General features: G+C 26.0%; 446 protein-coding genes, 7 tRNA genes and 1 pseudogene (2 of these 454 cut by a window edge). 207 read left to right on the top strand and 247 right to left on the bottom strand.

Going from position 1 to position 461,373, the window contains the following annotated elements; genetic code table 11:
• From hypB to AMYT_RS06230, 22 genes are all read left to right on the top strand, one after another.
• A protein-coding gene (gene hypB, locus AMYT_RS06125; RefSeq protein ID WP_114841671.1) for a hydrogenase nickel incorporation protein HypB crosses the window boundary here: on the top strand, positions 1 to 568 show its 3' portion. It extends 230 nt beyond the left edge of the window; 568 of the gene's 798 nt are visible here — the last part of the coding sequence; its start codon lies off the left edge, out of view; its stop codon occupies positions 566 to 568.
• Positions 569 to 577: 9 nt separating this feature from the next.
• Positions 578 to 859 carry a HypC/HybG/HupF family hydrogenase formation chaperone gene (locus tag AMYT_RS06130; protein ID WP_114841672.1) on the top strand — a complete coding sequence of 94 codons (282 nt, stop codon included), beginning with the start codon at positions 578 to 580 and terminating at the stop codon, positions 857 to 859.
• Position 860: 1 nt separating this feature from the next.
• Positions 861 to 2,006, top strand: coding sequence for a hydrogenase formation protein HypD (gene hypD / locus AMYT_RS06135; RefSeq protein WP_114841673.1), 1,146 nt, complete (start codon positions 861 to 863; stop codon positions 2,004 to 2,006).
• A gap of 43 nt (positions 2,007 to 2,049) precedes the next feature.
• Positions 2,050 to 3,045, top strand: a complete 996-nt coding sequence (gene hypE / locus AMYT_RS06140) for a hydrogenase expression/formation protein HypE (protein WP_114841674.1) — start codon at positions 2,050 to 2,052, stop codon at positions 3,043 to 3,045.
• Positions 3,045 to 4,691 carry a hydrogenase maturation protein gene (locus AMYT_RS06145; protein ID WP_114841675.1) on the top strand — a complete coding sequence of 549 codons (1,647 nt, stop codon included), beginning with the start codon at positions 3,045 to 3,047 and terminating at the stop codon, positions 4,689 to 4,691. The genes hypE and AMYT_RS06145 overlap by 1 nt, the downstream gene beginning before the upstream one ends.
• 1 nt (position 4,692) lies before the next feature.
• Positions 4,693 to 5,034 (top strand): hydrogenase maturation nickel metallochaperone HypA, encoded by a 342-nt coding sequence (gene hypA / locus AMYT_RS06150; RefSeq protein WP_114841676.1) that lies wholly within the window; start codon positions 4,693 to 4,695, stop codon positions 5,032 to 5,034.
• A gap of 255 nt (positions 5,035 to 5,289) precedes the next feature.
• Positions 5,290 to 5,967 carry a response regulator transcription factor gene (locus tag AMYT_RS06155; protein WP_114841677.1) on the top strand — a complete coding sequence of 226 codons (678 nt, stop codon included), beginning with the start codon at positions 5,290 to 5,292 and terminating at the stop codon, positions 5,965 to 5,967.
• A complete protein-coding gene (locus AMYT_RS06160; protein WP_114841678.1) occupies positions 5,954 to 8,332 on the top strand; it encodes a transporter substrate-binding domain-containing protein in 2,379 nt (792 codons plus the stop codon). Before AMYT_RS06155 ends, AMYT_RS06160 begins: the two co-directional genes overlap by 14 nt.
• Before the next feature lie 83 nt (positions 8,333 to 8,415).
• Positions 8,416 to 9,570, top strand: coding sequence for an OprD family outer membrane porin (locus tag AMYT_RS06165; RefSeq protein ID WP_114841679.1), 1,155 nt, complete (start codon positions 8,416 to 8,418; stop codon positions 9,568 to 9,570).
• Between the two features lie 21 nt (positions 9,571 to 9,591).
• On the top strand, positions 9,592 to 11,202 hold the full coding sequence (gene nikA, locus AMYT_RS06170; RefSeq protein ID WP_114841680.1) for a nickel ABC transporter substrate-binding protein: 1,611 nt from the start codon (positions 9,592 to 9,594) through the stop codon (positions 11,200 to 11,202).
• A gap of 68 nt (positions 11,203 to 11,270) precedes the next feature.
• Positions 11,271 to 12,200, top strand: coding sequence for a nickel/cobalt ABC transporter permease (gene opp1B, locus AMYT_RS06175; RefSeq protein ID WP_228197920.1), 930 nt, complete (start codon positions 11,271 to 11,273; stop codon positions 12,198 to 12,200).
• Complete coding sequence (opp1C, locus tag AMYT_RS06180; protein ID WP_114841682.1) at positions 12,197 to 13,021, top strand: nickel/cobalt ABC transporter permease; 825 nt, start codon at positions 12,197 to 12,199, stop codon at positions 13,019 to 13,021. Before opp1B ends, opp1C begins: the two co-directional genes overlap by 4 nt.
• A complete protein-coding gene (locus AMYT_RS06185) occupies positions 13,018 to 13,830 on the top strand; it encodes an ABC transporter ATP-binding protein (RefSeq protein WP_114841683.1) in 813 nt (270 codons plus the stop codon). Before opp1C ends, AMYT_RS06185 begins: the two co-directional genes overlap by 4 nt.
• Positions 13,830 to 14,573: an ABC transporter ATP-binding protein gene (locus AMYT_RS06190; protein ID WP_114841684.1), complete on the top strand. Its 744-nt coding sequence runs from the start codon at positions 13,830 to 13,832 to the stop codon at positions 14,571 to 14,573. Before AMYT_RS06185 ends, AMYT_RS06190 begins: the two co-directional genes overlap by 1 nt.
• Positions 14,570 to 15,892 (top strand): MATE family efflux transporter, encoded by a 1,323-nt coding sequence (locus AMYT_RS06195; protein WP_228197903.1) that lies wholly within the window; start codon positions 14,570 to 14,572, stop codon positions 15,890 to 15,892. The genes AMYT_RS06190 and AMYT_RS06195 overlap by 4 nt, the downstream gene beginning before the upstream one ends.
• 171 nt (positions 15,893 to 16,063) lie before the next feature.
• Positions 16,064 to 17,182: an ABC transporter substrate-binding protein gene (locus AMYT_RS06200; protein ID WP_114841685.1), complete on the top strand. Its 1,119-nt coding sequence runs from the start codon at positions 16,064 to 16,066 to the stop codon at positions 17,180 to 17,182.
• A gap of 58 nt (positions 17,183 to 17,240) precedes the next feature.
• Positions 17,241 to 18,137 (top strand): branched-chain amino acid ABC transporter permease, encoded by an 897-nt coding sequence (locus tag AMYT_RS06205; protein WP_114841686.1) that lies wholly within the window; start codon positions 17,241 to 17,243, stop codon positions 18,135 to 18,137.
• On the top strand, positions 18,137 to 19,153 hold the full coding sequence (locus AMYT_RS06210; protein WP_114841687.1) for a branched-chain amino acid ABC transporter permease: 1,017 nt from the start codon (positions 18,137 to 18,139) through the stop codon (positions 19,151 to 19,153). Before AMYT_RS06205 ends, AMYT_RS06210 begins: the two co-directional genes overlap by 1 nt.
• Positions 19,150 to 19,917 carry an ABC transporter ATP-binding protein gene (locus AMYT_RS06215; RefSeq protein WP_114841688.1) on the top strand — a complete coding sequence of 256 codons (768 nt, stop codon included), beginning with the start codon at positions 19,150 to 19,152 and terminating at the stop codon, positions 19,915 to 19,917. The genes AMYT_RS06210 and AMYT_RS06215 overlap by 4 nt, the downstream gene beginning before the upstream one ends.
• Entirely contained in the window at positions 19,910 to 20,605 is a 696-nt protein-coding gene (locus tag AMYT_RS06220) for an ABC transporter ATP-binding protein (RefSeq protein WP_114841689.1), read from the top strand. The genes AMYT_RS06215 and AMYT_RS06220 overlap by 8 nt, the downstream gene beginning before the upstream one ends.
• Positions 20,606 to 21,247: a MarC family protein gene (locus AMYT_RS06225; RefSeq protein ID WP_114841690.1), complete on the top strand. Its 642-nt coding sequence runs from the start codon at positions 20,606 to 20,608 to the stop codon at positions 21,245 to 21,247.
• Positions 21,248 to 21,332: 85 nt separating this feature from the next.
• Positions 21,333 to 21,737: a TerB family tellurite resistance protein gene (locus AMYT_RS06230; RefSeq protein ID WP_114841691.1), complete on the top strand. Its 405-nt coding sequence runs from the start codon at positions 21,333 to 21,335 to the stop codon at positions 21,735 to 21,737.
• Positions 21,738 to 21,739: 2 nt separating this feature from the next.
• Here the strand turns inward: AMYT_RS06230 and cobA are convergent, their stop codons facing one another.
• Positions 21,740 to 22,459: a uroporphyrinogen-III C-methyltransferase gene (cobA, locus tag AMYT_RS06235; protein WP_114841692.1), complete on the bottom strand. Its 720-nt coding sequence runs from the start codon at positions 22,457 to 22,459 to the stop codon at positions 21,740 to 21,742.
• 212 nt (positions 22,460 to 22,671) lie between these two features.
• On the opposite strand from cobA, the gene AMYT_RS06240 reads away from it, so the two are divergent.
• Genes AMYT_RS06240 through AMYT_RS15135 form a run of 6 tightly spaced genes read left to right on the top strand, consistent with a single transcriptional unit; the run spans position 22,672 to position 26,759 of the window.
• Entirely contained in the window at positions 22,672 to 22,905 is a 234-nt protein-coding gene (locus AMYT_RS06240; RefSeq protein WP_228197904.1) for a hypothetical protein, read from the top strand.
• 4 nt (positions 22,906 to 22,909) lie between these two features.
• Positions 22,910 to 23,086, top strand: coding sequence for a hypothetical protein (locus AMYT_RS06245; RefSeq protein WP_228197905.1), 177 nt, complete (start codon positions 22,910 to 22,912; stop codon positions 23,084 to 23,086).
• Positions 23,087 to 23,488, top strand: coding sequence for a type II secretion system protein (locus AMYT_RS06250; protein ID WP_114841695.1), 402 nt, complete (start codon positions 23,087 to 23,089; stop codon positions 23,486 to 23,488).
• On the top strand, positions 23,485 to 25,332 hold the full coding sequence (locus AMYT_RS06255; protein WP_114841696.1) for a primosomal protein N': 1,848 nt from the start codon (positions 23,485 to 23,487) through the stop codon (positions 25,330 to 25,332). The genes AMYT_RS06250 and AMYT_RS06255 overlap by 4 nt, the downstream gene beginning before the upstream one ends.
• Positions 25,333 to 25,377: 45 nt before the next feature.
• Positions 25,378 to 26,565 carry a tetrahydrodipicolinate N-succinyltransferase N-terminal domain-containing protein gene (locus AMYT_RS06260; protein WP_114841697.1) on the top strand — a complete coding sequence of 396 codons (1,188 nt, stop codon included), beginning with the start codon at positions 25,378 to 25,380 and terminating at the stop codon, positions 26,563 to 26,565.
• A gap of 59 nt (positions 26,566 to 26,624) precedes the next feature.
• Positions 26,625 to 26,759: a hypothetical protein gene (locus tag AMYT_RS15135; RefSeq protein ID WP_265936032.1), complete on the top strand. Its 135-nt coding sequence runs from the start codon at positions 26,625 to 26,627 to the stop codon at positions 26,757 to 26,759.
• Between the two features lies 1 nt (position 26,760).
• Here the strand turns inward: AMYT_RS15135 and AMYT_RS06265 are convergent, their stop codons facing one another.
• Positions 26,761 to 27,570 (bottom strand): DUF234 domain-containing protein, encoded by an 810-nt coding sequence (locus tag AMYT_RS06265; RefSeq protein WP_228197906.1) that lies wholly within the window; start codon positions 27,568 to 27,570, stop codon positions 26,761 to 26,763.
• Between the two features lie 279 nt (positions 27,571 to 27,849).
• On the opposite strand from AMYT_RS06265, the gene AMYT_RS06270 reads away from it, so the two are divergent.
• Positions 27,850 to 28,206, top strand: a complete 357-nt coding sequence (locus tag AMYT_RS06270) for a hypothetical protein (protein ID WP_114841699.1) — start codon at positions 27,850 to 27,852, stop codon at positions 28,204 to 28,206.
• Here AMYT_RS06270 and AMYT_RS06275 read toward each other — a convergent pair.
• From AMYT_RS06275 to AMYT_RS06300, 6 genes are read right to left on the bottom strand one after another with little or no spacing between them, the layout of a single operon-like run.
• Entirely contained in the window at positions 28,192 to 29,487 is a 1,296-nt protein-coding gene (locus tag AMYT_RS06275; RefSeq protein ID WP_114841700.1) for a murein hydrolase activator EnvC family protein, read from the bottom strand. The two genes, AMYT_RS06270 and AMYT_RS06275, sit on opposite strands and share 15 nt — an antisense overlap.
• Complete coding sequence (locus AMYT_RS06280) at positions 29,480 to 30,298, bottom strand: cell division FtsX domain-containing protein (protein WP_114841701.1); 819 nt, start codon at positions 30,296 to 30,298, stop codon at positions 29,480 to 29,482. Before AMYT_RS06280 ends, AMYT_RS06275 begins: the two co-directional genes overlap by 8 nt.
• Positions 30,285 to 30,947, bottom strand: a complete 663-nt coding sequence (locus tag AMYT_RS06285) for a cell division ATP-binding protein FtsE (protein ID WP_114841702.1) — start codon at positions 30,945 to 30,947, stop codon at positions 30,285 to 30,287. The genes AMYT_RS06280 and AMYT_RS06285 overlap by 14 nt, the downstream gene beginning before the upstream one ends.
• Positions 30,947 to 32,131 carry a tRNA (guanosine(46)-N7)-methyltransferase TrmB gene (gene trmB, locus AMYT_RS06290; protein ID WP_114841703.1) on the bottom strand — a complete coding sequence of 395 codons (1,185 nt, stop codon included), beginning with the start codon at positions 32,129 to 32,131 and terminating at the stop codon, positions 30,947 to 30,949. Before trmB ends, AMYT_RS06285 begins: the two co-directional genes overlap by 1 nt.
• Positions 32,132 to 32,134: 3 nt before the next feature.
• Entirely contained in the window at positions 32,135 to 33,415 is a 1,281-nt protein-coding gene (locus AMYT_RS06295) for a fibronectin type III domain-containing protein (RefSeq protein ID WP_114841704.1), read from the bottom strand.
• Complete coding sequence (locus AMYT_RS06300; protein ID WP_114841705.1) at positions 33,363 to 34,349, bottom strand: RluA family pseudouridine synthase; 987 nt, start codon at positions 34,347 to 34,349, stop codon at positions 33,363 to 33,365. Before AMYT_RS06300 ends, AMYT_RS06295 begins: the two co-directional genes overlap by 53 nt.
• 19 nt (positions 34,350 to 34,368) lie before the next feature.
• Between AMYT_RS06300 and AMYT_RS06305 the strand changes: the two genes are divergently transcribed.
• Positions 34,369 to 35,475, top strand: coding sequence for an FtsW/RodA/SpoVE family cell cycle protein (locus AMYT_RS06305; protein WP_114841706.1), 1,107 nt, complete (start codon positions 34,369 to 34,371; stop codon positions 35,473 to 35,475).
• Between the two features lie 56 nt (positions 35,476 to 35,531).
• Here AMYT_RS06305 and AMYT_RS06310 read toward each other — a convergent pair whose 3' ends face one another.
• The 3 genes from AMYT_RS06310 to AMYT_RS06320 form a co-directional block, all read right to left on the bottom strand.
• Positions 35,532 to 36,347 (bottom strand): phosphate/phosphite/phosphonate ABC transporter substrate-binding protein, encoded by an 816-nt coding sequence (locus AMYT_RS06310; protein WP_114841707.1) that lies wholly within the window; start codon positions 36,345 to 36,347, stop codon positions 35,532 to 35,534.
• Between the two features lie 3 nt (positions 36,348 to 36,350).
• Positions 36,351 to 37,754 carry a GGDEF domain-containing protein gene (locus AMYT_RS06315; protein ID WP_114841708.1) on the bottom strand — a complete coding sequence of 468 codons (1,404 nt, stop codon included), beginning with the start codon at positions 37,752 to 37,754 and terminating at the stop codon, positions 36,351 to 36,353.
• Between the two features lie 79 nt (positions 37,755 to 37,833).
• Positions 37,834 to 38,634: an energy transducer TonB gene (locus AMYT_RS06320; RefSeq protein WP_114841709.1), complete on the bottom strand. Its 801-nt coding sequence runs from the start codon at positions 38,632 to 38,634 to the stop codon at positions 37,834 to 37,836.
• A gap of 54 nt (positions 38,635 to 38,688) precedes the next feature.
• On the opposite strand from AMYT_RS06320, the gene hemL reads away from it, so the two are divergent.
• The 4 genes from hemL to AMYT_RS06340 are packed head-to-tail and all read left to right on the top strand — an operon-like array spanning position 38,689 to position 41,146.
• The gene (gene hemL / locus AMYT_RS06325; RefSeq protein ID WP_114841710.1) at positions 38,689 to 39,969 is read left to right on the top strand and encodes a glutamate-1-semialdehyde 2,1-aminomutase; all 1,281 of its coding nucleotides are present in this window, start codon (positions 38,689 to 38,691) and stop codon (positions 39,967 to 39,969) included.
• A 13-nt stretch (positions 39,970 to 39,982) separates the two neighbouring features.
• The gene (gene ppnP, locus AMYT_RS06330) at positions 39,983 to 40,297 is read left to right on the top strand and encodes a pyrimidine/purine nucleoside phosphorylase (RefSeq protein ID WP_114841711.1); all 315 of its coding nucleotides are present in this window, start codon (positions 39,983 to 39,985) and stop codon (positions 40,295 to 40,297) included.
• Positions 40,298 to 40,305: 8 nt separating this feature from the next.
• On the top strand, positions 40,306 to 40,605 hold the full coding sequence (locus AMYT_RS06335) for an AtpZ/AtpI family protein (protein ID WP_114841712.1): 300 nt from the start codon (positions 40,306 to 40,308) through the stop codon (positions 40,603 to 40,605).
• Positions 40,571 to 41,146 carry a hypothetical protein gene (locus AMYT_RS06340; protein ID WP_228197907.1) on the top strand — a complete coding sequence of 192 codons (576 nt, stop codon included), beginning with the start codon at positions 40,571 to 40,573 and terminating at the stop codon, positions 41,144 to 41,146. Before AMYT_RS06335 ends, AMYT_RS06340 begins: the two co-directional genes overlap by 35 nt.
• On the opposite strand, the gene AMYT_RS06345 is transcribed toward AMYT_RS06340, so the two are convergent.
• Positions 41,118 to 41,807 (bottom strand): hypothetical protein, encoded by a 690-nt coding sequence (locus AMYT_RS06345; protein ID WP_114841714.1) that lies wholly within the window; start codon positions 41,805 to 41,807, stop codon positions 41,118 to 41,120. The genes AMYT_RS06340 and AMYT_RS06345 overlap by 29 nt on opposite strands.
• Before the next feature lie 4 nt (positions 41,808 to 41,811).
• Complete coding sequence (rpoD, locus tag AMYT_RS06350) at positions 41,812 to 43,698, bottom strand: RNA polymerase sigma factor RpoD (RefSeq protein WP_114841715.1); 1,887 nt, start codon at positions 43,696 to 43,698, stop codon at positions 41,812 to 41,814.
• Between the two features lie 158 nt (positions 43,699 to 43,856).
• On the opposite strand from rpoD, the gene AMYT_RS06355 reads away from it, so the two are divergent.
• The 4 genes from AMYT_RS06355 (at position 43,857) to AMYT_RS06370 (ending at position 47,736) form a co-directional block, all read left to right on the top strand.
• Positions 43,857 to 44,357, top strand: a complete 501-nt coding sequence (locus AMYT_RS06355; RefSeq protein ID WP_114841716.1) for a 3-isopropylmalate dehydratase small subunit — start codon at positions 43,857 to 43,859, stop codon at positions 44,355 to 44,357.
• The gene (gene leuB / locus AMYT_RS06360) at positions 44,357 to 45,424 is read left to right on the top strand and encodes a 3-isopropylmalate dehydrogenase (protein WP_114841717.1); all 1,068 of its coding nucleotides are present in this window, start codon (positions 44,357 to 44,359) and stop codon (positions 45,422 to 45,424) included. The genes AMYT_RS06355 and leuB overlap by 1 nt, the downstream gene beginning before the upstream one ends.
• 19 nt (positions 45,425 to 45,443) lie before the next feature.
• The gene (locus tag AMYT_RS06365) at positions 45,444 to 46,739 is read left to right on the top strand and encodes a tellurium resistance protein TerC (protein ID WP_114841718.1); all 1,296 of its coding nucleotides are present in this window, start codon (positions 45,444 to 45,446) and stop codon (positions 46,737 to 46,739) included.
• A 67-nt stretch (positions 46,740 to 46,806) separates the two neighbouring features.
• Entirely contained in the window at positions 46,807 to 47,736 is a 930-nt protein-coding gene (locus AMYT_RS06370) for an exopolyphosphatase (RefSeq protein ID WP_114841719.1), read from the top strand.
• Positions 47,737 to 47,744: 8 nt separating this feature from the next.
• On the opposite strand, the gene AMYT_RS06375 is transcribed toward AMYT_RS06370, so the two are convergent.
• Positions 47,745 to 48,110: an HIT family protein gene (locus AMYT_RS06375; RefSeq protein ID WP_114841720.1), complete on the bottom strand. Its 366-nt coding sequence runs from the start codon at positions 48,108 to 48,110 to the stop codon at positions 47,745 to 47,747.
• A gap of 393 nt (positions 48,111 to 48,503) precedes the next feature.
• Between AMYT_RS06375 and rpmJ the strand changes: the two genes are divergently transcribed.
• The 10 genes from rpmJ to AMYT_RS06425 all read left to right on the top strand — a co-directional run bounded on the left by rpmJ (position 48,504) and on the right by AMYT_RS06425 (position 56,081).
• Positions 48,504 to 48,617: a 50S ribosomal protein L36 gene (gene rpmJ / locus AMYT_RS15225; protein WP_079577253.1), complete on the top strand. Its 114-nt coding sequence runs from the start codon at positions 48,504 to 48,506 to the stop codon at positions 48,615 to 48,617.
• A gap of 6 nt (positions 48,618 to 48,623) precedes the next feature.
• Positions 48,624 to 48,992 (top strand): 30S ribosomal protein S13, encoded by a 369-nt coding sequence (rpsM, locus tag AMYT_RS06385; protein ID WP_114841721.1) that lies wholly within the window; start codon positions 48,624 to 48,626, stop codon positions 48,990 to 48,992.
• A 9-nt stretch (positions 48,993 to 49,001) separates the two neighbouring features.
• On the top strand, positions 49,002 to 49,394 hold the full coding sequence (gene rpsK / locus AMYT_RS06390) for a 30S ribosomal protein S11 (RefSeq protein ID WP_114841722.1): 393 nt from the start codon (positions 49,002 to 49,004) through the stop codon (positions 49,392 to 49,394).
• A gap of 10 nt (positions 49,395 to 49,404) precedes the next feature.
• Positions 49,405 to 50,031: a 30S ribosomal protein S4 gene (gene rpsD, locus AMYT_RS06395; protein WP_114841723.1), complete on the top strand. Its 627-nt coding sequence runs from the start codon at positions 49,405 to 49,407 to the stop codon at positions 50,029 to 50,031.
• Positions 50,032 to 50,046: 15 nt separating this feature from the next.
• Positions 50,047 to 51,045, top strand: coding sequence for a DNA-directed RNA polymerase subunit alpha (locus AMYT_RS06400; protein ID WP_114841724.1), 999 nt, complete (start codon positions 50,047 to 50,049; stop codon positions 51,043 to 51,045).
• Positions 51,046 to 51,060: 15 nt separating this feature from the next.
• On the top strand, positions 51,061 to 51,414 hold the full coding sequence (gene rplQ, locus AMYT_RS06405) for a 50S ribosomal protein L17 (protein WP_114841725.1): 354 nt from the start codon (positions 51,061 to 51,063) through the stop codon (positions 51,412 to 51,414).
• A gap of 163 nt (positions 51,415 to 51,577) precedes the next feature.
• Positions 51,578 to 52,939: an Asp-tRNA(Asn)/Glu-tRNA(Gln) amidotransferase subunit GatA gene (gene gatA, locus AMYT_RS06410; RefSeq protein ID WP_114841726.1), complete on the top strand. Its 1,362-nt coding sequence runs from the start codon at positions 51,578 to 51,580 to the stop codon at positions 52,937 to 52,939.
• Between the two features lie 17 nt (positions 52,940 to 52,956).
• Positions 52,957 to 54,402: an IMP dehydrogenase gene (guaB, locus tag AMYT_RS06415; RefSeq protein WP_114841727.1), complete on the top strand. Its 1,446-nt coding sequence runs from the start codon at positions 52,957 to 52,959 to the stop codon at positions 54,400 to 54,402.
• 140 nt (positions 54,403 to 54,542) lie between these two features.
• Positions 54,543 to 55,454: a polysaccharide deacetylase family protein gene (locus AMYT_RS06420; RefSeq protein WP_162919478.1), complete on the top strand. Its 912-nt coding sequence runs from the start codon at positions 54,543 to 54,545 to the stop codon at positions 55,452 to 55,454.
• Between the two features lie 69 nt (positions 55,455 to 55,523).
• Positions 55,524 to 56,081, top strand: a complete 558-nt coding sequence (locus tag AMYT_RS06425; protein WP_114841729.1) for an LOG family protein — start codon at positions 55,524 to 55,526, stop codon at positions 56,079 to 56,081.
• 20 nt (positions 56,082 to 56,101) lie between these two features.
• Here AMYT_RS06425 and AMYT_RS06430 read toward each other — a convergent pair whose 3' ends face one another.
• Genes AMYT_RS06430 through AMYT_RS06445 form a run of 4 tightly spaced genes read right to left on the bottom strand, consistent with a single transcriptional unit; the run spans position 56,102 to position 58,002 of the window.
• Positions 56,102 to 56,590, bottom strand: coding sequence for a type II toxin-antitoxin system antitoxin SocA domain-containing protein (locus tag AMYT_RS06430; protein ID WP_114841730.1), 489 nt, complete (start codon positions 56,588 to 56,590; stop codon positions 56,102 to 56,104).
• A gap of 55 nt (positions 56,591 to 56,645) precedes the next feature.
• The gene (locus AMYT_RS06435) at positions 56,646 to 57,260 is read right to left on the bottom strand and encodes an acyl carrier protein phosphodiesterase (protein ID WP_114841731.1); all 615 of its coding nucleotides are present in this window, start codon (positions 57,258 to 57,260) and stop codon (positions 56,646 to 56,648) included.
• A 16-nt stretch (positions 57,261 to 57,276) separates the two neighbouring features.
• Positions 57,277 to 57,528 carry a hypothetical protein gene (locus AMYT_RS06440; protein WP_114841732.1) on the bottom strand — a complete coding sequence of 84 codons (252 nt, stop codon included), beginning with the start codon at positions 57,526 to 57,528 and terminating at the stop codon, positions 57,277 to 57,279.
• Between the two features lie 42 nt (positions 57,529 to 57,570).
• Positions 57,571 to 58,002, bottom strand: coding sequence for a hypothetical protein (locus tag AMYT_RS06445; RefSeq protein WP_114841733.1), 432 nt, complete (start codon positions 58,000 to 58,002; stop codon positions 57,571 to 57,573).
• Positions 58,003 to 58,136: 134 nt separating this feature from the next.
• Here AMYT_RS06445 and AMYT_RS06450 point away from each other — a divergent pair, with 134 nt between their 5' ends.
• The 9 genes from AMYT_RS06450 to AMYT_RS06490 all read left to right on the top strand — a co-directional run bounded on the left by AMYT_RS06450 (position 58,137) and on the right by AMYT_RS06490 (position 66,731).
• Entirely contained in the window at positions 58,137 to 59,162 is a 1,026-nt protein-coding gene (locus AMYT_RS06450; protein WP_114841734.1) for a hypothetical protein, read from the top strand.
• Between the two features lie 68 nt (positions 59,163 to 59,230).
• Positions 59,231 to 59,680, top strand: a complete 450-nt coding sequence (locus AMYT_RS06455; RefSeq protein ID WP_114841735.1) for a protein tyrosine phosphatase family protein — start codon at positions 59,231 to 59,233, stop codon at positions 59,678 to 59,680.
• 85 nt (positions 59,681 to 59,765) lie between these two features.
• Positions 59,766 to 60,875, top strand: coding sequence for a homoserine O-acetyltransferase MetX (gene metX, locus AMYT_RS06460; RefSeq protein ID WP_114841736.1), 1,110 nt, complete (start codon positions 59,766 to 59,768; stop codon positions 60,873 to 60,875).
• Positions 60,872 to 61,072: an exodeoxyribonuclease VII small subunit gene (locus AMYT_RS06465; RefSeq protein ID WP_114841737.1), complete on the top strand. Its 201-nt coding sequence runs from the start codon at positions 60,872 to 60,874 to the stop codon at positions 61,070 to 61,072. Before metX ends, AMYT_RS06465 begins: the two co-directional genes overlap by 4 nt.
• A gap of 168 nt (positions 61,073 to 61,240) precedes the next feature.
• Complete coding sequence (locus tag AMYT_RS06470) at positions 61,241 to 61,921, top strand: HesA/MoeB/ThiF family protein (RefSeq protein WP_191287687.1); 681 nt, start codon at positions 61,241 to 61,243, stop codon at positions 61,919 to 61,921.
• 132 nt (positions 61,922 to 62,053) lie between these two features.
• Positions 62,054 to 65,296, top strand: coding sequence for a carbamoyl-phosphate synthase large subunit (gene carB, locus AMYT_RS06475; RefSeq protein ID WP_114841738.1), 3,243 nt, complete (start codon positions 62,054 to 62,056; stop codon positions 65,294 to 65,296).
• Positions 65,296 to 65,739, top strand: a complete 444-nt coding sequence (locus tag AMYT_RS06480; protein ID WP_114841739.1) for a Sua5 YciO YrdC YwlC family protein — start codon at positions 65,296 to 65,298, stop codon at positions 65,737 to 65,739. The genes carB and AMYT_RS06480 overlap by 1 nt, the downstream gene beginning before the upstream one ends.
• A 68-nt stretch (positions 65,740 to 65,807) precedes the next feature.
• Positions 65,808 to 65,883, top strand: a tRNA-Glu gene (locus AMYT_RS06485).
• A 287-nt stretch (positions 65,884 to 66,170) separates the two neighbouring features.
• On the top strand, positions 66,171 to 66,731 hold the full coding sequence (locus AMYT_RS06490; RefSeq protein ID WP_129097370.1) for a hypothetical protein: 561 nt from the start codon (positions 66,171 to 66,173) through the stop codon (positions 66,729 to 66,731).
• A gap of 76 nt (positions 66,732 to 66,807) precedes the next feature.
• Here the strand turns inward: AMYT_RS06490 and AMYT_RS06495 are convergent, their stop codons facing one another.
• On the bottom strand, positions 66,808 to 67,866 hold the full coding sequence (locus tag AMYT_RS06495; RefSeq protein WP_114841741.1) for an EAL domain-containing protein: 1,059 nt from the start codon (positions 67,864 to 67,866) through the stop codon (positions 66,808 to 66,810).
• A gap of 96 nt (positions 67,867 to 67,962) precedes the next feature.
• Positions 67,963 to 68,439, bottom strand: coding sequence for a MarR family winged helix-turn-helix transcriptional regulator (locus tag AMYT_RS06500; protein ID WP_114841742.1), 477 nt, complete (start codon positions 68,437 to 68,439; stop codon positions 67,963 to 67,965).
• 96 nt (positions 68,440 to 68,535) lie between these two features.
• Between AMYT_RS06500 and AMYT_RS06505 the strand changes: the two genes are divergently transcribed.
• From AMYT_RS06505 to AMYT_RS06520, 4 genes are read left to right on the top strand one after another with little or no spacing between them, the layout of a single operon-like run.
• Positions 68,536 to 69,771 carry a TolC family protein gene (locus AMYT_RS06505; protein ID WP_228197908.1) on the top strand — a complete coding sequence of 412 codons (1,236 nt, stop codon included), beginning with the start codon at positions 68,536 to 68,538 and terminating at the stop codon, positions 69,769 to 69,771.
• Positions 69,768 to 70,871, top strand: coding sequence for an efflux RND transporter periplasmic adaptor subunit (locus AMYT_RS06510; RefSeq protein ID WP_114841744.1), 1,104 nt, complete (start codon positions 69,768 to 69,770; stop codon positions 70,869 to 70,871). Before AMYT_RS06505 ends, AMYT_RS06510 begins: the two co-directional genes overlap by 4 nt.
• Position 70,872: 1 nt before the next feature.
• Entirely contained in the window at positions 70,873 to 73,968 is a 3,096-nt protein-coding gene (locus tag AMYT_RS06515; protein ID WP_114841745.1) for an efflux RND transporter permease subunit, read from the top strand.
• On the top strand, positions 73,968 to 74,558 hold the full coding sequence (locus tag AMYT_RS06520; protein ID WP_114841746.1) for a TetR/AcrR family transcriptional regulator: 591 nt from the start codon (positions 73,968 to 73,970) through the stop codon (positions 74,556 to 74,558). The genes AMYT_RS06515 and AMYT_RS06520 overlap by 1 nt, the downstream gene beginning before the upstream one ends.
• On the opposite strand, the gene AMYT_RS06525 is transcribed toward AMYT_RS06520, so the two are convergent.
• Together AMYT_RS06525 and AMYT_RS06530 are read right to left on the bottom strand one after the other, a co-directional pair.
• Entirely contained in the window at positions 74,555 to 76,729 is a 2,175-nt protein-coding gene (locus tag AMYT_RS06525; protein WP_114841747.1) for a PAS domain S-box protein, read from the bottom strand. The genes AMYT_RS06520 and AMYT_RS06525 overlap by 4 nt on opposite strands.
• A gap of 1 nt (position 76,730) precedes the next feature.
• A complete protein-coding gene (locus tag AMYT_RS06530) occupies positions 76,731 to 77,690 on the bottom strand; it encodes a substrate-binding domain-containing protein (RefSeq protein WP_114841748.1) in 960 nt (319 codons plus the stop codon).
• A 305-nt stretch (positions 77,691 to 77,995) separates the two neighbouring features.
• Between AMYT_RS06530 and aroB the strand changes: the two genes are divergently transcribed.
• From aroB to AMYT_RS06575, 9 genes are all read left to right on the top strand, one after another.
• Positions 77,996 to 79,033, top strand: a complete 1,038-nt coding sequence (gene aroB, locus AMYT_RS06535) for a 3-dehydroquinate synthase (protein ID WP_114841749.1) — start codon at positions 77,996 to 77,998, stop codon at positions 79,031 to 79,033.
• Complete coding sequence (locus tag AMYT_RS06540) at positions 79,033 to 80,718, top strand: mechanosensitive ion channel family protein (RefSeq protein WP_114841750.1); 1,686 nt, start codon at positions 79,033 to 79,035, stop codon at positions 80,716 to 80,718. The genes aroB and AMYT_RS06540 overlap by 1 nt, the downstream gene beginning before the upstream one ends.
• A gap of 19 nt (positions 80,719 to 80,737) precedes the next feature.
• Positions 80,738 to 82,006 carry a tRNA (N(6)-L-threonylcarbamoyladenosine(37)-C(2))-methylthiotransferase MtaB gene (gene mtaB, locus AMYT_RS06545; RefSeq protein WP_114841751.1) on the top strand — a complete coding sequence of 423 codons (1,269 nt, stop codon included), beginning with the start codon at positions 80,738 to 80,740 and terminating at the stop codon, positions 82,004 to 82,006.
• Positions 81,987 to 83,462, top strand: coding sequence for an AAA family ATPase (locus AMYT_RS06550; protein ID WP_114841752.1), 1,476 nt, complete (start codon positions 81,987 to 81,989; stop codon positions 83,460 to 83,462). The genes mtaB and AMYT_RS06550 overlap by 20 nt, the downstream gene beginning before the upstream one ends.
• Entirely contained in the window at positions 83,452 to 83,964 is a 513-nt protein-coding gene (bioV, locus tag AMYT_RS06555; RefSeq protein WP_191287688.1) for a pimelyl-ACP methyl ester esterase BioV, read from the top strand. The genes AMYT_RS06550 and bioV overlap by 11 nt, the downstream gene beginning before the upstream one ends.
• A 16-nt stretch (positions 83,965 to 83,980) precedes the next feature.
• Entirely contained in the window at positions 83,981 to 84,508 is a 528-nt protein-coding gene (mog, locus tag AMYT_RS06560) for a molybdopterin adenylyltransferase (RefSeq protein ID WP_114841754.1), read from the top strand.
• 190 nt (positions 84,509 to 84,698) lie between these two features.
• Positions 84,699 to 86,033: an SLC13 family permease gene (locus AMYT_RS06565; RefSeq protein WP_114841755.1), complete on the top strand. Its 1,335-nt coding sequence runs from the start codon at positions 84,699 to 84,701 to the stop codon at positions 86,031 to 86,033.
• A 32-nt stretch (positions 86,034 to 86,065) separates the two neighbouring features.
• Complete coding sequence (locus AMYT_RS06570; RefSeq protein ID WP_114841756.1) at positions 86,066 to 88,267, top strand: endonuclease MutS2; 2,202 nt, start codon at positions 86,066 to 86,068, stop codon at positions 88,265 to 88,267.
• Positions 88,268 to 88,275: 8 nt separating this feature from the next.
• Complete coding sequence (locus AMYT_RS06575) at positions 88,276 to 89,106, top strand: mechanosensitive ion channel family protein (protein ID WP_114841757.1); 831 nt, start codon at positions 88,276 to 88,278, stop codon at positions 89,104 to 89,106.
• Between the two features lie 18 nt (positions 89,107 to 89,124).
• Here the strand turns inward: AMYT_RS06575 and AMYT_RS06580 are convergent, their stop codons facing one another.
• Positions 89,125 to 89,667, bottom strand: coding sequence for a hypothetical protein (locus tag AMYT_RS06580; RefSeq protein ID WP_114841758.1), 543 nt, complete (start codon positions 89,665 to 89,667; stop codon positions 89,125 to 89,127).
• Positions 89,668 to 89,771: 104 nt separating this feature from the next.
• Positions 89,772 to 92,510, bottom strand: coding sequence for a DUF748 domain-containing protein (locus AMYT_RS06585; RefSeq protein WP_114841759.1), 2,739 nt, complete (start codon positions 92,508 to 92,510; stop codon positions 89,772 to 89,774).
• A gap of 85 nt (positions 92,511 to 92,595) precedes the next feature.
• On the opposite strand from AMYT_RS06585, the gene dapE reads away from it, so the two are divergent.
• The gene (gene dapE / locus AMYT_RS06590) at positions 92,596 to 93,696 is read left to right on the top strand and encodes a succinyl-diaminopimelate desuccinylase (protein WP_114841760.1); all 1,101 of its coding nucleotides are present in this window, start codon (positions 92,596 to 92,598) and stop codon (positions 93,694 to 93,696) included.
• Between the two features lie 13 nt (positions 93,697 to 93,709).
• On the top strand, positions 93,710 to 94,168 hold the full coding sequence (locus AMYT_RS06595; protein ID WP_114841761.1) for a GNAT family N-acetyltransferase: 459 nt from the start codon (positions 93,710 to 93,712) through the stop codon (positions 94,166 to 94,168).
• A 23-nt stretch (positions 94,169 to 94,191) separates the two neighbouring features.
• Here the strand turns inward: AMYT_RS06595 and AMYT_RS06600 are convergent, their stop codons facing one another.
• Entirely contained in the window at positions 94,192 to 94,761 is a 570-nt protein-coding gene (locus AMYT_RS06600) for a YceI family protein (RefSeq protein ID WP_114841762.1), read from the bottom strand.
• Positions 94,762 to 94,820: 59 nt separating this feature from the next.
• A complete protein-coding gene (locus AMYT_RS06605; protein WP_114841763.1) occupies positions 94,821 to 95,510 on the bottom strand; it encodes a response regulator transcription factor in 690 nt (229 codons plus the stop codon).
• A 117-nt stretch (positions 95,511 to 95,627) separates the two neighbouring features.
• Between AMYT_RS06605 and AMYT_RS06610 the strand changes: the two genes are divergently transcribed.
• The 5 genes from AMYT_RS06610 to AMYT_RS06630 all read left to right on the top strand — a co-directional run bounded on the left by AMYT_RS06610 (position 95,628) and on the right by AMYT_RS06630 (position 98,710).
• Positions 95,628 to 96,323, top strand: coding sequence for an aspartate/glutamate racemase family protein (locus AMYT_RS06610; protein ID WP_114841764.1), 696 nt, complete (start codon positions 95,628 to 95,630; stop codon positions 96,321 to 96,323).
• A 1-nt stretch (position 96,324) separates the two neighbouring features.
• A complete protein-coding gene (locus AMYT_RS06615; RefSeq protein WP_114841765.1) occupies positions 96,325 to 97,122 on the top strand; it encodes an aldo/keto reductase family protein in 798 nt (265 codons plus the stop codon).
• Between the two features lie 11 nt (positions 97,123 to 97,133).
• Positions 97,134 to 97,763: a hypothetical protein gene (locus tag AMYT_RS06620; RefSeq protein WP_114841766.1), complete on the top strand. Its 630-nt coding sequence runs from the start codon at positions 97,134 to 97,136 to the stop codon at positions 97,761 to 97,763.
• Between the two features lie 17 nt (positions 97,764 to 97,780).
• Positions 97,781 to 98,074 (top strand): YciI family protein, encoded by a 294-nt coding sequence (locus tag AMYT_RS06625; protein ID WP_114841767.1) that lies wholly within the window; start codon positions 97,781 to 97,783, stop codon positions 98,072 to 98,074.
• Positions 98,075 to 98,146: 72 nt separating this feature from the next.
• Positions 98,147 to 98,710, top strand: a complete 564-nt coding sequence (locus AMYT_RS06630; RefSeq protein WP_114841768.1) for a GNAT family acetyltransferase — start codon at positions 98,147 to 98,149, stop codon at positions 98,708 to 98,710.
• Here AMYT_RS06630 and pdxR read toward each other — a convergent pair.
• Positions 98,705 to 100,069 (bottom strand): MocR-like pyridoxine biosynthesis transcription factor PdxR, encoded by a 1,365-nt coding sequence (gene pdxR, locus AMYT_RS06635; protein WP_114841769.1) that lies wholly within the window; start codon positions 100,067 to 100,069, stop codon positions 98,705 to 98,707. The two genes, AMYT_RS06630 and pdxR, sit on opposite strands and share 6 nt — an antisense overlap.
• A 92-nt stretch (positions 100,070 to 100,161) precedes the next feature.
• Between pdxR and AMYT_RS06640 the strand changes: the two genes are divergently transcribed.
• Positions 100,162 to 100,857 (top strand): MOSC domain-containing protein, encoded by a 696-nt coding sequence (locus AMYT_RS06640; protein ID WP_114841770.1) that lies wholly within the window; start codon positions 100,162 to 100,164, stop codon positions 100,855 to 100,857.
• 9 nt (positions 100,858 to 100,866) lie between these two features.
• Positions 100,867 to 101,472, top strand: coding sequence for a pyridoxamine 5'-phosphate oxidase family protein (locus tag AMYT_RS06645; RefSeq protein ID WP_114841771.1), 606 nt, complete (start codon positions 100,867 to 100,869; stop codon positions 101,470 to 101,472).
• Between the two features lie 19 nt (positions 101,473 to 101,491).
• Here AMYT_RS06645 and AMYT_RS06650 read toward each other — a convergent pair whose 3' ends face one another.
• Both AMYT_RS06650 and AMYT_RS06655 read right to left on the bottom strand, forming a co-directional pair.
• Positions 101,492 to 102,226, bottom strand: a complete 735-nt coding sequence (locus tag AMYT_RS06650) for a thioredoxin fold domain-containing protein (RefSeq protein ID WP_114841772.1) — start codon at positions 102,224 to 102,226, stop codon at positions 101,492 to 101,494.
• A 161-nt stretch (positions 102,227 to 102,387) separates the two neighbouring features.
• Positions 102,388 to 102,552 (bottom strand): hypothetical protein, encoded by a 165-nt coding sequence (locus AMYT_RS06655; protein ID WP_228197909.1) that lies wholly within the window; start codon positions 102,550 to 102,552, stop codon positions 102,388 to 102,390.
• A 349-nt stretch (positions 102,553 to 102,901) separates the two neighbouring features.
• Between AMYT_RS06655 and AMYT_RS06660 the strand changes: the two genes are divergently transcribed.
• Positions 102,902 to 103,453, top strand: a complete 552-nt coding sequence (locus tag AMYT_RS06660) for an HPP family protein (protein ID WP_228197910.1) — start codon at positions 102,902 to 102,904, stop codon at positions 103,451 to 103,453.
• On the opposite strand, the gene AMYT_RS06665 is transcribed toward AMYT_RS06660, so the two are convergent.
• Entirely contained in the window at positions 103,450 to 104,346 is an 897-nt protein-coding gene (locus tag AMYT_RS06665; protein ID WP_114841774.1) for an AEC family transporter, read from the bottom strand. The two genes, AMYT_RS06660 and AMYT_RS06665, sit on opposite strands and share 4 nt — an antisense overlap.
• Positions 104,347 to 104,352: 6 nt before the next feature.
• On the bottom strand, positions 104,353 to 104,736 hold the full coding sequence (locus AMYT_RS06670; RefSeq protein ID WP_114841775.1) for a winged helix-turn-helix transcriptional regulator: 384 nt from the start codon (positions 104,734 to 104,736) through the stop codon (positions 104,353 to 104,355).
• A gap of 127 nt (positions 104,737 to 104,863) precedes the next feature.
• Here AMYT_RS06670 and AMYT_RS06675 point away from each other — a divergent pair, with 127 nt between their 5' ends.
• The 4 genes from AMYT_RS06675 to AMYT_RS06690 all read left to right on the top strand — a co-directional run bounded on the left by AMYT_RS06675 (position 104,864) and on the right by AMYT_RS06690 (position 107,412).
• Positions 104,864 to 105,769 carry a DMT family transporter gene (locus tag AMYT_RS06675; protein ID WP_228197911.1) on the top strand — a complete coding sequence of 302 codons (906 nt, stop codon included), beginning with the start codon at positions 104,864 to 104,866 and terminating at the stop codon, positions 105,767 to 105,769.
• A gap of 9 nt (positions 105,770 to 105,778) precedes the next feature.
• Positions 105,779 to 106,369, top strand: coding sequence for an NAD(P)H-dependent oxidoreductase (locus AMYT_RS06680; RefSeq protein ID WP_114841776.1), 591 nt, complete (start codon positions 105,779 to 105,781; stop codon positions 106,367 to 106,369).
• A gap of 102 nt (positions 106,370 to 106,471) precedes the next feature.
• Complete coding sequence (locus AMYT_RS06685) at positions 106,472 to 106,768, top strand: putative quinol monooxygenase (RefSeq protein WP_114841777.1); 297 nt, start codon at positions 106,472 to 106,474, stop codon at positions 106,766 to 106,768.
• A gap of 11 nt (positions 106,769 to 106,779) precedes the next feature.
• Positions 106,780 to 107,412 (top strand): NAD(P)H-dependent oxidoreductase, encoded by a 633-nt coding sequence (locus tag AMYT_RS06690; RefSeq protein WP_114841778.1) that lies wholly within the window; start codon positions 106,780 to 106,782, stop codon positions 107,410 to 107,412.
• A 19-nt stretch (positions 107,413 to 107,431) separates the two neighbouring features.
• Here the strand turns inward: AMYT_RS06690 and AMYT_RS06695 are convergent, their stop codons facing one another.
• From AMYT_RS06695 to AMYT_RS06715, 5 genes are all read right to left on the bottom strand, one after another.
• A complete protein-coding gene (locus AMYT_RS06695) occupies positions 107,432 to 109,819 on the bottom strand; it encodes an HD domain-containing phosphohydrolase (protein ID WP_114841779.1) in 2,388 nt (795 codons plus the stop codon).
• Between the two features lie 255 nt (positions 109,820 to 110,074).
• A complete protein-coding gene (locus AMYT_RS06700) occupies positions 110,075 to 110,998 on the bottom strand; it encodes an AEC family transporter (RefSeq protein WP_114841780.1) in 924 nt (307 codons plus the stop codon).
• A gap of 47 nt (positions 110,999 to 111,045) precedes the next feature.
• Positions 111,046 to 112,599, bottom strand: a complete 1,554-nt coding sequence (locus AMYT_RS06705) for an ABC1 kinase family protein (protein WP_114841781.1) — start codon at positions 112,597 to 112,599, stop codon at positions 111,046 to 111,048.
• A complete protein-coding gene (locus tag AMYT_RS06710) occupies positions 112,596 to 112,859 on the bottom strand; it encodes a hypothetical protein (RefSeq protein ID WP_114841782.1) in 264 nt (87 codons plus the stop codon). Before AMYT_RS06710 ends, AMYT_RS06705 begins: the two co-directional genes overlap by 4 nt.
• A gap of 68 nt (positions 112,860 to 112,927) precedes the next feature.
• A complete protein-coding gene (locus AMYT_RS06715; protein WP_114841783.1) occupies positions 112,928 to 113,212 on the bottom strand; it encodes a TIGR03643 family protein in 285 nt (94 codons plus the stop codon).
• Between the two features lie 381 nt (positions 113,213 to 113,593).
• Between AMYT_RS06715 and AMYT_RS06720 the strand changes: the two genes are divergently transcribed.
• On the top strand, positions 113,594 to 114,238 hold the full coding sequence (locus AMYT_RS06720) for a hypothetical protein (RefSeq protein ID WP_114841784.1): 645 nt from the start codon (positions 113,594 to 113,596) through the stop codon (positions 114,236 to 114,238).
• Here the strand turns inward: AMYT_RS06720 and AMYT_RS06725 are convergent.
• Genes AMYT_RS06725 through AMYT_RS06735 form a run of 3 tightly spaced genes read right to left on the bottom strand, consistent with a single transcriptional unit; the run spans position 114,229 to position 117,631 of the window.
• Entirely contained in the window at positions 114,229 to 114,960 is a 732-nt protein-coding gene (locus tag AMYT_RS06725; protein ID WP_114841785.1) for a TIGR03915 family putative DNA repair protein, read from the bottom strand. The genes AMYT_RS06720 and AMYT_RS06725 overlap by 10 nt on opposite strands.
• A complete protein-coding gene (locus AMYT_RS06730; protein ID WP_114841786.1) occupies positions 114,957 to 116,198 on the bottom strand; it encodes a putative DNA modification/repair radical SAM protein in 1,242 nt (413 codons plus the stop codon). Before AMYT_RS06730 ends, AMYT_RS06725 begins: the two co-directional genes overlap by 4 nt.
• A gap of 41 nt (positions 116,199 to 116,239) precedes the next feature.
• Positions 116,240 to 117,631 carry a cryptochrome/photolyase family protein gene (locus AMYT_RS06735; protein ID WP_114841787.1) on the bottom strand — a complete coding sequence of 464 codons (1,392 nt, stop codon included), beginning with the start codon at positions 117,629 to 117,631 and terminating at the stop codon, positions 116,240 to 116,242.
• 245 nt (positions 117,632 to 117,876) lie between these two features.
• On the opposite strand from AMYT_RS06735, the gene AMYT_RS06740 reads away from it, so the two are divergent.
• Positions 117,877 to 118,938: a response regulator gene (locus AMYT_RS06740; RefSeq protein ID WP_114841788.1), complete on the top strand. Its 1,062-nt coding sequence runs from the start codon at positions 117,877 to 117,879 to the stop codon at positions 118,936 to 118,938.
• Positions 118,939 to 118,957: 19 nt separating this feature from the next.
• Here the strand turns inward: AMYT_RS06740 and AMYT_RS06745 are convergent, their stop codons facing one another.
• The 9 genes from AMYT_RS06745 to AMYT_RS06785 all read right to left on the bottom strand — a co-directional run bounded on the left by AMYT_RS06745 (position 118,958) and on the right by AMYT_RS06785 (position 130,255).
• Positions 118,958 to 119,800 (bottom strand): beta/alpha barrel domain-containing protein, encoded by an 843-nt coding sequence (locus AMYT_RS06745; RefSeq protein ID WP_114841789.1) that lies wholly within the window; start codon positions 119,798 to 119,800, stop codon positions 118,958 to 118,960.
• A gap of 67 nt (positions 119,801 to 119,867) precedes the next feature.
• Entirely contained in the window at positions 119,868 to 120,719 is an 852-nt protein-coding gene (locus AMYT_RS06750; RefSeq protein ID WP_114841790.1) for an ABC transporter ATP-binding protein, read from the bottom strand.
• The gene (gene modB, locus AMYT_RS06755; protein WP_114841791.1) at positions 120,716 to 121,405 is read right to left on the bottom strand and encodes a molybdate ABC transporter permease subunit; all 690 of its coding nucleotides are present in this window, start codon (positions 121,403 to 121,405) and stop codon (positions 120,716 to 120,718) included. The genes AMYT_RS06750 and modB overlap by 4 nt, the downstream gene beginning before the upstream one ends.
• Positions 121,405 to 121,797, bottom strand: a complete 393-nt coding sequence (locus AMYT_RS06760; RefSeq protein ID WP_114841792.1) for a TOBE domain-containing protein — start codon at positions 121,795 to 121,797, stop codon at positions 121,405 to 121,407. The genes modB and AMYT_RS06760 overlap by 1 nt, the downstream gene beginning before the upstream one ends.
• Positions 121,794 to 122,543: a molybdate ABC transporter substrate-binding protein gene (gene modA / locus AMYT_RS06765; RefSeq protein ID WP_114841793.1), complete on the bottom strand. Its 750-nt coding sequence runs from the start codon at positions 122,541 to 122,543 to the stop codon at positions 121,794 to 121,796. The genes AMYT_RS06760 and modA overlap by 4 nt, the downstream gene beginning before the upstream one ends.
• Positions 122,544 to 122,552: 9 nt before the next feature.
• On the bottom strand, positions 122,553 to 123,335 hold the full coding sequence (locus tag AMYT_RS06770; protein WP_114841794.1) for a TOBE domain-containing protein: 783 nt from the start codon (positions 123,333 to 123,335) through the stop codon (positions 122,553 to 122,555).
• Between the two features lie 106 nt (positions 123,336 to 123,441).
• Positions 123,442 to 124,638, bottom strand: a complete 1,197-nt coding sequence (locus tag AMYT_RS06775) for a hybrid sensor histidine kinase/response regulator (RefSeq protein ID WP_114841795.1) — start codon at positions 124,636 to 124,638, stop codon at positions 123,442 to 123,444.
• Positions 124,635 to 126,293: a CheR family methyltransferase gene (locus tag AMYT_RS06780; protein ID WP_114841796.1), complete on the bottom strand. Its 1,659-nt coding sequence runs from the start codon at positions 126,291 to 126,293 to the stop codon at positions 124,635 to 124,637. The genes AMYT_RS06775 and AMYT_RS06780 overlap by 4 nt, the downstream gene beginning before the upstream one ends.
• Positions 126,290 to 130,255, bottom strand: a complete 3,966-nt coding sequence (locus AMYT_RS06785) for a response regulator (RefSeq protein ID WP_162919479.1) — start codon at positions 130,253 to 130,255, stop codon at positions 126,290 to 126,292. Before AMYT_RS06785 ends, AMYT_RS06780 begins: the two co-directional genes overlap by 4 nt.
• Before the next feature lie 173 nt (positions 130,256 to 130,428).
• Here AMYT_RS06785 and AMYT_RS06790 point away from each other — a divergent pair, with 173 nt between their 5' ends.
• Positions 130,429 to 132,030, top strand: a complete 1,602-nt coding sequence (locus AMYT_RS06790; protein WP_114841798.1) for an ABC-F family ATP-binding cassette domain-containing protein — start codon at positions 130,429 to 130,431, stop codon at positions 132,028 to 132,030.
• A 92-nt stretch (positions 132,031 to 132,122) separates the two neighbouring features.
• On the opposite strand, the gene AMYT_RS06795 is transcribed toward AMYT_RS06790, so the two are convergent.
• The 4 genes from AMYT_RS06795 to AMYT_RS06810 all read right to left on the bottom strand — a co-directional run bounded on the left by AMYT_RS06795 (position 132,123) and on the right by AMYT_RS06810 (position 136,035).
• Positions 132,123 to 132,596, bottom strand: coding sequence for an acyl-CoA thioesterase (locus tag AMYT_RS06795; RefSeq protein ID WP_114841799.1), 474 nt, complete (start codon positions 132,594 to 132,596; stop codon positions 132,123 to 132,125).
• Between the two features lie 222 nt (positions 132,597 to 132,818).
• Positions 132,819 to 133,307 carry an acyl-CoA thioesterase gene (locus AMYT_RS06800; RefSeq protein WP_114841800.1) on the bottom strand — a complete coding sequence of 163 codons (489 nt, stop codon included), beginning with the start codon at positions 133,305 to 133,307 and terminating at the stop codon, positions 132,819 to 132,821.
• A gap of 10 nt (positions 133,308 to 133,317) precedes the next feature.
• On the bottom strand, positions 133,318 to 135,264 hold the full coding sequence (ligA, locus tag AMYT_RS06805) for an NAD-dependent DNA ligase LigA (protein WP_114843163.1): 1,947 nt from the start codon (positions 135,262 to 135,264) through the stop codon (positions 133,318 to 133,320).
• A gap of 63 nt (positions 135,265 to 135,327) precedes the next feature.
• A complete protein-coding gene (locus AMYT_RS06810; RefSeq protein WP_114841801.1) occupies positions 135,328 to 136,035 on the bottom strand; it encodes a class I SAM-dependent methyltransferase in 708 nt (235 codons plus the stop codon).
• 136 nt (positions 136,036 to 136,171) lie between these two features.
• Here AMYT_RS06810 and AMYT_RS06815 point away from each other — a divergent pair, with 136 nt between their 5' ends.
• Together AMYT_RS06815 and AMYT_RS06820 are read left to right on the top strand one after the other, a co-directional pair.
• Positions 136,172 to 136,918: a fructosamine kinase family protein gene (locus AMYT_RS06815; protein WP_114841802.1), complete on the top strand. Its 747-nt coding sequence runs from the start codon at positions 136,172 to 136,174 to the stop codon at positions 136,916 to 136,918.
• 59 nt (positions 136,919 to 136,977) lie between these two features.
• Positions 136,978 to 137,541: a flavin reductase family protein gene (locus AMYT_RS06820; protein WP_114841803.1), complete on the top strand. Its 564-nt coding sequence runs from the start codon at positions 136,978 to 136,980 to the stop codon at positions 137,539 to 137,541.
• 20 nt (positions 137,542 to 137,561) lie between these two features.
• Here the strand turns inward: AMYT_RS06820 and fumC are convergent, their stop codons facing one another.
• The 7 genes from fumC to AMYT_RS06855 all read right to left on the bottom strand — a co-directional run bounded on the left by fumC (position 137,562) and on the right by AMYT_RS06855 (position 147,271).
• Complete coding sequence (fumC, locus tag AMYT_RS06825; protein WP_114841804.1) at positions 137,562 to 138,959, bottom strand: class II fumarate hydratase; 1,398 nt, start codon at positions 138,957 to 138,959, stop codon at positions 137,562 to 137,564.
• A 68-nt stretch (positions 138,960 to 139,027) separates the two neighbouring features.
• Positions 139,028 to 139,864 (bottom strand): DUF5718 family protein, encoded by an 837-nt coding sequence (locus tag AMYT_RS06830; RefSeq protein WP_114841805.1) that lies wholly within the window; start codon positions 139,862 to 139,864, stop codon positions 139,028 to 139,030.
• A 132-nt stretch (positions 139,865 to 139,996) separates the two neighbouring features.
• Positions 139,997 to 141,487 (bottom strand): fumarate hydratase, encoded by a 1,491-nt coding sequence (locus tag AMYT_RS06835; RefSeq protein WP_114841806.1) that lies wholly within the window; start codon positions 141,485 to 141,487, stop codon positions 139,997 to 139,999.
• A 44-nt stretch (positions 141,488 to 141,531) separates the two neighbouring features.
• Positions 141,532 to 142,515: an HpcH/HpaI aldolase/citrate lyase family protein gene (locus AMYT_RS06840; protein ID WP_114841807.1), complete on the bottom strand. Its 984-nt coding sequence runs from the start codon at positions 142,513 to 142,515 to the stop codon at positions 141,532 to 141,534.
• Between the two features lie 24 nt (positions 142,516 to 142,539).
• Positions 142,540 to 143,592 carry a MaoC family dehydratase gene (locus tag AMYT_RS06845; protein ID WP_114841808.1) on the bottom strand — a complete coding sequence of 351 codons (1,053 nt, stop codon included), beginning with the start codon at positions 143,590 to 143,592 and terminating at the stop codon, positions 142,540 to 142,542.
• Positions 143,593 to 143,602: 10 nt separating this feature from the next.
• Positions 143,603 to 146,122, bottom strand: a complete 2,520-nt coding sequence (locus AMYT_RS06850) for an aldolase/citrate lyase family protein (RefSeq protein ID WP_114841809.1) — start codon at positions 146,120 to 146,122, stop codon at positions 143,603 to 143,605.
• Positions 146,123 to 146,137: 15 nt separating this feature from the next.
• The gene (locus AMYT_RS06855; RefSeq protein ID WP_114841810.1) at positions 146,138 to 147,271 is read right to left on the bottom strand and encodes an HpcH/HpaI aldolase/citrate lyase family protein; all 1,134 of its coding nucleotides are present in this window, start codon (positions 147,269 to 147,271) and stop codon (positions 146,138 to 146,140) included.
• 412 nt (positions 147,272 to 147,683) lie between these two features.
• On the opposite strand from AMYT_RS06855, the gene AMYT_RS06860 reads away from it, so the two are divergent.
• Positions 147,684 to 148,424, top strand: a complete 741-nt coding sequence (locus AMYT_RS06860; protein WP_114841811.1) for an IclR family transcriptional regulator — start codon at positions 147,684 to 147,686, stop codon at positions 148,422 to 148,424.
• A gap of 5 nt (positions 148,425 to 148,429) precedes the next feature.
• On the opposite strand, the gene AMYT_RS06865 is transcribed toward AMYT_RS06860, so the two are convergent.
• Positions 148,430 to 149,719: a zinc-binding metallopeptidase family protein gene (locus AMYT_RS06865; RefSeq protein WP_114841812.1), complete on the bottom strand. Its 1,290-nt coding sequence runs from the start codon at positions 149,717 to 149,719 to the stop codon at positions 148,430 to 148,432.
• Between the two features lie 306 nt (positions 149,720 to 150,025).
• On the opposite strand from AMYT_RS06865, the gene AMYT_RS06870 reads away from it, so the two are divergent.
• Entirely contained in the window at positions 150,026 to 152,794 is a 2,769-nt protein-coding gene (locus AMYT_RS06870; RefSeq protein WP_114841813.1) for a sensor domain-containing phosphodiesterase, read from the top strand.
• Between the two features lie 22 nt (positions 152,795 to 152,816).
• Here the strand turns inward: AMYT_RS06870 and ccsA are convergent, their stop codons facing one another.
• Entirely contained in the window at positions 152,817 to 155,642 is a 2,826-nt protein-coding gene (gene ccsA / locus AMYT_RS06875) for a cytochrome c biogenesis protein CcsA (RefSeq protein ID WP_114841814.1), read from the bottom strand.
• Between the two features lie 166 nt (positions 155,643 to 155,808).
• On the opposite strand from ccsA, the gene cmoB reads away from it, so the two are divergent.
• Positions 155,809 to 156,723, top strand: a complete 915-nt coding sequence (gene cmoB / locus AMYT_RS06880; RefSeq protein ID WP_114841815.1) for a tRNA 5-methoxyuridine(34)/uridine 5-oxyacetic acid(34) synthase CmoB — start codon at positions 155,809 to 155,811, stop codon at positions 156,721 to 156,723.
• Here cmoB and AMYT_RS06885 read toward each other — a convergent pair.
• From AMYT_RS06885 to AMYT_RS06895, 3 genes are read right to left on the bottom strand one after another with little or no spacing between them, the layout of a single operon-like run.
• A complete protein-coding gene (locus AMYT_RS06885; protein ID WP_114841816.1) occupies positions 156,720 to 157,694 on the bottom strand; it encodes a GGDEF domain-containing protein in 975 nt (324 codons plus the stop codon). The two genes, cmoB and AMYT_RS06885, sit on opposite strands and share 4 nt — an antisense overlap.
• Positions 157,695 to 157,702: 8 nt before the next feature.
• Positions 157,703 to 158,665 carry a GGDEF domain-containing protein gene (locus AMYT_RS06890; RefSeq protein WP_191287689.1) on the bottom strand — a complete coding sequence of 321 codons (963 nt, stop codon included), beginning with the start codon at positions 158,663 to 158,665 and terminating at the stop codon, positions 157,703 to 157,705.
• A gap of 12 nt (positions 158,666 to 158,677) precedes the next feature.
• Positions 158,678 to 159,271 carry an MBL fold metallo-hydrolase gene (locus AMYT_RS06895; protein WP_114841817.1) on the bottom strand — a complete coding sequence of 198 codons (594 nt, stop codon included), beginning with the start codon at positions 159,269 to 159,271 and terminating at the stop codon, positions 158,678 to 158,680.
• 76 nt (positions 159,272 to 159,347) lie between these two features.
• Here AMYT_RS06895 and AMYT_RS06900 point away from each other — a divergent pair, with 76 nt between their 5' ends.
• Complete coding sequence (locus AMYT_RS06900) at positions 159,348 to 160,166, top strand: ferritin-like domain-containing protein (protein WP_114841818.1); 819 nt, start codon at positions 159,348 to 159,350, stop codon at positions 160,164 to 160,166.
• A gap of 19 nt (positions 160,167 to 160,185) precedes the next feature.
• Here AMYT_RS06900 and trpB read toward each other — a convergent pair whose 3' ends face one another.
• Complete coding sequence (trpB, locus tag AMYT_RS06905; protein WP_114841819.1) at positions 160,186 to 161,403, bottom strand: tryptophan synthase subunit beta; 1,218 nt, start codon at positions 161,401 to 161,403, stop codon at positions 160,186 to 160,188.
• A 69-nt stretch (positions 161,404 to 161,472) separates the two neighbouring features.
• Complete coding sequence (locus AMYT_RS06910) at positions 161,473 to 164,115, bottom strand: transporter substrate-binding domain-containing protein (RefSeq protein WP_114841820.1); 2,643 nt, start codon at positions 164,113 to 164,115, stop codon at positions 161,473 to 161,475.
• A 155-nt stretch (positions 164,116 to 164,270) separates the two neighbouring features.
• Here AMYT_RS06910 and AMYT_RS06915 point away from each other — a divergent pair, with 155 nt between their 5' ends.
• From AMYT_RS06915 to AMYT_RS06975, 13 genes are all read left to right on the top strand, one after another.
• Positions 164,271 to 164,996, top strand: a complete 726-nt coding sequence (locus AMYT_RS06915) for a GntR family transcriptional regulator (protein WP_114841821.1) — start codon at positions 164,271 to 164,273, stop codon at positions 164,994 to 164,996.
• Positions 164,997 to 165,014: 18 nt separating this feature from the next.
• The gene (gene phnC / locus AMYT_RS06920; RefSeq protein WP_228197912.1) at positions 165,015 to 165,743 is read left to right on the top strand and encodes a phosphonate ABC transporter ATP-binding protein; all 729 of its coding nucleotides are present in this window, start codon (positions 165,015 to 165,017) and stop codon (positions 165,741 to 165,743) included.
• Between the two features lie 32 nt (positions 165,744 to 165,775).
• The gene (gene phnD / locus AMYT_RS06925; protein ID WP_114841823.1) at positions 165,776 to 166,636 is read left to right on the top strand and encodes a phosphonate ABC transporter substrate-binding protein; all 861 of its coding nucleotides are present in this window, start codon (positions 165,776 to 165,778) and stop codon (positions 166,634 to 166,636) included.
• Positions 166,637 to 166,670: 34 nt separating this feature from the next.
• Positions 166,671 to 167,528 carry a phosphonate ABC transporter, permease protein PhnE gene (gene phnE, locus AMYT_RS06930; RefSeq protein ID WP_114841824.1) on the top strand — a complete coding sequence of 286 codons (858 nt, stop codon included), beginning with the start codon at positions 166,671 to 166,673 and terminating at the stop codon, positions 167,526 to 167,528.
• Positions 167,528 to 167,941 (top strand): phosphonate C-P lyase system protein PhnG, encoded by a 414-nt coding sequence (locus tag AMYT_RS06935; RefSeq protein WP_114841825.1) that lies wholly within the window; start codon positions 167,528 to 167,530, stop codon positions 167,939 to 167,941. Before phnE ends, AMYT_RS06935 begins: the two co-directional genes overlap by 1 nt.
• An 11-nt stretch (positions 167,942 to 167,952) precedes the next feature.
• Positions 167,953 to 168,489, top strand: coding sequence for a phosphonate C-P lyase system protein PhnH (locus AMYT_RS06940; protein ID WP_114841826.1), 537 nt, complete (start codon positions 167,953 to 167,955; stop codon positions 168,487 to 168,489).
• Positions 168,490 to 169,545: a carbon-phosphorus lyase complex subunit PhnI gene (locus AMYT_RS06945; RefSeq protein WP_114841827.1), complete on the top strand. Its 1,056-nt coding sequence runs from the start codon at positions 168,490 to 168,492 to the stop codon at positions 169,543 to 169,545.
• Between the two features lie 2 nt (positions 169,546 to 169,547).
• Complete coding sequence (locus tag AMYT_RS06950; RefSeq protein ID WP_114841828.1) at positions 169,548 to 170,372, top strand: alpha-D-ribose 1-methylphosphonate 5-phosphate C-P-lyase PhnJ; 825 nt, start codon at positions 169,548 to 169,550, stop codon at positions 170,370 to 170,372.
• Complete coding sequence (locus AMYT_RS06955) at positions 170,369 to 171,205, top strand: ATP-binding cassette domain-containing protein (protein WP_114841829.1); 837 nt, start codon at positions 170,369 to 170,371, stop codon at positions 171,203 to 171,205. Before AMYT_RS06950 ends, AMYT_RS06955 begins: the two co-directional genes overlap by 4 nt.
• Positions 171,206 to 171,222: 17 nt before the next feature.
• Positions 171,223 to 171,906, top strand: coding sequence for a phosphonate C-P lyase system protein PhnL (gene phnL / locus AMYT_RS06960; RefSeq protein WP_114841830.1), 684 nt, complete (start codon positions 171,223 to 171,225; stop codon positions 171,904 to 171,906).
• Between the two features lies 1 nt (position 171,907).
• Entirely contained in the window at positions 171,908 to 173,047 is a 1,140-nt protein-coding gene (locus tag AMYT_RS06965; RefSeq protein WP_114841831.1) for an alpha-D-ribose 1-methylphosphonate 5-triphosphate diphosphatase, read from the top strand.
• 100 nt (positions 173,048 to 173,147) lie between these two features.
• Positions 173,148 to 173,672, top strand: a complete 525-nt coding sequence (locus tag AMYT_RS06970) for an AAA family ATPase (protein ID WP_114841832.1) — start codon at positions 173,148 to 173,150, stop codon at positions 173,670 to 173,672.
• Complete coding sequence (locus AMYT_RS06975; protein WP_114841833.1) at positions 173,662 to 174,402, top strand: MBL fold metallo-hydrolase; 741 nt, start codon at positions 173,662 to 173,664, stop codon at positions 174,400 to 174,402. The genes AMYT_RS06970 and AMYT_RS06975 overlap by 11 nt, the downstream gene beginning before the upstream one ends.
• A 14-nt stretch (positions 174,403 to 174,416) precedes the next feature.
• Here AMYT_RS06975 and dnaJ read toward each other — a convergent pair whose 3' ends face one another.
• Positions 174,417 to 175,538: a molecular chaperone DnaJ gene (dnaJ, locus tag AMYT_RS06980; RefSeq protein ID WP_114841834.1), complete on the bottom strand. Its 1,122-nt coding sequence runs from the start codon at positions 175,536 to 175,538 to the stop codon at positions 174,417 to 174,419.
• 72 nt (positions 175,539 to 175,610) lie between these two features.
• On the opposite strand from dnaJ, the gene recR reads away from it, so the two are divergent.
• On the top strand, positions 175,611 to 176,183 hold the full coding sequence (recR, locus tag AMYT_RS06985; protein ID WP_114841835.1) for a recombination mediator RecR: 573 nt from the start codon (positions 175,611 to 175,613) through the stop codon (positions 176,181 to 176,183).
• Between the two features lie 2 nt (positions 176,184 to 176,185).
• Here recR and AMYT_RS06990 read toward each other — a convergent pair whose 3' ends face one another.
• Together AMYT_RS06990 and AMYT_RS15245 are read right to left on the bottom strand one after the other, a co-directional pair.
• Entirely contained in the window at positions 176,186 to 176,587 is a 402-nt protein-coding gene (locus AMYT_RS06990; RefSeq protein ID WP_114841836.1) for a PAS domain-containing protein, read from the bottom strand.
• Positions 176,588 to 176,599: 12 nt separating this feature from the next.
• A pseudogene (locus AMYT_RS15245) lies at positions 176,600 to 177,157 on the bottom strand (methyl-accepting chemotaxis protein); the annotation flags it as partial.
• A gap of 934 nt (positions 177,158 to 178,091) precedes the next feature.
• Here AMYT_RS15245 and AMYT_RS07000 point away from each other — a divergent pair.
• The 3 genes from AMYT_RS07000 to AMYT_RS07010 are packed head-to-tail and all read left to right on the top strand — an operon-like array spanning position 178,092 to position 180,726.
• The gene (locus AMYT_RS07000; RefSeq protein ID WP_114841838.1) at positions 178,092 to 178,262 is read left to right on the top strand and encodes a uracil-DNA glycosylase; all 171 of its coding nucleotides are present in this window, start codon (positions 178,092 to 178,094) and stop codon (positions 178,260 to 178,262) included.
• 42 nt (positions 178,263 to 178,304) lie between these two features.
• Positions 178,305 to 179,795, top strand: a complete 1,491-nt coding sequence (locus AMYT_RS07005) for a sensor histidine kinase (protein WP_114841839.1) — start codon at positions 178,305 to 178,307, stop codon at positions 179,793 to 179,795.
• A gap of 10 nt (positions 179,796 to 179,805) precedes the next feature.
• The gene (locus tag AMYT_RS07010; protein ID WP_114841840.1) at positions 179,806 to 180,726 is read left to right on the top strand and encodes a dUTP diphosphatase; all 921 of its coding nucleotides are present in this window, start codon (positions 179,806 to 179,808) and stop codon (positions 180,724 to 180,726) included.
• A gap of 13 nt (positions 180,727 to 180,739) precedes the next feature.
• Here the strand turns inward: AMYT_RS07010 and AMYT_RS07015 are convergent, their stop codons facing one another.
• Complete coding sequence (locus AMYT_RS07015) at positions 180,740 to 181,795, bottom strand: sensor histidine kinase (RefSeq protein WP_162919480.1); 1,056 nt, start codon at positions 181,793 to 181,795, stop codon at positions 180,740 to 180,742.
• Positions 181,796 to 181,878: 83 nt separating this feature from the next.
• Here AMYT_RS07015 and AMYT_RS07020 point away from each other — a divergent pair, with 83 nt between their 5' ends.
• Positions 181,879 to 182,634, top strand: a complete 756-nt coding sequence (locus tag AMYT_RS07020; RefSeq protein WP_114841842.1) for a response regulator transcription factor — start codon at positions 181,879 to 181,881, stop codon at positions 182,632 to 182,634.
• A gap of 55 nt (positions 182,635 to 182,689) precedes the next feature.
• On the top strand, positions 182,690 to 183,262 hold the full coding sequence (locus AMYT_RS07025; RefSeq protein WP_114841843.1) for a response regulator transcription factor: 573 nt from the start codon (positions 182,690 to 182,692) through the stop codon (positions 183,260 to 183,262).
• Between the two features lie 13 nt (positions 183,263 to 183,275).
• On the opposite strand, the gene AMYT_RS07030 is transcribed toward AMYT_RS07025, so the two are convergent.
• Both AMYT_RS07030 and AMYT_RS07035 read right to left on the bottom strand, forming a co-directional pair.
• Complete coding sequence (locus AMYT_RS07030; protein WP_114841844.1) at positions 183,276 to 183,776, bottom strand: gamma carbonic anhydrase family protein; 501 nt, start codon at positions 183,774 to 183,776, stop codon at positions 183,276 to 183,278.
• A gap of 122 nt (positions 183,777 to 183,898) precedes the next feature.
• Entirely contained in the window at positions 183,899 to 185,137 is a 1,239-nt protein-coding gene (locus tag AMYT_RS07035; RefSeq protein WP_114841845.1) for an argininosuccinate synthase, read from the bottom strand.
• A gap of 68 nt (positions 185,138 to 185,205) precedes the next feature.
• Between AMYT_RS07035 and AMYT_RS07040 the strand changes: the two genes are divergently transcribed.
• From AMYT_RS07040 to lptB, 4 genes are read left to right on the top strand one after another with little or no spacing between them, the layout of a single operon-like run.
• Entirely contained in the window at positions 185,206 to 185,463 is a 258-nt protein-coding gene (locus tag AMYT_RS07040; protein ID WP_114841846.1) for a S4 domain-containing protein, read from the top strand.
• 2 nt (positions 185,464 to 185,465) lie between these two features.
• On the top strand, positions 185,466 to 186,446 hold the full coding sequence (trpD, locus tag AMYT_RS07045) for an anthranilate phosphoribosyltransferase (RefSeq protein WP_114841847.1): 981 nt from the start codon (positions 185,466 to 185,468) through the stop codon (positions 186,444 to 186,446).
• Between the two features lie 11 nt (positions 186,447 to 186,457).
• The gene (gene tsaE / locus AMYT_RS07050) at positions 186,458 to 186,871 is read left to right on the top strand and encodes a tRNA (adenosine(37)-N6)-threonylcarbamoyltransferase complex ATPase subunit type 1 TsaE (RefSeq protein WP_114841848.1); all 414 of its coding nucleotides are present in this window, start codon (positions 186,458 to 186,460) and stop codon (positions 186,869 to 186,871) included.
• On the top strand, positions 186,864 to 187,586 hold the full coding sequence (gene lptB, locus AMYT_RS07055) for an LPS export ABC transporter ATP-binding protein (protein ID WP_114841849.1): 723 nt from the start codon (positions 186,864 to 186,866) through the stop codon (positions 187,584 to 187,586). The genes tsaE and lptB overlap by 8 nt, the downstream gene beginning before the upstream one ends.
• Here lptB and AMYT_RS07060 read toward each other — a convergent pair.
• The 4 genes from AMYT_RS07060 to AMYT_RS07075 all read right to left on the bottom strand — a co-directional run bounded on the left by AMYT_RS07060 (position 187,583) and on the right by AMYT_RS07075 (position 193,183).
• Positions 187,583 to 188,908: a GGDEF domain-containing response regulator gene (locus AMYT_RS07060; RefSeq protein WP_114841850.1), complete on the bottom strand. Its 1,326-nt coding sequence runs from the start codon at positions 188,906 to 188,908 to the stop codon at positions 187,583 to 187,585. The two genes, lptB and AMYT_RS07060, sit on opposite strands and share 4 nt — an antisense overlap.
• A complete protein-coding gene (locus tag AMYT_RS07065; protein ID WP_114841851.1) occupies positions 188,901 to 190,889 on the bottom strand; it encodes an EAL domain-containing protein in 1,989 nt (662 codons plus the stop codon). Before AMYT_RS07065 ends, AMYT_RS07060 begins: the two co-directional genes overlap by 8 nt.
• Before the next feature lie 90 nt (positions 190,890 to 190,979).
• Positions 190,980 to 191,699 carry a 3-deoxy-manno-octulosonate cytidylyltransferase gene (gene kdsB, locus AMYT_RS07070; protein ID WP_114841852.1) on the bottom strand — a complete coding sequence of 240 codons (720 nt, stop codon included), beginning with the start codon at positions 191,697 to 191,699 and terminating at the stop codon, positions 190,980 to 190,982.
• Between the two features lie 11 nt (positions 191,700 to 191,710).
• Complete coding sequence (locus AMYT_RS07075) at positions 191,711 to 193,183, bottom strand: PAS domain-containing sensor histidine kinase (RefSeq protein WP_114841853.1); 1,473 nt, start codon at positions 193,181 to 193,183, stop codon at positions 191,711 to 191,713.
• Positions 193,184 to 193,248: 65 nt separating this feature from the next.
• On the opposite strand from AMYT_RS07075, the gene polA reads away from it, so the two are divergent.
• From polA to AMYT_RS07100, 5 genes are all read left to right on the top strand, one after another.
• Positions 193,249 to 195,930, top strand: a complete 2,682-nt coding sequence (gene polA / locus AMYT_RS07080; protein ID WP_114841854.1) for a DNA polymerase I — start codon at positions 193,249 to 193,251, stop codon at positions 195,928 to 195,930.
• A gap of 105 nt (positions 195,931 to 196,035) precedes the next feature.
• Positions 196,036 to 196,734, top strand: a complete 699-nt coding sequence (locus AMYT_RS07085) for a response regulator transcription factor (protein ID WP_114841855.1) — start codon at positions 196,036 to 196,038, stop codon at positions 196,732 to 196,734.
• A gap of 15 nt (positions 196,735 to 196,749) precedes the next feature.
• Positions 196,750 to 196,941 (top strand): hypothetical protein, encoded by a 192-nt coding sequence (locus AMYT_RS07090; protein WP_114841856.1) that lies wholly within the window; start codon positions 196,750 to 196,752, stop codon positions 196,939 to 196,941.
• Between the two features lie 38 nt (positions 196,942 to 196,979).
• Positions 196,980 to 197,204, top strand: coding sequence for a hypothetical protein (locus AMYT_RS07095; RefSeq protein ID WP_422142588.1), 225 nt, complete (start codon positions 196,980 to 196,982; stop codon positions 197,202 to 197,204).
• Positions 197,182 to 198,468 carry a PAS domain-containing protein gene (locus AMYT_RS07100; RefSeq protein ID WP_114841858.1) on the top strand — a complete coding sequence of 429 codons (1,287 nt, stop codon included), beginning with the start codon at positions 197,182 to 197,184 and terminating at the stop codon, positions 198,466 to 198,468. Before AMYT_RS07095 ends, AMYT_RS07100 begins: the two co-directional genes overlap by 23 nt.
• On the opposite strand, the gene lgt is transcribed toward AMYT_RS07100, so the two are convergent.
• From lgt to argF, 4 genes are all read right to left on the bottom strand, one after another.
• Positions 198,458 to 199,276, bottom strand: coding sequence for a prolipoprotein diacylglyceryl transferase (lgt, locus tag AMYT_RS07105; protein WP_114841859.1), 819 nt, complete (start codon positions 199,274 to 199,276; stop codon positions 198,458 to 198,460). The genes AMYT_RS07100 and lgt overlap by 11 nt on opposite strands.
• A 2-nt stretch (positions 199,277 to 199,278) precedes the next feature.
• Entirely contained in the window at positions 199,279 to 200,577 is a 1,299-nt protein-coding gene (locus AMYT_RS07110) for a (Fe-S)-binding protein (RefSeq protein WP_114841860.1), read from the bottom strand.
• 123 nt (positions 200,578 to 200,700) lie between these two features.
• Positions 200,701 to 202,068 carry an oxygen-independent coproporphyrinogen III oxidase gene (hemN, locus tag AMYT_RS07115; RefSeq protein WP_114841861.1) on the bottom strand — a complete coding sequence of 456 codons (1,368 nt, stop codon included), beginning with the start codon at positions 202,066 to 202,068 and terminating at the stop codon, positions 200,701 to 200,703.
• The gene (gene argF, locus AMYT_RS07120) at positions 202,068 to 202,997 is read right to left on the bottom strand and encodes an ornithine carbamoyltransferase (RefSeq protein ID WP_114841862.1); all 930 of its coding nucleotides are present in this window, start codon (positions 202,995 to 202,997) and stop codon (positions 202,068 to 202,070) included. The genes hemN and argF overlap by 1 nt, the downstream gene beginning before the upstream one ends.
• 216 nt (positions 202,998 to 203,213) lie before the next feature.
• On the opposite strand from argF, the gene AMYT_RS07125 reads away from it, so the two are divergent.
• The 3 genes from AMYT_RS07125 to AMYT_RS07135 are packed head-to-tail and all read left to right on the top strand — an operon-like array spanning position 203,214 to position 206,120.
• On the top strand, positions 203,214 to 205,337 hold the full coding sequence (locus AMYT_RS07125; protein WP_114841863.1) for a ribonucleoside triphosphate reductase: 2,124 nt from the start codon (positions 203,214 to 203,216) through the stop codon (positions 205,335 to 205,337).
• Entirely contained in the window at positions 205,307 to 205,468 is a 162-nt protein-coding gene (gene nrdD / locus AMYT_RS15140) for an anaerobic ribonucleoside-triphosphate reductase (RefSeq protein WP_114841864.1), read from the top strand. The genes AMYT_RS07125 and nrdD overlap by 31 nt, the downstream gene beginning before the upstream one ends.
• The gene (locus AMYT_RS07135) at positions 205,461 to 206,120 is read left to right on the top strand and encodes an anaerobic ribonucleoside-triphosphate reductase activating protein (protein ID WP_228197921.1); all 660 of its coding nucleotides are present in this window, start codon (positions 205,461 to 205,463) and stop codon (positions 206,118 to 206,120) included. The genes nrdD and AMYT_RS07135 overlap by 8 nt, the downstream gene beginning before the upstream one ends.
• Here the strand turns inward: AMYT_RS07135 and AMYT_RS07140 are convergent.
• Positions 206,097 to 206,783 carry a response regulator transcription factor gene (locus tag AMYT_RS07140; protein ID WP_191287690.1) on the bottom strand — a complete coding sequence of 229 codons (687 nt, stop codon included), beginning with the start codon at positions 206,781 to 206,783 and terminating at the stop codon, positions 206,097 to 206,099. The two genes, AMYT_RS07135 and AMYT_RS07140, sit on opposite strands and share 24 nt — an antisense overlap.
• Positions 206,784 to 206,997: 214 nt before the next feature.
• Between AMYT_RS07140 and gshB the strand changes: the two genes are divergently transcribed.
• Positions 206,998 to 208,029 (top strand): glutathione synthase, encoded by a 1,032-nt coding sequence (gshB, locus tag AMYT_RS07145; protein WP_114841866.1) that lies wholly within the window; start codon positions 206,998 to 207,000, stop codon positions 208,027 to 208,029.
• 7 nt (positions 208,030 to 208,036) lie between these two features.
• The gene (locus tag AMYT_RS07150) at positions 208,037 to 208,243 is read left to right on the top strand and encodes a hypothetical protein (RefSeq protein ID WP_114841867.1); all 207 of its coding nucleotides are present in this window, start codon (positions 208,037 to 208,039) and stop codon (positions 208,241 to 208,243) included.
• Positions 208,244 to 208,249: 6 nt separating this feature from the next.
• Here AMYT_RS07150 and AMYT_RS07155 read toward each other — a convergent pair whose 3' ends face one another.
• The 3 genes from AMYT_RS07155 to hemB all read right to left on the bottom strand — a co-directional run bounded on the left by AMYT_RS07155 (position 208,250) and on the right by hemB (position 210,694).
• The gene (locus tag AMYT_RS07155) at positions 208,250 to 208,429 is read right to left on the bottom strand and encodes a hypothetical protein (protein ID WP_114841868.1); all 180 of its coding nucleotides are present in this window, start codon (positions 208,427 to 208,429) and stop codon (positions 208,250 to 208,252) included.
• Positions 208,430 to 208,502: 73 nt separating this feature from the next.
• Positions 208,503 to 209,717 carry a PAS domain-containing sensor histidine kinase gene (locus tag AMYT_RS07160; protein WP_114841869.1) on the bottom strand — a complete coding sequence of 405 codons (1,215 nt, stop codon included), beginning with the start codon at positions 209,715 to 209,717 and terminating at the stop codon, positions 208,503 to 208,505.
• Entirely contained in the window at positions 209,717 to 210,694 is a 978-nt protein-coding gene (gene hemB / locus AMYT_RS07165) for a porphobilinogen synthase (protein WP_114841870.1), read from the bottom strand. The genes AMYT_RS07160 and hemB overlap by 1 nt, the downstream gene beginning before the upstream one ends.
• 59 nt (positions 210,695 to 210,753) lie before the next feature.
• On the opposite strand from hemB, the gene ribA reads away from it, so the two are divergent.
• Genes ribA through AMYT_RS14945 form a run of 9 tightly spaced genes read left to right on the top strand, consistent with a single transcriptional unit; the run spans position 210,754 to position 215,633 of the window.
• Positions 210,754 to 211,329: a GTP cyclohydrolase II gene (gene ribA / locus AMYT_RS07170; RefSeq protein WP_114841871.1), complete on the top strand. Its 576-nt coding sequence runs from the start codon at positions 210,754 to 210,756 to the stop codon at positions 211,327 to 211,329.
• Complete coding sequence (rsmG, locus tag AMYT_RS07175) at positions 211,329 to 211,913, top strand: 16S rRNA (guanine(527)-N(7))-methyltransferase RsmG (protein WP_114841872.1); 585 nt, start codon at positions 211,329 to 211,331, stop codon at positions 211,911 to 211,913. The genes ribA and rsmG overlap by 1 nt, the downstream gene beginning before the upstream one ends.
• Position 211,914: 1 nt before the next feature.
• Positions 211,915 to 212,139: a PP0621 family protein gene (locus tag AMYT_RS07180; protein ID WP_114841873.1), complete on the top strand. Its 225-nt coding sequence runs from the start codon at positions 211,915 to 211,917 to the stop codon at positions 212,137 to 212,139.
• 9 nt (positions 212,140 to 212,148) lie between these two features.
• On the top strand, positions 212,149 to 212,520 hold the full coding sequence (locus tag AMYT_RS07185; protein ID WP_114841874.1) for a hypothetical protein: 372 nt from the start codon (positions 212,149 to 212,151) through the stop codon (positions 212,518 to 212,520).
• On the top strand, positions 212,520 to 212,855 hold the full coding sequence (locus AMYT_RS07190) for a hypothetical protein (RefSeq protein ID WP_114841875.1): 336 nt from the start codon (positions 212,520 to 212,522) through the stop codon (positions 212,853 to 212,855). The genes AMYT_RS07185 and AMYT_RS07190 overlap by 1 nt, the downstream gene beginning before the upstream one ends.
• Positions 212,856 to 212,905: 50 nt before the next feature.
• Positions 212,906 to 213,055, top strand: coding sequence for a hypothetical protein (locus AMYT_RS14940; protein ID WP_162919481.1), 150 nt, complete (start codon positions 212,906 to 212,908; stop codon positions 213,053 to 213,055).
• Positions 213,048 to 215,063, top strand: coding sequence for a glycine--tRNA ligase subunit beta (gene glyS / locus AMYT_RS07195; RefSeq protein WP_114841876.1), 2,016 nt, complete (start codon positions 213,048 to 213,050; stop codon positions 215,061 to 215,063). The genes AMYT_RS14940 and glyS overlap by 8 nt, the downstream gene beginning before the upstream one ends.
• Positions 215,064 to 215,113: 50 nt before the next feature.
• Complete coding sequence (locus AMYT_RS07200) at positions 215,114 to 215,458, top strand: hypothetical protein (RefSeq protein WP_114841877.1); 345 nt, start codon at positions 215,114 to 215,116, stop codon at positions 215,456 to 215,458.
• 10 nt (positions 215,459 to 215,468) lie between these two features.
• The gene (locus AMYT_RS14945) at positions 215,469 to 215,633 is read left to right on the top strand and encodes a hypothetical protein (protein ID WP_162919482.1); all 165 of its coding nucleotides are present in this window, start codon (positions 215,469 to 215,471) and stop codon (positions 215,631 to 215,633) included.
• A 6-nt stretch (positions 215,634 to 215,639) separates the two neighbouring features.
• On the opposite strand, the gene AMYT_RS07205 is transcribed toward AMYT_RS14945, so the two are convergent.
• The 7 genes from AMYT_RS07205 to AMYT_RS07235 form a co-directional block, all read right to left on the bottom strand.
• A complete protein-coding gene (locus tag AMYT_RS07205) occupies positions 215,640 to 215,846 on the bottom strand; it encodes a hypothetical protein (RefSeq protein ID WP_114841878.1) in 207 nt (68 codons plus the stop codon).
• Positions 215,847 to 216,142: 296 nt separating this feature from the next.
• Positions 216,143 to 216,217: transfer RNA gene (locus AMYT_RS07210), tRNA-Gln, on the bottom strand.
• 3 nt (positions 216,218 to 216,220) lie between these two features.
• Positions 216,221 to 216,297 (bottom strand) — tRNA-Thr (locus tag AMYT_RS07215).
• 5 nt (positions 216,298 to 216,302) lie between these two features.
• Positions 216,303 to 216,379: transfer RNA gene (locus tag AMYT_RS07220), tRNA-Met, on the bottom strand.
• Between the two features lie 147 nt (positions 216,380 to 216,526).
• Positions 216,527 to 217,057 (bottom strand): hypothetical protein, encoded by a 531-nt coding sequence (locus AMYT_RS07225; protein WP_114841879.1) that lies wholly within the window; start codon positions 217,055 to 217,057, stop codon positions 216,527 to 216,529.
• Positions 217,058 to 217,361: 304 nt separating this feature from the next.
• Positions 217,362 to 217,438 (bottom strand) — tRNA-Met (locus tag AMYT_RS07230).
• A gap of 12 nt (positions 217,439 to 217,450) precedes the next feature.
• Positions 217,451 to 217,525: transfer RNA gene (locus AMYT_RS07235), tRNA-Gln, on the bottom strand.
• 114 nt (positions 217,526 to 217,639) lie between these two features.
• Between AMYT_RS07235 and AMYT_RS07240 the strand changes: the two genes are divergently transcribed.
• Entirely contained in the window at positions 217,640 to 218,677 is a 1,038-nt protein-coding gene (locus AMYT_RS07240; protein WP_114841880.1) for a bifunctional 3,4-dihydroxy-2-butanone 4-phosphate synthase/GTP cyclohydrolase II, read from the top strand.
• Positions 218,678 to 218,684: 7 nt separating this feature from the next.
• On the opposite strand, the gene AMYT_RS07245 is transcribed toward AMYT_RS07240, so the two are convergent.
• The 5 genes from AMYT_RS07245 to AMYT_RS07265 form a co-directional block, all read right to left on the bottom strand.
• Complete coding sequence (locus AMYT_RS07245) at positions 218,685 to 219,146, bottom strand: hypothetical protein (RefSeq protein WP_114841881.1); 462 nt, start codon at positions 219,144 to 219,146, stop codon at positions 218,685 to 218,687.
• A gap of 75 nt (positions 219,147 to 219,221) precedes the next feature.
• The gene (gene pckA / locus AMYT_RS07250; protein ID WP_114841882.1) at positions 219,222 to 220,802 is read right to left on the bottom strand and encodes a phosphoenolpyruvate carboxykinase (ATP); all 1,581 of its coding nucleotides are present in this window, start codon (positions 220,800 to 220,802) and stop codon (positions 219,222 to 219,224) included.
• 26 nt (positions 220,803 to 220,828) lie between these two features.
• Entirely contained in the window at positions 220,829 to 222,160 is a 1,332-nt protein-coding gene (locus tag AMYT_RS07255; RefSeq protein ID WP_114841883.1) for a sodium ion-translocating decarboxylase subunit beta, read from the bottom strand.
• Between the two features lie 16 nt (positions 222,161 to 222,176).
• Positions 222,177 to 223,988, bottom strand: a complete 1,812-nt coding sequence (locus AMYT_RS07260) for a biotin/lipoyl-containing protein (RefSeq protein ID WP_114841884.1) — start codon at positions 223,986 to 223,988, stop codon at positions 222,177 to 222,179.
• Positions 223,989 to 223,993: 5 nt separating this feature from the next.
• Positions 223,994 to 224,233: an OadG family protein gene (locus AMYT_RS07265; protein ID WP_114841885.1), complete on the bottom strand. Its 240-nt coding sequence runs from the start codon at positions 224,231 to 224,233 to the stop codon at positions 223,994 to 223,996.
• Between the two features lie 331 nt (positions 224,234 to 224,564).
• On the opposite strand from AMYT_RS07265, the gene AMYT_RS07270 reads away from it, so the two are divergent.
• Positions 224,565 to 225,221 (top strand): S24 family peptidase, encoded by a 657-nt coding sequence (locus AMYT_RS07270; protein ID WP_114841886.1) that lies wholly within the window; start codon positions 224,565 to 224,567, stop codon positions 225,219 to 225,221.
• Here AMYT_RS07270 and AMYT_RS07275 read toward each other — a convergent pair whose 3' ends face one another.
• Genes AMYT_RS07275 through mobB form a run of 5 tightly spaced genes read right to left on the bottom strand, consistent with a single transcriptional unit; the run spans position 225,222 to position 229,720 of the window.
• On the bottom strand, positions 225,222 to 226,211 hold the full coding sequence (locus AMYT_RS07275) for a UDP-N-acetylmuramoyl-tripeptide--D-alanyl-D-alanine ligase (protein ID WP_114841887.1): 990 nt from the start codon (positions 226,209 to 226,211) through the stop codon (positions 225,222 to 225,224).
• Entirely contained in the window at positions 226,211 to 228,154 is a 1,944-nt protein-coding gene (gene metG / locus AMYT_RS07280) for a methionine--tRNA ligase (protein ID WP_114841888.1), read from the bottom strand. The genes AMYT_RS07275 and metG overlap by 1 nt, the downstream gene beginning before the upstream one ends.
• A 14-nt stretch (positions 228,155 to 228,168) precedes the next feature.
• Positions 228,169 to 228,375, bottom strand: a complete 207-nt coding sequence (locus tag AMYT_RS07285; protein ID WP_114841889.1) for a hypothetical protein — start codon at positions 228,373 to 228,375, stop codon at positions 228,169 to 228,171.
• On the bottom strand, positions 228,365 to 229,210 hold the full coding sequence (locus AMYT_RS07290; RefSeq protein WP_114841890.1) for a class 1 fructose-bisphosphatase: 846 nt from the start codon (positions 229,208 to 229,210) through the stop codon (positions 228,365 to 228,367). The genes AMYT_RS07285 and AMYT_RS07290 overlap by 11 nt, the downstream gene beginning before the upstream one ends.
• Positions 229,211 to 229,213: 3 nt before the next feature.
• Positions 229,214 to 229,720 carry a molybdopterin-guanine dinucleotide biosynthesis protein B gene (mobB, locus tag AMYT_RS07295; RefSeq protein WP_114841891.1) on the bottom strand — a complete coding sequence of 169 codons (507 nt, stop codon included), beginning with the start codon at positions 229,718 to 229,720 and terminating at the stop codon, positions 229,214 to 229,216.
• 153 nt (positions 229,721 to 229,873) lie between these two features.
• On the opposite strand from mobB, the gene AMYT_RS07300 reads away from it, so the two are divergent.
• Entirely contained in the window at positions 229,874 to 230,356 is a 483-nt protein-coding gene (locus AMYT_RS07300; RefSeq protein WP_114841892.1) for a hypothetical protein, read from the top strand.
• Here the strand turns inward: AMYT_RS07300 and AMYT_RS07305 are convergent.
• From AMYT_RS07305 to bamA, 6 genes are all read right to left on the bottom strand, one after another.
• Complete coding sequence (locus AMYT_RS07305; RefSeq protein ID WP_114841893.1) at positions 230,319 to 231,998, bottom strand: lytic transglycosylase domain-containing protein; 1,680 nt, start codon at positions 231,996 to 231,998, stop codon at positions 230,319 to 230,321. The genes AMYT_RS07300 and AMYT_RS07305 overlap by 38 nt on opposite strands.
• Positions 231,999 to 232,001: 3 nt before the next feature.
• A complete protein-coding gene (locus tag AMYT_RS07310) occupies positions 232,002 to 232,283 on the bottom strand; it encodes a YggT family protein (protein ID WP_114841894.1) in 282 nt (93 codons plus the stop codon).
• Positions 232,280 to 233,581, bottom strand: a complete 1,302-nt coding sequence (gene gltX, locus AMYT_RS07315; protein WP_114841895.1) for a glutamate--tRNA ligase — start codon at positions 233,579 to 233,581, stop codon at positions 232,280 to 232,282. Before gltX ends, AMYT_RS07310 begins: the two co-directional genes overlap by 4 nt.
• Before the next feature lies 1 nt (position 233,582).
• Positions 233,583 to 234,821: a M16 family metallopeptidase gene (locus AMYT_RS07320; protein WP_114843166.1), complete on the bottom strand. Its 1,239-nt coding sequence runs from the start codon at positions 234,819 to 234,821 to the stop codon at positions 233,583 to 233,585.
• A gap of 69 nt (positions 234,822 to 234,890) precedes the next feature.
• Positions 234,891 to 235,958, bottom strand: a complete 1,068-nt coding sequence (locus AMYT_RS07325) for a dehypoxanthine futalosine cyclase (protein ID WP_114841896.1) — start codon at positions 235,956 to 235,958, stop codon at positions 234,891 to 234,893.
• A complete protein-coding gene (bamA, locus tag AMYT_RS07330) occupies positions 235,958 to 238,210 on the bottom strand; it encodes an outer membrane protein assembly factor BamA (protein WP_114841897.1) in 2,253 nt (750 codons plus the stop codon). Before bamA ends, AMYT_RS07325 begins: the two co-directional genes overlap by 1 nt.
• 107 nt (positions 238,211 to 238,317) lie before the next feature.
• Here bamA and AMYT_RS07335 point away from each other — a divergent pair, with 107 nt between their 5' ends.
• Positions 238,318 to 239,148 carry a prephenate dehydrogenase gene (locus tag AMYT_RS07335; protein ID WP_114841898.1) on the top strand — a complete coding sequence of 277 codons (831 nt, stop codon included), beginning with the start codon at positions 238,318 to 238,320 and terminating at the stop codon, positions 239,146 to 239,148.
• Positions 239,149 to 239,159: 11 nt separating this feature from the next.
• Here the strand turns inward: AMYT_RS07335 and folP are convergent, their stop codons facing one another.
• From folP to AMYT_RS07360, 5 genes are read right to left on the bottom strand one after another with little or no spacing between them, the layout of a single operon-like run.
• Complete coding sequence (gene folP / locus AMYT_RS07340; RefSeq protein ID WP_114841899.1) at positions 239,160 to 240,305, bottom strand: dihydropteroate synthase; 1,146 nt, start codon at positions 240,303 to 240,305, stop codon at positions 239,160 to 239,162.
• Positions 240,306 to 240,307: 2 nt separating this feature from the next.
• Positions 240,308 to 240,940 (bottom strand): DNA polymerase III subunit delta', encoded by a 633-nt coding sequence (locus AMYT_RS07345; RefSeq protein WP_114841900.1) that lies wholly within the window; start codon positions 240,938 to 240,940, stop codon positions 240,308 to 240,310.
• Positions 240,940 to 241,491: a HobA family DNA replication regulator gene (locus AMYT_RS07350; protein ID WP_114841901.1), complete on the bottom strand. Its 552-nt coding sequence runs from the start codon at positions 241,489 to 241,491 to the stop codon at positions 240,940 to 240,942. The genes AMYT_RS07345 and AMYT_RS07350 overlap by 1 nt, the downstream gene beginning before the upstream one ends.
• 2 nt (positions 241,492 to 241,493) lie before the next feature.
• Positions 241,494 to 242,702, bottom strand: coding sequence for an aspartate kinase (locus AMYT_RS07355; protein WP_114841902.1), 1,209 nt, complete (start codon positions 242,700 to 242,702; stop codon positions 241,494 to 241,496).
• A gap of 17 nt (positions 242,703 to 242,719) precedes the next feature.
• Positions 242,720 to 243,217: an RNA pyrophosphohydrolase gene (locus AMYT_RS07360; RefSeq protein WP_114841903.1), complete on the bottom strand. Its 498-nt coding sequence runs from the start codon at positions 243,215 to 243,217 to the stop codon at positions 242,720 to 242,722.
• Positions 243,218 to 243,272: 55 nt separating this feature from the next.
• Here AMYT_RS07360 and hemW point away from each other — a divergent pair, with 55 nt between their 5' ends.
• From hemW to AMYT_RS07385, 5 genes are read left to right on the top strand one after another with little or no spacing between them, the layout of a single operon-like run.
• Positions 243,273 to 244,337 (top strand): radical SAM family heme chaperone HemW, encoded by a 1,065-nt coding sequence (gene hemW, locus AMYT_RS07365; protein WP_114841904.1) that lies wholly within the window; start codon positions 243,273 to 243,275, stop codon positions 244,335 to 244,337.
• Positions 244,338 to 244,381: 44 nt separating this feature from the next.
• Entirely contained in the window at positions 244,382 to 245,215 is an 834-nt protein-coding gene (prmC, locus tag AMYT_RS07370; RefSeq protein WP_114841905.1) for a peptide chain release factor N(5)-glutamine methyltransferase, read from the top strand.
• Complete coding sequence (locus AMYT_RS07375) at positions 245,216 to 247,186, top strand: M3 family metallopeptidase (protein ID WP_114841906.1); 1,971 nt, start codon at positions 245,216 to 245,218, stop codon at positions 247,184 to 247,186.
• Between the two features lie 54 nt (positions 247,187 to 247,240).
• Positions 247,241 to 247,666 (top strand): hypothetical protein, encoded by a 426-nt coding sequence (locus AMYT_RS07380; RefSeq protein WP_114841907.1) that lies wholly within the window; start codon positions 247,241 to 247,243, stop codon positions 247,664 to 247,666.
• Positions 247,667 to 247,674: 8 nt separating this feature from the next.
• Positions 247,675 to 247,944 carry a hypothetical protein gene (locus tag AMYT_RS07385; RefSeq protein WP_114841908.1) on the top strand — a complete coding sequence of 90 codons (270 nt, stop codon included), beginning with the start codon at positions 247,675 to 247,677 and terminating at the stop codon, positions 247,942 to 247,944.
• A 15-nt stretch (positions 247,945 to 247,959) separates the two neighbouring features.
• Here the strand turns inward: AMYT_RS07385 and AMYT_RS07390 are convergent, their stop codons facing one another.
• Positions 247,960 to 248,325 carry a sirohydrochlorin chelatase gene (locus AMYT_RS07390; RefSeq protein WP_114841909.1) on the bottom strand — a complete coding sequence of 122 codons (366 nt, stop codon included), beginning with the start codon at positions 248,323 to 248,325 and terminating at the stop codon, positions 247,960 to 247,962.
• A gap of 319 nt (positions 248,326 to 248,644) precedes the next feature.
• Between AMYT_RS07390 and AMYT_RS07395 the strand changes: the two genes are divergently transcribed.
• Positions 248,645 to 249,274, top strand: a complete 630-nt coding sequence (locus AMYT_RS07395) for a LysE family translocator (RefSeq protein WP_114841910.1) — start codon at positions 248,645 to 248,647, stop codon at positions 249,272 to 249,274.
• 99 nt (positions 249,275 to 249,373) lie between these two features.
• Here AMYT_RS07395 and AMYT_RS07400 read toward each other — a convergent pair whose 3' ends face one another.
• The 18 genes from AMYT_RS07400 to AMYT_RS07485 all read right to left on the bottom strand — a co-directional run bounded on the left by AMYT_RS07400 (position 249,374) and on the right by AMYT_RS07485 (position 271,269).
• Positions 249,374 to 250,426: a tyrosine-type recombinase/integrase gene (locus tag AMYT_RS07400; RefSeq protein WP_114841911.1), complete on the bottom strand. Its 1,053-nt coding sequence runs from the start codon at positions 250,424 to 250,426 to the stop codon at positions 249,374 to 249,376.
• A gap of 159 nt (positions 250,427 to 250,585) precedes the next feature.
• Positions 250,586 to 251,665: a protein-glutamate methylesterase/protein-glutamine glutaminase gene (locus tag AMYT_RS07405; protein WP_114841912.1), complete on the bottom strand. Its 1,080-nt coding sequence runs from the start codon at positions 251,663 to 251,665 to the stop codon at positions 250,586 to 250,588.
• Between the two features lie 18 nt (positions 251,666 to 251,683).
• Positions 251,684 to 252,367, bottom strand: coding sequence for a chemotaxis protein CheD (locus AMYT_RS07410; protein ID WP_114841913.1), 684 nt, complete (start codon positions 252,365 to 252,367; stop codon positions 251,684 to 251,686).
• Complete coding sequence (locus AMYT_RS07415) at positions 252,364 to 253,209, bottom strand: CheR family methyltransferase (protein WP_114841914.1); 846 nt, start codon at positions 253,207 to 253,209, stop codon at positions 252,364 to 252,366. The genes AMYT_RS07410 and AMYT_RS07415 overlap by 4 nt, the downstream gene beginning before the upstream one ends.
• A gap of 6 nt (positions 253,210 to 253,215) precedes the next feature.
• Positions 253,216 to 255,336 (bottom strand): chemotaxis protein CheA, encoded by a 2,121-nt coding sequence (locus tag AMYT_RS07420; protein WP_114841915.1) that lies wholly within the window; start codon positions 255,334 to 255,336, stop codon positions 253,216 to 253,218.
• 13 nt (positions 255,337 to 255,349) lie between these two features.
• Positions 255,350 to 255,718, bottom strand: a complete 369-nt coding sequence (locus AMYT_RS07425; protein ID WP_114841916.1) for a response regulator — start codon at positions 255,716 to 255,718, stop codon at positions 255,350 to 255,352.
• A gap of 79 nt (positions 255,719 to 255,797) precedes the next feature.
• Positions 255,798 to 257,978, bottom strand: a complete 2,181-nt coding sequence (locus AMYT_RS07430; protein WP_114841917.1) for a polyribonucleotide nucleotidyltransferase — start codon at positions 257,976 to 257,978, stop codon at positions 255,798 to 255,800.
• 11 nt (positions 257,979 to 257,989) lie between these two features.
• On the bottom strand, positions 257,990 to 258,634 hold the full coding sequence (locus AMYT_RS07435) for a phosphoribosyltransferase (RefSeq protein ID WP_114841918.1): 645 nt from the start codon (positions 258,632 to 258,634) through the stop codon (positions 257,990 to 257,992).
• 3 nt (positions 258,635 to 258,637) lie between these two features.
• Positions 258,638 to 260,740 (bottom strand): LPS-assembly protein LptD, encoded by a 2,103-nt coding sequence (locus AMYT_RS07440; protein WP_114841919.1) that lies wholly within the window; start codon positions 260,738 to 260,740, stop codon positions 258,638 to 258,640.
• Complete coding sequence (locus AMYT_RS07445) at positions 260,733 to 261,170, bottom strand: RDD family protein (RefSeq protein WP_114841920.1); 438 nt, start codon at positions 261,168 to 261,170, stop codon at positions 260,733 to 260,735. The genes AMYT_RS07440 and AMYT_RS07445 overlap by 8 nt, the downstream gene beginning before the upstream one ends.
• Positions 261,171 to 261,174: 4 nt before the next feature.
• Entirely contained in the window at positions 261,175 to 262,440 is a 1,266-nt protein-coding gene (purD, locus tag AMYT_RS07450) for a phosphoribosylamine--glycine ligase (RefSeq protein ID WP_114841921.1), read from the bottom strand.
• 237 nt (positions 262,441 to 262,677) lie between these two features.
• Positions 262,678 to 263,307 carry a uroporphyrinogen-III synthase gene (locus AMYT_RS07455; protein ID WP_114841922.1) on the bottom strand — a complete coding sequence of 210 codons (630 nt, stop codon included), beginning with the start codon at positions 263,305 to 263,307 and terminating at the stop codon, positions 262,678 to 262,680.
• Between the two features lie 3 nt (positions 263,308 to 263,310).
• Positions 263,311 to 264,789, bottom strand: coding sequence for a ribosome biogenesis GTPase Der (gene der, locus AMYT_RS07460; protein ID WP_114841923.1), 1,479 nt, complete (start codon positions 264,787 to 264,789; stop codon positions 263,311 to 263,313).
• 83 nt (positions 264,790 to 264,872) lie between these two features.
• Positions 264,873 to 265,415, bottom strand: coding sequence for a ribosome hibernation-promoting factor, HPF/YfiA family (gene hpf / locus AMYT_RS07465; RefSeq protein WP_114841924.1), 543 nt, complete (start codon positions 265,413 to 265,415; stop codon positions 264,873 to 264,875).
• Positions 265,416 to 265,854: 439 nt separating this feature from the next.
• The gene (locus AMYT_RS07470) at positions 265,855 to 268,020 is read right to left on the bottom strand and encodes a DNA translocase FtsK (RefSeq protein ID WP_265936033.1); all 2,166 of its coding nucleotides are present in this window, start codon (positions 268,018 to 268,020) and stop codon (positions 265,855 to 265,857) included.
• Positions 268,021 to 268,092: 72 nt separating this feature from the next.
• Complete coding sequence (gene lpxD / locus AMYT_RS07475) at positions 268,093 to 269,040, bottom strand: UDP-3-O-(3-hydroxymyristoyl)glucosamine N-acyltransferase (RefSeq protein WP_114841926.1); 948 nt, start codon at positions 269,038 to 269,040, stop codon at positions 268,093 to 268,095.
• 41 nt (positions 269,041 to 269,081) lie between these two features.
• Positions 269,082 to 269,582, bottom strand: coding sequence for an acetolactate synthase small subunit (gene ilvN, locus AMYT_RS07480; RefSeq protein ID WP_114841927.1), 501 nt, complete (start codon positions 269,580 to 269,582; stop codon positions 269,082 to 269,084).
• Entirely contained in the window at positions 269,575 to 271,269 is a 1,695-nt protein-coding gene (locus tag AMYT_RS07485) for an acetolactate synthase large subunit (protein ID WP_114841928.1), read from the bottom strand. The genes ilvN and AMYT_RS07485 overlap by 8 nt, the downstream gene beginning before the upstream one ends.
• 151 nt (positions 271,270 to 271,420) lie before the next feature.
• On the opposite strand from AMYT_RS07485, the gene AMYT_RS07490 reads away from it, so the two are divergent.
• A complete protein-coding gene (locus tag AMYT_RS07490) occupies positions 271,421 to 272,215 on the top strand; it encodes a flagellin N-terminal helical domain-containing protein (RefSeq protein ID WP_114841929.1) in 795 nt (264 codons plus the stop codon).
• Here the strand turns inward: AMYT_RS07490 and AMYT_RS07495 are convergent.
• From AMYT_RS07495 to AMYT_RS07505, 3 genes are read right to left on the bottom strand one after another with little or no spacing between them, the layout of a single operon-like run.
• Positions 272,210 to 273,124, bottom strand: coding sequence for a Ppx/GppA phosphatase family protein (locus AMYT_RS07495; RefSeq protein WP_114841930.1), 915 nt, complete (start codon positions 273,122 to 273,124; stop codon positions 272,210 to 272,212). The genes AMYT_RS07490 and AMYT_RS07495 overlap by 6 nt on opposite strands.
• On the bottom strand, positions 273,124 to 273,681 hold the full coding sequence (locus AMYT_RS07500; RefSeq protein WP_114841931.1) for a CDP-alcohol phosphatidyltransferase family protein: 558 nt from the start codon (positions 273,679 to 273,681) through the stop codon (positions 273,124 to 273,126). Before AMYT_RS07500 ends, AMYT_RS07495 begins: the two co-directional genes overlap by 1 nt.
• Positions 273,682 to 273,691: 10 nt before the next feature.
• Entirely contained in the window at positions 273,692 to 274,789 is a 1,098-nt protein-coding gene (locus AMYT_RS07505; RefSeq protein ID WP_114841932.1) for a GGDEF domain-containing protein, read from the bottom strand.
• A 130-nt stretch (positions 274,790 to 274,919) separates the two neighbouring features.
• On the opposite strand from AMYT_RS07505, the gene AMYT_RS07510 reads away from it, so the two are divergent.
• From AMYT_RS07510 to trxC, 3 genes are read left to right on the top strand one after another with little or no spacing between them, the layout of a single operon-like run.
• Positions 274,920 to 275,408, top strand: coding sequence for a putative metalloprotease CJM1_0395 family protein (locus tag AMYT_RS07510; RefSeq protein ID WP_114841933.1), 489 nt, complete (start codon positions 274,920 to 274,922; stop codon positions 275,406 to 275,408).
• Entirely contained in the window at positions 275,398 to 275,643 is a 246-nt protein-coding gene (locus AMYT_RS07515; protein ID WP_114841934.1) for a hypothetical protein, read from the top strand. The genes AMYT_RS07510 and AMYT_RS07515 overlap by 11 nt, the downstream gene beginning before the upstream one ends.
• A gap of 3 nt (positions 275,644 to 275,646) precedes the next feature.
• On the top strand, positions 275,647 to 276,078 hold the full coding sequence (gene trxC / locus AMYT_RS07520; protein ID WP_228197845.1) for a thioredoxin TrxC: 432 nt from the start codon (positions 275,647 to 275,649) through the stop codon (positions 276,076 to 276,078).
• A gap of 4 nt (positions 276,079 to 276,082) precedes the next feature.
• Here the strand turns inward: trxC and AMYT_RS07525 are convergent, their stop codons facing one another.
• The 3 genes from AMYT_RS07525 to AMYT_RS07535 all read right to left on the bottom strand — a co-directional run bounded on the left by AMYT_RS07525 (position 276,083) and on the right by AMYT_RS07535 (position 278,946).
• Positions 276,083 to 276,547 (bottom strand): DUF523 domain-containing protein, encoded by a 465-nt coding sequence (locus AMYT_RS07525; RefSeq protein WP_114841935.1) that lies wholly within the window; start codon positions 276,545 to 276,547, stop codon positions 276,083 to 276,085.
• A 1-nt stretch (position 276,548) separates the two neighbouring features.
• Positions 276,549 to 277,307 carry a tRNA 2-thiocytidine biosynthesis TtcA family protein gene (locus AMYT_RS07530; protein WP_114841936.1) on the bottom strand — a complete coding sequence of 253 codons (759 nt, stop codon included), beginning with the start codon at positions 277,305 to 277,307 and terminating at the stop codon, positions 276,549 to 276,551.
• A 313-nt stretch (positions 277,308 to 277,620) separates the two neighbouring features.
• A complete protein-coding gene (locus AMYT_RS07535) occupies positions 277,621 to 278,946 on the bottom strand; it encodes a Na+/H+ antiporter family protein (protein ID WP_114841937.1) in 1,326 nt (441 codons plus the stop codon).
• Positions 278,947 to 279,125: 179 nt separating this feature from the next.
• On the opposite strand from AMYT_RS07535, the gene AMYT_RS07540 reads away from it, so the two are divergent.
• The 4 genes from AMYT_RS07540 to AMYT_RS07555 all read left to right on the top strand — a co-directional run bounded on the left by AMYT_RS07540 (position 279,126) and on the right by AMYT_RS07555 (position 282,464).
• The gene (locus AMYT_RS07540; protein WP_114841938.1) at positions 279,126 to 279,314 is read left to right on the top strand and encodes a hypothetical protein; all 189 of its coding nucleotides are present in this window, start codon (positions 279,126 to 279,128) and stop codon (positions 279,312 to 279,314) included.
• 88 nt (positions 279,315 to 279,402) lie between these two features.
• Entirely contained in the window at positions 279,403 to 279,993 is a 591-nt protein-coding gene (locus AMYT_RS07545; protein ID WP_114841939.1) for an ATP-dependent zinc protease family protein, read from the top strand.
• 1 nt (position 279,994) lies between these two features.
• The gene (locus AMYT_RS07550; RefSeq protein ID WP_114841940.1) at positions 279,995 to 281,527 is read left to right on the top strand and encodes an inactive transglutaminase family protein; all 1,533 of its coding nucleotides are present in this window, start codon (positions 279,995 to 279,997) and stop codon (positions 281,525 to 281,527) included.
• A gap of 1 nt (position 281,528) precedes the next feature.
• On the top strand, positions 281,529 to 282,464 hold the full coding sequence (locus AMYT_RS07555; protein WP_114841941.1) for an alpha-L-glutamate ligase-like protein: 936 nt from the start codon (positions 281,529 to 281,531) through the stop codon (positions 282,462 to 282,464).
• A 19-nt stretch (positions 282,465 to 282,483) separates the two neighbouring features.
• Here AMYT_RS07555 and AMYT_RS07560 read toward each other — a convergent pair whose 3' ends face one another.
• From AMYT_RS07560 to AMYT_RS07600, 9 genes are all read right to left on the bottom strand, one after another.
• Complete coding sequence (locus tag AMYT_RS07560) at positions 282,484 to 286,062, bottom strand: proline dehydrogenase family protein (protein ID WP_114841942.1); 3,579 nt, start codon at positions 286,060 to 286,062, stop codon at positions 282,484 to 282,486.
• Between the two features lie 130 nt (positions 286,063 to 286,192).
• Entirely contained in the window at positions 286,193 to 286,909 is a 717-nt protein-coding gene (locus AMYT_RS07565) for an ABC transporter ATP-binding protein (RefSeq protein ID WP_114841943.1), read from the bottom strand.
• Positions 286,909 to 287,688: an ABC transporter ATP-binding protein gene (locus AMYT_RS07570; protein WP_114841944.1), complete on the bottom strand. Its 780-nt coding sequence runs from the start codon at positions 287,686 to 287,688 to the stop codon at positions 286,909 to 286,911. The genes AMYT_RS07565 and AMYT_RS07570 overlap by 1 nt, the downstream gene beginning before the upstream one ends.
• Positions 287,685 to 288,653 (bottom strand): branched-chain amino acid ABC transporter permease, encoded by a 969-nt coding sequence (locus AMYT_RS07575; protein ID WP_114841945.1) that lies wholly within the window; start codon positions 288,651 to 288,653, stop codon positions 287,685 to 287,687. Before AMYT_RS07575 ends, AMYT_RS07570 begins: the two co-directional genes overlap by 4 nt.
• Positions 288,653 to 289,555, bottom strand: coding sequence for a branched-chain amino acid ABC transporter permease (locus AMYT_RS07580; RefSeq protein WP_114841946.1), 903 nt, complete (start codon positions 289,553 to 289,555; stop codon positions 288,653 to 288,655). Before AMYT_RS07580 ends, AMYT_RS07575 begins: the two co-directional genes overlap by 1 nt.
• A gap of 13 nt (positions 289,556 to 289,568) precedes the next feature.
• The gene (locus AMYT_RS07585) at positions 289,569 to 290,696 is read right to left on the bottom strand and encodes a branched-chain amino acid ABC transporter substrate-binding protein (RefSeq protein ID WP_114841947.1); all 1,128 of its coding nucleotides are present in this window, start codon (positions 290,694 to 290,696) and stop codon (positions 289,569 to 289,571) included.
• Entirely contained in the window at positions 290,697 to 291,374 is a 678-nt protein-coding gene (locus tag AMYT_RS07590; protein WP_114841948.1) for a hypothetical protein, read from the bottom strand.
• Positions 291,367 to 291,606, bottom strand: coding sequence for a hypothetical protein (locus tag AMYT_RS07595; protein WP_114841949.1), 240 nt, complete (start codon positions 291,604 to 291,606; stop codon positions 291,367 to 291,369). The genes AMYT_RS07590 and AMYT_RS07595 overlap by 8 nt, the downstream gene beginning before the upstream one ends.
• Before the next feature lie 158 nt (positions 291,607 to 291,764).
• Positions 291,765 to 292,679 (bottom strand): DMT family transporter, encoded by a 915-nt coding sequence (locus AMYT_RS07600; RefSeq protein ID WP_322934330.1) that lies wholly within the window; start codon positions 292,677 to 292,679, stop codon positions 291,765 to 291,767.
• A 92-nt stretch (positions 292,680 to 292,771) separates the two neighbouring features.
• Here AMYT_RS07600 and AMYT_RS07605 point away from each other — a divergent pair, with 92 nt between their 5' ends.
• Both AMYT_RS07605 and AMYT_RS07610 read left to right on the top strand, forming a co-directional pair.
• Positions 292,772 to 293,515: a response regulator transcription factor gene (locus AMYT_RS07605; protein WP_114841951.1), complete on the top strand. Its 744-nt coding sequence runs from the start codon at positions 292,772 to 292,774 to the stop codon at positions 293,513 to 293,515.
• 176 nt (positions 293,516 to 293,691) lie between these two features.
• The gene (locus tag AMYT_RS07610; RefSeq protein WP_114841952.1) at positions 293,692 to 294,009 is read left to right on the top strand and encodes a hypothetical protein; all 318 of its coding nucleotides are present in this window, start codon (positions 293,692 to 293,694) and stop codon (positions 294,007 to 294,009) included.
• A gap of 31 nt (positions 294,010 to 294,040) precedes the next feature.
• On the opposite strand, the gene AMYT_RS07615 is transcribed toward AMYT_RS07610, so the two are convergent.
• Complete coding sequence (locus AMYT_RS07615; RefSeq protein WP_114841953.1) at positions 294,041 to 294,382, bottom strand: hypothetical protein; 342 nt, start codon at positions 294,380 to 294,382, stop codon at positions 294,041 to 294,043.
• A gap of 9 nt (positions 294,383 to 294,391) precedes the next feature.
• Positions 294,392 to 295,714, bottom strand: a complete 1,323-nt coding sequence (locus AMYT_RS07620; RefSeq protein ID WP_114841954.1) for a sulfite oxidase — start codon at positions 295,712 to 295,714, stop codon at positions 294,392 to 294,394.
• Between the two features lie 217 nt (positions 295,715 to 295,931).
• On the opposite strand from AMYT_RS07620, the gene AMYT_RS07625 reads away from it, so the two are divergent.
• Both AMYT_RS07625 and AMYT_RS07630 read left to right on the top strand, forming a co-directional pair.
• A complete protein-coding gene (locus tag AMYT_RS07625) occupies positions 295,932 to 297,152 on the top strand; it encodes a molybdopterin molybdotransferase MoeA (RefSeq protein WP_114841955.1) in 1,221 nt (406 codons plus the stop codon).
• Positions 297,149 to 298,051: a DMT family transporter gene (locus AMYT_RS07630; protein ID WP_114841956.1), complete on the top strand. Its 903-nt coding sequence runs from the start codon at positions 297,149 to 297,151 to the stop codon at positions 298,049 to 298,051. The genes AMYT_RS07625 and AMYT_RS07630 overlap by 4 nt, the downstream gene beginning before the upstream one ends.
• Here the strand turns inward: AMYT_RS07630 and rmuC are convergent.
• From rmuC to AMYT_RS14950, 10 genes are all read right to left on the bottom strand, one after another.
• A complete protein-coding gene (gene rmuC, locus AMYT_RS07635; protein WP_114841957.1) occupies positions 298,048 to 299,310 on the bottom strand; it encodes a DNA recombination protein RmuC in 1,263 nt (420 codons plus the stop codon). The genes AMYT_RS07630 and rmuC overlap by 4 nt on opposite strands.
• Complete coding sequence (locus tag AMYT_RS07640) at positions 299,303 to 300,556, bottom strand: M48 family metallopeptidase (protein ID WP_114841958.1); 1,254 nt, start codon at positions 300,554 to 300,556, stop codon at positions 299,303 to 299,305. The genes rmuC and AMYT_RS07640 overlap by 8 nt, the downstream gene beginning before the upstream one ends.
• A gap of 71 nt (positions 300,557 to 300,627) precedes the next feature.
• Positions 300,628 to 301,104: a phospholipase D-like domain-containing protein gene (locus tag AMYT_RS07645; protein ID WP_162919483.1), complete on the bottom strand. Its 477-nt coding sequence runs from the start codon at positions 301,102 to 301,104 to the stop codon at positions 300,628 to 300,630.
• Position 301,105: 1 nt separating this feature from the next.
• Complete coding sequence (locus AMYT_RS07650) at positions 301,106 to 303,262, bottom strand: ATP-binding protein (protein WP_114841960.1); 2,157 nt, start codon at positions 303,260 to 303,262, stop codon at positions 301,106 to 301,108.
• Complete coding sequence (locus AMYT_RS07655) at positions 303,259 to 303,624, bottom strand: YbgC/FadM family acyl-CoA thioesterase (protein WP_114841961.1); 366 nt, start codon at positions 303,622 to 303,624, stop codon at positions 303,259 to 303,261. The genes AMYT_RS07650 and AMYT_RS07655 overlap by 4 nt, the downstream gene beginning before the upstream one ends.
• Before the next feature lie 32 nt (positions 303,625 to 303,656).
• A complete protein-coding gene (locus AMYT_RS07660) occupies positions 303,657 to 303,908 on the bottom strand; it encodes a site-specific integrase (protein WP_114841962.1) in 252 nt (83 codons plus the stop codon).
• Between the two features lie 190 nt (positions 303,909 to 304,098).
• Positions 304,099 to 305,073, bottom strand: coding sequence for a hypothetical protein (locus AMYT_RS07665; protein ID WP_114841963.1), 975 nt, complete (start codon positions 305,071 to 305,073; stop codon positions 304,099 to 304,101).
• A 127-nt stretch (positions 305,074 to 305,200) separates the two neighbouring features.
• On the bottom strand, positions 305,201 to 306,250 hold the full coding sequence (locus tag AMYT_RS07670; RefSeq protein WP_114841964.1) for a nucleoid-associated protein: 1,050 nt from the start codon (positions 306,248 to 306,250) through the stop codon (positions 305,201 to 305,203).
• A 65-nt stretch (positions 306,251 to 306,315) separates the two neighbouring features.
• Entirely contained in the window at positions 306,316 to 306,846 is a 531-nt protein-coding gene (locus AMYT_RS07675; RefSeq protein WP_114841965.1) for a hypothetical protein, read from the bottom strand.
• A complete protein-coding gene (locus AMYT_RS14950) occupies positions 306,847 to 307,002 on the bottom strand; it encodes a hypothetical protein (protein WP_162919484.1) in 156 nt (51 codons plus the stop codon).
• A 437-nt stretch (positions 307,003 to 307,439) separates the two neighbouring features.
• Here AMYT_RS14950 and AMYT_RS07680 point away from each other — a divergent pair, with 437 nt between their 5' ends.
• Positions 307,440 to 307,829 carry a hypothetical protein gene (locus AMYT_RS07680; RefSeq protein ID WP_114841966.1) on the top strand — a complete coding sequence of 130 codons (390 nt, stop codon included), beginning with the start codon at positions 307,440 to 307,442 and terminating at the stop codon, positions 307,827 to 307,829.
• A 12-nt stretch (positions 307,830 to 307,841) separates the two neighbouring features.
• Here AMYT_RS07680 and AMYT_RS07685 read toward each other — a convergent pair whose 3' ends face one another.
• The 4 genes from AMYT_RS07685 to AMYT_RS07700 all read right to left on the bottom strand — a co-directional run bounded on the left by AMYT_RS07685 (position 307,842) and on the right by AMYT_RS07700 (position 312,985).
• Positions 307,842 to 309,746 (bottom strand): sensor histidine kinase, encoded by a 1,905-nt coding sequence (locus AMYT_RS07685; protein WP_162919485.1) that lies wholly within the window; start codon positions 309,744 to 309,746, stop codon positions 307,842 to 307,844.
• Between the two features lie 143 nt (positions 309,747 to 309,889).
• Positions 309,890 to 310,897: a hypothetical protein gene (locus tag AMYT_RS07690; protein ID WP_114841968.1), complete on the bottom strand. Its 1,008-nt coding sequence runs from the start codon at positions 310,895 to 310,897 to the stop codon at positions 309,890 to 309,892.
• Positions 310,898 to 310,917: 20 nt separating this feature from the next.
• Positions 310,918 to 311,937, bottom strand: coding sequence for an aldo/keto reductase (locus tag AMYT_RS07695; protein WP_114841969.1), 1,020 nt, complete (start codon positions 311,935 to 311,937; stop codon positions 310,918 to 310,920).
• Between the two features lie 76 nt (positions 311,938 to 312,013).
• Positions 312,014 to 312,985: an SLAC1 anion channel family protein gene (locus AMYT_RS07700; RefSeq protein ID WP_114841970.1), complete on the bottom strand. Its 972-nt coding sequence runs from the start codon at positions 312,983 to 312,985 to the stop codon at positions 312,014 to 312,016.
• A 54-nt stretch (positions 312,986 to 313,039) separates the two neighbouring features.
• Between AMYT_RS07700 and AMYT_RS07705 the strand changes: the two genes are divergently transcribed.
• On the top strand, positions 313,040 to 313,243 hold the full coding sequence (locus AMYT_RS07705; protein WP_162919486.1) for a malate dehydrogenase: 204 nt from the start codon (positions 313,040 to 313,042) through the stop codon (positions 313,241 to 313,243).
• 81 nt (positions 313,244 to 313,324) lie between these two features.
• Here AMYT_RS07705 and AMYT_RS07710 read toward each other — a convergent pair whose 3' ends face one another.
• The 8 genes from AMYT_RS07710 to AMYT_RS07750 form a co-directional block, all read right to left on the bottom strand.
• Positions 313,325 to 314,281, bottom strand: a complete 957-nt coding sequence (locus AMYT_RS07710; RefSeq protein ID WP_114841972.1) for a FecCD family ABC transporter permease — start codon at positions 314,279 to 314,281, stop codon at positions 313,325 to 313,327.
• Entirely contained in the window at positions 314,278 to 314,976 is a 699-nt protein-coding gene (locus AMYT_RS07715) for an ATP-binding cassette domain-containing protein (RefSeq protein WP_114841973.1), read from the bottom strand. The genes AMYT_RS07710 and AMYT_RS07715 overlap by 4 nt, the downstream gene beginning before the upstream one ends.
• A complete protein-coding gene (locus tag AMYT_RS07720; RefSeq protein WP_114841974.1) occupies positions 314,960 to 315,781 on the bottom strand; it encodes an ABC transporter substrate-binding protein in 822 nt (273 codons plus the stop codon). The genes AMYT_RS07715 and AMYT_RS07720 overlap by 17 nt, the downstream gene beginning before the upstream one ends.
• The gene (locus tag AMYT_RS07725; RefSeq protein WP_114841975.1) at positions 315,781 to 317,595 is read right to left on the bottom strand and encodes a TonB-dependent receptor plug domain-containing protein; all 1,815 of its coding nucleotides are present in this window, start codon (positions 317,593 to 317,595) and stop codon (positions 315,781 to 315,783) included. Before AMYT_RS07725 ends, AMYT_RS07720 begins: the two co-directional genes overlap by 1 nt.
• Positions 317,596 to 317,832: 237 nt before the next feature.
• The gene (locus AMYT_RS07735) at positions 317,833 to 318,684 is read right to left on the bottom strand and encodes a phosphotransferase (protein WP_114841977.1); all 852 of its coding nucleotides are present in this window, start codon (positions 318,682 to 318,684) and stop codon (positions 317,833 to 317,835) included.
• A gap of 7 nt (positions 318,685 to 318,691) precedes the next feature.
• Positions 318,692 to 319,354, bottom strand: a complete 663-nt coding sequence (locus AMYT_RS07740; protein ID WP_114841978.1) for a precorrin-2 C(20)-methyltransferase — start codon at positions 319,352 to 319,354, stop codon at positions 318,692 to 318,694.
• Between the two features lie 8 nt (positions 319,355 to 319,362).
• Positions 319,363 to 320,205 (bottom strand): sirohydrochlorin cobaltochelatase, encoded by an 843-nt coding sequence (locus tag AMYT_RS07745; protein ID WP_114841979.1) that lies wholly within the window; start codon positions 320,203 to 320,205, stop codon positions 319,363 to 319,365.
• A complete protein-coding gene (locus AMYT_RS07750) occupies positions 320,205 to 320,885 on the bottom strand; it encodes an energy-coupling factor ABC transporter permease (RefSeq protein ID WP_114841980.1) in 681 nt (226 codons plus the stop codon). Before AMYT_RS07750 ends, AMYT_RS07745 begins: the two co-directional genes overlap by 1 nt.
• A gap of 273 nt (positions 320,886 to 321,158) precedes the next feature.
• Here AMYT_RS07750 and AMYT_RS07755 point away from each other — a divergent pair, with 273 nt between their 5' ends.
• Genes AMYT_RS07755 through AMYT_RS07790 form a run of 8 tightly spaced genes read left to right on the top strand, consistent with a single transcriptional unit; the run spans position 321,159 to position 328,315 of the window.
• Positions 321,159 to 322,427: a cobyrinate a,c-diamide synthase gene (locus tag AMYT_RS07755; RefSeq protein WP_114841981.1), complete on the top strand. Its 1,269-nt coding sequence runs from the start codon at positions 321,159 to 321,161 to the stop codon at positions 322,425 to 322,427.
• A complete protein-coding gene (locus tag AMYT_RS07760) occupies positions 322,417 to 323,127 on the top strand; it encodes a precorrin-8X methylmutase (protein ID WP_114841982.1) in 711 nt (236 codons plus the stop codon). The genes AMYT_RS07755 and AMYT_RS07760 overlap by 11 nt, the downstream gene beginning before the upstream one ends.
• Entirely contained in the window at positions 323,105 to 323,578 is a 474-nt protein-coding gene (locus AMYT_RS07765; RefSeq protein WP_114841983.1) for a hypothetical protein, read from the top strand. Before AMYT_RS07760 ends, AMYT_RS07765 begins: the two co-directional genes overlap by 23 nt.
• On the top strand, positions 323,578 to 324,594 hold the full coding sequence (gene cbiD / locus AMYT_RS07770; RefSeq protein WP_114841984.1) for a cobalt-precorrin-5B (C(1))-methyltransferase CbiD: 1,017 nt from the start codon (positions 323,578 to 323,580) through the stop codon (positions 324,592 to 324,594). The genes AMYT_RS07765 and cbiD overlap by 1 nt, the downstream gene beginning before the upstream one ends.
• The gene (gene cbiT / locus AMYT_RS07775) at positions 324,588 to 325,757 is read left to right on the top strand and encodes a precorrin-6Y C5,15-methyltransferase (decarboxylating) subunit CbiT (RefSeq protein ID WP_114841985.1); all 1,170 of its coding nucleotides are present in this window, start codon (positions 324,588 to 324,590) and stop codon (positions 325,755 to 325,757) included. Before cbiD ends, cbiT begins: the two co-directional genes overlap by 7 nt.
• Positions 325,758 to 325,770: 13 nt before the next feature.
• Positions 325,771 to 326,517 (top strand): cobalt-precorrin-4/precorrin-4 C(11)-methyltransferase, encoded by a 747-nt coding sequence (locus tag AMYT_RS07780; RefSeq protein ID WP_114841986.1) that lies wholly within the window; start codon positions 325,771 to 325,773, stop codon positions 326,515 to 326,517.
• Complete coding sequence (locus AMYT_RS07785) at positions 326,510 to 327,526, top strand: cobalt-precorrin 5A hydrolase (protein ID WP_228197846.1); 1,017 nt, start codon at positions 326,510 to 326,512, stop codon at positions 327,524 to 327,526. The genes AMYT_RS07780 and AMYT_RS07785 overlap by 8 nt, the downstream gene beginning before the upstream one ends.
• Positions 327,527 to 328,315, top strand: a complete 789-nt coding sequence (locus AMYT_RS07790) for a precorrin-3B C(17)-methyltransferase (RefSeq protein WP_114841988.1) — start codon at positions 327,527 to 327,529, stop codon at positions 328,313 to 328,315.
• Between the two features lie 12 nt (positions 328,316 to 328,327).
• Here AMYT_RS07790 and AMYT_RS07795 read toward each other — a convergent pair whose 3' ends face one another.
• The 6 genes from AMYT_RS07795 to AMYT_RS07820 are packed head-to-tail and all read right to left on the bottom strand — an operon-like array spanning position 328,328 to position 332,587.
• Positions 328,328 to 329,038 (bottom strand): sulfite exporter TauE/SafE family protein, encoded by a 711-nt coding sequence (locus AMYT_RS07795; protein ID WP_114841989.1) that lies wholly within the window; start codon positions 329,036 to 329,038, stop codon positions 328,328 to 328,330.
• On the bottom strand, positions 329,038 to 329,541 hold the full coding sequence (locus AMYT_RS07800) for a hypothetical protein (protein WP_114841990.1): 504 nt from the start codon (positions 329,539 to 329,541) through the stop codon (positions 329,038 to 329,040). The genes AMYT_RS07795 and AMYT_RS07800 overlap by 1 nt, the downstream gene beginning before the upstream one ends.
• On the bottom strand, positions 329,541 to 330,509 hold the full coding sequence (locus AMYT_RS07805; RefSeq protein WP_114841991.1) for a hypothetical protein: 969 nt from the start codon (positions 330,507 to 330,509) through the stop codon (positions 329,541 to 329,543). The genes AMYT_RS07800 and AMYT_RS07805 overlap by 1 nt, the downstream gene beginning before the upstream one ends.
• Positions 330,509 to 331,177 carry an ABC transporter ATP-binding protein gene (locus tag AMYT_RS07810; protein ID WP_114841992.1) on the bottom strand — a complete coding sequence of 223 codons (669 nt, stop codon included), beginning with the start codon at positions 331,175 to 331,177 and terminating at the stop codon, positions 330,509 to 330,511. Before AMYT_RS07810 ends, AMYT_RS07805 begins: the two co-directional genes overlap by 1 nt.
• Positions 331,174 to 332,352, bottom strand: coding sequence for an ABC transporter permease (locus AMYT_RS07815; RefSeq protein WP_114841993.1), 1,179 nt, complete (start codon positions 332,350 to 332,352; stop codon positions 331,174 to 331,176). Before AMYT_RS07815 ends, AMYT_RS07810 begins: the two co-directional genes overlap by 4 nt.
• Positions 332,342 to 332,587, bottom strand: coding sequence for a hypothetical protein (locus AMYT_RS07820; protein WP_114841994.1), 246 nt, complete (start codon positions 332,585 to 332,587; stop codon positions 332,342 to 332,344). Before AMYT_RS07820 ends, AMYT_RS07815 begins: the two co-directional genes overlap by 11 nt.
• A gap of 228 nt (positions 332,588 to 332,815) precedes the next feature.
• Here AMYT_RS07820 and AMYT_RS07825 point away from each other — a divergent pair, with 228 nt between their 5' ends.
• The 6 genes from AMYT_RS07825 to AMYT_RS07850 all read left to right on the top strand — a co-directional run bounded on the left by AMYT_RS07825 (position 332,816) and on the right by AMYT_RS07850 (position 341,986).
• Complete coding sequence (locus AMYT_RS07825; protein ID WP_114841995.1) at positions 332,816 to 333,439, top strand: HAD family hydrolase; 624 nt, start codon at positions 332,816 to 332,818, stop codon at positions 333,437 to 333,439.
• A 184-nt stretch (positions 333,440 to 333,623) separates the two neighbouring features.
• A complete protein-coding gene (locus AMYT_RS07830) occupies positions 333,624 to 335,996 on the top strand; it encodes a methyl-accepting chemotaxis protein (RefSeq protein WP_114841996.1) in 2,373 nt (790 codons plus the stop codon).
• A gap of 23 nt (positions 335,997 to 336,019) precedes the next feature.
• Entirely contained in the window at positions 336,020 to 337,849 is a 1,830-nt protein-coding gene (locus AMYT_RS07835; protein ID WP_114841997.1) for a methyl-accepting chemotaxis protein, read from the top strand.
• A gap of 12 nt (positions 337,850 to 337,861) precedes the next feature.
• Positions 337,862 to 338,500 carry a hypothetical protein gene (locus AMYT_RS07840; protein WP_114841998.1) on the top strand — a complete coding sequence of 213 codons (639 nt, stop codon included), beginning with the start codon at positions 337,862 to 337,864 and terminating at the stop codon, positions 338,498 to 338,500.
• On the top strand, positions 338,487 to 339,455 hold the full coding sequence (locus AMYT_RS07845) for an HD-GYP domain-containing protein (protein ID WP_114841999.1): 969 nt from the start codon (positions 338,487 to 338,489) through the stop codon (positions 339,453 to 339,455). The genes AMYT_RS07840 and AMYT_RS07845 overlap by 14 nt, the downstream gene beginning before the upstream one ends.
• Positions 339,456 to 339,730: 275 nt before the next feature.
• Entirely contained in the window at positions 339,731 to 341,986 is a 2,256-nt protein-coding gene (locus tag AMYT_RS07850) for a methyl-accepting chemotaxis protein (RefSeq protein ID WP_228197847.1), read from the top strand.
• 23 nt (positions 341,987 to 342,009) lie between these two features.
• Here the strand turns inward: AMYT_RS07850 and AMYT_RS07855 are convergent, their stop codons facing one another.
• The 7 genes from AMYT_RS07855 to AMYT_RS07885 form a co-directional block, all read right to left on the bottom strand.
• The gene (locus AMYT_RS07855; protein WP_114842000.1) at positions 342,010 to 342,741 is read right to left on the bottom strand and encodes an energy transducer TonB; all 732 of its coding nucleotides are present in this window, start codon (positions 342,739 to 342,741) and stop codon (positions 342,010 to 342,012) included.
• Positions 342,738 to 343,115, bottom strand: a complete 378-nt coding sequence (exbD, locus tag AMYT_RS07860; protein WP_114842001.1) for a TonB system transport protein ExbD — start codon at positions 343,113 to 343,115, stop codon at positions 342,738 to 342,740. The genes AMYT_RS07855 and exbD overlap by 4 nt, the downstream gene beginning before the upstream one ends.
• Positions 343,096 to 343,521: a TonB-system energizer ExbB gene (gene exbB / locus AMYT_RS07865; protein WP_191287661.1), complete on the bottom strand. Its 426-nt coding sequence runs from the start codon at positions 343,519 to 343,521 to the stop codon at positions 343,096 to 343,098. The genes exbD and exbB overlap by 20 nt, the downstream gene beginning before the upstream one ends.
• On the bottom strand, positions 343,521 to 344,936 hold the full coding sequence (locus AMYT_RS07870; RefSeq protein ID WP_114842003.1) for a 4Fe-4S binding protein: 1,416 nt from the start codon (positions 344,934 to 344,936) through the stop codon (positions 343,521 to 343,523). The genes exbB and AMYT_RS07870 overlap by 1 nt, the downstream gene beginning before the upstream one ends.
• A gap of 8 nt (positions 344,937 to 344,944) precedes the next feature.
• Positions 344,945 to 347,050 (bottom strand): TonB-dependent receptor, encoded by a 2,106-nt coding sequence (locus AMYT_RS07875; RefSeq protein ID WP_114842004.1) that lies wholly within the window; start codon positions 347,048 to 347,050, stop codon positions 344,945 to 344,947.
• Between the two features lie 86 nt (positions 347,051 to 347,136).
• Positions 347,137 to 347,988, bottom strand: coding sequence for a sensor histidine kinase (locus tag AMYT_RS07880; RefSeq protein ID WP_114842005.1), 852 nt, complete (start codon positions 347,986 to 347,988; stop codon positions 347,137 to 347,139).
• The gene (locus AMYT_RS07885) at positions 347,978 to 348,637 is read right to left on the bottom strand and encodes a response regulator transcription factor (protein WP_114842006.1); all 660 of its coding nucleotides are present in this window, start codon (positions 348,635 to 348,637) and stop codon (positions 347,978 to 347,980) included. The genes AMYT_RS07880 and AMYT_RS07885 overlap by 11 nt, the downstream gene beginning before the upstream one ends.
• Before the next feature lie 104 nt (positions 348,638 to 348,741).
• Between AMYT_RS07885 and AMYT_RS07890 the strand changes: the two genes are divergently transcribed.
• Together AMYT_RS07890 and AMYT_RS07895 are read left to right on the top strand one after the other, a co-directional pair.
• Positions 348,742 to 350,511, top strand: coding sequence for a Na/Pi cotransporter family protein (locus AMYT_RS07890; protein ID WP_114842007.1), 1,770 nt, complete (start codon positions 348,742 to 348,744; stop codon positions 350,509 to 350,511).
• The gene (locus AMYT_RS07895) at positions 350,498 to 350,725 is read left to right on the top strand and encodes a hypothetical protein (RefSeq protein ID WP_114842008.1); all 228 of its coding nucleotides are present in this window, start codon (positions 350,498 to 350,500) and stop codon (positions 350,723 to 350,725) included. Before AMYT_RS07890 ends, AMYT_RS07895 begins: the two co-directional genes overlap by 14 nt.
• On the opposite strand, the gene AMYT_RS07900 is transcribed toward AMYT_RS07895, so the two are convergent.
• From AMYT_RS07900 to pgeF, 4 genes are all read right to left on the bottom strand, one after another.
• Positions 350,718 to 351,182: a tRNA (cytidine(34)-2'-O)-methyltransferase gene (locus AMYT_RS07900; protein ID WP_114842009.1), complete on the bottom strand. Its 465-nt coding sequence runs from the start codon at positions 351,180 to 351,182 to the stop codon at positions 350,718 to 350,720. The genes AMYT_RS07895 and AMYT_RS07900 overlap by 8 nt on opposite strands.
• 1 nt (position 351,183) lies before the next feature.
• Positions 351,184 to 352,017 carry a formyltetrahydrofolate deformylase gene (gene purU / locus AMYT_RS07905; RefSeq protein ID WP_114842010.1) on the bottom strand — a complete coding sequence of 278 codons (834 nt, stop codon included), beginning with the start codon at positions 352,015 to 352,017 and terminating at the stop codon, positions 351,184 to 351,186.
• A gap of 74 nt (positions 352,018 to 352,091) precedes the next feature.
• Positions 352,092 to 353,348, bottom strand: a complete 1,257-nt coding sequence (locus AMYT_RS07910; RefSeq protein ID WP_114842011.1) for a malic enzyme-like NAD(P)-binding protein — start codon at positions 353,346 to 353,348, stop codon at positions 352,092 to 352,094.
• Positions 353,349 to 353,509: 161 nt separating this feature from the next.
• Positions 353,510 to 354,181, bottom strand: coding sequence for a peptidoglycan editing factor PgeF (gene pgeF / locus AMYT_RS07915; protein ID WP_114842012.1), 672 nt, complete (start codon positions 354,179 to 354,181; stop codon positions 353,510 to 353,512).
• Between the two features lie 88 nt (positions 354,182 to 354,269).
• Here pgeF and AMYT_RS07920 point away from each other — a divergent pair, with 88 nt between their 5' ends.
• Entirely contained in the window at positions 354,270 to 355,082 is an 813-nt protein-coding gene (locus AMYT_RS07920; protein ID WP_228197848.1) for a shikimate dehydrogenase, read from the top strand.
• 59 nt (positions 355,083 to 355,141) lie between these two features.
• Here AMYT_RS07920 and AMYT_RS07925 read toward each other — a convergent pair whose 3' ends face one another.
• Positions 355,142 to 355,552: a hypothetical protein gene (locus AMYT_RS07925; RefSeq protein ID WP_114842013.1), complete on the bottom strand. Its 411-nt coding sequence runs from the start codon at positions 355,550 to 355,552 to the stop codon at positions 355,142 to 355,144.
• Positions 355,553 to 355,858: 306 nt separating this feature from the next.
• Here AMYT_RS07925 and AMYT_RS07930 point away from each other — a divergent pair, with 306 nt between their 5' ends.
• The gene (locus AMYT_RS07930; RefSeq protein WP_114842014.1) at positions 355,859 to 356,275 is read left to right on the top strand and encodes a hypothetical protein; all 417 of its coding nucleotides are present in this window, start codon (positions 355,859 to 355,861) and stop codon (positions 356,273 to 356,275) included.
• 13 nt (positions 356,276 to 356,288) lie between these two features.
• On the opposite strand, the gene AMYT_RS14955 is transcribed toward AMYT_RS07930, so the two are convergent.
• The 7 genes from AMYT_RS14955 to AMYT_RS07960 form a co-directional block, all read right to left on the bottom strand.
• Positions 356,289 to 356,462 carry a hypothetical protein gene (locus tag AMYT_RS14955; protein WP_162919487.1) on the bottom strand — a complete coding sequence of 58 codons (174 nt, stop codon included), beginning with the start codon at positions 356,460 to 356,462 and terminating at the stop codon, positions 356,289 to 356,291.
• 11 nt (positions 356,463 to 356,473) lie between these two features.
• The gene (locus AMYT_RS07935; protein WP_114842015.1) at positions 356,474 to 356,701 is read right to left on the bottom strand and encodes a hypothetical protein; all 228 of its coding nucleotides are present in this window, start codon (positions 356,699 to 356,701) and stop codon (positions 356,474 to 356,476) included.
• Positions 356,702 to 356,815: 114 nt separating this feature from the next.
• Entirely contained in the window at positions 356,816 to 357,112 is a 297-nt protein-coding gene (locus tag AMYT_RS07940; protein ID WP_114842016.1) for a hypothetical protein, read from the bottom strand.
• 19 nt (positions 357,113 to 357,131) lie between these two features.
• Positions 357,132 to 357,611 carry a hypothetical protein gene (locus tag AMYT_RS07945; RefSeq protein ID WP_114842017.1) on the bottom strand — a complete coding sequence of 160 codons (480 nt, stop codon included), beginning with the start codon at positions 357,609 to 357,611 and terminating at the stop codon, positions 357,132 to 357,134.
• A 1-nt stretch (position 357,612) separates the two neighbouring features.
• Positions 357,613 to 358,452, bottom strand: coding sequence for a metallophosphoesterase (locus AMYT_RS07950; RefSeq protein ID WP_129085784.1), 840 nt, complete (start codon positions 358,450 to 358,452; stop codon positions 357,613 to 357,615).
• A 22-nt stretch (positions 358,453 to 358,474) separates the two neighbouring features.
• Positions 358,475 to 359,287 carry a zeta toxin family protein gene (locus AMYT_RS07955; protein ID WP_114842019.1) on the bottom strand — a complete coding sequence of 271 codons (813 nt, stop codon included), beginning with the start codon at positions 359,285 to 359,287 and terminating at the stop codon, positions 358,475 to 358,477.
• 72 nt (positions 359,288 to 359,359) lie between these two features.
• On the bottom strand, positions 359,360 to 359,623 hold the full coding sequence (locus tag AMYT_RS07960; protein ID WP_114842020.1) for a hypothetical protein: 264 nt from the start codon (positions 359,621 to 359,623) through the stop codon (positions 359,360 to 359,362).
• A 151-nt stretch (positions 359,624 to 359,774) separates the two neighbouring features.
• Between AMYT_RS07960 and AMYT_RS07965 the strand changes: the two genes are divergently transcribed.
• Both AMYT_RS07965 and AMYT_RS07970 read left to right on the top strand, forming a co-directional pair.
• Positions 359,775 to 360,512: a hypothetical protein gene (locus AMYT_RS07965; protein WP_114842021.1), complete on the top strand. Its 738-nt coding sequence runs from the start codon at positions 359,775 to 359,777 to the stop codon at positions 360,510 to 360,512.
• Positions 360,513 to 360,713: 201 nt separating this feature from the next.
• Positions 360,714 to 360,965: a hypothetical protein gene (locus AMYT_RS07970; protein ID WP_114842022.1), complete on the top strand. Its 252-nt coding sequence runs from the start codon at positions 360,714 to 360,716 to the stop codon at positions 360,963 to 360,965.
• A 783-nt stretch (positions 360,966 to 361,748) separates the two neighbouring features.
• On the opposite strand, the gene AMYT_RS07975 is transcribed toward AMYT_RS07970, so the two are convergent.
• The 5 genes from AMYT_RS07975 to AMYT_RS07995 all read right to left on the bottom strand — a co-directional run bounded on the left by AMYT_RS07975 (position 361,749) and on the right by AMYT_RS07995 (position 372,981).
• The gene (locus AMYT_RS07975; protein ID WP_162919488.1) at positions 361,749 to 363,590 is read right to left on the bottom strand and encodes an HsdM family class I SAM-dependent methyltransferase; all 1,842 of its coding nucleotides are present in this window, start codon (positions 363,588 to 363,590) and stop codon (positions 361,749 to 361,751) included.
• Positions 363,583 to 365,232 (bottom strand): ATP-binding protein, encoded by a 1,650-nt coding sequence (locus AMYT_RS07980; RefSeq protein WP_114842024.1) that lies wholly within the window; start codon positions 365,230 to 365,232, stop codon positions 363,583 to 363,585. The genes AMYT_RS07975 and AMYT_RS07980 overlap by 8 nt, the downstream gene beginning before the upstream one ends.
• Positions 365,225 to 368,578 carry an Eco57I restriction-modification methylase domain-containing protein gene (locus AMYT_RS07985; protein WP_114842025.1) on the bottom strand — a complete coding sequence of 1,118 codons (3,354 nt, stop codon included), beginning with the start codon at positions 368,576 to 368,578 and terminating at the stop codon, positions 365,225 to 365,227. The genes AMYT_RS07980 and AMYT_RS07985 overlap by 8 nt, the downstream gene beginning before the upstream one ends.
• Before the next feature lie 11 nt (positions 368,579 to 368,589).
• Positions 368,590 to 371,778 carry a helicase-related protein gene (locus AMYT_RS07990; protein WP_114842026.1) on the bottom strand — a complete coding sequence of 1,063 codons (3,189 nt, stop codon included), beginning with the start codon at positions 371,776 to 371,778 and terminating at the stop codon, positions 368,590 to 368,592.
• A 93-nt stretch (positions 371,779 to 371,871) separates the two neighbouring features.
• A complete protein-coding gene (locus AMYT_RS07995; RefSeq protein ID WP_114842027.1) occupies positions 371,872 to 372,981 on the bottom strand; it encodes a tyrosine-type recombinase/integrase in 1,110 nt (369 codons plus the stop codon).
• 115 nt (positions 372,982 to 373,096) lie between these two features.
• Here AMYT_RS07995 and AMYT_RS14960 point away from each other — a divergent pair, with 115 nt between their 5' ends.
• On the top strand, positions 373,097 to 373,273 hold the full coding sequence (locus tag AMYT_RS14960; protein ID WP_162919489.1) for a hypothetical protein: 177 nt from the start codon (positions 373,097 to 373,099) through the stop codon (positions 373,271 to 373,273).
• A 267-nt stretch (positions 373,274 to 373,540) separates the two neighbouring features.
• Here the strand turns inward: AMYT_RS14960 and AMYT_RS08005 are convergent, their stop codons facing one another.
• The 11 genes from AMYT_RS08005 to thiI all read right to left on the bottom strand — a co-directional run bounded on the left by AMYT_RS08005 (position 373,541) and on the right by thiI (position 399,896).
• Entirely contained in the window at positions 373,541 to 375,034 is a 1,494-nt protein-coding gene (locus AMYT_RS08005; RefSeq protein ID WP_114842028.1) for a DUF2779 domain-containing protein, read from the bottom strand.
• Position 375,035: 1 nt separating this feature from the next.
• Entirely contained in the window at positions 375,036 to 376,130 is a 1,095-nt protein-coding gene (locus AMYT_RS15050; protein WP_196779644.1) for an HNH endonuclease family protein, read from the bottom strand.
• Positions 376,123 to 377,988: an AAA family ATPase gene (locus AMYT_RS08015; RefSeq protein ID WP_114842029.1), complete on the bottom strand. Its 1,866-nt coding sequence runs from the start codon at positions 377,986 to 377,988 to the stop codon at positions 376,123 to 376,125. The genes AMYT_RS15050 and AMYT_RS08015 overlap by 8 nt, the downstream gene beginning before the upstream one ends.
• Positions 377,989 to 378,059: 71 nt before the next feature.
• Complete coding sequence (locus AMYT_RS08020) at positions 378,060 to 378,350, bottom strand: hypothetical protein (protein WP_114842030.1); 291 nt, start codon at positions 378,348 to 378,350, stop codon at positions 378,060 to 378,062.
• Positions 378,334 to 380,361 (bottom strand): phosphotransferase, encoded by a 2,028-nt coding sequence (locus AMYT_RS08025; protein ID WP_114842031.1) that lies wholly within the window; start codon positions 380,359 to 380,361, stop codon positions 378,334 to 378,336. The genes AMYT_RS08020 and AMYT_RS08025 overlap by 17 nt, the downstream gene beginning before the upstream one ends.
• Before the next feature lie 10 nt (positions 380,362 to 380,371).
• Positions 380,372 to 383,953 (bottom strand): AAA family ATPase, encoded by a 3,582-nt coding sequence (locus AMYT_RS08030; RefSeq protein WP_114842032.1) that lies wholly within the window; start codon positions 383,951 to 383,953, stop codon positions 380,372 to 380,374.
• The gene (locus AMYT_RS08035) at positions 383,950 to 385,143 is read right to left on the bottom strand and encodes an exonuclease SbcCD subunit D C-terminal domain-containing protein (protein ID WP_114842033.1); all 1,194 of its coding nucleotides are present in this window, start codon (positions 385,141 to 385,143) and stop codon (positions 383,950 to 383,952) included. Before AMYT_RS08035 ends, AMYT_RS08030 begins: the two co-directional genes overlap by 4 nt.
• Before the next feature lie 283 nt (positions 385,144 to 385,426).
• Complete coding sequence (locus tag AMYT_RS08040; protein WP_114842034.1) at positions 385,427 to 396,868, bottom strand: Ig-like domain-containing protein; 11,442 nt, start codon at positions 396,866 to 396,868, stop codon at positions 385,427 to 385,429.
• A gap of 3 nt (positions 396,869 to 396,871) precedes the next feature.
• Complete coding sequence (locus AMYT_RS08045; RefSeq protein ID WP_114842035.1) at positions 396,872 to 397,834, bottom strand: hypothetical protein; 963 nt, start codon at positions 397,832 to 397,834, stop codon at positions 396,872 to 396,874.
• A gap of 57 nt (positions 397,835 to 397,891) precedes the next feature.
• Complete coding sequence (locus AMYT_RS08050; RefSeq protein WP_114842036.1) at positions 397,892 to 398,176, bottom strand: hypothetical protein; 285 nt, start codon at positions 398,174 to 398,176, stop codon at positions 397,892 to 397,894.
• Positions 398,177 to 398,429: 253 nt separating this feature from the next.
• Positions 398,430 to 399,896, bottom strand: coding sequence for a tRNA uracil 4-sulfurtransferase ThiI (thiI, locus tag AMYT_RS08055; RefSeq protein ID WP_114842037.1), 1,467 nt, complete (start codon positions 399,894 to 399,896; stop codon positions 398,430 to 398,432).
• Between the two features lie 137 nt (positions 399,897 to 400,033).
• On the opposite strand from thiI, the gene AMYT_RS08060 reads away from it, so the two are divergent.
• Both AMYT_RS08060 and AMYT_RS08065 read left to right on the top strand, forming a co-directional pair.
• Positions 400,034 to 400,672: a UPF0323 family lipoprotein gene (locus AMYT_RS08060; protein WP_114842038.1), complete on the top strand. Its 639-nt coding sequence runs from the start codon at positions 400,034 to 400,036 to the stop codon at positions 400,670 to 400,672.
• Positions 400,673 to 401,851, top strand: coding sequence for a glutathionylspermidine synthase family protein (locus AMYT_RS08065; RefSeq protein ID WP_114842039.1), 1,179 nt, complete (start codon positions 400,673 to 400,675; stop codon positions 401,849 to 401,851).
• A gap of 19 nt (positions 401,852 to 401,870) precedes the next feature.
• Here the strand turns inward: AMYT_RS08065 and AMYT_RS08070 are convergent, their stop codons facing one another.
• The 8 genes from AMYT_RS08070 to AMYT_RS08105 are packed head-to-tail and all read right to left on the bottom strand — an operon-like array spanning position 401,871 to position 406,655.
• A complete protein-coding gene (locus AMYT_RS08070) occupies positions 401,871 to 402,356 on the bottom strand; it encodes a hypothetical protein (RefSeq protein ID WP_114842040.1) in 486 nt (161 codons plus the stop codon).
• The gene (locus tag AMYT_RS08075) at positions 402,349 to 403,299 is read right to left on the bottom strand and encodes a tetraacyldisaccharide 4'-kinase (protein ID WP_114842041.1); all 951 of its coding nucleotides are present in this window, start codon (positions 403,297 to 403,299) and stop codon (positions 402,349 to 402,351) included. Before AMYT_RS08075 ends, AMYT_RS08070 begins: the two co-directional genes overlap by 8 nt.
• A 1-nt stretch (position 403,300) precedes the next feature.
• Complete coding sequence (locus AMYT_RS08080) at positions 403,301 to 404,443, bottom strand: DegT/DnrJ/EryC1/StrS family aminotransferase (RefSeq protein ID WP_114842042.1); 1,143 nt, start codon at positions 404,441 to 404,443, stop codon at positions 403,301 to 403,303.
• Positions 404,444 to 404,446: 3 nt separating this feature from the next.
• Positions 404,447 to 405,208: an NAD+ synthase gene (locus tag AMYT_RS08085; RefSeq protein ID WP_114842043.1), complete on the bottom strand. Its 762-nt coding sequence runs from the start codon at positions 405,206 to 405,208 to the stop codon at positions 404,447 to 404,449.
• Positions 405,209 to 405,228: 20 nt separating this feature from the next.
• Entirely contained in the window at positions 405,229 to 405,447 is a 219-nt protein-coding gene (locus tag AMYT_RS08090; RefSeq protein ID WP_114842044.1) for a hypothetical protein, read from the bottom strand.
• Entirely contained in the window at positions 405,447 to 405,674 is a 228-nt protein-coding gene (locus AMYT_RS08095; protein ID WP_114842045.1) for a (2Fe-2S)-binding protein, read from the bottom strand. Before AMYT_RS08095 ends, AMYT_RS08090 begins: the two co-directional genes overlap by 1 nt.
• Entirely contained in the window at positions 405,667 to 405,900 is a 234-nt protein-coding gene (locus tag AMYT_RS08100; protein ID WP_114842046.1) for a (2Fe-2S)-binding protein, read from the bottom strand. Before AMYT_RS08100 ends, AMYT_RS08095 begins: the two co-directional genes overlap by 8 nt.
• On the bottom strand, positions 405,900 to 406,655 hold the full coding sequence (locus AMYT_RS08105; RefSeq protein ID WP_114842047.1) for a TerB family tellurite resistance protein: 756 nt from the start codon (positions 406,653 to 406,655) through the stop codon (positions 405,900 to 405,902). The genes AMYT_RS08100 and AMYT_RS08105 overlap by 1 nt, the downstream gene beginning before the upstream one ends.
• An 85-nt stretch (positions 406,656 to 406,740) precedes the next feature.
• On the opposite strand from AMYT_RS08105, the gene tatB reads away from it, so the two are divergent.
• The 5 genes from tatB (at position 406,741) to AMYT_RS08130 (ending at position 411,196) form a co-directional block, all read left to right on the top strand.
• Positions 406,741 to 407,181, top strand: a complete 441-nt coding sequence (tatB, locus tag AMYT_RS08110) for a Sec-independent protein translocase protein TatB (protein ID WP_114842048.1) — start codon at positions 406,741 to 406,743, stop codon at positions 407,179 to 407,181.
• Positions 407,181 to 407,924, top strand: coding sequence for a twin-arginine translocase subunit TatC (gene tatC, locus AMYT_RS08115; protein WP_114842049.1), 744 nt, complete (start codon positions 407,181 to 407,183; stop codon positions 407,922 to 407,924). Before tatB ends, tatC begins: the two co-directional genes overlap by 1 nt.
• Positions 407,911 to 408,945 (top strand): tRNA preQ1(34) S-adenosylmethionine ribosyltransferase-isomerase QueA, encoded by a 1,035-nt coding sequence (gene queA, locus AMYT_RS08120; protein WP_114843171.1) that lies wholly within the window; start codon positions 407,911 to 407,913, stop codon positions 408,943 to 408,945. The genes tatC and queA overlap by 14 nt, the downstream gene beginning before the upstream one ends.
• A gap of 11 nt (positions 408,946 to 408,956) precedes the next feature.
• Positions 408,957 to 409,700, top strand: a complete 744-nt coding sequence (locus AMYT_RS08125; protein ID WP_114842050.1) for a 3'-5' exonuclease — start codon at positions 408,957 to 408,959, stop codon at positions 409,698 to 409,700.
• 158 nt (positions 409,701 to 409,858) lie between these two features.
• Positions 409,859 to 411,196, top strand: a complete 1,338-nt coding sequence (locus AMYT_RS08130) for a sodium-dependent transporter (protein WP_228197849.1) — start codon at positions 409,859 to 409,861, stop codon at positions 411,194 to 411,196.
• A 20-nt stretch (positions 411,197 to 411,216) separates the two neighbouring features.
• On the opposite strand, the gene AMYT_RS08135 is transcribed toward AMYT_RS08130, so the two are convergent.
• The 6 genes from AMYT_RS08135 to AMYT_RS08160 all read right to left on the bottom strand — a co-directional run bounded on the left by AMYT_RS08135 (position 411,217) and on the right by AMYT_RS08160 (position 419,366).
• On the bottom strand, positions 411,217 to 412,455 hold the full coding sequence (locus tag AMYT_RS08135; protein ID WP_114842052.1) for a ComEC/Rec2 family competence protein: 1,239 nt from the start codon (positions 412,453 to 412,455) through the stop codon (positions 411,217 to 411,219).
• 31 nt (positions 412,456 to 412,486) lie between these two features.
• Entirely contained in the window at positions 412,487 to 413,917 is a 1,431-nt protein-coding gene (locus tag AMYT_RS08140) for a sensor domain-containing diguanylate cyclase (protein WP_114842053.1), read from the bottom strand.
• Positions 413,918 to 414,016: 99 nt separating this feature from the next.
• Entirely contained in the window at positions 414,017 to 416,110 is a 2,094-nt protein-coding gene (gene ovoA / locus AMYT_RS08145; protein WP_114842054.1) for a 5-histidylcysteine sulfoxide synthase, read from the bottom strand.
• A 10-nt stretch (positions 416,111 to 416,120) separates the two neighbouring features.
• The gene (locus AMYT_RS08150; RefSeq protein WP_114842055.1) at positions 416,121 to 418,328 is read right to left on the bottom strand and encodes a tetratricopeptide repeat protein; all 2,208 of its coding nucleotides are present in this window, start codon (positions 418,326 to 418,328) and stop codon (positions 416,121 to 416,123) included.
• Positions 418,315 to 418,887 (bottom strand): gamma-glutamylcyclotransferase family protein, encoded by a 573-nt coding sequence (locus AMYT_RS08155; RefSeq protein WP_114842056.1) that lies wholly within the window; start codon positions 418,885 to 418,887, stop codon positions 418,315 to 418,317. Before AMYT_RS08155 ends, AMYT_RS08150 begins: the two co-directional genes overlap by 14 nt.
• Positions 418,887 to 419,366: an RraA family protein gene (locus AMYT_RS08160; RefSeq protein WP_114842057.1), complete on the bottom strand. Its 480-nt coding sequence runs from the start codon at positions 419,364 to 419,366 to the stop codon at positions 418,887 to 418,889. The genes AMYT_RS08155 and AMYT_RS08160 overlap by 1 nt, the downstream gene beginning before the upstream one ends.
• Before the next feature lie 128 nt (positions 419,367 to 419,494).
• Here AMYT_RS08160 and glmS point away from each other — a divergent pair, with 128 nt between their 5' ends.
• The 5 genes from glmS (at position 419,495) to AMYT_RS08185 (ending at position 424,425) form a co-directional block, all read left to right on the top strand.
• Positions 419,495 to 419,902, top strand: a complete 408-nt coding sequence (gene glmS / locus AMYT_RS08165; protein ID WP_114842058.1) for a methylaspartate mutase subunit S — start codon at positions 419,495 to 419,497, stop codon at positions 419,900 to 419,902.
• On the top strand, positions 419,899 to 421,263 hold the full coding sequence (locus AMYT_RS08170; protein ID WP_114842059.1) for a methylaspartate mutase: 1,365 nt from the start codon (positions 419,899 to 419,901) through the stop codon (positions 421,261 to 421,263). Before glmS ends, AMYT_RS08170 begins: the two co-directional genes overlap by 4 nt.
• On the top strand, positions 421,260 to 422,438 hold the full coding sequence (locus tag AMYT_RS08175; RefSeq protein ID WP_114842060.1) for a glutamate mutase L: 1,179 nt from the start codon (positions 421,260 to 421,262) through the stop codon (positions 422,436 to 422,438). The genes AMYT_RS08170 and AMYT_RS08175 overlap by 4 nt, the downstream gene beginning before the upstream one ends.
• A 9-nt stretch (positions 422,439 to 422,447) precedes the next feature.
• Positions 422,448 to 424,022 carry an AMP-binding protein gene (locus AMYT_RS08180; RefSeq protein ID WP_114842061.1) on the top strand — a complete coding sequence of 525 codons (1,575 nt, stop codon included), beginning with the start codon at positions 422,448 to 422,450 and terminating at the stop codon, positions 424,020 to 424,022.
• 115 nt (positions 424,023 to 424,137) lie between these two features.
• A complete protein-coding gene (locus AMYT_RS08185; RefSeq protein ID WP_114842062.1) occupies positions 424,138 to 424,425 on the top strand; it encodes a c-type cytochrome in 288 nt (95 codons plus the stop codon).
• A 30-nt stretch (positions 424,426 to 424,455) separates the two neighbouring features.
• Here the strand turns inward: AMYT_RS08185 and AMYT_RS08190 are convergent, their stop codons facing one another.
• Positions 424,456 to 425,298 carry a GGDEF domain-containing protein gene (locus AMYT_RS08190; protein ID WP_114842063.1) on the bottom strand — a complete coding sequence of 281 codons (843 nt, stop codon included), beginning with the start codon at positions 425,296 to 425,298 and terminating at the stop codon, positions 424,456 to 424,458.
• 136 nt (positions 425,299 to 425,434) lie between these two features.
• On the opposite strand from AMYT_RS08190, the gene AMYT_RS08195 reads away from it, so the two are divergent.
• Positions 425,435 to 426,595, top strand: coding sequence for a TsoY family (seleno)protein (locus AMYT_RS08195; protein ID WP_114842064.1), 1,161 nt, complete (start codon positions 425,435 to 425,437; stop codon positions 426,593 to 426,595).
• Positions 426,596 to 426,650: 55 nt separating this feature from the next.
• A complete protein-coding gene (locus AMYT_RS08200; RefSeq protein ID WP_114842065.1) occupies positions 426,651 to 427,931 on the top strand; it encodes an SH3 domain-containing protein in 1,281 nt (426 codons plus the stop codon).
• Between the two features lie 4 nt (positions 427,932 to 427,935).
• Here the strand turns inward: AMYT_RS08200 and AMYT_RS08205 are convergent, their stop codons facing one another.
• Genes AMYT_RS08205 through rsmH form a run of 3 tightly spaced genes read right to left on the bottom strand, consistent with a single transcriptional unit; the run spans position 427,936 to position 432,171 of the window.
• A complete protein-coding gene (locus tag AMYT_RS08205; protein WP_114842066.1) occupies positions 427,936 to 431,028 on the bottom strand; it encodes an efflux RND transporter permease subunit in 3,093 nt (1,030 codons plus the stop codon).
• The gene (locus AMYT_RS08210) at positions 431,025 to 431,276 is read right to left on the bottom strand and encodes a hypothetical protein (RefSeq protein ID WP_114842067.1); all 252 of its coding nucleotides are present in this window, start codon (positions 431,274 to 431,276) and stop codon (positions 431,025 to 431,027) included. Before AMYT_RS08210 ends, AMYT_RS08205 begins: the two co-directional genes overlap by 4 nt.
• Positions 431,269 to 432,171, bottom strand: a complete 903-nt coding sequence (gene rsmH / locus AMYT_RS08215) for a 16S rRNA (cytosine(1402)-N(4))-methyltransferase RsmH (RefSeq protein ID WP_114842068.1) — start codon at positions 432,169 to 432,171, stop codon at positions 431,269 to 431,271. The genes AMYT_RS08210 and rsmH overlap by 8 nt, the downstream gene beginning before the upstream one ends.
• Positions 432,172 to 432,232: 61 nt before the next feature.
• Here rsmH and AMYT_RS08220 point away from each other — a divergent pair, with 61 nt between their 5' ends.
• The 3 genes from AMYT_RS08220 (at position 432,233) to AMYT_RS08230 (ending at position 433,499) form a co-directional block, all read left to right on the top strand.
• Positions 432,233 to 432,811: a class II aldolase and adducin N-terminal domain-containing protein gene (locus AMYT_RS08220; protein WP_114842069.1), complete on the top strand. Its 579-nt coding sequence runs from the start codon at positions 432,233 to 432,235 to the stop codon at positions 432,809 to 432,811.
• A 120-nt stretch (positions 432,812 to 432,931) separates the two neighbouring features.
• The gene (locus tag AMYT_RS08225) at positions 432,932 to 433,207 is read left to right on the top strand and encodes an HU family DNA-binding protein (protein WP_114842070.1); all 276 of its coding nucleotides are present in this window, start codon (positions 432,932 to 432,934) and stop codon (positions 433,205 to 433,207) included.
• Between the two features lie 207 nt (positions 433,208 to 433,414).
• Positions 433,415 to 433,499: transfer RNA gene (locus tag AMYT_RS08230), tRNA-Leu, on the top strand.
• Between the two features lie 604 nt (positions 433,500 to 434,103).
• Here AMYT_RS08230 and AMYT_RS08235 read toward each other — a convergent pair.
• Positions 434,104 to 434,433, bottom strand: a complete 330-nt coding sequence (locus AMYT_RS08235) for a YnfA family protein (protein WP_114842071.1) — start codon at positions 434,431 to 434,433, stop codon at positions 434,104 to 434,106.
• Positions 434,434 to 435,176: 743 nt separating this feature from the next.
• Between AMYT_RS08235 and AMYT_RS08240 the strand changes: the two genes are divergently transcribed.
• Together AMYT_RS08240 and AMYT_RS08245 are read left to right on the top strand one after the other, a co-directional pair.
• Positions 435,177 to 435,512, top strand: a complete 336-nt coding sequence (locus AMYT_RS08240; RefSeq protein ID WP_114842072.1) for a hypothetical protein — start codon at positions 435,177 to 435,179, stop codon at positions 435,510 to 435,512.
• 105 nt (positions 435,513 to 435,617) lie between these two features.
• Positions 435,618 to 436,571 carry a hypothetical protein gene (locus AMYT_RS08245; RefSeq protein ID WP_114842073.1) on the top strand — a complete coding sequence of 318 codons (954 nt, stop codon included), beginning with the start codon at positions 435,618 to 435,620 and terminating at the stop codon, positions 436,569 to 436,571.
• A 17-nt stretch (positions 436,572 to 436,588) separates the two neighbouring features.
• Here the strand turns inward: AMYT_RS08245 and cptA are convergent, their stop codons facing one another.
• Together cptA and AMYT_RS08255 are read right to left on the bottom strand one after the other, a co-directional pair.
• Complete coding sequence (gene cptA / locus AMYT_RS08250) at positions 436,589 to 438,298, bottom strand: phosphoethanolamine transferase CptA (protein ID WP_114842074.1); 1,710 nt, start codon at positions 438,296 to 438,298, stop codon at positions 436,589 to 436,591.
• A 121-nt stretch (positions 438,299 to 438,419) separates the two neighbouring features.
• A complete protein-coding gene (locus AMYT_RS08255; protein WP_114842075.1) occupies positions 438,420 to 439,976 on the bottom strand; it encodes a choice-of-anchor I family protein in 1,557 nt (518 codons plus the stop codon).
• A 148-nt stretch (positions 439,977 to 440,124) separates the two neighbouring features.
• Between AMYT_RS08255 and AMYT_RS14965 the strand changes: the two genes are divergently transcribed.
• From AMYT_RS14965 to AMYT_RS08285, 7 genes are all read left to right on the top strand, one after another.
• Positions 440,125 to 440,295, top strand: a complete 171-nt coding sequence (locus AMYT_RS14965) for a hypothetical protein (RefSeq protein ID WP_162919490.1) — start codon at positions 440,125 to 440,127, stop codon at positions 440,293 to 440,295.
• 191 nt (positions 440,296 to 440,486) lie between these two features.
• Positions 440,487 to 440,984, top strand: coding sequence for a diaminobutyrate acetyltransferase (gene ectA, locus AMYT_RS08260; RefSeq protein ID WP_114842076.1), 498 nt, complete (start codon positions 440,487 to 440,489; stop codon positions 440,982 to 440,984).
• On the top strand, positions 440,981 to 442,261 hold the full coding sequence (gene ectB / locus AMYT_RS08265) for a diaminobutyrate--2-oxoglutarate transaminase (RefSeq protein WP_114842077.1): 1,281 nt from the start codon (positions 440,981 to 440,983) through the stop codon (positions 442,259 to 442,261). The genes ectA and ectB overlap by 4 nt, the downstream gene beginning before the upstream one ends.
• Entirely contained in the window at positions 442,261 to 442,653 is a 393-nt protein-coding gene (locus AMYT_RS08270; RefSeq protein ID WP_114842078.1) for an ectoine synthase, read from the top strand. The genes ectB and AMYT_RS08270 overlap by 1 nt, the downstream gene beginning before the upstream one ends.
• A 31-nt stretch (positions 442,654 to 442,684) precedes the next feature.
• Complete coding sequence (locus AMYT_RS08275; RefSeq protein ID WP_228197850.1) at positions 442,685 to 444,037, top strand: aspartate kinase; 1,353 nt, start codon at positions 442,685 to 442,687, stop codon at positions 444,035 to 444,037.
• A gap of 2 nt (positions 444,038 to 444,039) precedes the next feature.
• Complete coding sequence (locus AMYT_RS08280) at positions 444,040 to 444,909, top strand: TPR end-of-group domain-containing protein (RefSeq protein WP_114842080.1); 870 nt, start codon at positions 444,040 to 444,042, stop codon at positions 444,907 to 444,909.
• A gap of 76 nt (positions 444,910 to 444,985) precedes the next feature.
• Positions 444,986 to 445,813, top strand: a complete 828-nt coding sequence (locus AMYT_RS08285) for a flagellin (RefSeq protein ID WP_114842081.1) — start codon at positions 444,986 to 444,988, stop codon at positions 445,811 to 445,813.
• Between the two features lie 24 nt (positions 445,814 to 445,837).
• On the opposite strand, the gene AMYT_RS08290 is transcribed toward AMYT_RS08285, so the two are convergent.
• From AMYT_RS08290 to AMYT_RS08315, 6 genes are all read right to left on the bottom strand, one after another.
• Complete coding sequence (locus AMYT_RS08290; RefSeq protein WP_114842082.1) at positions 445,838 to 446,341, bottom strand: glycine zipper 2TM domain-containing protein; 504 nt, start codon at positions 446,339 to 446,341, stop codon at positions 445,838 to 445,840.
• A gap of 31 nt (positions 446,342 to 446,372) precedes the next feature.
• Positions 446,373 to 446,678, bottom strand: coding sequence for a c-type cytochrome (locus AMYT_RS08295; protein WP_114842083.1), 306 nt, complete (start codon positions 446,676 to 446,678; stop codon positions 446,373 to 446,375).
• Between the two features lie 69 nt (positions 446,679 to 446,747).
• Complete coding sequence (locus tag AMYT_RS08300; protein ID WP_114842084.1) at positions 446,748 to 447,077, bottom strand: hypothetical protein; 330 nt, start codon at positions 447,075 to 447,077, stop codon at positions 446,748 to 446,750.
• Positions 447,065 to 448,261, bottom strand: a complete 1,197-nt coding sequence (locus tag AMYT_RS08305; RefSeq protein ID WP_114842085.1) for a sensor histidine kinase — start codon at positions 448,259 to 448,261, stop codon at positions 447,065 to 447,067. Before AMYT_RS08305 ends, AMYT_RS08300 begins: the two co-directional genes overlap by 13 nt.
• Entirely contained in the window at positions 448,221 to 448,883 is a 663-nt protein-coding gene (locus AMYT_RS08310; protein WP_114842086.1) for a response regulator transcription factor, read from the bottom strand. Before AMYT_RS08310 ends, AMYT_RS08305 begins: the two co-directional genes overlap by 41 nt.
• A 3-nt stretch (positions 448,884 to 448,886) precedes the next feature.
• Positions 448,887 to 449,105, bottom strand: a complete 219-nt coding sequence (locus tag AMYT_RS08315) for a DUF1104 domain-containing protein (RefSeq protein WP_114842087.1) — start codon at positions 449,103 to 449,105, stop codon at positions 448,887 to 448,889.
• Between the two features lie 127 nt (positions 449,106 to 449,232).
• Between AMYT_RS08315 and AMYT_RS08320 the strand changes: the two genes are divergently transcribed.
• A complete protein-coding gene (locus AMYT_RS08320; RefSeq protein WP_114842088.1) occupies positions 449,233 to 449,511 on the top strand; it encodes a hypothetical protein in 279 nt (92 codons plus the stop codon).
• A gap of 5 nt (positions 449,512 to 449,516) precedes the next feature.
• Here AMYT_RS08320 and AMYT_RS08325 read toward each other — a convergent pair whose 3' ends face one another.
• The 9 genes from AMYT_RS08325 to AMYT_RS08365 form a co-directional block, all read right to left on the bottom strand.
• Positions 449,517 to 450,455: an SEL1-like repeat protein gene (locus AMYT_RS08325; RefSeq protein WP_114842089.1), complete on the bottom strand. Its 939-nt coding sequence runs from the start codon at positions 450,453 to 450,455 to the stop codon at positions 449,517 to 449,519.
• Between the two features lie 13 nt (positions 450,456 to 450,468).
• Positions 450,469 to 451,224, bottom strand: coding sequence for a hypothetical protein (locus AMYT_RS08330; RefSeq protein WP_129085767.1), 756 nt, complete (start codon positions 451,222 to 451,224; stop codon positions 450,469 to 450,471).
• 10 nt (positions 451,225 to 451,234) lie between these two features.
• Positions 451,235 to 453,430, bottom strand: a complete 2,196-nt coding sequence (locus AMYT_RS08335; protein WP_114842091.1) for an EAL domain-containing protein — start codon at positions 453,428 to 453,430, stop codon at positions 451,235 to 451,237.
• Positions 453,427 to 456,591, bottom strand: a complete 3,165-nt coding sequence (locus AMYT_RS08340) for a TolC family protein (protein WP_114842092.1) — start codon at positions 456,589 to 456,591, stop codon at positions 453,427 to 453,429. Before AMYT_RS08340 ends, AMYT_RS08335 begins: the two co-directional genes overlap by 4 nt.
• Positions 456,592 to 456,596: 5 nt before the next feature.
• Positions 456,597 to 457,295 (bottom strand): hypothetical protein, encoded by a 699-nt coding sequence (locus AMYT_RS08345; RefSeq protein WP_114842093.1) that lies wholly within the window; start codon positions 457,293 to 457,295, stop codon positions 456,597 to 456,599.
• A gap of 3 nt (positions 457,296 to 457,298) precedes the next feature.
• Positions 457,299 to 458,489: a hypothetical protein gene (locus AMYT_RS08350; RefSeq protein ID WP_114842094.1), complete on the bottom strand. Its 1,191-nt coding sequence runs from the start codon at positions 458,487 to 458,489 to the stop codon at positions 457,299 to 457,301.
• Positions 458,490 to 458,497: 8 nt separating this feature from the next.
• Positions 458,498 to 459,451 carry a hypothetical protein gene (locus AMYT_RS08355; protein WP_114842095.1) on the bottom strand — a complete coding sequence of 318 codons (954 nt, stop codon included), beginning with the start codon at positions 459,449 to 459,451 and terminating at the stop codon, positions 458,498 to 458,500.
• Positions 459,452 to 459,554: 103 nt separating this feature from the next.
• Entirely contained in the window at positions 459,555 to 460,826 is a 1,272-nt protein-coding gene (locus tag AMYT_RS08360) for an HlyD family type I secretion periplasmic adaptor subunit (RefSeq protein WP_114842096.1), read from the bottom strand.
• A gap of 3 nt (positions 460,827 to 460,829) precedes the next feature.
• Positions 460,830 to 461,373: the final stretch of a type I secretion system permease/ATPase gene (locus tag AMYT_RS08365; protein WP_114842097.1), read on the bottom strand. Its footprint extends 1,574 nt past the window's final position; only the last 544 of its 2,118 coding nucleotides appear in the window; its start codon lies off the right edge, out of view; the stop codon is at positions 460,830 to 460,832.

Raw genomic sequence — 461,373 nt, forward strand, 5'->3', positions numbered from 1 at the left:
TCATAAAGTTTTAGGAATAAACTTAATGAGTAGCCCAGGAAGTGGAAAAACAACTCTATTAGAAAAATTAGCAAATATTGCTGATTTTAAATATGGTGTTGTAGAAGGTGATTTACAGACAAATAAAGATGCCGATAGATTAAACGCAAAAGGTATAAAAGCAGTACAAATACAAACAGGAAGTGCTTGTCACTTAGATGCTTTTATGGTGCATAAAGGTTTACATGATATGCCTTTAGAAGAGCTTGATGTATGCTTTGTTGAAAATGTTGGAAATCTTGTATGTCCTGCCTCTTATGATGTGGGAACTCACTTAAATATAGTATTGGTTTCTGTTCCAGAAGGTGAAGATAAAATAGCAAAATATCCAGTTATGTTTAGATGTGCTGATTTAATTCTTTTTACAAAAACAGATTTGCTTCCTTATTTTGATTATGATATTGAAAAAGAAAAAGAAGTGGCAAGAAAATTAAAACCAAATGTTGATATTTTAGAAGTAAGTACAAAAGATGAACAGACTTTAAAAGCAGTAGTTGAGTGGATAAATTTTAAAAGAAAGATGAGATAAGGAGTTTAAATGTGTTTATCAATCCCTTCTAAAATAAAAAGTATTGATAAAGAAAGCAATATTTGTACAGTTGATACTATGGGTATTGAAAGAAGTGCAAGTTTAGATTTAATTGACCAAGATGTAAAAGTAGGAGACTATGTACTTATTCATATAGGTTTTGCTATGAATAAGATTGATGAAGAGGATGCAATTGAGTCTTTAAAATTGTATCAAGAGATTATAGATAAGATGGAAGAAGAAGAGCGACAAGCTTTAATACAAGAGTCTGAAAATTGCCCAAAGAGTTAATATGCAGTTAGAATTAAAAGATTTGTATGATGGTTTTAGGGATGCTAAAACTATTAAAGCATATAAAAAAATAATAGAAGAAGATGCAAAAAAACTAAATAGAACTATAAATATTATGGAGGTTTGTGGTGGTCATACTCATACTATTATGAAGTATGGAATCCCTCAACTTCTTCCTTCTAATATAAAATTTATTCACGGACCTGGATGTCCTGTATGTATTATGCCAAAAGAAAGAATTGACCATGCATATATTTTAAGTATGCAAGATGATGTTATTTTGGTAACTTTAGGGGATATGATAAAAGTACCTGGAAGTAATGGAAGCTTACAAGATGCAAGAAGTAAAGGTGCAGATGTAAGATTTGTTTATTCTCCTATGGATTGTTTAAAAATAGCAAAAGAAAATCCTACTAAAAAAATAATCTTTTTTGCAATAGGATTTGAAACTACAACTCCTATGACTGCTGCACTACTTGATATAGTAATAAAACAAGAAATTAAAAATATTTTCTTTCATATAAATCATGTAACAGTTCCTGAAGTAATGCGTGAGTTAATTGATAGTAGAGATGAGCATGTAGATAGTTATAATCATAATATTGATGCTTTTTTAGGCCCTTCTCATGTAAGTGTTATTAGTGGAAGTAAAATCTATGAAGAGTTTCCAAAAAATTATAAAAAACCAGTGGTTGTTGCTGGATTTGAACCTGTTGATGTAATGCAAGCTATTTCTATGATAGTAAAACAGTTTTGTGAAGATAGATGTGAACTTGAAATAGAGTATAAAAGACTTGTTACATATGAGGGAAATATAAAAGCTCAAGAGTTAATAAATAAATATTTTCAAAAGGTTTGTTTATTTAAATGGAGAGGTTTAGGAAATATAAAAGACTCAGGATTAAAACTAAAAGCAGAATATAGTAAATATGATGCAGAAGTTATTTATAAAGAGATTTTACCAATCGAAGAGATAGAAGACCATAAACTTTGTATTTGTAGTGATATTTTAAGAGGTATGGCAAGTCCAACAGACTGTACTATTTTTGGAACTGCCTGTAAACCAAATAAGCCAGTGGGTTCTTGTATGGTTTCTAGTGAAGGGGCTTGTGCTGCATATTATAAATATGGAAATCTTTTAAAATAATAACCTTGTAGTTAAAATTTAAAAATATATTATAGGAATATAGATGAAAACAGTTACTTTAGCCCATGGAAATGGTGGAGCAGAAAATCAAGAGTTAATTTCAAAAGTTTTTTACAAAGCTTTTAAAAATGAAATTTTAACAAAAAGTGAAGATGCTGCTGTTATTGAAGATGGAAATTTAGCTTTTACTACTGATTCTTTTACAGTAAGTCCACTTTTTTTTAATGGAGCTGATATAGGAAAATTATCTATTTGTGGAACTTGCAATGATTTAGCTATGATGGGTGCAAAGCCTAAATATCTCACATGTTCAGTTATTATTGAAGAGGGCTTTGAAATTAAAAGCTTAGAAAAAATTGTAAAATCAATGAAAAATGAACTAGAAATAAATGGTGCAATTATTGTAAGTGGTGATACAAAGGTAGTGCCAAAAGGAAGTGTAGATAAAATCTTTATAAATACTACTGGTATTGGGCAAATTTTACAAAAAGGAATTAGCTCAAACTTAATTTCTAGTGAAGATATAATAATAGTAAGTCGAGATATAGGATGTCATGGTGCAACTATTTTTGCAGCACGAGAAGGTATGGATATGAATAGTGATTTAAAAAGTGATTGTGCTTCTTTATACCCACAAATAAAAGCTTTAATTGAAGCTGGTATTAAAATAACTGCTTTAAGAGATGCAACAAGAGGTGGAGTTAGTGCTGTTTTAAATGAATGGGCAAATCAATCTGATATTTGTATTGAAGTGCAAGAAGATAAAATACCCATATCAGATGAAGTAAAAGGTATTTGTGAATTACTTGGCTTTGAACCTATGAGTTTAGCAAATGAGGGGACTTTTGTAATGGCTATAAAAAAAGAAGAAGCTTTAAAAGCCTTAGAGGTTTTACAAAAATTCGAAAACTCAAATAATGCTTGTATTATTGGGGAAGTTACTCAACAATATCCTAAAAAAGTTGTATTAAATTCAGCTTGGGGAACAAAAAGGTTTTTAGAGTTACCAACTGGTGAACTTCTTCCTAGAATCTGCTAATGAAAATTTTATTATTAATCTCTTCTTTTAACTCACTATCTCAAAAAGTATATGTGAGGTTAAAAGAACAAAATCATATAGTAAGTATTAAGTATGCAATAGATAATAAACTTATGATAGAAGAGGTTAAGTCTTTTAAACCAGATATTATTCTTTGTCCTTTTTTAAATAAGTTTGTTCCAAAAGAGATTTATGAAAATACCGCAACTTTTATTGTTCATCCTGGAATTATAGGAGATAGGGGTGCAAATTCACTGGATTTAGCAATTTTAGAAGATAAAAAACAGTGGGGAGTTGTAGTTTTAAAAGCAAATGAAGAGTTTGATGGAGGAGATATTTACTCTTTTGAAAATTTTTCTATGCCCAATAAAAGTAAAGCTTCAATATATAGAAATGAAGTTACAAACTGTGCAATTAAAGCAATAGATAAACTTTTTATTAATCTTCAAGATAGCTCTTTTAGTCCAATTAAACAAGTTTTAAACCCCCTTCATAAAAAAATAACTCAAGAAGATAGAAAAATTAATTGGGAAAAAGATAGCAGTAGTGAGATTATTAAAAAAATAAATGCAAGTGATTCAAGTCCTGGGGTTAAAGAAACTTTATTGGGCTTACCTTGTTATATGTATGGAGCTTTTTTAGAAGAAGAGTTAAAAGGAAAACCAAAACAAATAGTTGCAAAAAGAGATGGAGCTATTTGTATAGGAACTATTGATAAAGCAGTTTGGATTACACATTTAAAAGAAGAAAACTACTTTAAACTACCCACAACTTATGTATTAAAAGATAGATTAAAAGGTGTAGTTGAAAAAAGAGTACCTTTAGTTTTGACTAAACATATAGATACTTTTTATGAATTAAGAGTCGAAAAAGAAGAAGAAATAGCATATTTATATTTTAATTTTCATAATGGAGCTATGAGTACAGCTCAGTGTATAAGATTGAAATATGCAATAGATTACTTAAAAGAAGAGTGTAAAGTTCTTGTTTTAATGGGAGGAGAAGACTTTTTTTCAAATGGAATACATTTAAATATTTTAGAAGATAGTAAAAAACAAGGGGAAGATGGTTGGAGTAATATCAATGCTATTAATGATATTATTAAATCTTTAATTTTCTCTTCAGAAATTATTACTGTTACTAGTTTTGGGAAAAATGCAGGTGCTGGAGGAGTTTTTTTAGGGCTTGCAAGTGATTATATAGTAATTAATGAAGAAGTGGTTTTAAATCCCCATTATAAAACTTTGGGTTTAAGTGGAAGTGAGTATCACAGCTTTACTCTTCCAAAAAGAGTGGGAGAACTTAAAGCAAAAGAGATAATAAATAAATGTTTACCCCTTGGAAGTAGTGAAGCTAAAAATATCGGTTTAGTAGATAAAGTGTTTAAAAATGAGAATTATCTAAAAGAGTTAAAAGAGTTTTGCAAAGATTTACTTAAAGATGAAGATAGTTTTGATGAGTTTTGTGAACAAAAAGAAGAGTTTTTAGAAGAAAATGCAAAGTATATTAATTCTTGTAAAGAAAAAGAATTAAAACAAATGTATGATGAATTTTGGAAAGAAGAGTCTTTATTTCATATTTTAAGAAAAGAGTTTGTTTATAAAAAACAAGCTTTAAAAACCCCACAAAGATTAAAGGAGATATAAAATGCATGAATATAGTATTGTTCAGTCATTATTAGAACAGTGTGAACAACACGCAAAAGCAAATGATGCTTCTAAAGTAACAAAAGTTGTAGTAAAAATAGGTGTATTAAGTGGTGTTGAGGTTGATTTATTGCAAACAGCTTTTGATACATTTAAAGAAAAAACAGTTTGTGATAAGGCAGAATTTATAATAAATCATCAAAAAGTAGTCATTGTATGCAATGAATGTAATGAAAAAACAACTTTAGAAAAAAATGAATTTTTATGTCCAAAATGCAATAGTGGAGATTTAAAAGTTATAGATGGAGAAGATATGTATCTTATGAGTTTAGAGCTAGAATAAAAGTATCCACTTAGGCTTTTTAATATAAACTATAATTTCACAATTTTACAAAAAGATATATAACTTTAGTAAAATTGATTGTAATTTTTAAGCCCATTATAACTTAGTATTAAAGTAAGTGTAAAATTTATAATTTATAATTTTTTTTATTAAGATAGTTATAGCTTGTATAAAAGTTCTTTAATTTATTGTTTTTTTTGAAAACTTGGGTTATACTAAAATTGAGAAAAATAATCAGTATTAAAAAGAGAAGAAATGCAAGAGTTAAAAAAGTTAAATTTATTATATGTAGAAGATGAATTAAGAACAAAAGATAATTATACTAAGACTTTTAAAATAATATTTAACCAAGTATTTTCCACTGATAATTATAATGATGCAATCAATATATTTTCAACTAATTCAATTGATTTTGTTTTACTTGATATAGAATTAAATAATGAAAAAAATGGTTTTGATATAGCAGAAAAGATTAGAGAATTTAATCCTTTGATTCCTATAGTATTTTTAACAGCTCTAGACCATAAAGATATTCTACTAAAAGCAATAAATTCAAATATAAATGGATATATTGTAAAACCTTTAAGTATAGAAAAATTTATTGATATTACAAAACCTATTTTAAAAAAAATAAACTTAACTCAAAATTTTATAACTTTTAGAGATTTTAAATATTACTTTGATACTTATGAATTATTTAATAAAAATAATCAGTTAATAAAATTAGGAAAAAAAGAAACAAAATTGCTTCATACTTTTTTAACTAATATAGATAAAGTGCTTAGTAGAGAGTTTTTAGAGTATGAAATATGGGAAGAGCCTTTATATTCTGATACAACACTAAAAAACCTAATGGCTAGTTTAAGAAAAAAAATTGGTAAAGAAACTATAGTAAATATATCTAAAATTGGATGGAAAATTGAAACTTTTTAGAGTGTTTTTTTATATACTAATTTTCTTATTAGATATTTTTGCTGAAGAATTTAATAAAAAAGAAGATATTTTAGCTATTCATCCTCTAACAATGCTTTTACTTAAAAATTCAACTACTATAACTTTAACTAAAGAAGAAAAAGAATTTTTACAAAAATATCCAAAAATAATTATAGGAAGTGATACTAAATGGATACCTTATGTTTATGAAACAAAGGATAAAAGAGTTATAGGATTTAATATAGATATTTTAGAAAAGATAAATAAGTTAATAGGTTCAAATTTTAAATTTGAATTAGATACACATAAAAATATTATTAAAAAAGTAAAAGAAAAAAAAATTGATGGAATTATTTCTAGTTTTATTAGTGAGGAAAATAATGAATATTTAAATTTCTCAATTCCTTTTTTAAAACAGTCGATTAATATTGTTGTAAAACATGGTAATCCTTTAAGAATTAAAAGTATAAAAGATTTAGAAAATAAAACTATTGTTATTCAAAATGGGAATTATTTTTTAGAAAATATTGTTAAAGAAACTTTTACTAATTCTAAAATAATTTATAAAGATTTATATGAAGATGTTTTTGAAGAAGTAGTTTTTGGTCAAGCTGATGCAACAATCAATGAAGGTCCTAGTAACTTTCTTAAAAATGAAAAAGATCTTCCTTATTTAAACAGGGCTTTTAGCTTTGATAAAAAAGTTGAAATGTTTTTTTCTATTAGAAAAGATATGCCTGAAGCAATAAGTATTTTAAATAAAGGTATTAAAGCAATTCCAAATAATGAAATTGAAGTACTTTATCATAAATGGTTTGGCACTTTTAATTTTGATATTCATTCAAGTGGCCTATCTAAAATAGATAAAGAATATATAAATAAAATAAAAAAAGTAAAAGTATGTACTGATTCAACTTGGTATGCTTTCAATAAAGAAAATAGTGATGAAGAAAGTATTACTAATAATATTTTAAATATAGTATTAAAAAAAGTTGGTTTAGAAAAAGATTTAATTTTTACAGCCACTTGGGAAGAGTCTTTACTATTATTAAAAAAAGGAGATTGTGATTTAATTTCTGCAATTTCTAAAAATAGTGAAAATGAAAAATTTATTAAATTTACAAAACCTTATACTAATTATCCCATTATGTTAATTACTCATGTAGATACTTCTTATTTATATAATTTAAATGAATTAAAAGATAAAAAAATTGCAATTATAAAAGATAATGCAGTTTTAAATAAGTATAAATATAGTAACAAAGAAATAGTTTATGTATCTACTCCTTATGAAGGATTAAAAATGGTTCAAGAAAAAAAAGTTTTTGCTTATGTAGATTTACTACCTAAGTTTATATACACTCTTGATAAAGTAGAAAATGTGAAAATTAATAGAGAAATTGATTCTTCTGTAGATATATCAATGGGACTTAGAACTACTGATAATCATTTATTTCATATTATTGAAAATTCATTATCAAGTATTACAGATATAGAAAAAAATAAAATTTTTAGTAAACTTTTCAAAGAAAATTATAGAAAAAATGTTAATAAAGAATTGATAGTTCAAGTAATACTTCTATTGCTTGCAGCAGTTTTTTTAGTGTTATTTTGGAATATTCAACTAAAAAAGAGTGTAAAAAAGGCATTGCAAAAAAATAAACAGCAGGAAAGTTTGCTTTATTATTATTCTACTCAAGATGCAATGAAAGATTTAGTTGGTAATATATCTCATCAGTGGAAACAACCCATAAATGAACTCTCATCAGTTCTTTTTTATCTTGAAACAAAATTATATTTAAAACAAGAAATTACAAATGAGGATATTAAAGAAAATACTTTAAAATCAAGAGCAATTATTGATTATTTATCAAAAACTGTTAATATTTTTTCAAATTATTATGTAGATAAAAAAACTGAAACTAATATTAAAATTTTAACTCTTTTGGAACAATCAATTTTTATAACAGATGGTTCTTTTAGAAAATTAAATACGAAAATAAGTCTTGATATAAAAGATAAGAATTTAAAAGTAAAAGGTGAATTTTTACAACAAGTTATTTTATCAATATTGAATAATGCTAGAAATATTATTGTTGAAAGAAAAATTGGTGATTCTCTTATCAATATTAAGCTTTATAAAAAAGATATATATTCTATATTAGAAATAGAAGATAATTTTGGAGGAATAACTAATATAGATACAATTTTTAATCTTGGTACTACAAACTCAAAAAAAGGAACGGGATTAGGATTATTTATATCTAAGCGAATAATACAAGATAAATATCAAGGTGAGATTAGTGTAAAAAATAAAAAAAATGGTGCAGTATTTATAATAAAATTACCTATTGATTGCGTTTAAAATGAAACTTATTATCAAAATCAGTCTAAAAACATACTTTTTTTTCTTATAATTCTATTTATTAGAATTTTATAAGGAAAAAAATGAAAAAGAATTATTTAAGTTTAACCTTAGCTTTAATGTCTTTTTTAACTGTTTCTAATGCTTCAACATTGCAAGATACTTTGTCTAATGGTAAAATTAGTGGTACTCTTCAAGCCTATTATTTTGCTAGAGATAAGAATTCAGGAACAGATAATGATATTTTAACATTAGGTTTGGATATTAGTTATGAAAGTGCAGAATATAATGGTTTTGGATTTAAAACAACTTTTCAAAGTGCAAGTTCTCCTTGGGTAGACGAAGATGGTAAGGCTGGTAGAAAAAGTAATATGTGGGGTTCAGGAGCCCAGCTTTCTGAAGCTTTTATCTCTTATACTTATATAAAAACTAGTGCCCAAATAGGTAGAATGTATTTTTCTTCTCCTCTTTTAAGTGGAAGTGGTTCAAGAGTTAATAAAGAAGCTTTTCAAGGATTTGTAATAACAAATAGTAATATTCCTGATACAGTTGTAACTTTAGCATATATGAATAAGTTTCAATCAAGAACTGATGGAAAAGGGAATATTGGAGAATTTACTAAAAATTTTAAAACTGCAGCTGCTCCTTGGTCTTTTAAATTAGATGATGGTGCATATACTGTTAGTATTGTAAATAAATCTTTAGAAAATTTAACTTTAACTGCTGCATATGTTGATGCAATAGATGCCTTTAAAGCAACTTATTTAGAAGCAGCTTATAACTTTTTAAATTATTCAATTTCAACTCAATACTATAATAGTAAAGAAGAGGGAAAAGAAAGTGGTAACTTATTTGGACTTCAAGGTACTGCTTCATTTGGTCCTTTAAACTTTACAGCCTCTTATACAACAACTGGTGATGATGCTGATGTTCTTCCTGGTCTTGGAAATGGAGCAGACTTAGCATATACTTGGTCAGAAGCATTTGCATATCAATATGCAGCAAATCAAGATTCAGCAAAAATCTTAGCAAAATATAAAATTAATGAAGCAGCATATGTAAGTGTAGCTTATTTAGAAGAAGATGGAAAAGATTACAAAAAAGGTTATACAGACCTTGTGGCAGGTTACAAATTTTCAGGTTCATTAAAAGGTTTAGATTTAAAAGTTGCTTATGAAATAGGTAGCAAAGATGCTAAAGATGATGAATTAAGAGTTAGATTAAACTATAAATTTTAAAATTAATTTTGGAGGAATTAGATGTTATTAAAAAATAAATGGATAGCAAGTTCTTTACTTGCAATTTCCTTAATGTTAGGTAGCACAACAACTGCTACTGGAAATGATGTTACTTTAAAAAATCAATTAACTTATGTAAACTATAGAGATATAAGAGATTTAAATCCTCATTTATATAGTGGGGAACTTTTTGCTCAAAATCTTTTATTTGAATCATTAGTTAAGATTGAAAATGATGGCTCTTATACACCGTGGTTAGCAAAAAGTTGGGAAATTAAAGATAAAGGAAAAACTTATGTTTTTCAATTAAGAGATGATGTATATTTTCATGATGGTGAAAAATTTAATGCGAAAGCTGCAAAAGCAAATTTTGATGCAATTTTAGATAATAGCAAAAGACATGGTTGGCTTGAGTCTATTCGTCTTATGATTGAAGTTGAAAAATCAGGAAAAAAAGCCATAGAAGTTACAGGAGAGTATGAACTTACATTACATTTAGCCTCTGCATATTACCCTTTATTAACAGAACTTGGAGTTACAAGACCTTTTAGATTTATATCTCCTAAATCTTTTAAAGATGGAATAACAAAAAATGGTGTGACTAAGATGAGTGGTACAGGGCCATATATTTTAAAAAGCAACAAGATTGATGAATATTCAGTATTTGTAACAAATGACAAATATTGGGGTAAAAAACCTAAGATTGAAAAAATTGTTGCAAAAGTTATTCCTGATGAACAGACAAGATTACTTGCACTTGAAAATGGTGAAATTGACTTAATTTTTGGACCAAATATGATTAGTGCAGAAGCTTATAATATATATTCTAATAAATCTGGATTTAAAGGTATTATGTCTGAGCCAGTTTCTACTAGAATGCTACTTTTAAATACTACAAATCATATTTTAAAAGATGTTAGAGTTAGACAAGCATTATCATATGCGACTGATAAAGTAAAAATCTCAAAAGGTCTATTTGATGGTATTGAATCTCCTGCTGATACTCTTATGTCCAAAAATACTCCATATTCTGATATTGGTTTAAAACCATATGAGTTTAGTTTTGAAAAAGCTAAAAAGCTTTTAGATGAAGCAGGTTGGGAAAAAGTTGATGGTAAAAAATATAGGCAAAAAGATGGTAAAGATTTAGAAATTATTTTAAATTATGATGCAAATAAAGTAACTGATAATAATATTGCTGAATTTTTACAAAGTCAATATGCAAAAATTGGTATTCATTTAAATATTAAAGGTGAAGAAGAACAAGCTTTTAGAGATAGACAAAAAGCAGGTAATTTTGCAATTACTTTTAATATAGGTTGGGGCATTCCCTATGATCCACAATCATTTCTTGGCGGAATGACAAAACCAGTTTATGGTGATTATATGGCACAACAAGGTCTTTCTAATAAAAAAGAGCTAGATGAGCATATTTTAGCAGCATTTAAAAGTGTAGATGAGGGGAAAAGACAAAAACACTATAAATATGTTCTTGAAACACTTCATAATCAGGCAGTATATTTACCTCTTACATATAAAAGAAATAGAGCTATTTTTAATGAAAAAGTTAAAGGTGTAAGTTTTAATATATCTCAATTTGAAGTTCCAATGGAAAAAATGAATATAGAATAAATTATAAAATAAAAAAGTCTTTTTTAAGCTTTTTTATTTGGAAAGGATGATGTATTAAAAATTATATAATTAAAAGATTGTTTTTAACAATTCCAATGTTATTTTCGATTACTTTTATTGCTTTTAGTTTAACTACTTTTATTCCTTCAGATCCAGCTGAAGTTGCTTTAAGAGTAAATGAAATTATTCCTACTGCTGAAGCTATTGAGGAGATAAGAATAGAATTAGGTATGGATAAGCCTTTTTTAATTAGGTATGCAAACTGGCTAAATGACCTTTTTCATCTAGATTTAGGGAATTCTTATATCAATAATAATAGAACAGTTATAGGAGAAATAGCTAGAAGTTTACCTGCTACACTTACTTTAGCTTTTTTTGCTTTTATTATCGTTATTGTAGTGAGTATTCCTATTGGTGTATTAAGTGCTGTTTACAAAGATAGTTATTTTGATAAAATTATTAGGCTTATTGTTTTTATCGCAACTGCTATGCCAAATTACTGGATGGGACTACTTTTAATGTGGTTATTTGCTTTAGAATTTAAACTTTTACCTACAAGTGGGGCTACTTCTTTATTACATTTTATTTTACCTGCTATAACTCTTAGCTTAAATTTTATTGCACTGTATGTAAGGCTTATTAGAAATAGTATGCTTGATAAGATGAAAGAGGATTTTGTATTTTATTTAAATGTTAGAGGAATAAAACAAATAAGCATTATTTTAAAACATTTAGTTAAAAATTCACTTCAAACTTCTATAAATGCTTTAGGAATGAGTATTGTTTTACTTATTGCTGGAACTTTTGTAATTGAAAATATTTTTGCTATTCCAGGTATTGGAAGACTTTGTATCTCTTCCATTTTTAATAGAGATTATCCAATGATTCAAGGTTATATTTTAATGATGGGATTTTTATTTGTATTTGTTAATTTGATAGTTGATATTATTCAAGTGTATCTTGATCCAAGATTAAAAAAAGGAGTGAAAGGCTTATGATAGCTAAATTGCTAAAAGATAAATTAACAGTTATTGCACTTCTTATTATTTTAATAATTATAATAATGGGAATTTTTCCTGAATTTTTTTCTACAAATAATCCTTATGAACAAGATATTATGAATAAATATGCACAATATTCTTTACAATATCCTTTGGGTACAGATAATCTTGGAAGATGTATCTACTCGCGCTTAGTCTATGGAATACAAACAACACTATTTTTATCATTTTTAATTATGTTTTGTACTTTAACTATTGGTACGGTAGTTGGCATGTGTGCTGGATTTTTTGAAGGTATTATTGATGAAATTATTATGAGAATTGTTGATGTAATGTTATCTTTTCCAACGCAAGTTATGATTCTTTCTATTGTTGGTATTTTAGGTGTTGGAATGCAAAATGTGATAATTGCAAGTATTGCAATTACTTGGGCTTGGTATGCAAGAATGATTAGAGGAATTACACTTAAATATCGTTATAAAAACTATATGCTTTATTCTAGTGCAATTGGTTCTAGTAATCGTTTTATGATGTTAAAACATCTACTGCCTAATATTTTTTCTGAAATTATTGTTCTTGCAACACTTGATATTGGATGGGTTATAATTAGTATCTCTACTTTATCATTTTTAGGTCTTGGAGTTCAAGCACCAACTCCTGAATGGGGCGCAATGCTTAGTGAAGCAAAAACAGTAATGATATCTCATCCACAACAAATGCTTCCAGCTGGATTTGCTATTTTGATTTTAGTTTCTTGCTTTAATCTTTTAGGAGATAGTTTAAGAGATATTATGGATCCAAAGGAGTCTATTAGATGATTTTAGAAGTAAAAAATCTTAATTTATTTTTTAAAGAAAAAAATAAAGATGTTCAAATTTTAAAAGATATTTCTTTTAACATTAGAAAAAATCAATGTCTAGGTATTTTAGGAGAATCTGGAAGCGGTAAAAGTATGCTATGGAAATCTATTATGGGGCTTTTAGATGATAATTTTAAAATTGAAGGTGAAGTTAATTTTCAAGGAATTAATTTACTTAATATGAATAAAGAAGAAAAAAGGCTAATAAGAGGAGATAAGATTACTGTAATTGTACAAAACCCAATGACTGCTTTTGATCCCCTGTTTACTATTGAAAATCAAATGATAGAAACTTTTCAAACACATACTAATAAAAATAAAAATGAAATTAAAAAATTAGCAATAAATATTTTAGAAAAGATGAATATCTCAAATCCTTTAGAAGTTTTAGAAAAATATCCCCATGAGTTAAGTGGTGGAATGTTACAAAGAATTATGATAGGGCTTTCAATGGCTTTAAATCCCTCTTTAATAATTGCAGATGAACCAACAACTGCAATAGATTCATTAAATCAAATAGAAATAATCAAAGAATTAAAAGAACTTCATGAAAAACTTAAACTAACTATGGTTTTTATTACTCATGATTTACATATACTCTCTCAAGTAGCTGATAAGATAATTGTTATGAAAGATGGAATGATAGTTGAAGAGGGTTTAAAAGAAGAAATTCTTAACAATCCACAAAATAAACAAAGTAAATTTTTAGTTGAGACACGAATGAAACTGTTTAAAAAATTTGAAGAGTGTACAAAAGAGGTACTTTAATGTTACTAGAAGTTAAAAATATTAGAAAAAGTTATCCTATATCTAATGGAATATTTACAAAAGGAAAACAAGAGGTTTTAAAAGATATTTCTTTTTCAATTGAAGAAGGAGAGTGTGTAGGAATTATTGGAGAATCAGGTAGTGGAAAAAGTACATTAGGAAGACTTATTTTAGGGCTTGAAAAAGCTGATTATGGAGAAATAAAATTTTTAGAAAAAAAAGAATGTAAGTTTTTTAGAAAAAAAATAAGTGTAGTTTTTCAAGATTATACTTCGAGCGTAAATCCTAGATTTAGAGTATTGGCTATTATTTCAGAGCCTTTACGACAAACAAAATTATCTAAACAACAAAGATATGAAAAAGTTGTTACTTTACTTGAAAAAGTTGGATTAAATGAAGATTTTATATATAGATTTCCACATGAATTAAGTGGTGGACAGCTTCAAAGGGTTTGTATTGCAAGAGCAATTGCTACAAATCCAAAATTTTTATTACTTGATGAAGCTGTAAGTTCTTTAGATATTTCTGTTCAAGTACAAGTATTAGATTTATTAAAAAAGTTAAAAGAAAAAGAAGGTCTTTCTTATTTATTTATAACCCATGATTTATTAACAGTTACATATTTATGTGATAAGGTTTTATTTTTTAAAGAAGGAAAAATCATAGAAAAAATAGATAAGATTACTGAATTAAAAAAAGTTCAAAATGAGTATTCAAAAGCACTACTAAAGGTTTATCAATGACAAATAAGATAACATATAAAGAATATCTTGCTATTGCAATACCTTTTGTAATATCAACAGTAACACAACCTTTATTAGGTGCAGTTGATACAGCTGTTTTAGGACGACTAGATGATGCCGCATTTATGGGTGGTGTTGCAATTGGAGCAGTTATCTTTAATACTTTATATTGGCTTTTAGGTTTTTTACGGGTTAGTACATCTGGTTTTGCTGCACAATCTTTAGGTACTCAATGTAATAAAGATTCGTTGTATGCGCTTCTAAGACCTGCTATTATTGCTGTGGTTTTAAGCTTACTTTTTATTTTACTACAAACTCCTATTAAAATGGGAGCAGAAGTTATATTTGATGCAGATTTGGATGTGTGGGAATCTACTATTATTTACTATGATATTTTGATATGGGGTGCTCCTTTTGTATTGATTGGTTATGTTAATCTTGGTTGGTTAATGGGAAGAAAACTTATAAAAGAAACTTTATATTTACAAGTTTCAATGAATATAATAAATATTATTCTTGATATTTTTTTAGTATTATATCTTGATATGGGAGTTTATGGAGTTGCATATGCTACACTTTTCTCTCAAGCTGTAGGTTTTTGTATAGGAATTTACTTAATAACTAAGCAAGTTCCAATTAATACTATTTTTAAGAAATATAATGATCTTTTTGAAAAAGAAGCTTTTTCTAAAATTATGGGAGTTAATACAAATTTTCTTATTAGAACAATATGTTTGCTTATTATGACAAATATGTTTATTGCAAAGGGGGCATCATTTGGAAAAGAAACACTAGCTGCAAATGCTGTATTATTTCAACTTCAGTATATAATTGCATATTTCTATGATGGTTTTGCAAATGCTTCAAGTATCTATTCAGGAAAAGCAGTTGGAGAAAAAAATATAGAAGATTATAAAAGAATATTAAAAATTTCAAATATTTTAACTTTATGGCTTACTTTAATATTTACATTAATTATAACTTTTTTTTCAAGTCAATTAATAAATATATTTACAAATATTAATGAGATTGTAGTAATTGCAAATGAGTATATTTTTTGGCTAATTTTATATCCTATTGCCATTGGACATGGACTAACTTTTGCAGGAATATATACAGGAGCTACTTTTACAGCTCCCGTAAGAGATGGGTTAATTATATCTTTATTTGTATTTGTATTAATATACTTTTTTGCCATACCTAAATTTGAAAACCATGGTTTATGGTTGGCTTTTATTTTATTTAGTTTTACTAGAAGTATTACTTTTATTTTTTACTTAAGAAAGATGCAAAAAAATATTTTTAAAGGAGTATACTAATATTGTGATATTGAATTTTTTTTATACAAATTCAATTATTGACTGTTTTGGGTAAAAAATCTAATAAAAAAGTGTAAAAAAATTACAAAATAGTTGCTTATTTAATTTTCTTTTACATAATAATTACATAAAATTTTGGTATTGTTTTTTTACTATGTTTAAGGAGAGAAAATGAAAAAAATAATTACACTAGGGGTTGCTACTGCGATGATGGCCTCATTGGCAATAGCAAAAGAGGTTAAAATTGGAGTTATTTTACCTATGTCAGGACCAATTGGAGGATTTGGACAAAGTGCACATAAAGGTTTAACTTTTGCAAATGAAATGAATCATACATTAAAAAATGGAGATACAGTTAAATTAGTATTAGTAGATAATAAATCAGATAAAATTGAATCAGCAAATGCAGCTTCAAAATTGATTTCTGATGATAAAGTTACAGCTATTATTGGGGCATTAACTTCTACAAATACTATGGCTATGACAAAAATTGCTGAAGAGGCAAAAGTTCCTGTTGTTGCTCCTGTTGCTACAAATATTTTAGTTACTAAAAGAAAAGATTATGTTAGTAGAGTTTGTTTCTCTGATGCTTTTCAAGGAACAGTTGCAGCTAACTTTGCTATTAAAGAGTTAAAAGAAAAAGAAGCAGTATTAATTACAGATGTTAAATTAGACTATTCTATTGGTATTTCAAAAGTATTTAGTACTGAATATAAAAAATTAGGTGGTAATATAGTTCAAAGAGTAAAAATCAACTCTGGTGATACAGATTTTAAAGCAATGTTATCAAATATTAAAGCTTTAAATCCAAAATTAATATTTTTCCCTATTTATTCAGCAGAAGCTGGACTTATCGCAAAACAAGCAAAACAGTTAGGAATTACTGCAAAATTCTTAGGAACTGATGGTATGACTGCTGATAAAATTTTCTTTGAAACAGCAGGTGATGCAGCTGAAGGTTTCTATGGAACTAACTTATTTTCATCAGATGCTCCTAAAACTACTGATTTATCAAAAAAATATGATAAAGAATTTACTGCAAAATATAATGAACCAGTTCACCCATTTGGTGTTTTAAGTGCTGATTCTTATAATGTTATTATAAATGCAATGAATCAATGCAAAGACCCAACAAATTCAATTTGTGTAAATGAAAAAATTAGAGCTACTAAAAACTTTCAAGGTGCTTCAGGTATTATCTCTTTAGAAGAGGGAGATGCTGTTAGAAGTGCAGTTATCAACCAAATTGTTAATGGAAAAGAGAAATTTTTAACATTGGTTAATCCTTAATTTAAAAGCTTTATCTTTTGATAAAGCTTTTTTTTTATTTTAACTTATTGGAAAATTTATGGATTTTATAACTTTTTTTCAACAACTTATTAATGGGATAAGTCTTGGAAGTATGTATGCACTTATTGCCATTGGATACACAATGGTATACGGAGTTCTAAGACTTATTAACTTTGCACACGCGGATATTATGATGGTTGGTGCTTTTGCTGCTTTTTTTGCTATGGATTCAATTGGTTTTTCATTAGCTTTTGCAGTATTATTTGCAATTATTATTTCTGTTTTAACGGGGATTGCAACAGATAGAATTGCTTATAAACCTTTAAGACAAGCACCAAGAATTTCACTATTAATTACAGCAATTGGGGTATCTTTTTTCTTAGAAAATATAGTAAATGTAACTTTTGGAGGAACTCCAAAATCTTTTCAAGCACCTGATTTTTTTGAACAGATTATAAAAATAGGAGGGACTACTTTAACACCAACAGTTATAATTGTTCCCTTAATTACTATGTTATTACTTGCAGTATTATTATATATCTTATTTAAAACAAAATATGGAATTGCTATTAGAGCTTTAGCTTTTGATATTAAAACTGTATCTTTAATGGGAGTTGATTCAAATAAGATTATTATGATTGTATTTATTATTGGTTCAGCTTTAGCTGCTGTTTCAGGAATTTTTTGGGCAATTTCTTATCCTATTTTAACTCCATATATGGGAGTAATGATAGGTCTAAAAGCTTTTGCTGCTGCTGTTTTAGGTGGTATTGGTTCTGTTTCAGGAGCAGTTTTAGGTGGGTTTATTTTAGGCTTTACAGAAGTTGTTTTTGTGGCAATTTTACCAGAATATGGTGGGTATAAAGATGCAATTGCCTTTATTTTCTTAATTTTAGTTTTATTATTTAAACCAACTGGAATTATGGGTATAAATTTCGAAAAGAGTAGGTTCTAATGGAAAGACTAAGTAAAGCACAAATATTAATTTTTTTAGTTTCTGTTGGATTTATCTTCCTTTCTCCTTATATCTTTGAAGATTATGGAATGAGAATCTTAAATAATATCTGTATTTTTATAATACTTGCAGCTTCATATAACTTAATAAATGGTGTAACAGGTCAGTTCTCACTAGAACCAAATGGATTTGTTGCTATTGGAGCATACATTACAGCTTTAGCACTTTTAGATGAAGATATGAAGTTTGAACTTTTTCAACTTGAAGATCCAGCACCTTGGGTTCTTGCACTTCATTTAGATTTAATTCCTGCACTTTTACTTTCAGGTTTTGTTGCAACAATTGTTGCAGTATTTTTAGCTGCACCTGTATTTAGAGTAAGAGGGGATTATTTGGCTATTGTTACTTTAGGATTTGGTTTTATTATTAAAGTAATAGCAATTAATTCTCCAGAAATTACAAATGGTTCAATTGGTTTAAATGAAATACCATCTGTTATAAATATTTATTGGACAGGTGGAATTGCAATTTTAACAGTAATTTTTATGTTAAATATAATTTACTCAAAATATGGAAGAGCTATGAAAGCAGTAAGAGATGATGAAGATGCTGCAAGTGCAATTGGTATTAATACTTTTAAAATTAAAACTTATGCCTTTGGAACTTCTGCATTTTTTGAAGGAGTAGGTGGAGGATTATTGGCAATTTTACTTACAACAATTTCACCAGATTTATTTACATTTTTCTTAACATTCCAATTATTAATTATTATTGTTTTAGGCGGATTAGGTTCTATGACAGGGACAATTATAGGAACAGTTATTGTAATTGGTGGAAGTGAATGGTTAAGATTCCTAGATGCTCCATTAAATATTTTTGGATATGAAACTGATGCACATCCCGGTCTTAGAATGGTAGTATTCTCAGCTATTTTAATTTTAGTTATGCTTTTTGCAAGAGAGGGTATTATGGGTAAAAAAGAGCTTACAGATATTTTTAAAAGGAAAGCAAAATGATTTTAGAAATTAAAAATATCACAAAAAGCTTTGGTGGTGTAGTTGCAATAAATGATACAAGTTTTCATATAAATAAAAATGAAATCTTTGGACTTATAGGTCCAAATGGTGCAGGAAAAACTACACTATTTAATATTATTACAGGTAATTATAAACCAACTATGGGTGAAGTTTTTTTAAATGGTAAAAAAATCACTAATACAAAAAACTATAAAATAGTTCAAGAAGGAATTGCTAGAACTTTTCAAAATATTAGACTTTTCTCTTCTATGAGTGTTTTGGATAATGTTTTAATTGGTCTTGATAATAAGGCAAATTATTCATATTTAGAAACAATGTTTAGGCTTCCTAGATATTTTTCAAAAGAAAAACAAATAAAACAAAAAGCAATTGAAATTTTAGAGTTTTTAGGAATTGATAAATATAAAGATGAATTGGCAACTTCCTTATCATATGGAAATCAAAGAAAAGTTGAAATAGCAAGAGCACTTGCAACTAATCCAATACTACTTCTACTTGATGAACCAGCAGCAGGGATGAATCCTCAAGAGACAAAAGAGTTAGCCGAACTTTTATTTACAATTAGAGATAAGTTTGATATTACTATTTTGCTTATTGAACATGATATGAAATTTGTAAATCACTTATGTGATAGAGTAATGGTACTTGATTATGGTAAAACTATCTTTGAAGGGCATATTGAAGATGCTATTAAAGATGAAGAAGTAATAAAAGCTTATCTTGGAGATTTTAAACATGCTTAAAGTAAGAGATTTAGAGGTTTATTATGGGCTTATTAAAGCTGTTAAAAATATAAACTTCACAGTAGAAAAGGGACAAATTGTATCATTGATTGGTTCAAATGGGGCAGGTAAAACTTCAACTTTACAATCTATTGTTAATGATGTAAAAAGAAAAGGTAGAATCTATTTTGATGGACACAATATTTCTAAACTTCCTACTCATAAAGTTATTCAAAGTGGTATTTCTTTAGTTCCAGAAGGAAGAAGAGTTTTTATTAATCTAACAATTGATGAAAATCTTAGAATGGGTGCATTTAATAATGATGAAAAGTTTGAAAGTTTAAGAGAACATATGTATGAACTTTTTCCAAGATTAAAACAAAAAAGAGCTCAATTAGCAGGAACTATGAGTGGAGGAGAGCAACAAATGTTAGCAATTGCAAGAGCTTTAATGAGTTCTCCAAAACTTTTAATGCTTGATGAACCAAGCTTAGGATTAGCGCCAAAAATAATTGGAGAAGTTTTTGATATTATTACAAAGCTTAAGGAAGAAGGTATTACTATTTTATTAGTAGAACAAAATGCATATGCAGCTTTAGATATTTCTGATTATGCTTATGTTTTAGAAAATGGTGAAATTGCTTTAGAAGATAAAGCATCAAAATTAATCTCTTCTGATGAAATTAGAAAAAAATATTTAGGGGCATAAGTGTTACCAATTGGAGAATATATACAAGCTATCATTGGTATTATGGCAATTTTTAGTCCATTTGCTGCAATACCTATTTTTATTTCTTTAACTTCTTCTTGTAGTGAAAAAGAAAGAAACTCTACTGCAAAAACAGCTGCAATAGCAGCTGGTATTGCAGGACTTGTATCTGTATGGATAGGGCAATATATTCTTATATTTTTTAGTATTTCAATTGCTGCTTTTAAAATTGCAGGTGGAATTTTACTTCTATTAATGTCTATAAATATGTTAAATGCAGAAGTTCCTAAAGTAAAAAATACAAAAAGTGAATTGGAAGAAGCTAAAAATAGTTCAAAAGAAATAGCTGTTGTTCCTTTGGCAATTCCACTTATTGCAGGACCAGGAGCTATTTCTACTATAATTATTTATTCTGAAAAAAGCAATCATCTTTCTCATTTAATAATGATGAGTTTGATTATTATAGGTATTGGCTTTTATATTTGGGGTGCCCTTAGAATGTCAAACTATATAAATAAAAGACTAGGTATAACTGGAATAAATATAATTTCTAGAATTATGGGATTATTACTTGCTGCCATTTCAATTGAATTTATAATCTCTGGTCTTTCAATGGTATTTCCTTTTTTAATTCAAAAGTGATTATTTTTTAAATAGTGTATTTACATTTTATTAACTTAAAAAATATATAATTATATTTACAATTAAATAAATAGGAATATATTATATGTTATTAATGAAATTAGAAGCAAAAGAGAAGTTTGCTTTTTTACAATTGGCTCACTATTTAGCTAGAATAGATAGTGTTTATGGTGAAAAAGAAAAAGAGATTATCGAAGAATACTGTGCTGAGATGGGTATAGAAAATGAGGAGTTTTTTGATATTTCGGACTTTTCTTTAGACGAGACTTTAAAAAACTTTAAATCAAAAAAAAGTAAAAAAATTGTTATGTTAGAATTGATGATTTTAATTCATGCAGATGATTCTTTTGATTTTAAAGAAAAAGAATTAATAAAAGTAATAAATAATAGTTTTGGTTTTTCTCAAAATAATATTAACTACTTTTCTCAATGGGGAAAAGCAGTAGCAGCTTTTTATGAACAAGGAAAATTAATAATAAATGAAGAGTAATTTTACTCTTCAAAAGCCTTAATTGTCTCTCCCACAAAAGTAATAATAGGAGTTAAGCTTTTTAACTCTTCAAAAAAATCTTCATCTTTTTTAAAAACTTCTTCTAAAGTAAAAATTAGACATTTTTGATCTTTTGTTGTTCCTTTGCTTAAATAAGCAATAGGAGTTGTTTTAGGGAAACCTTTTTTTAAAAGAGAGTTTACTATCTCTTTTGCTTTATGCGCTCCCATCATAATTATAAGATTTTCTCTTTTATGATAATTTGTTACTATTTCATTAAAAAGTTCTATATCATGCCCTGTAATAGTTCGATATGAATCAGAAAAACTTCTATCAATTGAAGGTATCATAAAACTTTCAGGAACACTTGTAGTTGAAGAAACTCCTGAGATAATAATAGGTGTAACTCCTATTTTTTTTAAAGCTTTTACCTCTTCATATCCTCTACCAAATACAAAAGGTGTTCCACCTTTTAATCTTACAACTATATTTTTCTCTTTTGCATATTTAACTAGCAGGTCATTAATCTCTTCTTGATTTTTTAAATGTTTTCCTTTTCTTTTTCCAACATTTATCTTTAAGCACTCTTTTTTACAAAATTTTGTAAATTCAGGATTTACTAAAGCATCATATAAAACCACGTCAGCTTCTTGCAAAACTTTTACTGCTTTTAATGTAAAAAGTTCAATATCTCCTGGACCTGCACCTACTAAATATACCAAAAAGACTCCTTATAAATTTATATTATAAAAAAAATTAGCTAGAATAATATTATCTTTTGACTTAAATTTTATGTTAATTTCTTATATTCTTTATTTTAATAATTTCTTTTTCATTAATTAAAGAGTAAAATATTATGCTATTTAAGTATCCAATTTTCAAATATTATAGATATTCAATAACATAATTTAATTACTAGGAAGTTTGTGATAAAATGCAAAGCATGGAAATTATCAAAGCACTTGATTTAAAAATTGAAAAATTAGTTCACGATTATGATCGTATTAAAATTGAAAATGATGTATTAAGGCAAGAACTTAATGAATTAAAAAATAAAAATGATGAATTAGTAAGAAATAATCAAGATATGCTTTTACGAATTGATAGTGCAATTACATTAACTAAAAAAGGTAAAAAGAGTGACTCAGAAACTGACTTTTCATATTAATAATATGGCATATACAATTAATGTGGATGAATCTTTAAAAAATGAACTTACTAGATATTTACAAACTGATAAAAATCTAGATACAAGGGAACTATTAGCTGCATATATTAGAGTTTCTCAGGAACATTCAAAATTTAAACAAGAGATAGAACAAATCTCAAATAAAATCCCAACTTTATAAATGAAAAAGGCTTTTTCATTATTTGAAGCAATAATTGTAATTTCTATTTTAGCTTTTGTTTTTGCTTTTATTTTATACAACTACACTTTTTCTTCTAAAAGTTTAACTCAAGCTAAAATAGAAGTAGCTTTAATAAGAGCTTCATTAAATGAAAAAATCACAAAAAATCTTTTACAAAATAAAGTCTTAACAACTATAGATAATGCACAAATAAATAAAGAAAATGAAAAACTATTTAAATATATTTTAAATGAAGCAATACTATCTTCACAAAAAGGTTGGATAAAACTTTCAAATACTAGTTATTTATTAAATTATGATAATAAAAAAGTTAAATTTGAGTATAAAAACAATCACTTTATTTGTTTAGAAAAAAATAATATATGTAAAGAGTTAGAATGAATTATTATGAAGTTGCTATACTAAAATCTCCCCTTTCAAATCTTACATATCAAACCAATGAGCTTATTGAGATTGGAACAAAAGTATTTGTAAAACTTGCTAGAATTAAAAAACTTTGTGAAGCTGTTGTTCTTAAAAAAGTAGAAAAACCAGAGTTTAAATGTGTAGATATACAAACTATTAGTGAAGAGTTTTATTCTTTACAAATGATAGAAATTGCAACTTTTATTTCTAAATACTATGTTTGTAGTTTAGGAGAAGCTTTAAGTGGTTATATTCCTTTTAATAAAAATATTAAAAAAGATAATGAATTAATAAATTTTGATTCAAAAATACAATTATCAAATAAACAACAAGAAGCTTTCTTATATTTAAAAGAAAAAAAACAAGCATTACTTTTTGCAAATACAGGAAGTGGAAAAACTGAAATATATATAAAAACAATAGAAGAGGTTTTAAATAGTAATAAGCAAGCTGTTTTATTAATGCCAGAGATTTCTTTAACTCCTCAAATGCAAAAAAGATTAGAAAAAGTATTTAATACAAGTGTTGCTATTTGGCACTCAAAAGTTACAAAAAAAAGAAAAGCAGAGATATTAGAAAAACTTTTAAGTGGTGAAATAAAATTAATTGCTGGTGCTAGGTCTTCTTTATTTTTACCATTTTATGATTTGGGCTTAATTGTTGTAGACGAGGAGCATGATGAATCATATAAAAGTGACTCAAAACCAAGACTTCAAGCAAAAGATATAAGTTTATATATTGCTAAAAAATATGATATAAGACTTATTTTAGGAAGTGCAACTCCTAGTGCTGGCTCTTTTATAAAAGTTCCTTATTATAGATTAAATGAGACTTTTTATAACTCTTCAAAATTAATACAATTTGATGAAAGTGATGTAAATTTATCCCCTAAAATTTTAAATAGAATAAATAAAAGTTTAGAAAATAATAATCAAGTGATTATCTTTTTACCAACAAGAGCTAATTTTAAATATCAAATTTGTACTAGTTGTGGTAAATCTGTAGAGTGTCCATATTGTTCTGTTTCTATGAGTTTGCATAAAAATGATTTAGCTTTAAAATGTCATTATTGTGGATATGCTCAACAAATACCTGAGTTTTGTCCTTCTTGTAATAATGGAATTATTCATAATCTAAGAGTTGGAACTGCACAAATTGAAGAGGAACTAAAAGAACATTTCCCAAATAAAGTTATTAAAAGATTTGATAGGGATGAGATAAAAACAGACAATAAATTAAAAACTATTTTAAATGAATTTAATAATAATAAAATAGATATTTTAGTTGGAACACAAATGCTTTCAAAAGGACATGATTATCATAATGTTAAACTTGCAGTTGTTTTAGGAATAGATTCTGTTTTAAATATGAACTCTTATAAAGCAAGAGAAAGAGCTTTATCTTTGCTTATTCAAATTTCTGGTAGAAGTGGAAGAAAAGGTGAGGGTGAAGTAATAATACAAACAAAAAATCAAGAGTTTTTTGAACACTACTTAACAAAAGTTGATTATGAAGAGTTTCTAAAAGAAGAGTTAGAATTTAGACAAGAGTTATATCCTCCTTATGTGAAAATGGCAAGAGTTATTTTTGCTCATACTAATGGGTTAAAAGTAAAAGAAGAATTGGATAAATATGTAGCTTTTTTAAAACAAAAGCAAGATATTGAAGTTGTAGGTTTTGGTCAAAGTGCTATTTTTAAAATGGCAAATAAATATAGATATGAGATTCTTTTGCGTTCAAATAATATAAAAGCTTTACTTTTAGCCTTGCATAGTATTGATTCAACCATGGCCTTTATTGATATGGATACAAATTATTAATTAAACCAAATTATTGTATAATCCACAAAATTTCAAGGAGAATAAATGGCTTACACTAAAGAAGATTTTAAACAATTAGTAACAGATATTCAATCTCAAGCATGGTATAAAAATCCTATTGGATTTGGTATTGCAAGAGTTGATAGAGGACAATTAAACAGTGATAAGATTTTACAAGCAACTTATCCAGTAGTAAACTGGGAAGAAAATTTTGGAAGTGCAGCAATTTTTTTAAATGCTTTAAAAGAAAGTGGTGTAGAAGTTGATACTTCAAAATCAGAATTAGTTTGTGATATTAGTGATAAATTTTTAGAAAAATGTATAGAGTCTTTTAGACCATATATTCCTGAAGCAAAAGGAAATGAGCATAAAAATGTTCAAGTTATTTCAACTTTAGCTTCTTTACCAATTGATAGTGGATTAACTGCAAATAATTTTAAAGTTGTATTTATTTTTGAAAATGCAGAACCACAAAGTGCTGAAAGTGTATATTTAAAACTTTATGCTTTATCTTTAGGAAAAGCAAAATTAAGAAGTCTTAATTTAAATGGTGCATTTGGTAAATTACAAAATTGTGCTTGGGTTGGAAATCAACCTATTGAATTAGATTGGTTAAGAGAAAATGAAATTGTATTAAAAATCTCAGGAAAATATCCAACTATTGATATGGTAGATAAATTCCCAAGATTCTTAGGACATGTAATCCCTGCTGATAATACAAGAATCCTAGAGACTTCAAAAGTAAGATTTGGAGCACAATTAGCTGCTGGTACAACAGTAATGCCAGGTGCAGCATATATTAACTTTAATGCTGGAACAGAAGGTGCAGTAATGGTTGAGGGAAGAATTTCTTCTAGTGCTGTTGTTGGTGCTGGTTCTGATGTTGGAGGAGGAGCTTCTATTCTTGGTGTACTTTCTGGAACAGATGGTATTCCTGTTACTATTGGAGAAAATACTCTTCTTGGAGCAAACTCTTGTACAGGAACAGCTATTGGTGATGGTTGTATTATTGATGCTGGAGTTACAATTTTACCAGGTACAAAAATCTCACTTTCTGATAAAGCTGTTGAGCAATTAAAAGAAATTAATCCAAATAAACAGATTAAAAATATTATGAAAGGAAGTGACTTCTTAGGTGTAAATGGAGTTCACTTTAGAGTAAATTCTCAAACTGGACAAACAGTTGCTATGAGAAGTACAAGAGAAGTTAAATTAAACGCAGATTTACACTAATTTTGTAATATATATAAAGGCAAAGAGAAATATCTCTTTGCCTTTTTTTAGGAGTATCTTTGAAAAAAATGGATTTTTTATTCTGGACAGCCTTAATCCTTATCGCACTTTTTTATATTTTTAAAGGCAACGATATGCATAAACAAATAGATGCAAAAAGAGCTCAAAATATGCAGCAAAACTCTAATAAATAAGCTATTTTATTAGAGCTTTTAAACTTTTTTCAGTAAATAATCTAAGATTTTCATTTTTTAGCATTTTTAATTCATTTACAAAACCACTTTTTGAAAATAAAATAAAAATTTGTGCATCTAATTTTATATCTTTACAATCTTCTATAAGTTTATTTAAATCTTTTTTCTTTAATTTACTATTTGTATATTTGCAATTTGCTGCAATAATTTTATTATTTGAAGTTTTTGCAACTAAATTAATAGTTATATTTTCATCCCAATATTTTCCAATATTTTTTAGTTTATCTTCTTTATAAACTTCATCTAAAAATTCTAAACATAACTCTTCAAAAATAAACTCTTCGAAGCCATCTTTTCTATTTTCATATCTTTTATAAAACTCTTTATAATCTTTACTTTTAATTCCTTTATATATTGGAGAGACAAAGGCAAACCAAAATCTCAAAAATGGTGTAGTAAATAAAAGTTTTTTAGCTATTTTTTTATCATTTCTTCTATCTAATAAAAATTGTGAAGAAGACTCTATTTCTATAATATCTCTATCAAGTAAATTTTCTACACATTTCATCCCCTCTTCAAAGCTTATATGAGCTCTTTTAAAAGAAGAGTTAGTTCTTCTATCTCCAAGTGCAATAGCAGATAATAAAGCGTGATCTACACTATATCCACCTGTTAGGGTATGAATTTCTCTTTTTAACTCTTCATACTTTTTTAATATATGCGTCTCAATTAATTCTAAAAGTGGTTTAGAAGTATCAATTTTTATATCTAATCCACCAAAAATAGTAAAATATTTAACTGCAATATTCATATCTTCAATATTGTTATTTTTGCAAAATAATTTAAATTGGTCTTTTGTTGATAAATTTAATTGTATGATTTTAAATCCTTGTTTTTTTTTAGATTATAACATATTTGTTACTACTTTATTTAATGTTTAAGAGATTTAAGGTACATTCTTTTATAAAATTTAAAAAAGATTTTATATAAAATTACAATTCTCTTAAAAATTATATATCTTTATAGAGTAAATAAAACTACATACAAATAAAAATAGATAAAATTATAAAATATTAATATAAGGCAAATAATGGAAAATAATTATAATATTGGTGGACAAATTTGGGTTCAAAAAAATGGTGGAAATTTTATGGGACCTGGAAGAATTAATTTACTTGAAAAATTAATTGAAAATCCAAGACTTACTTTAGCTTGTAAAGAAGCAAATATGGACTATGAAGTGGCTTTAAAAAACTTAGAATCCATAAATAAAATTGCCCAAGAGCCTTTAACAACTATAAGTGATAATGAAACTTATGAAGTTACGCAGTTTGGCAAAAAAATTATAAAAATCTATAAAAAATTAAAAGAAGAGCATGATATACAACTGCAAGAATTAAATAAAAGATTTTTAGATGAAATAGAAGAGTATTTAGATTCTAAATAGATCTTCTGGGTCTATATGAAAAGAGTCTTTTGTTGCTTGGAAATTTAAAGTATCATTTACCCTTCCTATTACATAACCTTTTTTTATCCATTTTCCTACTCTTAAAGTGGGAGCAATCTCATCTAAGTGTGAATAAATAGTATGTAAGCCATTTTTGTGCTGAACTATAACAACATTTTCTAACATCCCTGCATTTTTTTTAGCATAAACAATTTTTCCATTAAAAATAGAATAAACTTTTGCTTTTGTCATTTTTGTTTTTAAAACAATTGATTCATTAAAAAGTTGGATTTTATATACAGGGTCATAATACTTTCCAAATTTTTTTAAAACTTCAAAATCTTTTAAAGGTGAAATAGTTTTTCTTCCTCTATATTTTGAGATTTTAACCCCTTTTGTAGAAGAACCTAACATTCTCACATCTAAATCAATATTTTGAGCATATTTCTCTTGCATTTCAGCTTTAGTTTTAGAAGTTTTATTTGCTTGTTCTTTTTCTCTTTGCTTTTTAAGTGCTAAAAGTCTTCTTTGTTCTTTTTGTCTAGCAATTCTTTCTTTTTCTAACTCTTTATCTTTTAAGATATTTAGATCTTCAAGTAGTGAAGCTAAATTTTGTTGTTGTTGTATTACTTTTTTTAGTTCATTTTGATAAATTTCATGTTTTACTTCTAAAGATTTTAAAGATTTGGCATGATTAGATATTAGAGTATTTAACTCCTTTTTTTTTGCCATTCTTTCTTCTATATATTCACTAATTTTATCTATTTGTTTTTCATTTTCTTTTTTATTTTGAGTAATAGTTTCATAATTATTATTTAATTTTAAGATTTGATCTTTTGAGTGTTGTGATAATAAAGTATAAATTTCATTGTCTATTAGTTCTTCTTCTGAGTGTTCTTGTGCTAATTTTATAGCAATAGATGAGATAAAATTTTCTATTATTGTATCTACTATTTGTTCTTCACTACTCTTTTTTTCAGCAATTAAATTTTCAGATTTTTTTTGAAGATTATCTAAATCTTTTTTTGAATTATCAAGTAATTCTTGGTGTTTTTTAATATCTTCATTAACATTTACAATTTGTGTTTCTAATTTAGTAAGTTCACTATTTTGAGTCTCTATTTGTTTTACCAATATTTTTATTTTAAGACTTGTTCTCATCTTTTTTGAGTTATTTTTATCAAGAATATTTTTATTTGCTTCAATTTTTTTTTCAATATTTTTACTTGAAGCAAATGATAAATTAACAATAATAAAAAGAGAAACTATAATTTTAATCATTTTTAATTTTATACTTTACTAATACACCAAAGATTGTTAATATTGAAATACCAAAAGACAAAGAAAAAAGTTTTAATAACTCTTTGTTTAAAGATAAATCAACATTTACAATACCATTTAATTCTTGTGGAAAAACAAGAGTTAAATTATTTACCAAGAATATAAATACTCCTGCAACTATTAAAAAAGCTAAAAATGAACTAAAAATAGCATATTTTATAATAGTAGAAGAACTATATAAAATAGAGGCACCATGTAGTTGTAAAATAGCTATTTTTTCTTGATGTTCATAAAACCATATTTGAATTTGTTTTGCTAAAATTAAAATAGAAAAGATAAGTATAACCACAAATAAAATTAAACTTATTTCATTAATTAAAAGTAATAATAAATATACTTGGTTATGATTTTTTGAAAAAATCTCAACTTTTCTAATATTTTTATTTTTATAAAGTTCATCTTTTATTTTATTTAATTCAGTAGTTGTTGGAAACTCTTCAAGATGAATTTTATAAAAATTTGGAAGTTTTTGTTTTAATAAAGTAATAGAAGTATCAGAAAGATTTGATTTTATATCATCAATAATCTTTTCCCTTTGTAAAGTTACTATTTTACTTACTTTTATATTTGCTAATTCATTTATCTGCTCTTTTATTAAAGGCGTATTTGTAATAACTACAATTGAGTAATCATTTGAGATTTTCTTTTTATATTCTTTTACTATATTTTGTGTAAATAAATATAAAGTAAAAGTTATTAACATAGCACAAAGTGGTATTACAAAAGCAAATATATTTTTAAGAAACTTCATATATTATCCCATCTTCAATTGATAACTGTCTAAACCTAATGCCAAAATTTTTAGGAACTCTATGTGTAACAACTACAACTGTAATCCCTAGTTGTTCATTGGCACCTTTTAGTAAATTCCATACCACTTCAGCAGAATAATCATCTAAATTTCCTGTTGGTTCATCAGCAATAATTAGTTTTGGATTATGGGCAAGTGCACGAGCAACGGCAACTCTTTGTTGCTCTCCACCACTTAATTCATTTGGATAATATCCAGCTCTATGTGCTAACTTAACATGAGCTAAAAGTTTATTTGCTTGATCTTTTGATATGTCATGTGAATAGCCATTTATTTTTAGAGGAATCATAATATTTTCCTCTATTGTCCATTCATTTATAAGTTTATAATCTTGAAAAATAATACCAATATCTCTTCTTAACTTTCTTAAGCTTTTAGAAGAAATACTATTCATCTCTTGGCCATCTATATTTAAACTTCCATGTTTAAGTCCAATATCTCCATAAAAAGACTTTAGTAGGGTAGATTTACCACTACCACTTGTCCCTCCAATAAAAATAAATTCTTTACTATTTATTGAAAAGTTACCTTTTTTTATAATAAATTTATTTTCATCATATGCCAAGTAGATATTTTTTGCTTGTATCATTATTTTAAAATCTCTTTTAACCTTTCATGAGCTTTTATATTTGCACTTGTTGGAAGAGGATTTCCTTGGAAATATCTAGCTTTTTTATTTTCAATATAGATATATTTGCTAAGTGGTCTATTAAAACTTCCAATAGTTACTTGAATAAGTCCAGAATCTTTATCTATTGTAAAAACTTCTTCAATATTTATTACAAAATCTTCTTCAACCATAGGTTTAGAAGGGATATTTTTTACTAGTTTTTCTAAATCAATCTCATCAAATGAAAAATCATGTTTTAAGTTTATATCTTCATCTTCTTTTTGTGCTTCTAATACCACATCATAAATATGTTTACCTTGTTTTTTCCATCTATCTTCATATTTACTAGATACTTGTAAATCTTTATTAATATCAATAGTGATTTTTCCACTATTTAAATTTGTAAGAAGACCTACACAAAAATCAAAATACTTTCTACTATCTGTTCTAAGTTCTAAAGTTCCAGAAGGTTTTAAAACTCTTAATGCTTCATCTATAAAAGCATTTGAATAGATTCTTCTATGTGGTTTTTTATCCCAAGGCACAGGGAAATGAACAAAGATTTTTCCTACTTTATTTGAATTAATAAATTCCATAAATAGTCTTGCATCATAATTTACTACTAATACATTTGTAATATTTTGAATTTTTAATTGTTTTAAAAGTTGCTCTATTGAAGGAGTATGTATCTCTAAACCAATAAATTGAACATCAGGATTATTTTTTGCTTGATAAAGTAGATGTCTTCCACTTCCAAAACCAATTTCAATTTGAATCTCTTTAGTAGTTTGAAACTCATTTACAAAATAATCAATCTCTTTTAAATACTCTTTTTGTGGTTGTATTTTAAGAGCAGTAAAACTATTAGTATTTGAAAATACTATATTACCTTCTACTTTTTGTATAAAACTATTTAAAGCCTCTTTAACTATTGTTACAGGTGTAACTCTTGTTATTTTATCTGCTTTTAACATCTTATCTTCATTTTTATTTTTTAAAGTTAATAAAAACTCTTTGTTTTCATAACTTACACCTATTTTATACTCTGTTCTTCTTTCTTTATCTGTAAAGTTATATGATTGTGCACAAAAATTAAATAAGACACCATTTTTTTCAAATGGTGTCTTAATATCTTCATAATTATTAAATACGATATGTGGCATGGATTAATTTAACTCTTTCAATTTTGGTAATACTAATTCTGTTGGTGCAGTTTTTTCAGAAGCAATTCCAAATTCATCAACTGCTTGTATTGCATAACTATATTCAACACCTCTTACAATATCTTTATCTTCATATCTTAAGGCATCTATTCCAGTTATTTTTATAGTTTTTTTATCAAAAAAACCATCTTTGATTGTTTTATATACATTGTAACTAACTGTTCTTTTATCAGCACTTTGCCAGTTTAATATAGCTCTTTCTCCTTGAATTTGAGCTAGAGTGATAATAGGTTTATTAACTTTTGCTAATGTTGAACCCATAACAGCATTTATTTCTTTACTACTTTCTAAGTTATCAACATCTGTAGTTGTAACCTTATAAAAATAGATTTTTCCATCTTCATTTACAAAATCTTCAAAATTTAAAGTTTGTGCATTTACTGTTTTTACTAAAGAAAAACCACCTGTTGCACTTGAACTTCTATAAATATTATATTTTAATACATCAGAAGATTCAGAAGGTTGCCAATTTAAGATTATTTTTCTTGGTTTATCATTTGTTGCATTTAATTGTGTTGTTCCATTAGGAAGAGCTTTTGTTTGAGCTTTTACTATTTCACTTGGTTTTGTTGCAATATCATCAAAAGTATAAGCAATTACTCTATAATTATAAACAACATTATCTTTTAAATCTTCATCTATATATTCAGCTTGTAATCTTCCTTCAACTTCAGCTAATTTTTCCCATTTTGGAGTTTGTGGTGAACTTTTTTCTATTTTATAGTAAGCAATTCTTTCATTTGTATGTGGTCTCCATACAATTTTAATTTGTCTTGGAAGATTTGAAATTGCTTGTATAAAACTAACACCTTCAGGAACATCTAGTGTTGATACTACATAATCACTTGTTGTTCTTGATTCAATATCGCTTTTTGTTGCACTTGAAATTTTATAAACATATTTTGTATTTGGTTCAACTTCAGTATCAACATAATGTGTTGCATATTTATTTTTAATTGTATCAATTAATTGTAGTTTAGTTCCGTCTTTTTCAAGATTTGCTCTATAGAAGTGGTATCCCACAACTCTACTATCATCAACTTTTCTCCATTCAAAGGCAATGGCATTAATATCTGCTATTGTTCTAATTGAATTAGAATCAACAACTTCTAAAGTATCATCAATTTTTGGTTTTTTAGGATCTAATAAATCTCCTTTATAACTACACCCACTAACTAAAATTATTAAAGCAAGTGATGATGTTATTTTCATCAAGTTTTTCATTCAGTCCATTCCTTTCAAAGTTATTTTCTAAAAACTCTTTCATATCATTTGGTATCTTAGCTTTAAAGTTCATCTTTTCATTTGTAGTAGGATGATATAAATATAAACTATAAGCGTGTAGATAAAATCTATTTATTTTATTTAATTCGCCCTTAAATCCATATAAATTATCCCCTAGTATATGCCTATTTATCGAACTTATATGAACTCTAATCTGATGTGTTCTTCCTGTAAAAAGTTTTGCTGCTATAAGCTCATATTTTTCATTTTTACTTAATGCAATTTTACAAAAAGCAGACTTTGCATTTTTACCATTTTCAATTATTGCCATTTTAAGTCTATTTGTTGGATTTCTAGAAATTGGTTTTTCAATAACTAAATTTTCTTTTAAAGGTAAATCAATTATTGCTAAATAATATCTTCCCATTGATTTATCTTCAAGCTGTTTAGCTAAATTAACATGAGCTTCATTTGATTTTGCCACAACCATAACACCACTAGTTCCTTTATCTAATCTATGAACAATCCCATGTCGTTCTTCTCCACTAATTGTAGATAAAGAGATATTTTTTAGTTTAAGCCAATCAACTAAGGTTGCATCTTTTACACTTGGGGCTTCATGCACTGTTAAATTATAAGGTTTATTTATTACTAAAATATGTTCATCTTCATAAATAATTTCAACATCTTTATCTTTTAATGAATTTTTTAAAAATTCTTCATCTTTTATGGGTGAAATTTCAGCTTCTGGAAAATTTACTTCTATATTTTGATTCTCTTTTAATTTTATCCCAGTTTTTTCAATAACCTTACCTTCAACCTTTACAAAACCCTTCTTTATTAGTTGTTCTATTTGATTTCTTGATGCGTCTATATGCAACGCTAAAAATTTATCTAGTCTATTTGTCTCTTGAACAATAAAATTTTTATTCATATTTTGCTACTCTTTCATTATGCGAATATTTGATAAGAGAATTGTATCTCATTTTGATTATGTATTAATTATATTTATTTTACCATTAATCTTATTATCATATCATTTGATAAATGAAACAAATGAAATTTTAGCTAATAAGCAATTGGTATATTTTTCTATTTCACTACTGGCTTTTATTGGTGTATTTATTTTTCCAATAAGAAAAAATATTAGGTTTATTCCTTTTTTATATTGGTTAGGAATAATATTACTTTTAGCAGTGGAATTTTTTGGTGAAGCAAGGCTTGGGGCTAGGAGATGGTTGAGTATTCCTTTTATAAATACTACAATACAGCCCTCAGAATTAATAAAACCTGTTTTTATTTTAATGTTAGGTTATCTAATTCAAAATAGACCACCTCAATCTGGTGGATATAATTTAAAAGATTTTATATACTTTTCATTTTATATTCTTTTGCCTTTTGTTTTAATAGCAAAAGAGCCTGACTTAGGAACAGCTTTAGTTTTATTACTTGTAGGTTATGGAATTTTATTTATTATTGGAGTTAATTGGAAAATTTGGGCTACTATTATTCTTTTTATAGGAATTAGTTCCCCTTTATCTTATACTTATTTAATAAAAGATTACCAAAAGAAAAGAATAAAAGATTTTATTTCAGAAAAACCAAGCTATCACGTTCAACAATCAATTATTGCAATAGGTTCGGGTGGACTTAGTGGAAAAGAAAGTGATGAAGCAACTCAAACACAGCTTAAGTTTTTACCTATTGCTACAAGTGATTTTATTTTTGCTTTTTTTGTTGAAAGATATGGTTTTTTAGGTGCAGTAGGGCTTATTTGTTTATATGCTTTAATAATATTTCACCTTTTATTAATGAATTACTATTTTAAAGATGATTATGTCATTAGAGTCTTTGCTTCAGGCTTAGGACTTTTAATTTTCTTAAATATGAGTGTAAATATTCTTATGGTTATAGGATTTGCACCTGTTGTTGGACTTCCTTTGCCTTTATTTTCTTATGGCGGAAGTTCTTTTATTAATTTTATAGTTTTATTTGCTATTTTGGAAAATTTATTAGCATTTAGATTTATGGATATGTATGAATTTGAAAGAAAATTATAACTTATAAACTACAAGTGCAAAAAAGACTTTTATATAATTAAAAGCTTCTTTTGTGCTTAATAATTATTGCTTTTTATTATACTTTTAATATCTTCAAAAACATTTTCTTTAACTTTTGTAAATCCTAAAATTTGATTTATTTCCGGTTTTGCTTTATATTCTAATAAAAGTTTTTTTATATTATTTGTATCTTGAAAGTTTAATTTTGAAGAAGAGATAAAAACATCTAAAGGTATAGGGTAACTAACAGCTAAGATTTTTATTTGATTTGCGTAAAGTTTTTGAGTATCATAAACAACTTGATCAAAAGTTCCTGCTGCATCAATTGAGTTATTTAATAAAGCTTCTATTACTCTATTATGCTTTTTTAAAAAGAAATATTTAGAAAAATCTTTTTTATAATCTATACCTTCTTCTTTTAGCATAAAATTTGGATATAAAAATCCAGAAGTTGAATTTTTATCAGTAAATCCAAATCTTTTTCCTTTTAAATCTTTTATACTATTTATTTCATTATTTTGCATTTTTGTAATGATAAAGCTATTGTAATACCAAGTTATTTTATCATTTATTAATCTTAAGCTTGTTGCTAAGTAATTTGTATTTTCCAATTCATTAAGATTTTTTATATATAAATAGCTACCAAGTGATGCTATATCAATTTGATTTTTTTTAATAAGTGAAATTAGATGTTTGTAGTCTCTACTAACTATTAATTCTAGTTTATATTCACTATTTTTATTAATATATTCTAATAAAGGAGAATATACCTTTACTAGTTCTTCTTTTGATTTATATGGAATTACTCCAATTATAAGATTTTTTGAAAAAAGTGAAATAGTAAAAAATATACTTAAAATAAAAAATCTCATAATTTATCCTTTTATACAGTCTCTTCCTGAATTTTTTGCTTCATATAAGAAATTATCAGCAATTTTAAACATATGGTCTTTTGAAGTAAAATTACTATCATATTCCACATATCCAAAACTTGAAGAGATTTTTAATCCATTAATATTTATATTACGTATTTTATCTCTTAGTTTTTCACAAAGTTTTTTACACTCCGCTGCATTTGTTCTTGTACAAACTATTAAAAACTCTTCTCCACCAAATCTTGCTATATAATCAGTTACTCTAATATTAGTTCTTAAAATTCTTGCAAATTCTACTAAAACTTTATCTCCCATATCATGTCCATACTTATCATTTATGGCTTTAAAATAATCAATATCTAAGATAATTATTGAAAAAATTGTGTTGTATCTTCTTGCTTCTTCAAATTTTAAACTAAAAATAGAATCTATTTTTCTTCTATTATAAACTTGAGTTAATTGATCAATTTGAGATAACCTTTCAAGTTTAATTTTATCTTTTTGAACTTGTATTGCCATACTTTGAATAGCTTTTGCAATAGAGTTTATTTCATGCATCACATTTGTTTTATATATTTGTTTTACATCTTTTCTTAATTGTATTAAAGAGATTTTATTATTAGAAAAAGAAGATAGAATTTCTGTTAATTTTATATATGGTTTTAGATGTTTTTTTATAATAATAAAAAGTAGTATTGATAAAAATATAACTAATGAAAGTAATGAAAAGAAAAGAAATTCTCTTAACTTTTTAGTTGCTTCAATATCTTTATCAAGTAAAGAATTATAAATTAAAATATCTTCTATTTTTTCTATTTTATTTATATCTATATTCTTTTTTACTGATAGATTAAAAAGCGTACCATTTTCTAAATTTTCTAAAAAGTTACTCTTAATTTCTTGAGCAATTAAGATAAAACCAACACTTTTCCCATATTGAAGAACTTTTTTCCCAATTATTAAGCATAAAGTATTATCAATATAATCAATTTTATGTAAAACACCATTTGTTTTAAGTATTTTATAAAAATCTTTATTTATTAAAGTATCAGAAAATTTAAATTCATCATGGGCTCTTGATAATACAACTGCATTTAAGTCCACAAAAAAAATCATTTTTTGAGAGTCTAAAAACTTTTTACCCCATATTGTAAGAAGGTCATTATCATTGAACCTAAAAGCATCTTTTACTTCATAAACAGAAGAAATTATATTTAAATTAACATATATTTGTTTTATAATTTCATTTATTTTATTGCTTATAATTGATTTATCTTTTAACTCTTTTTTATAAAAGTTTTTAATTTGATTATTTATTACATGGTCAATTTGAATAAAACTTATAGATATAATTATAATAAGAGGAATTAATGCAGTTACAAAGATTTTTGTATATAGGTTCATTGTGTCATTCTTATAACTTTTTTATTAATATAACTAAATTATAATAATATTTCTATTAACTTAAATTTTATTAAATATATTAATAAAGTCTATAATATACATAGATTCTAATCTTTGTAACTTCTTTTGGCCTTGGATAATCTTTATATGCAATCTCAATTGTTTCTATGGTATTTTTATCTAAAGTAGCATAACTAGAAGAATTAATAATTTTTAAATCCTTTATATCGCCGTTTGGATATAAGAAAAATTCTACTACATTTACTCCTTGTTGTCCTGTTCTTACTGCAATTCGTGGATAACCTTTTTCATATAAATATCTTTGAGTTATTTCTCCAATTTTTTTTAAACTATTTTGTAAGAAAGCTTTTTGAACTTTTGTAAATTTATTATACTCTTCTCCATATAGTTTTATATAGCTTTTTGTAACTTCATCTAGTAACTCTTTATCTAATACAGGCTCACTTAATAAAAAGTTTTCTAAAGATTTTTTATCAACACTTTTTCTTCTTTCTTGCGGTTTTATTTCCTCTTGAACTTTTTTAAAGTTTTGTTCTTCTTTTTGAATTTGTTTTTTTGCTTCTTTTTTTATGGGAATTATAGGTTTTTTTTCTTTTTTTTGTGGTTCTATTTTTTTAGGAACTTTTTTTAATTCTTTTTTATACTCTTTTTGTACTACTTGTTCTTTTGGTTTAACAACCTCTTTTACAATAGGTTTAGGTTTTGTTAGCTTTACATAAGTAATTGTGCTTTTATTATCTTTTGCTTTTTTATCAAAAGTTTTTTCAACTTTTTCTTCTTTTTTTTCCAGTTTATAGTTGTATAAAAATAAAATATGAATAGTTATTGATAAAATAAATGCTAGTATAATCGTTTTCATAACGGGATTATAGTACAATAATGCTTTTAAATTTAACTAAGAATAGGATTATAAATGTTTGATAAGTCAATAACTGCATATGAAGAAGCAAAAAAAGTAATTCCAGGTGGGGTAGATTCTCCTGTAAGAGCCTTTAAAAGTGTAGGGGGAACACCACCATTTATTCAAAAAGGGGAGGGTGCTTATCTTTATGATATAGATGGAAATAAATATTTAGATTTTGTTCAAAGCTGGGGACCATTGATTTTTGGTCATTGTGATAAAGATATTGAGCAAGCAGTTATTGCAACAGCAAAAAATGGTTTAAGTTTTGGAGCACCAACTATATTAGAAACTGAACTTGCAAATGAAATTGTTGAGATGTATGATAATATTGATAAAGTAAGATTTGTAAGTTCAGGAACAGAAGCTGTAATGAGTGCTATTAGATTAGCAAGGGGAGTTACTTCAAAAAATGATATTGTAAAATTTGAAGGATGTTACCATGGACACTCTGATTCTTTACTTGTTCAAGCAGGTTCAGGGATGGCTACATTTGGAAGTCCTAGTTCTCCTGGTGTTCCAGCAGATTTAACAAAACACACTTTACTTTGTGAATATAATAATATTGAAAATTTAAGAAAGTGTTTTAAAGATAGTTCAGATATTGCTTGTATAATAATTGAGCCAATTGCTGGAAATATGGGATTAGTACCTGCAACTCAAGAGTTTTTAGATGAGTGTAGAAAACTTTGTGATGAAAATGGTGCTCTTTTAATTTTTGATGAAGTTATGAGTGGCTTTAGAGCAAGTTTAACAGGAGCTCATGGAGTAGTAAACACAAAAGCTGATATTGTAACTTTTGGAAAAGTAATTGGTGCTGGTATGCCTGTTGGTGCTTTTGCTTCTTCAAAAGAGATTATGGGGCATTTAAGTCCAGATGGGGCAGTTTATCAAGCAGGAACTTTAAGTGGAAATCCAGTTGCTATGGCAGCAGGACTTGTAAGTCTTAGAAAACTAAAAGCAAATAAAGAGATTTATGAAACTCTTTCTTTAAAAGCATTAAGATTAGTTAATGGTTTAAAAGAAGTTGCAACAAAAAATGGTATAAATTTACAAGTAAATACAAGAGGGTCTATGTTTGGATTTTTCTTTTGTGATAAAGAACCAAAAAACTTTAAAGAAGTTGGAACTTGTGATTTTGCTAAGTTTGGAAAGTTTCATAATGAAATGCTTAAAAAAGGTTTTTATTTTGCTTGTTCACAATATGAAGCAGGATTTATTTCAACAGTAATAACTGATGAGATGATTGATGAGTGTATAAATGCTGCAAATGAAGTTATGTCAAATTTATAATTAGGGAAAAAAGATGCAATCATTTAAAAATGTAGAGTTAATTAAAAAAGCAAATGTTTACTTTGGTGGTAATGTTACAAGTAGATCATTTGTGGATGAAAATGGTGAAAGTAAATCATTAGGTATTATGTTAGTAGGTGAATATAAGTTTGGAACAAATGCTGCTGAGCTTATGGAGATAATTGATGGTGAAGTTGAAGTAAGACTTGATGGAAGCCAAGAGTGGAAAACTTATGGTGCAAATAGCTCTTTTAGTGTTCCTGCTAATTCAAGTTTTGATATAAAAGTAAAAACAATAACTGATTATTGTTGTTCATATATTAAATAGGTTTACTAATGGAAGAAAAAGAACCTAAACATCAAGGTAAAATTAGAGCTTTAGATAATTTATCTTTAGGTATTTCAATTGTTGCAGCTATTTTAATTGGGGTAGCTATTGGAATGGGATTAAGACATCTATTTGGATACAATTGGTTATTATGGCTTGGAATTGCTTGGGGAATAGCAGCTGCTGGATTAAATATTTATAAAGCTTTTAGAAGAGCTCAAAAAGAGTTTGAAGGTTTAGAAAATGATCCAAGATATGCCCATAGGGCAAAATATGGTGATAACAAATATAATGATGACGATGATTAAAAGTTTTGCAAAGGTCTTCTTTTTAGTTGACCTTTGTATTATTATATATGCTTTGGTTTTTCAATCATCTCTTTGGCTGTTAAACTCACAAGTTGCTTTTTTTGCTTCTATGTTTGTAACTATTGCTTCTTTTTTATCATATAGAAGAAATGTACAAAATAGATTATCAAATCTTGATACTTCAAAACAGTTAAAAGATGAACCAAGAGATAAAATAGATGAAATTGATGATCCATATGACCTATATTCAGAAGATATTGAACCTGTAAAAGAAGAGGATTTAACTGCCCAAAAAATAAAACAGATTATTCAAGAAGAAAAAGCAAAAGTTAAAAGAAACTCTTTTAAAAATACAGTTTTCTCAGCAGGTGGATTTGTATCAATATATAGAGTAATAGGTTATGCATCTTTAATATTTGGATTTTTTGCTTTAAATAACAATAATTTATTTATCCCCGTAGCTTTTTTAGTAGGTTTAGGAATAGTTCCTATAGCTGTATTATTTACAAAGTTTATTTTAAAATCAGAGGTAAATCAATAGAAATTTTTGATTTATCTTTTGTTAAAATAAAGTAAGCATTTGTTTCATCAAATTTAAAGTTTGTAAAATCTGCACCATTTTCCCCAGAAACTTCAATAGAAATCAATGAATATTTTTTACCTTCAAGTTTAATATACTCACCAATTTTTAACATAACTGTTGTTGTAATAGTTGATGAAGTTTTAAAACAATCCAATGTGGCATTTAAAACTTTTATAATTTCACTAGCATTTAATTTAAAATCAGGAATAGAAGGGTCATAATTTTTAATATATTTAATATCTGATTTTAATTTCATTGCAGAAATTGATAAATCAACTAAAGTAAAAATATTTCCCATATCACTATTTTTAGTATTTAATTTAGACTCTTTTTTACCCATTGTACTTTTATATAGTTTAATATTAATAGCCTCTTCATCTTCATATGAAATAGTAACCGCATAAAAAGTATAATTTTTTAAATGTAAGTCTATATATGTAGTTTCAACACCAAAAGTTTTTGGTGCATATTTAATAGCAATGTCAAATATCTCTTTTTGAGATATTCGACTAAGTAGAAATTGGGCTTCTTGATTTGAGTAGAGTATTTTTCCACTCGAAGAAAATGAAATTATTGGATTTAAATCTAACTCTACCCAATTCTCAAAGAAGTTCCCCATTTTTTTAACTCTCTACGTAATTTTTAAGATTTTTCCCAACTTTTGGGTGTTTTAATTTTTTAATAGCACTTGATTCAATTTGTCTAACTCTTTCTCTAGTAACATTTAACTCTTTACCAATTTCTTCTAAAGTTCTATCACTAGCATCTTCCATAAGTCCAAATCTCATTCTAACTACTGCTTGTTCTCTTTCATTTAGTTGTGCAAGGATTTGATCAATTTGACCTTGTAAATCCTCTTTCATAATATTATCAATTGGAGTTGGTGCTTTTTCATCTGGAACAAAGTCTCCAAATTTACCATCATCATCACTTCCAATAGGTGCTTCAAGTGAAACAGGTTCTTTTGTAATTTTAATAACTTGTTTTACTTTATCAACTGGTAATCCAACTTCTTTTGCAATATCTTCTACATCTGGTTCTTTACCATTTTCTTGAATACCTTTTCTAATAATTTTATTAATTCTATTAATAGTTTCAATCATATGAATTGGAATTCTAATTGTTCTTGCTTGGTCAGCAATTGCTCTACTAATTGCTTGTCTAATCCACCAAGTTGCATAAGTAGAAAATTTATAACCTTTTTTATATTCAAACTTATCCACAGCTTTCATAAGACCAATATTTCCTTCTTGGATTAAATCTAAGAAAGGTAATCCTCTATTTGTATATCTTTTTGCAATAGATACAACAAGTCTTAAGTTAGATTTAGCCATTCTAGTTTTAGCTTGGTCTGTTATTTGCTTTCCTCTTTTAATTTGTTCTAAAACATCTTTTAATTCTTGAGGGTCTAAATCAAATCCATCTTTACTAGCTTCAGCTGTTTGGAAAAGTTTTTTAATCTCCATATAAGTACTTACCATTGTTGCTTCTGGAACCATTGCTGTAATTTGAGCTTTTGAAAGATTTAAAATATTATCTAAAATCTTTTGGTGATTCTTTTTAAGCATATCATTAAATAATGGTAATTTATACTCTAATCTTTTTAACTCATTATCAAAACCACTATCTGATTTAAGTGCAGTTTCCATAGCTTTTACAATTTCTGTAATAAGTTTTGAAGTTGGACCTAAGTCTAATAATGCTTCTTTTAAAATTTTCTTTTTAAAAGCAACTGATAAATTATATTGCATAACATCAGATTCGTCATCAGATTTAGCTGTTTCTTTTACTTGGAACTTCAACCATTCTTTTTTTGCTTTTTCTAATATTTTAAAAGCTTCGATAATAGTTTCAGCTCTTTTATCTAGTTTCTTTTGTTTTTTACCTTTTGATTCGTCCTCATCTGATTCTTCACTATCAGAATCCTCTTCATCAATATCTTCTTCATCAGTATCTTCATCTTCTGTTTCTTCGTCATCAGAATCTTCATCATCAAAGTTTCTAAATAACTCTTTTACTTTTCTTTCTCTGTTTACTAAAGGCTCTCTATACTCTAATATAAAATCAATTAAGTATGGAACATAACAGATAGCATCAAGAATAATATCTTCACCCATTTCAATTTTTTTAGAGATTTCAATCTCTTCTTCTTTTGTAAGAAGAGGGATTTGTCCCATCTCTCTTAGATACATCCTAACTGGTGAATCTGAACGACTCCATTCTAAAAGCTCTTTACTTTTTAGTAAGTCATAAACATCCTCTTCATTCTGTTTTAGCTTATTTCTATGCTCTTCTTTTCTTTTAGCCTCTTCTGCGTTCATTCTTTTAGCTTGTTCTTGTGCAGTTATAAGTGAAACATTATATAGTTGCACTAAAGCTATAAGTTTTTTAACGTTTGCTGAAGAAGGAGCTTTAGGAAAGATTTTAATGATTTTTTCGTAAGTTAAAATAGAATCTTTGTACTCTTTAACAATTTGTTCTATCGATTTATTTAAATCTTTTACACTCATATAGTAAAGTTCCTTATTTAAGATAGTCATATATTATACCCAAATTAGTTAAAAAAATAATTAATTTTACCTCTTTAATCTATTATTTTTAAAAAATTAGGTAAAATGCGTCTTCTTTTGAACAAATGGTATGGGAAGTACTAAATTAAGGACAGAATATGAATGTAATTACTGGTAAAGTATGGAACTTCGGAGCTAACATCGATACTGATGTTATTATTGCAGCAAGATATTTAAATAGCTCTGATCCAGAGCACTTAGCAAAATATGTTATGGAAGATGCAGATCCTGATTTTCCAAAGAAGTTAAACAGAGGCGATATTATCGTTGCTGGAGAAAACTTCGGTTGTGGTTCAAGTAGAGAGCATGCTCCAATCGCATTAAAAGCAGCTGGTGTTGCTGCTGTTGTAGCACCATCTTTTGCAAGAATTTTTTATAGAAATGCTTTTAATATGGGGTTACCAATTTTTGAATTACCTGAGGCTTTAGAGATTAAAGAGGGAGAGGAAATCTCTATTGACCTTGATAATGGTAAAATTATAAATAACACAACTAATAAAACTTATGAATTTATTCCTATCCCTGAGTTTATGCAAGAGCTAATTGCTAGTGGTGGATTAATAAACTACGCAAAAGCTGAAATAGCTAAAGGAAAATAATGAAAAATTATAATATTTCAATAATTAAAGGTGATGGTATTGGACCTGAGATTGTAGATGAAGCAATTAAAGTATTAGATGCTGTTTCATACTCTTGTGGATTTACATTAGAGTATAAAGAGTATTTAATGGGTGGAATTGCTATTGATATGACAGGAACTCCATTACCAAATGAGACAGTTACTGGTGTTTTAGAATCTGATGCTTGTTTATTTGGTTCTATTGGTGGAGAGAAGTGGGATACACTTCCAAGGGAATTAAGACCTGAGACTGGACTTTTAAAGTTTAGAGAGGCTATGGGAGTTTATGCTAACTTAAGACCTGCTGTTATTTATGATGAACTTTTAAATGCTTCAACATTAAAACCTGAAGTTATTGAAGGTTGTAATATTATGGTAGTAAGAGAGCTTATTGGTGGAATTTATTTTGGTCAGCCAAGGGCAAATGATGGTTTTAAAGCTTATAATACTATGGTATATACAAAACCAGAAATTCAAAGAATTGGTAAACAAGCTTTTGAATTAGCTATGAAAAGAGATAAAAGAGTATGTTCTGTTGATAAAGCAAATGTTCTTGAAGTTTCTCAATTATGGAGAGATACTATGGAAGAAGTTGCAAAGGATTATCCAGAAGTTAAACTTTCTCATATGTATGTAGATAATGCTGCTATGCAACTTGTAAGAAATCCAAGACAATTTGATGTTATTGTTACTGGAAATATTTTTGGTGATATTTTATCAGATACTGCTTCAATGGTTGTGGGGTCTATTGGCTTATTACCTTCAGCATCAACAGGTGAAAAAACAGCTATATATGAGCCAATTCATGGAAGTGCACCTGATATTGCTGGTCTTGGAATAGCAAATCCTATTGCAACAATTGAAAGTGCTGCTATGATGCTTAGATACTCTTTAGGTGAAGAAGAAGCTGCAAATAAAATTGAAGCTGCAATTAAAAGAGCATTAAAAGAGGGTTATAGAACAAAAGATATAGCTGCTTATGATGCAAAACAAGTAGTTACAACTGCTGAAATGGGTGATATTATCGCTAACTTTATAAATAAATAAGAGGCTAGGTCTCTTATTTATGAAAACTTTTATTTCCCTTTCGGGAGTTTTCCTTTTTTTTAGTTTTATTTTTTCTATTCTTTATGAATTTAAACTATTTCCTACACTTTTTATTAGTGGTGCTTTAGCTTTTTTTAGTGCAACAATTCTTTTTCATAAATTATCCTCTTTTCAAAAAGTTTTTATTTCTTTACTTTTTTTATTAGGTCTAATATTTTGGGCGATTTCATATAAGATTAATCCAACTTTAGATTTAACAAAAATGGTAACAGCAAATCAGTTTTTATTAACACTTTTAATAGGGGTACATTTTTTAAGACTTATTTCTTTTTCAAAAAAACAAGAAGAAAAAGAGCTTCCAAGGGGTAAAAATACTTTTTTTAAAACCTATTTAAGTATTCATCTTTTTGGTTCAATTATTAATTTATCTTCTGTTTTATTAGTTGCGGATAATTTATATAAAAAAGCAAAACTTTCAAAAGAACAACTAATTGTTGTAACTAGAGCTTTTTCTTCTGATGCTTTTTGGTCTCCTTTTTTTGTTGCTTTTGCAGCAGCAATTACTTATGCACCAAATACGCAAGTAAGTCATATTATTTTTTATGGAATATTTATAGCTTTTATAGCTTTTGTTTTCACTTATTTTGAATTGAAAAAAAGTAATATTTATAGTTTAAATAATTTTGTTGGTTATCCAATTTCTATGGAAACTTTATGGTTGCCTTTTACTTTATTGATTCTTGTTTTAATCTCTCATAATATTTTACCAAATATAAAAGTTATAGTTTTGATTTCTTTTTTTTGTATTTTAATAACTTTTATTACTTTGTTATTTACACAACAAATTAAAGAAATAATAAATAAATTTTCAAATCATATAGTTGAAAAACTTCCTTCTATGTATTCAGAATTAATATTATTTTTAGTTGCAGGTCTATTTGGTACAGGAGTTAGTAATCTTTTATTGGTAAATAATATTACTTTACCTTTTGATACTTTTAATGCACTTAATGCCTCTTTAACTTTATTTGTAATTATATTAGTTTCATATATAGGAATTCATCCAATTATTTCCATTTCTATTTTAGGAAATTTATTAAATAATATAGATGCAAATCATACTTTTATGGCAACAATGTTTTTAATGTCTTGGGCTATTTCAGTAGGTGCAAGTCCTATTTCTGGATTAAATTTAACTTTACAAGCTAGATATAAGGTGAATTTAAAAGACATTTATACAATTAATATTAAATATGCACTATTTATGTATTTTATTTGTGTTATTTTTTTAGTTGCTATTTTTAAGTTTATTTAAATATACAAAGCCAAATTTATTTTTTTTATGATAAAATCAGACAAAATATTTTAGATATGGAAAAATTATGGCTGAAAAAAAGTTTAGATTAGTAACTAGAAGTGATATGGATGGACTAGTTTGTGGTACTTTACTTAAGTATTTAGGTATTATTGATGAAATTACTTTTGTACATCCTAAAGATATGCAAGATGGTAAAGTTGAAATTACTTCAAATGATATAACTACAAATCTACCTTATGTAGAAGGTGTATATTTAGCTTTTGACCACCATTTTAGTGAAACACTAAGAAATGAAAAAAGAGATAATCATATAATTAATGCAGATGCTCCAAGTGCAGCAGAAGTTGTTTATCAATATTATGGGGGAGATGAAAAATTTCCTTCTAAATTTAGACCAATGATGGAAGCTTCAAACAAAGCTGATAGTGCTGCTTTTACAATTGATGATATTTTAAATCCAAAAGGATGGGAGCTTTTAAGTTTCCTAATGGATAGTAGAACAGGACTTGGTAGATTTAGAGATTTTAGAGTTTCAAACTATCAATTAATGATGGATTTAATTGATTATTGTAAAGACCATGATATAAATGATATTTTATCACTTACTGATGTAAAAGAGAGAGTTGATTTATACTTTAAATATGAAGAAGAGTTTAAAGAACAACTAAAAAGATGTACAAAAGTTTATAAAAATCTTTTAGTAATTGATTATAGAGATGAAGAGATAATTTATCCTGGAAATAGATTTATGGTATATGCAATGTATCCTGAAGCAAATATTTCTATTCATGCTGTTTGGGGAAAAGATAAACAAAATGTAGTTTATAGTATAGGTAAATCAATTATTAATAAAACTTCAAATACAAATGTAGGTGAATTAATGCTTAAATATGGCGGTGGAGGTCATAAAGCAGCAGGTGGTTGTCAGCCAAACCATGAAGAAGCACCAAAAGTTTTAGAAGAATTAATTAAAAAAATAAATGCAGATGGTTAAAAGATAAGTTAATTTAACTTATCTTTTAAAAGCTTAAAAAACTCCTCAAAAGAGGGTAGATTTAAATTTGCAACTCTTTGTTTTTTACCCCACATTGGTTCAGGGAAAAAAGAATCCTCTTTAAATCTTGCCATAATATGAAAATGTACATGAGGTACATAATTACCAAATGAAGCAATATTTATTTTTGCTGGGTTAAAATATTTTATCATCTCTTTTTCTATAATATCTAACTTGCTGCAAATCTCTTCTTTTACTTCTTTGGGACATTGACTAAATTCTTTGTAGTTTTGTATAGTAAAAATCTTAAGCCAAGGAATTTCACTCTCTTCAATTTCTATTTTAATTAATTCATTTATATATATATAAGACATTCTTTTTCCTTTAATTTTTTGGATTTTATCAAAAAAAATACTAATAGAATATAAATTGACATAATGTATAAGTAATTCAACATACTTTAAGTTATAATTAAATATAATCCAATTCCATTTTTCAACCAAAAAGGAATTTTTTATAAAATATTTGTGTTTTATAAAGAGTTGGGCAGAACCGGAAAAAAGCAAATAATCCTTATCTACATATAGATTTAAGGTTGTTTTAGCTTGGCTCCGCCGATTTTATCACAATATTGTGATATGAAAAATCGGGGCGAACTACAAAAAAGTTAGTGCAATGCACTCTTTTGAGAAAGCAAATTTGCTTTTTTCAGTGTAGTTCTTCCCTGTTGTAAAGTGGTAAATAACACAAAAAAGAGGACAAGACTTATGAAAGTAAGAGCTTCAGTTAAAAAAATGTGTGATAAATGTAAAGTTATCAAAAGAAAAGGGATCGTAAGAGTAATTTGCGATAACAAAAAACACAAACAAAGACAAGGATAAAAAAACATGGCTAGAATTGCAGGTGTTGATTTACCAAATAAAAAAAGAATGGAGTATGCATTAACATACATTTATGGTATTGGTTTACATAACTCTAGATTAATCTTAGATGCGGTTGGGATTGATTACAATAAAAGAGCTTTTGAATTAACAGAAGACGAAGCAGCAGCTATTAGAAAAGAAATCCAAGAAAACTACATGGTAGAAGGGGATTTAAGAAAAAAAGTTGCTATGGATATTAAAGCTTTAATGGATTTAGGTTCATACAGAGGTTTAAGACATAGAAAAGGTTTACCTTGTAGAGGGCAAAAGACTAAAACTAATGCTAGAACTAGAAAAGGTAAAAAGAGAACTGTTGGTGCAGCAACTAAGTAAGGATAACTGATGGCAAAAAGAAAAGTAACTAGAAAAAAAATAGTAAAAAAGAATATTGCTGACGGAATCGTACACATTGCAGCAACATTCAACAATACAATGGTAACAGTAACTGACAATGCTGGTAATGCAATTGCATGGTCAAGTGCTGGAAACTTAGGTTTCAAAGGTAGTAAAAAATCTACTCCATTCGCTGCTCAACAAGCAGTAGAAGATGCAATGACAAAAGCTATGGAACACGGAATTAAAAATGTTGGTATCAAAATCCAAGGACCAGGTTCAGGTAGAGATACAGCAGTTAAATCAGTTGGTGCTATGGATGGTATCAGAGTTACATGGTTAAAGGATGTTACACCACTACCACACAATGGTTGTAGACCTCCTAAGAGAAGAAGAGTGTAAGGAGTAGGTAATGGCAAGATATAGAGGACCAGTAGAAAAAATCGAAAGAAGACTTGATGCAGATCTTGGACTTAAAGGTGAGAGAAGATTAGCAGGTAAAAGTGCTTTAGAAAAAAGACCATATGCTCCAGGTCAGCATGGACAAAGAAGAGCAAAAATCTCTGAGTATGGTTTACAATTAAGAGAGAAACAAAAAGCTAAATTTATGTATGGTGTTTCTGAAAAACAATTCAGAAAATACTTTAAAGAAGCTGCAAGAAGAGAAGGTAATACAGGGGCTAACCTTATTACTTTAATTGAACAAAGATTAGATAACGTTGTATATAGAATGGGATTTGCTACAACTAGAGCAAATGCTAGACAATTTACAACTCATGGACATGTTTTAGTAGATGGGAAAAAAGTAAATGTTCCTTCTTACATTGTAAAACCTGGACAAAAAATTGAAATTAAAGAAAAATCTAAATCAAACCCACAAGTTGTTAGATCTTTAGAATTAACAAACCAAACTGGTATTGTTGAATGGGTTGATGTAGATAAAGATAAAGTATTTGGTATTTTTACAAGAATCCCTACAAGAGAAGAAGTAGTTATTCCTGTTGAAGAAAGATTAATCGTAGAGTTATATTCTAAATAATAAATAAGGTAGCATATGAAAAAGTTTGCAGACACACCGTTTTTACCGACAGAAGTTGAAATAGAAGCTATCAGTGATACTGAAGCTAAAATATCAGCATATCCATTTGAGAGTGGTTTTGCAATAACTTTAGCTCACCCTTTAAGAAGACTTCTATTAAGTAGCTCAATTGGATACGCTCCAATTGCAGTGAAAATAGAAGGTGCTAATCATGAGTTTGATTCTTTAAGAGGTATGCTTGAAGATATAGCTATTTTTATAATTAATCTTAAAAATATTAAGTTTAAAATCAATAGTGATGAAGAGCAAGTTATAGTAGAATATTCTTTTGATGGTCCAAAAGAGATTAAAGGTGCAGATTTAGCTAACGCTGATGTTGATGTTGTTAGTCCAGATGCACATTTAGCTACAATTAATAGTGATTGTAATTTAACTTTCTCAATTATTATTCAAAAAGGTATTGGTTATGTACCTTCTGAAGATATTAGAGATATAGTTGGACCTGATTACATTCCAATTGATGCATTCTTCACACCTGTAAAAAAAGTTGTTTATGATATTGAAAAAATGTTAGTTGAAGATAATCCTAACTATGAAAAAGCTGTATTTACTGTACAAACAAATGGTCAAATTACACCAATTACTGCATTTAAAGAAGCAGTATCTGTTATGTACTCTCAAATGTCAGTATTTAATAAAGTTTTTGATTTATCTGAAGTAACTGTAAATGATTCTGGTGAAGAGCCAGTTGAATTAAAAGACTTAATCGTAAAAATTGATGATTTAAATTTAAGTGCTAGAAGCTTTAACTCTTTAGATAGAGCAGGATTAAAATATCTTGGTGAATTAGTACTTATGAGTGAAGTAGAAGTTAAAAATATCAAAAACTTAGGAAAAAAATCTTTTGATGAGATAGCTGAGAAATTAGATTCACTAGGTTTCCCAATTGATAATACACTTCCAGAGAATATTGCGTCGGCTTTAAGAAGAAAGCTTGAACAATTAAAAGCATAGTAGTAAAGGTTAAATATGAGACATAAGCACGGATATAGAAAGCTAAATAGAACTTCTTCTCATAGAAAAGCATTGTTAAAAAACTTAGCAATCGCTTTAATTGAAAGAGAAAAAATTGAAACAACAGTTCCAAAAGCTAAAGAATTAAAAAGATATATTGAAAAATTAGTAACTGTATCAAGAAATGCTGATTTTAATACTCACAGACAAGTATTTGCAGCTTTACAAGATAAAGAAGCTACTAAAAAATTAATCAATGAAATTGCACCAAACTACGTAGGTAGAAATGGTGGATATACTTCTATTATCAAAACAAGAATTAGAAGAGGTGATGCTACACCTATGGCATTTATCTCTTTTGTTAAATAATTAGAAATTATTTACTTTTTAAGGGATAGGGGCTTTGCCTCTATCCCTTTTTTTATTCCTAAAAAATTTTATTATCTCCTTTTTTGCTTTACTAGAATTTAATCATTTTTTTTATATAATATCGCGTAATACTATATTTGTAAACAAATTTTAGGAGCAATAATTGATAACTCTAAAAGAAGCACTACAACTAAGTAGTGAGGAAATTAAAAACTTAAGAGAAGAATTAAAAACAAAGATTAAAAAGAGTAATATAGGTGCTTATGTAGAACAATTAACAAATAGTGATATCTCAATTTCTGGTGAAGGTATTCCTATTGCTATTAAAGATAATATAAATGTTAAAAATTGGGAAATTACTTGCTCTAGTAATATTTTAAAAGGTTATGTATCTCCTTATAATGCTACTGTTATTGAAAATCTTGAAAAAGCTGGTTTAAGTGCTTTTGGTAGAACTAATATGGATGAATTTGCAATGGGAAGTTCAACAGAATCTTCTTGTTATGGAAAAACTTTAAATCCAGTTGATAACTCAAAAGTTCCAGGTGGAAGTAGTGGAGGTAGTGCTGCTGCTGTTGCAGGTGGGATTGCTATTGCTGCATTAGGAACAGATACAGGTGGGAGTATTAGACAACCTGCTGCTTATTGTGGTTGTGTTGGTATGAAACCAACTTATGGAAGAGTTTCAAGATATGGAATCACTGCTTATTCATCATCTTTAGACCAATGTGGACCAATAACTCAAAATGTTGAAGATGCTGCTATTTTATATGATATTATTTCTGGTCATGATGTAAAAGACTCAACTTCTGCTAATATTGAATATACAAAAGTTAGTGAAAATTTAAATAGTGATAGAAAACTTACAATTGCAGTAATTGAAAACTTTATTGAACAAGCAAGTAGTGAAGTTAAAAATGGATTTAATAAAGCAGTTGAAGCATTAAAAGAGGCTGGACATACAATTGTTTATAAAAATATGGTAGATACTTCAAAAATACTTTCTTCATACTATATTGTTGCAACTGCAGAAGCTAGTGCGAATTTAAGTAGATTTGATGGTGTAAGATATGGAAATAGAAAAGGAAATGGTGGCTTAAAAGATATGTACACTCAAACAAAATCTCAAGGTTTTGGTCCTGAAGTACAAAAAAGAATTATGCTAGGAAGCTTTGTATTAAGTTCTGGATATTATGATGCTTATTATATTAAAGCTCAAAAAGTTCGACATTTAATTAAAGATGAGTATGAAGAGATTTTTAAAGAGGCAGATTTAATTTTATCTCCTGTATCTCCTACAACTGCTCCAGAATTTGGAAGCTTTAAAACTTCATTAGAGATGTATTTAAGTGATATTTATACAATTTCTATTAACTTAGCAGGTCTTCCAGCTATCTCACTTCCTGTTGATAAAGATAATAGTGGAATGCCAGTTGGTGTTCAATTAATTGGTAAAGCATATGATGAACAAACAGTATTTGATGGTGCTTTATCTTTAGAAAAAACAGTTAACTATACAAAATAATTATAAGGGGATATTAGATGAAAATTAGAAAAAGAGCATTGACATTTGAAGACGTTTTATTAGTACCAGCTAAATCAGAAGTATTACCTAAAGAGGTTTGTTTAAAGACAAAATTAACAAAAAACATTAGTTTAAATATCCCTTTTGTAAGTGCAGCTATGGATACGGTAACGGAGTATCAAGCTGCTATTGCAATGGCTAGATTAGGAGGCATTGGAATAGTTCATAAAAATATGGATATTGATGCTCAAGTATTACAATGCAAAAAAGTAAAAAAGAGCGAATCTGGTATGATTATTGATCCTGTTACAATTACACCAGAACAAACTTTACAAGATGCAGAAGATATTATGGCATCTTACAAAATCTCAGGTGTTCCTGTGGTAGATGAGAATAATACTTTATTAGGTATTCTAACAAATAGAGATATGAGATTTACAAAAGATTTCTCTCAATTAGTAAAAGATAAAATGACTTCTATGCCTCTTATTACTGCAAAAGAGGGTACAACATTAGACGAAGCTGCTGATATTATGCACCAAAATAAAATTGAAAAACTTCCAATTGTAAATAATGATAATAAACTAATCGGTCTTATTACTATTAAAGATATTAATAAAAAAAGAGAATATCCAAATGCAAATAAAGACGAGTTTGGAAGATTAAGAGTTGGTGCAGCAATTGGTGTAGGACAAATAGATAGAGCTAAAGCACTTGTAGAAGTGGGTGTTGATGTTTTAGTATTGGATTCTGCTCATGGTCACTCAAAAGGTATTTTAGATACTGTTAAAGCTATAAAAGCTGAATTAAATGTGGATATTATTGCAGGAAATGTTGCAACTGCTGAAGCTACAAGAGATTTAATTTTAGCTGGAGCTGATGCTGTTAAAGTTGGAATTGGACCTGGTTCTATTTGTACAACTAGAATTGTTGCTGGTGTTGGTGTTCCTCAAATCTCTGCTATTGATGAGTGTTCACAAGAGGGTGCTAAACACAGTGTTCCTATAATTGCTGATGGTGGTATTAAATACTCTGGTGATGTTGCAAAAGCATTAGCAGTAGGAGCTAGCTCAGTTATGATGGGAAGTGCTTTAGCAGGTACTGATGAAAGTCCTGGTGAAGTTATTTTATTCCAAGGAAGAAAATTTAAATCTTATAGAGGAATGGGAAGTATTGGTGCTATGACTAAAGGTAGTACAGATAGATATTTCCAAGAAGGAACAGCTGCTGATAAACTTGTACCTGAAGGTATTGAAGGAAGAGTTGCTTATAGAGGAAGTATTGCTGATATTATCCACCAATTTACAGGAGGATTAAGAAGCTCTATGGGGTATTTAGGAAGTAAAGATATTCCAACATTCCAAGAAAAAGCTGAATTTGTAGAGATTACAAGTGCAGGTCTTAGAGAGTCTCATGTACATGATGTAACTATTACAAATGAAGCTCCAAACTATCATATATAATATTTAATTACTTTAGAGACAGTTTTCTGTCTCTAAATATTTATCTACTTTAACTTTTTAATCTAAAAATATTTTTTTTATATTTTAATTGTCATTTAAATTTTGATATACTAATGTTTATTTATAAAAAAGTGAGTTTTATGAAAAAACTTAGTATTTCAACTATATTTATCTTAGGCTTTTTTTTCAATCTTTTTGCAAATGAATTAGAGCAAATAACTAATTATCAAGTTCTAAATAAATCAATAATCAATAAAGGTATATCTTATACTATCTTGCGCTCTTTTAGTAAAAATTTAAATAAATATTTTTTAATTGTAGATGAAACTACTTTACATACAAAAGTTGTAAATGCCTCAAGTTTAAAAATAAGTGAACCAAGTATTAAACAAACCAAATATAAAAAGCTTTTAAAGCAGTATTCAAAAGAGCCTTTTACTTTACAAAACTATGGTTTAAAACATATTAATTCAAACTATATTTATCTTACTGCTGATTTATGTCCTTCTTCAAAATATGGATATGAAAAAGAGTTTATTAATGCTCTTATTTCTAGGCATAAAAAGGCAGTTCCTATTACATTTTTTATTTCTGGACTTTGGATAGAAAAACATAAAAATGAGTTTTTAGAGCTAATCTCTTATCAAAAAGAAAATAAACTAGATATTACTTGGGCAAATCATACTTTTACTCACTATTATAATCCTAAAGAACCCCTTGAAAGAAACTTCTTATTATCAAAAAATAAAGATATAACTAATGAAATATTAGAACTTGAAAAGTTGCTTTTAACTTATAATATAACCCCTTCTATTTTATTTAGATTTCCCGGATTAGTATCAAATAAACAAACTGCTTTAATAGTAAATAGTTTTGGTTTAATACCTGTTGGAAGCGATACTTGGCTTGCAAAAGATGAAAAGATTAATAAAGGAAGTATTATATTAATTCATGCTAATAAAAATGAACCAAAAGGAATAGAAATTGCCAAAAAATCACTACTTGAAAATAATAATTTTTCTCTTCATAATATATTAGATAATTTAAAATAAAAATCTTTAATTAAGTTAATTAGTATATAATTTACACTTTATTTGAAAAAATTAAAAGGAATAATAATTATGAAAATAGCAGTTTTTTGTGGTTCAAGTATGGGAAATAATATAAAATATTTAAATGCTACAAAAGCTTTAGGAAAATTTTTTGCTCAAAATAATATTGATGTTGTTTATGGTGGAGGAAAAGTAGGACTTATGGGTGCTATTGCTGATTCTGTTATGGAAAATGGTGGAAAAGTTTATGGGGTAATTCCAGAAAAATTAAAAAGTAAAGAGTTAGCTCATACGGGTATTACTGAACTTCATGTGGTTTCAACAATGCATGAAAGAAAAGCTATGATGGCAGAACTTGCTGATGCTTTTGTTACACTTCCTGGTGGTGCAGGTACTTTAGAAGAGATATTTGAAGCTTGGACTTGGGCACAACTTGGTTATCATAATAAACCTTGTGCTTTTTATAATGTTGATGGTTTTTATGATAAATTATTTGAATTGATTAATAATATGTGTGAATGTGAATTTTTAAAGCCTGAATACTCTAATATGCTTATAAAAACAGATAATAAAGAGGAATTATTGGAAGCTATTAAAAATTATAAAGCTCCTTTAAATAAGTGGTAATAAAAGAGTTTTTAACTCTTTTATATAATTATTTCACCCTTTGGTGTCTTTCTAACTTCTTCTATTTGAAATGTGGCATTTGCTATATTTCTTGTAGTTGTATCAAAATATGTTTCTACAATTTTATGTATAGTTTTCATTTCATCTTTTGTAAATAAAGTTTCATCAAACTCTTCTTCCATTTTTAAAAATCTAAGTTCAATAAATTTTTCTTTTTCTTCCACTTCAATATCTAAATAATCAAGTAATTCTTGAATAAGATATAATCTTTCATCCTCTTCTTCTAAATCTTCACCATTTGCAATAATATCAAAAATTTCACCTAGAACTTTTGGTTCAGGGTTTCTTGAACTTTTTATATATTCCTCACCAAAAATCTTTTTACCACAAAATTTTAGATGATTAAAATCCATTAAAAACAACATAATAGATAGTTTTTTATCATTTAAATGTTTTACTTGTTTATGTAACATATAAAGTATAACATTTGCAACTTTTGTTATATCCATATTAAAAAATCCTTTAAATATTTAGCGAAGTATAACAAAATTAAACATAAAGATATTAAATCTTCCAATGGCTTAATTTTGATTTATCTACATTTTCTCTAACAGTATTACATAATTGAGGGAAAAACTCTAAAAAATCTTTTTCAAGATTCTCAATATTTGTTGATACAATATTAAAATAATTTATTGTTTTATCTCTTAAAAGAAGTCTTTTTGAGATTCTTTTATCTACTCTTTCAAAGGTTTTGTATAAGTCTTCTAAAGAGTTATATTTATTTAGTAAATCAAACTCAATTAATCTTTTTAAATAAGTTTGTGCATTTAAAGGAAGAGTTGGAAGATTTGACATTGCTTGTTTATAAAATTCATTTAAAAATAACTCTTTGGAAATATTTGAAAAGTTTTGCCAATTTTTTGTTAATAAATAATCATAAGTAAGATCAACTACTACTGCTTTTAATAAACCTTTTTTTCCAAGTCTTTCTTTGCTAGATTTAAAAAGTATGTGGGAGTCTGTATAAGAGTCTATAAGTTTATGAATTCTCATACCTTTTTGTAAAGAAATACTTGCCCCTTCCCAAACTCTACCTTTTAGTGGATCTGCAAGATAATTTCCAATTTGAAAATCAATATTTTTTTCAGAAAGAAAGATATGAGCTAGCCAATTCATATATTATATTTAATGATTAAAAATCATCTTCATTTTTCATATTTTCTAAAGCAGCTAATATATCTTCAGCTTGTTGTATTGATAATTTATCTTCTTCAATAGCTTTTAAAGTTTCATCAAAATATCTTTTTAAATCTTTTAAATATTGAAGTTCTTCTTTATCTTCTTCTGTAGTTACTTGGTCTTCTACTTCTTCTATACTCTCTATAAGCTCTACTAGTACATCATTTTCAAGTAATTGTTTTAATTCTTCTATTTTAGAATTCAATTTATATCCTTATGTTTTTTTACATAGTATAGCTAAAATTTATTAAACCCAAAACATAATCTTTGCTAAAATAGTGATAATAATAGTTAAACAAAAAGCAAATAAATGAAAATGTTTCATTATTTTAAAAGGTTCTTTTTTCCTTATTTTGCAACTAAGAGAGTAAAGTATTCCTAAAGCTATAATCAATACTAAAAAGAATTTTACTAAAAGTAAAATTTGTAAGTTAGTCTCTATATAACCTAAAGATGAATTAATATATTTTGAAAACATATATCCACCACTAAGTATTAATAACAGCACAGAAAAAGGATAGATTTTAACTGCTTTATTATATATAGGTTTTTTTATCTCTTGTGCATTCTCATATTTACTATCTAAAGCTTTAATTACAAATATATCTGCAAATAAAAATCCTATAAAGATAATTGCACAAAAAAGATGAATTAAAAGCATAATATTATATATTTGCATTTTTTCTCCTTATTAATTTTGATAATTATATTCAAAAAAATAAGAAGTTTATTTGATTGAAATCAATATTATTTTAAATAATAAAGAAGAAAATAGCTATAATCCCAATAATTTGATAATCTTTTAGGAAAAAAATGCAAATACTTTTATCTTTTATACTTACTTTAAATATATTATATGCTCAAAATCTAATAGAAAAAAATGGAAAATTTTATGAAAATAAGAAACTATATTCTGGGGAAATAAAAAAAGAAAAGTTTTTCTTAAATAGCTTTAGTGAAGAGATAACAACATATAAAAATGGAGATATTATTGCAAAAAAAAGATATGTTTATGAGAAAAACCAAGTGGGGTATACTAATAAATATATAAAAGATTTAATCTCTTCAGAATATATCTGGGATTTTAATAAAAATAGAATTTTATATAAAGGTTATTATTTAGGGAATCTAAGAGAAGAGGGCTTTTTTGATTTTAAATTTAAAAAAGTAGGTATTTGGAAAAAATACTTTTATGGAGATTTGTTAAAAGAAGAGTTTAATTATGACCTTTATAATGAATATTTTTCAAATAAAGATGATTTTTATGTTCCAAAAGAAAAATGGCAAGAGTTTGAAAAAAAATATGAGTATAAAGAAACCTCAGTTTATTATGATGAAAAAGGAACTCTTTTTATTCCTGATAAAAATTTTAAATATTCTACTTTTAATGGAACAGTGAAACATTTAGTAAATGAAAAACCTATTTTATCTTATAAATATAAAGATGGTTTTTGTTATGAAAATATAGAATACTATTATAATGGAAAAAAGAAAAGTGAGATGATTTTAGAAGAAAAAGAGTTTGGTTTTTTTAAAAAGAAAAAGTGGGTAGGGGTATTAAAAAACTACTATTATAATGGGAAGATAAAAGAAGAATTTACAATTACTATAGGAAAAGCATATAGAAGTGAATTGGATGTTTTAAAAAGCTCTTTAAATCCAGCAAATACTAAAAGTTTATCTCCGGGAGTTTATGAAACCTTTTCAACTTCTGGACCTTTTAAACAATATTATTCAAATGGACAATTAATGGTTGAAGGAGAAAACTATAATAAAAGTAATAATATTGAAGAGTTGATAATATATGATAAAAATGGAAATAGAATATTTTTACAATAACTTAAATACTTTGCTTAATAAAGAATAAACTTGTTATAATTTTTGTATCTACTTAAAAAGGATAAGTTATGGATACTATTTTAAACTATATTAAAATTAATGATAAAATATCTACTTCTGGACAACCTACACTTGAAGAGTTAAAAATAATTGCAGATAATGATTTTAAAGTAGTAATAAACCTAGCCTTATCAAACTCCTCATTGGCTTTGGAAAATGAAGATAAAATTGTAAGTCAATTAGGAATGACATATATTCATATTCCTGTTGATTTTGAAAATCCTGAAATTGATAACTTAAAGATTTTTTTAGCAATTTTAAATAGTTTTACAAATATAAAAGTTTGGGTTCACTGTGCTAAAAATTATAGAGTAACTGCTTTTATGTATGTTTTTCATAAATACTTTTTAAAAACTCCTTTTGAAAATATTAACCTTTCAATGTTTGATATATGGACTCCAAGTAAGAAATGGCAGGAGTTAATGAAAATATCATTGGAAGAGTTGCAAAATAGCTAACAAAGACACTTTTATGAATGTTTTTGATAAAATTATTGGCAATTATAATAAATACACAAAAATATTAAAAATTATGGGATAAATTTTGAAAATAGAGACTAAAACAGCAAGATTTACCAATCCTTTATATTTGGAGAGTGGTCGAATCTTAGAGCCATATGAAATAATATATGAAACATATGGACAATTAAATGAAGATAAATCAAATGTTATAGTAATCTGTCATGCCTTATCAGGTTCACATCATGCAGCAGGTAGATATGCTGATGAAGCAAAAGCTGGATGGTGGGATAAATTTATTGGAGATGGAAAAGCTATTGATACTACTAAATATTTTGTAATTTGTACAAATAATATAGGTTCTTGTTTTGGTTCAACAAATCCAATGAGCCCAAACTATCCAAGTAGTGAGCCATATAGATTTAAATTTCCAGTTTTAACAATTTCTGATATTGTAAAAGCACAAAGAATACTTTTTGATTCATTGGGTATTCATCATGTAAGGGCAGTAATTGGTGGTTCAATGGGAGGAATGCAAGCTCTTTGTTATTCAATAGAACATCCAAGATTTGCAGATATTGTAATACCAATGGCTACAACAGCATATACTAGACCTTGGGCAATTGCCATAAATAAAATAGCAATGGAAGCAATAAGACATGACCCAGCTTTTAAAAATGGACATTATAAGAAAAATGATTTAAGTGCAAATGGATTACCTGGACTTGCTATTGGAAGAATGGCAGGGCTTATTGCATATTTAAGCCCAAATTTATTTAATAAAAAATTTGGAAGAAACTATTCTCATACTGATGGTTTATATGAACTCTTTGGAAGATTTGAAGTGGAGAGATATTTAGAATATAACTCATATAGTTTTCCTAAATTTTTTGATCCACTTTCATACTTATATATTTGTAAAACAATGAATATATTTGATGTGGCAAGAAATAAAGATAAGTTAGAAGACTCTTTTTCTAAAATAAAATGTAAGTTGCATCTTATTTCTTTTTCTGATGATATGTTATTTTTCCCAGAAGAGATGGAAGAAATATATGAAATTATGTGTAAAATAGGAAAAGAAGAACAAGTTACTTATAAAATGATAGAGAGTGAATCAGGGCATGATTCTTTCTTAGTTGAAGTAGAAAAATTTGAAGATTATGTAAGAGATATATTAGAGGATAAAATATGAGTGAAGAAGTACAAGAAAAATTAGCTTTTGAAGAAAAAATTTTAAAAGCAAAAGAATTATTAGAAAAATTAAATAATCCAGAAATAACTCTTCAAAACTCTATTGAAGTTTATAAATCTGGAATTAAAGAACTAGAAGAAGCACAAAAACTTCTTGATGAAGCAAAACTTATCTTTACTACAAAAGAGAAAAACTAATTAATATAGACTTTTCAAGTATTACTTGAAAGTCTATTTATCTTTTTAAACACAACTATAATACTCAAGATTAAATTTGATTAGGGTCATTGAAATTTAATTATATTTTGCTATTATTACAATATATAATTAAAAAAATAAACTTTACTTATTTACTAAGGATTTAAAATGAGCGAAATTCATGAGTTTTTTAATAGACAAATAAAACTTTGGGGAGAAGAGACACAAGATTCACTTCAAAATAAAAAAGTAGCTATCATAGGTAGTGGAGGATTAGGTTGCTCACTAGGTATTGCTCTTGGAGCTTCTGGTATTGGAGAATTTGCTTTTGTAGATTTTGATGAAGTAGGTGTACATAATATCCATAGACAAATAGGTTTTAAAGTTGGAGATGATGGAAAATATAAAGCTGAGGTTTTAAAAAAACTAGTTGAAGATAGATGTCCATATACTAAAGTAACAGCTTATACTGAAAGTTTTGATGAATTTGCAAAAAGAGGTTTAAAATTTGACTTACTTATAGATGCAACTGATAACTTACCTAGCCGTGCTGCAATAAATGAATATTGTATAAATAATAATCAACCTTGGATTTATGGTACAGTTGAAGAGTTTCATGGACAAGTTTGTTTTTTCAATAAAGCTTCTTATGAAGCAGTATTTCAAATAAATGATAGAAAACCAAATGGTATTGCATGTCCTATTGTAATGCATATTGCTTCTCTTCAAGCAAATTTAGCTATTAGATATTTAACAGGGCTTCCTGTAAAAAAAGATATTTTATACTATTTATCTTTTGATGAAGAGGGTGTTTTAAATACAAAAAAATTTAATTTACCAACAGATTAAGTAAAAAATCAATTTGGAAATCTTCTCCAAATTGATATAATAATTTTATAAAACTTCTCAAATAACCAAGATTTAAGCACTTTTTAGATAGACTTCACAAATTTTAACTACTACACTAATGGGGAACTATAAATGCCAAAGAGAGAAGATATAAAATCTATTTTACTTATCGGTTCTGGTCCAATTGTTATTGGTCAAGCATGCGAATTTGACTACTCAGGAACACAAGCTACTAAAACATTAAAAGAGTTAGGATATAGAGTTGTTTTAATCAATTCAAACCCTGCTACTATTATGACTGACCCTGAATTTGCTGATAAAACATATATTGAACCAATTACAGAAGAGGTTGTTGCAAAAATCATTAAGCAAGAAAATATTGATGCAATTTTACCTACAATGGGAGGTCAAACGGCATTAAATGTTGCTACTTCTATGTATGAAAAAGGTATGTTAGAAGGTGTTAAGTTCTTAGGTGCAAATCCAGAAGCTATTAAAAAAGGTGAAGATAGACAACTTTTTAAAGAAGCTATGATTAAAATTGGTATGGATTTACCAAAATCAAGATATGCGTATAATATGGACGATGCACTTATAGCTGCTGAAGAGATAGGTTTTCCTATCATTATTAGAGCTTCATTTACATTAGCTGGTGGAGGTTCTGGAGTTGCTTATAATATTGATGAATATAAAGAATTAGCAAAAATTGGTCTTGATGCTTCTCCAATTAATGAAATCTTAGTAGAAGAGTCACTACTTGGATGGAAAGAATATGAAATGGAAGTTATAAGAGATAGTAAAGATAACTGTATCATTGTATGTTCTATTGAAAATTTAGACCCAATGGGAGTACATACAGGAGATTCTGTTACTATTGCTCCTGCTTTAACTCTTACAGATAAAGAATATCAAGATATGAGAAATGCTTCATTTGCCATCTTAAGAGAGATTGGTGTTGATACAGGAGGTTCTAATGTACAGTTTTCAATTAATCCTGAAACAGGAAGAATGATTGTTATTGAAATGAACCCAAGAGTTTCAAGATCTTCTGCTTTAGCTTCTAAAGCTACTGGTTATCCAATTGCAAAAGTTGCAACACTACTTGCAGTAGGATTTACACTTGATGAAATTACAAATGATATTACAGGAACTGCAGCATCATTTGAACCTGTTATTGACTATATAGTTACAAAAATCCCAAGATTTACTTTTGAAAAATTCCCTAAAGCTGACTCTACTCTTACAACAGGAATGAAATCTGTTGGTGAAGTTATGGCTATTGGTAGAACTTTTAATGAATCTATTCAAAAAGCTTTATGTTCAATGGAAACAGGTTTAGTTGGATTTGATAAAATTGATGCATCATTAGAAAAAATTAAAAAAGAAATTAGAAGACCAAACTGCGATAGATTAAGATATATTATGCAAGGTATGAGAGAAGGTCTAACAAATGAAGAAATTTTTGAATTATCAAAAATTGATCCTTGGTTCTTAAGTAAATTTAGAGAAATTTGTGAATTAGAAAAAACAATTGATGAGTCTATTTTAACTGATGAAATTGCAATGAGAAATATTAAAGCAAATGGTTTTAGTGATAAAATGATTGCAACTCTTATTGGAAAATCTGAAGATGATGTTTATAATGCTAGAAAAGCACTAGATATTGATTTTGAATATAATGAAGTTGATACTTGTGCTGCTGAGTTTAAAGCTTTAACTCCATACCTTTATTCAACAACAAATGTTCATAGATTACCAAAAGTTGAAAAAACTCAATCTGATGAGAAAAAAGTTTTAATTATTGGTGGTGGTCCAAATAGAATTGGTCAAGGTATTGAGTTTGATTATTGTTGTGTACATGCTTCATTTGCTTTAAATGAAATGGGTGTTAAAACAATAATGTACAATTGTAACCCAGAAACTGTATCAACAGATTATGATACTTCTGATATTTTATATTTTGAACCAATTGACTTTGAACATGTAAGAAGTGTAGTTGAAAAAGAGAATCCAGATGGTGTAATTGTACACTTTGGTGGGCAAACTCCTTTAAAACTTGCAAATGCTTTAACTAACGCTGGTGCTAAAATTATAGGAACTACAGCTGAAGTTATTGATTTAGCAGAAGATAGAAAAAAATTTGCTACATTTGTAGAAAAAGCAGAATTATTACAACCTGAAAATGGTACAGCTGTAAAACTAGAAGAAGCTTTAGAAATTGCTGAAAGAATTGGTTATCCTGTATTGGTAAGACCTTCTTTTGTACTTGGTGGAAGAGGTATGAGAATTGTTTATTCTTCTGATGAGTTAAAGCAATATATGGATGAGGCAGTTTCTGTTTCAAATGATGCACCTGTATTAATTGATAAATTCCTAGATAGAGCAACTGAACTTGATGTTGATTGTATTTGTGATGGTAAAGAAGTTTATATTGGTGGAATTATGCAACATATTGAAGAAGCAGGTGTTCACTCAGGGGATTCTGCTTGTTCTTTACCTCCTGTTTCTATTTCAGATGAATTAATTATTCAATTAGAGCAAAAAACTAAAAAAATGGCTTTAGGTTTAGGTGTTGTTGGTCTAATGAATGTTCAATATGCTATTCATAAAGGAGAAATTTACTTAATTGAAGTAAATCCAAGAGCTTCTAGAACTGTTCCTTTTGTTTCTAAAGCTACAGGTATGCCTTTAGCTAAAGTTGCTACAAGAGTAATGTGGGGTGAAACTTTAAGAGAAGCACTAGCTGTATATGATAAAAATATTGTATATGAAGATAATGGTGTATTAAAACCAATTCTTAAAAATCATATTGCTGTAAAAGAAGCTGTTTTTCCTTTTAATAAATTAAGTGGTTCAGATATGATTTTAACACCTGAAATGAAATCAACAGGTGAAGTAATGGGTATCTCTTCTACTTTTGGAGAATCTTATGCAAAAGCACAAAGTGCTGCTAAAAATGATCTTCCTACTTCTGGAAAAGTATTTATTTCATTATGTGATTTAGATAAAGAATATGCTTCTAGAATTGCACAAGGACTTGTAAATGAAGGGTTTAGTATAGTTGCAACAGATGGAACATATAAAGCTATTACTGAATCTGGAATTGAGTGTGAAAAAGTTCTTAAAATTTCTGAAGGAAGACCAAATATTGCTGACTTATTAACAAATGGTGATATAGCACTTGCTTTTAATACTAGTGATGGAAAAGAGTCTTCAAAAGATGATGGTAAAAATATTAGAAGGACTGTTTTAAGAATGAATATTCCATATGTAACAACAGCAGCAGGAGCACTTGCTTGTGTTGAAGCTATGAAGGCTTTAAAACAAAAAGATGGTATCTGCGTTAAATCTATTCAGGAATTCTTAAACGATTAATGAACTGTGAACTTGTTTATTTAGTACAAACAGATACAACTGTTGGCTTCTCATCAACTAATGATGAGAAGCTTTCAAACTTAAAAAAAAGACCAACAACTCAAAAAATTCTTCAAGTAGTAGATAGTTTCACTACGTTAAAACAATATACAAGAGTTCCTAAAAATCATAAAAAACTTGTAAGAAAAGCTAGAAAAACAACTTTTATTTATCCTAATACACACTCTTTTAGAATTATAAGTAAAGAGGATAAATTTTATGACTTTGTTAGAAAATTTAAAAATATCTATTCTACTTCTGCAAATATCACAACTAAAAGTTTTGATGAAGAGTTTGCAAGAACAAATGCAAATATTATTGTAGAGACAAAAGAAGGCTTTAGTGAAACAGTTTCTTCTTCTATTTATCTTTTAAAGAAAAAGAAATTAAAGAAAATTAGATAAATATTTAAAAAAGAAAAGAATTTAAGCAAAATACAAAATAATCTAAACTATAATTTCTCCCTTAATATGACCCTATCGTCTAGTGGCCAAGGACCTCAGGATTTCCTCCTGATGACGCTGGTTCAAATCCAGCTGGGGTCGCCATCTTATAAATACCATAAATTGCTGCTTTTAAATAAGTATTAATATTTTAATTGATTTTTTATCCTATACTTAAAAATTACTTTCTAATAAACACAACCTACTGGAAATACTTTATTGTTTAGAGTATATCTCTAACTTTAAAATCCCAAATTATATTTGTAATAATATAGACATAAATTTTACTCTTTATTTAAAAGTAGAATTAACAATAAAGCTAAATTTAGTTATTTTTTTAAATTGTGACGCAAATTATGACAAGTATATTACATAATAAATAAGAATTTCAATTGAAAGAATTAGTAATGTTAAATAAAACTAGAAAAAATCTAAAAACTTATTTTTTTTCATTTTTCTTATTATTTATTATAGTTTCAATACTTTTATTTTTAAATCATAAAATACAACTAATTACTTTTGTATGTGGAATAATTATATTTTTATGTTTTTCTGCTTTATTTTGGTATTTTTTAAAAAAAGATAGACTTAATAAATTTTTAATTAAATTAAAAAAATCAAATACTAGAATAATAGAAAAAAGTTTATGTCTTATTGAAATATCATTATTTAAAAATGATAATTTTTTAATTAAAGTTATGTATGTATATTTAGTATTTCTATTAGGAATTATTATATTTTTTATTATTATAGAAGATAAAAAGCTAAATACAGAAACTTTTCTAATAAGTTTAGCCAAAATTTTAAATGATAATTTTTTTAATATTGTTGGATATATTACAGTATTAGGAATAATATGTATTTTAATAGTATTTTTTAATGCAAAATTATTATCAGAATATAGAAATAAAATTGAAAATATATTAAATGAAGAATATGAAAAAGATAAATAAAATATAAAGTCTTAAAATTTTTACAAATAAGTTATTAATTTGTAGCAATTAACTAAGACTTATATTAGCTTATTTTTTATATCTTTCTTATTGGTTCAGAAGAAGGTTTTGCAAAATAGTAACCTTGTGCAAGATCCACACCAATTTCTTTTATAGTTTCAAATTCTTCTTTTGTTTCTATTCCTTCTGCTAAAACTGTGATATTATGTTCTTTTGAAAGATTAAATAGTGCTCTATAGACAGACTGTTTTAAATGATTTGTATTAATACTATTTATAATATTTCTATCTATTTTTATAATATCTGGTTTAAGTTCTATAAGCATATTTAAACTAGAATAACCTTCCCCCACATCATCAAGGGCTATTTTAAAGTTTTGTAATCTATAATATTCTAATATATTTTTTAAATGCCTTTGATCTTTTACTAATTCTGTTTCTACCACTTCAAAAACAATTTGAGAAGGGTCAAATTCTAATTGTTTTGCCCATTTCTCAGTTGATTTCAAACAAAATTCAGGGTCATAAATCGAAGTTGGTATAAAATTTATAAAAACTTTTTGATGGATTTTTTTTGTTGCGGCAGTTTTTAAAGCAGTCTCTCTACAAAGTCTATCTAATTTAAAGTTATAATCATTTCTTTTTGATTTTTCAAATAAAATGTCAGGATACATTAAACTTCCATCTTCTTTTACCCCTCTAGATAAAGTTTCATAACCATAGATTTGATTGTTTTTTACATCAATAATTGGTTGAAAATGAGCAGTAAGTGATTCATTATTAACAATATCAAAAAAATCTTGGTCATCAAAAATATTAATAAACCTTTGTAAAGGTTTAGCTTTTAAAATAGATTGAATAGTAAAAGATTTTTCATTATCTGAAATAAAGATTTTTATTGTATTTCTTTCAAGTTCATTAAAATGATTTTTAAACTTTTCTAAGTTTTTATGAAAAAATTTATAAACATCTTTGGTTTTTATTATAAGTAAGCCATTTGAATTTTCACAATCTATTGATAAATTATTAAAAAATAGTTCAAGTTTTTTTACTAATTCTTCTATTTCACTTACGAAAAATAAAACACCAAAACTATTTTTTAAAATAAATTTTTCATTACATTTAGAACAAGACATCTAATTTCCTTTATTTTTTATAAGTTTATCAAATAAGAAAAAAATTAGTAGTTCTATAATGTCAAATAAAACTATTTTAAGTAAAGTTAATAAAATTTAAAAAAGAGTATAAGTTAACTTTTTTAGAATTTTTTCCAGTGAATCTATCTCTTCTTTTGAAAGAACTTCAAAAATATTTCTTCTATTTTCTACCATCTCTTTCAAACACAAAGTTACTAACTCTTCACCTTTTATCTCAAGTTTTACAAGCATACTTCTTTTATCCTCTTTTGAAGCTATTCTTGAAATATAACCTCTTTGTTCAAGTTTTTTCAATATTTTTGTCATCCCTCCTGATGAAAAAACAGTAGCTGCATATAAGTCAGTTGGTGATAAAAGCTTGCCATTAAAATATAAAGCTGCAAGTACATCAATTTCAGAATGAATTAAATCATATGTCTCTTTTAAATAATGTTCTGTTTCATTATATAAATTTTTGTAAATTAATGTAATTGGTAAAGTTAATCCAAATTGTTTATATTCTTGCATTTTTACGGTTGTATTAAAAAAATTATCTAAATGTTTCTTTTCCATTTTGAAATTTTAGCAGAAATAAGATTAAAAGTTAAATCTTTCTAGAAAGATAAATTTAAGGTGAGAAATGTTATCTTTCTAGCAAGATAAAAAGGAGTGAATTTGAAAAAAATTTATTTATTATTTTTTATTCCTATTTTTTTAATGGGACAGGATTTAAATGAATTAATTGATTTATCTATAAAAAATAGATTAGTTAACTCATACAAAAATGATTTGGAATCACTAAAAAAAGAGTATTCAAGTGTGAGAAGTAGCTATCTTCCAAAGCTTGATGTAGGTGCTAATTATTCAAAAGCAAAATATGAAACAGCTTCAACTGCAAGTAAAAGTTCAACAGCTTATGCTTCTTTGGATTTTACTTTATATGATGGAGGAAAAAGAGAGAATAGATTTGATAGTTATGAAATGAGTATTAAAAGTAGTGAAAAGACATTGGAATCTATAAAAAATCAAATTTCTTTAGATGTTACTACTTACTATTATAACTATTTAGGACTTTTTGCAACGCAAGATGCAAAAATAAAAGAGATTGAGCAATTAAGGGCGCAATATGATAGATTAAGTAAATTTTTAGAAGTTGGAACAACTACTGAAGATGAATTAAAAAAGATTGATTCAAGGCTTCAAAGTGCAACTGTACAACTGCATGAAATAGAACTTCAATTACAAACAATTTTACATAATTTAGAATATATAACAGGAAAAAAAGTTTCTATTCAAGAGGGGTCATTAGTTGATTTAATATTAACTAATGATAAAAATAAACAAAGAGCAGATATAGAATCTTTAAAATTTAATGTAGAAACAATGCTAAAAAATGCAGATATTGAAAAAAGTGGGTATCTTCCTACAATTAGTCTAAATAATACATATTCTTATTATGATATGAACTTTGATAATAAAGCTTTTGAAAATGATTTAGATGAACAAAATATTTTATCTATTAATTTAAAATGGAATATTTTTTCTTTTGGTGAAACTAAAAATAGTTATGAATCAAAATATAAAAAATATTTAAGTGCAAAATCAAATTATGAATATGAAAAAAATAAAGCAAATGTTGATTTACAATTGGCATTAAGAGCTTTTGATATTGGAAAACTTAAAATAAAATCAGCACAAGCTAGTTTAGATGCTGCAAATAGTGCATATGAAGTAATTAAATCAAAATTCCAAAATGGACTTATTGATAATGTTGCTTATTTAGAAGCTTTAAGTGAAAAATATGATGCTTTAAGTGTTTTAAAAACGGCAATATATGATTTAGAAATAAAAAAAGCTAATGTGATTTATCATAGTGGTGAAAAAGTAAAGGATTATGTTAAATGAAAAAAATATTACCATTTATAGTTTTAGTAGCTTTAGGTTTTAGTGGATGCAATGATGAGAGTAATAAAGCTCAAAATATAAGTGTAGCTAAAGAAAAACCAGCATTACCAGTAAAAGTTTTTGAAGTAAAACAAGAGACTCCAACAATCTCAAAAGAGTATCCTGCAATTATTAAACCTTTTGAAGAAGTTGATGTGATGGCAAGGGTTTCTGGAACTTTAGAGCAAAAATATTTTAATGAAGGTGAATTTGTAAAAAAAGGTAAGCTTTTATATAAAATAGAACAAGATACTTATTTAACAAATTTAAATATGGCAAAAGCAAATGTTAAAAAAGCTCAAGCAAATTATAATAAAGCTTTAAAAGATCAAAAAAGAGCAGTTTCATTATTGAAAAGTAAAGCTATTAGTGTTCAAAAATATGATGAGTATATATATATTTATGAAGATGCCCAAGCAACTTTACAAAGTGCAAAGGCTAGTTTAAAACAATCTCAAATTCAGTATGATTATACTACTGTTGAAGCACCAATTAGTGGAATAGTAGGTATTAAAAAAAGTGATATTGGTGATTATGTTGGAAGCAATAGTGAAAACTCATTATTAGTAACAATTACAGCAGTAAATCCTGTGCATATAGAATTTTCTTTAAGAAAAGAAGATATTTCAAGTTTTCTATCGCAAATAAAAAATAAAAGTGTAAAAATATCTTTAGATAATAATGGAAAAATTTTAGAAAATGGAATTATTGATTATATATCTGCTAAATTAGATGAAAATACAGATACTTTACTATTAAGAGCTAAATTTGAAAATAATGATAATAGTTTAATTATTGGTGAGTTTACAAAAATAAAACTTGATAATATAGTAATAAACAATATTCATATAATCCCAGAAAATGCCCTTCTTAAAACAGTAAATGGAAACTTTGTTTATGTGGTCGAAGATTCAATTGCAAAACTAAGACCAATTGAAATTGGGATATTATTAGAAAAAGGGGTTGCAATTAAAAAAGGTTTAAATATTGGTGATAAAGTAATTGTAAGTAATATTGCTAAAGTTAGACCAAATACAAAAGTACAAGTTTTAGGAAAATAATATGTTTTCTTCATTTTTTATAAAAAATCCAGTTTTTTCAGCAGTTGTCTCAATTATTATTGTATTAGCTGGATTGGCTTCTATGATAAATTTGCCAATTGAGCAATATCCTAGAGTTATTCCTCCTCAAATAATTGTTACTACTGCTTATCCCGGAGCTAGTGCAGAAACTATTGCAAAAACAGTTGCTGCTCCTATTGAAGAACAAATCAATGGGGCAACAAATATGATTTATATGAACTCTGTTTCTGCTGATAATGGAAGTATTAGTATAAATGTATTTTTTGAAGTAGGAACAAATCCTAATGATGCAAAAATTGATGTAAATAATAGGGTACAAGCAGCTTTATCAAAGCTTCCTGAACAAGTACAAAGACAAGGTGTTAATGTAAGAGAAAGATCACCTAGTATGTTACAAGTTATTATGTTATATTCTCCTACAAATGAACATGATATTACTTATTTATCAAATTATGCACTTATAAATATTGTGGATGATTTAAAAAGAATCAATGGAGTAGGGGATGCTACGATTTTTGGAGCAAAAGATTACTCTATTAGAGTTTGGTTAGATCCACAAAAACTAGCAAAACAAAAATTAACTACTAGTGATGTTGTTAATGCAATAAAAGAACAAAATGCCCAATATGCAGCAGGTAAGTTTGCAGCTGAGCCTATTAAAAATAAGCAAATGTTTACTTATACTTTGCAAACACAAGAAAGAATGACAGACCCAAAACAGTTTGGTGAAATTATTATAAAAGCAAATGAAGATGGAAGTTCTTTAATGCTTAAAGATGTTGCAACAGTTGAACTTGGGGCACAAAGTTATAATATGACTACAAAGCTAAATAATGCACCTTCAATTCCAATTGGTATATTTTTACAAAGTGGAGCAAATGCCCTTGATACTGCAAAAGCAGTTGAAAAGGTTCTTGAAAATGCAAGTAAAAATTTTCCAGAAGGTTTAGCTTACAAAATACCATATGATAGTACGGATTTTGTTGAGATTTCGATAAAAGAAGTTGCAAAAACATTTTTAGAAGCTATTATTTTAGTTATTGCAATTATTTTCTTATTTTTACAAAATTGGAGAGCTACACTTATCCCAATTTTAGCAGTTCCTGTTTCAATTATTGGAGCTTTTGCAGGAATGTATGCTTTAGGATTTAGTATAAATTTATTAACTTTATTTGGTCTTGTATTAGCAATTGGTATTGTTGTTGATGATGCTATTATTGTTATTGAAAATGTGGAAAGGCATATGAGTGAGGGAATGAGTGCAAAAGAGGCTTCTTTTCAGGCTATGAAAGAAGTATCAAGTGCGCTTATTGCTATTGTATTAGTTTTATCTTCTGTATTTATTCCTGTTGCTTTTATGGGTGGATTAAGTGGAGAGATGTATAGACAATTTGCAATTACAATTGTAGTTTCTATTGCTATATCAGGCTTTGTTGCTTTAACTTTAACTCCTTCTTTATGTGCTTCTATTTTAAAAGATGACCATAAAAAACCACAAGGATTTTTTAAGTGGTTTAATGAAATGTTTGATAAAGCTACAAATAAATATTCATATTTAGTTCAAAAAACAATTAGATATTCAGTTTTAAGTGTATTGCTATTTGGTGGATTGATTTTTGTTTCATATGATTTATTTAAAGATTTAAAAACAGGACTTGTTCCACAAGAAGACCAAGGAACTATTTTCTTATTTAGTTATAACCCTCCAGGTTCATCTTTATCAAGAACAGAGAATTTAACAAATGAGATAAATGATATTGTAATGAAAGATGAAAATGTTAAAGATGTTCTTACATTAGCAGGACTTGATTTAGTGACATTTGGAGAAAGAACACATGCTGCTGCAACAATTGTAAAATTAAATGATTGGGAGAAAAGAAAAGCTGCTTCTCAACATGCAGAAGTTATAAATCAAAAGTTTAATAAAGAACTTATGGCAACTTCTGATGGTTTTAGTTTTGGAGTTTTACCTCCCCCTATTATGGGGATGAGTATCTCTGGTGGATTTGAAATGTATGTTCAAGATAGAAGTGGAAAAAGTGTAAAAGAATTAAGTAATTATGTAAATCAAATAGTTGAAAAAGCAAATCAAAGAGCAGAACTTCAGGGTGTAAGAACATCACTAACTCCAAATATACCTCAATATAAAATTTTAGTTGATACTAAAAAAGCAAAAGCAAAAGGGGTAAAGGTAGATGAGATTTATAATACTTTAAGTGCTACATTTGGAAGTTATTATGTAAATGATTTTAACCTTTATGGAAGAACATATAAAGTTAATTTACAAGCAAAAAGTGAATTTAGAAAAGGTGTTGATGATTTAAAATTTGTACTTGTTAGAGGAAATAATAATGAGTTGATTCCTATAAGTTCTTTAGTAAAAGTTGAACCAACAGTTGGGGCAGATATTGTTGAGAGATTTAACCTTTTTCAAGCTGCAAAAGTTTCAGGACAACCTGCACTTGGATATAGCTCAGGTGATGCTTTAAATGCAATTGAAGAAGTTGCAAAAGAGATTTTACCACAAGGTTATACAATTAGCTGGGTTGGTACAGCATATCAAGAAAAACAAATTTCAAGTAGTAGTGCGCAAGCTTTTATTTTTGGGGTAGTTTTACTATTTTTAATTTTAGCAGCACAATATGGAAAATGGCTAATGCCAATTTCAGTAGTATTAGCAGTACCTTTTGCAATTTTTGGTGCAATTTTAGCAACTTTATTAAGAGGATTGGAAAATGATATTTATTTTCAAGTTGGACTTTTAGTTCTTGCGGGACTTGCTGCTAAAAATGCAATTTTAATTGTGGAGTTTGCTTTACAAAAACAAAAAGAAGGATTAAGTTTAATTGATTCTGCTATTCAAGCAGCAAAAATTAGGTTAAGACCAATTATTATGACTTCTTTAGCCTTTACTTTAGGAGTTGTTCCTTTAGCTATTAGTAGTGGAGCAGGGGCAGCAAGTAGGCATTCAATTGGTACAGGTGTTATTGGAGGAATGTTAGCTGCCACATTCTTAGCTATTATTTTTATACCATTATTTTATATTTTGGTATCAAAACTAAGTAAAAAATCATAATGGCTATAGTAGTAGATAAACAAGAAAAAAGAAGAAATATTGCACTTGCTTGTAAGGAAATAATCTTACAAGCTGGTGTTGAAAATATAACTATTTCCCAACTTGCAGCAAAGGCAGATATAGGTAAAGGTACAATTTATCAATATTTTGCAAATAAAGAAGATATATTATTAGAGCTAGTTTGTTTAGTACAAAAGGATTATAAAGAAGAGACTTTAGAAATAATAAATAGTATTGATGATGAAAAAGAGAAAATTAAAATATTTTTTACAAATTGCTACAAAGAAAAATACAATGGTTATAGAAAATTTTTTAAAGAGTTTATAGGTGTTTCTTACTGTAAAACAAATTGTGCTTTAATATTTTTTCAAAAAGAGTGGTATTTTAACTCTTTTGAGATACTCTCTTCAATAATTAAAGAGGGAATAAATAAAAAAAGATTAAAAAAAGAGTCTATAAATTTAGTAGATGGAATATTAAATAGTTTAGTTGGGTATTTTATCTTTTCTTTTTATAATAAAACAATTGATGAGACAAAAAACAGTATCAACTTATATCTTGATACTATTTTTAAAATGATAAAAGTTTAAGTGTTAAATATTATAGTAAAGCAAGCACCTGTATATGTTTTATTATTATAAATAAAGCTTTCATTACTTACTTTAATTTCACTATGGTGATTTTCTGTGATGATTTGATAAGTCATAGATAACCCAATACCTGTACCTATACTTTGATGTTTTGTAGTAAAGTAAGGCTCAAAGATTTTATCAATAAACTCTTTTTTTATTCCCTTACCACTATCTTTTATACTTAAACTTAGATTTTTATCATTTATTTTTTTAGTCTCAATAAAAATAACTCTATCTTCTTCATTATCAATATTTTCTTTTAAAGCATCTTTTGAGTTATTTATAATATTAATAAAAGCTTGTATAAGTTGATTTTCAAAGCCTTCAATATTTATATCATCTTCTAAATTGCTAATTAAAATAATATTATTATTTACCATTGTAGAGTTAATAATAGAAAGAGCTTTTTTTACAGTATTTACAATTGATAATTTATCTTTCTTATTTGTATTTTTTATAAAATTCCTAAAATCATCAATAGTTCTTGATAAGTATTGAGTTTGATTAATAATACTATTCATATCTTCTAAAATCTCTTCAAGCTTTATTGTTCCAAATTCATTTCTAACTTTAACACTACTTGCTATTGTAGAGATTATATTTAAAGGTTGTCTCCATTGATGGGCAATATTTCCTATCATCTCACCCATTGAAGCTAATTTTGATTGAGATTCAAGTAATTTTAACTGTGTTACATCTTTTGCACTAATTAAAATCATATTTTTTTCAGGAAGTAAAACTAAAGACATATTTATTCTAATTGCTTTACCATCTTTTACAATACAAGTTTTTTCAAAATTTGTTACATAGTTATTTTCTAAAATAGTTTCAAAAATCTCTTTTGCTTTTTGAAAATCTTCACTAGAAGTTAATTCTAAACAAGATTTTGTAAGTAACTCTTCTCTTGTAAAACCTGTCATTTCCAAATAGGCTTCATTAAAATCTATAAAATTACTTTCTAAATCAAGTAATGCTAAACCATCTTTTGCATATTTAAAAATAGCTTCAAATTCATTTTTTTGTTGTTCAAGTAATTTTTGTAGCTCTTTTTCTTTTGTAACATCATAAAACCAACCAATAACAGAAGCTTCTTCTTTAAATTTTATATTCATATAAGAAGATAAAACCCAAATATCTTTTCCTTGAATATTTAAATTGATTAGTTTATTTATAACATCTTGATTATTTTCTAATTTTTCAAGAACTTCTTGATAATCTTTTTTATCTTTATAATAATCAATTGGATTTTTTTGATAGGTTTTTTCTTTACTTGTTTTTATAAGATTTGAGTATGCTTTATTGGCAAAAACAACTGTTTCCCCTCTATCTTTTGCAATTCTTACTGCAATGGGACTTAACTCTAAAAGATATTGTAATCTATTTTCATTTTCTTTTAAAATAAATCTTGATTCTTTTATGGTTTTAATCATATTATTTATTCTTACAGATAAAGCATTTATCTCTTTTGAACCATATAAAGGAATTAAACTAATAGGAATTCCATCTTTATCTGTTATAGAAATAATATCCATTATATTTGAAATAGGTTTTAAAACAAAATATTTTATAGCCAAAAACAGAACTAAAACTAGCAAAATAGAGATTATTATTGTATTTTTAATAGTTTCAATTATTATTTCTTTTAATTTTTCATTTAAATTTTTATTTGAAATATAAATAGTTACTTTTCCTACTTCTTTATCTTTTGATATAATTTTAAAAGAGTCTTTATAAAAGCAATTTTCAAGTTCTTCAAGTTGTATTTTATTTTTAATATTATAATTTTCAACTTGCCAATTTTTATCTCTTATTTTTCCCGTTATATATGCAGGTTTTCCTACAATCTCTCCCATATTATAATCTTCAACAATAATTGCAAAAATCTGTTTTTTTTGTATTTCATTTAAAATTAATTTATCATATTCATTTATTGCATATGCAGAGATTAAAGTTGAAAGATTTTTCTTTAAAGTTAAAATAGTTTCTCTAGAATTTTTCTTTATATCTTCTATTGTTCTATCTTTTATATTTAGATATTGATATGTAGAATTTATACTTATTATTATTGTTACAGCTATAATAATAACAATAGCTAGTGAGGAGTATAAGGATTGTTTACTTTTTCTCATATTAGTTTAATCCTAAAACATTTCTTTTTATAATAGGTAGCTTTTCTTGTATATTATCTTTTGAAATCCCAAGAACTGGTAATTCAATAAACTTTTCTACTTTTTGCATATTAAAGTAACTATTAATTATCTCAACTGCTTTTTCTCCCATTAAAAATGGTTGCTGCATTCCGGCACCTACTAAAACACCACTAGGAATTAATTCTAAGAAATTTGGTTCTGCATCAAAAGTAATAAGTAAAATCTCTTTTTTACTCTCTTTTATGGCTTTTAATGCCCCTTCGTACTTATCAGAACCTTGAAGCCATAAAGCTTTTAAATCAGGATAAGTATTTATTAATTTTTTACTTAATTTATATGTCTCTTCTAGTGAAAAATTAACTTGTTGTTCAATACCTGCACCTTTAATATTCTCTTCATTTAAAGCTTTTAAAAAACCAGCTGTTCTTTCTTGACCATTTTTTCTTTTTTGAGGAATTGAAATAATTCCAACTCTTGCATTTTCATAGTGTAATTCTTTCATTTTTTTTGCAAGAATTTTTCCTATATCATATGCACCTTTGTAGTTATTTGAAGAAATAAAAGATAAAAATTCCCCACTATCTGTTCCAATATCAGAAATTACAACAGGAATATTTGCCTCTTTTGCTAATTTTAAAATAGTTACACAAGCTGAGGAATTTGTAGGTGACACAATAATTGCATCTACTTTATTTTTTATAGCATTAACAGTGGAAATTAGTTCTTCTTTTGCTTTATTTTTTGAATTATATATCTTAATATTATATTCAAACTCTTTTGCTTTATTTTCAATACCTCTGCTCATAATTTGCCAAAAAGGAATACTCATATCAGAAACAATGTAGGCTATATTTTTTTTATTACTCTTTTCTAAATCATTTGCAAAAGCACAAATTGATAAAAAAAACAATAATAAATAATTAATTATTATTTTATTCATTTAGATTCTTCCCTTATCTAAAATCTTTGTAATTACCCAATTTTAGCACATAAAAGGTAAAAAATATAAAAATAATTTATATTTATGAAAAAAATATTTTTTATTGAAAAATAATGAAGTTTAAACTTATATAAATTTAAAAAAATATAAAAATTTATTAACTTTTTTTAGATAAATTTACAATTTTTTATAAAAAGATGCTTTTTTATTTATAATTTATATAAATACCCCCAAAACAACTCTTTTAAACCGATAATTAGTAAAAATTAGATAAAATCTAGTAAATTACACTAAATGGATTTTTAATGATAGTAAATATTACTTTACCAAATAATACTTCTTATGATATTACAATTGACAGATTAACAAATATATATTTTGATACTAAAGTTGTTGTGGTAACAAACCCAACAATTAGTGGATTTCATCTAGAATATTTAAAAGAAAAATTAAGTGCTAAAGAGTTAAGCATTGTAACTATTCCTGATGGGGAAGAGTATAAAAATATGCAAACAATTGATATGATTTTAAATCATTGTTTTGAAAATAGACTTGATAGAAAGTCATTATTAGTAGCTTTTGGTGGTGGTGTTATAGGGGATATGACAGGTTTTGCAGCTTCTATATATCAAAGAGGAATAGATTTTATACAAATACCTACAACTCTTTTATCTCAAGTTGATGCAAGTGTTGGTGGAAAAACAGGAATAAACAATAAATATGGGAAAAATTTAGTAGGAGCTTTTCATCAACCAAAAGCTGTATTAATTGATCCTTACTTTTTAACTACTTTACCAAAAAGAGAATATGGTGCAGGAATTGCTGAAATTGTAAAAATGGCAGTTACTTTTAATAAAGAGTTTTTTGAATGGTTAGAACAAAATGATTTAACAAATGAAGAAAATATTAAACAAGCCATTAGAAAATCAGTTGAAACAAAAGCTTTGGTTGTTTCTCAAGATGAAAAAGAGACAGGTATTAGAGCTGCTTTAAATTATGGACATACTTTTGGTCATGTAATAGAAAATGAAACAAACTATAAAACTTACTTACATGGTGAGGCTGTTGGTATTGGTATGGTTATGGCAAATGCACTTGCTTTAAAAGTTGGACTAATAAGTGAACAAGAGACTTTAAGAGTTAAAAATCTATTGGAAAAATATGAAATTCCTACTTCTTATAAAATAAAAGATGTACAAGACTTTTATGAACATTTCTTTTTAGATAAAAAATCACTTGATAATAAAATTAAGTTTATTCTGCCAAAAGGTATTGGTGATTGTGTAATTACTAATGAAATAAAAAAAGATGATGTAATCGAAACTTTAAAGGCATTTAATTAATGAAAACTAAATTTTTTCTTTTATTTTTATTTGTAACTTTTTTTTCTATTTCTTCTTTTGCTCAAGAAAAAGTTGAACAAACTAATACTTTAACAAAGCAAGAGTTAGAAAATAAGCAAATTGCCCAAAAGCAAAAAGCTTTAGAAGAAAAAAGTATGCAGGACTTGGCTCAAATAACTGTTTTACAAAGTAAAATTGAAAATTTAAATGAGAAGTTAAAAGATAATATTTTATTAAAAAGATATAGTAACTATATTGCATATAGAAAAATCTCTACTGAGCTTGACTCTTTAAAAAAGAGTTTAAAAAATAAAGGAAAAAGTGAAGAACAATACTCTCAACTAAATAATAAAATTAGAATTAAAGAAAATGAGTTAGAGCTTATTTCAGAATATAAAGGCTCTCCTATTGGAAATCTTTTAAATCCACCTGATGTGGAAAAATATGAAGGAATTACTAACCCTTTTGGAATAATTAATGCACTTTCTTATATTAAAAAATTAGAAAACAATAAAAAAGACTTTATCTCTGTTGAAAAAAGTATTTCAGATTTATTACTTTTACTTGAAGAGAAAAGTTTTTTATATCTTGAATTATATAATTTAGAACAGAAAACTGAATATAAACAATTACTTAATTTTTTAGATAAACAAAAAAAAGATTTTACTATGGTTTTAGAGATTGTTTCTACTACTGAAGAGGTATATACAAGAAAAGTAGAACAAGTGACTTTAGAGATAAAATCACAAATTTCAAATCAAATAGAGAAGATTTTTACTATATTAATAATTATTTTCTTACTATTTTTTATAACTTTTTTAATAAAACTTGGACTTAAAAAGTATTTTTCACAAAATGAAAACTATTATATGATTAATAAAATTATCAATTTTATAGTGGTATTAATTATAGTTTTAATTATTCTTTTTTCATATATAGATAATGTTTCATATGTGGTAACAATCTTAGGATTTGCATCTGCTGGTATTGCAATTGCATTAAAAGATTGGTTTATGTCAATTTTTGGATGGATGGTTATTGTAACTTCAGGTTCTATTCAAGTTGGTGATAGAATTAAAGTTACAAGAGGTGGAGTTGAAGCTGTTGGAGATGTTTTAGATATTTCTTTATTTAAATTAACAATTAGAGAAGATATTACTTATACTTCATATACAACAAATAGAAGAACAGGAAGAATTTTCTTTATTCCAAATAACTATGTTTTTTCTGAAATGATAGCAAACTATACTCACTCAGGATTAAGAACAGTTTGGGATGGAATTGATATTACAATTACTTTTGATTCAAACTATAAAAAAGCTCAACATATTGCAAAAGAGATATTAAAACACTACTCAAAAGGATATACTGATATTACAAGAAAACAGTTATCTAAAATGAGAAGTAAATATCAGTTAAGAGCAACAGGAGTTGAACCAAGGGTTTATACTTTTGTAGAGCCAAATGGAATAGTAATTTCTTCTTGGTATCTTACTAACTCTTATGCAGCTTTGGTTCTTAGAAGTACAATGTCTCCTGAGATATTAAAAGCTTTTATGGAAGAAGATGATATTCATATTGCTTACCCAACTCAACAAATTAATATTAATGATACAAATAATGCTTATGGGCCTTCAAGAAGACCTGTGCCAAAAGATTTGGAAGAGCAAATTATTAAAAGATAGAATCAAGGATTAGATTTTAATGAATTTTTCAACAAATAAGCCAAAGGTTTACTTTAAAACTTTTGGTTGTAGAACAAATGTATTTGATACTCAAGTGATGATGAGTAATTTAACTGATTTTGAAGTTACAACTGATGACAAAAATGCAGATATTGTAATTATAAATTCATGTACTGTTACAAATAGTGCAGATTCAACTGCAAGGGGATATATTAACTCACTAAATAAACTACCAAAAAAACCAAGAGTTATTTTTACAGGTTGTGGAGTTTGGACAAAAGGTGAAACTTTATTTAATGAAAATAAAATTGATGCACTTTTTGGACATAGTGAAAAAGAAAAAATCAATGATTTATTAAAAAGTGAAGATAGATTTTTTCAAGCTGGTGATTTAGAGCATATTGATGAAACAATAGTTGAAGAGTTTATTGGTAAAAGTAGAGCTTTTATAAAAATACAAGAGGGTTGTGATTTTAGATGTAGTTATTGTATTATCCCTTATGTAAGAGGTGATGCAAGAAGTTATAGTGAAGATAAAATCTTAGAGCAAGTGCAAAAACTTGCAAGCAATGGCTTTGGAGAGTTTATTTTAACTGGAACAAATGTGGGAAGCTATGGGAAAAAACAACATACTTCTTTAGCAAAACTTTTAAAGAAAATGTCTTTAATAAAAGGTGTAAGGCGTATTAGAATGGGAAGTATTGAGCCTATTCAAATTGATGATGAATTTAAAGAGATAATTAATGAACCTTTTATGGCTAAACATCTTCATATTGCACTACAACACACTTCAAAAGAGATGCTTAAAATTATGAATAGAAGAAATAAAGTTCTTTCTGATTTAGAACTTTTTGAATTTTTAAGAGATAATGGTTATGCTTTAGGAACAGATTTTATAGTTGGACATCCTGGTGAAACTAATCAACTTTGGGCTGAAGCTATGGAAAATTTAAGAAAATTTCCTCTTACTCATATTCATGCTTTTACCTATTCAAAAAGAGATGGAACACCAAGTGCTATTATGAAAGATATTGTAAAAGGTGATATTGCAAAAGAGAGATATAATGAACTTGTCTCTATAATAGAAGAGAAAAATTACCAATTTAGAAAAAATAATACAAAAAATTTAGAAATATTAATTGAACAAGAAAAAAACGGGAAATATATAGGTCTTGATCAATTCTTTAATCAAATTGAAGTTGAAAGTGAAGTTGATTTGGTTGGGGATTGGATATTTTTAGATGATTATAAGGTAAGGCAAGATAAAAATGTCGCAAAATTCAAATAAAAAATTAGATAAAAATCTAAAACTTATGAGTCTATCAGCAACCATTTTGCTGATTTTATTTATCTATACAATGTATAAAAGTAGTACACAAATTGAAGGAAGCTCTTACTATGTAGGGCTTCTTTTTTTATTTTTATTACTTGTAGTTGCAATATATATAAGATTAAAGCAAGATAAGATTAAAGAGTTTTTCGAAAAAAAAGGTGTAAATACAACTGCTTTTGAAAAAGAGTTACAAAAGCAAAAAGAAGAAGCTGTAACTACAACAAAAGAAGAATTAACTTCAAATATTAAAGCAGTAACTTCAAATATAACTTTTAAAGATGTGGCAGGTATTTCTGAAGTAAAAGAAGAACTTGAAGAGATAGTTGATTTTTTAAATTCTCCTAAAAAGTATATCTCTCATGGGGTTAAACTTCCAAAAGGTGTACTTTTAGTAGGTCCTCCTGGCGTTGGGAAAACACTTATTGCACGAGCCGTGGCAGGAGAAGCTGATGTACCATTTTTTTATCAAAGTGGTGCAAGTTTTGTTCAGATTTATGTGGGAATGGGAGCTAAAAAAGTAAGAGAGCTATTTATTAAAGCAAAAGCTTGTGCTCCTGCAATTGTATTTATTGATGAAATAGATGCAATTGGTAAAAAAAGAACAGGAACTTCAAATGATGAAAGAGAAGCAACTTTAAATGAACTTCTTACTCAAATGGATGGATTTGAAGGAGATAGTGGAGTTATTGTTATTGCTGCAACAAATAAAATTGATGTTTTAGATGATGCATTACTTAGAGCTGGAAGATTTGATAGAAGAGTTTTTGTAAGTTTACCAAATATTGAAGATAGAAAACATATTTTAGAACTATATTTAAAAGGTAAAAATTTAGAGTTTGATGTGAATAAACTAGCTGTTTCAACAGCTGGTTTTTCTTCTGCTGCACTTGCAACTTTAGTAAATGAAGCCCTATTAAATATGATAAAAAGAAATTCTAAAATATTAGAAGAAGAAGATATAGAAATTGCTAAAAATAAATTACAATTTGGTAAAAAACAAGCAAAAATCTTAGATGAAAAGCAAAAAGAGATTTTAGCAATTTATCAAGCTAGTAAAGCTTTTGTTTCTAAACATAAAACAGCTTTATTTGATGAGGGGATTTCTAAATTAGACTCAACATATCCTTCATATCATGAATTAGTTGAAAATATTAGAAGATATTTAGCTGGAAATATTGGAGTTGAAGTTATAAAAAAAGAACAATATGCTGTAAATAGTGAGGATTTAAAAGAGGCTATGAATATTGCTTTAAATATGGTAGATAATTATAAAATGGTTACTGATGCAAATGAACTTATAAATAGAGTTAAAAATGAACTAAGAGCAGAATTATCACATAATGCAATACAAATAAATAGATTAAAAGAGATAATGCTTAAAAATGAGGTAATTTTTGAAAATGATTTCTAATTATTTTAGTGGCTTTTGTTTAAAAGAAGAAAAAGAGCTATTTAGTGAATATTTAATAGAAAATGATTTTACTATTTCAGGTTTTTCATATGGAGCTATAAAAGCTTTTAAAAAGGCATTAAATACTCAAGAAAGAGTTGATTTAATACAGCTTTTTTCTCCTGCTTTTTTTCAAGATAAAGATAAAAAATATATAAGAATGCAATTAATGTTTTTTAAAAAAGATGCAAAAAATTATTGTGAAAATTTTTTAAAAAATATTGCATATCCTAAAAGTGTAGATACTTCAAAATATTTTAAGCAAGGAACATATGAAGAGTTAGAAGAACTTTTAACTTTTATTTGGGAAAAAGAAGAACTTGAAAAACTAATAAATAAAGGTACGAAAATAGAAGTTTATTTAGGTTCTGAAGATAAAATAGTTGATGCAAATAAAACAAGAGAGTTTTTTAGAGAATTTGCAACTATTTATTATATAAATAATGTAGGACATATTTTATAAATATAAAAGGATTTTAATGAAAGCAAAAATTGGAATAATAACAGCAAGTGATAGGGCAAGTAAAGGTATATATGAGGATTTAAGTGGTCAGGCTATTATTGATACTTTAAATGAATATTTAACTTCTCCTTGGGAAAGTGTATATAGATGTATTGAAGATAATCAAAAAACTATTGAAGAGACTTTAAAAGAATTAGTTGATAAACAAGGATGTTGTTTAGTAGTAACAACAGGTGGAACAGGTCCAGCTGCAAGAGATGTAACACCAGAAGCTACAGAAGCAGTTTGCGATAGAATGATGCCAGGTTTTGGTGAATTAATGAGAGCTGAGTCTTTAAAATATGTACCAACAGCAATTTTATCAAGACAAACAGCAGGACTTAGAGGAAGCTCATTAATTGTAAATTTACCAGGTAAGCCAAAATCAATAAGAGAGTGTTTAGATGCAGTTTTCCCTGCAATTCCATATTGTATTGATTTAATGGAAGGTCCATATTTAGAATGTAATGAAGAAATAATAAAGCCATTTAGACCAAAAAAATAGTCACAAATTGTACCTTAAAGTGTATAAATAGTGTAGGCTAAATGTACATCATATGTGAAATAATTTTTTTGTGTAACTTTAAGTAATAAAATTTTTTTTATATCATAATAATTTCTAATTTACAAAATTATTTAGTAATTAAAAATTAAAATAATTTAATTAAGAGGAAATTTTACAAAAAGGAATATTTTTGAAAAAAATTGTTTTTGCATTGATTTTAGCCTGTGCAATGTTTATGTTGGCTAGTCTCGCTTTTAGTACCCAGCATTCAATACTATTGGCGATTATTGTTTTATTAGTTGTTTTATGGACTAATGAAGCTTTACCAATTGGAGTTGTATCTTTACTTCCAATTATATTATTCCCCACTTTTGATATTTTGAGTACAAATGCAACAACTGCAAATTACTCTAAGTCAATTATTTTTCTATTTTTAGGTGGTTTTATGATTGCTATTGCAACTCAAAAAACTAATTTACATAAATATGTTTCTAGTAAATTACTAACACTGTTTCCTAATACTCCAAGGGGAGTTATTTTTTCACTTGCAATTACTTCAGCATTTTTAAGTTCACTAATTTCTAATACAACAACTGCACTTTTACTTATACCAATTGCAATGTTTTTAACAACTGATATAAAATTAAAAGTAAGACTTGTTTTAGCAATAGCTTATGGAGCAAGTATTGGTGGTATAGTAACTCCAATTGGAACTCCTCCAAACTTAATTTTATTAGGATTTTTGGAACAACATCAAATTGAGCCTATTGCTTTTGTTGAGTGGATATTATTAACAGGTCCTTTAGCTTTAATTATGTTAATAATAATTCCTTTCTTTTTATCAGTTGGAGTAAATCATTTAAAATTTGATACACATTTAGAGGATAGAGAGCACCTTACAAGTGATCAAAGAAGATTACTTTATATAATGGGAAGCTTAATAGTTTTACTTTTTGTAAACTCTAAAATTGAACCTTATTATTCAGGATTAGGTTTAAATGAAAAAGGAATTTTGCTAGGATATGGTCTTTTAATGTTTTTACCAAAAATTGGATTTTTAAATTGGGATGATACTAAAAAAATCCCATATGAAATTATCTTTTTATTTGGGGCAGGTTTTTCAATTGCTGCAGCTTTTTCAAAAACAGGTCTTGCATCAGAGATTGCAAATTATTTATTGGATTTAACAAATCTTCCATTTATCGTAATGATTTTATTGGTTGCAAGCTTAATTACTTTCACAACTGAAATTACTTCAAATACAGCACTTATTTCTATTGCTTTACCAATTATTTACTCTTTAGGTGAGGCTGCAAATATAAATATTACTTTAATTTTATTAGTATCAACAATTTGTGCTTCTTATGCCTTTATGCTTCCAATAGCAACCCCTCCAAATGCAATAGCCATGAGTAGTGGCGCCGTTAAAGTAAAAGATATGGCAAAATTTGGATTATTATTTAATATTTTAGGTATTTTAGCTATTACTGCAATTGCTTTATTATATTGGCAATTTTATTTATAAAAGTATTATAGCCATTTGGCTATAATACGCGAATGCAAGAGATTATAAAAAAACTAGATTTAACAGAATATTTAGAATCATTTCAAGAACTTTTTTCACGAAAAAAAAATATTATTCTTGAAGGTGATATTAACTTACATTATAAACTAATTGAAGAGCTTTCAAGGTTTGAATTTAATCCTCCAAGTGAGGTTGCAAATTTAGATACTGCTTTAATACATATTCAAAAGCAAGCTGTTTTAAGACTTGATGATATTTTTGAATTTGTAAAAATAATCAGATATTTTTTATACTTAAAAAGATTTAGTTTTGAAGGGAAACTAAAAGAGTGGATTGATAAAATAATCATTCCTGAAGATATTTTGAAGCTTGAGTTATTTTTTGATAGTAAGGGTAATTTAAAAGATGGTGTTGATGAAGATTATGATTTAATTAAAGATGCTATTTATAGAAATAAAGATTCTATAAAACAAAACTTGTATAAAATCATCAATTCTTCTAAACTTAAACCTTATTTAGTAGATTCACAAGTTCATTTAGTAAATGATGAAGAGGCAATTTTAGTAAGAGGTGGATTTAATCATGTGGTAAAAGCTACTGTTGTACATAGGTCTAATTCTGGATTTTTCTATATTGTTCCTCACTCTATTAGTGAACTAAAACAAAAAAGAAGTGATTTAATAAATAAGCAAGAAGAGGTTATTTTAAAGCTATGTAAGCAAATAACTTCTAGTTTTGAAAAAAATATTTTATTTTTAAAATTTATAAATAAAGAGTTTGATAGGTTTGATCATTATCAAGCAAGATTATTTTTTGCAAAAATAAAAGATAAAAACTTTATTTTACCAACAAAAAAAGATAGTTGTAAATTAATTAACTTTAGACATCCAGCACTTCATGATGCAAAACCAATTTCTATTGACTTTTCTAAAGCTGTAATAATGATTACAGGAGTAAATGCAGGTGGAAAAACAATGATGTTAAAATCAGTTTTAAGTGCTGTTTTTCTATCAAAATATTTAATTCCTTATTATACGGATAAAAATACTCAAGTTGGAACTTTTAAAAATATAATTGCAGTTTTAGATGACCCTCAAAGTGTAAAAAATGATATTTCTACTTTTGCAGGAAGAATGGTAGAGTTTTCAAATTTATTTACTAAAAAAAATGCAATTGTTGGAGTTGATGAAATTGAACTTGGAACAGATTCTGATGAAGCTGCAAGTTTGTTTAAAGTAATAATTGAAGAGCTAATAAAAAAAGATATAAAGATTATTATTACAACTCACCATAAAAGATTAGCTGCACTTTTGGCTGCAAATGAAAATGTAGAGTTAATTGCTGCACTTTATGATGAAGAAAACCAAAGACCAACCTATGAGTTTTTACATGGAACAATAGGAAAGTCTTATGCTTTTGAAACTGCAAGTAGATATGGTATTCCACATAATATTATAAAATATGCAAAGCAAGTATATGGGGAAGATAAAGATAAATTAAATGAACTTATTGAAAGAAGTAGCTCTTTAGAAAGACAGTATCAACGAAAACTTGCCCTTTTAAATGAAGAAATAGAAAAAATTGAAAAATTAAATAAGAGTTTAAAAGAGCAAAAAGAGAGTTTGGATATGCATATTTTACAAGAGAAATCTAAACTTCATAAAGAGTATAAAGATGCAAGAGAAGAAGCTAAAAAAGCTATAAAAGCAAAAATTATGCAAGATGGACATAGACATTTAAATATTGCACATACAAAAGCTTCAAGTATTAAAACTGAAAAAGTAAAAGAGGTTGAAGAGTTAAAAGAGGGTGATAGGGTTAAATATAGAAACTCAAAAGGTGTAATTATTTCTATAAAAGGTAAACAAGCTTTTATTGAAAATGATTCAGGAATGAAAATGAAAGTTCCCTTAGAAGAGCTTTCAAGAAGTGGAAATGCTCCTAAACCACAAGTAAAACCAAAAGCAACAATAACTGTGGCAAAACCAGAAACTGGACATATAAAGCTTGATTTACATGGACAAAGAGTAGAAGAAGCTTTAGAAAACCTAGATAAATTTATTTCAGATTCTTTAATTGCAGGATTTGATGAAGTATTGGTTTATCATGGTATTGGTATGGGAAAATTAGCTGCTGCTGTTAAAAAGTATCTTGATAAGCATCCAAAGGTTAGAGGTTATGAAGATGCACATCCAAGTAGTGGTGGCTTTGGTGCAAAAGTTATTAAGTTATAAGGAATAAAATGCAAGAAGAAATAGAATCAGTACAGAAGATTTATAATCTTCTAATAGAGTTTTTTATGAATTATAGTTTTCAAATTCTTGGAGCTATAATTATTGTTTTTTTAGGTTTTTTTGTAGCTAAAAAATTTGCACAAGCTGTGGAGAGATTATGTTTAAAAAATGATTTAGATGTAACTCTTACAAAGTTTATTGTAAATATTGTAAAGTTTGGGATAATTATAGGTGCAGCTATAATTGCTATTGGTAAATTAGGAATTACCTTAACACCTTTTATTGCAGGTATTGGTGCTGCTTCACTTGGTGCAGGATTGGCACTTCAAGGAACACTGTCAAATTATGGAGCAGGGTTATCTATTATAATTACAAGACCTTTTATAGTTGGAAATACAATAACTGTTCAAGATGTTTTTGGAATAGTAGAAGAGATAAAACTAGGTCATACTATACTTTTAACAGAAGATGGAGAAAAAATCACTGTTCCAAATAAGTATATTATTGGAGAGGTAATTATTAACTCTTTTGAATATAGAATAGTTGAAGCAACGGTTGGAATATCATATGAAAGTGATATGCAAAAAGCTATTAATATTATTTTAGATGAGATAAAAAGTTTTGAAGATTCAATCTCAACAAGTTCTAAACCTCAAGTGGGAATTAAAGAGTTTGCTGATTCTTCTGTTAATATAGAGTATAGATATTGGGCTAAAACTGAGATTTATTTTGAGACACAATATAAAATAAATTTAGCTATCTTTGAAGCTTTAAAACAAAATAGTATTGAAATTCCTTATCCTATTAGAAACTTATACTTACATCAACAACAAGCTTAATAAAATAGAAGAATTCTTCTATTTTATTAGTAAAAATGAGTTTATTGCACAAGTAATTCTTTTTTCTAAATCACTTAAATCTGTATTTATATAATCAATTTGTATTTTATATAAGCTTTTATTTTTATAAATAAACTCTAAAATAAAATACCCAGCATATAACTTGGCTTTTTTATTTTTTTTACCCTTATCTTCTTTATCATTTTCATATAAGTGAGCTTTTATAAGAATATTTTCCAAGTTGCTATTTTTACTTTGTTTTATATATTTTAAAAGTATATTATTAACTTTTTGTTCAAATATTTTAAGAGTAAAACTATCTTTTAGATTACTTTTCATATATTTTGAGTATTCAATTGAACTTTTTAATTTATAGTTATTTAGATAAAAGAGTTCTTGGGCTTTTTTTATATACTCTTTATTTTCAATTTTTTCAAAAGTGGTAGTTTGATTTTGGCAAGGTACTCTTTTTACTTTTTGTGAGGGTTTATTTAGTTGTTCATATATAGCATATGAGAAAAACAAAAAAATTAAAAATAGAATTGAATAGAGAAACTTCATAAATAAACCTTATATATTTTATTTGAAAATTGTATATTATCAAAGTAAAATATATAAGTCAATATTATTTTAAAATTATAAGTAAAAATAATATTTATAAAGAGCTATTTTCTTTTAGCTACTGTAATCTCTAAGTCAAATTTAGTAAAGTTTTTATTTGTCTCACTCTGTTTTTCTTCACTAATTATAAGTTTTGAACTATCTACTTTTTTAGTTTTAAAATAATCTAAAATAGTTTTAATTCTATTTTGTGTTAAAAGTTTAATCTCATCTTCTGTAATAATTTGTTTTAAAGCAATATTTTCTTTTAGGTTTGCTAAATATTTATCTTTTAAAAATACTTCTTTTTTATTTTCATTTATAATAAACTCTTTTTTTATCTCTTTTAACTCTTTTTTATTTTTATATGAAGTATATAAATTTTCAATTGCAATTTGATATTTATCCCCTTTTGATACTTTTTTCATTTGCTCTTCTATTAATAAAGTTGCTTTTGAATTTTGTAAAGCTTTTATATCATTTGAAGTATAGTTTGGAATAATTTTTATAGCAATATTTGGTCTTTTTTCCATAATTAAAGCAAGATTATCAAGGGCTTCTTTTTCTGATGGAAGTAATTTACTACTTGCATATTCAAAATCAATAGTTTTTATTTCATCAGCTTGAATACCTAAAAGTGAAGCTAATAAGTTAAAAGGTGCACTTACTGCTTTTAATATCAAGTTTGTAAAGGCTTTCCAAATAATAGGACCCACTGAAAAGTTAGGATCATTAACATCCCCAGAAATAGGTATATCTAAGTTGATTATTCCTTTTGAATCTTCAAGTAATGCAATTGCTAGTTCTAGTGGAAGTGAAACTGCATCTTCACTTTTTATTTCTTTCCCAAATCTAATATCACTTATAATTATGCTATTTTTAGCATCTAAATTTGAACTTTTTATATTATATTTTAAATCAAGATTTAATTTACCTGAGTCTATTTCTCTACCTAAAAATTTACCTGAGTAAGAAGTGAAATTTTTAATAGTAATATTTTTAAATATCATATTTATATCTGTTAGATTTTTTATATTTTGATGTTCAACTAATCCTGTAATTTTTGTATAACCATATGTATCAACAGCACCTTCTAAATTAAGTTTTGTTGGTTTCGAACTTTTTGAGTTGAATTCAGAAAAGTTTCCATTTAAATTTGAAACCAATGTTTTAAAAGGTATTGGTAAATTTTTATCTTCAAAATTAAAAGAAGCATTTTCTATTTTAAGTGGGCCTATATCTAAGTTTAAATTATCTTTTGAATTGTTTTCTTTTTGTGTATTAGTAGTTAGTTTATCTTTTTGCTCTTTTTTATTTGTTGTAGTATTTTTAGGAAGCGTAATACTTATATATGGCTCTTTTAACTTTGTATTTTTTATTGCTAAAGTATTATTTTCAAATACAATTTTATCAATAATTAAATCTATGTTTTTTGTAATAATTTCAGCTTGTAACTGTTTAGTTAAAAATAAAGCTTCTTTTTTTAAATCAATTTTATCTAAAAAGATTTTTTCTTTTTCTTTTTTTAAATTTGTTGCAACTAATGATAGGTTTTTTATATCAAGATTTAGTTGTTCTTTTTTATTAGATATTTTAATTGAAGGTTCATTTAAAGTAATTGTTGAGATTTTTAAATCCTCTTTTTTTACTTTAAAATTATCAATATTAAAACTAAGATTATTTAGTCTTACTTCATTATTGTTACTTTTATCACTATATTCAAGCTGTGCTTTTGAAATATTAAATGTTTTTAAATCAAAAAACCACGGTAAAGAGTTTTCTTCTTGTTTTGTAGGTTCTTTTTTTTCTATTGTATTTATAAGTGTAGTAAAGTTTATCTCTTTGTTTTTAGATATAATTGCCTTTACAAAGGGTTTTTCTAAAGATATTGATTCTATATCAATTATTTGTTTTGGGTATTCTAAAAATAGGTTTTTAACTAATAAATTTTCAAATTTTGCTAATGTAGAGTTTTTTTGTTTTAAATCAATATTTTTTATAGCTAAATTTAAATTTTGAACTTTTAAATCTAAAGAGTTATTAAAATTTATTTGATAACCAAAGTTTAAATCAATAGAAGCCTTATCCTCTAAGTTAAAATTTAACATACTTTTTTTATAGCTTAAAAACTCAGTTGGTTTTAAATTTTGTAAACTTACATTTGCATACATAGAAAAAGGTTCTAATTTAAAGCCACCTTTCATATTTAAAGTTGTATTTTCATTTATTTTTGTACTTAAAGTTTGTGAAGCAACAATATTTTTAAAACTTCCTAAATCATGAAAAACATAGTTTAAGTTATTTAATGAAATAGAAAAAGGATCAATTTTACTATTTCTTGTATAGTTTATTGTTGCATTATTTATATTTGTTGTAAGTATTAAAAAATCAATTATAGAAGAGTTTGTATTTTTATTTTTTTCTTCTTTTTTTTCTTTTGCTAATTTTGTAAGATTTATAATACCTTTATCATCTTCAATTATATTAATTTTTGCATCAGTTAAATTAATTTTTTCAAATCTTATATGATTTTTATCAATTGTTTTAAAAATAGAAAAATCAATATATAAATTTTTAAAATAAATTAATGATGTTTCTTTATCTTTTATTTCAAACTCATCAATATTTATTTCAAAAGTAAAAGGATTTAATCTAAGATTTTCTATAAAAACCTCTTTTGTAATATTTTCATTGATTATTTTTATTATTTGTGGTTTAAGAAAATAGGGAATAATAAAAAATCCAATTAAAGAGTATAGTAATACTAAAGATATTAGTATTTTTATAGTTTTATTAGTTTTCATTAAATTACCTCTCTTTGCAGTTAGTTTTATTATAGCAAAATAAACATAACTTCGCTACAATCCCATTAGAGAAAAAAGGATAAGAATGACAGTTATAGAAATATTTCAAAAATTATTAAAATTTAAGTCAATTACTCCTAATGATGATGGGGCTTTTGATTTTATAGAAGAGTATTTAGGTGAAGAGTGGAATTGTATAAATATTGATAGAGAAGATACAAAAAATAGATTTTATTATAAAAAATTCAATGAAAATCCCCAACATTTATGTTTTGCAGGACATATAGATGTGGTACCTCCTGGGAATGGTTGGGAAGTTGATCCATTTGAAGCAAAAGTTATAGATGGTATAATAACTGCAAGGGGAGCACAAGATATGAAAAGTGGTGATGCTGCTTTTTTATATGCTTGTAAAAATGCTAAAAATTTTGATGGGACTTTATCTATTTTACTAACAAGTGATGAAGAGGGTGAAGGAACTTATGGAACTATTAAAGCTTTAGAGTATTTAAAACAAATTAATATGATTCCAAACTATGCAGTTGTTGCAGAACCTACTTGCGAAGAAGTTTTTGGAGATGCAATAAAAGTTGGAAGAAGGGGAAGTATTAATGGATATATTACAATTAAAGGAAAGCAAGGTCATGCTGCTTATCCTGAAAAATGTATAAATCCAATACATAATTTTGCTTCAGTATTACCAAAAATAGCTGGTATTAATTTAGATAATGGAGATGAATATTTTTCTCCTAGTAAATTAGTAATTACAGATATTAGAGGTGGTATGAAAGTTACAAATGTAACTGCAAATGAATTAGAAATTATGTTTAATGTAAGAAATTCTACAAATACTACAAGAGAAGATGTTGAAAATTTTATTTATGAAAATTTAAAAGGTTTAGATTATGAATTTAGAACTACACAAGGTTCCTTTCCTTTTGTTACAAATAAACAATCAAAAGTAGTAAAAGCTATGGAAAATTCAATTAAAGAAATATTAAATATCACTACAAAACATAGTACAGCTGGAGGTACAAGTGATGCTAGATATTTTGGTGCTTTTGGAATAGAAGCAATTGAATTTGGTGTAATAAATGATACTATTCATAGTGTAGGTGAGAGAACTTCTGTTAAAGAAGTGGAAGATTTATGTTTAGTATTTGAAAATTTAATAGCAAAGTTTTAGAACTCTTTTAAATATGCAAATAATAATTTACGATAAAAGTTACTTAAATAAAATTCCAGAACTTTTTGTAAATTCTATTTATAATAGCTGTAAAAAAGATTATACTCTTAAGCAGTTAGAAGCTTGGGCTGGTTTAAATATTGATTATAAGTTTTGGGAAAATAAACTTAAAAAAACAAAACCTTTTCTTGCTATTTTAGATGGAAAATTAGTAGGTTTTGCAGAATTTTATAATGATTATATAGATTGTTTTTATGTGGATTATACTTTTCAAAAAAAAGGTATAGGCAAAGCACTTTTAACTCATATTATTTATATAGCAAAACAAAATAATATAAAAAAAATTAAAGTAGATGCAAGTATTACTTCAAAACCTTTTTTTGAAAAATTTGGATTTAAAAAAGTAAAGAGAAATTTAGTAAAAAAAGCAAATGAAGAGTTAATAAATTACTCTTTAGAATTAATACTATAGTAACCTTAAAAGGTTACTATAGCTTAGTTGCAAGTTTTAGTATAAAATAGATCTAATTTTATAGGAATATCAAACCATCCTTTATTTTGATGACCTGAAACTTCTTTATTTAATATTTCTAAAGCTGGCACTAAATCAAAATCTTGTGCATCTATTACTCCTTTTATAATTACTTTATTTTCAGCAATTTTATACTTCATTGGAATAACTTTAGATTTTTCATTTAAAGTAAATTCAATATCCATTGTTTTTTTATTGACTTTAAGAATTTTAGCTTCAACTTTTGAAGATTTAAGATTTTTAACAAAATACTTTAAAATATTATCTGTTTTTTGATTACTATAAGCATTAATATTTTTTAGATTTATTTTTGCTTTTGTATTTAACAATGCTTCTTGTAAAGTAGATTTATTTTTTGTAGTAATTAATTCTATTTTATCAAAGCTTCCATTAACTGAAACTTTTTCTAAAGTTTTATATGAGGTCCATTTAATTTTTAACTCATTAATACTAATGCATTCTTTTGCATTTAATGTCATAGATAGGAAACTAAAGCAAAATATTGCTACTAAAGATTTTTTAATTAAACTCATTTTTACTCCTTTGAAAATAATTAATATAATTATATATTATTATTGTGTTCATTTTGTGTTTATAGATAATCACTTGGAATAAAATATCCATAATTTCTAACATTTCTAAGATAATTACTAGGTAATTTTTTTCTTAGTTTTTTTATAAATTGCCTAATAGCATTTTCATTTTTAAATCTATCAATATCTAATAGATACTCCATTTCTTCGTAAGTTATAATAGGTTTTTTATTTAATAAGTAATCTAAAAAGATTAGTTCTTTATTTGTTAAAAAAAAGATATTATTTTGATTTTTAATTAGGGAACTTTTTTTATAAAATGTAAATTTATGGCTTAGCGTTATAATATTATTTAAAGATTGCCTCTCTAAAAATTTTGAAAAAACCTCTTCTAATTTCTCTTTTGTTAAAGGATACACGATACATTTTAATAAATTTAATTCTATTGCATTTAAAATTAGTTTATTGTCTGCTAAAGTAGTAATCATAGCAATGGGGGTTTTAAAATCATCTTTTCTGATTTTTTTCAAAGTTTCAATAACTGATACATTGTCTACTTTAATATTTGTAATTATTAAAGTAGGACTAACTTCTTTGTATAACTTAAGTATTTCATAATTATTTGAAGCAATATATACTTCTTTAAATAGAAACTTAAGTATTTCCAAATTTTCATTTCGAATCTCTTCTTTATTATCTGCATAAAGAATAGTAAATTCTTTTAAATTGTTAATTAAATCTTTATTCATATTAAATCCTTTAAATAATTATTATATAATTTATTTTATTATTAAATTAAAAAAAGAGTAAATTTGCAAATTTTTTTAATATTTTGTGGTTATAATGTAAAAAAATAAAGGTAATTAATGAAAACTATAGGATTACTTGGTGGAATGAGTTGGGAAAGTACAGTTTTATATTATAAGCAAATAAATGAAGAAATTAAGATACAACTTGGTTCTTTACATAGTGCAAAAGTAGTTTTATATAGTGTAGATTTTGAAGAAATAGAAAAACTTCAACATAGTAAAAATTGGAATAAGGCAGCTGAGATATTAAGTATCGCTGCAAAAAATATAGAAATAGCAAGTGCTGATTTTTTACTTATTTGTACAAATACTATGCATAAAGTTGTACCTACTATTGAAAAAAATATAAAAATTCCTATTTTACATATTGCAGATGCAACAGGAAAAGTACTTCAAGAAAATAGTATAAAAAAAGTTGGTCTTTTAGGAACGGCGTTTACTATGAAAGAAGAGTTTTATAAAAATAGAATAAAAAGTAATTTTAATATTGAAGTAATAGTTCCAAATGAAGAAGAGATTAATATTATTCATAAGATTATATATGAAGAGTTATGTTTAGGTATTATTAAAGAAGCTTCAAAAAAACAATATTTAAAAATAATTGATAATTTAGTTTTAAAAGGTGTTCAAGGGGTTATTTTAGGGTGTACTGAAATTGGAATGTTAATAAAACAAGAAGATACTAAAGTTAAACTTTTTGATACAACTTTAATTCATGCAAAAGAGGCTGTAAAAGAGGCATTAAAGGATTAAAATGATGATATATGGAACAGCTTGGAAAAAAGAACAAACTACTAGACTTGTACAAGAGGCAGTTTTATGTGGTTTTAGAGCAATTGATACTGCTTGTCAGCCAAAACATTATAGAGAAGATTTAGTAGGTATTGCTTTAGAAAATCTTTATAAAGAAGGTATAAAAAGAAATGAACTTTTTATACAAACAAAGTTTACTCCTATAGAAGGGCAAGATATAAATAATATGCCTTACTTAAAAGAGGATAATGTAATAATACAACTTGAAAAATCTTTTAAAAAATCAAAAGAAAATTTAAAAACAGATTTTATAGATTCATATATTTTACATTCTCCTATTTATCCCATATCTGATTTAGTAAGTGTATATACAAAAATGCAAGAGTTTTATGAAAACAATGAAGTAGGGCAACTAGGAATTAGTAATTGTTATGATTTAAACTTGCTTATGTATTTATATGATATAGCAAAAATCAAACCAAAAGTTTTACAAAATAGATTTTATGCACAAACAAATTATGATAAGCAGTTAAGAGAGTTTTGTAAACAAAAGGGTATAACTTATCAAAGTTTTTGGTCTTTAAGTGCAAATGCACATATTTTAGCTAGTAATGAACTAGAAGAGTTATCTTTTAAATATAACAAAAGTGTTGCACAAATATTTTATAGATTTTTAACTCAGATAAATATAACACCACTAAATGGAACAACTTCTAAAGTTCATATGTTAGAGGATTTACAAATACAAGAGTTTACTTTAAAAGAAGATGAGCTTAATTTAATATTAAAGTTTTTATAAAGGAATAAGAGATGAATATAGAGAAGCTAAAAGATTTACAAGAGGAGTTTTTAGAAGTTTATCCAAAAGCTTTTGAAGATGAAAAACTACTTCCTATTATGAAAAAATTTAATCCTTGTAAACTTGAAGAGTTATCAAAAGAGGCTTTTTCAAAACAGAAGTTTTCTACTCCTGAAATTATTTGTGAAGATTTTTTAAAAATAATTTTTAAATCAGTAGTTATTTCTTTATATGATAAATTAAAACTAAGAGATGCTATAAAAGCTATGAATATATATGAAAAAGATATGTTTAGTATTGCTTTATATGATTTACTATATAAAAATAAAAAACAAGGAATGAATGACTTAGTTGAAATATTAACTCCCCATAAGCTTGCTAAATGGACTATAATCTCTATAATTCCATACTATTTAAATAGGCAAAAAGAGTATTTTATAAAACCAACAACTACAAAAAGTATAATTGAGTATTTAGAAATAGAAAATTTAGTGTATAAACCAAAACCAAGCTATGAATTTTATGTAAATTATAAAAAAGTTTTAGATACACTAAAACCTACAGTAAACAAAGCTTTAAAAAAAGATAATGTATGTTTTACTGCCTTTATTAGAATGGGTATTGAAATATGCAATGATTAAAATTATGGGGAGAAAAGATGTTTATAGTAAATTTAAATTATATTAAACCTTTAGAAGAGGTTGATAAATATTTGCATGAGCATATTAATTATTTAGAGGAACAGTATAGTTTAGGTAATTTTGTTGCTTCAGGTAAAAAAATACCAAGAACAGGTGGAGTAATCCTTTCAAAGATTAGGTTTCTAAGTGATTTAGAAAAAATTTTACATCAAGACCCTTTTCATAAAGCAAAATTAGCAACTTATGAAATTACAGAGTTTATTCCAAGTATGACAGCTAAAGAGTTTGAAAATTTAAAAGAATTAGTTTAAATAGCAATTTTTGGATTGTTTAAAATCTTTTGTTTTGATAAACTTATTATAATTTAAATAAAAGAGTAAAAAATGATATTAAAAGTAGCAGATTTAAATGATATTGATGAGGTATTAGAACTTCATTATAAATATCAAGTTGATTCTATTAAAGAAGAAGATAAAAAAGATGGATTTGTTACAACTGCTTTTACAAAAGAGCAGCTAACAAATCTAATTGAAAAAGAACAAGGTTTATTTATAGCAAAAATAGATAATAAAGTAGTAGCTTATGTAATGGCTGCATCTTGGCAATTTTGGTCTGTTTGGCCTATGTTTGCGCATATGATAAAAAATTTGCCAAATTTAGAGTATTTAAATCAAAAATTAAGTGTAGATAACTCTTATCAATATGGACCAATTTGCATAGATAAAAGTGTAAGAGGAAAACAAGTTTTAGAAAGAATTTTTGATTTCTCAAGGGCTCATATGGCAAAAAGATTTCCAATTTTGGTAACTTTTATTAATAAAATAAATCCAAGGTCTTATGAAGCACATACACGAAAATTAGGTTTAGAGGTTATTTGTGAATTTGAATTTAACAATAATCACTATTATGAATTAGTTTATGATACTTCTAAACCTGTAATTTTATAAATTTATACATTCAAACCATATTTTTGAAAAAGCAATAACTGCTTTTTCAATCTCCTCTTCTTTAAATCCTCCAAATCCCATAGAAATTAAAATTGTATTTTTATAAGTATAAAGATAAATTTTAATATTTTTTTCAATAGCTTTATCTTGTAGTTTTTCAAAATCAATATTAAGTTTTGCTTGTATTAAAATAGTTAAGCCACTTCCTTCTCTTATAATCTTAAAACTATCTTTTAAATATTTTAAAAGAAATTCTTTCATTAAATCATGCTTTTTTTTATTTAAAGTTCTTACTTTTCTTAGATGTCTTTCCCAAAAACCTTCTTTTAAAAAAAGTTCCAAAGTTTTTTGAGTATTAATACAAGTACCTGAATATGAAAAATCAAAAGTCTTAATATATCTTTCAATAAGACATTTTGGTAAAACAAGATAACTAACCCTTAAAGCAGGGGAAAAAGCTTTTGAAAAAGTTCCTATATAAATTACTCTTTGATTATTGTTTATTCCTTGTAGTGAAGGTATGGGTCTATTATAGTAACTAAGTTCACTATCATAATCATCTTCTATAATATAGCTATTGTTTTTTTCTGCCCATGAGATAAGTTTAATTCTATTTGAAATTGGAATTGTAACCCCTGTTGGGTATTGATGCGAAGGAGTAACATATAAAAGTTTAGCTTTTATATTTTTTAAAAGTTCAAGATTTATTCCCTCTTTTGTAATAGCAATTTCTTCAATATTATAAGACATTAGTTCAAAGACTTTTTTTGCAACTTTATATCCTGGATATTCAATGGCAAAATGGTTTGTATACTCTTTAAATAAATTGGCAATAATAAACATAATATCTGAAAATCCACTTGCTATTACTATTTGTTCACTACTACAATTTACAGCCCTTGAGCTTGCTAAATATTTTGCAATTTCTTCTCTTAATCCTATATCTCCTTGTCTATTTGGATATTCAAAAAAATTCACTTCTTCTTTTATTACTTTATTATAAAGTTTAGCCCAAAGTTTTTTAGGAAAAATATCATTGCTTAATTTTGCTTGATAAAAATCATATTTATATTTTTTTTGTTTTTCTTCTTTTGTTGTTTTTAAAGGTTTTTGTATTTTTAATTTTGTATAAATCTCTTCATTAACAAAATATCCACTTTGAGGTTTACTATAAATATAACCTTCCACATAAAGTTGGTTATATGCAGCTTCAACTGTATTTTTGCTTATTTTATAATCTGATGACATTTTTCTAATAGAAGGAAGTTTTCCTTTTAAAGAGTTGTTTTTTATATCCTCTTTGATTTGTAAATATAATTGCATATATAAAGAAGTTGAAGTTTTTTCTAATTTATACATAACTGACCTTATTTAAAAACTAAAATTTGTATCTTGTGAAAAGTACAATTTTAAGATATTATAACGCCAATAAACTTATATAAAGGCAGAAAATGCAAATTGCAAAAGTTTTATTTATTAAAGTAGGAAAGGTTACAGTTACTTTACTTGAAGATTCAAAAAGAAAAGAGTTAGTTTCTGGAATAAAAAAGTATCCCATTAATAAAGCTTTTTTAACTAAAACAGGTTTTATTAGTGATGAACAAGCTGATTTAAAACATCATGGTGGAGAAAATAAAGCTTTATTTATGTTTTCTAAAAAAACATATGAAAAAATAAATCAAGAGTGTAATACAAAGTTTAAGATTGATGAAGTCTCATATTTTGGAGAAAATATTATATTTTCACATATTAGTGAAGAAGATATTTGTATAGGAGATATTTACTCTTTAGGAGAGGCTACTATTCAAATCACTCAACCAAGGCAACCTTGTTGGAAATTAAGTGCAAATACTCAACAAAAACAAATGACAAAGTTTATTTTTAATAGTGGATTAACAGGTTGGTATGCAAAAGTTTTAAAAGAGGGCGAAATAAAAAAAGATGATAGTTTAATTTTAATAGAAAGAAAAGAACCAAAACTTAATATTTTGATTTTAAATAAACTAATATTAAATCCAAATTTAGATGAAAATTTAACCTTAAAAGCAATAAATAGTCAATTTTTAGGAAAACCTTTTTTAGAATCTTTAAAAAAAAGATATTTACTAAAAGAAGAAGATAAACAATTTGAAATATATCATAATTAGTGGGAAAAAATGAGAAGAAAAGAGTTTAATATAGAAGATAAACAGATAATTTTAAAAATATTAAGTAGTTGTGAATATGGAGTTTTAAGTTTAATTAGTGAAAATAAACCATATAGTGTAGCTTTAAACTTTGTATATTTTCAAGATAAATTATATTTTCATGGAGCAAAAGAAGGAAGAAAAGTTGAAGCTATAAGAGATAATAATAAAGCTTCATTTTTAGTCGTAAAACCCTATAGTTTAATTCCTTCTTATTTTAGTAATACAATAGCTGCTTGCCCTGCAACTCAGTTTTTTTCTTCAGTTTTTTTTGAAGGAGAAATAAAACAAATAGAAAATAAAAATAAAAAAGCAGAAGTTTTAAATGCATTAATGGAAAAATTGCAAAGTGAAGGTGGTTATGAGCCAATTGCATATGAAAAAGCTATGTATAAAAAAATGATAGAAAAAACTGCTGTTTTTGAATTTACAGTGTTAAATCTTAGTTGTAAAGTTAAAGTAGGGCAAAATCTAAATAATATGCAAAAAAATAATATGTTAGAAAAGTTATCAAATAGAAATACACAAATAGATAAGCAAACTATTAAAGTTATTAAAGAGTTTAATAAAGATTAACACAAGTGTGTTAATCTTATTATTTTACTTTAATTCCATTTTTATATAGAAGTTCAACCCAAGATACTTTTTTACCTTTAATATTATATAAAGTTGGAGTACCTCTTACATTTAATTCTTCTGCAATTACCATTTGTTCTTCTAAACTTTGCTCTAAATTAGCTAAAGTTTTCTCATCAATTTTTCTTTGAATAAATTCTTTAGAAGTTGCAGTTACATTTAACATTGCATTAATTTTTTCTTCATTAGTTTTTTTACTCATATAGTATAAAGATAAATCTTTTGCATTTTCATGGAAAGATAAAGGGTAAAAAAATACTCTTATTTTTACATTTTTTTCTATTTGAGGAAAATATGACTCAAATTGTTTGCAGTATGGGCATTCAGGATCTGTAAATAGAATATATTCATCTTTCCCACTTCCATAAATTAAAGCTTCCTTTCCTACAACTTTTGATAAATCAGCTGGAATAGTAAAAGGTTCTCCTGTATTAGCATTCATTGCATTTCCTGCTAATAGAACTTTTTTATCTTTTGTTAAAAAAAGTTCTTGTGGTGTACCTTGTATAACAGTTGCAAGAATATAGATACTTCCATAATCAAAAGCTTTTTTAACTTGAATATTAGCTTTTTGAATAAGTTCAAGTTTACTAATAGTAGATAATTCTTCTTTTGATACTTCTTTAGCTTCTTGGGCAAATAAAGAACCAATAAAAAGAAAAACTAAAAAACTCTTTTTTATTATATTTAACATATAATTTCCTCTTATATAATTTTATTAAAGCTATCATACACAAAATTTGTTTAGAGAGTGTAAAATGTTAAAAAAAAATATAAATTATTGCTATTAAATAAGATTTCAATAATTAAAATAATAGATTATAAAGAAGAGTTAAGATATTTAGAGGTTAAAAGTTAGTATCCATACTCTTCTTTTAATTTTTCAATTTTATTTCTAATAAGATTTTCTTTCCATCCATGTCTTTGTGCAAATTCAGTTATTTCTTTTTCTCTTTGTTCTTTATCACAAAATACAAAGATTCTTTTAATAAAAGGTTTTGGTATCTGTATTGCTACCATTTGGAAATAGTTGTCTTTACATTCTCTAGAGCAAAATACTTTACTTATAGATATTTTTTTCTGACAATATGGACAATGATTCGACATAAACTTACCCTCTTTTTCTGTTTTGGATTGTGGGAGTATAACAAATAAAGTTTAAATGCAACTAAGTCGCCATCAAAACAGCTATATTTTGAGCTATCTAAGCTTTATAAAGTTTTGCTATTTTATCAAAAAAATAAGGAAATTTTATATATGAAAGAAAAATCTTCTATATTTTGTTTTATTTTTTTAATTTTTAATACTTTGATATAAATCAAACAAGATTTTTTCTCTTTTTTATAAAATAAAATAAAAAAGGAAAAACTTGTTAAAAACTTATTTTTCAAGAATGAAATCAAAAGCTTCTTGTGAACCAAGGAAGCCTTTAAATAAAATATTATGGTCTTTTTTAGGTTCTTTTTTAGGAATTTACCTAATTGCAATTTTTGGAAGATGGTTTTCTATTGAAGATAGCTTTTTTTTACTTGGCTCTTTTGGCGCCTCTGCTGTTTTAATTTATGGTGCACCTCAAGCAGCTTTTTCACAACCAAGGAATTTAGTAGGGGGACATATTCTTTCTGCTTTAGTTTCAGTTTGTATTGTTAAGTTATTTAGTTCTATTTTTCCCATTGAAGTTTTATGTGCATTAAGTGTTTCTTTAGCAATAATGCTAATGCATTATAGCTGTACAATGCACCCACCAGGGGGTGCAACTGCATTAATTTATGTAATAGGAAGTAATAAAGTTCAAGCTTTAGGTTGGTTATATCCTTTTACTCCTATTGCAATAGGAGCTTTACTTATGCTATTAGTAGCACTTTTTGTAAATAACCTATCACAAAATGACAAAAGGCATTATCCTACTTATTGGTTTTAAAGTATCCTTGAAATTACATAAGTAGTTAAAAAAGAGATAATAATTCCATATCCCACTATGGCTGTACTTAATCTTGGTGCAAGTCCTGCCATTGAAGCAATTGCACCTGCTGTTATCATAGGTGCCATTGCTGCTTCTAAAATTGAAACTTTAACTGCTAAGCCATCCCAATTAAAAATTAAAGCTACTAAATAAGCAAGTATTGGAGCAACAATTAATTTTATAAGTAATGCAATACTTAATGGAGCAATATCTGATTTTGGCATTTTTAATTTTAATTGAAGCCCCACAGCAACTAAAGCAACAGGTATTAATGTATTTGCAAAATTTGTAAGAATATAAGTTAAAGTAGGGGGAAATTCCACTCCTATAAAACATAAAGCTACAATAAGTGATAAAAAAGGTGGAAAGGTTATAACCTTTTGAACTATAACTTTTGAACTTATCTTATTTTTACTTGAATAATATGCAGTTACAAAAGTACCATATACTGCTAAAGCTATAAAAGTTCCCAATTGATCATATATAAGAACATAAGCAATAGCTTCTTCTCCTAAATAAGCATTAACTATAGGAATACCCATAATTGAACTATTTGTTAAAATAGCAACAAGCATAAGTGAACCTGTAATCTCTTTTGACCAATTATAAAACCTTGAAATAACAATAACTAAAAAAGCACTAATTAACATTACCAACCAAGCAATAACTGTTGGTATTAAAATATCAAATGAAAAAGTTAATTTTGGAACTTGAATAAGAATAATTGCAGGAAGTGAAATATAAATAATAAATTGATTTAAAATAGTAGGAGTCTGTTCATCAAAAATTTTTAGTTTTTGAAGAATATATCCTACAATTATCGCAAAAGCAATTAATATAAAATTATCCATATTAAATTAAAACCCATTTTTTAAACAAGCTTCTGCTTCACATGGACTTTGATCTGTAACTTTACCATGCTCTTTTACATATTTAATTCCCCAATAATACATCTCTTTTAATACAGGCTTTAATTTTTTACCCATAGGAGTTAAAGAGTAGACTACTTTTGGAGGAACTTCTGGAAATACTTCCCTATTTATTATATTTTTTTCTTCCAATTCTTTTAATTTAATAGTTAGGGTTTTTTGAGTAATTTCTGCTATATTTTCATGTAAATCTTTAAATCTTTTTTCATTTTCCAATAAATGCCAAATAATTGCAAGTTTCCATCTATCATTAAAAATATCTAATGTAACTGCCACTGAGCATTTATATTCTTTATCATTTATATAATACATATTCTTATCCTTTTGTTATAAACATATTATAACATATCTATTTTTAATTTCCATTACTTACCTAAAGTAAAGTAAGGGAAAATTAAGTTTATAGGGTATATAATTTTCAAAATTAAAAGGATTTATAGTGAATAAAGAAGAGAATAAAACAAAATATTTTATTGGTATGTTACTTGCCATGATATTTTGGGGTATTGCTTGGACTTCTGGAAAAGTTACAATTTCTCATTCAAATGCGCAAGTTGCAGCTTTTTGGAGATATGCCATCTCTTTTATTACTATACTTCCTGTTGTTTGGTATATGAAAATCTCATTTAAAACAGATAAATTAGGTTTAGTTTATATGATTTTTGCAGGACTTTTAAGTGCTATTTTTAATTATTTGTTTTTTGTGGGACTCTCTTATGGTCAAGCGGGGTATGGCGGTACTATGGTAACTTCAATAGTACCAATTTTAACTTATTTATTCTCAATTTTATTATTGGGAACAAAGGTTTCAACAAGGCAAGTTGTTGCTTTAAGTATTGGTGTGTTTGGTGCTTTAATTCTTTTACGAGTACCTATGGAAGGATTGGCTTTTTTAAATATAAATAGTTCATATTTTTTAATTTGTGCTTTTGTTTGGGCAATTGTAACAGTTTTAGCACAAAAAGCCTCTACTAGGGCTAATCCTATGCTATATACTTTAGTAGTTTTTGCAATAACTGCCTTTACAAATATGATATTTGCACTACCTTATCATCCTTTTGATATTAGAAGTTTTGATAATGTGTTTTGGTGGAATATAGTATTTATTGGTCTATTCTCTGGAACTTTTAGCATGACTTTATTTTTTATTTCTGCTAGTAAAATTGGAGCACATCAAGCAGGTATTTTTATGTTTATTGTTCCTGTTGGCGCTATAGTTTCAAGTTGGATAGTTTATGATGAAAAAGTTGTATTATCTACAATAATAGGATGTTTTTTATCACTTGTTTCAGTTCTTTTATTTAACACTAAAAGAAAATTAAGAAAAATTAGAATTTCAAATTAGGAGATTTTTATGAAAAAAGTATTAATTATTAATGGTCATCAAAAGTATGAAGGAATAGCAGAAGGGAATCTAACTAAGATTTTTATAGATGAAGCTTCAAAGTTTTTTGAAAATCATAATTTTGAAGTAAAACATAGTATGGTTGAAAGTAATTATGATATAAAAGAAGAAGTAGATAAATTTGCTTGGGCAGATTATATCTTATTTCAATATCCTGTGTATTGGATGGGAGTACCTTGGCTTACTAAAAAATATATTGATGAGATTTTTTCTGCAGGAAATAAAACAGTTACATATCTAAATGATGGAAGAAGTAGAGATGATGCTTCTAAAAAATATGGAAGTGGTGGTCTAATGAAAAGTAAATATATGCTTTCATTAACTTATAATTGTCCTGAAAGTGAATTTTCAAATAAACAGGGATTCTTTGATGGTTTATCTTTAGATGAAGCAAATATTGCAACTCATAAAACTTTTCAATTTTGTGGAGCAAAGCCTTTGAAAACTTATGCTATACATGATATTTTTAAAAGTGATTTAGATTTAAATTTAGAATTAACAAAATTTAATAAAGTATTAGAAGAAAATTTTTTAAATTAAGCTGTTTCATAATTTGAAACAAAAAAGATTTAGTTTCTCTACTCTATAGAAAAGTAATCAAATCTTTTATAATATTTTATAAAATTAATATAAAGGTTAAAAATGAAAAATGTAGTTATTGTTGCAAATATTAAGATAAAACCAGAGTTTAAAGAAGAAGTTTATAATGAATTAATTAAACTTTATAAAAATACACATAAAAATGATAAAGGGTGTATTTATTATGAATTACATAAGAATTTAATAGATGAAAATAGTTATACTTTTATAGAGACTTGGGAAAATCAAGATTTTTTAACAGAACATGAAAATAAATCACATTTTAAAGAGTTTTTAGTAAATATTGAAAATAAACTTGAAAGTGTTGAGATTAATAAATTGGAAAAATTATCAATATAAAAAGGATAAATATGAAAAAAGAAGAGTTTTTAAAGGCAATGGATTTTAGACATGCTTGTAAAGTATTTGATGACACAAAAAAAATACCAGCTGAGGAATTAAATTTTATTTTAGAAGTAGGTAGAAAATCTCCTTCATCTTTTGGAATGGAACCTTGGAAGTTTGTAGTAATTCAAAATCAAGAAATGAAAGAAAAAATTAGACCAGTATGTTGGAATCAACCACAAATTACAACTTGTAGTGATTTAGTTATTATTTTAGCTAGAATAGAAGATGTAAAGGTTGAAAGTGGAACTCCTTTAAAAAGATTTGCAAGAAGACCTATGCCTCAAGAAAAAAAAGATTTTTATATTCAACTATATGCAAATCATCTAAAAGATACTTTTAGTTCTGATGAAAATATTTATTCTTGGACAGCAAGACAGTGTTATATTGCTATTGGAAATATGATGACTGCAGCTGCTTCTATTGGTATTGATTCTTGTCCTATTGAAGGGTTTGAAAAAGAAAACTTAGAAGAGATTTTACAACTAGATACTACAAAATATCAAGTAGCTATGGTTTTACCTTTAGGATATAGAATAAATGAACAATCAGAGCAATTAAGACTCTCTTTTGATGAAGTAGTAGAGTTTATAAAATAAAAGAGAAATCTCTTTTATTTTATAGCTTTGAAAAGTCTATATCAAATTCATCTATTTGTTCTTCACTTAAAAACTCATTTGCAAATTTTAAATATAGTTTTTTTTCTACAAAAAATTGCATTAATTCTTTATCTAAAGATTTATCTTTAACCATATCAGCTAATATAGCCATAGATTTGCTAAGAGTATTTCCTTTTTTATATGGTCTATCATTTGAAGTTAAAGCTTCAAAAACATCAGCAATTGCTAACATTTTATCTTCTAAACTCATAGGTAAATCCATAATCTCTTTTGCACCATATCCTCCTCCACCAACTTTTTTATGATGACTTCCAGCAATTAAAGGTACTTTTTTTAGCTTTTTAGGAAAGGGTAGAGTATTTAACATATCATAAGTGACTACTACATGATTATTTATTATCTCTCTTTCTTCTTGTGTTAAAGTTCCTCTTTGAATATTTAGATTATAAACTTCATCATCACTTAGTAGATTTATTTTTTGATTATTAATAGTTATTTGTCTTTTTGAAATTTGTACAACTCTTTGTTTCATCTCTTCAGTCATATAAACACCATAATTTATTTTACAAATAAAGTTTAAATCTTCTTGAAGTTTTAAAATCTCTTTTTTTATTTTTTCTTCAAATATAATTATTTGTGAGTTATTTGCAAGTTTTTGTTTTAAAAGCTCTATTTCTAAGTCCCTTTTGGCCACTTCAATTTTTGTTTTAATTACTTCAACTCTATCATAAATTGTCTCTAATTTTGTACTTTTATCTATAATATGTTCTGGAGTTGTTATTTTGCCAATATCATGAAGCCAAGCAGCTGTTTCTATCTCTTTTAATTGATTTATCGTATAATTTATATCTTTATAAGTAGTTGTATCTTTATTTATCTCTTCTGCAAATAATGAAGCAATATAAGCTACTTTTTTAATATGTCCACCCGTATGATAAGACTTTTCTCCCATTGCATTTGCAATTGATTTAATAAAAGAGTTTAATAAATCTTCTAAACTTTTAATAAGTCTAGTATTTTCAATAGAAACGGCAGCTTGTGATGACATAGATTTTATTAATTTTTCATCCTCTTTTGTAAAAGAGATTACTCTTCCTTTACTATCATGTTTATTTAAAAGTTGCAATACTCCAATAACCTCATTTTCATAGTTTGTTAAAGGTACAACTAGCATGGATTTTGTTCTATATCCTGTTTTTTCATCAAACTTTTTAGTTCCAGAAAAGTCAAATCCTTTTGCATAATAAACATCTTCAATATTAATTAATTTATTTTCAAGTGCACATAATACTGCAACCATCTGTCTATTTGCACTATTATCTTTTTTGTATAAGGGGAGGGTTGGCCAAGTTATCTTCTCTTGAGTTCCACCCATTTTTATATTTAAAGAATCAGTTTGTACAACAGTAAAAAATAACTCTTTTTCATTTACTAAATATAAAGTTCCTCCATCAGCTTTTGAAAGATTTTTTGCAGCTAATAAAATCTTTTCCATAAGAATATTTAAATCTTTTTCATTAGTTAAAAGATTTCCAATTTCAATAAGTTGAGAAAGATGTCCTTTTATCTCATTTTCATGTATTAAACTTGCTTGTATTGTAGATTTTTTCAAATCTATAATATCTCCATCAGCTAAAATATTACCACCATTTAAAATATTTAATTTTAAAATTTCATCTTTTATTTCTTTTGTGTATGATGGTTTTAAGTGATTGATGAAAATAGTAATATCATCTCTTTTAAGTTTTTTTAGCTCCTCTTTTAAATCATTTGGAGTTAAGTGTTTACTATCCTTTGCTAATGTAGCAAGTCTTGAGGGAAAGGAAACATCAATTATTAAAGTTTTAATATTTTTATTATTATTTAATTCATCCCAAATTGTATTGCATTTATAAGTATCAGAAGTAAAAAGTAAAGAGTTATTGTTTTTTGTAACAACATATCCACAACTTGAAGTAGTATGATTTGTTTTAATTGCTTTTATTTTACAATCTTCAAACTCTATTTCATCATTTGATTTTAGCTCTACAAATTTAATAGCACTATTATTTTGTCCAATTAATTCTATCTCACAAAAATCAGGCCAAATGTTCCAATTAAAAATATATTTATTTAAATGTTCAATAGTCTCTTTTAAAGCATAAACAGTTATGGGTTTTTCTCTTTTTTCAAAATAAGCATCAATTAAAAAGGGAATATCTACAATATGATCTAAATGAGAATGTGTCAAAAAAATATGGTCAATTTGTGAAGCTTTTTCTCCAATACCTTTTAAAATATTACCTGCATCTATTACAATATTTGGTGTAACTTGAATACAAGTATTATTCATATCTACACCCTTTCCTCCAAATGCACCTAAGATTTTAATCTTATTTTGTAACATAACTTCCCTTGCTTATTTAATTATAAAATTATATCTAAAATTAAATGATACTTTATTTTTTTTATAAAATTAAATTTAGTAAAAATATAGAAAAAACAATATTTTAAATATCCCAATAATATAGTTTTATAGAGAGATAAAATATATACAAAGTGTATGAAAATTAGTTTTTTTATACAATCTGTTATTAAGAAAAGTAGATTAAATGTATTTAAGAAAAATAGTCTAAATTCTATTTTTCTTAAAAAATTGTTTTTAAAGGTTATAAATATATAGCATAAAAGGTATATAAAATAGTGAGATTAAAGTTGAAATAAATACTGCAATAGATATTTTTTCTGGTTTAACATTTAAAATAGTTGCAACTGTTACGGTATTTCCTGCAAGAGGAACAATTGAAAAAATAAACATAATTATATACAATTCTTTATCTAAAAAATTTAGAAAAAATTTATCAAAAAGTATAAAAGCATAGATTAAAAATGGCCATATTATAAATTTTACAAATAAAGCTAAAAAGATAAATTTTTTATCAAAACCGCCACTACTTTTTAGTTTTTCCATACCCATTCCAAGTAGCATCATACCTAAAATTGCATAGGCTCCTTTTAAGTATATGGTATAATCTTTAAAAATTTCTGGCATTTTTATATCAAATAAATTTAAAGTAATTCCTAAAATAAAAGCATATAAAATTGGAAGTTTTAGAAGTTTTATTAAGCTTTCTTTTGCTGTAAAGTTTCCTTTTGCTGTAATATAATATCCAATTGAATTTTGATATAAAAGTGAAGCTAATACAGTAAAGATGAAAATATCTACAAGCTTTGGTTCTAAAAACATAATAGCAATTGGTATTCCAATATTTCCAGTATTTCCTGTTGCTACACTAAAAGCTAAAAGATTTGCAGTATTATCTTTATATATTTTTTTAAATAAAGCCAAACAAACAAAGGCTATTAGTGTACTTAATAAAAAGAAAAATATTGGCAAAAATAAAACTGAAGTTTGAAGTTTTATATTTATAGTTGCATTAAATACTACAAGTGGTCCTAAAATAAATAATAATATCTTTGCAACTGTATCTTTATTACATTGCAAAAATAGTGTACTAATAAAGCCTAAAATAATACTAAAATAAAAAGGTATTATTTTAGCAAGTAGAGTAAAAAATATACTCATTTTATCCCTTTTTTTTAATTAAGAAATAATTTTAGCAAAATAATTAGTTATTTAAATAAAAGTTTTACAATAGCCAAAATAAATAAAGTAATTGAAATTTCTTGATAATCTTTATTTATTAAAAGTATAAAAATTGAAGATAAAATCATAATTAAAGATGAAAAATAACTACTTAAATACTCTTTAATTTCTTTTTTTAGATATTCAAGTTGCATTTTATTTACTTCAACTTTTAATTCTCCTTCACTAGCTTGTTTTAAAGTAGATTTAAAATCTTTAATTGTAAAAGGAATATCTTTTAATTCTTCAATTATTGTTTCAATTATAGATTCTTTTGCACCTAATGCTTTGGGAAGATTTTTTTGTAAAATTGGTAAAATATCTTTGATGCCATTAAAATTTTCTATATAAGTAGTACCTAAACCTTCTATAATCGCACTTACTCTTAAAATATAAATAGCATCACTTGGCAATTTAAATGGTAAGTTTCTTGTGCTTTCAAGGACTTCAAAAGCAAGTTTTTGCATTGATTCACTATTCAAATTGTTATTTGAAAAAATTTCAAACATTTTACTTGTAAATTCAGCAAGCTGTATAGTAGGTGCTTCATAAGCAATAGTTCCTAATCTTTTACTTGCACTTATATATAATTCGTAATCTTGTTCATTTGCTGCTTTTATAAGTTCAATTATTGCTATTCTCGTATTATTTGGCACACTTTTTACCATACCAAAATCCAATAATATAATTTGTGCATCAGTAGTTACAAGTAAATTTCCAGGATGTGGATCAGCATGAAAATAACCTTTAACTAGCATTTGAGTAGTATAAAAATCTACTAAAGTTGAGATAATTTTATTAAAATCAATTTTATTTTTTAGTATAGATTCTTTATCATCAAATCTAAATCCCTCTTCAAAACTCATAACTAAAGCATCATCACTACAATATTTAATATACGGCTTTGGGAATTTTATTTGTAAATCTTTATAAGTATTTGAGAATTTTATTAAATTTTGTAGTTCAACATTTAAACTAACTTCTTGAATAATCATAGATGAAAATTCTGAAATAACTGCTTCAATTGAATTTTTTGTATAATATGAAAAAAGAGGTTTAAATAAAAAATTAAATAAATTAATAATTCTAATATCTGCAAGAACTCTTTTTTTTATTCCTTCTCTTCTAAGTTTAACTGCAACTTTTTCTTTTGAATTTAAATATGCAATATGAACTTGACCGATTGAAGCAGAAGCTATAGGCACTTTATCAAAAGAGTGAAAATCATGGGATTTAAAAGCTCTTTTAAATACTTTATCAAAGTCTTCTTGTGACATACCAGGTAATTTGTCATGTAATTGTTTTAATTCAATTAAATATTCTTCATTGAAAAAATCAGCTCTTGTTGCTAAAACTTGAGCTAACTTAATAAAACTTGCACCTAAATCAATTATAGTATTTTTTAAAGCTTTAGGAGAAAGAGGTTTTAGTCCTAAAAAGTTTTTTTTCTTTTTAATAACTAGGTAGATAGTTAATAAAAATCTAAAAACTTTATAAATTCTTTTTACAGAATAAAGATTTAAAGTATTAAAAAGTTTTATTTTAATTCCTTTTTAAATTTTTCTAAATCTTCTTTAGTGGCAAGACCTAATTCTTTTATTATTTCTTTTAAAGAGTTTTTTAAATCTTCTTTAAATTTTTCATCTTGTGCTTTCCCTTTTTTTTCTAAAGAATCTATAAAGGTTTTTATATCTGAAGAATTAAGTTTTCCTTTTTCTTCAAGTATTTTTAATTCCTCTTCTATTTTATCTTTTATTAGAGAAGTTGCCCCTAAACTAGTATAAATAAGCTCTTTTAACATTTTTTAGCCTTTTTATTTAAATCTTATCAAAAAAGAATAGATGTTAATAGTAGTAATTTGTTAATTTATCACCAAGGACCTTGGAATCTTGTAGGTTTATGATAAAGTTTCAATTTATGCTTAGTAGCTTTATTTTGTACTCTTTTTCTCCATCTATTATAAGCTTTTTTACTTATTAGTTCTCTCATTTTATTTTTTACTTGATTTTCTGTTAAACCATATTGTAAATAAATTGCATCAAAAGTTGTTCTATCTTGCCAAGCCATTTGTATTAAGCGGTTTAAATCATACTCTTTCATATTTGGGTCAAGTTCTTTTTTCTTATTTGATTTTTTCATTTTTTTTAAATACATTTTTACTTCTTATATGGGTTAAATTATTTATTAGGTATTGAATTTTTAAGTGTTTTAATAAATCATAGGCAAAAAGTTTTTTGCCTAAGGTAATAAAAACAGTACATTAAAATGAACCGTAAACCAAGTTAAACTAATAAAAAAAATAGTAATGATATTTTCCATTTTTACTCTCTCCTATAATACATAAGACAAGGCTATTTTTTTAAATAAAATATTGAAGAAATAGCACTTATTGTTATTCCAGAAGCAAGTATAAAAAACACATTAAGTAATAAATTTTCCATAATTCACTCCTTGTTTGATATAATATTATTTTATTAAATTTTGATGTCAATTTGTATATATATTTTGTTAATTAAAATAAAAAGGTGTCATAATATGGAAAAAGTTAATAATAAATTATTTTACAATACAAATTTTGAAAATAAAAATTATGTAGAAAATAATATGAATATGTCCTTTAAACAAGAAGTCTTAAAAACTTATAATAAAGATGAAGAATATTTTGAAATAAGTTTTAAAAATATTAACAATATGGCATTTAGTGAAATATCGACACTATTTAAAAATAATGAAGAGAGTCAAAAAATATATAATTTAAAACTTGCAACAATGTTTAGTAATAATATTAATCTTTCAAAAGCACTATATGATACAGTATTAGAAAAACCTTTTAATAGCGGGTATGAATATATGTTTAGAAAGTATGAAGATAAATCAATATTTTTAAATAGCAATAAAAATTCTTTATCAAAACTATTTGAAGAGTCTGTTTTATATAATAGTTCTTCTTTAAATACAGCCCAAAAAATTCCTCAGCAAAAATTAGATGAAATTCTAAGTGTTGTTAATTCTTTTAATTTTATAACAGCTTTAAGTGGCTCTTATAAGGATTTATATAATAAAAATAAAGATAATAAGTATGCGATTTTTTATAAAAACTACAATTTAGAGTATTTAGAACTAATGCAAAAGTTTCAAAGGTATGAACAAGAAACTAAAATCTTATTAAATCAATTTTGAAACTCTGTCATATAAGTTCTATATAAAAGAGGAACAAGGTTTTTTTGGCATTTTTCATTTTTCCTTGATTCAATACTTACTGCACTAAAAAAGCTATTCCAAAGTTTTTTAAATCTTTCTTCTTCTTTTGATAAAATTGGCTCTTCAAAAGAAACAATATTTTCCATAAAGTTTTTCTTTTCTTTTCTTATAAAGGCTATTTTTCTATTTATATCATGGATAATAAAATTTTGATTATTTAGCCTTTTACTAAAATGCTTACCTAAAAAATAAACTAAATTAAATTTATTTTCTAGTTTTGCATATAAAGTTTTATCTTCTAACTCTTCAAACCTTAAAAATCCTGTCATTTTATGATTTACTCGAAATAACTCTTTTTCTAGATTTTGAATATAAAAAACAAAGCTATTATTTATATTTGATAACTCTTTTATATCTTTAAAACCTAAGATTATAAAATATAAAAGATTTAATTCAAACTCTATTGTATCACACATAAAAATATTTAAAATTGTTTGAAAACTATTTTTTGGAAACCTAGTTTTTAAGGCATTTAATACTTTTAAAGCTTTTTCTTCATTTGTTATTATTTGTTTATACTCTTCTAAAAGAAGTTGTGAAGGTAACTGTTTTAAAATAGTATTTACATTGATTTTTTCATAATATACATCATAAACTAAAGTTAAAAAACCTTCAAAGCTTTTATCATAAACAAGTATCATATCTCTCCTATTATTGTACTATAATCCATATCAAATAAAGAAGGCTGTATTATTTTCTTTTTGGGTGGTTGAATAATTGCTTGTTTAATATTATCTTTATAAAAAGCAATTTTGCTATGATATTTCCCTTTACAAGTTATAAAATATTGAGCTTTTTTAAGAGAAATTTTTAGTTTTTTTAAATCTTCAAAGTCTAAACTTTTAAATTTTCTTGCCTTTAATATTTTAAAAACACCCCGTACTCCAATACCTGGAATTCTTAAAAGTTCTTCTTTACTCACTTTATTTATCTCCATTGGAAAGTATTGTAAATTCTGTAAAGCCCAAAAAGTTTTTGGATCAACTTCTTCATCAAGGTTAGGAAACTCATCATTTACAATTTCATCATATTTAAAATCATAAAATCTAAGTAGCCAATCAGCTTGATATAATCTATGTTCTCTTAAAAGAGGTGGTTTATTTATAAGAGAGGGAAGATTTTTATCATCATTTACAGGAATATAAGCACTATAATAAACTCTTTTTAATAAAGCTTTGTCATATAAAACAGAACTTAGTTTTAAAATATCTTTATCACTTTCAGGAGTTGCCCCAACTATTAGCTGTGTACTCATACCTATTGGTTTAATATCTTTTTGCAAACTTATATCTCTTGCATACTTTAAAGGTTGTAAAACCTTTTCTTTACTTTTATTTGGTGCTAAAAGTTTTAGGGATTTATCACTTGGTAATTCTATATTTGAACTTACTCGATTAGCTAAATTAACCACTTGTTCTATTAATCTTTCATCAGCTCCAGGGATTAGTTTTACATGAATATATCCATTGAAAAAATATTCTTGTCTTAATATTTTTAAAGTTCTTAATATTAAAAGCATAGTATGGTCTTCATTTTCTATAATTCCAGAACTTAAAAAAAGACCTTCAATATAATTTCTTTTATAAAAATTTATAGTAATATCTGCAAGTTGCCTAGGGGAAAATGCAGCTCTTTTTATATCATTGCTTTTTCTATTAATACAATAAGCACAATCATATATACAAAAGTTTGTAAGTAAAACTTTTAAAAGTGAAACACATCTTCCATCAGCTGTAAAAGTATGACATATACCACTATTGTGTGTTGCTCCTAGTTGTCCAGTTTTATAGTTGTTCTCACTTCCACTAGAACTGCATGAAACATCATATTTTGCACTATCAGCAAGTATTTGCATCTTTTCATATATATCTTTTTTCATTTTAGTATTTTATAAAAATTTTTTTATTAATTTTAAAAATCTTACAAATTGCAATATAGATTTTTTATATAGGTATTTGCAATATTTATATGTTTTTCTAATTTTTCTTTTGGCATTTTATTTAAAATGGCTAATTGCATTTTCATTCTAGGATTATTAATAAATAAGTGCTGATATTTAGCTAAAAATCTCCAATATAAAGCATCTAAAATTTCACACCAATTATCTTTTTTATAATCACTCATTTTTAGAAGATAATTTGAACTGCAAATATAAGGTTTTGTAGTAATACTTCCTCCATCACAATATCCACTCATTGCATATACATTTCCAACCATTACCCAATCATAGGCATCTATAAAATTTTGCATAAAGTATTTATAAACTTCATTTGGATTTATTTCTAAAAGTACAAAAATATTTCCTAAAACCATTAGTCTTTCAATATGATGAGCATAAGCAGTATTATTTACTTTTTTTATAATATCATCTAGTATTGTAATACCACTATTGGCTTGTAAAATTGCTTTTGGCATAGAGTTTTTAAAATTAAAAAAATTAGAGTTTCTAAGTTTAATTCCTTCATCTTCATAAACTCTAAGCATAAATTCTCTCCAACCAATAAGTTGTCTTATAAAGCCTTCTTTAGCATTATATGGAGCTGAAGCTTCAATAACTTTTCTTATAACATCATTTAAATTTAAAAGGCCAATATTTAAACTACTAGAAAGGTTTGAGTGAAATAAATAAATAAGATTAGTATTTTTAGTAATTGCATCTTGATAATTACCAAAGTTATGAAATTTATCTTTAATAAAATATTCCAATTGTAAAGAGGCTTCTTGAAAGGTTACAGGATAGTTAAAAGTCTCTATTTTTCCTTGTGAATTAAACTTCTTGCAATATTGTTTTGCTTCATTAATAAATCTATTTTCATAGGATAAGGTTGCTGGAATAAAGATATTTTTAGGCAGTTTTTTTCTATTTTCGCTATCAAAACTATATTTCCCATATAAAGGTTTTCCCTCCTTTATAAAAATATTTAACTCTTTTCTTCTATTTATATAAAAATTATGTAATAGCTTGCTTTTATCTTGAGCATTAATAAAATTGGGATTTTTTAATATAGTTATATTTTTAAAATTTTTATATATTTTTTTTTCTAAATAATTATCAAAAAGCTCATATATAAATATTTTTTCATTTTTATATTTATTTAAATAAGTTTCATCTTCAAAATATAAAACTTTTATAGAATTTTTTTGTAAATAATCTTCATAAAATTTCATACTAGCTCTATGAAGAACTAATTTTTGAATATGAAAAGTATATTGAGTAAAAAACAAAGGCTCCTCTATAAGAAGAACAGTTTTATCTTTTAATTTACTAATATTTTGAAAAAGTTGATTTGGATAAAGTATAAAAATTTCCATAATTTCCTATTTTTTATGTTTTTAAACATATTTAAACTTCTATAATAGCACGTTACAGTAACAGCATAGTGTCAAAAATAATAGTTTATTTGAAATTTTAAAATAAAAAAATAACTCTTTGTATATGAAAATTATCAATTTATATGATTTTATGGATATATTTAATAATAAAATAATACAATAAATTATATTATTTAATAATATTTAGTTACATTTTACCAATAATTTAATTTTAGGAGTTTGTTGTGCAAAATTGTAAAAAAGATTCTATTTTGGTAGTTGATGATTCTTCTTTTATTTTAAAATTGATTAGTAAAGTTTTAGATGATAAATATACAGTTTATTTAGCAAATTGTATAAACACAGCTTTAAAGCATTTAGAAGAACATGAGCCTGATTTAATTCTTTTAGATATTGTAATGCCTCAAAGTGGCTTTTCTTTATGCAAAATAATGCAAGAAAACAAAAAATGGAAAAAAATTCCTGTGATTTTTTTAACTTCACTTTCAGATGTATCTGTGGAAGTAAAAGGTTTATCTTTAGGTGCAGTTGATTTTATAACTAAACCTTTTAACCCAATACTTTTAAAACAAAGAATTAAAAACCATCTAAAACTTAAAAATCGTAGAAAGAAGCTAGAATATATGGTTCAAGAAAGAACTGAAGAAATTCTAAAAGTTCAAGAAGCTGTAATTTTAGCAATGGGATTATTAGGAGAAAGTAGAGATAATGAAACAGGAGCTCATATTAAAAGAACTTCTTTATATGTCTCTTTTTTACTAGATGAGTATTTAACTTTATATCCAAATCCTTTATTTACAGAAGATAAAAAAAGATTATTGGTTCAATCGGTCTCTTTACATGATATTGGTAAAGTTGCAATTGCAGATTCCATACTATTAAAAACTACTAGTTTAACAAAAGAAGAGTTTAATATAATGAAAAGTCATACTTCTTATGGAGGGCGTATAATAAAAAAGGTTGAGGAATTTCTAGGGCCTAGTTCATTTTTAACATTTGCATATGAAATTGCAATGTACCATCATGAATATTATGATGGTTCTGGCTATTTTGGTTTAAAAAAAGAGCAAATTCCTTTTAGTGCTAGAATGACAACTATTGCAGATATATATGATGCTTTAACTACTAAAAGAACTTATAAAGAGGCTTATTCCCATAAACAAGCAGTAGAAATAATGTGTAGTGATGGTGATAGAACTTCTTATAAGCAGTTTGATCCTGTATTATTTGATATTTTTAGATTTAATCATTATAAATTTAATGAAATTCGAAATTCTTTAAAATAATAAAAGTTAGAGTAACTCTCTAACTTTTTAAATTGCAACCAAGATTAGCCATTCCACAAGAGTACATACTACTTGTAACAATACCATTTATATTAAATTTTGCATATTCTTGAATATTATTTAGGTTTATTCCACCCGCAACTAATAGTTTTATTTTTGGGTAATGTAAATCTTTATATTCTACTATTTCTTTTATAATTTCAAGTTTTACTTTATCTAACTGTATTACATCAACTTCATTTTTCATTAGTTTTTTACAATCCTCTAAATTATTTGATTCAATAATTATTTTCTTTTCAGGGACTTTTTGTTTAAAATTTTTAATTTCTTTATAAAACTCTTCATTATTTTTATATGCTTTTCTATGATAATCAAAAAATAAAATACTTTCACTAAGTCCAAGCCTATGAGGTGTAGCATTTCCTGCTAAGATAGCTTTAATACAAGCTTTTTTTGCAAAAGGAAAAGTTTTTCTAGTAGTTAAAAGTTCACATTCTTTATTTACTTGTTTAATTTTTTCTACCATTAAATTAGTATAAGTGGCTATTTTACAACAATATTCCAATAAAACTTGACATAATTTTAAAGCTTTTTGAATATCATTGTATTCACCTTTAAGTTTTATAATAACTTCATCTTTTTTTATTTTTTCTTTACTTTTTACAAAAAATATAACCTCACAATTAAGTAAAGTGGCTATTCTTACTGCTTCTTCACTACAAGCTACAACAATATCTTCTCTAGTATAGATTTCTAAAGTTACTTCTTTTAAACAAACCTCTTGTATATAAGTGGTTAAATCAAAATAGGGTAGGTCTTCATTAATATATTGTAAAAGCTCATTATCATTTAAATTAAACATACTTTTCCTCTTTTATAAAAAATATTTCCAATAATTCATACTTTTCCTAATTAATACAATAAAACTTTTATATTGAAATTGTTGGAGAAAAAGCTTTTGTACTAACTCTTATTTTTGAGCCAATTTGTAACTCTTTAGTCTCATCTTCACTTAAAACAACTTCCACTAATTGCTGACCAATAGCAATAATTGCTATATAAATCACATCAACTTTTATAATATCAAGAAGTTCTCCTTCAAATGAAAACTTTGCACTTCCACTAGTTTTTAATAAAACTTTTTTTGCTGTACCATCTTTTATAAGTTTTCCATTTTCTAAAACCAATACTCTATTGCTAAGTCTATATATTTCACTTGGGTCATGACTAACCATAATAGTAGTAGTTTTAAATTCACGATGTAAGATTAATATTTCATCTTGAAGTTTTGTTCTCATTGATGGATCTAGGGCAGATAGTGGCTCATCCATAAGTAAAAGTTTTGGTTTATTCATAAGAGCTCGACATAAACTAACTCTTTGTTTTTGTCCTCCACTTAAAGAGTTTACACTTCTTTTTGCAAGTTTTGATAACTCTGTAATTTCAAGAAGATGATTTGCTAATTTTAAATCATTTTTTACAAACAAAAGATTTTCAAGTACATTCATATTTGAAAATAGGGCATAATCTTGAAAAACAAAGCCAATTTCTCTTTTTTGAGGAGGTAAAAACTTTTTATTGTCCTGCCAACATTCTCCTTCAACACTAATAAAACTATCTGATTGTTCTAATCCTGCTAAAATTCTTAATAATGTAGTTTTCCCACTTCCACTAAGACCTGTTAGTGCGACGAAATCTCCAGATTTAATCCTAAAATCCACATCTAATTTCATAGTTCCATTTGAGCCAATTAGCTCTTTTTGTATATCAATTTTTATCATAAAAAGCTCTTTTTTTGTTTTTGATTAAAAATATATACACTTAAAAGCACTAAAAAACTAATAACTAGCATAATAGCACTGTAAATATGTGCACTTTTATAATCCATAATTTCAACAAACTCATAAATTGCAACTGATGCAACTTTTGTTTCATCTGGTATACTTCCTCCCACCATTAAAACAACTCCAAATTCTCCTACTGTATGGGCAAAAGTAACTATAAGTGCTGTCATAAGAGATGGTTTCATATTTGGTAGAGCAACTTTTAAAATAGTTTGTACTTTACTTTTTCCACTAATATAACTAGCTTCAAGCATATTTTTATTTATACTTTCAAAGCCACTTTGAAGTGGCTGAACCATAAAAGGAAGGGAATAAAAACAACTTGCAATTACAAGACCTGTAAAATTAAAAACAAGTTTTATTCCAAAGTATTCTTCAAAAAAAGAACCTAAAAATGAGTTATATGATAAAGCATATAATAAATAAAATCCCAAAACAGAAGGTGGCAAAACTAAAGGTAAAGCTGTAATTGCTTCAAGAATTGGTTTAGCTTTTGATTTTGTTTGAGATAGATACCAACTAAGAGGTAGGGCTAAAATAAATAAAATTAAAGTGGTAATACCTGCTAATTTAAAAGATAAAATAAAAGGAGCAAATTCTATATTTGAAAAAAAATCAGCCATTATAAAACCTTTTTTATTGATAGGTCACTTGATTTAAAAATAGCTGCTACATCATCACCAAGTTTTAAATCCATTCTTTTTGCTGATTTTGTAGTAATTATGCTTGAAAGAGTTGTACCTTTTGCATTTAATTTAATACTTGTTAAAAGTTCACCTCTATCAAATTGAATAATTTTTGCATTTATAGAGTTTGCAAGGCTAATTTGGCCTTGAAACTCTTTTGCAATAGCTATATTTGAAGCTTTTACTGTTAATAAAACTTTATCGTTTTCTTTAATATTGTCTAAATCTAAACTCATCATTGATAAAGTAATATCTTCAAATAAAAACTCTACAATATTTAAGTTTTCTAAAGATTGAATTTTTGAAACTACTACTTTTAATTCATTCATGGAATTAAGTATCCAAAATCTTCAAATATTTTTTTGGCTTTTTTACTTAAAATAAAGCTATAAAAAGCAGCAGCTTCACTATTACTTTGGGCTTTTTTTAGTATTACTATTCCTTGATTAATTGGAGTATATAATTTACTATCCACACTATACCAATTAACTCCTTGTTTAAATTTACTCATTTGAGGCGAATATAAAGATGACTTTGCAATAAATCCTATATCTGTTGCAGTTAAAGCATAAGTTACTGTTTGAGAAATAGATTCAGCAAAAACAAGCTTTTTTTCTACACTTTCATATATTTTTGCATTTTTCATAGCTTCTACACTTGCTTTTCCATAAGGGGCAGTTTTCGGGTTTGCTATTGCAATTTTTTTAATATTTTCTTGTGTTATTAAATCAATACCTTTTGAAAAGTCTTGCTTTTGACTACTTAAATAAGCCAATGAGCCTTGAGCATAAACAAGAGGTCTTGTTACTGCGTAATCTTCATTAAAAAGTGTTTCAGGATATTTCATATTTGCAGCCATAAATAAATCATATGGTGCACCATTTTTTATTTGTGCAGTTAATTTTCCACTACTTCCTAAAGTAACTTTTACATTTGTATTTGGATATAACTTATTGAACTCTTTTTTTAAATCATCAATAGCATATGAAACATTTGCAGCAACTGCCACATTTATATCCCCACCAAAAAGTGAACTTGCTAAAATAGCACTACTTAAAATTAGTTTCCTAAACATTTTTTCTCCTTATTTTCCTAACATAATATCTGATGATTTTATCACTGCAAATACTTCTTGATTTACTTTTAACTCTAATTGTAATGCGGCTTGTTTAGTAATAATAGAAGTTAATATTTCATCATTTGAAATATCCAATTGTACTTCACAACTAACATCACTAAAAGTTAAATTTTTTATTTTAGCTTTTAGCTTATTTCTTGCACTAAGGCCAAGTAGTTCATTTGTTGCTATCATTACATTATTAGATTTAAAAATAGCGATAATCTCATCTTCTATTTTTAATCCTAAGGCATCAATACTATTTTTTGAAATATTTGAAACCATTGTTTGTCCACTTTTTGTTTCTAAAATAATATTTGCACTAACCTTATCTTCAACTATTTCTTTTATAATAGCAACAATTTGATTTCTTGCACTTATTTGCATAGCAAACCTTTTTAGTGATTTTAAATTTCCTGTATGAAAATCTGTTAGTTTTGTTAAAGATTTTAAGAATTTTTTATGCTCTTTTTCTAAAATACAATAGGTTTTTAAAAGATTTTCTCCATATAAAGTAAGTGTTGCACCTCCACCTCCTTTACCTCCTGTTTCTTTTTTTACTACTAAATTTGAACAAAGATTATTCATAGCATCAACTGCTTCCCAAGCTGTTTTATAACTCATTGGTACTAATTTTGCTGCTTTACTAATTGAACCTTCTTGTTTAATTGCTTCAAGAAGTTTAATTCTTTTTTCAAGTAAAAAAGGAGTATCAGAGTTTAATAAAGTAAGGGAAGATTCAAATTCCATTTAATTCCTTTATATAATTAGGTATATAACGATTAGAAGAATTTTAACGCTATATACCTTAATATATAATGAAAAAGTATTTAGAAGAAATTTAACCTAAAAAAGGTTAAATTTTAAATGGAAGAGTTATTGTAACTTCAGCACCTTCATAGATTTTTTCTTGATATGTATATTTAATATTTTTAATTTTAATTTTTCCATACATAGAGTCATTTATAATCTTATATGTAATATTTAATCCAAGTCCTATTCCATGTGCTTGATGTTTTGTTGTAAAATATGGTTCAAAAACTTTATTTATATGTTCTGTTTTTATTCCACCTGCATTATCTTTTATATTTATTACAATTAAGTTATTTTTATCTATAAAAGATTCAATAAAGATATATCTTTTAGTATCTATTTTTTCTAAAGCATCTTTTGAGTTATGTATTATATTTACTAAAGCTTGTACTAAACTATTTGGAAGGTTTGTAAGTTCAATATTATTATCCAAATTTGTAATAACTTCTATACTATTTTCATTGATTAAATGTTCTCTTGTTTTAATTGCTTTATTAATAACTTCAGATAAGTTAAATTTTGCCAATTTATCTTTATATGAATATTCTCTAAAATTATCTATTGTTTCTGATAAGATTTGTGCTGTTTTTAAAATAGTTTCTAAAGAGTTTATTACCTCTTCTTCTTTTGAAATACCTAATTCATGATTTAGTTTTATTCCAGAAGCACAAGTGGAAATAAGAGAAAGGGGCTGTCTCCATTGATGGGCAATATTTCCTATCATCTCCCCTAAAGCTGCCATTTTACTTTGTTCTATTAATTCTAGTTGTTGTTTTTGAATTTGTTCTTTTAATTCTATTTCTTTTTGTAAAGCTTTATATAAATTATCATTTACAGCTTTAAGTTGTTTATTTTTAATAATAACTTCAATATATAAGTTAAGTTTATTGATAAACTGATGATTCTCAATTGGTTTTGTTAGATAATCAACTGCACCAATTTGAAAACCTTTTTGTTGAAATTCTTCCTTTTTAAAAGCAGCAGTTAAAAAAATAATTGGAATATTTTGAGTTCTTGGATTACTTTTTAAGTATTTTGCAGTATCAAAACCATCAAGTCCAGGCATTTGTACATCTAAGATTATAATATCAATCTCTTCTTTATATGTGATTTTTAAAGCTTCTTCACCACTTGAAGCTAATATTAAATGTACATTTTCAAGATATTCTTGTATTAGATATTGTAAGGATACTCTATTTGCTTCAATATCATCAACTGCTAGAATTGTTATATCTTTCATACTTTCCTCTTATAAATTTTGTTTGTTTTATCTATTGTGATAAATTTATTATGTGTATCTAAAGATTCACTTTCCCCTAAAACTAAAAAGCCATAGTTGTCTAAAGAGTTTTCAAAAAGATTAAAGATTTTATCTTTTAAATCTTTATCAAAATATATAATTACATTTCTGCAAAAAATCAATTGAAAATCGTTAATTTTTCTATCTTCAACTAAATTATGTCTAAAAAAAAGAATTCTTTCTTTTATCTCTTCTTTTACTTCAACAAAGCTATCATAATTATTAAAATATTTACTAAAACTTTCACTTCCACTTGCTTGATAGTAGTGTTTTAAAAACTGTTTATAACTCTCTTTTGAATATAAAGCATTTTTAGCATTTCTTAAAATAACTTCATTTAAATCTGTAGCATAAATTAAGCTTCTATCAAGTAAACCAAGTTCTTTTAAAAAAATTGCTATAGAGTAGGGTTCTTCACCACTACTACAACCTGCACACCAAATTTTAATATCCATAAAACTATCTAATTTAGGAAGAATCTCTTCTTTTAAAATTTTAAAGACTTCGGGGTTTCTATAAAATGTAGTTACATTTACTGAAATATTTAAAAAAAGATCTTTGAAAATATTTTTATTTTCTAAAATTATTTTTTGAAATTCTAAAAAATTCTTTGGTTTTAAAGTGCTATAAAAAAGTTTCACTCTTCTTTTTATATGCTCAAAGTTGTATCCACGGTAATCATAACCATATTTATCGTATATTTTATCTAAAAGTATTTCTAATTCTGCTTTATCAAAAAGTTCACTATTTAAAAAATAACTAATATAGTCATTGATTTTTTTTAGTGAAAGAATTAAATCATACTTGCCAGTTTTAATAGCATTTTCAAGCATTGGTTTTGCTTCACACTCATTTGGGTCTTCAATAATTACAGTTGTTCTATTTTGTTGTAAAAGTTGTAAACTATCACTCCCATCACTTCCATATCCACATACTAAAATAGCAAGTAAATTATTTCTATATTCATTTGATAAAGTCTCAAAAGTTGTACTTATTGAAGGTTTTGAGAAATTTCTTTTTTCTTCATCAGTTAAAAATATAAATCCCCCTGCAACAATAAGATGTTTCCCTGGTGGTGCAGTATAAATAGTTGCTGGTTCTATTCTCATATCAGATTTTGCTTCAACTACTTTGTAATAAGGTGTTTTAGTTTGTAAAATAGAGCTTAAAGAACTACTTTTATCTGATTTATGATGCATTATTATAAAAACAGAGATTTGTGAAGGAGGTAAGTTTTCTACAATTTCAATAAACTTTTTTAAACTTCCTGCACTTCCTCCTATTGCTAAATATTCTAAATTTAAAGTTTTAAGTTTTAAGTTTTGATTATTAATAAACTTTAACTCAAATCCCAAATTCATTAAGTAGGTTTTTAAAGTTGTCTCATTTGTAAAAATAGTTAGTTTATTTTTTATCTTATCAAGTGCAATAACTATCTCTTTTGGTAAGCTTTGAACATTTAAAAAACTAATTTCAAAATAATCTTCATCTTGTTTTAAAAGTTCAAGAATTAAACAGATATTCTCTTTTTTTTCTGCTTCTTGAACTACAATTTTAAAAATATTATCAACTTTATGTGAGATTATATTTTTCATTTATGTTTTTTATTACTCCATAATTGTATTAAATTTGCTAATACATTAATATCTATTGGTTTTGCAAGATAATCATCTGCACCTAAATTAATACATTTTTCTCTATCATCTTTCATGGCTTTTGCAGTTACTGCAATTATAGGAATAGATTTTAAAACTTTATCTTCTCTTATTTTTTCCATTGCTTCATAACCATTCATAATTGGCATCATTATATCCATTAAAATTAAATCAACATCTGTTGGATGCTCATTTAAAAAATCTAGGGCTTCTTGGCCATTAAAAGCTGTATATGTAGTTGCATTAAACTCTTTTAAAGCCGCATCTAATACAAAAATATTTTTAATATCATCATCAACTATTAAAATCTTCTTTTCACTTAAATCAACATTTTCAAAAATTTCATGAGTTTCATTTTTTTCTTCTTCTCTATGTAAAAATAAATTTATCTCATTTAAAATTCTTTCGTTTGAATTTGCTGTTTTTATAATAATACTATTACTATACTCTTGTAATTTTAGTTTTTCCTCTTTATTTAAATCTTTTCCTGTATAGATAATTATAGGTAGTTTTGGGTATCTATTTTTTATAAATTCACAAACTTCATATCCACTTCCATCAATAAGTCCTAAATCAACTACAACAGTATCATATTTCTCTTTTTTTACTTCATCTATTGCTTCTTGTGCTGTTTTTACACCTGTTATATTTACATCTTCACCAATTAACTCAATTAATGCTTCTTTATGAATATCATCATCTTCTACAATTAATAAATCTTTAATATCTTTTTTATTGATTTTCTCTATTGAATCAATTACATTATTAATATCTCCATCAAGTACAGGCTTTTGTAAATATCCAATAGCTCCAAGTTTTAAAGTTTCGCTATTTTTATCTTTTGATGAGATTATATGAACAGGAATATTTTTTGTATTTTGATTAGATTTTAACTCTTTTAATACATCAACACCATCCATATCAGGAAGTGTTAAATCTAACATAATACCTTTTATATTAAATTTTCTTACAAGTTCTATACCTGTTGTTCCATCTAAAGCAATTAGCCCAAATTTTCCACTTCTTTTTATCTCTTCATATACAATTGTAGAAAAGACTTCATCATCATCAATAATTAAAAAAGCTTCATCATTTTTATTTAAAATTTCTCTATCATCTTTTAGTTGTTGTTTTTTTACTATCTCATTTCTAATAATTAAAGGCTCTATTTTTCTTTCTTCTTTTGGTTTTTCTTCATTACTTTCTTGTAAATTTGGTAAATCAACACTAAAAGTACTTCCTTTACCTTTTTGTGATTCTAAAGAGATGTATCCTCCTAATAGCTTACTTAACTCTTTAGAAATTGAAAGCCCAAGTCCAGTTCCTCCAAACTCTCTACTTGTACTTCCATCAGCTTGAGTAAAGGCATTAAAGATAAGTTCTTGTTTCTCTTTAGCAATACCAACACCTGTATCTATTACACTAATAGTAAAATCTTTTGTTAAATCTTTAGATGGAGCAATTTTTAAAGTAATTGAACCTTCTTTTGTAAATTTAAAAGCATTTGAAATTAGATTTCTAATAATTTGAGAAATTCTATCTTTATCATTTGTAATTATATTTCTATACTCATCAATTACTTTAAATTCTAAGCCTTTTTCATTTGCAGTGTAGTTAAATATTTCATTCATTTGAGATAATAAATCACTACTATTAAATTTATCAACTATAACTTCCATTTTTCCAGATTCTACTTTTGATAAATCTAAAATATCATTAATTAATCTAAGTAATTCATTTCCTGATTCAAAAATAGTATGTGCTTTTTTAATATCATCATTGCTTAGAGTTTTTTTACTATTTTTTTGAAGAAGTGATGATAATAAAATAATAGAATTTAGTGGTGTTCTAAGCTCATGTGACATATTTGCTAAAAATTCTGATTTATATTTCCCTGATTGTTCTAATTCTTGTGCTTTTTGTTCAATTTGTTTTTTAGTCTCTTCTAAAAGTTGATTTTGAAGTTTTAAATTTTGTTCAGAAATTTTTAGTTGTTGTTGCTGTTCTTCCATATTAGCATTTGCTTCTTCTAATTGTTGTTGTTGTTCTTCTAAATTAGCATTTGCCTCTTCTAATTGCTGTTGTTGTTCTTCCATATAAGCATTTGCTTCTTCTAGTTTTAATTGATTGATTTCTAGTTCTTTATTTGCTTCTTTAGTTTTTTCTAATAACTCTTTTAATCTTTGATTTTTAATAGCACTTGAAATTGCAATACAAATTGCTCTATTTATATTTTCAAAAAAATCTAAAGATTTTTTATCAAATTCATTAAATGAACCAACTTCAATTACTCCAAAAAGTTCATTATTATAAATTAGAGGAAAGGTAAAAGTATTAAAAGAGTTTTGTGTAATAGTTCCCGTTGTAATAAGTGCTTCATCTTTTTTTATATTTTTTAATAATATAGGTTTTCTTTGAAAAGCAACTTGACCTATAACTCCTTGTTTTAACTCAAATTCATTAGATAACTCATCTCTTTGTACATGGGCAAAACTAGAGTATTGTCTAAGTTTTTTATTTTCCTCTTCAAAAATATATAAAACCCCAACTCCAGCATTTACATAGTTACAAATAAAATTAATTGACTCATCTGTTACATCTTTTACATCTTTTAAATTAATTAGTATTTGATTTAAATGATTTAGTCCATCTTTTATCCAAGACTCATTATCAGCTTTTAAAATATTCTCTTTTGTTCTTTGAATCCCTTTATTTACCACTTGACTCATTAGACCAATTTCATCTTTAGAAGATTCATCTAAGAAACTTACTTCATTTGTCTCTCTATTTAAATATTTAAAAAATGTTAATAATCCCTCTTGAAAATTATTTAAAGAGTTAATAATATATTTATTGATTATAAAATATAAAATAATACTTGTTAATAAAAAAGCTATAACACTTATAAAAATTAGAGTTTGTTTTAGTTGATTTGGAACTTGTAAAACTTCAGCTTCTTCAACTTCAGAAACTATAGCCCAAGATAGATTTTCATCAATTTTAAATAAAGTATATGAAGATAAAACTTTCTTTTCTCTATAATCTATAATAATTTTTGTATCTGAAAAACCTTTAAAAGCCTCTTGTACTGCAATCGTGTCATTTAAACCAACTTTTGGGTTTTTAAATGAAGCTTCAACTGAGTGAGTTTTTGAAGATAAAAAACTATTACTTCTCATTAAATAATCAGCTCCAACTAAATAATCTTCATGAGTTTTCCCATAACCACTTCTAAATTCCATAATATCTTGAATACTTTGAATATCAAGTTTTAAAACTAAAATTGATTTAAAATCACCATTTATATATATAGGTGCTGCTAAAAACATTTCTGGCTTGTTTTGTGATGGAGCATAAGGTTTCATATCAATATATGAGATTTTTCTTTCTCTTTTAACCTTTTGCCAAATTTGTGCAAGATTTGAGTTGCTTAAACTTCCAGTTGTAAGATTTTCTCCATAATCAGAATTCTTTTTATATGTATAAAAAATATGTCCTTCTTCTTTTGAAATTAATATTACATCTTTAAAAGGATAAGTATTTGTATATCCTTTATAAAATTTATCCCATTTAACTGATGCTTCTTTGATTTTTTCGTTATCTATGGGGAATTTACCATATTTATCAAAACCAATTTCTTGATGTAATTGCATAAATTCTTTTGTTAAATCTTTTACATAAGCAGTATTTGAAAGTAGGTTTATCTGTTTTGAAAAAAGTTCAAAAAGTTCTTGAAGTTGTTTTACTTTTAAATCTCTTGTTGCTGTTAAAGCTTCATATTTTTGTTTAGTTAAAGTTTCACTTGTTTTTTTTATGGAGATAAATCCCAAAGTCGCTGATAAAAAAATCAATGATAACATTGAGATAATAAGCAATTTTAGCTTAATAGATAGGTTTTTCATTATTCCTCTTTTTTGACACAAAATTCCCATATTCTATCATATATACTATTATTATTTCTTTTATGAAATTTAGAAAAAATCAGTTTCTTTAACTATTTTATAAATATTAACTTTGGCATTAGAAAGATTAGGGTATAATCGCGACAGCTTATAAATATTGGAGTTTATTTTTTATGGTACAAGTAGTAAATTTGAAAAAATCTTTTGGTCCAAGAGTTTTATTTCAAGAAATTAATTTAAAATTAGATACAGGAAAGAGATATGGTCTTATCGGTGCAAATGGTGCTGGTAAAACAACTTTTCTAAAAATACTTTCTGGTGAAGAAGAAGCAACAGAGGGTGAAGTACAAGTTCAAAATGGTAAAAAAGTAGGGGTTCTTTCTCAAAACCAATTTGCTTATGAAAATTATACTATTTTTGATACAGTTTTATTAGGAAATAAAAGACTATATAAGGCAATTAAAGAAAAAGAAGAGCTTTATATGTCTGAAGAGTTTACAGATGAAATTAATAATAGATTAGGTGAATTAGAAATTATTTGCTGTGAAGAAGACCCAACTTATGAGTATGATATTAAAATTACTAAAATATTAGAAGATTTAGGATTTCCTTCATCACAACATAATGATTTAATGAGTACTTTAACTGGTGGAGATAAATTTAAAGTATTATTAGCACAGGTTTTATATCCAAAACCAGATATTCTATTTTTAGATGAGCCTACAAATAACCTTGATATTGACACAATTGGTTGGTTAGAAAACCAATTACAACATCATGAAGGTACAATGGTAGTAATCTCTCACGATAGACACTTCTTAAATGCAGTTTGTACACATATTTTAGATGTTGATTATAAACAAATTAGAGAGTTTACAGGTAACTATGATGACTGGTATATCGCTTCAACAGTTATTGCTAAACAACAAGCTGCTGATAGGGATAAAAAATTAAAAGAAAAAGAAGAATTAGAGAAGTTTATTGCTAGATTTAGTGCAAATGCTTCAAAAGCAAAACAAGCAACATCAAGACAAAAACAACTTGAAAAACTTGATATTGGTTCTATTCAACTTTCAAGTAGAAGAGATCCTTCTATTGTATTTAAACAAAAAAGAGAAGTTGGAAAAGAGTTATTAAATGTTAAAAATTTATCTAAAGCATATGGAGACCATGTTATTTTAAAAGATGTATCTTTCTCTTTAGAAAAGGGTGATAAAATTGCATTAATTGGTCCAAATGGTATTGGAAAAACTACATTATGTGAACTATTAGTTGGAAATTTAAAAGCTGATAGTGGTGAAATTCATTGGGGAGCAACAATTCAAAATGGATATTTCCCTCAAAATGTAACTGATATTATAAAAGGTGATATGACTTTATATGATTGGTTAAGAAGTTTTGATAGAGATGCAGATATTAATGAAATTAGAAACTGCTTAGGAAGAATGTTATTTAATGGTCAAGAACAAGAGAAAAAAGTTCAAGCTTGTTCAGGGGGAGAAAAACATAGAATGTGGCTTTCTAAAATTATGTTAGAACAACCAAACTTTATGATTTTAGATGAACCAACAAACCACCTAGACTTAGAAGCAATTATTGCACTTGGTGAAGCATTATTATCTTATCCAGGTTCAGTTATTTGTGTATCTCACGATAGGGAATTATTAGATGCATATGCAAATAGAATTCTTGCAATTCAACCTGATGGTTCAATTATTGACTTCAAAGGAAGTTATGAAGAGTATATTGAATATAAAGAGTCATTAAATATGTAATAGAAGGATTTTCCTTCTATTATAAATATAAAGTTAAAATTTCTAAAAAATATTTATTTAAAGTGAAAAATATCTAATTTTATAGGAAAACTTTATTTATTTTTTGTAGATAACATTCTTATTTCTTTTCTTTTTATAGCATCATTATATCTTCTCTTATCATCTTCTGTAACTAATTCAAGTTTTGGTACAGGTACAGCATTTCCATCTTCATCCACAGCAACCATTGTAAAATAACATACATTTGTATTTTTAATAGAGTTATCTTTTGGGTCTTCTGAGATTACTTTTATACCAATTTCCATAGAAGTTCTACCTGTATAATTTACACTTGCATGAAAAGTTACTAAAGAACCAATTTTTATTGGATTTTTAAATAATACCATATCAACAGAAAGTGTAACTGCATGGTGTCCTGTATATCTTGCTGCACAAGCATAAGCTACATGATCAAGCATTTTTAAAATTTCACCACCTAATACATTTTTTCCATTGAAATTTGCTTTTTCTGGTGTCATTAGCATTGTCATAGTTAAAGATTTTTCTCTCTTTATTTGTTCTTCCATTATAATAAGCCTTTAAATTTTAAATATCATTAATTATAAAATATTTAAGTAGCATAAAAGTAGTAAATTAAAAATGAGTAAAAAAAAAGCCTAAACTATATAAAAAAAGTAACATATTTTTTTAGAAAAATGAATTTAATAAATAATTATTATATTATAGTTAAGATATAAAAAATAAAATAAGAATATATAAGTTTTTGAAAAATTAAAAGAGAAAAAGTTTTAAACTTTTTTACTCTTTTTTATCATTTTTTCTCTAAATTTTCTTCTTTTTAAAGCTTTATTATATCTTTTCTTCTCTTTTAGTGTAATAGGTATATATTTAGGAACAGGTACAGGTTTCATATTTTCATCAACTGAAATCATAGTAAAATAACAAGTATTTGTATGAATTTTCTCTTTTGTTTTAATATCTTGAGATACTACTTTTATACCTATTTCCATAGAAGTATTTCCTGTATAATTTAAAGTTGCTTTAAAAGTTACTAAAGAACCAATTTTTATAGGATTTCTAAAAAGAACCATATCAGAAGATAATGTTACAACATAAGTTTTACTATATTGTGAAGCACAAGCATATGCAACTTGGTCAAGTATTTTTAGTATTTCTCCTCCATGCACATTTTTACCTGAAAAATTTGCCATAGAAGGACTCATAAGCATTGTAAGTTTAATTTTTGTTGGTAATTCTCTTCTTGATTCTTTTGCCATTTTTTATCCTTTATATCATTTTATTCATCTGTTCTTCTGTAAGTGTAATAACTCCTAAACTAACAGCTTTATCATACTTGCTACCTGCTTCTTCTCCATATATAACAAAATCTGTTTTTTTAGATACACTAGAACTAACTTTTGCTCCTAAGTTTTCTAACTTTTTTTTAATTTCACCTCGACTAACACTCATAGTTCCAGTTAAAACTACGGTTTTTCCTTTAAAAGCATTTTCACTTATTTGTACTTTTTCTTCAACTTTAGGATTAATTATCTCAAAAAGTTTTGTAACAATATGATGATTTACTCTCATAAACTCCACAAAAGAGTTTGCCATTTGTTCACCAATTCCATCTAAGTCTAATAAAGAATCAATATCCACATTAATCACATCTAAACCAAACTCTAAACAGATTTGTTTTGATGCAACTTCTCCTATATGTTCGATTCCTAAAGCATTTATAACTCTATAAAGTTGGCTTCCTTTAGTATTTTCAATAGCATTTAAAAGATTATTTATTTTTTTATCTTTAAAACCTTCTAAATCTACTAAATCTTCATATTTTAAAGAGTATAAATCTAAAATATCATAGATTTTTCTTTTTTCAACTAATAATTCAACAATTTTTATACCTAATCCATCTATATTCATACAATTTTTTGAAGCAAAATAGATAATTGAGTTAGTTACAATACTTGGACAATCTAAATTTTGACATTTAATTAATGTACCTTCATCCAATAACTCACTTTCACATTTAGGACAAGTAGTTGGTCTTAAAACTTCTTTTTGGCTCCCATCTCTTCTATCAAAAAATACTTTAGTAATTTTTGGAATAATATCTCCACTTTTAATAATAATTACTTCATCATTTATTCTTAAATCTAATCTTGCAATTTCATCAAAATTATGTAAGCTTGCTCTTTCAACAGTTGAACCATCTATAAGTGTTGGTTCAACTAAAGCAACAGGTGTTATAACTCCTGTTCTTCCAACTTGCAAAATAATATCTTTTACTTTTGTTGTTTTTTCAACTGCTGGGAATTTATATGCACATGAAAATCTAGGAAATTTTACTGTATATCCTAACTCTTCTTGTGTTTCTAAATCATCAATTTTAATAACCATTCCATCTAGCATCATTTCTATACTATTTCTTGAAGCAATAATTTTATGATAAAGTTCTTCTATCTCTTCTACATTTTTACATACTTTTTGTAAAGGAGGTTTTACAAAACCTAATGAATAAATATAATTCATCATTTCACTATTATTTTTAAAACCTAAGCTATTTTGTCCTACTCCCCAAACATTAAAAAAAAGTTTTCTTTTTGCAGTTATATTTGGGTCTAGTTGCCTTAAACTTCCTGCCGCTGCATTTCTAGGATTTGCAAATAAAGGTTCATTGTTTTTTGCTCTTTGTTCATTTATCTTATTAAAATCAGCTTTTTTTATTACTACTTCACCTCTAATTTCAATAAGTGATTTTTCTTTTATTTCTAAAGGTATAGAGTGTATAGTTTTTACATTATTTGTAACATCTTCTCCTATACTTCCATCACCTCTTGTAATTGCTTGTTTTAAAAGACCATTTTCATAAATAAGATTTAAACTAGCTCCATCAAATTTTGGCTCACAGTAAAACTCTAGTTTTTCATTTACTTTTTTAGCTCTATTTATCCAATCAATTAATTCTTGAGTATTAAAAACATCCTCTTGTGACCACATTCTACTTAAATGTGAGGCTTTTTCAAAACCTTCTAAAATAACTCCTCCAACTCTTTTATTTGGGGAGTTTGCATGGGAAAATTCTGGATAAGTTTGCTCATATGCTAAGCATATTCTTGCAAGTTTATCATACTCTTCATCACTTGCAATTGGATTATCTTCCACATAATAAGCATGTGCCCATTTTATTAGTGTTTGTATATTTTGTTCATATTCTTCTTTTGTTATTATATCTACCATAAAATATTCTCTTTATATATTAAGTTAAAGAGTAAATTATACCTAATAAAACTATACAATCTTTTGAAGTATATCAACTCTAAAAGGTTTTAAGAAAGTTGTTTTTTGTCCACCATTTGTAAAAAAGTTAAATCTTTCTTTGATTTTATTTTTTAATTCTTCATTAATATGATCATTATTATATGTTAAATTCATCTGTTTTTTTTCAAAATCTTCAAAGTTTTCGTAAGTTATTTCACTGTTAAAAAATATCTCATTAAATAGTTTAAATTCACCATTATCTACACTTTCTTTTATAGCTTTAAAGGCTTCTTCTCTAACTTCTTTTTCATCATGAAACATTGCAATTAATTCATTTTGTTCTCCCATAAAAAGAGGTTCACTAATATAGGCTAAAGCATTTGGCTTTAGAACTCTTTTTATTTCACCTAATGCTTTTTTCATTAATTCAACAGGAATATGATGAAATGATTTAAACATAAATATCATATCAATACTATTATCTTCTACTAAAATATTTTCAGCTGCACATAATTTAAACTCTATATTTGATATATTTAATTGTAGATTTTTTTTATGTTGAATTTCATCAACTTCACAAGCAATTATTTTTCTATTCTCTCCATTTAAAGCAATCTTTTTAGTAAAAGTAGCACTTCCACAACCTAATTCTAAAATAGTTTTATTATTTAGATTAAAGCTTTCAACAAAAAATTCTTCATTTAGAACTTCAGTAATATTATCATTTAATAATTGCATATTTTCTCCTTTTAATAAAAATTTATCATACAATAATAATTGCAATTTGGTTATAAAATAGTCATTAATTATAGAAATATTAAAATATAAATGTTCCCTTAGTATGCATTTATAAAGTTTTTTGTAATATCTGTTTATGAAAACATTTATTAAAAATAATAATTCTAAATTTGATGATTTTTTAATTAAAGAAAAACTTGCAATTGATCTATTAAAGGCTTCTTTAAAAGATGAAAAACTAAAAACTCCAAAAGTAGTAAGTGTAGATAATAATTATTTAGTTTTAGAAAATATTGAAAAAACACTGCCTACAAAAGAGCAAATGATTATTTTAGGAGAACAATTAGCTAAACTTCATCAAAATAAATATACTCAATATGGTTTTTTAGAAGATAATTATATAGGTTTATCTCTTCAAAAAAATGTACTTTGTGATAATTGGGGAGAATTCTTTTTTGAATATAGATTAAAAACTCAAAGTTCTTTTATAAAAAATTCAAAATTAAAAAAAGAGTTTTTGGAAATTTTAGATAATAATTCTTCTAAAATAAAAGAGTTATTAAATGACAATTGTTCTTATCCTACTTTAGTTCATGGAGATTTATGGAGTGGTAATGTACTTTTCTCAAAACAAAACATATATTTAATTGATCCAGCTGTTTATTTTGCTGATAGAGAAGTTGATATTGCAATGACACAACTTTTTGGTGGTTTTACAAGTGATTTTTATATGAGTTATCATCAGATAAATAAGTTAAGTGAAGATTTTGATAAAAAAGAGATTATTTACAATTTATATCACTATTTAAATCATTTTAATATTTTTGGTGATTCTTATTTAAGTGATTGCTTAGATGGATTTAACTTTATAGATAAGTTGTAATTTAAGGTTTTTATAATTAGTTTTAATTATGATATAAATATTAAAATAGGGAGTGTTTAATGATTTTAGATTATAAAGAAATTGATGATTTAAATAGATATAAGGTTATGTCAGATACTGTTGTACCAAGACCTATTGCTTGGATTGTTACAGAAGATAATGGAGTTATAAATGCCGCTCCTTTTTCATATTTTATTCCTATTTCAAGTAATCCTGCAACCTTAATTGTTTCTATTGGGAAAAAAGATTCTGGGGAGCCTAAAGATACTTTAGCAAATATATTAAAACATAAAAAAGCAACTATTTGTTTTGTAAATAAAGATAATGTTGAAGAGGTAAAAAAGTGTTCAATTGCACTTGCCAAAGATGAAAGTGAAATTGATAAATTTGAAATTGAAGTTCAAAAGGTTTTAGAGGATTATCCTGCTATGGTAAGCTCTTCACAAACTGCACTTTTTTGTGAATTTTATGGAAAAATTGAACTTCCAGGAGAAACAACACCTATTATTTTAGAAATAAAAAAACAGTTTATTGAAGATAATAGATTAGATGAAAAATTTCATATTTATGTGGACAATGTAGGTAGATGTGGAGCTTATTTTAAAGCAATGGTAGATTTATAAGAAGTAAGTAGAAATTCTACTTACTCTTTTGGATATGTCATATCTTCAGGTTTAACATACTTATCAAACTCTTCATTTGATAATAAACCTAATTTAACTGCTTCTTCTTTTAGTGTTGTTGCATTTTTATGTGCAGTTTTTGCTATAAGTGCTGCATTTTCGTATCCAATATATGGATTTAAGGCAGTAACTAACATAAGAGAATCATTTAAATATTTTTTTATATTTTCTAAATTTGGTTCAATTCCTACGGCACATTTATCATTAAAAGCAATCATTGTATCACTTAATAGTTTTATTGATTGTAAAATATTATAAGCTATTACAGGCTTAAAAACATTTAATTCAAAGTTTCCTTGACTAGCACTAATACTAACAGTTGTATGATTTCCCATAACTTGAACTGCAACCATAGTCATAGCTTCACTTTGTGTAGGATTTACTTTTCCTGGCATTATTGAACTTCCTGGTTCATTTTCAGGAATATTAAGTTCCCCAATTCCACATCTAGGTCCAGAGGCTAACCATCTAATATCATTTGCAATTTTCATTAAGTTTGAAGCTAAAGCATTTAATGCCCCACTTAAAAAAACTTCACCATCATGGGAAGTTAAAGCATGAAATTTATTTGGATGGGAAATAAAGTTATAAGAAGTCTTTGTTTGCTCATTTAAAACTTCACAAACCATTTGAGAAAACTTTGGATGGGAATTAAGTCCTGTTCCAACCGCAGTTCCTCCAATAGCAAGTTCAACAAGATATTTTATACTATCTTCTACTTGTGCTTGTGCTTTTTCTAGCATATTTACATAGGCACTTAACTCTTGTCCTAAAGTTAAAGGTGTTGCATCTTGTAGATGAGTTCTTCCAATTTTTACAATATCTTTAAACTCTTCAGATTTTCTTATAAAAGTATCTTTTAAAAGTTTTATTGCTGGAAATAGTTGTTTTTGTAATTCTAAAACAAAAGCAATTCTCATTGCAGTAGGGTAGGTGTCATTTGAACTTTGACCTTTATTTACATCATCATTTGGATGTACAAGTTTTCTAATTCTAAAGTCTTCTCCTAAAATCTCAGTAGCTCTTGAAGCAACTACTTCATTTATATTCATATTTGATTGTGTTCCACTTCCTGTTTGCCAAACAACTAAAGGAAAGTTTCCATCAAGTTTCCCCTCACAAACTTCATCACAAGCTTGAATTATAGCCATAGTTTTATTTTCATCAAGTCTATTTAATCTATTGTTTACTACGGCACAAGCTTTTTTTAAATAAGCAAATCCCTCAATAATCTCTTTAGGCATTGTTTCATTACCAATAGGAAAATTTTCAATGCTTCTTTGAGTCTGTGCTCCCCAATATTTATCATTTGGTACTTGCATCTCTCCCATTGTATCTTTTTCTATTCTATATTCCATAATCCTCTCCTTTATGTTTGCCTGATTATAACACAAAAAAGTGGATTATGAGAATGAATATCAAAAATTTATTCAACAATTTGATGAAGTTTTGAACATTGTCCTAAGTATAAATCAACCCCACTCATATCATTCATAATATCTTGAAAACTATGAATATGTGCATTATAAACATATACAAAAATCTCATCCCCCTTTTTTAAATAGTTATGTTTCCCAAATTCAGTATAGGCTGTTGCACCTGCTGCTATTAGCATTCCTTTTGCTTTATTTGCATTTTTTAAAAAGGGTTTTAACTCTTCTAAAGGTCCACAATCTTCTTGGGTATTAAATTTATCAATCATCCATGTTTTTAATTGATTAAAAAAGTAACTATATGATTTCACAGCAGAAATTGTTCCATAATCATAAACTATTCCATCTCTTTTTATAAAAGAGGCAATATGAAATTTATTTAAAATTGAATCTTTTTCATCAAAACTATTAATTTGGATTAATTCTTGTGAAATACCTTTTGTTTTTGTTCCCCAATTTTTCTTTGTACTTAATTTTTTCCCATCATTTACTCTAATTGAGCAATCATTAAAAGCACTAAAATATTTAGGAATAATATCTACTACTTTTTCATTTTCATATATAAAATCACAAATTAAAGCTACTTCTGCTTCAATTTGAAGATTTTGATCCTCTTTTCCATGTGTTAAAATTGTATCATCACAAATAGGGTATGTCCCTAAAAAGCTTTCATAATCTTTTATATAAAATGGAAAGATACCTTTTGGTGCATTTTTTTCTTCTGTTTTAATTACAGAAAACTCATCTGCTTCTCCTGCTTCTCCTAAATGATTTGCAAAATTCCCTGCAACTGCAAATCCTAAATAATCTTTTAAATCTTCTAATATCATAACAATTCCCTAATAATTTAATAAGTCTTTTTTTTAACATAGTGTAATTAATAATTTTTTGATTGTTTTTGTAAGTGAGGGTGTAAAAGGATAAAAATGTAAGTAAAATTACAAAGGCTTAAGCCTTTGTAATTAGATAGTTCTCCATTTTTGTGGTCCAGTTGTATGAATAGATACACCCTCAGTATCGACCGCGACTGTTACTGGCATATCTTTAACTTCAAATTCATAAATAGCTTCCATTCCTAATTCTTCAAATGCTACTACTTTTGCATCTTTAATAGATTGAGAGATAAGGTAAGCTGCACCACCTGTTGCAATTAGGTAAATTGATTTATATTCTTTAATTAAATCAATAGTTGGTTGCTTTCTTTCTGCTTTACCAATCATACCTAAAATACCAATCTCCATCATATCTTTAGTAAATTTATCCATTCTTGTAGAAGTTGTAGGTCCAGCAGGTCCAACTACTTCATCTCTAACTGGATCAACAGGTCCAACATAATAAATAAATCTATCTTTTAACTCTAAATTATTTGGTAGAGCTTTTCCTGCATTTTTATACTCAACAATTTTTTTATGAGCTGCATCTCTTGCTGTTAAAATTTTTCCAGATAAAAGTAATGTATCTCCTGATTTAAACTGAGATAAATTCTCTTTTGTTAATTCTTCAATATTTACTCTTTTTACACTATCCATTGGAATTTCTAAATCTGGCCAAATATCTAAAGATGGTTTTTCAAATTTAGCAGCTCCATTTCCATCTAATTCAAAATGAATATGTCTTGTTGCAGCACAGTTTGGAATCATTGCAACTGGCAATGAAGCAGCATGACATGGATAATCTAAGATTTTAACATCTAAAACAGTTGTAAGACCACCAAGACCTTGTGCTCCTGTTCCAATTTTATTAATATCTTCATATAATCTTAATCTTAACTCTTCAATGGCATTTTTAGGACCTCTTGCTTTTAGTTCATGAATATCAACATGTTCCATTAAAGACTCTTTTGCTAAAAGCATAGCTTTTTCTGGATTTCCACCAATTCCAATTCCTAAAATACCAGGAGGACACCATCCTGCACCCATTTGTCTTACATTGTCCATAACCCAATCATAAATTGAATCAGATGGATTTAATACAGCAAATTTAGATTTATTTTCACTACCACCACCTTTAGCAGCAACAGTAATTTCAATCTTATCTGAGTTATCAACACTATAGTGAATAACTGCTGGAGTATTATTTTTTGTATTTTTTCTCTCACCTGCTGGGTCACTTACAACAGAATATCTTAAAGTATTATCTGGGTCAGTATAACCTTTAGCTACACCTTCATTTAATACTTCTTCTAACTCTTTTGATAATTCAAGTTTTGCATTTAAACCAACTTTGATAAAAATATTTACAGAACCTGTATCCTGACATAGGGGTCTATGACCCATTGCACACATTTTTGAGTTGATTAGAATTTGAGCAATGGCATTTTTAGCTGCCCCTGATTGCTCTTTTTCGTATGCCTCAACCATTCCTTGAACAAAATCTTCTGGATGATAATACGAGATATATTGACATGCACCTGCGATGCTGTCGATAATATCTTGCTCTTTAATAACGCTCATTCTTTTCCTTTTACTTACGAAGTGACATTATTATACAAACTTATTTATGAAAAAAATCTTTTTACAACTTCATCTTGTAATTTTTGTCCAGAGAAGTGTGATCTTTGCACAAGTTCCCAAAAATATCTGTATGTAGCTCTATCATGTAACTCACCATCATACTGTATTGGTCCCCACTCAGCATCTTGTGCTTTTATTAAAATATTTTGTGCATCTTCAAGCTCAGTAAAGTCTGGTTTCATAGCATCTACAATAGCCTGAATTTGTGTTGGATAAATTGACCACATTCTCATAAATCCAAACTCATTTCTTGCTCTTTCTGCATCTTTATATGTTTGATAAGGATTTTTTAAATCAAGTGTTACATTATGACAAGGTATAACATGATTTTGAATTGCTGCTTGACAAACTCTAGCTTTTGCTGCACCAATTAATCTATGGTCAAATTGACCTGGACTTCTCATATTAATTGCAGGAATTGCTCCTTGGTATCCAGAAACAAAATCCATTAATCCAAAATCTAATACTTGTAACCAAGGTAATGTTGCAATTTTTTCAACATCATTTAATGCCCCATGAGTTTCAATTAAAACGTGAATTGGGATCTCTTTGCTTATTCCAGCTTCTTTACATTTTGCTTGAATATACTCAATTTGTGTTTTTGCATCTTCATAACAAGTAGATTTTGGTAATGTAATATATGCTAATTTTTCTCCTGCTCCTGGTACTAAAATATCAACATCTTGTCTCCAATCAGCATGAGAATGGTCATGAATTCTAACTCCAGCCATAGAGTATGGATTAGCATCTGAATTAACTACTCTTACTATCATATTTGCATGTTCAACTTCTTTTCCAGTCTCTGCTCCATCTTCGCAGTCACAAGTAATATCAAAAACTGGTCCTAATTTTTTTTGCATTTCAAAAGCTTTTAAAATTAGTTTTTCACTTCCTGCAAAGTGCTCACAAGAAGGTATAACTGGTAAAGATTTTCCTGATTCAAATAGTGCTTCATTTGGATGTGTCATAATATTTTCCTCTCTTTATAATTATTATTTTTGTTTTTTTGGAATAACTACTGTGTAGTCTAAATCTAATACAACTTCTTTTAAATATTTTCCATTTTCATCAAAAGTTGTTTCAATTTCTTCAGGTCTTTTATTTTTTAACCCAACAGTTCTTAATCTTAATAATCCTAAATCTTCTCTTTCATGATTAATAGTCTCTATTACTTCTGTAAAAGCATAGATTGTATCTCCTGCAAATGTTGGATTTGCGTGAGCTCCACTATTAATAGAGTAAATCCATTGTGCATTTTGTAATCCATTAAAAGAAATACTTCTTGCAATAGAAATTACATGTCCTCCATACATAAGTCTTTGTTGCATTGGAGTGCTTTTCATCATAAAATCATCAAAATGAACTTTTGCGTTATTTTGATAAAGTTTAGTTGCTAAAGTATGGTCACTATCATCAATAGTAATACCCTCTGCATGGTTTAATCTTTCTCCTGCAATATAATCTTCAAAAAAATATTTTCCACCAGTAGCATCAATATTTATATTTGATAAAAATGGTATATTAATCTCTTTTGCAATTGGTTGAACTTTTGCAAAAGTTGGAACTTGATTTATTCCTGATGTTTCATTATGATTCTTTTTATGTACCATAACCCATCTTTTTAGGTTTAATACTTCTTCATTATTTTGGTTATAACCAATTGAATGTACATAAACAACACCACTTTTCCCATTTGAGTTCTCTTTTAACCCAATTACTTCAGTTTCTAGTCTTACAGTATCTCCTGTAAATACAGGGTTTGGAAAAGAAACTTCTGCATATCCTAAATTTGCAATTGCATTTAAAGAAATATCTTGAACTGATTTTCCAAATGTTAAGTGAAACATTAGTAAATCATCAAGAGGTTTCTTTTTATAACCCATCTCTTGAGCTAAAATATCAGATGAATGTAAAGCAAATCTACTTCCTGTTAGGGCGATGTAAAAAGATACATCCCCATCTGTAATTGTTCTTGGAAGTGGATGAACTATTTTTTGTCCGATTGTAAAATCTTCAAAAAAGTTTCCTAAATTAATTTTAGACAAAATAGCCTCCTTATTTACCAAATAGGTTTTGACCTAATGATTTATATGTTTCATAAAGAGCTATTTTCTTTTTAGCCCATTTAATTCTAGAACTATCAATTAATTTATTATTATAAATAATTACTTCTCTACCATCTTTTGCTGCTTCTTCATATTTAGCAATCATCTCTTCATAATCAGTTACTTCACTTTGTTTTGGAGTGAAAATATCATTGATATATTCAATTTGTACTGGATGAATTAGTGATTTACCATCAAATCCTAAGTTATATGCATCTTTAGTTGAGTCTTCACAAGCAAACTCATCATGTACATCATAATATGGTCCATCAATAACTATCTTACCATAGGCTTTTGCAGCAAGGGCAATTTGCGATAGATAGTTAAACATAGCTTTTGAACCTTTTTTAATATCAATTTGAAGTCTATTTGCTAGTTTATTTGAACCTGCAACTACAACTTCAACTCTAGAACTAGCACTACAAATATCTTGAATATTTAAAACAGAAAGAGGTGTTTCAATCATAATCATTAAAGTTAAATTAGGATTAACTTCATCAATAATTCTAACTGCTTCTAAAACATCTTCTTTTGTCTCAATTTTAGAGAATAATAAACCATCAATTTCTATATCTCTTGCTAATTGTAAATCTTTTTGTAAATCTTCTGTTCCAAGGTTATTAATTCTTAAAACCCTTTCTGAATCACCGAATTTAGAACCTTCTTCTTTATAAAAAGTTCTTAAAACTTCTCTTCCTACATCTCTTTGCTCTTGTAAAATTGCTTCAAAATCAAAGATTACAGTATCTGCTAAAACTGTTTTAGCTTTTTCTACATTATTTCTATTATAAGAAGGGATAAAAAGCATAGATCTTCTAGCTTTATATTCAGTTATCTCTTCTCCTTCTTCTTTTGCATGCTCTAAATCGTGAAGATTTTTTACTAATTGTTTTCTAAGAACTTTTCCATTTTTTGTTCTTGGATAATCTTTCATAGTAAAGATTCTCTTTGGAGCTTTATATTTTGCTAAGTTAGCTTGAGAAAATGTTAAAACTTCTTCTTCTTGCTCTTTTGTTAATTCATTATGACCAATTACAGCAATAGCCACTAAAGTCTTCTCTTTTTCTATTTCTAAACCAAAAGCAACACAATCAGCTACTAAAGGATGAGTTTTTACAACTCTTTCAATTTCATGTGGAGATACTCTAAATCCGAAAGTATTGATAATATCATCTTTTCTACCAATAAACCAAATATATCCATCTTTATCTTTTTTAGCATAATCTCCTGTGAAGAAATATCCATCGTGTCTAGCTTTAGCTGTTTCATCTTCAAGTTGCCAATACTCTAAGAATAATCCTGGATCATCTTCTCCTATACAAATCATCCCTTCTTCTTCCACTCCAACTTCTTCTAAAGTTTCAGGATTAAGAAGTTTTACAATATGTCCTGGTTGAACAAATCCTGCACTTCCAGGTCTAATTGGATTATTAACAGAGTGAGAAATATAATAAGAACATTCACTCATTCCAATTGCTTCAAAAATATCTTGTTTAAATCTATCTCTCCATGCTTCAATCATCTCAGTAGATAGATGCTCTCCCGCACTCATACAATATCTTAAACTTGGACAATCATTTAATGTAAAATCAGTTTTTTGAATAATTTGTCTATAAATTGTTGGAACACCAATAAATATAGTACATTCATGTTTTTTAATTAAGTTAATCCAAGTAGAAGCATCATTTGCTCCTTCATAAGCAATAACTGTATGACCATTATATAATGGATCCATTAATGCAGAACCTAATACATATGTCCAGTTAAACTTACCAGAGTGCATAATCCTATCATTCTTTTTAAAATTAAACCAATATTCAGTAGCAGGAGTTCTTCCAACTAATGATCTATGAGAATGTAAAACACCTTTTGGATACCCTGTAGTTCCTGATGTATAAACTAAATATGCAGGCTCACCTGATTTTGAGTTATAATGATTTGGTGTTTTATCAGTATTTGCTAAAATATCATTTAAAGCATATACATTTATACCTTTTGGCTTTTTAAAACCTTCAATACTATCTGTTGCTGCAACAATAATAGTTTTTAAATTATCTATATTTTCTAGATATGGAACTAAATTCTCATACATAGAAGCAGATAAAACAATGGCACTTGCTTGTGAATCTTCAGCAAGATATTTAACTTCTGAACCACTTAAAAGTGTAGAAGTAGGAACAGCAATAATTCCAGCTTTAATTGCACCAAAAAATGAAATAGGGTAAGCTAAAGAGTTTTTTAAACATACTAAAACTCTATCTCTTGCTTCTAACCCAATACTAGTAAGGAAATTACAAATTTGGTCTGATTTCTCTGATAACTCTTTATAAGTTATTGTATCAGTTCCTAATTTATCATCTTCAATAATCATAGCAGTGTTGTTTTCATTTTCTGTTCCTAGATGAGCAGAAGTACAAGCAACACCAATATTTAAAAATTCTGGTACTTCAATTTTAATTGTTGAACTCATAATATTAACTCCTTACTAAATTTGACCATATGGCCAGTTTTCTCTAAATGTATGAATTGGCATTCTATTTAATACATTTAATGCAAATTCTTGATGTTCTGGGCTTAGGCTTCTTAAAGCATAAGCTCTTAAAATATTTTGTAATGCTTTTCCAAACATTGGTGGATCTAACATCTCACCTTCATATCTAATCGCACCACTTAATAAAGCATCTGCTTCAATTGCTGCTTTTAATACTGCAACATCATGTTCAATTTCATTTGGACTTGGAGTAAATGCAACTTTACATACATTAATATGATTAGGTGTAATTACTTGTTTTCCTGTAAGTCCCATTGCACACTCTTTTCTTGCGTGAGCATATACATGTCTTGATGCTTCATCTCCATGTAAATCTAACCATCTTCTAATATCTTTTTTCTCTACACATGAATCAGGTAATGAGTTTGGTGTTAATAAAACTTCAACCCCACCAATAACTCCTGCACCTTTAATTCTTGCTTCCATAGTAAGAATATTAAAAAATGTTTTTAACTCATCTATCCAACCCTCTGGCGTAATTTTATAAGCCATTGCTTTAGAAAAGTCATGAATTCCAAATACTACATGTTTTACCGTTGAATAATCCATTAAATCTGATGCAATTTGAAGTGATTTTGGATGCTCAATAATTGGTTGAATTGTTAAATTAGCATTAATAGAAACTAACCAAGAAGATAAGTCTCTAATCTCAGCATCTCCATAAACCTCTCCAGCTTTTGCTAAAACAATTACATCTATATATTTATGAATTTGTTTTAACATTTTTAAATCCTCTTCATACTCTTCAGTTCTAAAAGGATTTATTCTAACTGCAATTTGAAAATCTCTTTGTGGGAACTTTGGAAGTTCTTGAATAAGAAGTTCTCTACTCATTGCTTTTTGTCTACAACCATCTTCTAAGTCAAAAAGTACAGTATGTGCTTTTGTCTTATATGCATGTTTTTGTAATCTTAATTTTGCTTGTTCCATACTTTCATATGTACCATCTAATGGATTGAACTTAATTGGGGGATAGTATATTTGAATACCTGGCCAGTACCCACCTAGCACTGGCGTTAAGTCATCATTTGCTGTTAATTTTGATAAATCTAAATGTGATGATGTCATAACTTTACCTTTTTGTTTTTATTATTTTTAACTTATTCTAAAAAACATTTTATTAGGTGGATCGCACCTAATAAAATTTGAGATTTTACAGGGTTTCTGTAATATGGAAATGCAATTTATCCATACATAAAATAAACCATAACATAATTTTTACATATAATAAAAAATTTAAGAAAATATTTATAATTCTTGTAGAAACCATAAAATAAGCCTTGTAGAGTTTTTAAAAAAAATAGTTTCACAATGTGAGAAAAATATTTTTTATCCTCTCATATACTAAAATAAAAATTTCAAAAAAAATTAGAAAATTTTAAAAAAATCTATGTTTTTTAGTAACACTAGGTATTTTTAGCTCTAAATTTTATTTAACTAAAAGCTTGGTAATATATCAAAAATCAAAAAAGAGAGTAGGGTGCAACAACAACAAAAACAAAATAAATCTTTATCAAAAGGCTTATGTGTATTAAAAGAGGTGATGACAAGCAATAAACCTCTTACAGCTAATGCACTTTGTCAAAAATTACAAATTGATAAAAGTACAATGTCAAGATTAATTACTACACTAATGAATGAGAATTTTTTAGAGTATAAGGATAATACAAAAGAGATAATTTTAAGTGATATTGTAAGAAAAATAGTTTATAAAGATGATAGAGAAAAAATAGTTCAAAAAACTCAAGGTTTATTAGATGAAATCTTTTATTTAACTGATGAGTGTTCATATATTGGTATTTTTGATAACAATGCTGTTTTATATTTAAATCAAGTAGATAAATCAAAAAGAGTTTTAAAAACAAGAAATTCCGTAGGACTTCATGCTCCAATTCATACAAATGCCTTTGGAAAAGCTATTTTAGCTTTTAATGAAAAAATTGATTTAAATACAATTGATTTGAAAAAATATACCACAAATACAATTACAAGTATTACAAAACTAACTAAAGAATTAGAGTTAATAAAAGAAAGAGGTTATGCTATTGGAATAGAAGAGCATGAGTTTGGTTTATGTTCTGTGGCTGTTCCTTATTTTAATAATAAAGGAGAGTTTATTGGAACAGTGGGAGTTTCTGGACTTTCTGTTAGAATGAATGAAGCAAAACTTCATGAATATGGACAAAAGATTTTTGCATTGGTGAACCCATCTTTAAAATAGATGGGTTAGGTATATTGTTTTGTTATTTCTTCAACTACTTTAAATACATTTTCAACAGATTTTATACTTACTTGCTCTTTTTTAGAGTGGGGAAAATTTATAGTAGGTCCAATAGAAGCAACTTTAATATTTGGAAATTTATCTTTAAAAATTGCACATTCTAAACCTGCATGAATTGCCTCTAAAGAAGCATTTTCATTATGTTTTTTATAAATAGTATGAACTATTGTAGTAAAGTCATTTATATCTGGTTTCCAAGCTGGATATTTTCCATTTGTTGTAACTTCAAAATTAAAATTACTTAATAAAGCTTTTGTCTCTTCTTTTAGTGTTTTTAATTCATAATTATCCATTGATCTTGCACTTAGTTCAATTTCTACACAATCAATAGTTGTTTTTATTCGAGCTAAATTAATAGAATCTCTTACTACATTTAAAGTTTTATCATATGCTCTAATACCATTTGCAAAAGTATAAATAAACTCAATAATTTTTTCATCTAAAATATTTAAATGTTCACTTTTTGTATTTATCTTTTCTATTTTCATATTTTCATGGCAAGCAGTTGGTTGTTGTTTTGCTGCAATTATTGCTTTTGCATTTGCAGGAATTGAGTTAATTCTTTCTCCCCCATTTATATCTAAAAGTTTTCCTTCGCACTCTTTAACAGTTTTCGCTAATAATTTTAAAGCATTTGGAATATTTTTATCTATATCAACTCCACTATGTCCACCTTGTAAATTTGAAATAGTAATTTCATATAGTTCAAGATTTTCATTATTTGCAACTATTTTTCTATTAAAGTTTTTTCCAAAAATATCAACTCCACCTGCACAGCCAATACAAATTTCACCTTCTTCTTCACTATCTAAATTTAGCATATATTGGGCATTTAATTTAAGTTCTAAATTATTTGCACCTATTAGTCCTATTTCTTCATCACTTGTAAAAAGGTATTCACAATCATAACCTTGACTCATTAAATACAACATATAAGCACAACCAATTCCATTGTCACTTCCTAGTGTTGAATTTTCAGCTTTTAGTAAATCTGCTTCTTGAACAATAATTGGCACACAATTATCACTTAAGCAAACAATATCATAATGACTTTGGAAACTTAATTTTGCATTTGAAATTGCTTTTTTACATAAAATATTATTATATTTATCAACTAAACATAAAAAATCATATTTTAAAGCATACTCTTTCATATAGTTAATAAAAGGCTTATGTGTTCCACTACATCTAGGAATAGTTGTTATTTCTTTAAAGATTTCAATTATATTATTCACTATACTTCCTCTTTATATTTTGGCGATTATATCAATTTTTAATTTAATTCAATACCATTTTTTTAATAATATTCTTTTAGCATATAAAATATCATTTTTTTATTCTCTTCAAAGGTATTGGTTTTAAAAAACTCTAAAGTTAAAAATATATGTGGAATAAAAGTTTATATATTTTTTATTTATATACAAATGTAAAAATAAAAAATAACTAAAAACTAACTGATAATTAAGAAATTATTGAAAAAATAATCAAAAAAAGATATACTTTTAACTTTAAAAAATAAGTAAAAATTAAGAAGGTTCTCATTGCAGTTAAAAAATTATTTATTTGAAGATTTAGAAAATTTAGAAAAATATATAAAAAATGAGATTTTTCAGTTTTTGCAAAAAGAGATTTTTATACAACTATTTTTGTCAAATACAAACTCAATACAATTAAAAAATATTTTAACTAGTTTAAAAACCTTACTTCCAAATTGTAAAATAGTTGGTTCTTCAACTAAAAATATTATTAATAATTCAACTAGACAAAAAGATAAATTACTAATTAGTTTTTCAATTTTTGATAAAACAAAAGTTAGGACAATTTATACTAATAATTTTGAAAATTCAAATGCGATAAAGCTTTCTAAAGAGTTTATAACAAATGAAACTAAAGCTATTTTAGTTTTTAATTGTAAAAGAGAAAATAAGATAGAAAGCTTTTTAGATGGCTTTAATTTTAATTTAAAAAATCAAGTTTTAGTGGGTGGAAATGCTACTTCTTTTAACTCTTCTAGTAAAGCTTTTTTAATAGAAGATACAAATATTTATGAAGAAGGCATAGTTTTAGTTGCCCTTGATTCAAAAGATTTAATAGTTTCAACAAATCATATTTTCAACTGGTCAAAAGTTGGAAAAGAGATGACTATTACAAAGTTAGAAGATAATAAAGTTTATGAAATAGATAATATTCCTATTTTAGAGCTTTATAAAAAATATTTTGGTGATGAAATAGATTTTAATTTAACAGGTTCACTTATCTCTTTTCCTTTAGTTAAAGAAATAGATGGAATTGATATAGCTAGAAGTATAATTAGTGTAGAAGAGGATAATAGTTTTATTTATGCAGGAGAGTTAAAAGTTGGAGATAAAGTAAGATTTGCACTAGGTAATCTTGATGAGATTTATAATAACTCTTTAAACTTACAAAAAGAATTAAGTACTCAACCAATAGAAGCTATATATGTATATACTTGCAAAGAAAGAAACTATTTTTTATCTGAACAATTGGATATTGAATTAAAAGCTATCTCTCAAGTTGCAAATACAGCTGGTCTTTTTACAAGAGGTGAGTTTTATAAAATATCTAATAATATTGTTCAAATGAATATTACAACAACTCTTTTAACTTTAAGTGAATCTACTGAAATTAAAAATTTTAAACCTTTAGAAACAAAATATAAAAAATACTCTTCTTTAAAAGCTTTAATAAATCTTGTAAATAAAGTACAAGAAGAACTTGATGAAAATATTAACTATTTAAATCAATATAAAAATGCAATTGATAAACAAACAATAGTTTCAAAAACAACTCCACAAGGCATAATTACAGAAGTAAATAGTAAGTTTTGTGAAATTTCTGGATATAGTAAAGAAGAATTACTTGGTAAGCCACATAATATTGTAAGGCATCCTGAATTTCCTAAAGAGAATTTTTTTAAGATGTGGGAAACCATAAAAAATAAAGAGGTTTTTCAAGGAATAATTAAAAATATGGCAAAAGATGGAAAGTCTTATTTTGTTGATACAGTAATTAAACCTATTTTGGATAAAAATGGCAATATTGTTGAGTATTTAGGTCTAAGACATGATATTACAGCTTTTATGAATCAAAAGATTCAATTAAAAGAAGAACTTAAAACTTTAGTTAATCCTTTTTTAGCAATTGTAAAAATTGAAGATTATAAGTTATTAAAAGATTTTTATGATGATGAGATAATTCATCAAATAGAAGATAAGTTTTCCCTTGAAATTTTAAATTTTTTACCTTCTAAATCTGGATATGAAAAAGTGTATGTGTTAGGTGAAGGTTCATATGCTTTTATTAAAGATTTAGATAATAATAGTAAAGCTCAAATTGAATATGAAATTGCTTTATTAAAAAAGTTTCAAACAAATGTTAAATATGCAACTTTAGATTTTATTAATTTTGAGTTTGATATTAGCGTAATAATTAGTGTAAGTAATGCTTTAAAAAATACATATAAAGAGGCAAAACTAGGAATAGAGAAACTAAATAAAACTAAAAAAGATTTTATTTATGCTCAAGATTTAAGTATTAACTTAAATGAAATTGCCAAAAATAATATTGAAACTATTAAGATGATTAAAAAGGCGATTTTAACAAATAATATAACTTCTTATTTTCAGCCAATATACAATAATAAAACAAAGCAAATTGAAAAATATGAATCTTTAGTTAGATTAATAGATAATCAAGGAAAAATTATCTCTCCATATTTTTTTATTGATATTGCAAAAAAAGGAAGATACTATAAACAAATTACAAATATTGTAATAGATAACTCTTTTAATGCAATGAAAAAGCTGCAAAAAGCAGTTACTATAAATCTATCTATTATTGATATTGAAGATGAACATTTAAGAAATAAAATCTATAATAATTTAGCTTCAATTGGAAGTTTAGCTCAAAATGTAACTTTTGAACTTTTAGAAGATGAAAATGTAAGAGATTTTTCAATTGTAAAAGAGTTTATTCATAAAGTTAAAACTTATGGAGTAAATATTGCTATTGATGATTTTGGTTCTGGATACTCAAATTTTGAAAGATTATTGGATTTTGAACCAACTATTTTAAAAATTGATGGTTCACTTATTAAAAATATTTTAACAGATAGTTTTAGTAGAAATATAGTAGAAGCTATTATTTTATTTGCTAAAAAAGAGAAATTAAAAACAGTTGCAGAATTTGTTTCTTCTAAAGAGATTTTTGATTTAGTAAATGAACTTGATATTGATTATTCTCAAGGTTACTATATTTCTGAACCTAAAGCTTTATTAGACTTAATATAAAAAAAGGTTAAGAGTTAAACTCTTAACCTTTTTGATTTTCCACATGACAAACAGTATCTTTTAAATCTCTATTTTTATATGCTAATGCAATAGTTACAAAAACAAGTGCCGTTGTAACATATGCCCACATAGGAATTGGTACAGGGTCACCTGTAGCATATGAGTGCATTCCTGATAAATAGAAGTTTACTCCTAAATATGTCATTAAAATAGAAGAGAAACCAACTAAAGAAGCTGTTGCAAAAGCATATGGTGTATTTAGTTTTTTTACAAATCTCATATGAATAATAAATGTATAAACTACAATTGAAACATAAGACCAAGTCTCTTTTGGATCCCATCCCCAATATCTTCCCCATGATTCATTTGCCCAAACTCCACCTAAGAAGTTTCCTATTGTAATCGCAGCTAAACCTATAATTAAAGAGATTTCATTAATAGCTGTGATATGTCTAATAATTTCATCTAAATGAGGTCTATTTTTTCTAAAAATAAACATAATTAAAGCCATAAATCCAAGAATTGCTGATAATCCAAAGAAACCATATGAAGCAGTTAAAACTGAAACATGAATTGTTAGCCAATATGATTTTAAAACTGGAACTAAATTTGTAATTTGTGGGTCTATATTTGTTAGGTGTGCAGTAAACATAAAAATACCTGCAACTATAACAGACGCACTTAAAGCAAGTAATGATTTTCTAAAGAAAATAACTCCTGCAAATACAGCAGACCATGAGATATATAATAATGACTCATAAGTATTTGACCAAGGTGCATGCCCTGAAACTACCCATCTAAATCCCATTCCAAATGTATGAACAGCAAATAATAGAGCTAATATGGCAAAAAATAGTTTTGTAGTTTTTTCAGGTTTGATTTTTGGGTTAAATACAACTATAAAAGCAACAATTAACATAATAAACCCTACAAGTACATATGCAAGAGTTAATTTAAAGAAAATATCTAATTTATTAAATGTAATTTCATTATTAATTTGTGTTTTACTAGGAATAATATTTGAACCAACTTTTTCTTGATATATTTGTATCATATCAATAAATTTATTTGCTTCTTCATATTTTTCTTCAATAACAGAATTAACAAAACCTCTTATCATTGTTTCAACTGCCTCTTTATTTTTACCCATAAAAAATTGAAAAGCATCTAAAGGGTTATACCAAGTATTATTATCATCAATTCTTCCATCGTGAACTCTTGGGAAGATTCTAAATAAATCTGCATTAAAAACCATATATGCAACATTTAATTTTTCATCTAAGCTTAAAATATCTTTTTCAAATGTTCCTCTTTCAGTCGGTTTTGTAAGAGAGGCTTTTTGTGCTTCTTCTTGTAAAATATATTTACCTTCTTTTGTAAAAACCTCTGTAAAAGAGATATATTTTCTTGATTCTTCAACACCTAATAGTTTTTTTAATTTTGGAGTTTTAATTTTTATCATCTTTACATGTCTCCAAATCTCAGGTCTAGTAATCATTCCTAGAATAATTTGATTTGGTTGCATTCCAAACATACTATTAGCAGAAGATAATTTATGTAAAATCTCTCTATTTAAAGTATCAATAGGCTTCATTCTTCCACCATTACTTTGCGTAATTAAGTGTGAAAATTTTTGGGCTGTTAGTTTTGAATCCTCTTTAAAAGCATTCATATAGTTTAAAACCATATCTGTTGGATTTTTTACCACATTAACTTGCTCTTGCGCTTTTAAATCAGTTGTAGTTGCAAATGCCATAAAACAGGCAACAGCAAAAGAAGCTATACTTTTATTACTAACAAATTTAGATAATTTCCAAAATCTACTTTTTTTATCAAATAAATTCCAAATAAGACCTAAAGTTAATAAAAAATATCCAAGATAAGTTGGCCATTTCCCTGGGTCATTGTTTACTGACAAAATAGTTCCTTTTTCATCTGGGAAATATGAACTTTGGAAAAATAAAAAGTTTCCTTCAAATAAAGTTCTATTCATAAAAATTCTATAATCATAGCTTTTCCCATCTTTTTTTATAATAGTTACTTCTGAAGCATAAGAAGAAGGTGCCATACTTCCTGGGTATCTTTCAAGTTGAAAATCTCTTAATTTAATACTAAAAGGTAGCTCTAAAATTTTAGAACCATACTCAAGTGTTACTATTGTATCTCCAAAATCTTCTACTTTAACAACCCCTTGCTGACCTCTTTTCCCTGGAAGTTTTATAGTTTTTGTTTCTCCATTTACAGTAACATCAACTATTAATATTCCCATAGATGAACTATCTTTTTTTACATATTTATAATCATTATATTTAATATTTAATACTTTATTATTGTATTTAATATTATGGTCAAAATTATTAGCTAGTGTAACTAAACCTGCAAAAAACTTTTCAGAAAAATGCTCAATTTCTTGCCCATAAATAGTATTTGCAAACTCTTTTTGAAACTCTTTATAATAAGTTGCATCTTGTTGCTGAATTTTTACTTGTAAATAAGGCTCTAGTGAGATCATTCTATTTTCAGTTTGACCTTCTGGTATTTGAATAATTCCTTCATATCCAATATATCTAGTCATAGCTGCGCCAATTAGAATAACTACAAATGAAGAGTGAAAGATAAACCTTGCAGGATGTTTCCACATTTTATATTTATATATAATACCACCTAAGTTAATAGTTGTTAAAACTAAAATTGCTTCATACCAAAGGTTATTATATACTAAAACTCTTGCTGTTGAAGTTCCATAATCATTCTCTATGAAAGTTGCAATTCCTGCACCAATTGCTAAAATTGCAAGAAGTACTAATGTAGTCTTAAAGGAGAATAAGACATCTATAACTTTTTTCAAAGTTCATCCTTTTTAGTCATAATATAATATTTATTATACTTTTTTTAGTGTGAATTTTATGTGTAGTTATTTGATAAAACTCATAAGGCCAAATTATATCAAACAACTATTTTATCTTTAGTTATTTCAAAGAATTTTTTAACAAAATTCACAATATAATTGCGCTATGAATATAGAAGAATTAAAACAAGAAAAATATAAATGTTTAGAATGGAAAAATGTTAAACCTTGGTATGAGCAATTAAAACTTGCTTTTGAAATAAAAAAAGATAATCTTGAAATCTCTTATGAAGATTGGTTTAGTGTGGGAAAAAAAGAGGATTTAACACAAGAAGAACATAAGCTGATTTTACAAACAGCTAAAAAGTTAATTCCTTGGAGAAAAGGTCCTTTTAATTTATTTGGATTAAAAATAGATAGTGAATGGCAAAGTAATATAAAATATAATCTAATTAGACCATATTTTAATTTAAAAGATAAAGTTGTTGCTGATATTGGGTGCAATAATGGTTATTATATGTTTAGAATGTTAGAAGATAAACCTAAAAGATTAATAGGTTTTGACCCAAGTCCTTTAACTATGCTTCAATTTGATTTTATTAATCATTTTGTTAAATCAGATATTATTTATGAAAAACTTGGAGTTGAACATTTAGAAGCCTACAATCATAAATTTGATTTTATTTTTATGTTAGGGGTTTTATATCATAGACCAGACCCTGTTGGATGTTTAAAATCTCTTGCAAAAGGTTTAAATGAAAATGGAGAGATTTTAATAGATACTTTTATGATAGATGGAGAACAAGAGGTTGCTTTAACTCCAAATAGTAGATATTCTAAAATACCAAATATCTATTTTATTCCTACTGTTCCTGCTTTGAAAAATTGGCTAAATAGAGCAGGGTTTGAAGAGATTGAAGTTTTAGCTATTACTACAACAACAAATGAAGAACAAAGAAAAACATCTTGGTCTTTTGATCAAAGCTTAGAAGATTTTTTAGATAAAGATGACCCAACTAAAACAGTTGAAGGTTATCCCGCACCTAAAAGGGTATATGTAAAAGCAAGAAAGAAGAACTAAAAAAGATCAATAGTATCTTCTTCTTGTAAATCTTTAAAATAAAATAATTGACTTCTTCCTCTATTTTTTGCTTCATATAAAGCAATATCTGCATTTTTAATCGTAAGGTCAATAGATTTTTCATCACTATATGTATAAACATCATATCCAATACAAATAGTCTTTTTTAAAATTTGTTCAGGTTTTGTTACAACTTTTACACCAACTTGTGCAAAATCATCAATAATTCTTTTACAAATATTAATAATTTCACTTTCATTAGAAGTGCTTAAAACTGAGATTAAGAACTCATCTCCTGTTAATCTTGCAACTAAATCAAATTCAGAAATATTAGCATGGATAACTTTTGCAAGTTCTATTAAAACTCTATCTCCTATATCATAATCAAACTCATCAATTACAGCTTTAAAATGGTCTATTCCTACCATTAGAAAAAATATTTGTTTATACTCTTTCCCTGAAAGAACTATTTGTTTATTTAAAGTTTGAATTAAATAATGTCTATTATATACATTTGTAACAGAATCTAAAGATTGAGACTCTATATAATTTTTCTTAATTATTCCATTTTGAATAATAGGAGAAATTTGAAAAAATGCTGATTCAATAATTGTATATTTATTATTGATTTCATCAAAGTGTTCTTTTGTACTTGCACAAAAAGATACTAAAGCATTTAGATTTGTATGTGTATTTATTACAAAGAAAAATGACAGATTATCATCTAAATAAAAAGAATTTCCTTTTACTAAAATATCCTCTTTTATATTTTTTTCCAAATCAAATAAAGATATATTAACATTATCTATTTTGTAAGTATTATGAAGCCAATTATAAATATCTCCTGCCATTTGTTTAATATCAGAAGCATATTGTAGTTGGTCATATAGTGTAAAAATATCTTCTAATGCTTTATAATCTTCTTCATTTGTTGCAGACGATCTTATTAAATTTAATATATTTTTTCTCAAAACAACTCCTAAAATAGGTCTATTGTATGCATTTGTGTATCATTGAACACAAAATATTTACTTCTACCTTGATTTCTTGCCTCATATAATGCATTATCTGAAGTTCTTAAAATTTCATCAATGTTTTCTGCATTATCTGGAAATAGTGAAATACCAATACAAATTGTTTTCATTAAAGTTTGATTTGTATTTTCATTAACTAAAACTTTTTCTTCCCCAAATAAAGTAATTAGTTTTTCTGCAATCATTATTGCATTTTCTTCATTCCCTATATTTTGTAAAACTACTAAAAACTCATCCCCATCCACTCTTACAACAATATCAGAACTTCTTACAGTATGCTTTAATAATTTTGCCAAAGCAATTAATACTTTATCACCGATTTTATAATCAAATTCATCAATTACAGCTTTAAATTTATCAATTCCAATTTTTAAAAAAGCTACTTTTTTATTTTCTCTTCTTGATAAAGCTAAAATATTATCTAAATATGTTTCTAAATATTTTCTATTATACAAACCTGTAATTTGATCTTTTAATGATAACTCTTTTATACAATCCTCTAAATATTTATTATATAAAGTTTGAGAAATTATATCAAAAGTTGTAATTAAGCCTTCATAATTTTTTTCTAATTTACTTAAATGCTGTGTATTATTACAAAATATAATATAATTAATTTTTACATTTTGACTTAGTTCTACAAAATATTGTAATTTTAAGCTTTCTTCAAATATTCCATTTTCTGTTTCATATATACAGTCATTATAATTGTTTGTAATATCACAAAATTCAATTTTTATATTTTCAACTTCATATGTATTATGTAAAGATATTGCTAAATATTTTAAAGACTCTTTAAATACTTTTATAATTTTTTTATCTTCATTTATTGAAAAATCTCCATGGGAAGAATCTTTTTGTTTATCTTCTATTATTTGTTTAAAAGAGTTGATCATTATATTACTCATTTATAACCTCTATTATAGATAATTTAACCAGTTTTTTAAAGAGTCTTTCTCTTGAAATAAAGAGGTATTAGACCCATGACCTGGATAGATTCTTATATTTTTTTCCCATTTTAAAATTTTATTAATGCTTTTTTTCATATCACTTGGATTTGAAAATGGAAAATCGCATCTACCAATTGAATTTTGGAAAATAAAATCTCCTGAAAAAAGAGCATCTTCTATTTGTATTGCTGAACAGCCAGGAGTATGTCCTGGGAAATGATGAAATTTTACTTTTATTCCATCAAAATCAAACTCTTGGTCTGGTTCAACTAAAATATCTGCATAAGAAGGAGTCATACCAAAACTGTATGGGTCTTTCTCTAACATAAAGTTATCGTCTTTTGGACAATAAATTTTTAAATCTAATTCTTTACTTAATTGAGCATTTGACCAAACATGATCAAAATGTCCATGAGTATTTAAAATAGCAAGAGGATTGCTTACATTTTGTTTTACCCATAACGTTGCGCCAACACCAGGATCTATTATCAATTCCTTATTATTTATTTTAACAATATAACAATTAGTCTGATAATCTCCCATTGGTTGTTTAAGTATTTCCATTATTTTAAACCTTACTTAGATAAAATTCATAAAATTTTCATTATATATAAATATTATAACAATTTAGAGGTAAAATGTGGATTATTTTCAGCAGTTAGAAGAGATTTTATTGGCAAAAGAGCCTAAAAAAAAGTTTGAATTGTTTAAAAAGTTTTATAAAGTGTTCAAAGTGTCACAAATTGACTTTACTAACAACTATAAAGTTTGTGATTTAATTAAGCCTTCTTATGATGGCTTATTAAATGTTATCTTACCTAAAGATGTAAAGACTAGGAAATATTTTGATACAAAAGAGGGAAAAATATCTCTTTTACATACAATTGCACATATTGAATATAGTGCAATTGATTTGGCTTTAGATGCTGCTTTAAGATTTAAAGGTTTGCCAAGACAATATTATGAAGATTGGTTAGAAGTAGCTGAAGATGAGATTAGACACTTTTTGATGATTGAAGAACTTTTGACTCAATTAGGTGCAAAATATGGGGATTTAGAAGTACATACAAATCTTTTTGAAGCTATGAAAAATACACAAACACTTCTAAGTAGAATGGCTGTAGTTCCTCGATATTTAGAAGCAAATGGTTTAGAGCAAAACCCAAAAATTATGGAAAAATTAAAATCAAATCCAGATAAATTTAATCAAAAAATATTAGCTGCTTTAAATATAATTTTAGAAGAAGAAATCACTCATGTAACTAAAGGTGATAAGTGGTTTAAATATGAGTGTGAAAGACAAAATTTACAGCCACAAAAAACTTATTTTCAAATTTTAGAAGAGGTTTATCCTGGATGTACAAATAAAAAATATGAACTAAATTTTGAAGCTAGAAAGCAAGCGGGATTTTCTTGTGATGAGTTAAAGTTTTTATCAAAAAAAAGTGATTGTATATAAGTTTTAAAAGAAAAATCTTTTAAAACTTACTATTTGGAATAGGGTAGTTTTCAACTACGAAATCAATATCTTTATCACCTCTACCACTTAAACTTACTAAAATAGTTTTATCATTTGGTAAAGTTTTTGCTAATTTCATAGCAAACCCAACTGCATGTGCAGATTCAAGTGCAGGAATTATACCTTCTAGTTGTGATAATTTATAAAAAGCATCAACTGCTTCATTATCATCACAAAGTCCAACTTTTGTTCTACCTTCAGTTTTTAAAAAGGCATGTTCTGGTCCAACTGAAGGATAGTCTATACCACTTCCAATAGAATATACAGGTGCAGGTTCTCCATTTTTATCTTTTAACATAATAGAGTTAAATCCATGCATAACTCCCTCTTCACCATATGTTAAAGAAGCAGAGTGTTCACCTATTTTTTGCCCCTTACCTAAAGGTTCAACTCCATAAAGTTCCACTTCTTTATTTTCTATAAATCCAGCAAAAATTCCCATAGCATTACTTCCTCCACCAACACAAGCAACTACATTGTCTGGAAGTTTGTTTTCATGCTCTAAAAATTGTTCTTTTGCTTCAAATCCAATAACACTTTGAAAATCTCTTACCATCATAGGAAAGGGATGAGGCCCCACAACAGAACCTATACAATAAATAGAGTTTTTTGTATCATTTAAATATGCTTCAAAAGCACTATCAACTGCCTCTTTTAATGTTTTTAAACCATGAGTTGCAGGAACTACTTTTGCTCCTAAAATTTTCATTCTAATAACATTTGGATGTTCTTTTTTTATATCAACTTCACCCATATGAATTTCACATTCTAATCCAAAATATGCTGCCGCTGTTGCAAGTGCAACTCCATGTTGTCCTGCTCCTGTTTCTGCAATTACTTTTTTCTTCCCTAAGTGCTTAGCTAAGATTACCTCAGCCATACAGTGGTTTAATTTATGAGCACCAGTATGATTTAAATCTTCTCTTTTTAAATAAATTTTAGCACCATTACAATGTTTAGTAAGATTTTTTGCAAAACTAATAGGTGTTGGTCTTCCTTGATAGTGTTTTCTTACATATTTTAAATCTTCAATAAATTGTTTAGAATTTTTTATTTCTTCATATGCTTTTTTTATCTCTTCAAAAGGTTGCACTAGTTGTGGGGGGATAAAAGAACCTCCAAATTTTCCAAAAAAACCTTTTTCATCTGGATAAGATTCTAAGTATGGTTTGTTCATCTATTTCTCTCTTATGTTATTTTTAAGGCAAATATTATAAACAAATAGCAGTTAAATAAAGATTATATTCTATTTAAATGGTATTTTTATTAAAACTTTTGTTGAAGTATTATTATAATTAGAAACTTCTAAATATCCTTTTAGATTTTGTGTAAGAATTTTATGAGACATATAAAGTCCAAGTCCTGTCCCTTGGCTTTGATGTTTAGTGGTAAAATATGGATCAAAGATTTTATCTATTATCTCTTTTGGAATTCCTCCTGCATTATCTATTATCTCAATTATTACAAATAATTCTTCTTTATAAGTAGAAATTTTTATTTGTCTTTTAATCTCTGTTTTTTCAAAAGCTTCAATTGAATTTTTTAAGATATTTAAAATTATTTGTGAAAGTTCTTGTTCACAACTATTTATTTTTAACTTATTATTTAAGCTTGTAGTTATTGTAATTTTATGTAATAAAAATTCATCATTTAAAATACTTAAGGCTTGTTGTATACAATTACTAATATAAAATTGTTTAATTTCCCTATCACCTTTTAAATAGTTTTGAAAATCATTAATTGTTTTTGATAAAATAAGAGTTTTATTCATAATTTGTTCTATTGTAATATCTAAAATAGAATCTGTTAGTTGATTAAACTCTTTTTGAACTTTAAGTCCTGTAATTGAAGTGGAAATAAAACTTAAAGGTTGTCTCCATTGATGTGCTATATTACTTAACATTTCACTTAAACTTGCTATTTTTAATTGTTGTAATAAAGCTCTTTCTTTCTGTTTTATTTCTGTTAAGTCAATAATTGAAATAAATAGAGTTTGTTCATTTTCAAAAATCATCTTTTTTGATTTTATCATTATAGGAAAAGATTCATTTTTAGAATTTAAAGCATTTAACTCTTTTATAGAATTTTGAGCATTTTGAACTACTGCATAAATATTTTGTGTTTTTTCACAAATAAATAGTTCTTCTAATGAAATATTTAAAATATCTTCTTTTTTAAATTTAAAAATTTTAAGTATTTGATTATTTACAAAAACTATTTTTTTATCTTGCAAAATAATAATACCTTCAACTGTAAAATTTAAAAGTGTTTTAAAACTATTTAAACTATTTTCTAATTCTTGTTGAGTATTTTCAAGTTTATTTTTATAGTTTGATAATTGTCTATTTTTATATAAAATTATTAATAATATAAATACTATTGGCACAAAAATTTTTATTAATAGTTGATAATCAAAAGGTTTTATAAATTCTAAATTAGTCCATCTATTATATATGTCTTCTTTTTCTTTTAAACTCATACTATTTAAAGTTTTATTTATAATTGATTGAAGAATTTTATAATCATCTCTTATCATAATTTGTAAATTAAAATCTATATTAGCATCACCTGATATTTTAATATTATTAAAGCTATATTTTTTAATATTATAAGCAAGTACAGGCATACTATCTATTAAAGCAAAAGCTTTATTTGATGAAAGAAATTCTAATCCTTCTTTTATATTACTTACAAAAACAAACTCTAAATAAGGGTAATTTTCTTTTAGTAATTTATGTGCAGTATAGTTTTCTCCAACTGCAATTTTTTTCCCTTTTAATTGTGTAATTGAAGGAATATAGTTTTGATCTTTTAAAGTTGCTATTCCTATTGGCACTTTATAATATGTATCTGAAAAAATAGAGTATTCACCTCTATCTTTGGTTTTTCCTGTAGTTACTATTACATCTTTTGTTTTATTTTTAATCTCTTCTAAAGATTTATAAAATTTATTTTGCATATGGTATTGAACTTTTATACCTGTTTTATTAATAATATATTCCCAAAAATCAAAACCTAAGCCATAGGCTTTATTATTCTCTTTAAAGCTAATTGGAGCCCAATTATCTGTAAAAGCTACTTTGATTATCTTATTTTTTATAAACTCTTGTTCTTCTTTTGTCAAAATTAGTTTATTTGATAAGTTTATCCATTTTTTCTCTAAGGCAACTAATTCTTCATCTGTAATTTTTTGCATACCTCTATTTAGGATTTGTTGAAGTTTTATATTATTTTTTTGTACACCAAAATATGAATTATGATTATAATTTTTTAAATTGATATTTGTAAGTATTTTTAAGCTATTTAAATAGTTACTATTTACATAATATTTAGAAACAAGTTCATTTTGAATTGTGGCATCAATTTTTCTATTTTTTATATCTTCAAAAATATTTTTTAAATCACTATACTCTTTGATTTTTATATTAGGATACTCTTTTTTTATAAGAGTTGTAGTCATCCAATCTTTTAATTGTCCAATTGTATGTCCCTTTAAATCATCTAAATTTATTAGTTCATAACTATCTTGATGAGTAACTAAAGAGAGCTTTTGTTTATTTAAAACATTTGTAAAAAGAATAAACTCTTCTCTTTTTTTTGAGTAACCTATAGCTGATAAAACATCAAGTCTTTTCTCTTTAAATCTTTTAAGATTATTATCCCAAGTATCATTTATAAAAATAGGTTCAAAGTTTTCTTTTTCTCCTAAGAGTTTTATATAATCAATTATATATCCTTTGGGTAGATTATCTTTATAAAAGCTATATGGAATCCAATCAAGTTCAGCAGAGAAAAATATCTTTTCTTTTTTTGATATTAAATTATTAGCAAATAGTTCATTTGAAATAAGTGTAAAAAAAATAAGAGGTATATATATAACATATTTCATAATTTTGCTTTTAAATTTATATAGATATTAAAATTATACATAAAATTATTAAAATTGTATAGTTTACTTGTATAGACAAGGTGTAATCATAATGTAACTGTGATACTTTAAAATTTCATAATCAAACTTGTATAGACAGGTAAAGGAGAGAGATTTTGACACAGCTTATTGATAAGCCAAGATATATACAATTATATGAAAATATTTTAGAAAAAATAGAGAATAAAAAATTTGATTCAGATTATCAATTACCTTCTGAAAATGAATTTGCTAAAGAGTTTAATGTAAATAGACATACAGTAAGACAAGCTTTACAGCTTTTAAAAGATGAGGGTTATATTTATACAAAAAAAGGAAAAGGTAACTTTATTGCTAATATAAAACTTCCATATAAAATTACAGATAAAAGCAATTATTCTTCACAAATATTAGATTTGGGTTATGAACCAAATACAAAATTTTTAAGTGCTGAAATTATTAAAGGTAGTAATAAAATCTGTAAAGCTTTAGAATTAGAAAGAGATAGTGAAATAATAGAATTAAAACTTTTAAGGTTTGCAAATGAGTTACCTATTTCTATAAGTATTTCATATTTTGATGCTTTAAAATTTCATAAAATATTAGACTATAAAGATATAAAACCTTTTTCTTTATATAAAGTATTAAGTATTTGTTATAAAAAGCTAGAAATTACAAAAGAATCTACAATCTTTGAAGCCTTAATGCCAACTTTAGAAGAGGCAAAACTTTTGCTTATGCCTCAAAGTAATCCAGTTTTATCAACAACGACAATTTCAAGGGATCAATTTGGGAATATAGTAGAGTATGGACAAGCTTTATTTAGAGCTGATATGTGTAAAGTAAAAGTAGATTTAATTTAGGAGAAACTAGTGATAAAAATGAAAAATTTAACCTTAGGTTATAAAAAAGAAGTGATTTTAAAAGAGATAGATTTAAAAGTAAAAAAAGGAGAATTTATAGGAATTATTGGTCCAAGCGGTGCTGGAAAATCTACATTACTTATGTCATTAACAGGAGGTATTAAGGTATTTGATGGGAAGTTTGATGTTTTAGATTATGATTTAACAAAAATAAAAAAGAAACATTTAATACGATTAAGAGAACAAATAGGTGTAATTTTTCAAGGTTATAACTTAGTTGATAGATTAAGTGTAATTGATAATGTAATTAGTGGGATGTTGAAGGATATTCCATTAAGTAGGGCAATTTTAAAATATTATAAAGAACATGAAATAAAAAAAGCAAAAGAGTACATGGATATAGTTGATATTACTAAACACTCTTTAAAAAGATGCGATGAACTTTCGGGAGGTCAAAGACAGCGTGTTGCAATAGCTCGTGCTTTAGCCGCAGAACCAAAGATTATCTTAGCAGATGAACCTGTATCTGCACTTGATCCTAAAAGTGCAAAAAAAGTTATGGAGATTTTAAAGAAGGTTAATAAAACTTATAATGTAACCGTAATTGCAAATCTACATCATTTGGAGTATGCCAAAGAGTACTGCGACAGAATAATTGGCGTTAATAATGGCACAGTAATCTTTGATGACAACAGTGAAAAATTAACTGATAAAACAGTTGATAAAATCTACGCTGCCAAAGCGTAGTTTAACAAGAAATAAGTAAAAGGAAACTAAAAATGAAACTATTAAGAAAAGTATGTTTAACTGCGTTAGCTTTAGGTGCAACAACAATGTTTGCTCAAGAAAAATGGCCCGATTCTATAACTTTTAGTGCAATTCCTGTTGCAGGTTCTACTTCAATGAAGGAAAACTTTTCAAATTTAACTAATTATTTATCAAAACAACTTGGTATAAAAGTAGAACTTAAATTAGCTGGTGATTATACAAGTGTAATTACAGGTATGCAAAGAAATCATATTGATGTGGCATATTTAGGACCAAAATCTTATGTGGAAGCTGCAAAAAGAGCTAAAGCAGAAGCCTTAGTAGTTGAAGTTGATGCCCAATCTGGACTTGCAGGATACAATGGCACAATTATTACTAAAAAAGATAGTGGTCTTAAAACTTTAGAAGACTTAAAGGGTAAAACTTGGGCATTTACTTCTTCTCAATCTACTTCAGGAACTTTAGTACCTAGTGTAATGTTTTCTAAAAAAGCTATTGATCCTCAAAAATATTTTTCAAAAGTTATTTATTCAGGAGGCCATGAAGCTTCAATTTTATCTGTAAAAGCAGGAAAAATTGATGCAGCTTCAACAAATAATTTAGATTTTAATAGGGGAGAGGGAATACATTGGAGTAAAGATGATTTTAATATTATTTGGACTTCTTCTTTAATTCCTGGTGCTCCAATTGCAGCTAGGTCTAATTTACCAACTTCTTTGAAAATGGCTTTAAAAGGAGCATTAGTTTCTTATAATGATAAAGAAGGGCTTAAAAAACTTAAAAACAAAGGTTTTATAAAAGTTGATGATAGTATGTATGATAGTGTAAGAGAGTTAATTGAATTAAAAAAACAATTAAAAAATAAAAACTAATAGAAGACTACTCTTCTATTAGAAGGATAAATTAATGCAATTAGAAGAAATAAAAAGAAAAACCAATCCTTTTAAATTAAGTAATACAATAATAATTCTTGTAATAGTTATTATTTTTTTAAATAGTTGGAGTTCAACCAATATGGATATAGCTTCATTACTTGATGGTTGGAAATATATGAATGAATATATTAAAGGCAATGAAAATATAGAAAATAGTGGGTTTTTCCCACCAAATACAGATTTTGATGATATAAAAACATATGCTTTATCTATGTTAGAAACAATACAAATGGCAGTTGTTGCACTTGTTTTATCAATAATACTTGCAGTGCCATTATCATATATGAGTTCTAGAAATATCTTAAATATATTAATTCCTGGAAACTCTATTTTTCACCTAGCATTAAAAAAGAGTATTTATGCTTTTGCAACATTAATTGCAAATATATTTAGATCAATAAATGAAATAGTTTGGGCTTTAATTTTTGTAAGTGCAGTGGGACTTGGTCCAATGGCAGGTATTTTAGCCTTAGGAGTACATACAGCTGGAGTTTTAAGTAAGCTTTTAAGTGAAGGCAATGAATCAATAGATCCAGGTCCTGTTGAAGCTTTAACAACAACAGGGGCTAGTTTTTTCAAGGTTTTAGTATATGCCGTTATTCCTCAAACTATGCCACATTTTATCTCTATGGTTTTATATAGATTTGAAAGTGATGTAAGAAGTGCTTCAATTTTAGGTTTTGTGGGTGCTGGTGGAATAGGGTTTTATTTATTTGACAAGATTAGAGCCTTTGAAAATGGTGATGTATGTACGATTATTATAATTATAGTTATATCAGTTTGGATATTTGACAAAATTAGTGCCAAGATTAGAGAAAGGTTTATTTAATGAAAAGAGAAGATATAAATTATTTTGCACAAAAAGCAACTTTTGAAGAAGTGGAAAAGTTATATAAAAAAATAGATACAAATTATAATATAAAGCAATTAACTGCTCCAACTCAACAAACACTATTAGTTCCTGTAATAGATCCAGTATCTAATAAACAGTTTTATAGTGGAGAGGTTTTAGTTACTTCAACTATAGTTCAACTTGAAGATGAAAAAGGTTGGTCTATGGTTATGGATGATTATTCGCAACTTTCTTTATATATAGCTGTTTTAGATGCAGCTTTTGCTAAAAATATATATAAAGATGAAATTGAAAAACTAATTAATAATACAAAAATTAGTTTAGAAAATCAACAAAAAATTTTAAATAAAAAAGTTAATTCAACAAAAGTTAGCTTTGATTTATTATAAAAGAAGTAAAGATGAAAAATATTGATATTGAAAAATTAAATAGAGATAATTTTAAAGCCTTAATGAATGCTTTAAGTCTTCCTGGAACAATAAATAAAATTGAACCATTATTTCAATCAGGTCTTTTAGCAATTGCAAATACTTTATTATACTCTCAAACTTCATTTTATTATAACGGGTTAGAAGAGTTTACTTTAATAGAAGCCATTACAAATTCAAAAAGTGAAAATAAAAATAATTGTGATTATTTATTTGCAGATAATATTTGTAAAACTTTATTGGAAAATTCAAAAATAGGAACCGTAAAAGATCCAGAATTCTCAACTACGCATATTTTTAAATGTAAAGATTTTAAAGGTTTAAATGTAAGATTAAGTGGACCTGGAATAGATGGAACTAAAGAGGTTTCTTTACCTATTGATAGGGAATTTTTAGAGGTTTTTAAAAAGAAAAATTCATTTTTCCCTTTAGGTAATGAGATATTTTTTCTAAGTGATAACCTAGAGATTTTAGCACTTAGTAGAACAACAAAAATAGAGGTGGTATAAATGGCATATTATGCAATTAAAGGTGGTGAAGATGCTATTAGAAACTCACTGCATTTTTATAAAGATAAAATAGAAAATTCAAATAACTTAGAAGAAGAAAAAATTATAAACTCTTTAGGTTTTGCTATTGATAAAATCTTAAGCGAGGGTTCACTTTATAGTAAAAAGTTAGCTTCTCAAGCTATAAAAAGAAGTGCAGGGGATTTATTAAATGCTGCATTTTTTCTAAGAGCCCATAGAAGTTCTTGTCAAAGAATAGGTATATGTAAACCTTTAGATGTAAATAATATGAAAATAAAAAGAAGAATTAGTTCAAGTTTTAAAGATATTGAAGGTGGTCAAATCTTAGGAGCTTCAAATGATTATGAAATAAAACTTTTAATTGAACAAGAGTCATTAGAGTATAACTATGAAAATTATAGTGATAAAACAAATATTATAAAAAGTGCCTTAACTCCTTTAAGAGAGGATGGCTTAGTAAAAGTATTAAAAGAAGAAGAGGAACCTTGGGATATTACAAGAAGTTTCCCCCTTGCTCCTTATCCTAGAAGTGCTTTAATGCAAATGATGAGTAGAGGCGAGAGTGGTTCTATGTTAGGGTTTGCTTATACTTCTATGAGAGGGTATGGAGATGTACATCCTACTATTGGAGATTTAAGAGTTGGTAGTTTAGATATAAATTTTACACATCCTTTTTCTAATAAGGAAGTAAAAATAGGTGAGATAGAAGCAACTTCTGTTGAATGTGTAGGAACTTTTAATAAAGATGAAGATGATGAAGTTAAACTAACTACAGGTTTTGGATTTTGTTTTGGAGAAAATGAAACTAAAGCTATTTCTATGTCAATTCTAGATTTAACTTTATATAACAATACATATAGTGTAGGAACTGAAAATATAATTGCAAGTGATTTTGAAATGATTATGCAACATATTGATGGAATTGAATCTTTTGGTTTTGCAAACCATTATAAATTGCCTCATTATGTAACTTTCCAAACAGATTTCCAAATATTTAAAAGTGCAAAGAAATATGCACAAGAAGAAAAGGAATAAAAATGAGATATGCATTTTTAGATGAAGAAGCAAAAAAAGAGATTAGAAGATCTATTTTAAAAGCAATTGCAATTCCTGGATATATTGTATCTTTTGCTTCAAGAGAGATGCCTGTAGCAAGAGGTTGGGGTACGGGTGGTTTGCAAGTAACCTTAGCAATTATAAATGAAAGTGATACTTTAAAAGTAATTGATCAAGGTTGTGATGGAAGTGTAAATGCTGTAAATATTAGAAATTTTATTCATTCAGTTACAAATGTGAAAACAACAACAAGTACTAAAGAGGCTTCTATTATTCAAACAAGACATAGGGTTCCTGAAATTGAGTTAAAAGAAGGACAAACTTTAGTATATCAAGTGCCTATGCCTGATATTTTAGAAACCGTAGAGCCAAATACTGCAAAGGCAAAATTAATGCACGCAAATGCAAATTATTCAAAATTATGGGTTTTACTATATGAAGATACTTCAATGTTTGGAGATAGTAGAATCTCAAATAGATACCCAGTATTAGTAAATAATAGATATGCAATGGATCCAAGTCCTATTCCTAAATATGATACTTTAAAATTAAATAATTGTAAGGCTTTACAACTATTTGGTGCAGGAAGAGAAAAAAAGATTTATGCTATTCCTCCTTATACAAAAGTAGAACCTTTAAAGTTTGAAGATAAAGAGTTTAAAGTTGAAAGTTTTCAAGGACATTTTTGTAATAGATGTGGAAGTAAAAATAGCTTTTTAGATGAAGTTTATTTAGATGATGGAAGAGTAAAGTATTTTTGTAATGATACAGATTATTGTGATATGAATTTACAAGGTAAATTATGATTTTAGATATTAAAAACTTAAATAGAATTTTTGGAAAAGGGTGCAAGTTTTGTTTAGAAGAAACAGGAGCTTTATATAATAGTTCAATTTGTCCTAAATGTAAAAGTGTAGTTGGTGTAAATAAGGTTAATCTTTCTTTAAATAAGGGAGAAGTTTTAGGAATTGTTGGAGAAAGTGGTAGTGGTAAATCAACTTTACTTCAATTAATCTATCAAGACCAAAAGGCTAGTAGTGGAGAGATTTTTATAAAAGAGTTTAGAAATGAAAATGGTGAAAAAAAGAATATTTTAGAGGCTAATTTAAATGAGTTGTCATATTTAAAAAACTCTTTAATGTCTATGATATATCAAAACCCAAGATTAGGATTGAATTATAATTTTTCTGCTGGGGGTAATATTGCACAAAAAATAATTGGTAGTGGAAATAAAAATTATGAACAAATTAGAAAAAGAGCCTTATACTTTTTAGATAAAACTGAAATTCCAACAAGTAGAATAGATGATTATCCTGAGAGGTTTTCAGGAGGACAACAACAAAGAATTCAAATTTCTAAAGCTTTATCAAGCAATCCTAAGATTTTATTATTAGATGAACCAACAACAGGACTTGATTTATCTGTTCAAGCAAAAATACTTGATTTAATAAAAGAGTTGCAACATGAAATTGGTTTTTCAATGATTATTGTATCACATGACTTGGGTGTAATAAAACATTTAACAGATATAACAGTTGTTATGAAAAATGGACAAATAGTTGAAAGAGGATTAACAGACCAAATCCTTGAAGACCCACAACATCCCTATACTCAACTATTAGTATCTTCAATACTATAAAAGGAGAGATTTATACTATGAGATTAGAAGTTAAAAATTTAGATAAAACCTTTAAAATATATACAAGAGGTTCAATAGAAGTAAAAGGGTTTAATAATATTAATTTTAAGTTAAAAAAAGGGGAGTTTTTATCTTTGCATGGACCAAGTGGAGCAGGAAAGTCTTCTATTCTTAAAACTTTATATAGAACATATACAACAACAAGTGGAAATATCAACTATTATAAAGATGATGGAACAGTTATTGATATAGCAAAAGTAGATGAAAGTGAAATTTTAAAACTAAGAAAAGAAGAAGTAGGGTATGTTTCTCAATTTTTACAAATACTTCCAAGGGTTAGTGCAGTTGATGTGGTAAGCCAACAATTGATTTTAAAAGGAGAGAGTCAAGAAATATCAAGACAAAAAGCAAAAGAGATGTTAGATTATCTTTCTATTAGAGAGGAGTTATTTGACCTTTCTCCTTTAACTTTTAGTGGAGGAGAACAACAAAGAGTAAATATTGCAAAAGGAATAATTGCTCCAAAGTCTTTATTACTTTTAGATGAACCAACTGCTTCTTTAGATAAAAAAAACACTATAAGAGTTATCGAGAAGTTAAAACAATTAAAACAAAAAGGCGTGGCAATGGTTGGTATTTTTCATGATTTAGAAGCTATGGAAATGATAACAGATAAAATTTATGAATTAAAAAGAGTATAAAATGCAAACAATTTTAAGAAGTTCAAAGGTTTTAATTAATGAAGAGTTTATTCCTGCTGATATTGTTATTGAAGGGGAATTTATAAAAAGAGTTGATAAATATGGGATAAATGAAGTTGCAATTGATTTAAAAGATAAAAAAGTAACTCCTGGAATTGTAGATTTACACTCTGATGCTTTAGAAAAAGAAATAGAGCCAAGACCAAATGCAACTTTTCCTATGCTTTTAGCTATTACAGAATTGGATAAAAAGCTTTCAATGGCAGGTGTAACTACAATGTTTCATGCTATTGGATTTGAAGAAAATCCAAAGAAAAAAAGAAGTATAGATTTAGCAAAACAACAAATTGAAGAGATTTATAAAGCAAATAAGAATCATCTTGGAGTTGATAATTTAATACATGCTAGATTTGAATTAAGTGCAACAGATGCAGTTGAACCCATAAAAGAGGTTATTTCAAAAAAAATGGTTAATTTAGTATCTTTAATGGACCATTCTCCAGGACAAGGACAATTTAAAACTTTAGAGTCTTTTAAAAGCTATTATTCAAAATATTATGGATTAAATGATGATGAGGTAGATGAAATAGCAAATAAAAAAATAAATAAAGATGAAGAAAAAATAAAAGAGTTAATAAATTATGCTAAAAAGTATAATTTAACTTTATTAAGTCATGATGATGATTGTATAGAAAAATTAGATGGCTTATTAAATTTAGGTGTACAAATTTCAGAATTTCCTTTATCTTTAGAAGTTGCAAAATATGCAGTAAGTAAAGCAATTGCAACAGGAATGGGTGCCCCTAATATTGTAAGAGGAGGAAGTCAAGGTGGAAATATTGCTGCAATTGATTTGGTAAAAGAGGGTGTTTGTAAATATCTTTGTTCTGATTATCATCCAACTTCAATGCTTCAAGCTGTTTATAAGATGAAGCAAGATGCAAATTTAGACTTAGCAAAAGGTTTTTCAATGATTACTTCTACTCCTGCAAAATATGCAAACTTAGAAGATAGAGGGGAGATAAAAGAGGGTAAGAGAGCAGATATAATAGTAATAGATGATTCATATATTCCAAAAGTAATCTTAACTATAAAAGATGGAGAGTCTATTTATAATGCTATTAAAGGATTTAAACTTTAAAGGATAATTATGGTTACAATTTATAGAAGTATATTACATTTAACAGTACAATATTAAAATCAAACTTACAGTTTTAAACTGTAAGTTAAAAAGAGAGAAAATGAGTAAAAAAATTATATTAATTGTTGGACCTAGTGGAGTAGGAAAAGATACATTATTAAAAAATATTAAAAATAAAATAAAAGCAAATTTTGTTAAAAGATATATTACAAGAGTACCAGATGAAAATGAATCAAACTATTTTTTACAAGAAGAAGCTTTTAAAATTTTAGAAAAAAATAATTTTTTTATTTCTACTTGGAATGCACATAATAATTTTTATGGTATAGCAAAAAACTCAATATTAGAGGGTTTAAATATAATTAGTATTTCAAGAGCAAAAATAAAAGATTTTGAAAAACAGTATCAAAAAGTATATACAATAAATATAACTTTAAATAAAAATGATTTAAAACAAAGACTTAAAAAAAGAGCAAGAGAGAGTATAGAAGAAATAGAAAAAAGATTAAGTAGAAGCTATGAAAAAATAGAAGCAAGAAATTTAATTGAGTTTGAAAATAATAAAAATTTAACTGAAAGTGTAGAGGAATTTTTAAAACTTTTAGGGCAAATTAATGAGGATTGAATTTTTAGGTACAGCAGATAGTGCAGGTATTCCTGTACATAATTGTAAGTGTGAGATTTGTAATTGTTATAGACAAAAAGGTCTTATAAATCTATCCACAAATGCTTTTATAAAAATCAATGATAAAATTATTCTACTTGATTGTGGCATAGAAAATATTTCAAACATATTTGATGGTAAAGAGATAATAGCAGTATTACTTACACATTTTCATTCTGATCACTGTTTAGGGCTATTAAGACTTAGACACTCAAAACAAAATATAACTTGTTTTCATCCAAAAGATAAAGAAGGCTTTAGTGATTTGTTTAAACATAAGCATAGTATTACTTATATTGAAAATAAACCTTTTGAATCTTTTAAAATAGATGAACTTTTAATTACTCCAATATCTTTAATTCATTCAAAAAATACTAATGGATATTTAATTGAATATAAAAATTTTAAGCTTGCTTATCTTACAGATTGTGCTGGCATTAAGTTTGAAACCATAGAGTTTTTAAAATCAAAAAATATTGATTTAGCTTTTTTAGATGCTTGTTATGATGAAAGGAAAATACAAGGAAATCATCTAAATTATTTGCAAGCTTCAAAGCTTTTAGATGAATTAGAAGTAAAAGAAGGATATTTAATTCATGCTTCTCATACTACATTGGAATATATAAAAAATAATAAAATTGTGTCAAAATATAAGTATATAAATAAGGGATTTTTTAAGGAAATAAAGTAAGGAAAAACCTTACTTTATGAGAACCATTTTTTAACTTTATCAAACATATTTTCAAAGTTTGATACATGAGGTTTACTTTCAATTCCAAAACTCTCTTGTAGTTTTTCTAAAAGTTCTTTTTGTTCAGTATTTAGTGATTTTGGATAAGTGATTTTTATTTGTACTATTAAATCACCTTTTCCATAACCTTGTACAGATTTAACCCCTTCACCTTTAAAAGTAAATTGTTGTTTATCTTTTGTTCCTGCTGGAATTTCAAGTTCTAATTCTCCCCTTAGACTTGGAATTTTAATTTTTCCTCCAAGTGCTACTTGAGTAAAGAAAAGAGGAACTTCAATATAAATATCATCCTCATGTCTTACAAAATGAGAATCCTCTTTTACAGAAATTTGAATATATAGATCTCCTCTTGTTCCATCTGGAGCAATATTACCTTTTTTTGATACTCTAATTCTATTTCCATCATTTACACCTTCAGGAATATTTACTTCAAACTTATCAGAGTGTTCTTTATATCCTGTTCCTTTACAACTTTTACATTCTTCAGTTTTTGCCTCACCTGAACCATGACAAGTAGGACAAGTTTGAGCAAAAGTCATAAAACCTTGTCTCATATGTATCTGTCCTTGTCCTTTACAAGTTGGACAAGTAGAAAGTTTTCCATCTTTTGCACCAGTTCCTTTGCATGAAGAACAAGCATCTTTATAAGTATAATTTACTTCTTTTTTACATCCAAATACAGCTTCATTAAACTCTACTTCAAGTTCAATTCCTATATCTAAATTATAATTATATGACTTTCTTCTTTTTCTTCCTCCAAAACCAGAACCAAAAGCTGAACCAAACATCTCTTCAAAAACAGAGCTTAAATCATCAAAACCACCAGAGAATCCACCTCCTTGACCATGACCATCTAATCCTGCTTTTCCATATCTATCATAAATAGAACGTTTGTTCTCATCACTTAAAACTTGGTAAGCTTCATTTATTGCTTTAAATCTCTCTTCGGCTTCTTTATCATCAGGATTTTTGTCAGGATGATACTTCATTGCCATTTGTCTATAAGCTTTTTTTATTGTACCTTTATCGGCACTTTTACTTACTTCTAATATTTCATAATAATCTATTTCACTCAATATACGTACTCCTAACGACATATTTTACGCGATTTTATCTAAAATATGATAAATCTTTGATATAATTGCCCTATGAAAAAAGGATTAGAAAAATTTTATGAATTAGTTGAAGCTTTTGAGTCTTTACCCACAGTTGGTAAAAAATCAGCTTTAAGATTAGCTTATCATATTGTAATGAATGATAATTATTGTGGTATTAAATTAGCTCATAGTATTGAAAATGCTATAAAAAATATAAATAAATGTGTTAAATGTGGTTCAATGAGTGAGCATGAGATTTGTGAATTTTGTTTAGATGATAGTAGAGATAAAAAAACTTTATGTATAGTTCAAAGTGCAAAAGATATTTTTGTAATTGAAGAATCAAAACAATTTGAAGGAATATATTTTGTAATTGAAGAGTTAGAAGAAGATAGTCTTGATAGGCTTATTGATACTGTAAGAGAAAATAGGGTAACTGATGTTTTATTTGCAATAACACCTTCTTTATCTAATGATGCTTTTATTTTATTTATTGAAGATAAATTAAAACAGTTTGAAATAAACTTTACAAAAATAGCACAAGGTGTTCCAACGGGTGTTAGTTTAGAAAATGTAGATTTAATCTCTTTATCAAAAGCAATTCAAAGTAAGGTTGTTATTTAACCTTACTTTTCTTCTAATTTCCATTTTCTATAAAGTTCTTCAGAGGCTTTAATTTCATCTTCAGAAGCTCTTCTTCTGCATGATAAATACCCTTTTGAACCATCACAACTCTCAAATGGATATACTGTTGCAAATACCCAGTAATATCCCCCTGATTTTGTCGCATTCTTTACATATCCTGTCCATATCTCACCTTTTTGTACACTATCCCATAAACTTTTAAAGGCTTTCTTTGGCATATCTGGGTGTCTTACCATATTATGTGGCTGCCCCATTAATTCTTCTAAATTATATTCCGCTATTTTACAAAAATCATCATTTGCAAATGATATTATCCCTTTTGAATCTGTCTCACTTACTAAAAATGCATATTCATCTAATACTGTCTCTTGTCCTGCTGCCATATCTCACCTCCTTTAAAACTTCTTACTTTTTGCATCATCTACTAACTCTTTTGCCATATATGATACATCTGAGGCTATATTTGATATTTGTGTTGCTTCATTTGCATTCTCTTGTGTTACTCTATCTAACATTGTGATTGTATCATTTATTTGTTCTATTCCTGTCATCTGTTCTTTTGATGCTGCACTTACATTCTCTATTATATGTATTGTCTCATTTATATGCACATTTAGCTCTTCATATCCTTTTATCATATTATCAGATATTACTTTCCCTTCATTTGCTTTATTTGTTGCATTCTCTACTAAATCTTTTATCTCTTTTGCTGCTTGGGCACTTCTATTTGCTAAGTTTCTTACTTCTTGTGCTACTACTGCAAATCCTTTCCCTGCTTCTCCTGCTGTTGCTGCTTCTACTGCTGCATTTAAACTTAAGATATTTGTTTGAAAGGCTATTTGATCTATTACTGTTATTGCTTCATTTATTGAAGTTACTTGTTGATTTATTTCATCCATTGATAGGGCTGTTTTACTTGCTAATTCTTGTCCATTTGTTACTGAGCCTCTTACTGTTGTACTTAGTTGTGCCATTTTATTTGCATTTTCTGCATTATTTCTCGTTATTGATGTTATCTCTTCTACTGCTGCTGCTGTTTCTTCTAGTGAGGCTGCTTGTTCATTTGCTTTTGCTGCTAGATTATTCATTGATGCTTTCATTGTATTTGAGTTTCTTTCTAGCATTTGTCCATTTTCTAGGTTATTTTTTGCTCCGGTTGCTAATGCTTTTCCTAAAGCATTTACTCCTTGCATTACTGACAACATTCTTGCTTTTAGTGTTGGTGATATTTCTATTTGTTTTGTAAAATCATTATTTGAGTAGTTTTCTAATGTTGATTCTAAGTTTTTCATATGACTTTCTACTGAATCAAGCATTTTATTAATTGTTTTCTTTAATGTCATAATCATTGGATTATCTGTATTTGAATTAACTCTACATCTAAAGATACCTTGTTCTACTTTATTTAAAACAAGAACAATTTCTCCTAATACTCTCATATCATCTTTTCTCATTTTATCAAATGAATCAAAGTATTTATTTAACTCTTCTAAGATAGTTCCTATCTCATCTTTTTTAATATATTCTGCTTTTCTTATTTTATTAGATTTCATAAATGCGTATAACATAAAATCATCTAAATATTCTCTTATTCTATGAATTCCACCTACAATTCTATTCATAGCAGAATAGTTAGTATAAGCAATAACTATACCAAAAATAATATTTACTGCTAAGATTGCAATAATATCAGATGATGACACTATTGCAGTAATACTAATAATTGCAAATGCTATTTGAGAAATTAGCATATTTATTAGTATTTTATGTTTAGTATGAATATTTTTAAACATATAAATCCCCCATAAAATCAAAATTGATGGCATTTTATTTAAAATACTCTTAATATCAAATGAAAATTATTTATTTTTTTGATATAATTAATGTATGAATGAGAGAATTATATGTCAAAAGTGTCAATATTACTATGTAACTTGGGAAAACAATCAACCTCATGGCTGTAAAGCATATGGATTTAAATCAAAAATAATTCCATCAACAATTGTGAAAAGTAGCAGTGGAGTAGAGTGTTCTTTTTATAAACCAAAACAAAGATAATTAATTGTAAAATATCTTACAGTTATTTAAAATAGGGTATAAATGTCACTAAGTAATTATATTAATCTTTTTAAAGAAAATAAGCCTACTATAATAAAATATTGGTTATCAAATGAGAAAGTTTCTGAAATTTTAGATTTGCATAGACTAGATAAAAAAAAGTTTATACAAGAGTATGCAAATGCGGTAATTGAATATTATATTGAAGTGGTTAATCAAACTAAAAAGATAGGTGATTGTCCTATTATAGATGAATTGTTAAAGTATCTAAAAATAAATAATGTTACTAGTGATGAATTATTTATTATTTGTTCAGGTTTTAAAAATGCCTTAATTAGGTATTCTTATAAATTAGAAATAAATTCCTATGAAATTGATAAAGAAATTAACTTTATTTTTGAACAGAACTTTTCAGGAGTTTTAAATAGATACTCAAAAACTATAAAAGATGTTGAAACTGCCTTAAGCAAATCTCTTGATATTGCAAATAAATATATTATTATGTCTAGAACGGATAAAAGAGGAATAATTACTGAAGTTACAGAAGCTTTTTGTGAAATTTCTGGATACAAAAAAGAGGAACTTATAGGGCAAGCTCATAATATAGTAAGGCATCCTGATACAAATCCTTTAGTGTTTAAAGAGTTATGGAATACAATTCTTTCTGGAAAAATCTGGAAAGGTGAGATAAAAAATAGAAAAAAAAATGGAAGTTATTATTGGGTTTCTGCCACAATTGAACCAAATTTTAATATAAATGGCGAAATTACAGGCTTTGTAGCAATAAGGCAAGATATTACTTCTAAAAAAGAAGTTGAAGAACAACAAAATATATTAGTAGAACAATCAAAATCTGCTGCTATGGGTGAGATGATATCTATGATTGCTCACCAATGGAGACAGCCTTTACAAGCAGTTTCTATTTTAATTCAAAAACTACCTTTAATGAAGATGATTGAAGGGGAAATTTCAGATGAAGTTTTAAATCAAGTTGTTGATGATGTGGCAGTACAACTTGAATATATGTCTAAAACTATTGATGATTTTAGAGATTTCTTTAAACCTGATAAGGAAAAAGAAGAGATTTATATTAGTAAAATTATTGATAAAGCTTTAGATTTTCTTGCATATATGTTAAAAGTTGATACGATTAAACTAACTAAATTTGATTTAGAAGACTCTTTAGTTAATATTCATATAAATGAAGTTGTTCAAGTTTTAATAAATATTATTAAAAATGCAAGAGATGCCATGAATGAAAAGATTAAAGATAATAATAAAATATTAAATATTAAATATTATAAAGAAAACAACTATGCGATAATAGAAATTGAAGATAATGCTGGTGGAATACCAGAAAATATTATCAATAGAGTATTTGAACCATATTTTTCAACAAAAACAAATAAAAATGGAACAGGTTTAGGACTTTATATGAGTAAGACTATTATTGAACAACATAGTCATGGAAGATTAAGTGTATCTAACTCAAATTTAGGTGCAGTATTTAAAATAGAATTACCATTAAATTAGGAGAGAAGAGTTGTTATATGAAGATTTAAAAATAGCTACTAAATCATTAGGTTTTTTAACAATTGAAGATTTTGCAAAATATATTGGAGTTACACCAAAAGATATTTTAGAGTGGGAACAAAAAGAAGAGGTTCCTTATACAATTTCACTTATTATTCATCTATTAAAAGGAGATAAATCCCTTCCAAATAATAGCACTTTGGATAATTTAGTAGAAGAGTGTTTACCTTTGGCAACACTTTTAGAAGAAGCATCTTCTTTCCCTCATAAATTAGAAGAGATGTTTTTATTACAAAAAGAGTTAAATGACTCAACAAACGGTAAAAACTGGGAACTAGGCATAAATAAGTTTGATAAAGAGATTAATTGGCTTAGATGTATTCATATGGAAGTTTCAGAACTTATTGAATCAACTCCTTGGAAACATTGGAAAAATATAAATGCTGAACCAGATATGAATAATATTCATGTGGAATTAGTAGATATTTGGCATTTTTTAATGTCTTATATTTTACAAGAGACAAATGTACCAAAGGCAGTATCTCTTGTAAATACACATTGTATCTATGAAGCAAATGAAGAGATTGATGTGAAAGCTATGGTTAAAGAAGCAGAAAAGTTATCATATATTGCTTTAGCTATTCAAACAAATAATATGCCATCTTTTAGTGGAATTGAAAGATTTATTGACCAATTCTTTAGATGTTGTAAAATTTCAGGTTTATCTTTTACTTGGTTACAAAAGTTATATATTGGTAAAAATTGTTTAAATAAATTTAGACAAGACAATGGTTATAAAGAAGGAACTTATAAAAAAGATTGGAATGGAAAAGAAGATAATGTTGTAATGGTCTCTTTTTTAGAAAAAATGGAAAATGTAAGTTTTAATGAGTTATATAAACAACTTGAACTTTCTTATAAAAGTCTTTAAGATATAGAATTTTCTATATCTTAAACTCTATAATAAAACAAGCTGCATTTTTTTCATTTTTCACATCAATTGTTCCATTTAAATGTTTTTCTAAAATTATTTTACACATATGTAAACCAAGTCCTGTGCCATTTTTATTTATTTTTGTTGAAAAATATGGCTCAAAAATTCTATTTATTATCTCTTTTGGAACTCCACCTGCATTATCTTTTATATAAACTCTTTGATAATTATTTTTCTCTTCAAGTGTTATAGTAATTTTCCCTTCTTTAATTTCATTTTCAATTATTGCATCAATGGCATTATTTAAAACATTTAAAATTACTTGAATTACTTCATTTTTATATGCAAGTATTTTACTTAAAGCGATATTTTGTTTATCTAAAATTATATTATGGGATTCTAAAGTGGGCTTTAACATAGAAATAGCATTATTTATAGTTTCATTTAAATCTAAAAACTCTTTTTGTTTATCATCTTTAAAAAAGTTTCTAAAATCATCAATAGTTTTAGACATATATTGTAAATAATTATTTACTTCATTAAGCTTTTCATTTAAATCTTCTTTGTCTATTTTATTTGTAGCAAGTTTAAATTTTAATCTACTTACAACAGAACCAATTGCACTTAAAGGTTGTCTCCATTGATGAGCAATCATAGAAATCATCTCACCCATAGCTGCTAATCTTGATTGTTTAAATAAAAGCATCTCTTTTTGTTTAAACTCTCTTAAATCTAAAATGGAAACTACTTTATAATTATTATTTTTTAATTTTATATCTTTTATTTTTATAATTGCTGGAATTAAATCTCCATTATTTGAAACTAAAGTAACTTCTTGAAAAATATGTCTATTATATTCTATAAATTTTTCAGTTGTTGAAGGGATTAATACTCCTGTTGCCAAATTTCCAATTAGTTCATCTTTTGTTTTATATTCTAATATTTGAATTAAAGAGTCATTTACATTTACAATAAATCCTTTCTCAATAATTATTATTCCTTCAATAGTAGAATCTAAAATTATATTTATATCATCAAATATATTATTTTGTTTATTTTTTTGCATATATAATTCCATAATTGACTTTATTTTTAAAATAAGTATGTTATTGTATAACTTTTATTCTTATTCGTTATTAAAGGTAGAAAATGATTGATTATGTATTATTTGAGAAGTATGTCAAAGATATTTCAATATTATTTGTTGAAGATGATGAAAATATTAGAAAAGAGACAGAAGAGTTACTAAAAGAGATTTTTTCTTATATTGAAGTGGCCGTTGATGGAAAAGATGCTATTCAAAAATATACTGATTATTATGAAGACACAGAAAAGTATTTTGATATTATTCTTACAGATATAAAAATGCCTCAAATGGATGGATTACAATTAACTAAAGAGATATATAAAAAAAATCCTGAGCAAAAAATTATAGTTTTATCTGCACATAGTGAAACTAAATATCTTTTAGAATTTGTAAATATTGGAATTTCTCAATATCTTTTAAAACCTTTAAATTATGATGATTTTATTAGAGTAATGTTTAATGTTGCAAAAGATATTTATGAAACAAAACATTTAAAAGAAGAGAATAAAAGTAAAAAAGTAGTTTTAAATGAGAGTTTATTTTGGAATAAAGAGACAAAACAACTTTTAAGAGGAAAAGAAGAAGTAAAACTTACAAGAAAAGAGTTTTTACTTGTGGACTTACTTTTAAAAGTAATTGAAAAAACCCACTCAATTGAAGAGATTATATCTGTATTATGGGAAGGAGAATATACTGTTAATGTTGATGTAAAAAATCTTAAAAATATAGTATCAAGATTAAGAAAGAAAGTTCCTGATTTAGATATTGAAAATGTTTATAGTTTTGGATATAAAATTAATATAAAATATATTGAATAAATAACACTTTTGTAGTACTTTTTTCATATATAATTTTTATAATAAGGAGATTATTATGGAAAATAATACAAATAATAGTTTCAAAGATAAATTAAAAGAGCTTACTATTCTTTATGTGGAAGATGATAGTGTAATTAGAGAAAATCTAATTTCTTGTTTTAAACATATTTTTAAAAAAACAATTGTTGCAATTGATGGACAAGATGGATTAGCTAAGTTTAAAACTAATCATAAAAAAATTGATGTTGTAATAACTGATATAAATATGCCTTATTTAAATGGTATAGATATGATTAAACAAATTAAAAATATAAATCCTAAAATAGCTTGCATAATTACAACTGCTTATTCGGATAAACAATATTTACTTGATAGTGTTGATTTTGGGGTAAATCATTATATTTTAAAACCTTTTAAACTAGATATATTGTTAAAAGAGGTTGAAAAATCTTATATGTCAAAATTTTATATTCAAGAACTTACAAAGAAAAATAGACAAATTGAACAGTTATCTAAGCTTTTTGGTTCTTCAAAAGAGCAGATGAAAGAGCTGAAAAATGAAGATAAAGAGTATAATGCTAAATTAACATTATTTAGTGAAATTATACAATTATTAGATAGAAGATAATTCTTCTATCTTTTTAACTATAATCATTTTTATAATCCACATAATGTCCAGCATGTTTAATAAGTCCTTCCACATCCTCTTGTGTTAATTCTTTTACTACTTTTGCAGGACTTCCCATAATTAAACTTCTTGGAGGAAATTTTTTACCTTGAGTTACTAAAGAATTAGCTCCTACAATTGAGCCTTCACCAATTACAGCATTATCTAAAATAGTTGCACTCATACCAATTAGACAGTTATCTTCAATTTTACAGCCATGAAGCATAACTTTATGTCCTATTGTTACATTATCACCAATTATTGTTTGAGTATGTGTATCTGTATGAATCATTGACAAATCTTGAATATTTGTTCTTTTCCCTATTCTTATTTTATTAACATCCGCTCTTAAAACACATCCAAACCAAATAGATGAATCTTCTTGTATCTCTATATCTCCAATTAAATCAGCACTTGGTGCAACCCAAGCTTTATTATGAATTTTTGGATAAAACTCTTTAAATTTTAAAATCATTTACTTCCCTTTTTTAAAAAGTAAATTATTATAGCTTCAAAATATAGAAAAATCAAGTTTAAAAAAGTTAGAAAAGAAAGAAAAATAAGATTGAAAAAGCTCAATCTTATTTTTTATAAAAGTTATTTATTTTGAGTTTGTCCAGCAATAATAAATCTTAATGCATTAAGTCTAATAAACCCTTCTGCATCTTTTTGATTATATACTTCATCTTCTTCAAATGTTGAGTGTGCTTCTGAGAATAATGATTTTGTAGATTCTCTACCTACAACCATTACATTACCTTTATATAGTTTTAATCTTACTGTACCTTCAACATTTTTTTGTGTTTGGTCAATTGCTGCTTGAAGCATTTGTCTTTCAGGTGAAAACCAATATCCATTATAGATAAGTTTCGCATATCTTGGCATTAATTCATCTTTTAAATGTGCTGCTTCTCTATCTAATGTAATAGACTCTATTGCTCTATGAGCTTTTAACATAATAGTTCCACCTGGAGTTTCATAGCAACCTCTTGCTTTCATTCCCACATATCTATTTTCAACTATATCAACTCTTCCAATTCCATGTTTATTTCCATAATCATTTAGAGTTTTTAAAAGTGTTGCAGGAGACATTTCTTCACCATTTACAGAGATAGGGTCACCATTTTTATATCCAATAGTGATATATTCTGGTGTATCCGGAGCATTTTCAGGAGAAGTTGTCCATAACCACATTGACTCTTCAGGTTCTGCAGCTGGATTTTCTAAATGTAAACCTTCATAAGAGATGTGTAAAAGATTTGCATCCATTGAATATGGACTAACTTTTGGATTACCATTTTCATCCACATGTTTTTTAGAGATTTCAATTCCATGCTCTTTTGCATATGCTAAAAGTTTTTCCCTTGAATTTAAATCCCATTCTCTCCAAGGTGCAATTACAGTAATATCTGGTCTTAATGCTAAATATCCAAGTTCAAATCTAACTTGGTCATTACCTTTCCCTGTTGCTCCATGAGAAACAGCATCAGCACCCATCTTATTTGCAATTTCAATTTGTTTTTTAGCAATTAAAGGTCTTGCAATAGAAGTTCCTAATAGGTATTCTCCCTCATAAATTGTGTTTGCTCTAAACATAGGAAAAACATACTCTTTTACAAACTCTTCTTTAATATCTAAAATAAAAATATTTTCAGGCTTAATTCCCATTGCTAATGCTTTTTGTCTAGCTGGTTCAACTTCTTCACCTTGACCTAAATCAGCTGTAAAAGTAATAACTTCTGCATTGTATTCATCTTGAAGCCATTTTAAAATAATAGAAGTATCTAATCCCCCACTATAAGCTAAAACAACTTTTTTTACTTCTTTTTTGCTCATTTCATCTCCATAAAATAATAAATATTAATTTGGAGGTATTTTATCTAAAATTAGCTATAATCATCATTATGAGAATAGATAAATTTTTAAATGCCGTAAATATTACAAAAAGAAGAGCTGTTGCAGAAGATATGCTAGCTCATCAAGTTGTTTTTATTAATAACCAAAGTGTTAAAAAATCAAAAGAAGTTAAGGTTGGAGATATTATAGAGATAAAATATCTTGATAAAAGTGATAAATTTAAAGTTCTACAAGTTCCAACTACTAAATCAACTCCAAAATCTAAAATGCTGGAGTATGTAGAAAAACTAAGTGATGAAGGATAAATATGTTTAATCTAGCAAAATTAAAATTTGATGATATTTTTGAAAATAGATTACCTGAAGAAGAAGTAAGAGAATATTTAATAGAACTTTATGAAAGAGGTGAAACTGTTGCAGAAATAGCAGGTGCAGTAAGTGCAATGAGAGATCATCTTATTCCTTTACCTGCTGATGTTGATTTATGTAAACAAGCAATAGATATAGTTGGTACAGGAGGAGATAAAAGTTATAGTTTTAATATTTCTACAACAGTCTCTTTATTATTACCTTCATGTGGTTCATATGTTGCAAAACATGGGAATAGAAGTGTAACAAGTAAATCAGGAAGCTCTGATATGTTAGAGGCTTTAGGTTTTAATTTAAATTTAAGTTTAGAAAATAGTGCAAAACTTTTTGAACAAACAGGTTTTGTATTTATGCATGCTGCAAATCACCATCCTGCAATGAAATATATTACTCCTATTAGAAAAACAATTAGTCATAGAACAATTTTTAATATAATAGGGCCTTTATCAAATCCTGCTTATGTAAAAAAACAGTTTTTAGGAGTATATCCTAAAGAGTTAATAGGAAAAATAACAGAAGCTTTAAATATGTTAGATACAAAAAAAGCATTGGTTGTAAGTTCAAATGATGGAATGGATGAAATCTCTATTTCAGATATTACTTATGCTAATAGTTTAGAAAATGGAAAAATTGAAGAGTTTATAATTGATCCACAAGAGTTTGGCTTTAAACTTGCACCAAAAGAGTCTATTGTTGGTGGAGATGGTAAAGAAAATGCAAATATTACAAGGGGTATTTTATCAGGAGAGATTACTGATTCAAAATTAGATATTGTATTATTAAATGCAGCAGCAGCATTAATTGTTGATGAAAAAGCAAGTGATTTTAAAGAGGGTATTGAAATAGCAAGAGAAGCTATAAAAAGTAAAAAAGCTTTTGAAAAATTAGAAGAAATTATTAAAGTTTCTAACTCTTTTTAATTAGGTTTATTGTGCAAGAGACTTTACTATTAGATTTAGAAAATATTAATAAAGTAGTTAATAAACTAAAAGCAGTTATTAAAAAAGATTGTGTAGTTTTATTAAAAGGTGATTTAGCAAGTGGTAAGACTACTTTAGTTAAAAATTTTGTTAAAAGTTATGGAAGTGATGATTTAGTAACTTCACCAACTTTTTCTATTCAAACACTTTATTCAAATAATATATATCATTATGATGTTTATAATAAAGGTTTAGAAGAGTTTATCTCTTTAGGTTTATTAGAAGAGTTTGAAAAAGAGGGAATACATTTTGTAGAGTGGGGTGATAAAAGATTAGAAGATTTACTTCTTTCATATGGTTTTAACGTAATTAGTGTTGAAATTGAAAAATTAGATAATAAGAGGCAATATAAAATTTATGCATAAATTAGAAATAAAAAATATTACAAAAAAGATTAAAAAAACACAGATTTTACATGGTATTTCTTTAGAGATAAAAAGTGGGGAAATTGTTGGATTATTAGGTCCAAATGGAGCAGGAAAAACTACTACTTTTTATACAGTTTGTGGATTAGTTAAACCTACAAGTGGAGATGTATTCTTTGATGGAGAAAATATTACAAATCTACCACTTCATCAAAGAGCTTTAAAAGGAATAGGCTACCTTCCTCAAGAATCTTCAATTTTCAAAGATTTAAGTGTTGAAGATAATCTATTTTTAGCAGCAGAAATTGTTACAAATGATAAAGAAGAGAGATATAAAAGAGTAGAAGAACTTTTAGAAGTATTTAATATAGAACCAATAAGAAAAAGAAAAGGTATCTCTTTATCTGGTGGAGAAAGAAGAAGAACTGAAATTGCAAGAGCATTAGTATCAAAACCAAAGTTTTTACTTTTAGATGAACCTTTTGCTGGAGTTGATCCAATTGCAGTTAAAGATATTCAAGAAATTATTCATCAATTAACACTAAGAGGAATAGGGGTTTTAATAACTGATCATAATGTAAGAGAAACACTACAAATTTGCCATAGGGCATATGTTATGAAAAGTGGAACATTATTAGCTTCTGGAAATAGTGAAGATATAAAAAATGATGGAAGTGTAAGGGAACACTACTTAGGAGAAGATTTTAACTTCTAAGCAGTGTGAGAAACAACTTTGTTTCTTCCTTCACTTTTTGCTTTATATAAAGCTATATCAGCTTTTTTTACAAACTGTTCTTCATTGTCACCTTCATATAAAGTTGTAACTCCAAAACTAGCTGTAATATTTTTTGGAAGAGTATCATCTCTAAACTCTTCAATAGCAACTCTTATTTTTTCGGCAACTTTTAAAGCTCCTTTTAAATCTGTTTCAGGAAGTAAGATTAAAAACTCTTCTCCTCCCCATCTAACAATAGTATCATGTTCTCTAACATTTTTAGTTACTATTTCAGCAATAAACTTTAAAACTTCATCTCCTAGATTATGTCCAAATTCATCATTAAAGTTTTTAAAGTGGTCTATATCAAAAAGAATTAAAGATAAATCATTATCATATCTTTTATCTCTTCTTATTTCTTTACCAAAAATATCATGGAATTTTTGTCTATTATAAAGTCCTGTTAATAGATCATGACTTGCTTGATATTCTAAAAGATTTGATTTTTCTTTTAGTTCTGTAATATCAGTTAGTGAAATAACAAAATATTCACCTTTATGCTCATATTGGTCAATATTTACTGTAAAAACTCTATCAATTCCATTATTGTTTTTAATTTTTACAACCCTATCTACTTCACTTAAATTTTGTAAATATTCAATCCAATTTTTATCACTTTTTTTTAAAGTCTCTAAACTAAAAAAGCCTTTTTCATTTTTAAATAGAGTTGATACACATTGATTTTCATTTAAAAAAGTATTTAAAGATGAGATTTTAAAAAACTCTAAAAATTTTTTATTTACATTTGTAATAGTTTTTGTATTACTTACAAATACAATATTATCTTGAGCATCTAAAATTGATTTGATTTTTTGAATACCTTCTTCAACTTTTTCTTCCAATGAAAGATTAACAGCTTCAAGTTGTTTTCTTAAGAAAATTGGCTCAACAGCTTTAATCATACTCTCTATTAATTGATATAAATCTATTGGTTTCATAGCATAAGCACTAACACCTACATCTATAGCTTTTTTTAAAAAATTTGGGTCATTATGGGCACTTGTAATCACGATAGGTATTTCAGGATTTATAGTTTTTATTTCAGCACACATTTCAAGTCCACCCATTTTAGGCATATTTATATCTGTAACAATTAAATCAATATCAGGATTTTCTTGAAATTTTTCTAAACCAACTTTACCGTTTTCTGCAACTATAATCTCTTTTACAATTGCTTTGATTGTTTTACCTGTAAACTCTCTTACATCATTTTCATCTTCAACGTATAAAACTTTTATATTTTTTAAAATTTCTTTATTCATTTTTGCCCTTAATACTTGTGTTATTAATCTCAGGTGTCTCTTTAGGTTCAGAGAAGTAGTAACCTTGAGAATAATCAGCTCCAAGTTTCTTTACAGTATTAAAAATCTCTTCATTTTCAACATATTCTGCAATAGTTTTTAATCCTAAACTTTTTGCAAATTCAATAATTGTTTTAGTAATTTTTAAAGAGTTTTTGTCTGTAACAATATTTTTTATTAATGAAGCATCAATTTTTAAAAAATCAACATTCATTTTTAAAATATGTTCAAAATTTGAGTATCCAGAACCAAAGTCATCAAGTGCAACTTTACATCCTAAATTTTTAATTTCATCAATAAACTTTATAAGTATATCGTAATTTTTTATACTTTCATCTTCAAGTATTTCAAAAACTACTTTATTTTTAACATTATATTTTTTCATTTTTTCTTTAATAAAATCAAGAAAGGTGAAATCTTCTATATCTTCATATGATATATTTATAGAAAATTCATAATCTAAAGTATCAAATTTTTTAAAAGCTTTATCAATTACAATTCTAGTTATTTTAGTATATTGATTTGATTTTTTTGAAATATCTAAAAAGAAAAAAGGTGAAATAACCTTATCTTCATCTATCATTCTAACTAAACATTCATATTTATCTACTTGTAAAGTTACATTATTTATTAAAGGTTGATAATATACAATTATTTTATCTTCAAGAAGAGCATTTTTAAGTTTTTTAGTCCACTTCATATTATTTTCATACTCTTGTAAATTATCCAATTTATCATAAAATACTAAGTAGTCTTTATTATCTTTTTTAGCTGCTTGTAAGGCTAAATCAGCAGTTATTAGCTTATTATTTTTAGTAGAAAAAGAAATACCTACTGTTACTCTTGTATCAATTTCATGTTGTTCTAAAATTATAGATTGTTTATAAATAGCAGAAACAATATTTTTAATAATTGCTAAAAAGTCATTTTTACCGATATTTTCCCCTGTAATACAATATGTATCAGAAGGAAATTTATATAGTTTTAAAGTAGCAAGCTTTTTAATTTCTTTTTCAATAATATTCGTTATTTCTATAAGAACTAAGTCTCCAACTTTATTTCCAAAGAAATCATTTATCTCTTTAAAAGAGTTTATATCAATAATTGCTAAAGAGTTTATATTTATTTCATTATGTTGAAGTTCATCAATAAGTTTAGCTCTATTGGGTTTTTTTGTAAGATTATCAGTATAAAGAAGTTTAATTAATTCATTTTTATATTCTACTTCATGGGTTATATCATCTAAAAAAATAAGATAATTTGCATCTTGTTTTAAATAATTGGCTTGAATTTTATAAATTCTTTCTTTATTTTTATAATCTTTAATTAACACTTTTAAATTATTATTAGTTTCTAAAGATTCTAGCCAATTGTTTTTTTTATCACTAAATAAGAAACCTTCTCTTTTTTCAAAAATGCCAGATACACAAGGATGGCTTTTATTTATTTCTTCTAAGCTTTCAAAGCCTAATATTTTTAAAAAATTTTTATTTGCAAATAAAAAACTATTTCCATCTGTTAAAAAAATAGGAGTTGCAATATTATTTAAAATAATTGAAGAGAACTCTTTTTGTTTTAAAATCTCTTTTTCTTTTTCTCTAATTTTTACATAATGTTCAATTTTAAATAATAGTTTATTTTGAAAGATTGGTTTATAAATAAAATCAAAAACTTCAATACTATAGGCAATATCTAAAGTATTAGTATTATCAATTATAAAAATTACATCAATATTTTCATTTCTACATTTTTTAGCAAGAGAAATTGAATTTTGTGTATTTATATTTATTATTAAGAGATTTAAAGATAGAAGTTTTGAAATAATTTCTTCTTCGTTTGTTGTAAAGGATAGATTTACATTCTTTAAAGTTTTTTGCATTGATTTGATTAGTTTTTTATCATTTATAATCTCATCATCTGCTATAAGAACATCAAAATGCATTAGGTACCTTCATATAAATTAATTATTATTTTACAAAAATAACCTTTAAAGATACTTTATTTGCATTTTTTTAATTAGAATTTATAATAGTTAAACTGTAAAAATCTTTAGTGCATTTACTAAGTCCTCTTGCGTATCAATACCAAAAGATTTAGATTCTACCTTAACCATAGCAATTTTATGTGCATTATCTATTGCTCTTAGTTGTTCTAATTTTTCAATTGTTTCTAATTTTGAAGGCTCTAAGCTACAAAAAGTATTTAATGATTTTTTTGTAAATCCATAAATTCCCAAATGTCCATTATATTCTGAGTTTTCATAATGATCTCTATGATATGGAACTTTAGCTCTTGAGAAATAAATTGCATTTGAATTATTATCCAAAACTACTTTTACATGATTTGGGTCATCTGCTAAATCTGAACTTATTTTTTTATAGCAGCTAACTATCATTATATCTTCATTTTTTACTTCTTTTACCTTATTAATTACTGCTTGTACAACTTCTGGTTCTATAAAAGGTTCATCAGCTTGTACATTTACAATAACCTCATCTTCATTTAAACATAATTTATTAACTGCTTCATTAATTCTATCTGTTCCACTTTGATGTTCCTTTGAAGTTAAAACTGCATCAAAACCATATTTAGAAGCTAAATCTACTACTTCTTGTGAATCAGTTGCAATTACTACTTTATCTAAAGAACTAACTTGCTTTGCAGTTCTTATTACCATTGGTAATCCTAAAATATCCACTAAAATCTTATTTTCAAATCTACTAGAATTTAATCTTGCAGGTATTATTATCATCATATTTCCTTTTAATTTATAGGTAAAGCTATTTTAAATGTTGCTCCACTATTATGATTTTTTACACTAATTTCACCTTTTAAGTGCATTTCAACAATGATTTTACACGTATATAAACCAAGTCCTACTCCATGCTTAGACTCTTTTGTTGAAAAATATGGCTCAAAGATTTTATCAATTATCTCTTCTTTTATTCCCCCAGCATTATCACTAATTTCAAAATATATAGTTTTATCAACATAATAGCATTTTAATTTAATTACACCATTTTTTATTTTATTTTTTAAAATAGCCTCTTTTGCATTTATTAGAATATTTACTAAAATAGTAGTAAGTTCATTTTTATATGTTCTAAACTCAGGTATCTGCATAATATCTTTAATAAAATCAATCTCTTGTGTTTGAGGATCTTTTTTAAAAATCTCAATTGCTTTTAAAACAATATCTTTTGCAATAACTTTAATTTTTTCACTTTTTAATTGTACAAAGCTTTGAAACTCTTCTATTGTATTTGAAAGCTTTTGTGCATCATTTTTAATATCTTCTAAGGTTTGAATGATTTTTTGTGAATCATTTGCCAAGCCTAAAGAGAAATCTAACTCTAATTTTTGTGCTCTAATAGAGATGATATTTAAAGGTTGTCTCCATTCATGAGATAACATTTGTAAAGTCTCTGTCATAATTGCAAGTTTTGATTGTTGAAGTAAAATACTATCTTTTTGTACAACTTCTTTTTGTAAACTTTTTGTTTCAACATCTAAATTAATTTCATTTGTAATATCAAACATTAGTGAAGTATACCCTGTAATATCCCCGTATTTATTAAATGTTGGTTTTACTTTAATATCAACCCAAAAAGGCGAATTGTTTTTTCTTTTACCTTCAATTCTTCCTTTCCACTCTTTTTTATTTTTAATAGACTCAAAAATTGAATTAAAAATTTTTTCATCTTCTTCTTTTGCTTTTATAATAGAATGGGGCTTATTTATTAGTTCATTTTGCTCATAGCCACTTAAAAGACAAAAAGCTAAACTTGCTTTTGTAATAAGTCCTTGCATATTAACATGAGTTGAAGCCACATAGTTATTTAAAATTTCATCATCAGAAATCTCTTTTGTAATATCTTTTGCATTTATTACAAAAAACTTTTTATTTAACATTGTTGATAGGGTGATTTTTAAATATACCTTTTGTTTATCTTTTCTAATACAAACAATATTCATATCTGAATCATATTTGTTTTCTAAATTTTTTTTCATTAATTCAACAAAAGGTTTTAAATAATCATCTTGTATTACAGAAATAAAACTTTTATTTATTAGTTCCTCTTTTGAAAAACCTAAAATAGGAATAAAAGCATTATTAAAATAGATAAATTTACCTTTTAAATCAATAATTCCTATCCCATCCCAAGAATTATTGATTATTTCTTTTAGTTCATTATTACTTCTTTTTAATTTAGTAATATCGTACTCTTCTGACATATAAAACCTTATTTTTAGTATTGATATTATATTATAAAAACATTAAAAATTTATAAGTAGGTAATATGAGAAAAACAATAACAATTATTGATACATTTGGATTTTTATTTCGAAGTTATTATGCTTTACCACCTTTAAAATCAAAAGATGGATTTCCAACTGGTTTATTAACTGGTTTTATGAATTTTATTGCAAATATAGGAAAAGATTTTCAAACAGATTATTTAGTATTTGCTTTAGATTCAAAAGGAGATACTTTTAGAAATGAATTATTTGACCAATATAAAGCTAATAGGCAAGAAGTTCCTGAAGATTTATTAAGACAATTACCAATTGCAATTGAGTGGGTAGAAAAAATGGGTTTTAAAACTGCTTCCAAAGTTGGTTTTGAAGCTGATGATATTATTGCTTCAATTGCTTTTGATGCTAAACAAAAAGATTTAGAAGTTAGAATAGTATCCCATGATAAAGACTTATATCAATTAATTGATGATGATACAATATATCTTTTTGATCCAATAAAAAAAAGTATTATAAATGAAGATAAATGTATAGAAAAATTTGGAGTAACTCCTAAACAATTTACTGATTATCAAGCATTAATTGGAGATAGCGCAGATAATATTCCTGGAGTAAAAGGAATAGGGGCTAAAACAGCTGAGGCTTTAATTAAGGAGTTTGGAACTTTAGATAATATTTATAATAATTTAGAAAATATAGAAAAAGCTAGATGGAAAACTCTTTTAGAAACAGGTAAAGAAATGGCTTTTATTTCTAAACAGCTTGTTACTTTAAAAGTGGATTGTCATGCAATTGAAGAGATTGAACACTTTGAATTACCAAAAGAGAATCCTATTTTAAAAATAGCTGATACTTTAATAGAGTTTGATTTAAATAGAATTATTGATAGGGTAAATAAAGAGGGTTTAAATTATAAAACACAAATTCCAAAAAAAGTTGAAAGTTTTCAATTTGAAACGATTTTACTAAATGAAAAAAATAGACTATTTGAAGTAATTAGTTCTATTAAAGAAGATAGTTTTGTAGCTTTTGATACAGAAACAACTGATATTGATGCAAATAATGCAAAAATTGTTGGTTTTTCATTTGCTTATGATGATAAAAAGGCCTATTATGTTCCAATCTCTCATTTTTATTTAGGAGTTTTGGAGCAAATCTCACTTGAAGATGCAAAGGAAGCTTTAAAACTTTTAAATAACTTTAAATTAATTGCTCAAAATTTTAAATATGATTATCAAATTATTAAAAATAATTTTGATTTAGAGATGAATATTTATGCAGATACAATGCTAATGTCTTGGCTTATAGACCCAAGTTCTAAAATAGGATTAGATTTTGTTGCACAAAAATATTTTAACCATACGATGATTGCTTTTAAAGATATAGTAAAAAAAGGTGAAAATTTTTCTAGTGTAGAGATTGAAAAGGCTGCTTTATATGCCAGCGAAGATGCTATTATTACTTATAAATTATATTTTAAATTATTAGAGTTATTTAAAGAAGAGAAATTAGAACATCTTTTAGAGTTGGGAAAATCTTTAGAGTTTGAATTTACTAAAGTTTTAGCAAATATGGAAGCTAATGGTGTAAAAATTGATATAAAGATTTTAGAAGAACTAAAAGTTAAAAATGCTTCTTATATTCAATCTTTAACAAAAGAGATTTATACACAAGCACAATGTGAATTTAATATTAACTCTCCAAAACAATTAGGGGAAATTTTATTTGATAAACTTTCTTTAAAAGCTTCTAAAAAGACAAAAAGTGGTTATAGCACAAATGAAATGGTACTTCAAAGTTTATATGAAGAGCATAATATTGTTCCTTTATTATTAAATTATAGAGAAGCTTATAAGCTTCAATCAACTTATATAGAACCTCTTTTACAATTGGCTTTACAAACAAATGATAATAGAATTTATACTTCTTTTTTACAAACAGGAACAGCAACAGGAAGATTAAGTAGTAAAAATCCAAACTTACAAAATATTCCTGTAAAAAGTGAAGCAGGTGCACAAATTAGAAGTGCTTTTATTCCAAAAGAGGGGTATTCTTTAGTGGGAATAGATTATTCTCAAATTGAGTTAAGATTACTTGCACATTTTAGCAATGATGAAGCTTTAGTTGAAGCTTTTAATAATAATCTTGATATTCATAGACAAACAGCTGTTAAAATTTTTGGTGAAGAGCAAGCAGATAGTAAAAGAGCTATTGCCAAATCAATTAACTTTGGATTATTATATGGTATGGGAAGTAGAAAACTAGCTGATACATTAAAAATAGATCCTAAAGAAGCAAAAGGTTATATTCAAGCTTATTTTGAAGCTTTTAAAAGTGTAAAAGATTATTTAAAATCAATTGAGGATTTTATTTTACAAAATTGTTATGTGGAAACTTTATTAAAAAGAAGAAGAGTATTTGATTTTGATAGTGCAAATGGTATGCAAAAAGCAGCGTTTTTAAGAGAAGGTGTAAATACAAAATTTCAAGGAAGTGCAGCTGATTTAATTAAACTATCAATGTTAAAAATCTGGGAGAAATATAAAAACAATAATGATATTAAAATGTTATTACAAATCCATGATGAACTTATTTTTGAAGTAAAAAATGAAAGAATTGATGAAATTACAAATGATTTAGTAAATATTATGGAAAATATAGTTAAATTAAATATACCATTAAAAGTGTCAAAAAATGTCGGTAAAAGTTGGCAAGAATTGAAATAAATTGAAAAAAATGTACATTTTTTTTATTTATAAATAATTTTTCTTTGACAAATGTAATATTTTTTGCTATTATTTTAATAAAAATTAATATCGAAAGAGTGAAAGATGTTAAAAACTGAAAAAAATATAAGAAAATTATATAACGCAAAATTACTAGTAATTAGTAATGATGACAATGTTAAAAATACAATTGAAAATGAGTTTGATGACTATTTTAAAGAGTTAAAATTAGTAAAAGGTTCTAAAGAGGCAGTTGAGCTTGCTAGTTCTAATAGTTTTGATATAGTTATTATTGATACGGATGTTAAAGAGTATTCTTTTAGTGAACTTTGTAGTGAAATTACAAGTAGAGCTCCAACTTTACCTAAAATTATTATCTCTGATGATGAAGACAGTGAAAATATTATTATAGCTGTTAATAATAGTGCATATACATTTATGTCTAAGCCTTTAAGAGTTAAAGATATAAAATTAGCAATTATTATGTGTTTAAATCAAACAAAAAGAGGAGATAAAGTAGAGTTTCAAAATGGAATCTATTTTGATGAATATAGAGATCAATTCTTTAAACCAGGTGGAGTGCTAATAGACTTTACAAGATTAGAAAAATCATTTTTAAAACTTCTTATTCAAAAAAGAGGTGAAATTATTGATTATGATACAATTAAAGATGTGGTATGGAAAGGCAAAAATATGTCTATTTATACTATGAGAAATATTGTAAATAAAATTAGGCAAAAAACTTATTATGAAATTATTAGAAATCACTCTAATAAAGGTTACATCATTGAGGAAAGTAAATAATTTTTGAGAGAATAAATGGAAGAAAAAATACTTTCTAAAGAAGAGCTTATTAAGCTTTTTAAAGATGAGGAAATTGTCGATTCCGGAAAGGGATGGATGATGGGAAACAAAGAGGTCGAAATCATAGCATTGCATGATGTCGACCCAAAATTCCTTCAAGATGTAGCAAATGCTAAATTTTATAAATTAATCATTAAAGGAAAATAGTAATGTCTCACTGCCCATTTTGTAAAAAAAAGATTGCTATGAGTAAAGCTTTTTGTTCAAGAAGTTGCAAAGAAAATTACTTTCAATTAATTGCAATTCAAGTACCTAAACCTTTCTTAAAGAGAATTTTTGTTTTTTGTACAAATGAACAAAGAGAAAAAGAAATAGAAGAATTTGCAAATAGGCATGGCTGGAGATTAGATCTACTTAAAAATAAAATCAACGAATTAGCAATTGAATATGGGTACAGAACAGATTATTGATGATCTTTTAGATCTTAATATCTTAAAAGAGAGTACTCTTTTTTATATTGAAAGTGATAAAAATATCATAAATGAATCTTTAAACTTTTTTCAAAAATATTTCAAAAATGTTATTATTTCAAATGATGAAAATAATATTTTTGAATTATTTTCAGCTAATCAAAAAAAAATAGATATTATTTTATTTGATTTAGATTTTGAAAAATCAGTTATTTGTGTCTCTAAAATTAGAGAACTTACTACTTTACCTCTTATTTTAACAACAAAACAACTTGATTTTAAAACTTTAGAAAAAGTAATACATTATAGAATTGCAGATTATATAATCAAACCTATTAAGTATAATACTACTATTAAGATTTTAAATAATATTTTAGTAGAAAGATATAATATAAAACTAATTAAACAGCAAAAAAAAGAGTTAGAAATATATAAAGATATTCTTGATAAAGAGAATTTAATAAGTGAAACAGATTTAAAAGGAAATATAATATATGCAAATGATATTTTTTGTGAAGTTTCAGGTTATACTAAAGAGGAGCTAATTGGGCAACCTCATAATATAGTAAGACATCCAGATAACTCTTCTAAAATTTTTGAAAATATTTGGGAGACTATTCAAAGTGGAAATGTATGGAAAGGTAAAATAAAAAATAAAGCAAAAGATGGAAGTTCTTATTATATTAAATCTACAATTTTTCCTATTTTTGATGAAGAAGGAAATATAAAAAAATATGTTGCAAGTAGATTCTTAATAACTCAAGATGAAGAAGAAAAGCAGACTTTAAAAAGATATATTTTACAGCAAAAATCTCAAAAAGTTAGAACAGAGCAGGAGATTGAACAAAAGTACCAAGATTTATTAAAAGAGGCCTTAGAGAGCAAAGATAAAAAGATTAGTTCATTTGTGTCTGAATTACAAAAAGAGATAAAAATTTTAAGAGGGCGAATAAATGATGATAAAGGAAGAATTTTAAATTTAGAACATAAATTAAAAGATTCTGAAAATAATGCAGAAAAAGCCCATGATGATTTCTTAGAAAAAATATCAAAACTTAGAACAACAACTAGAATTAGTTATGAAAAATATGAAAAATTCAAAAAACTAAATGATAATTTAAAAGAGAAACTATTAAAAGCCCAAGAATCTATTAAAGTATATCAAGAGTACATTGATGAATATAGACATAAAATAGATGATTTAAATGATGTAATAAAATCTTATGAAGATGATAAGAAAAAAGCTGAAGCTGCTAAGAAATAGCAGCTTTCCTTTTTGTTATTATATATAAAACTATACATAATATAGCAAAAAATGAAGATTGTAGCATTCCCATTGTTAGCCAATTGCTATAAATAAATCCTAATTGAATATCAGGTTGTCTAAAAATTTCAGCAATTATTCTTGCAATTGAGTATAAAATACCATATAGAAGTGCCAATTGTCCCACAAATGTTTTATGCTTCCTAATTGCAACTAAAATTACAAAAATTAAAATACCTTCTAACACTGCTTCATATAATTGAGAAGGGTGTCTTAATGTATTTCCAACGTAAATTCCCCAAGGAACATCTGTTGCTCTTCCTATTAGTTCTTGATTAAAGAAATTTCCAATTCTTCCAAATACATAACCAGCAGATACCCCAATAACAGCAATATCAGCTAAAAAGTAAAAAGATACTTTGTTCTTTTTACAAAATAAGTATGAAGCAATAATAAATCCAATTACAGCTCCATGGTAGCTCATCCCCGAAATTCCTGCATAAACACCATCAATAAAAGGATTGAAAATTTGCCAAGGATGAGTTAAATAATACATTGTATGTGTATCATAAAAAAGAATATAACCTAATCTTGCACCTAAAATAACACCAATTTCTGCCCACCAAATATAAGAATCAAAAACTTCTTCTTTAATAGGGATTTTATCATATTTAATAAACCATTTTGCAACTATTATTGCACTTAATAAGGCTAAAGCATACATTATTCCATACCAATGAACAGCTATATCTCCTAAATTAAATGCTACTGGATCAAAAGTTGAATATATATTTTGCCAAGTTTCCATAATTAATCTTCTAAAGCTTCTGCTATTAACTCAATAGGATTTTTAAATTCTACATCTACATCTGCTTGATGTAATGAGTTTGTAATTTGCATTCTACATGCACTACATTCTGCACTTACAATTTGTGCTTTTGTCTCTTTTATCATAGCTGCCTTTGGAAGTCCAGCTGCTTTTGCAAACTCATATTTTTCTGTTTGCATAGTAACTCCACCAAATCCACAACATCTATTTGAATCACTCATCTCTTTTAATACATAGTTTTTTGATAAAAGATTTCTAGGTTCTTTCCATACTCCTTGCATTTTTTTAGCATGGCAAGGATCATGGTATGTAATAAGAGTATCTATTTTTTTATTTGACTTTTCTAAAAGTTGTAATAAATCTGTATTATTTTCTAACCATTTTGTAGCCATAAATACTTTTTTAGCAATTTTACTTGCTCTTTCTTTCCATTGGGGTTGATCATGTAAATAATGTTCCCAATCTTGACTTATCATTGCACTACAAGTCGCTTCTGGAATAATAATAGCATCAACTTCCTCAATCCAAGTTTCAAAGTATTCAATATTTTGTTTTACTAAATAATCAACTGTATCAAAAGCTCCTGTAAAATATGCAGGTGCTCCACAACATAACTGTTTTTTAGGAATAAAAATATCAAGTTCAAGTTTCTTTAGAATTTTTACTAAAGAATCACCTGTATTTGTATAAGTATAGTTACTCATACAACCAATAAAAATTGCTACTTTATTCTTTTTATTTTCTTCTTGTTTTTTATGTTTTGCATAGATATTTTCAGGATATTTTCTTAAAAAGCTTTTTGAATCAGCAAATGGTAAAGCTCTATCTTTTTTTACTATTGGTAGGGAAAACCTAGGCATTGCTGTTTGTTTTTGCTTATCAAGTTTTAAAGCACATGTTTGAAACATCCATCCAAGTTTTGAAAGAAAATCCATAGTTTTTCTATGTCTTAATAAAAAGAAAAATAGTTTTTTATACCAAGCAAGACCATATTTTTTTGCAATATCACTTCTTACTTGTTCTATTATCATATCTGTTGGTAAATCATTTGGACAGGCTTCAACGCAGTTTGTACATAAAAAACATGATTCAAATATATCTTTTGCATTTTTATCAAGTTCTAATTCATTTCTTTTATATGCTCCAAGTAAATCAATAAATCCCCTTGGACTTGTTGTTTCATCTTGATTTATATTAAAAATAGTACATACAGGTTTACATTTACCACATTTTACGCAATCATCACTTATTTTTGTATAGTCAAATTTATTATTATTCACTTTTTATAAACCTTTAATTATTAAAAAATTTTTATTTTTATAAAGGTAGGTAATATACTAAAAATATAGTTAATTTTTGATGAATTGTGACAGTAAATTAAGTATTAAAAAAGAGTTCAAAGACTAGATAGTCTTTGAAAATCTTCTTTTGTTTTCTGGGATTTTTTTAAGATAAGCATCAAAAGGCATACAAATATTTCTAATAAGCATTGTTCCTGTTTGAGATACTTGAATTTTTTCATTTGTTATAGAAACTAGTTGTGCTTCTATAAACTCTTCAAGCTGTGGTAAATCTTCTTTAAAATATTCATTAAATTCTATATTAAATTTTTCTTCTACTCTTTTAATATTTAATGAGAAATTACTCATAAGTTCCATAATAACAAATTGTCTAATTTCATCATCTTTACTTAATTTATAACCTTTAAAAGTAGGTAGTTTACCTTCATCAAGTGCTGCTTCATACTCTTTTAAATCTTTAAAATTTTGTGCATAATAATCAACACCATTTCCAATAGAAGTAAGACCAATTCCAATTAAATCAGCACCACCTTTAGTAGTATATCCTTGGAAATTTCTATGTAATTCACCTTTTTGTATAGCTTTAAATAGTTCATCTTCAGGTTTTGCAAAATGATCCATTCCTACCATTTTATAGCCGTTATTAGTAAAAAAATCAATTGTATCTTTTAAAATTACAAGTTTTTCACTAGCAGGTGCAAAAGTTGATTCATCAAATTTTCTCATTGTTTTCATAAGCCAAGGAACATGAGCATAATTAAATACTGCTAATCTATCAGGATTTAGTTTAATTACTTGTTCTATTGTATTATGAAAAGTTTGTGCAGTTTGATGAGGAAGTCCATAAATTAAATCAATATTAATAGATTTTATCCCTGCATTTCTTGCAATATTCATTACATTTAAAGTTGTTTCATATGGTTGAACTCTATGGATTGTTTTTTGAACTTGTGAGTCAATATCTTGAACTCCAAAGCTTAACCTATTAAAACCACCTTCTTTTAAAACATCCATATGTTCTTGAGTAAAATATCTAGGATCTACTTCACATGAAATTTCCGCATCACTACTAAAGTTAGGAAAAGTGCTTTTTAAAGCATTTATTACTTCTTTTAATTGCTCTGCTGAGAAATATGTTGGTGTTCCACCACCAAAGTGCATTTGAGTTACTACTCTTGAAGTATTTAAATATTTCTTTAAGATTTCTAACTCTTTTTTTAAATATTGTATATATCTTACTTTTTTATCTTCTTTTGATGTAAAAATTACATTACATCCACAAAAATAACATGCACTTCTACAAAAAGGAAGATGAATATATAAAGATAGATTTCTTTTATCATCTTGATTTTTATAAAAACTAATTAAATCTTCTTGGGTAAATTTATCTGTAAACTCAGGTGCTGTTGGATAAGAAGTATATCTAGGACCTGGTTTAGAATATTTTTCAAACTTTTTAAAATCTATCATTAGTTACTATCTCTTTTTCTATCTAACCAAACCATTACACCTTTTTGTGCATGTAGTCTATTTTCAGCCTCTTCAAAAATTAGACTTTGAGAACTTTCCATAACTTCATCACTTACTTCATATCCTCTATATGCAGGTAAACAGTGTAAGAAAATAGCTTTATTATGGGCTAATTTCATCATATCTGAATCAACCATATACCCTTTAAAATCTTTTATTCTTTTCTCTTTTTCATCTTCTTGACCCATAGAAACCCAAGTATCAGTTGTAACTACTGTTGCTCCTGTTATAGCTTCTTTTGGATTATTTGAAATAGTAATCTTTGCACCAGAAACTTTAGCCATAGTTAAAGCATTTTCTAAAATTTGTGCATCAACTTCATATCCCTTTGGTGTTGCAATTCTTAATTCAAAACCTAATTTAGCTGCCATATTTAGCCAAGAATGTGCCATATTATTCCCATCACCCACATAAGCAACAACTAAGTCTTCTTCTAAGTTTGCTTCTTGTATAGTCATATAATCAGCCATTAATTGAACAGGGTGATACTCATTTGTTAATCCATTAATAACAGGAACTTTTGAATATTTAGCAAATTCTTCTAATTTGCTTTGTTCAAAAGTTCTAATCATAACCATATCAACCATTCTTGAAATAACTCTACTTGTATCACTCATAGGCTCACCTCGTCCTAATTGAATATCATTTGCTGATAAAAATAGTCCTATTCCACCTAATTGATAAATTCCTGTTTCAAAACTTACTCTTGTTCTTGTACTACTTTTTTCAAAAATCATTCCAAGTGTTTTTCTTGGCATATAATCTTTAAAAACTCTATTTTTAGTCTCTTTTTTTATTTGTTTTGCAAGATCTAGTATCTCTAAAATCTCTTCTTTTGTATAATCTGATAATGTTAAAAAATGTCTCATAATATTTACCTTTTATTGTAAAGCGTACATTATATATAAGTTGTGTTTATTTATTTCTTAATTAAGTTTATACATTAAATTTTTTTTTATTTTATTATTAAATAAAGTGTGATAAATAGGCTGGAAAGCCCGTAAAATAACACTTTTGTGACTTTTGTTGTTATTGTTATTTAAGAGATACTGTCTTAGAATTCGTCATATTTAAAAGGAAGTAAGATGTTAAAAGAAGTACTAAAAAGAGATGGAACCACAAAAGAATTTCAACGTTTTAAAATAGAAGATGCAATAAAAAAAGCATTTAAAAGTGTGCATATCAAATATGATAATAAAGTTTTTTTTAATGTATTAGAAGTATTAGACCAAAAAAGGGTTATTGCTGTTGAGGATATACAAGATTTAATTGAAAATGAATTATATAAAGCAAGATACTTTGAGGTAATGAAATCATTTATGCTATATAGACATATGCATAAAATGCAAAGAGAACATATTTTAGGCTTAGATAAAGATACTACTTATATTAATTGTACACAAACTATTGAAGAGTATACAAGTAAAACTGACTGGAGAATTAATGCAAACTCAAATACTGGGTATTCTCATGCAGGTTTAATTAATAATAGTGCAGGAAAAGTAATTGCAAATTATTGGTTAGATAAAATCTATTCAAAAGAGGAAGGCTATGCCCATAGAAATGCAGATTATCATATTCATGATTTAGATTGCTTAAGTGGATATTGTGCTGGGTGGAGCTTAAGAGTCTTATTAGATGAAGGATTTAATGGTGTAAGAGGAAGAGTAGAAAGTGATGCACCAAATCATTTTAGAGAAGCTTTAGGTCAAATGGCTAATTTTTTAGGTATCTTACAAAGTGAATGGGCTGGTGCACAGGCTTTTTCTTCATTTGATACATATTTAGCACCTTATGTTTTTAAAGATAAACTTTCATTTAGTGAAGTAAAAAAGAATATTAGAAGTTTTATTTATAATTTAAATGTTCCTGCAAGATGGGGACAAAGTCCTTTTACAAATATAACTATTGACTGGACTGTGCCAGCTGATTTAAAAGATCAAATTCCAACAAGAAGACAAGAACATCTATTAAAAGACTTTTCTGATGAAGAGTTATTTGAAGAAATAAAGAAAAAAGGTTATTTTTCTTTTGAAGAATTAACATATAAAGATTTCCAAAAACAAATGAATATGATAAATAAAGCTTATTATGAAGTTATGACAGAAGGGGATAAAACAGGACAGCCTTTTACTTTTCCTATCCCTACTGTTAATATTACTGAAGATTTTGATTGGTATGGAGAAAATACTGATATATTATTTGAAAATACTGCAAAAATTGGTTCTTCATATTTTCAAAATTTTATTGGAAGTCAATATATCAAAGATGAAAATGGAAAATTAATTCCAAATGATAAAGCTTATAAACCAGGACATGTAAGAAGTATGTGTTGTAGGCTTCAACTTGATTTAAGAGAGCTTTTAAAAAGAGGAGGGGGACTTTTTGGAAGTGCAGAGATGACTGGAAGTATAGGTGTAGTTACAATTAATATGGCAAGACTTGGATATTTATATAAAAAAGATAAGCACTCTTTATATGAAAGACTTGATGAATTAATGGAACTTGCAAAATCAACTTTAGAGAAGAAAAGAGATTTTATTCAAAATTTATATGAAAGAGGGCTTTTTCCTTATACAAAAAGATATTTGCCTCATTTTAATAACCATTTTTCAACAATTGGGGTAAATGGTATAAATGAAATGATTAGAAACTTTTTTGATTTAACAGAAGATATTTCTACAAAAAATGGAATAAAATTTGCTTTAGAGATACTTGATTATATGAGAAAAAGAATGATTCATTTTCAAGAAATTACAGGAAATTTATATAATCTTGAAGCAACACCAGCAGAGGGTACAACATATAGATTTGCAAAAGAAGATAAGAAAAGATATAAAGATATTGTCCAAGCAGGATTTAATAAAAATATCTATTATACAAACTCTTCTCAATTACCTGTTGATTATACAGAAGATGTATTTGAAGCTTTAGATTTACAAGATGAATTACAATGTAGATATACAGGTGGTACAGTACTTCATTTATATATGAAAGAGAAATTAAGTTCAATAGAAGCTTGTAGAAAATTGGTTAAAAATGTAATAACAAATTACAAATTGCCTTATATTACAATAACACCAGTATTCTCAATTTGTCCAAATCATGGATATTTAAGTGGAGAGTTTGAATTTTGTCCAAAATGTGATGAAGAAATCTTAAAAAAGGAGTTAGAAGAATGGAAAGTTACGCAATCCCAAAACATTTAGAAAAGAAAAGAACAAAGTGTGTGGTTTACACAAGAGTAATGGGTTATCATAGACCAGTAGAGAGTTTTAATATAGGAAAAAAAGGTGAGCATAAACAAAGAGTTAAATTTATCGAAAAAGATTGTGTATGATATAACAAAATTTACAACACTAGATTATAAAGAAAATTTAGCTTGTATTGTTTGGTTTGTCTCATGCAATATGAGATGCCAATATTGCTATAATTGTAATATTATAGAAGCAAAAGAGGGCAATTACTTATTAAGTGATTTGTTCTCTTTTTTAGAAAAAAGAGTTGGGTTGTTAGATGCTGTTGTATTAAGTGGTGGAGAGGCAACTGTACATAATTTAATACCAATTTGTAAAAAAATTAAAGCAATGGGCTTTAAAATAAAGCTTGATACTAATGGAGTTAATTTTGATTTAATTAAACAGTTAGTTAAAGAGAATTATTTAGACTATATTGCTTTAGATTTTAAAGCAACAAAAAGTAAATTTAAAACTATTACAAACTCTAATTGTTTTGAAGATTTTTTAAAAACATTAAAATACCTTTTAAAAATTAATTTTGAGTTTGAAGTAAGAACAACTTTACATGGGGATTTACTACAAGAAGAAGATATAAATGAAATAATTGATATTTTGTTTAACTTAGGATATAAAAAAGATTTTTATATCCAAAATTTTTTAAATGTAGAGACTTATGCAAATTTAAATGAAGCTAAAAATACTTTTAATAAAAATAAATTATCAAATAAATTAAATATTATCTGGCGAAATTAAATACCCTTGTCCAGAAATATTTTTTATTAAAATTTTTGAAGTTTTATTTCTAAATCTTTTAATAAAAGTTCTTAGTCTTTCATCTGTAACTTCTTCATTTTCCCATAAGGTAGTTTTAATCTTTTCAACATCAACTACATTTGGATAATTATCAATTAATAAACGCAAAAACTCTTTTTCTCTTTTTGTTAGATTTATAATTTTTTCTTCACTAAATAAATTATTTTTATTTTTATCAAAAATTAAATTTTTAGATAAATTAAAAACTCTTTTTTTATCTAATTTATCACTTAATTCTTTTAAATATTCAAGTAATTCCTCAGGATCAAAAGGTTTAATAAAGTATTTAGTAATTCCTATGTCAATAGCTTTTAAAAGTTTCTCTTTTTCAGAAAAAGCACTTAAAACAATTACAGGTATTTCTTCATTTTCTTCTCTAATTTGTTTTGTCATAGATAAACCATCTAATTTAGGCATCATAATATCAGTTATTATAATATCAGGCTTAATCTTTTTAAATTTTTCTAATCCTTCCTTACCATCTTTTGCAATAGTAAAACTATAAAAATATTCACCAATAGCACTTTTTAATAGTTTTGCAATATTTGTTTCATCTTCCACAAGTAAGATTTTAAACTCTTTTAGTAACTCTTCATTTTGCATGGTGCTCTCCAAAATTAATAAATATTTAAAAAAGTATTATAGAATTTTTTTTTAAAAGATAGATAAAAATAAAATTTATTTTTTAAAGAAAGATAAAAAATCTTTTTCTACAAAAGAATTTAAGGCTATTTTGATTGATTAAGTTTTATTTTATACAATAGTTTCAAAAAATACAATATAATTATATTTCAATATTTTATTTAAGAGGAAAATTATGCATATAGGTTTTATTATTGAACATTGGAATAATATTGAACCCATTAAAAGTTCAACATTAGCCATTATTAAAGAGTGCATTACAAGAAAACACAAAGTTTCAATATTATATACAAATAATTTAACAGTAAGAAATAATATAGTACATGGATTTATTTTAACTATAAAAGATATGGATAAAATACCAGAAAATATTACATCATTTTATAAAAAAGTGGAATTTGAAAAAAAACTTATTGCTTTACATGCTTTTGATTGTATTATGTTAAGAAAAGATCCACCTATAAATCCTTTAGTATTAAATTTCTTAGATGCCATAAAAGATGAAACAGTAATAATTAATGATGTTGATGGAATTAGAAAAGCAAATAATAAACTATATACAACGACATTTCATGACCCTAATAATGACTTTTTACCTGTTACACATGTTTCTGGAAGTAAAAAATATATTAATAAAATAATTGATGAATCTCCAAATGAAAAAATGATTTTAAAACCTCTTGATGGTTCTGGAGGAAGAGGGGTTATTGTTTTAGAAAAAAATGCTAAATCAAATATTAACTCTTTATTAGATTTTTATATTGATGATTCAGGTGATAAATATGTAATCTTACAAGAATATGTAAATGGTGCAGAAGATGGTGATGTTAGAGTTTTAATGTTAAATGGTAAATATATAGGAGCTTATCATAGAAAGCCAGCAGCAGGAGAAATTAGAGCAAATATTCAAGCTGGTGGAACAGCACATAAATATACTTTAACAGAGAGTCAAAAAAGAGTTTGTAGAAAAATAGGTACAAAATTATTAGCTGATGGATTATTTTTTGTTGGACTTGATATGATAGGAGATAAAATCCTTGAAGTTAATGTTTTAAATCCAGGTGGAATTACAAATATAAATAGATTAAATAAGTTAAAATTGCATCAAAATGTGGTAGATTTTCTTGAAGAAAAAGTAGATGAGAAAGTTGAAAGAAGAGCAGAATTAGAATACTTATTAAAAAGATTAAATGAATTAAGGGAATAAGTGTGCTATGCAAACAGTTGATGTAAATAACAGCAATAATGCTGTTGTAACTGTTGTAAACCTAATTAAAAAAGAGAATAATTTCGAAAAAGCTGCTCAAATTTTAATAGAAAATAATATTTCAATTACTCAGTTAGTTGGAAGAACTTTTAGATTATCTATGTTTGATGTTGCTAAATTAAGTGATGCAATAATAATTTTAAAGAAGAGGTAAATAGTTTTACTTCTTCTCTATACAAATATCTTTGATTACATATTTACCTGTTCTATAATTTAAACTTTTAATTTTTTTATATGAATGACCTTGTTTCAAACACTCATCTTTTGATAATTTTGAAATATCTTGACTACAACCTGTTAATATACCTAATAATATCAGTGATAATATAGAAGTTTTCATAATACACTCCTTCATATACTATAACTATACTATTTAATTGTAATAAAAAAGTGTCAATTAATAAAAAATAATATTAAAGTGGAATATTTATAATAAATTCTAAGCCATTTAAGTTATTTTGAGCAAAAATTGTACCATTTAGACTTTTTTCAATAATCATTTTTGACATAAATAATCCAAGTCCTGTACCATTACTTTGATGTTTTGTTGTAAAATAAGGTTCGAAAATTTTATCTAAAATGTTTTCATTTACTCCTAAGGCATTATCTTTATAAATAACTTGTGCATAACTAAGATTTTCTATTTTTACTTTTTTTATATTAATAAAAATAACTTTATTTTTAATATCTTTTGTTTTAAAAGCATGTGCAGAGTTTTGTAGAAAATTTATAATTACTTGAGATAATTCATTTGATACTCCAAAAACTTCCAACTCTTCATACTCTTTTTTTACAGTTATATTTTCTTTTTGTATTAATTTTTTAGTAATATTTAAACTCTCATCAATTGCTTCTTTTAAATTAAATTTTTCTTTTTCTTTATTTGGATTAAAAAAGTTTGAAAAATCATCTATAGTTTGAGACATATTTTTTATAATCTCAGCACTTTCTTTATAATACTTTTCAATCTCTTCAATATCAGTTTTTTTAGCTGATTTTTTTAAATTAAATAGTGCTAAATTTAATTCAGTTAAAGGTTGTCTCCATTGATGGGCAATATTTGCTAACATTTGACCAAGACTTGCCATTCTAGATTGCCAAAAAAGAATTTTTTGTTTTTGTTTATTTTTTTCGATTTCTGTTTTAACTCTTTGTTCTAAAGTTTGATTTAGCTCTTTTAGTTGTTTTGTTTGTTCTTGAACTCTCATCTCTAAAGTTTTATTTAAAAGTTTTAATTCTTTATCTTTTTTTTCTAAATCTTTTTTTAGTTCAACTTCTTTTGTTACATCATAACGAATTGCAATAAACTCTTTAATTTGTCCATTTTCATCTAAAATAGGGGTAATTGTAGTATTTAAATATACACTTCTTCCATCTTTTGTTAAATTTTTAACAGTTGATTTATAAGTTTGTTTTTTATTTTTAATAATATCCCAAAGATTTTTAAAGTGTTCACAAGGAATATCAGGGTGTCTTACAATATTGTGATTTTTCCCTAATAGTTCCTCTTTACTATATCCAGAAATTTTGCAAAACTCATCATTTACAAAAGTAATAATTCCATCAATATCTGTTTTTGATACAATGTTGCTATTTTCAATTGCTTCTTGATAAGTATTTTTTTGCATTAGTTATTTCTATTTAAGTATTCGCAAGCTTCTTTTGCATGGTATGTGATAATTATATCTGCACCTGCTCTTTTAAAGCCAGTTAATGTTTCAATCATTATTCTTTCATAATCAATTAATCCAGCAGCCCCTGCATGTTTAAGCATAGCATATTCACCACTTACATTATAAGCACAAACTGGTAAATTTGAATTATTTCTTATATCTCTAATTACATCCATAAATGCTAAAGCTGGTTTAACCATTAAAATATCAGCACCTTGTCTTTCATCTTCTAAAGACTCTTCTATAGCTTCAAGTCTATTTGCAGGATTCATTTGATAAGTTCTTCTATCTCCAAAACTTGGAGTTGATTCAGCAACATCTCTAAATGGTCCATAATATGCACTTGCAAATTTTGTTGAATATGCCATAATAGGTAGGTCTTTAAAACCATTTTCATCTAATGCAACTCTTAGTGTTTGAATAATTCCATCCATCATACCACTAGGAGCAATCATATCAGCACCTGCTTTTGCATGTACTATTGCTTGTTGCGCAGAGATTTCTAAAGTTTTATCATTATCTACAGTTTGAGTTTTAGGGTCTAAAATACCGCAATGTCCATGGTCTGTATATTCACAAAAACATAAATCAGTTACTATAAACATATCAGGGAATTTTGCTTTAATAGCTTTTATTGTTCTTGCTATAATACTTTCTTCACATAAACACTCACTTCCAACTGAATCTTTTACATCTGGAATACCAAATAAAATAATAGATTTTAATCCAATTGAATAGATATATTCACACTCTTTAATAATTTCATCAATACTCATTTGAAAAACACCAGGCATAGAATTTACTTCAGTTTTAATATTTAAGCCTTCTTTTACAAATAAAGGATAAATAAAATCATTTTTAGTTAAATAATTTTCTTGTACTAAATTTCTTAAATTTTCATTGATTCTTAATCTTCTAAAACGTTTAAACATATTTTTACCTTTGTTAGATATAATCTTGCTTATTTTAACACTATAAGGTTTAAAGGCGAATGAAGATAGAACAATCAAATATTGCAAGCTTACCTACAAAATATGGAAAATTTAAGATAAAAGCGTATAAAGAAGGGAATCAAGAGCATTTAGCAATAATGAGTTTAGATTTTAAAGAAATAGAAACACCATATGTAAGAATACACTCAGAATGTCTAACAGGAGATACCTTAGGAAGCTTAAAATGTGACTGTCAAAATCAACTAGATTTAGCAATGAGATTTATAGCAAAAGAGGGCGGATTAATAATCTATCATAGACAAGAAGGAAGAAATATAGGATTATTAAATAAAGTAAATGCATATGCCTTACAAGACCAAGGAAGAAATACAATAGAAGCAAATTTAGAATTGGGATTTAAAGAAGATGAGAGAGATTATAAAGTAATAGGGCATATATTTAAAGATTTAGGGATAAAGAAGATAAAACTAATAACAAATAATCCAAAGAAGATAGAGTATGTGGAAAGTTTAGGGATAAATATAGAAGAAAGAATACCAGCAATAACAAAAATAAATAAATATAATGAACACTATTTAAATACTAAAAAAAATAAAATGGGACATCTTTTATAATGCTAAATTTAAAAGAAAAATTTGAAAAAGAAAATCTTTTTTTTGATGAACTATTTTATAAAAGATGTGAAGACTTTTCTATTCTTCTTCAACAATGGGGTAAGATACATAATTTAACAGGAAGTTTACACTTTGAAGATATTTATGAAAATATTTTAGATTCTGTTTATCCTGTAAATTTTATAGATGATTTTGAAAGTTTTGCAGATGTGGGTACAGGTGCTGGGTATCCTGGATTACTTTTAGCAATTGCTAATCCAGATAAAAAATGCTATTTAATAGAACCAAGAGTAAAAAGAGTCTCTTTTTTAAATTTTGTTAAAAACTCTTTGGGATTAAATAATGTTGAAGTTCTTTGCAAAAGAGTTGAAGAAGTAAAAGATATAAAAGTAGATTTAGTTACTTCACGAGCTGTTACAAATACTTCATTACTTCTTAAACTAACAAAAAATATAATTAAAGATGAGTGTAGTTTTCTTTTTTATAAAGGAAGTATGCTAGATGAAGAGATAAAACAAGCAAAAATAAATAATGTAAAAATTGTAAGTAGAAAAGATAGAAATTACTTATATTTAAAGGTATAAAATGTTATTAAAAATTTTAGCTGCAATAGTAGTATTTGCATTGGTATATATTATCTTTTTTAAAAAAGATAGAGAAAAAAATATTTCAAATACAAAAAAGCAAAATGATAGTATTGAAGATATTATGGTTGAGTGTCCATCTTGTGGAACTTATGTTTCAAAAAAAGAGGGTATTTTAAGTAATGGTAAATATTTTTGTTCTAAAGAGTGTTTAGAAGGGAACTAGGAGATAGATATGATACTACTTGGTGATAAAAACATACCCTATGAAGTAATTACAAAAATAACTAAAATTGATGAAATAGTAAATACAAAAGCAAATAGTACGCTTTTATTTGAGTATAATCAAGAATTTTTAGATTATTGTTGTAAAAACTCTTTAAAATATGCAGTTATTATTAAAAATTTAAAAGAAGCTATTTATGCAAATGCCTTAGAAGCAAAATATATTATTTGCAATAAAGAATTTGCAAAAACTATTCAAGAAATAGCTGATAATTATATGTTTGATTCAAAAATTTTAGCAATTATACAATCAAATGAAGAGTTTGAAGAAGTAGTTAAAAATCAAATTGATGGAATAATATATAAAGAAATAATAAATTAATGAAATATCTTTTATTATTTTTGCTTTTTTTTGCTTATTTATTCTCTTGTAGTGGAGATTGTTTAAGCTGTCATCCCATTTTAAAACAATCTATACAAAAATCCTTTCATAAGGATTTAACTAGTTGTGTAACTTGCCATAACAAGCTCTCTTCATCAATGAGTCAATGTGGAGGAGATTGTTTTTCTTGCCATTCTCAAAATAAACTTATAAAAAGTGATATTTTATCACATCAAAATTTAGCTTCATGCAAGCAGTGTCATATTAATAAAGAGGATTTTTTAAGCTTTCCAAATAGTGAAAATACCTTAATTGATTTACTAAAAAATAAGTGATTTTTAGATAAAATATTTACCTTTTAATAAAGCGTTTTAATAGGATTAATGTGAAAGAGATATTAGATATTATAGTTTTAATACTGTTTGTTTTTATGTTAGCTATGTTTATAATTGGTTTTAATAAACAACAAATAAAAAAACACAAAGATAAGTTAGATGAGATTGAAAAAGGTAAAAAGGATAAAATAGATGAATAAACCATTATTAATTGAGATTGGTGTTGAAGAACTACCAGCAATTCCATTTTTAAATGAACTTCCTAATATTGAAAAGAAGTGGATGAATATCTTAGAAAAAAATCAACTTTTATGTGGATTTGATTTCTTTTACACACCAAGAAGATTAGTTTTATGGCATAGAGAGTTTCCTCTTTCTCAACCAAATAGTATTGTAGAACAATTTGGTGCACCTGTAAAAATTGCATATAAAGATGGAGTTGCAACTCCTGCAGCAGTTGGTTTTGCAAAAAAATGTGGAGTTAATATTGAAGATTTAGAGCATAAAGATACTCCTAAAGGTCCAGTATTATATTTTAAACAAGAAGTTTTAGGTAAAGAGAGTAAAGTATTACTTAATGAAATGATAAATGAATTTATTGCCTCTTTAAATTTTGGAAAATCAATGAGATGGGGAAGTAGAACTGATAGTTTTATTAGGCCAATTAGAAGTTTAAGTATAATGCTTGAAAATGAAGTAGTTGAGGGTGAACTTTTTGGAATAAAATCTTCAAATTTTTCATTTGCACATAGAATGGTTTCTTATGAACCTTTTACTTTTGATTTTGCTGGAGATTATTTTTGTAAATTAGATAAAAGTGGAGTTATTTTATATCCAGAAGAAAGAAGAAAAATCATCCTAGAGCAAATGAAAGAGATTGAAAAAACTTATAATGTTAAAATTGAAATTGATACAGAACTTTTAGAAGAAGTTGTAGCAATTACAGAATATCCAACTGCTTTAATTGGACAGTTTGATAAAGAATTTTTAGAATTACCAGAAGAGGTAATTGTAACTTCAATGAAAGAACATCAAAGATATTTTGCAGTTTATAAAGATGGTGAATTAACAAATAATTTTATAGTTGTATCAAACTCAAAAACTAATGATTTTTCAGCAATTATTGCCGGAAATGAAAAAGTTTTAAGACCAAGACTTGCAGATGCAATGTTTTTTTATAAAAATGATATTGCAAAGGGGTTAAATAATGAAGGACTTAAAAAACTAGTTTTTGTTGAAGGTTTAGGTTCAATGTATGAAAAATGCCAAAGAGAAGCTAATATTGCTTCTTATTTAGCAGATTTATTTGAACTTAATGAAAAAGAATTATTGCAAAAAGCTGTTATGTTAAGTAAAGCTGACTTAATGTCTGAAATGGTTTATGAATTTACAGAACTTCAAGGACTAATGGGATATTACTATGCAAAAATTGCAAATGAAGATAAATTAGTTTATACAGCTTTAAAAGAGCAATATTTACCTGATGGAGAAGACTCTGAGTTACCTTCAAATAAGTTTTCAAGTATTGTAGCACTTGCTTATAAATTAGATAACTTAATGGGATTATTTTCTATTGGTAAAATTCCTACTGGTTCAAAAGATCCATTTGCCCTAAGAAGAGCAGCAGCAGGTATTGTTAAAATAGCAATTGAGCATAAACTTCCAATGAATATAAATAAAATAATTGATGATTTAGCAGTAAATTATCAAAATTTAGATAAAGCTTTATTATTAGAGTTTTTTAATGAAAGATTATTTAAAATTTTTGAAGTTAATCCTTCTGTATTAAAAGCAGTATTAGGAAGTGGAGAAACTGATATTTATAAAATTTCATTAAAATTATGTGCTTTAAATCCAATAGTTTTAAGTGATAATTTTAAAGATTTCTCAGCAACATTTAAAAGAGTTGCAAATATTATTAAAGACTTAGATTTTTCTATAAATATTGATGTAAATATACAATTATTTGAAGATAAAGAAGAAAAAGAACTATTTGAAGCATATAGTAATGTAATTTCTAAAGAATTTAATAATTATGAAGAAGAATTAGATGCTTTATTTAGTTTAAAACTACAATTAGATAACTTCTTTGATAATGTTTTTGTAAACCATGATAATGAACAAATTAAACAAAATAGAAAAAATCTTATAGGTTTAGTTTATAAAGCTTTTAAAAATATTGCAGATATTAAAGAAATTACAATATAAAGAGAAACTTTCTCTTTATATTTTCAAATTAATTTAAATAAGGAGTTATTTTGAAAAAATTACATTTTTTATTTATATTAATTTTTCTACTTATTATCTTTTCTGGCTGTGAAGAAAAACAAAATAAAATTAATAGATATATTCAAAATTGGACTGGTGTAAATGGTGTTTTAGAAGTTTATGCTGGAGAAAAATTAGTTAAAAGGTTTATTAAAATTGATAAACTTTCTACTGCTGTTGCAACTGAAAATACATTTCAACGACCTTATCGGTATGGTTATGGTATACTTGATGAAAATTTAAATTTTAAAAAAGATGAGAATGAGAAAAAAGTATATTTTGAATTTAGTGATTATTCAACTAACTATATATTTTTTGAAAACCCAAACAATTAAAGGATAAATTATGAAAAGTTCTATTTTTTTAGTTTTATTAATAATTTTATTTACAGGTTGTGCTACTTGGAAAGGTATAAAACAAGATAGCAATGATGCATGGGAAGCAACAAAAGAGGGTACGTCAAAAGCTTATAATAAGACGAAAGAAGCTATTCATGAAGCAACTGAGTAAAAAACTTTAACAATAAAGTTTTTTCTCAACTTTTCTTTTAATATATGATAAAGTAAGATTTATTATCTCTTCTTTATCCTCTTCTGGAATAGCTTTAATATAATTTATTGTTTTTTGGATAGTCTCTTTTATTTCACTATCTGTTGAATATATACTAACAACTAAAGTCTTACTTAATTGGGAAACAATATGTTCTTTTAGAGTTTTATTCATTATATATTCCTACAATATTTATTATATATAATAAAATAATATAAGAAAAAGGTATTAAAAAAGTATCATTTTAAAAGAAATTTCATCAAAGGAACACAATTTATTAAATTTGTAGGTTTGTTGAATGATTACAATTTATAAAGGAGAACAAATGTTCCTAAGATGAAATTGATGAAATAAAACTTAAAAGAAAAAATGGTTTGAATTTTTTAAAAAAGAAAAATAAATTAATATAATATAATTTTGAAGTTTTATTTCATCCATTGCAGAAAATTATCAAATTTTACTACTTTAAATGGATGGGGTAGCAGGATTCGAACCTGCGAATGACGGTACCAAAAACCGTTGCCTTACCGCTTGGCGATACCCCAAAATGGAGCTGGTGAAGGGACTTGAACCCCCGACCTGCTGATTACAAATCAGCTGCTCTAGCCAACTGAGCTACACCAGCAATAGTGGTGTCAAGAGAGAGACTTGAACTCTCGACCTCCGGCTTATGAGACCAGCGCTCTAGCCAGCTGAGCTACCTTGACACTATATATTTGCTAAATTGGTTGCGGAAACAAGATTTGAACTTGTGACCTTCGGGTTATGAAAAACTTGTACACCCAAACAACGGACAGAATTATAATAAAAAAAACTTAGCAAAAACTTAAATTTTTTGATTTTTTAAATTAAATTTATAAAATTACTTGATAGTTTATTTCTATATTTTGGTTTTTTTGAAGTTCATATTTTGCTTTATTAATTGCTTCAATAAAAGCTTCATTTATTTCATTGTAGTTACTTTTTTCAATTATATTAAGTTCTGACAATTCATTATTATCATTAATTCTGAATTTTATTGAGATAAATTCATTGATTTTTCTTTTGTATATTTTTTTTAATTCTAAATATTTTAATACAATAATATGTGGCTCATTGCTTTTTATATTCTTTACTTTATTTTCATACTCTTTTTTATAGAACATATTTGCTTGACTTATATTATTTCTTATAAAGTTCATTCCATTTATAAGACCTTCTATTTTTTCTGCTTCTATTTTTCCATCTTCTATTGTTACATTTTTTTCTTCTTCTCTAATAACAAGGTATTTTTTAGTTTTAGGTTGTTCTAATTTAGATAAATCTTGATTTAATATACTATCTTCTAGACTACTACTAAATAAAATATTTGATGTTAATAAGCTTATTATTAATATTTTTTTCATTTTTTTACTGTTTGTACCTTTTCTAAGTCTATAAATATTATATATGTTGGAGGAATAATTAATAAAGAAAAAAAACAATAATATTTTAAAAACTTAGCTATTTATTATAATTTATGTTTTAACGCTAATTATATATACCTTTTTGTATATTTTCCCTTAAAAAATGGTTTAAAAAATGTCAAGAATATTATATGAATATAGTTGTATAAATTAAAATAAACTTTCATTTCGTTTACTTCCAAATGAAACATAAAAACTTAATTTTGATTTTAATTTAAAGTTGTAGAATTTTATTAGATTTTATTGGTTGCGGAAACAAGATTTGAACTTGTGACCTTCGGGTTATGAGCCCGACGAGCTACCTGGCTGCTCTATTCCGCGATATGCTTAAAATGGATGGGGTAGCAGGATTCGAACCTGCGAGTGACGGTACCAAAAACCGTTGCCTTACCGCTTGGCGATACCCCAACTTTTAAGTGACGAAATTATAGTAAAAAATGTCACTTTTGTCAAGGCTTTTTATGGTAAATTTTGAAATTTTCGCTATAATTTATCTATAAATTTAATATAAAGAGAATTATTATGTCAGAAGCTATTAAAAGAGTACAAGAAGCAATAGAAGAGATTCGAAAAGGTAATATGGTTATCATGCTTGATGACGAAGATAGAGAAAATGAAGGTGATTTAGTTTATGCTGCAGCTTTAAGTACACCTCAAAAAGTTAATTTTATGGCAACACATGCAAAAGGTTTAATATGTGTTTCTGTTACTAAAGAGACTGCAAATAAATTAGAATTAAATCCAATGGTAAATGCTAATACTTCTTCATATGAAACAGCATTTACAGTTTCAGTTGATGCTGCAAATGCAAGTACAGGTATTAGTGCAGGGGAAAGAGATGATACTATTAAAATTTTAGCAAATCCTGTATCTAAGCCACAAGAATTAGTAAGACCTGGACATATTTTCCCTCTTATTGCAAAAGATGGAGGTGTTTTAGTAAGAACAGGGCATACAGAAGGTAGTGTAGATTTATGTAAATTAGCAGGATTTAATGGAGAAGCTGTTATTTGTGAAATTATGAAAGAAGATGGAACAATGGCAAGAAGAGATGATTTAGATATTTTTGCTAAAAAACATAATATGAAACAAATATATATCTCGGATTTAGTTGAATATAGATTATCTCATGAAAAATTAGTTGAAGAAATCAATAGCGAAAATATTCAATTTTTTGGGATGAATGTAATAAAAAAAGAGTTTAAAGACCATTTAAATAATATCCATACTGCAATTATCTTAGGTGATATACAAAATGATACTACTCATGTTAAATTTCATACAATTATCCCTGATATTGAGTTGTTTTTAAATGAAGAAAAAATTAACTCTTTATTAAAAACAATTAATTTTTTACAAGCAAAAAATGGAATTTTAATCTTTTTAAGTGATGGAAGAGCAAATAAAGAGTCTCAAAAAGATTATGGAATTGGAGCTCAAATCCTAAATAGTTTAAATATAAAAAGAATTAAATTAATGACTAGTGGTGGAAAACACTCATTTGTTGGTTTACAAGGGTTTGGTTTAGAAATTATTGAAGAAATTCAAATAGAAGGCTAGGGGAAGATTATCTTCCTAAGGCCTTTTGTACTAACTTTAACTCATTTACTAACTCAAATAAATCTTTATTTATTTTTTCTTTATTTTTTTTATAATAAGTTGATTGATATATTAGATTAATCCTATCTTCAAGCTTTTTTAAAGCATTTTTACCTATATCTTCATCTAATTGTAAATATACTTTAGGATCTTGGTTTATTACTCTTTTTAATCTATATTCATACAAATATTTATTATCATATTCTTCATTAAAATAGTTACAAACTTCCTTATAAACTTCATCAATACTTGATTCATATTGATTATATATTATATTTGCCATATCATTTAAATATCTATCATAATTGGAATAATTTAATAAAAACTCTTTTATATTATTTGAAAGTAGTTTTTTATTTTTAAAATGTTCTAAACAAAGATAAGTGATTTTAGAGTAGTTTTTTTCAATCTCATTTAATATTTCTTCCACTTTTCTCTCCTTTTAAAGTAAAAAAAAAGCAGTGACCGTAGCCACTGCTTTTAAAATAGTATTTAGAATATAAATTTACAGTTGAGGACCTGCAGCTGTAAAATCAAACTCACTTTCTAAAGTTAAATACTTTTTGAAGTTTTCAATATACATACCTGCAAGTTTTTTAGCTGTTTCATCATAAGCTTGTTTATCTTCCCAAGTATTTCTTGGATTTAATACTTCTGTATCAACTCCTGTTAAAGTTTTAGGAATAGATAGATTAAAGTATGGTAATACTTCAAACTCAGAAGAGTTAATAGAACCATCTAAAATTGCATTAATACAAGCTCTTGTATTTTTAATACTCATTCTTGAACCAATCCCATAAGGACCTCCTGTCCATCCTGTATTAACTAAAAATACATTTACATTATGTTCATCAATTTTTCTACCTAATAATTCAGCATAAACAGTAGGGTTTAGTGGTAAAAATGCCTCTCCAAAACAAGAAGAAAAAGTTGCAACTGGCTCTGTAATACCTCTTTCAGTTCCTGCAACTTTTGCAGTATATCCACTTAAGAAATAATACATAGCTTGATCTCTTGTAAGTTTAGCAACAGGAGGTAAAACACCAAATGCATCTGCACATAAGAAGATAATATTTCTTGGATGTCCACCTCTCATATCAGGAGTATGGTTTTCAATATGCTCTAAAGAATAAGAAACTCTTGTATTTTCTGTTTTGCTTGAATCAGTATAATCTACTACACCTTCGTCATTGCAAACAACATTTTCTAAAATGGCACCTTTTCTAATTGCATTGAAAATTTCAGGTTCAGAATCTTTGTCTAAATTGATAACTTTAGCATAACAACCACCTTCAAAGTTGAAAATACCATTATCATCCCATCCATGTTCATCATCACCAATTAAAGCTCTGTTTGGATCTGTTGATAGAGTTGTTTTTCCTGTTCCAGAAAGACCAAAAAATAATGCAGTATCTCCATCTTTTCCAATATTAGCTGAACAGTGCATAGAAAGTTTTCCTTCTAATGGTAGCCAATAGTTCATCATTGAAAAAACACCTTTTTTCATCTCTCCAGCATACCATGTTCCACCAATAATTGCGCAATTTTCTTCAATATTGAATACTACATAAACTTCTGAATGTAAATTATGACTTACATAAGATTTATCTATTGTTTTACAAGCATTATATACAGTAAAATCTGGTTTAAAGTTCTCTAATTCTTCTTGAGTTTTAGGAACAATAAACATATTTTGAATAAAATGTGCTTGCCAAGCAACTTCAGTAATAAATCTAATTGATTTTCTACTATCTAAACTTGCTCCGCAATATACGTCTGTAACATATACATCTTTATTGCTTAATTGTTTTTTTGAGTTTACTAATAAATCTTGATAAACCTCTTTTGTTACAGCTTTATTAATATCTCCCCAAGCAATATATTTATTTGATGGGTCTTGATTAACAAAAAACTTATCTTTAGGGCTTCTTCCTGTGAAGATACCCGTATCAACCATAAGTGCTCCAGTTGAAGAAATCTTCGCACCTTCATTATTTACAGCATGTGCAATTAATGTATCTAAATCAAGATTTCTATACACCTTACCTACATTTTCAAGTCCAAGTGAGTTTTTAATTTCAGGCATTTATACTCTTTCCTACTATTATTTTATTATTTAAAAATTGATAAAAGTACACCAGCAGCTACTGCAGAACCAATAACTCCGGCAACATTTGGACCCATAGCATGCATTAGAAGAATATTAGAAGGATCTGACTTTTGACCCTCTTTACTAACAACTCTTGCCGCCATTGGAACTGCTGATACTCCAGCTGCACCAATTAATGGGTTTATTTGATTATCTTTTGAACTAAGTTTATTCATTATTTTGGCCATAATTACACCAGCTGCAGTTCCTGCTGCAAATGCAATTAAACCAATTACCATAATACCCATAGTTTCTGCTACTAAGAATTGTTCTGATGCAAGTTTAGAACCAACACCTAATCCTAAGAAGATAGTAACTATGTTAATTAATGCATTTTGCATTGTATCAGAAAGTCTCTCAACAACTCCTGATTCTTTAGCAAAATTTCCAAAACATAAAGCACCAATTAGAGGTGATGCATCTGGTAAAATTAATAAAGTAAGCACTAAAACAACTAATGGGAAAATAATTTTCTCTAATTTAGAAACTTTTCTTGTAGTCCCCATTTTGATCTTTCTTTCTGCTTCAGTTGTTAAAGCTTTCATAATTGGTGGTTGAATAACAGGAACCAATGCCATATAAGAATAAGCTGCAACTGCAATTGCCCCAAGTAATTCAGGAGCTAAAGCTGAAGCAATAAAAATAGATGTTGGTCCATCTGCTCCTCCAATAATAGAAATAGCTGCTGCTTGTTGTAAACTAAAATCAACTCCTGGAACATATTGAGAAAGTACAACTGCACCTACTAATGAACCAAAAATACCAAATTGTGCTGCTCCACCAAGTAGGGCAGTTTTTGGATTTGCAAGTAATGGACCAAAATCAGTCATTGCTCCAACACCCATAAAAATCAGTAAAGGGAAAAACTCATTTGCAATTCCCATATTATAGATAATTCCTAACATTCCATCTGGTGCAGCTATATTTGCAATAGGAATATTTGCTAATAATCCACCAAACCCAATAGGAATAAGTAATAATGGCTCAAAACCTTTGTTAATTGCAAGATAAAATAGTAAAAAACAAATAATAATCATAATTACTCTACCACCACTTTGTGCAAATAGAGACATTTCTTTACCATGAGAGTCTTTTACACCTTCATGTGGATTTAAAAGAGCTTTTAAACCTGTTGTTGCATAAAATGATTCAAATAATTGACTCATTGTTTTATGCTGATACTCTTTTTGTTCAACTTGAGCTGCTTCAGCATGAGCTGAAGCACTTGCAAATGCATTTACACTGCAAATAGTCATAAGAAAAACAAAAATTGAAATAATAAGACTTTTTTTCATATTTACTCCAAAATTATTAGCTAATTACAGCTAAAGGTTGTCCTTCATCAACTGCTTGATTTTGCGAAACTAAAATTTTAGATATAGTTCCTGCTACTGGAGAATTAATATCAATTTCCATTTTCATAGCTTCCAAAATCATAATTGTTTGATCTTTTTCTACTCTTTCACCTTCTTTAACTAAAATTTTCCAAACATTTCCATTTACAGCAGCTGGAACTTCTTCCCCATTTCCAGATGAAGCACAAGAAGTTTGAGTTTCAGTTTGAGCAACAGGTGTAATTTGAATATCAGCATTACCTTCTGCAACTGTTACATTAAATTTTTGTCCATCTACAACAACCGTATAATTTCCGCTAGCATTATTCATAGCTTTATTTTCTCCTTGTTCACATACTTTATCATTTTCACAAATATTTGCATTTGTTTTTCTTATATTTAAAGGTCCATCACCTTTTAAGAAAGTAATTCCTTTTTCATCGCAAGCTGCAGCAATAAAAATATTCTCTTCAGTAGTTTCAATACCTTCTTCTTTTAATCTATTTTCCCAATAAGCCATAGTTTTCTTTTCATCTCTATCAGCTATATCTAATGGATTTTCAGTAGTTGGTTCTAATTTTAGCTTTTCAGAAGCTAATTTAACTACTTCTGGATCTGGAGCAGTAGGAGTTTTACCAAAATAACCTAATACCATTTTTCCATAACCAGGAGCAATTTGTTTCCATGGTCCAAACATTACATTTGCATATGCTTGTTGCCAGTAAAACTGTGAAACAGGAGTTACAGATGTACCATATCCACCTTTTTCAACAACTTCTCTCATTGCTTTAATTACTTCAGGGAATTTATCTAAAGTACCATTGTCTCTCATCATTTGAGTATTTGCAGTTAATGCTCCACCTGGCATTGGTGAAAAAGGAATTAAAGGAGATACTTGAGTAGCTTCTGGTGGTAAGAAATAATCTTTTAAACAATCATTTAATACTTCTTGATATTTTAGAACTTTTTCCACATCAAGACCACCTAAATCATAATTCTTACCTTTTACTGCATGTAACATTGTAAGAATATCAGGTTGAGATGTTCCTCCACTAACAGGACTTGCTGCTAAATCAATACCATCTGCACCAGCTTCTAATGCAGCTAAATAACAAGCAACAGATACACCTGCTGTTTCATGTGTATGAAGTCTAATATGAGCATCTTCACCTACAAGTTTTCTTGCCATTTTAATAGTTTCATATACTTTTTGTGGAGAACTTGTACCTGAAGCATCTTTAAAACAAATAGAATCATAAGCAATTCCACTATCTAAGATATTTCTTAAAGTTTTTTCATAAAAAGCAACATCATGAGCACCTGAACATCCTGGAGGTAAGTCCATTAATGTAACAACAACTTCATGATTTAAACCATATTTTTTAATACATTCAGCAGAATATTCTAAGTTTTGAACATCATTTAAAGCGTCAAAGTTTCTGATTGTAGTAACACCGTGTTTTGCAAACATTTTTGCATGCATTTCAACTAATTCTCTTGAACCAGTATCTAGCATTACAGTGTTTATTCCTCTTGCTAGTGTTTGTAGATTTGCTTCTGGACCAACGATTTGTCTAAATCTATCCATCATTTCAAAAGCATTTTCTCTTAAATAAAAGAACAGAGATTGAAATCTTGCTCCTCCACCAAACTCAAAGTGAGTTATTCCTGCATCTTTCGCAGCTTCAACAGCTGGAAAGAAATCCTCCATTAGAACTCTACCACCAAAGACAGATTGAAACCCGTCCCTAAAAGTAGTATCCATGACATCAATATATTTCTTTGCCATATATTTTAACCTTTAAGATTTTTATGATGTTGAACTGCAGCGACAATTGCAGCTACTTTTGCAGAACTTGAAGCAACAGGCTGTTGCGGTTTCTTTGCGGGTTCTTTTTCCTTCGCAGGAAAATACTTACTAACTAAGGCGGCTTGCCCTTTTAACACAAAAATTAAAATAATTAAAAATGAGAAAACAACTCCCATTCCTAAAACCATAAATTTGAGTGCTTCAACAATTAAATTTTCTTCCATATTACTCTCCGTGGTTACCACTGTAATTTGTGAGTATAATTTTATATTAAAGTAGCTTTATTAAAATTTATAAATAGCCACATTTTGTATAAAGTTTGAGATTTTTTTATGGAAAAAATAAATTAAAAAATTTTTTCTCCAAATTTATAAATTAATATGTCAATTTTATAAATGATTTCTATTACATAATCAGTAAAGTTTAAGATTTTTTCTCCCATTTTTAAACTCCTTTTGTAAATTTATGCCAAATTATAATATTTTTTGCAATAACCCTTGAAAAATATTTCATTTTGTAATATAATTATGTAAAATCTATGTTAAAGGTGATTTTATGTTATATGTAAATGAAATTATTGAAAAACTAAAAGATATAATTAGTGCAGATGGAAAAAGAGGTAAGGTTTTTGATAAAGATGTTGCTGATGAGTTAGATCTTTCTCAAGCAAATTTTGCAACTATGAAAAATAGAGGTAAAATTCCTTTTCAAAATATATTAGACTTTTGTGCAAAGAAGAAAATTTCAATAAACTGGTTACTTTACAATCAAAATCCTAATTCTTTATTGGATTCAACTGATAAGTATTGGATAAAGTATTATCCTGATGTAAGAGTAAGTGCAGGTGGTGGTGCCTATGAAGATGAAGATGCTTCTGAAGTTTTTGAAGTACCTGAATATTTTATAAGTATGTTAGGTGGAAAAGAGAATTTAAAAAACATTGATGCGATTAATGTAGTAGGGGATTCTATGGAACCAACATTAAATTCTGGAAATATTATCTTTATTGATAAAACAAAAAAAGATTCAAAAAGAGAAGGTATTTATGCATTTACAACAATTCATGGACTTTTTGTAAAAAGAATTCAGCAAAGAGTGGATGGAAATCTAGATATTATCTCTGATAATAAAGATTATCCAACTCAAATTTTAAATTCCCATGAAATAAATATTTTAGGAAAAGTTGTTAGCTCTTTTGGTATGGTTTATTAATTATAATAAAGTTAATTGAGTCTGTTTTGTATCTAAAATATTTAAAATTTCTTCATTAGTGTAGCCTATTATATAGGCTGCATTAAATTCAGATTGAATTAAAAACTCTTTTAATTTATTTATATCTTCTATAATATTTTGTTTTGCAAAAAAATTATTTATATATTTTGAAGTGATAAATATTGTTTTGCCATATTTATATTTCTTTTTTAAATAAGTTATCTCTTTTTCTAAAAGAGTAGAATTATTTTGAATTAATATAAATTTATTACTTTTTCCAAATTCAACTTGATTTAAAAATCTATCTACAAAAATAGGTTTTAATAAAGTTGAATTTTTTAATTTTATTAATTCTTTTTCCTCTTCTAAAAAATAATAAGCTGTTAAAAACTCATTTATATATAATGAAGGAACTCTAATTTTAGAAAAAAACAGCTCTTTATATGTAAAAGAAGATTCAAAAATTGTATGTTCAACTAAATTTTCATATTTAAACTTTGATACTTTTATATCTTGGTTTTTAGGATATAATTTATCCATAAGCTCTTTATCTTCAAAAATTAAAATATTTTCATTTTCAATATCTTCAAGAATTAATAAAAAATTATCTAAACAATTTTCTATCATTTTTATTTGGGTATTTAATGAATTTTTTAGTATTTGAATATAATTAAAAGTAATAGTATCACAATAAAAAACATTTAAATCAAAGTGAGATAATTTAAATCTTATTAATTTAATAAGAGCCTCTTGTAGATTATTTACTTTAATCCAAGCAATTTCAAAATCAAGTATTGAAGTATTTGTATCAATTAAAATAGCAAAAGCACCATTTTCAATAGCTTTTGGAATATCTTCTATATTTTTAGCAATAAAAAGATCTCCTTGTTTTATCTTCTTTGCTTCTGTTTTAATACTATAAATATAAGAAATTGATGGAGAGTTTAATTTCTCTCCATCTACAATATCAATAATTGATGAGATTTTCACTAGCTTATTTTTGTTCCAGAGATTTTTGGTTTTTCAGGTCTTACTAAAGATAAACCATCTTTATCTTTTGCTGCAAGTAACATACCTTCACTTAACATACCCATTAATTTTGCAGGTTTTAAATTTGCTACAACACAAGCTTGTGTTCCCACAAGTTCTTGCGCACTGTAATACTCTTTAATTCCAGCTAATACTTGTCTATTTCTTCCTTCTCCTAAATCAACTTGTAATTTTAGAAGTTTACTTGACTTTGGAACTTCAACTGCTTCAACAATAGTTCCTACTTTTATAGTTGTTTCAAAGAATTTATCAATAGTAATTAGATTATCTTCTGTTAAATCTTCATTTTCTTTTACTTCAACTTCGTTTTTATCTTTTTTAACTTCAGGAGCTTGCTCTAAAAGAATCTCTTCAATTCTAGGAAATAGTTGATCAACTTTTGTAATAGTAGTTGTATCTAAAAGCTCTTTATTTACAATTACTTTATTATATAATTCAGTATTAATTTTTATACCTAAAGATGTGGCAATTAAAGCAATTTTTTCAGGCATAACTGATTCTAATAAAATAGCAACTTTTGCCATAATATTTGTAATTAAAGCAACTAAAGCCATCGCTTCATCAGTTTTACCTTCTTTCATTTTTGTCCAAGGCTCATAATCTCCAATTGCTTTATTTGCAACTGTAAGAACTTTCCAAATCTCTTCAAGGTATCTATTAATTTGCATATTAAAAATAAGTTCTTCTACATTTTCTAAAATTGCATTAACTTCATCAAGCTCTTTTTTATGGTATTTTTCCACATCTTTTGAATCAACTTTATAATCAAAATATTTTCCACTCATACCAGAAATTCTATTTAGTAAATTTCCTAAATCATTTCCTAAATCAGAGTTAATTCTATCAATTAACGCTTTTTGTGAAAAATCCCCATCTTGTCCAAAGGGAACTTCTCTTAACATAAAATATCTAAAAGCATCTAACCCATAAGCATCTGCTACTTCTTTAGGATTTACAACATTTCCTTTTGACTTAGACATTTTTTCACCATCTCTTGTCCACCAACCATGTGCAGCAATATGTTTTGGAAGAGGTAATTCTAAACTCATTAAAAATGCTGGCCAATAAATTGCATGGAATCTTAAAATATCTTTTCCAACTAAATGAACACTTGCTGGCCAATAATTAAAGTTCTTTTCATCACTTCCATAGCCAAGTGCAGAAATATAGTTAATAAGTGCATCAAGCCATACATACATAACATGTTTTGGTTCATTTAAAGAAGTAGGAAGTTTTACACCCCACTCAAATGAAGTTCTAGAAATTGATAAATCTCTTAATCCATTTTTTACAAAGTTTACAATTTCATTTTTCTTTGATCTTGGTAATATACAATCTTCATTCTCTTCATACCATTTTAACAATTTATCTTCATATGCTGATAATTTAAAAAAGAAACTCTCCTCTTTTACAATAGAAGTAGGTTTTCCACAGTCTGGACAAAATTGTTCATCTATTAATTGTTTTTCAGTAAAAAAAGTCTCACAAGATACACAATAAAAACCTTCATATTCACCTTTATAAATATCACCTTTTGCATACATTTTTTCAAAAGCTTTTTGAGCACCTAATTTATGTTCTTCATCAGTAGTTCTAATAAATTTATCATAAGTTATTCCAAAATCATCCCATAAAGCTTTAAATTTCCCAGATACTTCATCAGCATACTCTTTTGGTGTTTTACCTCTTGCTTCTGCACTTTGAGCAATTTTTTGCCCATGTTCATCAGTTCCTGTTAAAAAGTATGTATTATGTCCAGTTAGTCTTGAGTATCTAGCTAACATATCTGCAATGATAGTAGTATACGCATGACCAATATGAGCTACATCATTTACATAATAAATTGGTGTAGTTATATAAACATTTTTACAATTATTTTGCATTTTTTACCTCTTAGTTAAAATTCAAATCCACCGCCAGAGCCTTTATTCATAGACTCATAAACAGCTAAAACATATTTTTTTCTTAATTCACATTCAAAAAATTTAGAGCAGGGTACACAAGAGTTTAAATTATTTGACTCTTGGCATTTTTTTAGTTCTTTTAAAGCATCTTCAAGCTTTAAATCCCACTCATCAAAAACTATTTCTTTATTATTTTCCATTTTCTTTATAAACTTTTAATACTCTATTTATTTCTTCATTAGAACCAAAGAAACAAGGACTAGTATCATGAATATGAGTAGTTTGTATATCTAAAACTCTTTGGAAACCATCAACTGCTTGTCCATTTGCTTTTTCATAAATATAAGCAAATGGGAAAACTTCGAAAAGTTGTCTTAGTTTTCCTTTTGGTCTATCTGTTGTTCCTGGATAAGAGAATAATCCCCCACCTTTTAATAAAATTTGATGTAAATCAGGAACCATACCTCCTGAATATCTTAATCTATATCCATCTTCAAAAATATCATCAATTAATTTTTTATGAAAAGGTGCCCAGCAATTTTGTGTTGAACCTGGTGCATTTAGTTTACCTTTTTCATTTAATTTAATATTTTGTATAAATTTAAATTCATTATTAATTAGTCTATACATTTTTACTTCATCAGTAGCAATTACCAATTCAACCCTTGGTCCATAAACTACATAAACTGCCGCAACTAAATTTTTACCAGTAAAATCATTTTCATAAATTCCAAAAATTGAACCTACAGAAAGGTTTACATCCACCAATGAAGAGCCATCTAATGGATCATAAGCAATAAGATATTTCCCTTCTTTATGTAAAGATACAATATTCTCTTGTTCTTCACTAACAATAGCTTTTACACTTTTTAGTTCTTTAAAAATATTTTCTATAATTTCATCACTGGCAATATCAAGTTTAAGTTGAGTATCACCAGTAGAATTTTCTTGTGTACTTTTTCCTGTATCACCAGTTTGTATTAAATTTCTAATCTCAATTGCTGATTTTTTAATTGCATCAAAAATTTCTGTCATTATTTATACTCTCTTTGCATTATTTTCAATCCATTCTACTACTTGTTCTGGATTATTCAAATCTAATTTATCAATATTTTCTGGAATATCTTCATATTTTATAGTATTATCAAATGCGATTGCATTTGTTACTTTAAAATATGATTCATCTAACATATCTCTAAAAATTGAGATTCTAGGAAGAGGAAGAGTTTTAAGTCCTTCAACTAAAAGATAATCAAATTCACCAAATAAAGTTATTAATTCATCAATCGTTGAACTTTCTTTTTTAAATAGAGTTGTTCTATTTGGTGAAACAACAGCCACATCTGCTCCTGTTTGTGAAAATTTATCACTATCTTTTCCTGGAGTGTCAAATCTTGCTTTATCTTTAGGGTCATGCTTAACTATGCATACTTTATTCCCTTCATCTTGCAAAATATTAGCAACTTTTACAATAAGTGTAGTTTTTCCGCTGTTTGATGGCCCAGAAAAGGCAACAGCTAATTTTTTATATTTTCTCTTACTCATAGGCTGGATTTTAGCAAAATGATAGTTAAACTCTTATGAAGGCATTTTTAATACTTTATTTTATTAAAGAAAATTGCCTAAAATTAGGGTAAAGTGCTTTAAAGATAGTTTTGTGTACAATTAGTTTTGTAAATAAACTTGGAGATATATTTAATGAGAAAATTTTTGTTATCAACTTCTTTTATAACTGCTTTATTATTTAGTGGTTGTACTACTAATAGTGCTTTAAAACATTTTGAAAATAAAGAACTAAATGCAAATGCATTACAATATACAAAAAAGAGTGATATTATTGTAGATAATGAACCTAAGGTTCAATTTTTTGCTACATATTTAAATTTAGCACAAAAAGATAATGATAAAGAAATAGAGAGTTTTTTAATAGGTGTATATTTAGTTAATCAAAAAAATCAAAACTTTTTACAACAAGGTTATACTTTAACATTAAATGGACAAGAAGCTTTAGCAGAGCCTTTAGAAATTTCACCAAAATCTTTAATGGTAAAATCACTTCCAATTAAAAACCCTTGGGGGAAATATTATATTGCACATTTTCCACAACAAGAAGATTTTAAACTTACTTTAACACTAGAAAAAACTAATTTGCCAAAGGCTGTATTAGAGTATGAAAAATAAAAGAGAGTTTATGCTCTTTTTTATTATCTAAATAATTTTTATAAATATAATAATTTGCTAATACTTTTTTACCGTACTCTTTTGTTTCATCATAAGAGATTAATTCCATACTTAAAAAAGGTTCAAATTGATTATTTTTTGAAAATAATCCTAAATTTTTTAAAGATTTAAAGTATCCATATCCAGCATTGTATGAATATGCAATAAAAAGTGGATTATCTAAATTTTTTTGTAAATTATTTAAATGATAGTTTGCATACTTTAAATTTGTTTTAGTTTCAAACATTTTATTAAAATCATATTCATCTTTTAAATCTTTAGCAATATGTTCACTTAAAAAAGGCATTATTTGCATAACACCTTGAGCATAAACAGAAGATAAAGCAGTTGGTATAAATCTACTTTCTTGTCTTGAAATAGCATAAATAAGGGCTTTTCTATCTATATCATAGTTTTTTAACTCTTCTTCAAAGGGTGTTAAAAAGTAATGTGTTTTATAGTTGTCATATTTATTATATATAAAAGCTAAAAAAGGAAGAGTCTCTTTTTTATTAAAAAGATTTTCATACTTTTTAAATTTTTCTTCATTAAACTCTTTTGTATCTTCAAGTAAATTAAACCAAGAAAAAGGATCTTTTGTATCAAAGCTTTCTTTAGTTTCATTTTGTTTTAACGAAATATTATATTTTATATTTTTAATAGGGATATTTTTTAACTCTTTTACATATAAAGAGTAAATATCTACATTTGTATTTGTGCTTAAAGTTTCTAAATAATTTTCATCTTTTGTTAAAAGATATAACCAAAAATTAATTTTATTTTTTTCTATAATTGAAGTAGTTTTATTTAAAGAGTTATTTAAATAAATAAAAGCTTGATTAAAATCATTATATATAATGGAATTTAAAGCTAGGAAAAAAGAGCTTTTAGAACTAAGAGTTGTATCTTCAAAATTTAAAAAGCTTTTATTTAAAAGATTAAGTTTTGGATTTGTAATACAATACTTTATAAGTTTTTCTACTCTTTTATCATCTTTAATTTTATTTATAGTTTTTAGGGGTAATTTATAATTAAAATGTTCTATTTTAAAGTTTACACCTGTATTTAAAAAAACTTCATAAAAATCATCAATATCAGATGAGATTAATTTAGTAAAAGGAATAGGGGCAGCAATAATTTTTAATTGTTGTGCAAAATTGGGATATTTTTCTTCTACTTTTTTTATAATTGTTAATAATTCAATTTGAGATAGTTTTGTTGCTTGTTTTAAGCTTAATCCATTTTTAATACAATTTGCATCAGTATCAATTAAATCCTTTGCAGAGGCTTTCATACACTGCACAACAGCAATAGTTTCATCATGTTTAAATTTTTTGGCAAATTGAAAAAAAATTGTATTAGAAACAGATTTTACCATACTTAAAGCTTCCAAAGCTTCATCTGGAGTAATATCTTGTTTTAAGTATTGAAGTATATAAAAATCTTTTATTGTAGAGTAGGGCTTAGTTTCAAGCCATTGTAATGTTATTGCAGATTTTTTATCATACTCTTTAATAGAAGTTTCTTCTATCTTTACTATATTATTAACTTCATTTGCATAAGCTAAAAAAGTTAAAGAAAATAAAGATAGAAGTTTTTTCATTTTTTACATCATTCCCATAAATAATCTACCTAAAAATGTCTCTAGGAAAATTAAAATAAAAATAAGAATAATAGGAGCTAAATCCATTCCTCCAAATACAGTAGGAATAACTCTTCTAATTAGTGCATAAGCTGGTTCTGTTAATCTATATAACATTTGTACAATTGGATTATAAGGATCAGGTCTAACCCAAGATAAAATTGCTGAAATAATAATAATCCATTTATATAAAAAGATTATACTTAAAATTACTGTAAATATCGAACTTAGTAAAGCATTTATCATTTTACAATTTCTCCTAAATAATTTTTTATAAAAGGATATATATCACTTAGGTTTGGTCCATTTTCTCTACCTGTTAATACATATCTTAAAGGTTTAAATAGATTTTTTCCTTTTAAAGAAGTTTGTTCAGTAATATATTTTTTCAATTCTTCAAAATCTTCAATAAATGGAGCATTTTTTAAACATTCCATTATCTTATTTGTCTCTTCTTCAAAACCTTCACAGCTTTGTTTTTTAGTAAAAATTAAATCAAGTTTTTCTTTTATCTCTTTTAGTGTACTTGCTTCTTCTAAGAAAAGCTTTCCAAGTTTTCCAATTTGTTCATCTGCAAAACCTAATAGTTTAGATAATCTTAAATCATCAAGCATAGATAGATGTTTTCTATTGATAAATCTTAACTTATCAATATCAAATTTTGCTGAACTTGTAGAAATATTTGATATTTCAAACCATTCAATAGCTTCTTCTAAAGTAAAAATTTCACTTGGAGTTTTATTTCCTAGTAAAACTAAATAATTAGCAATTGCCACAGGTAAGAAACCTTGTTCAATTAGCCATTTTACAGAGCTTTCATTATCTCTTTTACTCATTTTTTTACCAGTTGCAGCATTTAAAATAATTGGTAAATGTACATGTTTAATCTCTTTATCATATCCTAAAGAGTTTCTAATATGAATCTGCTTTGGTGTATTTGAAACATGATCTTCCCCTCTAATAATCATTGAAATATCATATAACATATCATCAACTGCACAAGCATAATTATATGTGGGAGTTTTATCATGTCTTAATATAATAAATGAATCAACATCAAAAGGAGAATAATCAAAATCACCTTTTAATAAATCTGTAAATTTAATATTTTCATCTGGTTTTTTAATTCTTACTGTAAAAGGAGCATTAACTTCTAAAACAGCTTGATCAGATAAAGAAGCACAAAATCCATCATATCTAAAAGGTTTTCCCTCTTTTTTAGCATCTTCTCTTAATTCTTCAAGTTTTTCATCACTACAAAAACAAGCAAAAGCTTTTTTTTGTGACATTAGTTGCATAGCTAATTTTTGATGATATTTTAAATTTCCACTTTGATACACAACTCTTGCATAATCAATAGAAAAAAGGTTTAAAATCTCTAAAATCTCTTTATCTTTTCCCTCAATATTTCTTTCTTTATCTGTATCTTCTATTCTTATTAAAAGCTCTTCATTTAACTTTTTTGACATAATAAAATTAAATAGAGCAACTCTTAAATTTCCTATATGCATATCCCCTGTTGGGCTTGGTGCGAATCTTAACAATTTATTTCCTTACAATTGAAAATGATAAATCTTTTATCTCTATATGAGATTTTATATAGTTGTTTAAATCTTCTAATTTTAAATTTTGAATTTTATCTAATTCTTTTTGAGCATAATCTTGCTCTAAGCCTTTATAGTAAAGATTAAATGCTCTATTTAACCTTTGAGAAAGAGTTTCTGTTCTTAAAGGTTCACTTCCTGTTAAGAAATTCTTAGCAGCTTCAAGTTCTTCTTTTGTAACACCTTCTTTTACAAAATCATTAACTATTTTGCTTACTAATTTTTGTGCTTCTTTAGCACTTTCTAATTTTGTTTGTAAATAGCCTGTAAAATAAGAGTGAGATTTATTTATAGAAACATAACCATAAGCACTATAAGCCAATCCTCTTTTTACACGTATTTCTTCCATAAGTCTTGAACCAAATCCAGAACCACCAAGAATAAAAGAAGCTACTTTCGCCATATAAACATCTTCATCTTTAACAAAAGCATTAAATTTACTACCAAAATAGATATATGCTTGTTGTGTATCTTTTATAAGTTCTTTTGTTGTTGGCTTAGCTTTTATTTCAAATTTTATTAGTTCTTTTTTCTCTCCAATTGGAAGAGTTTCTAATGTATTAATAATGTTTTTTTCTAACTCTTCAAATTCAATATCTCCACCAGCAACAATAATTAAATTTGATAAATTAAAAGTATTTTTAATAAACCCTTTTACATCTTCTAATTTAATTTTTGAAAGAGATTGGATTGTTCCTGAACTTGGGTATTGTAAAGGAGTATCTTTAAATAAAATCTCTTTTAAAAGATTTCTAGATATATAATCATAATCATTTTCTTTTCTTTTTAAAGAACCAATTTGAATAGTTTTAATTTTATCAATAACTTTATTATCATAATTTGGATCTTCTAATAACTCTTTTAAAAACTTAAAAGCTTTATTATTAACCTCTTTTAAAGATGAAACTTCAATAACAAAAGTTTCAAAACCATTTGTAGTATTAATAGATATTGCATTACTTTCTAATTTTGAAGCAAAAGCAGTTGAACCTAATCTTTTTGTTCCTTCATTTAATAATAATGCTGAAAAAGAAGCAATACCATTTAAATCTTTATCTTGAATTGAACCTGAATTTTGAAAAACTAATTGCATATTTAAAATAGGTAGAGTAGTTTGCTTTTCAAAAATAACAGGAATTTGTGTATTATTTATTGTAATATGTTTTATTTGTGCACTCATTAAAATTCCTTGTAAACTAAGAAGTGTAATTACACCTTTGAATAGTTTTATAGCTTTCATAATTAAAACTTAGAACCTCTCTAAAATTTCATATGCTGTATTTCTTTTTGCAGGATATTCTCCCACATCTTTAATTAACTTAATCATCTCTTCTTGATTCATACAGTTTGTAGCTCCAGCAGCAGCAACTACATTTTCTTCCATCATTGTACTTCCCAAATCATTTGCACCAAATTTTAGTGCTAATTGTCCAATGTAAGAGCCTTGAGTAACCCATGAACTTTGGATATTTGGAAAATTATCTAAAAATAGTCTTGAAACTGCTAATAATCTTAAATATCTATTTGAAGATTGTGGTTTTAAATCAGGTATTTCTTCTTTTAATTTAGTATTTGCACTTTGAAAAGACCACATAATAAAAGCTCTAAATCCACCTGTTTCTTCTTGTAATCTTCTAATTAAATCCCAATGTTCAATAATCTCTTCATCTGTTTCAACAGTACCAAACATCATTGTAGCAGTTGTTTTCATTCCTATTGAGTGGGCAAGTCTATGAACTTCTAACCAATCTTCAACATCAATTTTTTTAGGAGCAATTACATCTCTTACTCTATCATTTAAAATCTCTGCACCTGCTCCTGGAATTGAACTTAAACCCTTAGCTTGTAATCTTTTTAAAACTTCAAGTTTAGAGATTTTTGAAACTTTTGCTATATAAGTTATTTCAATAGCAGAAAAGCTATGAAGAGTTATTTGAGGAAATTTAGTATGTATATGTTCAACTAAATCTTCATAATAATCAATTTTTAAATTTGGGTGAACTCCACCTTGCATAAGTATTTGTGTACCACCAATAGCAAGTAACTCTTCTATTTTTTTATCAATTTCATCATATGATAATAAATATGAGTCTTCATCTTTTTTATGTCTGTAAAAAGCACAAAATTTACAATCTACCCAACAAACATTTGTATAGTTAATATTTCTATCTACTACAAAAGTAGTGATTTTATCAGGATGTAGTTGAGCTTTTTTTTGGCTTGCTAACTTTCCTAACTCTAATAAAGGGGCATTTTGGATTAAATCCAAAGCCTCTTGTTTTGATAATCTTTTATCTAAATTTATTGGTTTAACCATTAAAAACTACTTCCTAATGAGAACTCAAATGATGATGTATCATCTCCAGATTTATCATCAATAGGTTTAGCAAAAATTAATTGAAGAGGACCAACTGGAGAAACCCATTCAAATAATGCACCTGTTGCAGATCTATTAATATCATTAAAATTATCTTCTCCAATCATACCATAATCATAGAATACTCCCCATCTCATTTTAGCAGTAGGTACTAAAGGAAAACTTAACTCAACAGAGTTAGAAAACATTCTTTTATATGGGTCTTCATATTCACCATCATCATTATTTGGACCAAATGCATAAGATTTAAATCCTCTTAAAGTTTTAGGTCCTCCAAGATATAAAGAATCCCCTTGATTAATTTGACCATTATCTATTAACATTCTTAAATCAGCTTTATATCTTAAAATCCAATCTAAATCTAAAGCATTTTGTAAAGAATAGAAATATTTAAAGTAAGTAGATGATTTAATATATTTTGAATCTCCACCAAGACCTGCAAACTCTAAAGAAGTTCCAGCTTTAAAACCACTTCTTGGAAGATAAAAGTCATCTGTGTTATTAAAGTTAATATAAGGAGTAATAGAACTTGTTACATAATCTGTATCTTCATAATATTTTTTTGAAGATTTTTTTATAAAGTCATCATCATAATCATACTCTTCTTTAATAAAGTCAAGTCTATATCTAGCTCCTGCATAGAAATTTCTAAAGAATTCTTTTCCAGCACCAATAGAAAAACCTGTTGATTTTTTATTTAATTCATAATTATCTCTAGTAATTTCAGTATCTGTATTGTGAATTTCAATATCACCATTATATTTACTATCTGCAATAGCAGGATTTCTTAAATTAAATTGGAACATTGATTCTTTTGAAGAAAGTTCAGTTGAAAGTCCAACACTAAGTCCTGAACCAAAGATATTATTATCATTAATAGAAGCATTAACCATCATCTTATCATAAGAACCATATCCTCCACCAAGGATAATATTTCCTGTTCTTGCTTCTACAACTTCTACAACTAAGTCCATTTTATCTTCAGTGATTCTTTTTTGTTGAATTTGTACATCATCAAAATAACCAGTTCTTTTTAGTTTTGAAACAGAATCTTTAAAATCTGTTAAACTAAATAAATCTCCAGGTGCTAAATATACATTTCTTCTAATAACTCTATCTAGTGTTCTTGCATTTCCAGAAATTTTCACATCATTAATATATACTTTTTGACCAGGAATTACATTAAATACTATATCTGCTGTTGAGTCTTTTTCATTTTTATTAATGTCATATTTAATTTGAGCAAAAGCATACCCTAAATCTGAAATTTGAGTTTTAATATAATCAACATCTTTTCTTAATTTAGAGATATTAAATACTCTATCTTTTTTTAAACTTAACTCAGGATATAAAGTTTCTGATTTTAAAATTGATTCATCAATATAAATCTTAATTGAGTTTGTTGTATATTGTTTACCTTCTTCAATAAAGAAGTCTAATTTTGCTTGATTTGAAGCAAAATCAACTTTTAAAAATGGATCTTTAACTTTTACATCTAAATAACCATTTTGAAAATATAGTTCACTAATTCTTGCACTTTCATATGGTAAATGATCAAGTTTTAACTCTCCATCATTTCTACCAAAAAACCAAGAAGCAAACTCTTTTTCTTTATTTGCAGTTACATTTTCAAAATCATCATTTTCTAGATTTTGTGCACCTATATAATTTACTTTTTTAATAATTATCTCATCACCTTTATTTACATTAAATATAAGTGATACCGAACTTTCATTAATTTGTTCAACTTCTATTTCTACAATAGAGTTAATATAACCTTCTTTTTCTAATTCAGTTAATAATACCTCTTTGGCTTCTTTAGCTTTTTGAGGTGAATACATACTTCCTTTTCTAAGACCCATTAGAACTTTAAGACTTTGAATATCTTCTTCTCTTGTTTTATACCCTGTAATTTCTAGATTGGCAATTGAAGGCTTTTCTTGAAATGTAAATTGTAAAATACCATTATTAGAGTTTACTGAAATGTCATCAAAGTATCCAAACTTATAAAATTCTTTAATAGCATTATTTACTTTAATAATATCTAAGTCATCACCAACTTTTAAATTTAAAGTTTCATTTGCAATTTGAGAGGAAATTTTAGTTAAGTTAATATATTCAATTGAATTGATTTGCTCTGCATGAAGTAATGAAGCTAACGTTATAGATAATAAGGTAAGTCTCTTTTTCACATTAATCCTTAGTACTTTTATAATTAAAGTAGCTAATATATCTAAATAAACTTTATAGCATGATTAAGATATAATTGTTTAAATAATTATTCTAAAAGGTATACATAGTGAATATAGGTATAGTTGGATTGGGACTAATGGGTGGTTCTTTAGCAAAAGCTGTAAAAAGATATGGCATTGCTAAAAAAGTTCTTGGATATATTAATAATGAAAAAAATAAAAAAGATGTCCTAGAATTAAAACTTGTTGATGAAATTGTTGACTTAGAAACATTAAAAAAAGAGTCTGATGTAATAATCTTAGCAGTGCCTGTTGATGCTATTATAGAGATGTTTCCATCATTTTTAGATATTGATGAAAAAACTACTATTATAGATATGGGTTCTACAAAAGAGTATATTGTAAAAAATATTCCAGAAGAAATAAGAGAAAATTTTGTACCAGCACATCCAATGACAGGTACAGAAAAATCAGGACCTAAAGCGGCAATTGATGATTTATATGAAGGTAAAACTGTAGTTTTATGTAATCTTGAAAAAAATGGTAATACTCATGTAAATAAAGCTTTTAGAATCTTCCAAGGTATTGGAATGAGAATAGTTGTTATGGATGCAGATGAACATGATGTTCATGCTTGCTTTATGTCTCATTTACCCCATGCAATTTCATTTTCATTGGCAAATACTGTAATGAGTCATGAAGACCCTAAATCTATCATTGCACTTGCTGCTGGGGGATTTAAAGATATGAGTAGAATAGCAAAATCAAGCCCTAGAATGTGGACTGATATTTTTAAACAAAATAGAAAAAATCTTCTTTCTTCAATTGATTTATTTGAAGAACATATGAAAAAAGTACGAAAAATGGTAGAAGATGAAAATTATGAAGAGCTAGAAAAATGGATGGCAAAAGCAAATACTTTGCATGAAATTTTATAAAAGAGATACTTTTAAAGTATCTCTTGAGATAAAATAGCTTCTTGAACTTTTATTGCTTGGTAGTGCTCTTTTACATCATGACATCTTATAATAGAAGCACCTTTTTTAATTGATTCTAAATGAATAGCTAAAGTTCCAGGTAGTCTTTGTTCAATAGTTGAAGGAACTATTTTATCAATCATTGATTTTCTACTAGCTCCTATTAATAACTCACAACCTAGATGCTTAAAATGTTCTAAATGATTTAAAAGTTTTAAATTATGTTCTAAAGTTTTACCAAAACCAATTCCCACATCTAAAACTATATCTTTAACTCCAAACTCTTTTGCTTTTAACATTTGTTTTTCTAAAAATTCTTCAACTTCTAAAATAACATCTTCATAAACTGGATTTACTTGCATAAAAGTAGGGTCTTTTTGCATATGCATAATAACAGCAGTTGCATTATATTTTGCACATAATTTTATAACTTCTTCATTTTGTAAGCCAGTAATATCATTTACTATATCAAATCCCTTATTTAATACATAATCAATTACTAAAGGTTCATATGAATCAATTGAAAATCTTGCTTTTTCATAAAGTTTTGTAGAATATATAGCATCTGCAATATTTTTTACCCTTGAAAGTTCTATTTCAGGCTCAACAGGTAGACTTCCAGGTCTACTTGATACAGCTCCAATATCTATAATATCAGCACCATCTTCAATAAGTTTTTCTATTCTTGAAATAGCTTCAACTTCATTAAATCTACTATTTTTAAAAAATGAGTCTTCATTTGCATTTAAAACACCCATTATTTTAGTTTTATATTTTTTATCTAAAATATATGAAGTTAATTGTTTAGCTAAGTTTTTTAAGCCAAAAGGTTGAGCTAACTCTTTTTTACTTAATAGTTTTAAATGTTTAGAAGAAGCAATTAAAATTGCATTAACATATTTATCTTTTGCAATAATTACCCCTGTTGGAACTGCTAAATCTGCACCAATTGATAAAGCATCTTGTTTTAAAATATTAGCAGCTGCCACATGAAGATTTTTTATATAAATAGTATGAAGTGTACTTTTATTATTTAGTATTGAAATACCACCTTTATCACATCCTAATTTTTCAAATAGTGATTTTGCATCACTAATAGATATTTTATATATTTGCATAATTAAAACCTATTTTTTCTATGATTTAGCGTAAGAAGTAGGGTAGTTAATACATTTATAGGTCTTGAATTTAAATCAATTAATTTTATGCAATCAGAAAACATTTCTAATTCTTTTCTTGTTAATTTGATTTTTTGTTCATTTACTTTTAATAGTATTGATTCAACTAATACTTTTGCCTCTTGTTTTGTGATTTTTTGATTATCTTTTAAAAAATTATAAATATCTTTTAAATCAAGTCTTAATATATCTAAATTACTAGCAATACTTATTGTAGATTTTTTTAGATATTTATGAGGTAGTCTTGAAAATATAGTAGGTAAAATAGTAGATTTTGTTGTAGTTACAATAATAAAAACTATATTTTTAGGGGGTTCTTCTAAAACTTTTAATAATGAGTTTTGTGCTTCACTTCTAAAAGTAGTACCACATAAAATAATATATTTTTTATTATTTGAAGCAATATAAGCCTCTTTAATTGCTGCATTTGCTTGTGCAATTAAAAATTCATCTTTTTCTTCATTTTTAATTACCCTTGTTGAATGAGTGGGTAAAGTTGAAATAAGATAGCTTATAGTATCTTCAACACTATTAACAATTAAAATAATCGATGAATCTATTTTTATATCAATCATTAATTCTCTACATTTATTTCTGCAAAAAGTGCTGCACTTAAAGTTTTATTATAAAGTCTAAACATTTGAAGCAATTTCATATCTAAAGCTTCATCTTTACTTCTTAAGTTAAAAGCATCTTGCATCTCTTCATCAAAAAGCCATAGAAAAGAGTTTTTTGAAACTTTTGGAATAATAGCTCTAACATCTTGACTTCTACCAATATACCAAAAACAATAGCCATTAGGAAAAGAGATATTTAACATATCTTTTATATAACTAATATCCTCTTCAGATTTTACTTCATCTAAATATTTATATAAACCTTTTGCATCATAAAAAGGTAAAAAAGGTCTATTTAAAGTAGGTGAATTAATATTTGTAAAAATATATTCTAAATACCAATCTCTTTCTTTATCAGTTACAATTATAACAGAACACCCTTTTTCTAAAATATTTAAAATTGATTTTGCAACTAAAGGTGTCCATTCATATTTTTTTTCTTCTAACCAAGGAGATAAAAGTTTATCTTCCCTGATTGTATCAACTGTCCAATTTAAAAATTCTTGCACTATTATTTATCCAAATTATATGCATCATGTAAAGATCTAACTGCTAATTCAGCATATTTTTCTTCAATAATCATAGAAATTTTAATTTCACTTGTTGAAATTATTCTTATATTAATATTTTCTTGCGCTAAAGTTGTAAACGCTTTTGATGCAACTCCTGTATGAGACTTCATACCAACACCAACTATAGATACTTTACAAATAGAATCATTATAATCTATATTTCCAGCATCTTTTTTAAATTTTTCCATAACTCTTTTGCAAGCTTCAAAATCAGTTGTTGGAATAGTAAAATCTAAATCTGTTTCACCATCAACACCCACTGTTTGAACTATCATATCCACATTGATATTTTCATCTGCTAATGAAGTAAATATAGCAGCAGCAATACCTGGTTTATCTGCAACCCCATACATACCAACTCTAATTTGATTTTTATCTAATGCAATACCACTTACAACTGGTTTTTCCATAATATTCTCTTCCTTAGTTATTAATGTACCTTCAACTTCTGGCGTAAAGCTGCTTCTTGATACTAAATTTACATTTAATTTTTTCGCCATTTCAACAGATCTATTTTGTAAAACTTTTGCTCCTAATGATGCTAATTCTAACATCTCATCATAAGAGATTTTATCTAGTTTTTTTGCTTTTGGTTCAATTCTTGGGTCAGTTGTATAAATACCATCCACATCCGTATAAATTTCACATACATCAGCTTCAATTGCACCAGCAATTGCAACAGCTGTAAGGTCACTTCCACCTCTACCTAATGTACTTACTCTTCCTTCTTCAGTGATTCCTTGAAAACCAGCAACAATAATAATTTTACCTTCACTAATTGCTTTTTTCATTGATTTGGTGTTAATATTTTCAATTCTTGCTTTTGTGTAAGAGTTATCTGTAACAATTCCAGCTTGTCTTCCACTCATTGAAACAGCTTTATAACCTTGTTCATTTAAAGCAATTGATAAAAGTGCTGAAGTAACTCTTTCCCCTGAACTTAATAACATATCTAATTCAGATTTTTTAGGGTCTTTTGAAAAATATTCTGCATATTCTATCAATTTATTAGTCTCTCCGCTCATTGCAGATACTACTGCAATAACATCATGACCTTCATCTCTAATTTTTTTTATTATATTAGCAACATTTTGGATTCTATCCAAACTACCAACACTTGTTCCACCAAATTTTAATACTTTTAACATTTTTTATATAACCTTTTTTAAATATAACCTTCTTTTTTAAAATATTTCAATACCTGTTTATACACTGTTCTTTTGAAAAACGTAATATAATCATATATATTATCAGTCTTTACAAATTTATATTCACTAAACTCTGGAACATCAGTATTTATATCAATCTTTGCGCCTTTTTTCAGTTTAACCAGATAATATCTTTGAATTTGACCATCATAAGGTTGCATTTTTTTAGCAATTGCTGGAGGAAATTCATAGCTTACCCATTGAGGATATTCTGCAATTATCTCCACATCCTTAGTTCCGATTTCTTCTTCAAGTTCTCTAAAAAGAGCCTGTTTTGATGATTCTCCCTCATCAATTCCACCTTGTGGAAATTGCCAAGCATTTTCTACATCAGTTCTTGAAGCAATAAAAACTTCACATTTTTCAGGATATTTTGCTGATAATACTATTGCTGCAACATTTGGTCTAAAGTTTTTGCCATCTTTTTTTGGTATTGTCTCTCTTTTATCAGTCATAAATATATTTTCCCTTATAATTAGCCCAAAATTATATTTAATTTAGGATTAAAAATTGCTTTTATACATACATATTCCTTTTTGCGACAGTAAGTGTCATTATTGTGCGTTTAATTCCTACACGGATAGATTTCACTTAAAACATAATTATATGCAAGCCTTAATAAAACAGTTAGAGTTTGAACTTAAGTATTTAGATGAAAAAAATGAAAAACTACAAACAGTTTTTATAGGTGGGGGGACTCCAAGTTCTGTAAAATTTGAAGAATATAAAGAGGTTTTTAAACTTATAAAACCTTATTTAACAGAAAATTGTGAAATTACAACTGAAGCCAACCCTAACTCAGCTTCAATTAAATGGCTTGAGGGAATGAAAAGTTTTGGGGTAAATAGAGTTAGTTTTGGAGTACAAAGTTTTAATAATGAAAAATTAAAAAAACTAGGAAGGTCCCATAATAATAAAAGTGCAATAGAAGCTATACAAAATGCAAAAAATGTAGGTTTTGAAAAAATTAATTGTGATATTATATATGGGGTACAAGATGATAGTTTTGAAAGTTTAAAAAAAGATTTTGATATGGCTTTTTCTTTACCAATAAATCATTTAAGTGCATATAGTTTAACAATAGAAGAGGGCACAAAATTTTTTAATAAATCAAATATTAAAATAGATGATGAAGAACTATCATATAAAATTTTTGAATATTTTGAAAAAAATGGCTTTATTCAATATGAAATCTCAAATTTTGCAAAATCTAAAGAAGCTGAGTCAAAACATAATTATGGATATTGGCAGCATAAAGAGTATTTAGGAGTTGGAGCAGGAGCTGTTGGATATAAAAACTCATATAGATATTATCCTTTAAAAGGTATTGAAGAGTATATTTTAACTCCTACAAAATATAAAATTGAAGATTTAAGTATAGAAGATATAAAAGTTGAAAAAACTCTTTTAGGTTTTAGATGCTCAACGGGAGTTGAATTATCTATTTTTAATAAAGAAGAGTTAGAAAAAATCAATTATTTAGTAGAAGAAAATAAGCTTAAGCTTGATAAATATAGAGTTTTTAATAAAAACTTTTTACTTGCAGATGAGTTAGCTTTATATATATTAGAGTAAAGATACTATAAAATACTCACCTTATAAAATTTAAAAGGATATATTTGACAATAAAAGCTTGTATAAAAAAATATGCAAATGAATTAAAAAATATTACTCATATACCAAATAAAGAAGTAGAAATTTTAATACTTCATCTTTTACAAAAGAATGTTATTTGGTTACATTTAAATAGTCATTTAGAATTTGAATATGAAAAAGAGTTAGAAAAGTTAGTAAAAAAAAGAGCTACTGATTATCCTTTGGAATATCTTACTAAAAAAGCATCTTTTTATGGTGAAATTTTTGAAGTAGCTACAAATGTTTTAATACCTAGACCAGAAACAGAGCTTTTAGTTGATAAAGCTATAGAAATTTTAGAAGAAATAAAAAGTCCTAAAGTTTTAGAAATTGGTGTTGGCTCAGGAATAATTTCAGTAATGCTAGCAAAACTAATAGAAGATATATCTATAATTGCAGTTGATATAAATGATGATGCTTTAGAACTTGCAAAAACAAATGCAATAAAACATGGGGTAGAAGATAAAATAGAGTTTATAAAAAGTGATTTATATGCAAATATTTCAAATGAAATAGATTTTCATATGACAATTTCAAATCCCCCTTATATTGCAAATAATTGTAAACTTCCAAAAAATGTTGAGTTTGAACCTAAAAATGCCTTATTTGGTGGAAAAGTAGGAGATGAACTTTTAAAAATGATTATAGAACAAACTTATAGTAGAAAAATCAAATATCTATTATGTGAGATGGGATATGATCAAAAAAAACCTTTAGAAGAGTTTTTTAAAACTTTTAATATTGAAGAGTATAGTTTTTATAAAGATTACTCAGATTTTGATAGAGGCTTTGTTATTAAATTTAAAAAGGAGAAATAAATGTTTAAAGAGTTTAATTTAGAAAATTTTGAAAATAGTAAAAATATATTAGAAGAAAAAATTAATAAGAGTAAAGAGCAAATTGAAAGTTTATTAAAAATTGAAAATAAAACATATGAAAATTTTGTTAAACCATATCAAGAAGTAGGGGAGAGCTTAAATGATTTTCTTACTCCTATCTTTCATATTGATTCTGTAAAGAATACAAAAATAACGCAAAAAGTTTTAGAAGAGTGCCTTCCAATCATCTCACTTTATGAAACTGAGTTATCTCAAAATGTATTTATTTATAGAGCTTTAAAAGATATACATTCTAACTCTTATACATCATTAAATGATATACAATTAAAAGTGCTTGAAAATGAAATAAGAGACTTTGAATTAAGTGGGTGTCATTTAGAAAATAATAAAAAAGAGAGATTAAAAGAATTAAATATAAAGCTAAGTGAACTATCTCAAAAGTTTTCACAAAACCTTTTAAATGCTACAAATAGTTTTGAGATGATTATTGATGATTTTGAAGATGTAAAAGAGATACCTAAATCAGATTTAGAACTTGCAAAATTTGAAGAAGAGGGTAAAACAAAATATAAATTTACATTACAAATGCCATCTTATTTAGCATATATTACATATGGTTCAAATAGGCAAAAAAGAGAAGAAATATATAAAGCTTATACAACAAGAGCACCTGAAAATGAAGAGATAATAAATGAAATTTTAAAATTAAAAGATGAAAAAGTTAAGCTTTTAGGTTTTAATTCATATGCCCAATACTCATTAAGTAGAAAAATGGCAAATAGTGAAGAAGAAGTAATCTCTTTTTTAGAAGAGTTGGCAAAAAAAGGTAAAAATAAAGCAAAAGAAGAGTTAAAAGAAGTAGAAGAGCTAGCTTTAAAGCTTGATGGTTTAAAAGAGTTAAAAAGCTTTGATATAAGCTATTATAGTGAAAAGTTAAAGAAAGCTAAATATGATTTAGATGAGGAGTATTATAGGCCTTATTTTGAACAGAAATCAGTATTGGAAGGATTTTTTACTTTTTTAAAAGAGATTTTTAATATTGAGTTTAAAGAAGTTGAAGCATTAAAATGGGATGAAAAAGTAAAAGTTTACAATATCTTAGAAGAAGAAAAAACAATTGCTAGAATTTATCTTGATTTAGAAGCAAGAAAAGATAAAAGAGGTGGAGCGTGGATGAATAACTGGCATACACATTTTACTGATTCTAAAAATATTAAACATCTTCCAACTGCATACATAGTATGTAATTTTCCTCAATCAAGTGAAACAACACCATCACTTTTAAGACATTCAGATGTGGTTACACTATTTCATGAAATGGGGCATGCATTACATCATTTATTAAGTAAAGTAGAAGAACCAAATGTAAGTGGAATAGCTGGAGTTGCATGGGATGTTGTTGAATTTCCTTCTCAATTTTTAGAATATTTTGCTTATGCTAAAGATGTATTGAAATTTTTTGCAAAACATTATGAAACTAAAGAAGTTTTAGATGATGAAGCAATTAATAGAATTATAAATGCTAAAAACTTTCAATCTTCACTTGCAATGATAAGACAAATAGAATTTGCATTGTTTGATTTTAAACTACATCAAAAGTTATACACAAATGCACAAGAGATACAAGCATTATTAGATAGTATTAGAGCAGAGTATAGCCCAATTCTTCCACCTTCTTATAATAAATTCCAAAATGGTTTTTCTCATATTTTTGGTGGTGGCTATGCGGCTGGATATTATTCATATAAATGGGCTGAAGTATTAAGTGCGGATGCCTTTTATATGTTTATTGACTCTAACAATTTGTTTAATAAAGAGTTAGCTTTAAAATATAAACATACCATTTTAGAAAAGGGTGGTTCTCAAAATATGGATAAATTGTTTTTTAATTTTGCACAAAGAGAACCAAGTGTTGATTCTTTATTAAAAATTGATGGAATTATTAGCTAATTTTTGTAATAATTAAGTTTTCAAATACAAAATACCAAAGAGGACTTAATAAATATGACTAATCAAGAGACTATTGCAAAGTTAAATGAAGCACTAAATACATTAATTAAAGCATATGAGCAATTACAAAATGAGAATACAATATTAGAAGAAAAAATTGCATCATTAGAAAAAGAAAAAAATGAATTAGAAAATAAAAACAGAAATTTAGAAGATAATGTTAATGAATTAAATGATTCAACAGAAAAACAAAACAATAATATAAACTCTATGTTAAATAAAATAGAGAGTTTATTAGGTAACAAAAAAGAAAAAAGTTCTAATGAAAGCTATAAAAAAGAAGATAAAAATGATAGCTTAGAAGAGATTTTAGAGGAAGAGCTAGAAAATAGCTCTTCTCGCTATCCTTCACAACCAACAAGTGAAAATAAAATTGATCTAAATAGAATGGCTTCTTTATTAAATGGATTTAATAATTAAAATAAAAGATGACAAAACAGATAAGTAAAAATATATTATTTAATACTTTTAAAGTTGAAGATTTTACCTCATTAGAAGAAGTTATAAATAATATGCCGCCATCAGTAGTGGAATATTACTTGGATAATTTAGATCAAATTGAAGATAACTCTTATTTAAATAAAAGAGATATAGAACACTCTTTATATTTTGGAAATTACAGTCTTTATTTAGATTATAGCGATAATATTTATTTAGAAATTGATATAAAAGATGAAGAGACAGATAGTTTTTGGTAAAACTTCTGTCTTATGCTAAATATCCTTTTCTAGAATATTTGATAAAATTAAAGAACTTATTCCTTTACAGATACCTAAATGTGGTAATAATTCAAATTTAATGTTAGGATAATTAACTCTTGATTGTTCTATTATATTAGGTATATCACTTTTTACATGTTTTCCAGCTGCCAAAAAGTAGGGGAAAACTTTTATTTCTTTAGCTCCTGTTTTTATTTGTTCCTCTATTTCTTCTAAAAGAGAAGGTTTAGATAATTCTAAAAAAGCATAAGTAATATGTAATGAATTATTTTCTTTTTTTATATTTTTAACAAGTTCTATTACTTCCATATTTGAACTTTCTAATTTACTTCCATGAGCTACAATAATTAATGTGGTCATTACAATCCTTTTAAATAAGTATATTCTAGTAATATTTAATGTTTTTTAATATAAGAATTTTGTTAATTTATTTTAGTTGATATACTAAAATAGGGGGTTTAAATATCCCAAATTTCTTTTATTTTAAATTTGATAGCAAATTGTTAATGCAAATAAGATAAGTATACTTCCCATAAATATATTAAAATTACGTAATCTTTGATTTGTATTTAAAAAAGTGTTGCTTTTTCTCCTAAAATTTCCCAAAAGTAAAGAGATAAATAGCAAATACTAAAATTAAAAAATAATTAAGTATAATACCTCAAAAAAAGGATTTTATATGTTAGAATTATCAAGTATATATTTATTTATTGCAACATCATTTATATTATGTTTAGTGCCAGGGCCTGATAATATTTATGTATTAACCCAAGGGATGACTAAAAGTAAAAAAGCTGCATTTGTTACAACTCTCGGTCTTACAAGTGGTATTACTATACATACAACAGCTGCTGCTTTTGGTATTTCTGTGATTTTTCAAACCTCAGAAATTGCTTTTAACTTAGTTAAATTTGCTGGTGCTGCTTATTTATTGTATATTGCTTATCAAGCTTTTAAATATAGAAATGTACCACTTGATTTAAGTATTCAAAATTCATCAAATGAACTTAAAAAACTTTATATTAAGGGTTTTATTATGAATGTCTTGAATCCTAAAGTTTCTATCTTTTTTCTAGCATTTCTACCACAGTTTGTTACTCCCTCAAATGGAAATATTCCTATGCAAATGATTACTTTAGGTGTGATTTTTATGACTTTGACGATTATTACTTTTTCTTTGATTGGAGTGACAGGAAATATATTAAGTAAAAAACTATTAGAAAAGCCTAGTATTGTAAAATATATGAATATTTTAACTTCTTTTGTATTAGGTGGATTAGCAGTTAAACTAGCTTTATCTTCAAAGTAGATTTAAAAGTATTACTAGGGCTATAAGATATAGTCTTAGTTGTACAATTTATTGACACTAGATGTTAATTTTTAAAATTTTAGTAAAAAAAATTTTCATTTAAAATATATCCATTGTACGTTTTAGTTTTTCTTTATCAAAGTGAGTATAAATTCTAGAAGTATTTATATCTGCATGTCCCAATGCTTCTTGTACTAAAATTAGATCATGATGTTTTTGATATAATAAAGTTGCAAAAGAGTGTCTTAACATATGCGCTCCATTTTTTTCTTTTCTAATACCTGCTGTTATTAATATATTTTCAACCATTCTACTTACATATGCTTGAGTTAATCTATTTCCTTTTTTATTACATACTAATAAATCATTATTACAAAGTCTAATATCAAGCCAATTTTTTAAATCATTTTCAATAATTTTAGCTTTTATCATTACAACTCTTGGCTTATTACCTTTACCTTTTATTTGTAAAATATATACATCATCTTCTTTAAAAATATCTTTTATTTTTAAATTTAATATCTCAGAAACCCTTACACCTGTATAGATAATAGTTTTTATAATTAATCTATTTCTATAAGAGGTATTTTCACTAAACTCAAAAGTATCAATTGCTTGTAAAAATCTATCTATTTCATCTTTATTCATATAAGCAGGTAATTTAGTACCACTTTTACCACTTAAACCTTGCCAATTTTTTAATTCAATTTTATAAAAATAAGAGTTTCCATCTTCTTTTGCATTTTGTTTATCAATATAAGAAAATAAAGATAGTAGGGCGATTCGATGATTTTTCTTAGAAGCATCAGAAAGTCCACTTGTAACAGTTGCTAAAAAATCACTTAAAACTTCTTCATCTATTTCTTTCATAGAAGCAAAACCAAGCTCAGTTAAGTAATTGTATAGCTTTAATAGGGGGTTAAAATATGTATTTATTCCAGATAAACCTATATTTCTTGCTTTTTTTACAATTGTATTAAGTTCTTCTATATCTTTAGTACCTTTATTTAAATGTTGTAATATCTTAGATAGTTCATTTTGATTTTCAACTAAACGATTTGATAAAGTAGTAAGTTTATTTCTAATAACTCTTTCAATCCAAAACTTTAAACTCTTATCAAATTCCTTATAAAAATCCAATTCATATTTCATTTAAAACCTTTTATCTATAATATTAAAATTCTAGCATAATTACTATTTATCTAAAAAGAATACTCTAAATAGTAAAATAATATATTTTAGTATTGAAAACTATAATTTTCAAACTAATTTATGTATCCTTTAAAAGAAGCCAGATAATATATATCTTATCTATCTTCTTCTTCCTTTTGCAAATTCTACAATATAATCTGCAATTTCATCTAAATGTATTATATCTTTTACAGCATTTGCCTCTATTGCTTTGGCAGGCATTCCAAATACAACACAACTCTCTTTATTTTGTGCAACTGTATAAGCTCCATTATCATGTAGCTCTTTCATTGCAATTGTACCATCATCACCCATTCCTGTCATCATAACAGCCATAGCTCCGCCACCAGCACTATTATTAACAGACCTAAATAATACATCTACACTTGGTTTATGATGACTTACTTTTTTAGTATCTAATAATCTAGTAACATATTTACCATCTCTTCTTTTTTCAATAGATAAATGCATATTACCAGGAGCTAAGTAAGCATGACCATATTCTAGTATCATGCCCTCCTTTGCCTCATGTACATGTAAATCAGAGTTTGCATTTAATCTTTGAGCAAAAGATGAAGAAAATCCATAAGGAATATGTTGTGTTATTACTATTGGAGGTAAATTAGCAGGTAATCTTCTAAATACCTTTAATAAAGACTCAACTCCACCTGTTGAAGAACCAATTGCAATTAGTTTTCCTCCTGGAAAAGTTGCAGGAAAAGATTTTATTACTTCATCTGGATGAATTTTATATTCAATCTCTGTTGAAGCAGTTTTTGCAACTGGTTTTAAAGGTTTTGGTTTTTTTAAAGTATATCTTTTTAAAAGGAATGTTAAATTTAATAAAGTATCTTTTATTCTCTCTTGAAAGTGAGCCATTGATTCACCATTTTCAGGCTTAGGGATAAATCCCACTGCACCATCATCAAAAATATCATTTCCTCTTACACTCTCACCTGATACTACAACAGCAGGCATAGGGTGAAGTCTCATAAGATTTCTTAGAAAAGTAACACCATCCATTTTAGGCATATTTATATCAATAGTTACTAAGTCTGGTTCATATTGTTTGATTTTTTCTCTTGCATCATAAGCATCCATTGCATCAGCAACTACCTCAAATTCCTCAATAGAATTAATCATATCTTTTAAAATTCTTCTCATAGAAGGTGAATCATCAATTACTAAAACTGTATACATACTCTATTCTCATTTATATTAAAATAGTTCAATTTCCATTTGTGGTTCATCTTTTTTCTTATATTCTTCGTTAAATAAGTCAACACCACCAACATATTCTTTGATAACTGGCTCTTTCGTAATCTCCGTTTGAAGTGCTTTTTCTTCAGATACGATTTTAGCATCTGTCGCAGATTTTTGAGTAACTTTAATAAATGTATCAAAATCATTAGTTAAAAGAATTAGCCTACCATGCTCACCCCTAGTGTGTTCACTAATAAGTTTAAATCCTTCAGCTCTACAAAAATCCTTTGCAAATTCTACATTTCTATGCCCAATACTGTTAATTGAAGCACTATTTAATTGCATAATATCAGCACCACCGGAAATTTTCGCAGAAATATTTTCTTTTCTGCAACCTAATTTATACATCTCATTTAGCATGGCTTCAACTGAATAAAGACCATATTTCATATCTTCATTTGAGTTTTTAGTAGAGGGCAATAAGAAATGGTTCATACCTTTAATTTTCGTTTTTTTGTCATAAAACATAATTGCAACACAAGAACCTAGTAAAGTTTTAAAAGCCACTTCGTCGTCATCTCTTCCAACAGCAAACTCTCCACCAATAATTGTGTGAGTATTAAAGCCTTTAACTTTTTGAGTAAATCTTGAATTTGAAGCTTTTTCAATACTTCCATCTTTATGACCGATTATTATCAATATATATCCTTAGTCTTTATAAAAATATTTTGCCCTGCTCTTTGCACATAATTTATTAAATCATGTGGATTTTCCGAATGTCCTAAATATAAAGTCCCACCTATTTTTAAATGTGAGAAAAGTTTTTTTAATATTTTATTTTGATCTTCTACTGAAAAGTATATCAATACGTTACGACAAAATATAACATCAAATTCATTTTTATTATATGGATAAGACGAGTCATTAAGATTCATTATCTTAAAAGTAATCATCTTTTTTAATTCATCTTTTACTTTTATAAGAATCTCTTCATTTGCAAGATTCTTTTCAACTCTTCTTTTAAAATACTTTTGAGGTTTAATCCAAGAAGGAAACTCTTTTGAAGACTTAGAAAACCTATATACCCCATTTGCTGCATATTGTAAAACATTTGTATCAATATCTGTGGCTATTATAGTTGCATTTAGACTTCTACCTAAGGTTTCCCTTGCTTCCATAACTGTCATAGCCATAGAATAAGGTTCTTCACCTGTAGAAGAAGCAGAACAATACATTTTAATTTGCTGTCCACTTTTTGCAAAAGTAGGTAAAATCCTATCTCTTAAATCTTCAAAATGAAAACATTCTCTAAAAAAATGTGTTTTATTAGTTGTAAAAGAGTTTATAAATTCTGTTGTATTGCTACCTTTTTCAATAGCATCTAACAAATCTTCTAAATCTCCATTAAACCTTGTATCTCTTCTTAGCTTATGTAACCTATTCGCTATCATAATATCTTTATTCTCTGCTAGAGTAATTCCAGTTAGAGAATAAAGAATTTTTTTTACTCTTTCATGTAAATGTACTGTATTATCATTCATAGGCTTTTAAGAGGCTTTTCTCTTTAATGCATTAATACTTTTTTCAATCTTGATTTGAGCATTGATAATTCCAAGAACATCTAAAATTAGACCAATACTTCCATCCCCTCTAACTGTAGCAGCCCCTATTCCATCAACACTTCTAAAGTTTTTATCTAAAGGTTTTACAACCACTTGATGTTGATTTAAGAACTCATCAATAGAAATAGCTACTTTTGTATTACCTGATTTAACAACAATTAACATACCATCTTCAAGTTTTTCAAATGTAGGTTTAATTCCAAATAATTGGTGTAATCTTACAACAGGAATAAACTCTTCTCTTAACATTAATAAGTCTTGAGTTCCATCTCCAATTTTCTTTATCATATCAGAAGTTGGTTGTAATGATTCTACTATTGAACTTAGTGGTAAAATATATTTTTGATCTCCAACTGCAATATCTAAACCATCTAAAATTGCAAGAGTTAAAGGTAACATAATAGTTATTGTAGTTCCATAACCTTTTTCTGTATCAAGTTTAATTGCTCCACCAAGTTTTTGTATATTTGTTTTAACAACATCCATACCTACACCACGACCAGAAATATCAGTAATTTCTTTTGCAGTACTAACTCCTGCACCAAATACAAGCATAGCTTTATCATTTTCTGTCATAGTTGCATATTGATTTTCATCAATTAAACCATTTTCTAAAGCTTTAGAAGCAACTTTTTCAGCATCAATTCCTCTACCATCATCTTTAATAGTAATAATCATTTGTCCATTAGCTTGCTCTGCTGAAATTGTAATAAATCCAGTTTCACTTTTCCCGTTATTAACTCTTTCATCAGGAGTTTCTAAACCATGGTCTAAAGAGTTTCTGATAATATGCATTAAAGGATCTGTTAATCCTTCAATCATCGCTTTATCAATTTCAACTCCATCACCATAATGTTTAAATTCAACTTTTTTATTTAATTTTTTAGAAATATCTCTTACAACTTTAGGGAATTTAGAATAAATAGATTCCATTGGAACCATTCTAATACTCATAATAGAGTCTTGCATATCTCTAATATGTCTTTCTAATAGTTCTAATCTTTCTAAAACTGCATTTCTTGTTTTTGCTTCTTCAATTGAAGTTGAAAATTGAGTTAGCATAGCATTTGTAATAACTAAATCTCCAACATTATTCATAAGTAAATCAATTTTATCTAAATTTACTCTAATATTATTGTTTGCAGAAGCAGCTTTTTTAGAAGCTTCTGCAGCTGCTGAAACCTCTTTTGCTTTTCTTTCAACTGCTGGTCTAGTAGCAGGAGTAGGAACTTTTTTTGGTTCTTCTTTTACTGCTTTTACTTCTTTAACAGGCATTGGTTCAGGTACTATTTTTGGCTCTTCTTTAACTTCATTTAATTCCATTTTAGAATTAGGAGTAATTGATGGCATATCATCAAAGAAACCAAAATTTTCTTCATCATCATAAATACTTTGAGAAGAAGTATCACTCATACTTAATCTTGCTGTTTCTTCTAAATCATCATCAAAGAAACCATAAGGAGTATTTCCCTCTTCTAAATCATCATCAGCAAAAATACCATATGTTTTATGATCTCGTTGTTCATTTAAATCATCATCAAAAAAACCTATAGAATTGTTTTCCTTTGTACTTTCTTGTACTTTTGTTTCAGTAGGAGTTTCTACTTTAACTTCTTGTGGCTGTGATTTTGATACAACAACTTCACCATTTGAGTATGCAATAATCTCTTTTAATAGTTCAGATGTCATTTCTTCAAAAGTTTCTCTTGTTAGATCTTCTGCTACTTCTAACTCTAAAAGTTCTTTCATTACATCTAAACCATCTATTAATGTAGAAGCCATTTCAGGTTGAAATTCTATTTGATGATTTCTTAATTTATCCATCATATTTTCAACATTATGAGTAAATTCAGCAAATAGATTTAATTCAACAGAAGCACCACTACCTTTTAAAGTATGTACATCTCTAAAAAGTTGTCCCATTTGTTCATCTGTTAAACTTCCATTAGTTTCAGCTTCTAGCAAAACATTATCAGCAGACTCAAAAAGCTCTTCTGCCTCTTCTACGAACATTTCTCTATATTTAGATATATCAAAACCTGCCATGATTTATCCTTTTTTATCTACTTAACACAATATTTACAGCTTTTAACAACTGATCAGGAACGAATGGTTTTACAATCCATCCAGTTGCACCAGCAGCTTTTCCTTTTGCTTTCATTTCATCACTTCTTTCAGTCGTTAAAACTAAAATAGGTTTAGTTGAATATTGTGGCAATTTTCTTAATTCACTAATTAATGTTAATCCATCCATATTTGGCATATTAACATCAGTAATAATTAGATCATACATTGAAGCCTTAGCTTTTTCTAAACCATCAACGCCGTCAACAGCTTCAGTTACATCAGTATACCCACCTTCGTTAAGTGCATAGTTTAACATATCTCTTAACATTGTTGAGTCATCTACTATTAAAAGCTTAGCCATTAAAAACCCCTTATTTTCTATAAATAAATATTATTTTTTATATCTTAACTAAAGAACTATTAATTTAGTATTAAAAATTTTATAATAGTGCAGAAGCTAATTCAATTCTATCTTTTTTCACATTTAATACTTTAATTTCTACAGTATCTGACACTTTTAAAACATCTGATACATTATTTACTCTCTCTTTAGAAATTTTTGAGATATGTAATAAACCTTCACCACCTTTTGGTAAAGAAATAAAAGCACCAAAATCAGTAATTCTTTCTACTTTTCCCTCTAAAACTTCATCAACTTGATATAATTTTTCAAAATCTAAATTTTTCACATTATCTTTTTTTGAAGAAGCATTATTTGAAATAGTTTTAATATGTTCACAAGCATCAAGAACATTTTGTTTATTCTCTCCACTTACTTTTACATTTCCGCTATCTCTATCTAAATCAATTGATACAGAGAATTTTTCAATAATTTCTTTAATAGTAGCACCTGCTTTTCCAATAATAACCATAATTTTACTTGGGTCAATTGCAAACTGTTCTACTAAAGGTAATGCTTCACTTGGAACAATCTCTTGTGCAGCTTCTTCCATAAGTCCTAAAATATGCATTCTTCCTTCTTTTGCTTGAAGTAAAGCCTCTTTTAATACTTCTAATTCAATCCCACCAAGTTTTATATCCATTTGTAAAGCAGTAATTCCCTCTTTTGTTCCAGCAACTTTAAAATCCATATCTCCATCATGGTCTTCTAATCCCATAATATCTGTTAATACAGAATATTTATTCCCTTCAACAACCATACCCATAGCAACACCAGCAACTAAATTAGAAATAGGTATACCTGCTGCTTTAAGTGCAAGAGAACCTCCACAAACAGTAGCCATAGATGAAGAACCATTTGATTCTAAAATTTCTGATACTAACCTAATTGTTTCTGAAAAGTCTTTATCAATAGTAGCTTCTAAAGCTTTTTTAGCAAGATTTCCATGTCCTAACTCTCTTCTTCCTACTCCAAACATAGGTTTTGCTTCACCAACTGAAAAACCTGGGAAGTTATAATGAACCATAAAGTTTTCCATAGAAGTTGATTTATCAGTTAAAACTTCATACATTTGTCCATCTTTAGGTCCTGCAATTGTACCTACAACTAAAGCTTGAGTTTCACCCCTTGTAAATAAACAAGAAGAGTGAGTTGATGGTAAAATATTTGTTTCAATACAAATTGGTCTAACATCTTTTAGCCCTCTACCATCTGCTCTTACTTTTTCATCAACTATCATTGCTCTTACAATTTCTCTTTTTACAATAGAAACTGCTTCATATATTTCACTATATGAAATTTCATTTTCTAAAGAGTAAGTATCTGTTGAGATTAGTTTTGCAACTTCTTTTAACTCAACTGCTCTTTCACTTTTTGCTAATTTTTTAATAGCCTCTTTTATATTATTTGAATAATTTTCTTTTACATATTCAATAATCTTTTCATCTATTGTAAATTGAACTAATTCAACTTCTTTTTTCTCTTTACAAACAATCTCAAATCCATTTTCGTATGTAGTATTTACTTCATTTAAAACTTTTTGAGCTAAAGAAATTGCTTCAACTAAATCATCTTCACTCATCTCATTTGTTTTATGAACTTTAGTAAAAGCTTCAATATCTACTTCCACCATCTCTTCATTTGAAATAGCTTTCATTTCTATCATTAAAAGTTCTTCTTTTGAACCTGCTACATATAAATCTAAAGTAGATTGTTCTAATTGAGAAGCTGTTGGATTTACAATATATTCTCCTTCAACCTTCCCTATTCTTACCCCTGCAACTGATTTTTTTACAGGAATATTTGAAGTATACAGTGCTGCACTTGCTGCATTTAAACTTAAAACTTGTAGGTCAACATCTTTATCTGCACTAAGTACCATTACTGTAATAGTAGTAGGATATACATATCCTTTAGGGAAAAGGGGTCTTAAACTTCTATCAATTACTCTTGAAGTTAAAGTTTCAAATTCACTAGGTTTTGATTCTCTTTTAATAAATCCTCCTGGTAATTTTGCAGCTGCATATGTCTTTTCAACATATTGAACAGTAAGTGGAGTAAAATCCTCTTCTACTGGATTATCAAATTCACTTACTACGGTTGCAAGTACTACTGCATTACCTAATTTTGCTAAAACAGAACCATTTGATTGTTTTGCTACTTTATTAAATTCAAAAAACTCTCTTTTCCCATTTAATTCAAACTCACACACTGTTGACATACATTTTTCCTTTATTTAAGTTTTTTTATATCTTCAAAATTTATATTTTCTAATTTGTCATAGTAAAAATCTATAAAAATAAAATGATCTAATTTTTTTACATAATACAAATCATCAGCAATAGACTCTATAGTTGGAACACTTGCACTTGGTAATATAGGTGTTGCAACAGATACAGATTTTGCACCAAGATTAATAGCAGTTTTAATACAAGCCATCATTGTAAGACCTGTATTTAACCCTTCATCCACTAATAAAACATTCTTATTTTCTAAAGACTTTATAGTATCACCTTCTCTATAAAGTTTTACAGTTTTTAATAATTGTTTTTCATAAATTTGTTTAGATTTTGCAAAGATAAAATCCAAACTAATTTCAAAAGATTTAGCTAACTCTTCATGAATAACTACCTCTTCTGTTTCAGTAACAATTGCAATTTCACAATCTTCATTATTTGGAGCCATAATTTTACTTGTAAATAAAACATCAAAATTTGACTCCAATCTATTTGCAATTATTTTAGCAATAGGAACACCTCCATAAGAGGCAGCTATTACAGTCCACTCTTCAAGTTTCATACTCTCAATTGGAAGAACATCTAATAGTCTAAAAGCAGCTACATCCCTATTTTTAAAATATATTTGTTCATTTTGCATAAATTACTCTCTATTATCTTTTACTTTATAATTTTGCTGAATTCCACCAATTGGTTTTAATAATAGTTGCACATAAAAAACATCTTGTTTTTTTCTAGTATATAATTCACTTGAACTAGCTTTAATTTCTTTTTCTAATCTAAAATCCAATTCCCAACATCTATCTAATATACTAAATAAAATACCTTGTTTACTTCTTAGCTTATCTTTAATATTATAGTTTTCATAATATCCAATTTTATAATCATTTGAAATAGTATAATTTGCATTGATATTATATGATTCCAAATCCTCTTTTCCAGAGTTTGGAGTATCTTTAGACATATAATAACTTAAAGTTAAAATAAAATCTTCATAGCTTAAAGTAAAAGCTGTTGAGTTTTCAATAAAAGTATTATCTTCATGATTATAAATTACTTTATTAGAAATTGTTCCTAAGAAATAGTTATAAATAATCTCATTTTCTAAATTTTGTAATTTTGGATTATTAAAATTATCAAAAGCGATTGATTGTTTTAATTTATGATTAATTATCTGTCTTAAATCCTCAATATCATAAAAAGATTGATTTAAAGCCAATTCAATAGCTCTTTTTGTCTCATTAATAGGAAATACGCTTAATTCATTTGTAGAAGTATTTATACTATATAAATCTCCTGTTTTTTCCAATGTTGTTGCATCCACATAACTAGCAGATAAGTTCATTGTATGAATAAAACTATCATAAGGCTTTAATAAGTCTGTACTTAATCCTAAAGTTGTAATATTTTCAACAAAAGTTCCATCTTTTAATTTTAAATCAGTATTTGAATATTTATAGTGATTTAATACTGTCTCATTTTTTATTATAAATTGTAAATAATCATCAAAAAGTGGTATAGAATAAGAAATTGGAATATTTAAATCATATTTTTGAGCTGTAATTCCTTCATCTCTTGTATGATTTGTATATCTTGTATCAATTGAATATAAAAGATTATCTAAAAATGCTGGTTGTGAATACTTATGAAAATGCAATTGTGGTAGTTCTTGCATAGTTGTTCTATTTGATTCAAGTGACATATCTTTATAATGTCTAAAATATAACCCTGAATAATAGTTTGAAGTATTATAAAAATAGTTGATTTTCGATTCTACTTTTTTCTCTTCATCTTCATTATAATCTCTATCTTCAATATTTCTATACTCTATATCATTAAAATATTTTGCATCAACATATAAGCCATCTTGAGACTCATCATTTGAGAAAAGTTTTGTTCTTTCATATTTTATTTCCCAACCATAATGCTCTTGATTTCTTAATTCTTCTTCTTCAAAATAATCAGATTTTTCTTTAAAATATCCAGTTCCAATACTTAAATTTGAATATTTTGAATCTGCCATTCTAAAATACCCATAAATACCTTTACCTCTATTTGTTCTAATTTGAGGAATAATTTCAAAATCATAATTTTCAGCAGGTGCAATAAAAATTGGTTGAACATATACAAAACCTTCATTTTTACCATACCCCACAGTTGGAAGTAAAAGACCTGTTCTTCTACTTCTATCTGTTGAAAAACCAAAATAAGGTGTATATAAAACAGGAATATCTTTAATATATAATCTTGTATTAAAAGCATGAAGCCATTTTGTTTCAGAATTATATTTTGCACTTGAAGCTTTAATACTCCAAGTTGGATCTTCACAATCACAACTTGATAAAACAGAGTCTTCTAAAGTAATAATCTCTTTATCTTTTTTAGATTCTTTTGAGTTTATCCAGATATTTCCAGCATTTTCAAAAATTAAACTAGGTTTTTGATATAAAGCATTGTTTGTATTATCTAAAAATGCATAATCACTTTGTGTTTGGATTTTATTATCTTTTATAATTAAAACATCATCAAAAAATTCAAAAGTATCATTTTTTTGATTGTATACAACTTTTTTTGCACTTGCATAATAACTAGAAGAGAAGATAACAACATCTCCAGTGGCGATAATACTATCATTTTCACTATCTACATTATTTGCAACAATTTGAAATTTTTCACTATTAAGGTCTTTTGCACTAACTTTGCTGCATAAGGCAACTAAACAAATAAATACTAATTTCTTAAACATTAACTACCAGCGTCCTACCAAATTTATCATGAAAAGTTTGTCTTCCATCATTAAAAAATCCAATTAAAAATCCAATATAAAAAAACATTTCACTAAAAATTCTTCCAATAGATCTTAACATTGAAGATAGTAAAGAAACTCTTCCTAAGTTATTATAATCAATTACTCTTATTTTAACAATAATTTTCCCTATTGTAGCTCCATAATACCATACAAAAAAACTTTGATAAATGAATTTAATAAAAAGAATAGGTAATAAAAATTGATTCATAATAGCTAAAACTATAGCAGCATCATTTGCTGATGCTGCTACACTATCCCAAAAAACTATTAATACTAGAAACGTAATTAAGAAATCATCAATAATAAAAGCCATAGCTCTTGATATCATTGATGCTAATTGTAAATCTGTATTATTTGAAGTATTCATAAACTTACTTTAATGCCTGATAAGCAATATCTGTTCTACATTTTTTACCAGCAAAATGAACTTGCCCACATAAAGCATAAGCTCTATCTCTTGCTTGTTTAATACTTTTCCCAAATCCAACACAAACAAGAACTCTTCCACCAGTTGCCATAAGTTTACCATCAATTTTCTCTACACCAGCAAAAGAGATATGTGTATTATTTAAAATATCTTCATCTACTATTTCATCAACAATAATTTCAGCAGGCTCACTACTTGAATAAGGATAGTTTCCACTTGCCATTACAACCCCAACTGCAAATTCATCTTTAATTTTAATATCCAATGAATCTAAATCTTTTGTAGCACCTTTATAAAAAAGCTCAGAAACAGGAGTTTGTAGTAAAGGCATAAGAATTTCACACTCAGGATCACCAAATCTTACATTATACTCAAGTACAATTGGTTCACCTTTTACAACCATGATTCCAATAAATAATACCCCTTCAAAAGCAGCATTTTCTTTTCTCATTCCCTCTAAAGTAGGTTTAATTACTCTTTCTTCAACTTTTTTATAAATTTCATCATTTACTAAAGGTGTAGGGGCATATGCTCCCATTCCACCAGTATTTGGACCTGTATCATTATCCCCTACTCTTTTATGATCTTGAGCAGCAGGTAATACTTTATAATTTACTCCATCACAAATTGCAAAAATAGATAGTTCATATCCATCTAAAAACTCTTCAATTACTACATTTGTTCCTGCTTCACCAAAAGAGTTTCCATTTAGCATTTCAGAGGCTGCTTCTTTAGCTTCTTGTTTAGTTGAAGCTATGATTACACCTTTTCCTGCACATAAACCATCTGCTTTTACAACTATTGGCTCATTCATTGTATCAATAAAAGCATGAGCTTCTTGCTCATTTGTTGTTTCAATAAAAGCTGCTGTTGGAATATTATATTTTTTAAGAATATTTTTCATATAAGCTTTTGAACCTTCAAGTCTAGCTGCTGCACGACTAGGTCCAAAAATTGTTAAGTTATGTTTTCTAAATATATCAACTACACCATCAACTAATGGAGCTTCAGGACCTACAATTGTTAAATCAATATTATTATCTTTTGCCCATAAAGCTAACTCTTCATAATCTTTTATATTAATATTTTTACCTAAGTTCTCAGTAGCACCATTTCCTGGTGTAAAAAATAAAGTATGTTTTTTCTCATTAAAAATACTAAGACCTATAGAGTATTCTCTCCCACCACTTCCAAGAATTAATATATTCACTAGATTTCCTTAAATTAGTTTGTAGTTTCCAAGTAGCCGTTAACCATCAAAATGGCCCACAAAAGCCAAAAACAGGAGTAAGAACTCTATATTAGGAACGCAAACATATTGAAGCATTACACACCATATAGTTACAATTACTCACAAAAATACAGTATTCGGACCCTCAACAATGGATATCCCGAACTACTTAGATATAATTATTTTACCTAATTATGCTTGAAGTAAAGATTAAAATTATAAATTCTTAGCAAGTTTTATACACTCTTCTATTGCTGTGGAATTACTCACTTTATATTTTATTTCTTTTGGCAAAAATTTTGCTGTTGTATTTCCAATTACAATAGCTTCAAAAGAGCTTCTCCAACTATATTTTTTAAAAAAACACTCAATTGAAGAAGGTGAAGTAAAGATAAAAATAGAGTTATCTTTTAAGTTTGTATTTAATTCTTTATTACATACCGTTTCATATATGGCAATATCTTCTATTTGAATATTATTTGATTTTAAAATCTCTACTAAATTTGAAACAGTTCTTGATGCTTTTAAATATAAAACCTTTTTATTTTTTAAAACAGATAAAAGTTCATAAGCAAATTCATTTCCATGACCACTATTACCTACAAAATCTACCTTTCCTCCTACTTTTTCAATAATTTGTGCAGTTTTTTTTGCTATTGCATAACAAGGAAGATTTTTCCACTGTTTATTAAAAGAATCAATAGAATAAACGGCATTTTTAGAAGTAAAAATAATTGCATCATATCTATTAAAATCAATTTGTTTTTTAAGATAATTTATTTTAAATACTTCTAAATTTTCCACATTAGGGAACTTTAAATTGCTTAAAAGATAGATATTTTTCATATCTTAACCTTGAAAAGACTCTTCATTATCCTCTTCTCTTTGTCCTTTTTTTCTTGCTAAAATATGAATTGGTGTACCTTCAAAATTAATATTATCTCTTAAATAATTAATTAAATATCTTTTATAAGAGAAGTGTAAAAGATTTGGTTTATTCATAATAAGAGCTATTCTTGGCGGTTTTGATTCAAACTGTGTTGTATAATAAATTCTTAAATAATTACCATTTGGACTTGGAAGGGCGTGTCTAATTACTGCTTCTTCTACAATTTTATTTAAAGTAGCTGTTGGTATTCTTTGAGAATAATTATTATATATTTCAATTATTTTATCTTTTAATCTTCCAATACTTCTTCCTGTTTTAGCTGAAACAGCAATAATTGGAGCATAATATAAAAATTTAAATTTACTTCTTACAGTCTCTTCAAACTTTTTAAAAGTATCCATATTTTCATCCCATTTATTAAGTACAATAATAGTACCTAATCCATATTCATCCACAAGTCCAGCAATTTTTTCATCTAAATCTACTAATGTTTCAGAGGCATCAAGAACAACCAATGCAAGATTTGCTTTTTCTAGCATCTCTTTAGTTCTCATTAGGGCGTATTTTTCTATTCCTTCAATTTTACCTCTTCTTCTAAGACCTGCTGTATCAACAAAAGTAATAGTTTTTCCTTCATATTCAAAAGCTTCATCAACTGGGTCAATTGTTGTTCCTGCTATTGGTGAAACTACTGATCTTTCTTCTCCTAATAAAGCATTTAAGATTGAACTTTTCCCCACATTTGTTCTTCCAATAATTGCTACATTAATTTTATCATCGCAATCTTCTTCTTGCTCTTCGTCATCTTCTTCATAAATTTCTTCTATATACTCTTCTTCAAACTCTTCTTCATCTTCAAAATAATCATCATCATCTTGTCCTTTTTTCTCTTCTTTAAGAGTTTGTAAGGCTAAAGCTATCTCTTCTTCACTTGGTGGTAAATCTTTTGCTATCCATTCAAATAGTTTTTTAGTACCTCTATTATGAGAAACTGAGATACCAAAAAGGTTTTCATCATCAATACCAAATTCATAAAAAGACCAAAGTCTTTCTTTTTCTTTATCATTATCAATTTTATTAACAACTAGAGCTAATCTTTTACCTAAATCCTGAAGCTCATAAAATAGTTCTTTATCCTTATCATCTGGTATTCTTTTCCCATCTACCATAAAAAGTATTATATCAGCCTCTTTTGCACACTCAATTGCTTTTCTTTTTACATTACTAAAAATTGCATCATTTGTTTCATCAATTCCTCCTGTATCAAGCATTAAGGCTTTTCTTCCTAAAACTTCAACTTCATGCTTTCTAATATCTCTTGTTGTACCAGCTAAGTCTGAAACAATTGCTATTCTTTTTTTAGCAATTCTATTAAATAGAGAACTTTTCCCTACATTTGGTTGTCCAATTAAAGCAATTTTTTTTAATGGTTCTTTCATTTTTTCTATTTCCTATTTTTTCTAAATTAAAAAAGGTATTAGCAAAATTGCTAATACCTCTTAAATTATATTAATATCTTCTATTAATATAATCCAAATTTTCCTTCTTCTTTAGTTTTATAAAGAACTCTTAAGTTATCATCTTTGTCATAAAATACTTTAAATACTGCATCAGATGCTTTTAAATCATTTAAAGCTTCTTCAATATCTATAGGTTTGTAAGAAGTTAATCTAACTGGAACAATTTCATTTTCAAGTTTTTCTAACTCGTTAGCAATTTTATCTTCAACAGCTGAAGCTTCAACCTCAGATAATTTAGTTGCTTTGTGTCCACTTATTTTATCATGATGTCTTCTTAAAACTTTAGATACTCTATCAACTGCAATATCAATAGCAGCGTATAGATCTTTATCTTTTTGTTTTACAACAATAGTATCTAGATGAGCGATATTTAAAGTAAATTCAAATGTAAATGCTTTTTTACCATTTTTTTCATCTTGAGAGATAATTGAGTTAACAGATATAATATCTAAGTTATATTTTTTGAAAATCTCTACAGAACTATTAATATAATCTTTAATTGGCTCTGTTAGTTCTATGTGTCTTCCTACAATACTTGTATTCATAACATACTCCTTAATATATATTTTAGATATTCTAACATAAAGAAGATAAATAATCCATACAAAAATAATTATTAATCTTAACTATTCGCAATTAATTGTTTCAAACCTGCAAATTATATTTGTTTTCTAGCTTTTAATAGTTAAAATAACTATATAAAATAACACTTTTTATTTTCAGGCCATTAAAATTATTTTTATTTATAATAGTAGATTTAAGTAAATAAAATAAAAAAAATAAGAGTTCAAATAATAATTTAACTTAAAACTCATATAAATGTGAAAAATTAGAAAATAAATAATTAGTGTCAAGTTTATCTGTATTTAAAAGAGATTAAAAAGGTTTATTTTAAAGTTTATTTTTATTGAAAAAGCTACTATATTTACTGTTTCTTTACTAAAAAATAAGATAATATTTCTAGTAAAAAACAGTAAAAATCAACTAAATTAAAATATCTCTATTTCCTTTAGCATTAGCTTCTGATAGAACACCTGTTTTTTCAAGTTGTTCTACAATTGTAGCAGCTCTATTGTAGCCTATTCGGAGTTTTCTTTGAATATATGAAATAGAAGTTTTTCTATCTACTAGAACAACTTCTTTTGCATCCTCATAAAGCTCATCTAATTCACTTAGTTCAACACCTGATGAATCAGAGATATTTGAAGTTGCCCTATCTTTTACAAAATTCATATCATATTCAACTTCTCTTTGATCTTTTAAAAATTCCACAACTTTTTCAATTTCATTTTCCATTGACCAAGGGGCATGAATCCTAACAAGACCTGACATTCCAGGAGGTGTAAATAGCATATCTCCTCTTCCTAGTAAAGACTCAGCACCCATAGAATCCAAAATAATTTTAGAATCTACTTTTTGCCCTACTTTATAAGATAATCTACTAGGTAAATTAGCTTTAATAAGTCCTGTTACAACATCAACAGATGGCCTTTGTGTTGCAACGATTAAATGTATTCCAGATGCTCTTGCCATTTGTGCAAGTCTTGCAATTGAGTGTTCTACATCTTTTCCACTTGTCATCATTAAATCTGCTAACTCATCAATAACTACAACTATATAAGGGAAAGGATCATATTTTTCTTTTTTTGCTTTTTCATTATAGTTTTCAATATTCTTTGTCTTTGTTTTTGACATTAAAGTATATCTTCTTTCCATTTCAGCAACCATATTTGATAAAGCATTAATAGCATCTGTTGCTTTTGTAATAACAGGTGTTAATAAATGAGGAATATCATTATACATAGAAAACTCTAGCATTTTTGGATCAATCATTACAAGTTTTAAGTTATCTGGTGAATTTTTATATAATAGTGATAAAATCATCGCATTTATACCCACAGATTTTCCAGAACCTGTTGTTCCCGCTATTAAAAGGTGTGGTAACTTTTTTAAATCTGTTACAAAAGGTTTACCTACAATATCTTTTCCTAAAATCATAGTTAAAGGAGATTTTGCATTTTGAAAAATTTCACTTTCTAAAAGCTCTTTTATATATATTGTTTGCATATCTTCATTAGGTACTTCAATTCCCACAACATCTTTTCCTGGAATTGGAGCTTGAATTCTAATTGTTTGAGCTTTAAGTGCCATTGCTAAGTCATCTTGTAAATTTAAAATTTTAGATACTTTTACATTTGGTGCTGGTTTAAACTCAAAAGTTGTTACAACAGGACCTGTATATGTTCTTACAACATCACCTTCAATTTTAAACATTGCTAATTTATCTAATAAATCACCAATTTTTCTATCAATAACAGCTTCAGAAATTTTTGATTTTTTATCCTTAGGAGGATTTTGAAAAAAACTTGTAGAAGGAAGTTCAAAATCTTTAGGTTTTTCAGTTTTTCCTAATTCTATTTCATCTAGAAGTTTTTTATTTTCTTCCAATTCATCTACTATTATTCCATGTTGTTGTGCACTAGTTAAATCTTCTTCTATTTTACTTAACTCATCAAAAGAGTTTGGCTGATTTTCTATTTCAACAATCTCTTCAGCTTCTTCATTAGAAAATGAAGCTTTAAGCTCTTCGATATTCTCAATATTTTCAAATGTAGGTTCAATTAAAATCTCAGCAGTATCTCCATGCTCTCTAACTGTAACAGCTTTAGGTTCATCTTTTCTTTTTTCTCTTTTTTTAATATCATTTCTTTTAAGCTCTACTCTTTTAGTTTCCTCTTTTTTTGCAGGAAATTTAGGCATTTTTACGTTAAAAGAAGGCATAGAAAAATTGTTACTTTCAAATAAAACTGTTATAGTTATAATAAAACCAACCAAAACAAAAATCCAAAGTCCCGCATTTCCTATAAAAGGAGATAATTCACTTACAATAATATTCCCAATAAGCCCACTATAGGCTTTTGTTGAAACAACTAAAGATTGTAAAGTTAAAGAACTAAATAAAAGTAAAAAAACAACCATTAATTTTAAGATAAAATCATTTGTATCAAAATAATCTTTAAAATTAATTTGATATAGTGGATATAAAAGCAAAAGAAGATAGACATAAGATAAATATCCAAAGTATTTATGTGACATTTGAGCAAATAAAAACCCTATTTTTCCCACACTTTGTTGATTTGTCACAAATATAGAAAATTCTAAATATATAATAATAAAAAGAAAAATTAGAGATAATATTTTTTTAACTATGGTAAAGCCTTTCTATTTTAATAATTTTGCAATTCTACCTTGCAGTTTTAACCAAGTTTTATGTTCCATTAAAGGAAAACCTGCCCAAGACATCTTAGGAGTTGTAATTGATTTTGTAACCCCTCCTCTTGCAGCAATTGTTGTAAAAGCAGCAACTTCTAAATGACCTGCTGTTCCACTTTGACCGCCCATTATAACATACTCTTTTAATACAGTTGAGCCAGATAGTCCAACTTGTCCAGTTAATATAGTACCTTTTCCTAATTTACAATTATGGCCTATATGAACTAAATTGTCAATTCTTACTCCATTTTCAATTATTGTTGATTTAAAAGCAGCTCTATCAATAGCACAATTTGCACCAATTTCAACATCATCACCAATTATAACATTTCCATTTTGATAAATTTTAATATATTTACCATCTTTTGTATTTGCAAATCCAAAACCATCACTTCCAATAACAGTTCCTGCATGAATTATACAATCACTTCCAATTTCACAATCTCTATATATTGTAACATTTGGATAAATTACAGTATTACTACCTATTTTTACATTATCACCTATAAAACTACCAGCCATAATAGTACAAGAATCACCAATAACTGTATTTTTACCTATAAAAACATTTTCTTGAATAATAGTTTCTTCACCTATAATTGGCTTTTTACCATCTATTTCTACAATTTTAGCAGCAAAAAATTTACTAGCTTTTGCTAAATTTAAATATGGTTCTTCACAAATTAAAGCAATAGTATTTTTTGGAACTTTAGAAGCATATTCAGCTTTTACAAAAACTGCACCTGCATTTGTCTTTTCTAAATCATTTATATATTTTTTATTTTCTAAAAAAGAGATTTCATTTTTATTTGAATCAATTAAAGTATTTAAAGAAGTAATTTCTAAATCATATTCACATTTTATATCTAATGCTTGAGCTAAATCTTTTAAGTTCATTTATATATTCCTTTCAAGCAAAAGATAAGAGTTAAGTTCTCTTATCTTTCCATTGCAACAACACCACTTTTTACTACTTCAAGTGGGTTATATCTGCTATTTATAATATTTGTAAAATTTGCAATTCTATGTGGTTCATCTGTTGCTGAAATAACAATTGCATCTTCAGTTACATTTTGAATATGTCCATTATATGCCCTTGCAATAACTTCAATATCACTTAAATGTTGATCAATTGGTATTTTAATTAATACTGTCTCTTTTTCAATAACATTTCTATGTTCATTTACTTTTAACACAGGTATTAATTTATTTAATTGTTTAACAATTTGATCAATAATTCTTTTATCTCCTGTTGTAACAATAGTCATTCTAGAATATTCAGTTCCAGAAATTGGAGCTACTGTTAAAGAGTCAATATTATACCCTCTTGCTGAAAATAATCCTACAATTCTTGAAAGAGCATTATGCTCATTTAAAACAACTACTGAAATAACTTGTCTAATAGTTTCTGTATCGTAATAGTGGTTAAAATTATTCATTGATATCTCCAATTAAAGTCATTTCATTTAAAGCATGCCCATTTGGAACCATAGGTAATACTTCTTCATTTCTTGCAACAATTACTTCAATCATTGCAGGTTTTTTCTTTTCTACTGCATCTTTTAATGCAAAATCAAACTCTTCTTTTGTTGAAACTCTATATCCAATACCACCAAATGCTTCAACAAGCATTTTAAAATCTGGTTGCATAGATAAATCAGTTTGTGATAATCTATTTTCATAGAACATTGTTTGCCACTGTCTTACCATTCCTAAATAGTTATTATTTAAAATAATATTAATAACTGGTAATTTAGCTTCAACACAAGTCATAAGCTCTTGAATATTCATTAAAATAGAACCATCTCCTGTAAAGTTAATAGAAACTTTATCTGGATTAGCTTTTGCTACACCTAAAGCAGCAGGTAATCCAAATCCCATAGTTCCTAATCCACCACTAGTGATAAATTGTCTTGGAAATGAAAATGGATAAAATTGAGCTGTCCACATTTGGTGTTGTCCAACATCAGTTGAAATAATTGCTTTATCTCCTAAAAGTTTTCCAACTCTTTCAATAGGCCATTGTGGTTTAATAACTGTATTTGAATCAATATATCTTAATGGTTCTTTTTCTCTATACTCATTAAGTAATGCAACCCAATTTGAATAATCATTAAACTCATACTCTTCAACTGATTCAAGCATACCCTCAACAGTTACTTTTAAATCACCAACTATTGGATAATCAGCTTTTACTAATTTTTCAATTGAAGCTGGATCAATATCAACATGAATAACTTTTGCTTTTGAAGCAAATTCATCTAATCTTCCTGTAACTCTATCATCAAATCTAGCACCAAGTGAGATTAATAAATCTGTTTCATGAGCTGCCATATTAGCTGCAAACTCTCCATGCATACCTAGCATACCGATTAATAATGGATTTTCATGTCCCATTATCCCTCTAGCCATTAATGTTTCAACAACAGGTATATTTGTCTTTTTTGCAAACGCTCTAATTTCATGTCCACAATTTGATAAAATAGCTCCACCACCAACATAAAGCAATGGCTTTTTAGCCTTAGAAATAGCACTCATTGCTCTTTTTAACTGTTTTTTATTATATTTTACAGTTGGTTTATAAGTTGGTAAATTAACCTCTTTTGGATAAACAAAATCTGCAACTTGTGCAGTAATATCTTTTGGTATATCAATATGTACAGGTCCTGGTCTTCCAGTACTTGCAATATGAAATGCCTCTTTGATTATTCTAGGTAAATCTTCAATTTTATTTACTAAATAGTTATGTTTAGTACAAGGTCTTGAAATACCAACAGCATCAATTTCTTGAAAACCATCAGTTCCTATAATAGTAGTTGGAACCTGTCCAGAAATAACGACTAGGGGAATAGAGTCCATATATGCAGTTGCTAGACCTGTAACGGCATTTGTAAAGCCTGGTCCACTTGTAACTATAGCAACACCAACTTTTCCTGTTGATCTTGCATAACCTTCTGCTGCGTGTATAGATGCTTGTTCATGTCTATTTAATATATGTTCAAAATGGTTTTGTTTATATATTTCATCATAGACATTCATAATAGCGCCTCCAGGGTAACCAAATACTACCTTTACCCTTTCTTCTCTTAATGATTCAATAACCATTCTTGCGCCAGTCATTTTCATAATTCTTTCTCCCCAGTATTTATTAAAGTTTGTATTTTACAGAATAGTTGATTAATCTGCCTTTAATAAGGCTTCTTCTTGTTTATAATTTAGCTATATTTTATTAATTTTTTTGTATAATATATTACTAATTCAGTAAGGAGTAAGCTTTATGGATGTAAATAGTATAAACAATAATATTTCCAATCTTAGTTCTTTATCACAACAACAGTTACAAAAAAGTTCAGAAAACAGAAAAATAGAAGCTGTTTCAAACGATGCTTTAAATTTAACTATTAGTGAAAGTTATAATTTAAGAAGAGATGAACTTTCTAACTCTTTACAAACTTTTAATAATGGTATAGCTATTACAAAAATAGCTCAAAATGCCCTAGATAAGCAACAAGAAATACTTACTGATATAAAAACAAAACTTCAAGATGATACAACTGAAGATAAAAATAGCTTAAAAAGTGAAATTATAAATTTATTAAAAGATTTCACTTTAGTTGCAGAAAATACAAAATATAAAAAAGAGACTATTTTAAGTACAAAAGAGAATAGTTATGAAAGCAACTCTTTTTCAATTGAAACAAAAGAAGCAAATTTTGAGATTAATAAAATAAATACACCTTTAATTTCAAATGATTTAGCAACAACTATTCAAAAAGAGGATTTAAATAATCCTGAAACTCTAAATTCAATAGTTGAAAAACTAGATAATAGTTCAAAATATTTAAATGATACTTCAAATAATTTTAAAAAGCTATCTGAGGATATTTTGGAAAATGCTAAAGATGTACTAAAACAACAGCAAGACTTAGCTATTGCAAATAGTACAAATCATATAAATTTTGGTAAAGAAGCAAATGACTTTACAAAAAACAATCTATTTGCAAATATGGGATATTTAGCTGTATCACAAGCTAATATTGTGCAAGAACAAAGTGTAAGGCTATTATCATAGTTTATTTATTAAACAATGATTAATAGCTACTCCTTCTCTTAATCCATCATCTAAAACAATTGATTCTTTTTTATTTAAAACTTCATAAATAGCTTTATAAATATATACTCCAACTTCGATAAACTCAACTCTTCCTCTACCAACAAGTTTTGTAATAATCTCTTTTGAAGAATTTCTAAAAAGTTCTAAACATTCAAATAAATCTTCAAGTTTAACAATTGTTCCATTTACTAAATCTTTATCATAATGAAAGAAATCTTGACCAAGTTTTATTGCTGCAATAGTTGTGGGAGTCCCAGCAGTTGCTACAAAAGTAAATTCATCTAAATTTAAATTTAAACTAAGTAAAAAGTTTTTTATTTCAATTTTTTTACTCTCTAAATCTTTTTCTAAATCTTTATAATCTATATGTTTTTGAGTTAAGGTTACAATTCCAAAATTAAAACTATGTGTTTTATATGAGTCTTGATTATTTACAATAATTTCAGTTGAGCCACCACCAATATCCAATAAAATAAACTTTTCAGAATTGATTTTTTCTCTTTTTAGGGCATATTTAACCGCTAAAAGAGTTAATCTTGCTTCTTCATTTGCATCAATTATTTTAAAAGTAGCACCAGTTTGTTTTTTTAGATAATCTAAAACTTCTTGAGAGTTTTTTGCCATTCTCATAGCAGCAGTTGTAACACAAATAGCTTGTGAAGGGTCATAATTTAGTTCACTACTTGATTTTTCAATAGCTTTAATTACCCTTTCTTGTGCTTCAAAAGAAATAACTCCTGTTTGTACAAGATTATCAGCCATACCTACAACTTCATTGTATTCTGAAAGTATTTTATTATTTAAACAATCATAGACTAAAACTCTAAAAGAGTTTGAGCCTAAGTCTATAGAAGTAACTTTTTGCATTATAAGTGAGGAATTTTAATTTTTGAGTTTAATAAATAAGCAATAATAATCATAGAGATTAAAACAAACTCATCAGCAATAAATCCAGTAAGCCAAATAAGATATACAACCCATAATAATATTGCACCAAGAGGAGTTGGAACACCTGTAAAATATTTTTCTACTTCACCAACATGAGCATTTAAATTAAATTGTATTAATCTTCTAAGACCTGAGATAATATAATAAATAAATGCAAAAACAACTAAAGGAGTAAATAGTATAAGTTCTTTACCATCTATTACTGCAAAATAAATAAACATTGAAGGAACAATAACAAATGATAAAAAATCAGCATAAGAGTCTAATTGTACTCCAAAATCAGTTGATAAATTATATTTTCTTGCAATTTTTCCATCTAAAATATCAAATCCACCTGCTAGCCATGCGAACATTGCAGCACCTAAAAACTCACCATGAGTTAAAAAATAAATTGCCATAATACCTGAAGCAATATTGAAAAATGTCACTGTATTTGCTAAATTAAAGTGATTATTTTTATTAAATAAAAAAGACAATTACTCTCCTTTAAAGTGTAAACTGGTTTCTACCATTTTGTTTTGATTTATATAAGTTTTCATCTGCTAATTTATAAAGTTTATTTGCAGAAATATAACTATGGGCTTCATAAATAACTGCCCCAATAGAAATAGATACCACATCTAATACTTTACTTCCCTTATGTTCAATAGCTAAATTTACAACTTTTTTATTTATATCTTCAAGACATTCAATTAAAATATCTTTTTGAGTATCAAATAAAACTACTCCAAACTCTTCTCCACCAAGTCTAAAAACATATTCATACTCTTTATTGAAATAGCTTTTTAATTCACTTGCAACAGCTTTTAAAGTTTCATCACCCATATCATGACCATAAGTATCATTATATTGTTTAAAAAAATCAATATCTATAATAATAAAGGCACTTCTCCAGTTATTTGCATTTGAAATAAAAGGTAAATTATCAAAAATTGTATCAAAATATTTTCTATTGTAAAGTTTTGTCATAGAGTCAGTAATTGAGTCTATTTTATACTTTTTATTTAATATTGTTAATTGATTATCTTTTTTTATGATTTGATATATTATAAATATAATTATAGCAAAAGAAACTATAATTATAGCTACAAGGTTGTAAAATAGATAGTTTTTCATATCTGAATAATCTTTTAAAAATTCTCTTCTTTGTTTATATGCAATATCAACCTCATGTTCTTTTAAAAAATTAATCTGCTTTAAAATCAATTCATATGCCTCTATTTTATCAATTTTAAAAGAAGAAATAATAGATTTATCAATATCATTTACAATAACTCTTTCTTTTTGCGTTTTATATGAGTTGGCATATTGTTTCCAATTTTTAAGAATTACAGTTTTTTCAGCAGTTATATTACATTTATTATTTGTTAATTCTTTGCATTTAATTATTGTTTGATAGTTTTTTAAAACTAAATCTAAAGTAATTAAAGGTACAAAATTCCCAAAATATATCCCATCAATTTGTTTTTTTAGCTTATCAATTTGTGAATTAAATAAAAAACTTGCACTAATTAAAGTTAAGATAATTATAGTTACTAAAATAGCAAGTTTAAAAGAAACTGATTTAAAAAATTTATTTTTCATAAGCTGGATTATAGCTAAAATAAATTTAACAATTATTAATTTTATCTTTAAAAATTTTACTATTTTTATTATATTTACTTCTTTACAAATTTATGTTAGAATAAAATAAAATTGAAAAAGAGGATGTAAAATGTTAGTAAATGATAATTTAACAGTTTCATCTATATATCAGCAAATTGCTCAAAAGAAAGCTCAATTATCTAATATAGATAAAGAAGAATTTGAAAAATCAACTTTTGAAAATAAAAATAAAGTTGAACAATTAGGTAAAAATTATGATGAAAATGATTACCAAAGAGTAATAGATAAGTTTAAAAACCTAGATTCTCAAACAAAAGCCCATGAACAATTACATGCCTCTTTAGCAAATACAAGAGGTGCCATTTCATATAACTATCAAATGGGACCTGATGGAAAACTTTATGCAACAGGAGGGAATGTAAGATTAGATACTTCTCTTCCTAAAGATGAAGGTGCTGCACTTGCTAAATTAAATGAATTACAAAAAGCATCTTCTTCACCTAGTGGTTTAAGTGGTGCAGATGCCCAAATAGCAAGAACTGCAAATTTAAATAAAATGCTTATTTTAAGTAAACAAGGAGAAAGTTATGAGAATTGATAATAGTATGAATTTAAATGCTATGATAGCAACTCAAGTACAAGTTTCTCAAAATGCACAAACAATAGCTGATGTTGCTAATTCTATAGGAGACCCTCAGTTACTTGAAGTTTCACAAGAATTAATAGATGCTATTACTTCTCAAATACCTAATGTAATTGCATATAGTGCAAATGCAAATGCAATACAAACACAAAATGAAGTTTCAAATATGATGTTAAATATTAAGGCTTAAAAAGTGGAAAAAATAAATGTTGTTTGCCCTTTTTGTTTAAAAGTAAATAAAATACCTAAAAAAGACTCTTATTTAAAAGCAAATTGTGGGGAGTGCAAAAATTCATTATTAGAAACAACTCCTATTGAATTAACAAAACAAAATTTTGACCATGTAGTTGTAAATTCTGATATTACAGTAATTGTTGATTTTTGGGCACCTTGGTGTGGTCCTTGTAAAATGATGGGCCCTATTTTTACTGAAGTTGCTACAAAATATGCTTTAAAAGCTTTATTTGTAAAAGTAAATACACAAGACCAACAAGAATTAGCAATGAGATTTAATATTAAATCAATACCAACTCTTATTGTTTTTAAAAACGCAGTTGAAATAAAAAGAGTTAGTGGTGCTTTAGACCCCTTAAGACTCTCTTCTTTAGTAAATGAAAATCTATAGTTTTTTAACTATAGTTTTTTATAAAATCATACAAATCTTTTAGTTGTTTTTCATTAAAGACTTTAATATTATTTTCAATTAATAATTTTGCAGTAATTCCCATCCCATCAACTAAAATACCACTAAAAGTTCCATCATATATTTTATTATTTCCACAAGATGGAGATTTTGCTTTTAATAAAGCTACTTTAATATTCTCTTTTTTACAAAGATTTAAACTATCAATAGAACCTTTTATAAACTCTTTTGTAACATTTTCATTTGTTTTTGTTAAAACTTGATTTTTTATAATTTCAGCAGGTTCTCTAGGAGTTAAAAGTCCACCACTTATTTCAGGACAAATTGAAAAAACTTTATTTTCTAAAATGATTTTATTAAAAAGTTGTAAATCTTCTATTGAATAAATAGAACTCTTACTATCATATCTTACATTTTCTCCTAAAAGACAAGAAGAGACTAATATTTTCATATTAATCTCTTTCTAAAAACTCTTTTTGAAAAAAAGTAGAAGTTTGTACATTATTAAATGCTGCTTTCATTGAAATAAACATTTGTGGATTTTCTTCTTCCATCTTTGCTAAAAGTTCTTTTGTTTTTTCTCTAGCATATGGCATTTTTATATCAAATCTCATTGCAGGACATGCTTCATCACCTATTACATTTAATTCATTTGTTTGAGCAAAAGCTCTTAATTGTCTCTCTCTACAAAAAATTAAAGGTCTAATTACTTCGATTCCATTTTCAGCTTTATAAATTGGTGGCATAGATCTTAATGCCCCATTATATAAAAAGTTCATAAAAAATGATTCCATTGCATCATCTAAATGATGTCCTAAAGCTAATTTATTATATCCTTGCTCTTGTGCTGTACTATATAAATACCCTCTTCTCATTCTTGAGAAAAATGAACAAAATGAAGAGTTTTTTCTAATTTTTTCACCAGCTAATTCAAAAATTTCTGTATCTATAATTTCATGTTCAATTCCATGCTCTTTACAATGATCAGCTAAAAATTGAAGTTGTTCACCCATTCCATAAGTTACAGTAACTGCTTTAAATTCAAAGTCAAAAGGTGCAACTTTTTGAAGATGTTTTAATGAATGAATTAATGTTGTGGAGTCTTTCCCTCCACTAAATCCTACTAATACTTTATCTCCTTGTTTAATTAAGCCATATTCAGCATTAGTCTTACCAACAAGTTTAGATATTTTTTTACTTAATTCTACCAATTTAATATTCCCTATTCTTCTATATTTTTTGCAATTATATCAAAAAGTTTCAAAAATAGATTTAAATTATAATGATTATTTGAAAAAATTATTATGACTACATACTTACTACACGTTAAAAAGCTATACTTTCATTACGAAAAAGGAAAAAGAAGATATATTACTCTCCTTTATTTAATTGGCAATGTATTCAATAATTTCTCCTACAAAAAAACATTGCTGGTGTTTTTCTCGAAATATCTTCTTTCCTTCTATAATAAATATGAATATTTTATAAAAAAAGGGCTATCACAAATGTGGTAGCCCTTTTTTATTATAAGTATAAAGCTGCAATCCAACCAAAAATAATTAGTGGAATATTATAGTGAATAAATGTAGGAACAACACTATCCCAAATATGATCATGTTGTCCATCAACCCCAAGACCAGAAGTTGGGCCAAGTGTTGAGTCTGAAGCTGGACTTCCTGCATCTCCTAAGGCTGCTGCTGTTCCAACTAAAACTGCAACAGCTAATGGTGAGAAGCCAAATTGCATTGCTAAAGGTACATAAATAACTGCAATAATTGGTATTGTAGAAAAAGATGAACCAATTCCCATAGTAACAAGTAATCCAACAATAAGCATAAATAAAGCTGCTAAAGATTTATTATCTCCAATAACAGATGTGATTGAATTTACTAAAGTCTCTATTCCTTGTGTTGCTTTCATAACTTCAGCAAACCCAGAAGCAGCAATCATAATAAATCCAATCATAGCCATCATATGAACACCTTTTGTAAAAACATCTTGTGTTTCATCTATTTTAATAACTCCACCTAGCATAAAAATAATAAATCCTACAAGAGAACCTATAATAATTGAGTCTGTATATAATTGTAAAGATAAAGCGGCAATTATAGCAACTATTGCTGTAAAAATATATGACATTTTAATCTCTTGATTTTCCGGTTCAATCTCTTTTATTTTTGAAATTGAATACTCCCTTGGTTTTCTATAAGAGAAAAATATAGCTATAAGTAATCCTAAAAACATACCAAATACAGGAATAGCCATAACATATGGAAGTTGTTCAGCTCCTATTGTTGCACCATTTTCAACTAGATTTTTATGTAAAATATTATTTAAAAATATTCCACCAAATCCCACGGGTAATAACATATATGTTGCTGTTAATCCAAAAGTTAATACACAAGCGATTAATCTTCTATCAATTTTGTATTCTGCAAACACATGTAATAAAGGAGGGATTAAAATAGGAATAAAAGCGATATGAACAGGGATTAGGTTCTGAGATGAAACAGAAGCTAATAAAATAAGAGTTAATAAAATAGCTTTAAACCAAATAATCTCTTTTTTTGAAGCATCACCTTTCATTTTAGATATTATTTTTTTAGCTAATAAATCTGTTATACCAGATTTTGAAATTGCAACAGCAAAAGCTCCAAGCATAGCATAATTTAGAGCAATACTTGCTCCACCACCTAAACCATCACTAAATGAGTTAATTGTATCAAGTAAAGATAATCCAGATACTAATCCTCCCACTATAGCACTAAAAATTAGAGCAATAACCACATTTATTCTAAATAAACTTAGAACAATCATAAGAATTACTGCAACTACTACAGGATTAAACATAGCGTTCCTTAAATCAAAAATCTTGTTATTACTTATAAATAACATATTTATTGTAAATTAATTACTTTTTATTATATTATTTTTTTATTTAATTAAGCCTCTATTAATCATATTTTTACTGAAATTTTAGGTTAAAACTATATAATTTTATTTCAAATTAGTTAGAAAGTGAAACTATAATGACAAAAGAAGAAGAACTACAATTTTTAGAAATAATTAAAGAGACTATTATCCCTTATGCTCAAAATATGTCAGATGAGCAAATTAAAAATTTAATTGAAACAGTACAAAAACAAAATCCTAATTTACCTTTTGGTTTTGGTAATATGTTACTTGAGCAAATTCGATTATTAAAACAATCTCAATAAAAACTAATCATTTTTTTTAGATTTACTCCTCTTTTAGATAAAAATAATATAATTTCAAACTGAAAGAAATTTAAAAAAGGTATCTAAAATGAGAAAATCTTTTAAAATAGTACTTATTTCATCTATATTTGTTATATTATCTGGATGTACTACACAAGCTACTTTACCACAAAAACCACCTATTGAAGAAAAACCTATACAAGAAAAAACTATTATTAAAATAGTTAAAATTCCTGTTGAAGTTCCAAAAGAAAAAGATGCAAAAATTATAATAGGTGAAGCAGAATATGTATATATTCCCTCTTCTAAAATTAAATTAAAAGCTAGAATTGATACAGGAGCAACAACTACTTCTATTCATGCCCTAGATATAAAAGAGTTTGAAAGAGATGGACAAAAATGGGTAAAATTTAAATTAGTAGACGAAAATAAACAAGAAATACAAAGAGCTTTACCTATTCAAAGAGTTACAACAATAAAAAGACATGCAGCTAAAAGCTTAAAAAGATATGTAGTTCAACTAAGACTAAATTTAGGAGAGTCTAGTCAATTAGTAGATGTGACTTTAGCAAATAGAAGTGATTTTACATACCCCCTTTTAATAGGAAGAAACTTTTTAAATGGTATTTTTGTTGTAGATGTTTCAAAAAAATATATAATTAAAACTAAAGAGATTTAAGATGAAATCAAAAAATCAAATCTTATTATTTTCTATAATATTAATTACTATTTCATTAAGTTTAATGGCTTATAAAGTCAAATATCTAAATTTTCCTTTATTTCAAGAAGAGACAACAAATATTTGGAATATTGAAGCTAAAATTACTTTTGATGCTAAAAAAAATCAAAGTGCTTTAATTTCTATGGCCCTTCCCTCATCTCAAGATGGCCTTATAATTATAAATGAAGAGTCAAGTTCTGCAAATTATGGTTATACAAATAGCACAATAAACAATGTAAAAAGAGCAATTTGGTCAAAAAGAGAAGTTGAGCAAGGAGAACAAGTTTTATACTACTCTATTGATCTTATTAAAGATAAATATTATAAAACAAAGCCTATAGAGTTTGAACAAACAATTGAAACTCAAGATGCTTCAAAACCCATAATTCAAGCTGCTTTATCATTATTGGATAATATTTATAATAAAAGTGCAAATAGTTTATCATTTACTTCTTTATTAATACAAGAGTTTAATTCAAAAGAGCCTTCTCAAGCTGCTTTAATGATAAAAAACAATTATATGAAAACAGATATACAAAAAAGAGATGTATTAATTAAACTTATTAATAAAATAGGATATAAAGTACGAACTATTGGGGCTTTATATTTAGAAGATAAACAAAGAAATATCTCTTTAACTCCTATGCTTGAAGTTTTACACAAAGATAAATGGTATCTTTTTGATATAAATAAAGGCTTACTTGAAAATAGCTCAGATATTTTAATTTGGCAAAGAGGGTCTCAATTTTTATTAGAAGCTGAGGGAGTAAAAAACTCAAATGTTAAATTCTCTGTTACTAAAAATATAGTACCAGCAAGAAGTGCAGCCTTATCAAAAGATGTAAAAAATCAAAATACTCTACTTGATTTTTCACTATTTGTTTTACCAAATGAGACTCAAAATACTTTTAAATTGCTTCTTTTAGTTCCTCTTGGGGCTTTAGTTGTAGTTCTTATGAGAATTTTTATAGGTATTAAAACTTCAGGAACATTTATGCCTGTTTTATTAGCTATGGCATTTATTGAAACACAGTTATTACCTGGTATTTTAATGTTTATTGTTGTGGTAACAATGGGGCTTATTGTAAGGTCTTATTTATCACACTTAAATCTACTTTTAGTTGCTAGAATCTCTTCTGTATTAATTGTAGTTGTAGGAATTATGGCATTTGTAGCAATTCTTTCTCAAAAATTAGGCTTAGAGTATGCTACAAGTATTACATTTTTTCCTATTATTATTTTAGCTTGGACAATTGAAAGAATGTCAATTATTTGGGAAGAAGATGGGGCAAAAGAAGTAATTCAGCAAGGAAGTGGTTCTTTACTTGTATCAATCCTTGCTTATTTTGCTATGACAAATAACACTTTAAGTTTTATTACATTTAATTTCCCAGAAGTTCTTCTTGCTGTTTTAGGACTTATTATTTTAGTTGGAAGATATAGTGGATATAGGCTAAGTGAACTTTATAGATTTTATACAATGGTAAAATAAAATGTTTGCAAATCCTTTTAAATTAAAAAAACTTGGTATTTTAGGTATGAACAATAGAAATATCAACTTTATAGGAAAATATAATAAAAGAAAAAACTTTCCTTTTGTTGATAATAAATTAAAAACAAAACAATTAGCCCATGAACATAATATTAAAGTACCTCAATTACTTGGATTTATTCAATTTCAAGTGGAAATAAAATGCTTTGAAAAATATATTGAAAATGAAAATGGTTTTGTTATAAAACCTGCACAAGGAAGTGGTGGTAAAGGTATTTTAGTAATTGTTGCAAAAAAAGATGGCAAATATATTAAACCAAGTGGGGAGAGCTTAAGTTATTCAGATATTAGAAGACATATTTCAAATATTTTAAGTGGATTATACTCTCTTGGAGGAAAAAACGATATTGCAGTATTTGAAAGATTAGTAAACTTTGATGAGGCTTTTGAAGGCTTTAGCTTTGAGGGAGTTCCAGATGTTAGAGTAATTGTATATAGAGGATACCCAGCAATGGCAATGATGAGATTATCTACTTCTCAAAGTGATGGTAAAGCCAATTTACATCAAGGAGCTGTTGGTGTTGGAATTGATATAAAAACAGGAAAAGCTTTAAGTGCTGTGCAATTTAATAGACCAATAAAAGTTCATCCTGATACAAATAAAGATTTAAAGCTATTAAAAGTTCCTTATTGGCATGAAATTTTACATCTTTGTGCAAAATGTTATGAAATGACTCAAATGGGGTATTTAGGTGCTGATATTGTAATAGATAAACTAAGAGGTCCCTTAGTGCTTGAATTAAATGCAAGACCAGGACTAGCAATACAAATAGCTAATGATTTAGGGGCTTTAAATAGATTTAAAAAGATAGACGAAGTTGCTCATCTTCATAAAAGTATAGAAGAAAAAGTAGCTTTTAGTATAGAAACTTTTTAAAAGTAAGAAGAAATTCTTCTTACTTTTTATTTTCCCTTGCTCCAATATTTCCATATCTATGAAAAGAGTGAGAAACACTTTGCTCTTTAAAGTAATTAAGTAGCTCTATTCTTCCTTCCATCATAGGTTTCATTCTAATAATAAATGTTTCTAAATGATTAGTTGCAGCTTCAAATATCATTTCTGGAACTTTTTTAATATCTGAATAAATAATTCTTTCATAGCTTCCAAGAACTTCTACAAGCTCTTCATCAGTATGTTTTACAATTCTATCTTTTGAAGTAAATAAAACTGTTGCTTCTTTTAAAAATTCTTCTATTTTTGGGTTATTGTCAATAGATACAGAAAAGTTTACTTTTGAAACTCTTGCAGCTAAAATTCTGCTTACTACTTCAAATAAAGTATCATCATTACTAACTCTAATAAGTATTCTATGTAATGGTAAATATCTAAAATGATTATCCTCTCCTCTTACTTTACAATAATCTTTCTCAACACTAAATTCTGTATGATAGTTATGATAATATGATTGTAAAGCAGCTTCAAGTTTTTCAAATTCATTAATATCTGAACTAAATTTCTCTTTACAAGAAGTAATATATCTTGTAAGTTCAGTATGGAAACTTCTAACATTTTGTGGTTTATCAACCTCTTTAAAATCCATAAATTGTGTTATATAATTAAAAATTCCAACTTTTCTACCTGCACCAATAGCAGATTTACCCATACCACCAAAAGGTTGTCTTAAAACAATAGCTCCTGTTGTTCCTCTATTTATATATAAGTTTCCTGCTTTTAAATTCGCTTTCCAATATTCAACTTCTCTTTCATCTAAAGACTCAATTCCAGAAGTTAATCCATATCCTGTTGAATTTACAATATCAACGGCATGTTTTAAATTCTTTGCTTTCATAACTGCAAGTACAGGTCCAAAAAGTTCATTTAGATGCATAAAACTTTTTTCTTTTACTCCCCATTTAATTGCTGGTCTTAACATATATTCATTATTTTGGGCATATGTAGGCTCTAAAATCCACTCTTCACCCTCTTCAACTCTCTCTATTGCTTCTTTTAATTTTCCACTTACTTTATTTGCTAAAGTACCAATTCTATTTTTAAAATCCCAAACAGAACCAACACTCATAGATTTTGCAGTATCAATTAATGCCTTTTTAAAGTTTTCATCATTGTAAACTTCTTCTTCTAATACTAAAAGTGAAGTTGCACTACATTTTTGTCCAGAGTTTCCAAAAGCACTTTGACATACATTCTTCACAGCTTGGTCTCTATCTGCCATATTTGTAACTATTGTTGCATCTTTTCCACCTGTTTCAGCAGTTAAGAATAAATCAGGTCTAGTTTTTAACATAGTAGCAGCTGTATCTTCTCCACCTGTTAAAATAACAAAATCCACATCTTTATTTGCTATTAAATGCTCACCTGCTAAAGCACCTGCACAAGGAACAAATTGTAAAGTATTTTTGCTAATACCAGCTTCCCAAAAGCACTTACACATTTCATAAGCTGTAAGTGCAGCAACAGTAGCTGGTTTTATAATTACAGTATTTCCAGCTGCTAGTGTTGCAGCTATTCCACCTAAAGGTATAGCAACAGGGAAATTCCATGGAGGTACAACAACCCCTACTCCTTTTCCTTTAAACTCTAAGTTTTTATACTCTTGAAAATATCTAGTAGCATAAGAATAAAACTCAATAAAATCAACTGCTTCACTAACTTCAACATCAGTTTCAGTAAATACCTTACCAACTTCAGAAGCAGCAATTCCAATTAAATCTGCTCTTTTTTCTCTAACTTTAATAGCAGCTTGTTTTAAAATAGCATGTCTTTGCTCATAAGATAAAGTTCTCCAACCATCAATATCAGCTTTTGCAATATCAACAGCCTCTTTTAAATCTTGTTCATTTGCCATAGCAAATTTTCCAGCTAATACACCTTCATGTAATTGAGATTTATCAATAGCTTCATAAATTTTTCTATCTTCAGTTATCTCTTTACCTGCAACTACAACAGGCTTTACTTTATGTAAAGTATCTTTTGAATTTTTCCATTTAGTTATAATATTTTTTGCCCATTCTTGGTTTGCAGGAAGAACAAAGTCTGTATCAGCTTCTGCATGGTATTTATTTGTATCATAAGAAGAGTTATTATAATCTGCCCAGTTTTCTTCAAGTCTATTTTGTTTTCTTTTACTTCCAACAAAAGAAGTTTTTTCATAATCAAAAGATTTTAAAAATAACTCTTTTTGCATATTCCAATCTTTTGTACCAACTTTTAAACCAAAAGAGTATCTAATAAAGTTATTTGGACCTGTATTTTCATCAAGTCTTCTTACTAAATATGCAATAGCATTTGTAAATTGTTCTTTGGCAGCAGTTGGTGCATATAAAATTACACTTTTTGAGATTTCTTTAATTGCAAGTCTAGCTGCTTCACTCATACCTTCTAGCATCTCTAAAGTATGAAATTCAGATGTATTGTTATTTTCTGCAAGTACTGTTGCGTAAGCTAATTCAAATAAGTTATGAGAAGCAGTTCCCACATTCATATATGGTGCATTTTCTTTATCTAAAGCATATTTTACCATTCTTTTATAGTTTGAGTCAGTATCACTTTTATCTGTATAAGTTACCATTTCCCAATGTTTTTGTGAAGCTTCTGTCTCTTCCATTTCCATATTAGCCCCTTTTACAAGTCTAAACTTAATAGGACTTCCACCATTTTCTACTCTTTGTTTAGCCCAAGAACACAAATCTTGTTGCCAAAGATATGAATCAGGTAAATAAGCTTGTAAAACAATTCCTGCATAAAAATCTTTAAATTGAGGTTGTTCTAATGTTCTTTTAAATACTTCAACAGTAATAGCTAAGTCTCTATACTCTTCCATATCTAAATTAATAAATTTATTGCTTCTTGTTCCATCTGGTGCAATATATGGATATTTTTTTGCTTGTTCATAAATTTTTGTAAGTTTTTCAACTAATATATTAACTGTTCCTTCAAAATTTAAAGGATTTATTTGAGAAAAAATAGTTGAAATTTTAATAGAAATATAGTCAATATTTGGATTTTCTAAAGCTTTTAAATACTTTTGCATTCTTTCAGTTGCTTCTTCTTCACCAAGAACAACTTCACCAATTAAATTTATATTTACTCTAGTTCCTTCTTTTTTTCTCTTTTCTAAATGGGCATTAAAAACCTCTTTTTCACCTTTAATTACCACTGTTTTTGTATCTTCTCTAATTTGATTTATAAATAAAGGAACAGAGATATTTGGTAAAAATTTACCTATATTTTGAAATAGCCATAAAAGAGTTCTATCTTTTGTAGTAAAAAAGTGTGCCATTCCATGTTTTTCTAATAAAAAGATAATTTGATTTGCTATTCTTTCATTAGATTTTGTTCTAAAACATTGATCCATAAGTTCAATTAGTAAAGCTTTATCTTGAGGATGCTCTAACATTTTATTCATTTTAACATAAAACTCTCTATCAAAATCACTAACTAATTGAGTTGCTCTATTTTGCCATTTTTCAGCAAGTTCTATAGCAGAATCTATAAGTTCTTGTTCGTTTTTCATTATATATCCTTAAAATTAATTGGGTTTTAAATAAATTTTAAGTAGCTTAACACAGACACTTTTTTGTGTTTTGAGGGGAGCAACGGCCAAGTATCCCCCTCTGCTACTATATTTTTCTTAACAACTTTTTTTAATGCTTTTTTCCTAAATATGCTTCTTGAATTGCTTCTGAGTTTAGTAACTCTAAAGATGTACCTTCATGGGTAATTTTTCCTACTTCAAGAACATAACCTCTATTTGCTAACTTTAATGCTGCTTTAGCATTTTGTTCAACAATTAAAACCGTAACCCCACTTTGAGCAATTTCTTTAACTGCTTTAAAAATTGATTTAACTAAAATAGGAGCTAGTCCTAAACTTGGTTCATCTAAAATAAGTAATTTTGGTTTACTCATAATAGCTCTACCAATTGCTAACATTTGTTGTTCACCACCACTTAAAGTTCCAGCTAATTGTTTTCTTCTTTCTTTTAGTCTTGGTAAAATATCATATATCCACGCCAAAGTCTCCTTATCATGGTGTTTTAAAGTATATGCACCCATCATTAAATTTTCTTCAACACTAAGTGTTCCAAAAACTCTTCTTCCTTCTGGTGAGTGAGACATTCCTAAACTAACAATATCATGTGCAGGAGTATTTGTAATATCATTTTTATCAAAAATAATATTTCCAGACTTAGCTTTTAATAATCCAGAAAGTGTTTGTAAAGTTGTAGTTTTTCCTGCTCCATTTGCACCTAAAATAGTTACAACTTCACCTTTAAAAACTTTTAACGAGATGCCTTTTATAGCTGTAATTGCTCCATAATTTACATGTAAATCTCTAACCTCTAATAAAATCTCTTGCATCACACTTCATCCTCTTCATCATCACTTCCTATATAAGCTTCAACTACTCTTGGATCATCTTGAACAAAACTTGGAACACCTTGAGAAATCTCTTTTCCAAAGTTAATAACAGTGATATAATCAGTTAATTTCATAACCATATCCATATCATGTTCAATCATCATAATTCCAAGACCCATCTCTTTTATCTTTAAGATTATATTTGTAAGCTCTATAGTTTCATTTTCATTAAGACCTGCTGCTGGCTCATCTAAAATTAATAATTCAGGATCGGCTGCAAGTGCCCTTGCCATTTCAACTTTTCTTTGATTACCATATGATAAATCACCTGTTGGAGTCATAGCAAACTTTGTAAGATTAAAAAACTCCATAAGTTCTTCAACTCTTTTCCAATATTTATTTTCATCTTTTTTATAAAAAGGTGTATGTAAAATTGAGTGATACCATTTTTGTTGTGATTTAGTATGGCAACCAGCCATAATATTCTCTGCAACACTCATCTCTTTAAATAATCTAATATTTTGAAATGTTCTTAAAACACCCTTTTGAGCTATTTTATGAGGAGACATTCCAGTAATATCTTCACCTTTATATTTAATAGTTCCTTTTTCTGGTCTATAAATACCTGTAACACAGTTAAATAGTGTAGTTTTTCCCGCTCCATTTGGACCAATAATTCCATAAATTTGTCCAGGTTTTACTTTTATTGTTAAATCATCAATTGCTACAAGTCCATAGAAAAACTTAGAAACATTTTCTATTTCTAATACATATTTCATTGTTCTTCTCCTTTACTTGTTGCTGCTTTTTTCTTTAAAAAAGTTGGTATATTTCCGAAAGTTGCAGGCCATACACCATTTGGTCTTAAAATCATAGTAAGTACCATTGCTGCACCAAAAATTAAATATCTTGATTCTTTAAACTCTGTAAATAATTCAGGTAAAACAAACATTACAAAAGTTCCAATAATAACTCCAGGTAAAGAGGCAGAACCACCAACTAATACAATAGCAAAGAACATAACTGATTGCATAAAGTTAAAAGATTCAGGAGACACAGCTGAATACTGAATAGCAAAAACACTTCCAGCAACACCAGCAATTGCAGCACCTAAAGCAAATGCAAAAAGTTTATAATAAGAGATATTTATTCCCATCGATTTTGCAGCAATTTCATCTTTGTTTATATAATATAAAGCCCTACCATATTTTGAATTATCTAAGTTTCTAATCACAAGTAAAGTTACTAATAATAAACTAAAAGCTATATAATAAATTGCTGTTTCTGAAAATAACTCATAACCAAAAATTCTTACCACATCAATACCAAAAATTCCATTTGGACCACCTGTTAAACCAAATGGGTCATTTGATAAAACTTGCTCAAAAATAATATTAAATCCTATTGTTGCAACTAGTAAATAATCCCCTCTTAAGTGAATTATTGGAGCAGCCAATAATATAGAGATAATTACTGGAATAATAATTGCAAAAGGAATTGTTTGAATTATTTCTAAACCAAAATGTACATTTAAAATAGCAGTTGTATAAGCCCCTATTCCAAAAAATATTGCATGTCCCATATTAAAAATACCAGCACGCCCTAAAATAATATCTTGAGAAAAAGCCACAACTGAAAAAACTAAAAATGTAATACCAATACTTAACCAAGCTGAATCAACTAAAAAAGGAAAAATTCCCATTACAGCGATAAAAAGTGTTGCAATAATTGTTGTTTTATTCATTATACTTTCTCCGCTGTTTTTTCACCTAAGATTCCAGTTGGTCTTAAGATTAAGATTATTATTAATAAAATAAATGTAAATGTTTCTGCCCATTCAGTAGAAATATATCCAGAAATCATTGCATTAAATAATCCTAGTAATAAACCACCTAGCATTGCCCCTGGTATATTTCCTATACCACCAATAATTGCAGCAATAAAGGCATTTAAACCATATAGCCATCCCATATCAAAAGTAAGTCCTCTATAATAAATACCAATAAATAGACCACCAATTGCACCTAAAGATGAACCAACAATAAAGATTATCATAATAATTCTATTTACATTAATTCCCATTAATTTTGCAGCATCTTGATCAATGGCAGTTGCTCTAATTGCAGTTCCAATTTTTGTTTTATTAATAAAAACATATAAAGCTGCCATTAAAATAGCTGAAAGAATTAAAATAAGTATTTGAGTAAAAGTTAAAACTACTCCACCTAATTGCCAAGTTGTATTTGGTAATAAATCAGATGGGAATATTTTCATATTTGGACCCCAAATTAACATTATTGCATTTTGAATTACAAGTGAAGCTCCAAGTGCTGAAACAACTGCACTTAATCTTGGTGCAGTTCTTAAAGGTCTATATGCTAGACGCTCAAGAAGAACACCAACAAAAGCAACTACTAAAGCTGTTAATAAAAATATAATAATTACATTAAACAATGAGTTTGCACTAGCCCCAAAGAATTGAGAAAAAATTGTAAGTCCCACATATGCAGAAAAGGCTACAAGGTCACCGTGTGCGAAGTTAATTAACTTCATCACACCGTAAACCATTGTATATCCTAAAGCTACCAAGGCATATAGACTTCCAATAGTTAACCCATTAATTAACTGTTGAAGAAAAATATCCATTCTTTGAAACCTTTTATTTTGTAGAAACTACTTTTTTTGTACCATCATTGTTCATTTCATATACAACAAATTCTGCACCAATTCTTTCACCATCTTCTCTAATTGTAAAAGGTCCTGTAATTCCTGGAAAATCTTTTAATGTTCTTACATAATCAGCAATTTTTTTAGTATCAAAAGATTTTGTTTGCTCTACTGCATGCATAATTGCTCTTAAACCATCTGCATTTGTAACAGGCCAAATTGATGGAGGATCAATTTTAAATGTATCTTTATAGGCTTTTAAATATTTTTTAGCCTCTTTATAAGGTAAAATTTCTGGTGTAGGAAAGTTAATTAAAATAGTTCCCTTAGCTGAATCACCTGCTAATTTATAGAAATCTGGGTTATCATTTGAATCTCCACCAACAAAATCTGCATTAATTCCCAATTGAAGTTGTTGAGCTCTTAATAATCCACCATCTGTATAATATCCAGAATAATAAATAACATCTGGATTCATCGCTTTAATTTTTGTTAAAGTAGCTGTAAAGTTTTGAGTACCTGATTTAATTTTTCCTCTAAAAATTACATTTCCACCAAGTTTTTTAACTGAAGCTTCTGTTGCATCACCTAAACCTTCTGAATATGAAGAATAGTCAGATAAAACAACAATTCTTTGATATTTTTTTACATTAACAAAATATTCTGCTGTAAAGTCACTTTGAGCTGAGTTTGGAAAAGAGTTTCTAAAGAAAGTCCAATATTTTTTCTCAATTAAAGAATCACTTGTTCCATCACTTGTTTGTAATACTTTGCTTCTATAATAAGTAGTTTGAGCAGCTTCTGTTGCACCTGAAGTATAAGAACCAATTACAGCAAAAACACCCTCATTTACAAGTTTTTTTGCACAAACTGCTGCTTTTTGAGCTTTTGCTTCATCATCACAAGTAACAACTTCGATTTTTTTACCTAGTAATCCACCTTGTGCATTTTTTTCATCAACTAATAATCTTACAAAGTTATCAATACTTTGTCCTTCGTTTGCATATTTACCTGTAATTGGTGCTTGAACCCCAACTTTAACTGTATCCGCTAAGATACTTGAACTAGCAATTATTGCACCTAAAGCAACACTACTTGCAAATTTTGTGATTTTTCTCATTTATTCTCCTTTATTTAAATTAAAAGTTGGTTCTATAATATAACAACCAACTGCCCATTCACCTATATTTGGTATGATATTTATATCTCCTCCTTTAAATTTAGATTTCAAATTTTCAAATGAATTTACTATTTTATCAAAAGATTCAATAATCTCTTGAATTCTTTGTTCACTTTTTTTTCTAGCACTATTTGATATATCTAAATAAAAAGCAAAGATACCATAATCTAAAGTTGAATCAGATGGTTTTTCTCTCTCAATCATTTTACACATCTTTTCAATTTCAGATTTATACTCCTCTTTAACATTTCTAACACCATTTTTTATGCTCATAATTACTCTTGAAATAGAATCATTATCACTTTTATGTGGAAATCTCTCATCTAAAGTAAGACACAAAGTATCTTGTGTTAAATATTTTTGTTTCATAAAATCTCTAAAGGCATCCCTTGAAGGCAATGAACATCTTAAAATATCTGCAACTGTTGCATCAATAAAAAGTTCAGGTGCATTTTCAAGTTTTGCAATTTCTTGAGAAATATGTATTGTTAAAAACTTAGGTGGCGCATAAGATAAATATAGTTCATCCGCAGTCCAAAAAGTAAAGTTATTTTTTGCAGTTATAATACCTTTAATAACAGAGTTTACAATCTCTTCTTGAGTAGGAAAGTTAGTCATCTTCTCCTCCTACATAATTTTCATCAACTTCTTCTAGAATTCCACTTTCATACAAAATATCTTCAATAAGTCTATTTTTTGAAATATTTAATTCAGTACAAAGAGTTAATAAAGCGTTGTCTAATCTCTTATCTATTTTAATAGTAAGTTGTGAAATTTCTTTCTTACTATTATTAAGATGTTTTTCTATAACATTACTAATAATTTTTCTTTTATTTCTGTGTTTTGCCATGATTTATCTCTAATTATAATTTAGTAGTACTAAAGGTAGTACTAAAAATCTAATAATCATTATTTCACAGCAAAACTTAACTCAAACTTAATTTTTTTGAAATTATTGTGTAATTTTTAATCAATTCTTAATAATTTTAATTAAATGCTACGCTATTGCTACGCTTTGGCATTTTTCTGGCTTTTTTGTTGAATTAAAAGTCCAAAAATTATCATCCCTAATCCAAATAAAGTTGAAATATAAATTTTTTCTCCTAATATAAAATATATAAAAAGTAAAGATAAAAATGGCGAAATAAATATTAAATTTGCAATTTTTGAAGTACTAGTTGTAACTTGCATAGCTTTTAACCAAAATAAAAATGTTATACCCATCTCAAACAATCCCACATAACTTGCAGAAAGAAGTGCTTTTAAAGAAGGAATTTGTAAATCTTGAGTAATTAATATATAAATTGTAATCATTGGCATTGCTATTAAAAAGTTTGAAAAAAGACAAACTACTGCATCAGCTTTTGTTTTTGTATTAAATATCCAATATAAAGCCCATAAAAGTGTACTAAAAAGTGCAAATCCAACACCCATCAAATTGGAAAAGTTTAAAGAAAAAGGCTCACCTTTTGTTGAGATAATCAATACTCCAAAATAACAAATTATTCCAGCAACAATATCAGCTAATGTTAATTTTTGTTTTAAAAAAGGAACAGCTAAAAAAGCAAGCATTAAAGCCCAAGTATAATTTATAGCTTGTGCTTCTTGAGCTGGTAATAAATTATAAGCTTCAAAAAGTACCAAATAGTATAAAAAAGGATTTAGACTACCTAAAATAAAAACTAGCCTAAAACTCTTTTTTATATGATTTCTTACATCATTTAGTTTTTTTTGATATAGTACAACTATAAATAATGCAATACAAGATATAGCTGAAGAATAAAAAACCAATAAGGCAGGAGTTAAATACTGTAAAGATATTTTAAAGGCAGTTGCAACAGTGGACCATAAAAAAATTGCAATTAAAGCATATTTATAAGCTTCCTTATTTGTGTCTATAATATGTCCTTTATGTAAGATTATTAGTTATTTTTAGTGAAAATTATTTTCATTAAGATTAGTTTAACTCTATTTATCTAATAATTTTATAAAGATTAATAGTATTAGGGAAATATATGAATAAATATAAACTATTACAAAAAGAAGCAAATGGTTTAAATATCCTATTTACAGAAGATGATGATGATTTAAGACAACAAACGGAAAAGATTTTTAAAACTCTTTTCAATGAAGTTGTTATTGCTTCAAATGGAAAAGAAGGCTTAGAAGAGTATCTAAACTTTTACGAAAAAAATAATAAATATTTTGATATTGTAATTACTGATATTAAAATGCCTATTAAAAATGGTATAGAATTAACTAAAGATATTCTAAAAATAAATAAAACTCAAAATGTAATCGTAATTTCTGCATATGAGGATTCTAAATATTTAATTGAACTTATTAATCTTGGTATAAATAACTTTGTACAAAAGCCATTAATAATTGATCAATTAGTTGATCCTTTATTAGCTATATGTAGAAAAATTAATGATTCAAAAGATATTGCAGAGATTATTTATCTTGCAGAAAATTTCTCATGGTGTAAAAAGCAAAAGATTTTAAGACATTTTGGTAAAGAAGTAAAACTTTCATCTAGTGAAACAATTTTATTAAGTCTTCTTATTTCAAATCCATATATCACATTTTCAAATGAAGATATTTATAATACAATATATAGTGATAAATTTGATAAAGAATTAAGTATTGATTCTATTAAATCTTTAATAAAAAGAATTAGAAAAAAAATACCTGATGATTTAATTAAAAATATTTATGGCGAAGGATATAGAGTTAATAAAGAACTCTTTATAGACTAATAATAGACCTTTAAGTGTTATACGTATAACACTTAAAGAACATTAAAATATTGACATTTTTATTTTTATATACTTCATTTCGTTTTAATGAAATTACATTAAACTTCTCATTTTATCCTAGATTAAAAAACAACTGTTATAATTCCGTCCCCCAAATAAAAGATAAAGGTTTTAAAGTGAGAATAACACTCTCTCACAAAGAGTTACATGAATTACAGAAGCTTTGTTTGGAAAATGGAAAACAAGAACTTTTTAATAGATTGTCCCATGAAGAACATAAATCTATAAAAAGTAGAACTATTAAAAAAACAAAAGCTACACAAAAAGCTACAAAAGTAAGACAAGATATTGCTAGAAAAAAGATTGAAAGTACTGTTAATATGATGAGACTTTTTAATCAAAAAATTACAGTTTATAGTGTAGCAAAAGAAGCACAAGTTAGTTATAATACTGCTAATAAATATAAAGAATACATCTTACAAAATGCTCATTAAACAAAAGTAGAATTCTACTTTTGTCTAATTTTTAATTTGGTAAATCTTTAGCTTTTAAATTTGGTCTTCTAGAAGCTTTTCCAGCAGGATAATTTGCCTCTAAATAATCCAAAATTGTTTTTTCAGTTGCAGCATCAAATTCCCAAAGTCCTTGAGTTTTTTGCATCCATCTAATCATTGCAAGCCAAGTATCTCTATTTCCTTTTTGAAATGTAATAAACTTTGCACTATGGCATACAGTACAATTTGCTTTTACAATTTCAACTCCTTTATCTATAATAAGCCCTGATTGTTTATCTATCTCTTTTGCACTTAAAAAATTTATAGATAATGCAATAGTTCCTATTAAAGCGATTTTTTTTAAAGTTTTCATAGGATTTCCTTATACAACTTGTACAGCAATTCTATGACAAGCATTATTTAAATATCCTCTTGGATTCCATCCTGGTAAAATTACAGGCTGACTTTTACCACTACTATCTGTTGCTTTAGCCCAAACTTCATAATAACCTTTTTTAGGAAATTTTACACTTGCTTCCCAAGTTTGCCAAGCAAGTCTATTTAAAGGTTTATCAAGTTTTTTTGCTTTTTGCCATGTTGCTCCAAAATCAATTGATACTTCCATATCTACAACTTCTAAATCTCCTGCCCAAGCTTTACCATTAAATTTAAATTTTTTATCTAAATTATGTGTAATACCTGATTTTGGAAAAGTAATTAGTGATTTTACAGGCATAGATTCAATTATACACATATTTTCATTTGCTACTTTTGTACCAGGAGCAACAGGTTCACAAGGAACTCTATATGACTGACCTGTCATTTTTGCTCCATCATGCTCTTTATCTCTAATAACTATCTTTTTAAGCCATTTACCTGAAACTGAAGCTGGCCATCCACCCATAACCAATCTTAAAGGGTATCCATTATATAAAGGTATATCTTCACCTTCATATGCCCAAGCAATAAGACTTTGTTCTTCCAAAGCCTTACTCATAGGTACACCTCTACTTATAGTTACTTTATCTGGATTTCCACTTAAATGAGTATCTGCACCATAATATCCAATATAAACTGCATCTTTTTTAATACCACAATACTCTAGTACATCTTTTAATCTAACACCTGTCCATCTTCCACAAGCTACTGCTCCTGTACTCCATTGATTTCCTTTTGCAGGTGGATTATACTCACTTCTTCCATTACCTCCACACTCTAATTGAAGTGCATATGTATAATGCTTAAACTTCTTTTTTAGTTCACCAATAGTAAATTTTGTAGGATTTTTACAAGATTCACCACTAATTTCTAAAGTCCAAGTATTAACATCAATATCTTCCATTTTAGGAGGTATTCCATTATTTCTTACAAACATATATTTAGCAGGAGTAAACTCATCATTTAATAAATGAGGAGGAGTCTCTGCATTTACTGGTCTATCATTTAAATATATAAGTCCACTTTTACCTGGAAGTTTAAAAGGTTGGTCACTATTTGCAAGTGCTGCTGGGATTAAACCTGAGGGCATCTTATCTGCAAATGGTATATTTGAACCAATTACTGCTGCCATAGCCATTAATGAACTTTTCTTTAAAAAACCTCTTCTTGAACTATCTGTCTCTCTACCAAATAACTCTAAATCAGCTTTTTCAGGATCATTAAAATAAGCTTCATGAATTCCAATCTCGTTATCTTGTTTAGCCATCTTTTCATCCTTAATTTAGGTTTCTTTATATAAATAAAGTGAAACAATTATTACACTTTTCTTGATTTATGTCAAGATTATGTTATTAGTTTAAAAGAAAAAATCTTTTTTATTTACTTATTACTCATATTCATTAAATTAGTAAAAAAAACTCTATTTAAAGTATATATTTGTTAAGTTTTTGCTAAGATTTTGCATTAATATTGGAGTATTTATTATGAGAAATTTTATAAGTTATAAGCAATCATTGGAAATTTTAGAAAAAATTGTTATTAAAACCCCACCTATTAAAAAAATGTTTCTAACTAACGCTTTAGGTTATGTTATTGCACAAGATATTATTGCAGATCACAATAGTCCAGAGTTTCCCACATCAGCAATGGATGGATATGCAATAAAAGCTGAAGATATAAAAAAAGAAGCTTTAAAAATAATTGATAAAAATCCTGCAGGAAGTGTAGTTGAATCAGTAGTTGAGCATGGAGTATGTATTAAAACTTTTACAGGTTCATTAATGCCTAAAGGTTCTAATACTTTAATCCCTATTGAAAATGTTGAAGTTCATGAAGATAAAATTAAAATTATAAAAGAAGTTTCAGCAGGTTTTGCAGTTAGAGAAATAGGAGAAAACTATAAAAAGGGCGAAGTTTTAATTAAAAAAGGAACTATCGTAGGTTTTGCTGAAATTGGTGTTTTAGCTTCTTTAAATATTGTTCAAGTACCTGTATTTGAAAATCCAACTATTGCCATTGCAAGTACAGGTAGTGAAATTTTAGATTTAGGAGAAGAGCAAACAAATGAAGCTCAAATTAGAAGTTCAAATCATCTAACAATAGAAGCCTTATGTAAAAAAGCTGGTGCAAATACTTTACAAATGGGAATAGTAAAAGATGATATTGACTCAATTACTAATCTTTTAGAAAGTTCACTTTTAAAAGCTGATATAGTTGTAACTACAGGTGGAGTTAGTGTTGGAGATTATGATTTTGTACAAGATGTAATAAAAGATAAATTAAAAGCAGAAGTATTATTTCACGGTGTTACTATAAAACCTGGTATGCACATATTAGCTGCTTTAAAAGATGGAAAATTAATTATTGCCCTACCTGGCTTTGCATATTCTTCAACAGTTTGTGCAATTTTATATATTCTTCCTATGATTTATAAATTAAAGCAAGCAAATGAAAAACTACCAATAGTAAAAGCAAAAATCTTACAAGATTTTCCAAGAAGAATGCCAAAAACAATCTTTACAGCTTGTAATGTTGAATATAAAGAGGGAATTTATCAAATAAATTTTGAGGGAAAGAAAAAAGGAACAAGTGCTATTTTAACAAATATGTTAGAAAATCCTGCCTTACTTATTCAAGATGAAGATAGTGAAGATATAAAAGCTGGAGATATGGTAGATATACTACTATTAAATCAACTTAAATGAAAAAACTTCAAGCATATAAAGTCTATATATTATTAGCACTTTGTGTGCTTTTTTGGTCAGGTAATTTTGTACTTGGTCGTTTTATTAAAGATGATATTCAACCTTTAGAATTAGCTTTTTTTAGATGGTGTTTTACTTTTATTTTATTATTACCTCTAACTATTAAATATATAAATATAAAAAAGTGTTTTTTTAGTATAAAAAACAACTTTAAAATATTATCAATTTTGGCAATATTGGGAATTACTTTATTTAATACTATTGTTTATTTAGCTTTAAAAACTACACAAGCTACAAATGCTTTATTGATAAACTCTATTATTCCTTTACTAATTCTTATTTTAGCTCACTTTATACTAAAAAGCTATATTTCAAAAATGCAAATATTAGGAATTTTCGTTTCTACTTTTGGTGTTATTTTTTTAGTTTTAAAGGGAGATTTTTCAACACATATACAGTTTCATCAAGGAGATTTTTGGATAATATTTAGTTCTATTACTTGGGCTTCATACTCTATTTTTGTAAAGTTTAAACCAAAAGATTTAAATCATGTTGAATTATTTATTTCATTGGTATTTTTGGGACTACTTTACCTTACACCTTTATATTTTTTTCAAGGATATGAAATACAAAGGGAAATATATATTTTAAAACAATATTGGCCTTTTTTTCTATATGTATCTTTTTTTGCTTCTATATTATCTTTTTATTTTTGGAATTTTGCAATTGAGCAAATAGGTGCAGAAAGAACAGGACAATTTACCCATCTTATGCCTGTATTTGGTGCAATTTTAGCTTATATATTTTTAGGAGAGACTTTAGAGTTTTATCATATTTTTGGAGCTATTTTTATAGCAATAGGTATTTACCTATCGCTATTTTTATCAAAAAAAATTTAAATTTCAAGTAAATTAGTAGTATTTATTTGTTTATTTGGCTTTACTCCTAAGTCAAGAAATTCTTGACTTCGGTTTAAAAGATTTCCTTTTCCTGTTGAAAGCTTATTTAAAGCACTTTCATAAGCTTTTGAAGTTCTATTTATATGAACTCCTATTTCTTCAATATCTTTTACAAACAATGCAAACTTATCATATAAAGCAGCAGCTTTTTTAGAAATAAGTTCTGCATTTTGGTTTTGATACTCCAATTTCCAAATATTTTCAATTGTTCGTAAACTAACATATAAAGTAGAAGGAGAAACAAGCATAATATTATTTTCAAAAGCTAATTTAAATAAAGAATTATCTTTTGAAATAGCTAACAAAAAAGCAGCTTCAATAGGAATAAACATTAAAACAAAATCTAAAGTTCTTACTTCTTTAATCTCTTCATATTTTTTAGAACTTAAACCTTTAATATGCGTTTTTAAAGATAAAATAAGCTCTTTTATAGCTTTTTCTTTATCTTCAGTAGTTTGACTATTTGTATAGTTTAAATATGCGTTTAAAGAGACTTTTGAGTCAATTACAATATCTTTATTTAAAGGTAAATGTACAATTACATCAGGTCTTAATCTTTTTCCATCATTGTTATTAAAAGAACTTTGAGTTGTATATTCTACTCCTTGCCTTAAACCACTTTGTTCTAAAACTTTTGCTAAGATTAACTCTCCCCAATCTCCTTGTATTTTATTATCACCTTTTAAAGCTTTTGTTAAATTTATAGCATCATTTGAGATTTGTTGATTTAATTCTTTTAGATTTTTTATCTCATTTAAAAGATAACTTCTTTGTTTTGTCTCTTCTGAATGAATATCATTTACTCTTTTTCCAAAACTATTTATTTGTTCTTTTAAAGGTGTAAGAATTTGATTTATATTTATAGTTGATTTTTTACTATTTTCATCAAAAAGCTTATTTGCTAAATTTTCAAATTCAACTTTCATTTTTTCTTTTGAATCTTCCAATAAAGCTATTTTTTCATCTAAACTTTGTTTTTTTATAAAAAAAGCCTCTTCTTTATTTAAAAGTTTTTGTTCATATAACTCTTTTTGATAAGAGATTTTTTCATGCAATGCTTGTAGTTTTTGATTAGCTTCCATACTTAAAGCTTGAAGTTTACCTTCATACTTAGTTTTTAAAAAAAGATATAAAATAGTAGAAAAAATAAAAGCTCCTAAAAAAAAGGAGCTTATTAATAAAAGATTTGCTTCACTCATCTATATTAAAATCATCTTTCATAGCTTCATTTAGATTATATGAAGAATAAACATCATAATCTAACTCTTTAAATCTCTCCACTAGTGGCGGATGCGAATAATAAAAGAAAATATATAAAGGATGAGATAAAGGAAATGATTTATTTTCATTTGCTAATTTTAAAAGAGCATTTACTAAATCATTTTTTGATTGCAAATTAGAACCAAACTCATCAGCAGCATATTCATTATGTCTTGAAATTAAAGAAATAAGAGGCATTAAGAAAAATGATAAGATAGGAGAAAATAGTAAAAATACTGCAATAATTGCATATGGTTCATTATTTAAAGAAAGACCTAAAAACAACTCATCATTTAAATTACCAAAAATAGCAAAAAATATAAACATTACTACACCCATAATTCCTATATTTTTAAGAATATCTCCATTTTTAAAATGTCCTAATTCATGTCCTAATACAACTAATAATTCATTGTGAGTTAATTTTTCAACTAAAGTATCAAATAAAACTACTCTTTTTGTACTTCCTAAACCACCAAAATAAGCATTTAATCTATTATCTCTTTTACTTGCATCAACTGAAAATACTCCACTACTTTTAAACCCTACTTCATCTAATAATTTTTCAATTTTTGCTTCTAATTCTTTATCTTTTAAAGGTTCAAATTTATCAAACATTTTATCTCTAATAATTGGATATAGCATATTAATTAAAATTATTACTGAAAAAATAAAAACAAATCCCCAAATCCACCATAAAGGTAAGTTTTCAATAATTAAAGCAATTCCAGCTATTACCAAACTTCCAAAAACTAAAAATAAAATTCCACTTTTTATTGTATCTTTAATAAAAAGTTGAGCTGTCATATTTGAAAAACCATATTTTTTATCTAAAGTAAATATCTTATAAAGTTCAAAAGGTAAAGCTAAAACCCAATTAATAATAATAAAAGCATCAATAAATAAAATAGCTTTTAACCATGCTTGTTCCACAACTATAATTGAATCTAAGGCTTTAAGAGCAAAACCTATCCAAACTATAAATAAAACAAAATCATAAAAAGTTGTTAATATAGATAACTTTTCTTTTTCTATACTATAATTTGCAGCTTCCACATATCTTGAATTATCCAAAATAATTGCTGGCATTTTTCTAGCTTTTGTTACAAAGCCTATTTGCATAAATGAAGTATATACATTTACTAAAAAATAAATACAATATGCAATTACAAAAACTTCTAACACATCTATCCTTTTAATATAATATTTTTAAATCATACACTCTTTGAACTTGTATTTGAGTAAAGATTTTTTTCTTAATTTTCTTTTTCTAATTCTTTAAATATTGAGTTTAATTTATCTAAAGTTTTATTTTCATCCGTAAAATACAAAATCTCATAATCTTTTGTAAAAGAGTCTTTTTTCCAATTTGCACTACCAAATAGTGCTGTTTTTTTATCAAAAATAGCCATTTTAATATGAAGTTTATTTGAAGTTAAAACTATATTAATACCCTCTCTCTTTAGGTACTTATACTGGGTTTTTTCTTCTTCATTTACTTTTTGTTTGTCTAAAATTACAGTAACTTTAACACCCTTTTTTGCTCTATCTTTTAAAGCTTTAGCAAGTTTTTTATAAGTAAAGTTATATACTGCTATATCAATACTTGAACTACTCTTTTCAATAAGTGTAATTAACTTATTTGTGGCTTCTTTTGACTCTTTAGGTAAAAAATAAAGCTGTGAGGAAAAAGATAAATTAAAAAATATAAAAAATAAAACTATAACTCTCAAACTAATCCTTTTTTATTGTTTTTGGTAGAGTAATTAGCATATTTACCCCCATATACTCTTTGTTATTATAAATAAAAGTTCTATTTTGTGCAAAAATAGTTCCACCTAGACTTTCTGTAATTAAGCTATAACTCATATAAAGACCTAAACCTGTACCTTGTGATTTGTTTTTAGTAGTAAAATATGGCTCGAAAATTTTATCTATAATATTATTTGAAATTCCTCCACCATTATCAGTTATATCTATAATTACTCTATCTTGTTCTTCTTTTATGGCAATTAATATTAATTTATCTTCTTTACAATTTTGATTTATTGCATCTTTTGAATTATTTAAAATATTAATTAAAACTTGAATAATTTCATTTTGACAACTAGAAATTTCAACATCTTCAAAGTTTTTTACCACATTTATTCTATGATTTTTTAAAGTTGCACCTAATAAATCTAAAGTATTTTCAATTGCAACTGAAATTTTAAAACTCTGTATATCCTTATCACCTTTTATATAGTTTTTAAAATCATCAATTGTATTTGAAAGATAAGTTGTACTTTTTAAAATAGCCTTTAAAGAATTATGCAGTAACTCATCATCTAATATATTTAATTCCCTTTGCAAAAGAAGCCCTGAAGAGGCTGTTGAAATAGCAGATAAAGGCTGTCTCCATTGGTGAGCAATATTTCCTATCATTTCTCCCATTGAAGCTAATTTACTTTGTTGAAAAAGAACTTTTTCTCTTTTTTTAGACTCTGATAAATCTACAAAAGATAAAACCTTTACAATCCCCTCTTCTAAAGTAATATCTTTAGTCATTGCTAAAACTTCTATTTCTGATTTATCCTCTTTTATAAATAAACTCTCTTCAGGTTTATTTTTAGTAAAAAAATCATGATGTGAAGCAGGAATAAACTCTTTTAATTTTTTACCTATTAATTCTTTTTTTGTTTTATATCCCAAAAGTTTAATAGCTTCTTTATTTACATCAACACAAAAACCATTTTTAGAGATAATCACCCCTTCTAAAATAGAATCTATAAATAATTGGATATTTTTATTTGATTTTTCAAGTCTCTTATTTACTTTTTTTAATCTAAAATTATAAATTATTGAAATAATAAAAATAATCAAAAAAGAAAGAACAATAATAAATAAAATTATCAAGGTTTGTTTATAATATTCATAAAAACTTAAAGGTTTATTTGCAATTTCAACTTTACTATCAAATTTATATTTAGAAATATCAATACCAAAATAGTTTAAAGCATCATAATCAAATACATATGAGTTTGTACCACTTAAGATTGTAAAAGGTTGTTTGCCCTCTAAAACTTCCAAAGCTAATTTAGCGGCTAAAGTTCCTTGTTTTTGACCATCTACCACATACCCACCAATTATTTTTCCACCTTTATTAAATACTTTTGCAGTGGAAATTATAGGGTTTTTATAAGCATTACTAATTCTTTGAATTGCCTCTTCCATAACGATTATATTATTAGAACTATCAACATATCTTGCTGTCATAATTAACATAGCCATAGAGTTATCATTTTTTGCACTTAGCTTTTTTGTAACGACATCAATATTTTTATCACTAATAAATTCATAAGGAATATCTAAAGTTTTAAATTCACTAATAACTAAATTTTTAAGAACTTCAAATGTAACAGAATCATCTCCTATTAAATAAAGTTTTTCTAAATTTGGATTAATTTTTTTTGCAACTTTATAGTTTATTAAAGGAGTCATTCTTTCATAAACACCTGTAATATCACTTTTTTTATAATCACTTAATACTTTTAAGTTATTTACACCTGAAAAAACAATTTTACTATCTGTAAAAATCTCATTTCTAAAATCTTTTAAAAAATTAATAGCATTATCATCTGTTGAGATAACTAAATCAATCTTTTTATTTGCATATTTATATTTTAATAGGGTTAAAAACTTATATTTATAAGTAATATCTGGATTATTTCTTTTAGTATCCATATATTCAATATAAATATCTATGTTTTTATTTAAACTTAAAGTATTAATTATTGCATCTACTTGTCTTTTTGTCCAAGAAAAAGAAGGATGATATGAATTTAATATCAATATATTTTTAGCAAACAAAACACTACTAAAAAACAAAAAAACTATTAAAATTTTTTTCATTCAAATACTTTAAATAACTCTTGTGGAATTTTTGAAGGTTTAAAATCTTTTAAAAAAGCTAATTTAAAATTTGCAGTAAATAATAAAGTATCTTCTTTATATATCTCTTGTAGCATCTCTATTGAAGCACTTTTCTTTTTGATTAAAGTAGTTTTTACTTCTAATAAATCAGCAAATTTTGCTGGCTTTATATATTTTGCTTCAACTTCTTTTACTACAAAAAACTCATTATCACTTATATGAGGAGATAACTCTTTTTGAAAAAACAACTCACTTCTTGCTCTTTCACAAAATTTTAAATAGTTGGCATAATAAACCACACCACCAACATCTGTATCCTCATAATAAACTCGTATTTTCACTTAATAAACCCCTTAAAATCGAAACTTATAATTTATTTATTAAAAAAAGGGACAAAAAAGGGAACGATTTTAGATAATTTATTAATTCTTTCTTCATCACTTTCTTTGATATATTTGGTATAAACTTTTAATGTTATAGAAACATCTTTATCACCTAACATTCTTGAAACCCAAAGTATATTTTGTCCGTCAGTTATCATACTACTTCCAAAAGTATGTCCTAAATTATATAGTTTTCTTTCTTTAACACCTATATTATTTAAAACTCTTAGCCATAATATCATGAGAATAAAAAGGTTTATGAGGACTTGATTTGTGTCTATATTTTTGGGGTCATTCCACTTCAAATTAAAAGAATTACCTAAAAAATTTCAAGAAAAAAGAAAAAAAATATATATGATTATTGGAAAAATACACGTTAGAAAATAATTTATTTCATGCTTTTGAATAATCAGTTATCATATAAATACTTTATTAAGATGAATATTTTAATATTAAGTAAATCATTAAAATTATAATTAATGACCATGAAAGTAATAGTGTGTGGAACATTCCACTTTCAACTTTTTTAATTATATCCTGAATATGAGATATTTTCATTTTTATTTCATTTTTATATAATGTTTTTAAATTTGTTTTATAAAATTTTTCCCAATAATTTATATTATTTTTAACGGACTCAACTAATTTTTTTTGAGTATTACTATACATTGTTAATAAGCAAGTAAATACAAAAAGACCTAAAAAAATCATAAATACTAGTGAACCAGGCGTATTATCTTTTATTTGAGCTGTACCAATTACAAAAGCTATAGGTAAAATAATTTGTTTTGTATGAATATCTCCAATCATAGAAGATAATTTTTCATTAATTTCTTGAATTCTTTTTTCGTAATCGTATTTTACTTTTTCTGTATTCAATTCTTCAATATATGCTCTTGTTATTATTTCATATTGTTGTATTAATCTTTCAAACTTCTTTATCACATCAATAAATGTAATTTCTTCTTCATTAAATGTATCTTCTATTGCTTTTTTCAAAAAAGTTGTTCTAATTTCTTTATCTAATTCATTTTTTGAATTAAATCTGTTATATGACATTTTAATAAGTGATAAAAGCTTTTTATCTAAATTATAAAGTATTTCAAAATCTAAAAAATTTTGTATTAATATTTTTTTCTTCTGTACTATTTCATAAGTTATTGTATGATTTATAGTATCTTTTTTATCAAGTGAAATTCTATTTAATAGAAGATCTAAATATTTGATAGTTTTATATGATTTTGTAAAATTATCTTTTTGTCCATCTAAAAATATTTTTAAATCTAGGAGAAATACTTCTTTCTTTTCTAATTCTAATTTATAATAACTTGGATATATTTTTATAAGCTCTTCATAATTAGCAAAAAAAATGATATTTTCATTTGAAAAAAAAATTTCAGGTATCAATACTTTATCATCACTAATCTCAATATCATTTATATTAAAATTAGAAAATAACGAAGTATCATTAATATTTGATATTTCTAATTTTAAACCTAAAATATCATCTATTAGCTTATAATTATAGCTTTTATTATTTAGAATCTTCTTGCATATCGATTTCAGCTTTAATTCCTTTTACTATATCTTTATCATTAATAGTAACTATATCTTTTTTATTATCAAAAGATATAATATCTCCAATAGATTTTTTTGAGAATTTAAGTAAAAAATCTTTTTGTTTATTCTCATACCTAATAATACCGTAATTACTCAATATTCTAGTATCCATTGTCTCTAGTTCTGGATTTACTTGAAAATTATTTTTTTCATCATAAATATATGAAATAAATTTTTCTGGATTTGATGGTTCAATAATATTTGCAATTGTTTCAGCTGTCATAAATTTTTCTTCTTTTTTTAGCTGCTTAACTTTTTGAATGAGTTCTTGAATTATTAATTGAATATCTTTATTTTGGATTTCATCTTCTTTAAGATAAGCACCAATTGCTTCTATCCATTTTTTTGTTTGTTCTCGTAAATCTCTTTTTGCATCTTTATCTGCACCCATAAATTTAATAAAATAATCAGGAATCTCTCTTATCCCTTTTAAAAATGTAATGTAATTGTCTTCTTTTTTTACGTATTTTGTAATATTTATTACACTTGCCATTGCCATTTTATCAATATTTAATGATAAAAATTGACTTAATTCAAGTGTTTTACTAATTGAATACTCTATTTTATTATTAAGTAAAGCAACAAATAAATATCTATAATTATTAGATGATTCATAGTCCATTACAATTAAATAACCTCCTGAAGACATTCTTTCTCCATCCATTTCTTCTTTTAAATCTTCTGTAATAACTTTACTAAATTTAAGAAAATCATATGTTGACTCTAATAATTTATTAATATTCTCTTGAAATCTAGGGGCTGATTCAGTTTTCTTAAAATTTGTATAAAACCTTGATTTACCATCAAAATAAGTCATTGCAAGTTTTTCAGAAAACCCTTCAACAGTTTGATTATTTATATCAAATAATTTATTTGAAAAATCAATAGTAGCTCTAGGAGAAGAATTTTGTTTACTTGCTTGTTCTTTATGAAGTATATGCACTACTACACTTTTAACTTTCATTAATATTCCTTTTCATTATTATATAAAATAATAACATTTTAAATATTTTTTATATATAAAATAGTTTAATTAAGCTCTTTAATATCTAGATACATCCAAGTAGTATCTTTTTCAGGTATAAAATCAAAACCAAAATCTTTATAAAATTTTACTAATTTTTCTTCTTTTTTTAATGGTTCTAAAATAATATATCTAATAGCAATATGATTAGACAATTCGTTTATTATAGATAGCATCTCTCTAAAGAGTTCTATTCCTAAAGTATAATTATCAGGTTCACAAGCAAATTTTCTATATTTATTATTTAAAATAAAATAATCTAGAACAGCTGATGGAATTTTTTTACCATTAACACTAATATTTCCAACACTTATAGCAAAGAAAGCTAAATTCTCTGATATTTCATTTGATTTATCTTTTACTCTATAAAGTTTAGTGTTTCTCTTTAATGCTTGTTTTACTGTTAATTCTAAAAGTATCTTTTCAATTTCTGCTCTTTTTGAATCTTTATCATAAAATTCTATTGGTTTGCCAAGAAGAAATTTTTCATTAGCTTTTAATGTAGCAAGAGAATAAGCAGATAATTCTAATTCCAATTATATAGCTTTAATTGAAACTTTTTTATCTTTTATTCCTTTAAGAAGAGGATTTTTAACTATTACTTTAGCTTCCATTCTTTTTAAAGTTTCTTTTTTAATAGTAGGAAGTGGAGATTCTATAATTTTACCTTTGGCACTTATTCTAAATGACATTGAAAACTCCTTTCTCTTAAATTTGTAATATTATATCATAAATATAAAATATATCAAAAATAATTTGATAAAAAGGAACATATAAGGGGACAATTCTTTTAATATTTTATATAAATTAATTAAATATATAAATTGTTATTTCTAAATATTTAATGATTTTACGGGAATATAAAGAAATAATTTGTATTCATAATAAACTCGTATTTTCACTCTTAAAATTCCTTGTTTTATTTAAATTTCTGCATATTAAGTTTTAATTATATCTAAGAGTTAAATACAAACTAATAAAATTCTTCTTATTAAAATAGATTTTGAATAACTTTAAAATTTATAAATATTAAATTAATAATAAGTTCACATTAGTAGTCTATTTTTATTAAAATTAAAATATGCTATAATTAACTTTTAAAATTATATATATTTCCAAGGTGCTTTTTGTGTCAATTTTTGCTTTGCAATCTTTAGCTGGTGGATTTCTAGATGAAGATTTACAACATTTTAATAAAAATTTTGATGACTGGTGTATTCAATTTGAGAGTTATGAAGATGCTAAAGATATAGTTCAAACTCTTGAAAATGAAGAATCAATAGATATTGTTGAAATAACGCCATTAAGTTACCCAAAATATTTTTTTAATTCTCTTAAAGGCACTATTTATGCAACACGACAAATTGAAGATAAAATAATTTGTGTTGTAGAACCAGTTATGGGTTCTAGTTTTAGAATTGCAATATGTAATCTTAAAACAAAAGATGTAAGACTAACAAAGACTCACTATAAAAATATTCCAAGTATTGAAGGTGCTTTTGCTAACTTTATGGAGTAGAGTTATTATTAGCTATTTAATAGGAATTTTAATAGTAAATACAACACCTATATTTTGAGCTTTTTCTTTGATATTCTCTACTTTTATATCTCCATTGAACTGCTTAATTATAATTTGTTGTGACATATAAAGCCCAATGCCTGTTCCATTATATTTATGCTTAGTTGTAAAATAAGGCTCAAAAATTCTACTTATAACACTATCCTCAATCCCACCTGCATTGTCTCTATACTCTATAATTGCAAAATCATCTTCTTTGTAGATACTAAAACTTATAACTTTTTCTTGTATATTTTTTATTTTAAAAGCATCTAAACTATTATTAAGTAAGTTCATAAAAACTTGTATCAGTTCATTTTCATAAGATTCAATTTTTATTTCTTCAATATCATTTATTATTTCAACTTCATTTGCTTTTAGTTTTGAATTAATAAGTTTTAAAGTCTTATAATAAGCATCTGATAAATCAAACTCTTTTTTAGTCTTTTTATTACTTAAAAAATCTCTAAAATCATCTATTGTTTGAGAAAGATGTTTTGCATTTGATAAGATTACTTCTATTGATTCATTTTGGCTTTCATCTGTTAAAAAGCCTAATTCTTTATTTAATTGCATTCCACTTGCACTAGTAGTAATAATTGATAAAGGCTGTCTCCATTGGTGAGCAATATTTTCAAGCATTTCTCCCATTGCTACCATTTTTGTTTGATGTGCTAATAAAATATCTTTTTGTTTATTTTTTTCCATCTCTTGATAAATTTTTCTTTTATATTTTAAAAAATATTTTTCTAAATATGTTGAAACATATAAAGAACTAATAAATAATATAATAGTAATCAAAAGCGAAATACTTATAAGTTTAAAAATATACTCTTTATTTTTTTTATCTAAATTTATCTCTTTTTCTTTAATTACTTCTTGTATTTTTTCATTATAAAATCCTGAAGCAATAGCCAATTGCCAATCTTTATATCCTCTAATATATGTAGTTTTTAAAGCTGGCATATTTGTTTCTGGCATAACAGTAGAAATATATTTTACAAAACCATCACCTTTTTTTGCCGTATTTATTATCTCTTTTGTTATATATATCCCATTTTTATCTTTTAGATTAATTCTATTTTTCCCCACATACTCTTTTTTACTATGAGAAAGATATACTCCATTATAATCAACTAAAAAAACAAAGCCATTTAATCCATATTTTAAATTTTGTAGTTCTAATATAACTTCTTTTTTTACTTTTTCTTTAAAATCCTCTAAATACTCCCCTGTTCCTATATATAAATTTAAAGGTTCAAAAAGCTTAATATATGAGATTTTTTTATAAAAATTTTTATTGTCTTCTGGTTTTTTCCAACTATATTCTATAAAACCTTCTTTTTGTTCTTTTACTAACTTTATTGATTCTCTTACTGTATAAAAACCATTTAAATCTTGGATATTATAAAAGTTTTTACCTTCTATTTTTTTATTTGGAGGGTATAAAACTGAATATCCATTTAAATCATTTATAAAATAATATCCTCTATTTTCATTGAAATTAACTTTTCTTAGGGAGTCTTTTATTAGTTTGATTATCTCTTCATTTGTATGAGTATTTTTATGCTCATTGTAAATATTTAAAGAGATATTATAAGCTTCATTTACTCTTCTTTTTATGTTATTTTTTAAAGTTAAAGTGATTTTTTTATTTTCCAAATCTATTTGTTCAAAAACCCTATCAACTTCACTTTTTACTAAAGCTTTTTGAGTTTTAATAAATACTTCTTTTAAATTTTGTGATTCTTTTTTAAACTCTTTTATATTATTAAAAACTATAAATAGTGTAAAAATTATCGAAACAATAATAGTTGCAAGTGGCATTGCATATTTTATTATTAATAACAGTCTTTTTTCTACTTTACTCTCTGACATCACCATTCCAAATGTTACAAAATGTAAAAAATTATATATAGTTTTTTTATTATTATTTAAATATATTTGATACTTTTAGTTACTTATTTAAGTTGAAAATTATAGTTTATGTATATTAATATAAGTTTAAATGTGATATTAATTTAGTTAAAATCTAATTGCTGAACTTCAAAAGTTGTTTCTTTTAAATTAAATATTATTTTTTTAATTTTTGAATCTTCTAAGGGAACATAACACTCTAAAAGTAAGCTTTCATCTTCTTTTGATAAAAAAGTTTCAATATTAAAAGCTCTATCATTAAATAAAGTCACTTGAAACTTATCTTTTATTAGTTCTTCTAAGCCTCTTCCCACCTCTAAATAAATCTTTTCATTATTTAGAAAATAGTTTTTTTCAAAGCTTTCATTATAAATTATTCTTCTTAGATTTTGATAATAGCTTAGCTCTTTACTTTTATCAAAAATCTTATTAAAATAATAATACTTATTGTTTTTTATTTTATATAAATAATCATAATTCCATATTGATTCATTATGTAAAATAAGCCCTCCAATTTTTTCACTAATTCCAAAATATCCCTTTTTTATTTGCTTTTTATAAGAGTTATTTTTATTTTTTGCGTAGATTTTAAAAACCACATCTTCATTTGATTTTACAAACTCTTTTATAAACTCATAGTTTTTACAAATCTGACCATTTTTAAGTTCATTTTCTTCATTTATATAAACTATTACTTCATATTTAATTTCATAATTCTTACCCACAATATCTGGAAGATAAAACCTAATAAAAAATTCATCTTCAATTTTATCTTTTAGCTTTTTATATAATTGTTTTGAATTTTTAATAAAAAGATTTTTATCTTCTCTTTTTTGAGCTATTTTTTTTACAACAATTTCCCAAGTATCATCTTTATGTATATATAGTGAAAAATATTCATTATCCTCAATATCAAGTAAAACAACTGTTTTACTTCCAGTTGGAATTAAAAAAAGAGGAAAGGGACTATATTTTAACTCAAAAGAATCAATTTTTAATCTTTTATCAAATACATTATTTAAAATCTTGCTTAATTTCATTCTTGTATAAATACAAAAATATGTATTAGCTATATATAATATAAAAGCAATAGTTATAAACAAAAATTCCATAAAATTTCACCTATTGTTTTTTATCCCATAGGATAAAGAATCTCTTTTTGAATTTTTTCTATTTTTTTAAATAATTCTTCATTAATTTTAAAATTAAAAGCTTTTAAAGAATCATCCAATTGCTCTACCTTTCTAGCACCAATTATTGTAGAAGCAACAAAATCAAAGTGTTTAGAATAAGCTACAGCTAATGTTACAGGAGAAATACCATACTCTTTTGCTAATTGCACATATTTTTTTGAAGCTTCAATTGTTTTTTCATTTACAAATCTTTTTGCCATAGCTTGAACTCTTACACTAGGATTTTGTGCATAGGCAGTAAATCTTGCTTCTTCTGGATATAAACCACTATTATATTTTCCTGATAAAACTCCTCCTGCTATGGGAGAATACGGCAATAAAGAGATATTTTCTTTTCTACAAACTGTACTTAATTCATCTAAAAATCTTGGGTTTAATAATGAAAAATTATTTTGAATAGATTGAAATCTAACTAAATTTTTATGCTTTGAAGTTTCATTTGCTTTTGTTAGACCATATGCACTATCATTTGAAGTACCAGTATATCTTACCTTACCTTCTTTAACTAACTCATCAAAAGCCTTTAAAGATTCTTCAATTGGTACAATTGTATCTGGCCAATGCATTTGGTAAAGATCAATATAATCTGTATCTAATCTTTTTAAACTACCCTCAACTGCTCTTTTTATATGAAAAGAATCAATTGCAGTAAGTCCATGTCTTGTAGGAGGCACAAACCAACCAGAAGCTGCACCTGCAATTTTTGTTGCTAAAATTACAGAGTCTCTAGGTTTTGTTTTTAACCACTCTCCTACAATTTTTTCAGTTGTACCTTCATAAGAAGATTTTGGAGGTACAGGATAAAGCTCAGCAGTATCTAAAAAATTAATCCCATTTTCATAAGCTTTATTCATTATTTTAAAAGCTTCTTCTTTTGAAGTTGAGCTTCCAAATGTCATAGTTCCTAAACAAATAGGAGTAACTCTTAATCCACTATTACCTATATATTTATATTCCATAATATTTATTCACCTTTTATATAAGTTTAAAGGAGTATATCAAAAGGTTACATAAATCTTGATAATATAAATTATTTTATTCCATAATACAAATTTCTTTTTTAAACATATGCACAATAGTATTATAAGCTACTATAAATACTACAATTGTAAGAACAAAAGTAAAAAAGAATGAAAAGAATTCATAAATATTTTTATTTGTTAATTCATACATTAATATCGAAGCTAAAGCAATAGTAGCAAGGGGAAAAGTAAAAGCCCACCAAGAAATAAAAAACTTGATTTTTACAAAGTTTTTATACATAAAAAATAGTAAAAATGTAAAAAACAATCCTAAATTAAATAAAATCATTGCAAAAAAATCTAAACTATGAGTAAGTTTATAATATGCCAATAATCCAACTGAAGGAGGAGCTATTAGGATAAATAGTGTTGGCATAAATTTAGGTGCAAATTGAGAATGAAAAATTATTCTATTTAAAATAATTGCTAACATAATAATCCAAAAGAAAATACCAATAGAAAAGAAAAACATTAAATACATACTATCTAAATGTGTAGTCCCAACCACAGGAACAATAAGATTTCCAACAATAGGTATAAACCAAGCTGGGTTTGAATGTTGCATTTCTAAATTATTATTTATCCAAAACTTTAAAGTATTAAAAGTAAAAAACAGATGTAAAAAAGCACCAATAAAAAATAATACTTCAGAGATTATAAAAATATCTTTATAAATTAAAGAAACCAATAAAAAAGAAATAGAAATTGCAGCAAAAAAGTTTATTCTAACTGGATGATTAAACTCTTTTTTAACTTCTATTGTATATGTTAAAAACTTAAATAGATAAGTTAAAAGTACAGCTACAAAGATAAAAGTAGTAATTGTTTTTAAAATAAGATATAAATATTCATTTATACCTAAAATCTCACTTGCTCTTTTATAAACCAATGTAAGCCCAGATAATCCCATAATAACAGCAAACATCATAACAGGGAAGAACTGTAATCTATTTGATGGAATAGATTTTATTTTCTCTTCACTCATTTGTCAAATCCTCTTTAAGATAAGTTTATTTATAATTAGCAAAAAAGGATTTTAATGGCCAAAGGCATTGTTGATTTAACTAAGCAAAATTTATCCTTTGAAGATAGAGGACAAATAATAAAACTTTTAAATATCAAACCTTCTACTATGAACATTGAAGTTGCTATTTGGGAAAAGGAAACTTTTATAAAAAATAGCACTATTGCATTTGCTCATATACCAAAGAAATTAAAGGCTAAAATAAACCCTTTATGCTAATTTCAAATATAATTATAACTTATTTTATTTAAGATTTGTTTTATCTATTATAAGCAAAACTTATAATAGATAATTTGATACTTATTTATCTTTTCTTTTTATTAATAAATATACAAAAAATGGAGCTCCAATAAAAGCAGTTACAACTCCAATTGGAAGGGCTGAATCCGTATTTAAATTTCTTGCTATTAAATCACATAAAACTAAAAAAATACCTCCATAAAAAAATACAGGAAAAAATAGTTTATCAGCACTTTTTTTATAAATAATTTTAATAATATGAGGAACCACTAACCCAATAAAACCAATAGGTCCAACTATACTTATACTTATCCCTACACATAAAGAAATAATTACCAAAAGTAAAAGGTTTGTTTTTTGTACATTTAAACCTTTTAAAAAAGCAGTATCATTTGAAACTAAAAGAAGTTTTATAGCTGTTTTATTTTTATTTAAAGTATAATATAAAAGTAAAGAAGCAATAAAAACCACAAAACAATCAATAAATCCAACCGTATCTAAGCTTCCTAAAGTAAACCTTACAATTGAGTAATTCTCTTGCAAATTACTAATATAAAAAGCTAACATTAAAGCTGAAGAGTAAAAATAAGATAAAGAAATACCAATTAATAAAATAGTATTTGTAGAAACAGATATTTGATTTTTATTTATCTGCCTTGATATAAAATATAAGACAAAAATAGTAACAAATGAGCCTAAAACTCCAGAAATAGAAAGTAGTACAGTAGGAAAAAAGATAATAGAAATTGCAGTAAATAAAGTAGTCCCACTAGCAATTCCTAATGTATAAGGAGTAATTAACTGATTTTTAAAAATAATTTGAAAAATCAGTCCACTTAAAGATAAAATTGCTCCTACAAAAAAAGCTAAAAGAGTTCTAGGCACTCTTAAATCCCAAAAGACTTTATAATCAATGCTATTTGAATTTAATATATTTGAAATATTTAAATTTATCTCTCCTAAAAAAGGAGTTATTAGTAGTAAAATTATTGAAGCAATATAAATACTTATTTTCATAAATTTACCACCAAATGATTATTAACTTTTAAAATTGAGTTATTATAAAATTTTTTTAAAACTTCATTTGAAAAAAACTCTTCATGAAAACCAAAAAATTCTATTTTTCCCTCTTTTAAAAATAAAACCTTAAATTTTAAAGCATATGCTAAATCAAGATTATGAGTTATTACAATTTTTTGTTTTAATAAGTCTGAATTTAATATTTCAAAAACCTCTTTTAATCTACTTATATCTAAATTTGCAGTTAATTCATCAAAAATTGTAATATTTGCATTGTGTAAAATACTAGAAGCTAAAAGCAAAAGTTGTTTTTCTCCTGAACTTAAATCCATACAAGACCTATTTTGTAGTTTTTTTAAATTTAAAAGCTTTATTAATTCTTCAATTTTCTTATTATTTACACTTTGAATACAAGAGAGTTCTAAAAACTCTTTTAAAGTGATATACTCATCAAAAATAGAAAACTTAGGAGGTATATAATTTATATATTTAGCTCTTTTTAATTCACTTAAATTATTTAAATCTTCATTAAAAAGTTTTACTTTTGAACTACTAATTAAACCACATAATACTTTAGCCAAAGTACTTTTTCCTGCTCCATTTTCTCCTAAAATTACTAGATTTTCATCACTTTTCAAAGAAAATGAAACCTCTTTTAATATAAAGTTATTAAAATTATTTATTTCTAACATCTTCTAAAATCTTTTTGAAATCATCTATAAAGTATATAACTCTATGGCTTGGTATACCAGCATACTCTTTATCAATAGCATAGATATTATTTTTAATTGCTGCATTTATAGGAAGGTTTTTCCATTGTTTTTTTATCTCTTCTAAGCCTTCTTTATCTTCTTGAAAAAAAGCAGCCAAAAGAATAATAATATCTGGATTCATAGCTATTATTTTTTCTATATTTACAACTGGCTGTGCACTATTTTTTGATATATAAGCATTTTGATTATTTGAAGCTTTTATAATATCATTAAAATATAGGTTATTCCCCACAATAAAGATATTTTTGCTTAGATTTTTACTTGGATGTATTATGATGACTATTTTTTTATCTGAAACAATATTTTCTAAGTTTTTCAAACTTTGATTTATTTTCATAACTAATGAAGAAGCCAATTTTTCTTTATTAAACTCTTTTCCTAAAGTTAAAATAGTATTTTTTATTGAATCTAAGGTATCTGTTTTAAAAACTAAAGTTTTTATATTTAAAGCTTTTAAATTCTCTAAAAGTTTTTGATCATAATTTTGAGCTATTACTAAAGTTGGTTTAACTTCTAATATTTTTTCTAAAGAGATATTTGCATATCCTCCAACTTTTTTAATTTCTTTTGATTGACTAGGATAATTGCAATAAGTAGTATTTGCTACAATATTTTTACCCTCACCCAAAGCAAATACTATTTCATTAATAGATGGGGAAAGAGTTACAATTCTCTCTGCCCATATAAAACTAATAAAACTTACTAAGATTAGTAATATTTTCATTAAAAATCAACCTTTAAACCTGCATATATACTTCTTCCAGCTGTTGCATATCCATCAATAGTTTGATAAAATTTATCTGTTAAATTTTCAAGTTTTAAATAAATTTTTGTTTTTTTATCCAATTCATAATTTATAACTGAGTTAAATAAAGTATATCTTCCTGTTTGCTCACCTGAATTATTTACTTTATCATACCTAGTTCCTACATAAGAACCATTTAGATTTAAATGTAATTTTGTAAAACCATAATAATCTAAAGAGAATCCTAGCTGTCTTTTTGGTCTTCTTGCTAAAGGTTCTTTATTTTCATTTTTAGCACTTAAATGTGTATAATTTAAAGAAAGCAAAGTATCTTGAAAAATTTCATTTGTATATTTTGCTTCTATACCTTTAAATCTTGATACCCCTGAAGTATTCACATATTGATTAGATTCCCAAGAAATTAAATCTTCAACCTTATTATTAAAATAAGTTAAACTAAGATTTTTATAGTTTAAAGTTACATCATATCCCTTTGACTTTTCAGGTTTTAAATTAGGATTTGAAATTCCCCAAGGATTTAATATCTTAATAATATTAGGAGCATTATAAGCTGTTCCATAATTAGAGCTTAAAGAAAGTTTTTCCATAAAATCATATCTAAATCCTACTTTCCCTGTAACTTCATCATCAAAGTTAGAATAACTATCTCTTCTTAATGTTTGATTTAAAAGTAACTTATCAAAGCTATTTGTATTTGAAAAAAATATTGCTTTATTAGTGTTTTTATCTTGATTTGAACTTCCACTTACTTGAGAATAATCTACTTTATACTCTTCTTTTGAAAGACCAGCAATTATAAAATCTTTTTTATTATAAAAAATAGTATCAGTAAGCTCTAATATTTTAGTTTTTCCAGTATATCCATTAACCCCAAAAGTTGCATCTAAATTTGATTTTTTAAATTTTGACAGGTCATATTTAACTTTAATATCATGATTTTTATATTTTTTTGTATAAAAAACTGAATATAAATTTGTTCTACTTTTTGCTCTTTGTATTGCATTTGGAGCATTAAAATCATCATACTCCACATTTGAATTTATATAATTATAAATAAATCCTACTCTATCATCTGAAGTTAAATAGTAGTTTGTTTTTAAATTTACAGTTGTATTTTGATAACCATCTCTTTCAAAATCTTTTTCACTTTTTTTTTCTTCTATTTGAGATGAAAAACCTTTAGTTAAAAATCTATTTGCACTGATTTTAAAATCATATTTTTCTTCTTTATTAGATAAAGTCATACCATATTTTTTAGTTAAATAACTTCCTGCTTCAGCATTAATTGAAGCATTTAAACCTTCTTTAGCATTTTTTGTAATAATATTTATAACCCCTGCACTTGCATCAGAACCATATATTCCACTATATGCTCCTTTAATAACCTCTATTCTTTCAATATCTGAAGCCATTAAATTTTCAAAAGATGCTCCACTTGTATTTGAGGGGTCTTGGTATCTTATACCATCTACTAAAACAAGGATTCTATTACTAGACATTCCTCTTAAAAAAATACTTGTTGTATTTCCAACTGAACCATTTGAAGTAAATGAGATACCAGAAACTGAAGTCAAAGCTTCACTTACTGTTGTAAAATTTCTCTCTTCTATCTCTTCTTTAGTAATTACTTCTACATTTGAAGTTACATTATTTATTGTTTGTTCTGTTTTTGAAGCACCTGTGATAGTTATTGGAGAAATTTGATAATTTGCATAGGTTGTTGTAGCTAAAAAAAAGCTTGCTACTAAGCTTAAAGGTAATTTTTGTTTCATTGTCTGTTTTTTCCTAGATTCTTTGTTAAATGTGATTTTATGGGTTTTAACTCATTTTTTAGTAATATTATATATACCTTTACAGTTATGTTTTTATCTAAATTAGTAATTAAACTATTTAAATTTCTAAGCTTTATTAGTATTGTAGATAAAAGTATCCCAAATAAAGTAAAATATTTCTTTATCTTTTTCAAGTTTCCCTCTGTTTAAAAATTGTGAAATTATATTGTTTAAAAATTAAGTACAATTTAATGAAAAAATTTTATCAAATTTTAAAAGAAACTCTTTATAACAAACCTCTTTATACTTTTTTTCTTTTATAAAAATATATCTTTTTAGTGCATAATATAAGCATACATATAAAAGATAATTTTTTAACTCTTTTAAAGTTATTTTTTCACAATAAGTTTTTAAAAAAGCTTTTGCTTTTTCTATATTAAAGTTACTATCTTTATCAAAACACCAAGAGATTAAAATAATTGCAAGATCTATATTTTTATCTCCTAAACAACTATTAGAAAAATCATAAACTCCACTTAATTTATTTTCTAAAAACTTTACATTATCTGGAAATAAATCTGCATGAATTAAACAATTATTTTTAAGTTTTAACTCTTCAATTAATTTAAATCGTTTCGTAAACTCCTCTACTCTTTCATTTTGTTTAAATGAAGTAATAAGTAAAGATAAATCAAAAGTTTTTTTTGTTGTAAACTCTAGCTTTTTTAAATGTAGTTGCTTTAAAAATAAAGCAATTTCTTTTAAACTATTAAAAGTAATGTTTTCTAAAGAAAAACCTTTTATAAAGCTAAAAATCACCATAGGTTTTTTATAGTTTTTATAAAGGTATAAAGGTTTTGAAATTGGTAAGTCTTTAATACTTTTTAATAAATTTATCTCTTCTTCAACCTCTATAAAAGTTGAATTTTCATAAATTTTTAAAATATATTTTTTATTAGTATTATCTGTAAGAATATAAACTGTATCAGAAATACCACTTACAGTTTCTTCTAAATTTATAAATAAAAAATCATGGGTGTTTTTTAATAAATTTAATTCCTTTAATGTAAGTTTAGTTTTTACACCCATTTTTTCTCTATTGGAGAAAATCAATAAATAAAGTCATATATTTATCAACTTTTTGTTTTTTATAATCTAAAATTTGTTCTTCTTTATAATTTAAATTCTCAAAAGTATAAATCAAATTTTTATTTTTGATATTTTCTGTACTCATACCTATTTTTGGTCTCATATATACAGTGGTAAAAGGTACTTTCTTCTTATGTAATGGTCTAATTAAAAAACTACTATCTCCAACACAAAGAGGTTTTTTAACCTTTGCAGAAGCATGGGAAAAAGAAGTAACTCCTGGGATTACTTCACACTGTTTATAAATAGTAATGTTTTGCTCTTTTATTAAATCTAAAAGATAATAAACCGTACTATAAACTGCACTATCTCCTAAAGTTACAAAAGATAGAGTTTTATACTCATTAAATGAGTTATAAATAATATCAACTTGTCTTTGCCAATCTTCCTTTTGAAATTTCATTGGAGAATACATAGGAATAATAGGTTTATCAAAACCAAATTCATCCATTAATTTTTTTACTATTTTATAAGTCATTGACCTTACAAAGCTATTATCAGCACTTTTTGTAGGGATACAAATAGCATCACTTTGTTTTAATGCTTTTAAAGCTTTTACTGTTATTAATTCATAATCCCCTGGACCTAAAGAAACCATATATAATTTCATATTTTACCTTAGTAAGTCATCTGTTTATGACTAATACCTAATATTTTAAAAGAGTCTTTTATATTATTAAGTATTATTTCTTGTGTTTTTTCTAATTCCAATAAATTAAAACTTTCACTATTAGTTAAAGAAGGAGCAATAAATGCTTCAAAACATTCACTTAAATCCTCTTTTATCTCAAACATATCTTTTATATAATGATTTCCACTAACCAAAAGTAAAGGAACTACTTGAACTTTTTTAAAGCCTTTTTCTTTTATTTTTGTTTTTATAGCTTCATTTATGTGAAAATAAGGAAAAGAACCTTCTAGTGAACATGTAAAATTTCTTTTATCTATTAATTCTAAAAAAGAACTTGTATAATTAATAGAATCAATTCCTATTGTATTTAATTTTGGTGTACCATGAATAACATATAAATTTGCAGTATCTTCTTTTGATACTTGTTCATTTAATTGTTTTAAATATACTGTGGTATCTTTTGTAGTAGTTAAAATAGCATTTGTTATACCAATATTTGCCATAGAAAAATATTTAAAACCATCTACAATTTTCTTTAAAAATTCATGTTCATCTGTTGGATAAATATTAACAGAAACCACAACCACATGTTTATACCCTTGCATATCCACATCTGCAAGAGTTTGTGGAAGATTTTTATAAATCTCTTTTTTTTGTTTTTTTAATAGTTTAATAACCATTCTTGAAGAAAAAGAGGTAAAAACTTCACAATCAGGGTATGCCTCTTTTACTTTTTCTTCTAAATCTAAATATTTTTGTTGTTCAATTACTGAACCAAAACAAGCAAGAACAATTGCTCTTTTTCTATTATAATGCCTAAATCTTTTCATTATTTTGCACTATTATAAAGTCTTGCTTCAACATAAGAACTTGATTTTAAACTATTTAATGTTTTTGCCCCAGCAAGTACTGCTAAATCAATAAATGGCTCTAAAATTACAACACTCATATATGCAATACCAAAATTAACTACTGAAGTTAAGTTCTCAACTGCAAAACCTTGCCCATAAAGTGCCCAAAAAGCAACCCATGATACAATTCCCCCTTGATACATTAAAGATAATTTTAAAGCATCAGTATATTTTATATCTTTATATGCAATATTTTTTGGAATAATTTTTAAAGCCACATAACTCATAGCAAATAAAGGCATAAGTAGTGTAGTAACATTTATACTATATTGTGGTAAATCAAAAGGAGCAAAAAATAACCCTTGAATTAATAAACCAAAAGCTAAACCAAAAGCTGTAGGGGCAACACCAAAAATTAAAAATAGAGTTGAACCTAAGATTAGGTGAACTTCAGATACACCAACAGGATGATGAGGAAAAACTTCAAAAAACATAAATACTAAAATAGTTGCAATAAATGTTTTTACAAACATAGCAATAGCACCACTTTGTTTTATATTTTCAACTGCTAATTTTGCTGCAATACCAAATGAAACTGCTGCTGTTCCATAACTTAAAACCATTTTTGCGCCATGCACAATACCTGCTTCAATATGCATAGGTAATCCTTTATTATTTAATGTAAGACTAAATTTAATTGTTTAAAAAATTGTTTAAAATTGTAATAAAATAGAAGTTTGTGGGGGATCTAAAGAGTTTATTTTGTTTTCATAAGCTCTTTTGTGGTATAAAGTATTATTAGTTTCATTAGTAGATAACTTATTAATTGTCGAATACATCGCAATTATTGACAATTTAAAGTAACGCTTTTTATACCCTCTAAGATTTTTCATAGCTAAATTATAGCTAAAAAAAATTATAAAGAGGTAAAATTGAATTCTATTTTAATATCTGCAATAGCTTCCAATCAAGGGAAGACTTTATTAACTACTGCATTATTATATCACTACAAAAATAGTGTAAGACCTTTTAAAATTGGTCCAGATTATATTGACCCTCAATTTCATAAAAAAATCTGTAATATAGACTCTATAAATCTTGATACTTTTATAATGAATGAACAACAAGTCTTATGGCTATTTAATCACTATTCAAATAAAAAATTCTCTATACTTGAAGGTGTGATGGGCTTTTATGATGGTATGAATATGGGTTGCTCTGCTTATAATATTGGAAAACTATTAAATATTCCTACTATTTTAATCTTAGATGGTAGTGGCTCATATATAACAATTAGTGCCGTTTTAAAAGGTCTTAAAACTTATAAAGAAGATAACACTATAAAAGCTGTTGTCTTAAATAAACTCTCTTCTTCTATGCATTTTGAACTAATTAAAACTCAAATAGAAAGTGATTTTAATGATATTGAGGTTTTAGGTTGGATAAAAAAAGATTTAACTACTTTAAAAACAACTCATTTGGGTTTAGATTTAAACTCAATAAATAAACAAGTTTTAGAAGAACTTTCAAAAGAGGTTTTAGAAAATATAAATTTAAAAAAACTAGAAGAGCTTTCTTCTTATAAAAAAAAGACAGTTTTAGAATATCCTTTTAATAGTTTTTCTAAAATAGATAAAAAAGTAGCAATTATAAATGATGAAAATTTTTCTTTTTTATATTATGATAATTTTAAGTTTTTAGAAGAGCTATTTTTAGAAGTTGAAATTATTAATCCCTCAAAAGATGAAGAGATTTCAAAAGATACCCATTTAGTTTTTATTCCAGGAGGATATGTAGAAACACAAATAAACTATAATAGAATAAAAGATAAAAATAGATTTAAAAACTCTTTATTAACTCATATTAAAAATAAAAAATATGTTTATGCTGAGTGTGCGGGACTTTTATATTTAAGTAAAAGTGTAGATGATAAAAAGATGAGTGAAGTATTAGATGTGGAATTTACTTTAACAAATAAAAGAGTTAGACTTGGGTATTACTATAGTGAAAATGGACTAAAAGGTCATGCTTTTCATTATACAAAACCAAAAAGTCTAGATAATGCAATTGATATTTTAAGTAAAAAACCAAATATAAAAGGCCAAGAAGCAGCTTGGAGAAAACAGAATGTTTATGGAACTTATTTACATACAATGTTTAGAAATAATTTAACTATATTAAAGGATTACTTTGGAATTTAAAATTGAAGAACCACCAATTAATATTGGAGCAGATATTTCAGTAAAATCATTTGAAATGATTGAAGAAGAGTTAAAAGAGTATGAAAAAATAAAAGAGTTTGATAATGAACAAAAAGAGGTAATTAGCAGACTTATTCATACAACTACTTGTTTTGAAGAAGTATTAAATAATATTTACTTTTCAAAAGATGCTATAAAAAGAGTACAAGAACTACTTTTAAATAAAGCAAAAATTATTGTTGATGTAAATATGATAAAAGTTGGACTTAGTGATTTTTATTTAAAAAAGTATGAAAATGAAGTTGTTTGTTATATAAATGAACCTTTTACTTTTGAAATGGCAGAAAAAAATAAAACAACAAGAAGTTATGCAGCAGTAGTTGAAGCTATAAAAAGACATAAAAATGAACCAATGGTTTTAGCTTGTGGAAATGCACCTACTTTTATCTATGCTGCTATAAATACTTTATTAGAAGAAAAAGTTGATTTATCAAAAGTTGCTTTATTACTATTTCCTGTTGGCTTTGTAAATGTGGTAGAATCAAAAGCATATGGTAGAAAATTTTGTGATTTTTTTGATGTTGCAGGTATTATTATGCAAGGAAGATTTGGAAGTTCAACTATGAGTGTAGCAACTTTACATGCTATTTACAAACTAATAAAAGATTATGATAAAGATGAGAAATATAATGGAAAATAAAAAGCTTTACAATACTATGGGAAGTGAAGTAGCAGAAGGTTTTACTTGCAAACCTAAAAAATTTGATGCAAATAAACCTATTATGCATTTTAAAACTCAACTTTTTATTTGTGATGATGAAAGATGTGGGAAAGCACATAAAGATGAAAATATAGCTGCCACATTAAGAGAAGTAATAAAACAGTTAAATCTAGCAAAAGGTGAAGATAGGATTAAAATAGTTAGAACAGGCTGTTTTGGTGCATGCAGATTTAGAAGTGTTGCAAATATTTATGAAAATACAAGAATCAATGGAAATAGTAAAAACAATGGAATTTGGCTTAAAAATATTCATAGATATGATATTGAAAAATGGAAGAGACTTTTTAAAGCATTAAAAGAGAATATCTCTTTAGATGAAATAGAAGAGTTTGAACAAGTACCTATGAGTGATCCAAGTTTTTATAAATAATGAAAGAGTTAAGAAAAGGTTATACAACAGGTACACATACTGTTGCTGCATTTAGAAGTTGCTTAGATACTTTTTTAGCAATAAATGAGTCTTGTACAACAAAAACTAATAAAATAGATAATGATGATTTAGATGTAACAAAAGGGTGTGAGATAGTTGTATCTTTAGATTTTAATAAAGATAATTTTTTATTAAATCCTACTTTTCAAAAACCACAAACTTTTCAAAGTGGTTCTAATTATTTAGAAATTTATGCAGGATTAGGAGTTGGTGTAGTCACAAAAAAAGGACTTAAAATTCCCCCTTCATATCCTGCAATAAATCCAGCACCCCTTGAAGCAATAAAAGAATATTTTAAAATAAAGACAAAAAAAGTACAAAACTTGCATTTAAAATGTTGTATTAGTGTAACAAATGGTCAAGAAATAGCAAAACAGACAGCAAATAGCAAAGTTGGGGTGTTAGAAGGGATTTCCATACTGGGAACAACAGGAATTGTAAAGCCTGTTTCAAGTTCAGCTTATATTGATTCAGTGAAAACAGAAATTGAGTTTGCAATACAAAATGGATATAAAACTCTATATTTTACTTTAGGAAACTCAGCTTTTAATACAGCTTGCAAAAAAAGCGATAAAGAAGCTATTATTGAAATAGGAAATTTTGTATATGACTCTATAGAACTTGCTGTAAAATTAAAAGCAAAAGAAGTGATATTTTTATGTGGTATAGGAAAAATGACAAAGGTTTATCAAGGTTTTAAAAATACCCATAATAGATTTGGAGTAATAGATTTTTCTAAACTACAAGAAGATATAAAAAAGAATTTAAAATATGAAGTTGATATTGAAGCAACACTAACTGTAAAAGGTATCTCACAAGAGTTACAAAAAGTTGGTTTATTAGATGAGTTTTATAAAATGATTACAGAAGAATCAAATAAAAAAATAAAACAATGGTTTAATACTTCAAATGTAAAAGCCATAATATTAGAAGAAAAAGAGGTTTTAGGATGGTAACAATAGCTGGAAATGGAATGGGAGATTATGATTTTTCAAATTTGGAAATAGACTTTTGTAAATTTGATAAGATTATTTGTGATGTAAATTTTAAAGAAAACGCAAAAAATATCCTAAAACTAAAGTATAAAGAAGCAAAAGAGTATATTTTAAAAAACTATAAAAATGAAAATATTTTATATGTAGTTACAGGCTCACCTTTATTTTTTAGTGCAGGAACTATTTTAGCAAAAGCTTTACCTAAAGAGTATGTAAAACTTATAAATAATATCTCTTGTAAAACTTATTTACTTGAAAAATTATTTATTAGTGAAAATGATGTAGAAATAGTATCTTTACATGGAAAAAAAGATTTTGATTTATCAAAGTTTTTACAAAATACTTATACTTTTGTAGTTTGTGATAGTTTTTCTATACAAAGATTAAAAGAAGCACTTAAATACTTTAAAAGTGAGTTTATTAGTACAACTTTGGGTTATAAATTAGGCTTTAAAGATGAAATTATAAAAAATATAGAACTTTTATCTTTTGATGAAAACTCTTTAGATTTAACTGCACCTTTTGTGCTTTTAATAAAAAAAGAGTTTAACCCCACACCTTTAATAAGTGAAGATTGCGAATTTGAAACTCAAAGGGGAATGATTACCAAAAAATATAAAAGACAATTAACTTTGCAAAATCTTGATTTAAAACCAAATGATTTATTATGGGATATAGGAGCAGGAAGTGGAAGTTGCTCTATTGAAGCTTATAAAAGATATAAAGTAAAAACTACACTTTTTGAAAAAAATGAACAAAGAGTCGAGTTTATAAAACAAAATCTAACAAATCATTATGTGGTTGATACAAAATTATTTATTGGTGAAGCCCAAGAGTTTTTTGAAAAACTTGAAGAAAAACCAAATAAAATTTTCTTAGGTGGTGGTGGAGTTGAAGTTATAAAAAAACTTCCATTTTTATATGAGAAACTAGATGAAAATGGCATTATACTTATAAATGCAATTACACTTAAACACTTAAACTTAATGCTTACAACTTTAAATAATGCAAATATACAGTATGAAATACATTCTCTTTCATTAACAACATATAAAGGAAATTTAGATTTAGTAGAACCAGAAAGACAACTATTTCAAATAAAAATTAAAAAAGAAACTAAGTAAAGGATTTTAAAAGATGGTATATTTTGTAGGTGCTGGGTGTGGAGACCCCCAATTAGTAACAGTAAAAGCTCAAAAAATTTTACAAAATGCAGATGCAGTGCTTTATACAGGCTCTCTTGTACCCAAAGAAGTTTTATCTTGGTGTAAAGAAGAAGCAATTATACAAGATTCACAAAGTATGAAATATAAAGAAATTTTTGAATTTTTAAAAAAATATAAAGATAAAATAGTAGCAAGGGTACATACAGGTGACCCTTCAATTTACTCAACAATAGCAAAACAAATAGAGTTTTTGCAACAAGAAAATATAAAATATGAAGTAATTCCAGGAATTACCGCAGCTTTTGGAGCAGCTGCTAGTTTAGGAATAGAATATACAATTCCAGGAGTTTCACAAACTATTATTTTATCAAGAGTTGAAGGGAAAACTCCAAATCCAGAAAATTTAGAAAATATTTTAGCTTGTAAAAACTCTTCTTTGGTTTTTTATCTTTCAATTTTACTTTTAAAAAAATTAAAGAAAAAAGCTTTACAGATGGGATATAGTCCTGATACTCCTTGTTGGGTAGTAGAAAAAGCAACTTGGAATGATGAAGCGATTTATAAAGGAACTATTAGTGATATTGAACAAAAAGTTTCTCATATAAAAGGAGTAGCATTAATATTATTTGGAGATTTTTTAAAACAAGAAGAGACGCAAGAATCACATTTATATGTAAAACCTTTGCAAAAAGAGTTAAAAGGAAATGATATTGAGTAAATTAAAAATAGCAATTGTTTCTATAAATCAACCAAGTTTAGACTCAGCTTGTAAACTTTTAAACTATTTAGAAGAGTTTGAAGTGGATATTTATGCAAAAGAAGGGTTAAATCATAATTTAGACAAGCTAATAACTTATGAAAAAATAGATACAGTTTTAGAAGATGGATGGAAAAAATATGATGCATTTATTTGTATTTTAGCTATGGGGATAGTTGTAAGAAAAATTGCCCCACTATTACAAAGTAAAGCAAGCGATCCAGCAATTATAGTTATGAGTATGGATTTACTAAAAATAATTCCTTTATTAAGCGGTCATATTGGTGGAGCAAATGAGTTAAGTGAAATAATTGCTTCAAGAATAGAAGGTTGTATAAACTTTGTATCAACAGCAACAGACCAAACAAATACTTTTGCTTTTGATATTTTTGCTAAAAAAAACAATCTACAAATAGAAAATCTTCACTGTTTAGCAAAAATTTCAAACTCTTTATTAAATAAAAAAGAGGTTGAAGTAAAGACTTATGAAGGAATATTTAATCAAATTCCAAATAAAAGCAATTTAAAATTAGTAGAAACTCAAAGTAGTGAATTATGCGTAAATATCACTCCTTTTAGTGATGAGAATCTAACTTTAAAACCAAAGGTTTACTTAGGAATTGGTTGTAATAAAGCAACAATACTAGAAGAAATAGAAGAGGCTTTTTTACAATTTTTAGAAAAATATAATTTAAAACTAGAACAAATAGCAAATATAGCCTCTTTTAAAGCCAAAGAGAATGAACAAGGGCTTTTAAACTTTGCTTTAAAATATAACTTTGAAATAAAGTTTTTTAATGAAGAAGAGATAAACTCTTTGCAAAAAGAGTTTTCAACTTCACAAGCAACAAAGTTTTTTAATATAAAAGGTGTAGCAGAACCTTCATCTATTTTAGTTTCAAAATATAAAGAATTAATTATAAAAAAAGAAGTTTTCAATAAAAAAATTACAATAGCAGGAGCAGTATAAATGGCAAAAAGATTATATATCGTAAGTTCAGGTGCAGGTGGAACAAGTTATATTACACCAGAAGCAAAAAAAGCAATAGAGAATAGTGAAGTAATAGTAGCATATAGTAAATATGCAAGGGAATTAAAAGAGTTAATAGAAGGAAAAGAGATTTTTACTTCAGGGATGACACATGAAATAGAAAGATGTAACCAAGCAATACAGTATGCAAAAGAAGGTAAAACAACTTCAATTATCTCAAATGGAGATACAAATGTATATGGAATGGCAACACTTATAGTTGAAATTATGGATGAAAAAAACTTATGGGATGAAATAGAACTTATCTCTCTTCCAGGGGTTACTTCATTTTTAGCAGCAGCAAGTAAAGTAGGAGCACCTGTATCTCAAGATTTTGCTATTATCTCTTTATCTGATAGATTAACAGATATAAATTTAATTGATAAAAGAGTAAAAGCAGCTTTAGATTGTGATTTTATTATGGGAATATATAATCCAAAATCTAAAAAAAGAATTAAACCATATGAAAATTTCTTAAAAGCTTTAGAAAATGGTTATGAAAATAGAATTGCAATAATAGCTACTCATGTGGGAAGAGAAGAAAAAGAGAAAATTACAATAACAACTGCACAAGATTTAATTACACAAGGTATTGAGCACGAAGCAGTATGTATGTCAACATTGATTATTATTTGTAACTCAAATACAAAACTTACTAAAAATGGTTTGGTTTTAACACCAAGGGGTTATTTAAATAAATATGATTTACAAGGAGAGATAAAAGCTTAAAGCTTTTATCTTTTAAATATGACAACTTAAGATAGTTTTATTTGGATCTACTATATATTCATACCCTAAATAAGCTATATAAACTCCAAATCCTATTACTACTAATGAAGCGATTTTTATAATAGTGCTTCTTAAAGCAGTTTGTTTAAAAATAGAGACAAAAAAACCTAAAGAAAAAAGTGCAGGTAAAGTACTTAATCCAAAAATTAACATTACAAAAGCACCCCATAAAGGACTTCCTGTACTAGCAGCAGTTATCGCAAAAACATATACAAAACCACAAGGTAAAAGTCCATTTAACATTCCAAGTAAATAAAAACTTAATAAAGAATCAGAACCTATTAAAGCTTTAAAACTTTTTTGATACCAAGGCGATTTTGAAACCGAGTGTTCTAAGTTTGTTAGAAATTTAATTTTACCACTTAAAGAAAGTCCTACTAAAACCATAAGAGTTCCTGTAGTTAAAAGCAAAATACCACTTGTAAAATTATCAAAAGTAACTACTCCACCCACATATCCAAAAATAAATCCTAATATTACATAAGTAGTGATTCTTCCAAAAGAGTAAAGAATATGAGAAAGAGCTTGAAGTTGCTTACTCCAACCACTTTTAACTTTTGTACTTGAATAAGCAACCACAATTCCACCACACATTCCAACACAGTGTCCAAAGGAACCTAAAAAAGCTATTGTAATAATTGTTATAATACTAACTGTTTCCATTATTTACCTAATAGTTTTTGTTTTACATAAGGATCTGTTAAATTTTCACCTCTTTGCATATATAAAATCACTTGATTAAAGTCTATAAACCCCTCTTGTTTAGCTTCATATGCTCCAAAACCATAAGACATAGGAGTTTTTGCAATTCTACTATACCAAGCAGTTTTTCCATCTATATACTTATTTGTATCATGTGAATATACCCAAATAACAGCTTGTTCTTTAAAATCAATTTTTTCTAACCATAAAACCATACAACCAACATCATCAAAAAACCAAGTTTTACCCTCAGGAGAGATAACCTGAGCTGAATTTTCCTTTGAAGTAATTGTCATACCACATTGTGTATCTTGAAAATGGTTTAAAGTAATATCCACAGGAACTTTTGCATTATTTCCCGTATGAATAACAACCATCTTTTTTTGATTTGACATTGATAAAAAGATTGTTATAACTATTGCAATTACGATAAATATCATAACTATTGGTATAAGTTTTTTCATTATAAAAATACTCCATTTTTTAAATAATATATTACTACATATAAAGTGCAGATAAAAACAAAGATTGTATTAAATATTGTAGAATATTTAAAAGTATAAGCCAACTGTTTTTTAAGTAGAAATTTTAGCACAAAGGAACTTATTGCATAAAATACTCCTAAAAATAACATTGACCATAATAAATATCCTATATAGTAATACTCTTTTTGAAGCATACAAAAAGGACACTTATGTGTAGGTAATTGATAAATATATGTTCCAAAAAACTCCACAACAGATATATAAGCAAGATATAAAAAGATAATATTTACAATAAAAGTAATAAAGGCTTGTTTTGAAATATTTGCCATAATTATTAAAAGATAAAATAAATAAAAAAGTATTATAAGTTTTGTTGTATCTAAACCAAAAGGTAAAGAGTTACTTCCTTGTACTCCAAAGATAACAGAACAACATAAAACTATCTGCTCTAAAGAGATATTTGTAAAATATAAAATATCTAAAATATACTCAATTGCCACAAGAATAAAAATAAATATAAAAAAATATAACTTTGTTTTTATATAAGGATAATCTTTTTGTTTTAAATCTTCATTATTTATAATAATCCATATTGAGTTAAAAAATACAATAAATATCTTTAAGGCTAAAAGTTTTACTCCATATTCATTTGCACTAATTACTCCAGCAGCACACATAGCCCCTGGAACTATATTTGATAGATTATCTATAACATAAGCAAAATAGGGAATAAGCGCTATTTTTACCACTAAAGCAAAAAAGATTATAAGCATTACTAAATAGGATTTTTTTTCTAATTTATACTGTTTTGGTAAAGTTGAGTTAAAATTCCAGTTTTTTAAAATATCAAATACCCAAAAAATAGCAAAAAACTGAAGAACTACTAGGATAGTTTGAGAAACTAAATAGATTATAACTTCATTTGAAAGTAAAACTTCATTAAACATTAGATAAGTTTTCCATTTTGCATATTTATTACTTTTGAAATCACCCTACTTTGCTCAAAAATAGAGTCATGTGTAGCAATAACTACAGTTTTTCCTAAAGCTTTAAAACTCTCTAAAGCTTCTAAAAATTTCAAAGAATTATCTTTATCCAAATTGGCAGTTGGTTCATCAAAAAGTAAAATATTTGCATCACAAACTAAAGCTCTTGCTATTGCTACTCTTTGTTTTTCTCCACCACTTAAATTTGAAACTAATTCCTCTTTTTTATGTACTATATTTGCAATTTCCAAAGCTTTTAAAACTTTTTGCTCTATTTGTTTTGTATTTAGATTTTGTACAATTAAAGGAGTCATCACATTTTGATAAACATTTAGTGAAGATATAAGATTAAAGTCTTGAAAAACATACCCTATTTTTTTATTTCTAAAAAAAGAAGCATGCAAATCAGGAAGTTTTGCTATATGTTCATTATCTACTATTATATCCCCACTTGTAGGTTTTTGTAAGCTTGATATTATTGATAATAAAGTTGATTTTCCACTTCCACTTATACCTTTTAAAAGTACAATTTCCTCTTTTTTTATCTCTAAATTTATATCTTGTAAAGCTATAAACTCATTTTTTTTATTTTGATTAAAAATTTTATAAAGGTTTTTAATTTTTATCATTTTATACTCTTTATTACATCAATTGTTGCTATTTTCCAAACAGGAAATAAAACCACACATAAAAAAGGCACTATATAAAAAATAAATAGTGTAATTATAGAACCAATTGAAATATAAGGTGTAAGTTCATAAGAGATTTCTAAATTTGAATAGCCTAAAAAAATATTTATTAAAAATGGTGCTTTTGCTATAAAAATATATAAAAAAGCTAAAATTACTCCAAAACTAAAAGAGAAAAAAGCAACTAAAAAGTTTTCAAATACTTTTAATTTTAAAATATCTTTTATACTCCATCCCACTGCTTTTAGTATGGCTATTTCTTTTTTATCACTTGAATTTATCATTGAATATCTTTGATAAAGTACAAGTAAAAAAGTTATAATTGATACAATATATAAAATTAGAAAAATACCTGTTTTATAACTAAAAAGATTTAAATAGTAAGATTTTATCTCATCTTTTGAAATAACTCTTAAATTATCCTCTTTTAAAATCAATTCAACTTTAGCATTTGGTCTTTCTAAGTCATTTGGAACATTTAAAGCAATATCTGTAGCTTTATATTCACCAACACCTAAAATAATCTTAGCCAACTCTTTTGGCATAATAATCATATCATTTGAAAGTAAAGAAGTAGTATCATCTAAACTATCATAAATTTCAATTTCAAGTGATTCATTTAAAGGTGTAGTAAAAATATAACTTTTAAAATATTTATATTTATCAAAAAGTTTTTTAACTCCACTCCCAATAATCATATACTCTTTTTCTAAAAACTTTTCCATATTAAGTTTTTTTGTTAAAGAGAGTAGAGTTTTACTATTTTGCTCTTCAAAAAAATCCACACCAACAATAGTAAAACTCTGCTTTAAAGGTTTAAAATAGTATTTCCCATAAACTCTAGTTGTTACATTACTAACACCTAAAACTGACTCTATTTTTTCAACCATTGAAATATCAATATCCACAACCTGCCCTGCTTTCATCTTTTGCACAATAAAATCAGGTTGTGAATTAATAGTAGCTAAAATATCTTTTGAAATAGAATTGGAAATAAACATCACTGAAGTTAAAATAAAAACTAAAAGCGTTGAAATTATAAAAATAGCAATATGCTTGCTTCTGTGGGTAAAAAGTAATAAAAATAAAAAATTATAAAAAGATTTATTTAGCATAGATAAAATCCATATGGTTAGTATTTTTATGAAATAAAAAAGCTCTATTTTGAAGTTGTGTATTATTTTCGTTATAACCATTTGAAAAAGAGATATTTAAACTCTTTGTAGAAATAACTAAATTATTTAATTTTATATATTTTTCTTGTTTATTATAGCTATATGAATAATAAAAAATAAAAAGAAAGCTTATAAAAATTGTAAAAAATATCGTAAAAAAAGTTTTTAAAATCATTGTAATATATTATTTAAAGTTTAGTAAAAAAAAGCTTCACTTTCTAAGTGAAGCTAACCTGATATATAAAAAATTCGCAAGATTTAAAATTAGTTAGGAGACTTTGAACCTTGACTTATAGCAAAATTATAATTTCTATTTGTTAAGTATGTGTTAATTTTATTTTTTAACCTAGATTTTGTACAGAAAATCTTATAATAAGTTAAATTTTTTTAAAGAGACTATAAAATGAGATTAATTATGTTTGATATGGATGGAACTTTAGTAAATAGTTCTAAAGCCATTACAAATACTATAAACTATGTAAGAGAAAATATAGGATTAACAAGACTTGAAGATAAATTTATCTTAGAAAAAGTAAATGATCCAAGTATTAACTCAGCAGAATTTTTTTATGGAACACCTGATTTTACAGATGAACAAGTATTTTTATTTGAAGAGTATTATAATGAACATTGTTTAACAGATTTAGAACTATATGATGGTATAGCAAAACTAATTGATGATTTAAAAAGTGATTTTGTTTTAGCTGTTGCAACAAATGCAAACTCACAATATGCAAAAAAGATGTTAGACCATGTGGGAATAGGAAGTTATTTCCCTACTATTTTAGGCTATGATAGTGTAGTAAATCCAAAACCACATCCTGAAATGGTAAATAAAATTTTAGATAAACATAATATATTAAATATAAATGCTCAACTTATTGGAGATAGTCATAAAGATATTATGGCTGCAACTAAAGCTGGTGTTGATTCTGTTTTAGTAAATTGGGGTTTTACTGACCATAAAGAAGATGCAATAGAGACTATACAAGAGCTAGAATATCGTATTCAACAAAAGTTTAGATAAAAATTTTTTATCTAAACTTCTACTTTAACTTAAAAATAAAAACTAATCAAAAATAATTATTATTTTTTCTTTTGAAACACAAAATGATACTTTTCTGATACCTTCTTTATATATAATCCAAAAAAAATTTTAACACTTTTAGATTATTTATCTAAAAGTCATCTTTTGGGAGGGATTAAGATATATGAATTATCTGAAAAAATCAGTAATTAGGAAAATAGTTTTTGTATCTATTATTTCAATAATAATATCAATGAGTATATTAACTTATTTAATAGTAGATAATACATTTAAAGCAATGAAAGAGAGCAATGAAAATACAATTTATAAAGAGATTTCTTTATTAATAGAAAATATTAATACTTTTAATAAAGTAGCTAAAACAGATGCAACAAAAATGGGTGATATATTTGTTGATATGTTAGGTGAAATAGAAGTTGATAAAAATGAAAAAGTTATAGTTGGAAATATAAACACACCAATTATTACTATTAATAAAGAAATTCTAAATCTTAACTTTAAACTTGTTGATAAATTTACTGAAATTACAAAAGGTTCAGTTGCAACAATATTTGTTAGAGATGGTGATGAATTTATAAGAATTAGCACTAGTTTAAAAAAAGAAGATGGAACTAGAGCTATAGGTACTAAATTAAATAAAAATCATCCTGGATATAAAAATGTAATAGAAGGAAAAGAGTATTTAGGAAAAGCTACTTTATTTGGAAAAAATTATATGACTAAATATATTCCAATTAAAAAAGATGGCGAAGTTATTGCCATAGCTTTTATAGGTTCTGATATTACAAATGATTTAAAAGAATTAACAGATACTATTAGTAGTAAACAAATTGGTCAAACAGGATATTACTATATTATAAATTCTAAAGAAGGTAATAAATATGCAGAATTTTTAGTACATCCAACATTAAAAGGAAAATCTGGATTAACTCTTACAGATGAAAAAGGATTTTCCTTTGTAAAAGAGATGTTAAAAAATAAAGATGGAATATTAAATTACTATTGGAAAGGCTTTGAAAAATTTGTAGTATATAAAAGTTTTGAAGAGTGGCATTGGTTAGTAGTTGGAGGAGTTGATTCTCACGAAATATTAGATAAAGCCAATAAAATTATGTATATGACAATTTTATTAGCAATTTTAACTTTAGTTTTTATTTCTTTTGCAATTTTTATTACTCTAAAAATTTCATTAGGCTCTTTAAATAAAATTAAAGATGGTTTACTTTCATTTTTTGATTATTTAAATAGAAAATCAGATACAGTTGAAAAAATAGCTGTAAATAGCGAAGATGAGTTTGGTATTATGGCAGCTGTTATAAATGAAAATATAGAAAAAACTCAAAAAAGTATTGAAGAAGATAGAAAACTTATTGATGAAACAATCACTGTTTTAGGAGAATTTGAGCAAGGAGATTTATGTCAAAGATTAAATCTTAGTGTTAATAATCCTGCTTTAATGGAATTAAAATCAGTATTAAATAAAATGGCAGATAATTTAGAAAATAATATTGACAATGTTTTAAATATCTTAGAACAATATAGTAACTATAACTACTTAAATAAAATACCTACTAAAGATTTAAAAGAGCATTTATTAAAACTTGCAAGTGGAGTAAATGAATTAGGAACTTCTATTACTTCAATGTTAATTGAAAATAAAGCAAATGGATTAACACTTGATGAAAGTTCTAATATATTATTAGAAAATGTTGATAAATTAAATGATAGTTCAACAGAAGCTGCTTCAAGTTTAGAAGAAACAGCAGCAGCCTTAGAAGAAATAACAAGTAATATTAGACATAATACAGAAAATATAGCAAAAATGGCTCAGTTTTCAAGTGAAGTTAATAAATCAGCAACACAAGGTGAAGCTTTAGCAAATCAAACAACAAATGCAATGGAAGATATAAATACTCAAGTAACAGCTATAAATGATGCAATTATAGTAATTGATCAAATTGCCTTTCAAACAAATATTTTATCACTTAATGCTGCTGTTGAAGCAGCAACTGCAGGAGAAGCTGGTAAAGGATTTGCAGTAGTTGCACAAGAAGTAAGAAATCTAGCTTCAAGAAGTGCAGAAGCAGCAAAAGAGATAAAAGCTTTAGTTGAAAATGCTACATTAAAAGCAAATGAAGGTAAAAATATTGCTTCAAATATGATAAATGGTTATAAACTATTAAATGAAAATATCTCTCATACTACAGGTCTTATTTCAGATATTGAAAATGCTTCAAAAGAACAACTATTAGGAATTGAGCAAATTAATGACGCTGTAAATCAACTAGACCAGCAAACTCAAAAAAATGCAATGGTTGCTTCTGAAGCACATGATATTGCTGTATTAACAGATGAAATTGCAAAATTAGTTGTAAGTAATGCAAATGCAAAAGAATTTGATGGGAAAAATAGTGTAAGAGCAAAAGAGATAAAAAGAAAAAACAACCATACATCTCAAATAAAAAATGAACCAGATAAAAAAATCAATTATCAAACATTTAAAGATAAAAATGAAGGAGAATGGGAGAGTTTTTAACTTAACTCTCCTTAAATATATAAATGATAGAAAAAATTCATAAGCTTAAAGTTGGTACAAAAATTATACTACCCATAATAATAATTCTTCTTTTTGGAAATATTTTTATGAATTATAGTTCTAGTTCAAAAATGGAAGAAGTAATAAAAACAAACTCTTTAGACTCAATGAATATGCTAACTGGTTCGATTTTTTTAACCCTTAGAAATGCTATGAATAGTGGTGATCCAGAGATAATTAAAAAAGCTGAAGAGGATAGTAGAGAGTTTATAAAAGGTTTAAAAACTTTAAATGTACATAAAAGTAAAAATACTATAGAGATGTACTCTCCCCAAGAAAAATTTACTACAGATGAAAAAGTTTTAGAAGTTTTCAATTCTAAAGAAGAGTTAGTTTTAAATAGATATGATGAAAATGCTTCTCATCTTATGAGAGTATTAAAACCAATGATTGCTTCAAATGAATGTCTTCTCTGCCATAATAATCAAAAAGTTGGTGATGTAATTGGGGTAATAGAACTAGAATTTAATTTAGACAATGCAGATAAAATGATAGAAGATTCTACTTTTTTTCTTTTTACTATTTCTATAATAATCATTGTAATTACTCTTATTTCTGTTTTAATTGTTGTAAAAAAAGTAACTTCTCCTTTAAAAATCTTACAAAAAGAGTTAAATATCTTCTTTGATTTTATTTTACAAAAAACTAATAATATAAAACCTTTTCAAGTTGATTCAAAAGATGAAATCGGTCAAATGGTAACTTCAATAAATAATAGTATTGAAGAGATTGTTATTGGCATAAAAAAAGACCAAGAAGCAATAGAAGAAATTTCTGATATTTGTAAAAAAGCTTCATTGGGAGAAATAAATGTACAAATTATGAAAAAAGCAAATAACCAATCAATCAATAATCTAATAACTATTATAAATAGTCTGCTTTCTGCTTTACAGTACAATGTTAGTAGAGTATTAATCACTTTAGAAAATTATAGTAAAGATGATTTTAAAGCAAGAATTACTTCAAAAGGTAAAACACAAGGTGAAATAAAAGTACTTTTTGAACAAGTAAATCATTTAGGTGAAACTTTAGTTAAATTAAGTAGTCAAAATTTAAAAAATGGTCTTGCTTTACAAAATAAAGCAGAAGAGTTTGCTTTAAATGTTAATACTTTAACACAATCATCAAATAATCAAAAAATCTCCCTAGAAGAAGCTTCAAAAAATTTAAATTTTGTTTTAAATAAAACAGATGAAACTACTTACAATGCTAAAAAGATGGAAGAATATGCAAAATCTATGATTAAAGTTTCTAAAGCAGGAGAAGAGCTTACAAATAAAACAACATATTCTATTGATGAAATAAGTGGAAAAGTTAATAATATAAGTGAAGCTGTAGAAATAATAGATCATATTGCATTTCAAACAAATATTCTAAGCTTAAATGCAGCAGTTGAAGCTGCAACTGCAGGTGAAGCAGGACGAGGATTTGCAGTAGTTGCACAAGAAGTAAGAAATCTAGCTTCAAGAAGTGCAGAAGCTGCAAAAGAGATAAAAAACTTAGTAGAAGATGCAATAAATCAGGCAAATATTGGGAAAAATATTGCTAATCAAATGAAAGATGAATATATTGTATTAAGTGAAAATATTCAACATACAACAGAACTTATAAATCAAGTAACAGAAGATTCAAAAGAACAAAATATAAATATAGCAAATATAAATTCTATGATTGAAGAGATTAATGAAGAAACAAAAAATAATGCCTTAATAGCTAATAAAACAAATCAAATAGCAATTGAAGCTAAAAATATTGCTGAAAGAATAGTTTTTGATGCTAGTGATAAAAAATAAGTTGGAGAAAATATGACTATTAAAGAATCTTGTAAAAATAGAATAAAACCCAAACTTTTAAGGGAAATGAAAACAGAAGCTTTACTGGTTTTTATAAGAACAACACTTGAAGAATTTTTTCTTCAAGTTGAACAAGGAAAGATAAAATTTACCCTTGGAACAAAACAAAACAATGAGATAATTGCATCAAATCTTAGAATTTTATTATCACACTTGCAAGAATGTGTGGTAAGTTCAGCATACTTAAGAAGTTTAATTGCCTCAGCTCCTAAAAATGCCATGCTAAAAGCAATTGCTAAAAAAGAAGAACCCTTAATGGTTTATTATGATAGTTTGGTAAAAGCTATTGAAGCAAATCTTGAAAATGGTCAAGAGTGGATGCCAGAACTTGTGGTAATTTGCCTACTTAGTGAGTGGATTATTGAAGAAGAAAAATCAACTTTTTTATATCCTTTTTTAATAGATATAAACTACTTAGAACTAATAGATATTTATGATAAATCAAAAGTAGATTTAGAAGAAAACAAAAGAAAAATTATAATGAATATGTATAAAGTATCTTCAAATCTAATAGAAAAACTAAAAAACTCAACTTATAAAATAAATACAAAAAGAATAAAAAAGAAAAGGAGAAAAAATGCAAGAAATTAAAACTTCAAAATTTTTCCCTATTGCAAAAGAGACTTTGAAATATGGCGAAAAATATCCATACAGTATTTATAGAAGAGTTGATGAAAGAATTTTTTCTTTACTTTTACAAAAAAATGAAATTTTTAAAAAAAGTACACAATGCTTTATGGTTGATGAAAACAATACTAAACTTTATGTAAAAGATGATGATAAACAATATTATCAATTATATATTCAAAATCATATAAGAGAGTTACTTGAAGATGAGAAGATTAATATAGATGTAAAAGCAACTTTTATAAAAGAAATCGCTTCTGAGACAATGAACGACCTATTTGAAAGTGATGTCAATTGTGAAAACCTATCAAAAATCAATAATATTATTGATACTACTGTAAAACTAATTTTAACAGAAAAAAATGCAATGTATTCTATGTTAAAAGTTACTTCATATGATTATTATACATATACACACTGTATTGATGTGGCAACATATGCTATTGGATTTGGAACTTATTTAAATTTATCAAAAGAGCAATTAGAACTCTTAGGGAGAGCAGCTATGCTTCATGATATAGGAAAGAAAAAAATTCCTCATAGTATTATTACAAAAAATGGAAAATTAACAAAAGAGGAGTTTGAAATAGTAAAAAGCCACCCTACTTTTAGTGTGGAAGTTCTAAAAGAAAGTGGTGAGTCAAATGAACTACTTTTAAAACTAATTGAACAACACCATGAAAAATGTGATGGAACAGGTTATCCTAAAGGCTTAAAAGAGCAAGAGATAGAAGTTTTAGCAAAAATTATCTCTGTTTGTGATGTTTTTAATGCTTTAACAACTAGACGAACATATAAAGATAGAATGAGTTCTTATGAAGCCTTTAAAATTATGAATAATGAGATGAAAAACCATTTATGCGCATTAACACTAAGAAACTTTATCTGTTTTATGGGTTGTAATAAGGATTTAACATAATATTAGATATTTTAATAATTATTATAATTTTAAGTTTAATATTTTCATTTCGTAAAAAAGCTTTTTTCAAGAAAAATAATAAAATTGAATTTTCAGATAGGCTTGAAAAAATAAGAAAACAGAAAGGTTGAAATAAATTATTGCTTTTTTATATTAGTAAAAATAATTTTTATTAATATATTTTAAAAATAAGTAAAAAGTGAGTTATAAATTAAACTTATTTTAATTGATAAAAGTTATCATTATTGAAATTTTTAAAAGGAGAATTTCAATTAATGAGAGATATATCAATAAAATTTAAACTTTTAATCTCTTTTCTTTTAATTAGTATACTTGTACTTACAATTATAAGTTACAGTATCTATGGTATTTCAAAAGCTGCAAAAGGTTTTAAACAGTTTCAAAGCATATCATTTACAAGTGATATTGCTGATAATATTCAAACAAGTATGTTACTTACTAGAATGAGTGTAAAAGAGTATTTATACAATAGTAAAGAATATAATATGAGTGAGTTTAATAAATACTATAAAACTAGCGAAGATTTAGCAAAACAATTAGCTTCAAATCTTTCAAATGAAAAAGAAAAAGCCTTAGTAAAATCGCTTTTAGAAAATATTGAAGTATATAAAATAAACTTTTTTGAACTAGTTGATTATGAAGATGAAAAAAATAGAATTATTGAAAATAATCTAGTAATTAATGGTGCAAAAATAGAAAAACTTTTAGATGAAATTACAACTATTACAGAAAATGAAAATCAATTAAAACAATCATTACAAACTACAAAAGCTACAAAAAATCTTTTAATGGGTAGATTTTTTGCTTTAAAATATGTCTCATCAAATAATAAAAATGACAATTTTAAAGTAATTAAAGAGTTTGAAAAACTAGAAAAAGAACTTAAGTTGTTAAATTTACAAAATGAAGATTTAAAAACTAAACAAAAACAAACTCTTTATTTAATTAATGAGTATAAAAAAGGTTTAAATAAACTAATTTTTATAATTGATAATAAAAATAGTTTTGTAAAAGAGTTACATAGAGTTGGACCTCAAATTGCCAATTTAGCAGTAGAAATAAAAAATGAATTATCAACTTCACACAATATATTAAAAGAACAAATAGAAAATACAAATAACTCTTTAACTTATACTATTGAAATTATTTCAGCAATTATTTTAAGTATTATTATTTTACTTGCTATATATATTCCTAAAAATATAAATCATCAAATTTTAGAGTTTCAAGAAGGATTATTAAACTTTTTTAAATATCTAAATAGACAAACAAATACCGCTGAACTTTTAAAAAACAGTTCTAAAACAGAAATAGGACTTATGTCAAAAGTTGTAAATGAGAATATCTTAAAAACTAAAGCTTCAATAGAAGAAGATAGAAAAATCATAAATGAGACAGTTCAAGTTTTAAGTGAGTTCCAGCAAGGTGATTTATGCCAAAGAATAACTACAAAAGTTTCAAATCCTGCACTTAATCAGTTAAAAGAAGTATTAAATAATATGGGAGAGACTTTAGAAAATAATATTGAAAATATATTAGAAGTATTAGAACAGTTTTCAAAGTATAACTACTTAAATAAAGTAAATACAACTGGAATAAAAAAACATTTGGAAAAACTTGCAAATGGAGTAAATGAATTAGGTACTTCTATTACTTCAATGTTAATTGAAAATAAAGCAAATGGTTTAACTTTAGAAAATAGCTCTTCTATATTACTTCAAAATGTAGATACTTTAAATACAAGTGCAAATGAAGCTGCCACTTCACTAGAACAAACAGCAGCAGCCTTAGAAGAGATTACAGGAAATATTACACTTACAACTAATAAAATTTTACAAATAGATAGTTTAACAAAAGAGCTTACAAACTCTACAAATATTGGAGAAAATTTAGCTATAAAAACTACTTCATCAATGGAAGATATAAATGCTCAAGTAACGGCTATAAATGAAGCAATTACAGTTATTGATCAAATTGCCTTTCAAACAAATATTTTATCACTAAATGCAGCTGTTGAAGCTGCAACTGCAGGTGAAGCTGGGCGTGGATTTTCTGTTGTAGCACAAGAGGTTAGAAACCTTGCTTCAAGAAGTGCACAAGCTGCAAAAGAGATTAAAGAGTTAGTGGAAAATGCAACAATTAAAGCAAATGAAGGTAAAAATATAGCTTCTGATATGATAAATGGATATAACTCTTTAAAACAAAATATCAATCAAGCAACAGAACTTATTTATGATGTTTCAAATGCAAGTAAAGAACAAAAAATTGGAATCCTTCAAATAAATGATGCAATAAATAATCTTGATACTCAAACACAAAAAAATGCAACTACTGCTACACAAACACAAGAAGTTGCTATAAATACCTTAACTATTGCAAAAAAGATAGTTGAAAATGCAAATTCTAAAGAGTTTAAAGATAAAGATATTGTAAAAGCAAAAGAGTTTAAAAATATACAAAAAAATATTGAAACTAAAATATTAGATGATAAAACTTGGGAAAGCTTTTAAAATATAACCTAGAATTTTCTAGGTTATATAAGCTTATACTCCACAGGTAAAGTAATAATTAAGTCTTTTGGAACTTTAGGAAAAGATTTTGAAGCACTATTAATTGCTTCAATAGTCGATTTTTGCAAGAGTTTATGTCCTTGTAAAATAACTACCTCAGCAACTCCTCCCTCTTTTAGGATTTTAAATTTTACTTTTACAACTCCTTGAATATTAAATCTTTTAGCTCTTTTTGAATAAACTATATTTTCTTGAATTAATTTTCTAATTAGAAGTAAGTTTTTATCTATATAAACTTTTTCTTGATTTAAAGCTGGTTTTGAAACTATATTTTCTTTTTTAGTCTCCTTTAAAACCTCTTTTTTCTCTTCTGGTTGCTTTATTTGTTTTACAACTTCTTTTTTAATAGGCTCTTTTTTTAAAGGCTTTTTTTCTTCTTTTTTAACTTGTTTTTTAACTTGTTTTTTTATAGGTTCTTTTTTCTTTTGTATTTTAGGTTGTTCTTTTTTAACAACTTGTTCTTTTATAAGAGGTTGTTCTTTTTTAACAACTTGTTCTTTTATAAGAGGTTCTTCTTTTTTTACTTCTTCTTTAACAACTTTTTTTTCTTCTTTTATTTCTACATAATTTAAAGAGAGTTTTTTTGTATCTTCTTTTTCATTTACTATTATCTTTTTATCAAAAGAAAGAAAAGTAGCAATAGCAACTATATATAAAAATAAAGTTATAAAAAAAGAGTTAATATATCTTTTCATTTCTTAGTCACTATAGAGATATTTTCAAACTCATTGCGCTTTAACATATCAAGAACTTGCACAAAGCTATCAAATTTTGCTTCTTTATCACTTCTTATATGTATTGGAGTATCTTTTTTAAATTGTAAAATATGTTCTTGTATATTTTGCATATTTGTTATATTGTTATTACAATATACCTCTCCTGTTTTTTTAATCACTATAATTACTTCTTTATTAACTTTTAGATTATCTGCACTCTTTGCATTTGGCAAAGATACTGGAATAATACCTTTAGTAATAAACGTTGAAGTCATAAGTACAATAGCTAAAAGTACAAGTAAAACATCAATAAAAGGTATTACATTTATACTATCATACTTCTTTAGCTTCATATTCACTTTCCAATACTTCTGCATATCTACTTAGAATATTATAAAAAACCATAGAAATAATAGCTACCACAAGCCCAACTGCTGTCGCTTTTAAAGCAAGTGCTAGTGAAGCCATAATCTTCCCTGCTTCAATTTCTGCATTACTCATAGTCATAAAAGTAAGCATTATAGCAATAACTGTTCCAAGTAATCCTATATAAGGAGCATTAGAAGCTATTGTTCCTATAATAGTTAGATGTCTTGTTAAAGCTATATCCAAAGCTTTTTTATTTTTAAAACTGCTAACATCAAGCTTTTTATAAAATAATACTCTTTCTATAAAAAACCATACAGAGATAAAACTCATAAAAACCAATAGTGCAATTACTCCATAATCTACCAAATATTTTAAAACTTCAATATCCATTATTTAGCCTTTGTATGTTGTGTATGATTATGTTTATATACCCCATAAGTTTTAAATACATAACCCTTATAAAAATTAAGTCCCATATAAAAGATAATTAAACTTGCAGCAAAAGGAAAAGCAACTACTTTTAATACTCTTTTTGTTTCAAGTAACTTTAATCTTCCTATTAAGATAATAAATGCCCAAAGGTATCCTATATGATTAAAGATATTAAAAATATGTACCCATTTATCTTTTCTAGTAGCAAGAGGTTTTATATATTGCATATCTAAAGAAAATGCTTGAATAAAACCATTTACAATATTTGAAGCATAAGAATAAAAGAAAAACTCTGCAATATGAGAAAGCCCTCCTATTATAAAAAGTGGTGCAAAAGCATACCCTAAAGTATAAAAACTCTTTTCAAAAGGTAGTTTCATTATCTTTGAAGCTATATATATCCCCCCTACACTAAAAAGTAAAGAGAAAAAAACTGCATATAAAAAGGCAAAAAGACCTATAGTATCCACTAAGCCAAAGTTTATAAAACTTTCAAAATATCTTGCTGTTTTAACCCAAATAAACTCTTCTACTATTGCACTTCTTCCTAAAGCATGATGAAAACTCATAGTAATTGAAATAGCTGCTGTAAGAAGGATTAAAGTCCATACTTCAGCCTTATTAACTTTAAATTTACTAAATAAAGAAAAAGAAGGTTTTTTTACTTTAAAAGCAACTGCTTCACAAGCACTACTACAATCCATACATAAAGTACACTCTTCCATAGAGTTCTTTTTTGCAAAGCTAAAAGGTTTAAGATTATAACTACAAGCTTTTACACAATCAAAAGTTTTACAACTACTGCACTCTTGTGTATATGTTTCAAGTTTTGTAAAGCTTACTTTACTAAAAGCTCTTGTAACTGTTCCAATAGGACAAATAACTTTACAATAAGCCATTTCATCATATAAAAAATAAAAAACAATAGCTATTAAACTTAAAACTAAAAATAGTAAAGCAGTTGCAAAAGGTGTTTTATAAAAAGAAGGAAACATATAGTATATAAACCACCAACCAATAAAAAGTATAGTAATACCAATAGCTTTATTATTTAAAAAGTTTGGTATTTTCTTTTTTAATCCAAATTTAGTAATATACTTACCTATAAAACCATGGGGACAAATCCCACAAAAAATTCTTCCAAAAGTACTTAAAGTTACAACCATAAAAAAAGGCCAAAATAAAGACCAAAAAATTGCACTTGTAAAGATATTTTCACTGCTTTGATTATAAAAACCATAATATGTTGCATAAAAAAATAGTGAAAAAACCACTATTCTTAAAAGCCATAAAAACTTTTGATTTTTAAATAAAAATCCTAAAATTGGCATACCAAAAATATCTGTTTTATCTCTTTTTATAAAATTAACCATAAAAATCCTTAGAATTTATATGTATATGTAAGCATTGCTGTTCTTGGTGCTGCTACACTATATGTAATATCCGAATTTATATCTTTTGATACAGACATAGCATAGTGTTTATCAAAGATATTATTTATATTTAGTTGTATAGAGTGATTTTTTCTTTCATAGCCAAGCATTAAATCAGTTACAAACTTATATCCTTCATATTTTTGAGTATTTGCATTATCCATATAATAACTTCCCCAAGTTCTAGTTTGAACTCTTGATTTAAAACCTAAATAATTAAAAGTAGCAAATAAAGCATATTGATTTTTAGGAATATATGGAAGATAGTTTCCACTTCTATTTTGTGTTCCATCTTCTAAAAACTCTTTAAATTTAAATTTACTATATGTATATGAAGCACCTAAAGAGAAATTTTTATTAAAATTATATTGCCCCGAAAACTCAAAACCTCTTTTTTGTGTTTTTCCTGCATTTTGATAATATGTTGTATAGCCCTCTTTTGTAGCTGTTACTTCATCTTTTACATCATTTTGAAAAATAGCCATATCAAATAAGTAATCTTTACTTCTATTTTTTAGCCCTATTTCATAATTTATACTTCTAGTTTTTTTTAAGACACCTTTATTTTCTACTCTATTTGTTTTTAATTCACTATCTGTTGGAGCTTGGTTTGCACTTGCAATTGAAGCATAGATATTTGTATTAGCACTTAAAGCATAACTTACACCAAGTTTTGGAGAAAAAAGTGTATAAGTCTCATCTATTGAATACTCTCCATCCCCTTCATAATAAGTACCCTTTCCACCAAAAGGTAAGCCACTCCAATTATATTTTAAATACTCTGTTCCATCCACATCAAATTTAACCTTATCAACTCTTAGGGAAATATCCACTAAACTTTTATTTGTTGGGGCAAAACTCTCTTGTAAATATGCTCCATAAAGTGTTGAGGTTGAGTCTTCTTTATTTGCTAACTCTCCTTTTGCATCAGATAGAGTTTTATCTATATCAACTTTTATACCAGCAGTTGTTGTATAATCTTTATATGTATATTTTTTAGAGTTTTTAGAAACATCTTGTTTTGCAGTTACTCCTGCAACTAACATTGCACTATTTGAAAATAGTTTATGCTCATAATTTAACTCTAAATCAATTCCATATACACTATTGTCATCACTATCATTTATCATCGCAGTAACTGGATGAAAATGTTCCCAAGTATTAAAGTAAAATCTTGGCTTATATGTTATATTTCCAACTTTTTTTTCATATTTTGTATTGAAAAATAAAATTTCAGAGTTTCTTGCATTATGTTGCCAAGGAGAACTTGTATCTTCTTGTTTTCCACTTTTTTCAAACTCTTCAAACTCATCTTTTGTCATAGAAGTAGGAAGTTGCATATCTGATTTTGTATATGATAATTCACTTTCAAAAGTAGCTTCATCATCAAATAAGTACCCATATTTTAAACTTACTTGTTTAGACTCTACTTCATTATTATCTCTCCAAGAGTTATCATTTTTTGTTTTACTTGCATTTATTGCAATATAGTTATGTTCATCTAAAGCTTTTGAAACTCTAAGGTTTGCTAGAGAGCTACCATATGTTCCAAAGCCTAGTTTTATTCTATCTTTACCTTCATCAAATACAGATTTTGTAATAAGTTGTATTACACCTCCTGTTGCATTTGAAGAGAGAATTGAACCAGGTCCTTTTTGTACTTCAATAGCTTCAACATCTTGCATATCAATAAAATCAAATCTAGTAAAAGAGTCTGGATCTGTCATAGGAACTCCATCTTTTATAACCATTATCTCTCTAACACCAAATCTAGCTTTTAAACCTGCTCCTCTAATTATAAGCTTCGCAGAAGAACTATTTGAAGAACTCTCTACATTTACCCCTGCTGTTGTATTTAAAGCTTCAGAAATATTAATAATATTTTTATCATCTATTTCTTTGCTATCTACCACTGCTAAACTTTGAGAAACCTCTTTTGTAGCTCTTTGTACTTTAGTTGCTGTTACAGATAATTTATCTAATTCATACGAGTCATTTGCATAAGTTGTTGCACTAAAACATGCCAATAGATATAATGAATATCTAAATTTCATTCCCATTCCTTGATTATTTTTGGGAATTCTATTTTAGAAGTGTTAAATAAATGTTAATTTTTATTTTTAAGCATTTTGAAAGTATATTATTTAAGAACTTTTTTTAGATTTAGCTCTATTTTTGTTCCATCTTTTAAAGGTATGATATTTATAGTAATTTTATGTTTATCACAAAACTCTTTTACAATATTTAGTCCTAAACCAAAACCATTTGTAGAGCTATCTTCTTGAAAATATCTATCAAAAACATCAAAAAGATATTTTGTATCAATTGTTTTTCCACTATTTTCAAAACTTAAAATACTATCTTTAAACTCTATTTTTACAAAACCTTTTTCTTTATTATATTTTATTGCATTTGATAAAAGATTATCTATAACTTTTATAAACCCATTTATATCACTATTTATTAAAACATCACTTTTAATAGCTTTTTGGATTTCAATATCTTTTTTTATATCTTCAAATTTCTCCAAAGAATTTTGAACTATTTCATCTAAATAAAACTCTTTTTTATCAATATTATCTATCTCTTTTTTTATACTATATTCCATCTCTTCATATAGTTTTAGTAAATCTTTTGAAGCTTTTTGTATTCTTCCTAGTCTTTGCAAAGCCTTTTCATCTTCTATTTTTCTTTGAAGCATTTGAGTATTAAGTAAAATAGTTGAAACAGGGATATTTAACTCATGCAAAGTCTCTTTTACAGTTTTTTGTAAGTTTTCATCACTTTTAAATAGTGGTTGAAAAATAGGCTTACTTAAAAATAAATATAAAATTAAACCAAAGATAACTAAAGGTACTATAACAAAAATAAAGTTCTCTTGGTTTAAACCAAAATAACTAATAAATACGTAATTTAAAAATAAAATTAAAACCAATGTAAAGATAAATATAATTGATTGTGAGATTAAAAAGTCTTTTATTTTAGAATTCAATTTTATATCCAATCCCTTTTATATTTGTAATACTATCTTTTCCAAGAATTTTTTTAAGATTATTTATATAAACCCTAATAGAGCCTTCACTATACTCTTCGCTTACACTCCAAAGTTTTGAAATAATCATCTCTTTTGTAATAATAGACTCTTTATTTTCTAAAAACAACTCTAATAAAGACACAATTTTTATGGGAATATTTAAATCTTTTCCATCTTGATATACTCTTTTAGTAATAGGATTAAAAATCAAGTCTTCTTTTAACTTTATGCTCTCTATAACTTTACCACATCTTTTTAAAATAGATTTTATTCTTAAAAGAAGTTCATCTAAATCCACAGGCTTTTTTATATAGTCATCACAGCCACTTAAAAAGCCCTGCTCTAAAGTATCTTTATCTTTATAAGAAGTTAGAAAAATAGTAGCTGTTTCATCTCCACTTCCTCTTAACTCTTTTAATAATTCTAAACCATTTAATTTTGGAACATTTATATCCAACAAATATAAGTCATAATTATTATTATAGTTTAACTCTAAAGCCTCTTCTCCATCATTTGCAATATCAACCTCAAAGTTTTCCTCTTCTAAGAAGTCTTCTAAAGTTTGGGCAAAAAGTTCATCATCTTCTAAAATCAATATTTTATACATTTTCTCTTTCTTTATTAAAACTCTCTGAAATTTTATCCAAACAAGCCTTATTTAATAAAAATTAGTGTTATAATAAGGAAATAATCAATATTTCAGGACAATATATGGCGAAAAATTTACTCATAACTTTGAGTTTTATTCTTGTTGCATACTTTGTAATTTCCCATGAAAATGTAAAAATAATTTTAAGTGGGATAGCAATTTTTTTACTTGGTATGTATTTTATGGAAGATGGGTTTAAACTTTTTTCTGGAGGTGTTCTAGAAAAAATACTTCAAAGATTTACAAGTAATCTGCTAAAATCAATAACAACTGGATTTATAGCTACTTCAATTGTGCAAAGTTCATCTTTAATCTCAATTGTAGTAATCTCATTTTTATCAGTTGAATTATTAACTTTAGTTCAAGGTATAGGAATTATTTTTGGTTCAAACTTAGGAAGTACAACAACTGCTTGGATAATCTCAAGTTTAGGACTTAAAATAAAAATCTCTTTATATGCAATGCCTATGATTATCTTTGGGGTAATGCTTAGGTTTTTTAAAAACAATACTTATAAGGGATTAGGGAATGTACTTTTAGGTCTTGGTTTTATCTTTTTGGGTATTTCATATATGAAAGATGGATTTGATACTTTAAAAGACTCTATTGACTTAGCTTCATTTGCTATGGAGGGTATTTCTGGTCTTATTGTATATATCTTAATAGGTGCAATTGCAACAGTAATTATCCAATCTAGTGCTGCAACTATGGCTATTGTTATTACTGCTTTAAGTGCAGGAAATATTATCTATATCAATGCTTTAGCTTTAGCAATTGGTGCAAATGTTGGTACAACAGTAACAGCAATTGTAGGCTCACTTGCTTCAAATGAAAATGGTAAAAGATTGGCTTTTGCACATTTGGTTTTTAACTTAGTTACAGCTTTTATAGCAGTTATTTTTATCTACTCAATAAGTGATTTAGTAAATTATTTAGCTCCATTTTTTGGTATAGAGCCAGATAATTTTAGTATGAAACTTGCACTTTTTCACACAATTTTTAACCTTTTAGGGATTATTATTGTAGCACCATTTACATACTATCTTGTGGATATTTGTAATAAAGTAATTAAGAAAAAAGTATCAAAGCAATCTAAACCTAAATATCTTTTAGATTCAAATATCAAAATCCCAGATACTGCAATAATTTCAATAAAAAAAGAAGTAATTAATCTATATGAAAACTGCCAAAAAGCTATGCTTCATGCTTTAAATCTTCATACAACAAATCTTAAAACAAAAGAGGATTTAAAAGTACAAATAGCAAAAGAAGTTACAAAAATAGATACAAATATTGATGAAATATATCAATCTAACTTAAAAGAGTTATATAGTGAGATTATTAAGTATGCTTCATTTTCTCAAGAGCATATGTCTAGCTTTCAACATAAGCAAGTGGGAGATTTAAAAAGAAGTGCAACTTTAATTATTGAAGTTTTAAAAGATACAAGAGATATTCAAAAAAATCTAAATTTTTATTTAAAAAGTAAAAACGAATATATAAAAGAAGAGTATAATATATTAAGAGAAGAGTTAGCAACTATATTAATAGATATAAATGCTTTAGATAATGATAATCTTGATGATTTAGAGAAATTAACACAATTGGAAGTTATTAAATCAACTTTAATGGCAAATGATTTATCAAATACAGAAAAAACAGATAATCTAATTAGAGAAGGCAAAATAAAAGCAACTATGGCAACTTCACTTATAAATGATAGTGCCACAGTATATTCAACACAGAAAAAACTTGTGGAAATGGCTTCTATTTTATTTTTAAATAATTCATTACTAAAAGAGATTGGAGAAGAACAAAATGCCCCTAAATAAGCTAATAAGTAAAATTAAAAAGTATCTAAAAGAAGATAATCTTAGTTCTTCGAAGCAAGAAAAAGTAAAAGAAATACTAGAAGAGCTTTATATAAAAAAAGAAAAGATTAAAAAAGAGATAAAAGCTTGTGATAAAAAGTGTGATAAAGAAAAGCTTCAAGAAAAACTTGAAGCTGTTATAAAACTAATTAAAAAAAGTAAAAAGCTTATTTAAACTCTGCAAAATTTTGTCTTAAAGCTTCGTAAGCTACTATTGAAACAGAATTTGCAATATTTAAACTTCTAGCATTATTTGTCATAGGAATAGTAATACACCCTTTTTCATTTAATGCTAGTAAACTTTCAGGAAGCCCTGCATCTTCCCTACCAAAATAGAAAAAATCATCTTTTTTAAAGTTTGCCTCAAAATATACTTGTTTTGTTTTTGTTGTAGCAAAAAAATGCCTATTTGTTAAAGGATGTTTTTGCCAAAACTCTTCTATATTTTCATATTCATAAACTTCTAAATCAAACCAATAATCAAGCCCTGCTCGTCTTACTTGCTTTTCATTAATTTCACCAAAACCATAAGGTTTTATAAGATGTAACTTACAATTTAAAGCAAAAGCTAGTCTTCCAATTGTCCCCACATTGCCAGGGATTCTTGGCTCATGTAATACTATATTAAACATCTTATAAAATTACCGTTTTATTTTCGTAAACAAATACTTTATCATCAAGTAATAGTTGGAAAGCATTGTATAAAACAACTTTTTCTACATTTCTTCCTGCATTTCTCATCTCTTGCCAAGAGTAAGTATGATCAACTCTTACCACATCTTGAAATATAATTGGCCCTTCATCTAAATCATCAGTTACATAATGTGCTGTTGCCCCAATAATCTTCACACCTCTATCATGTGCTTGTTTATAAGGATTTGCTCCAATAAAAGCAGGTAAGAATGAATGGTGGATATTTAAAACCTTTTTAGGATATGTTTTTACAAATTTTGAAGTTAAAATTCTCATATATTTTGCTAAAACAATAAGTTCAGGTTCAAATTCATTGATTTTTTCAATCATTAAATCTTCATGTTCTTCTCTACTTAAACCTTCTGCACTAATACAGTGAAAAGGAATCCCAAATTTTTCAACTAATGGTCTTAGGTGTTCGTGGTTGGCAATAACTGCTTTTATATTTGCATTTAACTCACCATCATAATATCTAATAAGTAAATCACCTAAAACATGAGATTCTTTTGTTGCTAAAATAACAACGTCTTTATTCTCTTTTTCATTTAGTTTGATTGTCGAATTAGAAGGTAGAACTTCTTTTAGTTCTTTTAAAAGTATGTTTTTCTTCACATCACCCGAAATAACAGTTCTCATAAAAAATTTTTGTGTATCTTGATCAACGTATTCTGAGTTTTGTTCTATGTTTAGATTGTTTGCATAAAGAACTTTTGAGATATTGTAAACAAGTCCTTTTTCATCAATAGTATCAATTAAAAGTATGTACTCTTTCATCATATTCCTAGTATTATTCTCATTTAAATTAAAACGAGAATAATACCATTTTATTGATTAATAGATAATTGGATTTATACCATTAAAGCTAATTTTTCTCTATAAGCTTGTAAATCAAATTCTTTAACTCTAGCAACTTTTGTTTCTACTGCTGCATTTGCAACTGCAGAAGATACTTCAACCATCAATCTTTTATCAAAAGGAATAGGAATAATGTACTCTCTTCCAAAAGATAAATCTCCAAACTCTTTTTTAAGTTCATCAGTTAATGGTTCTTTTGCTAAATTTGCGATAGCTTTTGCTGCTGCCATTTTCATAGTCATATTTATTTTTCTAGTTTGTACATCTAATGCACCTCTAAAAATAAATGGGAAACCTAAAACATTGTTTACTTGGTTAGGGAAGTCTGATCTTCCTGTACCTACAATAGCTTTTGGTTTTACTGCTTTAACGTCTTCTGGGAATAACTCAGGAGTTGGGTTAGCTAAAGTAAATACAATTGGCTCTTCACTCATAAGTGCAATATGCTCTTTTGTAAAAGTTCCAGGTCTTGATAATCCAAGAACCATATCTGCATTTGTAAATGCTTCTTCCATACTTAAAGCTTCATCAATCATAAAGTCTTTTTTGTATTTATTTAAATCTGTTCTTCCCTTATGAATAACCCCTTTAGAGTCACACATAATTAGATTTTTTACACCTAATTCTTTATACATAGTAGAACAAGCAATAGCTGAAGCTCCCGCACCAACAACTACAACTTTTAGTTCTTCTACTTTTTTACCCATCATTTCAGTAGCATTCATAAGTGCAGCAGTTGTGATAATAGCTGTACCGTGTTGGTCATCGTGCATAACTGGAATATTTAATTCTTCAATTAATCTTTTTTCAATCTCAAAACATTCTGGTGCTTTAATATCCTCTAAATTAATACCACCAAATGTTGGAGCAATAGCCTTTACAACTTGACAAAATTTATCAATATCTGTTTCATCAATCTCTATATCAAAAGAATCAACAGCTGCAAATTTTTTAAATAATACAGCTTTACCTTCCATTACAGGTTTTGATGCCAATGCTCCAATGTCACCTAAACCTAGTACAGCTGTACCATTTGAAATAACTGCTACAAGGTTTCTTTTTGCAGTATATTCATATGCCAATTCTGGCTCTTTTTTAATCTCTTCACAAGGATGTGCAACACCTGGTGAATATGCTAAAGATAAATCTCTTTGTGTCTCTAATTTTGTAGTAGTTGCAATCGCAACTTTTCCAGGATTTGGACTTCTATGATAGTCTAAAGCCTCTTCTCTTGTTACTTTAACGCTCATCTCAAACCTTTTTTAGTGTAATTTGGAGCGCAATTGTAACAAAGTGAAACTTAATTTAGTAAATTTTTTTTAAAAAAAGTTAAAAATAATATTCTTAAGCTCTATTTTATATTTTTATAACATAACTTTGACATATTATGTACATTTATTATAAATATAACTTACACTTTTAACATAATTACTCCTGCAAATCTTCCTGTGTTTGTTGATTTTCTATATGAATAATACTTATCTCCACTACACTTTGTACAATATGTAGAAATTTCTATATTTGTTATTCCTATATCATTTAATTGCTTTTTATTTATTGCTTGCAAATCTATATATCTATTGTTTTCAAACTCATTTCCAAAAGATTTTTTTACAATATTTGCAAGTTCTTGACTAACTTCGTAACAACATTTTTGTATAGAAGGACCTAAAATAACTTTAATATGTTCTTCTTTGCATTTAAACTCTTTTATCATTTTTAAAGCTGTTTTTTGTGCTATATTTAAAAATGTAGAATTTCTTCCTGCATGAATTGCTGCTATTACTTCTTTTTTCTCATCATACATTAAAATAGGAATACAATCAGCTACCATTACCATCAATGGTAGATTTTTTTCTTTTGTAATAATTGCATCACAAGCATCTATTAAATTTTTGCTATTTTTATCTACGATTACAATATTGTCTTTATGTACTTGATTCATAAAAATTAACTTTTTATTATCAAAACCATACTTGATTGATAACCTCTCTCTGTTAGTTTTTACATTTTTTTCATCATCTTGCACATGATAGGCTAAGTTCCCATCTTCCTTGCTTGTAAAGAGTGTAAAAATCTGCATAATAACTCACTTTCTTTTTTATAATTATTCTCATTTAATTTTATATTATAATAATTTAGATAAAATCTCGACTCCAAAAAGGGTTAAAATGTCGGAAAAGAAAAATAAAAATATGAAAAACTACGCAATTTTCGGTGATCCAGTAGAACACTCTAAATCACCACAGATGCATAATAGTGCTTTTAATTATCTACAAATTGATGCAAATTATAAAAAACATCACTTAAAAGATGCAAAAAAGTTAAAAAATGAGTTCCTAAAAAAATATGCTGGTGCAAATATTACAGTTCCACATAAAGAAGAGGCTTTTAAACAAGCAGATGAAGTAATTGGTATAGCAAATGAAATTCAAGCTGTAAATACTTATATCAATAAAGATGGGAAAATCATAGCTTATAATACTGATGCACCTGGTTTTTTAAAAGCTATTGAGTGCTTTGGAAAACTAGAAAAAGTTTTAATTATCGGTGCTGGAGGAACAGCAAAAGCTATTGCACTTGCACTAAAAGAGCAAAATATTGAAATAACTATTGTAAATAGAAGTGATGATAAACTTAAATTTTTTAAAGAAAAAGGTTTTATTACATATAACTGGAATAACTTTAGACTTGACCACTTTGATTTAGTAGTAAACTCTACAAGCGCTGGACTAAAAGATGATACTTATCCTATGAATAAAGGACAATTAGAAAATATCTTCTTAAACTCTAAATATGCATTTGATTGTGTCTATGGAAAAGAGACACCATTTTTACAACTTGCAAAACTTGAAGGTTTGAAAACAAAAGATGGGGAAGATATGCTTTTATTTCAAGGCTTACTTGCATTTGAACTTTTTACTAATACAAAAGCCGATAATTCAGTAGTTGAAGCAATGAGAAAAGGATTAAGAGGAGAGTAAAAATCTCTTCTTAGCTACCCTATAGCTACCTATATATAGAAAATAGTAGGTTTATAAAACTATTTTTTTATATAAATATCTTTTTCTTTTTCAAAATATTCTTCAAAAAAGTATATGTAATCTTCTACTGATAGATTGAATTCACTATTACCACTTCTAAATTTTTTAAACTTAAAATTCTCAAATTGTTCTTCATATGTTTTAAAAGCTAAAATAACCCTTATCATCTCTTGCATATTATTTGCAATAAATATATTCTTTTTATATTTAATATAATCAGATTTAAGATAAGTCTTTAAATACTTTAAATATGTTTTTTCAGAAACACTACAATTCTTAGGCAAAGTCTTATTTATAATTCTAAGTTGTTCTGAGACTGGATACAAATGATTTAAAAGTAATATTATAGAATCACTAATACTAGATAAAAGTTCTTCTTTAGGCTTTCTCTTATTTCTTTTTTGTTGCATAATTATCTTCCTTAAAAATATCAAAATTAAGTAGCAAAATATTATAAATTTTTAGAAGATAAATAAAGGGTATTTTTTATGAAATAAAATTTAGCCTAAAAAAAGAATAAGCGAGTTTGCCAAGTGTGGTCACAAATTTCTACCGCAATTTATACCCAACTTGACACCTCTTTTTGCACCCAAATTATCACCGTAATTTGTACCGTAATATTTTATGAAAATATTTACATAAATTTTAATAACTTTATCAATAAAAGTTTATTTATAATAATTATGATATCTTTGATAAAAAAAATAAGGATATAAATGTTATTTGAATCAGATGTAATTAGTTCTGTATGTGATTTTCTTAAAAATTATGATTTTGAAATAGTTCAACAACTTAATGAAAATCAAAAAGGTGATGATATTATTGCAATAAATAAAAATTTTAAAATATACATTGAAGCAAAAGGTGAAACATCATCAAAAAAAACATCAAATCGTTTTGGCAAAGAATTCAATACTTCACAAAAGAAAGTCCATGTTTCACAGGCACTTTATAGAGCGATAAAAATGAAAGAAGAAAATAATTCTTTGTCAGGAATTGCCCTTCCTGAGACAAATGCTCATAAATCATTAATTGAACCTATTAAAAAGACTCTAAATGAAATTGGAATTGAAGTTTTTTGGGTAGATAGTTATGGAACAGTTAGAGTTGAAAATTTTAGTAAAATATTTTAATATAAAGGAGATATTAAAATATCTCTTTTATATTTCTAATAATGTCTTTTAGAACTTTAGTTTTTAGTTCTTTATCTTTTTGTAGTAAATCAGATTTTTGAACTTCAATAAGCATTTTATTTGCATCATGAAGATCTTTCTCTTTATTGCAAGATACTTCTTTTAGTAAATCTAAATTTTTAATCATAAAAGCTCCTTTTAAAGATTTGAATCAAGAGACATTTCATAAGCTCTATCGCTTTGAAATTCTCCACAATATTCTACTACAAAATCATAAGAATCAACTGGAAAAATATCTTTAAAATGTTCAATTCCTTCACTTAATGCAGTAGTTTCATTATCACTATGAGTATAATAACTATCTATACAATAGTGCTCACCTTTTTTGAATACTTGAATTTCATAGTTTGGTTCTAATTCGTCCATATCATAGCCTTTATAAATTTTAAAAATTATAACATCAATCTTTCTTTTTTATCAAAAAAATTACATTTTGAAATAAAAAACAACAGCAACATACCAGGTAAAAATTACCTGGTACTAGTTCTCTTTTTTTGTCACGAATGTATTTAGAAAATCTTTAGTTTGTGGGTTTCTTACTTTTTCAATATTTACATCTGAAAAGATACTTGATATTTCTTGTGATGAAAATATGCTTTTTATAGAATCAATAGGAATATACTTTAGTACTTTGTATCTTAATGTATCAAATGAGATAGGAGAATTTTTATCATTTTTTGTGATTAAAATATGATAGACATCATTTGCATTTATATCATAATCCCAACATACAGCATTAAAAATATCTAATTTATCTGTATCTTTTTGATTTAACATTCTTATCCTTTTCTTCTCACTAAAAACTTCCAGTACTTTTAAATTGATTGAATCTCATATTATTTAACCCATTTTTTAAACCAAACATACTTGCATAACCATCACCATCTTTAGATCTATTTCCATGATAAAAAGAAAATTGATCTTTATACTTTTCAATATCAAAATCTAATTTTAATGGCTTTTTAGATAAATAAGTATATAAATATGCACTTCTAAGCCTTGCTTGTATTGAAAGAGTTTTATCGTTTGCAAGTTTTTTCCATATAGATGTATCTCTATCTAATAAAAGAGGATATAACTCTCTTTCAAAATCTCTTAAAGCATCAAAGTATTTTTCATTTTCTAAAAATCTTAAAAAAGTTTGTTTATTTGCCTTTTGCATTAAATATTTTGCTCTATTAGGACATAAGTTATCAAGTAAATTTTTTAGGTTTTCATTTGTTTTTAAAAACTCTAAATCTTCTCCAAAAAATTCTTTCATTTCTTTTTTATTCATCTTAAACCTCAATTTGTCTAATATTGACCCATACACCAAATCCACTTTCACTAGGGTATCCAAATGGGTTACAGATACATTTAACATTATGTTCTTCATACTCAAGTTCTTCATGAGTATGGCCAAATATCCAATATTTCATAGAACCATTTTTTAAATAATCTTCTCCCTCAAAAGTAAAGAATGTATTTGTTTGATTATTTTGATATCTTTCATTTATATTTTCATCTTTGCATGATGGATTTATATGAGTTATCATTACATCACAATTTGTATAAACTGCTTCAATTTTAGGTTTCTCAATTTCAAATATATCATTGAAATTTTCTATACCAAATATAAAGTTAGAATCATTCATACAGTTATGCCACATTTGATTAGTTGATTTAACTGGAAAATCTCCATTTGGAAATTTTCTCTTTAAATAACCATCGTTATACCAAGAATCACAACCACCAAATTTAATTCCCTCTATTTCTATTATATTCCCATCAAGACAATATAAGTTTTCTTCTCTATTAATTTTTAATCTCATTTCTTTAGCTCTTGCAAATGAATCTTTAAATTGAAGTTTTGAATATTTACCAACTAAATAATAATCATGGTTTCCAAGAATACAGATTATATATTTATAGTAGTGTTCTTTTAAGTATTTTAATACTCTAATATTTTGATGATTGTAGTGTCCTATATCTCCTGGAACAATAAGAACATCACCTATTTCTCTATTATCTTTTTTAATAATAGGATCATATAGTTTTTTTATTTGTTCATCTTCTATTTTTTCTTTAGGATTAAAATAAAAATCTATATGTAAATCACTTAATATATCTATTTTCATTTTTTTTCTCTTTTCAATATTTTTACTCACTATACTTTATCCCTAAATTATCTAAGTTCTTTTTCATAGTATCAGATAACTTTATTTTCTTTATTGGATAATCTGTATTTATTACCTCTTGCAATTTATTAAAAACCAAATCACAATTTTTTAATAAAAAATCTCTTGCAAATTTAATATCATTTTGTATAACTTCACTTTTGTTAATAACTTCATCTAAATTATTAATATCTTTAAAAACTAAATCATTATGAAGATCATAAAAATTTACTCTTATATTTGAGTGTTTTTCTTTTATTTTATTTACAGCATTTATAGAGCTTATGAACTCATTATAAAAAGTATTCTCAAGTATTTCTACACTCTTTATTGCAATATCTAAAGGTCTATATACAAAATTTATTTCAATCTCATAATTCTTTTCTAAAACACTATCTATAAACTCAAAAAACCTACCATCTAAAATAAAAGAGTACCTTTTATTTAAAACAGTATTCATAAGAATATTAAGACCCTCTAAACTTGCTTTTTCAAATAAATGTGAATTTGTACTATTATAGTATTTACAATGTTTTTTTATTTCATCTGCTTCAATAGTATCAATTTGATAAAGTTCATTTAATGCACTTGCAAACTCTTTTTTACCTGAACTATATCCACCAAATATGAAAAATGCTTTCTTGTCTTTATTTTTATTTCTAAGAAAGACATCTTCTAAAAATGCTTTTTTTGATTTTATTTCTTCATATGCAAGTTCACTTATAGTTTTTTCATCAAGTGTTAGAGTATTGTTTAATAAGGTTTTTGCATAGTTGATTAAATCTTTTTCTTTCATTTGATTTTCTTCTTATTTTAATTTCTGATGAAAATTAGTGAAAAATGGCACTTGTTTAAGTTTTATTTAACACTAACTATTAGTAGAAACTAACAAACTTACTTTAAGTCGCTCATTCTCTACTTTTAAAATTCTATTTTCATCTCTTAGAGAATTTATTTTATCTTCTAGTGCAAATTTTTCATATAATAACTCTTCATAGTTTTTTACTAAGTCTTCTTTACTAAATTTATCTAGCATAGATTGATATTTGTCTTGTTTCTGTTCTTTTTTATAATCTGAAACCCAACTTGACATAAAACTTGATGCTTCTTTTAGTGATATTTCTTCTTGCATTTTGACCCCTTTGATTTATTAAATCAATTTTACACTATTTTTCTAAGTCATTTTAAAATTATTGCATATTGCAACATAAATATCGCTATATGACGATTGCAATAAAAAACAATATAAGTTATGATTTTTTACAAAAAGTTTGGAGAGTAATATGTTTGAAGATATAGAGCCAATTTTACAAGACTTTTTATTATGTGAATTAGATGAACATAGTGTATTTCAAAATGAAAAAGATTTAGTTGCTATTGATTTATATTGGGATAGCTTAGAACATCAGAAAAAAGTTGACTTTTTAACAAACTTTTTAAAATCTAACTTTTATTATAAGAGCGATTATATTTCATATTTTAATAAACCTATATCAATCAAGTACACCGAACTAAAAAAAATTTTACTAACCTTTGAAGAATTTAGAATTATTATACAACTAATTTTAGATAATAATCTAACAGGTACAAATATAGAAGAAGTACTTCTTTCAACAAGAAAAGAAGGTTTTGATGATGAATTAAAAAATGAAATAGAACAGTACCCTATAATTCCTACATTTATGACTAAATTCTTTTGTACGCAACTTATTAATGGTAACAGTAAAAATATAGATGAGAAAATACAAAAAGAAGTAGTTTTTTATCCAAAACTTTTGAATACAGTTAAATCTTATGATGAACTAATTGAAAAATTAGAATATTATATATACATAGCTTATTATCACTTTATTGAAAAATATTCAAACACTCAAATTACAAAAGCTATTAATAAGAATATTGTATCTACTGTATATAAATACAACTCTGATATAAAAAGGACCCTTCAAGAAAAAGACAAGAAAACCTTTTTTAGACAGCTTATAGAAAAGCCTCAAATTAAACCAGACGAAAATTTATAAAAAATCCCCTATTTTCTAATCTTAGAATTTATTAAACTTCCCTCATCTATAAATATTTAGAGCTCGGCAAGCGAATAAGGCTCTTATAACAATATCGCCTGATATTGTTGAGCTTTAAGTATTTATCAAATTGAATTATGAGTTTGCCGACTTACTTTCAATATCAAAACTTAATTTCATTTTTATGTATAAGGTAATGTTTTGAATATCTCATCTGAAATCATTTTTACATCAATGCTACAAGCTTTAATCTCCAAGTATGGAGTTATGCTTACATCAAAAGATTGTGCTGAAGCTTTAGGAATAAGTACTAGAACTCTTGATGAGAGAAGAAAGTTAGCAACTGACTGTCCAGAATTTATAGAAGCAAAAAAAGGGATTATGTTTCCTGTTCAAAATGTAGTGAAATACCAGTTAGAAAAAACCAAACAATGTATAAAAGTGAATTATTAAAATCTCAATACAAGGAGGTACTCTAGCAATTCTTAACATGTTAGTTTGGCGACTACAAAAATTGCTAAAAAAGTAATAGCATCTTAACAAATATCTAAATAAATTTCAAGCTTTTAATCCAAATTTTTTTCAAAAAAAATCAACTTAAGTGTTGAGGATAAAGCAATGTTCATAAAACTATATAAGCGGTAGAATGTAAGGACTGCACAGTAAGCGAAATCTTACAATAAAAAATAAAACTTGCATAAGGTGAGAATGAACTCACCGAAAATAATCACAGCCAAATAAGAGACCAAATCAGCAAGGTGTGAGGAAGTGTATGTGGTACGATTCACCTTGGAGATGCCCGCTCATCTGCGAAAGCAGTAGCAAGAACATTCCTATATATTTACTAGTTAATATATAAAACAGAGGTTTTTAAAGAAGTAATGATACTTTTACTAGATTTCTAAATATATAGGTTATTAGATAAGGGGAGCCGTCTAGTGTAATTATGTTGTAGATTAAGAGCTGAACAATAATCTACTGTCTTTAATCACTTTTTGTGATACTGCATAGCTTAGGCTACAACCATACGGAGAATATGTCGCATGGGGATATAGTATTAGATAACTTGTCCTATCGAAGTTGTTAAATCCAACTTTGACGATAGGGCAAGTGTCACCAGACTAACCTCCAAAGTCAGAACGCTAGGGATATTCAACCCTCACGGGAAACTTGAACTTTGAGGTAGTGGTGACACTGAGACAAAAAAGTGTGGAGAATACTTTATTATTTTTTAAATTATATATGTATATTATATAAAGACTCTAAAAATATATCAATTTCTTTTTTTTCTGTTAAACTCAATAAATATTCTTTTTCTTTATCTGAAAAATCATAAATTCCAAAGTTTTTTATATAGTTCCGTCCTAATGAGTAATAATTAGAAGAATAATATTTACTTGTTGATTTTACATAAAACCAAAAGAGACTAGATCTAAATATTTTACTTAAAATTTCAAGCTCTTCTTTATTGTTTGATAAAGCAGCCATCCCATTATTAAAATATAAATCAGTATCATCACTTATTAAACAGTTAAATCCTTCATTAGCTAATTGAGGGAAAAGAAGTTTATAATTGGTAACTTCCATAGACTGATTTCTTCCATATTCATACCAAAAATATTTGCCTTTACCTTTATCTCTTTGATTTAAACTGTCAATATGAGATAATAAATAATCATGTGCATGTGGATAGTTTTTCTCAAATTCATTTTCTTCTATTAATATTGGCTTATCATCTATATATGTGTAAGGGAAAATAAGATTTTCTACTAAATTATTAATATCCTCTTTATTTGCTAAATAATTAGAGTTAACTATTCTTTTGCAAATGTCTTTTTCAATTTTTTTTCCATTTTCTAAGTAAAAATATTTTTTATCTTCAGAAACATGCTTAAATATAAATATACTATTTCTTAATGTCGCAATACCACTTTTAGTATTGTAAATCTCACCTAATGGTGTACCTGTAGATTCAATTCTTCTAATTATTTCAGTATTTTTTAGATGCCACCCTTTGGTATTATCTAAATGATCATAAGAAACTTTATTATAAAAAGGTATTTTAGAAGTTAATTTTTTACTTTTTTCTATTGTATAATGAATATTTTTAGAATACTTCTTCTCTAAAAAACATATGCAAGTATAAGTAGTTTTATCTTCAAAAATTTGTTCATCTTCAAAGTCAATAATTTTTAATAATATACTTTTCTCACTAAAAAAATTTCTAACGGCTCTACCATTTAAGCTTTTTATGAATGTACTAACTGTAATAAAACCTAAGACACCATTCTTTTTTAATAATTCATATCCTATCTGGAAAAAAGGAATATATAGATCAGGATGCCCACTTTTACAAACACTCCAGTTTTGCATTAAGTCTTTTGTTTCTTTATCCATGTTTCTGGAACAAACATAAGGAGGGTTACCCAAAATTATATCAAATCCTCCTGCATGTTTAAATTTGATATTACTTCTGTTCCAATCAAATGTTAAGGAATTTCCCACATATAAGTTAAAATCAAAGAACTCTTCATCTTCATTATTAAATATTGCATATAAAGATAGTAATATCTTAGCTCTATTTATACTATACTCTTGAATATCAATTCCAAATATATTATTAGTATAAATATATTTAAAAGAATTATTAGTTTTTGCTTTTAATTCATCTATAGCTTCTAATAGAAAACCACCAACACCACATGCAATATCTGATACTAATATTGTGTTATAATCTTTAATTTTTGTATCATTAAAAGCTTCTTTTGTTATATATTCTCTTATATTCTTAGGTGTATAAACTGCACCATTTATTAATTTATCATTGCCAGGAATCACATACTCAAAAAGCTCCATAAGTGATTCAAAACAAAACTCTTTATAATACTTCTTTATTAAATTAATAAATTCCTGAAAGAAGACAAAATCCTTATCCTTTTCATTAATGATCATACTTTGTATAAATTTATTTTTTACTTTTGTTATTTTATGTTTATCAATAAACGCAGATACTAATAATCTATCAATCTGTTCTTCTTCATTATATGCATTTAAAAATTCAAATATATCTTTATTCAACGCTTTCCTCATATTGTGTAATTAATCTATCAAATTCTTCAATATATGATAGTGCTCTTTCTAACTCAACTTTATATAATGGCCTAGTTAAATCATTATGTGACTGTGGATGTAGTACATTTTTTAAAATAAACCTAATATTCTCAAATTCAACTAAATAAAATTCATTATCTATTTTTTCAATAGCTTCATCAAGTGAAGCTGAAAGTAAAGTAGTAAAATGAGTACATTTATCTATTCTTTGATTTTCTGGTATGCTCTGAAGATTATCAAAACATTTTAAATTGTTAACTATATCTTTTAATAGTTTTCCAGTTTTCTTAATTAAATCATGGTTTGATTTAATTTTAGATAAATGAATTTTTTCATCTAAATTATCTAGTTGTAAATATTTGTCAAATTGCCATTCAACTTCTTTTCTTAAATAATTAGCACATGCTGGATAATCTTTATTTTCAAAATGTTGTTTAGCAGTAGTTAAATTATTGTATTTTTCTCCATATTCTTTTATAAAAGGTTGCTCAATATTTTCTTGATCATCAATATCTAGATACATTTCAAAATATTTCCATTTAGTTCTATCTCTAAATTTAAAAAGTTCTCTTGATTTTTCATAAAATGCTTTATCATGTGTTAGTATTATTATTTGAAATCTACTTATTAAATCATCTTCTAATAAAATTGATAGAAACTTTTCCCTATTTGACATATCTAATGAAACTAGCAAATCGTCTAGTACTAAAATGTTTATAGATGAATCAATATGTTTAATTTTTGTTATAGCAAACCTAATTGAAAGTGCAATTGCAGTTAGTTTTGCTTCATTGAAGAAACTTTGAGCTTTTTTAATAGGTATTATGTCTGTAGAACTTTTTTCCAGTTCAACATTAAGTTTTATTTTTGGTTTTTTAAAAACTCTTTGTGTTGTATAATTTCCATCTTCTATTTCAATTGAAATATTAAGGTTTTGATATGAAAACTTTTCTAAATATTCATTTGCTAGTTGTGTAATTCTAGGTGCTAGTGATTGAAGAAAACTATTAAATTGTGTTATTTTAGTTGTTAAACTAGTGAATTCAGATCTATTAGCTCTTGGTTTAGGCTTTAATTCTACTAACTTTAGAATTTCATCCCACCATTTAGCTAAACTTTTTGTTGAAACAATTATCGAATGAAATATTTCATATTCAAATAACTTAAAGAGATCTATATCTTCTTTATGTAAAAAGTCAAAAAACCTAAATAAATATTTATAGCTAATAAAATCACCAGTGTAACAACCTTTTTTTATAAGTGAATCATCTTTGTTTGTATTTATTAATGATTTTGAAATTGTAAAAGTTTTGTCAGCATGTGTTCCTGATTCATCATTTAATAAAAGTTCAATTTTTGAATTGTTTTCATCTTCTTCATAAATATTGATTAGTGAATTTTTATCGTCATCTAGTGTAAAGTATTTTTTAATTTCTAAATCATCTTCTTTAATAGAACTTTGAAAAAAAGTATATAGTGCCCAATAAATTGTACTCTTACCACTACCATTCTCTCCATAAATTAGAATGTTCTTATTATTAAAAAGTAAAGGATCAGTATTTTTGAAAAATTTAAAACTCTTTATATTTAATTTTTTTATTTTATACATAAAAAGCTCTCTTTATCGGAACTATTAAATCTTTTAACTCAATATCTATTAAAGCTAAATTATTTCTTACCTTATTTTCATTTCTATTCAATTGATCATATAAAGAATTTATTTCTTTATTTATATCATTATTATCAATATTAAAATCTTTTAGTTTTAATTCATCAAGATTTAGGAATGAAATGTTTTTATTTTTAAATTCTTTTCTAAAATATATTTCATATACCATAGCATCAATAATTTCATAAAATTCTTTTACTAAATATTCGTTAGAAATATAATTATTAATCCTTTCTTCTGATGAATTGATATAAATTGTATAATCTATGAAATTCTCTATTAATTTTGATTCTGAATTACTAACATTAGGAATAGGAAAGTTTTCTATATATCTTGGCATATATCTATAGTATCCATTTGCAAGAGGAGTTCCAACTTTTTGTAAATACCACCACATTAGTTTAGAATTCAATATTGCTAAGTAAAATTTGTAATCTTCTTTTATTTCAGGGTATTTTTTATATCCATAAACTGTAGTTGTATGATAAAACTCTCCATTTTTATCATAGGAAAAGTCTCCACCTTTTGAAATATCCCTAGCAACTATCTTAGGTTCTTCAACTCCAGTCATTCCTTGTTTTCTACCATATTGATACCATTCACCATCTATATTAAATTTTCCTCTTTCTCTTGCTCTTAAAATATCTTCACAATTTTTTAAATATTCATAAGCTAAAGGATAGAGCTTTAAAATTTCATTTTCTGGAATTAAAACTGCTTTTTCTTTACTTTTTTCTATTTCAATAATATAAGGAAAGATCACATGGATTGATGTAGATAAATCTTTATATTTAATTACATCATCACCTTTTAGTAAAGGTTTAAGAATACCTTTCTCTATTGTTATTTCTTTTTCTAGTATATTTGAATATCCTGAAATCAAAGTATCCGAAATACTTTTAGAGTCATGTAAAAAGTAGATATTATCAGAGCTTGTTTGAAGTCCAGTGTAAATTCTTTCAAAAATATCTTTGATTTTTTTAGGATGACTTCTTAATGTATCTAAAATTTGATTAGAGTTTTTATCAACAAGAATCCAACCTTCATCAGTCAAGTTCTCATAATCAATATTTGCGTAATCATCAAAAGTTATATTATCTAAAAAACTTTTTAATTCGATATTAGTTTTTAAATCTTTATTTAACTGTAAATAGTTAATTGTAGAAGTATTGTGCTTTAAGAAAATTAATGATGTGTATGTTGAAGCATTAAATACTTGATAATCTTTAAAAGAGATAAGCTTATAGATTTTTTTATGTGCTTTTTTTCTTAATCCTTTCCCAAATGCTGAGTTAATCCACCTATCAGGCATAATGAAATTTACAATACCTTTTTCTGTTATTAAATCTAGGGCTCTTTCTGTAAAGACTACATATAAATCATAACTTCCAGTTGCAGATATATAATTTTTTTTGTAGGTTTCAGATATCTTTTTATCTATATTTTGAATTCTCATATATGGTGGATTTCCAATAACTAAATCAAATTTATTCTGAAAATCAAACATTAATTCAATATCAATTTTTTCAGCTACATAAGTCGGACTAAAAGGATTATAGTTACATAAATCTATTTTATCATTATTTAATTCAAGAATACTCTGATATTCTTTGACTATTGTATTTTTTTCTGTAGAAATAGCATCAAAATATTTGTTTTTTAAACTATATAGTTTGCTAATTATTGATCTATCTAAGCCTTTTTTTGATGAAAGTAATGTATTTGCACAAATAAATTTAAATTCTAAATTTGGAAGAGGTTCTATTCCTCTATTAGTTTTAGTATCTAGAACTTTTTCGTCTACTATTAAAGATAAAAATGCTCTTAGTTTAGTAATTTCAATAGCTATAGAATGATTATCTATCCCATAAATTGAATTTCGTATAACAGATAATTTTCTTATATAGTTTTTATTTCTAGATTTATGTTTTTCTTTAAAATCTTTACTTTGTAAATTAAACCAAATCTCTGCTTCTGGATCAATTAGTTCTAAAAGTTTTACAATCTTTTGTAATAGACCTATTGGGAAAGCTCCACTTCCACATGCTGGATCAATGCTTTTTAATTTAAATAGAGCTGTTAATAATTCTGTTTTTTCATAGTCTGTATTAACTAATTCATATTTATTTACAAGAGATTTAAGTGTATTGATATCAATTGAAGTATTAATGTCTAAATATTCGATTAGAGATTCATTTATCATGAAGTCAACAATTTCTCTTGGAGTATAATATGTTCCAGATGCCTTTCTTGCACTTTCATATGTACTTTCATTAATTTCTGCAAGTAGATTTTCAAATACTCTACCAAGCATTTCAGGATCAATTGATAAATCATTATCTTCTATAGAGTTTTCGTCAATAGAAAAGTTAAATTTATTTATATGTATAAAAAAATCATTAAAAAAAGCATCATCTATATCTAATATATTTGAACTATTGTAAAAGTCTATAGCCAATGGTTCAAATAATCCCCCATTAAGAAAAGGAATTCTATTATCCCTAAATTCTTCTTTTCGATAAATATGGTCTGTGTTTAACTGTTCAAAAAATAGTGGTTCTAATACCTTATGATAATAATTGTTTATTAAATCAAAAGTATTATTTGGGATAAGATTTTTTTTATTTAAAAACTTAATAAATATTAACCTACCAATTAGTCTAATAGAAAACTCTATTTTACTATCTTGATTTTCTAATGGATAATTTAGATATCTATTTAGTAAATCATTATATAAAGAAATTATACCTTTATAAAATTCTTCTGTAACTTTTTCCACACTAAATATATTTATTAGATCATTAAACTTTGGATATTGAAGTTGTTTAAGTTGATTATATGCCGTTTTAATAGGTATATCTTTCCCTAAAACATAAGTATATCTTTTTAAACTATTTACAATTTGTTTATCATCTTCATCATATGAAAATGCAATAAAAGATAGTCTCCAAACTTCTGGTTGCATTGGATTACAAAAAACTGCTATTGCTCCATCCAAAAGAACTTGTTCCTTAGTTTTTTTAACGAGAATACTATTTAATGATACTCTATTATTTTCTATATCAGTATTTTCAGTTGTTAAAACTTCAAAAAAGCCCACTTCTTTACCATCGTCTAAATCACAAGAGCCAATAAATTTATATTTTTGAATATGCTTTTTTTCAGTGTGTGTTAATGGCTGTTCATAACCTAAATTATTCTCTTCAAAACCATAAAATTTATCAAAGATAAATTCTTTGAATCTTTCATAGCTATATTCTGATTGTAAAAATTTTTTAATATCCAAAATATATTCCTTTAAACAAATGTCTCACTAAGTACAATGTCGATATTTATCTTTTTTGTTTGTTTTTTTTCTTTTTTATTAAATAAATTATATTTATTTTGTAGCTCTTCAAGTTTTAACATAATATCTTTTGATTGATATTTTTTTGAAATTGTTATTACCTCTTTACTAAGGTTTTGAAGCTTACCTTCTTTTATAGTTTTAATAAATATTTCATAAAGTTCTCTCTCTATATATTCTTTATCAAACCATGATTTAAAAAGTTTAATTGCTTGCTTATCACTTTTATGTTCTACTTTTATATTAGTAGATTGAACAGTCACATTTGAGAGTTCCTCTTTATAGAACTCTGTTGCTTTTTTTACATGCTCGTAATGAAACTCTTTAATAGGAATTATAGCTTTCTCACTTTTTATAGTTTTTAAATTCTTTGCCATTTTTACAAAACTTATAGGCTCACAAGTTTGAGTATTTACTTCATAGTAATTTTTTGCTTCATAGTTTTTAATAAATACATATGATGTATCTTTTTTATCTTGAAGTTCTCTTTGTACTCTTACTTTTTTAGGTAGTTTTTGTAAAAACTTAAAAGTTTTAGGATTTGCTTCTTTAAACTTTCTAATCTCTTCTAAAAATTTCAATTCATCATCAGGCTTATCAAAATCTATATCTTTTTCAAATAAAGAAACTGTTCCTACTTGTTCATTTTTTGAGTAAATTTGACTATCTTCACCTACTGCATGGTGAAATGTTTGTAGTTTAATAAAAGCTTTTTTAGATAATTCAATTAAACTTTCACTTTGTGCTGTTGGTTTAAAGTTATATATAAAAATCTCATTGTGCTTTGTGCCGATACGATTAATTCTTCCAATCCTTTGCATAAGTCTTGTAGAGTTCCATGGAATATCATAGTTATATATGATATTACTTCTATGCATATTTACACCCTCACTTAAAGTGTCAGTTGAAATAATTACATTGTAATCGTCTTTTTTCTTAGGATAATTAGCATCAAAGTTTTCTCTAATAGTATCTTTTAGTTTATCTCTGTTTTCTCCATGAATAGTAAGAACCTGTTTATATCCCTTTAAATTCTCATCAAGATATATTGCTGTTTGTTTTGATTCTGTAAATACAACAATTTTATCGTTTTTATGGTACTCAATTACTGACTTAAATGCATCTAATTTAGGGTCATAATCAATATCAGCCCACATCTCAACTAATTCATTAAAAATAATTAAGTCCTCTTTTAGTTGAGTTAAATAATCATCTTGAAAATCTGAAGTATCAAATATTTTAATTTTTTCATTTTCTAAAAAGGAATCTACTTTATCTAAAAAGTCATCTTCACTCTTTTCAATCAATTCATAAATATCAAAAAACTTTGCAGGAATATAAACTTGTCCCTGTTCAAACATATTGATTAACATTTCAAGATTTCTTTTTTGTTTGAAAAGTGTAGATTTAAAAGCTACAAAAGAACTCTCTAATCTTTTTACTAACATTGTTTTCATAATATCAGCAAGACTTAATGCACTTTTTTCAAAAAATCCCTCTTGAACATCACCATATTTTTTTTGCCCCTCTTTTGTAAGGTTTGCTAAAATTTGATATCTATAATATTTTAAATCTTGTGTTAATATTGAAATAGTTTTATCAAAAGTTTTTAATAAATTATCATCAAGTTTATATTCTAACTCTTCAACAGGATTAATTTTTGGAATATTTAACCCTTGCTCTTCTAGGTCTTTTTTATATATTTCATTTGTTTGTATATCTGTTCTTGTTCTTCTTACCATTACTTCTCGTAAAATATTATCTCTTACCTTTTTTGATAGCTGTTCTAAGTCTTTTAATTCATTTTCAGATAGTTCACTTTGATTTTCTTTTTTACCTATAATCTCTTTATATTTCTTATCAATACCCGCAAAAAAAGTCTCTAAATTTGGATGTGAATCAATAGTAGAATTTCTTTTATCTTGAAATAAATACAACTGATTTGCTATATCTTGGGGTTTATTGTTTAATGGTGTTGCTGATATTAATATAATTTTTTTCTCATATTTAACATTTTCTTTACAAATTCTTTCTAACTCTTTATATCTTGAAGTTAGGAAATTCTTGAATTTATGAGATTCATCAATTATCACTATTTCATAATCTTCTGTATCTTTAATCTTTTCTAATGCACCATAAGATTTAAAATCAAAATGCCTAATACTTCCTATTTGAAATTTCTTAAATGTTTCCTTCCACTCTTTTTCAATAGAAGGTGGTGCAATAATTAATATCTGTCCTTTTGTTTCAAAACATAAGTTCTTTACAATCATTGCACTTGTAATAGTTTTTCCAAGTCCAACAACATCTGATAAAAAGAAACCGTTATGCTTTTTTATTTTAGATAGCCCTTCATTTACTGCATCTATTTGATAAGCTAATTTCATAAAGCCTTTAGGTAAATCTTGAGCAACTGATGGGTCATAATTAACTCTTTCTTCAAAATGTTCAATTAAAAATTTTAAGTATAACTCATAAGGAGTAATCTCTTTTAGATAACTATTTTGTTTAATAGTTTCTATATCAGCTTGTGAAACTTCAACTGATTTTGCCCATAAATCATTGAATTCATTTAATGCAAATTCAATATCATCACTATATTTTAGTTCAACATTGAACTCATAATTTTTTGATAGTCCATTCTCTGTTAAATTTGAACTACCAGTTATAACTGAACCCCTATACTCAGTTGAATTATCATGTCTTTTTATTTCATTTTCTCTAAGTATATATATTTTAGAGTGAATATTTTTATCTTGTGATATCCTAATTTCTAGTCTATCCTCTGCAATTAACTTAATAAATTGATTAACACTTTCATCTATTTGCTGAGAATAATCTTCTTTTGATAATACATCTTTTTGGTTGTTTATAAACTCTTGACTAAATTTTTCATATTCTAATGAATTAAATTTCTTACCTCTTGCTTGGGCATCATATGTTAGCTTGTCAATATTTATACCAACTAATATTCTAATTTTGTCTATATCATTCAATAAACTGGCAATCTTTTTAAAACCACTAATTCTAAAATAACCAATTAAAAATTCTAAGTTTTTAATATCATAATGCGTGAGTATATCTTTTAATCTATTTTCTAATGTATTTGTATCTTGATTTGTAAAAAACTTTGAACTCATTGCTTCTTTAACTTTCTTGTAATCTATATAAAATATATATTTTATCTAATAACTCTAAAAATTTAAATGAAGAGACATACTTATTTTTAATATTTATATATCCATTAAACTTTTTATCAAACTATCCACATGCTTTTCACCACTACTTTTACTTAATTTTGCATATCTCATAGTTGCATTTATATCATTATGATTCATAAGTTTTTTGATTGTAAGGATTGGTGTTTCATTTATAGCTAGTTGACTTGCAAATGTATGTCTTAGTGTATGAATAGTTACTTTGTTTAATGGTTCAATTCCCTCTGGATTAAAAAGAATATCAAATATAGGTTGCAATTTTCTATAGTAGTATTGATTTGTATAATTTTGATTTTTTGTAGTTTTAAATAAATAGTCATCTTTTTTAATATTTGAATCAGCTATGAACTTTTCTATTTCATTCTTAAGTTCATCATTTACAAATCCATAGTACTCACTGCTATTTTTAAAATCATACAATTTTATAGTACCATTTAATTTAATATCTGATACTTTGATATTACAAATAGTTTGTAATCTTCCACCTGTTGCTAAACTCAACATTACAAAATAATAAGCTGTTTTATCATTTTTTATCGTATCTATCAATTTCTTAATTTCATCAATTTCTAAATATCTTAACCTTGAGTTATCTACTTTTTGTTTTTTTATTCCTTTGCAAGGATTTTTTTCAAGAATTTCATTTTCTATCGCCCAAATAAATATTGCTCCAACTTGTTGCATTATAAAATTCACAGTCGCAGGCATAAGATCTTTTTGAATTTCGACTTGAAAGTTTTCCATATCAGCTTTTGTTATTATTTTTACAGCCTTAGTACCAATAAAGTGTTCATTTAATCTATTTTCTACTCTTGATCTTGTTTTTTTATTTTGTTTGTTATAAAGCTCTTTATAATCATAAAACTCTTTTGCAAGTTCTAATAGTGTCTTAGAATTTTTTTTAGATGCTATATGAGGTAGTTCTTCTCCCAATCTTTGCTTTGTAACTATTTCATTTCTCTTTTGATGGCAGAATGCTTCTCTTATACCCTCACTATGTAAGCCTATTTTTAGCCAAACTTTTTTATCATCAACTTTATAAGTTATATCATACGACTTATCACCATTACTTAGCTCTCTATAATAAACACCAGGGTACTTTTTAGATTTTATTCTTTGTGCCATAATTTTACCTACTTTTTATGCTACCCCAATAGGTTATTTTAGCTACCTTATAGCTACCCTAGAAGTGTATAAATATGTTTTTAAATGTATTCATTTGTAAAATCATAACTAAAAAATGCTTAGACAAATCCCTATTTGTAGGCTTTTGTATTTATTTGTACTTTTATGTAAAATTAATAGTATAGATGATATGCTTTTATACCAAGGTGTTTTAGCATTTGAATACTTTACTGATACAAAACTTGATGAAAATACTATCGAAACTATGAGACAAGCACTAAGAGGAGAATAAACTTTTCCTTTTAGCTACGATAAAAAATAGTAGCTTTTAAAAGTTGATTTTTGATAAATTCTTTAAAAACAAACTACTGACTATATCTCATATTTTAACAAACATATATCAATCAAGTACACTAAATTAAAAAATTTTTAATAGCCTATGAAGAATTTAAAGATTTATTTATAACATTTCCATGTGAATCTACAATAAATATTTTTTATCCTTCTTTTTACTGTCTATATCAAGTTATAATTTATACATTGTAAGCTATTTAATAATTCATATAACAATATTACGAAGTTTTTCTAATACTTTTACCATAGCCAAAGTATCAAGTTTACAATACTCCAAAAGTGAAGTTCTTATCTTTTGTTTTTCTTCATCATCTAGCTTTGAAAGATTTTCAAAGGCATTCATAGCTTGGCTTCCATTTTGAACTCCATCAAGTTCTTTGTATGCTTTTTTAAACTCTGGAACAAGTGCTGGTAAAACGTACTTGATAGAGTAACTTCCTTGCATAGAGGGTGTAACATACCACTTCTTTTGAAAAGGAATCATCAAATCTTGTATATTTTCATTTATAGCTAGTAAATGAGTACTTAGGTCTGGAAAAAGGTTTGCTAATCTTTTTATAACACCTTTTTCAAAACTCATATTATAAGCTAATACGGTAACATTACTTGGTATATCTTCACAAAGTCTAAGAGCAAGTTCATATCTACTATCTACACTATCCTCACTCAAATACTCTTTATGCTCCAGTAATTTATTTTTTTGGCCATCTTCATACTCTATATGAAGTGAGTATTGAAATGGTATTTGTTCAAATGGTTTTAAACCTTTATATTGAGGAATTGCTTGTTGATAGGTTTCAAAGTCTAAGTGATAGATTGGGTAAGTTAGACTTTGTAAAAATGATTTAATATTTTCTATATCTATATAGGTAATTTTTGATTTATAGTTTTCAACAGCTTGTGATTGAATAGAAGTCATATCAAAGTCATGTGGTACATCATCTATATTTATAATACCTCTATTGTAAAGTTCAATTTGTTTTTTACTTCCAAGATTGAAAATATTAAATATAGAATACTCAGGTATATCCCTTTGAACTTTCCAACAATAGTTTTTAGCATCACACTCATATGGTTTATTACAATGACTTCCTATATCTATATCTGGCTCATTTTCTTTATCTTCAAGATAGGTTTCAAATTCTTTTAATATGCTTGGGATATTTGACTGTAATTTTTGTACTTCACTTGTGACATCAACTATTTTAAATAATTTGTCTAGTTCTAAACTCTCACCTCTTACATACTCATTATTTATATGAACTACGCTTGCACTTTTTATACTAAAACCTAAGTTTTGAAGTATATAATACTGAATAGATACATCATAAAGATAGATATCTTTTACTTCAGTGGAACTTTTAACCTCATAGATAGATACACCATCATCTTTTACTTTTAATATATCTACCATAATAAGTATGCCCTCATAGGTAAAAGTAGCTTCGTAGATATTTGATATACCCTCTTCCATCCACTCTTTTGTAGTAGATATCATCTCATCATAGTTTGTAGTATATGGCACTTCCTTGCCATCAGAGAAAAGCTGGCAAGCTAAGTCCCCTACTATATTACCTGTTTCAAATATAGCCTGTGCTTGCTCATCTGGTGGTGTTAAAACACTTGGCTTGTATTTTTTAAGCCAAAGTGCTTTGGGGCATTGGATACCTTTTGTGTAGAGGGATTTAGATAGGTTCATATTATATTAACCCAATATCTTTACTAATATCTCTAATTAGCTTACTTAATGGTCTTTTATGTAAATCTTCATCTTTTAAATAATTACAAAATAAAAACCTATAAATTTCATCATCTTTCAATTTGAAGTTTTCTTTTAACTCTTTAATATATGACTTTGTATAAATTGTTTTTTTCAATAATAAATCTAACACAATATCTTTATGTTGCTCATACAATAAATTTAATTTAAAATACTCATCATTTGTTTCAACACTATTTGTTTTATTAAGTATAATATCAAATCTTTCTTCCACGTATTTATTCTTATTTATTTGATAAAAGCTGATATTTTTAGGTTTATATTTAAATTTAAAATCAAAAAAATTCATTTCATATGGACTTTTTAAATTATCTTTAAAAGCATCCTTGTCTTTTTTTGTATGATTACATATTTGACAACATGGAATCAGATTGTAGAAACTCATAGCTAGAAATGGATAAATTGATTTTGGGTAAAAATGATCAATTTCAGGTCTTAATCTATTTTTCTTTTTATTGACAGTAAAAATGTAATTTCTATTACAATATGGGCAAGTCTGTAAATTATGGTTCATAACAAAAAAATATCTATCATATCCCTTTATTTTATCCCATTTATCATTATAAAATTTTATAAAAAATTCTTCTAATATTTCATAGAATTTATCTCTATATTGTATAGTTAAGATATGATTTAAACAAGTAACTCTAGTTCTATTTTGCAATAAATATCTTTGGTAGTCTCTTTTTTTATTCCCTCTAAAATTTAAGTTATTTTCTTCTAAAATAGTTTCTAAATCCTTTACTGTAAGTTTTTTATAATTGAAAGTAGAGACAATAGGAAAACTAGTTAATAAATTATTGTAATTTGATATTAATGCTCGTAGTGTACTAACATCTCCTATTAATATATCTTTTATATTTAAAATTATCCAATTTAGTAGTTGATATTCAATTCTAACAATTGGTATAGAATTACGTTTTCTTATTAATGGACGTAAAATCCTAAAATAAATTTTTTGTATATGTGTATCACGAAGTTTTATATTTTTACTATCAATAGGAATATTAATCATTATCTCTTTCTTCCAATTGAGCTTCAAGCTCTTTAATTCTTTTTAAATATTCATCTTCTTTATTTATTACAATTCCATAAAATTCATTATATAAATTTTCAAGTTTTCTTTTTAAAAGTTCTTCACCAACTAAATCAATTGTATATTTTATTTCTTGTTGAGATAAATCAATATTATCTATCCCTTTTGTAAGATAGTTTAATATTTGTTCTAGTCTTTGCTTAGCAAATTCACCCATAAGTCCTTCTCTCATAAAAAAACCATGAGATAATAAAGTATGAATATTGGCTCCAAAAGTATCTATTTCAGGGTAAACTTGCTTACCTTTTTCTAAAAAGACTATATTGTCTTTTGGCATATCCGATAATATAAAGGGAGAATGTGTCGTCAAAATAAGATGTATATTTTGGGTAAAGTTTCTTTCTAAAAACTCAATCAAATATTTTATATAACTTTTTTGCCATTCAGGGTGTAAAGTTACTTCACCTTCATCAATCAATAGTATAATATTTTCTACCTCTTTATTTTCAACTTTTAAATTCATAAATGGATTATCTTTATAATTACCTTCCAAAAAGAAAAGTCTACTAAATTGGTATAAAAATGTTTCTTCACCACTACTTAAACCTCTCCAGCTAATATCCCAAAAATATTCAGATTGTTGAATCATTTTTTCATATATTTCTAGAAAGTCAAAATTATTACTTTTAATATCTAACTCAATTTCATACCGATTACGAACTAGAGTATGTCGAATATTTAATTCTTCTATTTTTCTTAATAATTTATCAGCATTTTTAAAAAAATTTTCCGTATATTCTGTTGTAGCCTTAGTATTCTCATCTATAAAAAACTCATACCCTTTTAATGTCATACTTACATTATCATAAAATTCTTCTAATGTACTTCCCATCTTTAAACCTAATACTATATCAACAAGTTCTTCTGAAATTGGATTATTTAAATCTTTATTTTCTAATAATAAAGCAATTACTAAATTCATTTTTACATAATTTTTAAAAATGGTTTCTTCATTATTATGGTTTTTAATAACTTCTAAAATTTTATTAAACTTTATATTATTTGAATCTTTTATTATTTTTTCAAATAGTCCTTCAAAATTTATATTTTTTATAACTAATTTCTCTGGAAGTTTAAAAGGAACAATTAGTCCATTTTGTATAGCAATAATTGCGCTTTGTATCTGCTGTATTCTATAAGAGCGATAAACTTTATCAAAACCTGTCATGGATTCAGAATTAGCTCCTTGAGTTTTTGTCTCTATTAATTTTCTTTGATTTAATAAATGACTAGTTGATATATTTACCATATTACTATAACTATTATTTTCAGAAAAAATTGGTAACATTAAATCATTTTCATTTAATAAATTACTGAGATAAACACTCTTGGTATTCTCCACTTTTTGCATGTCACTTACAACTTTTATATAAAACTCATTATTATCTTCTAACTCATCAATAAAAATATAATCAAAGACACCTCCTCTTAATGCACCATGTAAAGATAATCTTCTGTTGACTTTATCAAAAAAAATAAAAAACACATGTCTATAATATATAGGATCATACTTGTTTGACAATACTTCAAGTAAACTACTTTTTCCTGAACCATTTTCTCCAGCTATAGTAGTTAAATTTATTTTTTCTGGAAATATATTGATATTATTTTTAGCTGTTATTTTTAATTTACACCCATCTATCATTTTATCACAAGTTATATCTTCACAATTTTTTTCATATCTTGGGAAAAAATTACAATCAAACTTTGAAGAGAAATTAAAACCTTGTTTTTTAATGTTTTTATACTCTTCAATCCAAAGATAAACTAATTCCATATTTTCCTCTTTTATATCGTTATTTTTTGTGTATAATTCTTCTTCTATATATTAATTTAAAAACTCTCTATTTATTTTGCAACATATTTATTATATTGTTCCTGATAAAGGCGTTCAGTATTATCTTTAAATTCTTCTTTTCTATCTTTTAATGATTTCAAATTATTATATATACTTTTATAAACAACTTGATGTGCTTGATTTTTTATTTTTTCTTCATTATATTCCTCCATCTCAATATCACTATCTAAAATTTTTTCCATTATTCTAAGTAAATCTTCTTTTGTAATTTTATCAATTTCTTCATATCCACCATCAAGTTTCTGAAACCATCCTTGGCTTTTATCAATTTTTAACATCATTATATATTCCTCCTCTATATTCATATGCTTCATACCCTGCTTCTAAAGAGTTAAGCAGAATGTCATAGTTCTTTACTGTTGTTCCATCGTTACAACAAACTAATTCATGATCAGTTGGATAACCTGAAAATAGTTTATAAATCGTTTTATTATCTACATATGTTTTTTCTGTATATAAAATATAATCAGGTTTTATAGAAAGACCAACAGTATTATTATGTGTAACAATTACCACTGGCATTTCTTTTGAGATACTTTTTATTAATGAATTTACATCACTATTTAAAAACTTATTATCAAATGAAGACTCAGGTTCATCTAATAGTAATAAGTCATAGTTTTGTGCATCTTTTATCTCTTGTAATAATCTAAATTCAGAACGTTCTCCTCCAGAAACTTCATTACCATCTTTATTTAAAATCATATATTGTATTCTTACAAATGCTTTATAATAATACGAACTATCTAATTTATCATTATCTTTCAGTAACTGTAAATATTCAAAAGGATTATTATATTTTGTAAATGCATCTTTGAATGATAATTGTCCAGGTATCGATTCTTTAATTTCTCCTACGTATTTAAATGGTAACTTTTTAGCAACAACTCTAAATCCCTGAATAGGTTCATCAAATATAATTCCATCTTTTTGCATAGCTTTTGTAATAGTATTAAATTTTTTCACTCTTTGTTTATTTAATAATGTATCAAAAATATCAACACTTTCAATAGCTGTTGATGAAGTTCTAAATTTTAAATTATCTTTTATGTCATTGACTAATGAATTTATATAATATTTATTTCTATCTTTTTCTTTTTTTACCCATAGTTTTTTTATTAAATCAGTTGCTAACGACTTAAGTTTATCTATCTCAATATGTGTTTCAATAGTCGACTTATATTCTTCATTATCAATTATATAAATCACTGAATCTATTAGTTTTTCAAGTCCTGTGCTAGAGCTAATTGTAAACTCTTCTTCTTCAAAAAGTTTTACTTTAGAAAAAGCATCTTTTCTATCAACTTCATCTGCAGATTTTAGTAGTGATTCAAGATAAGAAGAAAGTTTCTTTTCATCATTAATTAAATCAATTTGAGAAATATCATCAATCATTGTTCTAAAACTTTCAAGGTATTTATCTACAAACAATCCTCTTTTTCGCTGCACTTCACTTTTAAAACTTTTAACATCAGTCTCATCATCTTTTTGTACTAAATCAAATTGTCTTACATATTTAACTCTACTAAAAGAGTCTTCTAATTGATTTAATGTATATGTTTTACCTGATGATCTTTTTCCTAATATTACATTAAGACCAGTTGAAAGATGTTGTCCATTATTAAAAACTTGAAATAGTTCATTACCATCATTTTCTGATAAAAAAACTTTTGTTCTATCTTTGAAAGTTGATTTAATAGCATTTAATGTTATTTCACCACAATCTATATATGTTTGTCTCAAAGGAAACTTTTCTAATCCTTCTTTCATTCTTTCATCACTGAATAAAACAGGACAAAGTTTTTCTTCATCTTTCATAGTTCTTACGAATTTTTTTATATTATCAACTTCTCCTGCTGAAAAAAAGTCTTTTAACTTGATAAAATCATCATTTCTAACCTTAGGAGATTTTTCATAGTGTGGAATTAATAAATAATCAGATAAATTTCCGAAAATACTTTTTAGTTCTTCTACACTTATAGAGGCCGTATTAGATTGAATTCTATCTGATACATTTTTACATTTGTCATTAAATGCATCTAAATCTTTTCCATCTGAAATTAGTAATAAATGTCCAGTTGGAAGGTCAATTTCAATACCAGGAAAAGTAACTACAGGTATTTCAGATTGAATAATTTTAAACTGACTTAAATCAAAAATATTATGATTTGTAATTGCAATAACATCTAATTTTGATTTTTCAATATATTCTTTTAGAATATCAATTGAAAATATAAAATCACTATCACTTATAGTACTAACAGTATGTATATGTAAATCAATTTTTTTCATTTATATCCTTCTAACTTAATTCCAACACACTCGTCCCATCACCCTTAGGCTCAACCTTTACCTGCAATGGAATTCTCTCTTTTAGTGCTTCCACATGGGAAATCACACCTACCATTTTTCCTGAACTTTGAAGTTGATTTAGTGCATTTAGTGCTAACTCCAAACTATCACTGTCTAGTGTTCCAAACCCCTCATCTAAAAAAAGTGAATCTATACTTATCTTTTGACTTGCTAGACTTGAAAGACCTAAAGCTAAAGATAGACTTACTATAAAGCTTTCTCCTCCTGAGAGTGTATTTACACCTCTTACCACATCTCCTTGGAAACCATCTATTATCTCAATTTCAAGTAGCTTACTTGAATCACTACTTCTTTGAAGTTCATATCTTGGACTTAATATTTGTAAATGTTTATTTGCTAGATAGATTAGTTGCTCTAAAGTGATACCTTGGGCAAATTTGGCAAATTTATCTCCACTTGCTGAACCTATCATTTCATTTAATTTTATCCATACTTTAAAGGCTTCTTTTTTCTTTTCTAACTCTTTAATTTTATCTTCATGTTTTTTCATATTTGAAGCATTGATTTCAAGCTCTTTTTCTAAGCTTCCTATTGATTTTTGAAGTTCATCCGTAGCTGTTTGTAACTCTTTTAATTTATCATTTAAAGTTTGAAGTTCTTTGTCTGTTAGGTTTAACTCTTTTTGTTCAGATAGTTTTTTTGATGTATCTGTTTTAAGAGTTTGGATTTGAGTATATTTTTCTTCTAGTGCTTTACACATCAAAGATAACACATCTTTTTGCTCTTTACTTAAAAGTGCTTTTTCAAACTCTTCTTTTGAAGTAAAACTATTTTCTACAAGAGCTTTATTGAAATTTTGTTTTGTCTCTTCTAATTTTGTACTATTATCTATAAGTCTTTGATTTAACTCTATTATTTGAGAATTTAGTGACTCATTTCTTGAATTTAGAGTTACTAACTCTTTTGATAAAGAGTTATATTTTTCATAGATAATGTTAAATTTACTTGTTATCTCTTTTTCAAAGATATTTAAATCAGATACATCTAAAATAGCTTTACTTTGAATTTGTAACTCTTTTGTTTCATTAGAGATTTTAGAGAGTTGTTCAGCTTCTGTTTTCAAACTTAACTCTATTGATATGATTTTGGTATCAAGCTCTTTTCGTTGTACACTTAAGCCTTGAAGTTTAGTATCAAGCTCTTTTTTCGATGTTTCATTTTTAATAAAACTATCTTTTTTTACGACTATTGCTCTAAAGTTTTCTTCAAATTTTTCATCAAATATTAGTTCATATTTAGTATAAACTTTTGAAAGTTCCTCTTCTAAACTTTGTTTTTTAGATGTGTTTTGAATTTGTTCATTTTGTAATTGTTCTATTAAACTTTTTAGTTTATAAAGTTCTTGTTCATTTTGTAAAACTAAAGTTTGTTTAGTATTTAACTCTTTTTGAAGATTATCTCTTTGAGCTAAAACTTTTTCTTTTTCATCTCTAATTTTTACTATATTTCTTAACTCTTTTTCTAAAAGTTGTTTTTCTTCTTCTAGGTTTGTTTTAGAATCATCCATTAAAATAAAATTCAATGAACTAAATACTTGTTCTATCTCTTCTTTATTTTTTGATAATTTGTTTAGTTCTAAAGTAGAACTCTCTACTTTAGTTTCAAGTTTTGATAAATTTAATTCAAAAGTTCGTAAAGCTTTATTTTCTTCATCAAATATCTGTTTCTTTTGAGCGATTATTGAACTTGTTTCATCAGCATTTACACTTTTTCTATGATTTACAAACGGATGCTCTTTTGAACCACATAAAAAACACTCTTCACCCTCTTTTAGATTTACTCTATCACTCTCATATTTTGCTATTAAAAGTTCTGCTTCTCTTTTATCATTTAGAGTTTGTATATGTGTTTGAATTTCATTTATTAGTTTTGTTTTTTCTTCTATATTTGTTTTTATAATTTTTGATTCATCTTTTGAAGAAGATATGATGTTTTCTTCTTTTAAAATAAATTCCAACAATCTTTTATATTCATCTATAGAAGTAATTAGTTTTTCAATACTTTTTAATCTATCTCTATTATTTGCTTCTTTTTGATTAAAACTTGAAGTTTGAATTTCTAACTCTTTATACTCTTTATCTTTTAAATCAAACAGTATCTTTATTTCATCAAACTCTTTTTTTGCCTTGCTAAAACTATCTTGTAAAATCTTTTCATTTAAACTATTATTTTGAAGTTTTTCTTCTATTTGTTTTAAAAGTTTTAGTACATCTTTATAATCATTTACATTTTTAGAGATTAAAGATATCTCTTCTTTTAATGATTCATCATTTTTATTTTTTATTAGATAATCATTTATAGTTTTTAAATCATTTTCAATTCTTTCTTGATTTGTTTTTAATACTTTCAAATCTTCATTTAGTTTTGTTTTTTGTTCATTTTGAGAGCTTATTTTATTTTCTAACTCTTTGATGTTTTGAAGTTTTGATTCAATTTTAGTTTGTAGTGTTCTTACTTCTTGAAGTTTTTTAGAGTTCGTATCAAATGAAATTTTCTCTTTATCTAATTCATCTTTTACTTTTAATGATTCATTAGTTTTTGACTCTAGTTGCTGTTTTAATTCAATTAGTTCTTTTTGAAGTTTTTCTAGTTTTTCTTTATCTTGATTTATTATTTGAGTTAAAGAGTTTTTTTCTTGATATATTGGCTGAATATTTAAAGCTTTATTTGCTAAATCCAATCTAACAAAGTCTTCTTTTTTATTCTCTTTTTCAAGAGTAATTTGCTCAAATTCTTGAATATATCTATTATTATCAGTTTCTAACTTTTGTAAATTTTCAAGCCAATTAATTACTTTTTTTAGATCATTTACTTTAGTATCAAGTTCAAGTTTTTGGGCTTTTGAATTATTTAAAACTAGTGTTTTTTCAACAACAACTTCATTTGATAATAATTCAATATTTCCTAATAAATTTTCATCTAATTTAATTTCATCATTTTTACTAGTATAAGTTTGATATATTTCTTGAGATATTTGTTTATAGATTTGTGTTCCAGTAATCTTTTCAAGTAAACTTGAACGCTCATTTTCTTTTGCTTTTAAAAAGGCATCAAAACTTCCTTGAGCCAACATCATAGATTGAATAAATCTATCAAAATCAAGTCCAGATAAATCTTCTATATATTTTGGAACTTTAGAAAGATACGATTCTAAGACTTTTCCTGATTCAACTTCACTAATTTCCATTTTAGCACTTTGAAAAGCTCCATCAGCATTTTTTCTAGCTCTTTTTTGGCTCCAAGAACTTCTATAAACTTTACCTTTTACTTCAAATTCAACTTCACATAAACACTCACCAGTATGTCTACTCATAAGTTCATTTGGGTTAGATAATCTTGCAGTTCTTCCATATAAAGCACATGTAATTACATCTAAAATAGTACTTTTTCCAGCACCAGTTGGTCCAGTAATAGCAAATAAAGATTCATCTTTTAAAAACTTTTCCAAGTCTACTTCAAACTCACCTTTTAGAGAGTTAATATTTAGTGATTTTATTTTTAGTATTTTCATAGGCTTTGCACCTTAGAAACTACTTCTTTAAAATTCAAAAATAGTTCTTTTTCAAACTCTTTATCTTCTAAGTTTTCAAGTTCTAATCTTTTTTCAAATACTTGTTCAACTGACAATTCATCTAAACTTATAACTTTTAATTCATTAGCTTTTAATTGCTTTTCACTTTTATCTATTTTTACTGCAAGTAATATAAGTTCAAGTTTTGAAGCAAGTTGTCTAATTTCATTATTTGCATACATTGCATTATCATCAGATATATGAACTTCTATCCAAGAGTTTTTATCTTCTATTTTAGTAAGTTCATTTTTTATATGCTCGTAATTTCCTTTGATAATAACAAGTTTCCTAGAAAGTGGAACTTCTATTTCTTCTATACTTATTTCATTTTGAGTAAAAGATACAAGATTTACTTTTTGAGTATTTTTAGATTCAGAAAAACTAAGAGGTATAGGAGAACCTGAATATCTAACATGTTCATTATTTCCAACAACTTGATTTATATGAAGATGCCCTAAAGCAACATAATCAAACATTGAAGCTAAATAATCCCCACCAATATCAATAGTCCCACCTATATAAATATCTCTTTCACTTTGACTACTTCTACTTCCAACTGTTGTTAAGTGTCCCATAGCAATTATTGGTATATTTTTATCTTTTTTTAGTTCAAGTGCTTTTGAGTAGCAATTTTCATAATAAGCTTTAATACCACTATTTGCTAATTTTTCTTTTTCACTAATTGTTATTCCACTTAAAGATTCTCTAATAACACTATCTCTTAAAAATGGAACAGCACAAACAATAGATATTAAATCATCATTTTTATTTATAGGAATAATTACATTTTCATCTTCATCACCAGTTGTAATTACATGAACATTTAAAACTTCCAAAAGTTGTTTGGGTGCTTTTAAAGTTGATATTGAGTCATGATTTCCAGCAGTTATAATAGTAGTAATTAATGTTTTTATACTTGATAGTTCTTTTAAAAAATTATAATAAAGCTCTAAAGCATAATTTGGAGGCGTTCCAGTATCAAAAATATCTCCTGATATAACTAAAACTTCAACGTGTTTTTCTTTTATAATTTCTAAAAGCCAAGAAAGAAAATCTTCATGTTCTTCAGCTCTACTTTTCCCCATAAAATTTTGACCAAGATGCCAATCTGATGTATGTAATAAACGCATAAATAACCTATAAAAATTTATACAATCATTATAACAAAAAACAACTTTTTTGTGACTCTTTTTTATTTATTTCAATATATTAATATGACTTTCTCCAGTATTTTTACTCAACTTTGCATATCTTATAGTTTTATTTATGACCTAATTAACTTGAGAATATATATATTGATGTATTAAAAATATCAAATATACAAACCCTAAAAGAAAAGTAAGCTCTACTTTTAAAATTATTACCTTTTGGATTTAATTATATTTCAAAAGTTTTATTTTCCATTTTTATCCTTTAAAAAATTTCATTTTCATAAATAGTCTCATCCTTATTATTAAAATCCTCTACTATTTCATTTTGTATATTTATATTTGATTGACTTGCTAATTCTTCTGTTAGTTTTATTGCTTGTTTTAATATAAGTATATCTTCTTCACTCATCTTATCTTTTGTCATTGTTGTATCTATATATGTTGCTGCTATTTCGTTTATTTCATTATTTTTTGTTTCATAAGTTGCATAGGCTTCGATTAGTTCTTCTTTCTCTTTTGTTTGATCAATAGTTAAATTTATTTTTAAGATATTACTCTCTTCTATTTTTACAAACTCATTATTAGATACTAATCCATCTTCATTTTTATCTTGCCACAAGGCAAAGTTCTCCCATTCATTATCATTTTTATCAAATACTCCATCTTTATTTGTATCAAACCCTTTACTTAAGGCTTCTATATCATTTGTAGTATCTTCAAAAAGAACTCTCCAATCTGTTTCTAATTTACTATCTATAGTTCCACTTTTATTATAATCCCAAACAAGTACAGCATCATCTTTTCCAACACCATCTAATACTTCATTATGTTTTTCATAATATTTTTGAACAAATTCTATTCCATCTCCATCCAAATCTAAAACTATTGGGTCTCTTTTTATATATTTATAGTTTATTCCTGTATGTACAAAAAGATTTTTTACATTTTCTCCTGTTAAAAAATCTCCTTCATCACTGATTTTTGCAACAAAGCTTTTCATCTCAAAAACTCTATCTCCTTTTTTCTTCCAATAACTTCCACTATAATCAAAATAAAACTCTCCATCTTCTTCTACTGTTCTTCCATTAATATTTGTAGCACCTGAAACATTTAAAGCATAATATTTCTCTCCTCTATAAAAAGATGTTACAAAAGCTAAATTTGAAACAACACTTACACTTAAAGCATCAAGATTTGAATCCACATCATCAACAACAATTTTTCCTTTTCCAGTATTTAAACTATTTCTATTAAAATAAGAAGAGATTAAAATAGGTGCATCATTTACAGGGGTTACATTAACTTCAACAAAGGCTGTGCTTTGATTACCATCTTTATCTTCAACTATATATTCAAAGCCTGCTTTTCCTTTATAAAGTGCAGAGTTTCTATCAAAGGTATTATCAATAGAGCTATTATAATGTTCATCAGGATTAAAATTTATTGTGCCATTTTTATTTAAAGTAGCTGTTCCATTTAAAGAGTTTTTAATACCTACTATTTTTAAAGTATCATTTGCTTTTATAGAAAAATCATTTGAAAGTAAATTTTGTATTGTTATGGTTAAAGCAGTATCTTCTGTAGCAAAAACTTTATCATCAAATACAAAAGCAGAGTTCTTTTTTACATCATCAATATATACATTAAAATCATCAAATTGTAAAGTTGAGATATTTTTAAGTTCATTTATTCCTGTTTGAGTAATAACTGATGCAGAACTATTAAAGTTTGTAATTATATTTTTTACTTCTTTTCCATTAAAGTATTCAATTAATTTTCCATTATAAACAACAGTATCATTTCCAGCTTGTCCATCAATAGTATCATTACCTTCTGTTGCATAAAAGATATTAGTTTCATTATTTCCAACTATATTATCATCATAAGAAGAACCTACTACATTTTCAAAATTAGAGATAGTATCATTTGTAGCATATGCTTTTGATACAGTATTTGTACTTAGGTTTATATTTATTCCTTGATTACTATTTGAGTAATCAATAGTATCTATTCCTTCACCTCCATCTAAAATATCTTTTCCACTTGAAGCAAAGATAGTATCATTTCCACTACCACCTATAATAGTAATATCACTATTTGCACTATTTTTAATGATACTATTTCCACTTCCTAAGATTATCTCTTCTGCATTTGTTGAAGTTACATCAAAAACTATATCTTGTGTATCATCTATATAAATCTTATCATATCCACTACCCATATCTATAAAATCTCCACTTTGAGATTTTAAATCAGAAGCATCTATATAAGCTATATCATCTCCACCTTTAGCAAAATAAGTATCAGTTCCTTTATTACCTCTTATAATATCATTACCATCACTACCTATAATATTATCATTGCCTTGTGAGCCTATAAACTTTTCAATATTTGTTAAGCCCATATCAAAATTAATACCTCTTACATCATCAACTATAACAGTATCATATCCTTCACCACCATTAACTACTTCAACCAATAAGTTTTCACTTTGAAAATCTTCATAATCTACAACTATAGTATCATTTCCACTACCTGCATCTATTCTATCTGCACCTTTTCCACCTTCAATATAATCATTTCCACTTCCTGCAAAAATTGTATCATTTCCCTGTTTTGCAAGGATAATATCATTATTATCTTCACTATAAATTGTATCATCACCCTTTGAAGAATCTATATAATCATTTCCTGTAGTTTCAATATTTTCTAAAGTTATATTTAAAGAGCTACTTTTTAAAATAGTTTCTATATTCTCTTCTTTTACTATATTTGCAACTACATTTAAAGTTAAGTTTTCATTATTTACAGAGGGGTAAGTAAGAAGAATTTTTCCATCAAAATCTTGGGTATTTATATATAAACTTCCATTTTTAAAAATCCCTTTATTTGAAGTAGTATTTGAAGGTAAATTATCAATTTTTAAAACTATTAATTCATCATTATTTAAAATACTTTTATCAATATTTAATTCTATTAAAGCTTTTGTATCTGTGCTTATAGTATCTGAATAAATAGTATCATTTCCACCTTTTGAATAAATCTTATCATTTCCTCCACCACTATTTATATTATCACTAGCATCTGTATAATTTAAAGTTTGAGAAGCTAAAGTATTAGAAGTGATTTCTACTTTATTTATATGAAAGTATGGAAGGTCATTATCTAAAGCACTAAGAGTTATATTTTTTTCTACTACTTCTTTATTTGTATTTGTACTACTAATAGCTTTTATATTTAAAGATAGTTCATCACTACTTAAATTTTCTATTTTCAAATCTTCTAAATCTTGTTTTGTTAAAGTATAGCTTCCATCTTTATTTAAACTTCCTTTATTTAAAGAAGAACCGTTAGGAAGATTTGTTATTAATAAACTTAAAGTTTCACTATTATCATTATCTAGTAAAGAAGCATCTATACTAAGAAAAGCTTGATTATCTTTTATAAAACTATTTTGTACATTTAATATAGGTTTATCAATAATTTCATTTATTGTTATACTAAGGTTTTTAGACACTTCTGCTCTACTTGTCCCTCCATCTTCACTTATTGATTTTATTTGTAAATTTAATTTTCCAGAAAAGTTTTCAGGAGCAATAAAAGCTAATTTTTTTATATCTTTTTCATCTATTATCCAAGTATTTTCTTTTTTCTCTCCTGCATTTAACTCTATATTATTGGGGATCCCTCTTATTTCTAATTTTAGATTTTCACTTCCATCTAAATCTTGCAGTTTTGAAGATAGATTTAAAAATATTAAGTCATCTTCATTTGCAGTTATATCATTTAATTCTAAAATACTCTTATCTGCAACAGGTGTAATTTCTACAGGAAGATTTACTTCTATCTCACTTTTTCTTAGTGTATTATCTGGTTCAACTATTACTGAAGTAATTCCAATATTAAAATTACCTGAATAATTTAAAGGTGAATATAATTGTAAATTATCTAATTGACTTGTAGATATTTTCCAAGTTGTATCATTTAGCTTTTCACCGCTATTTAAGCTAAATTCTGAAGGTATTTTTAACTCTAAATAAAAATTTTGAGAAGCTCTTAGATTTCTTGTATTTACATCTATATCAAGTAAAGCTACTTCATCTTCATTTACTTTTACTGGATTTACAGTTATATTTACACTTGTAGGAATTGATTCTATATCAACTTTTATATAACCAATACTTTCTTCTTTATGTGCATTTTTCTTTTCTGTTGTTATAGCTTTTACTTTTAATTCAAAATCTTCTAAGCTATTAAATTCAGGTCTTATTTTCAAACCTTCTAATTCTTCTACTGTTAAATGCCAATTACCTTCACTATCTTTTAATCCTTTATTTAAAACTGCATTTAAAGGAACTTGTTCTATTACTATTTCTAAAGTTTCACTTCCATCTGTATCTGTTAATGAACTTTTTATATCAAGTGGTATAAAACTATTTTGATACCCTTTTGTATCTGATACTTCCAAATTTGCAAAATCTGCTTCTGATTGAATTCTTACTTCTACATCTTTTGAGGTAAATGTTTGATGAGTATTTTCTGCTTCTGTTGTAACTGCTGTTACTTTTAAAGTAAAGTTTTCATCACTATTTTCGACTAAATTTATACTTAACTCTTCTAATTGCGTAGGTAAAAGTTTCCAAGAACCATCACTTTGTTCTTCTCCTGCTGTTAAGCTTGTCCCTTGGGGCAATCCTTCTATTAGGTAATATAAGCTTTCACTTCCATCTTTATCTATAAACTCTGAAGCAATATCTATATAAGCAAACCCTGGATCTTCTGTTACACTTACTACACAATCCATCCCACTAGTAGTTTTTTGAAAAAGATTTAATTCTACATTATCTGCAACTGCATTAACTTTTACTTCTAATTCTTTTGAGATTTGAGCAATACTATTATTTTCATTTTCTTTTGTAAGTGCTGTTACTTTTATAGTAAAGTCTGTTGCATCATGTGTTTTTGGTGTAATTGTAAGAAAATTTAAATCTTTCGCTTCTAGATGCCATATTCCATTTTCATCTTTTTCTCCTTTATTTAAAGTAGCATCACTTGGAATATTTTCTATTTTTATACTTAAAACTTCACTTCCATCTATATCAACTAAAGCTGATTTTATATCTAAATTTATAGCAGTATCTTCATCTCCTTGTGTATTTGTTACTTCTAAAATAGCAGTATCTGCTACAGCATTTACTATTACTTTTAACTCTTCACTTATAGTTGCTATACTATTATTTTCACTCTCAATTGCATAAGCAGTTACTTTTATAGTAAAGTCTTCATCACTATGAAGTTGTGTAGTTAATTCTAAACCTTTTAATTCATCTTTTGTTAGATACCATATTCCATCACTATCTTTTTTCCCTTTATTTAAAGTAGCATCTTTAGGAATATTTTCCAAAGAAATAAGAAGTCTTTCTTTTCCATCTACTCCATCTAATGTATCTACTAAAGAACTATTTATATTTATAGGCAAAATAGTATCTTCTAAAATCTCTTTTTCACTATCTTCTAAAGACAAGTTTGGTGTATCTGCAACTGCAATAATTGTGATTTTTTCACTTATTTGTGTAGTTATTATTCTTCCATTTGTATCTCTAACTATTGCTTTTATACTTATTGTAAAATCATCAGAATTATCTTTTTGAGGAATCAAAGATAAATTAACTAAATCATTTTGAGTTAAATACCAATTACCATCTACTCTTTTTTCTCCTGAACTTAGGTTAAACCCTTCAGGTAAGCCTTCAAATATAACTTCTAAAGAACTATCAGCATTTGGGTTTGATATATCAAAATCAAAAAATATTTCATCTTCATTTATTATTGTTTTATTTAGTTTTACTAAAGCTGAAGTTAAAGGTTCTAAGTCTTTTATTGTTTGTACTTCTATTTTTCTTTGTACTTCTTCTTGTATATCTTTCTTTTGAAAAATAACTTCATCTTGAAAAGAAATATTATTTAAAAAACTTTGAGTAGAGCTATTATTTGTTTCTCTTAAGATAGTTGTTTTATCATCTAAAGAGTTTTCATTAGTATTTAATATCGTAGTATTATCATCACTTATTTCCTCTTTTTGTTTTAAAGTCTTTTTTTTATACTCTTTTATTAATAAAATATCTTTATATAAAGGGCTTTGTGTTTCTACAATAGGGATAACCAAACTATTATTTTCACTATTTATACTCTCCAAACCTTTTAATGAAGCTGGGTCATCACTTAAATAGCTTATTTCATCACTTGAAGACTCTTTTGTTTGGGCCACTGCCACTGTTCCTATCATAACAGCTGTTGCTATTGATGAGGCTTGAGAAGTTGGATTATTTTCATTTAAAACATTCTCTTCTTCAACTATCTCTTCTTCTTTTTTAAATTCAGCTTTTTTTATTAGTTGTTTATTTAAATAATCCACTTCAAAAACTACATTTTTAAAAGCTATCTCTTCTATATCAACTAAAGTATCTAAAATCTTTTTATCATTTGATTTTACTAAAATAGTATTATTATTTAAAAACATAACTTGATAGTTTTCAAAATTATCTTTATATTCAACAGTATCTTTACCACTTCCTGCATATATTATATTTTTACCAGCAGTAGTATTTATATAATCATTACCATCACCTAAGATTACTACATCATCACCCTCACCTGCATAAACTTTATTATTTCCCTTTATTGAAACAATATAATCATCTCCTTTTCCTGCATAAACAATATCATTACCAGCACCCAAAGAGATATTATCAGCTCCATCATTAGCAAAAACTATATTATTTTCATCATTTGTTACTATTACATCATTATTTTGTGAGCCTTTTACTCCCTCTATATTTATATATTTATCATTTTCATTTGAGTAGTTATTTTTTAAATTTACAACAGAAGAGTTTTCACTATTAGTATAATCTACTAAATCAACTCCTTCTCCTCCATCTAAGGTATCACTTCCACCTTTTCCTTCTAAAATATCATTACCACTATTTCCTATTAAAGTATTATCTTTATCATCTCCTACTAAAATATCATCAAAATTTGAACCCTTAAGATTTTCTACATTTTTTAAAGTATCACCATCATCATTATTATTAGAATTTAAACTTGCATATACACCACTTTTTGAGTTTTCATAAGAAACACTATCAATACCTAATCCTGTATCAATATTTTTTTTACCATCTTGTACAAGAATATAGTCATCTCCACTACCTGTAACAATTGTATCATTACCTTTTGATGAAACAATTAGATTATCTCCATAATATGCGGTAATCTTATCATCTAAAGAAGTATCCAAATAGATATTTTTATCTTCAAATTCATTTACATATTTAGCTAAAGCTTCATCTTCTAAAAGTAGAGTTTTAAAAGCTTCATTTACATCTATTTTTCCACCATTTTCTTCTACTTTTATCAATTCAAGTAAGGCTTGAAGGTTCACTTTTGTTCCATTTGGCAGGTCTATATGTGTATTTGTTTTATCCCATTTTTCCCAGTTTGAAATTACAAACTCTTTTGAGTTTTCTTGTGCTTTTTGTGCTTCTAAATCCTTATCAAAAGTAGTAATTATTAATTTACCTTCTTTTAATTCAAACTGCAAATCATTTAAACTTTTTCCAGCAAAAGAAAAAGCATCTTCACTTATAGTAAAGTTTTCATAAGGATTAGGAATATTTGCAAGTTCTAATAACTCTTCAAATCTTTTTGCAAAAATTTCTACTTTTTCTAAAAAGCTATATTTTAAAGCTTTAGGATTTTTTAGAAACTCTTCATAAGATTGGGCTTTTACATTTACATCTAAACTATTTGTATAGTTTAAATATCCTAAATTTAAGTCATATCCTAACTCTTTTAAAATCTCTAATGCCTCTTCTTTTGATGGTTCATTAATATTTATTTCATCTTCTTTATTTAAAGCAAGTACACTTTCACTTTCTTCTTTTAGATAAATATTTATCATTTTTTTAGCTATTTGATTTAGATAGTCATTTACATCCACATCTAATAATTCATCATTTTCTTTATGTATCTCATAATTATATTTTGCTATTTCACTATTTAGTTTATTAAAATCTTCACTATAATGTTGCTCTTCTAATCTCAACTCTTCAGCAATAGAAAATACCTCTTGCCAATGTATTGCTTCTATTTCTTTATAGTGCTTATTATTAAATTCTAAAATTGCAGTTGCTTTTTCTTCTTTTATTTGTTCAATTTGCTCTTTTTGTAAAGCAATCTCTTCTTCATAGATATTTTTTTGAGTTTGAAGGTTTAGCATTTTTTGTTGTTTTTTTAAAGATAAATTACCCTCTTTTTGTCTTTCTTGATACTCTTCTAGTTGTTTATTTACTTTTTCTAAAGCTATTTGATTTTCTTGTAGTTTTTTATTTACTTCTTCTATCTTTTCATCAAAACTTTTTTCTAATTGCTCTTTTTGTGTATAGTAGTTTTGTATATCTTCATTTGTTACTTCTTTTAGTATCTCATCCACATATGTTTTATAGTTTTTAAAACTATATTTTTTTAAAAATTCATCAAGAACTCTATTTTTTTCAGTTTCATCTTCTAGTTTTGATATTTGATGGTACTCTTCATTTATCTCTTGAAGTATTTTTTTATCTGTGATTATTTTTCCATTACTATCTATGATAATATTTACTTCATTTTTATAATCACTATATTCTTGAGCAATTTTTATATTTTTATACAATAAATCCAAATCTACTCTTCCACTTTCATCATCTGGATTTCCTTCTAAAAACTTCTCATTTGTTCTATGCATTGCTCTTAGGATATAAGGGTTCCCATTTTCTACATTTATAAATGGTATTTCAACACTTAAAGCATGTGCCATTGTCTCTTTTGCAGTACTAAAACTTCCTTTATAACCATTTATAAATATTTTTTTCTTAAATTGACTGATATTTATATCTGGCATTAAACTAGCATCTACTAGTTGTCCTCCTGGTAAATTAAAGATATTTGTTAATTGTTGTGCAAATGAATTACCTATATTTATCATAGCTTCTTCATTTCCACCATCATCACTATCACTAAAGACTAGATTATAAGTTTGTGTCTCTTCATCAAACTCCAGTTTTGCTTCTGCTGTTGGAGGTGGTGGTGTCCCTCCAAATAATCCTCCTAGTAAACTACCTACTATTACTCCTATTATGGCTCCAATTAACGCACCTATTGGACCAGCAGCAGAACCAAAAGTTGCAAATTGTGAAGCAAGTGCACCACCTGTCGTTGCCATTGTAGTACCAGCCATTGCACCTATTGCACTACCAATAGAAGCCCCCATTGATTCTTCTTTTGTATCTATCCAACTCTCTGCAATTGCATATCCTATTTTTGAACCAATAAATCCACCTATTGCACTAGCAAAATCAAAATTTATACTCTGTCCAGTTGCAAAATTTGTTATAGCAGTAGAGGCTGCATATGAAAGTGTAAAATCAGCAAGGTCACCTATAAGTGTCCCATCCATACCTAAAATATCTGAAATATTATCATTTTTTGCAAAGTATGAAGATAAGGCAAAAGAGACAACTGAACCTGCCAAATTTTTCCAAGAAGAGGCTCCCACATCTTTAACTGCTATATCGTTATTATAAGTAGCTAAATCAGCTATTACTCCTACACTTGTACCTACAACTATTTTATCTATATTTGAAAAATCACTATTATTTGCGATTATTAAACTTCCTATTTGATTTATCGCTGTTTTTCCAACATCATTCCAAGTTGCAACTGGTCTTACTTCTGTATCTTTTTGTATAGAAATTGTTTGTTCATTTGTATCTAGATTATGTTCATATACTAAATCTTTTGTTGTAAAGTATTTAGAAGTAGTTCCATCTTCATTGGGAACTTCTGCCACATAGTTCCCATCTTGTGTTTGCATTAGCTTTACAGTACCATAAGCACTTGAAATATATTTTGCATCACCTTTTGGCATGATTAGTGATTGTCCTGCTAAGATTTTTCCACTACCATCTAAACTATTTACAAAAGCAATATTTTCTTTTTTTAAATTTGTATTATTAAAGCTATCTAAATTTATATCTTGTTTTGCCACAAGTGAGCTTACTTCTAAATTACCATTTTTCAATCTTTTATAAGAAATATCTACTTTATCTTCAAACCCATATGAGTCAAAATAGTATCCATCTTTATTTGCAATAATTACTCTATCTTCAAAGTTTACATTTATAGAACCATCACTATTTATTTCATAAGCTCCCTTTTCATTAAAACCATCAGTAAAAGTAGCATAGGTTACTTTAGACCCATCAGAGTTTGGTACAATAAAGATATGATTCCCATCTTGCGTTGTATATTGTGCTATTTCTCCATATCCACCCTCTATTTCTTGTTTTGATATTGGTACTTGGAAGTTAATATTTTTTGAAACGGTATCACCATTTAGATGATTGAACTCTTTTAGTTCTTCTTTTGAAAAGTCTGTATATTTTGCTAGTTTTTCTATTTCTACATTATCTTTTTTTATCTCTATATTTTCTAATACTTTTTTCCCATCTTGCATTTTATATGAAATCTCAAATTCATCTGTTGATACCTCTTTTTGATACATTATTCCTTTACTATCTTTTTCCCATACTTCATATATTCCATCTTGTGTGAAAGTTATCTTATTTGGGTTTGTTTTATCTCCATAGATTAATAAATCACTATTTTCATCATATGTTATATTTGTTTTATTATTATTTTCATCTGGCACTCTAAGTGTAAAGGTATCATCAGGGTTTTTAAATAGTTTTATTACTCCATTTTCACCTTGTATTTCTAAAGGTGGCTCTTTTGGAACTAGGACTTTATATCCTACTGGTAAATTTTTTGCGTCTTCTAATGTTAAATTATTATACTCCAAAAGTTCTATTGAAGAAAATTTTGTATTTTGAGCGATATGGGAAATTGTTTGTCCAGCTTTTAGCGAGATTACTCCCACTTCACTAGGTTCTTGTAAATTTGATTTATCTATATTTTTTATACTATTTTCTAATTTTACTTTATCAAAAGTTGTATCATTTAAAGTATTTGATAAGTTTTCTATCTCTTTTTTATCTATTTTTTCAAGGGAATTATTTTCATATTTTTTATATTCTCCTTTTTCATTTTTTATTTCATAGCTTTCTAAATTTCCTTCATTATCTAATATATATCGTTCTTCTTTATTATCTTGTGTTTTATGTATTAAAATTCTTTTATTATCATTAGTTTTAACTAATATTGAATTTTCATCTCGAAACTCTACTATTGTATTTTTTTCAGTATCATTAATACTTTCTTTAAAAACTACTTCTTTTTTTTCAGTATTTACTTCTACAACTTGTTTCTTATTTAAAAAATCTGCTATTTTATCTAAAGCTATTCCAACATTATCTGCTACAAGAGAGGCTCCATTTGAAATAGCTTCATCAGAAATCATTTCACCTAACTCTTTTTCTATATTACTTTTTTTATCAAATTTTATAAATTGAAGAGTTTGAGCATATTTTTTTACTACAATATATGTTAAGCTATCTCCTGTTCCTGTAACAAATGCTTGAAGTTTACTCTCACCTGCTTCTAATCCTTCATTATACTTTCTATCTAATCTTTCTGCAAACTCTTTTGCATCTTCTGCAATATCTAAATATTTATCAATTACTTCATTTTTACTTTTTTTAGCCATAGATTACTCCTTTAAACTAAACTTTAAACATTGTGTAACTATATTTTCAACAACTTTTATAAAGTGAATTTCATTAATTATAAAATTTATATTATCTTTTTCTTTTACTGTTAAATCTTTATCTTTTAATATTTGCTCTTTTATTTTTGATTTATAAAATTTAAAATCTTCTATTAATTCTTTATTGCAATCTATTCTTAAATGACTAATGGAATTAAATAAAATTAAACTATTTGCAACAAAAAGTGTTGTGTAGTGAATTGTTCTATATGCTTCATATTTAGAAGAACTTAGATTTATCTCTTTTTGATAAACTTCTTTTTGAAAAATATTTTTATAAAATTTATAAGCTAAAATAACTTTTTTGATTTTTTCATCATCTTTTGCTTCATTGTAAACTTTATTTTCATAGAAAAAAACATCATTTAATAAATGAAAATTATAAATATAAATATCAAAAATATAAGAAGTAAGCCAAATAGTTTTATTTCTTATAAACTTATTGTTTTTATAGTCTTTTATTTCATATTTTGATAGTATTTCTAAATTCTCTAAAATTTCGTCCAATAACTTTGAAGTAAAATCTAAACCATACTTAGTTACTAATTCACCTGGAAATTTACGATTTTGATTTATAGAATATAATTTAGGATAAAAATTTATAAGTAAATTCCAATAAACTATCTCGGCATCATCTTTTGGAAAAATTCCTTTACCCTTATAATAAAAGTATTCTTTTGATTTTTGAATAGGCTTTAAAATTGGATTTTGAAAACTTATTCCTAATTTTACGGCAAGTGTTTCATATACACTAAATAAATAAGCTATTACAAAATACTCTCTTGTTTCTTTTAACTCTTTTGGTGCTGTTTTTAAATAGTTTGAATAAGCTCCTATATAAGCCAAAGTATTTATAACTATAAAAATAATTAGAATTGATAGTAATATTTTTTTTAATCTATTCATTATTTTAAGATACCTTTTCTTTATTGTAAAATCTATTATTAAATTTTATATTTTTTTCTAGTTCAAGGCTTGAAGATAAAATTTTATAGTTTTTCTTTTTTGGACTAATACGAAAAATAGAAGTTTTAATATACAATAAACATAATATGGTATACTAAATACTATTACTAATCTTCCTAATCTTCCACTATCAAATATCTTTTCTAAACTATAGTCATACAAATAAAATACAAGTAATAATAAACTACTACCTAAAACAACTAAAAACATTTGTGTTATTAAATATATTTTATCTTCTATCTCAAATAAAAAATCATTAGATACTATTTCTTCTTTATTCATATATTCTCTCTTTTTACTAATAATAACTCAATACATTATTATTACACTTCTGTAATTTAACTCCCATTATTCTTAAAGTTTACTTAAAAATAACCTTATATATTATTTGAATTGTGTGTATTTATTTTAATAATCGTTATTATTTAATAAAGCTAAAGAGGAAATAGTAATTGGTTTGATTGTTTTTTATAAAAGTAATTTTTAAAAAATTTGAAAGTTTTTAAATTTTCAAAGGCAAAAGCCTTTGAAGTGATTAGTTTGCAGGTCTATAAACTTTGATATTTGTAAAGTTTTCTGCATCTTTTAAGTATTGTGCGTGTAGTTGGCTTAGGATACCCTTATCACAGTAAAAAAGGTATTGTTTATCTTGAGGAAGCTTTTTAAACTCAGTTTTTAGCTTATAAAAAGGTATTTTTATAGTTTCACATGAAGCTTTTATACACTCTTCATTTTGTCTAATATCAATAATAGTATAATCCCCAGTTGATAAGTCACTTACAACTTCCATTTGTCCTATATCTGAAATATCTGCAATTATCTCATCTACATTTGTAACTTGAGCATTTTCAACAGCTTTATCTAAAACTGAATAGTCAAAATTATTTGCTTCTTTTTGCATCCTTTCATAGTTTCCATGAGTTACTGGATTTTTTGAAATTACTCCGCAATATTCAGGCATAGATTCAGCAAATCTTCTAGTTCCTATTTCATTTGCTATATTTATAATATCAGGCTTATTCATAGTTGAAAGTGGTCTTAATACAAGTTTTGTTGTGGCTTGGTCGATTAAAGCTAGGTTTCTTAAAGTTTGGCTTGATACTTGAGCTACACTTTCACCTGTTAAAAGTGCATCTATTTTCATATTATCAGCTATTTTTTCAGCAGCTTTTAGCATAAGTCTTTTTAGCATTACACCCATATATGATTCACTAGTTGATTTAAAAATCTCAGTTACAACATCGTCAAAAGGTACACTTGTAAAAGTAACTCTATGAGAAGAACCAAATTTATTCCATAGATAAAAAGCTACTTGTTTTACTCCAATTTCATGAGCTACTCCACCAAGATTAAAGAAAATAAAGTGAGTTTTTATCCCTCTTTTCATAGTTAAGTAACTAGCAACTGTTGAGTCAAATCCCCCAGACATTAAAGAAAGAATAGCACCTTGTGTTCCAATAGGAAAACCAGATAAACCTTTAAATTTATGAGTGATAATATTTAGTTGTTTATCTATTAACTCTAAGTTAATAGTAACTTGTGCACCTTTTAATTTAACCCCTAATGTTTCATTATAAGCAAGCATATATCCACCAACAGTTTGTTCAATATCTATTGATTTAAACTCATGACTACCTGCTCTTTTTGCTCTTACCACAAAAGTTTTACCTACAATTTCTTTTCCCATTACTTCATTTACTTTTACTTTTATTTCATCTAATGTAGTAATATTATCAAATTGTATTGCTTCTTGGATAAACTCAACTCCTGGAGTATCCATAAGTTTGATTCTAGCTTCAGTAACAACTTCAATTGGTACTAAAACTTCAATTTTATCAAAAGATTTTTTTAAAACAATCTCTTCTGAGATTCTTTTTAAAAGTGCTCTAAGATTATTGTAAAGTTGATTAACCATTTCTCTTTTAGCTTTTGAGCCTTTTATCATAATTTCTGGGAAAAACTTTACAATAAACTTTTGTGTCTTTGCTTCTGTAATATTCATTATTTGAAAACCTTATATTTTTTATGCGCGAAATTATACCATAAGAGTGTTAATTTTAGCTCTTCATCTATCTTATAGTAATAATTTAGTAATATATCCCAAAGTTTTTACAATATAAAGTTTAGAAGGATTTATAATTGAAAAGAAAAACTCACATTAAAAAAATATCAAATTATGCAATGGTTGGTGGACTAGGTGCTTTACTTATTACTGGGTTAGTAGGTTGTAGCGATAGTGGAAATAGCAATGAACAAAAAGGTCAAAGTGATGCTTTTAGTCAAGCTAGTCAAAAACAAGGTGCCTTTGTTGTAATTGAAGAAAGTGCAGATAAACAATATAAAATTGTAGATGAATTTCCAGCAAATAAAACAACAATTGTTTTAAGAAAACCTGATGGAAGCGAAAAAATCTTATCTCAAGAAGAGATTGATAAACTTGTAAAAGAAGAAGCAGCAAAAATTGATGCAGGAACTTCTGCTTTAACAAATCCAGAGATGTCAAGTGGTGGTATGGGACTTGGTGGAGTTTTATTATCTTCTATTGCTGGGGCTATGATTGGTTCTTGGATAGGGAATAAACTATTTAATAATCAAAATTATCAAAATCAAAGACAAACTCAATACAAATCACCTCAAACATATAGTAGGTCTCAAAGTTCATTTAGTAAAACAGCAGGTTCAACTACAACTTCAAGTTCTACTAAAAAAAGTGGTTTTTTTGGAAGTAATAATACTTCATCTACTTCAAAAACAAATACTAGTACATATGGTGGATAAATGAAATTAAATAAATTACAACCTCTAACAAATGAATATTTAGAGTCAATTGGCTTTGTATGGCATACAGACCAAGATGAAACTTCATATATTGCTGATGAAGTAATCGAGATTAGTGAAGAAGAAGCAAATGCCTATTATGAAGCTTGTAATGAGCTATATGATATGTTTTGCGAAGCTGGAGAATATGTAATTGAAAACAATCTTTTCCATGAATTAAATATTCCTTTTAATTTAGTGGATATTATAAAAGAGTCTTGGTCAAATGATGTGCATTGGCATTTATATTCAAGATTTGATTTAGCTGGAGGGATTGATGGGAAACCTATTAAACTAATAGAGTTTAATGCAGATACTCCAACTTCACTATTTGAAACAGCTATTATTCAATGGGCTTTATTAAAAGCAAATAATTTAGATGAAGCAAGTCAGTTTAATAATTTATATGAAGCTTTAAAAGATAATTTTAAAAGAATTATAACATTAGATTCTGATGTGGAAAAATTTGAAGAGTATTATCAAAATCTTGGATGGAAAATACTATTTTCTTCAATTTCAACTTCAAATGAAGATATAAATACTACAAAACTTTTAGAGCATATTGCAAATGAAGCTGGATTTAACACTGATTTTGAATATATTGAAAATGTTCAATTTAGTGATGAAGGTATTTTTAAAGATGACCTAAACTTCGAGTTTTGGTTTAAGCTTATCCCATGGGAAGATATAGCTATCAATGAAAGTGAATTAGCTTTAATTTTAACAGAAATTGTAGAAAATAAAAAAGCAATTATTTTCAATCCAGCTTATACTTTAATCTTCCAATCAAAAGGATTTATGAAGATTTTATGGGATTTATACCCAAATCATCCACTTTTATTAGAAACTTCTTTTGAGCCATTAGTAGGTAAAAAACAAGTGGAAAAAAGATGCTTTGGAAGAGAAGGTGCAAATACTAAAATCATCAATGAAGATGGCTCTATTGATGTGGAAACACAAGGAGAATATGCTGGACATAAGGCTATTTATCAAGAGTATGTAGAACTTCCAAAAGATTCAAATGGAAACTCATATCAAGCTGGAGTATTTTTTGCTTATGAAGCTTGTGGGTTAGGTTTTAGAAGAGGTGAAAAAATTTTAAATAATATGTCAAAATTTGTAGGACATATTATCAAATAATCAAGGGATAAGCCCTTGATTATCTTTTTAAAGCTTTTTCATCTTCTTTTTGTATATGTTCTAGAAGAACTTTAAAACTCTCTTCAAGCCATTGAAAATTTCTAAGAAATAAAATAGGTGTATGGTACAACCTTTTATCCAAAGGCTTTTTGCTTATTGTTTTATTTCTAAGGTCTATTTCCCCATCAATTAATACAATATCATAACAAACTTCTGCCCTACTAAAGCCAATACTTAGAGGAATATAATACTCTCTTTCATTAGAAATAAAGTACCAAATAGGCTCTCTTCTAAACATCACATAAGGAAAAGGTGCATCTATACTACAACCAATAGAATTATGTTTATTAAAGATGATTTTTCTTATATTTTCAACTGTAATAATAGAGTTTTTAAGCCTTCTTTGTACTCTTTTATATAAAAACTTCCAAAGTAAAGAGTTTATTCTTTTTGTTGCATCTTTATGAGCTAAAATCTCATCAGTTTCATAATATATATTATTCATAGCTTTTTATGTACTCTTGCATTGCTGCGAAATTAATATTGTTATAATCTATTTGCAATTCTAAATTCATCAAATAAAGATTTTTAATATTAAACTTTTCAAGTTTTACAAAATCTTTTTGAGTAGTGATAATAGAATATTCATTATATTCTTTTTCAATATTTTTTATTTCATCTTTTGTAAAGCTATGGTGGTCTTCAAAAGCAACCATTTTTACACCACTTGGAAGATATTCTAATAATCTTTTAGGTTTTGAAATAGCAGTTAATAAAAGAAGTTTATGAGGAAGAACATTTACATTCTTTTGGTTTAAACTATATGAAACAAACCTCTTAAATCCTTCCCCTTCTTTTAGTTGTAAATCAGCTAAAGAATAAAACATTTTTGGTTCTCTATATCCTCCACTTGGAAGACAAAAGATATTTGTAGGTTCATCTTTTGGTCTAATTAAAATATCAAACTTTTTTATATGATATTTTGAAAAACCATCATCTAAAAAGACTATTTTACATCCTAATTCTTTTGCTTTTTTAATTCCCTCTACCCTATCTTCACTTACAATAATTGTGGCATTTGGTAAAGAAGTAGCTAAAAGCATAGCTTCATCACCACTTATTTTTACATCAACTAAAATCTTACCTTTTTGTGAAACAAGATATAAGCCTTTTGAATCTCTTCCATAGCCTCTTAAAATAACTGCACAATTTTCTTTATTTTTAACTAAAGCAATTGTAAGAGGTGTTTTACCACTTCCACCAGCAATTAGATTACCAATACTAATAACAGGTATTCCAAAATCTTTAGGTTTTGAAATAGCTCTTTTTACTAAGATAATAATCATATAAATCAAAGTTAAAGGAAGTAGTAAAAAAGAGATGATTTTTTGAAAAGTGTTTGGATAGAAGAGATAATCTTCTACCCATAAAAAAAGCTTTTGTCTCAATCTATATCCACTCTGCTGCAATTTCTATTATATTATCACAAATATAATGTACTTCATCATCACTTAAAGCTGGATACATAGGTATTGATAAAATTTGTTGATAAGAAGTTAAAGCATTTGGAAATTCTGTAATCTTAATAGAATACTTACTTTTATAATAACTTAATAAATGTAAAGGAATATAGTGTAATCCCGTAGAAATTCCTCTTTCTTTTAAAGCTCTTGCAAAAGCATCTCTATTTCTAGAAATTTTAATAATAAAATGGTTAAAAATATGCTCTTCTTTTGCTTTTGGAATAGCCACATGTTTTACATCACTTAATCTTTCAGTATAGATTTTTGCAATTTCTTTTCTTCTTTTTATAAATTTATTTGTTTTTTGAAGTTGAGCTAAAGAAAATGCTGCATCTAATTCACTCATATCATACTTGTGTCCAATATCAACAACATCATAAATATAATCTAAGTTTCCATAATCATCATATGTAGTTGTAATAGCATGAGTTCTAAGTAATCTAGCTCTATTTGCTATTTCTTCATCATTTGTTACTATAATACCTGATCTACTTAAAGCATGTTTACCATTTGAAGGGTTTGTAGAAAAAATCGTCATATCAGCTCTTAAAGAACCAACTGTTTCATCTTTATATGTAACACCAAGTGCAGCTGTTGCATCTTCAATTAAAATAATCTTATATTTTTCACAAATATCATATAATCTATCTAAATCAGGAGTTTGTCCTGCAATAAAAGAGATAATAGCACCTCTTAATTTTTTTGATTTATTTGCTTCTAACGCTTTTTCAAATTTATTTAAATCAATATTCATATCTTCTGTATTAATATCAATAAAAATAGGTTCAGCATCAAAATGTCTTACTACTTCTGGAATATTTACAAAAGAATTAACTGACATTAAAATCTTATCACCTCTTTTAAGTTTAATTGAACTTAATGCAAGATGAATTGCAGAAGTTGAATTACACGTTGCTATTGCATGTTTTGCACCAACAAATTTAGCCATGTTTTCTTCAAACTCTAAAACTTTTGAACCTTCTTTTCTATTATTATTTTCAATAACAGATTTAATTTGATTTAACTCTTCTTCGTTTACAGAAGCACTATAAAATGAGATCTCTTTCATACGCTAACTCCATTTAATATTTGCTATTACGGGTAGTTTACCCTTAAACTCATTTGCTTTTATTCTATATTTTAACATATCAACTAAATTACCATCATGTCCTAAAACTACAATTTCTTCTTTAGATTTATTTTCATCTACTAATAATTTTAAAACATCATCCATTTGTTTATATGTATAACCTAATTCTCCCTCGTCAGTTTGACCTTCCCATAAATCTGCACTTGGCTTTTTTGAAATAATTTCTTCAATAACACCTAAATATTTTGCGAACTCAAACTCATCACTTTTATAGATTTGTCCAATAGGATTTATTGCACATGCAATATCACCAAAAATAGTTCCATAACCTAATAATAATTCACTTTTATTTGAAGTTCCCACAACGATTGAATCATCTCTTGAAGATATATCATAAAGTACAGACATTCTAACTCTTGCAGAGTAATTTCCTATTCTTAATTTATCATTATTCATATTATTAATATAAGCATCAATCATAGGAGAGATATTAACTATTTCATATTTTATATCAAATTTTTCACAAAGTTTTTTTGCATCATCAATACTACTTTGGCTAGAAAATTGAGAGGGCATAAGAACACAACTCATATTGTCTCCAAAGGCTTTTTTACATAAAATAGCTACCACTGCTGAGTCTAAACCACCAGATAAACCAACAGTTACATTTTCAAGTTTTGTAAGAGCTAGTTGTTCTTTTAAAAAATTTATTAATTGTTGTTCTATATTTTTCCAGTTAATCAATTTTTATCCTTTGATAAATATTATATCTTATCTTTTTTTGTTTTTTCATAAATTTCATCTAAATAATTTAAACTACTTTTAGAAATATTACTCTTTTTTACCTCTAATTTATCTTTTATAGCTAAAAGTTCTTCAATTTCAAAGTATTGTAAGAAATTTGGGTTAATTTCAACTGTTTCTTTATCATTCATAACAATAAGTTTTTTTATTTCTTCAATTATTTTTTCTTTTTCTAACATTATTTTTTAAATTTTTCCAATATTTGAGTTAAATATAACTCCATTTTTTCTTCACCAATATCACTACTTGAATCTTTGCAACATTTACAAGCAGTACCTGCATCAGTAAGCTTTGCCAAATCATCTAAAGAATTAGCACCTCTTTCTTTTATAGCATAAATAATCTCGCCCAAAGTTACATGTCTACAATTACAAACTTCAAATGAATGGGGAAATTTTTTAGCCATTATTACTCCTTTTATAATATTCTAAAATATCTTTACAATATAGTTTTTTTTTAACTTTTCCAAAATCAGTCTCTTTTATAATACAAAATCTACACTCAGTACCTGCACCTGTGTTATCTTGTATTTCTCCTAAAGTTAAACTTCCACTATTAATACAAGTTTGTATTTGTTTTAAACTTACGCGCCTACAATTACAAACTTCATATGAACTATCAAAGCCTTGCATTAGATACCTTTATGCTTTTTTATTAGTTCATAAGCTTCATTAATCTCTTGAAGTTTAGCTGTTGCTTCATCAATAATATTTTGACTAGCCCCCTGCCCTGCAATAATATCTGGGTGATGTTTTTTTACTAGATTTCTATATTTTTTCTTTAAAATATTTACATCATCATCTTTTGAAGCTTCTAAAATTTCATATGCTTTTTCTAAAGATAAAGCTGCATTTTCTTTTTGTTGTTTATAAAACATTTCAAAAGCATTAATAAGTCTTTCAAAATCAGCTCTTTTTATCTCTAAAGTATTAGCTATATCTTCAGTTATCATAAGTTCAGTATTTGAAAACTCTTTATCTATAAAAGCAAGATTTAACAAATACTCCATAATTTTAACTCTTTTTTGATAATTGTGTCTTGTTAAAGTGTATAAATTTTTACATATTTGTATTGTATTATCAAAACTTTTTTTCTCATCATCATAAATTTTTTTTAGTTTTTCTCTAATTTCATCTTGGTTTTCAAAATGCCTTGAAATATCATCTAAAGTATGTTTTAAAAGTTGTGCTTCAAGTTCACACACTTGACCATCTGCTTTTGCAACTTTTGCCATTAAAGCAACTAAAAGACCAGCTTCATGCTGCATTAAGTCACCTTCAAACTTCTCTTTAATATCAAGTTTGATATTTGCAAATTTTTCAGTTTTATAACTTTTTGCAATTAAAAATAAAACAATCCCAATAAATATTAAAATTAATAATTTCATCAAACTACCCTTTATAATTTAATAGTGAGATTTTATCAAAAATTAGGTAAAATCTCTTCTTTTAATACAATTTTGGAGAATTATAATGTTTGGAATGGGCTTTTTTGAGATACTGCTTGTTGCAGTAATTGCAATTATTGCATTGGGACCTGAAAAATTACCAAAAGCTATGGTAGAAATAGCAAGGTTTCTTAAAAAATTTAAATCTGGGATAGAAGATGCTAAATCAACACTAGATAATGAATTAAATATTTCAGAGATGAAAGAAGAGGCAAATAAATTTAAAGCTCAAATAGAAAGTGCTAAATCTTCAGTTAATGTAAATAATATGGATTTAGGGCTTGATAATATTTTAAATGATGATTTAAATAAACAAACAAAAGCAGAAAAAACAGAAAACAAACAAGAAAAAGTATCTTTTAAAAAAGAAACAAAAGTTGAAGAAGATTTAAAAGAGATACAAGTAGAAGATGCTTCAAATAAATTTAAAGTTAAATTTGATGAAGATAAAAAGGAAAATAATTAATGTTAGAAGATTTAAAACCTCATATAGCTGACCTTAGAAAAAGATTAGTAAATTCAGTAATTGCTTTGGTTATTGGATTTTTTGTATGTTTCTTTTTTTATGAACCTATTTTAGAATGGATGATGGTTCCGGTTGAAGCTGTACTACCTGAAAATTCTCATATGGTTGCAGTTGAAGTTCAAGAGACATTTTTTACTGCATTAAAAGTTGCATTTTTCGCTGGTTTTATTTTATCTTTACCTGTGATTTTTTGGCAATTATGGCTATTTTTAGCACCTGGTTTATATGACCATGAAAAAAAACTTGTAATTCCTTTTGTATTTTTTGGAACACTAATGTTTTTAATTGGTGCAGCGTTTGCTTATTATGTTGTTATTCCATATGGATTTGAGTTTTTAATTAATTTTGGTTCAACAGTAGTAACAATTTTGCCAAGTATTGGGAAATATGTAGGTTTCTTTACAAAATTACTATTTGGTTTTGGTGTTGCATTTGAGTTACCTGTTATTACATTTTTCTTAGCTAAAATTGGTTTAGTTGATGATAAGATGTTAAAAGATTTCTTTAGATATGCGGTTGTAATTATCTTTATTGTTGCTTCATTATTAACTCCTCCAGATGTTTTAACACAATTTTTAATGGCTGGACCACTTATTTTATTATATGGAGTATCTATTTATATTGCAAAAGTATTTAATCCAGCACAAAAAGTAGATGATGAAGAAAATGATGAAGAAGAGTAATTTAGACCCTTTAAAAACTTCAAGCTATGATTATGATTTACCAAAAGAGCTAATAGCAACTCACCCAGCAAGTCCAGCCGATAGTGCTAGACTTCTGGTTTATAATAGAAAAACAAATACTATTACTCATACAACTTTTAAAGAGTTATTAAACTTTATACCAGAAGATTCTTCGATTTTTTTAAATGATACAAAAGTTATAAAAGCTAGAATTTTTGGACAAAAGGATTCTGGAGGAAAAGTTGAATTATTATTAAATAAGCCTCTTTTTATGAATAGATATTTAGTGATGATTAGAGGTAAAGTTAAAGTTGGTACAATATTATACTTTGATAAAGAGTTAAAAGCAGAAGTTTTAGAAGTAAATGAAGATGGAAGTAGAATTGTACAATTTTTTAAAGAAGAAAAAAAATTAGATTTTTTAAGTTTAGTTGATATTTTAAATGAAATTGGACATTTACCTTTACCTCCATATATGAATAGAGAAGATGAAGAACAAGATAACAAAGATTATCAAACTTTATTTGCAAAAAATTATGGTGCAGTTGCAGCTCCAACTGCTTCACTTCACTTTACACCTCAATTATTTGATAAACTTCAAGAAAAATTTGAAGTAAATTATCTAACTTTACATGTGGGTGCAGGAACTTTTAAACCAGTTGATGCAGAAGATATTTTAAATCATCCAATGCATAGTGAATATTTTGAAATAGGAATTGAAGCTAAAAAAGCTTTAGATAATGCAAAAAAAGTTTTAGCAGTGGGAACTACTGTTACTAGAACAGTTGAATATTATGCAAGAACAAATATGATACAAGGAGAGTGTGATTTATTTTTAAATCCTGCAAATACTCCAATAAAAGTAGATTATCTACTTACAAATTTTCACCTTCCTAAATCTACACTTATAATGCTTATTGCTTCTTTTGTAGGTTTAGAGAAAACTTTAGAAATTTATAATGAAGCCATAAAAGAAAAATATAGATTTTACTCTTATGGTGATGGAATGTTAATAATTTAAGGAAAGACTATATGCCAAAATACGTACTATTTGACACAGAAACAACGGGAAATCAAGAAGAAGATAGAATTATTCAGTTTGGAGCTATGATTGTAGATCAAACAGGAGCAATTGAGAGTTTTGATGAATTATGTTACAGTGAAGTTCCTATTAAACTTGAAGCAATGGAAGTTCATAATATCACTCCTGAAATGCTTGAAGGAAAACCAAAAGCGGTTGAAACTACTTTTTATAAAAAACTTTTAGAATATAATAATGAAGAAAACTATTTAATTGCACATAATATTAATTTTGATTTAGGAATGGTAAAAAAAGAAGGCTTTGAAAATCATTATCAAATTATTGATACATTAAGATGTGCAAAACATCTTTTTTCACAAATGCCTTATCATAGATTACAATATTTAAGATATGCTTTAGAGTTATATAAAACAGAAGAACAAGAAGCAAAAAAATATAATATCACAATAAAAGCACATGATGCTATTGGTGATGTATTAGTAATGAAACTATTTTTATCAAAACTAGTAAAAGAGTGTAGAGTTCAATATCCAGATTATAATCCTATGGAAAAACTTGTAGATTTATCAAAAACTCCTGTATTTATAAATACTTTTAAATTTGGAAAGTATAAAGGTAAAGAAGTAATTGAAGTTGCAAAAGAAGATAGTGGTTATTTAAATTGGATGAGAAGTAATTTAGAACTTGATGAAGATTTAAAATATACTCTTGACAAAGTTTTAGGTACTCTATAATTTTACAGTTAGAACTTTCATAAGCTTTTATGAAAGTTCTTAATTTTTTTTAAATTTTAACAACTAATTATTCTTTTACATAAATATCACATTAATTTCATATAAATTTCATAAAATTTACCATATAATTATATACTATCAAAAAATAAGGGTGTATGTTGAAAAATCATTTTTCGAGAGTAGGTTTTATTCTTGCTGCTGCTGGTTCAGCAGTTGGATTGGGTAATATTTGGAAGTTTCCATATATTACAGGAGAGTATGGTGGAGGAGCATTTGTATTAGTATATTTGCTTGCTATTGTATTTATTGGATTAACTGTTTTTTTAGCAGAAGCGGTAATTGGACAGAATGCTCAAGCTGATGTTGCTACTTCTTTTATAAAAACTTCAAAATCAAAAAATAAAAATTGGAAATTTGCTGGTTTTATGATTTTTACAGGTTTAATTATCCTTTCTTTTTACTCAGTTGTTTTAGGATGGATTTTAAATTATGTATTTACTTCTTTTGGAACTTTACCAACAGAAGCTAGTGCTGCTGGTCAAGCTTTTGAAACACTAATTACTAAAGATATTGGTTCACAAATTGTATATCATACAATTATTGCTGGGTCTGTTATTTTTATCGTTTTAAAAGGAATTAAGGCTGGTATTGAAAAGCTAAATCTAATTTTAATGCCTCTATTAGCACTAATTTTATTTGGGTTATTAATCTATGCTTTAACATTAGATAGTTTCTCAACAGCGGTAAGTTTTATGTTCTCACCTGATTGGAGTAAAATAGATGGAAATGCACTTTTAGCTGCATTGGGACAAGCTTTCTTTACTTTATCACTTGGAGTTGGTACAATCTTAACATATTCTGCTTCATTACCAAAACATGAAAACTTTGTAAAATCTTCAGTAATGGTTGCAATTGTTGATACAGCTATTGCTTTAATTGCTGGATTAATTATTTTCTCATTTTTATTTGAAGCTGGTGCAAAAAGTGCAGCTGGACCTGGACTTGTATTTATCTCTTTACCTGTAATTTTCTCTGGATGGGGAATGTTAGGTCAAATTATTGCTGTTTCATTCTTTGTTGCACTTGTATTTGCAGGAATTACTTCAGCTGTATCAATGATAGAACCATCATTAAAGTTCTTTATTGATAGATTTAATATGACTAGAAAAAAAGCTACAATTATGTGTGGTTCAATATTCTATATTTTAGGAATTATTGCACTATTATCTATGTCAAGTGCATATGGAGGAAGTTTAACTTTCTTTGGTAAAAATGCTTTTGATTGGATGGATTTTATTACTTCATCTGTTATGATGCCAATTGCAGCAATTGTAACTTGTATTTTCTTAGGATATTTTGTTGATAAAGATATGTTAAAACAAAAATTTGTTCCTAACTCTTCACTTGCAGTATTTAATGCTTGGTACTTCTTAATTAAATTTTTAGTGCCATTAGCAATTATTATCCTATTTTTAAACAAATTAGGAATAATTTAATTATATAGAGGAATACTCCTCTATATATACAAATAAAGATTAAAACCTACCATTAATATATTTAAAATCCAAAAAAATTGCTTTTTAAAACTTGAACAAAGAGAAATAACACAATAAAGAAGAAAAAACCAAAAAGGGGTTTTAACTTCATAAAATATAAACTTTAGTTCTAAAAAACTTTTTATATATTCATCAAGTAAATTTCCAAGCCCAATAAAATGAAGAAAAAGTTCTAAAGGATAAAAAATAGTAAAAATCATAGTTAATAAAATCGAGTAAAACTGTATTAAAGAAGTCTGATAAAAAAAGAGATGAACTATTGGATTAAAAACTAAAAAAATCCATAAATTAAAAAAGAAAAATGAAAATACTTTATTTAAATCTTTAAAATATTTAATAAATAAAAAGATATAAAAAACAGCACTTATTGAAAACCACAAAGATAAAGAAAATAAATACTTTGGAAAAAAAGCAAGAATTAAAAAAACAGTTAATAATAAACTATTAAAAGATAGAAGCTTTATATTATTTCTTAATAAAAAAATACCTATTATAAACATAATATAACTTCTAAGTAAAGAAGCTACAATATCTGTAAGAAGTAAATATAAAAAGATTATAAAAGAAGTAAAAAGTAAAATATCATATTTTTTATTTCTATAATTGAAATATTTTTGATGATAAAAGTTATAAAAAAAGAAGCTAAAAGAGTATATTATAAAAGATAATATAGCTAGATGAAATCCTGAAATAGCTATTAGATGGGAGATACTAAAATTTGCAAAAAACTCTTTTAATTCAATAGAAGCAGGTATAGCTAAAAATAAAGCTAGAAAAAGTTCTGAGATTGCTTTATCTTGATGTTGTTGTTGGATTTTTAAAATAAGATTAGCTTTTATACTCTTTTGCTTTTCTAAGAGTTCCAAATCTAAAACTTTTGTATAAAACCCTTTTAAATAGCTATAAAAGCTTATATATTTACTAATAAATAAAACCCTAACCCTATCAAACTTTTTAAGATTTTCTAAGGAATTGATTTTAGAATAAAAAATAAATTTTCCAGTATTAAATTTAACTATATTTTCTTTTTTATAAATATTTACAATTACTGCTTCACTGCTATATACTTCGTCATAAGTAATATCTTTATATTTGGCATATTCATAAAAAATATTAATTAAGAAAATCAATACAAGAAAACAAGAAAGATAAAAAAGTTCTATTTTTGTTTTTACTAATTCCAAGCTTAGAGTTTTCATGGAAATAGTATATAATAAATAATTTTAAATATTATTCTCTATATCTAATATTATTCTTTCCACTTTTTTTAACTTCATATAAAAAAGCATCTGCTTTATGAAGAATTTTATCAATATTATTTGTTTTTTTATTATCACTAATACCAAAACTTGCTGTAAAATATAGGTCTTTATTTTCAGCAATTTTAATTTTAGTTCTTTGTGTTTCTTCTCTTATTTTTTCAACTTTAAATAAAACTTCTTTTGTTGAAATATCAGTAAAAGCTAAAACAAACTCTTCTCCACCAAGTCTTGCACATAAATCTTTATGAGAGATATTATTTTGCAGTATTTTAGAAAACTCTTTTAAAACTAAATCTCCAATATCATGACTATATTTATCATTGATTTGTTTAAAGTTATCTATATCAATCATTACAATATGAACTAAATCTTTTCTAAAAATATTATCTTTTAATAGTTTATCTACTTTTAAAAAGAAGCTTCTTCTATTATCAATTTTTGTTAGATAATCTTTATAAGCTAGTTCATGTAACTCTTTATTTGAGCGTTCTAACTCTTGTGTTCTTTTAGCTACACTATACTCTAATTTTTCAGTATAGTTATGTAATATCATTTGGTATCTATAAGCTAAGTAAAAGATAATTAAAAGAATAATTGCAATTATAATATTAAACAAAAGAACTGTTTTTCTTCCTTCTAATACATAATCTCTATAACTTGTAGTTTTAATTGTAGCTATATATCTATTGTTGTAATCTCTTAGTTCTAAGTAGTTATAAATAGTTGAGTTTGTTTTAATAGTCTTATATCTAATATTATTTAAACTATTATAACTTACAGCATCATCATATTCATATAACTCTTTATGTACTAATTCCAAAGAAGCAAAACTTGTATTTATATATTTAAATAAAGATTTATTAAAAAATTTTCCAGCATATAAATACCCTACTTCATTACCTTTAAAATCAGTCATTAAAACCTTTGATTTTAAAATATAAACAATATCTTGCCGGTGTTTAAAGATAGACTGAACCTCTTTTGTTCCAGATAATAATCTAATGACTTTTTTATAAAACTCACTATTTAATTCTTCATTTTTTTCGCAGCTACAATGTTTTATATTATTTTTTAAATCTGTATATATTAAGAAATCTATTGATAGATTATTTAGAGTTTTTGTTCCATCTCTAAAATTTTCATAAATAAAGCTATTATTTGAATTTTGTAAAAAGCTATAAGCACTATCCCATTTACTGAAAGTTTTAACAGAAGAGTTAATAAAATCTAATTGCATATTTAAATTTTTAATTAAATCTTTGACACTTTTTTGATTATGAATAGTCTCAATTGATTCGTAATTATCAATAAAATATTTATGACTTACATTATACATAAGTGTTAATATAGCAATAAAAGCACTTACAAATATAATTTTTAACTTAACTTTTTTTGTCATTAATTATTCAGCCCTTTAGTAGAACATATATTTTAGTATATTTGCTTTAAAAGGACTTTAAAATATAAAGATAATTTGAAAATAGTAGCTTACCTGCTACTATTTTACTTTTTTCCAAATACTCATTTGAGAAACTGTATGCTGGAATTTTCTTGAAGTCTCTTTTATTACAAAAGGTATATCAATTAGATCTAAAAGTTTATAATTTTTATCTAAATTATTTTTTAAGGTGTCAAAAGTTTTTACTTCTTTATTATCTTTTATAAAACCCCCTAACCAGTTTGTTTTAGGAGTATATTCTTCCAACCAAGTATATGGAGAAATAATAACTAAAAGACCATCTTTATTTACTCTATTTGGAATATCATCTAAAAACTTTTGAGGATAATATAGTCTATCAATTAAATTTGAGCAAAAAACTAAATCATAATTAGAATATATCTCTTTTAAGTTACAAGCATCTCCTTGCATAAATTCAACTTTATTTTTAACCTCATCTAAATTTAAATCCTTTAAAGAAATAGTTTTATCTTCAAAAATCTCGCCTTCAACTCTTACTTTGTAAGTTAGACTTTCATATTTTTTAAGTTTAACTCCCACATTTATAAAGTTTGCACTAAAATCTATACCCATTACCTCATCAAAAGTTTTGGCAAGTTCAAAACTACTCCTTCCAACAGAACACCCTAAATCTAAAGCTTTTATTGTTTTAATCTCTTTTAAATAAGGTTTTAGTATTTCAACACTATTTTTTGCAAAATTTTTAACATTGAAAAACTCATCACCATAATGAAATTCACAATATTGAGAGATTAGTTCATCTGTTTCATATACATTATCATTTAGTTTTGTTCTATATTCATTATTTGATTTTACATATCTAAAACCTGCATGTTGAAAGAAATGTTTTCTAAAAGCATATCTAGCACTTTTTAAAATTTCATTTCCTAAAGAGATAAAAGAACCTCCTTTAATAAGTGCATGCCTATCATCAAAAGTTGGTGTAGTAAAATCATCATAAATTGGATGAGTTTCAAAGCCATCAAAAGGATATGTAGGAGTTATACTCCATTGCCAAACATTTCCTACAACATCATAAAAATCATCAAAAGCATATTTATCAACTGGAGTTTGATTAAAGTATTTTAATCCAATATTTGCTTTTTTTGTATTGGCTTTTGTGTAATCATATAATCTATAATATTCATCTTCACTTGGAAGTCTAACTTCAAAACCTAGTTTTTCACTTTTATATTTACAAAAAGCCTCTGCTTCATATACATTTATATCAACAGGATAATTTAAAGGTAAAGGAACAATTTTATTGATTTGTCTTAAATAGTATTTATCTTCTTTTTTTATCCAAAAAGTAGGCATTTTAGCTTGTGTAAAATCAAGCCATTCTCTCCCCTCTTTTGAAAAGTATTTTAGTTTTGAATATCCACCATCTTGAACAAACTCTAAAAACTCTCCATTGGATACAAGATATTTACTAGCAAAGAACTCTTTTATATATGCCTTATGATATGAAAACTCATTATCCCAACCATAATAAATAGGATTTTGTCTATCTTTTTGTAAAACAACTTCCCCTTCTTGCACCTTTATTAGTTCATTTTTAGGATAAGTATTTAAATACTCTTTACAGTAAGAAAAAGTTTCATCTTCAACCAAATGTGAAATATCAAGCTCCCTTAATAAAACAGAAGAAGTTTCAATATGAATATTTTCATGCTCTATTCCCATAAGAATAATCCACATAGGACTATTCCAATTTATAGGTAGAGAAAACTCTAAAGTATCAATAAGTTCTAAAACTAGATTTTTAACTTTTAATCTATACTCTTTTACCTCTTCAAAATTTGGCCATAAATAGTTTTCACTATTTAAATCATCCCAACTCATTTCATCAACACCAATTGCAAATATTGATTCAAAATGTTTATTTATTCTTTTATTAATAAGTTTACTAAGCATAAGTTTATTAATAAAAAATGTAGCAGTATGACCATAATAAAAAATCAAAGGATGTCTTAATCTATTAGGCTGTTCATAAATTGACTTTTTATCTTTTAATAAATCAAATAGTTTTTCATCTAATTCATAAGTTTGAAGAAAATAGTTCTTAATCTCTTCTCTTTTTTCTTCTATTGTTCCATTTTGTAAGTTTATGGTATCTGCTCTATATTGCATAGGTCTCCTTTTAAATTAATTCTTCTAAAAACTTTATACCTTCTAGTTTATTATTTAATCTATACTCTTTGTATATATTTAATATCTGTTGATGTTCATTATTATCCATATTTTTCCAATGAAGTTCCAATCTATTTATATTTTCATTGCAACTATTTTCTAATAATTGGCAAGAGATTATATTTTCTATTAATAACATCCCTAGTCTTTTTATAGAGTTTGTATCATCTAAAATTGTTATTCCCTCATTTGTTAAAGCCAATACTTTTTCTAACTCTTCTAAAGATAACTCTTTTTTATATAAGAAATTTAAAGCTTGATTGTGTAAAACAACAGGCATCTCATCTCTATCCCCAACAGAATTTTTTAAAGCAACACCAATTGTGCCAATATCAATTGATTTTTGAATTATATCTTTATTATGTGTAGGGTTTGTAAGATACATAAATCTATAAGCAATTGCCAAATTTACAAAAGTTGCTCCATATTCAAAAGCCCCAAGAGCTGGTATAGATAAACACTTTTTATAGTTTTCAATAGCTAAAGTATAGTTTTTATTCCACTCTTCATAATTTGCTTTTATATTATAATAATGCCATAGCCATAAAGGTTCATTATCTTCATTATGAGAAAATAGTAATTCTTTTAGTTTTTCTAAACACTCTATTCCCTCTTGCTTTTTATCTTCTCTTCTTTGACTAACAATTATCCAAGCTTTTCTTTGAAAATATCTAACTTCAATATCTGTTGGTTTTACAGCTTTTTTAAGTTCTAAACTTAAAGGTAAACTTTCATATGCAAGATTAAACTGTCCCATTCTTTCATATAGTGAGCAAATATTTACTGCATATTTATTTGGGTTTATTTCATATAAATAATTTGCTACTCTTAAAGCTTGTTCAAAATGTCCATTTCGTTCAAATAAGAAAATTAGTCTATTTAAAGAAGTTATGGAAATTTTTCTATATATTGAAGTATTTGTAGCTTCAAAATCTTCTAAATTTGAAGCATCAAACATATCATTTGCAATATCAAACCAAAACTCATCTATAAGTTCATAATGTTGTTTTTTTTCAACAGTTTCTAAAAACTTTTCTAAAATAAGTATATTTCTTTTTTCATCTAAAACTATATTTTTTACATAATAGTATAAAACTAAAAGTGAAATAGGATTTTCAAAGTTTCTAACACACTCTTCTATATGATTTCTTAAATAATATGATAATCTTCGCTGTTCATCTTCAAGCTCTTTAATTTTTACATTTGAAGTAAAATATATCTGCATAGATTTTTCTTGTTTTAAAAAGCTAAAATCATCAAAACTTCTATTTATAAAATTTTGAAAGCCAGAGATTAGTTGTGTTCCTTTAGTCTTGTTTTCATCTAAAAAGTTTCTTCCACAATATTCAAAAAGTTCCAAAGAGATAAACTCTTTATTTTTTACTTTTTTAATAATTAAAGAAGAACTTAATTGAAGCAAAGATAATAGTTTTTGTTCTTTTGAAGAGAGTAAAATATCTAAATTGCAAGGATTAAATTCATTTGTATTTTTAATAATATCTATATTTAAAACTTTTAGTTCTTTTAGTCTTTTATAAATAATTTTACTTTGATCATTTCTTACATAAAAATTTATATTAGTAAATCTATTAACTAAAGCCTTTACTAAAACAGACCAAATCCAATGCTCTTTTAAGGCTAAATCTACATTATATAGGTTTATTACTATTTTTTTATCTATTGAAGCTAAGGCTAAATTTAATCTTTTTAGTCTTCTTGCATCTTTATTAAACCAAGCTTGTAATAAAGTTTTAAATTGAGAGCTCTCTCCATCTAAAATAGAAGGCATTGAGACTAAACCAAAAAAGAAGATTAAAACAAATACTAAAGCAACACTATCATTTAAGTTCCAATCAAAAGGCATTTCAAAAATGATTTTTTTAAATAAATCTTCATAAATTGAAGCTGAGATTAAAGCAAACATAATAACAATTACAGAGATTGTTGAAAGTATATAACTTGAGAGTTTTCTTTTAAAAATATATGAAGTTTTTCCACAAATTTTATTTAGATTTGCTTCAAATTCATCTAAAGTATCCTCTTCTAAAAAGGTAATATCTAAACTTTTTTTTCTTTTTTTTATAATTTCATCATCTAAATTTTTTCTATTTGCATCACATAGTTTTGAAGTAATTATATTGCAATTACTTTGACTCATTAATACCCTCTTTTGCAAATTTATTTTGAGTTGGGTCTGAAAAACTATAAGTTCCTTCTTTTATTGAAAAAGGAAAGTTTTTTAAAACCTCTTTTTTATATTCTTCTATAAAGTTTTTATCATAAAAAGTAAAAGCTGAAGTTAAAATATCTATATATTTTGCAGGAATAAAGCACTCTTTATCTTCACTTTTAGCTAGTTTTTCTTCTTTTGTTGTCATAAAAGCAATTATATCTTCTTCAAGTTTTATATTTAAAACTGACTCTTTTTTTATAGTAATACAAGAGTAGTTTTTTTCTCTTAATTTTAAAATTTCTAACTCTTCATTTGTAATTTTTATAACAACTCCTGTTGAAAAAGAGTTTTCTTCAATTTGAAGATTTAAAAATACACCTTTTGTATCTTTATTATCTTCAAATTTAATAATCTCAATAGAATTCCATACTTTTTTATACCCTTTTACACATACAGGAATTAAATCTTTTTGTGTAAGTTTTCTTTTAAAAGATTTTTGAGCACTATTTAAATTTATTAGGGAGCCATATCCAAATAGATACATTATACAATTCTTTCTTTTGAGATTATAATACCATCTGTATCTGCATATAAATAATCTCCATTTTGAATTACTACTCCATCAACTTCAATATCACAACCTATTGTTGCACTTTGTTCTGGTATATATTTTCTAGGACATACACCTTTTGCAAATAAAGCCAAATCAAAATCTTTTACTGTTGCAGTATCTCTTATATATCCATTTACTATAATTCCAGAATATTTATTTTCAAAAGCAAACTTCATTAAGTTATCCCCTACTACTGCATAATATTGCTCAGCAACATCAACAACTACAACTTTTCCTTCACCATTTTGTTCTTTTAAAAGTTTTGCTAAGTCTTTATTGTTTTTATCAAGTTTTACAGTGATAACTTCCCCTTGACATTTTTTAAATCCTCCATATGATTTAAAATTAGGTCCTAATATATTTACCTTTTCAGAATGCGTATCACAAATATCAGCTGTAAAAAATCTCATAATATATCCTTAGTTTAAATTTAATAATATCTATTATAATTTACTTATCTTAAATTTACCCAAAATTAGATATTATAATTGCCTTACAAAAATAATTACACAGAAAAAAAAAGAATAGGTTAATATATATGAAAGTAGTAACAGGAGTAGTAGGTAACGATATTCATGTGGTTGCAAATCGACTAATTGAAATATCGTTACAAGCAAGAGGGTTTGAAGTATTTAATTTGGGAGTAAATACTTATCTTGAAGAGTTTATTGATGCAGTTATAGAAACTAACGCTGATATTTTACTAATTTCATCTTTAAATGGTGAAGCTGAGGGTTGGTGTAGGGAATTAAATATTCTTAAATCAAAATACCCTAAATTAAAAGATGTGATTTTTATGCTTGGAGGAAATCTTGCTGTGGGAGAAGCAAAGACGCAAGAGATTGTTCCTAAGTTTAAAAATTATGGATTTGATTTGGTTTTCCATCAAGTAGATTTAAATACAGGTTTAGATGAATTAGAAAAATATGTTAAGGCGAGAAAATGAGTTTACTTCAAGAAGAAAGAGAGATAATAGTTAGAAATGAATATGCAGACAACTTTGATTTTGCAGAAATTGAAGAGTTTGTAAAAAATGCTAGCAAAAATCTATTTATTTCTCATACTTTTAAAAATTCAAAAAAGATGCTAGTTCAACCAAGAGGTGGTTTTCCAACATATAAAAAACAGTTTGCACTAAATGAGTTTTTTGTTAATGCAAATGTTGATGTTTTACCACTTACAATTGATTCAAATACAAGACTTAATGATTATGCTATGTCTAAAAAAATGCTAAGACTTAGTGAAGAGAATGATGTGGATATGTTAAATGGGTATCCTCTTGTAAACCATGGATATAGAACAACTAGAAAGATGATTACACATTTTGATAAACCAGTTAGTTTAAGACATGGAACACCAGATGCAAGATTATTAATTGAAACAGCTATTGCTTCAGGTATTTTTGAAATAGAAGGAGGTCCAATTACATATTTACTTCCTTATTCAAAAAACTTTCCTTTAGATAAAGCCTTTTTATATTGGAAATATGTGGAAAGAATTTGTGCAAATTACTCAAAATTAAATGAACCAATTAATAGGGAGTCTTTTGGACCACTAACTGCAACTTTAGTTCCTCCTTGCGTTACAATTGTAATTCAATTATTAGAGATGCTTTTATCACTTGAAGAGGGAGTAAAATCTTTCTCTGTCTCTTTTTCTCAAAGTGGTTCGGTAAATCAAGATATAGTAACTAGTGCAGTATTAAAGAAAATGGCTAGATATTATGCAGAACAAATTAATTGTGGTGATGCAGATATTCACCTAGTATACCATCAATGGATGGGAGCATTTCCTTCAAATAAAGATTATTCAGAATCACTTATAAATACAGCAACAGTAATTGCAAGTTTAGTAGGTGCTGATAAAATTATTACAAAAACAAGAGATGAAGCTTTTGGTATTCCAACAAAAGAAGCAAATGCTAAAACAGTTGCAAATACACAATATACTTTAAGAATCTTAAATGGTCTTCCAAATATAGTAGATAAAGAGGAAGAAGAGATTTTAGAAGCTGAAGTTAAATCTATTATGGAAGCTGTATTAAATGATAGTGCAGATACTTTATGGAGAAAAGTATTTAACTCTATTAAAAATGGGATTATTGATGTACCTTTTTCTCCTCATATTATAAATAACAATGAAGTAGTAACAGTAAGAGATGCAAATAAAAATATTAGAATTATCAAAAGAGGAAAACTTCCTATTAGTGATAGATGTTTTGAATATGAAAAATCAAAATGTGATTTAAATAAAGATGCCACTTCAATAGTAAATGATATTATACATGATATAGGAATTATGCAATGAAAAAGAACTTATTAGTAGATATAGGAAGTACATACTTTAAAGTTTGTGATGGAGAAGATATACAACAACACTTTAGAGATTTTAATAAAGATATATTTGATGATTTAAAATATAAATGTGCTGATATAATAGAAAAGTATAAAAAAGAAGAGGTATTTATATGTTCTTCTGCAAATGGTGGTTTAAGTACCTTAATTATAGGAATCACAAACTCTTTTTCATTAAAATATGCCACAAATATTGCCTTTAATTCAGGGATTAATATTATAGATACAGTTTTATATCAAAATATAAAAAATAGCTCAATTCCAAGTGATTTAATAGATGTGGTTATAATAACTGGTGGGATTGATAGTGTAAGTGATATTTTTAATGAAGATTTATTTACTTATTTAGAGCAAGTAAATTATTCTAATATAGTTTATGTTGGAAATGAAAATGATGCTAAATTTTTAAGCCAAAATATTAAAAATTTAGTTGTATTACCAAATATTATTACAAATAAACTTCAAGTTAATGAAAATGAATTAAAAGAGTATTTAACAAACCTTTATCAAGCAGATATAGAAGGTAAAGAAGATATAAAACATCTATATAATATCACTTCAAACCAAATATACTCTACTCCATATATAGTAAATAGAACTCTACCACTTATAAATAATATGTTTAAAGTAGCAGACCCTTTTATTTTAGTTGATATAGGTGGGGCAACAACTGATATTCATTATAGTACAACTTTAGTAAATGATAATATGGTAAAAAACAATGAATATGATAGACTTGTATTTAAAAAACTTGGAGTTTATAAATCAAAAGAGTCTTTAATATATGCAGCTAAAAACAATGAGTTTGTTTATGAGTTATTAGCACATATGAATGTAACAGAAAATATTTTTCAAGAAGATAGTGATAAGGCACTAAGAACTTTAATGAAACTTGCTATTTTCTTAGTTTTATATAAAGTTTCAGAAGCTCATCCTTTATATGTACATTTAAAACTAGATTTATTAAAATCAATTGTATTAACAGGTGGAATTACAAAAGTTTTAAAACAAGAAGAAGCAGAAGATATTGTAGGGTTTTTCTATAAAAAGATTTTAAATACAACTATAAAGCCAAATATAGTATTAGATAGTAACTATGAAATTTGGACTTTAGGAATAACACAATAAGGAGATAAAATGTCAATTAACTGCATAAGAACACTTTTAGAAGATGCAAATATTTCACATAATGAAAAAATTGCATTAATACATAATGAAAATAAAATAACATATGGTGAGCTTTTTACTAAGGTTAATCAAGTAGCATTTTATCTTAAAGAGCTTGATTTACCTAAAGGTAGTAGAATAGGAATTTATTCAAATAAATCAATTGACCAAGTAATAGCTATTTTAGCTATTTTATCAACTGATTATATTTTAGTTCCTTTAACTAGAATGCTGCAACCAGAGCAAGTTGAATATATAATTCAAGATTGTGATATAAAATGTATTATTACAGATAAATTAAAAGTTGAGAATATCGAAGAGATAAACTTTAATGGGAAAATAATCTCTTATGAAAGAACAGATAAAAATTTTGCTTCTTTTGAAGAGATTTACAAATATTATAATAAACCATATATTTGTGATGTAAATGGACATGACAATGCAGTAATTACTTACTCTTTTGGATTAACAGGAAAACCAAAAGGTATTGTAATTTCACATAGAAATTTAATTGATTCTGCTAGGGTTGTATCTCAATATTTACAATTAAAAGAAGAAGATATAATTTCTGGACTTTTAATTTTTAATTTAGATTATGGTTTAAATCAAATCTTTTGTAGTTTATATAAAAGAGCAACTTTAGCTTTACATAGATTTATTTTACCAAATGATTTTTATAATCATATAATAAATGATAAGGTTACAGTATTACCATTGATGCCTATAAATATTACTCAAATGTTTGATGAAGAAGAGCATAAATTACCAAGTGCACAATTATTATCAAATGTTAGAATTATTACTTCATCAGGTGGAAATGTAACAGCTAAGATGATTAAAGATATTGAAAAATATTTTATTAATGCAAAGTTTTACTCTATGCATGGTTTAACAGAAGCTTTTAGATCAACATATTTAGACCCAACACAAATAAAAATAAGACCTGATTCTATTGGAAAAGCAATTCCTGATGTGGAACTTTATGTTATAAATGAAGAAGGAAATGAGTGTAAACCAAGAGAAGTTGGAGAGCTTATTCATAGGGGAGGATATATTTATAGAGGTTTTTGGAATGCCCCTGTTGAAACAAAAGAGAGATTTAAATCTATTAAAATCTTAAAAAATGTAATCAATTTAGAAGGTCATTTATGTGATGAGGTAGTTGTTGCAAGTGGAGATTATGTTTATAAAGATGAAGAAGGATATTTTTACTTTGTATCAAGACGAGATGATATGATTAAAACAAGAGGATTTAGAGTAAGTCCATATGAAATAGAATCAGTAGTTTCAAAAAACTTTCCTCAAATAGAACAATGTGCTGTTTTTTCAATAGAAAATCAAGAAATTGAAGAAGAAATTGTATTGGTGTATTCAAGTAGAAGTGAAATTCCAACAAATGAAATAATATTTGAGTTAAAAAATCATTTAGCTTCATATATGTTGCCAAGTAAGATTTATTATAGGAAATCTTTACCACTAATTCCTAGTGATAAAAATAAAATAAATAAAGAAATTTTAAAAAATGACATTATAAATAATATTTAAGTGTGTAAAAAGGTAAACTTTCTTTCTTAAATTTTTTTTAAATTTTGATATAAATCAAACATTTAAAAGTTTATTTCATATACAATGTCAAATAAATAAAAAAAGGATTGTCAAAATGAAAAAAATATTAATCGCAACTTCACTTCTTGCATGTTCAGTATTTGCTGCTGATGGTGCTGCACTATATAAAAAATGTGCTACTTGTCATGGTGCAAATGGTGAAAAACCAGCATTAGGTAAAAGTAAAATCATTAAAGATATGACTAAAGCTGATTTTATTGCTGCAATGAAAGGTTATAAAGATGGTTCTTATGGTGGAGCAATGAAAGGTTTAATGAAAGGTCAAGTTACTTCATTAAGCGATGCTGATATTGAAGCAATTGCAAACGTAATTGCAAAATAATTGTTTTATAACAACTAGATTTTCTAGTTGTTATTGACTATAAACTATAGTATCTCTTCCTAATTTTTTAGCTTTTAATAAAGCTTCATCTGCTTTTCTTAACATAATATCTTTGTTTTTATAATCACTAAAAAAAGAAACACCAATACTTACTGTTATACTAATAGATTCTTTTGGATGGAAAATCTTTTGATATTTAATATCTTCTTTTAATCTAGAAACTGTCTCTTTTAAAAAATCTTTTGCACAAAAACATAAGATTAGGAACTCTTCTCCTGCATATCTATAAACTTCACCATTTAAAATATAAGCATACTCTTTTAATTTATTTGAAAGATATACTAAAACTTTGTCTCCATAATCATGTCCAAATTCTTCGTTTATTCTTTTAAATCTATCGGCATCTATAAATACAGCATTTAGTAAAGAAGCATTATTTTGATTTATAAAAAGATTTAAATCAAATTCCATTTTTCTTCTATTATAAATATTTGTAAGATGATCACGATTAATATGCTCTTCTAATTGGGCTTTTTCTTTTAATAGTTGTTCTATAAGATTATCTTTATAGTTTTCTTCTATATTTGTATTTTTTTGCTCAAGTATCTTTCCAAGCTCAAAAGAAAACTGATTTTTTTTGCCATCATAATCAATCTTTTTACACTCAATTACAATAGAAGGCTTTTCTTCCCCTAATCCATTTGTCAAAGTTAGTTTTTTAACTTGTTTAATAGAATAGGAAATTCTATTATTTACAATTGTAGGTTCCAATAACTCTTTTTTCCAATATTTAGTTGTATCTTTTGTTATAAAAAAAGTTTTTTTAAGTAGTATATCTTCAAATAGTTTTTTATCAATAGAAATCTTTAACATAAAAGAATATTAACACTAAATATCTTAATTTCTATTTTACACTTTTAAATATAAGAAAAACTAATAATATATTCATCTTCTTTTAATATTAGTTTTAGTAATATTTCTAAAATTATACAATATAAGGAGTTCTTATATGAAATTAAGAGAAAAGTTTACACCAATGTGCTTTCTTGCTTCACTTGGTGCTGGTGGTTTGTCTGTTTCATTTTTTATGTATTTAATGTTTTTAGTTCCGCATAAAGAGACACCTATGCCAATTTTTGAGCAAATATTTCCAAAAATATTAGAAGGTTCATGGCTATCGTTTGTAATCTCATTTTCTTTAGTTTTTATAATCGCTTTTGCTTTTTTACATTTTAAATTTCTAATATGGAATACAAAACAATTTTTAGAATTTAGAAAAACTGAGAAATTTAAAGAGTTAATAAATTCAAATAATGAAGTATCTTTAATGACTATTCCTTTAACATATGCCATGACAATAAATGTATGTTTTGTATTGGGTGCTGTATTTGTACCAAATTTATGGAGTATAGTTGAATATATGTTTCCTTTTGCCTTAATTGGATTTATGGTTGCAGGATATTTTGCACTTAAAATTTTTATTAACTATTTTACAAGAATATTAGTAAGTGGTCATTTTGATTTTACAAAAAACAATAACTTATCACAAATGATTTCTATTTTTGCTTTTTCTATGGTTGCAGTAGGCTTTGCTGCACCTGGTGCTATGAGTCATAATTTAACAATAAATGCAATTGGTATTTTTGGTTCACTATTTTTCACATCAATTGCAGTTTTATTACTAATTATAAAACTTACAATGGGGTTTAAAAATATGTTTGAACAAGGTATTTCAATAGAGGCTTCACCTTCATTATGGATAATTATACCAATATTAACTCTACTTGGGATTACTATGGTTAGAATCTCTTTTGGACTTGACCATCATTTTAATTCACCTTTAACAAAATCATCACTATTTACTTTAACTTCTGTAATAGTTGCTTTACAGATAATCTTTGGTCTTTTAGGTTATAAAGTAATGAAACATATAGGATATTTTGAAAAGTATATAGAAAGTGAAGATAGATCTCCTGTATCATTTGCACTTATTTGTCCTGGAGTAGCATTTTTTGTATTTGGAATGTTTTTTATAAATTTTGGATTAACTTTTAATCAAGTAGTTGATAAATACTCTCTTGCATATTTTTTATTAATGGTTCCATTTATTTTTATTCAATATAGAACTATTGTATATTTCTTTAAACTTAAAAGAAAATTCAACTTTTAAAAACTCTGTATATGTTACAATCTTTGTAAAAAGATTGTAACTATAAGGAGTTATCATGAAAAAAAACCTTTTTTTACTTATATTTATAACTATTTTTTTTACTGCTTGTAGTCAAAAAAATATTCCTATAAAAGATTTAGAAAATTATTCACAAGAACCAAAAGATTATTTAAATAAAGATTTATCATTTAAAAACCAAAAAAACTATAATCAAGATTTTTATAAAAATTATTTTAAAGTATGGGAACAAGATACTCTTTTAATAGATAAAAAAAGTGCAACTTGGGGTTTTAAATATAAAAAAAGAGCTATGTATTTACAAAACTTTTCTAAAGCTTCATCTACTTGGTTTAATAAACATATAGAAAATTCAAACTTTGAAGAATTTAATAAGCAAGTAAAAAAAGCAATTGTTATAAGAAATAGCAATTTAAAAGTTTTTCCTACAAATGAGATGATGTTTTATAATCCAAAAAATGCAGGACAAGGCTTTCCTTTTGATTACAACCAAAATTCATATATTAAGATAAATACTCCTATTTTAGTCTCTCATTTTTCAAAAGACAAAGCTTGGGTATTTGTAGAGTCTTATTTTGCTTATGGTTGGTTAAAAATAGATGATATTGCCTTTGTAGATAAAAAATTCATAGATAGTTTTAAAACTAAAAACTACTCAACTATTATAAAAGATAAACTAAATATTTATGATGAATACTTTATTGAAAAAGTACAACTAGGAACTATTTTACCTAAATATAAAAATAAATATATAGTTGCTAAAAAAGACCAAAAACATAATGCATACTTAAAATTTATAGATATTGCAAAGGAAAATATTACAGATAAGCCTTTAGAATTTAATAATGTAAATCTTGAAAAAATTGCAAAAGAATTAATAGATGAGCAATATGGTTGGGGTGGTATTTTTGGCTTTAGAGATTGTTCAAGTTTTACTCAAGATTTTTTTATTGCTTTTGCTATAAATCTAGATAGAAATTCAAGAAAACAAACAACAAATGGTAAATACTATAAGTTTGAAAACCTTTCAAATAAACAAAAAAAAGAGTTTATTTTAAAATATGCAAAACCTTTTAAAACTTTAGTTTATCTTTATGGACATATTATGCTTTATATTGGAGAAAAAAACAATGAACCAGTGGTAATGCATAATGTTTGGGGAGTAAAAACAAGAGTTTTTTTCAATACTAAAGGAAGAAATATTATAGGAAAAAGTGTAATTACAACTTTAGAGTTTGGAAAAGAGTTACAAAATTATGATGATACTAAAAACACCCTAGATAGAATAGAAGGAATTGTTATTTTAGATGAGAAGTAGTTCCCTACTTCTCACACTTTCTTAAATAAATTAGCCTATATACCATTGGTACATAGTATAGATTTAATATTGTTGCCCATAATATTCCAAAACCAAGTGCAACTGCCATTGGTTGCAAAATTAATGCCTGTCCTGAGGCAAAAAAGATTAAGGTGCTAAGCCCTAAAACTGTAGTAATTGAAGTAAGTAAAATTGGTCTTAATCTTAAAAGAGCCAACTCTTCCATCTCTTTTAAAGTTTTTGCTTTTTTAATAAAATCCATCATTATAATACCATCATTTACAATAACACCTGCAAGCCCTACTACACCAATAAGCCCTGGCATTGTAAGATTTATACCCATTATTATATGCCCTACTAAAACCCCTAAAATTGACAAAGGAATAGTGCTTATTATAATAAGAGGTTTTACTAAAGAATCAAACATCCATACAAGTGCCATAAAGATAAGAATAATAGCAATAATAGCAGCCTCACCCATCTCTTTTTGCACTTTCGCATTCTCTTCTTGTTCACCTTTTATATCAATTTGAACATCTTTTCTTAAATTATTTAATGTGGAATCTAAGTTTTCATAAACCTCTGAAGAAGTTGTACCAGTAATTGAAGCAGTTACACTAGTGATTCTTTTATTGTTTTCTTTAAAAATTTGAGAATATGCAGGTATTTTTACAAAAGTTGCAACCTCTTTTAATAATACTTTTTGTCCAGAAGGTAAAGCTATCTCAAAACTATTTAAACTATTTAGTATATCTTTATTTACACTTTTAAAAATAATATCAACGATTCCTTTATCATCAAACATTTTTGAATAAGTAGCTTTTGAATAAAAAGGTCTTAATTGAGATAAAATAGTCTCTTCATCAACTCCTATTTGATGACCATAAGAATTTACTTTAAATTTAAGTTCATAATTTCCTAAAAGTGCATCATCAGCTATATTTGAAACACCTTTTGTTAAAGATAATGCTTTTTTAAGCTCTTTTACTGCTTTTTGAACTTTTTCATTTTCTCCTGAAACTGCTATTTCTATATCATTTTTTACAATTCCAGCTTTAGGTGTAAAGACTTTTAACTCTTCAAATTTTGAACTATTTAAATTTTGATTAAATATTTTCTTTATTTGTTCTTCTATTTCTTGAGCACTATTTTCTCTTATCATATCTTTAGGATCATATTTTGGAGAAAGATAAGGATTTATATATTTATCAAAGATATTTTGTGGCGCTCTTTCATATAAATTTATAAAAATTTGAAAATAAAACTCTTCATTTTCTGGAAGATTTTTTCCATCAAGTTTCATCCCCACAACTGAAGTTACAGAACTAACTTCTGTTTTCATATTAAGCTTTTTCATTAAAAGTTTTTCTATTTCAAAAACTTCTTGTTCTGTTTGTTCTATTTTTTTACCAACTCCTACTGAACCACTAATATATACTTGAGTAGTATCAAAGTTTGGCATAAATTGAAATTTTGTACTTTTAAAAATTAGAACTGTAGAAATTAAAATAAAAACAAGCATTACAATTAAAGTTAAAAATCTTCCTTTTAATAAAAAATGTAAAATTTTTAAATATAACTTTTTATTAAAATCCCAAATTTTATGTGATTTCCTATCTTCTTTACTAACTTTTAATATATCCATTGAGTGTAAAGGTAAAAAGAAAAAAGCCTCAACTAAAGAAGATATTAATAAAATAGTAATCATAATAGGAAGTATTTGCATAAACTTCCCTGTTTCCCCAGTCATAATTAAAATAGGTAAAAATGCAAAAATTGTTGTAGCAGTTGCTGTTAAAACAGCTGGATACATCTCTAAAGCACCATCTCTTGCAGCTGTAAATTTATCTTTTCCCATTTCAAGATGTCTGTAAATATTTTCTCCAACAACAATAGCTTCATCCACTAACATTCCTAAAGCTATTAAAGCACCTAAAAGAGAAAGCATATTTAAACTATATCCTAAATAATCTGCACCAATTAGCCCTATCATAAAAGAAGTTGGAATACCAATAGCAATAACAATGGCAATTCTAATATTTATAAATAGTAATAAAGCAATAAATAATAAAGCTAATCCAAATAAAATATTTGAAACAACTGTATTTAGCCTATTTTTAATCCAAATAGAAGTATCAATATAAGTATCAAACTTTATATCTGTATATCTTTCTTCATAATCTTTTGTAATTTGCTTTATTTTTTTTACAAGCTCTATTGAGTCACCTTCAAAGCCTTTATTTACACCAATTGCTACATTTTTCTTAGCATCATAGTGTGAAATAGTATCAACATCAGCTAAAGCATATTCAATATTTGCAATATCCTTTAAATAGATTTTTTTATTATTAACTTTTATAATAGTATTTTTAATTTCATTAATATCTTTTTCTCCATTAAAAGTGCTAAGATAATAATGTCTTTTTGTGTCTTTTATTATTCCAATTGGAAAAATTGAGCTTATTTTTGTAACTGCATTTACAACATCAACAGTACTTAAATCTAAAGCTTCAATTTTATTTTCATCAAAAGTAATAACTAATTCTTTATCACTTTTACTAAAAACTGTAACTTCAGATAAATCTTTTAATTGAGTAATTGTTGATTTTACATCATCTGCAATTTCTAAAAGTTCATTTATACTTTTTGAACCATCTTTTGAGTATAAAGAAACAGTAATTAAAGGAAAAGTATACTCCATACTTTTAACTACAGGCTCATCCATATCAGAAGGAAGATTTGTCTTTATTTTTGCGATAATATCTTTTACATCATCTACTACTAAATTTGCATCTTCGCCCTCTTTTAAATCAACTTTTATAGCAAAAAATCCATTTTTAATAGTTGAACTTATCTTTCTAGCTTCACTTAAACTTAGTAACTCATCTTCTATATCTTCAACAGCAATCTTATCTAATATATCCGAGCTTGCACCACTATAAGAACCTGTAATTGATACAGCATCTAAAGAAGAAGGTGGAAAGATTTCTTTTGGGATATTATTATATGAAAAGATTGAAAGAATAAATAGAAAAAAAAGTAGCATATGATTTAGAATTCTTTTTTTTAAAGCAAATTCTATTATTGTTTTTATCATTTTTCTTCCAGTGATTTAATTATTATTGAATCAACAATTTGGTTTTTAAATTTCATATCTTCTAATTGTTGTGCTAAAAATCTATTTTCTTCTTTTAAAGAAGTATAGTGAGCATATAACTTATTTACATCTTTACTTACATAATAGATATTATTTCTCAAATAGATTTTTGGCACATACAAAACTAATGTTAAAATTAATATAGCAAAAACTATTAATAATGAATTTTTACCATTTAGTTTAATCAAACTTAAAAATCCTTAATTTTGAACTTCTACTTCTTGGATTTGTTTTTATCTCTTCTTTTGTAGGAGTTATTGGTTTTTTTGTAATTATTTTACCTAAAGCATGATTATTTCCACAAGTACATCTTAAAGCCTCACTTGGACAAATACAAGATTTACTCCATTTTTTAAAATAATTCTTTACAATTCTATCTTCTAAAGAATGAAATGAAATAATTGCTACTATACAATTTTTTAAATTTGCATTTTCAATTGAATCAAAAAGTCTAGTAAGAACTCCTAATTCATCATTTACTTCAATTCTAATTGCCTGAAAAGGTAGAGTTGCAGGATGTATTTTTCCTTTATGCATTTTTTTAGATAAAAGCTCTGCTAATTGTTTAGCTGAATGAAAAGGTCTATTATTAACTATAAGTGAAGCTACTTTTTTATACTCTCTAACTTCTCCATACTCTTTAAAGATTTTTTCTAATTCTACTTGAGAATAGTTATTTACAACAACACTTGCATCAAGTGATTTAGTTTGGTCCATCCTCATATCTAAAGTTTCACTTTCAAACCCAAAACCTCTTTGAAGTTTATCAAGCTGTAAAGAAGAGACTCCAATATCTGCTAAAACACCTCTAATTTCATAATCTTTAAATTTTTCAATAACATGTTCAAAATTACCTTTATTAAAAGTAACCCTATTTTCAAACTCTTTTAATCTGTTTTTAGAAAAAGCTAAAGCCTCGTCATCTTGGTCATTACAAATAAGTTTTATATTTTTATTTTGTAAGATAAGCCCCGAACTATGCCCTGCAAAACCAGTTGTACAATCTATAATATATCCATCATTTATATCTTTAAAAGCTTCTAAAGTCTCTTGATATAAGACGGGAATATGTGGAATATCCATTAAAAAGGTCCTTATTAAAATTTATATATAATACCTAAAATTTAATTTAAGGCATTTTAAAATGATAGATAAAAATATAGTTAAGTTACTAAGTGATTTATCTCTAACAATGTTTAGAAAAAACTTTTTTGGTATTTATCATGGAGCCATTTCTGCAAAAGTTGATCATAACTCTTTTATTATAAATACTTCTGATGCCATTTTTGATGAAATGAGTGAAAAATCTTTTTGTCAATTAAGCACAACAAAACAAGATTATAGATGGAAAATTGCAAGTATAGAATCTCATATTCATGCAACTATATATAATAATATTCATGAAGCAAAATATATTGCATTTGGTGTTCCAATTTATACAACTGCATATACTTTAGACCATAATAAAATAGTTTTAGATGATTACTTTGGTAAAACTATGTTTGGAGAAGTACCGGTTATTGATCCAGGGGATTTTAATACTTGGTATGATAGAAATGCCTTAGAAATTACAAAATATTTAAAAGAAACAAACTCTCATGTAATGATAATAAAGGGAGTTGGAATGTATGTTTATGATAGAGATATTAACCTTTTAGTTAAAAGAGTTGCGATATTAGAAAATAGCTGCAGATTATTAAGTATTAGGTCTTCATATAGGTAGTTTTTTAAATTTTCCTAAAAAAAAGCACTTAGAAGCCCCAAATAGGCATACTTTTAGCTAAGTTAAAGGTTAAATACTATAAAGTTTGATAACATTTTAATTTATACAAGGAGTTCTTCTATGAACAAGGCTGAATTTATCGATGCAGTAGCTGCAAAAGCTGGTTTATCTAAAAAAGATGCAAAAAACGCTGTTGATGCAGTATTAGATACAATTACAGAAACTTTAGTAAAAAGAGATTCTGTTAGTTTCATCGGATTTGGAACATTTACTACTTCTCAAAGAGCTGAAAGAACAGCTAAAGTTCCAGGAACTGATAAAACTGTTACAGTACCAGCTACTACTGTTGCTAAATTTAAAGTTGGTAAAGCTTTAAAAGAAGCTGTAGCTAAGTAATTACTAAGCTTTTAAGTTTTAAAATACCCGTCCTTTTTTGGATGGGTTTTTTTTTGTTTAAAATTTTATTGCCCGTGTGGTGAAACTGCTAAACACGCCAAATCCAAAATCTAAGGTTAGATTTTATTAGAGAACTTATAAAATAGGCATTTGATAGGATTTTTAAAATATATGGGTATCATTTTTAGGTATCACTTTACATTTTGTGCCGCTGTGGAGAAATTGGTAAACTCAGTTGATTCAAAATCAACCGCCTCACAGCTTGCCGGTTCGAGTCCGGCCAGCGGTACCACTTTCAAGTTAGAATTATATAAATATTGAATATTTTTTCTTTCTATATAATATAAAACTTATTAAGAATTAAAAAATTATATTTTAAGTAAATCACCTAATTAAGTGACCTACTTAAAAATTCTTGTTCAAGTGTGATTTTTTGTTTTTTTATAAAATCTATTAATACCTGTAACTCTTTCTCTTCTTTTGATTTAATACTTAAATATCTTATTTGATTTGAATGAATTACCCCAATATAGTAGGCAATTATTTAATCTTTTTACTCACAATAGGAGATGAGCATGCAAAAAACTTCTCTTATCTTTTAGATTATGATAATAATTGGAAGTTTGCTCTTGCATATGATTTAACTTTTAGGGGGAGAATATGGTACTACATATTTAAATGAAGGTAAAACCCCAACAAAAGAATATCTTAAAAAGTTAGGAATAAAACATAGTATAAAAAGATTATTGAAGAAGTAAGTAATGCAGTAGCTTAATTTAAATATTATGCAAAAGAAGTTGAACTTTCTTCAAAATATAATGAGAATATTTTTGGTTAGGTTATAAGACTATAAAACTTTGAATAAAAAATCAAATAATTAAATATTTTTAATAGCTTCAATTACTTCTATTTCCAATAAATATTATAAATGCACCAGCCAATGCCAAAAATGAACCTACAATATCCCATTTGTTAAAACTTTCTTTTTCTATTAATATAAGCCATAGCAAAGAAGATAAAATATAAATACCTCCATAAATAGCATAAACTCTTCCAGCATTTTCTACATCAATTCTTGTTAATAAATATGAGAATAGAACTAATGAAATAATACCAATTGGAATCCACCAAAAAGTTTTATCAAGTCTAAAATATAGCCAAAATGAAAAGCATCCAAATATTTCAAAAAATGCTGATAAAAAGAAGATTACTAAATTATTAAACATAATTATTCATACCTATATAGTATTACTTTTAAAAATATATTTTTTAACATTTGATACTCTCCAAGTTTAATAAATAAAAAGTCTAGAAGTTGTATCATATCATTAGAATTAGGCTTTTGATATAAAACTCTGAACAGTCTCCTATAATGCATTTAATTTACCTAATATCTGTCTTTGCATAGTAAAAGGAAGATTTTTTTCTATTCTTTTCATCTTTTTTGTTTTTTTCCTTTATACTATCAATAATATCATTAATCGTATAATTAGTACTCAAAAATACTGATTTTAACCTTTTCTCTTATTTTATCCTATAACTGTATCATAAGAAATTCTAGAATATTTAGAAAATTCTTTTTTTGATATATTATTAATTAATATTTTCTCAAATATTATATTTGTAATTTCTATAATTATATCATTTTTTAGTATTTGTCAAGATGACAACTATATTATAATTATTTATTTTTAAAATTATGCTTTTAAAAATACAATTTAGACTTTTTGCTACTTATTTGTTCTACTTTATTTTCATCTAATAATCCATTTAAAGCAAGTTCAACTATTGTATTTTTAATTGTTATATCTTGAAGTAATTCTTCCTTGAATACAGCCTAAAACTAATAAAATAGTCTAAATTATTAATATATATTTAAATCTCAAATTATAAATATCAAACCAATTAGTAAAATATATTACAGTAATATGCTAATGAATTAGATAATTAAAAAAGTAAAGGATTTAAAATGAGACAAGTATATGATTATAAAGAATTTCAAAAAGAGATGAAAAGCAAAAAGAAAAGAACTGGAAATAAAGAAACATTTACTCCTATTGATTTTTTTACACAAGAGGAAATAGATGAGTTTAACAAAAAAGGAATTAACAATTTAGAGCCATATTTGCCAATACCTGATTATATAAGAAAGCATGATAAATTTGTATGTAAAGTTCATAGAGAGTTATTAGAAAAATATCCTAATGATGAGTTCTTACACTCTTTAGATAAAGAAGAAAATATAGAGATATTTTTTACTTATACTTGGTATGAGAAATATGGAATTAAATATGATAATAAATAAAATCTATACTATTACAAACAATTTATATATTTTTTTGTTTTATTTTGTTAAAATTTTGTAATATTTTGTTGAAAAATAATTTATTTTTATATTTTAGGATTATAGATGAAAAATGAGATATTTGATTTAAGTGCTTTTTTAAGTTCTGAAGAGATAAGTTTTTTAAAAACTAAAGATAGAATTTTGCTTTCAAATTCAAATAAAATTCTATCTTATCTTCAATCAAACAGCAGTTTAAAAGAACAGACTTTAATGATAAAAAATGATTTAAATATTGAAATCTCTGTATTTACTTATAGAAATTTTTTATTAAAATACTTTAAAAAAAGCTATGAAGAACATAATATAAATAAAGTTTTTATAAATTCAAAGCATATTATTTTACAACTAATTTTAAATGAAAACTTTAATGATTCAAAAAAAATCTATAATTTTTTATTAAATGAAGGCTCTTTAAAAATTGTTAAAAATGATAATAATAGTGTCATATCTTATATAAACTTTTGTAGAAAACTTGAAGAGTTTGTAAATTCTAAAAATCTATTAGTAAACATAATAGAAGAAAATACTCAAGAAGAACTTAATATACAAAATAATATTCAAGATAGTGAAATTGTAGAAATACTTGATAATACTAAAAGAATAGATATTGAATTAATTGATGGAAGTTTTGAAACACATAATATTTCATTTTTGAAAAACTACTATTTAGTAGAAGAATTTAGTGGTAAGAAATTTGATTTTATTGAAAAAAATTTATATTTAATTCCTAGTTTTGATGAAGGAAAAGTTTTTGATTTTAAAATGATTAAAAAGTTAATAAAAGATACAAAACTTATGCCTGAATATTCTTTAGTATTACATGATAATTCAAATACTGATGCAAAGATTTATATTTATAGATATATAAATGGAGATTTAATTTTTCTTGATAGCTTTAGTTCAATTTTAATAGTTGATATTTTAGATTTAATAAATTTGGCTTTAAAAAAGTTTTTAAATCTTTATAAAATCTATTTTGATAAAGAAAATAAATATATTAAATATACAAATGCTTAATTAGGTATTTTACCTAATTAAGCTCCAATTTTTATAGTTTTTGTTTCAAAAGGAGTTTTTACTAAATCTCTTAATTTTGCTTTATTATATGGGTCTCCAATAAAAACAGGTTTTTGTTCAAAACTCTCACTTATAATACTTTTTGATAAATCTAAATCTTTAAAATCCAATTTTGCAAAGTCTGAAAAAGTATAAAGAAGATTTGAAGAAGAGTAAAGTCTATTTGTATAAGTTTTTAATTTAGATATATTATTACTCTCTTGCCATTTTTTATTTCCATATATTATAAAAGGTACAGAGTACATAGCACTTGTTGGGGCACCTTCATTTCTACCCATTTTTTCAAGATTTACTTCATCAAAAACTTCTTCACCGTGATCTGACAGATATAATAAAGAAGCTGAAGTATTTAAAGCTTTTACAGAACTAATTAAATTTGATACCACATAATCATTATAATAAACTGCATTATCATAACTATTATAACTATTTGTTTGTTTTTCATTTAATAAAGGTGAAACTTTTAAGCCATCAAATTTTGCAAAATTCTCAGGATACCTATAATCATATCGTGAATGAGTTCCCAAAAGATGTACAACTATAAATTTCTTTTTTGTTAAAGTATCATTTAAAACCTTATTAAAAGGTTCTAAAACTACTTCATCATAAGAAGAACTATTTTGTCTTCTATTATTATTTAAATAAATTTGCTCATCCGCTATTTTTGAAAAAGTTGTAAGCATTGTATTTCTTTGAGTTTGTGTTTGTTGGTTTGTTATCCAATAAGTTTTATACCCAGCTTGTTTCATAATATTTAACAAATTTACTTTTGTTAAATATAAATCTGGATTTTTTTCATCGGCAAAAGTTAAGGCTTGTTGTAAGACTTCTATTGTATAAGGTCTTGGAGAATATACATTTTTAAATACTACTAATTCATCTTTTATACTATTAAGTCTTGGAGTAGTATCTCTTTTATAACCATATAAACTCATTCTATTTCTATTTGTAGATTCACCAATAACTAAAACTAAAGTATTTTCTTCTTCTATTGAAAGATTTTTTAAATTTTCAACAGGTGGCAAATTACTATTTTGTGTAAGTAATTCTTCCATATTTGCTAATACCTCTTTATAAGCTATATATCCTAAAACTAGATTCCAAGGAGTTGCAGCTTGCATTTTATCTATCTGTTTAATTACTGCTCTTTGCATAGAAGTGTCTCCAACTATATATAACTTTGCAAAAGTTTTCGTAACTATTAAAAGACTTAAAGGAATTAAAATTAAAGTTTTATTTATATGAATATTTATATTTTTTAAACTTTTCCAAAAATAGTATGGAATAATAGAATAAATAACTATTGCAGGTATAAGCCACCAAACAAAATAAGTCTTAAAAAACTCTGTTCCTTCAACAATATTTGATTCAAATATAATATATATTACACTTTGTGAAAATTCTTGATTATATAATAAGAAATAACATAAACTTGGTAGCGAAGCTAGCCATAAAAATACACCAATGGCTGCTGCGATTTGTTTAGAATACTTCTGAAATATCAAGATTGGGATTAACCATAGAAAATTCATATAAAAAGCTTCTCTTAAACCTATAAATCCCGAAATATCAAAAATAAAACATAAACTTTGATAAACTGCTGAAAAATAGAAGAATAAAAGAAAATATTTACCTATATTAATCCAATTTTCTTGATTAAATTTCATGGTACGCACCTTTACTGATTATTAAATTTCAGAAAGAATAATAATCTTTTAAGATGAATACAAAATGAATAAATAGTGAATGAAAAGTGAATAAAAAAATAAGAAAGTTTTTTTAACTTTCTTATTTTATCTCATACATTACAATAGAACCACTACCTTCAAAAGCAACCAATAATAAAGCATTTTTTGTAGGGCTATTTTCTTTTGATATAAAAGTCATACCCTCAGGAGATAAATCCTCACTATTTGAAATAATATATTTTACAAAACTTGGTTTATATGGATTTGTAATATTATAAACAATAATTGCATTTTGTCTTTCTAGACCAATAAAAGCATATATTTTTTCATCTATTTTTCCTACTGTTAAAGCTTCTGGTTCAATGCCTTTATTGCCACTTCTTTTATCCATTTTCCCTTTATCCTGATTAAACAAAGTAGGCATATAATTTGCTGTTAATATAGAAAGTTCATCTAAACTATCCCAAATTAAATCGCCATTTGAATCCCAAATTGAGAAACTTCTTGTACCAAAAGCATATAATCTATCATAATCACCATCAAAATCAATATCTCCCATATCAGTTAGAACTTTTAAATCATTTTCATTTTGATATGTAGAAATTAAAGAAGAATCCAATTTTAATTTGCTAATTTTTTCTTCATCAGTAAAGATTGGATTTTTACAGTTTATATCTTTCTTTGAACAGTATGTTCTTCCATCACCTTCATTTGCAGTAACTAAATAAGTTTTATTATTTACTTTATAAGAAGCTATTGAATCTGGCATATATAATCCATATAAACCTTTATAGTTTTTAAGTAAAATCTTGCCCTCTTCTTCAATATCTATTTTACTTTTTAAAGTATAATCTTTTAGCCCAAAAGATTTTACAAACTCTAAAGTAGCTTTATTAATATCTACTTTTGCTAAGGCATTATTTTCTTGAAGTGTTATATAAGCATAATTTTCACTTACTGTTATATATTCAGGCTCTAAATCTAAGCTTTTATCATTGCTTTTTCCTAATCTTACTTTTGTATTATCTTTTGATTTTAATAAATTTGCATTTGAAAAAGTAACTTCTTTATATCCTTTTGAATTATCTTCTTTATCAGTATTACTTAAAGTTATTATGCCTATACTTCCTTCAACATCTTTATATTTACCAAAAGTTGCATCAGGTTCTGCTTCATTTGCAACCAAAATTTTTGTACCATCTTCATTAAAAGTTACCATATCAGGTAAATATCCTACTATAGTTTGAGATAAAAGTTCTGCATTTGTATTAAAAACAACTACTTTTCCTTTCTTTTTTATTTTATTAGTAGAGCCAATAGCCGCAGCTACTTTACTATTTTTTACTGCAACACTTTGTACACTTGCTCCAAATTTTGATAAATCAATTGAAGATAAAAGCTGCAATTTAGCTTTTTTTGTTTTTTCATCATATATAACTTGAATAATATCTAAAGTATTATCTGCATCATTTGTTGAAAATATCCTATTAGTTTTTTCATCAAAAGCAACAATTTCTGTTGCACTTTTTTTATTGGTTTTATATTTAGCAATTTGTTCAACTGTAATTAAATTTGTATTATTTACTTGCTGCTTTGCACAACCATTAAAAAATAAAGTTAAAACTAATACCCCAATAACCAAACTTACTTTATACATCTATTCTCCTTTTTGATTTTTAATAATAAAAGTAGTTATTAAATTATAAGTAAAAAAGATTACAATTTGGAAACAAAATATAATTCTTGTTTATCAAATAATATTTTTAAAAAAAATTTTGATAAACTTTTATATTAAAAGGAAATATATGTTAAAAAAACTACTTTCAATATTTAAAAAGAAAACATACCCTTGTATAGTATGGGATGGAAAATGTATGAAATATCTAGACCTTACAAAAAAACAAATTGAAGAATTTAGAACACTACCTAAATATAAAAATTATAGTGTTACTATAAATGAAAACCCTTCAAAATAACTACTAACAAACTTTCTTCTACTCTTTTTTATTATCTTAAAATCTTTTTTTTAAATTACTCTTTTATACATTTTGTATTATTTTTTTATTTTTATCTAAGTTTAATATGTTATAAATTTACATAATAAATGTAAATATTTTACATAATATATGTAATTTAATGACATTTATTTATTAATAAAAGGAGTAATATGAATAAACAAATCAACATAGAACAACCCACCAAAAAGCATGCAAAAGAGATATTTAAGCTAGTCAATAGATGCAAACCGCTAGATATAAATTCTGAATATCTGTATCTTCTTCAAACAACATATTTTAAAGATACTTGTAGTGTAGCCCTTATGGAAAATAAGGCTATAGGATTTATATCTGGTTATTTAGTTCCCAATAAAAAAGATACACTTTTTATTTGGCAAGTGGCAGTTGATGAAATAGCAAGAGGAGAAGGTCTTGCAAAAAAACTACTTTTAGAAATACTTCAAAGAGATAACTTACAAGAAGTGGAGTATATCCATACTACAATTTCTCCTAGTAATATACCTTCGCAAAAATTCTTTGAAAAATTTGCAAGTGACTTAAACACAACAATAAAAAAAAGTATTTTATTTGATAAAGATGATTTTAATAATGGACATGAACAAGAGGTACTATATGAAATAGGCCCATTTAAAAAAGGAAAAAAATGAGAATATTTGAAAATTTAGAATCAGAAGTAAGAGGTTATATTAGAAGTTTTCCAACTATTTTTAATAAAGCTAAAGGTGCAAAATTGACCGATGAGCAAGGAGTTGAATATATTGATTTTTTTGCAGGTGCAGGAACATTGAACTATGGGCATAATAATGAACAAATAAGTAAGGCATTAGTTGAATATATACAAAATGATGGAATTATTCATGGTTTAGATATGGCAACAACAGCAAAAAAAGAGTTTATGCAAACTTTTGACTCACTAATTTTAAAACCTAGGAATTTAGAATATAAACTTCAATTTACAGGCCCAACAGGAACAAATGCAGTTGAAACTGCCTTAAAATTAGCAAGATTAGTAAAAGGAAGAAGCAATATTGTTGCTTTTACAAATGGTTATCATGGTCTATCACAAGGTTCTCTTGCAGTAACAGGAAATAATGAATATAGAGATGAAAGTTATATTAGTAGAATAAATGCAACATTTATGCCATTTGATGGATATTTTGAAGATATGAATACTTTAAAATATTTTAGAAAATTCCTAGAAGATGGAAGTAGTGGTATGGATTTACCAGCAGCTGTAATTTTAGAGACTATTCAAGGGGAAGGTGGAATTAATGTAGCTTCTAAAAAGTGGTTACAAGAGTTAGAAGCTATTTGTAGAGAGTTTGATATTTTACTTATTATTGATGATATTCAAGTAGGAAATGGAAGAAGTGGAGAGTTTTTTTCTTTTGAATTTGCAGGAATAAATCCAGATATGGTAACTCTTTCAAAATCTATTGGTGGAGGTTTACCTATGGCTTTATTACTTTTTAAACCTGATTTAGATCAATGGAAACCAGGAGAACACACAGGAACATTTAGGGGTAATAATCTAGCTTTTGTAGCCTCTAAAGTCTCTTTGGAAAACTATTGGCAAAATGAAGATTTATCAAATGCAGTTAAATATAAAGAAAAAATTTTAAAACAATTTCTAGAAAAAATTGCACAAAAATATAAAAATGAATATGAAATTAAAATAAGAGGAAGAGGTTTAGCTTATGGATTTGAAGTTAAAAATGATAAATCAATAGCTAGCGAACTCTCTTCATATTGTTTTGAAGAAAAATTAATAATCGAGACTTGTGGAAGTGATAGTCAAGTTGTTAAGTTTTTACCTCCATTAGTAATAGATGAAGAATTATTAAAAGAAGGTCTTTCAAGATTTGAAAAAGCAGTTGATAGATTATTTAAAGAAAAAAAACAAAAATTAAAAGAGGAATTTTAATGATAGTAAGAGATATAAAACAAATTATTGGCACATCAAAAGAAGTTTTTGCAAAAGAAGGACAATGGATAAGTAGAAGAATGCTTTTAAAAGATGACAAAATGGGATTTTCTTTTCATGAAACTATAATAAAAGCAAATACTAAAACTCATATACACTATAAAAACCATTTAGAAGCAGTTTATTGTGTGGAAGGTAATGGAAAAATAGAAGACTTAAGAACAGGGAAAGTTTATGAAATATATAATGGAGTTATGTATGCTTTAAATAACCATGATGAACATAATTTATATGGAGGAAGTGAAGATATGAGACTTATTTGTGTTTTTAATCCTCCTATTAAAGGAACTGAAAATCATGATGAAAATGGAGTTTATCCATTAGAAAACTAAATTAATTATAGGAATGAATAGAAGGAAAAATATGAAAGTATGTAAATTTGGTGGAAGTTCAGTCAAGAACTCCATACAAATAAAAAAAGTAATAGAAATATTAAAAGATGATAAAAATAGAAAAGTCATTGTTGTATCTGCACCTGGACGAGATGAAAAATATAATGAAAAAATCACTGACCATCTTTTAAATATCTCAAAAGATGGTACTCACTTAGAAATAAGTTCAAAAGAAAGCTATAATGCCATAATAAATAAATATACTAAACTTTGTGAAGATTTGCAAATTGATAAAAGCAAAATAATAGAGCCTTTAAAAGAACAATTAACAAATTGTTCTTTAGATAAAGAAAAAAAAGAAGCCTTTTTTCTTTCTAGGGGAGAGCATTATAATGCAAAACTTATCTATTTATATATGAAAAAACTAGGTTTTAAAATAAAACTTATGTTACCTGAAGAGTTTGGTTTTCTTTTATCTTCTTGTTATACAAATGGAAAAGTACAAGAAAAAACTTATGAAAATATTAAAAATCATTTTATCTTAGAAGAGGAACAAAGAGTGATTGTTCCAGGCTTTTATGGAATAACAAATGAAAATGAAATTGCTGTTATGAGTAGAGGTGGTTCTGATTTAACAGGTGGAGAATTAGCTTACGCTTTAGATGCACAAATATATGAGAATTGGACAGATACAAATGGAGTTTATGAAGTAGATCCAAGAATAATACCCCAAGCAGAAGTTATTCCAAGATTAACTTTTAAAGAGTTAAGACTTTTAAGTTCAAAAGGTTTTAATGTATTTCATTTTAACGCAATGTTAAATTGCAAAAAAAGTAAAATCCCAATTAGAGTTAGAAATACAAATAATCCCTCAAATGAAGGAACTTTAATATTAAGTGAAAGAGTTCCAGTAGAAAAACTTGTAGGTATTGCAAAATTGGATAATATGGCTTCAATTCATATTCAAAAAGATATGTTAGGGGAAGAAGTAGGCTTTACAGCAGAATTGCTTAAAATCTTTGAAGAGTTTAATATCAATACCCATCACTACCCTACTGATAAAGATGATTTAGCAATATTGGTTGAACAAGATGATTTAAAAGGAAAAATTAATAATTTAAGAAGAGAAATTGATAAAAGATTAAAACCTGATAATATTATAATAACTTACTCTTTAGCAATTATTACTTTAGTTGGAATTGGCTTAAAAGAAGATAGTTTTACAATTGTAGATGCTTTATATGCTTTAAAACAAAATAATATATCTTTTGAAATGTTTGATATGAGTCCTTCTAAAATCTCTTTTCATATTGGAGTATCACAAAATATTGCAGATATTGCTTTAAAAACTTTATACAATAATTTATTAGAAAACAAAGGTTAAAAATGATTCGATTTATACTACTATTATTAGTGCCTTTATTTGTTTTTTCTTTAGATAAACCTACTGATTCTTTAGTAGAAAAAAAAATAAAAAAACTTGAGAAACCCCTTTATACACCTTTTGTAGAAAACTATATTTTAAATGATTTAAAGCAATTAAGACAAGAGAATAAAGAGTTAAAAGTTGAACTTTATCAAACTTTAGCAAAAAAAGAAGTAGAAATTTCTACAAATGCAATAAATTATGCAACTTCAACTATAAATAATATTTTTTATATTATAGCAGCGGCTAGTTCACTTTTAGTAATTATAGGATTAAACTCAATAAGAGATGTAAATCAAAAAATCAAAAATATAGTTGATGAAAAAGTTTCAAAACTTATTGATGATTATGAACAAAGAATGAGCCTAATTGAAAAAGATTTAGATAAAAGATCCAAACAAGTTCTGCAAAATCAAAAAGAGATTGAAAAAACAAATACCATTCAGTCTTTATGGATAAGAGCTTCACAAGAGACAACAGCAAGTGGGAAAATAGAGATTTTTGATGATATATTAAATTTAAGAGCAAATGATGTGGAAGCTTTAACTTATAAAGCAGAAGCAGCCCTTAATTTAAATGAAGCAAATTGGGCTTTACACCTTACAAATCAGGCATTAGAGATTGATGATAAATATGCAAATGCCTTTTTTCAAAGAGCAAAAGCTCAACTTTTTTTAGGTTATAATGATTTTGCAATGAATGATTTAGAAGAAGCTTTAAAATTAAATGAACAATATATTGAAGAAATAGAAAATGACGAAGAGTTTAATAGCCTAAAAAAAATTAGTAAATTTTCAAATTTAATAAAAAAATATAAACAAGATTCTTAAAATCTAATTCCTATACTTAATTTTTATTTAATTATTTTTGGACTAGAATTGTTATTATATGACAAAAGGAGTGGTTATGCAAATAAATAATAATGTACAACCGTATCAAAGTCCTTATGTAGATCCTTCAAAAGCTCTTGAAAGAGTTTCAACAGGATTAGCAATTAATAAAGCTGCGGATAATGCTTCAGCTTTATCAATTGCTGATACTTTAAGAACACAGTCAAATGGCTATGTGCAAGCAATTGAAAATGCCAATAGTGCTATTGCTTCAACTCAAATTGCTGATAAAGCTATAAGTGAACAATCTAATATTTTAGATACTGTAAAAGAAAAACTTCTTCAAGCTTCAACTGCTACTACTTCACAAGAAGGCAGAGATGCTCTTTTTAAAGATATTCAAAAACTAATGAAAGGTTTTGATGCAATTGCAAGTAGTACAAGCTATAATGGAGAGTCTTTATTACAAGCTTCCAAAACAAATCAAAATGCAACAACTTCACAATCCTATCAAATAGGTACAGAAAGTTCAAATACAATAGATACTACTTCTATACAAGCAAACTCTATTGGAGTTGGATTAAATGACTTAATTACTAAAGATTCAGCAAGTTTTACTGCCTCTGATGCAAAAGATTATTTATCAAAAGTAGATAAGGCTATTAATACTTTAAATGATTATAGAAGTGATTTAGGTTCAACGCAAAATCAATTGGCTAGTTCAGGAAGAAACTTAATAACACAAGAGATTCAAACTAGGTCAGCACAAACTGAAATAAGCGGAGCAAATATTGCTCAAGAGATTAGTAATTTTAATAAACAAAATGTTTTATCTCAAGTTGGCACATATACTCAATCTCAATTTAATATTACCCAACAAACCGTTTTAAGACTTCTTACTTAATAACACTTGAAAATTCAAGTGTTATTAAAAAGTTATTGTTTTAGTAATTTTTACTCTTTTTAAAGGTTCATTAGTAACTTTAGCATACTCTACTCCATCATAAGTAAAGTAATTTTTATATGCTTTAATAACTTTTTTTCTCTTTTTATCTTCATATTTAGTTACACATCTAGTTCTATATTTTGTTTCATAAGAATCATTTGTAGAACCTCTTAGCTCATTTGCTATTTTACCACCTAAAAGTCCACCTACAATTTTAGCAGCTGTTCTTCCATTACCATTTCCTATTTGATTACCTATTACAACCCCAGCTGTTGCACCAATAATTGTATCTAGACCTATTGAGTTATTTGAAGAACCTACTCTTTCATGGTACTCTTCTTCATAGCACTCTTGAATAGGTCTTTTAATAGTTACATATTCATAAATTGGTTCAGAATAAGAAACCCTAACAAACTCTAAATTTTCTTGAGATTGTGCAAAAGAAAAACTTATAAAAGTTGAAATTAAAATCAATAACTTTTTCATAATATATCCTTTTTAAAAAGTAGGAGAATTCCTACTTAAAAGAGGCGATATAATCACCTAATACTTTTATATCTTCATCAGAAAGTCTTGCAACTTGTCCTTTCATCACACCTTTCATAGCTTTTCCATAAGTTCCTGTTTTATATCCACTTAAAGACTCTTGAATTTTTTTGCTATCCCAGCCTTTAATAATCTCACTTTTACCTAAAGCAGCTTTTTCACCATTTGCACCATGACATGTTGCACAAGATTTATATAATGTTGCCCCATCACTTGCAAAAAGTACACTACTTGCAAACAGTGCCATTGAAATTAAGATTTTTTTTGTAGTAGTCATTTTATACTCCTTAATTTTTATAGAAGAAGTATAAATTTTAATTGTGAATTGATTGTGAAGAGAAAAATTTTATTTTAATTTACCAAATACTTTATATTTATCCCAATATATATCAAGGGCTTGTTTTAATTGTTTATCATCTAAAGTTGTAGGTTTTTTAATATCAAATCTAAGAATAAATGCTTCTGGCATAACCGTAGTTTCTTTTGAAGGTTCTTTTAAATATTCAAATAAAGCAAACTTTACAGCCTTTTCACTACTATATTTTAAAAGATATCTATAAAAAAATTTATCAATTGAAACAGGTAATTGCTTATGGCAAGTTACACAATTTTCTTCATAAATATCTGCTTTTAAAAAACTTAGTGTTATTAAAAAAAGTATAATTAATCTTGCCATTTTATTTCTACCTTTGTTCCTTTATTTACATTAGAAGAAAATATAACTTTTAAATTATACTCTTTTGCAATCATAGATACAATATTTAGCCCTATTCCAAAGCCACCTACAGTTTTATCAAATCTTTTATATCTAATAAAAAGGTTTTCTAATTCTTCTTTTGTCATACCTTTTCCACTATCTTCAATAATTAAAGAGTTCTTTTTTAAAGTAATTTTTATAAAACCTTCAATTTTATTGTATTTAATAGCATTTGATAAAAGATTATCAATTAGTTTTGAAATCTTTTTTTCATCAATAAAAATAGAAATATTATCATCTATATCTTTTATAAAAACTATTTTTTTAACATCAGCTAAAGTTTTAAAATACTCCAATCTTTGCTTTAAAATATATGATAAATCAAGATTAGTATTTTGAGAAACTATTTTATTATTTAAAGTAAGATAAGTTAAATCATCATATATATTAGAAATAGTTTTTGCACCAATATCAATCCTATTTATTTTCTTTTTTAATTTTTCATCTAAAGTATCTTTATTTATCATCTCAATATTTGAAACTATAGTTGAAACAGGTGTGTTTAACTCATGTGTAGTATCTTTTATAAATCTATCAAGTAAATATAAGGCATCTTTCATTGGTTTTATTAAAATATTTAATAAAAAGTATCCAATTATAAGCATAATTATAAAAATAGAACCATTAAAATAAAAAAGGAAATCTGATAATTCTTCTATCCAATTTCTACTTTGTGAAATCTCTATAACCACATATTTTGTTCCAAGATAATAAGATTCAGGTTGAGTAATAAAATGAATTTTATCATCATTGGTTAAATATATTACTTTTTTTAAATCTACTTCTTTTGATTTAAGTGTTGAAAAAATATTTTTTTTATCACTATCAAAAATAGCAGAATTATACCTTTCATCTCTTGGATAGTATTTATATTTATCAAAATTTATATGTAAATCTTTTAATCTTAAAGTAAAATCACTAGTGTAGTTTTGAAGTTCAGTTCTTTTTTCTTGAAGTAACAAGTCTTTTTGAAAACTATAATAAATAAAAGTAAAAAAACAAAGAATTATTAAACATAAAATCATATATAAAGAAAAGAAGCCTAAAAGAGTTCTTTTTTCACTACGAATTAAATCTATATCCCAATTTTTTAAGGCTAACAATTTTTTCTTTTCCTAATATTTTTCTAAGATTTTTAATATATGTTCTAAGTGAAGTATCACTTATATCTTCATCATATTCCCAAACATGATCATATATTCTTTCATGTACTAATAACTCATTGGGATTTAATAAAAATAGTTTTAATAACTTTAACTCTTTATTATGTAAGTTTTGAACTTCACCATTTTTAATAAGAGTATGAGATTTCATATTAAAACTTAAGTTTTCATCTATTTTTATAATCTCTTCTTTTGAAGAGTATTCTCTTTTTAAAATTGTATTTACTCTAAGTAATAACTCTTTTAAAACAAAAGGTTTTCTAATATAATCATCACAGCCACTATCAAATCCCTCTTCTAAAGACTGCATAGAGTTTAAAGAAGTTATAAAAATAGCTGGAGTTTTTTGATTTTCTCTTATTTGTTTTAAAACTTTAAAACCATTTAATAAAGGAACATTAACATCAAGCAACAATAAATCAAATCTATTTTCATAAACTTTTTCTATTGCTTCTTCCCCATCATAAGCACAAATTACTTCAAAATCAGCATCTTGCAAATATTCAGCTATTGTATCGCTTAATGTTATATCATCTTCAAGTAAAAGTATTTTTCTTTGCATAAATTATCTTTGTAATTTAGGAAGATTTTTTATATAAGCTTTTTTTTCTTTATCATTCATTGTAGAAACTCTACTTTGTAATTCCTTTTCAAAAGCTTTTTTTTCATTTGATTTTACATATCCCATAATTGCAATAAGTTCTTGATTACTCATTTCAGAAAAATTTGTTTTTGAAAAAGCAAAAGTAAAAATCATTAAAGTTAATATAAAAAATCTAAACATTTCCCATCTTTATTATTTGTTTTAAAAAGTAATAATACCATAAAAAATGTAGAAGAATCGTAAAACAAAAGGCTAAATTTAATACCTTTATATTAAAATTTCCCTAATAAATAAAAAGGGAAGAAAAATGTTAAAACTGGCTTTAGTAGCAACTAGTACAATTTTTCTATTTTCTGGATGCTTTAATCAAAATGTAAAAGAAGAATGGACTTCTTTTATTTATCCAGATAAAGAAAATACAAAAAGAAGTATGAAAAGTGGTGTTTATGCTACTTTAAATGAATGTAAAGAAGCCTCATTAAATAAATTAAAAAGTTTAGGTTTAGAAGGTGATTATATTTGTGGTTTAAATTGTACTTTTAATGAAGAGATGAAAACAGAAGTTTGCAAAAAGATGGCTAAGTAAAATACTTAGTCATTTATTTCATTGATTTTTAAAAAGTTTTGTGCTCTTTTGTGTCCTTTTAAAGCAGCCAATTTCATCCAATAAACAGCTTTTTGTTTATCTTCTTTTACCCCATATCCATTAAAATAAAAATAACCTAAATAATACATAGATTTTAGATTTTCATATTTTGTAGCAGCAATTTCATACCAATAAAAAGCTTTTTCATAATTTTGTTGTATTTTTGTATCTTTTCTATATAAATCAGCAATTTTAATAATTGCCGTTTTATTCCCAGCTTTTGCACTTTGTTCAATCCAGAAAGCTGCTTTTTCATAATTTTTATCTACAAATTCTCCACTATAATACATCATTCCTAGGTTTATTTGAGCTAAAGCATTTCCTGCATTTGCTGCTTTTTCAAACCAAAAGAAGGCTTTTTGTAAATCTTTTTTTACACCCTGACCAAAATAGTAGAGCTTCCCTAAATTATTTTGAGCAAAAATTACTCCAGCATTTGCAGCTTTTTCATACCAATAAAAAGCTTTTGCTAAATTCTCTTTTGTATTTTTTCTTTCATAAAGCATTGCTAGATTTAATTGAGCTAAAGCATAACCAGATTGGGCACTTTTTGTAAACCAAAAAATAGCCTGTTGCATATCTTTTTTTACTACTTCACCTAAAAAATATAATTGTGCTAAATTATTTTGAGCTTGAAAATTACCATTTTTTGAAGCTTGCATATACCAATGAAAAGCTAGTTGTTTATTAATAGGTACACCTAACCCTTTATAATTCATCATTCCTAAATTAAATTGAGCCTTTGCATCATCTTGTAAAGCTAAAGAGCTAAATTGTTCATAAGCAATTAGATATTTTTTTTCTTGCAGATTTTTAGCAGCCTCTTCAAAAGAAGCAGCAGTTAAAAAAGTAAATAAAAATAAAATAAAAAAAATAGTTTTCATATTTACTCCTTACTTATTTAATCACTTCTTCAAACTTTTTTAAATCTGTAGTCTTGTTTTTTAAATCTTCTTCAAATTCATTTTTAATTGCAATTGATTCAGGGTCTTCTTTTTTTTCTATTTCTTTTTCTTCATCAAATTCTATTAGTGAGCCATACTCTTTTAACAATTGCTCTTTTTTCTTTTCATCACTATTTTCTAAAGCCTCTAAAGCTTTTAGTTTTTCTTCTCTTTGAGTAATTGTTATATCTTTAATAATGTCTTCTTTTGTAGGTGTTGTTTTTTTAAAATCAAAAGTAGAACAAATATAACCTCTACACCATACCCAATCTTTTTTTAAACCTAGTAAATAATCTATTCTATCCCAAATTAAGTTATGTAAAGAATTATCTACAAATCTTTTTTTAGTTTCATCAAATTTATCTGTTTCATAAATAGATAATTTAGCATAAGATTTTTTATCTTTCTCTTCAACTTCTAAAAGCCAATTTTCAACAGAAATATTAGAAGATATAAACATATAATCATAATTAATTTTTTCAATATGTAAATGATTTCTATAAGAGTTTATTAAATACTTATCTTTTGAAGCTAGAATAAAAACTTTCTTCATAGCTTCTAATAAAGCATCTTTTGTTATATCTTCATAAACTCTTTGTGTAGTTTCAACTATTGAAGCATTTGAGTAATCTTCTTTAGGTGTTTGATCTACTTTGTATGAACAACCTGTAAAAAAAAGAATAAAAACAACTAATAAAACTCTATACATAAATTTTCCCTTATCTACTTGTAGCATAAATACCCAATCTTTCCAATAATGCATAATCATTATCTGCTTTAACACCTTCAGTTAAAATCTCCATATCATTTAATTGAGCAAATATTAAAATATTTTTAACTTTATGTTTTTTAACTTTATCATTTGCAACATTTGTAGTATAATCTTTATCAATTCTTAAATAATCAAGATTTAAATTTTCCAACTCTTCTAATGGATAATCATTTGTATTATATCTTTTTAGTAATACTTTAGCTCCTAACTCTTTCACATGCTTAACAAACTTTTTAAACTTATGTTTATGGTGAGAAGCTGTATAAGAAGTAATACTAAAAACTATCTTTCTTTTTAAGTTTTCATTTTCATTTAGTATTTTTTCTAACCATTTATTAAACTCTTTATTTGCTATTGTATCAACGGCTAAATTTATAGCAATTTCATGTGTAGCTTTTGAATATTTTAAATACTCAATTACCTTTGTAATTACTAATTTATCAAAATTTACTATTTCATTGATTTTTTCTGCAATTGAAACAAAAGAACCAATAGGAAGTTTTTGTTGATTATTATCATATAAAAGAGGTGAAACTTCTTGCATTACAAGTTTATTATCTCCAAAAGTATAACTATTTGAAGCATAATCAACATCAAAATTAGCATCATGTATTGTAGTTGAAACTATTTTTTCTAAAGTAGCATAATTATGCTCAATTTGTTTTTCAGTAATTAAATAAAAACTATTTGGTTGGTTATTTTTAGCAATATTATAAGCTTCATTTACTGAATTCATAATAGAATTTAAAGTTCCATATAAATCAAAAGGTGTTGCACCAATATTAATTATATTTTCTGGAAGTTTATATTTTGAAGATAACTCTTTTACAATAGTATTTACTATTGCTTTACATATCTCTTCTATTTTAACACTATCATGTCTTTTTGCAATTATTGCAAATTCTGAACCATAAAATCTATACATTGTAATATCAACTTTACTAAATCTATAAATTATATTTTTAATAATAGTTACAAAGTTTTCAATAAAAGTATCAGTATAAGAACTTCCATTTAATTTTGTAAATTCAACTAAAGATGGTATTTTAACTATTAATACATAACCTGAAATAGAAGAGACAAACATACCTTTTATATCAAGTTCAAAAATCTTTTGATTTTCTAATCCTGTTAATGTATCAGTAGACATCTTTCTTTCAATAGTCTCTTTACTAATATTTAACTCATTTACACTTGAAGCTAATTTATTTGATATTGTACTAATTTTAGAAATTAAAGCAGTTACCTCCTGCACTCCATCAAAATCTTTTTGTTTTATTTTATGAAATTTATTTTCTAAAATATCATCTAATATTTTATTTAACTTATGTAAAGGTTTTGTTACATACTTTTTAAATACAAATCTATTGTAATAGTTGAAAATAAGAATTATAGGGAAAAACATAATAAAAGCATAAAAAAATAGTTTTTTAACTAAAGTATATACTTCATATTTAATATTATAAGGCTCTAATATATAAGAAATAGTTGCTATTTTTATCTTATTTAGATAAATCTCTTTAACTTCAGGTTTAAATGTTGTATCAAAAATATAAGAAAACCAAAAAGGAAACTCTATTTTATTTTTTAATGTTTTTTGTTTTTTATTTATATTTTTAAAATCAAATCTTGCAAAAAGATTTTTAACTTCATCTTCTACAAAAGCTTGATACCTAATATTTAAATATTGTGTTTTATCTAAATTAGAAGAAGGTATAAGTTCATAATAATTATCGATTTTTCTAATTTCTCCATATTTTATATCAACTACAACATCACTAATATTTGCCTTTTCATCACTAAAATTTGGAGTATTTAAAATAAGTGCATTTTTATTAAAAATTAGTTGATTTAACTCAATAGTAATTTCTTGAAAATCATTTGTTTTTAAAAGTTCATCAAGCTGTTTATTTAAAGCTAAAATATCATGATTTAAAATTAATGGTTTAATTTTATTATCAAAATTTTCTATTTTTAAAAAATAAGCTTTTTTTGAATCTTTTATTAACTCATCTTTAAAATCCACAAAAAAAGTATAAAAAGTAAAGAAAAATAATCCTAAAAACACAATAGTTAAAATAACTATATTTTTTAATAAAATATAAGAGTCTTTATTGATTAGTTTTTCTTTTATTCTTTTCATCTAACTTCTCCAAGAAGTTTTATAGATGTTTCATCTATCCCAGAAAAGTTTTTACTACTATTTAAAGCTTCTTCTTGAGTATCAAAAACTCCATAATAAATCTCTACTTTATCTTTATTTTCAAGCGTTACATATAAATTATCTCTTAAAGATAGTTTTGTTAGATACTCTTGCAATAAATCTTTACTTACACTTCCTATTAAAATAGTATATTTACCTTCAAAATCATTGTAAAATTGTTCTTTAAAATCTTTAAAAGTTGTTTTTTGAACCAATGGTTCTTCTTTTATATTATTTATCAAATTCTCTTTTTCAAAGGGTGCTTTTTCTTCAGTTTTAAGTACTTCTTGTTCTTTTAACTTTTCTTGTTTATGGTATTTATAATATAAATCTTGTTTTCTATATATTTTTTCCACATATGGAGAGTTGTTTTTTAAAGCCTTAGGAAGAGTATTTATTGCTTCTAAACCTTCTTGGTATGTATTTAAAACTTTATACATAACTTTTGCAAAATTCTCTTTTCCAAAAGTAAATACAAAAGTATCTTTTTCAATATTATAATCTTTTACAAACTCTATTGCTTTTTGTAAAGAAGGCAAAGTTGCTAAATTAATAGAATAAGCATCTCTTGAAGCTTCTAAAAATTCTTGCTTTAAAGAACTTTTATTTTGAGAGATTTGCTCTTGTAGAGGTTCTAAAGAAGATTTTTTTAAACTTTCTTGTTTATTGTTTTCTTTAATTACCTCTTGTTTTAATGCTTCTTTAGAAGTTTTTTCATCTTTAGTTTTTTCTATAATTGTTTTTGTTTTTGTAACTAATTCATATTCAACTTTATTTTTATTATCTTCATTTAAATTTTGAGAATTTTGTTTATATAGTTTTTGTTTTGAATCAATTTTTTCTATTATTGGGAAATAAGTCTTTTTAATCTCATCTAATAAATCTAAAGCTTGGCTAGCTTGTTCATAAGTATCAAAAACACCATACATTACTTTTACTAACTCTTTACCTTCAACATATTTAAATACAAAAGAGTTATTATAAATCCCCTCTTTTTCTACAAATTCACCTGCAATTTTAAGAGATGGGAATGTTGCCACATTAATTGTAAATTTATCACTTGGTGCATTTAAGAATTTTTCTTTAAATTCTTCATTTGTTTTAAACTCATTTATAGGTTTAATAACTTGTATTTTTTCAATTATTTTAACTTTTGTTTTAGGAGGTTCAACTTCAATTTTTAAACCTTCTAAATATTTAGCATATAACTCTTTTACTTCTTTTACTTTTTTAATTTCAATATTTTGTTTAATTCCTAAATCTTTTAGTTTTTGCATTTCAGTTGTTGCATCTAACTCATTTTCAAAGATTTTATAGGCTACATTTGTTTTAATTTCATATTTTTCTACTTTATCATAAGCAAAAGATTCTTTATCAATTTTTTGCTCTTTTATAAAATCAAAGGCTTTATACACATTATCAAAAGAAGAAATATTTAAAATATAATATTCTTGTTTTGTTTGTAAAAACATAGAGATAAAGTTATTTATATTTTCATCTATTGAAGGTTTAACTTCAACTACCTTTTCAACTTTTACACTTTCTTGTTTTACTTCATCTAAAATAGTTTTTTCTTCACTATCATTATAAAGATTTGTATTATAAGAGCTATTTGAAAAATCTATAAATTTATCACTTTCAGGGTCTATATCAAAAAATGATAATAAATCTCCTGTAAAACTTAATACTAAAAAATAATCTTCAATATTGCTATTTTGAAATTTTAAAAGTTCAAGTTCAGCACTATTTAGTTGTCTTTGCCCTTGTAATAATACATTTAAGTCTTGCTCACCTAATTTAAAAGCTTCCCAATAAGCATCAACTGCTTCTTTTGAAGAAACTACTTCACTTTTTGTAGTTTTTAAAGCTTGGTTTACACTATTAATTGAAGTATGTAGTTTTGATAGATTCCACTTTAATTTTTTAGTCTCTTCATTTAATCTAAATTTTAAATCTCTTAATACACTATAACTTTTTAAAACTTTATTTCTATCTTTTCCACCATTAAAAATATTATATGATAGTTTAATTTTTCCTACAAAATCATTTTCAGGACCTTCATAATCCTCTTGATCCATAACATCCTCATAAGATAGTTCAAGATCAACTCTAGGGCTAAAACTTGTTTTTGCATTTCTAACTTTATGTTTTTCTGCTTCTATATTAAAATAATAGTTTTTTAAATTTGGATTTTGTTTTACTGCTCTTTCATATAAAATATCAAATTGTGCTAGTTTAATATCAAAATCCCTTTCAAAAGGAAGAGTTTTAGAAAACTTTTGTCCCACTACATATTCATAATATCTTAAAGCTTCGTTAAGCTTTGATTTATCCTTAATAAGTTTTGTTTGTGCATTTGCAACACTTGCTTTTATAGAAGTCAAATCACCAATTGAACTAGCACCATTGTCATATTTTATTGTTACAATATCCAAGATTTTTTGAAGCTGCTTCATATTTCTATCATTTACTTCAACAGCTTTTTTAGAAAAAACCACTCCAAAATATGCTTTTATTGCCTTTGTTAATTCTTCTTGTACTGCAATTTTATATTTATTTCTTTCAACTAATAAACTTTGTCTTAAACTTTCAATAAAAGTATGAGTTGCTCCACCTGAATATAAATTTTGAGACATTACAAGCCTATAACTTCTATCATTATAAAACTTATATCTTTGCTTATTGTCTCCAGGATAGTGTCTAGTTTTTGCATATGAGTATTCTAAGTTTAATGTTGGAAAATAATCAGCAATTGCATCATCTAATTTAAGTTGAGATTGAATTACTTTTTCTCTTGAAGACTTTACTAAATCACTATAAGATAATGTTTCTAAAACCACATCTTTTAAAGATACTTTTTGATACTTATCAAAAGAGATTTCAGAAGCAGAAACATAATTACTAACATCAAGCTTTTTTGTAGTAGTTCTTATCATCCCTTTTACTTCTAAATCTGAATAAACTTTATTTATTGATTTTTCATTTAATAATTTTATAGAGTTCTCTTTAAGATTATCAACAGTATTATCAATTTCTTGAGCATTTAAAGAAAAAGTAAATACTAAAGAGATTGTTAAATATGGTATTAAATTTTTTTTCATCTAAACTACTTCTTAACTTTTATTACGATATATCCATTTTTATCGTCAAATTTTTCTTTTAAATCTATTTTTGATAATAAATCAACTTTTACATCTTTTTTTTCATAACCAAATTTTCGAATAAGATTTCTAGCACTTATAGTTCTTCCTAAAGAAATCTGTTTTGCAATAGTTGCACTTACTTGATTTTTAGGATCAACAGCACTAATATAGATTTTGTGCTCACCTATTTTTTCTTTTATATTTTTTGTAAAAGCTTTTATCTTTTTAATAATGGCATCATCAACAAAAATTTCATTATCTTTAAAAGTTACAATCATATATTCATCTGTTTCAATACTCTTTTGTTTAGATTCTTTATTATCATCCATTTGTTCAGCATAATCAATACCTGGAGATTCAAGATTTTTCGTATTTTGTAATGTTTTTTCTAAAACCTCAATTTTCTCTTGTAATTTATCAACTACTTCTTGTACTTCTTTTTTTGTTTTTAAAACTTTTTCAACAACAGGTTGAGGATTACTATTTAAAATCAAATCATCAGTTGCAATTGAACCTGTATAAGATATTTTAAATTTAAACTGTGCGTAATATCCTAAATTTACTAAAGTTACAAGTAAAAATAGTAGCATTACTAAAATAACAGAAGAAAAGATATCAACAAATGATGGCCAAGGGTTAAATTCTTCTTCACATTTTGCCATATATTATCTACTCTCTACAGTTTTTTCTAAAGTATCTATTTTTTTAGTTAAAGCATTTACTAATTCCAATAATAATTTATTATTCTCTTCTTGTAATTGAAGACTTTTTTTAATAGTTTTATGCTCTGCTAAAATAACATTTGAGATCTCTTGTAAAGACTCTTCCATCATACTTGCATTTGAAAATTGATTTACATTTAATTCTTTTAATGAATTATCAACACTTTCTAATAATAAAGATTCATGTTCACTTGCTTTTGTATTTTCAGCTAAATTTGAAGTAATAATTTCATATAACTCTTGAGAAGCTTTATTTGATTTTTCAAGTTTATCAGTAAAAGTTCCCATAGTATCAATAAAAATATCAATAAATCCCCCAGGAATTCCAGGCGCTCCAACTGCTGAGGCAACACCAGAAGAGTTTGCAAGTTTTGATAAAACTTGTTTTCCATTTTCTTCTGATAAGGCACTTGTAATCTCTTCTAAAATATCAGAAGATTGAGATTCAATTATTTTACCTTTTAACCAATCTTCAACATCTTCTAAAAATGAAGCTTGATTTCTTGTAAGAATATACTGCATTACATTTAAAACAATAGCTGAGGCAACACCAAAAAGTGAAGAAGCAAATCCAATAGCCATACCACCTAAAGGGCCAGAGAAACCTGTCATAATCTCTCCAATATCAATATCATCTCCACCTAAAGATAAAATAATTGAACCCATTTCATCAATTGCTACAAGAAGTCCTGTAAATGTTCCAAAAAGACCTAACATTAGTGATGTTCCAACAAAGAAGCTTGTATATCCTTTTTGATTAAAAAATTGATCAGCAAGCCAATTTGTTACATCTTTTGCTTCAGTTTCAGTAAAATATAAAACCCCTTTTTGAGCCCTTCTATTAAACATGTGAGCAATAGTTGCAGGCATAAGTCCACTTATACCTTGTAAATAAAACTCTAATTCTTTACCTTTTTTATAAGCTAAAATTCCAAAAGTTCCTGCAAGCATAGTAAGTCTAATAGATGATTGATAAACAACTAAAAGACCAATTAAAAATACCGTTAAAATAGCTATATTAAAATTTAATGTAGCCATAAAGAAACTTTTAATTAATGCAAAGTTTGAATATACTAAAAATAGTAAGAAAAGCATAAATATAACAAATATTTTTAATATTTTAATTCTTCTCATACTAAACCTTAGAACATAAATAGTAGTATTGAAATAACTAATCCAAGAGCAACTGTAGTAACTGTCTTTGTCATTTTATCAACAATATTAACAAACGCCCCACTACCTTCGATTTTCTCTCCAAGAATTACTAATCCTATAGTAGCACCATTTATATCAGAGATTTTTTTATAAGTTTTATAATATGTATCATCAACTAAATATCCAACATCTAGTAACTGCTTAAAGCCATCTTTTCCATTTTCAATAAGTTTTGCAAAAAAAGAACCATCATATTTTTGTTCTTCTATTTTATAATCATCAATTACATCTCTATATTTACCTGTTTTTGCTTGTAAAGAGAGTTTACCAAGCATCTTTTGGTCAAGTAAAAAAGCAAAAATTGCATTATCTTGTTGAAATTGGGCTTTTAAAGTATGAATAGACTCTTTTACTTCAAGAACCCCTAAAACATTTTCATCTTTTAAAATAGGTTCTATTAAAATAACAAAAATACCATCATTTAAAACTTCTATTCCAAAGATTTTATTTTTATTTGTAATTACAGAGTTTATACTATTTCTATATTGATTTATTTGATTTGAAGAAGTGTAATATTTTATTGACATTTCATCAAAACCATTTTTTTTAAGATTTTCATTATAACTATTAATTACAGTATCAACTGCATTAATATTATTTTGTTCCATTGCCGTTATTAAATTAGAATTTGAATAAACTGAAGCTATTATTTTTTTAAAATTTTGTTCTTTCCTATTAATTCTATTAACTAAATTTGTATTGTAAGTTTCAGACATTCTTACATATACTTCTTTTGAAACATTTTCAGTCATTGTCATAAGGATATACATAGAAAATGAAATACCAACTATTGAAATAACAGAAAGTGTCGTAAACCAAAGGCCTTTTTTCTTTTTTAAATTTCTTAAGAAATTTTCAAGCATTTTAATAAAACTAAACATAAAACAACCTACCCCTTAATAAGTTAGATATAGTATAATATTTTATCTTACTATATTATTAAAAAATTATTATCTTGTTTTAAGTTTCGATACAAATTTTTATTTATTTTTCACCTAAAGCATTTTGACTTATATCTTTTAATGGTTTTAATATATATTGTAAGATAGTTTTTTTACCTGTTAAAATATTTACATTTGCAACCATCCCAGGTAAAATTGGTAAATCTGGTGCAAACTCATAATCATTAGCTTTTATCTTAGCAATATAAAAAATATTGCCACTTCTATCTTCAAAACTATCAGGAGAGATTGACACTAATTTTCCTTTTAATAATCCAAATTTTGAAAAATCATATGCTGTAATTTCTATTGATACATCTTGTCCACTCCAAATTTGAGCCCTATCAGAAGTTTTTATTTTAGCTTCAATTGTTAAAGTATCATCAATTGGTGTAATTTCAGCCATCTTATCACCAGGTTTTACAATTCCACCAACAGTATAAAAATATAGTTTATTAATTACTCCATTTACAGGAGAAACTACTGATTTTCTTTGATCTCTATCTTGATTTGCTTTATTTTCTTCCACAAGTTTATTTATCTCTACTTTTAAAGAAGAGTATTGCTTTAAAAACTTTGTTCTAATCTCTGATTTTACAGTTTCAACTCTTTTTTTTGATTCTTCAATCTCTTCTTTAATAATAGGAATAGTATTTCTAATTTCTTCAATTCTAGTAACAATACTTTGCTTTTTTGCTAACTCTGCTAAATACTCCTTTTTAGATACAACTTTCTTACTATATAAGTTTTCTAAAATTTTCATATTTGATTGGGCTAAATTTAACTCTAATGTTAAATTTTCAAATTTTATTTGAGCTTCTTTTAGTTTTAATTGTTTTTGAGAAACTTTGTCTTGTTCTAAACTAATCTTTGTATTATTGTTTTCTAAATCTTCTAAAAAAATTCTTTTTTCATTTTCAATAATATCTGGTATTCTTTCTTCTAAAGAGGAAGGAAATTGAATATTTTTTTGATTTGCTATTGAAGCTTGTAGTCTAATTGCACTTGCTTCATAAGATAAAAGTTCAATCTCTTTTGCTTTTAAATCAGCTTTAAAAAAGGCATTTGTTAAAGTATAAATCGTATCACCTTTTTTTACCTTATCTCCTTCATTTAATAAAATAGAAGAGATAATTCCCCCTTCAAAGTTTTGTAAGACTTTTGTTTGTCCTGAAGGTACAACTTTCCCCTCTCCTCTTACAACTTCATCAATTTTGCTAAAACCTGCCCAAAAAAGAAATAAAACAAAAAATATCATTATAGGAATAACTGATACATAATAATTCCATTTTTCTTCTTCAAATAACTTATTCATATTTTATATCTTTCTTTGAGATAGTGCATTAAGCACTTTATCTTTAGGCCCATCTGCCACAACTTTTCCATTATTTAAAACAATAACTCTATCTACCATATCAAGTGCTGCAAATCTATGCGTAATAACTATTAAAGTTTTCCCTTCAACAATCTTATTTACATGATTTACTAAAGTTTTTTCTAATCCCACGTCAAGTCCTGTTGTGGGTTCATCTAAAACTAAAATTGGAGGGTCATTTAAAATTGCCCTTGCAAGTGCAACTAAGTGTCTTTGTCCAACAGAAAGATTTGAACCTCTTTCTCCCACTTGAAGACCATCTCCTTGACCACTTTTTTTAACTAATTCTTCAAGACCCGTAATTTTTATTAGTTGCATCATTCTTTCTTTACTAATAGGGTTTGAAAGTTCTATATTTTCTTTTAATGTTCCAGAAAATAAAAAAGGTTCTTGGGGCATAACTCCAATATTGTGTCTTAATTCAACTGGATGAAGTGTTGAAATCTCATGTCCATCTAAATAAATACTTCCCTTTGTTGGTATTTCA

The organism is Malaciobacter mytili LMG 24559, assembly GCF_003346775.1.
GTDB classification, from domain to species: Bacteria; Campylobacterota; Campylobacteria; order Campylobacterales; family Arcobacteraceae; genus Malaciobacter; species Malaciobacter mytili.

Bases quoted from the DNA above. Each gene is read 5' to 3' on its own strand.
- AMYT_RS07620 (WP_114841954.1), bottom strand. From the start codon at position 295,714: ATGGCTAAACAAGATAACGAGATTGGAATTCATGAAGCTTATTTTAAT.
- AMYT_RS07020 (WP_114841842.1), top strand. From the start codon at position 181,879: ATGATTGATTATGTATTATTTGAGAAGTATGTCAAAGATATTTCAATA.
- AMYT_RS06345 (WP_114841714.1), bottom strand. From the start codon at position 41,807: ATGGGGAACTTCTTTGAGAATTGGGTAGAGTTAGATTTAAATCCAATA.
- AMYT_RS07745 (WP_114841979.1), bottom strand. From the start codon at position 320,205: ATGAAAAGATTTAGGCATTATAATAGAAAAAGAGCAATTGTTCTTGCT.
- AMYT_RS06840 (WP_114841807.1), bottom strand. From the start codon at position 142,515: ATGACACATCCAAATGAAGCACTATTTGAATCAGGAAAATCTTTACCA.
- AMYT_RS07585 (WP_114841947.1), bottom strand. From the start codon at position 290,696: ATGAGAAAAATCACAAAATTTGCAAGTAGTGTTGCTTTAGGTGCAATA.
- AMYT_RS07285 (WP_114841889.1), bottom strand. From the start codon at position 228,375: ATGGAAAATAATAAAGAAATAGTTTTTGATGAGTGGGATTTAAAGCTT.
- AMYT_RS07005 (WP_114841839.1), top strand. From the start codon at position 178,305: ATGTCACTAAGTAATTATATTAATCTTTTTAAAGAAAATAAGCCTACT.
- AMYT_RS07800 (WP_114841990.1), bottom strand. From the start codon at position 329,541: ATGAAAAAACTTATACCAATAGTTATGATATTTATCGTAATTGCAATA.
- AMYT_RS06815 (WP_114841802.1), top strand. From the start codon at position 136,172: ATGAAAACATTTATTAAAAATAATAATTCTAAATTTGATGATTTTTTA.
- AMYT_RS07925 (WP_114842013.1), bottom strand. From the start codon at position 355,552: ATGCAACAAAAAAGAAATAAGAGAAAGCCTAAAGAAGAACTTTTATCT.
- AMYT_RS08205 (WP_114842066.1), bottom strand. From the start codon at position 431,028: ATGATAAAAACAATAATAGAATTTGCTTTAAAAAAAAGAATTCTAAAT.
- AMYT_RS07240 (WP_114841880.1), top strand. From the start codon at position 217,640: ATGTCAGAAGCTATTAAAAGAGTACAAGAAGCAATAGAAGAGATTCGA.
- glyS (WP_114841876.1), top strand. From the start codon at position 213,048: ATGAATAAACCATTATTAATTGAGATTGGTGTTGAAGAACTACCAGCA.
- AMYT_RS07100 (WP_114841858.1), top strand. From the start codon at position 197,182: ATGGGTACAGAACAGATTATTGATGATCTTTTAGATCTTAATATCTTA.
- AMYT_RS07060 (WP_114841850.1), bottom strand. From the start codon at position 188,908: ATGAATAAAGAAATTTTAAAAAATATAAAAGTTTTATACGTTGAAGAT.
- AMYT_RS07685 (WP_162919485.1), bottom strand. From the start codon at position 309,746: ATGTCAGAGAGTAAAGTAGAAAAAAGACTGTTATTAATAATAAAATAT.
- AMYT_RS06430 (WP_114841730.1), bottom strand. From the start codon at position 56,590: ATGGATATAACAAAAGTTGCAAATGTTATACTTTATATGTTACATAAA.
- AMYT_RS07495 (WP_114841930.1), bottom strand. From the start codon at position 273,124: ATGCAAAAAGTTACTTCTATAGACTTAGGCTCAAACTCTTTTAGAGTT.
- recR (WP_114841835.1), top strand. From the start codon at position 175,611: ATGAAAAAAGGATTAGAAAAATTTTATGAATTAGTTGAAGCTTTTGAG.
- phnC (WP_228197912.1), top strand. From the start codon at position 165,015: ATGAAAAATTTAACCTTAGGTTATAAAAAAGAAGTGATTTTAAAAGAG.
- rpsD (WP_114841723.1), top strand. From the start codon at position 49,405: ATGGCAAGATATAGAGGACCAGTAGAAAAAATCGAAAGAAGACTTGAT.
- AMYT_RS07940 (WP_114842016.1), bottom strand. From the start codon at position 357,112: ATGTTAAATCAAAAAGATACAGATAAATTAGATATTTTTAATGCTGTA.
- rsmH (WP_114842068.1), bottom strand. From the start codon at position 432,171: ATGGATATTCCACATATTCCCGTCTTATATCAAGAGACTTTAGAAGCT.
- AMYT_RS08290 (WP_114842082.1), bottom strand. From the start codon at position 446,341: ATGAAAAAGTTATTGATTTTAATTTCAACTTTTATAAGTTTTTCTTTT.
- glmS (WP_114842058.1), top strand. From the start codon at position 419,495: ATGAAAGTAGTAACAGGAGTAGTAGGTAACGATATTCATGTGGTTGCA.
- AMYT_RS08310 (WP_114842086.1), bottom strand. From the start codon at position 448,883: ATGCAAAGAAAAATACTTTTACTTGAAGATGATATAACATTAAGCGAT.
- AMYT_RS08150 (WP_114842055.1), bottom strand. From the start codon at position 418,328: ATGAGTCAAAGTAATTGCAATATAATTACTTCAAAACTATGTGATGCA.
- AMYT_RS07555 (WP_114841941.1), top strand. From the start codon at position 281,529: ATGTTTGCAAATCCTTTTAAATTAAAAAAACTTGGTATTTTAGGTATG.
- aroB (WP_114841749.1), top strand. From the start codon at position 77,996: ATGATAGTAAATATTACTTTACCAAATAATACTTCTTATGATATTACA.
- AMYT_RS07305 (WP_114841893.1), bottom strand. From the start codon at position 231,998: ATGAAAAAACTTCTATCTTTATTTTCTTTAACTTTTTTAGCTTATGCA.
- AMYT_RS07740 (WP_114841978.1), bottom strand. From the start codon at position 319,354: ATGAAATTATATATGGTTTCTTTAGGTCCAGGGGATTATGAATTAATA.
- AMYT_RS06375 (WP_114841720.1), bottom strand. From the start codon at position 48,110: ATGTCTTATATATATATAAATGAATTAATTAAAATAGAAATTGAAGAG.
- AMYT_RS07565 (WP_114841943.1), bottom strand. From the start codon at position 286,909: ATGCAAGAGATTTTATTAGAGGTTAGAGATTTACATGTAAATTATGGA.
- AMYT_RS06730 (WP_114841786.1), bottom strand. From the start codon at position 116,198: ATGAAAAAAGATATATATGAAAAGATGCAAATACTTGCTGATAGTGCA.
- AMYT_RS07205 (WP_114841878.1), bottom strand. From the start codon at position 215,846: ATGAATAAAACTCTAAAAGAACATATTGTTTCCCAATTAAGTAAGACT.
- AMYT_RS06970 (WP_114841832.1), top strand. From the start codon at position 173,148: ATGAGTAAAAAAATTATATTAATTGTTGGACCTAGTGGAGTAGGAAAA.
- AMYT_RS14950 (WP_162919484.1), bottom strand. From the start codon at position 307,002: ATGTCATTTAGAATAAGTGCCAAAGGTAAAATTATAGAATCTCCACTT.
- AMYT_RS06690 (WP_114841778.1), top strand. From the start codon at position 106,780: ATGAAAAAAGAAGAGTTTTTAAAGGCAATGGATTTTAGACATGCTTGT.
- AMYT_RS07310 (WP_114841894.1), bottom strand. From the start codon at position 232,283: ATGATAAATGCTTTACTAAGTTCGATATTTACAGTAATTTTAAGTATA.
- AMYT_RS07855 (WP_114842000.1), bottom strand. From the start codon at position 342,741: ATGAAAAGATATATTAACTCTTTTTTTATAACTTTATTTTTATATATA.
- AMYT_RS07725 (WP_114841975.1), bottom strand. From the start codon at position 317,595: ATGAAACAAAAATTACCTTTAAGCTTAGTAGCAAGCTTTTTTTTAGCT.
- AMYT_RS06680 (WP_114841776.1), top strand. From the start codon at position 105,779: ATGAAAAAAGTATTAATTATTAATGGTCATCAAAAGTATGAAGGAATA.
- AMYT_RS07025 (WP_114841843.1), top strand. From the start codon at position 182,690: ATGGAAAATAATACAAATAATAGTTTCAAAGATAAATTAAAAGAGCTT.
- AMYT_RS06155 (WP_114841677.1), top strand. From the start codon at position 5,290: ATGCAAGAGTTAAAAAAGTTAAATTTATTATATGTAGAAGATGAATTA.
- AMYT_RS06990 (WP_114841836.1), bottom strand. From the start codon at position 176,587: ATGGCAGCAGGACAAGAGACAGTATTAGATGAATATGCATTTTTAGTA.
- lpxD (WP_114841926.1), bottom strand. From the start codon at position 269,040: ATGAACTTAAAAGATTTAGCTCAAGCATTAGATATAAAATGTGAATAT.
- AMYT_RS07825 (WP_114841995.1), top strand. From the start codon at position 332,816: ATGAGATTAATTATGTTTGATATGGATGGAACTTTAGTAAATAGTTCT.
- AMYT_RS07525 (WP_114841935.1), bottom strand. From the start codon at position 276,547: ATGAAAATATTAGTCTCTTCTTGTCTTTTAGGAGAAAATGTAAGATAT.
- AMYT_RS07715 (WP_114841973.1), bottom strand. From the start codon at position 314,976: ATGTTAGAAATAAATAATTTTAATAACTTTATATTAAAAGAGGTTTCA.
- AMYT_RS07160 (WP_114841869.1), bottom strand. From the start codon at position 209,717: ATGCAAAAAAATACTTATCAAGAAGCAATTGAAAATAGCAACATTGTA.
- AMYT_RS07535 (WP_114841937.1), bottom strand. From the start codon at position 278,946: ATGTTTAATCCTGTAGTAGTTGCAGTAATTCTTATGATTGTTCTAAGT.
- AMYT_RS06280 (WP_114841701.1), bottom strand. From the start codon at position 30,298: ATGAAGTTTCTTAAAAATATATTTGCTTTTGTAATACCACTTTGTGCT.
- AMYT_RS07570 (WP_114841944.1), bottom strand. From the start codon at position 287,688: ATGAAATATGTATTAGAAATAGAAAATGTTTCTAAGTTTTTCTATGGA.
- AMYT_RS06820 (WP_114841803.1), top strand. From the start codon at position 136,978: ATGATTTTAGATTATAAAGAAATTGATGATTTAAATAGATATAAGGTT.
- AMYT_RS06695 (WP_114841779.1), bottom strand. From the start codon at position 109,819: ATGTTACAAAATAAGATTAAAATCTTAGGTGCATTTGGAGGAAAGGGT.
- fumC (WP_114841804.1), bottom strand. From the start codon at position 138,959: ATGGAATATAGAATAGAAAAAGATACAATGGGAGAGATGCAAGTACCA.
- mtaB (WP_114841751.1), top strand. From the start codon at position 80,738: ATGAATTTTTCAACAAATAAGCCAAAGGTTTACTTTAAAACTTTTGGT.
- AMYT_RS06215 (WP_114841688.1), top strand. From the start codon at position 19,150: ATGATTTTAGAAATTAAAAATATCACAAAAAGCTTTGGTGGTGTAGTT.
- AMYT_RS07445 (WP_114841920.1), bottom strand. From the start codon at position 261,170: ATGAATACTTCAAATAATACAGATTTACAATTAGCATCAATGATATCA.
- pckA (WP_114841882.1), bottom strand. From the start codon at position 220,802: ATGCCTGAAATTAAAAACTCACTTGGACTTGAAAATGTAGGTAAGGTG.
- AMYT_RS07660 (WP_114841962.1), bottom strand. From the start codon at position 303,908: ATGATATTATGGCTAAGAGTTTTAAATAATATAGGTGTTAAAGAAAGA.
- AMYT_RS14955 (WP_162919487.1), bottom strand. From the start codon at position 356,462: ATGATTAAAAATTTAGATTTACTAAAAGAAGTATCTTGCAATAAAGAG.
- AMYT_RS06975 (WP_114841833.1), top strand. From the start codon at position 173,662: ATGAGGATTGAATTTTTAGGTACAGCAGATAGTGCAGGTATTCCTGTA.
- AMYT_RS06890 (WP_191287689.1), bottom strand. From the start codon at position 158,665: ATGAGTAATATAATGATCAACTCTTTTAAACAAATAATAGAAGATAAA.
- rpoD (WP_114841715.1), bottom strand. From the start codon at position 43,698: ATGAGTGTAAAAGATTTAAATAAATCGATAGAACAAATTGTTAAAGAG.
- AMYT_RS08045 (WP_114842035.1), bottom strand. From the start codon at position 397,834: ATGAATAGATTAAAAAAAATATTACTATCAATTCTAATTATTTTTATA.
- hypD (WP_114841673.1), top strand. From the start codon at position 861: ATGCAGTTAGAATTAAAAGATTTGTATGATGGTTTTAGGGATGCTAAA.
- AMYT_RS08315 (WP_114842087.1), bottom strand. From the start codon at position 449,105: ATGTTTAGATTTTTTATATTAACTTTAATGATTTTTACTTTTGCTTTT.
- AMYT_RS07605 (WP_114841951.1), top strand. From the start codon at position 292,772: ATGAATAAATATAAACTATTACAAAAAGAAGCAAATGGTTTAAATATC.
- AMYT_RS07035 (WP_114841845.1), bottom strand. From the start codon at position 185,137: ATGAGCAAAAAAGAAGTAAAAAAAGTTGTTTTAGCTTATAGTGGGGGA.
- thiI (WP_114842037.1), bottom strand. From the start codon at position 399,896: ATGAATATTACAGAAGCAAAGACACAAAAGTTTATTGTAAAGTTTTTC.
- AMYT_RS06270 (WP_114841699.1), top strand. From the start codon at position 27,850: ATGGAAAATAATTATAATATTGGTGGACAAATTTGGGTTCAAAAAAAT.
- trmB (WP_114841703.1), bottom strand. From the start codon at position 32,131: ATGCCACATATCGTATTTAATAATTATGAAGATATTAAGACACCATTT.
- AMYT_RS07325 (WP_114841896.1), bottom strand. From the start codon at position 235,958: ATGGTTAAACCAATAAATTTAGATAAAAGATTATCAAAACAAGAGGCT.
- AMYT_RS07820 (WP_114841994.1), bottom strand. From the start codon at position 332,587: ATGATTTTAAAAACTTTTTTTACGATATTTTTTACAATTTTTATAAGC.
- AMYT_RS07440 (WP_114841919.1), bottom strand. From the start codon at position 260,740: ATGTTTAAGAAATTAGTATTTATTTGTTTAGTTGCCTTATGCAGCAAA.
- AMYT_RS06935 (WP_114841825.1), top strand. From the start codon at position 167,528: ATGAAAAGAGAAGATATAAATTATTTTGCACAAAAAGCAACTTTTGAA.
- AMYT_RS07810 (WP_114841992.1), bottom strand. From the start codon at position 331,177: ATGATAAAAATTAAAAACCTTTATAAAATTTTTAATCAAAATAAAAAA.
- AMYT_RS06600 (WP_114841762.1), bottom strand. From the start codon at position 94,761: ATGAGTTTAATTAAAAAATCTTTAGTAGCAATATTTTGCTTTAGTTTC.
- phnD (WP_114841823.1), top strand. From the start codon at position 165,776: ATGAAACTATTAAGAAAAGTATGTTTAACTGCGTTAGCTTTAGGTGCA.
- trpB (WP_114841819.1), bottom strand. From the start codon at position 161,403: ATGAACAAACCATACTTAGAATCTTATCCAGATGAAAAAGGTTTTTTT.
- AMYT_RS08095 (WP_114842045.1), bottom strand. From the start codon at position 405,674: ATGGCTAAAAAATTTCCCCATTCATTTGAAGTTTGTAATTGTAGACAT.
- AMYT_RS06200 (WP_114841685.1), top strand. From the start codon at position 16,064: ATGAAAAAAATAATTACACTAGGGGTTGCTACTGCGATGATGGCCTCA.
- AMYT_RS07255 (WP_114841883.1), bottom strand. From the start codon at position 222,160: ATGAAAAAAAGTCTTATTATTTCAATTTTTGTTTTTCTTATGACTATT.
- AMYT_RS07395 (WP_114841910.1), top strand. From the start codon at position 248,645: ATGTTAGAATTATCAAGTATATATTTATTTATTGCAACATCATTTATA.
- AMYT_RS06165 (WP_114841679.1), top strand. From the start codon at position 8,416: ATGAAAAAGAATTATTTAAGTTTAACCTTAGCTTTAATGTCTTTTTTA.
- AMYT_RS08345 (WP_114842093.1), bottom strand. From the start codon at position 457,295: ATGGCAAAATGTGAAGAAGAATTTAACCCTTGGCCATCATTTGTTGAT.
- AMYT_RS06780 (WP_114841796.1), bottom strand. From the start codon at position 126,293: ATGAAAAATATAATCTCACATAAAGTTGATAATATTTTTAAAATTGTA.
- AMYT_RS07400 (WP_114841911.1), bottom strand. From the start codon at position 250,426: ATGAAATATGAATTGGATTTTTATAAGGAATTTGATAAGAGTTTAAAG.
- gshB (WP_114841866.1), top strand. From the start codon at position 206,998: ATGCATATAGGTTTTATTATTGAACATTGGAATAATATTGAACCCATT.
- AMYT_RS08335 (WP_114842091.1), bottom strand. From the start codon at position 453,430: ATGAAAAGAATAAAAGAAAAACTAATCAATAAAGACTCTTATATTTTA.
- AMYT_RS08270 (WP_114842078.1), top strand. From the start codon at position 442,261: ATGATAGTAAGAGATATAAAACAAATTATTGGCACATCAAAAGAAGTT.
- AMYT_RS08255 (WP_114842075.1), bottom strand. From the start codon at position 439,976: ATGTATAAAGTAAGTTTGGTTATTGGGGTATTAGTTTTAACTTTATTT.
- AMYT_RS06895 (WP_114841817.1), bottom strand. From the start codon at position 159,271: ATGGAAATACTTAAACAACCAATGGGAGATTATCAGACTAATTGTTAT.
- AMYT_RS06760 (WP_114841792.1), bottom strand. From the start codon at position 121,797: ATGAATGAATTAAAAGTAGTAGTTTCAAAAATTCAATCTTTAGAAAAC.
- AMYT_RS06530 (WP_114841748.1), bottom strand. From the start codon at position 77,690: ATGAATAAAATAATAATTAATTATTTATTATTGTTTTTTTTATCAATT.
- AMYT_RS06965 (WP_114841831.1), top strand. From the start codon at position 171,908: ATGCAAACAATTTTAAGAAGTTCAAAGGTTTTAATTAATGAAGAGTTT.
- AMYT_RS08320 (WP_114842088.1), top strand. From the start codon at position 449,233: ATGTTAAAACTGGCTTTAGTAGCAACTAGTACAATTTTTCTATTTTCT.
- AMYT_RS06240 (WP_228197904.1), top strand. From the start codon at position 22,672: ATGCAAAGCATGGAAATTATCAAAGCACTTGATTTAAAAATTGAAAAA.
- cmoB (WP_114841815.1), top strand. From the start codon at position 155,809: ATGAATATAGAAGAATTAAAACAAGAAAAATATAAATGTTTAGAATGG.
- folP (WP_114841899.1), bottom strand. From the start codon at position 240,305: ATGCAAATATATAAAATATCTATTAGTGATGCAAAATCACTATTTGAA.
- AMYT_RS07385 (WP_114841908.1), top strand. From the start codon at position 247,675: ATGACAAAACAGATAAGTAAAAATATATTATTTAATACTTTTAAAGTT.
- AMYT_RS07015 (WP_162919480.1), bottom strand. From the start codon at position 181,795: ATGCAAAAAAATAAACAAAATAATATATTTGATGATATAAATATAATT.
- AMYT_RS08185 (WP_114842062.1), top strand. From the start codon at position 424,138: ATGAAAAAAATATTAATCGCAACTTCACTTCTTGCATGTTCAGTATTT.
- mobB (WP_114841891.1), bottom strand. From the start codon at position 229,720: ATGAGTAAGAGAAAATATAAAAAATTAGCTGTTGCCTTTTCTGGGCCA.
- AMYT_RS06585 (WP_114841759.1), bottom strand. From the start codon at position 92,510: ATGAAAACTAATAAAACTATAAAAATACTAATATCTTTAGTATTACTA.
- trpD (WP_114841847.1), top strand. From the start codon at position 185,466: ATGTTTAATCTAGCAAAATTAAAATTTGATGATATTTTTGAAAATAGA.
- AMYT_RS06130 (WP_114841672.1), top strand. From the start codon at position 578: ATGTGTTTATCAATCCCTTCTAAAATAAAAAGTATTGATAAAGAAAGC.
- AMYT_RS07955 (WP_114842019.1), bottom strand. From the start codon at position 359,287: ATGAAAGAAAAAGATTTAATCAACTATGCAAAAACCTTATTAAACAAT.
- AMYT_RS06340 (WP_228197907.1), top strand. From the start codon at position 40,571: ATGGTGATAACAAATATAATGATGACGATGATTAAAAGTTTTGCAAAG.
- AMYT_RS06455 (WP_114841735.1), top strand. From the start codon at position 59,231: ATGGATACTATTTTAAACTATATTAAAATTAATGATAAAATATCTACT.
- AMYT_RS07095 (WP_422142588.1), top strand. From the start codon at position 196,980: ATGAGTAAAGCTTTTTGTTCAAGAAGTTGCAAAGAAAATTACTTTCAA.
- AMYT_RS08285 (WP_114842081.1), top strand. From the start codon at position 444,986: ATGCAAATAAATAATAATGTACAACCGTATCAAAGTCCTTATGTAGAT.
- AMYT_RS07920 (WP_228197848.1), top strand. From the start codon at position 354,270: ATGTCGGAAAAGAAAAATAAAAATATGAAAAACTACGCAATTTTCGGT.
- AMYT_RS07930 (WP_114842014.1), top strand. From the start codon at position 355,859: ATGTTATTTGAATCAGATGTAATTAGTTCTGTATGTGATTTTCTTAAA.
- leuB (WP_114841717.1), top strand. From the start codon at position 44,357: ATGAAAAATTATAATATTTCAATAATTAAAGGTGATGGTATTGGACCT.
- AMYT_RS08355 (WP_114842095.1), bottom strand. From the start codon at position 459,451: ATGTTTAGTTTTATTAAAATGCTTGAAAATTTCTTAAGAAATTTAAAA.
- AMYT_RS08035 (WP_114842033.1), bottom strand. From the start codon at position 385,143: ATGCGTTTATTACATACATCAGATTGGCATCTTGGTCAAAATTTTATG.
- AMYT_RS06835 (WP_114841806.1), bottom strand. From the start codon at position 141,487: ATGAGCGTTATTAAAGAGCAAGATATTATCGACAGCATCGCAGGTGCA.
- AMYT_RS06735 (WP_114841787.1), bottom strand. From the start codon at position 117,631: ATGGAAATTTTTATACTTTATCCAAATCAACTTTTTCAAAATATTAGT.
- AMYT_RS07375 (WP_114841906.1), top strand. From the start codon at position 245,216: ATGTTTAAAGAGTTTAATTTAGAAAATTTTGAAAATAGTAAAAATATA.
- AMYT_RS06450 (WP_114841734.1), top strand. From the start codon at position 58,137: ATGCAAATACTTTTATCTTTTATACTTACTTTAAATATATTATATGCT.
- AMYT_RS08180 (WP_114842061.1), top strand. From the start codon at position 422,448: ATGTCAATTAACTGCATAAGAACACTTTTAGAAGATGCAAATATTTCA.
- AMYT_RS14960 (WP_162919489.1), top strand. From the start codon at position 373,097: ATGCTTAGACAAATCCCTATTTGTAGGCTTTTGTATTTATTTGTACTT.
- AMYT_RS07185 (WP_114841874.1), top strand. From the start codon at position 212,149: ATGATACTACTTGGTGATAAAAACATACCCTATGAAGTAATTACAAAA.
- cptA (WP_114842074.1), bottom strand. From the start codon at position 438,298: ATGAAATTTAATCAAGAAAATTGGATTAATATAGGTAAATATTTTCTT.
- modB (WP_114841791.1), bottom strand. From the start codon at position 121,405: ATGGCTGATTTTTTTTCAAATATAGAATTTGCTCCTTTTATTTTATCT.
- AMYT_RS07090 (WP_114841856.1), top strand. From the start codon at position 196,750: ATGGAAGAAAAAATACTTTCTAAAGAAGAGCTTATTAAGCTTTTTAAA.
- AMYT_RS06785 (WP_162919479.1), bottom strand. From the start codon at position 130,255: ATGAAAAACCTATCTATTAAGCTAAAATTGCTTATTATCTCAATGTTA.
- AMYT_RS07490 (WP_114841929.1), top strand. From the start codon at position 271,421: ATGGATGTAAATAGTATAAACAATAATATTTCCAATCTTAGTTCTTTA.
- hemL (WP_114841710.1), top strand. From the start codon at position 38,689: ATGTTTGATAAGTCAATAACTGCATATGAAGAAGCAAAAAAAGTAATT.
- AMYT_RS06615 (WP_114841765.1), top strand. From the start codon at position 96,325: ATGATGATATATGGAACAGCTTGGAAAAAAGAACAAACTACTAGACTT.
- AMYT_RS07355 (WP_114841902.1), bottom strand. From the start codon at position 242,702: ATGTTAAAAGTATTAAAATTTGGTGGAACAAGTGTTGGTAGTTTGGAT.
- AMYT_RS08020 (WP_114842030.1), bottom strand. From the start codon at position 378,350: ATGATGTTAAAAATTGATAAAAGCCAAGGATGGTTTCAGAAACTTGAT.
- AMYT_RS08090 (WP_114842044.1), bottom strand. From the start codon at position 405,447: ATGTTAGAAAAAGAAAAAATAATTGAAGAAATAAAAAAACTTATTGTT.
- AMYT_RS06260 (WP_114841697.1), top strand. From the start codon at position 25,378: ATGGCTTACACTAAAGAAGATTTTAAACAATTAGTAACAGATATTCAA.
- AMYT_RS07085 (WP_114841855.1), top strand. From the start codon at position 196,036: ATGTTAAAAACTGAAAAAAATATAAGAAAATTATATAACGCAAAATTA.
- AMYT_RS08080 (WP_114842042.1), bottom strand. From the start codon at position 404,443: ATGAAAGAGATCTCATTTTATAGTGCTTCTGTAAACGAAGAAGAGTTA.
- der (WP_114841923.1), bottom strand. From the start codon at position 264,789: ATGAAAGAACCATTAAAAAAAATTGCTTTAATTGGACAACCAAATGTA.
- AMYT_RS07840 (WP_114841998.1), top strand. From the start codon at position 337,862: ATGACTATTAAAGAATCTTGTAAAAATAGAATAAAACCCAAACTTTTA.
- nikA (WP_114841680.1), top strand. From the start codon at position 9,592: ATGTTATTAAAAAATAAATGGATAGCAAGTTCTTTACTTGCAATTTCC.
- pdxR (WP_114841769.1), bottom strand. From the start codon at position 100,069: ATGTATAAATTAGAAAAAACTTCAACTTCTTTATATATGCAATTATAT.
- AMYT_RS06370 (WP_114841719.1), top strand. From the start codon at position 46,807: ATGGCTGAAAAAAAGTTTAGATTAGTAACTAGAAGTGATATGGATGGA.
- AMYT_RS06665 (WP_114841774.1), bottom strand. From the start codon at position 104,346: ATGGATAATTTTATATTAATTGCTTTTGCGATAATTGTAGGATATATT.
- ectA (WP_114842076.1), top strand. From the start codon at position 440,487: ATGAATAAACAAATCAACATAGAACAACCCACCAAAAAGCATGCAAAA.
- AMYT_RS06500 (WP_114841742.1), bottom strand. From the start codon at position 68,439: ATGGAAAAGAAACATTTAGATAATTTTTTTAATACAACCGTAAAAATG.
- AMYT_RS07320 (WP_114843166.1), bottom strand. From the start codon at position 234,821: ATGAGTGCACAAATAAAACATATTACAATAAATAATACACAAATTCCT.
- AMYT_RS08140 (WP_114842053.1), bottom strand. From the start codon at position 413,917: ATGACAAAAAAAGTTAAGTTAAAAATTATATTTGTAAGTGCTTTTATT.
- AMYT_RS06420 (WP_162919478.1), top strand. From the start codon at position 54,543: ATGAAAAAACTTAGTATTTCAACTATATTTATCTTAGGCTTTTTTTTC.
- AMYT_RS07870 (WP_114842003.1), bottom strand. From the start codon at position 344,936: ATGGTTAATTTTATAAAAAGAGATAAAACAGATATTTTTGGTATGCCA.
- AMYT_RS08100 (WP_114842046.1), bottom strand. From the start codon at position 405,900: ATGCAAGGCTTTGATAGTTCATATGAAGTTTGTAATTGTAGGCGCGTA.
- AMYT_RS06745 (WP_114841789.1), bottom strand. From the start codon at position 119,800: ATGTTTAATTTAAATGATAATGAGCTTTTACAATATATTAATGAAGAC.
- AMYT_RS06570 (WP_114841756.1), top strand. From the start codon at position 86,066: ATGCAAGAGATTATAAAAAAACTAGATTTAACAGAATATTTAGAATCA.
- AMYT_RS06620 (WP_114841766.1), top strand. From the start codon at position 97,134: ATGAATATAGAGAAGCTAAAAGATTTACAAGAGGAGTTTTTAGAAGTT.
- exbD (WP_114842001.1), bottom strand. From the start codon at position 343,115: ATGAAGCTAAAGAAGTATGATAGTATAAATGTAATACCTTTTATTGAT.
- AMYT_RS07710 (WP_114841972.1), bottom strand. From the start codon at position 314,281: ATGAAAATAAGTATTTATATTGCTTCAATAATTTTACTACTAATAACT.
- AMYT_RS06795 (WP_114841799.1), bottom strand. From the start codon at position 132,596: ATGGAAGAACAAATAAAGAGAGAAAAATCTTTAACTATGACAATGCTA.
- AMYT_RS06715 (WP_114841783.1), bottom strand. From the start codon at position 113,212: ATGTATTTAAAAAAAATGAAAAAATCAAATAAGAAAAAAGAACTTGAC.
- AMYT_RS06540 (WP_114841750.1), top strand. From the start codon at position 79,033: ATGAAAACTAAATTTTTTCTTTTATTTTTATTTGTAACTTTTTTTTCT.
- AMYT_RS07735 (WP_114841977.1), bottom strand. From the start codon at position 318,684: ATGGGTGTAAAAACTAAACTTACATTAAAGGAATTAAATTTATTAAAA.
- AMYT_RS06580 (WP_114841758.1), bottom strand. From the start codon at position 89,667: ATGAAGTTTCTCTATTCAATTCTATTTTTAATTTTTTTGTTTTTCTCA.
- AMYT_RS07515 (WP_114841934.1), top strand. From the start codon at position 275,398: ATGAGAATTGATAATAGTATGAATTTAAATGCTATGATAGCAACTCAA.
- AMYT_RS07890 (WP_114842007.1), top strand. From the start codon at position 348,742: ATGGCGAAAAATTTACTCATAACTTTGAGTTTTATTCTTGTTGCATAC.
- AMYT_RS06750 (WP_114841790.1), bottom strand. From the start codon at position 120,719: ATGATAAAAATTGATATACAAAAAGAGCTAATTGGCTCAAATGGAACT.
- AMYT_RS06850 (WP_114841809.1), bottom strand. From the start codon at position 146,122: ATGAGTTCAACAATTAAAATTGAAGTACCAGAATTTTTAAATATTGGT.
- AMYT_RS06550 (WP_114841752.1), top strand. From the start codon at position 81,987: ATGTCGCAAAATTCAAATAAAAAATTAGATAAAAATCTAAAACTTATG.
- AMYT_RS06710 (WP_114841782.1), bottom strand. From the start codon at position 112,859: ATGTTAAAAGAGCTTATTTATACTAGTTTAGGGGCAACTTCTCTAATA.
- AMYT_RS08190 (WP_114842063.1), bottom strand. From the start codon at position 425,298: ATGTTAAAGATTTCTATTGATAAAAAACTATTTGAAGATATACTACTT.
- modA (WP_114841793.1), bottom strand. From the start codon at position 122,543: ATGTTTAGGAAACTAATTTTAAGTAGTGCTATTTTAGCAAGTTCACTT.
- AMYT_RS07485 (WP_114841928.1), bottom strand. From the start codon at position 271,269: ATGAAAATGACTGGCGCAAGAATGGTTATTGAATCATTAAGAGAAGAA.
- AMYT_RS07795 (WP_114841989.1), bottom strand. From the start codon at position 329,038: ATGGAAACAGTTAGTATTATAACAATTATTACAATAGCTTTTTTAGGT.
- AMYT_RS08240 (WP_114842072.1), top strand. From the start codon at position 435,177: ATGAGACAAGTATATGATTATAAAGAATTTCAAAAAGAGATGAAAAGC.
- AMYT_RS06830 (WP_114841805.1), bottom strand. From the start codon at position 139,864: ATGATATTAGAAGATTTAAAAGATTATTTAGGATTTGCAGTTGCAGGG.
- AMYT_RS08245 (WP_114842073.1), top strand. From the start codon at position 435,618: ATGAAAAATGAGATATTTGATTTAAGTGCTTTTTTAAGTTCTGAAGAG.
- AMYT_RS06685 (WP_114841777.1), top strand. From the start codon at position 106,472: ATGAAAAATGTAGTTATTGTTGCAAATATTAAGATAAAACCAGAGTTT.
- kdsB (WP_114841852.1), bottom strand. From the start codon at position 191,699: ATGATAATAATACCTGCAAGATTAAATTCTAGTAGATTTGAAAATAAG.
- hypA (WP_114841676.1), top strand. From the start codon at position 4,693: ATGCATGAATATAGTATTGTTCAGTCATTATTAGAACAGTGTGAACAA.
- AMYT_RS06205 (WP_114841686.1), top strand. From the start codon at position 17,241: ATGGATTTTATAACTTTTTTTCAACAACTTATTAATGGGATAAGTCTT.
- AMYT_RS07000 (WP_114841838.1), top strand. From the start codon at position 178,092: ATGAATGAGAGAATTATATGTCAAAAGTGTCAATATTACTATGTAACT.
- AMYT_RS06945 (WP_114841827.1), top strand. From the start codon at position 168,490: ATGGCATATTATGCAATTAAAGGTGGTGAAGATGCTATTAGAAACTCA.
- AMYT_RS06790 (WP_114841798.1), top strand. From the start codon at position 130,429: ATGGTACAAGTAGTAAATTTGAAAAAATCTTTTGGTCCAAGAGTTTTA.
- AMYT_RS08340 (WP_114842092.1), bottom strand. From the start codon at position 456,591: ATGAAAAAAAATTTAATACCATATTTAACAATCTCTTTAGTATTTACT.
- AMYT_RS08175 (WP_114842060.1), top strand. From the start codon at position 421,260: ATGAAAAAGAACTTATTAGTAGATATAGGAAGTACATACTTTAAAGTT.
- AMYT_RS06310 (WP_114841707.1), bottom strand. From the start codon at position 36,347: ATGAGATTTTTTATTTTAAGTATATTTTTTACTATTTCACTTTTTTCA.
- AMYT_RS06400 (WP_114841724.1), top strand. From the start codon at position 50,047: ATGAAAAAGTTTGCAGACACACCGTTTTTACCGACAGAAGTTGAAATA.
- AMYT_RS07845 (WP_114841999.1), top strand. From the start codon at position 338,487: ATGCAAGAAATTAAAACTTCAAAATTTTTCCCTATTGCAAAAGAGACT.
- AMYT_RS08105 (WP_114842047.1), bottom strand. From the start codon at position 406,655: ATGAAATTATTAATTTTAATATTTATTGGGATTGTTTTATTTTTAATT.
- AMYT_RS06275 (WP_114841700.1), bottom strand. From the start codon at position 29,487: ATGATTAAAATTATAGTTTCTCTTTTTATTATTGTTAATTTATCATTT.
- lgt (WP_114841859.1), bottom strand. From the start codon at position 199,276: ATGGAAACTTGGCAAAATATATATTCAACTTTTGATCCAGTAGCATTT.
- AMYT_RS06700 (WP_114841780.1), bottom strand. From the start codon at position 110,998: ATGAGTATATTTTTTACTCTACTTGCTAAAATAATACCTTTTTATTTT.
- AMYT_RS08280 (WP_114842080.1), top strand. From the start codon at position 444,040: ATGATTCGATTTATACTACTATTATTAGTGCCTTTATTTGTTTTTTCT.
- AMYT_RS06470 (WP_191287687.1), top strand. From the start codon at position 61,241: ATGAGCGAAATTCATGAGTTTTTTAATAGACAAATAAAACTTTGGGGA.
- AMYT_RS06210 (WP_114841687.1), top strand. From the start codon at position 18,137: ATGGAAAGACTAAGTAAAGCACAAATATTAATTTTTTTAGTTTCTGTT.
- AMYT_RS07615 (WP_114841953.1), bottom strand. From the start codon at position 294,382: ATGAAAACTTTAAAAAAAATCGCTTTAATAGGAACTATTGCATTATCT.
- AMYT_RS08275 (WP_228197850.1), top strand. From the start codon at position 442,685: ATGAAAGTATGTAAATTTGGTGGAAGTTCAGTCAAGAACTCCATACAA.
- AMYT_RS07550 (WP_114841940.1), top strand. From the start codon at position 279,995: ATGAAATCAAAAAATCAAATCTTATTATTTTCTATAATATTAATTACT.
- AMYT_RS07065 (WP_114841851.1), bottom strand. From the start codon at position 190,889: ATGCATTTTGATGTTCTTATAGCAGATGATGAGATTATAAATGATAAA.
- AMYT_RS07850 (WP_228197847.1), top strand. From the start codon at position 339,731: ATGAGAGATATATCAATAAAATTTAAACTTTTAATCTCTTTTCTTTTA.
- AMYT_RS07415 (WP_114841914.1), bottom strand. From the start codon at position 253,209: ATGAATGATAATACAGTACATTTACATGAAAGAGTAAAAAAAATTCTT.
- AMYT_RS08135 (WP_114842052.1), bottom strand. From the start codon at position 412,455: ATGAAAACTCTAAGCTTGGAATTAGTAAAAACAAAAATAGAACTTTTT.
- AMYT_RS07560 (WP_114841942.1), bottom strand. From the start codon at position 286,062: ATGAAAAACGAACAAGAACTTATAGATTCTGCTATAGAACTTGCTGAA.
- rpmJ (WP_079577253.1), top strand. From the start codon at position 48,504: ATGAAAGTAAGAGCTTCAGTTAAAAAAATGTGTGATAAATGTAAAGTT.
- AMYT_RS08300 (WP_114842084.1), bottom strand. From the start codon at position 447,077: ATGGCAAGATTAATTATACTTTTTTTAATAACACTAAGTTTTTTAAAA.
- AMYT_RS08325 (WP_114842089.1), bottom strand. From the start codon at position 450,455: ATGAAAACTATTTTTTTTATTTTATTTTTATTTACTTTTTTAACTGCT.
- cbiD (WP_114841984.1), top strand. From the start codon at position 323,578: ATGAAAGAGTTAAGAAAAGGTTATACAACAGGTACACATACTGTTGCT.
- AMYT_RS07155 (WP_114841868.1), bottom strand. From the start codon at position 208,429: ATGAAAACTTCTATATTATCACTGATATTATTAGGTATATTAACAGGT.
- AMYT_RS06300 (WP_114841705.1), bottom strand. From the start codon at position 34,349: ATGAATAAAAATTTTATTGTTCAAGAGACAAATAGACTAGATAAATTT.
- AMYT_RS07575 (WP_114841945.1), bottom strand. From the start codon at position 288,653: ATGAATAAAACAACAATTATTGCAACACTTTTTATCGCTGTAATGGGA.
- AMYT_RS07830 (WP_114841996.1), top strand. From the start codon at position 333,624: ATGAATTATCTGAAAAAATCAGTAATTAGGAAAATAGTTTTTGTATCT.
- AMYT_RS07405 (WP_114841912.1), bottom strand. From the start codon at position 251,665: ATGTATACAGTTTTAGTAATTGATGATTCACCTTCTATGAGAAGAATT.
- AMYT_RS07780 (WP_114841986.1), top strand. From the start codon at position 325,771: ATGGTATATTTTGTAGGTGCTGGGTGTGGAGACCCCCAATTAGTAACA.
- AMYT_RS07995 (WP_114842027.1), bottom strand. From the start codon at position 372,981: ATGGCACAAAGAATAAAATCTAAAAAGTACCCTGGTGTTTATTATAGA.
- carB (WP_114841738.1), top strand. From the start codon at position 62,054: ATGCCAAAGAGAGAAGATATAAAATCTATTTTACTTATCGGTTCTGGT.
- AMYT_RS06910 (WP_114841820.1), bottom strand. From the start codon at position 164,115: ATGAAATATGTTATATATATACCTCTTATTTTTTTTACACTTATTTCA.
- AMYT_RS08295 (WP_114842083.1), bottom strand. From the start codon at position 446,678: ATGACTACTACAAAAAAAATCTTAATTTCAATGGCACTGTTTGCAAGT.
- AMYT_RS07910 (WP_114842011.1), bottom strand. From the start codon at position 353,348: ATGAGCGTTAAAGTAACAAGAGAAGAGGCTTTAGACTATCATAGAAGT.
- AMYT_RS07265 (WP_114841885.1), bottom strand. From the start codon at position 224,233: ATGGAAGAAAATTTAATTGTTGAAGCACTCAAATTTATGGTTTTAGGA.
- phnE (WP_114841824.1), top strand. From the start codon at position 166,671: ATGCAATTAGAAGAAATAAAAAGAAAAACCAATCCTTTTAAATTAAGT.
- AMYT_RS08195 (WP_114842064.1), top strand. From the start codon at position 425,435: ATGAAATTAAGAGAAAAGTTTACACCAATGTGCTTTCTTGCTTCACTT.
- AMYT_RS08170 (WP_114842059.1), top strand. From the start codon at position 419,899: ATGAGTTTACTTCAAGAAGAAAGAGAGATAATAGTTAGAAATGAATAT.
- AMYT_RS07030 (WP_114841844.1), bottom strand. From the start codon at position 183,776: ATGATTTTAAAATTTAAAGAGTTTTATCCAAAAATTCATAATAAAGCT.
- AMYT_RS08155 (WP_114842056.1), bottom strand. From the start codon at position 418,887: ATGTATCTATTTGGATATGGCTCCCTAATAAATTTAAATAGTGCTCAA.
- ectB (WP_114842077.1), top strand. From the start codon at position 440,981: ATGAGAATATTTGAAAATTTAGAATCAGAAGTAAGAGGTTATATTAGA.
- ribA (WP_114841871.1), top strand. From the start codon at position 210,754: ATGAAGATAGAACAATCAAATATTGCAAGCTTACCTACAAAATATGGA.
- AMYT_RS07965 (WP_114842021.1), top strand. From the start codon at position 359,775: ATGTTTGAAGATATAGAGCCAATTTTACAAGACTTTTTATTATGTGAA.
- AMYT_RS06640 (WP_114841770.1), top strand. From the start codon at position 100,162: ATGCAAATTGCAAAAGTTTTATTTATTAAAGTAGGAAAGGTTACAGTT.
- AMYT_RS06625 (WP_114841767.1), top strand. From the start codon at position 97,781: ATGTTTATAGTAAATTTAAATTATATTAAACCTTTAGAAGAGGTTGAT.
- ppnP (WP_114841711.1), top strand. From the start codon at position 39,983: ATGCAATCATTTAAAAATGTAGAGTTAATTAAAAAAGCAAATGTTTAC.
- AMYT_RS07590 (WP_114841948.1), bottom strand. From the start codon at position 291,374: ATGACTAACTTTCCTACTCAAGAAGAGATTGTAAACTCTGTTATTAAA.
- rmuC (WP_114841957.1), bottom strand. From the start codon at position 299,310: ATGAGTGAAGCAAATCTTTTATTAATAAGCTCCTTTTTTTTAGGAGCT.
- AMYT_RS08235 (WP_114842071.1), bottom strand. From the start codon at position 434,433: ATGTTTAATAATTTAGTAATCTTCTTTTTATCAGCATTTTTTGAAATA.
- AMYT_RS06515 (WP_114841745.1), top strand. From the start codon at position 70,873: ATGTTTTCTTCATTTTTTATAAAAAATCCAGTTTTTTCAGCAGTTGTC.
- AMYT_RS07885 (WP_114842006.1), bottom strand. From the start codon at position 348,637: ATGTATAAAATATTGATTTTAGAAGATGATGAACTTTTTGCCCAAACT.
- AMYT_RS07150 (WP_114841867.1), top strand. From the start codon at position 208,037: ATGCAAACAGTTGATGTAAATAACAGCAATAATGCTGTTGTAACTGTT.
- AMYT_RS06495 (WP_114841741.1), bottom strand. From the start codon at position 67,866: ATGTCTTGTTCTAAATGTAATGAAAAATTTATTTTAAAAAATAGTTTT.
- AMYT_RS15050 (WP_196779644.1), bottom strand. From the start codon at position 376,130: ATGATTAATATTCCTATTGATAGTAAAAATATAAAACTTCGTGATACA.
- AMYT_RS07455 (WP_114841922.1), bottom strand. From the start codon at position 263,307: ATGAAAAATATCTATCTTTTAAGCAATTTAAAGTTCCCTAATGTGGAA.
- rpsM (WP_114841721.1), top strand. From the start codon at position 48,624: ATGGCTAGAATTGCAGGTGTTGATTTACCAAATAAAAAAAGAATGGAG.
- AMYT_RS06435 (WP_114841731.1), bottom strand. From the start codon at position 57,260: ATGAATTGGCTAGCTCATATCTTTCTTTCTGAAAAAAATATTGATTTT.
- AMYT_RS07140 (WP_191287690.1), bottom strand. From the start codon at position 206,783: ATGCAAAATGAAGAGTTACTAAAAGAGTTTAAAATCTTACTTGTGGAA.
- AMYT_RS08025 (WP_114842031.1), bottom strand. From the start codon at position 380,361: ATGAAAAAAATTGATTTACATATACATACTGTTAGTACTATAAGTGAT.
- AMYT_RS06595 (WP_114841761.1), top strand. From the start codon at position 93,710: ATGCAAATAATAATTTACGATAAAAGTTACTTAAATAAAATTCCAGAA.
- AMYT_RS06185 (WP_114841683.1), top strand. From the start codon at position 13,018: ATGATTTTAGAAGTAAAAAATCTTAATTTATTTTTTAAAGAAAAAAAT.
- AMYT_RS06670 (WP_114841775.1), bottom strand. From the start codon at position 104,736: ATGTATTATATAAATGATAAAGAATATAAATGCTCAGTGGCAGTTACA.
- AMYT_RS06285 (WP_114841702.1), bottom strand. From the start codon at position 30,947: ATGATACAAGCAAAAAATATCTACTTGGCATATGATGAAAATAAATTT.
- queA (WP_114843171.1), top strand. From the start codon at position 407,911: ATGAAGAAGAGTAATTTAGACCCTTTAAAAACTTCAAGCTATGATTAT.
- AMYT_RS07545 (WP_114841939.1), top strand. From the start codon at position 279,403: ATGAGAAAATCTTTTAAAATAGTACTTATTTCATCTATATTTGTTATA.
- AMYT_RS06775 (WP_114841795.1), bottom strand. From the start codon at position 124,638: ATGAAAGATATAACAATTCTAGCAGTTGATGATATTGAAGCAAATAGA.
- AMYT_RS08070 (WP_114842040.1), bottom strand. From the start codon at position 402,356: ATGAATAATATATATTATGAAACTGATGAGATTTTAGCTCATAAAGAT.
- AMYT_RS06955 (WP_114841829.1), top strand. From the start codon at position 170,369: ATGATTTTAGATATTAAAAACTTAAATAGAATTTTTGGAAAAGGGTGC.
- AMYT_RS07435 (WP_114841918.1), bottom strand. From the start codon at position 258,634: ATGCAAAATGAACAAATATATTTTAAAAATAGGGATGTAGCTGCTTTT.
- AMYT_RS07380 (WP_114841907.1), top strand. From the start codon at position 247,241: ATGACTAATCAAGAGACTATTGCAAAGTTAAATGAAGCACTAAATACA.
- AMYT_RS07790 (WP_114841988.1), top strand. From the start codon at position 327,527: ATGGCAAAAAGATTATATATCGTAAGTTCAGGTGCAGGTGGAACAAGT.
- AMYT_RS06220 (WP_114841689.1), top strand. From the start codon at position 19,910: ATGCTTAAAGTAAGAGATTTAGAGGTTTATTATGGGCTTATTAAAGCT.
- hemB (WP_114841870.1), bottom strand. From the start codon at position 210,694: ATGTTTAAACGTTTTAGAAGATTAAGAATCAATGAAAATTTAAGAAAT.
- AMYT_RS06145 (WP_114841675.1), top strand. From the start codon at position 3,045: ATGAAAATTTTATTATTAATCTCTTCTTTTAACTCACTATCTCAAAAA.
- AMYT_RS08200 (WP_114842065.1), top strand. From the start codon at position 426,651: ATGAAAAAAAACCTTTTTTTACTTATATTTATAACTATTTTTTTTACT.
- AMYT_RS06800 (WP_114841800.1), bottom strand. From the start codon at position 133,307: ATGGCAAAAGAATCAAGAAGAGAATTACCAACAAAAATTAAACTTACA.
- purU (WP_114842010.1), bottom strand. From the start codon at position 352,017: ATGAAAGAGTACATACTTTTAATTGATACTATTGATGAAAAAGGACTT.
- hemN (WP_114841861.1), bottom strand. From the start codon at position 202,068: ATGATAGATTTTAAAAAGTTTGAAAAATATTCTAAACCAGGTCCTAGA.
- AMYT_RS07505 (WP_114841932.1), bottom strand. From the start codon at position 274,789: ATGAAAAATAAATTTTTTAAATCAGTTTCTTTTAAACTTGCTATTTTA.
- AMYT_RS07345 (WP_114841900.1), bottom strand. From the start codon at position 240,940: ATGATTGATATAAAAATAGATTCATCGATTATTTTAATTGTTAATAGT.
- AMYT_RS07945 (WP_114842017.1), bottom strand. From the start codon at position 357,611: ATGAATAAAAAAGAAATGAAAGAATTTTTTGGAGAAGATTTAGAGTTT.
- AMYT_RS07630 (WP_114841956.1), top strand. From the start codon at position 297,149: ATGAAAAAACTTCAAGCATATAAAGTCTATATATTATTAGCACTTTGT.
- AMYT_RS08030 (WP_114842032.1), bottom strand. From the start codon at position 383,953: ATGAAAATACTAAAAATAAAATCACTAAATATTAACTCTCTAAAAGGT.
- lptB (WP_114841849.1), top strand. From the start codon at position 186,864: ATGCATAAATTAGAAATAAAAAATATTACAAAAAAGATTAAAAAAACA.
- AMYT_RS08225 (WP_114842070.1), top strand. From the start codon at position 432,932: ATGAACAAGGCTGAATTTATCGATGCAGTAGCTGCAAAAGCTGGTTTA.
- AMYT_RS06720 (WP_114841784.1), top strand. From the start codon at position 113,594: ATGGAAAAAGTTAATAATAAATTATTTTACAATACAAATTTTGAAAAT.
- AMYT_RS07670 (WP_114841964.1), bottom strand. From the start codon at position 306,250: ATGAAAGTTAAAAGTGTAGTAGTGCATATACTTCATAAAGAACAAGCA.
- AMYT_RS08005 (WP_114842028.1), bottom strand. From the start codon at position 375,034: ATGAACCTATCTAAATCCCTCTACACAAAAGGTATCCAATGCCCCAAA.
- AMYT_RS07580 (WP_114841946.1), bottom strand. From the start codon at position 289,555: ATGGATATTTTTCTTCAACAGTTAATTAATGGGTTAACTATTGGAAGT.
- guaB (WP_114841727.1), top strand. From the start codon at position 52,957: ATGAAAATTAGAAAAAGAGCATTGACATTTGAAGACGTTTTATTAGTA.
- exbB (WP_191287661.1), bottom strand. From the start codon at position 343,521: ATGGATATTGAAGTTTTAAAATATTTGGTAGATTATGGAGTAATTGCA.
- AMYT_RS06255 (WP_114841696.1), top strand. From the start codon at position 23,485: ATGAATTATTATGAAGTTGCTATACTAAAATCTCCCCTTTCAAATCTT.
- AMYT_RS07805 (WP_114841991.1), bottom strand. From the start codon at position 330,509: ATGTTTAATGAAGTTTTACTTTCAAATGAAGTTATAATCTATTTAGTT.
- hpf (WP_114841924.1), bottom strand. From the start codon at position 265,415: ATGAATACAAGTATTGTAGGAAGACACATAGAACTAACAGAGCCAATT.
- AMYT_RS06510 (WP_114841744.1), top strand. From the start codon at position 69,768: ATGAAAAAAATATTACCATTTATAGTTTTAGTAGCTTTAGGTTTTAGT.
- AMYT_RS06250 (WP_114841695.1), top strand. From the start codon at position 23,087: ATGAAAAAGGCTTTTTCATTATTTGAAGCAATAATTGTAATTTCTATT.
- AMYT_RS07075 (WP_114841853.1), bottom strand. From the start codon at position 193,183: ATGTCAGAAGAGTACGATATTACTAAATTAAAAAGAAGTAATAATGAA.
- AMYT_RS07980 (WP_114842024.1), bottom strand. From the start codon at position 365,232: ATGTATAAAATAAAAAAATTAAATATAAAGAGTTTTAAATTTTTCAAA.
- AMYT_RS06305 (WP_114841706.1), top strand. From the start codon at position 34,369: ATGCGAATATTTGATAAGAGAATTGTATCTCATTTTGATTATGTATTA.
- AMYT_RS06575 (WP_114841757.1), top strand. From the start codon at position 88,276: ATGCAAGAAGAAATAGAATCAGTACAGAAGATTTATAATCTTCTAATA.
- AMYT_RS07290 (WP_114841890.1), bottom strand. From the start codon at position 229,210: ATGACAGAAATTTTTGATGCAATTAAAAAATCAGCAATTGAGATTAGA.
- AMYT_RS06445 (WP_114841733.1), bottom strand. From the start codon at position 58,002: ATGCAAATATATAATATTATGCTTTTAATTCATCTTTTTTGTGCAATT.
- AMYT_RS07765 (WP_114841983.1), top strand. From the start codon at position 323,105: ATGAGAAATATAATGGAAAATAAAAAGCTTTACAATACTATGGGAAGT.
- AMYT_RS07040 (WP_114841846.1), top strand. From the start codon at position 185,206: ATGAGAATAGATAAATTTTTAAATGCCGTAAATATTACAAAAAGAAGA.
- AMYT_RS06465 (WP_114841737.1), top strand. From the start codon at position 60,872: ATGAGTGAAGAAGTACAAGAAAAATTAGCTTTTGAAGAAAAAATTTTA.
- AMYT_RS06950 (WP_114841828.1), top strand. From the start codon at position 169,548: ATGAGATATGCATTTTTAGATGAAGAAGCAAAAAAAGAGATTAGAAGA.
- AMYT_RS06725 (WP_114841785.1), bottom strand. From the start codon at position 114,960: ATGATACTTGTTTATGATAAAAGCTTTGAAGGTTTTTTAACTTTAGTT.
- rpsK (WP_114841722.1), top strand. From the start codon at position 49,002: ATGGCAAAAAGAAAAGTAACTAGAAAAAAAATAGTAAAAAAGAATATT.
- nrdD (WP_114841864.1), top strand. From the start codon at position 205,307: ATGGAAAGTTACGCAATCCCAAAACATTTAGAAAAGAAAAGAACAAAG.
- tatB (WP_114842048.1), top strand. From the start codon at position 406,741: ATGTTTGGAATGGGCTTTTTTGAGATACTGCTTGTTGCAGTAATTGCA.
- AMYT_RS07650 (WP_114841960.1), bottom strand. From the start codon at position 303,262: ATGAAAAAAATTTTAATAGTTTTTTTGTTTTTTAGTAGTGTTTTGTTT.
- AMYT_RS06425 (WP_114841729.1), top strand. From the start codon at position 55,524: ATGAAAATAGCAGTTTTTTGTGGTTCAAGTATGGGAAATAATATAAAA.
- AMYT_RS06335 (WP_114841712.1), top strand. From the start codon at position 40,306: ATGGAAGAAAAAGAACCTAAACATCAAGGTAAAATTAGAGCTTTAGAT.
- AMYT_RS06320 (WP_114841709.1), bottom strand. From the start codon at position 38,634: ATGAAAACGATTATACTAGCATTTATTTTATCAATAACTATTCATATT.
- AMYT_RS07540 (WP_114841938.1), top strand. From the start codon at position 279,126: ATGACAAAAGAAGAAGAACTACAATTTTTAGAAATAATTAAAGAGACT.
- AMYT_RS08050 (WP_114842036.1), bottom strand. From the start codon at position 398,176: ATGAATAAAGAAGAAATAGTATCTAATGATTTTTTATTTGAGATAGAA.
- AMYT_RS06365 (WP_114841718.1), top strand. From the start codon at position 45,444: ATGAAAACTTTTATTTCCCTTTCGGGAGTTTTCCTTTTTTTTAGTTTT.
- AMYT_RS07270 (WP_114841886.1), top strand. From the start codon at position 224,565: ATGTTATATGTAAATGAAATTATTGAAAAACTAAAAGATATAATTAGT.
- AMYT_RS07960 (WP_114842020.1), bottom strand. From the start codon at position 359,623: ATGCAAGAAGAAATATCACTAAAAGAAGCATCAAGTTTTATGTCAAGT.
- AMYT_RS06630 (WP_114841768.1), top strand. From the start codon at position 98,147: ATGATATTAAAAGTAGCAGATTTAAATGATATTGATGAGGTATTAGAA.
- bioV (WP_191287688.1), top strand. From the start codon at position 83,452: ATGATTTCTAATTATTTTAGTGGCTTTTGTTTAAAAGAAGAAAAAGAG.
- AMYT_RS07690 (WP_114841968.1), bottom strand. From the start codon at position 310,897: ATGGAATTTTTGTTTATAACTATTGCTTTTATATTATATATAGCTAAT.
- AMYT_RS14965 (WP_162919490.1), top strand. From the start codon at position 440,125: ATGTTAAAAAAACTACTTTCAATATTTAAAAAGAAAACATACCCTTGT.
- AMYT_RS07990 (WP_114842026.1), bottom strand. From the start codon at position 371,778: ATGAGTTCAAAGTTTTTTACAAATCAAGATACAAATACATTAGAAAAT.
- AMYT_RS07425 (WP_114841916.1), bottom strand. From the start codon at position 255,718: ATGGCTAAGCTTTTAATAGTAGATGACTCAACAATGTTAAGAGATATG.
- AMYT_RS06855 (WP_114841810.1), bottom strand. From the start codon at position 147,271: ATGACATCATCACATTTAGATTTATCAAAATTAACAGCAAATGATGAC.
- AMYT_RS06295 (WP_114841704.1), bottom strand. From the start codon at position 33,415: ATGAAAAACTTGATGAAAATAACATCATCACTTGCTTTAATAATTTTA.
- AMYT_RS06265 (WP_228197906.1), bottom strand. From the start codon at position 27,570: ATGAATATTGCAGTTAAATATTTTACTATTTTTGGTGGATTAGATATA.
- AMYT_RS08065 (WP_114842039.1), top strand. From the start codon at position 400,673: ATGAAATTAAATAAATTACAACCTCTAACAAATGAATATTTAGAGTCA.
- AMYT_RS07190 (WP_114841875.1), top strand. From the start codon at position 212,520: ATGAAATATCTTTTATTATTTTTGCTTTTTTTTGCTTATTTATTCTCT.
- mog (WP_114841754.1), top strand. From the start codon at position 83,981: ATGAAAGCAAAAATTGGAATAATAACAGCAAGTGATAGGGCAAGTAAA.
- AMYT_RS07750 (WP_114841980.1), bottom strand. From the start codon at position 320,885: ATGCATATTGAAGCAGGTATTGTGCATGGCGCAAAAATGGTTTTAAGT.
- AMYT_RS06770 (WP_114841794.1), bottom strand. From the start codon at position 123,335: ATGGAATTTGAATCTTCCCTTACTTTATTAAACTCTGATACTCCTTTT.
- rsmG (WP_114841872.1), top strand. From the start codon at position 211,329: ATGCTAAATTTAAAAGAAAAATTTGAAAAAGAAAATCTTTTTTTTGAT.
- AMYT_RS07700 (WP_114841970.1), bottom strand. From the start codon at position 312,985: ATGAGTGAAGAGAAAATAAAATCTATTCCATCAAATAGATTACAGTTC.
- AMYT_RS07720 (WP_114841974.1), bottom strand. From the start codon at position 315,781: ATGAAAATATTACTAATCTTAGTAAGTTTTATTAGTTTTATATGGGCA.
- AMYT_RS08360 (WP_114842096.1), bottom strand. From the start codon at position 460,826: ATGAATAAGTTATTTGAAGAAGAAAAATGGAATTATTATGTATCAGTT.
- AMYT_RS06520 (WP_114841746.1), top strand. From the start codon at position 73,968: ATGGCTATAGTAGTAGATAAACAAGAAAAAAGAAGAAATATTGCACTT.
- pgeF (WP_114842012.1), bottom strand. From the start codon at position 354,181: ATGCAGATTTTTACACTCTTTACAAGCAAGGAAGATGGGAACTTAGCC.
- AMYT_RS07260 (WP_114841884.1), bottom strand. From the start codon at position 223,988: ATGGCAAAGAAATATATTGATGTCATGGATACTACTTTTAGGGACGGG.
- AMYT_RS07180 (WP_114841873.1), top strand. From the start codon at position 211,915: ATGTTATTAAAAATTTTAGCTGCAATAGTAGTATTTGCATTGGTATAT.
- AMYT_RS07705 (WP_162919486.1), top strand. From the start codon at position 313,040: ATGGCCAAAGGCATTGTTGATTTAACTAAGCAAAATTTATCCTTTGAA.
- AMYT_RS06525 (WP_114841747.1), bottom strand. From the start codon at position 76,729: ATGAGAAAAAGTAAACAATCCTTATACTCCTCACTAGCTATTGTTATT.
- AMYT_RS06610 (WP_114841764.1), top strand. From the start codon at position 95,628: ATGAAAACTATAGGATTACTTGGTGGAATGAGTTGGGAAAGTACAGTT.
- AMYT_RS07900 (WP_114842009.1), bottom strand. From the start codon at position 351,182: ATGTTTAATATAGTATTACATGAGCCAAGAATCCCTGGCAATGTGGGG.
- opp1C (WP_114841682.1), top strand. From the start codon at position 12,197: ATGATAGCTAAATTGCTAAAAGATAAATTAACAGTTATTGCACTTCTT.
- argF (WP_114841862.1), bottom strand. From the start codon at position 202,997: ATGAGACATTTTTTAACATTATCAGATTATACAAAAGAAGAGATTTTA.
- AMYT_RS07625 (WP_114841955.1), top strand. From the start codon at position 295,932: ATGAGAAATTTTATAAGTTATAAGCAATCATTGGAAATTTTAGAAAAA.
- AMYT_RS06650 (WP_114841772.1), bottom strand. From the start codon at position 102,226: ATGTTAAATATAATAAAAAAGAGTTTTTTAGTTTTTCTTTTTATTGGT.
- AMYT_RS06190 (WP_114841684.1), top strand. From the start codon at position 13,830: ATGTTACTAGAAGTTAAAAATATTAGAAAAAGTTATCCTATATCTAAT.
- AMYT_RS06810 (WP_114841801.1), bottom strand. From the start codon at position 136,035: ATGCAATTATTAAATGATAATATTACTGAAGTTCTAAATGAAGAATTT.
- ilvN (WP_114841927.1), bottom strand. From the start codon at position 269,582: ATGAATAATTTTAACCACTATTACGATACAGAAACTATTAGACAAGTT.
- AMYT_RS08160 (WP_114842057.1), bottom strand. From the start codon at position 419,366: ATGAGATTTTTTACAGCTGATATTTGTGATACGCATTCTGAAAAGGTA.
- AMYT_RS08220 (WP_114842069.1), top strand. From the start codon at position 432,233: ATGATAGATAAAAATATAGTTAAGTTACTAAGTGATTTATCTCTAACA.
- metG (WP_114841888.1), bottom strand. From the start codon at position 228,154: ATGCAAAATAATTGTAAAAATGTTTATATAACTACACCAATTTATTAT.
- cbiT (WP_114841985.1), top strand. From the start codon at position 324,588: ATGGTAACAATAGCTGGAAATGGAATGGGAGATTATGATTTTTCAAAT.
- AMYT_RS07595 (WP_114841949.1), bottom strand. From the start codon at position 291,606: ATGGCAAAACACAGAAATAAAAGAAAAATTATTAGTAATGTTATAGAA.
- AMYT_RS06645 (WP_114841771.1), top strand. From the start codon at position 100,867: ATGAGAAGAAAAGAGTTTAATATAGAAGATAAACAGATAATTTTAAAA.
- AMYT_RS07815 (WP_114841993.1), bottom strand. From the start codon at position 332,352: ATGCTAAATAAATCTTTTTATAATTTTTTATTTTTATTACTTTTTACC.
- rplQ (WP_114841725.1), top strand. From the start codon at position 51,061: ATGAGACATAAGCACGGATATAGAAAGCTAAATAGAACTTCTTCTCAT.
- AMYT_RS07430 (WP_114841917.1), bottom strand. From the start codon at position 257,978: ATGTCAACAGTGTGTGAGTTTGAATTAAATGGGAAAAGAGAGTTTTTT.
- AMYT_RS07125 (WP_114841863.1), top strand. From the start codon at position 203,214: ATGTTAAAAGAAGTACTAAAAAGAGATGGAACCACAAAAGAATTTCAA.
- AMYT_RS07300 (WP_114841892.1), top strand. From the start codon at position 229,874: ATGAGAAAATTTTTGTTATCAACTTCTTTTATAACTGCTTTATTATTT.
- AMYT_RS08015 (WP_114842029.1), bottom strand. From the start codon at position 377,988: ATGGAATTAGTTTATCTTTGGATTGAAGAGTATAAAAACATTAAAAAA.
- dapE (WP_114841760.1), top strand. From the start codon at position 92,596: ATGACAGTTATAGAAATATTTCAAAAATTATTAAAATTTAAGTCAATT.
- AMYT_RS08040 (WP_114842034.1), bottom strand. From the start codon at position 396,868: ATGGCTAAAAAAAGTAAAAATGAAGTAATTGATAAATATTTAGATATT.
- AMYT_RS07950 (WP_129085784.1), bottom strand. From the start codon at position 358,452: ATGAAAATAGATATATTAAGTGATTTACATATAGATTTTTATTTTAAT.
- AMYT_RS14945 (WP_162919482.1), top strand. From the start codon at position 215,469: ATGAAAAGTTCTATTTTTTTAGTTTTATTAATAATTTTATTTACAGGT.
- AMYT_RS08330 (WP_129085767.1), bottom strand. From the start codon at position 451,224: ATGTATAGAGTTTTATTAGTTGTTTTTATTCTTTTTTTTACAGGTTGT.
- AMYT_RS06230 (WP_114841691.1), top strand. From the start codon at position 21,333: ATGTTATTAATGAAATTAGAAGCAAAAGAGAAGTTTGCTTTTTTACAA.
- AMYT_RS07390 (WP_114841909.1), bottom strand. From the start codon at position 248,325: ATGACCACATTAATTATTGTAGCTCATGGAAGTAAATTAGAAAGTTCA.
- phnL (WP_114841830.1), top strand. From the start codon at position 171,223: ATGAGATTAGAAGTTAAAAATTTAGATAAAACCTTTAAAATATATACA.
- AMYT_RS08350 (WP_114842094.1), bottom strand. From the start codon at position 458,489: ATGAGAAGAATTAAAATATTAAAAATATTTGTTATATTTATGCTTTTC.
- AMYT_RS07420 (WP_114841915.1), bottom strand. From the start codon at position 255,336: ATGGCAGGTTTTGATATATCTAAATATAGAGAAATGTTCGTAGAAGAG.
- AMYT_RS06655 (WP_228197909.1), bottom strand. From the start codon at position 102,552: ATGGTAGCAATACAGATACCAAAACCTTTTATTAAAAGAATCTTTGTA.
- AMYT_RS07935 (WP_114842015.1), bottom strand. From the start codon at position 356,701: ATGGACGAATTAGAACCAAACTATGAAATTCAAGTATTCAAAAAAGGT.
- hypE (WP_114841674.1), top strand. From the start codon at position 2,050: ATGAAAACAGTTACTTTAGCCCATGGAAATGGTGGAGCAGAAAATCAA.
- AMYT_RS07225 (WP_114841879.1), bottom strand. From the start codon at position 217,057: ATGAAAAAAATATTAATAATAAGCTTATTAACATCAAATATTTTATTT.
- tatC (WP_114842049.1), top strand. From the start codon at position 407,181: ATGTTAGAAGATTTAAAACCTCATATAGCTGACCTTAGAAAAAGATTA.
- AMYT_RS07360 (WP_114841903.1), bottom strand. From the start codon at position 243,217: ATGACTGATAAAAGAGAGACAATACCAAAAAAAGATGGCAAAAACTTT.
- AMYT_RS06315 (WP_114841708.1), bottom strand. From the start codon at position 37,754: ATGAACCTATATACAAAAATCTTTGTAACTGCATTAATTCCTCTTATT.
- polA (WP_114841854.1), top strand. From the start codon at position 193,249: ATGAGAAAAACAATAACAATTATTGATACATTTGGATTTTTATTTCGA.
- ovoA (WP_114842054.1), bottom strand. From the start codon at position 416,110: ATGCAATATAGAGCAGATACCATAAACTTACAAAATGGAACAATAGAA.
- AMYT_RS06940 (WP_114841826.1), top strand. From the start codon at position 167,953: ATGAAAAATATTGATATTGAAAAATTAAATAGAGATAATTTTAAAGCC.
- AMYT_RS07875 (WP_114842004.1), bottom strand. From the start codon at position 347,050: ATGAAATTTAGATATTCATTATATCTATTGGCATGTTTTAGTGCAACA.
- AMYT_RS06245 (WP_228197905.1), top strand. From the start codon at position 22,910: ATGGCATATACAATTAATGTGGATGAATCTTTAAAAAATGAACTTACT.
- AMYT_RS06605 (WP_114841763.1), bottom strand. From the start codon at position 95,510: ATGAATAAAGATTTAATTAACAATTTAAAAGAATTTACTATTCTTTAT.
- AMYT_RS06355 (WP_114841716.1), top strand. From the start codon at position 43,857: ATGAATGTAATTACTGGTAAAGTATGGAACTTCGGAGCTAACATCGAT.
- AMYT_RS07835 (WP_114841997.1), top strand. From the start codon at position 336,020: ATGATAGAAAAAATTCATAAGCTTAAAGTTGGTACAAAAATTATACTA.
- AMYT_RS07895 (WP_114842008.1), top strand. From the start codon at position 350,498: ATGCCCCTAAATAAGCTAATAAGTAAAATTAAAAAGTATCTAAAAGAA.
- AMYT_RS07510 (WP_114841933.1), top strand. From the start codon at position 274,920: ATGTTAGTAAATGATAATTTAACAGTTTCATCTATATATCAGCAAATT.
- AMYT_RS06480 (WP_114841739.1), top strand. From the start codon at position 65,296: ATGAACTGTGAACTTGTTTATTTAGTACAAACAGATACAACTGTTGGC.
- AMYT_RS08125 (WP_114842050.1), top strand. From the start codon at position 408,957: ATGCCAAAATACGTACTATTTGACACAGAAACAACGGGAAATCAAGAA.
- AMYT_RS07695 (WP_114841969.1), bottom strand. From the start codon at position 311,937: ATGGAATATAAATATATAGGTAATAGTGGATTAAGAGTTACTCCTATT.
- AMYT_RS06195 (WP_228197903.1), top strand. From the start codon at position 14,570: ATGACAAATAAGATAACATATAAAGAATATCTTGCTATTGCAATACCT.